General features: G+C 71.9%; 273 protein-coding genes, 3 tRNA genes, 3 rRNA genes and 7 pseudogenes (2 of these 286 only partly in view). 117 read left to right on the top strand and 169 right to left on the bottom strand.

Going from position 1 to position 461373, the window contains the following annotated elements; translation table 11 throughout:
- The 5 genes from eccD (OG422_RS26725) to OG422_RS26705 all read right to left on the bottom strand — a co-directional run.
- Positions 1-1033, bottom strand: the 5' portion of a protein-coding gene (gene eccD, locus OG422_RS26725; RefSeq protein WP_405746451.1) for a type VII secretion integral membrane protein EccD. 356 nt of this gene lie to the left of the window's left edge; 1033 of the gene's 1389 nt are visible here — the first part of the coding sequence; its start codon is at positions 1031-1033; its stop codon lies off the left edge, out of view.
- 602 nt (positions 1034-1635) lie between these two features.
- On the bottom strand, positions 1636-2979 hold the full coding sequence (locus OG422_RS26720; protein WP_405746448.1) for a S8 family serine peptidase: 1344 nt from the start codon (positions 2977-2979) through the stop codon (positions 1636-1638).
- A 239-nt stretch (positions 2980-3218) separates the two neighbouring features.
- Positions 3219-6512: a right-handed parallel beta-helix repeat-containing protein gene (locus tag OG422_RS26715; protein ID WP_405746446.1), complete on the bottom strand. Its 3294-nt coding sequence runs from the start codon at positions 6510-6512 to the stop codon at positions 3219-3221.
- Positions 6513-6948: 436 nt separating this feature from the next.
- A complete protein-coding gene (locus OG422_RS26710; RefSeq protein ID WP_405746443.1) occupies positions 6949-8673 on the bottom strand; it encodes an ATP-binding protein in 1725 nt (574 codons plus the stop codon).
- Between the two features lie 16 nt (positions 8674-8689).
- The gene (locus OG422_RS26705) at positions 8690-9427 is read right to left on the bottom strand and encodes a response regulator transcription factor (RefSeq protein WP_405746441.1); all 738 of its coding nucleotides are present in this window, start codon (positions 9425-9427) and stop codon (positions 8690-8692) included.
- Positions 9428-9585: 158 nt separating this feature from the next.
- On the opposite strand from OG422_RS26705, the gene OG422_RS26700 reads away from it, so the two are divergent.
- The 5 genes from OG422_RS26700 to OG422_RS26680 all read left to right on the top strand — a co-directional run bounded on the left by OG422_RS26700 (position 9586) and on the right by OG422_RS26680 (position 16537).
- Positions 9586-10824, top strand: a complete 1239-nt coding sequence (locus OG422_RS26700; RefSeq protein ID WP_405746438.1) for an AMP-binding protein — start codon at positions 9586-9588, stop codon at positions 10822-10824.
- A 1-nt stretch (position 10825) separates the two neighbouring features.
- The gene (locus OG422_RS26695; protein ID WP_143940385.1) at positions 10826-11845 is read left to right on the top strand and encodes a 2-phospho-L-lactate transferase CofD family protein; all 1020 of its coding nucleotides are present in this window, start codon (positions 10826-10828) and stop codon (positions 11843-11845) included.
- Positions 11842-12708 (top strand): LuxR C-terminal-related transcriptional regulator, encoded by an 867-nt coding sequence (locus tag OG422_RS26690; RefSeq protein ID WP_143940384.1) that lies wholly within the window; start codon positions 11842-11844, stop codon positions 12706-12708. Before OG422_RS26695 ends, OG422_RS26690 begins: the two co-directional genes overlap by 4 nt.
- A gap of 193 nt (positions 12709-12901) precedes the next feature.
- Positions 12902-15796 carry an AAA family ATPase gene (locus tag OG422_RS26685; RefSeq protein ID WP_405746434.1) on the top strand — a complete coding sequence of 965 codons (2895 nt, stop codon included), beginning with the start codon at positions 12902-12904 and terminating at the stop codon, positions 15794-15796.
- A gap of 543 nt (positions 15797-16339) precedes the next feature.
- A complete protein-coding gene (locus tag OG422_RS26680; protein ID WP_405746431.1) occupies positions 16340-16537 on the top strand; it encodes a hypothetical protein in 198 nt (65 codons plus the stop codon).
- Positions 16538-16683: 146 nt separating this feature from the next.
- Here the strand turns inward: OG422_RS26680 and OG422_RS26675 are convergent.
- The 15 genes from OG422_RS26675 to OG422_RS26605 all read right to left on the bottom strand — a co-directional run bounded on the left by OG422_RS26675 (position 16684) and on the right by OG422_RS26605 (position 33782).
- Positions 16684-16757 (bottom strand) — tRNA-Pro (locus OG422_RS26675).
- 156 nt (positions 16758-16913) lie between these two features.
- Positions 16914-17837, bottom strand: a complete 924-nt coding sequence (locus tag OG422_RS26670; protein ID WP_405746429.1) for an alpha/beta fold hydrolase — start codon at positions 17835-17837, stop codon at positions 16914-16916.
- A gap of 231 nt (positions 17838-18068) precedes the next feature.
- Positions 18069-18650 (bottom strand): GAF domain-containing protein, encoded by a 582-nt coding sequence (locus OG422_RS26665; RefSeq protein WP_251076455.1) that lies wholly within the window; start codon positions 18648-18650, stop codon positions 18069-18071.
- Positions 18647-19264, bottom strand: coding sequence for an ATP/GTP-binding protein (locus OG422_RS26660; protein WP_143940380.1), 618 nt, complete (start codon positions 19262-19264; stop codon positions 18647-18649). The genes OG422_RS26665 and OG422_RS26660 overlap by 4 nt, the downstream gene beginning before the upstream one ends.
- Complete coding sequence (locus OG422_RS26655; RefSeq protein WP_405746426.1) at positions 19242-19637, bottom strand: DUF742 domain-containing protein; 396 nt, start codon at positions 19635-19637, stop codon at positions 19242-19244. Before OG422_RS26655 ends, OG422_RS26660 begins: the two co-directional genes overlap by 23 nt.
- A 2-nt stretch (positions 19638-19639) precedes the next feature.
- On the bottom strand, positions 19640-20122 hold the full coding sequence (locus OG422_RS26650) for a roadblock/LC7 domain-containing protein (RefSeq protein WP_405748005.1): 483 nt from the start codon (positions 20120-20122) through the stop codon (positions 19640-19642).
- Positions 20115-21920 (bottom strand): ATP-binding protein, encoded by a 1806-nt coding sequence (locus tag OG422_RS26645; protein ID WP_405746423.1) that lies wholly within the window; start codon positions 21918-21920, stop codon positions 20115-20117. Before OG422_RS26645 ends, OG422_RS26650 begins: the two co-directional genes overlap by 8 nt.
- 646 nt (positions 21921-22566) lie before the next feature.
- Positions 22567-22767: a hypothetical protein gene (locus tag OG422_RS26640; protein ID WP_405746421.1), complete on the bottom strand. Its 201-nt coding sequence runs from the start codon at positions 22765-22767 to the stop codon at positions 22567-22569.
- Positions 22768-23081: 314 nt separating this feature from the next.
- Positions 23082-23354 (bottom strand): hypothetical protein, encoded by a 273-nt coding sequence (locus OG422_RS26635; protein ID WP_405746418.1) that lies wholly within the window; start codon positions 23352-23354, stop codon positions 23082-23084.
- A 378-nt stretch (positions 23355-23732) separates the two neighbouring features.
- Positions 23733-23849: ribosomal RNA gene (rrf, locus tag OG422_RS26630) — 5S ribosomal RNA — on the bottom strand.
- Positions 23850-23923: 74 nt separating this feature from the next.
- Positions 23924-27044 (bottom strand): 23S ribosomal RNA (locus tag OG422_RS26625).
- Positions 27045-27355: 311 nt separating this feature from the next.
- Positions 27356-28884: ribosomal RNA gene (locus OG422_RS26620) — 16S ribosomal RNA — on the bottom strand.
- Together the 16S, 23S and 5S rRNA genes form the textbook arrangement of a ribosomal RNA operon.
- Positions 28885-29679: 795 nt before the next feature.
- Positions 29680-30912, bottom strand: a complete 1233-nt coding sequence (locus OG422_RS26615; RefSeq protein WP_405746416.1) for an MBL fold metallo-hydrolase — start codon at positions 30910-30912, stop codon at positions 29680-29682.
- 430 nt (positions 30913-31342) lie between these two features.
- The gene (locus tag OG422_RS26610) at positions 31343-32227 is read right to left on the bottom strand and encodes a GNAT family N-acetyltransferase (RefSeq protein ID WP_405746413.1); all 885 of its coding nucleotides are present in this window, start codon (positions 32225-32227) and stop codon (positions 31343-31345) included.
- Between the two features lie 160 nt (positions 32228-32387).
- Complete coding sequence (locus OG422_RS26605; protein ID WP_405746410.1) at positions 32388-33782, bottom strand: NAD(P)/FAD-dependent oxidoreductase; 1395 nt, start codon at positions 33780-33782, stop codon at positions 32388-32390.
- 316 nt (positions 33783-34098) lie between these two features.
- On the opposite strand from OG422_RS26605, the gene OG422_RS26600 reads away from it, so the two are divergent.
- Positions 34099-35049 carry a carbohydrate kinase family protein gene (locus OG422_RS26600; protein WP_405746407.1) on the top strand — a complete coding sequence of 317 codons (951 nt, stop codon included), beginning with the start codon at positions 34099-34101 and terminating at the stop codon, positions 35047-35049.
- Positions 35050-35080: 31 nt separating this feature from the next.
- Here OG422_RS26600 and OG422_RS26595 read toward each other — a convergent pair whose 3' ends face one another.
- The 3 genes from OG422_RS26595 to OG422_RS26585 are packed head-to-tail and all read right to left on the bottom strand — an operon-like array spanning position 35081 to position 37116.
- Positions 35081-35968, bottom strand: coding sequence for an SAM-dependent methyltransferase (locus tag OG422_RS26595; RefSeq protein WP_185993864.1), 888 nt, complete (start codon positions 35966-35968; stop codon positions 35081-35083).
- Positions 35965-36243, bottom strand: coding sequence for a DUF397 domain-containing protein (locus OG422_RS26590; protein WP_030287833.1), 279 nt, complete (start codon positions 36241-36243; stop codon positions 35965-35967). The genes OG422_RS26595 and OG422_RS26590 overlap by 4 nt, the downstream gene beginning before the upstream one ends.
- A gap of 3 nt (positions 36244-36246) precedes the next feature.
- Positions 36247-37116, bottom strand: coding sequence for a helix-turn-helix domain-containing protein (locus OG422_RS26585; protein WP_405746402.1), 870 nt, complete (start codon positions 37114-37116; stop codon positions 36247-36249).
- Between the two features lie 135 nt (positions 37117-37251).
- On the opposite strand from OG422_RS26585, the gene OG422_RS26580 reads away from it, so the two are divergent.
- The gene (locus OG422_RS26580; RefSeq protein ID WP_405746400.1) at positions 37252-37704 is read left to right on the top strand and encodes an ATP-binding protein; all 453 of its coding nucleotides are present in this window, start codon (positions 37252-37254) and stop codon (positions 37702-37704) included.
- Positions 37705-37779: 75 nt separating this feature from the next.
- Here OG422_RS26580 and OG422_RS26575 read toward each other — a convergent pair whose 3' ends face one another.
- Positions 37780-38580, bottom strand: a complete 801-nt coding sequence (locus tag OG422_RS26575; protein ID WP_405746398.1) for an SGNH/GDSL hydrolase family protein — start codon at positions 38578-38580, stop codon at positions 37780-37782.
- Between the two features lie 274 nt (positions 38581-38854).
- Here OG422_RS26575 and OG422_RS26570 point away from each other — a divergent pair, with 274 nt between their 5' ends.
- Positions 38855-39661 (top strand): tyrosine-protein phosphatase, encoded by an 807-nt coding sequence (locus OG422_RS26570; RefSeq protein ID WP_405746395.1) that lies wholly within the window; start codon positions 38855-38857, stop codon positions 39659-39661.
- Between the two features lie 21 nt (positions 39662-39682).
- Here the strand turns inward: OG422_RS26570 and OG422_RS26565 are convergent, their stop codons facing one another.
- The 16 genes from OG422_RS26565 to OG422_RS26490 all read right to left on the bottom strand — a co-directional run bounded on the left by OG422_RS26565 (position 39683) and on the right by OG422_RS26490 (position 58098).
- Entirely contained in the window at positions 39683-40867 is a 1185-nt protein-coding gene (locus OG422_RS26565) for a serpin family protein (RefSeq protein ID WP_405746392.1), read from the bottom strand.
- Between the two features lie 26 nt (positions 40868-40893).
- Positions 40894-42276 (bottom strand): aspartate aminotransferase family protein, encoded by a 1383-nt coding sequence (locus OG422_RS26560; protein WP_405746389.1) that lies wholly within the window; start codon positions 42274-42276, stop codon positions 40894-40896.
- A gap of 78 nt (positions 42277-42354) precedes the next feature.
- Positions 42355-43377, bottom strand: coding sequence for an adenosyl-hopene transferase HpnH (gene hpnH / locus OG422_RS26555; protein WP_405746387.1), 1023 nt, complete (start codon positions 43375-43377; stop codon positions 42355-42357).
- Positions 43378-43382: 5 nt separating this feature from the next.
- Positions 43383-44036, bottom strand: a complete 654-nt coding sequence (locus OG422_RS26550; RefSeq protein ID WP_143941271.1) for a 1-hydroxy-2-methyl-2-butenyl 4-diphosphate reductase — start codon at positions 44034-44036, stop codon at positions 43383-43385.
- Positions 44036-46027 (bottom strand): squalene--hopene cyclase, encoded by a 1992-nt coding sequence (gene shc / locus OG422_RS26545; protein ID WP_405746384.1) that lies wholly within the window; start codon positions 46025-46027, stop codon positions 44036-44038. Before shc ends, OG422_RS26550 begins: the two co-directional genes overlap by 1 nt.
- A 104-nt stretch (positions 46028-46131) precedes the next feature.
- Positions 46132-47229: a polyprenyl synthetase family protein gene (locus OG422_RS26540; protein ID WP_143941269.1), complete on the bottom strand. Its 1098-nt coding sequence runs from the start codon at positions 47227-47229 to the stop codon at positions 46132-46134.
- Positions 47230-47249: 20 nt separating this feature from the next.
- On the bottom strand, positions 47250-48668 hold the full coding sequence (gene hpnE, locus OG422_RS26535) for a hydroxysqualene dehydroxylase HpnE (RefSeq protein WP_143941268.1): 1419 nt from the start codon (positions 48666-48668) through the stop codon (positions 47250-47252).
- A gap of 121 nt (positions 48669-48789) precedes the next feature.
- Complete coding sequence (gene hpnD / locus OG422_RS26530; protein ID WP_405746381.1) at positions 48790-49737, bottom strand: presqualene diphosphate synthase HpnD; 948 nt, start codon at positions 49735-49737, stop codon at positions 48790-48792.
- Positions 49734-50660, bottom strand: coding sequence for a squalene synthase HpnC (gene hpnC / locus OG422_RS26525; protein WP_251076559.1), 927 nt, complete (start codon positions 50658-50660; stop codon positions 49734-49736). The genes hpnD and hpnC overlap by 4 nt, the downstream gene beginning before the upstream one ends.
- A gap of 367 nt (positions 50661-51027) precedes the next feature.
- A complete protein-coding gene (locus OG422_RS26520) occupies positions 51028-51828 on the bottom strand; it encodes an ABC transporter ATP-binding protein (RefSeq protein ID WP_143941266.1) in 801 nt (266 codons plus the stop codon).
- Positions 51821-52759: an ABC transporter permease gene (locus OG422_RS26515; protein ID WP_143941265.1), complete on the bottom strand. Its 939-nt coding sequence runs from the start codon at positions 52757-52759 to the stop codon at positions 51821-51823. The genes OG422_RS26520 and OG422_RS26515 overlap by 8 nt, the downstream gene beginning before the upstream one ends.
- A 79-nt stretch (positions 52760-52838) precedes the next feature.
- Positions 52839-53720, bottom strand: coding sequence for a glycosyltransferase family 2 protein (locus OG422_RS26510; protein WP_405748003.1), 882 nt, complete (start codon positions 53718-53720; stop codon positions 52839-52841).
- Positions 53721-53737: 17 nt separating this feature from the next.
- On the bottom strand, positions 53738-54517 hold the full coding sequence (locus OG422_RS26505; RefSeq protein WP_143941264.1) for a CDP-alcohol phosphatidyltransferase family protein: 780 nt from the start codon (positions 54515-54517) through the stop codon (positions 53738-53740).
- Positions 54495-55556: an iron-containing alcohol dehydrogenase family protein gene (locus tag OG422_RS26500; protein ID WP_405746377.1), complete on the bottom strand. Its 1062-nt coding sequence runs from the start codon at positions 55554-55556 to the stop codon at positions 54495-54497. The genes OG422_RS26505 and OG422_RS26500 overlap by 23 nt, the downstream gene beginning before the upstream one ends.
- Positions 55544-56281 (bottom strand): sugar phosphate nucleotidyltransferase, encoded by a 738-nt coding sequence (locus OG422_RS26495; protein WP_143941262.1) that lies wholly within the window; start codon positions 56279-56281, stop codon positions 55544-55546. The genes OG422_RS26500 and OG422_RS26495 overlap by 13 nt, the downstream gene beginning before the upstream one ends.
- Positions 56278-58098, bottom strand: coding sequence for a DUF5941 domain-containing protein (locus tag OG422_RS26490; RefSeq protein ID WP_405748001.1), 1821 nt, complete (start codon positions 58096-58098; stop codon positions 56278-56280). Before OG422_RS26490 ends, OG422_RS26495 begins: the two co-directional genes overlap by 4 nt.
- Before the next feature lie 537 nt (positions 58099-58635).
- Between OG422_RS26490 and idi the strand changes: the two genes are divergently transcribed.
- Positions 58636-59247, top strand: a complete 612-nt coding sequence (gene idi, locus OG422_RS26485; protein ID WP_405746374.1) for an isopentenyl-diphosphate Delta-isomerase — start codon at positions 58636-58638, stop codon at positions 59245-59247.
- Here the strand turns inward: idi and OG422_RS26480 are convergent.
- From OG422_RS26480 to OG422_RS26465, 4 genes are all read right to left on the bottom strand, one after another.
- Positions 59222-59737: an ATP-binding protein gene (locus tag OG422_RS26480; protein ID WP_405746371.1), complete on the bottom strand. Its 516-nt coding sequence runs from the start codon at positions 59735-59737 to the stop codon at positions 59222-59224. The two genes, idi and OG422_RS26480, sit on opposite strands and share 26 nt — an antisense overlap.
- Before the next feature lie 93 nt (positions 59738-59830).
- Positions 59831-60544 carry an HdeD family acid-resistance protein gene (locus tag OG422_RS26475; protein ID WP_143943477.1) on the bottom strand — a complete coding sequence of 238 codons (714 nt, stop codon included), beginning with the start codon at positions 60542-60544 and terminating at the stop codon, positions 59831-59833.
- Between the two features lie 147 nt (positions 60545-60691).
- Positions 60692-60765, bottom strand: a tRNA-Met gene (locus tag OG422_RS26470).
- Between the two features lie 79 nt (positions 60766-60844).
- Entirely contained in the window at positions 60845-62488 is a 1644-nt protein-coding gene (locus OG422_RS26465) for an ABC-F family ATP-binding cassette domain-containing protein (RefSeq protein WP_143943478.1), read from the bottom strand.
- A 53-nt stretch (positions 62489-62541) separates the two neighbouring features.
- On the opposite strand from OG422_RS26465, the gene OG422_RS26460 reads away from it, so the two are divergent.
- From OG422_RS26460 to OG422_RS26450, 3 genes are all read left to right on the top strand, one after another.
- Positions 62542-63309: an enoyl-CoA hydratase/isomerase family protein gene (locus OG422_RS26460; RefSeq protein ID WP_143943479.1), complete on the top strand. Its 768-nt coding sequence runs from the start codon at positions 62542-62544 to the stop codon at positions 63307-63309.
- 248 nt (positions 63310-63557) lie between these two features.
- Positions 63558-64427: an SCO6745 family protein gene (locus OG422_RS26455; RefSeq protein ID WP_405746365.1), complete on the top strand. Its 870-nt coding sequence runs from the start codon at positions 63558-63560 to the stop codon at positions 64425-64427.
- A 188-nt stretch (positions 64428-64615) separates the two neighbouring features.
- The gene (locus tag OG422_RS26450; RefSeq protein WP_405747999.1) at positions 64616-67054 is read left to right on the top strand and encodes a Tex family protein; all 2439 of its coding nucleotides are present in this window, start codon (positions 64616-64618) and stop codon (positions 67052-67054) included.
- A gap of 187 nt (positions 67055-67241) precedes the next feature.
- Here OG422_RS26450 and OG422_RS26445 read toward each other — a convergent pair whose 3' ends face one another.
- Positions 67242-69368 carry an FUSC family protein gene (locus OG422_RS26445; protein WP_405746362.1) on the bottom strand — a complete coding sequence of 709 codons (2127 nt, stop codon included), beginning with the start codon at positions 69366-69368 and terminating at the stop codon, positions 67242-67244.
- 263 nt (positions 69369-69631) lie between these two features.
- Here OG422_RS26445 and OG422_RS26440 point away from each other — a divergent pair, with 263 nt between their 5' ends.
- The 3 genes from OG422_RS26440 to sph all read left to right on the top strand — a co-directional run bounded on the left by OG422_RS26440 (position 69632) and on the right by sph (position 73471).
- Positions 69632-70627 carry an FAD-dependent oxidoreductase gene (locus tag OG422_RS26440; RefSeq protein ID WP_405746359.1) on the top strand — a complete coding sequence of 332 codons (996 nt, stop codon included), beginning with the start codon at positions 69632-69634 and terminating at the stop codon, positions 70625-70627.
- A gap of 192 nt (positions 70628-70819) precedes the next feature.
- Complete coding sequence (locus OG422_RS26435; RefSeq protein WP_405746356.1) at positions 70820-72310, top strand: M1 family metallopeptidase; 1491 nt, start codon at positions 70820-70822, stop codon at positions 72308-72310.
- Between the two features lie 183 nt (positions 72311-72493).
- On the top strand, positions 72494-73471 hold the full coding sequence (sph, locus tag OG422_RS26430; protein ID WP_405746353.1) for a sphingomyelin phosphodiesterase: 978 nt from the start codon (positions 72494-72496) through the stop codon (positions 73469-73471).
- Between the two features lie 71 nt (positions 73472-73542).
- Here sph and OG422_RS26425 read toward each other — a convergent pair whose 3' ends face one another.
- Positions 73543-75009, bottom strand: a complete 1467-nt coding sequence (locus OG422_RS26425) for an amino acid permease (RefSeq protein ID WP_143943435.1) — start codon at positions 75007-75009, stop codon at positions 73543-73545.
- Positions 75010-75368: 359 nt separating this feature from the next.
- Between OG422_RS26425 and OG422_RS26420 the strand changes: the two genes are divergently transcribed.
- Positions 75369-76115: a MerR family transcriptional regulator gene (locus tag OG422_RS26420; RefSeq protein WP_405746348.1), complete on the top strand. Its 747-nt coding sequence runs from the start codon at positions 75369-75371 to the stop codon at positions 76113-76115.
- Positions 76116-76342: 227 nt separating this feature from the next.
- Here the strand turns inward: OG422_RS26420 and OG422_RS26415 are convergent, their stop codons facing one another.
- The 4 genes and pseudogenes from OG422_RS26415 to OG422_RS26400 form a co-directional block, all read right to left on the bottom strand.
- Positions 76343-78508, bottom strand: coding sequence for a 3-hydroxyacyl-CoA dehydrogenase NAD-binding domain-containing protein (locus tag OG422_RS26415; RefSeq protein ID WP_405747997.1), 2166 nt, complete (start codon positions 78506-78508; stop codon positions 76343-76345).
- 50 nt (positions 78509-78558) lie between these two features.
- Positions 78559-79773: an acetyl-CoA C-acetyltransferase gene (locus tag OG422_RS26410; protein WP_405746345.1), complete on the bottom strand. Its 1215-nt coding sequence runs from the start codon at positions 79771-79773 to the stop codon at positions 78559-78561.
- Between the two features lie 79 nt (positions 79774-79852).
- A pseudogene (locus tag OG422_RS26405) lies at positions 79853-80996 on the bottom strand (acyl-CoA dehydrogenase family protein).
- A gap of 61 nt (positions 80997-81057) precedes the next feature.
- Positions 81058-82263, bottom strand: coding sequence for a CaiB/BaiF CoA transferase family protein (locus OG422_RS26400; protein ID WP_405746342.1), 1206 nt, complete (start codon positions 82261-82263; stop codon positions 81058-81060).
- Positions 82264-82840: 577 nt separating this feature from the next.
- On the opposite strand from OG422_RS26400, the gene OG422_RS26395 reads away from it, so the two are divergent.
- Positions 82841-83578, top strand: coding sequence for an MgtC/SapB family protein (locus tag OG422_RS26395; RefSeq protein WP_405746339.1), 738 nt, complete (start codon positions 82841-82843; stop codon positions 83576-83578).
- 13 nt (positions 83579-83591) lie between these two features.
- Here the strand turns inward: OG422_RS26395 and OG422_RS26390 are convergent, their stop codons facing one another.
- The 3 genes from OG422_RS26390 to OG422_RS26380 form a co-directional block, all read right to left on the bottom strand.
- On the bottom strand, positions 83592-84521 hold the full coding sequence (locus OG422_RS26390; RefSeq protein ID WP_405746336.1) for a dihydrodipicolinate synthase family protein: 930 nt from the start codon (positions 84519-84521) through the stop codon (positions 83592-83594).
- 412 nt (positions 84522-84933) lie between these two features.
- On the bottom strand, positions 84934-85650 hold the full coding sequence (locus OG422_RS26385; protein WP_405746333.1) for an endonuclease V: 717 nt from the start codon (positions 85648-85650) through the stop codon (positions 84934-84936).
- Between the two features lie 81 nt (positions 85651-85731).
- A complete protein-coding gene (locus OG422_RS26380) occupies positions 85732-87168 on the bottom strand; it encodes a sugar porter family MFS transporter (RefSeq protein ID WP_405746330.1) in 1437 nt (478 codons plus the stop codon).
- A 303-nt stretch (positions 87169-87471) separates the two neighbouring features.
- Here OG422_RS26380 and OG422_RS26375 point away from each other — a divergent pair, with 303 nt between their 5' ends.
- From OG422_RS26375 to OG422_RS26350, 6 genes are all read left to right on the top strand, one after another.
- Positions 87472-88377, top strand: coding sequence for an SIS domain-containing protein (locus OG422_RS26375; protein ID WP_405746327.1), 906 nt, complete (start codon positions 87472-87474; stop codon positions 88375-88377).
- A gap of 38 nt (positions 88378-88415) precedes the next feature.
- Positions 88416-89300: a ketose-bisphosphate aldolase gene (locus OG422_RS26370; RefSeq protein WP_405746324.1), complete on the top strand. Its 885-nt coding sequence runs from the start codon at positions 88416-88418 to the stop codon at positions 89298-89300.
- Between the two features lie 39 nt (positions 89301-89339).
- Complete coding sequence (locus OG422_RS26365; protein ID WP_143943622.1) at positions 89340-90143, top strand: DeoR/GlpR family DNA-binding transcription regulator; 804 nt, start codon at positions 89340-89342, stop codon at positions 90141-90143.
- A gap of 205 nt (positions 90144-90348) precedes the next feature.
- Positions 90349-90660 (top strand): hypothetical protein, encoded by a 312-nt coding sequence (locus OG422_RS26360; RefSeq protein ID WP_405746321.1) that lies wholly within the window; start codon positions 90349-90351, stop codon positions 90658-90660.
- A gap of 863 nt (positions 90661-91523) precedes the next feature.
- Complete coding sequence (locus tag OG422_RS26355) at positions 91524-93638, top strand: FUSC family protein (protein WP_405746318.1); 2115 nt, start codon at positions 91524-91526, stop codon at positions 93636-93638.
- A gap of 43 nt (positions 93639-93681) precedes the next feature.
- The gene (locus OG422_RS26350) at positions 93682-94188 is read left to right on the top strand and encodes a MarR family winged helix-turn-helix transcriptional regulator (protein ID WP_143943512.1); all 507 of its coding nucleotides are present in this window, start codon (positions 93682-93684) and stop codon (positions 94186-94188) included.
- A gap of 120 nt (positions 94189-94308) precedes the next feature.
- On the opposite strand, the gene OG422_RS26345 is transcribed toward OG422_RS26350, so the two are convergent.
- Positions 94309-95811, bottom strand: coding sequence for a sigma factor (locus OG422_RS26345; RefSeq protein ID WP_405746315.1), 1503 nt, complete (start codon positions 95809-95811; stop codon positions 94309-94311).
- Between the two features lie 371 nt (positions 95812-96182).
- A complete protein-coding gene (locus OG422_RS26340) occupies positions 96183-96809 on the bottom strand; it encodes a TetR/AcrR family transcriptional regulator (protein ID WP_405746312.1) in 627 nt (208 codons plus the stop codon).
- Positions 96810-96920: 111 nt separating this feature from the next.
- Here OG422_RS26340 and OG422_RS26335 point away from each other — a divergent pair, with 111 nt between their 5' ends.
- The 3 genes from OG422_RS26335 to OG422_RS26325 all read left to right on the top strand — a co-directional run bounded on the left by OG422_RS26335 (position 96921) and on the right by OG422_RS26325 (position 99620).
- A complete protein-coding gene (locus tag OG422_RS26335) occupies positions 96921-97454 on the top strand; it encodes a PH domain-containing protein (protein ID WP_405746309.1) in 534 nt (177 codons plus the stop codon).
- Complete coding sequence (locus OG422_RS26330) at positions 97451-98992, top strand: PH domain-containing protein (protein WP_405746306.1); 1542 nt, start codon at positions 97451-97453, stop codon at positions 98990-98992. The genes OG422_RS26335 and OG422_RS26330 overlap by 4 nt, the downstream gene beginning before the upstream one ends.
- 214 nt (positions 98993-99206) lie before the next feature.
- The gene (locus tag OG422_RS26325; protein WP_143944563.1) at positions 99207-99620 is read left to right on the top strand and encodes an SsgA family sporulation/cell division regulator; all 414 of its coding nucleotides are present in this window, start codon (positions 99207-99209) and stop codon (positions 99618-99620) included.
- Positions 99621-99687: 67 nt separating this feature from the next.
- Here the strand turns inward: OG422_RS26325 and OG422_RS26320 are convergent, their stop codons facing one another.
- Positions 99688-100461: a polysaccharide deacetylase family protein gene (locus OG422_RS26320; protein ID WP_405746303.1), complete on the bottom strand. Its 774-nt coding sequence runs from the start codon at positions 100459-100461 to the stop codon at positions 99688-99690.
- Between the two features lie 146 nt (positions 100462-100607).
- On the opposite strand from OG422_RS26320, the gene OG422_RS26315 reads away from it, so the two are divergent.
- The 7 genes from OG422_RS26315 (at position 100608) to meaB (ending at position 109441) form a co-directional block, all read left to right on the top strand.
- Positions 100608-101312 carry a response regulator transcription factor gene (locus tag OG422_RS26315; protein WP_143944565.1) on the top strand — a complete coding sequence of 235 codons (705 nt, stop codon included), beginning with the start codon at positions 100608-100610 and terminating at the stop codon, positions 101310-101312.
- Positions 101309-102889 (top strand): ATP-binding protein, encoded by a 1581-nt coding sequence (locus OG422_RS26310; protein WP_405746299.1) that lies wholly within the window; start codon positions 101309-101311, stop codon positions 102887-102889. The genes OG422_RS26315 and OG422_RS26310 overlap by 4 nt, the downstream gene beginning before the upstream one ends.
- Complete coding sequence (locus OG422_RS26305) at positions 102886-103455, top strand: hypothetical protein (protein WP_405746296.1); 570 nt, start codon at positions 102886-102888, stop codon at positions 103453-103455. Before OG422_RS26310 ends, OG422_RS26305 begins: the two co-directional genes overlap by 4 nt.
- 113 nt (positions 103456-103568) lie before the next feature.
- A complete protein-coding gene (locus OG422_RS26300) occupies positions 103569-103970 on the top strand; it encodes a DUF1992 domain-containing protein (protein WP_405746293.1) in 402 nt (133 codons plus the stop codon).
- 356 nt (positions 103971-104326) lie between these two features.
- Entirely contained in the window at positions 104327-106207 is a 1881-nt protein-coding gene (locus OG422_RS26295) for a methylmalonyl-CoA mutase family protein (protein WP_405746290.1), read from the top strand.
- Positions 106207-108435: a methylmalonyl-CoA mutase gene (scpA, locus tag OG422_RS26290; RefSeq protein WP_405746287.1), complete on the top strand. Its 2229-nt coding sequence runs from the start codon at positions 106207-106209 to the stop codon at positions 108433-108435. The genes OG422_RS26295 and scpA overlap by 1 nt, the downstream gene beginning before the upstream one ends.
- Before the next feature lie 7 nt (positions 108436-108442).
- The gene (gene meaB, locus OG422_RS26285; protein ID WP_143945267.1) at positions 108443-109441 is read left to right on the top strand and encodes a methylmalonyl Co-A mutase-associated GTPase MeaB; all 999 of its coding nucleotides are present in this window, start codon (positions 108443-108445) and stop codon (positions 109439-109441) included.
- A 98-nt stretch (positions 109442-109539) separates the two neighbouring features.
- On the opposite strand, the gene OG422_RS26280 is transcribed toward meaB, so the two are convergent.
- Positions 109540-110049 (bottom strand): ATP-binding protein, encoded by a 510-nt coding sequence (locus OG422_RS26280; RefSeq protein ID WP_405746283.1) that lies wholly within the window; start codon positions 110047-110049, stop codon positions 109540-109542.
- Positions 110050-110246: 197 nt separating this feature from the next.
- Here OG422_RS26280 and OG422_RS26275 point away from each other — a divergent pair, with 197 nt between their 5' ends.
- Both OG422_RS26275 and OG422_RS26270 read left to right on the top strand, forming a co-directional pair.
- Positions 110247-110489 (top strand): DUF397 domain-containing protein, encoded by a 243-nt coding sequence (locus OG422_RS26275; RefSeq protein ID WP_143944040.1) that lies wholly within the window; start codon positions 110247-110249, stop codon positions 110487-110489.
- Between the two features lie 90 nt (positions 110490-110579).
- The gene (locus OG422_RS26270) at positions 110580-111488 is read left to right on the top strand and encodes a helix-turn-helix transcriptional regulator (RefSeq protein WP_143944041.1); all 909 of its coding nucleotides are present in this window, start codon (positions 110580-110582) and stop codon (positions 111486-111488) included.
- A 72-nt stretch (positions 111489-111560) separates the two neighbouring features.
- Here the strand turns inward: OG422_RS26270 and OG422_RS26265 are convergent, their stop codons facing one another.
- Together OG422_RS26265 and OG422_RS26260 are read right to left on the bottom strand one after the other, a co-directional pair.
- Positions 111561-112376 carry an SAM-dependent methyltransferase gene (locus OG422_RS26265; protein WP_405746278.1) on the bottom strand — a complete coding sequence of 272 codons (816 nt, stop codon included), beginning with the start codon at positions 112374-112376 and terminating at the stop codon, positions 111561-111563.
- Between the two features lie 530 nt (positions 112377-112906).
- Positions 112907-113368 carry an SCP2 sterol-binding domain-containing protein gene (locus OG422_RS26260; RefSeq protein WP_405746275.1) on the bottom strand — a complete coding sequence of 154 codons (462 nt, stop codon included), beginning with the start codon at positions 113366-113368 and terminating at the stop codon, positions 112907-112909.
- Positions 113369-113554: 186 nt separating this feature from the next.
- Between OG422_RS26260 and OG422_RS26255 the strand changes: the two genes are divergently transcribed.
- Positions 113555-114421, top strand: coding sequence for a class I SAM-dependent methyltransferase (locus tag OG422_RS26255; protein ID WP_251076879.1), 867 nt, complete (start codon positions 113555-113557; stop codon positions 114419-114421).
- 55 nt (positions 114422-114476) lie between these two features.
- On the opposite strand, the gene OG422_RS26250 is transcribed toward OG422_RS26255, so the two are convergent.
- The gene (locus OG422_RS26250) at positions 114477-114971 is read right to left on the bottom strand and encodes a DUF6314 family protein (RefSeq protein ID WP_405746272.1); all 495 of its coding nucleotides are present in this window, start codon (positions 114969-114971) and stop codon (positions 114477-114479) included.
- A gap of 369 nt (positions 114972-115340) precedes the next feature.
- On the opposite strand from OG422_RS26250, the gene OG422_RS26245 reads away from it, so the two are divergent.
- Positions 115341-116810: an aldehyde dehydrogenase family protein gene (locus tag OG422_RS26245; protein WP_405746269.1), complete on the top strand. Its 1470-nt coding sequence runs from the start codon at positions 115341-115343 to the stop codon at positions 116808-116810.
- A gap of 41 nt (positions 116811-116851) precedes the next feature.
- Complete coding sequence (locus tag OG422_RS26240; protein ID WP_405747995.1) at positions 116852-118345, top strand: APC family permease; 1494 nt, start codon at positions 116852-116854, stop codon at positions 118343-118345.
- Positions 118346-119250: 905 nt separating this feature from the next.
- On the opposite strand, the gene OG422_RS26235 is transcribed toward OG422_RS26240, so the two are convergent.
- Positions 119251-119338: transfer RNA gene (locus OG422_RS26235), tRNA-Leu, on the bottom strand.
- A gap of 389 nt (positions 119339-119727) precedes the next feature.
- Here OG422_RS26235 and OG422_RS26230 point away from each other — a divergent pair.
- The 4 genes from OG422_RS26230 (at position 119728) to OG422_RS26215 (ending at position 126338) form a co-directional block, all read left to right on the top strand.
- The gene (locus OG422_RS26230; RefSeq protein WP_143941199.1) at positions 119728-121410 is read left to right on the top strand and encodes a thiamine pyrophosphate-binding protein; all 1683 of its coding nucleotides are present in this window, start codon (positions 119728-119730) and stop codon (positions 121408-121410) included.
- Positions 121411-121422: 12 nt separating this feature from the next.
- Positions 121423-122652, top strand: coding sequence for a formyl-CoA transferase (gene frc, locus OG422_RS26225; RefSeq protein ID WP_405746266.1), 1230 nt, complete (start codon positions 121423-121425; stop codon positions 122650-122652).
- Positions 122652-124802 (top strand): acetate--CoA ligase family protein, encoded by a 2151-nt coding sequence (locus tag OG422_RS26220; RefSeq protein ID WP_405746263.1) that lies wholly within the window; start codon positions 122652-122654, stop codon positions 124800-124802. Before frc ends, OG422_RS26220 begins: the two co-directional genes overlap by 1 nt.
- 75 nt (positions 124803-124877) lie before the next feature.
- Positions 124878-126338: an OFA family MFS transporter gene (locus tag OG422_RS26215; RefSeq protein ID WP_405746260.1), complete on the top strand. Its 1461-nt coding sequence runs from the start codon at positions 124878-124880 to the stop codon at positions 126336-126338.
- A gap of 63 nt (positions 126339-126401) precedes the next feature.
- On the opposite strand, the gene OG422_RS26210 is transcribed toward OG422_RS26215, so the two are convergent.
- Both OG422_RS26210 and OG422_RS26205 read right to left on the bottom strand, forming a co-directional pair.
- A complete protein-coding gene (locus OG422_RS26210; RefSeq protein ID WP_037677390.1) occupies positions 126402-126770 on the bottom strand; it encodes a chorismate mutase in 369 nt (122 codons plus the stop codon).
- A 277-nt stretch (positions 126771-127047) separates the two neighbouring features.
- Positions 127048-127749, bottom strand: coding sequence for a GntR family transcriptional regulator (locus tag OG422_RS26205; RefSeq protein ID WP_405747993.1), 702 nt, complete (start codon positions 127747-127749; stop codon positions 127048-127050).
- Positions 127750-127918: 169 nt separating this feature from the next.
- On the opposite strand from OG422_RS26205, the gene fdhD reads away from it, so the two are divergent.
- Positions 127919-128773, top strand: coding sequence for a formate dehydrogenase accessory sulfurtransferase FdhD (gene fdhD, locus OG422_RS26200; RefSeq protein ID WP_143941204.1), 855 nt, complete (start codon positions 127919-127921; stop codon positions 128771-128773).
- A 14-nt stretch (positions 128774-128787) separates the two neighbouring features.
- Here fdhD and OG422_RS26195 read toward each other — a convergent pair whose 3' ends face one another.
- Positions 128788-129264 (bottom strand): MarR family winged helix-turn-helix transcriptional regulator, encoded by a 477-nt coding sequence (locus OG422_RS26195; protein ID WP_405746255.1) that lies wholly within the window; start codon positions 129262-129264, stop codon positions 128788-128790.
- A gap of 74 nt (positions 129265-129338) precedes the next feature.
- Here OG422_RS26195 and OG422_RS26190 point away from each other — a divergent pair, with 74 nt between their 5' ends.
- Both OG422_RS26190 and OG422_RS26185 read left to right on the top strand, forming a co-directional pair.
- Complete coding sequence (locus OG422_RS26190; protein ID WP_405746252.1) at positions 129339-129707, top strand: alcohol dehydrogenase catalytic domain-containing protein; 369 nt, start codon at positions 129339-129341, stop codon at positions 129705-129707.
- Positions 129708-129792: 85 nt separating this feature from the next.
- Entirely contained in the window at positions 129793-131715 is a 1923-nt protein-coding gene (locus OG422_RS26185; protein WP_405746250.1) for an exo-alpha-sialidase, read from the top strand.
- 28 nt (positions 131716-131743) lie between these two features.
- Here OG422_RS26185 and OG422_RS26180 read toward each other — a convergent pair whose 3' ends face one another.
- Entirely contained in the window at positions 131744-132850 is a 1107-nt protein-coding gene (locus OG422_RS26180) for a bile acid:sodium symporter family protein (protein WP_405746248.1), read from the bottom strand.
- Between the two features lie 212 nt (positions 132851-133062).
- Here OG422_RS26180 and OG422_RS26175 point away from each other — a divergent pair, with 212 nt between their 5' ends.
- From OG422_RS26175 to OG422_RS26165, 3 genes are all read left to right on the top strand, one after another.
- Complete coding sequence (locus OG422_RS26175) at positions 133063-133926, top strand: LysR family transcriptional regulator (protein WP_405746246.1); 864 nt, start codon at positions 133063-133065, stop codon at positions 133924-133926.
- Between the two features lie 326 nt (positions 133927-134252).
- Positions 134253-136079 (top strand): AMP-dependent synthetase/ligase, encoded by a 1827-nt coding sequence (locus OG422_RS26170; protein ID WP_405746243.1) that lies wholly within the window; start codon positions 134253-134255, stop codon positions 136077-136079.
- A gap of 119 nt (positions 136080-136198) precedes the next feature.
- Positions 136199-137032 carry an aldo/keto reductase gene (locus OG422_RS26165; RefSeq protein ID WP_405746240.1) on the top strand — a complete coding sequence of 278 codons (834 nt, stop codon included), beginning with the start codon at positions 136199-136201 and terminating at the stop codon, positions 137030-137032.
- Positions 137033-137100: 68 nt separating this feature from the next.
- Here the strand turns inward: OG422_RS26165 and OG422_RS26160 are convergent, their stop codons facing one another.
- The 3 genes from OG422_RS26160 to OG422_RS26150 all read right to left on the bottom strand — a co-directional run bounded on the left by OG422_RS26160 (position 137101) and on the right by OG422_RS26150 (position 139978).
- Positions 137101-137865 (bottom strand): DUF2637 domain-containing protein, encoded by a 765-nt coding sequence (locus tag OG422_RS26160; protein WP_405746237.1) that lies wholly within the window; start codon positions 137863-137865, stop codon positions 137101-137103.
- 523 nt (positions 137866-138388) lie between these two features.
- Complete coding sequence (locus OG422_RS26155; RefSeq protein WP_405746235.1) at positions 138389-138835, bottom strand: hypothetical protein; 447 nt, start codon at positions 138833-138835, stop codon at positions 138389-138391.
- A gap of 165 nt (positions 138836-139000) precedes the next feature.
- Entirely contained in the window at positions 139001-139978 is a 978-nt protein-coding gene (locus OG422_RS26150; protein WP_405746232.1) for a class I SAM-dependent methyltransferase, read from the bottom strand.
- Between the two features lie 158 nt (positions 139979-140136).
- Here OG422_RS26150 and OG422_RS26145 point away from each other — a divergent pair, with 158 nt between their 5' ends.
- The 5 genes from OG422_RS26145 to OG422_RS26125 all read left to right on the top strand — a co-directional run bounded on the left by OG422_RS26145 (position 140137) and on the right by OG422_RS26125 (position 146036).
- Positions 140137-141189: a DUF1266 domain-containing protein gene (locus OG422_RS26145; RefSeq protein WP_405746229.1), complete on the top strand. Its 1053-nt coding sequence runs from the start codon at positions 140137-140139 to the stop codon at positions 141187-141189.
- Between the two features lie 60 nt (positions 141190-141249).
- On the top strand, positions 141250-142635 hold the full coding sequence (locus tag OG422_RS26140) for a cryptochrome/photolyase family protein (protein WP_405746226.1): 1386 nt from the start codon (positions 141250-141252) through the stop codon (positions 142633-142635).
- Positions 142636-142975: 340 nt separating this feature from the next.
- Positions 142976-143785 carry an endo alpha-1,4 polygalactosaminidase gene (locus OG422_RS26135; protein ID WP_405746224.1) on the top strand — a complete coding sequence of 270 codons (810 nt, stop codon included), beginning with the start codon at positions 142976-142978 and terminating at the stop codon, positions 143783-143785.
- 403 nt (positions 143786-144188) lie between these two features.
- Positions 144189-144719, top strand: coding sequence for a DUF6286 domain-containing protein (locus tag OG422_RS26130; RefSeq protein ID WP_405746222.1), 531 nt, complete (start codon positions 144189-144191; stop codon positions 144717-144719).
- Positions 144720-144869: 150 nt separating this feature from the next.
- Complete coding sequence (locus tag OG422_RS26125; protein WP_405746219.1) at positions 144870-146036, top strand: YihY/virulence factor BrkB family protein; 1167 nt, start codon at positions 144870-144872, stop codon at positions 146034-146036.
- 59 nt (positions 146037-146095) lie between these two features.
- Here OG422_RS26125 and OG422_RS26120 read toward each other — a convergent pair whose 3' ends face one another.
- The 3 genes from OG422_RS26120 to OG422_RS26110 all read right to left on the bottom strand — a co-directional run bounded on the left by OG422_RS26120 (position 146096) and on the right by OG422_RS26110 (position 150324).
- Positions 146096-146404: a 4a-hydroxytetrahydrobiopterin dehydratase gene (locus OG422_RS26120; protein WP_143944816.1), complete on the bottom strand. Its 309-nt coding sequence runs from the start codon at positions 146402-146404 to the stop codon at positions 146096-146098.
- 139 nt (positions 146405-146543) lie between these two features.
- Complete coding sequence (locus OG422_RS26115) at positions 146544-147959, bottom strand: amino acid permease (RefSeq protein WP_143944817.1); 1416 nt, start codon at positions 147957-147959, stop codon at positions 146544-146546.
- A gap of 223 nt (positions 147960-148182) precedes the next feature.
- Positions 148183-150324 (bottom strand): phage holin family protein, encoded by a 2142-nt coding sequence (locus tag OG422_RS26110; protein ID WP_405746214.1) that lies wholly within the window; start codon positions 150322-150324, stop codon positions 148183-148185.
- 174 nt (positions 150325-150498) lie between these two features.
- Here OG422_RS26110 and OG422_RS26105 point away from each other — a divergent pair, with 174 nt between their 5' ends.
- Positions 150499-151290, top strand: a complete 792-nt coding sequence (locus OG422_RS26105) for an MBL fold metallo-hydrolase (RefSeq protein WP_143944391.1) — start codon at positions 150499-150501, stop codon at positions 151288-151290.
- Complete coding sequence (locus OG422_RS26100; RefSeq protein WP_405746210.1) at positions 151287-151907, top strand: DedA family protein; 621 nt, start codon at positions 151287-151289, stop codon at positions 151905-151907. The genes OG422_RS26105 and OG422_RS26100 overlap by 4 nt, the downstream gene beginning before the upstream one ends.
- Before the next feature lie 76 nt (positions 151908-151983).
- Here OG422_RS26100 and OG422_RS26095 read toward each other — a convergent pair whose 3' ends face one another.
- The 3 genes from OG422_RS26095 to OG422_RS26085 form a co-directional block, all read right to left on the bottom strand.
- Complete coding sequence (locus tag OG422_RS26095; RefSeq protein ID WP_405746207.1) at positions 151984-153096, bottom strand: MBL fold metallo-hydrolase; 1113 nt, start codon at positions 153094-153096, stop codon at positions 151984-151986.
- Positions 153097-153256: 160 nt separating this feature from the next.
- A complete protein-coding gene (locus OG422_RS26090) occupies positions 153257-154462 on the bottom strand; it encodes an aminotransferase class I/II-fold pyridoxal phosphate-dependent enzyme (RefSeq protein ID WP_405747992.1) in 1206 nt (401 codons plus the stop codon).
- Between the two features lie 514 nt (positions 154463-154976).
- The gene (locus tag OG422_RS26085; protein WP_405746204.1) at positions 154977-155417 is read right to left on the bottom strand and encodes a GNAT family N-acetyltransferase; all 441 of its coding nucleotides are present in this window, start codon (positions 155415-155417) and stop codon (positions 154977-154979) included.
- Positions 155418-155706: 289 nt separating this feature from the next.
- On the opposite strand from OG422_RS26085, the gene OG422_RS26080 reads away from it, so the two are divergent.
- From OG422_RS26080 to OG422_RS26070, 3 genes are all read left to right on the top strand, one after another.
- Positions 155707-157191 carry a bifunctional phosphatase PAP2/diacylglycerol kinase family protein gene (locus OG422_RS26080; RefSeq protein ID WP_405746201.1) on the top strand — a complete coding sequence of 495 codons (1485 nt, stop codon included), beginning with the start codon at positions 155707-155709 and terminating at the stop codon, positions 157189-157191.
- Positions 157192-157341: 150 nt separating this feature from the next.
- Positions 157342-158157 carry a class I SAM-dependent methyltransferase gene (locus OG422_RS26075; RefSeq protein ID WP_143943935.1) on the top strand — a complete coding sequence of 272 codons (816 nt, stop codon included), beginning with the start codon at positions 157342-157344 and terminating at the stop codon, positions 158155-158157.
- Between the two features lie 100 nt (positions 158158-158257).
- The gene (locus OG422_RS26070) at positions 158258-158608 is read left to right on the top strand and encodes a VOC family protein (protein ID WP_143943936.1); all 351 of its coding nucleotides are present in this window, start codon (positions 158258-158260) and stop codon (positions 158606-158608) included.
- 156 nt (positions 158609-158764) lie between these two features.
- Here OG422_RS26070 and OG422_RS26065 read toward each other — a convergent pair whose 3' ends face one another.
- A complete protein-coding gene (locus OG422_RS26065) occupies positions 158765-159688 on the bottom strand; it encodes an NADP-dependent oxidoreductase (protein WP_405746196.1) in 924 nt (307 codons plus the stop codon).
- A gap of 266 nt (positions 159689-159954) precedes the next feature.
- Between OG422_RS26065 and OG422_RS26060 the strand changes: the two genes are divergently transcribed.
- The gene (locus OG422_RS26060) at positions 159955-160293 is read left to right on the top strand and encodes a DUF6204 family protein (RefSeq protein ID WP_405746193.1); all 339 of its coding nucleotides are present in this window, start codon (positions 159955-159957) and stop codon (positions 160291-160293) included.
- Positions 160294-160345: 52 nt separating this feature from the next.
- Here OG422_RS26060 and OG422_RS26055 read toward each other — a convergent pair whose 3' ends face one another.
- The 6 genes from OG422_RS26055 to OG422_RS26030 all read right to left on the bottom strand — a co-directional run bounded on the left by OG422_RS26055 (position 160346) and on the right by OG422_RS26030 (position 168997).
- Positions 160346-160897 (bottom strand): GNAT family N-acetyltransferase, encoded by a 552-nt coding sequence (locus OG422_RS26055; protein WP_405746191.1) that lies wholly within the window; start codon positions 160895-160897, stop codon positions 160346-160348.
- Positions 160898-160958: 61 nt separating this feature from the next.
- The gene (locus OG422_RS26050) at positions 160959-162371 is read right to left on the bottom strand and encodes a CoA transferase (RefSeq protein ID WP_405746187.1); all 1413 of its coding nucleotides are present in this window, start codon (positions 162369-162371) and stop codon (positions 160959-160961) included.
- Between the two features lie 282 nt (positions 162372-162653).
- Positions 162654-164441 (bottom strand): CocE/NonD family hydrolase, encoded by a 1788-nt coding sequence (locus OG422_RS26045; RefSeq protein ID WP_405747990.1) that lies wholly within the window; start codon positions 164439-164441, stop codon positions 162654-162656.
- A gap of 262 nt (positions 164442-164703) precedes the next feature.
- Positions 164704-166719, bottom strand: a complete 2016-nt coding sequence (locus OG422_RS26040) for a S9 family peptidase (protein ID WP_405746184.1) — start codon at positions 166717-166719, stop codon at positions 164704-164706.
- A gap of 114 nt (positions 166720-166833) precedes the next feature.
- A complete protein-coding gene (locus OG422_RS26035; RefSeq protein WP_143940080.1) occupies positions 166834-168171 on the bottom strand; it encodes a M20/M25/M40 family metallo-hydrolase in 1338 nt (445 codons plus the stop codon).
- Positions 168164-168997, bottom strand: a complete 834-nt coding sequence (locus tag OG422_RS26030; RefSeq protein WP_405746180.1) for a M55 family metallopeptidase — start codon at positions 168995-168997, stop codon at positions 168164-168166. Before OG422_RS26030 ends, OG422_RS26035 begins: the two co-directional genes overlap by 8 nt.
- A 695-nt stretch (positions 168998-169692) precedes the next feature.
- Here OG422_RS26030 and OG422_RS26025 point away from each other — a divergent pair.
- From OG422_RS26025 to OG422_RS26015, 3 genes are all read left to right on the top strand, one after another.
- Positions 169693-170454: a sigma-70 family RNA polymerase sigma factor gene (locus OG422_RS26025; RefSeq protein WP_405746177.1), complete on the top strand. Its 762-nt coding sequence runs from the start codon at positions 169693-169695 to the stop codon at positions 170452-170454.
- Complete coding sequence (locus OG422_RS26020; protein WP_405746174.1) at positions 170451-171788, top strand: hypothetical protein; 1338 nt, start codon at positions 170451-170453, stop codon at positions 171786-171788. Before OG422_RS26025 ends, OG422_RS26020 begins: the two co-directional genes overlap by 4 nt.
- A gap of 87 nt (positions 171789-171875) precedes the next feature.
- Positions 171876-176525, top strand: a complete 4650-nt coding sequence (locus tag OG422_RS26015; protein ID WP_405746171.1) for an FtsK/SpoIIIE domain-containing protein — start codon at positions 171876-171878, stop codon at positions 176523-176525.
- A 69-nt stretch (positions 176526-176594) separates the two neighbouring features.
- Here OG422_RS26015 and OG422_RS26010 read toward each other — a convergent pair whose 3' ends face one another.
- The 3 genes from OG422_RS26010 to OG422_RS26000 all read right to left on the bottom strand — a co-directional run bounded on the left by OG422_RS26010 (position 176595) and on the right by OG422_RS26000 (position 178303).
- Positions 176595-176906 carry a hypothetical protein gene (locus tag OG422_RS26010; RefSeq protein WP_143940076.1) on the bottom strand — a complete coding sequence of 104 codons (312 nt, stop codon included), beginning with the start codon at positions 176904-176906 and terminating at the stop codon, positions 176595-176597.
- Between the two features lie 57 nt (positions 176907-176963).
- On the bottom strand, positions 176964-177272 hold the full coding sequence (locus OG422_RS26005) for a M3 family metallopeptidase (protein ID WP_143940075.1): 309 nt from the start codon (positions 177270-177272) through the stop codon (positions 176964-176966).
- Positions 177273-177361: 89 nt separating this feature from the next.
- Positions 177362-178303: a serine/arginine repetitive matrix protein 2 gene (locus tag OG422_RS26000; RefSeq protein WP_405746168.1), complete on the bottom strand. Its 942-nt coding sequence runs from the start codon at positions 178301-178303 to the stop codon at positions 177362-177364.
- Positions 178304-178594: 291 nt separating this feature from the next.
- Between OG422_RS26000 and OG422_RS25995 the strand changes: the two genes are divergently transcribed.
- Genes OG422_RS25995 through OG422_RS25985 form a run of 3 tightly spaced genes read left to right on the top strand, consistent with a single transcriptional unit; the run spans position 178595 to position 195403 of the window.
- On the top strand, positions 178595-191803 hold the full coding sequence (locus OG422_RS25995) for a hypothetical protein (protein ID WP_405746165.1): 13209 nt from the start codon (positions 178595-178597) through the stop codon (positions 191801-191803).
- Positions 191800-194469 carry a right-handed parallel beta-helix repeat-containing protein gene (locus OG422_RS25990; RefSeq protein ID WP_405746162.1) on the top strand — a complete coding sequence of 890 codons (2670 nt, stop codon included), beginning with the start codon at positions 191800-191802 and terminating at the stop codon, positions 194467-194469. Before OG422_RS25995 ends, OG422_RS25990 begins: the two co-directional genes overlap by 4 nt.
- A gap of 40 nt (positions 194470-194509) precedes the next feature.
- Positions 194510-195403 (top strand): lectin, encoded by an 894-nt coding sequence (locus tag OG422_RS25985; protein ID WP_405746159.1) that lies wholly within the window; start codon positions 194510-194512, stop codon positions 195401-195403.
- Positions 195404-195717: 314 nt separating this feature from the next.
- Here the strand turns inward: OG422_RS25985 and OG422_RS25980 are convergent, their stop codons facing one another.
- The 4 genes from OG422_RS25980 to OG422_RS25965 form a co-directional block, all read right to left on the bottom strand.
- Positions 195718-195984, bottom strand: coding sequence for a hypothetical protein (locus tag OG422_RS25980; RefSeq protein WP_405746157.1), 267 nt, complete (start codon positions 195982-195984; stop codon positions 195718-195720).
- Positions 195985-196202: 218 nt separating this feature from the next.
- Positions 196203-196646, bottom strand: coding sequence for an SRPBCC family protein (locus OG422_RS25975; protein WP_143940070.1), 444 nt, complete (start codon positions 196644-196646; stop codon positions 196203-196205).
- A 472-nt stretch (positions 196647-197118) separates the two neighbouring features.
- Complete coding sequence (locus OG422_RS25970) at positions 197119-197718, bottom strand: hypothetical protein (protein WP_405746155.1); 600 nt, start codon at positions 197716-197718, stop codon at positions 197119-197121.
- 296 nt (positions 197719-198014) lie between these two features.
- Positions 198015-198623 (bottom strand): HEAT repeat domain-containing protein, encoded by a 609-nt coding sequence (locus OG422_RS25965; protein ID WP_405746153.1) that lies wholly within the window; start codon positions 198621-198623, stop codon positions 198015-198017.
- Positions 198624-199073: 450 nt separating this feature from the next.
- Here OG422_RS25965 and OG422_RS25960 point away from each other — a divergent pair, with 450 nt between their 5' ends.
- The 8 genes from OG422_RS25960 to pssA all read left to right on the top strand — a co-directional run bounded on the left by OG422_RS25960 (position 199074) and on the right by pssA (position 209169).
- On the top strand, positions 199074-200900 hold the full coding sequence (locus OG422_RS25960) for a 3-hydroxyacyl-CoA dehydrogenase family protein (RefSeq protein ID WP_405746151.1): 1827 nt from the start codon (positions 199074-199076) through the stop codon (positions 200898-200900).
- A 112-nt stretch (positions 200901-201012) separates the two neighbouring features.
- Positions 201013-201813 (top strand): TetR family transcriptional regulator, encoded by an 801-nt coding sequence (locus OG422_RS25955; RefSeq protein WP_185994160.1) that lies wholly within the window; start codon positions 201013-201015, stop codon positions 201811-201813.
- A 484-nt stretch (positions 201814-202297) separates the two neighbouring features.
- Positions 202298-203635, top strand: coding sequence for a crotonyl-CoA carboxylase/reductase (gene ccrA, locus OG422_RS25950; RefSeq protein WP_405746148.1), 1338 nt, complete (start codon positions 202298-202300; stop codon positions 203633-203635).
- 67 nt (positions 203636-203702) lie between these two features.
- Positions 203703-205715, top strand: a complete 2013-nt coding sequence (locus OG422_RS25945; protein ID WP_405746146.1) for a protein meaA — start codon at positions 203703-203705, stop codon at positions 205713-205715.
- A gap of 61 nt (positions 205716-205776) precedes the next feature.
- Positions 205777-206301, top strand: coding sequence for a MaoC family dehydratase (locus OG422_RS25940; protein ID WP_143940063.1), 525 nt, complete (start codon positions 205777-205779; stop codon positions 206299-206301).
- 2 nt (positions 206302-206303) lie between these two features.
- Positions 206304-207512, top strand: coding sequence for an acyl-CoA dehydrogenase family protein (locus OG422_RS25935; RefSeq protein WP_143940062.1), 1209 nt, complete (start codon positions 206304-206306; stop codon positions 207510-207512).
- Between the two features lie 171 nt (positions 207513-207683).
- On the top strand, positions 207684-208331 hold the full coding sequence (locus OG422_RS25930; RefSeq protein ID WP_143940061.1) for a phosphatidylserine decarboxylase: 648 nt from the start codon (positions 207684-207686) through the stop codon (positions 208329-208331).
- Positions 208318-209169: a CDP-diacylglycerol--serine O-phosphatidyltransferase gene (gene pssA / locus OG422_RS25925; protein WP_185994006.1), complete on the top strand. Its 852-nt coding sequence runs from the start codon at positions 208318-208320 to the stop codon at positions 209167-209169. Before OG422_RS25930 ends, pssA begins: the two co-directional genes overlap by 14 nt.
- A 124-nt stretch (positions 209170-209293) precedes the next feature.
- On the opposite strand, the gene OG422_RS25920 is transcribed toward pssA, so the two are convergent.
- Positions 209294-210448: a glycerate kinase gene (locus tag OG422_RS25920; protein ID WP_405746142.1), complete on the bottom strand. Its 1155-nt coding sequence runs from the start codon at positions 210446-210448 to the stop codon at positions 209294-209296.
- 129 nt (positions 210449-210577) lie between these two features.
- Between OG422_RS25920 and OG422_RS25915 the strand changes: the two genes are divergently transcribed.
- The 3 genes from OG422_RS25915 (at position 210578) to OG422_RS25905 (ending at position 212212) form a co-directional block, all read left to right on the top strand.
- Positions 210578-211072 carry an NUDIX domain-containing protein gene (locus tag OG422_RS25915; RefSeq protein WP_405746140.1) on the top strand — a complete coding sequence of 165 codons (495 nt, stop codon included), beginning with the start codon at positions 210578-210580 and terminating at the stop codon, positions 211070-211072.
- A gap of 137 nt (positions 211073-211209) precedes the next feature.
- A complete protein-coding gene (locus tag OG422_RS25910; protein ID WP_185994008.1) occupies positions 211210-211347 on the top strand; it encodes a hypothetical protein in 138 nt (45 codons plus the stop codon).
- Between the two features lie 103 nt (positions 211348-211450).
- A complete protein-coding gene (locus tag OG422_RS25905; RefSeq protein ID WP_405747989.1) occupies positions 211451-212212 on the top strand; it encodes a DUF4037 domain-containing protein in 762 nt (253 codons plus the stop codon).
- A gap of 186 nt (positions 212213-212398) precedes the next feature.
- On the opposite strand, the gene OG422_RS25900 is transcribed toward OG422_RS25905, so the two are convergent.
- From OG422_RS25900 to OG422_RS25870, 7 genes are all read right to left on the bottom strand, one after another.
- Positions 212399-212971 (bottom strand): methylated-DNA--[protein]-cysteine S-methyltransferase, encoded by a 573-nt coding sequence (locus OG422_RS25900; protein WP_405746137.1) that lies wholly within the window; start codon positions 212969-212971, stop codon positions 212399-212401.
- A 100-nt stretch (positions 212972-213071) separates the two neighbouring features.
- Complete coding sequence (locus OG422_RS25895) at positions 213072-214544, bottom strand: AlkA N-terminal domain-containing protein (RefSeq protein ID WP_405746134.1); 1473 nt, start codon at positions 214542-214544, stop codon at positions 213072-213074.
- A 155-nt stretch (positions 214545-214699) separates the two neighbouring features.
- Positions 214700-215668, bottom strand: a complete 969-nt coding sequence (gene pip, locus OG422_RS25890) for a prolyl aminopeptidase (RefSeq protein WP_405746131.1) — start codon at positions 215666-215668, stop codon at positions 214700-214702.
- Between the two features lie 43 nt (positions 215669-215711).
- Positions 215712-216092, bottom strand: coding sequence for a 5-carboxymethyl-2-hydroxymuconate Delta-isomerase (locus OG422_RS25885; RefSeq protein ID WP_405746129.1), 381 nt, complete (start codon positions 216090-216092; stop codon positions 215712-215714).
- A 155-nt stretch (positions 216093-216247) separates the two neighbouring features.
- Positions 216248-217021, bottom strand: coding sequence for an SDR family NAD(P)-dependent oxidoreductase (locus OG422_RS25880; protein ID WP_405746126.1), 774 nt, complete (start codon positions 217019-217021; stop codon positions 216248-216250).
- Positions 217018-218694: an SMP-30/gluconolactonase/LRE family protein gene (locus OG422_RS25875; RefSeq protein ID WP_405746123.1), complete on the bottom strand. Its 1677-nt coding sequence runs from the start codon at positions 218692-218694 to the stop codon at positions 217018-217020. Before OG422_RS25875 ends, OG422_RS25880 begins: the two co-directional genes overlap by 4 nt.
- Positions 218691-220535, bottom strand: a complete 1845-nt coding sequence (locus OG422_RS25870) for a flavin-containing monooxygenase (protein WP_405746121.1) — start codon at positions 220533-220535, stop codon at positions 218691-218693. The genes OG422_RS25875 and OG422_RS25870 overlap by 4 nt, the downstream gene beginning before the upstream one ends.
- A 283-nt stretch (positions 220536-220818) precedes the next feature.
- On the opposite strand from OG422_RS25870, the gene OG422_RS25865 reads away from it, so the two are divergent.
- Entirely contained in the window at positions 220819-221274 is a 456-nt protein-coding gene (locus OG422_RS25865) for a MarR family winged helix-turn-helix transcriptional regulator (protein ID WP_405746119.1), read from the top strand.
- Positions 221275-221380: 106 nt separating this feature from the next.
- On the opposite strand, the gene OG422_RS25860 is transcribed toward OG422_RS25865, so the two are convergent.
- Together OG422_RS25860 and OG422_RS25855 are read right to left on the bottom strand one after the other, a co-directional pair.
- Complete coding sequence (locus tag OG422_RS25860) at positions 221381-221932, bottom strand: O-acetyl-ADP-ribose deacetylase (RefSeq protein ID WP_405746116.1); 552 nt, start codon at positions 221930-221932, stop codon at positions 221381-221383.
- 155 nt (positions 221933-222087) lie between these two features.
- Positions 222088-222732 (bottom strand): dihydrofolate reductase family protein, encoded by a 645-nt coding sequence (locus OG422_RS25855; protein WP_405746113.1) that lies wholly within the window; start codon positions 222730-222732, stop codon positions 222088-222090.
- A gap of 67 nt (positions 222733-222799) precedes the next feature.
- Between OG422_RS25855 and OG422_RS25850 the strand changes: the two genes are divergently transcribed.
- Entirely contained in the window at positions 222800-223327 is a 528-nt protein-coding gene (locus tag OG422_RS25850; RefSeq protein ID WP_143944678.1) for a helix-turn-helix domain-containing protein, read from the top strand.
- 28 nt (positions 223328-223355) lie between these two features.
- Here OG422_RS25850 and OG422_RS25845 read toward each other — a convergent pair whose 3' ends face one another.
- The 5 genes from OG422_RS25845 to OG422_RS25825 all read right to left on the bottom strand — a co-directional run bounded on the left by OG422_RS25845 (position 223356) and on the right by OG422_RS25825 (position 234812).
- Entirely contained in the window at positions 223356-224312 is a 957-nt protein-coding gene (locus OG422_RS25845; RefSeq protein ID WP_405746109.1) for an NAD-dependent epimerase/dehydratase family protein, read from the bottom strand.
- Positions 224313-224459: 147 nt separating this feature from the next.
- The gene (locus tag OG422_RS25840) at positions 224460-225872 is read right to left on the bottom strand and encodes an NAD(P)/FAD-dependent oxidoreductase (RefSeq protein ID WP_143944349.1); all 1413 of its coding nucleotides are present in this window, start codon (positions 225870-225872) and stop codon (positions 224460-224462) included.
- Between the two features lie 51 nt (positions 225873-225923).
- Entirely contained in the window at positions 225924-226823 is a 900-nt protein-coding gene (locus OG422_RS25835; RefSeq protein WP_405746105.1) for an inositol monophosphatase family protein, read from the bottom strand.
- Between the two features lie 110 nt (positions 226824-226933).
- The gene (locus OG422_RS25830) at positions 226934-228760 is read right to left on the bottom strand and encodes a gamma-glutamyltransferase family protein (RefSeq protein WP_405746103.1); all 1827 of its coding nucleotides are present in this window, start codon (positions 228758-228760) and stop codon (positions 226934-226936) included.
- A gap of 238 nt (positions 228761-228998) precedes the next feature.
- A complete protein-coding gene (locus OG422_RS25825) occupies positions 228999-234812 on the bottom strand; it encodes a TIR domain-containing protein (RefSeq protein WP_405746100.1) in 5814 nt (1937 codons plus the stop codon).
- A 273-nt stretch (positions 234813-235085) separates the two neighbouring features.
- Between OG422_RS25825 and OG422_RS25820 the strand changes: the two genes are divergently transcribed.
- Entirely contained in the window at positions 235086-236273 is a 1188-nt protein-coding gene (locus tag OG422_RS25820; RefSeq protein WP_405746097.1) for an SLC13 family permease, read from the top strand.
- Positions 236274-236378: 105 nt separating this feature from the next.
- Here the strand turns inward: OG422_RS25820 and OG422_RS25815 are convergent, their stop codons facing one another.
- From OG422_RS25815 to OG422_RS25805, 3 genes are read right to left on the bottom strand one after another with little or no spacing between them, the layout of a single operon-like run.
- Positions 236379-237221 carry an inositol monophosphatase family protein gene (locus OG422_RS25815; protein ID WP_405746094.1) on the bottom strand — a complete coding sequence of 281 codons (843 nt, stop codon included), beginning with the start codon at positions 237219-237221 and terminating at the stop codon, positions 236379-236381.
- Positions 237202-237858: a hypothetical protein gene (locus OG422_RS25810; RefSeq protein ID WP_143943400.1), complete on the bottom strand. Its 657-nt coding sequence runs from the start codon at positions 237856-237858 to the stop codon at positions 237202-237204. The genes OG422_RS25815 and OG422_RS25810 overlap by 20 nt, the downstream gene beginning before the upstream one ends.
- A gap of 19 nt (positions 237859-237877) precedes the next feature.
- Positions 237878-238828 (bottom strand): hypothetical protein, encoded by a 951-nt coding sequence (locus tag OG422_RS25805; RefSeq protein ID WP_251076795.1) that lies wholly within the window; start codon positions 238826-238828, stop codon positions 237878-237880.
- Positions 238829-239059: 231 nt separating this feature from the next.
- On the opposite strand from OG422_RS25805, the gene OG422_RS25800 reads away from it, so the two are divergent.
- The 3 genes from OG422_RS25800 (at position 239060) to OG422_RS25790 (ending at position 242385) form a co-directional block, all read left to right on the top strand.
- Positions 239060-240124: a biotin/lipoate A/B protein ligase family protein gene (locus tag OG422_RS25800; RefSeq protein ID WP_405747988.1), complete on the top strand. Its 1065-nt coding sequence runs from the start codon at positions 239060-239062 to the stop codon at positions 240122-240124.
- A gap of 105 nt (positions 240125-240229) precedes the next feature.
- Positions 240230-241501 carry a VWA domain-containing protein gene (locus OG422_RS25795; RefSeq protein WP_143943399.1) on the top strand — a complete coding sequence of 424 codons (1272 nt, stop codon included), beginning with the start codon at positions 240230-240232 and terminating at the stop codon, positions 241499-241501.
- Positions 241501-242385, top strand: coding sequence for a hypothetical protein (locus tag OG422_RS25790; protein ID WP_405746090.1), 885 nt, complete (start codon positions 241501-241503; stop codon positions 242383-242385). Before OG422_RS25795 ends, OG422_RS25790 begins: the two co-directional genes overlap by 1 nt.
- A 179-nt stretch (positions 242386-242564) precedes the next feature.
- Here the strand turns inward: OG422_RS25790 and OG422_RS25785 are convergent, their stop codons facing one another.
- Positions 242565-243566, bottom strand: a complete 1002-nt coding sequence (locus OG422_RS25785) for a TIGR03842 family LLM class F420-dependent oxidoreductase (protein WP_143942742.1) — start codon at positions 243564-243566, stop codon at positions 242565-242567.
- A gap of 297 nt (positions 243567-243863) precedes the next feature.
- Here OG422_RS25785 and OG422_RS25780 point away from each other — a divergent pair, with 297 nt between their 5' ends.
- From OG422_RS25780 to OG422_RS25770, 3 genes are all read left to right on the top strand, one after another.
- Positions 243864-244634: a hypothetical protein gene (locus tag OG422_RS25780; protein WP_405746087.1), complete on the top strand. Its 771-nt coding sequence runs from the start codon at positions 243864-243866 to the stop codon at positions 244632-244634.
- A gap of 73 nt (positions 244635-244707) precedes the next feature.
- Positions 244708-245208 carry a hypothetical protein gene (locus OG422_RS25775; RefSeq protein WP_405746085.1) on the top strand — a complete coding sequence of 167 codons (501 nt, stop codon included), beginning with the start codon at positions 244708-244710 and terminating at the stop codon, positions 245206-245208.
- 52 nt (positions 245209-245260) lie between these two features.
- Entirely contained in the window at positions 245261-245722 is a 462-nt protein-coding gene (locus OG422_RS25770) for a hypothetical protein (RefSeq protein WP_405747986.1), read from the top strand.
- 152 nt (positions 245723-245874) lie between these two features.
- Here OG422_RS25770 and OG422_RS25765 read toward each other — a convergent pair whose 3' ends face one another.
- Both OG422_RS25765 and hydA read right to left on the bottom strand, forming a co-directional pair.
- Positions 245875-246639 carry a MerR family transcriptional regulator gene (locus OG422_RS25765; RefSeq protein ID WP_405746083.1) on the bottom strand — a complete coding sequence of 255 codons (765 nt, stop codon included), beginning with the start codon at positions 246637-246639 and terminating at the stop codon, positions 245875-245877.
- 84 nt (positions 246640-246723) lie between these two features.
- Positions 246724-248115, bottom strand: a complete 1392-nt coding sequence (gene hydA / locus OG422_RS25760) for a dihydropyrimidinase (protein ID WP_405746081.1) — start codon at positions 248113-248115, stop codon at positions 246724-246726.
- Positions 248116-248570: 455 nt separating this feature from the next.
- Here hydA and OG422_RS25755 point away from each other — a divergent pair, with 455 nt between their 5' ends.
- Together OG422_RS25755 and OG422_RS25750 are read left to right on the top strand one after the other, a co-directional pair.
- Positions 248571-249452, top strand: a complete 882-nt coding sequence (locus OG422_RS25755) for an ABC transporter substrate-binding protein (protein ID WP_405746078.1) — start codon at positions 248571-248573, stop codon at positions 249450-249452.
- A gap of 268 nt (positions 249453-249720) precedes the next feature.
- Entirely contained in the window at positions 249721-250575 is an 855-nt protein-coding gene (locus OG422_RS25750) for a heparin lyase I family protein (RefSeq protein ID WP_186000444.1), read from the top strand.
- Positions 250576-250582: 7 nt separating this feature from the next.
- Here the strand turns inward: OG422_RS25750 and OG422_RS25745 are convergent, their stop codons facing one another.
- Together OG422_RS25745 and OG422_RS25740 are read right to left on the bottom strand one after the other, a co-directional pair.
- Complete coding sequence (locus OG422_RS25745; protein WP_143942749.1) at positions 250583-251902, bottom strand: aspartate aminotransferase family protein; 1320 nt, start codon at positions 251900-251902, stop codon at positions 250583-250585.
- Positions 251899-252741 (bottom strand): nitrilase-related carbon-nitrogen hydrolase, encoded by an 843-nt coding sequence (locus tag OG422_RS25740; protein ID WP_143942750.1) that lies wholly within the window; start codon positions 252739-252741, stop codon positions 251899-251901. Before OG422_RS25740 ends, OG422_RS25745 begins: the two co-directional genes overlap by 4 nt.
- Positions 252742-252960: 219 nt before the next feature.
- Between OG422_RS25740 and OG422_RS25735 the strand changes: the two genes are divergently transcribed.
- Complete coding sequence (locus OG422_RS25735) at positions 252961-253401, top strand: MarR family winged helix-turn-helix transcriptional regulator (RefSeq protein ID WP_143942751.1); 441 nt, start codon at positions 252961-252963, stop codon at positions 253399-253401.
- 94 nt (positions 253402-253495) lie between these two features.
- Positions 253496-254047 (top strand): isochorismatase family protein, encoded by a 552-nt coding sequence (locus tag OG422_RS25730; protein ID WP_143942752.1) that lies wholly within the window; start codon positions 253496-253498, stop codon positions 254045-254047.
- Here OG422_RS25730 and OG422_RS25725 read toward each other — a convergent pair.
- Together OG422_RS25725 and ggt are read right to left on the bottom strand one after the other, a co-directional pair.
- Positions 254028-255530, bottom strand: coding sequence for an amidase (locus tag OG422_RS25725; RefSeq protein ID WP_405746073.1), 1503 nt, complete (start codon positions 255528-255530; stop codon positions 254028-254030). The genes OG422_RS25730 and OG422_RS25725 overlap by 20 nt on opposite strands.
- A 160-nt stretch (positions 255531-255690) precedes the next feature.
- Complete coding sequence (gene ggt / locus OG422_RS25720; RefSeq protein WP_405746070.1) at positions 255691-257511, bottom strand: gamma-glutamyltransferase; 1821 nt, start codon at positions 257509-257511, stop codon at positions 255691-255693.
- A 631-nt stretch (positions 257512-258142) separates the two neighbouring features.
- On the opposite strand from ggt, the gene OG422_RS25715 reads away from it, so the two are divergent.
- A complete protein-coding gene (locus tag OG422_RS25715; RefSeq protein WP_405747984.1) occupies positions 258143-259243 on the top strand; it encodes a calcium:proton antiporter in 1101 nt (366 codons plus the stop codon).
- Positions 259244-259643: 400 nt separating this feature from the next.
- Here OG422_RS25715 and OG422_RS25710 read toward each other — a convergent pair whose 3' ends face one another.
- Positions 259644-260381, bottom strand: a complete 738-nt coding sequence (locus OG422_RS25710; RefSeq protein WP_405746068.1) for an SDR family NAD(P)-dependent oxidoreductase — start codon at positions 260379-260381, stop codon at positions 259644-259646.
- A gap of 311 nt (positions 260382-260692) precedes the next feature.
- Positions 260693-261901, bottom strand: coding sequence for a glycosyltransferase (locus tag OG422_RS25705; RefSeq protein ID WP_143943655.1), 1209 nt, complete (start codon positions 261899-261901; stop codon positions 260693-260695).
- Positions 261902-262226: 325 nt separating this feature from the next.
- Between OG422_RS25705 and OG422_RS25700 the strand changes: the two genes are divergently transcribed.
- From OG422_RS25700 to OG422_RS25685, 4 genes are all read left to right on the top strand, one after another.
- Entirely contained in the window at positions 262227-262673 is a 447-nt protein-coding gene (locus OG422_RS25700) for an RrF2 family transcriptional regulator (protein WP_405746066.1), read from the top strand.
- 259 nt (positions 262674-262932) lie between these two features.
- On the top strand, positions 262933-264165 hold the full coding sequence (locus OG422_RS25695) for a globin domain-containing protein (RefSeq protein WP_405746064.1): 1233 nt from the start codon (positions 262933-262935) through the stop codon (positions 264163-264165).
- A 185-nt stretch (positions 264166-264350) separates the two neighbouring features.
- Positions 264351-265043: a TetR/AcrR family transcriptional regulator gene (locus tag OG422_RS25690; RefSeq protein ID WP_405746062.1), complete on the top strand. Its 693-nt coding sequence runs from the start codon at positions 264351-264353 to the stop codon at positions 265041-265043.
- 22 nt (positions 265044-265065) lie between these two features.
- Positions 265066-266376: a cytochrome P450 gene (locus OG422_RS25685; RefSeq protein WP_185994087.1), complete on the top strand. Its 1311-nt coding sequence runs from the start codon at positions 265066-265068 to the stop codon at positions 266374-266376.
- A gap of 35 nt (positions 266377-266411) precedes the next feature.
- Here the strand turns inward: OG422_RS25685 and OG422_RS25680 are convergent, their stop codons facing one another.
- The 5 genes from OG422_RS25680 to OG422_RS25660 all read right to left on the bottom strand — a co-directional run bounded on the left by OG422_RS25680 (position 266412) and on the right by OG422_RS25660 (position 270289).
- Complete coding sequence (locus OG422_RS25680) at positions 266412-267287, bottom strand: amino acid ABC transporter permease (protein ID WP_143943906.1); 876 nt, start codon at positions 267285-267287, stop codon at positions 266412-266414.
- Positions 267284-267928, bottom strand: coding sequence for an amino acid ABC transporter permease (locus tag OG422_RS25675; RefSeq protein ID WP_405746058.1), 645 nt, complete (start codon positions 267926-267928; stop codon positions 267284-267286). The genes OG422_RS25680 and OG422_RS25675 overlap by 4 nt, the downstream gene beginning before the upstream one ends.
- 14 nt (positions 267929-267942) lie before the next feature.
- Positions 267943-268869: a glutamate ABC transporter substrate-binding protein gene (locus OG422_RS25670; RefSeq protein ID WP_405746056.1), complete on the bottom strand. Its 927-nt coding sequence runs from the start codon at positions 268867-268869 to the stop codon at positions 267943-267945.
- Positions 268870-268883: 14 nt separating this feature from the next.
- Positions 268884-269627 (bottom strand): amino acid ABC transporter ATP-binding protein, encoded by a 744-nt coding sequence (locus OG422_RS25665; RefSeq protein ID WP_405746053.1) that lies wholly within the window; start codon positions 269625-269627, stop codon positions 268884-268886.
- 218 nt (positions 269628-269845) lie between these two features.
- Positions 269846-270289, bottom strand: coding sequence for a DUF6278 family protein (locus tag OG422_RS25660; RefSeq protein WP_405746051.1), 444 nt, complete (start codon positions 270287-270289; stop codon positions 269846-269848).
- 262 nt (positions 270290-270551) lie between these two features.
- Between OG422_RS25660 and OG422_RS25655 the strand changes: the two genes are divergently transcribed.
- On the top strand, positions 270552-272372 hold the full coding sequence (locus tag OG422_RS25655; protein WP_405746049.1) for a GDSL-type esterase/lipase family protein: 1821 nt from the start codon (positions 270552-270554) through the stop codon (positions 272370-272372).
- A 53-nt stretch (positions 272373-272425) separates the two neighbouring features.
- On the opposite strand, the gene OG422_RS25650 is transcribed toward OG422_RS25655, so the two are convergent.
- From OG422_RS25650 to pcaD, 3 genes are read right to left on the bottom strand one after another with little or no spacing between them, the layout of a single operon-like run.
- Positions 272426-273205, bottom strand: a complete 780-nt coding sequence (locus OG422_RS25650; RefSeq protein WP_143939711.1) for an exodeoxyribonuclease III — start codon at positions 273203-273205, stop codon at positions 272426-272428.
- A 43-nt stretch (positions 273206-273248) separates the two neighbouring features.
- Positions 273249-273887, bottom strand: coding sequence for an MBL fold metallo-hydrolase (locus tag OG422_RS25645; protein WP_405746046.1), 639 nt, complete (start codon positions 273885-273887; stop codon positions 273249-273251).
- Positions 273888-273925: 38 nt separating this feature from the next.
- Complete coding sequence (gene pcaD, locus OG422_RS25640; RefSeq protein ID WP_405746044.1) at positions 273926-275212, bottom strand: 3-oxoadipate enol-lactonase; 1287 nt, start codon at positions 275210-275212, stop codon at positions 273926-273928.
- A gap of 3045 nt (positions 275213-278257) precedes the next feature.
- Between pcaD and OG422_RS25635 the strand changes: the two genes are divergently transcribed.
- On the top strand, positions 278258-290353 hold the full coding sequence (locus OG422_RS25635; RefSeq protein WP_405746042.1) for a hypothetical protein: 12096 nt from the start codon (positions 278258-278260) through the stop codon (positions 290351-290353).
- A gap of 168 nt (positions 290354-290521) precedes the next feature.
- Here OG422_RS25635 and OG422_RS25630 read toward each other — a convergent pair whose 3' ends face one another.
- From OG422_RS25630 to OG422_RS25560, 15 genes are all read right to left on the bottom strand, one after another.
- A complete protein-coding gene (locus tag OG422_RS25630) occupies positions 290522-290920 on the bottom strand; it encodes a hypothetical protein (RefSeq protein WP_405746040.1) in 399 nt (132 codons plus the stop codon).
- Positions 290921-290941: 21 nt separating this feature from the next.
- The gene (locus OG422_RS25625) at positions 290942-291799 is read right to left on the bottom strand and encodes an ADP-ribosyltransferase (RefSeq protein ID WP_405746037.1); all 858 of its coding nucleotides are present in this window, start codon (positions 291797-291799) and stop codon (positions 290942-290944) included.
- A 1-nt stretch (position 291800) separates the two neighbouring features.
- On the bottom strand, positions 291801-292466 hold the full coding sequence (locus OG422_RS25620; protein WP_405746035.1) for a hypothetical protein: 666 nt from the start codon (positions 292464-292466) through the stop codon (positions 291801-291803).
- A 98-nt stretch (positions 292467-292564) separates the two neighbouring features.
- Positions 292565-298759, bottom strand: coding sequence for a hypothetical protein (locus OG422_RS25615; protein ID WP_405746033.1), 6195 nt, complete (start codon positions 298757-298759; stop codon positions 292565-292567).
- Between the two features lie 518 nt (positions 298760-299277).
- Positions 299278-299721, bottom strand: coding sequence for a YbaB/EbfC family nucleoid-associated protein (locus tag OG422_RS25610; RefSeq protein WP_405746030.1), 444 nt, complete (start codon positions 299719-299721; stop codon positions 299278-299280).
- 265 nt (positions 299722-299986) lie between these two features.
- Positions 299987-302881 (bottom strand): hypothetical protein, encoded by a 2895-nt coding sequence (locus tag OG422_RS25605; RefSeq protein WP_405746028.1) that lies wholly within the window; start codon positions 302879-302881, stop codon positions 299987-299989.
- A 168-nt stretch (positions 302882-303049) separates the two neighbouring features.
- Complete coding sequence (locus OG422_RS25600) at positions 303050-303664, bottom strand: hypothetical protein (protein WP_405746025.1); 615 nt, start codon at positions 303662-303664, stop codon at positions 303050-303052.
- A complete protein-coding gene (locus OG422_RS25595; RefSeq protein WP_405746022.1) occupies positions 303664-303954 on the bottom strand; it encodes a WXG100 family type VII secretion target in 291 nt (96 codons plus the stop codon). The genes OG422_RS25600 and OG422_RS25595 overlap by 1 nt, the downstream gene beginning before the upstream one ends.
- A gap of 49 nt (positions 303955-304003) precedes the next feature.
- On the bottom strand, positions 304004-304351 hold the full coding sequence (locus OG422_RS25590; RefSeq protein ID WP_405746019.1) for a WXG100 family type VII secretion target: 348 nt from the start codon (positions 304349-304351) through the stop codon (positions 304004-304006).
- A 199-nt stretch (positions 304352-304550) separates the two neighbouring features.
- Complete coding sequence (locus tag OG422_RS25585) at positions 304551-307844, bottom strand: right-handed parallel beta-helix repeat-containing protein (RefSeq protein ID WP_405746016.1); 3294 nt, start codon at positions 307842-307844, stop codon at positions 304551-304553.
- Positions 307841-310714: a hypothetical protein gene (locus OG422_RS25580; RefSeq protein ID WP_405746014.1), complete on the bottom strand. Its 2874-nt coding sequence runs from the start codon at positions 310712-310714 to the stop codon at positions 307841-307843. The genes OG422_RS25585 and OG422_RS25580 overlap by 4 nt, the downstream gene beginning before the upstream one ends.
- 5 nt (positions 310715-310719) lie before the next feature.
- Positions 310720-312060, bottom strand: a complete 1341-nt coding sequence (eccB, locus tag OG422_RS25575; protein WP_405746012.1) for a type VII secretion protein EccB — start codon at positions 312058-312060, stop codon at positions 310720-310722.
- Positions 312061-312070: 10 nt separating this feature from the next.
- On the bottom strand, positions 312071-313468 hold the full coding sequence (gene eccD, locus OG422_RS25570; RefSeq protein WP_405746009.1) for a type VII secretion integral membrane protein EccD: 1398 nt from the start codon (positions 313466-313468) through the stop codon (positions 312071-312073).
- 64 nt (positions 313469-313532) lie between these two features.
- Positions 313533-317522, bottom strand: coding sequence for a type VII secretion protein EccCa (eccCa, locus tag OG422_RS25565; RefSeq protein ID WP_405746006.1), 3990 nt, complete (start codon positions 317520-317522; stop codon positions 313533-313535).
- Positions 317523-317746: 224 nt separating this feature from the next.
- Positions 317747-318361: a response regulator transcription factor gene (locus tag OG422_RS25560; RefSeq protein ID WP_405746003.1), complete on the bottom strand. Its 615-nt coding sequence runs from the start codon at positions 318359-318361 to the stop codon at positions 317747-317749.
- Between the two features lie 779 nt (positions 318362-319140).
- On the opposite strand from OG422_RS25560, the pseudogene OG422_RS25555 reads away from it, so the two are divergent.
- Positions 319141-319698, top strand: a pseudogene (locus tag OG422_RS25555) (winged helix-turn-helix domain-containing protein).
- Here the strand turns inward: OG422_RS25555 and OG422_RS25550 are convergent.
- Both OG422_RS25550 and OG422_RS25545 read right to left on the bottom strand, forming a co-directional pair.
- Complete coding sequence (locus OG422_RS25550) at positions 319699-320316, bottom strand: recombinase family protein (RefSeq protein ID WP_405747982.1); 618 nt, start codon at positions 320314-320316, stop codon at positions 319699-319701.
- A 255-nt stretch (positions 320317-320571) separates the two neighbouring features.
- Positions 320572-321822, bottom strand: a complete 1251-nt coding sequence (locus OG422_RS25545) for an NB-ARC domain-containing protein (RefSeq protein ID WP_405746001.1) — start codon at positions 321820-321822, stop codon at positions 320572-320574.
- Positions 321823-321954: 132 nt separating this feature from the next.
- On the opposite strand from OG422_RS25545, the gene OG422_RS25540 reads away from it, so the two are divergent.
- Positions 321955-322344: a hypothetical protein gene (locus OG422_RS25540; RefSeq protein ID WP_405745999.1), complete on the top strand. Its 390-nt coding sequence runs from the start codon at positions 321955-321957 to the stop codon at positions 322342-322344.
- 170 nt (positions 322345-322514) lie between these two features.
- Positions 322515-323491 (top strand): annotated as a pseudogene (locus OG422_RS25535) (tyrosine-type recombinase/integrase).
- A gap of 1253 nt (positions 323492-324744) precedes the next feature.
- Here the strand turns inward: OG422_RS25535 and OG422_RS25530 are convergent.
- From OG422_RS25530 to OG422_RS25510, 5 genes and pseudogenes are all read right to left on the bottom strand, one after another.
- Positions 324745-326613, bottom strand: a complete 1869-nt coding sequence (locus OG422_RS25530) for an Ig-like domain repeat protein (protein ID WP_405745996.1) — start codon at positions 326611-326613, stop codon at positions 324745-324747.
- 561 nt (positions 326614-327174) lie between these two features.
- Positions 327175-329547 (bottom strand): annotated as a pseudogene (locus tag OG422_RS25525) (Tn3 family transposase); the annotation flags it as partial.
- A gap of 30 nt (positions 329548-329577) precedes the next feature.
- Complete coding sequence (locus OG422_RS25520) at positions 329578-330036, bottom strand: hypothetical protein (RefSeq protein ID WP_405745994.1); 459 nt, start codon at positions 330034-330036, stop codon at positions 329578-329580.
- A 173-nt stretch (positions 330037-330209) separates the two neighbouring features.
- Positions 330210-331013, bottom strand: a pseudogene (locus OG422_RS25515) (DUF4158 domain-containing protein); the annotation flags it as partial.
- Between the two features lie 227 nt (positions 331014-331240).
- Positions 331241-332914, bottom strand: coding sequence for a Tn3 family transposase (locus OG422_RS25510; protein WP_405745991.1), 1674 nt, complete (start codon positions 332912-332914; stop codon positions 331241-331243).
- 47 nt (positions 332915-332961) lie between these two features.
- On the opposite strand from OG422_RS25510, the gene OG422_RS25505 reads away from it, so the two are divergent.
- Positions 332962-333399: a hypothetical protein gene (locus OG422_RS25505; protein ID WP_405748091.1), complete on the top strand. Its 438-nt coding sequence runs from the start codon at positions 332962-332964 to the stop codon at positions 333397-333399.
- Positions 333400-333429: 30 nt separating this feature from the next.
- On the opposite strand, the pseudogene OG422_RS25500 reads toward OG422_RS25505, so the two are convergent.
- Positions 333430-333882 (bottom strand): annotated as a pseudogene (locus OG422_RS25500) (DUF4158 domain-containing protein); the annotation flags it as partial.
- Between the two features lie 154 nt (positions 333883-334036).
- Between OG422_RS25500 and OG422_RS25495 the strand changes: the two are divergent.
- The gene (locus tag OG422_RS25495) at positions 334037-334597 is read left to right on the top strand and encodes a transposase (protein WP_405745988.1); all 561 of its coding nucleotides are present in this window, start codon (positions 334037-334039) and stop codon (positions 334595-334597) included.
- Between the two features lie 283 nt (positions 334598-334880).
- Here the strand turns inward: OG422_RS25495 and OG422_RS25490 are convergent.
- The 3 genes and pseudogenes from OG422_RS25490 to OG422_RS25480 form a co-directional block, all read right to left on the bottom strand.
- Positions 334881-334973, bottom strand: a pseudogene (locus OG422_RS25490) (3-oxoadipate enol-lactone hydrolase); the annotation flags it as partial.
- A 249-nt stretch (positions 334974-335222) separates the two neighbouring features.
- On the bottom strand, positions 335223-335918 hold the full coding sequence (locus OG422_RS25485) for a hypothetical protein (protein ID WP_405745986.1): 696 nt from the start codon (positions 335916-335918) through the stop codon (positions 335223-335225).
- Between the two features lie 52 nt (positions 335919-335970).
- On the bottom strand, positions 335971-337044 hold the full coding sequence (locus OG422_RS25480; RefSeq protein WP_405745983.1) for a BTAD domain-containing putative transcriptional regulator: 1074 nt from the start codon (positions 337042-337044) through the stop codon (positions 335971-335973).
- 183 nt (positions 337045-337227) lie between these two features.
- Between OG422_RS25480 and OG422_RS25475 the strand changes: the two genes are divergently transcribed.
- Together OG422_RS25475 and OG422_RS25470 are read left to right on the top strand one after the other, a co-directional pair.
- Positions 337228-339681, top strand: a complete 2454-nt coding sequence (locus OG422_RS25475; protein WP_405745980.1) for a helix-turn-helix domain-containing protein — start codon at positions 337228-337230, stop codon at positions 339679-339681.
- A 216-nt stretch (positions 339682-339897) separates the two neighbouring features.
- Positions 339898-341187 (top strand): PP2C family protein-serine/threonine phosphatase, encoded by a 1290-nt coding sequence (locus OG422_RS25470; RefSeq protein WP_405747980.1) that lies wholly within the window; start codon positions 339898-339900, stop codon positions 341185-341187.
- Here OG422_RS25470 and OG422_RS25465 read toward each other — a convergent pair.
- Entirely contained in the window at positions 341162-341785 is a 624-nt protein-coding gene (locus tag OG422_RS25465) for a response regulator transcription factor (protein ID WP_251076386.1), read from the bottom strand. The two genes, OG422_RS25470 and OG422_RS25465, sit on opposite strands and share 26 nt — an antisense overlap.
- A gap of 407 nt (positions 341786-342192) precedes the next feature.
- Between OG422_RS25465 and OG422_RS25460 the strand changes: the two genes are divergently transcribed.
- A complete protein-coding gene (locus OG422_RS25460) occupies positions 342193-343251 on the top strand; it encodes a hypothetical protein (protein ID WP_405745976.1) in 1059 nt (352 codons plus the stop codon).
- A gap of 171 nt (positions 343252-343422) precedes the next feature.
- Here OG422_RS25460 and OG422_RS25455 read toward each other — a convergent pair whose 3' ends face one another.
- Positions 343423-344064, bottom strand: a complete 642-nt coding sequence (locus OG422_RS25455) for a hypothetical protein (RefSeq protein ID WP_405745974.1) — start codon at positions 344062-344064, stop codon at positions 343423-343425.
- 220 nt (positions 344065-344284) lie between these two features.
- Between OG422_RS25455 and OG422_RS25450 the strand changes: the two genes are divergently transcribed.
- The 4 genes from OG422_RS25450 to OG422_RS25435 all read left to right on the top strand — a co-directional run bounded on the left by OG422_RS25450 (position 344285) and on the right by OG422_RS25435 (position 387688).
- Positions 344285-344596, top strand: coding sequence for a WXG100 family type VII secretion target (locus OG422_RS25450; RefSeq protein WP_143939703.1), 312 nt, complete (start codon positions 344285-344287; stop codon positions 344594-344596).
- Positions 344597-344762: 166 nt separating this feature from the next.
- Entirely contained in the window at positions 344763-345263 is a 501-nt protein-coding gene (locus OG422_RS25445; protein WP_143939702.1) for a WXG100 family type VII secretion target, read from the top strand.
- Positions 345264-345423: 160 nt separating this feature from the next.
- The gene (locus OG422_RS25440; protein WP_405745971.1) at positions 345424-387078 is read left to right on the top strand and encodes a protein-glutamine glutaminase family protein; all 41655 of its coding nucleotides are present in this window, start codon (positions 345424-345426) and stop codon (positions 387076-387078) included.
- A 205-nt stretch (positions 387079-387283) separates the two neighbouring features.
- Positions 387284-387688, top strand: coding sequence for a YbaB/EbfC family nucleoid-associated protein (locus OG422_RS25435; RefSeq protein ID WP_405745968.1), 405 nt, complete (start codon positions 387284-387286; stop codon positions 387686-387688).
- Between the two features lie 9 nt (positions 387689-387697).
- On the opposite strand, the gene OG422_RS25430 is transcribed toward OG422_RS25435, so the two are convergent.
- The 14 genes from OG422_RS25430 to OG422_RS25365 all read right to left on the bottom strand — a co-directional run bounded on the left by OG422_RS25430 (position 387698) and on the right by OG422_RS25365 (position 445609).
- Positions 387698-388270, bottom strand: a complete 573-nt coding sequence (locus OG422_RS25430; protein ID WP_405745965.1) for a dihydrofolate reductase family protein — start codon at positions 388268-388270, stop codon at positions 387698-387700.
- Between the two features lie 209 nt (positions 388271-388479).
- Positions 388480-389049: a hypothetical protein gene (locus OG422_RS25425; RefSeq protein WP_405745962.1), complete on the bottom strand. Its 570-nt coding sequence runs from the start codon at positions 389047-389049 to the stop codon at positions 388480-388482.
- Positions 389046-390167, bottom strand: a complete 1122-nt coding sequence (locus OG422_RS25420) for an ROK family glucokinase (protein ID WP_143939699.1) — start codon at positions 390165-390167, stop codon at positions 389046-389048. The genes OG422_RS25425 and OG422_RS25420 overlap by 4 nt, the downstream gene beginning before the upstream one ends.
- 257 nt (positions 390168-390424) lie before the next feature.
- A complete protein-coding gene (locus OG422_RS25415; protein ID WP_143939698.1) occupies positions 390425-391234 on the bottom strand; it encodes an ATP-binding cassette domain-containing protein in 810 nt (269 codons plus the stop codon).
- Positions 391231-392301 (bottom strand): ABC transporter permease, encoded by a 1071-nt coding sequence (locus OG422_RS25410; RefSeq protein WP_405745959.1) that lies wholly within the window; start codon positions 392299-392301, stop codon positions 391231-391233. Before OG422_RS25410 ends, OG422_RS25415 begins: the two co-directional genes overlap by 4 nt.
- Positions 392298-393281, bottom strand: a complete 984-nt coding sequence (locus OG422_RS25405; protein ID WP_143939696.1) for a sugar ABC transporter substrate-binding protein — start codon at positions 393279-393281, stop codon at positions 392298-392300. The genes OG422_RS25410 and OG422_RS25405 overlap by 4 nt, the downstream gene beginning before the upstream one ends.
- A gap of 277 nt (positions 393282-393558) precedes the next feature.
- Positions 393559-394404, bottom strand: a complete 846-nt coding sequence (locus tag OG422_RS25400; protein ID WP_405745956.1) for a transporter substrate-binding domain-containing protein — start codon at positions 394402-394404, stop codon at positions 393559-393561.
- A gap of 194 nt (positions 394405-394598) precedes the next feature.
- On the bottom strand, positions 394599-441149 hold the full coding sequence (locus OG422_RS25395; RefSeq protein WP_405745953.1) for a hypothetical protein: 46551 nt from the start codon (positions 441147-441149) through the stop codon (positions 394599-394601).
- A 253-nt stretch (positions 441150-441402) separates the two neighbouring features.
- Positions 441403-441753, bottom strand: a complete 351-nt coding sequence (locus tag OG422_RS25390) for a hypothetical protein (protein ID WP_405745950.1) — start codon at positions 441751-441753, stop codon at positions 441403-441405.
- A complete protein-coding gene (locus OG422_RS25385) occupies positions 441746-442189 on the bottom strand; it encodes a YbaB/EbfC family nucleoid-associated protein (RefSeq protein ID WP_143940497.1) in 444 nt (147 codons plus the stop codon). The genes OG422_RS25390 and OG422_RS25385 overlap by 8 nt, the downstream gene beginning before the upstream one ends.
- Before the next feature lie 61 nt (positions 442190-442250).
- Positions 442251-444383: a hypothetical protein gene (locus tag OG422_RS25380; protein ID WP_405745947.1), complete on the bottom strand. Its 2133-nt coding sequence runs from the start codon at positions 444381-444383 to the stop codon at positions 442251-442253.
- Between the two features lie 30 nt (positions 444384-444413).
- The gene (locus OG422_RS25375; RefSeq protein WP_143943210.1) at positions 444414-444860 is read right to left on the bottom strand and encodes a hypothetical protein; all 447 of its coding nucleotides are present in this window, start codon (positions 444858-444860) and stop codon (positions 444414-444416) included.
- A 32-nt stretch (positions 444861-444892) separates the two neighbouring features.
- Positions 444893-445177 carry a WXG100 family type VII secretion target gene (locus tag OG422_RS25370; RefSeq protein WP_405745944.1) on the bottom strand — a complete coding sequence of 95 codons (285 nt, stop codon included), beginning with the start codon at positions 445175-445177 and terminating at the stop codon, positions 444893-444895.
- An 87-nt stretch (positions 445178-445264) separates the two neighbouring features.
- Positions 445265-445609, bottom strand: coding sequence for a hypothetical protein (locus OG422_RS25365; protein WP_143943208.1), 345 nt, complete (start codon positions 445607-445609; stop codon positions 445265-445267).
- 877 nt (positions 445610-446486) lie between these two features.
- On the opposite strand from OG422_RS25365, the gene eccCa (OG422_RS25360) reads away from it, so the two are divergent.
- Positions 446487-450449, top strand: coding sequence for a type VII secretion protein EccCa (gene eccCa / locus OG422_RS25360; RefSeq protein ID WP_405745941.1), 3963 nt, complete (start codon positions 446487-446489; stop codon positions 450447-450449).
- 455 nt (positions 450450-450904) lie between these two features.
- Positions 450905-451405, top strand: coding sequence for a DUF402 domain-containing protein (locus OG422_RS25355; protein ID WP_405745938.1), 501 nt, complete (start codon positions 450905-450907; stop codon positions 451403-451405).
- Positions 451406-451571: 166 nt separating this feature from the next.
- Here OG422_RS25355 and OG422_RS25350 read toward each other — a convergent pair whose 3' ends face one another.
- Both OG422_RS25350 and OG422_RS25345 read right to left on the bottom strand, forming a co-directional pair.
- Positions 451572-452240 carry a bifunctional 4-hydroxy-2-oxoglutarate aldolase/2-dehydro-3-deoxy-phosphogluconate aldolase gene (locus OG422_RS25350; protein WP_143944008.1) on the bottom strand — a complete coding sequence of 223 codons (669 nt, stop codon included), beginning with the start codon at positions 452238-452240 and terminating at the stop codon, positions 451572-451574.
- Between the two features lie 384 nt (positions 452241-452624).
- Entirely contained in the window at positions 452625-453056 is a 432-nt protein-coding gene (locus OG422_RS25345) for a ribonuclease (RefSeq protein WP_405745935.1), read from the bottom strand.
- Positions 453057-453470: 414 nt separating this feature from the next.
- Between OG422_RS25345 and OG422_RS25340 the strand changes: the two genes are divergently transcribed.
- From OG422_RS25340 to OG422_RS25330, 3 genes are all read left to right on the top strand, one after another.
- A complete protein-coding gene (locus tag OG422_RS25340; RefSeq protein ID WP_143942730.1) occupies positions 453471-454097 on the top strand; it encodes a helix-turn-helix domain-containing protein in 627 nt (208 codons plus the stop codon).
- Positions 454098-454168: 71 nt separating this feature from the next.
- Complete coding sequence (locus tag OG422_RS25335) at positions 454169-454387, top strand: DUF6126 family protein (RefSeq protein WP_405745932.1); 219 nt, start codon at positions 454169-454171, stop codon at positions 454385-454387.
- 188 nt (positions 454388-454575) lie between these two features.
- Complete coding sequence (locus OG422_RS25330; RefSeq protein ID WP_405745930.1) at positions 454576-455256, top strand: transcriptional regulator; 681 nt, start codon at positions 454576-454578, stop codon at positions 455254-455256.
- A 42-nt stretch (positions 455257-455298) separates the two neighbouring features.
- Here OG422_RS25330 and allB read toward each other — a convergent pair whose 3' ends face one another.
- Positions 455299-456642, bottom strand: coding sequence for an allantoinase AllB (allB, locus tag OG422_RS25325; RefSeq protein ID WP_405745927.1), 1344 nt, complete (start codon positions 456640-456642; stop codon positions 455299-455301).
- A 470-nt stretch (positions 456643-457112) separates the two neighbouring features.
- On the opposite strand from allB, the gene OG422_RS25320 reads away from it, so the two are divergent.
- Positions 457113-457916 carry an IclR family transcriptional regulator gene (locus tag OG422_RS25320; protein WP_405745924.1) on the top strand — a complete coding sequence of 268 codons (804 nt, stop codon included), beginning with the start codon at positions 457113-457115 and terminating at the stop codon, positions 457914-457916.
- A gap of 127 nt (positions 457917-458043) precedes the next feature.
- Here OG422_RS25320 and OG422_RS25315 read toward each other — a convergent pair whose 3' ends face one another.
- A complete protein-coding gene (locus OG422_RS25315; RefSeq protein ID WP_143942725.1) occupies positions 458044-458328 on the bottom strand; it encodes a DUF5955 family protein in 285 nt (94 codons plus the stop codon).
- A 383-nt stretch (positions 458329-458711) separates the two neighbouring features.
- Between OG422_RS25315 and OG422_RS25310 the strand changes: the two genes are divergently transcribed.
- The 3 genes from OG422_RS25310 to aceB all read left to right on the top strand — a co-directional run.
- On the top strand, positions 458712-458966 hold the full coding sequence (locus tag OG422_RS25310) for a hypothetical protein (protein ID WP_405745922.1): 255 nt from the start codon (positions 458712-458714) through the stop codon (positions 458964-458966).
- A 172-nt stretch (positions 458967-459138) separates the two neighbouring features.
- Positions 459139-459732, top strand: a complete 594-nt coding sequence (locus OG422_RS25305) for an NTP transferase domain-containing protein (RefSeq protein ID WP_405747979.1) — start codon at positions 459139-459141, stop codon at positions 459730-459732.
- Between the two features lie 135 nt (positions 459733-459867).
- A protein-coding gene (gene aceB, locus OG422_RS25300) for a malate synthase A (protein WP_405745919.1) crosses the window boundary here: on the top strand, positions 459868-461373 show its 5' portion. The gene runs 138 nt beyond the window's last position; the window shows 1506 of its 1644 coding nt (coding positions 1-1506); its start codon is at positions 459868-459870; the stop codon falls past the right edge of the window.

The following is a 461373-nucleotide window of genomic DNA, read 5'->3' as shown; positions in this document are numbered from 1 at the left end:
AGCCGTCCGCGGCCGGGGCGGTGAGGAGGGTGGTCAGGCAGGCGACGGAGACCAGGCCCAGGGCCGCGTAGAGACCGGTCATGTAGCTGTCGGCAAGGACGGCCCGGGAGGCGACCTGCTCGGCGGGGTGCGGGGCGATGCCCTCCTGGAGCTGGTCGGCGTTGGAGGGCAGGACCGGCAGCCGCAGCCCCGACAGCCGGAAGCCGAGGCCGGGCACCAGGCCACCGCAGACCAGGACGCAGAGGACGGCGATACCGGCGGCGTGCGCGAGCGGCAGCCCGGCGACGGCTCCGGCACCGCCGACGGCGACGAAGAGGGTGGTGGTCAGCGCGCCGAGGAACAGCGGGGCGCACGCCGCGACGGCCGACAGTGCCAGCACGGAGGCACCGGCCCCGGCCGCGCCCGCCGCCAGCAACCGTGCGCCCAGCAGGACTTCGGGCTCGCCGCCGGACGGCACCAGCGCCCCGGCGAGAGCCATGTAGGGCACGGCCATGGTGCCGAGGACCGCGCCCGCGGCGGCGTCGCCGACGGCGCGGGAGGCGGCACCGGCGCAGACGATGAGCAGCAGCGCCAGACCGGCGCCGATCACGGCACGCATCATGCCCGGTCCGGGCAGCGCGAGGATGACCAGGCCGACGGCGAGCGCGGTTGCGGCGAAGCCGAGGAGCAGTCGGCGGGTGAGTTCGGGCCGCCAGGAGTCGGAGCGCTTGCGCAGCGCCTCGCCCACCCCGTCGACGAGGTCGTCGTAGGCGACCTCGGGCAGCGTCTCGTTGCGGGGGCGGAGGTAGAGGGTCTCGCCGTCGCGCAGTTCCAGGGTGCGCGGGGTGCCCTCGTCGTCCAGCGGGGGCCCGCCCAGACGCTGGACGGCCCAACCACCCTGCTCCAGGCCCTTTTCGTGGAGGTCGTCGCCTGCGTAGTCGACGAGCACCGGCAGCAGGTCGGCGACGGGCACATCGACGGGGACGCCGATGTCGAAGGCCCTGTCGGAGGATCGGACGGTGAGTCGGCACAGGCCGACAGTGGTGTCGCTCACGGCGGCTCGCTCTCTTCGCCCGGAAATCCCTCCGGGCCGACACTGATTGAGGAAAGACTATCGCTGACTGGTTATCGGTTGAGCGACTACGGAGGGTACTCCCGAGGGGTGCGAGGAAATCCGCGGAGGCCCCGGTCCGCCACGTGAAGAACTCCACCGGGAGCGGGTTTTCTGCAAAGGTGCGTATGCGAATTTTTCCGCATTGAGGCGAGGGGGAGCACACCTACCTCCTCCAGCATCAGGCGCCATGAAACCGCCCACGCCGAGCACACCCGCCCCCGTACCACCCCCCTCACTTCCGGAGCGACACCCCTCCATCCCTTTGCTTGAGCACACGACGTCCCCTTTCCGTCCACTCCCCCAGCCCCACCGACATCGAAAGGGGAAGCCTTTCCTGCACCGCGCGGGAAGACGGGAAAGAAAAGGCGCTGTGCACCACCCCCAGGTGGAGGGTTTGGGGTGGCGAATTCTCGGCGCGAAGGGGCAAGAAATGGCGTGAAGAGAGGGTGGGGAATAGACATGGTGCAGAAAAGTGCCCCCACGGGAGATGCCGCGGGGGCGGGGAGGGCCGGGGACGGTACCCGGTGTCCGGGCCATGGCGGTCAGGCGCCGGCGGAGGCCGGGCCCGTGTCGCCGACGGAGGGCGGGCCCACGTCGCCGGTGGTGGCATCCGGAGCGGGGGCCGACAGCCTGCCGGGGCGCCAGCCGCGCCGCTGCCCGCGCGGAACGGCGGCGGCGGCGAGCCCCAGCAGCGCGATCAGCCCCGCCGACACCCCGGCGATCGTCCAGGCACGGTGCTCGGCGTCGCGCGAGGGCGGTTCGGGCAGCCGCAGCGCCATGGCGGGATCGGCGCCGTCGTCGCGGCCCGCGCCGAGGCTGGCGGTGACCGCCGAGCCGGGGTCCACGGTGCCCGAGCCGACCAGGGAGACCGCGCCCTGGTAGTGGTACGCCGTCCGCTGCAGCCGCGACAGAACCTGCGGCGCCGTCAGATCCGGCCGGTAGGACCGGACCAGCGCCGCGGCGCCCGCCACGACGGCCGAGGCGTAGTCGGCTCCGCTGCCGGTGAAGTGGCCCCCGCCGCGCGGCCCGACGCTCACGACGTTGTCGCCGGGGGCCGCGAGGTCCGGCGCGGTACGCGGCGGCTGTTGCTGGTCGGGCAGGCCGTCGGGCGGGGCGAGGGCGGCCACAGCCACCACGCCGGGCAGCTGTGCCGGGTAGGCGGCAGGCGCCGCCTTGCCGCTGTCGAGCTGCTGGTCCCCGTAGGCCGGGGCGACGATCAGGACGTCCTTGGCGCGGGCCGCCTGCACCGACGCCGTCAGCTCGGCACTGCCGGACGCCAGCGCCACCGGCACCTCGATCACCTGCGCGCCGCCCGCGACGGCGGCGTCGATCCCGGCGGCAAGATGGCCCGGGGTGGTGGTGCCGTTGTCGGCGGTGGCGCGGACGGACAGGATGTGCGTGCTGGGGGCGATCCCGGCGAAGCCCGCGTCGTCCGGTTTCGCGGCGGCGATCAGCCCCGCGACGAACGTGCCGTGGCCGACGCAGTCCTTGCCGGCCGAACCGCCTCCGGCGACATCAGGACCGGCCTCGACCCGGCCGGCCAGCGCGGGCGTGCCGTGCGCGTCGACGCCGGTGTCGATGACGGCGACGGTCGCGCCGTCGCCCTCGGTCAGGTCCCAGGCCAGTTCGGGGCGGAGCACGTTCTGCGCCCACGGCCGCCCCGAGATCTTCTTGGCGGAGGGCTTGGTGCAGGAGCTGTCCTCCAGTCCTCGGGGGATGGGCGGCAGCGAGACGTCTCCGGGCCCGTCGGCCGCAGCCGGGGCGGCAGCTGCGGCCAGCAGGCCGAAGGCGGCGAGGAGCATCAGGGCCCGTCGCCCGCCCGTGAGCCGGGGGCGGATGCCCCCGCGGGCGGTGAACCGGGCAGTGCTCTCGCGGCAGTTGTCCACCAGCGGTGTTCCCTACGTAGTCGTCACCCGTCGCCGCGCATCCCTGCGCGGGGTGCGCGGTCGTGACCGTGGGCGGGACGCGGTCCCCGTCCGCCACGGACCCCCATTCACCCAGTTCCGGGCCGCCCGCCACCACCTACAAGTGGGGGGTATGGAGCGGTGATTTCCGGTCGGGGTGTCCGGTGCCCGCCCGCGGTGGACGGCGGGCGGGCATCAGAGGTGACAGCAAACCCGGCCGTTCAGAGGTTGGCACTCGCCAGATCCTGCGGCAGCAGTCGCCGCAGCTCCTCCACCCCCGCCTCCGGCATCCGGCTCAACCGGCTCGCCTGCCGGGTGACCATCGCCTCCATCACCTTGCGGGCGTAGCGGGCGTTGCCGAAGTCCTCGCCGCGTTCGACCTGCTCGAAGTGGCGGCGCAGGCCCTCCACCGTTTCAGGGACGCATGCGTAGCCGTCCCGTTCGCAGGTGCCGAGGACGATGGAGAGGAGTTCGTCGGTGGTGTAGTCCTCGAAGTGGACGGTACGGGAGAAGCGGGACGCCAGGCCCGGGTTGGAGGCGAGGAAGCGCTCCATCTCGCCGGAGTATCCGGCGGCAACCACCGCGACGTCACCGCGGTGGTCCTCCATCAGCTTGACGAGGGTGTCCACCGCCTCCTGCCCGAAGTCGTTGGAGGCGCCGCCGGACGGGGTGAGGGTGTACGCCTCGTCGATGAACAGGACGCCGCCGCGGGCGCGGGAGAAGACGTCGCGGGTCAGTTGTGCGGTGTGGCCGACGTACCGGCCGACGAGGTCGGCGCGGGCCACCTCCACGAGCTGGCCGCGTGGCAACACGCCGAGGGAGCCGAGGAGTTCACCGTAGAGCCGGGCGACGGTGGTCTTTCCCGTGCCGGGCGGTCCGGCGAAGATCAGGTGGTGGCCGACGGAGGTGGCGGGCAGTCCGGCCGCCTGCCTCCGGCGCGCCGTGCCGAGGAGGTTGACCAGGTCCTCGACCTCGTTCTTGACCGCTTCCAGGCCGGTCATGGCGCGCAGCCGTCCCAGCACCTCGTCCAGTGCCTCGTTGTCGTGCTGGACGGTGCCCGCGCCGACCGCGGCGGCCGCCTGCTTGCCGACGTCGGACGGGACGAAGGTCGTCAGATCGTCCTGGGACACCTCGGCCATCTCCGCGAGCCGGAACGCCTGCCGGTCCACCATCTCCTCGAACACCTTGCGGGCGGCGCGCGCATTGCCGAACGACTCGTCCTTGTGCATCCGCTCGAAATGCACCGCGAGCGCCTTCTCGGTCTCCTCCGCGAGGGTGTAGCGGTGCGCCTCGCACTGGTTGCGCACGATGGTGACCAGCTCGGGAACGGTGTAGTTCTCGAACTCGATGGTGCGGCTGAAGCGCGAGCCCAGGCCCGGGTTGGAGTCGAGGAAGTTGCTCATCTGGGAGGTGTATCCGGCGGCGATGACCACCACCTCGTCGCGGTGGTCCTCCATCAGCTTGACGAGGGTGTCGACGGCCTCCTGGCCGAAGTTGGCGCCGCTGCCCTCCTGGGCGGTGAGGGTGTACGCCTCGTCGATGAAGAGAACGCCGCCCAGCGCCTTCTCGAAGACCTCGGTGGTCTTCAGCGCCGTACCGCCGACGATCTTGGCGACCAGGTCGGCGCGGGAGACCTCCACCAGATGGCCGGAGCGCAGCACGCCGAGCGCGGCGAGGATCGAGCCGTAGAGCCGGGCGACGGTGGTCTTGCCGGTGCCGGGCGGGCCCGCGAAGACCACATGGCGGGAGTTGTTCGGCACCGGCAGCCCGGCCTCGCGGCGGCGGCGGGCCAGCCGGTTGAGGTTGACGAGCATGTTGACCTGCTCCTTGACGCCCTGGAGGCCGACCAGTGCGTCGAGCTTGGCCAACGGCCCCCGGGTGTCGACGCCACCGCCCGGGCCCGCGGCGGCCGCGGCCTCGCCCCAGATGTCCGGGTCGGCGTTGTCGCCGCTGGTCAGGTCCTCGACGCTGATCTCGCCGTCGGGTGAGGTCTGGCGGACGCCCGCGCCGCCGTTGCCGGTGACGGTGCAGCCGGTCACCCGGACCCGCTTGTCGGTCTCGACGCGGGCGCCGTCCCCGGCGTTGTCGGTGAGGCGGCAGCCGTTGAGCGCGCCGCGCGCCTTCGGGCCGACCCGTACGCCGTTGGCCTTGGCGTCGTGCACCCAGGTGCGGACGGCGGTCAGTTCGGCCTCCTCCTCCAGCGCGACGCCGTCCTCCCCGGCGGCGGCGATCTCGCAGTCGAGGAGGGTGGCGGCGGCCCGCGGCCCGACGAGGACGCCGGCACGTTTGGCGCCGCGTACGGCGGTGGCCTGAAGGGTGGGCCGGGCGCCCTCGGCGAGGGAGACGCCGCACCGGCCCGCGCCGGTCAGCTCGCCGTCCTCGATCTGGGCGCGGCCGGTGGACCGCACCTCCAGGGCATGGCCCTCCGGGTCGGTGACGGTCACCCGGCGCAGCACCGGCGCGGCCTGTCCGTCGATGAGGATGCCGGTGCCCTTCGCGGCGGTGATCTCGGCGCGGTCCACGCGGGCCGCGCCGTCCCCGGCGAGCAACAGGCTCTCCGCCGCGCAGCCGCGGAGCGTGAGACCGGTGAGGACCGGCGCGGCGGACTCCTCGGCCACCACGCCGGAGCCCGCGGCGTCCTCGACGACGCAGTCGGTGAAGGTGCCGCGGGCGTGCCCGGTGACGACGATGCCGTGGCCGTCGCTGCGCTCGACGCGTACGCCGCGCAGAACCGGGTCGGTGTCACCGCCGAGCGTCACGCCGTGGCTGGAGGTGCCGCTGACCGTGCACTCCTCGACCGTGACCTGGGAGGTGGTGGACAGATGCAGGCCGATGACGGTGTCGCGCAGGTGGCACCGGGCGATGCGGGTGGCGCTGTCCTCCTCCAGCGCGACGGCCGGTTTGCCGGTGGTGGTCAAGGTGCAGTCCTCGACGGTGCCGCGGGCCCGGCCGTTGGCGAGGACGCCGTTGCCGCGGGCGTCGCGCACGGTGCAGCCCCGCACGACCGGGTCGGCGTCCTCGCCGATCACCACGCCGGAGCTGCCGAGGCGTTCGAGGAGGCAGTTCTCGATGATGCTGGGGGCGCGGGAGATGTCGACGATCCCGGCGCCCGCCTGGTTGACGACATGGCAGTTGCGCATCGCCAGCGAGCCCTCCTCGCGGGAGAGCAGCGCCGTCCAGGACGCGCCGGTGATCTCGCAGTCGTCCAGGGCGGCCTGACCGCGCGGCACATCGACGACCGGCAGTTCCGTGTCGTCGCTGCGCAGCCGCAGTCCGGAGAGTTTGACGGCCTCGGCCAGCACCTGGACGGCGCTGCCGGTGCGGGGCGCGATGTCGACGGCCGCCCCGGCCTCGTGGGCGACGAGCGTGACCATCTTGGTCACCACGAGATTCTCCTCGTAGCGCCCGGCCCGCACACTGATGACGGCGCCGCTGCGGGCCGCCTGGATGGCTTCTGCGATGGTGCGGTGTCCGTCGACCCCGTCCGGGTCCACGATCAGCAGGTGGCGGGCCAACGCCGCTCCCCCTTCGTCTGGATCGGGTCGGCGACCGTACCGGTCGTGCACCGGGGCGGGTCGGCTCCCTGATTCGGTGTGATGTGTTCGGGCCGTCCGCGCCCGGGGCCCAGGAGGCCGGGCGGCGCGTCGGCCGGTGGCGGCGGAAGACTCCGGAGCGGCGCCGGGTGCGGCGTACCGTTCCGGCTCCGCCGTGCTGACGAAACCCCGGCACGGCACACCCCAAGGGTGCGGCCGTGGGCCGGTGTTGTTCCCTGATGAGACTGCGGCAGCGGGCCCGCCCGGCCCCGGCGCGCCGGGGACTGCTGCCCCGACGGCCTGTGCAGCGGGCGCACCGGGTGCGCCGCGCTGCTGCCGCCGCGAAGTGTACGCGCAATTCCCTTACGGGGAACGGGCGCTGAGCGCCGTACGCAGGGAATTGGCCCGTTCCGTCCCGTCATACGTCCCGGGGTGCGGGACGGTCCCGGGGCGGCCGGGACGCGGTGTCGCCGGGGGTCGGCAGGGTGACGCGGGCGACGGCGCCGGGGGCCGGCCCCCCGCTCTCGATGGCGAGTTCGCCACCCATGCCGTCGACCAGTCCCTTGGTGACGTGCAGGCCGAGGCCCGAGCCCGGGTTCTTCCCGCGTTCCGCGCCCAGCCGGTCGAACGGGACGAACAGCCGGTGCTGGAGATGGCGGGGGATGCCGGGGCCGTCGTCGGTGACGACCAGGGAGAGCCGGTCGCCGTCGGCCCGGGCGGTGCTCAGGACGACGCGGCCGCCGGGGTGGTTGTACTTGATGGCGTTGGTGGCGAGGTTCAACAGGACCTGCCGCAGCCGCCGTTCGTCGCCTATGACGGCCGGTGCGCCCTCCGGCAGCTCGGCGTCGAACGTCACCGACGCCTCGTCCGCCGCGGTGGCCAGCAACCCGTGCACATCGGCGAGGAGTGGTCCGACCGGCACCGGCTCGGCCTGCAGCCGCAGCGCGCGGGCCTCGATGGCGGCGACGTCGCTGAGGTCGTCGACGAGATCCACGAGGTGCCTGGCGGCGGAGCTCATCCGCTCCAGCGCCTCCGCGCTGCGCTCCGGGGTGAGATTGCCGGAGCGCAGCATCTCCCCGAAGCCGACCACAGCGTGCAGCGGGGTGCGGATCTCGTGCCCCAGCGCGGTCATGAACTGCGACTTGGTGCGGCTGTTCTCCTCCGCGTGGCGCTGCGCGATCTCCGCCTCGGCGCGCGCCCGCCGCTCCTCCTCGGCGGCCTTGCGGTCGGTCTCGTCGACGAGGTTGACGCACCAGGAGGCGATGTTGCCGTAGGCGTCGCGGACACCGGAGTACGTCGTCGAGGTGACGATCGGCTCGTCGTCGAGGCGGCGGAAGCGGAGTTCGAAGCGGTGCCGGTCGTCGGGCTCGGCGGCGACGCCGTGCAGCAGGGAGGCGCGGTCCTCGGCCTCCACCAGATCCTGGAAGTAGCGCCCGACCAGGTCGGACGCCTCCCTGCGCAGCAGGGCGCACAGGGCGCGGTTGACCCGCAGCACCCGCCCGTCGAGGCCGAGCAGCGCCATCCCGGCGGCGTTGTCGTCGAAGGCGCGGCGGAAGCGTTCCTCACTCTGCGCCAGGCTGCCGAAGAGCCGGTCGTGGTCGATGGCGACGGCGGCGAGGTGGGTGAAGCGTTCGACGAGATGGCGTTCGTACTCGGTGGGGGTGTGCGGGGTGTCGTAGTAGACCGCGAACGTGCCGAGCACCTGGCCGTCCTTGCCGGGTATGGGCGTCGACCAGCAGGCCCGGACCCCGGCGATGGCGGCGGCCGGACGGAAGTCGTCCCACAGGGCGCTGCGCTGGATGTCGGGCACCACGACGGGCACCGCGGTGTACGCGGCGGTGCCGCACGAGCCCGCGCAGGGGCCGGTGTCCATGCCGTCGATCATCTCGATGTACTTCTGCGGCATGCTGGGGGCCGCGCCGTGGTGCAGCCGCCCGGAACGCTCGTCGAGGAGCAGCACCGAACACTTCGTGCCGGGCAGCAGGTCCTCCAGCGCGCCGGTGACGGCGTCCAGGACGGGCCGCAGCGGTGCGCCCTCCGCCATCATCTCCAGCACCTGGGCGTGGTGGACGAGCAGCTGCGGCATGGCCTCGGTGCCCGGGCCCTCCCCCAGAGAGGCACTCCGATCGAATTCGCGCAACATGACACCTTCTGGGTTTTCAGGGCTCGAAGCGGTAGCCGACACCACGGACCGTGCGCAGCCAGTGCGGGCGGTCCGGGTCGCGTTCCAGCTTGCGTCGCAGCCGGTGGACGTGCTGAGTCACAGTGGCCGGCTCCTGCCAGTCGCTGGAGGACTGCCAGACGTGTTCGAGGAGTTGGTCGCGGGTGTAGACGTGGCGGGGCGAAGCGGCGAGGAAGGCCAGCAGGTCGAACTCGCGGGCGGTCAGCTCCACCGCGTCACCGCGCACCGTGACCGTCCGCGTCGCCCGGTCGATGACCAGGCCCCCGCGGGCGCGCGGTGGCTCGGCGACCGGCTCCTGGACGGGCACGGGCGTCGCGGGCGCGGTCTCGGCCCGGCGGCTGCGGCGCAGCACCGAGCGGACCCGCGCGGCGAGTTCCGCCGGGGAGAAGGGTTTGACGACGTAGTCGTCGGCGCCGAGGTCGAGGCCGATGATGCGGTCCGTCTCGCCGGACCTGCCGGAGACGACGATCACCGGGAGGTCGGCGGAGCGGCGCCGGATGTGGGTGAGGACGTCCAGACCCGCGACGAGCGGAAGGGTGAGGTCGAGGAGGACGACGTCGGGCCGTCCCTCCGCGACGGCGTCGAGCGCCGTCTGGCCGTCGGCGGCCGTCAGCACTTCGAAGCCCTCGGATTCCAGCTGCCATCTGGCCAGCGTCCGGACATCCTCGTCGTCGTCCACCACCAGGACATGAGCATGCGTGCCAGTGCTCGGCAAAGCGCCTCCCCGCATCGATCGAACCGCACTGCGCGGGGTGTCGATCATCTCATTGTTCACCCTTTCGCGTCACCACGCGATCACCTTGAGCGAGCAGTTAAGCAATATTTGATGAACCGTTGCGGTCCAAGTGAGGTGGCCGCACAAGAGTCACTGCCGTGAGTACGAGAACCGCGGACACCGTCGCAGCCGCACTGGCCCAGGGAGCCGCCCGCCACGGCGCCGAGATCTTCCTCGCCGCCGAGACCCCGGAGGGCGGGCAACTGTCGGTCAGCTGGGCCGAGATGGACGCACGGGCGACCCGGACGGCGCGGCTGCTGCGCTCGCTCGGGCTGCGGATCGGTGACCGGCTCAACGTGCACACGGCCAACTGCCCGGAGTTCTACGACCTGTGGTTCGGCGCGGCGCGGATGGGCGCCGTACTCGTCCCGAGCGATCCGCTGCACACCCCGGACGAGCTGGGGTATCTGCTCGCCCGCTCCCGCTGCCATGTCACCGTCGCCCAGGCGTCTTTGCGGGACACCACCGCGCGCGCCTGCGTCCAGGCACCGGACTGCCGCCATCTGCTGGTCATCGGCGGGGACGGGCACGACGCGTTCCACACCGCGCGCGACGCGCAGTCGGACGCGCCGTGGGACCCCGAGCGGGACGGCGCGGGCCCCGGCCCGCACGATCTCCTCGGGGTGCTGCACGCCGCCTCGGGCCCGGGCCCCGCCGAGGAGGTGCCGCTCAGCCATGCCGCGTATCTGGGCGCCGGGCGGAACATCGCGGGTCGGCTGCGGATGCGGCCCGACGACCGTCAGCTGATCGTGCTGCCGCTGTTCCGCGGCAACTCCCAGCAGTACGCGTCGATGTCGGCGCTGGTCAGCGGCGGTTCGATAGCGCTCACGCCGGGCTTCACCGCCGCGCGCTGGGCCGGTCAGGCCGCCACGCTGCAGGCGACGCTCGCCGGGCTGCTGCCCGCGCCGCTGTGCATGCTGCTGGCGCGGGAGGAGAGCGTCTGGGACACCTCGCACGGTCTGCGGGCGGTGATCGCCACGCAGAAGATGTCCGAGGAGCGGACCACCTCGTTCGAGAAGCGCTTCCAGGTCTCCCTGCTCCAGCTGTACGGAATGCAGGAGACCGTCGCCCCGGTGCTGGCGTCCGCGCAGGCCAGACGCCGTAAACGGGAGCGCGGCGCCCCCACGCGGCGGAGGCCGGGCGGCCGCACCGCTCCGGACGGGGCCCGTCGGCCCGGTGCCCGGTTAGGGCACGTCCGGGTGGGCCGCCCTCCGGCAGCGGGCGGGATACCGGGAAGATCATGTGAAATCCGGTCGGCGGACTCCCGCGCCGACCTGCTGTCGTCCCTGAGTGCCGCCGGCTGCCGGCGGCCGAATGAGCGCGCTGAGGCGGAGTGACATGGTCAACGTTGTGGGTATCGGGGGCGGCATCGGCGCATCGCGCCTGTGGCTCACCCTGAACGAGGCACTGGACGAGGCGACACCGGGGCTGCCCTCCCCCCTGACCCTGGTGGTCAACACCGGGGACGATCTCTGGGCACACGGCGTGCGGGTCTGCCCGGACCTCGACACCACGCTGTACGCGCTCAGCGGCCGCCAGGACGTGGAACGCGGCTGGGGCACCAAGGGCGAGACCTGGCGGTGCATGGAGACCCTGCGCGAGCTGGGCAATGACGTGTGGTTCAACCTCGGTGACACCGATCTCGCCACCCATCTGCTGCGGACCTCGTGGCTGCGCGACGGTGTGGGCCTGGCCGAGGTGACGCGGCGGCTGGCGGCGGGCATGGGCCTGCGCTGCCGGGTGCTGCCCGCCACCGAACAGCCCGTCGGCACCCAGCTGTTGTGCACCGACGGCGAGCGCCGCAGCTACCAGGAGTTCCTGGTCCGGGACGCTGCCGCGCCGCGGGTGCACGAGGTGACGTACGCGGGCATCTCCGCGTCCCGCCCGGCGCCCGGTGTGCTGGACGCGCTGGCCGCCGCCGACCTGGTCGTCCTGGGCCCGAGCAACCCGGTGGCGAGCCTCGGCCCGGTGCTGGCGGTGCCGGGGATGCGGGAGGCGCTGCGGGACGTGCGCTGTCCGGTTGTGGCGGTCACCCCCACCGTCAGCCGGGTGCCGTTCGAGGATCCGGGCGAAGCGCGACGGGCGGACAGCAGGCAACGCCTCATGGAGTCCCGGGGCATATCCGCCACCGCCACCGGCGCGGCGGAGCTGATCCGTGACGTGTGCGACGTCTTCGTCCTGGACACCGCCGACGCCCAGGAGGCGGACGCGATCCGGGCGCTCGGCCCCGAGGTGCTGGTCACCCCGACGCTGGCGCACGGCGGCCGGGTCCCCAGGTCGCTGGCCGACGCCGTGCTCGACACGGTGAACGCCGGTCGTCCCGTCCGCGGCGCTGCGATCGGGGGCGTGCGGCGATGACCCTCGTCAGCCCGGAGAACCCGGCGGCCGCGCGGCGACAGCGGCCCGACGGACGGCCGCGCGGTGAGCGGGAGCGGCCGCTGCCCACGACGCCGCCGCGGCCGCGGGTGCGGGCCGCCGGTGACCTCCAGGTCGGCCTGCAGGGCGGCGGCACCGCGGTCGGCACGTCGTTCACCTTCAGCGGTCTGTCGCACGGCGGCGAGCATGTGGCGCTCGGCTTCGGCGCGGTACCGGCGGGCGGCCGGGTGCCGCTGGTGGGCGTGCACAGCGAATGCCTCAGCGGGCAGGTGCTGGGCGCGCTGCACTGCGACTGCGCGGCCCGCCTCCAGCAGACCATCCGCGCCGTGCACGACGCCGGTGGTGTCCTGCTCTATCTGCGGCAGACCGGCCGGGACTTCGGTGCCGTCGGCGCCCTCGACAGCTGTGCCCGGCGCCAGTCGTCGGTGGCCGCCCCGCAGTACCGCGCGGAGCGGGAGAACGGCAGCCGGATCGTCGCCGAGATGCTGACCGCGCTCGGCCTCTTCCGGATCGCGCTGCTGACCTGCCATCCGGACTGGGCGGCGCCGGTCGCCCGGTATGGCATCGTCGTCGAACGGGTGACGCCCGCCACGGGCGCGCCCCGCCCCGCCGAGGCTCCTCCCCGGCAGCCCGTCGCGTCCGCCGGGGAGGGTTTCCTCACCCCCCGCGAACACGAGGTGCTGCGCCGGGTCGCGCTCGGCCAGAGCAATCCGGAGATCGCCACCGCCATGTACATCTCCCGCAACACCGTCAAGAGCTATCTGCAGAACGTGCTGCAGAAGCTGAACGCCCGCAACCGCGTGGAGGCCATCGCTCGCGCCCGTGAGTGGGGAATCCCGCTGTGAACCCGGCCTCCGCGTCCGGCTTAGGGCATGTCCGTACCGGCCCGGCGGGCCCCCGCGGGCACCGGTACGGAACACCTCCCCGTCCTCCCTCCCCCGGAGCGTCGGCGCCATCGGCAGGGCGCGCGCCGCCAGGAAGTCCAGGAAGAAACGTGAAGGAATATCCCGGTTTTCGGCAACAACCGAGTGAGCAGCGATGAACGTCCAGGCCGTCTTCCCCGTCCTGCAGGAGCGCGCGGATGATCTCGCGGTGCTCCGGCAGATGCTGACGGACGACCGGCTGGGCCCGGCGCGGTTCGCCTTCCTTTCCGGGCCGACCGGCTGCGGTAAGTCGGAGCTGCTGCGCACCTTCGCCCGCCAGGTCACCCACGACGGCGGCACCTACCTCGGCGCGACGGCGTCGCGGACCGAGCATCTGGTGCCGTTCGGCGTCTGGGCGCAGCTCTTCCGCGGCGCGGCCGGCCTGCTGGACGATGCGCAGCGCCACGCCGCGGCGGGCGAGGCCCCGGGCGACGGCAGCGTCCCGCTGTCGGCGCAGGTCGTCAACACCCTCTGCCTGCCGCTGCTGGACGCCGTCGAGCAGCTGCCCGGCCCGGTCGTGCTCGGCATCGACGACTTCCAGCACGCCGACGCGGTGTCCCTCCAGTGCCTGGCGGCGGTGGCCCGGCGGCTCGGCACGAAGCCGGTGCTGATCGTCCTGGGCGAGGCCCCCGACCTCCCGTCGGCGCAGGCCGTGCTCCAGGCCGAACTGCCCCTGGAGCCGCACTCCCGGCGGCTGCGGCTGCGGCCGTTGTCCCGTCCGGCCGTACGGGACCTGCTGACCGAACACCTGGGCGCGGCGGCGGCCGAACGGCTCTCCGACGCCTGCTACGACATCACGGCGGGCAACCCGCTCCAGGTCCACGGGCTGATCGCCGACAACCGGTGGTCGGCCCCGGCGGACGGGGCACCGGCCGTCGATTCCGGGTACACCGCGGCCGTCCTGTCGTGTCTGCACCGCTGCGGCGACGAGGCGCAGGCGCTGGCCCGGCACATCGCCCTCCTCGATGACCCGGCCAGTACCCGCGTCCTCACCCAGCTCGCCGGTGTCGACACCACCACGCTGATGCGGACCGTCAACACCCTCAACAACGCGGGGGTCTTGTCGGGCAGCCGCTTCCGGCACGCGAAGGCACGGACCGCGGTGCTGGACAACACCGCTCCGTCGCTGCGGGCCGCGCTGCGCGGCCGGGTCGCGGAGGTGCTGTACCGCGGCGGCGCAGCGCCCGTCACCATCGCCCGTCAGCTGCTGGCCGCCTCGCCCGTACCGGACGGCGACTGGACGGCGGAGATCCTCGACGAGGCCGCCCGGACGGCGCTACGCGACGGCGAACCGGACCTGGCGTACGACTGCCTGGTGCGCGCCCGGGAGCTGGAGCCGTCCGACGAGAAGCTGCGGGCCTCCATCACGGCCACGCTGTTCGACATCGAGTGGCGGACCGATCCGTGCGCCGCCATCCGCGGCCTCCCGGCGCTGGCGCCCGCCCCCGACGGCCTGGACGGAACGGACGAGGGCCTGCGGGCCGCCGTCCCGCTCTGGCTGGACGATGTGGAGTCGGCCGTCGCGGGACTCCAGCGGATCAACGCCGCGCCGGAGGTGTACGCGCCGGGCGCAGCGGCCCATGTCCAGGCGTCGTTGCAGTGGCTGCGGCTGGGCTACCCGTCCGCGACGGGCCGGTGGGAGATGGTCGACGTACCGGAGGGCCCGGACTCCGCGACGCCCTTCGCCGATCCGCTGAGCCCGGAGGTCCAAGGGGCGGTGCTGCTGAGCCGGTTGAGCGGGACCGGCCCCGACACGGCCCTCGCCGACGAGGCCGAGCGGCTGCTGCGGCGCTACCGGCTCAACGAGCGCAGCTTCGCGGTCCTGCTCTCCGCGCTGATCACGCTGGTCTACTCGGACCGGCCGGACGCCGCCGACGCGGCCTGCCGTCGGCTGACCGCCGAGGCGCAGCGCATGCCGGCACAGAACTGGCAGGCACTCTTCACCGCCGTACGCGCCGAACTCGCCTTTCGAAGTGGCGAGTTGGCGGATGCCATCCAGCTGGCGCACACCGCCCTGTCGACGATCTCGCAGTACAGCTGGGGCGTGGGAATCGGGATGCCGCTGGGCACCTTGATCACGGCGGGGATCGCGTCGGGGCAGCTGGGGATCGCGCGGCGGGCGCTGCGGGTGCCGGTGCCGGACACGCTCTTCGAGACGCCGATCGGGCTGCACTATCTGCGGGCCCGCGGCCGTCACCATCTCGCGACGGGGCAGCCGCAGGCGGCACTGGACGAGTTCACCACCATCGGCGCGCTGATGGCGGAATGGGCGATGGACGTCCCGGCGCTGGTGCCGTGGCGCAGCGAGGCCGCGTGGGCATGCCTGGCCCTCGGCGACCGGGCCCGCGCCCGCGCCCTGACGCAGGCGCAGCTGGAGCGGTGCACCGCGCTCCAGGCCCGGGCGCGCGGCGAGGCGCTGCGGGCGCTCGCCGCCTGCGGCCCGGCGGAGCGGCGGACCGCCCTGCTGGAGGAGGCCGCGACGGCGTTCGCGGAGTGCGGGGCGCTGCAGGACCGGGCGGCCGTGCTGAGGGAACTGGACGGAATCGAGCGACGGAAAGAGCTGAGCACGTTGGGAGAGCAGACGGTGATGGAGCGTCAGGAAGTCGAGCCGAAGGAGTCGGAGGCGGCACCCCGCGGCCGCTCCGCGACGACACCGTCTGCCCGGAGCGGACCCCGCCCCGGGCAGACGGTGCCCCGGCCCTGCACCACGGCCGCCACGCCGCGGCAGCAGCCGTTCGTCCCCGCCACGCGCCCCCCGCACGGCGCCCGGCCGGACGGTGAGTCCCTTGTACAGGCGAACCTGAGCGACGCGGAGCGCCGGGTGGCCGAACTCGCGGCCCGCGGCCACAGCAACCGCCAGATCGCGGCCCAGCTCTACATCACCGTCAGCACCGTCGAACAGCACCTGACCCGCGTCTACCGCAAACTCCACGTCAAGCGCCGCACCGAACTCACGGCGATGCTGCGGCCCGCAGCCTTCCCCCCGGCGGAGGCGCGAGCGGGGCGGTGACGTGTACGGGCCTCGGTGCGTCGTCGCGGAGGAACACCCCTCCGCGACGACAAGCCGCCACGGGCCCCGGCTCACCCCGTCCGACCGAATTCGACCCGCGTGCAGCGGGTGAGTTCGACGACGAGGTGCGTGGCCGGATGCCAGCGGGAAGCGGAGTGCCCGTACGGCAGGTACCCCTTCGTGGGGATCCGCTCCAGGCTTCCACCACCGGGGCGGTAAAGGTCGCCGTACGACTGCCGCCTCGGTGCGCTGAAGAAGAAACAGAGCCTCGTGCATCCCGGTCGGCCACCCGTCCGCACACCTGACACAACAGGTCGCGCATGGCCCGCCGTTGCCGTACGGGATGCAACTTCCGGTATTCGGGGCGCCTTCCCCGGGGGGGGGCTTCCCGCATACGCGCCCGGAGTACACCCTGCCGGTCCCGATCCCCCGGCGCCTCATCGCGATACCTCAGGCCCGCTCCGCCGCCAGAGCATTCCCCGCCTCTCCGAGGAACTGTGGGGCGGCGGATGCTCCCTCTGGTCCGCCGATACGGATCGCTCCGTGGAGGTGGACGGGGTGACCGTCGAGGAGCGCCCCGCGTCCGAAGGCGTCGCGCACGTCCTGGGGCTGGCGCACGGGGAGCGGTATGCGTTCGCGAGCGCCGGTTCGTGCCACACGGCGGACGGCCGCCCCGTCGAGGTCAATGAGATGACGCTCGATGCCGCGTCGTACGTCCTTGAGTACACCTTCGACAGCTGAGACGGGCGACGACTCTTCACGCCTCGAAGGTCGAACCGAGCGGCACAGCGGCCACAGCCCTCCACGCCGACGACGGCACCCGCCGCCATACACGAAAAAGCCCGCCGATCCAGGTTTCCCCGGATCGACGGGCTTTCCGACAACTGTCGGGACGACAGGATTTGAACCTGCGACCCCTTGACCCCCAGTCAAGTGCGCTACCAAGCTGCGCCACGTCCCGATGCTCGTCCGGCCGGTTCCCCGGCTGACCGCGCATGAGAACAATACCGCATGTCAGAGGGTGCGCGTTGCCATATTCCGGACGGCGGCGCATACCCCGGGCGGACCGCCGTGACCAGGCCGACGACCGCCCGCCGGTCCGTGGCGCCCCGGTCGCTCAGACGCGGGCGTCGAGCCAGGCCAGCAGATCACGCTGGACCTCGTCGCGGTGGGTCTCGTTGAGGATCTCGTGCCGGGCGCCCGGATAGGCGCGCCACGTCAGGTCGTGCACGCCGTGGTAGCGGTAGTCCTCCAGCAGCTCGCTCACCAGCGTCAGGCGCTGGTTGCAGGGGTCCTCGGCGCCGACCGCGAGGTGCACCGGCAGGCCGCGGGGCATCCGGGCGAGGTGCGCCGGATCGTTGACCTTGCGGATCGCGCGTACCCAGTCCAGGGCGAGCCCGACGCAGAACGGGAAGCCGCAGTCCTCGTCGGCGACGTACCGGTCGACCTCGGCGGTGTCGCGGGAGAGCCATTCGTAGCCGGTGCGGTGGGTGAAGGCGTCGTTGAAGGAGCTGAAGGTCCGCGAGATGGAGGCGGACAGCGCGGTGCGGCCCTTCGCCGCGATCTCGGCCTCCAACTCCTCGATGGTGGAGTCGATTTCGATGCCGGGCAGGGTCCGGAACGTACCGGAGAGGATCAGCCCGGCGAGGTCGGCGCCGTACTCCTGGGCGTAGTCGCGGGCGAGCATCGAGCCCATGCTGTGGCCGAGCAGCACCAGCGGGACGCCGGGGTGCTCGGCGGCCGTGTGGTCGCCGAGGCGCTTGAGGTCGGCGACGATCGCCCGCCAGGCGTCCTCGCCCACCACTCCGCGGCCGCCGGTGGACGCGGCGGTGGCGCCGTGCCCGCGGTGGTCGGAGGCGAGGACGCCGTAGCCGCGGGCGGTCAGGAAGCGGGCGAACCGGTCGTAGCGCCGGGCGTGTTCCGCCGCGCCGTGCGCGATCTGGACCAGCGCCCGGGGCCGCCCGGTCTCCGGAAGCCAGGTGTACGCGGCGATCCGGGCACCGTCGGGGGCCTCGTGGAACTCCGGCTGAGGGGCCTGCATGGGGCATCGTCTCCTGACTGCGGGGCGGGGGCCGCCCGGTCCGGCGGCCGCGTCGACGGGGCGCCCGCGCCGACCGCGCCGGATTCCGGCCACCGGACCGGGGCCCCGCCGGTCGCCACTCTCCCCTCCCGGGCGGCACCCTGCCAAGGGCCCCGGCCCGGTGCGTGTTCCCGACCGCCGGGGTGCACCGGGCGCCGGGACGCGGACCGGACGAATCGGACGCGCCCCGGGTCAGAAGGTGTCGCTCAGTCCGTCCTCCCGGCGGTGGATGCGGGCGACCAGGTCGGTGGCCGCCTTCTTGATCGTCTCCAGGCCCTCCCGGCCCCACCGCCGCGGTTCGAGGTCCACCACACAGACCGTGCCCAGCGCCAGGCCCGTACGGTCGATCAGCGGTGCGCCGAGGTAGGCGCGGATGCCGGACTCGTCGACGACCGGATTTCCGGCGAACCGCGGGTAGTCGCGGACGTCCTCCAGGACCAGGGCCTTGCGGCGGACGACGACGTGCGGGCAGTAGCCGTGGTCACGGGCGATCACCCGGAGGTCTCCGCCGCGGGCGCGCGGCGCGCCCGGCACCCGGCCGCGGGGCGGGGTGTACAGCCCGGCGAGGTACTGCCGGTCCTCGTCGAGGAGGTTCACCACGCCGTACGGCGCCCGCAGCGCACGGGCCACCTCGTGGGCGTACGTGTCGAAGGCGGGCACCGGGGCGTCGCCGATGCCCAGTTCCCGCAGCCGGGCCGCGCGCCGCGGCGCCTCGGTGTCGACCGGGGTCCGCAGCAGATGCCGGTTCGGGTCGTACCCGGCGGACCGGCTCACGGCAGCTCCCAGGTCGCGGCGGGCACGGGGGTGAGCAGGTGCTGGACGAGGGCGACCAGGACATGGGTGGCCGAGGCGCAGCGCCGGGCGTCGCAGACCACGACGGGCACGTCCGGCCCGAGGTCGACGGCGGTACGCACCTCCTCGGGGGCGTAGTGATGGGAGCCCTCGAACTCGTTGACGGCGACGACGAAGGGGATGGAGCGGCGTTCGAAGAAGTCGACGGCGGCGAAGCAGTGGTCCAGGCGCCGGGTGTCGGCGAGGACCACCGCGCCGAGCGCGCCGTGCGACAGCTCGTCCCACATGAACCAGAAGCGTTCCTGGCCGGGCGTGCCGAAGAGGTAGAGGATGTGCGACCGGTCGAGGGTGATCCGGCCGAAGTCCATGGCGACGGTGGTGGTGTCCTTGTCCTCGACGCCGAGCAGGTCGTCGTGGCCGACGCTGATCTGGGTGAGCAGCTCCTCGGTGCTGAGCGGTTCGATCTCGCTGACCGCTCCGACGAAGGTGGTCTTGCCGACCCCGAAGCCGCCCGCGACCAGGACTTTCACGGCGGTCGGGAAGGCGGCCCCGTCGTGGGTCGGGGTCAGGGATTCACAGTCGGGTGCGCAGTCCATGCAGCACCGCCTCCAGAAGGGCTCGGTCGGTCCGGGGTGCGGGTCCCGCGGTCGCGGGGGCGTGGGCGGTGAGCGCACCGCAGTCGACGAGGTCGGCGAGGAGCACCTTGGTGACCACGACGGGCAGCCGCAGCTGGCCGGCGATCTCGGCGACGGAGACCGGCACCCGGCACAGCGCGAGCGCCCGGGCGTGCTCCGGCCCCTGCGCGTCGGCCCGCCGCCCGGTCGCCCGGACCAGCGTCAGCAGATCGAACGGGGCGGTGGGCCGGGTCCGTCCGTTGCTGACGGTGTACGGGCGAACCAGACGGCCCGCCGCGTCGTCGTACCACGCGGGCTCCCGGCCGCCGTCGCGGCTGCGATGGCGCAGCGCCATCGTCAGCGTCCACCCGCCGGAGCCTGCCGCCGCGCGGGGGTGATCAGGTACGGACGGACGCTCTTGACCAGCATCCCCATCTCGTAGCCGAGCACCGCCACATCGGCCTCACGACCGGCCAGGACGGCCAGGCAGGTGCCCGATCCGGCGGTGGAGACGAAGAGGAAGGCGGACTCCAGCTCGACGACGACCTGGAGGACGTCGTCGCCCTCGCCGAAACGGACCCCGGCGCTGCGGGCCAGCGAGTAGAGGCCGCAGGAGAGGGCCGCCAGGTGGTCGGCGCTGTCGGGGTCGAAGCCGTGGGCGGCCTTGACCAGGCCGTCGGAGGACAGCAGGAGTGCGCTGCGGGCGTGCGGGACGCGCTGGACGAGACCGGTCAGCAGCCATGAGAGGTCCGGCTGCGGACCGGCGTGCAACGGGGCATGCGCCGGGGGGGGCGTCAGTGCGTGCGTCGGTGCGTGGGTCGGTGTGTGCAGATCACTCACCATGATGGGGCTCGTCTCCTCGTGGGCGGGCCGTCGGGGCCTCGGGGTCGGTGATGGGGCGGGGATCGGTGGTGTCCGGCCCGTCGAGGGCCGGGTGCAGGGCGGGGCGGAAGGCGTCGCCCCCGGCCGAGTGCCCGGCCTCGAAGGCGTCGTCGGAGAGGCTGATGCCGCGCCGGAACGCGGCCATCAGGCCCGGGTCGTGCTCCGGTTCGGGCCGGCCGTCTCCGGCGGTGTGCCGCAGGATCGGTTCACCGCGCAATTCGGGCACCAGATGTTCCTGGCGCCGACGGCGCGGCAGCCGGGGCCGGGGCCCACCGGCTCGCTCCTCGGACGGCGCCTCGGCGGCGTCGTGCTCCGGTGCGGCCGGTCCCACGGGCCCGGCCGTCCGCGGCTCGCCGTTCCCGGCGGACGGGACGTCACCCGGCGACGGCACGGCGGAACCTCTCGGTCCGCCCGGGCGCGGCTGTCCGGTACGGGGCGCCGCCCCCGGCACGGGGAGCGGTCCACGCGCCGCCGGGATGACGGCCGGGAACCCCGTGGCCGGTCCGGGCAGAGCGTCCGGCCCAGCGAGGTACGGCTGCTCCGGGCCGCTCGCGGCGTACCCGCGGTCCGGGCCGGGTCCGGCCACCAGGGCGGGGCGTTCACCGTCGGGCGCGCCGAGCGGGGAGTCGCCGCGGACGTCGGGCGTGCCGCCGCCGAGCGTCCCTGCGTCCTGGCACTCCGGTCCGAGCAGGTCCCGGGGCAGGACGAGGACGGCCTGCACACCGCCGTAGATGTTGCTCTCCAGGCGGACCGCGATGCCGTGCCGCCGGGCGAGCGAGGAGACGACGAACAGGCCGATCCGGCCGTCGGCCAGCAGCTCGTCCATGTCGACGTGCTCGGGGTCGGCGAGCAGCCCGTTCATCCGTGTCCGCTCGTCCGGCGTCATGCCCAGGCCCCGGTCCTCGACCTCGACGGCGAGCCCAGAGGTGACGAGCTGGGCGCGCAGCAGGACGTGGGTCTGCGGGTCGGAGTAGACGGAGGCGTTCTCGACGAGTTCGGCGAGGAGGTGGATGACGTCGGCGACGGCGTGGCCGCGCAGCGTCCCCTCGATCTGCGGGACGAGCTTGATCCGCGGATACTGCTCGACCTCCGCGATGGCCGACCGCAGCACCTCCGTCATGGCGACCGGGCGGCTCCACTGGCGGCGGGAGATCGCGCCGCCGAGGACGGCGAGGTTCTCCGCGTGCCGCCGGGTGCGGGTGGCGAGGTGGTCGACGTGGAACAGGCCCTTGAGCAGGTCCGGGTCCTCGACCTGGTTCTCCAGGTCGTCCAGCAGCTCGATCTCGCGGTGCACCAGGGACTGCAGGCGCCGGGCGAGGTTGACGAAGACCTCGACCTTCTGCTCCCCGGCGGCGGCACTCCGGGTGAGGTCGATCGCCTCGACGACGGCCGCCGAGGCGGCGTGCCCGGCCACCGCCATCTCGTGGGCGAGCAGGTCGAGGGCGTTCCCGTCCGGCGCGGACTCCGGCTCGGGCCCGTGGTGTTCGGGGTGGTCGCCGCGGCGCACCCGGTGCACGAGCGCCTGGAGATCCGCCTGGTTGCGGGCGTTGAGGCGGCGCAGCGCGGCGCAGCGGTCCGCGGTGGCCCGCGCCTCGGAGTTGGCCGCGGCGCCTGCGGTGACCGCGACCCCGCAGACCAGCGCCAGACCGGCGGCCAGCACCGGCCAGGCGCGCCCGGAGAACGTGGCGCCGCCGGTCTGGACGAGGCAGACGACGGCCGCCGCGCAGACCGCGGTGGCAACGGCGCAGGGAACCACGGCGATGCGGACCAGCCTGGCCCGTATCACCGCATCGGCGGCCGAACCCGGAAAGGCGGCCCGTCCGTGTCGGCCGCCCTCGCGGTCTCTCCGTCGCGCCCCGGAGGGTACGGCGGCGGCCCCCGGGGAAGGCTCGGGTCCGTGGGACCCCGTTTCCTGGGACGTCGGGAGCCCCTGGGGAAGTGCGGTAGGCATCGTGCCCTCCGGATCGGCCATCGGCAGTTCGCAAAGCACGCACGGTAGTTGTTATCGAGGTGGGGTCCGGACCACCTTGCCCCTTTCGCCACCCCTCGCCACCTCCCTACGAGGGCTTCACCCACACACCAGCCCGAACTGGTACGAACCGTCGTTCCTATAAGGGCGGTGAAAACATTCCTTACGGTGACCGGACCGAGAGGGCACTCACAGCGACGAAAGGCCCGATGGCGACCGTCCGCACACGCGATGGCGCGATGGCGCGGGGGCGATCGGCGGAGGGCGAAGCTCCGGGGGCATGCCCTCGCAATGAATCCCCAACCACCGCAAGAACAAAGTAATTTGACGTATACCGTCATATCGGTCGGCGCACGCGGCACCCCCACCCCGCGCGGGAACTCTTCGTAACGGAACGTCAGCCCGGTGGCAGGCGGACATCCGGTGGCGTGTTCTACGGGCCGGGGTCGAAGTTCACCCGGACGTGGCGGTGGCCGGTGCGGATCAACAGGCCGTTCTTCAGGCTTGCCGGGTCCGCGCCGCTGGTCAGCCAGAGGTTCACGGCGGCGCCCAGCAGCAGGTCGAGGCGGGGGCGCGGGGTGTCCCAAGGGCGTTCGGCCACCGCCTCCAGCAGGAACCCGTTCCGCAGCCGCACCGGCCTCCCGCAGCTGGGCGCGGAGGTCGCCGGTGGGGTCGAGGCGGACGGCGCGGCGGCCGAACTCCACCGTCGGGGAGTCCGGGTCCAGCTCGTCGAGACCGGTGGCGGCGAGGAGGACGGCGCGTTCCGCGGCCGCGGAGTACAGGGAGGTGCTGCCGTGGTCCCCGACGACCGGATCGCTGGCGACGATGGTCGCGCGCCAGCCCTCCTGCGGCGGGATGACGAGGAGCCCGGCGGCCATCGCCGGTTCGAGGTGCGCGAGGACGCCCGCGTGTCTGTGCCGGGCCCAGACGTTGGGCGGTGGCGGCGGGTCAACTGGTCGGCGGGCGGACGTCCGTCCCGCGGTGCAGCCGCGCCAACTGGTCACGGCAGGCGGTCCGCAGCCGGGTGTCACCGGTCCGCTCGGCGAGGACGGCGAGCCGTTCCAGCACGCCGTTCGGCTTGGCGGTGCGCCCCGCTTCCAGGGCCGTTTCGGCGGCGGGCACCGCGTCGTCCACCGCCCGGTCGAGACGCCCGAGCCCTTCGTGGGCCCGGGAACGCACGAGCGCGAGACCGGGCGGCTTCAGGGCGTCGTCGGTGGCCACGACGGTCTCCCAGGCCCGCACGAGCACGTTCGAGGGCCTGCTCCCACCGCTCCCCCGCAAGGTGCGCCTGGGCGATGTTGTAGCGCTGGACGACGGTGCCGTGCGGGTCGTCGGCGTTGGCCGCCAGCGCCTCGCGGAGCAGGCCGAGCGCGTCCTCCCAGCAGCCGCGGGCGAGCGCCACCAGCCCCTGGCTCTCCAGGATCACGCCACGCACCCGGCTGTCAGCGACCGCGTCCGCCAGCGGCAGCGCGCGGGCCAGCTCCCGCTCGGCCTCCTCGTACTCCACCAACTCGTAGTTGGCACGCGCCACCTGAACGCAAAAATGCTCCGGTTCCCGGAAACCACTAACTGGTTTCCGGGAACCGGAGCTCAAAAATTGTTCGGCGGCGTCCTACTCTCCCACAGAGTCCCCTCTGCAGTACCATCGGCGCTGAAAGGCTTAGCTTCCGGGTTCGGAATGTAACCGGGCGTTTCCCTAACGCAATGACCACCGAAACACTATGAAGTTGACCAACCCGGCATCAACACAGGTCGTTACTTCAGAACCTACACAGTGGACGCGAGCAACTGAGGACAAGCCCTCGGCCTATTAGTACCAGTCAACTCCACCGGTTGCCCGGCTTCCATATCTGGCCTATCAACCCAGTCGTCTACTGGGAGCCTTAACCTCTCAAGGAGGTGGGAGTACTCATCTCGAAGCAGGCTTCCCGCTTAGATGCTTTCAGCGGTTATCCTTTCCGAACGTAGCCAACCAGCCATGCCCTTGGCAGGACAACTGGCACACCAGAGGTTCGTCCGTCCCGGTCCTCTCGTACTAGGGACAGCCCTTCTCAATACTCCTACGCGCACAGCGGATAGGGACCGAACTGTCTCACGACGTTCTAAACCCAGCTCGCGTACCGCTTTAATGGGCGAACAGCCCAACCCTTGGGACCGACTCCAGCCCCAGGATGCGACGAGCCGACATCGAGGTGCCAAACCATCCCGTCGATATGGACTCTTGGGGAAGATCAGCCTGTTATCCCCGGGGTACCTTTTATCCGTTGAGCGACGGCGCTTCCACAAGCCACCGCCGGATCACTAGTCCCTACTTTCGTACCTGCTCGACCCGTCAGTCTCACAGTCAAGCTCCCTTGTGCACTTACACTCAACACCTGATTGCCAACCAGGCTGAGGGAACCTTTGGGCGCCTCCGTTACTCTTTAGGAGGCAACCGCCCCAGTTAAACTACCCACCAGACACTGTCCCTGATCCGGATCACGGACCCAGGTTAGACATCCAGCACGACCAGAGTGGTATTTCAACAACGACTCCACAACCACTGGCGTGATCGCTTCACAGTCTCCCACCTATCCTACACAAGCCGAACCGAACACCAATATCAAGCTATAGTAAAGGTCCCGGGGTCTTTCCGTCCTGCTGCGCGAAACGAGCATCTTTACTCGTAGTGCAATTTCACCGGGCCTATGGTTGAGACAGTCGAGAAGTCGTTACGCCATTCGTGCAGGTCGGAACTTACCCGACAAGGAATTTCGCTACCTTAGGATGGTTATAGTTACCACCGCCGTTTACTGGCGCTTAAGTTCTCAGCTTCGCCATGACGAATCATGACTAACCGGTCCCCTTAACGTTCCAGCACCGGGCAGGCGTCAGTCCGTATACATCGCCTTACGGCTTCGCACGGACCTGTGTTTTTAGTAAACAGTCGCTTCTCGCTGGTCTCTGCGGCCACCACCAGCTCACCGAGTAAATCGGATCACCAGCAATGGCCCCCCTTCTCCCGAAGTTACGGGGGCATTTTGCCGAGTTCCTTAACCATAGTTCACCCGAACGCCTCGGTATTCTCTACCTGACCACCTGAGTCGGTTTAGGGTACGGGCCGCCATGAAACTCGCTAGAGGCTTTTCTCGACAGCATAGGATCATCCACTTCGCCACAATCGGCTCGGCATCAGGTCTCAGACTATATGCACGACGGATTTACCTACCGTGCGTCCTACACCCTTACCCCGGGACAACCACCGCCCGGGCTGGACTACCTTCCTGCGTCACCCCATCACTCACCTACTACCACCTTGGATCAGCGGCTCCACCACTCCCCTCAACTCCGAAGAGATCAGGGCGGCTTCACGGCCTTAGCATCAGAGGGCTCGATGTTTGACGCTTCACAACGGGTACCGGAATATCAACCGGTTGTCCATCGACTACGCCTGTCGGCCTCGCCTTAGGTCCCGACTTACCCTGGGCAGATCAGCTTGACCCAGGAACCCTTAGTCAATCGGCGCACACGTTTCCCACGTGTGTATCGCTACTCATGCCTGCATTCTCACTCGTGAACCGTCCACAACTCGTTTCCACGGCTGCTTCACCCGGCACACGACGCTCCCCTACCCATCACCACACCCGTTAGGGCTCCCATGGCAATGACATGACTTCGGCGGTGTGCTTGAGCCCCGCTACATTGTCGGCGCGGAATCACTTGACCAGTGAGCTATTACGCACTCTTTCAAGGATGGCTGCTTCTAAGCCAACCTCCTGGTTGTCTCTGCGACTCCACATCCTTTCCCACTTAGCACACGCTTAGGGGCCTTAGTCGATGCTCTGGGCTGTTTCCCTCTCGACCATGGAGCTTATCCCCCACAGTCTCACTGCCGCGCTCTCACTTACCGGCATTCGGAGTTTGGCTAAGGTCAGTAACCCGGTAGGGCCCATCGCCTATCCAGTGCTCTACCTCCGGCAAGAAACACACGACGCTGCACCTAAATGCATTTCGGGGAGAACCAGCTATCACGGAGTTTGATTGGCCTTTCACCCCTAACCACAGGTCATCCCCCAGGTTTTCAACCCTGGTGGGTTCGGTCCTCCACGAAGTCTTACCTCCGCTTCAACCTGCCCATGGCTAGATCACTCCGCTTCGGGTCTTGAGCATGCTACTGAACGCCCTATTCGGACTCGCTTTCGCTACGGCTCCCCCACACGGGTTAACCTCGCAACATACCGCAAACTCGCAGGCTCATTCTTCAAAAGGCACGCAGTCACGACTGCCGTCCAAAGACGACAGCGACGCTCCCACGGCTTGTAGGCACACGGTTTCAGGTACTATTTCACTCCGCTCCCGCGGTACTTTTCACCATTCCCTCACGGTACTATCCGCTATCGGTCACCAGGGAATATTTAGGCTTAACGGGTGGTCCCGCCAGATTCACACGGGATTTCTCGGGCCCCGTGCTACTTGGGTGTCTCTCAAACGAGCCGTTAATGTTTCAGCTACGGGGGTCTTACCCTCTACGCCGGACCTTTCGCATGTCCTTCGCCTACATCAACGGTTTCTGACTCGTCTCACAGCCGGCAGACTGCAAAAGAGAGATCCCACAACCCCGCATGCGCAACCCCTGCCGGGTATCACACACATACGGTTTGGCCTCATCCAGTTTCGCTCGCCACTACTCCCGGAATCACGGTTGTTTTCTCTTCCTGCGGGTACTGAGATGTTTCACTTCCCCGCGTTCCCTCCACACTGCCTATGTGTTCAGCAGCGGGTGACAGCCCATGACGACTGCCGGGTTTCCCCATTCGGACACCCCCGGATCAAAGCTTGGTTGACAGCTCCCCGGGGCCTATCGTGGCCTCCCACGTCCTTCATCGGTTCCTGGTGCCAAGGCATCCACCGTGCGCCCTTAAAAACTTGGCCACAGATGCTCGCGTCCACTGTGCAGTTCTCAAGCAACGACCAGCCACCCACCACCCCAACCCGAAGGCTGAGTTCACTGGGGCCGGCATCGCGAAGGTTCAGACTCGAAAGCCCGTACCCTCAGATACCCAACAGCGTGCCCAACACATCCAGCCCACGATCCACGTTCCACGCCGAAGCAGTACTAGTGGCCATACGACCGAGTGTGCCGAGTAGTCAACGTTCCACCCATGAGCAACCAGCATCAGACATTCGCTGATGTACTGGCCTCTGACCTCGCCCCGAAGGACTCGGTAAGAAGTGCTCCTTAGAAAGGAGGTGATCCAGCCGCACCTTCCGGTACGGCTACCTTGTTACGACTTCGTCCCAATCGCCAGTCCCACCTTCGACGATTCCCTCCCACAAGGGGTTGGGCCACCGGCTTCGGGTGTTACCGACTTTCGTGACGTGACGGGCGGTGTGTACAAGGCCCGGGAACGTATTCACCGCAGCAATGCTGATCTGCGATTACTAGCAACTCCGACTTCATGGGGTCGAGTTGCAGACCCCAATCCGAACTGAGACCGGCTTTTTGAGATTCGCTCCACCTCGCGGTATCGCAGCTCATTGTACCGGCCATTGTAGCACGTGTGCAGCCCAAGACATAAGGGGCATGATGACTTGACGTCGTCCCCACCTTCCTCCGAGTTGACCCCGGCAGTCTCCTGTGAGTCCCCATCACCCCGAAGGGCATGCTGGCAACACAGAACAAGGGTTGCGCTCGTTGCGGGACTTAACCCAACATCTCACGACACGAGCTGACGACAGCCATGCACCACCTGTACACCGACCACAAGGGGGGCACTGTCTCCAGTGCTTTCCGGTGTATGTCAAGCCTTGGTAAGGTTCTTCGCGTTGCGTCGAATTAAGCCACATGCTCCGCTGCTTGTGCGGGCCCCCGTCAATTCCTTTGAGTTTTAGCCTTGCGGCCGTACTCCCCAGGCGGGGAACTTAATGCGTTAGCTGCGGCGCGGACGACGTGGAATGTCGCCCACACCTAGTTCCCAACGTTTACGGCGTGGACTACCAGGGTATCTAATCCTGTTCGCTCCCCACGCTTTCGCTCCTCAGCGTCAGTATCGGCCCAGAGATCCGCCTTCGCCACCGGTGTTCCTCCTGATATCTGCGCATTTCACCGCTACACCAGGAATTCCGATCTCCCCTACCGAACTCTAGCCTGCCCGTATCGAATGCAGACCCGGGGTTAAGCCCCGGGCTTTCACATCCGACGTGACAAGCCGCCTACGAGCTCTTTACGCCCAATAATTCCGGACAACGCTTGCGCCCTACGTATTACCGCGGCTGCTGGCACGTAGTTAGCCGGCGCTTCTTCTGCAGGTACCGTCACTTTCGCTTCTTCCCTGCTGAAAGAGGTTTACAACCCGAAGGCCGTCATCCCTCACGCGGCGTCGCTGCATCAGGCTTTCGCCCATTGTGCAATATTCCCCACTGCTGCCTCCCGTAGGAGTCTGGGCCGTGTCTCAGTCCCAGTGTGGCCGGTCGCCCTCTCAGGCCGGCTACCCGTCGTCGCCTTGGTAGGCCATTACCCCACCAACTAGCTGATAGGCCGCGGGCTCATCCTTCACCGCCGGAGCTTTCCACCACCATGAGATGCCTCAAGTGGTCGTATCCGGTATTAGACCCCGTTTCCAGGGCTTGTCCCGGAGTGAAGGGCAGATTGCCCACGTGTTACTCACCCGTTCGCCACTAATCCACCACCGAAGCGGTTTCATCGTTCGACTTGCATGTGTTAAGCACGCCGCCAGCGTTCGTCCTGAGCCAGGATCAAACTCTCCGTGAATGTTTCCCGGTCATCCGGGTTACACACACGGGAGCGGAACGAGCAACGGAATAGGTCGCTCGTTCACAGCGTCCTCGCTGTGTGTGCCACCGTCACCCAGTGGGTGCGGTGGGCTTTCAAAGGAACCTCGTCCCAGCGTGATGCTGGAGACGGGGTATCAACATATTTGGCGTTGACTTTTGGCACGCTGTTGAGTTCTCAAGGAACGGACGCTTCCTTTGTGCCTGTTTCACCAGGCTCTCCGGGCGCTTCCCTTCGGTCTTGCGTTTCCGACTCTATCAGATCCTTTCGGCCCTGATTTTCGCCGGTGCGGTCCGGCCTTTCGGCTTTTCCACGGTTCCCACCTTACCAGATCCGCTGGGCGTTTCCGGCCCCCTGTCGGAGCGGGGTTGGCCTTCTTGCTTTCGCTTTCCGGCCTTTCCGACTCTATCAGATCCGATTCGCTGCCGTTTCCGGTCCGAATTCGTTTCCGATTACCCGTCGGAGGGGTTTGCCTCGGTCCGCTTACTTTCGTTTGCGGCGCCTTGGCGTGGTCACTACTTTAGCGGAATTCCTCGGTGACGCATAATCACGTCGCGGTGTGAAATTCGGGCATGCCGAAATTCGTCCCGGTGAGGAGTCGTGCGGTAGTGGTGTGCCGCTGAAGCGGCGGGATAGCTGCCGTGGGGCCTGTCGACTCCGTGGCAACCCGAATAACCTACACGACCCTACGGGTGCGGCACGACGTGGGGGCACATTCGGGCGGGAGACGCTCCAGCATGCGCACAACCTCGGCGAGGTCGTCCCCGATCCACATCACCGCTCGCCCGCGACATCGAGATCGCCGCTGCGCGTCTCCACCTCAGCCTCGGCACTCCGGGGGCGGCACCAGGGATGCGCAATCGGATAGGACACAGCCCGCCACCACGGCTCCTCAGGCAGCCTCCCCGCAGGCTCGAACGACTCACCAGGACACGGGAACGCCACCGCCTGGCCGACCTCCTCGGCTGCGTCCTTCGTCCACTCCGCCGGCTCCGCCCACGGGTGCAGGGCGAGGTTGAAGGTGCCCCAGTGGATCGGCAGCAGCACCCCAGCCGGACCACCTCCCTGCAGGTCAAGGTGTGCTTGAACCCCCTGAGCGGGCGTCATGTGAATGTCCGGCCACGCACCGGGCAGCGGCAGATGGTCCGTGTGGTTCTTGGGCCAGAACTCGCTGTACGCACCGATCTGGATCATGGTCAGGTCGAACGGGCCGTGGCGTTCGCCGATCTCGGCGAAGCCGGGGAAATAGCCGGTGTCGCCGCTGTGGTGGATGCGGTGCTCGGGTCCGACGACGGCCCAGGAGGCCCACAGGGTGTGCTGGGGGCCGCGCAGGCCCCGGCCGCAGAAGTGCTGGGCGGGGGTGGCGGTGAGGGTCAGCTCGCCGACGCGGGTGGACTCGTGCCAGTCCAGCTCCGTGACGCGGGACGGCGGTACGCCCCAGAACTCCAGGTCGGCGCCGATGCCCAGGGGCACCACGAAGGCGGCTCCGGTGGCGGTCAGGGCCTGGATCGTCGCCATGTCGAGGTGGTCGTAGTGGTCGTGGGAGATCACCACGGCGTCGACGGGCTCCAGCGCGGCCAGCTCTACGGGGGCCGGGTGCAGCCTCTTGGGTCCGGCCCAGGCGAACGGCGAACAGCGCTCGCCCCACACCGGGTCGAAGAGCACGCGATGGCCGTCGATCTCGGCGAGCACGCTGGAATGCCCCATCCAAGTGATGCGCAGCCCGGTCCGCGGCAGCCCGGCGGTCTCCCCCGGGGCCGGGCGGTGCATCGGTATCGGGCCGACGGGCGTGCGGCGCAGCCGTCCCTCGCGGTTCAGCTGCGTACGGGCCATCGGCAGCACGGAGCCGTTCAGCAGCTGACGGGTCTGTGTCGGGTTGCGGAACTGGCCGTCAACGAACTGCGGCGACCGGCGCATCCTGGCCAGCCGCTCGCCGGTGGGCGCGGCGCCGAAGCTCGCGGGGCGCAGCGCACGCCACGGCGTGCGGCGGGGGCGGGGACCGGTCACGGAACCTCCAATGTCGGGGCGGTCGCCACGTTGAACGGACCGGGCGGACCACAGGTTCCGACCCCCGGCCCACCCGGGGAGCCGCGGCGGCCGGGCACTTCCACAGCCTCTCTCCGCGCCAGGGGCGGCGCGACCTGCGGGGTGGGCGGGCGGCGGCCAGGAACAGCGCGGTCGCGCCCCTTGGGCGGGCGGAGCCGGGTGGGTGCGCACGGGCCGCTCCAGCTCAGGCTCGGGCCCCGATCAGCCTCGGCTCCGGCCCTGCCCTGGACCCCACTCGGCCTGCGCTTCGGCTCAGGCCGAGGCTTCCGCCCGGCCGAGCCCGGCCTGCCGGGCGGACGACGGCCCGTTGCCTTACGAGGCCGCCCCCTCCCGGAGGCCCGCCTCCTGAACACCACTCAGCCCAGGCCCTGCTTCCGCCCCGGGCCCCGGCTCACTCCCGCCCCTGGCCGTCCCCGACCCCAGCCAGGTCCGTCCCACTGAACTCCACCACCACCCGATCCGTCACCGGTGCGTACCCCAACCGTCGGTACAGCGCGTTCGCGGTCGGGTTGGCGAGGTCGGTGAAGAGCAGGACCTCTCTGGCACCGGCGTCGCGGGCCGCTTGGGACAAGGCCGCCGTCACGGCCCCGGCGTAACCGCGTCCGCGCAGTTCGGGCGGGGTGTGGACGGGGGCGACGCAGGTGATGCCGTCCTCCGCGCCGGTGTGGGCGGCCATCTCCACGGGCCGTCCGCCGTCCTCCCAGAGCAGCACCCGGCCGTGCGCGATCCGGTCGTCGACCGTACGGGCGTCGCACGGCGGGACGGTTCCGGCGTCGGTGGCGAAGTCCGCGAACCACTCCAGGACCAGGGCGCGGTCGGCGGTGGTGGCCGGGCGGGCCGCGCCCGGGGGGCCGGGGCGCGGGGGCCTGAGCATGCCGAGGCGGTGGAGGCGGTTGCGTTCGCCGGTGCGGGCGGTGCCGCCGTGGTGGCGCAGCCAGGTGGCGGCGAAGGCGTCGACGGCCGCGAGGTCACCGCCGACGCCCGGGACGTGGTGTGCCTCCTCGGTCAGGGTGTCGGCCAGGGCGCTCGCGGCCCGTTCGGGCGTCGCGGAGAGCAGCACCGGGCGCGGCGGCGTCCAGAGGTAGGCGGCGCCCACCTCCGCCGTCTCCCGCCACCAGCCGTACCGGGGTGGGTGGTCGCCGTACGCGTCGGCGCCGGTCGCGCGGACGGTCGCGGCGACGGAGAGGAGCATGGTGTGTGCCACGGGCCGGGCCCGCAGGAAGGCTCCGGCGGCCGCGTCGAAGGCGTCGGGATCCGCTGTCGTGGTCCAGGTCATGCCCCGGTCTCCTGTGGGGCCGCCCGGGACGCACCGGATTTTCCGGGGTGTCCGCCGGGCCCGCGCCGTCGCGTACGAGCCCCATGCGCCGGACCATGGCGCGCGCCCCGAACCCCGCCCCCGTACGCCCGCGGTCCGCGCCCCGCCGGGCCTCCGGGTTTCAGACCACCTCGGCCACCGTCGGCGGGGCGGTCAACGCGGGGCGGCGGGGCAGCAGGACGGTGCGGGCGGCTATCCGGGGGCTGAAGAGGCGGGGCAGCGGAGCGGTGAGGCAGAAGACGTCGCGGAAGGCGGCGCCCACGACCGGGTCGACGGCCGCGCGGGCCGCCAGCCGGTCGAGGTACCAGGACGTCAGCCGCTCCCCGGCCGACCGCTTCTCCTCGGCGTCGCGGAGGTAGGGCAGGTCGGCGCCGACCGCGGCGACCCATGCCGGATCGGTGACGGCGGCGACCTCCCGCTGCACCGTGGTAGCGGTGTCCGGCAGCAGACCGCCGGTGCGCTCCAGGGTGTCGCGCAGAGCGCGGGCGCCCAGGGCGGCGACCGACATGCCCTGCCCGTAGACGGGGTTGAAGGTGCAGTGCGCGTCCCCGAGGACGAGGAAGCCCCGCGGCGAGGCGCCGGAACGCTCGTAGCGGCGACGGCGGTTGCGGGTGTCGTGGAAGCCGTGGACGGGGGTGAGCGGTTCGGCGCCGGAGACCAGGGAATGGAGGTACGGGTCGCCGACGGTGGCGCTGTAGGCAAGGAACCCTTCCGGTTCCGTGGGCGGATGGTCGCCGCGCATCCCGGCGAGGGTCAGCATCCAGACGCCGTCCTCGACGGGGAGGTAGCAGCCGCCGCGCGGGGAGCCCGGCCAGTTGGGCACGTTGACGCCGGTGTCCGGGGCGCGCCCGGGGCCGGGACGGTACTGCCGGGTGGCGTAGCCGAGACCGGTGTCGACGATCTCCTCCTGCGGGGCGGTCAGGCCCAGTTCGGCGTACCAGCGGGGCGCGCGGGAGCTGCGTCCGGAGGCGTCCACGACGAGTCCGGCGGTGAGGGTGTGCGGCACGCCGCCGTCGCGCGGGCGGATCCGGACACCGGTGACCCGGTCCGCGTCGCCGGTCAGCCCGACGACTTCGGTGGCCTCCCGCACCGCCACGCGGGTCGCGGAGTCCGCGAACGCGGCCCGCGCCCGCTCGGTGACGACGGCGTCGAGCACCGGGCGGGTCACGCTGAGCATGTGGTGGCGGCGTTCGTCGAACCGGCGGGGCCAGCCGGTGGGGGTGCGGGTGAGGAGGTCGCGTGGCAGGTCGAGGCGGTGGGCGCCCGCCTCGGTGAGCGCGGCGCAGCTGCCGGGCAGCAGGGCCTCCAGGGCGCGTTGGCCGCCGGTGATCAGGATGTGGAGGTGCCGTGCCTGGGGAACGCCCTTGCGGAAGCCGCGGTTCTCGGGGTAGCGGTCGCGTTCGATGACCGTGACGGTGTCGGCGTGGCCCAACAGGGCGGTGGCGGCGAGCATTCCGGCCAGCCCTCCGCCGATCACGATCGCGTCCCGCGCGCCGCCGGTGTGCTGCTCTTCCATACCCGCTCCCCTCGGTCGGCCGCCGGTCGGCCGCCCGCCACAAGTGATCAACTACGGCTCCGGCGCCCAGACTTCAGCGCGCGCCGCACCTTGTCAACGCCCTCGCGGCGCGCCCGGCCGACATCCCCGTCCGGCCCCGGCGTCCCCGGGAGCGCGGGCCGCCCGCCACGCCGTCGCACACCTCTTCCCACCCCCACCGCCGCCCCTCACATCTGTACCTGACGCCCCGTTTTGCAACATCTTGGGGCTAGAATCCGGCCTGCGGACGCGGCCTGTCCGCAGACCGCCGCCACCAGCCAGTGATGCAAGGACGCCTGTGACACATCAGCCGGGAACCGAGCCCTATGACGTCCTGGTCGTCGGCGGATCGGGGGTGGACACCGTCGTGCGGGTCCCCACCCTGCCGGTCCCCGCGGCCGATTCCCTCCCGGTGGCCCCCATCCGGGAGTACGCGGGCCACACCGGTACCGGCGTCGCTCTGGGCTGCGCCGCGCTCGGACTGCGCACCGGATTCGTCGACTTCCTCGGTGACGACCCGCAAGGTGCGCTGGTCCGGGAGCGGCTGGCCGGCAGCGGCGTCGACTTCCGGCCACTGATCTCCCCGCACGGCACCCGCCGTGCGGTGAACCTCGTCGCCCCGGACGGCCGCCGCACCTCCCTCCACGACGCCCGCGACCCGCTCGACCTGCGGATGCCGCCCGAGCACTACCTCCCCGCACTGCGCCGTGCCCGGCACGTCCATCTGTCGATCACCCACTTCGCGCGGTTCCTGTACGACGACATCGCCGCGCTGGGGCTGCCGGTCTCCACGGATCTGCACGACTGGGACGGACTCACCTGCCACCACAAGGAGTTCGCGTTCCGCTCCGATCTGGTGTTCCTGAGCACTGCCGGGGCGGGTGAGCGGATCGGGTCGGTGATGCGGGAGATCCTGCGGGAGGGCCGGGCGTCCGCGGTGATCGCGACCGCGGGCGCCGGGGGCGCGTACCTGCTCACCCCGGAGGACCGCACCCCGCGCCACATCCCGACGGCCGTGCCGCCCGGCCCGGTGGTGGACAGCAACGGCGCCGGAGACGCGTTCACCAGCGGGTTCCTCCACGGGCACCTCGCCGGGCTGGAGTTCGGGGAGTGCGCGCGCCGGGGCGCGCTCGCGGGCGCGCACGCCTGCGTCGCGCACGGGACGCACAGCGCGCCCCTGGACGCGGAGGCGCTGGCGGCGGCCGACGGGGAGCCGGAGGCCGGGGCGGCGGACACCGTTCCGGCCTGAGCGCGGGGCGCGTCGGCCGCCGCCCGCGCGGTCAGTCCTTCCGGCCCATCGCCCCGTAGAAGATCGTGTTGTTCAGCTCCTCGGCGCCGGGGATCTCGCCGTCCGGGCGCCACAGCGGGACGCGGACGACACCGGGCTCCAGCAGCGTGAACGGCCCGAACAGCTCGGTGATCCGGGCCTTGGAGCGGAGGTTGAGGGTGGCGGTGGCGTTCTTGTAGACGTTGACGACGCCGTCGCGGGCGGTCACATCGACGCGTCCGCCGGGGAACTCCTCGTACGGCTCCTCGGTGGCGTGCGAGAGGACGAGGTGGCTGCCGGAGGGCAGGGCGTCGGCGAGGGCGGTGACGATGCCCGCCGGGTCCTCGTCCTCCCGGACGAAGTGCAGCACCGCGAGGAGCAGGACGGCCACCGGCCGGTCGAAGTCGATGAGCCGCCGCACGGTCGGGTGTGCCAGGACCGACCGTACGTCGCGGACGTCGCCGAGGACGAAGCCGGTGCGGTCGGCGTCGGTGAGGCGCGCTCCGGCGTGGGTGGCGACGATCGGGTCGTTGTCGACGTGGACGACCCGGGTGTCCGGGGCGCTCGCGCGGGCCACCTCATGGGTGTAGGGCGAGGTGGGGATGCCGGTGCCGAGGTCGATGAGCTGGCGGATGCCGCCGTCGACGAGGGTGCGGACCGCGCGCCCGAGGAACGCGCGGTTGGCGCGGGCGCTGAGCCTGACCTGCGGGTGGACCTCGATGACGCGGTCCGCGGCGATCCGGTCGACCTCGTAGTTGTCGCGGCCGCCGAGGTAGTAGTCGTACATCCGGGCCGGGTGCGGGGTGCCGGTGTCGATCTCCTCGGGGCGGAAGCCGCCGTGGGCGGTGCCGTCGGGCAGCGGCGGACGCAGCGGCCCCCGGGCGATCTCCGCGTCGCTCATACCGTCCTCCGTTCGGGATGGCGGTGCGGCCCGCCGGTCAGCAGGAAGTCGGCGTCACCGGCCTTGGCGCCCTCGATGAAGCTGACGATCTCGTGGTGGGTGTAGATCAGCGCGGGGCCGTCGGGGTCGGTGGACTGGCGCAGCGCAACGCGGCCGTCGCCCAGTCTCATCGCCTCGACGCACTCGCCGCCGTTGCCGCCGCTCCACGGCTTGTGCCAGCCATCGGTGCCCAGTTCCTTGGCGGGCATGCCGTTGTAGATGCGTATGCGATCCATGGTTCAGATCTCCTTGCGAAAGCCACCCAGGATGTCCTCGGTGGCGTGTGCCGGTGCGGCCTGCGCACACATCCGGTCGAGGGCCTCCAGGAACTGCGAGACGTCGTTGCGCTGGTCGAAGTACTGGGCTCCGACGAGGCTCTCCGCGTACGCGATGTCCGGCAGCTCCGGAATCGGGAAGCGGAAGATGTGGAACGGCCCGTACATCGCGGGGTGCGGGCCCGCGGCGAACGGGATGATCTGCAGCCGGACGTTGGGCAGCGCGGTGGCCTCCACGAGGCGGCCGATCTGGTCGCGCATCACCCGCGGGTCGTCGCCGATCGGGCGGCGGAGGACGGTTTCGTCCATGACCACCCACAGCGTCGGCGCGTTCTCGCGGGTGAGCAGGGACTGCCGCTCCATGCGCAGCGCGACGCTGCGGTCGATGTCGTCGTTGCAGGCGTGCGGCATCCCGGCGCGCAGCACCGCCCGCGCGTACTCCTCGGTCTGCAGCAGCCCGGGGACGTACGCGGGCTGGTAGCCGCGGATGAGGTTCGCCTCGCTCTCCAGGCTGACGTAGGCGCTGAACCAGTCGGGCAGCACCTCGCGGAAGCGGTGCCACCAGCCGGGGCGGTTCGCCTCGCGGGCCAGGGAGACGAAGCCCTCGATCTCGGTGGCATCGGCGATGCCGTAGGTGGCCAGCAGCTTCTCCACGTACGGGATCTTGAGGCCGACCTCGGCCTTCTCCATCCGCCGTACCGTCGCATGAGTGACATCGAGGGCCGCGGCGGCCTGCTCGAAGGAGAGGCCGGCCTTCTCGCGCAGGTCCTGCAACCGCTTCCCGAGCACCACCCGCAGGACGGTCGGCGCCCCGCCCGACCGTGCTTCCACCACGTCCGATTCCCTTCTGCCTGCTTCCGGGCAGCAGTGTGTCATGCCGTCAGTTACGCGAACAGACTGCATAATCCGGTTCTGTAATTTGCAGACTGATCCTTGCCATCAATCATCGGCATCGCACATAGTTGCGTGGTGCCTTCCTCCAGCAACGCCCCCTCGTTGGCGCTCTGCGGCCTCGCCGCCGGGCGCCGGGACGCGTTCCATCTGCCGGCGCGCCGCACCTCCGTCCCCGAGGCGCGGCGGCGCGTCACCGCGTTGCTGGACTCCTGGGGTACCGGCCAAGGCGTCCGCGACGACGTGGAGTTGGTGGTCTGCGAGCTGTTCACCAACGCGGTACGGCACGCCGCCGGCGAGCGGGTCGGCTGCGAGCTGTCGCTGCACGCCGGATTCGTACGGATAGCCGTCACCGACGAGGGCGGGGCGGGCGCGCCGGCGCCGCGGGTGCGGTCGGGCAGCGTGGACGAGGAGTGCGGCCGCGGCCTCTTCCTGGTCGGCGCGCTCTCCCGGAACTGGGGTACCCGGCCCGAGCGCGGCGGCGGCCGGGTGGTGTGGGCCGAGGTCCCGCGCGACGGCGCCACCGCCTGATTCCGGGCGGCGCGGCCCCACACACGACAGCGGCCCCGGATCCCTTGACGGGAATCCGGGGCCGTCGTGGTTGCCCTACAGGGGCAGCAGGTCCGGGCGCTTCGGCTCGACGTGGTCGCCGGAGGACTCACCGCGCAACCGGCGGCCGATCCAGGGCACCAGGTGTTCGCGCGCCCAGTGGATGTTGTCGCGGCGCGCGTCGGCGGCCGACCGCTCCGCCTCCGGGGGCCAGGGCTGGTCCGGGTCGGCCGGGACCTGGAGGCCGAGCACCTGACCGGCGCGGAGCGCGACCCGGGTGTGGCCGTCGGCGGACAGATGCAGCCGGTCGTCGCTCCAGGCGCGCCGGTCCTGGACGGACTTGAGCGACCAGAGGTCGAGGACCGGGCAGCCGTGCCGGTCGGCGATGGCGCGGACGTGCGCGGTGTACGTCGCGATCTTGCCGCGCAGATGCTTGAGGACAGGCATGCCGCGGGTGTCGAAGCCGGTGCAGAGCAGGACCGTGCCGACGCTCTCGCGCAGGTCCGCGACGGCCGCCTCGTACCGCTCGGCGACGTCGTCCGGGTCGGAGCCGGGCCGCAGGATGTCGTTGCCGCCCGCACAGAAGGTCACCAGCTCGGGGGCAAGCTCCTTGGCGCGGGGCACCTGCTCCTCGACGATCTGGTCCAGGAGCCGGCCGCGGACCGCGAGGTTGGCGTAGCGGAACTCGCCCTCCGCGCGCTGGTCCGAGAGGAGAACCGCGAGGCGGTCCGCCCAACCGATGTACGCCCCGTCACGACCCGGATCCCCGACTCCCTCGGTGAAGCTGTCCCCGACGGCTGCGTACGACCCGATGGCGCGCACGGCGCCGCTGCTGATGTTTTTCGAATCGTCTCCCACGTCAGGACATACTTCACCGCGAGAAGTGACCTACGCCACCGTAACCAGGGGTTGACGGGAGGTGATTAATACCACCCGGTCAAATTCTCTCCAAGTTGGAATACACAACGATCGTCAAGTGTCACCGAAAGGCACCCCTCCGTGTCGGCATCGGGCATCTCCCGGGCCGGAAGCGTCACTTCCCACCATGGTTGCCTGCGGCACCCGTGTCGTATCGTCGGGAACGGCCACGTCTCGCCGGCGAACGCGCCGGCGGCCGAACCAAGGAGCGCCCGTGACGCAGACGCCGCAGGTCCCACCGGCCGATTCCCCCCTCGTGGAGGTCCGCAACTTCCGCGACGTGGGCGGGTTGCCGACCATGGACGGACGGCGGGTACGAGCGGGACGGCTGTTCCGCAGCGGCCATCTCGCGCATGCGACCGACGCCGACACGGCCTTTCTCGGGGGCCTCGGCCTCCACACGGTCTTCGACTTCCGCAACGCCACGGACATCTCCCTCGAAGGCCCCGACGTGACGCTCCCCGGCGTACGGAACGTCAACATCCCGCTGACCGACCCGGCCGACGGCGCGGAATTCTGGACCATGGTCCGCGACGGCGCACTGGACCAGCTGCGGCACATACTCGGCGACGGCAAGGCGACGGCCCGGATGGCCAGGAGCTACCGCCACATCATCACCACCCGCACCGCCGACCACAGCCGGCTGCTGCACTCGCTCGCCGAGGACAGCATGCCCGCCCTGCTGCACTGCGCCGCCGGTAAGGACCGCGCCGGACTCTCGGTCGCCGTGACGCTGCTCGCCGTCGGCGTCGAGCGGGAGGCGATCGAGGCCGACTACCTCAAGTCGAACGACCCGCACCGGCGCTACAAGATCCGCCGCTCGGACACCTCCCCCGCCGCGATGTCCCCCGAGGTCATGGAGCTGCTCTCGCCGCTGTTCGGCGCCGACGCCGCCTACCTCACAGCCGCCTACGACGCGATCGCCGCGACCTGGGGCTCGACCGAGACCTACCTCACCGAGGGGCTGGGCCTGACCCCCGACGTCCGCGAGCGGCTGCGCGACCGGCTCCTGGAGAGCTGAACCCCGATCCGTACCCGGCCGTCACACCGCCGGGTACGGATCGGGGTCGGTGACCCACCCGGCGACCGGCACCAGACCGCTCGCCCGGTGCACCGCCAGAAAGCCGAACGGCCGCGTGAAGCGCGCCGTCACCAGCCGGGAGCGGAGCGGCGGCGGCTGCACCATCCCCGCCGCGCGCATCCCGATCGCGGTGACCGCCGCCGCCCGGAAGCCGAGCGGCCCGAACGTCGCCGTCGCCGTCTGCCGCGCCGCGGACACCGCGAGCGACCGCGTGGCGATCCCCGGGAAGTGCCCCGCCGACGCCCGGACCGCGACGCCGAGCCCGAACACCTCGGGCCACCGCAGCAGATCGTGGTCGGCGTCGACGGTCCACCGCGCGGTGCTCAGCTCGGTCAGCGGGCGGCCGTGCGGGGACGGAACCGAGGAGAGCGCGAGCCCCGGACCGTTCCCTTCCGCCCCGGGCGCCACCGGATACGCCCCGCCCAGCGCCGCCACCCCGTGCGCCAGCACCGTACCGCCCGGCAGCCGCTCCGGGCCGAGCAGCAGATGCACGTCGAGGCCGCCCGTGCCCGCGACCCGCGCGTCGGTCAGCGGCCCGTCCGGGGTGGTGTGCACCCGCAGCCCCGCGTCGTCCTCCGTACGGCGGTACAGCTCCGTCAGCGTCCGCCCCGCCCATGGGCCCTCGGCGGGGCGCACCGGACGCTCGGCGAACGGCGTCTCCCAGGTGGTGCGCAGCAGCAACGCGCTCGCCAGCACCAGCAGCGTCCCGGGGCCCACCGCCACCGGCAGCCGCTCGATCATCCCGTCGGTGCCGCGCCGCGCCCAGGCGTCCAGCGCCGCGCGGTCGGCCGCCGCGTCGCCGGTCAGCTCGCCGAGTGCGCCCTCCGGCAGCCGCGCGCGCCACTCCGGGCGCAGCGCTACGGAGCGGGCGGCCCACACCCCGGCGGCCGCCGCCGTACCGTCCATCGCGTCCAGCGTGGCGAGCAGCGCGCGGGCCTCGTCCATCGCGTGCTCCGGGGCGGTGCCGAGGGCGGTGGACAGCTCCGCGCGGGCCGGGCCCGCGGCCGGGGTGGCGAGCAGCGCGAGCAGCGGCCAGACCCCGGCGGCGGCCAGGACCGTGCCCCGCTCCCCCACCGCCGCCCGCGCCCAGCGGGCCGTCATCGCGTTGACGGCCCGCACCGTGGTGTCGTCGCTCTTCGGCGTCATGCTCCCCTCCCGTGCGCCGCCCTGCCTCAGCGGTGGGCGACCGCCTGCTTCACCAGCGTCCGCCCGAAGTCCCACATCAGGCCGGAGCCCGCGTGGGCCTCGTCCATGACGGCGGTGAACGCCGTGACGAACCGGTCCACCTCCCGCTCGCCGATGATCAGCGGCGGGAGCAGCTTGATGACCTCCAGATGGTCGCCGGAGACCTGCGTGAGGATGCGGTGCCGTTGCAGCAGCGGCACCACGACCATCTGCGCGAACAGGCCCTTGCGGGCCGCCTGGAGCATCGTCCAGCGGCCGCGCAGCCCCAGCGACTTCGGGCGGCCGAACTCGATGCCGATCATCAGGCCCCGGCCGCGCACCTCGTGCAGCAGCTCGTACCGGTCGGTGAGCGCGGCCAGCCGGGTGCGCAGCAGATCGCCGGTGCGCCGGGCGTGGGCGACGAGCTGCTCGTCCTCCAGCACCGCGAGCACCGCCAGGCCCGCCGCCATGGCCTGGGCGTTGGCGCCGAAGCTGGCGGAGTGCACCAGCACCCGGTCCATGGAGGAGTAGACCTTCTTGAAGATCCAGTCCTTGCCCAGCGTCGCACCGACGGGGACATAGCCGCCGGACAGTGCCTTGGCGACGCAGACCAGGTCCGGTGCGACGCCCGCCTCGTGCTGGTAGGCGAAGAAGTCGCCGGTGCGGCCGAGGCCGGTCTGCACCTCGTCGGCGATCAGCAGGGCCTTGTGGCGGTGGAGCAGGTCCTGGGCGGCGGCAAGAAAGCCGGGCGGGGCCGGCAGCACCCCCTTGCCCTGGATCGGCTCGACCACCAGCGCCGCCACGTCCCCGCGGCGCAGCTCGCGCTCCAGCGCCGCCAGATCGCCCAGTTCGATGGCGGTGTCCGGCAGCAGCGGGGCGAAGCCGTCGCGGAAGCCGTCCTCGCCGTTGACCGACAGGGAGCCCGTCGTCAGGCCGTGGAAGGCGTGGGTGCAGTACAGGACGCGGGGTCTGCCGGTGGCGTAGCGGGCGAACTTCAAAGCGGTCTCGACGGCTTCGGTGCCGCTGTTGCCGAAGAACACCCGGTCCAGGTGGGGCGCGTGGGCCAGCAGCTTCTCGGCGAGCAGACCGGGCAGCGGCTGGCAGTCGAAGCGGGTGAGGTCCGCCAGCTGCGCGTCGAGGACGTCGTGCAGCGCCTGCCGGACGACCGGGTGGTGGCGCCCCAGGCCCATCACCCCGAAACCGGCGAGCATGTCGAGGTAGTCCTGCCCGTCGGCGTCCCAGAAGTACGCGCCCTCGGCCCGCTCGTAGACCTTGTCGAAGCCGAGGGTGTGCAGCATCCGCGGCAGCTGGTGGTTGAGATGGCGGCTGTGCAGGTCGTAGCGTTCGCCGCCGCGCTCGGCCAGCAGACGGCCCAGATCGAAACCGGTCACCGGTGACTCGCCTCCCCGCTTCTCCCCACGGCCCGGGCGGTGCGCGCCGCCCGGGCCGGTCCGACGTGGCCGGGCACGTCAGTCACGGTTCCCCGTGACGGTCTCCCGCGCCGCGCGCAGCGACTCCTTGAGCGACCCCATGGTGGCCAGCACGGCGGTCGGCTCGTAGCCGCAGTGCGCCATGCAGTTGGCGCACCGCGGATCCTTGCCGCGGCCGTACTTCTCCCAATCGGTCTCCTCGATGAGCTGCCGGTACGTGGGGACGTAGCCGTCGCTCATCAGATAGCAGGGGCGCTGCCAGCCGAAGAGGGAGTAGTTGGGGATCGCCCACGCGGTGCACGGGAAGTCCGCCTTGCCCTCCAGGAAGTCGAGGAAGAGCGGACTGTGGTTGAGGCGCCAGCGGCCGCGGTTACCCCCCGCGAACGCCTTCTTGAACAGCTCCCGGGTCTGCTCGACGCCGAGGAAGTGCTCCTGGTCGGGCGCCTTCTCGTACGCGTAGGCGGGCGACAGCATCATCTCGTCGACCTGGAGGTCGTCGTTGAGGAAGTTCAGCACCTCGATGATGGTCTGCGGGGTGTCGGTGTTGAAGAAGGTGGAGTTGGTGGTGACCCGGAAGCCGCGCCGTTTGGCCTCCTTGATGGCGGCCACCGCCTCGTCGAACACGCCCTCCTTGGCCACGGATTCGTCGTGGCGCTCGCGCATTCCGTCGATGTGCACCGCGAAGGCGAAGTACCGCGAGGGGGTGAACTTCTCCAGCTTCTTGCGGAGCAGCATCGCGTTGGTGCAGAGGAAAACGTATTTCCGCTTCGCCACCAACTGCCGCACGATCTCGTCGATCTGAGGGTGCATCAGGGGCTCGCCGCCGGCGATGGAGACCATCGGGGCGCCGGACTCCAGTACCGCCCCCACCGCCTGCGCCACCGGCATCCGCTGTTTGAGGACGCCCGCCGGATGCTGGATCTTTCCGCACCCCTCGCACTTGAGGTTACAGGCGAACAGCGGCTCCAACTCGACGATCAGCGGAAACTTCTCGCGCCTCCGCATCTTCTGTTCAATGAGATAGGTCCCGACCCGGATGGACTGGCGGAGCGGCATGGCCATCTGGCTCACCTCCAGGGGAGCAGCAAAGAACGGTGCCATTCGAAGAAAACAGGAAGGACTGACCGCAGGACGCGGAAGGCCGATATTCCTCCGCGCAGGGTGGCCAGGCGCAGCAGTTCATGTTCTGGAGCGTCCACGACCACCCGGACGGCCGCAACCGGGCGGTCGCCCGCCGCCCGCGCCACGCGCAGCGTCGCGGCGGACTCCATGTCCACCGCGACCGCACCCGCGGCGTGCAGCGCCGCCCGTTCCGCACCGCGCACCACGTGGTCACTGCCCTGGAGCAGCCCGGTGTGGACGGTCAGCCCGCGCGAGCGCAGCGCCTCGGTCAGCGGGCCGCCGTGACAGAGCACGTCGGATGCGTCCGGTCGGTGGTCGCGGGTCCGCTCGGCCACGACCACATCGCCGGGGCGCATCCCCGGGGCGAGCCCGGCGCAGAAGCCGCTGGCGATCACCGGGGAGTGCGCGGTGGGCGCGCCCGGGGCGAGCGCCCGCTCCATGGCGCGTTCGGCGGCGTGCGGCCCCATACCGGTGCGGAGCGTGACCCGCGCGGACGGGGTGGAGTCGCGGCCCCCGCCGCGCAGCGCGAACCGCTCGATGCCGAGCGCACAGGCGACCAGCAGGGGCGGTTCGGTCTCCGGCGGGGGCCGTCTCGGCATCAGGCCCCCAGTGGTGCGGCGGCCGGCCCGCCGCCCACGTAACGGCCGAGCGCCGTCAGCGGGAAGACCTGGCGGTACAGGTGGTAGTTGATGGAGAAGTCCCAGGGGAAGCCGGTGCCGGTGAAGTACGGCTCGTCCCAGGAACCGTCCGGCAGCTGGGTGCCGGCCAGCCAGCGCACCCCGCGGCGGACGGCCTCGCCGTCCCGCTCCCCGGCGGCCAGCAGCGCCATCAGCGCCCAGGCCGTCTGCGAGGCGGTGGAGGCGCCGCGGCCCGCCCACGTCTCCTTGTCCTGGTACGAGCGCTGGTCCTCGCCCCAGCCGCCGTCGGCGTTCTGCACCCGCTCCAGCCAGGCGACGGCGCGCCGGACGGCCGGATGCGAGCCGGGAACACCGGCCGCGGCGAGCGCGGGCAGCACCGAGCCGGTGCCGTAGAGGTAGTTGGTGCCCCAGCGGCCGAACCAGGCGCCGCAGGGCTCCTGATCGGCGAGGAGCCAGACGAGGCCGCGGCGGGCGCGCGGATGGTCGGCACGGCCGGTGTCGGCCAGCATCTCGACGACATGAGCGGTGACGTCCGCCGACGGCGGGTCGATGACCTCGCCGAAGTCGCAGAACGGCAGGCGGTTGGGGAACGGGCTGGTGTTGTCGGCGTCGAACGCGCCCCAGGCCCCGTTCTTCGACTGCATCCCGGCGCTCCAGCGCACCCCGCGCGCAACGGCCTCCTCGATCCGCCGCGGGTCCGGGTGGTCGACCCGGCGCAGCGCGAGGACCACCTCGGCGGTGTCGTCGATGTCCGGGTAGTTGTCGTTCTCGAACTCGAAGCCCCAGCCACCGGACGGGAGGTGGGGGCGGCGGACCGTCCAGTCGCCGGGGCGGTCGATCTGCTCGGCGAGCATCCAGTCGGCGGCCTTGACCAACTGCGGGTGGTCGGCGGGCAGCCCGGCGTCGGCGAGGGCGATGGTGGCCAGGCAGGTGTCCCAGACCGGCGACTGGCACGCCTCGATCATCCGGGAGCCGTCCTCGCGCCACACGGCGAAGCGGTCCAGCGACGCCAGGCCCGCCTTGAGGACCGGGTGGTCGAGGTCGTAGCCGAGCAGGTGCAGGGCGATGACGGAGTAGACGGCGGGCGGCTGGATACCTCCCCAGCAGCCGTCGTTCTCCTGGCGTTCGATGATCCAGCGGGCCGCGGACCGCATCGCGGCGGCGCGCACCGGGCGCACCGCGACCTTGCGGTAGAGGTGCAGCGCCCGGTCGAGGCGCTGGAAGAGGCCGTCCCAGCTGGTGGCCGGCGCGAGCGGGCGCGGCGGGTTGGGGTCGGCCGGGTCGGTGTGCAGCTCGTCGAGGGCGAACGGCGCGGGCCGCACCGGGCGCTTGGCCGAGACGATGGTGAGCGGCACGATCGTCTGCCGCGCCCAGCACCCGAAGTCGTAGATGTTGAGCGGGAACCACTTCGGGAGGTGGATCAGCTCCGGCGGGAGTTCGGGGAGGTCGTCCCACTTCCACCAGCCGAAGAGGGCAAGCCAGATGCGGGTGAAGACGCGGGATGCGGCGATGCCGCCCGCCTCCCGGACCCGGGCGGCGGCGCGGGCCATGTGCGGGGCGTCGGGCGCGTCCCCGGCGAGCCGCAGGGCGACATACGCCTCGACGGTGGTGGAGAGGTCGCCGGGCCCTCCGTGGAAGGTGGTCCAGGCGCCGTCCTCGCGCTGCTCACCGCGGATGTGCCGGGCGGCGGCCTCGGTGGTCTGCGTGTCCCGGACACCCAGGAACTGGCGGAGCATCAGGTCCTCGGCGTCCATCGTGACGTTGGTCTCGAGGTCGCCCTTCCACCATCCGGCGGGGTCCTGGACGGAGAGGAGATATGCGGTGGCGCGCTCCGTCGCACGCCGGGCCTGCTGTGCGATGCCCACCGGGTCTTCGGTGTGGTCGGCAGCATCGCTGGCCGAGGGAGCCCAGGGCGGCAGGGCCCCGGTGCTTCCGTCGGTCGTCGCTGTCATGGCTTCCCCTTCTGCAGTGAACTGTGAAGCGTGCTCAGGGATTCCGTCGGCCGGCGCCCGGCTGGCACCGGCCGGCGACTGCGATCAGTTCGTGTCGATAGTGCTCATCTCTGTCGTACGACGACGAAGTCCGCGAGCGCGACGAGCTGCGCGCGGACCTTCTCCGGCATCTCGACCTCGTCGAGCGCGGCGATGGCCGTGGCGTGCTGGCGGCGGGCCTCCTGGGACGTCCACTCGCGGCCCCCGGCCTCCTCGATCAGCGCGGCGCGAGAGGCGAACTCCTCCTCGGTGAAGTCGGCGATCTCGGTCTCGGACTTCTTCGCGTCGGCCGCCAGGATCTCGGCGAGACGACGCGAGGCGGGACCGTCGGCGTCCAGCGCGGCGACAACCGGCAGCGACTTCTTGCGCTGGCGCAGATCGCTCCAGGTCTGCTTGCCAGTGGACTCCGGGTCGCCCCAGATGCCGAGCAGGTCGTCGACCGCCTGGAACGCGAGGCCGAGGTGGTAGCCGTACTTCTCCAAGGTGTCGGCGGTGCGGTCGTCGGCGCCGCCGAGCACCGCGCCGATGGAAACGGCACAGGCCAGCAGCGCGCCGGTCTTGTTGCCCTCCATCTCCAGACACTCCGCGACGGTGACCCGCTCCCGGTGCTCGTACGAGATGTCCTGCGCCTGACCGTCGATCAGCTTACGGGTGGCGGTGGTCAGACGGCGGGTGGCGCGCCCGGCCTCGACGGTGCCGAGTTCGAGCAGCAGCTCGTTGGCGAGGGCGAAGAGGGCGTCGCCGACCAGGATCGCCTGGGCGGGGCCGTGCACCTTCCACACCGTGTCGCGGTGGCGGCGCTGCTCGTCGCCGTCCATGAGGTCGTCGTGGAGCAGCGAGAAGTTGTGCACCAGCTCGACGGCGACCGCGCCGGGGATGCCTACCTCCGGCGCCGCGCCCGCGGCCTCGGCGGAGAGCAGGGAGAGCGCGGGACGTACCGCCTTGCCGCCGTCGCCCGCCGAGGGGTGGCCCGCGGCGTCGATCCACCCGAAGTGGTAGGCGGCGACGGTGTCCATGGGAGGAGCGAGTCTGTCCACGGCGGCACGCAGCACGGGAGTGGCGAGCGTGCGCCCGCGCTCCAGCAGCGCGGTGACGCTCTCGGTGTCGATAGCTGGGGAAGCCGGGTTCACGGTTTCTCCTCTGTTTCCGATGCTCGTGCTCATGGGAGCGCTGGTGCTCGTTGTCATGCTGCCTCCCGGGGCAGCTGGCCCCGGGGGAAGCCGAGTTCGGTGAGCGCGTGACGTGCGGCCGCATGACCGCTGCGCACGGCGCCTTCCATGGTCGCGGGCCACCCGGTGGCGGTCCACGCACCGGCCAGGAACAGGCCGGGGGTACGGGTCCGGGCGGCGGGGCGGAGCCTGCCGACGCCCGGGGTGGGCGCGAACGTCGCGGTGCGTTCGCGGGTGACGAAGAAGTCGCGGACGCGGGCGCCGCGCGCCGCGGGCAGCAGCCGCTCCAGCTCCGGGAGGTAGCGGTCGCGCAGCTTGGCGACCGGCTGCCCGATCTCCTGCTGCGCGGCCGACTGCGACACCGCCAGGTACTGGCAGCCCGCGCCCTCGGGGAGGGAGGCCAGGCCGGAGGTGTCGGTGCGGTCGAAGACCCACTGCACCGGCGAGCCGACCGCGGCGAAGAACGGTTGGCGCAGCACCTTGCGGTCGTAGACGACGTGGAGGTTGAGGATCGGCGCGGTGCCGATGTCGAGCAGCCGGTCCTGGTCGTCGAGGGTGCCCTCGGGCAGCAGGGCGTGGGTCTCGCGCTGCGGCAGGGCCGTCACGACGGTGTCGGCGTCGAGCGGGTCGGTGGCGTCCGGCCCGTCGGCGACCGCGACGCGCCAGCCGGACTCCGTACGGGTGAGGCCGGTGGCGCGGGTGCGCAGCAGGACGCGGACGCCGGCCTTCTCCAGGGTGGTGCGGGCGAGGGTGTCGTGGACGTCGCCGAGCGGGACCCTGGCCCAGCCGATGTCGGCGGCGCCGGGCGCGGAGAGCAGGCCGGTCTTGAAGACCTTGGCGGCGAGGCCGAGGGAGGCGCCGGACGCGGTGGCGTTGAGGGTGGCGACGCCGACGAGGTCCCACAGCGCCTCGACGGCGCGGGCCGACTGGCCGTGGCGCCGCAGCCAGCTGCCGAAGTCGACCGCGTCGAGCGCCGGGTCGTCGAGGTCGAGGCCCTTGAGCGCGAGGGTGGCGCGGACCACGGAGGCGCGGTCGGCGGGCGTCAGGTGCGGGTAGCGGGCGAGGCTGCCCGCGAGGTGCAGCGGGACGGGCAGCGCGGTGCGCCGCAGCCGCCCCAGCCGCATCCGGTCGGCGTCGAGGACGGGTACGTCCATCCGGTCCTGGAGCGGCACCAGGCCGGTGGCGCCGAGCCGTTCCAGGAAGGCGCCGTAGGCGGTGCAGCAGCGCAGGAAGACGTGCTGGCCGTTGTCGACGCTCAGCTCGCCGCCGCCGAACTCGCGGCGGAAGGAGAAGACCAGGCCGCCCAGGCGCGGGCGGCCCTCGACGAGGGTGACGCGCGCCCCGGCGTCGGCGAGCGCCAGCGCGGCCGCCGTACCGGCCAGCCCGCCGCCGACCACCACCGCGCCGCCGGTGCGCCGTGCTCCGGCTGTCATGTGTCCTCCCCCGATACCGTCCTCAGGGACGCGGTGATCACCGGGAGGGTTGCCCCGGGGGCCGCGGGGTGCGGCGGCCGGGGTCCCGGGCGGCCGGTCCGTGCAGTGGTGCGGGCGTACATCAGCGCCTCCCGGCGATGCGGCGGCCGGCCGCGCGGGCGTCCAGACCGGACAGGCCGCGCACCGCGACGAACGCCTTCTCCCGGCCCGGCAGCGACACCCGGCCACGGAGTACGGCTTCCGGGTCGTCGGCGATGCGGGTCAGCAGCCGGTGGTAGATCCCGGCCATCGCGGCGACGCAGGCGCCGCTGCGGCGGTCGAGCATCGGCAGCAGCCGGAAGCCCTCGGCGAAGAGCGCGCGGGCGCGGGCGGCCTCGAAGTGCACCAGCCCGGCGAAGTCCGCGCCCGGCGGCGGCACCGGCGCGTCGAACCCGGCCGAGCAGCCGAACTTCGCGAGGTCCTCGGAGGGCAGGTAGGTGCGGCCGTTGGCGGCGTCCTCGCGGACGTCGCGCAGGATGTTGGTGAGCTGCAGGGCGAGGCCGAGGGTGTCGGCGTACTCGGGGGCGCGCGCGGCGTCCGGCGCGCCGGGCACCGTGCCGAACACGCCGAGCGAGAGCCGCCCGATGGCCCCGGCGACGCAGCGGCAGTAGAGCCTCAGCTCGTCCCAGGTGCGGTAGGTCTCGCCGCGGACGTCCATCAGGACGCCGTCGATCAGCTCGTCGAGACCGACCAGGGGCAGCGGGAAGCGCCGGGCGGCGTCGGCGAGGGCGACGGCGACCGGATCGGTGTCGTCCTCCTCGATCTCGCCGTCCTTGATACGGCCCAGCAGCGCCCGGGTGTCCTCCAGCCGGACGCGCTTGGCCTCCGGCTCCAGGGAGCCGTCGCCGATGTCGTCGACGCGGCGGGAGAAGGCGTAGAGCGCCGACATGGCCTGCCGCTTGGCGACCGGCAGCAGCCGGATGCCGTAGGCGAAGTTCCGGGCCTGATGCCCGGTGATGGCCTCGCAGTAGCGGTATGCGGCGAGCACCGGCGCGGATGTCTGTGCGGTTTCCTCCACGGTCCGACTCACCCCTCTCTTCGCAATGTCGCCCCCACCTCGCGCAGCAGGCTGAGCTTGGTCGGCTTGGGCGGTCCGGGGAGTACGTCGTGGTCGGCGTCGGCGATGGCCCGCAGCGCGGCGCGCCCGCCGCCGACAAAACCGGCCAGCAGCAGCCGCAGGCGGCCGTGCACGCTGCCCACCAGGGGGGCTCCGGCGTCCAGCAGCCGGGCGGCGCGGTCCGCCTCGTGGGCGATCAGCGCGCGCACGGCGGGGCCGGCGTGCGGGGCGGCCAGGTCCGCCTCGGTGACACCGAAGCGCTTCCGGGTCTCCTCTGGGAGGTAGATCCGGTCGCGGGCCAGGTCCTCGGCAACGTCCTGGAGGTGTTCGACGATCTGCAGCGCGGTGCAGATCTCGTCGGAGCGACGGACGCGTTCGGGGCTGGTGGTGCCGGTGATGCCGAGGACGAGACGGCCGACGGGGTTGGCGGACAGCTCGCAGTACGCGTCGAGGTCCGCGGCGGTCGCATAGCGCGAGATCCGCTGGTCCTGGCGGTTCGCCTCGATCAGGCCGAGGAAGGGCTCGGGCGTCAGCCCGCAGCGGCGGACGGTCGGGCCCAGGCGGCGCAGGAGCGGGTGGCGGGGGCCAGGGGCGCGGTCGCTGAAGACGCGATGCAGGTCCGCTTCGAGGGCGTCGAGCAGCGCGAGGCGGTCGTCGGCCCGGTCGCGCTCCAGCCCGAGGAGGACGGCGTCGCCGCCACCGGGGGCGAGGTCGCCGTCGCCGATGTCGTCGACCAGGCGGGCGTAGCCGTAGATCGCCATGAGGTCCCCGCGCCAGGCACGAGGCAGGAAGAAGGGCGCGACCGGGAAGTTCTCGTGAGCGGCCTGGTCGAGGACGGCGCGCGAGAGATCGTCCACCGGCCGGCCCGCGGGGGCCTGGGCCGTTTCTCGGCTCACCGAAGTCTGCCCGGCACGTTTCGGAGCCGGAGCGGTCCAGTAGCCATTGCCGTCACGTCTCCCGTTCTACACCGCCAAGCTAAAACATCCCATTTCGGACACGCCACAGGTCACGGCACGCCCGACGGGACCGTTCGACGCTCACGAATGGCGAGCATTGCCCGACTTATACCACTTATTCTGATCAGTACCCGTACAGCTTACGCCGTAGATCTTCGCGACGGATGACCGGGTCCCGCACCCCCGGACCGCGCCCGGCACCACGCCACGCGAGGCCCAACGACCCTCCGGCCGACGGGAGTTGACCGGCTCATGACGGCCACAGGGCCCCCGCGAACGTCTCGCGGGGGCCCGGGCCGGAGGCGGACTACTTGCCCGACTCCTTTTCGTACGCCTTGATGACCTCGTCGGTCGGGCCGTCCATCAGCAACTCGCCCTTCTCCAGCCACAGCACCCGGTCGCAGGTGTCCCTGATCGACTTGTTGTTGTGGCTGACCAGGAAGACCGTACCGGCCTCCTTGCGCAGCTCGCGGATGCGGGCCTCGGAGCGCTTTTGGAACTTGCGGTCGCCGGTGGCCAGCGCCTCGTCGATCATCAGCACGTCGTGGTCCTTCGCCGCGGCGATGGAGAACCGCAGACGGGCCGCCATACCGGACGAGTAGGTGCGCATCGGCAGCGAGATGAAGTCGCCCTTCTCGTTGATGCCCGAGAAGTCGACGATGCCCTGGTAGCGCTCGCGGACCTGGTCGCGGGACATGCCCATCGCCAGCCCGCCCAGCACCACGTTCTTCTCGCCGGTCAGGTCGTTCATCAGCGCGGCGTTCACGCCCAGCAGCGACGGCTGGCCGTCGGTGTAGACCTTGCCGCGCTCGGCCGGGAGGAGACCGGCGATGGCCCGCAGCAGCGTCGACTTGCCCGAGCCGTTGGAGCCGATCAGCCCGATGGCCTCGCCGCGGTACGCGGTGAAGGTGACGCCCTTGACCGCGTGCACCTCGCGGACGCTGCCGCCCGGCTTGCGGCGGATGATGCGGTTGAGCGCCGCGGTGGCGCTGCCCTTGCCGCCACCGCCGTAGACGCGGTAGACGATGTGCAGATCGTCGGCGATCACGGTGGGGGTGGCCGGGGCCGCCTGCGCGGTGGCGCCGGTGTCCTGCTGCTGCTCAGCCACGGCCGTAACGCTCCTCAGCCTTCCAGAAGTACACGAAGCCCAGGGCGCCGACGAGCAGCGCCCAGCCGAGGGCCAGCGCCCAGACGTGCGGCGGCAGGTCGGCGTGGTTGAAGCCATGCCCCAGCAGCGAGTAGCGCATCAGGTCGATGTAGACCGACGCCGGGTTCGACGCCAGCAGGTTGATCAGCCATTCGGCGGCGTGCTTGTTCCGCAGCTGCTCGGTCAGGTTGTACATGACGCCGGACGCGTACATCCACGTCCGCATGATGAACGGCAGCAGCTGCGCCAGGTCGGGGGTCTTCGCACCGGCGCGCGCCATGATCATGGCCAGACCGGTGTTGAAGACGTACTGGAGGACCAGCGTGGGGAACACCAGCAGCCACGACATCGACGGGTAGTGCCCGAACCCGAGCAGGACGATGACCAGCACGATCATCGAGAACAGCAGCTGCTGGAGCTGCTGGAGGGCGAACGAGATCGGCAGCGAGGCGCGCGGGAAGTGCAGCGCGCGCACCAGTCCGAGATTGCCGGAGATCGCCCGGACGCCAGCCATCGCCGAGCTCTGGGTGAAGGTGAAGACGAAGACACCGGTCACCAGGAACGGGATGTAGACGTCGTTCGACATGCTGCCCCGGCCGCCCATGAGCAGACCGAAGATGAAGTAGTACACCAGCGCGTTGAGCAGCGGCGTCGCCACCTGCCAGACCTGGCCCAGCTTCGCCTGGCTGTACTGCGCGGTCAGCTTGGCGCTGGAGAAGGCGGCGATGAAGTGGCGCCGGTCCCACAGCTGCCGGACGTATTCGAACAGGCCGGGCCGGGCTCCGCTCTGCGACAGCCCGTACTTCTGGGCCAGCTGAGCAGGGGTGAGTCCCTCGTCGGGGGATGGCGGGGCACTCATGGCGACCGCACCGTCGTGCGTGGTCTCGCTCACAGTTGACACTTTCGTCCTCAAGGTGCGCTGCCGGGGCCACGCCCCGGCTCGCGCCTGATGCTCTCAGATATTGAGCTTGTCAGATGACGGGAGGGCGACCCAGCCGGGTCAGGCGCCACACGGTACGCCACTTCATGGGACGCCTGGGGCCGCAAGGGGTCGTCCAGCCCTCCTTGAAGCCGGCCAGCCAGACGCGCAGCGCCGGCCAGGAGGGGCGCCGGGCCAGGGTCAGCAGGAACCAGACACCGAGATAGACCGGAACCAGCAGAGCGGGCAGATTGCGCCGCGCCAGCCAGACGCGGTTCCGGGCCACCATCCGGTGGTAGACCGCGTGCCGGCTCGGCGCCATCGTCGGATGGAGCAGCAGCATGTCCGCGCGGTAGTCGACCAGCCAGCCCGCGTCCAGCGCGCGCCAGGCCAGATCGGTCTCCTCGTGCGCGTAGAAGAAGTCGTCGGGCAAGCCGCCGACCTGCGCGAACACCGCCGTACGGGCCGCGTTGGCGCCACCGAGGAAGGTGGTCACGCGCGAGGAGCGCATCGGGTCGGAGGCGCGCAGCCGCGGGACGTGGCGGCGCTGGGTCTCCCCGGTGTCCGGGTCGGCGATCCGGAAGCTGATGATGCCCAGCTTCTCCTCCGCGGCGAACGCCTGGCGGCACAGCTCGGCGGTGTCCGGCCGGGCCAGCAGGCCGTCGTCGTCGAGGAAGAGCAGGACGTCGACGTCGGTGCCGCCGGGGCCGAACGCCTCGATGCCGACGTTGCGGCCCGCCGGGATGCCGACGTTCTCCGGCAGCTCGACGGTGCGCACCATCAGCCCGGGGACGTCCAGCTCGGGCAGGGGTGAGCCGTTGCCGACCACCACCACCTCGACCGGATCGCCCTCCTGCTCGGCGACCGAGTCCAGCAGCGCGCGCAGTTCCTCGGGGCGGTTGCCCATGGTGAGGACCACCGCGCCGACCGTCATCTTCTGAGGGGTCTTCGTCACTTGAGCCTGCTGGAAGCGAGGATGGACACGAGATGGAGCAGCGTCTGGAGCAGCGCGATACCGGCGAGCACCGCGACGCCGAGCCGCGAGAAGAAGAGATCGCCACGGACGGTGTCCACGATCGCGAGGACCAGGATCAGCAGGGACGCCTCGACGCCGAGGACCAGCCGGTGGAACTTGAGGGCCGCGGCCGCCTTACGGGCCAGCGCCATGCCGGAGGAACGCGGCTCGGACGCCGCCTCCTTGACCGGCGGCAGGCCCTGCTGGTGCCGGGCCACGCCGACAAGGTCCGTCTCCGCCTTGATCAGGATCGCGCCGAGGGCGGCGAGGGTGCCGAGGAAGGCCCACAGCCAGTCGATGCGGCCCGTGCCCCACAGATCGGCGGCGCGCAGGCCGAAGCCGACCAGGACCGCGGCGTCGCACAGGTAGGCGGCGACGCGGTCCAGGTAGACCCCGGACATCGAGTACTGCTTCTTCCAGCGGGCGATCTCACCGTCGACGCAGTCGAACAGCAGATACAGCTGGACCATCACCACGCCGAGCACGGCGCCCCAGATCCCCGGCACCAACAGGGCCGGGGCGGCGAGGGCACCGGCGACGGTCATCACGTAGGTCAGCTGGTTGGGCGTGACCTTCGTGGTCACCAGGTGCCGGTCGATGCGGAGGGAGACCTCACGCATGTAGAGCCGACCGGCCCAGTGCTCGCCGCTCCGCCGGTCCTTCACGCCCGGAGGGTGAACGACCGGCCGGAGTTCAGCTACGGATGGTTTTGGCATAGTCGGCGTATGCGTCCCTGATCTCGTCGGTGGACAGGTCCAGGTGTTCCAGGATGGTGTACCGGCCGGGCCGGGTCTTCGGGGCGAACTCGACGACCTGGACGAACTCCTCGTCCGTGAAGCCGATCTCACCCGGCGTGACCGGCAGGCCGTGCCGCTGGAGCGCCTCGACCATCAGCGCGGACATCTCCGCGTCCCCGCGCAGGTGCGTGGCGAACGCGGCGCCGAGGCCGCACTGCTCGCCGTGGCTCGCCGCCCGCTTGGGGAAGAGGATGTCGAAGCCGTGGTTGATCTCGTGGCAGGCACCGGAGGCCGGCCGGCTGTCGCCCGCGACGGACATCGAGATGCCGGTGAGGACGAGGCCCTCGGCCAGCACCTGGAGGAAGTTGTCGTCGCCGACACTGCCGGGGTGGCGCAGCACGGCCTCACCGGCCTGGCGCGCCATCGCGGCGGCCAGCCCGTCTATCGCCTCGCCGTTCTCCTGGTGGGCCAGCTCCCAGTCCGCGACCGCGGAGATGTTGGAGATGGCGTCACCGATACCGGAGCGGACGAAGCGGACGGGCGCCTCGCGGATGATGTCGAGGTCGATGACGACGGCGATCGGGTTCGGCACCCCGTAGGAGCCGCGGCCCGCGTCGTTGTCGAGCGTGGCGACCGGCGAGCACAGGCCGTCGTGCGACAGGTTCGTCGCGACGGCGACGAGCGGCAGGCCGATCCGCGCCGCGGCGTACTTGGCGCAGTCGATGATCTTGCCGCCGCCGAGGCCCACGACGGCGTCGTAGTGCCCCTTCTTCATGGCGTCGCCGAGCTTGATCGCGTCGTCGAGCGTGCCGCCGCCGACCTCGTACCAGTCCGCGCCGGGCAGCGCGGGGGACAGCCGCTCCCGCAGCCGGGCGCCCGAACCGCCGGAGATGGCGATCGCGAGCTTCCCGGATGCGGAGATGCGCTGATCGGCCAGGAGGCCCGCCAGGTCGTCCAGGGCGCCGGCGTTGATGTCGACGACGACCGGGGACGGAATGAGGCGGGTCAGTACTGGCATGCGATCTCACGGCCCTTCGCGAGGTCGTCGTGGTTGTCGATCTCGACCCACGTGACGTCGCCGATGGGGGCCACGTCGACCTGGAAGCCGCGGTTGACCAGCTCCTGGTAGCCGTCCTCGTAGTAGAGGTCGGGGTCGCGCTCGAAGGTGGTCTTGAGGGCGTCGGCCAGCTCGTCGGCGGCGGAGCCCTCGATGAGGGTGACGCCGATGTACTCGCCGGTCGCCTCGGCCGGGTCCATCAGCTTGGTGATCTTCTGGACGCCCTTGGCGGGGTCGACGACGACCTTCATCTCCTCGTCGGCGAGCTGCTTGACGGTGTCCAGCGCGAGGATGATCTTCTGGCCGTTGCCGCGGGCGGCGAGCAGCGTCTTCTCGACGGAGACCGGGTGCACGGTGTCGCCGTTGGCGAGGATCACGTCGTGCTTGATGGCGTCACGGCCGCACCACAGGGAGTAGGCGTTGTTCCACTCCTCGGCCTTGTCGTTGTCGATGAGCGTCAGCTTGAGGCCGTACTTGGCCTCCAGCGCGGCCTGGCGCTCGTAGACGGCTTCCTTCTTGTAGCCGACGATGATCGCGACCTCGGTCAGGCCGATCTCGGCGAAGTTGCCGAGCGTCAGGTCCAGGATGGTCGTGTCCCCATCGACCGGCACCAGCGCCTTGGGCAGGGTGTCGGTGTAGGGGCGCAGACGCCGTCCGGCGCCGGCGGCCAGCACGAGGCCGATCATGCGGGTTCTCCTTCATCGTGTACGGCGGGTGCGCCGGTCTTCGCGGCACGCACCCAGAAGCGGATGCTCTCGACGAGCACCAGCAGACCCAGCGCGCCGGCGAGTACCGCGAGCGCGAGGGGAAAATCGGAGGGGGTCAGCAGAGCGGCGAGGACGGTGACCACGAGGATCCGTCCTTCGCTGCCGCCGGCGGCCCGCACCAGCCAGCGCGGCGGCGCGCCACTGCCGCCACGGATGCGGTAGACCGCGTCGTAGTGATGGTAGGCGACCGCCGCGACCAGCCCGAACGCCGCGGGCAGCGCACCGTGCGCACCGCTGCGGGCGGCGAGTACCAAGATCGTGACGTACTCGGCGGCGCGCAGGAACGGCGGCACCAGCCAGTCCAGGACGCCCTTGAGCGGGCGGGCCACGGCGGCGCCGGTCAACAGCGCGGCGCAGCAGGCGAGGCCCACGGTCAGCCAGGACGCCGGGTCGTCCTCGAAGATCACCGCGCTCAGCAGCACGGCGGCGGCGAGGAAGGCCATGACCGGGGCGAGGAACGAGCCGGTGCGGCCGCGGCCGCGCATGGGGCGGGCGATCAGCTCGGCGAGCGCGCCGGTGTCGGCGAGGTCGGCCAGTGCGCGGGCGGCGCGGTCGGTGCGCCGGGCCCGGCGGGTCAGCGAGCGCAGCACGCGTCCGGCGGTGGTGTAGCAGGCGGCCAGCGCGCAGCCGATCAGCAGGACGGAGAAGACGATGCGGGGGGTGGTGCAGGCGGTGAGCACGGCGATCAGGGCCCAGCGCTCACCGATCGGCAGCACGATCATCCGGCGCGCCCAGACGGTCCAGCCGACGCTGTCGAGCCGGTCGGAGAGTGCGGCGGTGGGGCTGGTGTTGGCCGCCGCGTCGTGGTTGGCCTCGTTGAACGAGAAGTCGACGACATGGCGGCAGGTCTGGAGGATCATCGCGCCGAGCGCCAGCGCCCATACCTCGTCATGGCCGCCGCCACGGGCGGCGCCGAGGGCGAGACCGGCGTAGTACGCGTACTCCTTGGCCCGGTCGAAGGTGGCGTCGAGCCAGGCGCCCATCGTCGAGTACTGCAGGGAGTAGCGGGCGAGCTGCCCGTCGGTGCAGTCGAGGACGAAGGAGAGGAGCAGCAGGGCACCGGCGGCGACGAAACCGCCGCGGGTGCCGGTGGCCGCGCAGCCCGCCGCGATCAGCGCGGTGAGCAGCGAGGCGGTGGTGACCTGGTTCGGGGTCAGGCCGCGCCGTGCGCACCAGCGGGCGAGGTAACGGGAGTACGGGCTGATGCAGTGCGTGGTGAAGAACCCGTCGCGGGACTTGACCGCGCTGCGCAGCCGTACCGCCTCCTCGTCGACCGCGGCGACGGCCTCCTGGGCCTCTTCGCGGCGGGCCGGGGTGAGCGGGACGGCGGCGACCAGGCTGCCGGGCTCGATGCGCTGGAGGCCGATGTCGGCGCGTTCCAGGGCGTCGGTCAGGGTGCCGGTGAGGACGTCGGTGAGGTGGGCGCTGCCGGCGCCGACGGGGACCCGGGTGGCCGCGCGGTCCAGCGCGGCGCGGGCCGCGGGCTGCACGGTGAGCGCGCCCTCGACGGCGGCGGCCGGGAAGCGGGGGTCGGTGAGCGCGAGGCGCAGGGTGTGCCGGTGGCCGACGAAGCGGGGGTCCACGACGGCGATCCGCTCATGGGCGGGGGCCGCGGCGATCAGCTCGGCCGCGGACGCGGGGTCCTGCGCCGTACGGATGTCGAAGCCCAGCGCGCGCAGATCGCCTTCGAGCGGCGACCCGGCGACCGGCGGACCGGTGAGGATGGCGGTCGACAGACGAACTCACTCCTTGAATGCTGACAAGGCCGCGCCGGCCGGTCCGCATTCGGCACGAACTACCCGGGCAGTGGGCGCGGCACACCTCGCCCCGTGGGGCCGGTGGCACGTCGGCAGAGGCTATCGGATGCGGGTTGAGGCCGTTCACCGCGGATTCACCGCACGATCGAGTGACCGACGGCTGCGTCTGCCGCGATCATCATGGTGGATCGGGTGGCGCGGGAACAACTGACGGCCGGGGCGGCGGCACGTTCCGGCGCCGGATATGCGGGGGCTGGTCACGGGTGGTGCGGGTTGATCCGTGACGCGTCCGGCACCCCCTGGCGGCTGCGCGGGTGCCCTGGTCGGAGGCGTGCGCCGGTTTCTCGGGGCCCGCGCGGGATGTGGACCTTCTCACGGGCGGGCGGGGACGGGGGCGCCGGCGGGCGGGGTGCGCCGGAGCTCGGCGGCGCAGGCACACCGCCGCGCGGCGCCTGAACCGTGACGGGGACGGCGGTGGGGCAGACTTGGCGTCGAAGACCGACGACAAGGATGGGCATGCCGATCACATCTGCCAACGGACAGACCGCCGAGCTCGCGGCGGTGAACGCACCGGACGGCGCCGCCGGGCCGATCATGCTGGAGCTGGTCGACGAGGACGGTGCGACGATCGGCACCGCGGAGAAACTCGCCGCCCATCAGGCCCCCGGGCAGCTGCACCGCGCGTTCTCGGTCTTCCTCTTCGACGAGCAGGGGCGGCTGCTGCTGCAACGCCGGGCGCTGGGGAAGTACCACTCCCCCGGTGTGTGGTCCAACACCTGCTGCGGTCATCCGTACCCGGGCGAGAAGCCGTTCGCGGCGGCCGCGCGCCGGACGGCGGAGGAGCTGGGGCTGGCGCCGTCGCTGCTGGCCGAGGCGGGCACGGTGCGCTACAACCACCCGGACCCGGCGTCCGGCCTGGTGGAGCAGGAGTACAACCACCTCTTCGTCGGGCTGGTGCGGGAGGTGCCGGAGCCGGATCCGGCGGAGATCGGCGAGATCGCGTTCGTGACGCCGCAGGAGCTGGAGAAGCGGCACGCCGAGGGCCCGTTCTCCGCGTGGTTCATGACCGTGCTGGACGCGGCGCGTCCGGCGGTGCGGGAGCTCACGGGGTCCGCGGCGGGCTGGTAGGCCGGGGCATGGCGGCCGGTCGGGGCGCCAGCGGGAACTCCACCCAGATGGCCTTGCCGCCGCCGGAGGTCGGGGCGACGCCGCAGGCGCCCCCGGCCTCGGCGGTGACGGTCTTGACCAGCCACAGCCCCCGGCCGCCGAGATCGCCCGCGTCGGCTTCGAGCGCCTTCGGGCAGGAGGGGTGGTTGTCGGCGACGGAGAGGCGCAACCGTCCGGGGCCGAGGTCGAGGCGTACCGCGATCTCCGGGGAGAAGAGGGCGGCGTGCCGGACGGCGTTGGTGACGAGTTCGGAGACGATCAGCAACAGGCCGTCGAGGACGGCGGGGGCGAGGGGGTCCCGCCGCTCGGTGAGCAGGTCCCGGACGGCGTGCCGGGTCCGGGGTACCGATGCCGCATCGAGCGGTGCGGTGAAGCGCCAGGTGCCTTCGCAGGCGGGCGTCGCGGTCAGTTCCTCTGGGGAGTCGGCGGGCGGGCCGGGAGGCGTCCTCACAGGTCGAGTGTGGGGAATGCGCCGATCCGGCCCGGCCCACTGAACACAAGTCAGCGCCAATCGACGCCTTCCGACCGATTCAGCGAGTTTTGCTCACTCGGATGACCGATTCTGTCGCTTCTGCTTCTTCGTCAGGGAACTCCAGGGCGCGGCGGACGCATGTTCCGAGCCATTCGCCACGCCCTGCCCCGTCCGGCCCGGTCCGTGCCGGGCCTCGTCGTACCGGCCCTCCTCGACCATGCCGACGATCCGGCGTCCGCCGAACCCCATCGCGAAGAGGCCGAGGCCGTCGAAGAGCAGCGCAAGGGAGATGAAGATGCCCAGCACATAGCGGCTGCTGTGCGGCCAGTTGCTGAGCACCAGGATGCCCAGCAGGAGGTCGAAGGCGCCCTGCACCAGCGTCCAGCCGAACTGCGGCCCGCGCACCACCACCCCGCCGACCAGCCGGAAGACGCCGCCGGTCAGGAAGAGCAGCGCGGCGAACATCGTCAGCGCCGCCGCGGCCACATCGGGCCGGACGATCACCACGACACCGGCGGCGAGGTTCAGCGCCGCCACGATGACCGCCAGCCAGACGAAGTTCGACCCCCGCGCCTGGAGGGCGTGCAGCAGCCCCACCGCACCGCCGATCAGTAGCAGCCAGCCGAAGAGCAGCATCGAGGTAAGGGTGGCGAGACCGGCGTACGCCAGGCCCACCGCGCCCGCGATGACGAGGACGATGCCGAGCGCCATCAGCCTGCCGAAGCCGCGGCCCAACTCGGCGGAGTGCTGCTCCGGCGTACGGTCACGAGCGGATCTGCCGGTCATCGCCGCCTCCTCCACAAGCCCACTTCCTCCCGGTATAGCGCGTTTCGGCGGGCGGGGCAGAGCGAGCGGGAGACGGGAACAGGCACGGAAACGGCGTACGGAAACGGTGAAGGCCCGGTGCCTGGGCACCGGGCCTTCGCCTGTGAGTAGCGGGGACAGGATTTGAACCTGCGACCTCTGGGTTATGAGCCCAGCGAGCTACCGAGCTGCTCCACCCCGCGTCGGTTCGCCCCACCATACGGGCCGCCCGGCACAGGACCAAATCGGTGGTCGGAAACCACCCCGCCGCCGGTCACCGCGTCACACCGCCCGGTCGGTGACCGTCCCGGCGTCGACCTCGATCCGGCGGGTGGTGTGCACCGCGTCCAGCATCCGCCGGTCGTGCGTGACCAGCAGCAACGTGCCGCCGTACGACGCGAGCGCGGACTCCAGCTGCTCGATGGCCGGGAGGTCGAGGTGGTTGGTCGGCTCGTCCAGAACGAGGAGGTTGACGCCCCGGCCCTGGAGGAGCGCGAGGGCGGCGCGGGTCCGCTCCCCCGGCGACAGGGTGTCCGCCGGACGCAGCACATGCGCCGCCTTCAGCCCGAACTTCGCCAGCAGGGTCCGTACGTCGGCGGGGGCCATCTCCGGTACGGCGGCACGGAAGGCGTCCATCAGCGGGGCGTCGCCGGTGAAGAGACCGCGGGCCTGATCGACCTCGCCGACCACCACGCCGGGGCCCAGCGCCGCCGCGCCCGCGGTCAGCGGCAGCCGGCCGAGGAGCGCGGCGAGCAGCGTCGACTTGCCGGAGCCGTTGGGGCCGATGATCGCGACCCGGTCGCCCCAGTCGATCTGGAGGTCCACCGGGCCGAAGCGGAAGGTGCCGCGGTGCGCCTCGGCGCCGCGCAGGGTGGCCACCACGGATCCGGCGCGGGGCGCGGCGGCGATCTCCATCCGCAGCTCCCACTCCTTGCGCGGCTCCTCGACGACGTCGAGCCGGTCGATCAGACGCTGCGTCTGCTTCGCCTTGGCCGCCTGCTTCTCCGTGGCCTCCACCCGGCCCTTGCGGGCGATCTTGTCGTTGTCGGGGGCCTTGCGGCGGGCGTTGCGGACGCCCTTCGCCATCCAGTTGCGCTGGGTGTGCGCGCGGGTCTCCAGCGACGCCTTGGTGTCGGCGTACTCCTCGTACTCCTCGCGGGCGTGGCGCCGGGCCCGCTCGCGCTCCTCCAGGTAGGAGGCGTAGCCGCCGCCGTAGGTGTTGACCTGCTGCTGGGCGAGGTCCAGCTCGACGACGCGGGTGACCGTGCGGGTCAGGAACTCGCGGTCGTGGCTGACCAGGACCGTCCCGGCGCGGAGCCCGGAGACGAAGCTCTCCAGGCGGCGCAGTCCGTCGAGGTCGAGGTCGTTGGTCGGCTCGTCGAGGAGGAAGACGTCGTAGCGCGACAGGAGCAGGGAGGCGAGGGAGGCGCGGGCGGCCTGGCCGCCGGAGAGGGCGGTCATCGGCCGGTCGAGGCCGGTGGTCAGGCCCAGCTGGGCGCAGGTCTCCTCGGCGCGTTCGTCGAGGTCGGCAGCGCCGAGGGCGAGCCAGCGCTCCAGCGCGGTGGCGTACGCGTCGTCGGCGCCGGGGCGTTCGTCGACCAGCGCCTGGGTGGCGGCGTCGAGGTCGGTCTGGGCGCGGGCGACGCCGGTGCGGCGGGCGAGGAAGGCGCGGACCGACTCGCCGGGGCGGCGGTCGGGCTCCTGCGGGAGGTGACCGACGGTGGCGGTGGGCGGGCTGAGGGCGAGGGTGCCCTGCTCCGGGGTGTCCAGACCGGCGAGCAGGCGCAGCAGCGTCGACTTCCCCGCGCCGTTGGCGCCCACGAGTCCGATCACATCGCCGGGGGCGACGACCAGATCCAGGCCGGAGAAGAGGACGCGCTCACCATGGCCGGCGGTGAGGTCTTTGGCGACGAGAGTGGCTGACATCAGACCGCCGATCGTAGCGGCCCGGCCGCCGGTGGTCGCTCTAATATCCGGGCATGGAACCGGGCCTGAACACGCATGTCAGCGACGGCACAGCGACCGTCGTCCTCAGCAATCCCGCCAAGCGCAACGCGATGACACCACGGATGTGGCGGGAGCTGCCCCCGCTGCTGGCACGGCTGGCCGCGGACGGCGCGGTGCGGTCGCTGGTGCTGACCGGCGAGGGCGGGACGTTCTGCGCCGGTGCGGACATCGCGTCGCTGCGGCAGGGCGCGGGCGAGGCGCAGCAGCTGTCGGTCGCGGCGGAGGAGGCGGTGGCGGCCTTTCCCCGGCCGACGCTGGCGGCGATACGGGGGCACTGCGTGGGCGGCGGCGCGCAGTTGGCGGCCGCCTGCGATCTGCGGTTCGCCGAGGAGGGCGCGGTGTTCGGGGTGACTCCGGCCAAGCTGGGCGTGGTCTACCCGGCGTCGGCCACCCGGCGGCTGGTGCGTCTGGTGGGGCTGTCGGCCGCCAAGTACCTGCTGTTCTCCGGTGAGTTGATCGACTGTGCGCGGGCGCTGCGGACCGGGCTGGTCGACGAGGTGAGCGCGGCGGACGGGCTGGACGCGCGGGTCGCGGAGTTCACCGCGGTGCTGGCGAGCCGGTCGTCGATGACGCAGACGGCGGCGAAGGAGCTGGCCGACGGCGTGTGGGACGTCCCACCGGAGGAGGCCGTACGCCGGGCCGCGCACTGGGCGGCGCGGGCGCACGCCAGCGGCGACACGGCGGAAGGCGCCGCGGCGTTCCTGGAACGCCGGGCGCCGCGCTTCGGGCCGATGGGCTGAGCGGCGGGGCGGGGGGGGCGGTGCCCGCGCCGGACGGGCCGTACCCGGCTGTCGCGAGCGGGCGCGCCCGGCCGGGGCCAGCCAGAGGGCGCGCGCGTCGGGGAACAGCGCACCGCGGGCGGGCGCGCCCGGCCGGGGCCCGAGGGGCGGTTCGCCACGGAGGTCCGGCCCCACTCGGCCGGTGACGCACACCCGGGTTCCCCCCACCGCCCTTCCCGCCATACCAACGGGTCGGTAACCTGCCGGGCATGACCTCTGCGACCTCTCTGGCGCCGCGCGCCGGACGGCACTGCCACCACGTCGTCAACCCGTTCCACTCGACGCACTACTTCTCCCCCGACCTCGGCGCCGAGCTGGCGAAGGTCGGGATCGAGGACCGTAGCGCCGGGTACTTCGCCGTCCGCGCCGCCGCCATGGGCGCGGTCGGCCCCGGCACGGTCACCGCGACGTTCTACAACTTCAGCCACGCCCTGGTCGCCCGGCATGTCCCCGCCGTCTGGGACACCGTCACGCCCGAGGCCGTCCTGGAGGCGCGGCTGCGGGCGGCCGACACCACGCTGCGGCGGCTGCTGGGCGAGGAGGCGCTGGCGTCGCCGGAGATGGCCGAGGCCGCGGAGCTGGCGCTGCGCGCCGCCGAGGCGGGCACCCGGTACGCCCGGCCGCTGTTCGCCGCCCACGCCGATCTGCCGGTCCCGGACGCCCCGCACCTGGCGTACTGGCACGCCGCGACGCTGCTGCGCGAACACCGCGGCGACGCCCATCTGATGGCGCTGCTCGACGCGGAACTGGACGGCCTGGAGGCGCTGGTCACCCATCACGCCAGCGGCCGCGGCATGAGCTACCTGGGCGTCATGCGCACCCGCGGCTGGACCGAGGAGGAGTGGGCCGCCGCGCAGGAGCGGTTGCGCGGGCGCGGACTGCTGGCCGCCGACGGCGAGTTGACCGAGGCCGGGCTGCGGCTGCGCGAGGACCTGGAGGACACCACCGACCGGCTGGACCGGGCACCGTACGAGCGCCTCGGCGCCGAGGGCGTGGCGCGGCTCACCGAGATCGGCGGGGCGTTCACCCAGGCGGCGATGGCGGCGGGCGCGTTCCCGGCGGAGCTGTTCGGCCGGTAGGCCGCTTTCCCGGGCCGCACGCCCGTCCGCCGTTCCCGTACGGGAGCGCCGGGCGGGCGTGCGCCTTCTCACACCCCGGCGCTCCCGGCCGGGCGGTGCGACACCGCGACCGGTGAACCTGCACAATGCAGGCTCAAGCGAGCGCGGGAAGGCGGGTCTGGTTCAACGTGACGGCATCCACCGAGGTCATGGTGTCCATCGAAGCGAGGATCGCCGGGGAGCTCGGCGTCAAGGAGCGGCAGGTGACGGCCGCGGTCGCGCTGCTGGACGGCGGCTCGACGGTCCCGTTCATCGCGCGCTACCGCAAGGAAGCCACCGAGATGCTCGACGACGCGCAGCTGCGCGCGCTGGAGGAGCGGCTGCGCTATCTGCGGGAGCTGGAGGAGCGGCGCACCGCGATCCTGGAGTCCGTACGGTCCCAGGGCAAGCTGGACGCGGCGCTGGAGGGGCGGATCCGGGGCGCGGAGTCCAAGGCGCGGCTGGAGGACATCTACCTCCCGTACAAGCCGAAGCGGCGGACGAAGGCGCAGATCGCGCGGGAGGCGGGGCTCGAACCGCTCGCCGACGGTCTGCTGACCGACCCGTCGGTGGAGCCGCAGGCTGCCGCGGCGGCGTTCGTCGCCGCCGACAAGGGCGTCGCCGATCCGGCCGCGGCGCTGGAGGGCGCGCGGGCCATCCTGACCGAGCGGTTCGGCGAGGACGCGGATCTCATCGGTGAGCTGCGCGAGCGGATGTGGTCGCGCGGCCGGGTCGGCGCGAAGGTCCGCGAGGGCAAGGAGGAGGCGGGCGCGAAGTTCGCCGACTACTTCGACTTCGCGGAGCCGTTCACCGACCTGCCCTCGCACCGGGTGCTGGCGATGCTTCGCGGTGAGAAGGAGGAGATCCTCGACCTCGCGCTGGAGCCGGACGCGGAGCCCGTCGAGGGCCGTACGTCGTACGAGCAGTCCATCGCCGCGAAGTTCCGGATCGCCGACCGCGGGCGGCCCGCCGACGGCTGGCTGCTGGACACCGTCCGCTGGGCCTGGCGCACCCGCGTCCTGGTCCACCTCGGCATCGACCTGCGGCTGCGGCTGCGCCAGGCGGCGGAGGACGAGGCGGTGCGGGTCTTCGCGTCCAACCTGCGCGATCTGCTGCTGGCGGCGCCCGCCGGGACGCGCGCGACGATGGGCCTGGACCCCGGTTTCCGTACCGGCGTGAAGGTGGCCGTGGTGGACGCGACCGGCAAGGTGGCCGCGACCGAGACGATTTACCCGCATGTGCCGCAGCAGAGGTGGGACGCGTCGCTGGCCACGCTGGCGCGGCTGGCGAAGGAGCACGACGTCGAGCTGATCGCGATCGGCAACGGCACGGCCTCCCGCGAGACGGACAAGCTGGCCGCCGATCTGATCGCCGCACAGCCGGAGCTGAAGCTGACGAAGGTGATGGTCTCCGAGGCGGGCGCGTCGGTGTACTCCGCCTCGGCGTTCGCCTCCCAGGAGCTGCCGGGGATGGATGTGTCGCTGCGCGGCGCGGTCTCGATCGCCCGGCGCCTCCAGGACCCGCTGGCCGAACTCGTCAAGATCGACCCGAAGTCGATCGGCGTCGGGCAGTACCAGCACGATCTGTCCGAGGTGAAGCTGTCACGGTCGCTGGACGTGGTGGTCGAGGACTGTGTGAACGGCGTCGGCGTGGACGTCAACACCGCCTCCGCACCGCTGCTCTCGCGGGTCTCCGGCATCAGCTCCGGCCTGGCCGAGAACATCGTCGCGCACCGCGACGCCAACGGCCCGTTCCGCTCCCGCAAGGCCCTCAAGGACGTGTCGCGGCTGGGCCCGAAGGCGTACGAGCAGTGCGCGGGCTTCCTGCGGATCCGCGGCGGCGACGATCCGCTGGACGCCTCCAGCGTGCACCCGGAGGCGTACCCGGTGGTGCGCCGGATGGCCGGGGTGGCGGGCGGCGCGGTGGGCACGCTGATCGGCAACACCGCGGTGCTGCGGTCGCTGCGCCCGGCCGATTTCGTCGACGACGCGTTCGGTCTGCCGACCGTCGGCGACATCCTCCAGGAGCTGGAGAAGCCGGGCCGCGACCCGCGTCCGGAGTTCCGGACCGCGACGTTCAAGGACGGCGTGGAGAAGATCGGCGACCTCGCGGCGGGGATGATCCTGGAGGGCGTGGTGACCAACGTCGCCGCCTTCGGGGCGTTCGTGGACGTCGGTGTCCACCAGGACGGTCTGGTGCATGTGTCCGCGATGTCGAAGACATTCGTCAAGGACCCGCGCGAGGTGGTCAAGCCCGGCGACATCGTGCGGGTCAAGGTCCTCGACGTCGACATCCCGCGCAAGCGGATCTCGCTGACGCTGCGGCTGGACGACGAGGCCGGGCGCGACGGCAAGGCGGCCGGTGAACGGCGCGGCGGCGGCGAACGGCGCGACGGCCAGCGGCCGGGCGGACAGCGCTCCGGCGGGCGCGGCGGCGCGGCCCGGTCGGACGGCGCGCCCCGGTCGGACGGCGCGCCCCGGTCGGGCGGTGGCCGCGGCGGCGACCGGCGGGGCGGCCAGGGCCCCGCGCCCGCCAACGACGCGATGGCCGACGCGCTGCGCCGGGCCGGTCTGCTCGGTGGCGGCGAGGGCGGCGGCCGGCGGCGCTGAGCGGGGCCGGGGCCCGGGCTGCGGGTCCCTGCGTACGGGGTGGGGCTTCGCGGGGATCACCCGCGGGGCCCCGCTCTGCGCCGCGGCTGCGGATTCGCCCGTACGGGGCCGGGGTCCGGTGGGGCGGGCGGGGCGTCGCGGGCCTTCGCCGCGGGAATCGGCCCAGGTCCCGGACGTGCGGCGTCGCTCAGACCGCCCCCGTGTGGCCCCGCATCCGTTCCAGTTCGGCCGCCACGTCGGTGAGCGTGGCGCAGTCCGGGACGGGTGCGACCGGCCGGTCGTGGAGGTGCGGCAGGCGGTGGCCGGGGTCGGCCAGGGCGCCGGCCATCGCGGACAGCGCCTCGCCCAGCCGGGCGGCCTCCTCGGGGCTGGGCCGCCGCGCACCGTGGTCGATGCGGATCGCGGCGGCCGTCGCGGCGTCGACGATGCGTTCGGCGGCGGTGAGGATCGCGGGCCAGTCGGGGCTGCGGTCGCGGGCGGCGAGGAGTTCGGCGGCGGCGGTCTCGGCCGCCGTCCGTGCCTGGCCCAGGGCGTGGTAGGCGTTCCGGCGCAGCGCCAGCCGCTCGGCGGTGGTCCCGGCGCCGGGCTCGGCCGCCAGGACGTGCCGCAGGAACGCCTCGGTGGCGTGCAGCGCCGACACCGCCCGCTGCGCGATACGGCGGCGCGGATCGGCCAGGCGCGGCAGATGGCCGACGACGAGGACGATGCCGCAGGCGATGGCGGTGTCCGCGATCCGCTCCCCCGCCGCCTGGGGATCGCCGCCCACCCAGACGAACGCCAGCACCATGAAGGTGATCGCCGAGGTCTGCAGCGCGAAGTGGCGGGTGGCGAACGGCAGCACCGCGCCGCCGATGCCCGCGGCGAGCGCCGGCCACCAGGAGCCGGGCAGCACCGCGCCGCCCAGCGCGAAGACCAGGACGCCCGCGACGGTCCCGGCGAAGCGGTTGACGGTCCGTGAGAACAGCGGGCCCAGGTCGGGCTTGACCAGGAACGTCGCGGTGGCCGGGAGCCAGTACCAGTGCTCGGGGTGGAGCAGCAGCGCGACCGCCGTGCTGGCACCGATGCAGACGGCGACGCGCAGCCCGTAGTCGCGGGCGGCGGGCCCCAGCAGATCGCGGCCACGGCGGGTACGCCGGTCCAGGAACCCGCGGACCCGGCCGGGCAGGGCGTGCCACCGGCCCGGACGGCGCGGCCCGGATGCGGTGGGCGGCGACGCCACCGGGGCCGGCGGGGCGGTCGGCGCAGGCTGCGCGGACGGTTCGTACGGCATGGACGCCGCGGCCGACCCGTACGGCGTCGAAGGCTCGGGCGGCGCGGACGCCTCACGCGGCTCCTGCGCCCCGTACGCCGCCGACGGCTCCGACCGCGCGAAGACGACAGCGGCGGCCAGCAACGCCCGGTCGAAGGCCCCACGCGCGGCCGAGCTGTTCGCGGGAGCGGAGAGGCGCCCGGGTGCCTCGCCGGTGCGCAGCGCCGCGGCGAACCGGCGGGGGCTCTCCGCGACCGCGGCGGGCAGCGGGCGGCCCTCCCACAGGAGCGCCACGCTCGCCTCGCAGAGCGCGGTCGCCGCCGCCAACCGCTCGGCCAGCAGCACCTCTTCGGTACGGACCGCGCGGCGCAGCAGCCGGTCGGTGAGGCGGCGCAGCCGCAGCGCCTCGTCGGCCCGGTCCAGGGCCGAGGTCAGACGGCGCCGGGCCGGTTCCGCGCCCTCGCCGCCGACCTCGGTCAACGCGTCGGCCAGCGCGTCGAAGACGGCGGCGACGGCGGTCCGCTCGCCGCCGAGCGGACCGCCGGGCGGCCGCGGGGAGCGGAGCACCAGCCGCAACAGCAGCAGCCAGGCGCAACCGGCGAGGACGTACAGGCTCTTTGCCCACGGCGCGCCGGGCAGCGGCATGCCCGCGCCGAGGACGGCGGTGGCCAGCATCTGCATCCCGGCGGTCGAGCGGACCGGTCCGGCCACGCTCGCGACGCCGGAGACGAAGGCGACGGCGCAGAGCGCGGGCACCGTCCACCACCCGGCGTGCGCGGACTGCAGCGAGGCGCCGATCAGGGTGCCGAGGCCGCAGGCAAGGGCGGGCAGCCCGATGTGGACCATGCCGGTGCGCCGGGTGCCGGGCCGGTCGTTGACCCCGGCCATCATCGAGCCGAGCCCGGTCAGGACGCCGGGCACGGGGTGGCCGGTGGCGATCCCGGCGCCGAGCAACGGGCCCGCACAGAGCGCGCCGCGGACGACGGCGGACCACGGCACGGGCAGGCGCTGCCAGCGGAACGGGTGGGCGAGCCAGGCGGGAACGGCCCGCGGGGCGCGGGGCATGTGCCTCCTCAGTCGACGGATGACGAACACGATCCGAGGGGCGACATCGGCCGACGGTGCTGGTCTCCAGCCTAAGGTCTGTCCCGTCATCCCTGGTGAGGCAGCCCTTGGAGCGCGCCTCGGACCTGAGGCGTTCGCCCGTCGCACGCCGCCCCACCGATACCGCGCCCGCGCCCGTACCGGGCCCGGTCACCCGGTCGCGTACGCCGTCCGTGGGCGGGCCTGCTCGCGCCCGGTCGGACGACAGCCGATAGCGTCCAGACATGACGAGCGAGGCGAACGACATTCTGGTGATCGGTGGCGGTGTCATCGGTCTGACCTCGGCCATTGCGCTGGCGGAGGACGGGCACCGGGTGCGGCTGGTGAGCCGGGACCCGGCCGCCGACTCCACCTCGGCGGTGGCCGGCGGGCTGTGCTGGCCCTACCGCATCCGCCCCCGCACCCCGGCGGTGCGGTGGTCGCTGCGCGGCTTCGAGGTACTGGCGGAGCTCGCCGACCGGCCGCGGGAGACGGGTGCGCGGATGGTGGCCGGGACGATGACGGAGCCCGCGGCCACCGGCGGACCGGAGGCCGATGCCGATCCGCTCGCCGCCTGGTATGCGGCGGTGCCCGGCCTGCGGCGGGCCCGCCCCGACGAGGTGCCGGAGGGCCACACCGGCTGGCGGGCCCGCACGCCGCTCGTCGACATGCCGACACATCTGCACTACCTGGAGCAGCGGCTCCGCGCGGCGGGCGGCGTGGTGGAGCGCGCCACGTTCACCTCGCTCGCCGAGGCGGGCCAGGAGGCGGCGACGGTGGTGAACTGCTCGGGCCTCGGCGCCCGTGAGCTGGTGCCGGACCCGCAGGTGCACCCGGTGCAGGGCCAGTTGGTCGTGGTCGCCGACCCGGGCGTCGAGGAGTGGTACGTCTCCGCCGCCTCGGGCGCCACGGACACGACGTATGTCCTGCCGCAGCCGTACGGCGTGGTGATCGGCGGCACCGCGCACGAGAACGCCTGGTCGACGGAGCCCGACCCGGCGGTGGCCGAGGCGATCGTGGCGCGCGCCGCCCGGCGGTTCCCCGTGCTCGCCGGGGCCGAGGTCCTGAACCACCGGGTGGGGCTGCGGCCCGCCCGTGAAGCGGTCCGCCTGGAGGGCGAGCGGCTGCCCGGCGGCGCCTGGTGCGTGCACAACTACGGTCACGGCGGCGCGGGCGTCACCGTCGCCTGGGGCTGCGCCGACGAGGTCCGGCGGCTGGTGCGGGAGGCACCGGCGGCGTAGCCAGGGGTGGCGCGACCGCCGGGCCGGTCCCGGTGGTCGCGCGGCGCTCCGGGTCCCGGAACCGCTCGGCGGCCCCGCTCCGCCGCGTCACGCATGTCATTCATGTGTCAGCTGAGGCCATGGACATGACGAGGGGCGGGGGCGTACATAGGGTCGGAACGGTTCCACCACCCCTACGAGTTGGAGGACTCGGTGCGTCACAGACTCCTCGTCCCGGGCGCGGCCGCGCTCGGTCTGCTGCTGGCGGTCCCGGCTTCGGCGGCGAGCTTCACCCCCGGCGCGCCCGGTGCGGGCGACTCCTACTACCCGGAGAGCGGGAACGGCGGCTACGACGTCTCCCACTACGACCTGCGCCTGAAGTACCAGCCCAAGACCGACCTCCTGGAGGGCACGGCGACGCTGCTGGCCAGGACCACCCAGGACCTGTCCCGCTTCAACCTCGACTTCGGGCTGAAGGTCAGCGAGGTCCGCGTCGACGGCAGGAAGGCGACGTTCGCCGCCTCCGGCGCCCATGAGCTGGAGATCACCCCGGCGGCGCCGCTGGAGCGCGGCAAGCAGATCAGCGTCGTGGTGCGGTACGCGGGCAAGCCCTCCGAGGTGAAGATCGACGGCTACACCGCATGGGCCCGTACACCCGACGGCGGGGTGGCGGCCCAGGAGCCGGAGTCGGCGGTGTGGTGGTACCCGAGCAACGACCACCCGACCGACAAGGCGACGTACGACATCTCGGTCTCCGTGCCCGACGGCACCCAGGCGATCAGCAACGGCGTGCTGGCCTCGCAGTCCTCCAAGCTCGGCTGGACGCGCTACAACTGGCGCTCCGACAAGCCGCAGGCCACGTATCTGACGACGCTCGCCATCGGCAAGTTCGACGTCACCACCGGCACCACCGAGGGCGGCGTGCCCGTGATCAACGCCGTCAGCAAGGACCTCGGCGCGAACGAGGGCGCCGCCCGCGCCAGCATCGCGCGCACCGCCGAGGTCACCGAGTGGCTGGAGTCGGTCTACGGCCGCTACCCCTTCAACGCCGTCGGCGGCTACGTCCCGAACGTCCCGGCGGGGTTCGCGCTGGAGACCCAGACCCGCCCGTTCTACGGGAAGAAGGCGTTCGACCGCGGCGCCAACGTGTCCGTCGTCGTCCACGAGCTGGCCCACCAGTGGTACGGCGACAGCGTCTCGCTGAAGGGCTGGAAGGACATCTGGATCAACGAGGGCTTCGCGGCGTACGCGCAGTGGCTCTGGTCCGAGAAGGAGGGCGAGGGCACCGCGCAGGAACTCGCCGACTACGTCTTCGACCAGCACCCGGCCGACGACCCGTTCTGGACCGTGAAGCCCGGCGACCCGGGCCCGGACCACCAGTTCGACGGCGCCGTCTACGACCGTGGCGCGGTGGCCCTCCAGGCGCTCCGCAACAAGCTCGGCGACAAGGTCTTCTTCGGCCTGCTCACGTCGTGGCCGCAGGAGCACGCGTACGGCAATGCCTCGGTCGCCGATTTCGTGGCGTTCGCCGAGAAGAAGTCCGGCAAGCCGCTCGCCGGCTTCTTCGACACCTGGCTGTTCCAGCAGTCCAAGCCGTCGGCGGGCGCGGCCCGGCAGGCCCTCGGCGCCCGCGGCACGGCCCCGGCGCCCCGCCCCGCCTCATGGCCGATGATCGCGGCCACGCACGCGGTCCACCAGGGCTGAGCGCGGAAGACGTGACCTGGGCCGGGGGGCGCGCAGTGGCCGCGCCCCCGGCCCCTTTTCCCTCGCGGCGCCGGTCCGTCACCGCCGGGGAATCCCGTACACACCCAGTGGTTACCAAGAGGTAACCGCGGCTGGTTGGATGGACGCCGCCGGGTCATGCACCCACCCCCACAGGGAGATTCCGTGTCGTACCTCTCGCCGCGCGCCCGCCGGTCCGCCGTGATCACCGCGGCGCTGACCGCCACCGCCCTCGCCGCCACCGCGCCCGGCGCCTCGGCCGCGGCGCCGCCCCCGCGCCTGAAGGTCCTCACGTACAACGCGTTCCTGATGAGCAAGACGCTCTACCCCAACTGGGGCCAGGACCACCGCGCCCAGGCGATACCCGACGCGGACTTCTTCCGGGGCAACGACGTCGTGGTTCTGGAGGAGGCGTTCGACAACTCGTCCTCGGATGCCCTCACGTCGCGGGCCGCGGCGCAGTATCCGCACCAGACGCCGGTGGTCGGCCGCACCAAGGACGGCTGGGACGCCACCGGCGGGGCCTACTCCGCGACGACCCCGGAGGACGGCGGGGTGACGCTGCTGAGCAAGTGGCCCGTGCTGCGCAAGGAGCAGTACGTCTACAAGGACGCCTGCGGCTCGGACGCCCTCTCCAACAAGGGCTTCGTCTACGCGGTCCTGGACGTGAACGGCACGAAGGTGCACCTCGTGGGCACCCATACCCAGTCGACGGACTCGGGCTGCAAGGCGGGCGAGGCGGCCGCCGACCGCGCCTCCCAGCTGAAGGAACTGGACGCATTCCTGGACGCGAAGAAGATCCCCGCCGACGAAGAGGTGATGGTCGCCGGGGACTTCAACATCGACTCGCGCGGCCCGGAGTACGAGGCGCTGCTGGCCCACGCGGACCTGGCGCCCGCCGACAGCCGCACGGGCCACCCGTACTCCTTCGACACCCACGAGAACTCGATCACGAAGGACCGCTACCCGAACGATCCCCGCGAGGACCTGGACTACATCCTGCACCGCAACGGCCACGCGCGGCCGAGCGGCTGGGGCAACACGGTCGTCAAGGAGGAGTCGGCGCCCTGGACCGTCTCCAGCTGGGGCAAGCAGTACACCTACACCAACCTCTCCGACCACTACCCGCTCATCGGCGGCTGAGCCGGTACGCGCACGGGAGGGCGGCCGCGGCTGCCCTGAGGCTCCGCGACCGCCCTCCCGTGCGGTATGCGCTACTTCGCCGCTTCGCCTTCACGCTCCGCCGCGAGACGGCTGACCCGGCCGCGCACCACGAACCAGCCGCCGAACAGCGCCAGCGCGAGGACGGGGATCAGCATCACGGTCTGGCGGCCGACACCGTCGTCGAACCACATCAGCACGATGACGCCGAGCAGGAACGCGATGGTCACCAGGTCCGTGACGGGCGTACCGGGAAGCCGGAAGCGGGGCCGCTGGACCACCCCCTCCTTGGCGCGGCGCACGAACACCATGTGACAGACCATGATCGTGCACCAGGTGCTGATGATGCCGAGCGCCGCGATGTTCAGCACGATCTCGAACGCCTTGCCCGGGACGACGTAGTTGAGCACCACGCCGAGCACACAGACGGCGGAGGTGAGCATGATGCCGCCGTACGGCACCTGGTTGCGGTTCATGAGCCCGGCGAACTTCGGCGCGGAGCCCGCCATGGACATGGAGCGCAGGATGCGGCCGGTCGAGTAGAGGCCGGAGTTGAGGCTCGACATCGCAGCGGTCAGCACGACGAGGTTCATCACATCGCCGGCGGCCGGGACGCCGACGTTGGAGAGCACGGTCACGAAGGGGCTCTCCCCGCCGACGTACTTGTTCCACGGCAGCAGCAGCGTCAGCAGCAGCACCGAGCCGACGTAGAAGACGCCCACCCGCCACATGATCGAGTTGACCGCCTTGGGGACGATCTTCTCGGGCTCGCTGGTCTCACCCGCGGTGACGCCGACCAGCTCGACGGCGGAGTACGCGAAGACGACGCCCTGGAGAACGATCACCACGGGCAGCAGACCGGTCGGGAAGAAACCGCCGTTGTCGGAGAGAAGATGCAGGCCGGGGGTGTGGCCGCCCACCGGGTGCTGGGTGGCCAGCAGGAAGATGCCGATGAACATGAACACGACCAGCGCCGCGACCTTGACGATCGCGAACCAGAATTCCAGCTCACCGAAGATCTTGACCGAGATGAGGTTGACGGTGAGCACCACGGCGAGTGCGATCAGCGCCATCACCCACTGCGGAATGTCGGTGAACAGACTCCAGTAGTGGGTGTAGAGGGCAATCGCGGTGATGTCGGCGATACCGGTCGTGGACCAGTTGACGACATACATCCAGCCGGCGACGTAGGCGCCCTTCTCGCCAAGGAATTCCCGGGCGTACGAGACGAACGAGCCGGACGACGGGCGGTGCACGACCAGCTCGCCGAGGGCGCGGACGACGAAGAAGGCGAAGAGACCGCAGACCGCGTAGGCGACGGCCAGCGCCGGACCGGCGGAGTGGAGCCGACCGCCCGCACCGAGGAAGAGGCCGGTTCCGATCGCCCCGCCAATGGCGATCATGTTGATGTGGCGGCTCTTGAGGCCCTTGCTGTATCCGGCGTCTCCCGCGTCCTGCCGTCCGCCGCCGCCCCCACCTGGCGGCTGCGGTACTTCTTCCGTAACGGTCTCTGCACTCACTGGTGGTTCAACTCACTTTCAGGCAGGCGCTGGGAACCATGGCCGAATCCCACGGTTCGCACGAATGGCCGATGGCACACCTTCCCCGAACCCGGGCCCCTCGTCTGTGGCCTAGATCACACGAGTTATCGGCCAATCTGAAGTTGGGGCCGTTTGCCCACTGTTGCCCCCGGGAGACATTTTGAAATCGCCGATCCGTACGCGCCCGGATGAATTCCCGGCGATCTTCGCGGGAAATTACGGCGGACGGGCGCACCACTCCCGGCAACGCGCCGAAGTGGCGCACAGGGCACCGCGCGGAATCCGGCGAGACGTTCCAGAGGTTTCACACTTTTGGTGAGACAGCAATACTGTCCTACATGAAAGAGTCCCCCACGGAGACCGGAACCGGGCCCGGCACCGCCCTGACCGTCGACGAACTGGCCGCCCGCGCCGGTGTCACCGTCCGTACGATCCGCTTCTACAGCACCCGGGGGCTGCTGCCGCCGCCGGAGATCGGCCCCCGCCGCGTCGGCCGCTACGGTCCCGACCATCTCTCGCGGCTCGCGCTGATCGAGGAGCTGCAGCACCAGGGCATGACGCTGTCGGCGATCGAACGCTATCTGCAGCAGCTGCCGCCCGATCTGAGCGCCCAGGACCTGGCCCTCCACCGGGCACTGGTGGCGAGCTGGATCCCGGACAAGGCGGAGGACACCACCCGCGAACAGCTGGAACGCCGGATCGGCCGAGAGCTGGCCGAGGACGACCTGGACCGGCTGGCGGCGATGAGCGTCCTGGTCCGCACCGATGACCCGGACGTCTTCCAGGTCGACCCCGGGCTGCTGCATCTGGGCGTCCGGCTGCTGGACGTGCCGATCGCGCTGGAGACGATCCTCGCGGCACGCACCGTCGTACGGGAACACTCCCGGTCGGCGGCGCGGGAGCTGAGCCGTCTCTTCAAGGACGAGGTCTGGGAGCCGTACCGCGAGGGCGGCCCCGACGCGGAGGACGTCGCCCGCATCAAGTCACTCTCCGCTCATATGCAGCCGATGGTGGTACAGGCCCTGGTCACCGCGTTCCAGCGGTCGATGAAGGAGGAGCTGCGGGAGGCGTTCGGGGAGGGGTAGGGGCGCGCCTGGAGGGTGGCGCGGGCCGGGCAGCGGGGCCCGGGCGACAGGGCGGGTGGCGGCGGGGCTCGGGCCGGGCGCCGGGCCGGGCGGTCGCGAGGCTCGGCCCGGGACCGGCCGGGCGGCGGGGTGGGGCGGGCCGGGCGGGCGGCGACGGCCCGGGCCTGGCGGTCAGGGGCTGTCCCCCGCCGCGCCCGGTCCCGTCGCCGCCCGCCCGGGCCGTTCGCTCAGGCGTCGCGGAAGGGCTCTCCCTTCTCCGCCTTCTCGACCAGCAGCGCGGGCGGCGCGAAGCGCTCGCCGTACGCCGTCGCCAGCTCCCGGGCGCGGGCCACGAAACCGGGCAGGCCGCCCTCGTAGCCGTTGATGTACTGGAGCACACCGCCGGTCCAGCCGGGGAAGCCGATGCCGAGGATGGAGCCGATGTTGGCGTCGGCGACCGAGGTCAGCACGCCCTCCTCGAAGCAGCGGACGGTGTCCAGCGCCTCGGCGAACAGCATCCGCTCCTGCATGTCACGGAACGGGATGGCGGCGTCCGGCCGGGTGAAATGCTCGCGCAGCCCGGGCCACAGGCCGCTGCGGGTGCCGTCCTCGGCGTAGTCGTAGAAACCGGCGCCGCCGCTGCGCCCGGTGCGGCCGAACTCGTCCACCATCCGGTCGACGACCGCGTCGGAGGGGTGCGCCGCCCAGCTGCCGCCGGCCGCCTCCACGGCGCGCTGCGTCTCCCGGCGGATCCTGCGCGGCAGCGTCAGCGTCAGCTCGTCCATGAGGGAGAGCACCTTGGCCGGGTACCCGGCCTGGGCGGCGGCCTGTTCGACGGAGGCCGGGTCGAGGCCCTCGCCGACCATCGCCACGCCCTCGTTGATGAACTGGCCGATGACCCGCGAGGTGAAGAAGCCCCGCGAGTCGTTGACCACGATCGGGGTCTTGCGGATGCGGCGAACCAGGTCGAAGGCGCGGGCCAGCGCCTCGTCGCCGGTGCGCTCCCCCTTGATGATCTCCACCAGCGGCATCTTGTCGACGGGCGAGAAGAAGTGCAGGCCGATGAAGTCGGCGTCCCGCTGCACCCCCTCGGCCAGCTGCGAGATGGGCAGGGTCGAGGTGTTGGAGCAGAGCAGCGCGTCGGGCGCCACGATGTGCTCGATCTCCTCGAAGACCTTGTGCTTGAGCGCGGCGTCCTCGAAGACCGCCTCGATCACGGCGTCGCAGCCCGCGAGGTCCTGCGGATCGGCGGTGGGGGTGATGCGGGCGAGGAGTTCGTCCCGCTTGCGCTCGGTGGTGCGGCCCCGGGCCAGGGCCTTGGCGAGCAACCCCTCGGAGTACGCCTTGCCCTTGGCGGCGGCCTCCGGCGAGACGTCCTTGAGGACGACCTGGATCCCCGCCCGGGCACAGCTGTAGGCGATGCCCGCGCCCATCATCCCGGCGCCGAGGACGGCGACCTTCTCGACGGTGCGGGGCGCGATGTCCTTCGGGCGGCTGGCGCCGGAGTTGACGGCCTGGAGGTCGAAGAAGAACGCCTGGATCATGTTCTTCGAGATCTGGCCGGTGACCAGCTCGGTGAAGTACCGCGCCTCGATGGTCTGGGCGGTCTCGAAGTCGACCTGGGAGCCCTCGACCGCGGCGGCGAGGATGTTGCGCGGCGCCGGGTAGGGCGCGCCGTTGAGCTGCTTCTTGAGGTTGGCGGGGAACGCCGGGAGGTTGGCGGCGAACTTGGGCTGCGCGGGGGTGCCGCCCGGGATGCGGTAGCCCTTGACGTCCCAGGGCTGCTGGGAGGCGGGGTGCTCGTCGATGAACGCGCGGGCCTTGGCGAGGAGTTCCTCGGGCGTGGCGGCGACGTCGTGGATCAGACCGGCGTCCTTCGCCCGTACGGCGTTGTACTGCGTGCCCTGGAGCAGCACCTTCAGCAGGGCGTCGGCGATGCCGAGGAGCCGCACGGTGCGGGTGACGCCGCCGCCCGCGGGCAGCAGGCCGAGGGTGACCTCCGGCAGGCCGATCTTGGTGCCGGGGGTGTCGAGGGCGATGCGGTGGTGGCAGGCGAGCGCGATCTCGTAGCCGCCGCCCAGGGCCGCGCCGTTGAGGGCGGCGACGACGGGCTTGCCGAGGGTTTCGATGCGGCGCAGATCGCGCTTGATACCCATGCCCGCCTCGAACGCCCGCTGGGCGCCTTCGGGGGTGACGGCGATCAGTTCGCGCAGGTCACCACCGGCGAAGAAGGTCTTCTTGGCGGAGGTGACGATGATGCCGCGGACGGTGTCCTGTTCGGCCTCCAGGCGGTCGGCGACCGCGGTGAGGGAGGTCTTGAAGGCGTCGTTCATGGTGTTGGCGGACTGGCCGGGATCGTCCAGGACCAGGGTGACCACGCCGGTCTCGTCCTGTTCCCAGCGGATGGTCGACATCGCAGAGGTCTCGCTCACTGTGGCTTCTCCGTAAGGGGTGGGACGGGCGGTCAGAGGCGCTCGATGACGGTGGCGATGCCCATGCCGCCGCCGACGCAGAGGGTGGCCAGGCCGTACCGCTTGTCCTGGCGCTCCAGCTCGTCGATGAGGGTGCCGATGATCATCGCGCCGGTGGCGCCCAGCGGGTGGCCCATGGCGATGGCGCCGCCGTTGACGTTGATCCTGTCGAGGGAGAGCCCCATGTCCTGGGCGAACCGCAGGACCACGGCGGCGAAGGCTTCGTTGATCTCGACGAGGTCGATGTCGTCGATGGTCAGCCCGGCCTTGGCGAGCGCCTTGCGGGCCGCGGGCGCGGGACCGGTCAGCATGATCGTCGGGTCGGCGCCGGAGACCGCGGCGGCGGCAATCCGGGCGCGTGGCGTCAGGCCGTGGCGCTCACCGACGGCGGCGTTGCCGATGGCGACGAGGGCGGAGCCGTCGACGATGCCGGAGGAGTTGCCCGCGTGGTGAACGTGGTCGATCTTCTCGACCCAGTGGTATTTCTGCAGCGCGACGGCGTCGAAGCCGCCCGCGTCGCCGATCGTGGCGAAGGACGGCTTGAGACCGGCCAGCGACTCGGCGGTGGTGCCGGGGCGGATGTGCTCGTCGCGGTCGAGGACGACCAGGCCGTTGCGGTCGCGTACCGGGACGACGGAGCGGTCGAAGCGACCTTCCTTCCACGCCTGGGCGGCGCGTTCCTGGGAGAGGGCGGCGAAGGTGTCGACGTCGTGGCGGGAGAAGCCGCCGAGGGTGGCGATGAGGTCGGCGCCGACGCCCTGCGGGATGAAGTTGGTCTCGAAGTTGGTCATCGGGTCCAGGTGCCAGGCGCCGCCGTCGGAGGCCATCGGTACCCGTGACATGGACTCGACGCCACCGGCCAGGACCAGGTCCTCCCATCCGGAACGGACCTTGGCGGCGGCGAGGTTGACGGCTTCCAGGCCGGAGGCACAGAAGCGGTTCTCCTGGACTCCGGCCACGGTGTCGGGCAGCCCCGCGGCGATGGCCGCGATCTTGGCGATGTCGGCTCCCTGGTCGCCGATCGGGCTGACCACGCCGAGAACGATGTCGTCGATGGCGGCCGGGTCCAGACCGGGGAAGCGGCGGCGCAGTTCGTGGAGGAGACCGACGACGAGGTCGACGGGCTTGGTGCCGTGCAGGGCGCCGTTGGCCTTGCCGCGGCCGCGCGGGGTGCGGATCGCGTCGTACACGTACGCTTCGGTGCTCAAGTCAGGCAGCCTTTCGCATGAGGGGAAAGTCTCGGCGGGGTGTGGCAAGGCGCGGCGGGGCGGGCCGGGCGGCGCCGGGTCAGCCGAGCAGGGAGCGGCCGATGATCTCTTTCATGATCTCCGTCGCCCCTCCGTAGATGGTCTGGATGCGGCCGTCGGTGAACGCCTTGGCCACCGGGAATTCAGCCATGTAGCCGTATCCGCCGTGGAGTTGCAGACAACGGTCGGCGACGCGTTTGTGCAGTTCGGTGGCCCATCCACTTGGCCATCGAGGCGTGTACCGCGTCCAGCTCCCCGGCGGAGTGGTCGGCTGTGCAGCGGTCCAGGAAGGCGCGGGTGACGGCGCATTCGGTGGCCATCTCGGCGATCTCGAAGCGGATGTGCTGGAGCCGCGCGAGCGGGCGGCCGAACGCCTCGCGTTCCTTGACATACCGCGTGGTGATCTCCAGCAGATGCTCGGCGCCCGCGATCCCGGCGACGGCGATGCCCATCCGCTCCTGCGCGAGGTGCGTCATCAGGTGGACGAAGGCGCCGTTCAGCTCGCCGAGGAGGTTCTTCTTGGGGACCCGGACGTCGTGGAAGAAGAGTTCCGCGGTGTCCTGGGCCTTCTGGCCGATCTTGTCGAGGTTGCGGCCGCGCTCGAAGCCGTCCATGCCGCGCTCGACGACGAGGAGGCTCAGGCCGTGCGCCCCGCCCTCGGGGGTGGTGCGGGCGACGACGATGACGAGGTCGGCGAGGATGCCGTTGGAGATGAAGGTCTTGGAGCCGTTGAGGATCCAGTGGTCGCCGTGGTCGGTGGCGGTGGTGCGGATGCCCTGGAGGCCGGAACCAGCGTCGGGCTCGGTCATCGCGATGGCGGTGATGATCTCGCCGCTGCAGAAGCCGGGCAGCCACCGGCGCTTCTGTTCGTCGGTGGCGAGCGTGGTGAGGTAGGGGCCGACGATGTCGTTGTGCAGTCCGACGGCGAGGCCCGGGGTTCCGGCGCGGGTGAACTCCTCGGCCAGCACGGCGCTGTAGCGGAAGTCGGGGTTGCCTCCGCCGCCGTACTCCTCCGGGACGGCCAGGCCCAGCAGGCCCTGTCGGCCGACTGCCCGCCAGGCGTCCCGGCTGACGATGCCGTCCTGCTCCCACTGTGCGTAGTGCGGGGTGACCTCCTTGGCGAGGAAGGTGCGTACCGTCTCGCGGAAGGCTTCGTGGTCCGCGGTGAAGATCTGGCGCTTCATGGTGTCCTGGCCCTCCTGGGAGCCGAGTTGCGGTGAGCGACGAAGGGGCGCGCGGCGGCCGTCAGTGGGCCTCCGGCGTGCCGGGGCGAGGCGCCGGGGAACGGTCTGTCGCGGTCGGCTCCGGGGTGGGCGGCAAAACGTCCTGGACGTCGTCGAGCAGGCCGGGGACGGCCCAGTCGCGGGCGATCTCCGCGGTGTCGGCGCCCGGTTGGGCGGGCGGGCGGCGGACGGCGCCAGGGGTGCGGGAGAATCGGGGCGCGGGGGCGGGCTGGGTGAGTCCCCCGTGGTCGAGGAAGGTGCCGCGGGCGGCCAGATGCGGGTGGTCGGGGGCTTCGCGGAGCGACAGCACCGGGGCGACGCAGGCGTCGGTGCCCTCGAAAACGGCGGTCCATTCGGCGCGGGTGCGCTCCTGGAAGCGGGCGGCGATGGCGTCGCGCAGCGCGCCCCAGGAAGCGAGGTCGTCGCGCTGGGGCACCTGCCCCTCGATGCCGAGCAGGCGGATGAACTCGGCGTAGAACTGCGGCTCCAGCGCGCCGACCGCCATATGGCCGCCGTCCGCCGTCTCGTACGTGCCGTAGAAGGGCGCGCCGCCGTCGAGGAGGTTGGCGCCGCGTCTGTCCTGCCAGCCTCCGGCGGCGAGCATGCCGTGGATCATCGAGGAGAGGTGGGCGGTGCCGTCGACGATGGCGGCGTCGACGACCTGCCCGCTGCCACCGGCGGCGGCGTGCCGGAGTGCGGCCAGGAGGCCGATGACGAGGTAGAGCGAGCCGCCCGCGTAGTCGCCGAGGAGGTTGGCGGGGACGGTGGGCGGGGCGTCGGGCGCGCCGATCATGCCCAGGGCGCCGGTGATCGCGATGTAGGAGATGTCGTGTCCGGCGGTGTCGGCGAGCGGGCCCTGCTGGCCCCAGCCGGTCATCCGGCCGTAGACGAGCCGTTCGTTGCGTGCCAGGCAGGAGTCCGGGCCGACGCCCAGGCGCTCGGCGACGCCGGGGCGGTACCCCTCGATGAGGATGTCGGCGCGCTCGGCCAGCTCCAGCACCCGCTCCGCACCCTGGGGTGTTTTGAGATCGATCACGACCGAGCGTTTGTTGCGGTTGGTGAGGTCGTACGCCGGGTCGATGCCCAGTGCGGCGCCGCCCGGGCGGTCGACGCGTACGACGTCGGCACCGAGGTCGGCGAGGGTCATGGCGGCGAAGGGGCAGGGGCCGATGCCCGCCAGCTCCACCACGCGCACCCCGCCGAGCGGGCCGTTGCCTGACTCCGTCATCACGCTCCTCGCCCTTCCCCCGCACTGTGACACTTCTGATGTAACACCCGTGATGTTAAGAACGTGTTCCACTTTCCACAAGCCCCCCGGGTATCGCTTGCGTACCCCCGGAACGACAACGGCGGCGAGGCTCAACCGCCTTCGCCGCCACGGGTCTTGCGCGCCACACCGCGCGCCGCTATCCCCCGTCGAAACCGGCGATGGACCACGATGCGGCTATGCAGCGGTACGACCCCACCGCCCGGCTGCACAGCGCCCCCTCGGCCACCCCTGCGGCACGCCCCGCCTGACGGGACTCCCCCGCCACGCCCACGAGCCCCGGCGCGACGGCCTGCCCGCACCTCGCCGCTCCGCACACCTTCGCCATGCCGCCCTCCCCCTCCCTTCCGTTCCGTCTCCGCCGGACGCGCGGGTGTCGTCAGGTTCCGGTCGTTCCGGCGCCGTTCCCGGCCGCTTCCCTCACATCACCGGACCGTGCCGACGCCCTCATCCGACCTCGTCATCCAAGCTAACGGCGACCACTGACAACGGCCCGCGAAGCGACGTTGCGCGGGCGCCTCGGGAGGACCATGCGCGCATGTCGCACCTTCCCCTCGCCACCCCGTTGTTCGCCCTCCATCCGGGTCAGGGTCCGCGTCAGTTCGCGGAGTTGGCCCTAGCGCTGCTGCTGTCGTCGCTGATCGGGCTGGAACGGGAGGCCCGGCAGAAGAGCGCCGGGCTGCGCACTCATACGCTCGTCGGGGTCGGCAGCGCGCTCTTCATGGAGGTGTCGATCCACGGCTTCGGCGGGATGCTGGGAATGGACGGCGTGGCGCTGGACCCCTCCCGTGTCGCCGCGCAGGTCGTGTCCGGTATCGGCTTCATCGGCGGCGGCCTGATCTTTGTGAAGAAGGACGCGGTCCGGGGCCTGACGACCGCCGCCACCATCTGGCTGACCTGCGCCATCGGCATGGCGTGCGGCGGCGGGCTGCCGCTGTTGGCCCTCGGGGCGACGGCGGTGCATTTCCTGATCGTGCGCGGTTTCGCAAAGGTGTCGGAGCGGATCGGCGCCACGCCGTCACCGGAGCGGTTCGAGCTGCGACTGACGTACCGCTCCCAATGGGGTCTGCTGGGGCGGATGCTGGAACTGTGTACCGACAGCGGCTTCCTCGTGTCCGATGTGCAGGTGGAGACCGGCCCTCCGGAGGGCGCCGCCGCGGAGGTCCTGCTCCGCTTCGAAGGCACCGCGTCGGCGCACGCCGTGGTGGAGGCGCTCGCCGAGCTCGACGGGGTGCGTGGAGTGCAGCTGGGCTGGCAGGCGGACTCGACCGAGTGACGGCCGCGCGCCCTCAGAGCAGTTCCGCCTCCTCCAGCAGACGGCGCACCGCGTCGCGTGCGGCACCGTCGAGCGGGATCTGCGGCGGCGCGGTGTCCGGGCAGCCGATGACGCCCAGGAGATGCAGCGCCGCTTTGAGCGCTCCCAGGGCCGACGATCCGCGGCCCATCAGCCTCTCGTCGCCGACGTCGGTGAGCGCGAACAGCGCGGCAAGCCGGTCCTGCTCCTTGGCGGCCGCGCGCCAGTCCCCCGCGCGGGCGCGCTCGTAGAGCCGTACGTAGGCCGCGGGGTCGAGGTTGCCGAGGCCCGGGACGATGCCGTGCGCCCCGGCCAGCAGGGCGCCGTCGACGGAGAGTTCGCAGCCGGTGAGCACCGAGAACGGCCGGTCCAGGGTGGGCAGCCGTACCAGGAGGCGGCGTAGTGCGCCGGTGTTGCCGCTGCTGTCCTCGACTCCGTCCAGTACGCCGTCCGCCGCCAGTTCGAGCACCGTATCCACGGGCAGTTCGGTGGGGACGGACGCGGCGGCGTTGCAGGCGAAGAGCGGCAGGTCCACGGCGGCGCGGATGCGGCGGTAGTGGTCGGCGATCTCGGCCGGGTGGGTGCGGGTGCAGAAGGGTGTGGTGGCCACGATGCCGTCGGCGCCCAGGGCCTGGGCGGTACGGGCGTGGTCGAGGACACGGGTGGTCGCCATGTCGATGGCTCCGGCCAGCACGGGAAGCCGTCCACGGGCCGCCGCGACGACCGTTTCGATGACGGTGCTGCGTCTGCCGTCCGACAGACAGGCGGCCTCCCCGGTGGAGCCGAGCACGAACAGGGCGTCCACTCCGGCGTCGATGAGGTGCTCGGTGAGGGAGGCGAGCGAGTCGACGTCGACGCGACCGGACGCGGTGAGCGGCGTGCACACCGGCGGCACGACGCCCGTGAGTGGTGCGGGGAGGGGCATGCAGGTCCAGCCTTCTGCCGTACGGGGCCGGTGGTGCGGGTGCGCGGCGGGGGCACACAGGGCGGTGGGGGCCCGTGCCCGTGCCGCCGTCCGGACATGGGACGTCCCATGTCATCGGTGAATGTGGACCAGGCCAGGCGGGGTGTCAAGACCGCGGGCCCCGGGGGCACTTCCTCAACGGACGGGAAACGGCGGCCGGACTTCATGAGTACGGGGCTTCGGGAGGCCACCTGGGAGTGACGGCTGCGCCCGCGAATCCGGGGGTGACCGTCATCGCCTCGGACCTTGACGGGGAGGGCTTTCCCTACGTCACGGAAGTCTTGCAGCGCCGCGTCGTGATCCGTCGGGGGGGGCCGGAGTCCCCCCGACGCCGGGCCGAGGCACGGTCCAGGCACCGGGCCGAGGCCGTGGCTCAGCTGGCGGCCAGTGCCCGACGACAGAGGGCGTCGGCCGCGCGGGTCGTCTCGGGGAGCCGGTATTGCGGTGCCAGTCGGAGGGTGTGGGCGCAGGCGCCGTCGAGACCGGTGCGGTGCCCCACGGAGACGAAGACGGGCTTGACGCCCTGTTGGGTGCACAGCGCCCGGCCCACCTCCTCCGTGGTGCCGTCGAGGTCGTCCAGGAGCGGCGAGGTCGCCCCGCGTCCGTCGCCGGGAGCGTCGTAGCGGAAGGTGAAGGGGTTCTTGGCGACGCCGATCGTGGGCAGACCGGTCAGGACTCCGAGGTGGCTGGCGAGCCCGAAGCGTCGCGGGTGCGCCCGCCCGTAGCCATCGCACACCACCAGGCCGGGTGTCCGCGCGAGACCGGCCAGCGCGTCGATGACCGTCGGGATCTCCCGGAAGGCCAGTAGCCCCGGGACGTACGGGAAGGAGATCCGGCCGACCGCGGTGGCCTCGTCCACGATCTCCAGGGTGCGGGCGTCCAGCGCCACGGCCGCAGCCGCGACGACGTCCCGTCCGTCGTCGTACGCCACGTCGACGCCGACGACGGTGCCCTCGAAGTCCGGCGGCGGGCCGGGCTCGTCGAGGCGCACATGGCGCCGCAGCCGGTCCTGGACCGCGCGCGCCTCGGCCTCGTCGGCCGGCCAGTTCCGCAGTTCGTCATCGAGGGAGACGGGGCTGGTGTTGTCCATGATGACGCCACGGTATCGAACGGGCGGACCCACGCCCCGCCGCCCACCGGGCCGCCGGCGGGCCCGGTCGGCGGTCACGGGTCACTGCACCACCTCCGTGGCGGGAGCGGGGGCGGACGTAGGGGTGGGCCAGCGGCCTCCGTTGCTCCAGTAACTCTGGATCTCCTCCAGGTGACGCCCCTTGGTCTCGGGCGCCGTGAAGGAGGCGAAGACCAGCGCGCCCAGCGCCAGCACGCTCAGCCCGGCGAACGTCCAGGAGGCCCCGATCCAGGCCATCAGGGACGGGAAGAACTGCGCGATGAGGAGGTTGGCGACGAGGTCGGCGGTGAGCATCACCGATGCGCCCGTCGACCGGAGCTGCGCGGGGAACGCCTCGCTCGCGTAGACCCATATCAACGAGCCGAAGCCGAAGTTGAAGGCCGCGGTGAACAGCAGAATCGCACCGAAGCCGACCCAGGTCGTGGTGCCGTGCAGCTCTCCCACGCCGAAGACGACCGTGAGCACGGCGAGCATGACAACCATCGTGCCGATGCCGGTCAGCAGGACCACGCGGCGGCCCAGCCGATCGATGATGAGAATCGCCAGCACGGTGGCGGCCAGCGAGGCGAGTTGCACGAACGAGGGCAGCAGGAAGTTCAGCCCGCCGCCGATGAATCCCATCTGCGCAAAGATCTGCGGGCTGTAGTAGGTCACGGCGTTGATGCCGGTGATCTGACAGAAGAAGCCGAGGCCGACGACGAAGACCGTGGCGCGGAGGTAGGGCTTGTGCAGCATGGAGCCGGCGGAGCCACCGCTCTCCGCGGTGAGCGCCGCGCCGACCGCAGCCACCTCGGTGCGCGCGTCGACATCCGGATCCGTCATCGTCATGACCTCGACCGCGCGCTCGGTCCGCCCTTTGAGGACGTACCACCGGGGCGTGTCCGGCAGCCGGAACAGCGGGATCATGACCAGCGCCGCGGGGATCGCCGACGCCCCCAGCATCCACCGCCAGTGACCACCGTCGGCCAGGCCCCAGTTGACGAAGTACGTGATGACGATGCCGGTGACCGTCGCGACCTGGTAGGCGGCGACGGACGCGCCACGGATACGCGCGGGTGTCGATTCCGCTATGTACAGCGGGGCGGCGACGATCGATATACCGATCGCCACCCCGAGCAGGAAGCGGACCGCGTCGAGGACGACGACATTGGGCGCGAGTGCGGAGAGCGCGACGAAGAGGGCGTACGAACCCGCGACGATCAGCATCGCGGCCTTGCGGCCGAAGGCGTCCGCCAGCTTGCCGCCGAGCAGCGCACCAACGACGCAGCCGCCCACGAGAATGCTGTTGACCAGGCCCTTTTCCGCCTCGGTGAGGTGGAAATCCCGGCTGAGGAACACCAGCGCGCCGGAGATGCTGCCGGAGTCGTAGCCATAGATGACGCCGACGAAGGCCCCGGTCAGCGCGAAGAGCCGCCCCGTACGGCGGGCCTTCCCGGACGGTGGTGGCGGGGGCGTCTCGGAGAGCGTTGCAGTGGACATGGCGGGTCCTTCGCGCAGCGTGCCGACCTACTCATGACTGATCATGCAACTATTGCATTCCTTTCACTCAACTATCAACAGTCTTCAGTGAACCCCGATCACCGAACACCCACCGCCCGAAAGGGGCCAGTCGAGCGATGGCCCGCACCCCACCTCTCGAACGTTTCACTCGCACGAGGGATGGCCCGACCGACCCGCAATGCGTAGAGTTGATTACAACGGGAAGAAAGAACGCACTTTCACTCATCAATCGCGCAGATGAGAAGCCGAGTAGTTCAACCCACCGTTCACGAAGGGTGTGCCATGAGCGAGACGTCCTACATGGAGCAGGAGCTGCACAGTCAGCCGGAGACCTGGGCCGAGGCCGCCGGGATCGGCGCCGCGGATGGCCCGCTGCCGGAGCCGGGGCAGCGGGTGGCCGTCATCGGCTGCGGAACTTCCTGGTTCATGGCGCAGTCGTACGCGGCGCTCCGCGAGAGCTCCGGAGCCGGGGTGACCGACCCCTTCGCCGCCTCGGAGGCTTTCCTCTGTGACGCACGCGACTACGACGCGGTGGTGGCGATCACCCGCTCCGGCACCACGACTGAGGTACTGCGCGTCCTGGAAGCCATCAGGGGCCGCATCCCGACGGTGACGATCCTGGGCGACCCCGACACCCCGGCGACGGAACTCTCGGACAAGACCGTCATCCTGCCCTTCGCCGACGAACGCTCCGTGGTCCAGACCCGCTTCGCCACCACCGCCCTGACACTGCTCCGCGCGCACCTGGGCGAGGACCTGACCGAGACGATCCACGACGCACGGGGCGCGCTCACCACCCCGGTCGTGCAGGAGTGGGTGGAAGCCGAGCAGTTCACTTTCCTGGGCACGGGATGGACCTACGGCCTGGCCAACGAGGCGGCCCTCAAGATGCGGGAGGCGTCCCAGAGTTGGACGGAGTCCTACCCGGCGATGGAGTACCGCCACGGCCCGATCTCGATAGCCGCCCCGAACCGGGTGACCTGGCTCTTCGGTGCCGCCCCGGCGGGCCTGGAGGCAGAGGTGGCCCGCACCGGCGCTCACTTCGTCCGCCACGACCGCGACCCGCTCGCGGACCTGGTGCTGGTACAGCGAGTGGCCCTGGAACGAGCCCGCGCCCGGGGCCTCGACCCCGACAGCCCGCGCAGTCTGACCCGGTCCGTGATGCTCACCGTTCCGGCGGCCCGGTAGGCAGCGACCCGACCCGCACACAAGGGAGTCAGCACCCCATGCCTCTCGTTTCCACCTCCTCACTCATCGACGCCGCGCGGGTGAACGGCGTCGGCGCCGCGGCCTTCAACGTCATCCACTTGGAGACCGCCGAGGCGCTGGTCACCGCCGCTGAGCGAGCCGAAGCGCCCCTCATCCTGCAGATCAGCGAGAACTGCATTCGATATCACGGCGGTCTGCGCCCGATCACACTGGCCACCCTCGCGCTCGCGGAGGATTCGTCCGCCGCCATCGCCGTACATCTGGATCACCTGACCGATCCGGAGCTGGTCCATCAGGGCGCGGCGGTCGGTGTGCGTTCCTTCATGGTGGACGCCTCGGCGCTCCCCTACGAACAGAACGTCGCCACCACCGCCTCCCTCACCGCCTGGTGCCATGAGCGTGATGCCTTCGTCGAGGCGGAACTCGGCGAAGTCGGCGGAAAGGACGGTGTGCACGCGCCCGGCGCGCGGACCGATCCGGACGAGGCGCTGGCGTTCGTCGACGCGACGGGCGTCGACGCGCTGGCGGTCGCCGTCGGCTCCTCTCATGCGATGCGGGAACGGACGACGGTGCTGGACAAGGAGTTGATCTCCCGCCTGCGCGAAACGCTCCCGGTGCCGCTGGTGCTGCACGGGTCGTCCGGAGTGCCGGACGCCGAGTTGCAACGCGCCATCGCCGCCGGAATGACGAAGATCAACATCTCCACGCATCTGGTGTCGGTGTTCACCCGGTCCATACGGGAGACGCTGGGAGCCGACGCCGAGCTCATCGACTCGCGTAAGTACGTGAAACCGGCAAGGGAGCGGGTGGCCAGGGAAGCCGCCAGGTTGCTGGGGATGGTGAACACCGCGCCCGACCTGCCCGGGCAGTACGCGGCGCAGGCGCCGGCGGCGCGGGGGTGAGCGGCGGGAACGTTGCCATGGCGCGGCTAGGCTCGCCGCATGAAGCGCCATGAACGGATGAACGCACTGCTTGAGCTGCTCGGCGAACGGGGCCGGGTGGACGTCGAGGAGGCGGCGACCGCGCTGGAGGTCTCCGCTGCCACGATGCGGCGCGACATGGACGCACTCGCCGAGCAGCAGCTGCTGACCCGCACCCGGGGCGGGGCGGTGCTCAGCTCGGTGGCGTACGACCTGCCGATCCGCTACAAGCACGCGCATCGATCCGAGGAGAAGGAGGCAGTGGCACAGGCTGCGGCGCGGTTGGTCGAGCGTGGCGATGTGGTCGGCCTGAGCGGAGGCACCACCACGACGGCCATCGCCAGGGCACTGGCCGTCCGTCCGGACTTCGCCGAAGCCGGGCCGCAACCCCATCTGACGATCGTCACCAACTCCCTCAACATCGCCAACGAGCTGGCGGTACGCCCCCAGATCAAGATCGTGCTGACCGGCGGCGTGGCGCACTCCCGCTCCTTCGAGCTGGTGGGCCCGTTCAGCGAGTTGGTGCTCCAGCAGATCTCGGTGGACCTCGCGTTCATCGGCGCCAACGGAATGGACCCGGTGATGGGAGCGACGGTTCACGACGAGGCCGAGGCCCGGATCAACCACTTGATGGCCGAGCGGGCACGGCGAGCAGTCGTCGTCGCTGACTCGTCGAAGATCGGCGCGCGCTGCTTCGCCCGGATCGGCGGCGCGGAGGTGTTCGACACCTTCATCACGGACGGTGGTGCGCCCGAGCAGGCGGTCCGGGAGTTCACCGATCGTGGGCTGAAGGTGGTGACGGCGGGGACTGTTGACGCTGGGTGAGCAACGGGGCCGTTGGCGGTCGGGGGCCCGGGCCCCCGGGGTGGGCTTGTGCGGAGCGGGGGGAGGGCGTGGCCAGAAGAAGGCGTCCCGTGGCTGGTGCTGATACCTGTCGCTGCGTATGGAGAATGGAGAATGAGCCTACGAAGCCAGCTGGGTCCGTTGGTGGGAGAAGCGTCGGGGGCCTGATCCGGGGGAGAGTGTAGTGATGCGGAAGTTGCTGGTCACAGCGTTGGCCGCTGTGCTGTGCGGGGGGACGCTGAGCCTGACGGCTGCGTCGGAGGCGGCGGCTGCCGGGCCACCTGTCCAGTGTGTGAAGGTGCGGAAGTTCTATACGAAGGGCCATCAGCGTTACGTGCGGCTGACGAATCTGTGCAGTCGGCGTCCGGCGTGTTACGTCATCGTGGTCCCGCACCATGCCGATCCGCGCGGACGGCTCAGTAAGGGCGCGACGAAGAATGTGCGCTACGCCCAGGCGAGTTCGGAGCGTGCGCTGTACGTGAAGAACGCGCGCTGTTGAGCCGGAGAGGGCCCGCCTGTGGCGGACAGAGCCGGTAGCGCTGAGCGGTAGAGAGCTGCAGGTCAGCCGGATGGTAGGCAGACGGGCGGCAGGAACCGGCGCTGGAGGTCGGGGCCTGGGGAGTTGTGGCCCCGGGGGTTGCTGTTGCCTGGTAGGCGCATGCGCTGGGGACGCCCCCAGCGGCCGAGCCCCGTCCCGGATGGCGTCTCGTCCCGGATCTGAGTGGGTCCGGGCGGCTCCGGGCGGCTCCGGGTCCGAGTGGGAATGAGCGCTTCGGCCACCGCTGGCGCAGCCTCGTCGCCCGCAGGCGGTGGGCGCGGTCAACAACGGCGTCATCGGCTCCAACCAGTGGCGCCCACCCCATACCTTCGGTTCCCGCGTATCCCACATACGCGCGTCATCTCCCACATACGCACGTCCGGTCCGGTGGCGCTGGATGCGGCGTCTCCGACTCCCGCGCGCCCGGCGCCGCGCTGCCGCTGGCGTGTTCGTCCCGCGCTCGGGCCGGAGAGGACGAGCTCAGCCACCTCCGCCGCAGGTGGGCGCCGTCTCGCAGGTAGTGGCACCCGGCGCTGCTCGGCAATCAGCGAGCACCGGGCGGTCGCCGGGGCACAGAGGAACGCGTCCGGGCACCTCGCCCCGGGTACGGCCCACGCTCCGCCTGCGGCCCGTACTCCCCCACCGCGCCCCGAGCTGCTGCCCGCCGGACCGGTCCCGCCGCAAGCCCCGCGCGTCGCCCGACCACCCGCCCGGCCACCCCGACGGTGACCCACACCCCATCTCCCCGCTCCAGCTCACCCCGCACCGCCCCACGTGACTCACGACATGCTTTTTACGAGTAAAACACCTGTTAATCTTCGCGTATGGGTAAGCACACGAAGGCGGCCGGGAGGCGTGGGGGCGGGGCGCTGTGGAGTGGGGTGCGGCCGTTGCCGGTGGGGAGTGCTGTGCGGTTGCGGCGGCCGGTGGACATCTGGCACAAGCCAGCGCTGAGCGCGGTGGCGGCACTGGCGATCCCGGACTTCATGCTCTACGCGTTCGGGCGCATGGACCTGGTGCTTTACACCTCGGCGGGAGCGATGTGCGCCCTCTACGGGCACGGGCTCCCGTATGCGGCGCGGGCCCGGACCTTGCCGTGGGTGGTGCTCGGCATGGCGGCGAGCCTGGGGGTGGCGCTGACGGCGGCGTCGCTGGTGTCGTCAGCCGTGGTGCTGGTGGCGTTGGCCTCGGTGCTTGCCGCGGTGCACAAGGTGGTCTGTGATGCGACGCGGATCGGGCCGCCGGGCAATCTCATCTTCACGTTCATCGCGGCGTCGGCGTTCTTCGTGCCGCAGCGGATCGCGGACGTACCGCTGCATCTGGTGCTGGCGCTGGCGGCCGGAGCGGTGGCGTGGCTGGTGGGGATGGCGCCCGCGCTGGTGCGGCCGCGGGGGCCCGAGCGGATAGCCACCGCTCGGGCGCTGGAGGCCGCGGCGGCGCAGTTGCGCGCCGAGGTGACGGCCCTGGGCACGGCGCCCGGGGAGGCCGAGGGCGTGGTGGCGCGTGCCCGGCATGCGACGGCGACCGCGGTGAACGCCGCCTGGCACACGGTTTTTCTGGTTCCCGCGCGTACGCCCGCGAAGGCCGAGTCACGGGCCGGACTGGAGCGGCTGCTCGTCCGGGCCGAGGCCGTGCTGGGCGGGGCAGTGGACGGGGAGAACGGTGGGGGTGCAGGTGAGCGCATCGGCGGGCCCGCACCCCACTCGTCCCGTACAGTCGTACCGGCGCCTCCCCCCGCCACCGCCGCGCTCGCCGAAGCGGAAGCAGAAGCAGAAGCATTCGATCAATGGGCGCATGACGTCCGCGGCAATGGGCCACTCCCCGTTGTGGCCCTCACCCCGTCGCAGCGGGCGGAGCTGATCGGCGTCGAGCTGGACCACCAGCACGTCGACCAACACATCGACCGGCACATCGACCGGCACATCGATGCCGACCGGTCTCAGAACAGCGAGGCGCAGGCCGGCCGGCCCGAGGGCCGTGGGCAGGCCGAGGAGGCTCCCGTCGGCGGCATCGGCGAAGGGATCCCCGGGCCCCGAGGTGACGCGACCCGCGGATCCGGGCCCCCCGGGTACGCACCGCGCCCCCCGGCCCCCGGGCGGGCGCGCGGATGGCGGACCGTAGGAGCCGCGTTCCGGCCCGGTTCGCCGCTGTTGCCGGTCGGAGTCCGGACCGCCGTGGGGTGCGCGCTGGCCGGGTGGGTCTCGATGGGGCTCGGGGTCGGGCATCCGTACTGGGCCGTCGTCACGGCGGCGTCGGTGTTCCAGGCGAACACGACGTTGTCCGGGCAGCGGGCGTTGCAGCGTTCGGTGGGGAACCTGCTGGGGCTGGTGCTGTTCACCGCGCTGCTGCCGTTGATCCACACCGGTCATCTGGCGATGATCGCGCTCGCGCTGGTCTTCCAGTTCGGTGCGGAGGCGTGGATCACGCGGAACTACTGGCTCGGGTCGGTGTGCGTCACGCCCATGGCGTTGCTGCTGACGGAGTTCGGCAACCCGTTGCCGGCCCGGGTGCTCGTCGCCGACCGGTGGATCGACACGGTGGTGGGTGCCGTGCTGGGCCTGGTCTGCTGCGTACTGGTCACCAATCGGCGGGCCGGTGACCGTATCGGGGCGGCGCTGGAGCGGACCACCGCGGCGCAGGTCGCGGCCGGGCAGTTGCTCGCGGCGGACGCCGTCCTTGGCGCGGCGGACGCGCGGGAGACCGGCTGGGCGCGCGACCGGCTGGCCGGGGCGCTGGCCGAGCTGCGCGAGGCCGTCGATGTGGCCTCGGGCGAGTGGTGGCAGCGGGCGCTGCCGGAGGAGCGGGTGGCCCAGGCGGAACAGCACGGTCACCGCACCCTGGCACTGCTGGCACGGCGCCTGGCCGGGTCCGCGCCGTCCGCCCGGCCCGTGCCGGAAGCGGTGGCCGCGGCAGGCACAATTGACGGCGTACGACGGTGAGCTGAGCCGGGCCCGCGCCGTACGAGGCCGAGAGGAGAGCCGGGTGGCCGAGGACATCGTCGCGGGAGTGCTGCGTCAGTGGCAGCAGGTGCACCCGGGTCTTGACACCGGTCCGATGGCGTTGATCGGGCGGCTCAACCGCTGTTCGGCGCTGTTGCAGCAGGCCGCCGACGCGCCGCTGCGGCGGGCCGGGCTGTCCCGCCCGGAGTTCGACGTCCTGGGCACGCTGCGCCGGATGGACCGGGAGCTGACGCCGGGCCGGGTGGCACGGGAGACGTTCGCGTCGGGCGCCGCGGTCACCAAGCGGCTGCGGCAGCTGGAGGCGCGCGGGCTGATCAGCCGCCGCGCGGACGACCGCGACCGCCGGGTCGCCCATCTCTCCCTCACGGACGAGGGCCGCGACCTCATCGACCGGATCCTGCCCGAACAGCTGGCGTACGAGGCGACGTTGCTCGACGGGATCGGTGAGCGCCGCCGCGAGGAACTTTCCGAGGGGCTGGGCGAACTCCTCGTCGTCCTGGAAGGCCGTCTGGGCAGTCTGCTGGACTGACGGCGAGGCCCGCCAACTCACGGCGGGGCCCCACTTCGGCCGCCCGTTCGTCACCACGACGTGCGGGTCCCTGACGAAGCGCACCGGGACGCATGCCCCGGTGCGGGCCCGCTCCGGCCCCTAACCCCGCGTGCAGCTCCACACCCATGTCGAGCCTTCCCGGTGCCAGCCGCAGTGGACGGTCGGCGTCGGGCTGGGCGGGACAGTGGTCGGCGTGGTCGTAGGGGTCGGCGTCGGGGTTTCCGTCGGCGTCGGCGTAGGGGTCGGAGTCGGTGTGGGCGTCGGTGACGGCGATGTCGTCGGAGTCGGCGTCGGCGTTGGGCTCGGAGTCTCCGTCGGATCGGGCGTCGTAGGCGCGGTCGACGGATCCGAGGGCCGGGGTGACGGCGGTGCGGTGGTGGCGGACGGAGACGGGAACGCCGACGGCACCGACGGAGTGCCCGCGGCGGGTGGCGCCGGAGGGGCGGCCGGGGACGGCGCATCCGGGCTGCCGTGGGGAGCGGCGGGCGTGGCCGGTGCAGCGCGCGACCGCGGCGCCGGGGCCATGGTGTGCGACCGGGGTTTCGGCGGCGGGGCATCCTCGCCGATGAGGACGTATCCGGCGGCCATCGCCGCCCCGGCGACGGCGACGACCGTGACTCCGGCGGCCGTTGCGGTGGCCGGGCCGGAGCGGATGCGCAGCAGTCGGCGCAGTGCGCCCAGGACGCTGCCGGGGGCCGGGGTGGCGCCGGAGGAGGCCGCGGCGGCCGCTCCCGCCCCGGCTCCGGCGCCGAGCAGGGGGAGCAGGAACTTCGCCGATCCCCCGGCCAGGAACACCAGCAGCGCGGGGCCGGTGAGCGCGGGCAGGCGGTGGTTGGCGCGGGTGAGCAGGGCGAGCCGGTCGCGGCAGTCGGCGCAGTCCGGGAGGTGGTCGGCGATGCCGTCGGCCTGCCGGGCGGTGGCCTCGCCGCGCAGATAGGCGGGCATCCGCTCCCAGTGGGTGCCGCACGCGGCCGCATCCGGGCTGCCGGGCAGGCCGCGCAGGAACGCCTGACGCATGCCTTCCCGGGCACGGTGGAGGAGGACGGCGGTGGCGCCCTTGCCCGCGCCGATGGCCTTGCCGACGGCCTCCAGCGGCTGGCCTTCGGCCTCGGCGAGCCAGAGGGCCTTCACCCAGCGGTGCGGGAGTTGGTCGAGGACGCGGGCGAGCTGGTCGACGTAGGCGACGCGCTGCGCCGGGTCCTCCGGTGGGGTGGCGCCGACGACGGTGGCGACCTCGGGCCAGGTCTGGCCGTCCTCGGGGTCGCGGGGGACCTCGCGGGCCGCGTCCGATCCGGCGCTGGAGGCGAGGTGGCGGATGGTGGTCCGCAGATACGCCGGGACGTTGTCGATGTGGTGGCCGCCGTGGATGCGGCGCCACACCCGGAAGTGCGCCTCGGCGACGACGTCCTCGGCGAGCCAGGTGTTCGCGATCAGCGACCGGGCGTAGCCGACCAGGCGCGGATGCTCCTGGGCGTACAGCTCGGTGTAGACGTCGACGGCGGAGGCGCCGGGCTCCTCGGGGCCGCCGGCCTGTGCGGGGACCGACACGGTGGGGGTGAGCCGGTCCGCGGGCCACGCGGAGTCCGCGGGGGCTTCAGACATGGGGGGCAACCTTCGGTGTTCGCCCCGGGACGGGACGGCGGTGGCCGCGCGTCCCGGGAAGGTTCGGTCCGGGAGCAGGCCCGGGAATTCGTCCTCCTAGGAGCGTTGATTCTCCCATCTGTCGGGCCATGACCGGCACGTGGCATTGGTGAAAGGGGTCACGGTGCGCTCCCGTACGCCCCGCGTGATGCGCGGGCGCCCCGCCCCGTAAACGACAGGTACGGGCAGGTGGGGACAGACAATGACAGGTGGTGCTAATCCTCCTGAAACACCCTCAGCGTGCGCGGCGGGCGCCGGGCAGCCCGAAGCCCCCTTACGGGCCCTGACGCCTCGTCAGTTCGACTCCGGCCGCAGGCGGTCACCCGAGCCCGTCACTCCCTCACTCCCTCGCTCACCGCTCCCCCGCCGAAGAGTTGCCCCAGATGGAGATCGAGCAGACGGAGGGCCTGCTCCGGGGTGTGGACCTCCAGAAGGAGATAGGCGGAGAGGCCGTCGACGAGGCTGATGAGGAGCATCGCCTCGTCGTCCGTGGCGCGGGCGGGCGGAAGTTCGCCGCGGTCCGCGGCGCGGCGGAGTTGTCCGGTGAAGAAGTCGCGGAGGTGAGGGATGCCGTTCCTGGCCTCGGCGCGCAGGTCCGCGTCGTGTACGGCGCGGACGAAGTAGGCGGCGCCGACGAGGGCGCCGGTGCGGCTGCGGTCGTCCAGCGGCAACATGCCGACCAGGCAGGTCCGCAGCACGAGGCGGGGGGTCGGCACCTCGTCCAGGGCCTCGATGCGGTCGCGGATACGGCGGTCGGCCAGTGCGTTGATGTGGCGCAGGGCGAAGACGAGCATGTCGTCCTTGCTGCGGAAGTAGTGCTGTAGCCGCCCGAGGGAGACACCGGCTTCGGCGGCGACGTCGCGCAGTCCGGCGCCGTCCAGGCCCCGGGTGCTCGCGATCCGCCAGAGCGCCTCCGCGATCTCCCGTCGCCGGGCCTCGTGATCGACCTTCTTGGGCACGCCCCGGCCTCCCGTCGTCGGGCCGTTCCGGCACGGCCCGTTTTTACAAGTCACTCGTACGGTATAACGTGCTCACGTCCAATACAGTTGACTTGCAAACGGGGAATCGCCATGCCCGGATCCGGAACCGCACCTCCTCCCGCCGCTGCGCTGCGGCCGCCGCGGCATCGCGTCGATCCGCGGGCGCGCCGCTGGTGGACGGCGCGGGCGCTGCTGACGGTGAGCGGCCCGGCGCTGCTGACCGCGGTGGCGCTCGCGGTCTGCGCCCTGCTCTTCTTTCCGGGGGCGCTGCCGTGGCTGGGCCCGCTCCTGCTGGTCACGCTCGTCGTCCCGGCGCTCGCCCATCTCGCGCTGATGCCGCAGGTGCGGTACGCGGTGCACGCCTGGGAGTTGGGCGAGCGGGCGGTGTACGCGTCCGACGGCTGGTACCGGCAGCGGCGGCGGATCGCGCCACTGTCGCGGGTGCAGACGGTCGACACGGTGCGGGGCCCGCTGGAGCGCCGGTTCGGGCTGGCGACGGTCACCGTCACCACCGCCTCGACGGCGGGCGACATCACGATCCGCGGGCTGTCCGACGCGGGGGCGGACGAGCTGTCCCGGCGGATCGGCGCGGCGGCGCAGCTGGTTCCGGGGGACGCGGCATGACCCCCACGACTCCCCCGCTGCCCCAGGACGGCGGCTGGCGCCGCACCCATCCGCGCACCCTCCTGGTCCACGCCACCTGGCCGCTCCCGCCGCTGGCCTCCCTCACGGCGGCCGCCGTGGCCACCGGTGGGCGGATCCCGCCGGGCACCTGGATCACGCTGGCCACGCTCACCGTGTCGTTCGCCGTGGTCACCGCGGTCGGCGCGGTGCGCTGGGCCCGTACGGAGTTCCGGGTCACCGGCGCCGCGCTGGAGGTGCGGACGGGGGTGCTGACCCGGCGGCTGCGCACCGTGCCGCTGGACCGGATCCGTACCGTCGATCTCACCGCGACGCCGCTCCACCGGGTGCTGCGGCTGACCGCGCTGCGGGCCGGGACCGCGGGCGACGGGAGCGGTGTGCTGGCACTGGACGCGCTGCCGGTCGCCGAGGCCGGGCGGCTGCGGGGTGCACTGCTCGCCCGCGCGGCGTCCGGTGCGGCGACGGACGATCCGGTGCTGGCGCGTTTCTCGCCGCGCTGGCTGCGGTACGCGCCGCTGACGTTCTGGGTGGTCGGCGGCGTGCTGATCGCGGCGGGGACGGTCCACCGCGTGCTGCACGGCATGGGCGTCGACTTCTGGGAACTGGGCTTCGTACGGCGGGCGTTCGCGGCGTTCGGCACCGTGTCGCCGTGGCTGACGGTTCCCGCGGCGCTGCTCGTGCTGCTGGCCGCCGGGGCGGTCGGCGCGGTGGCGCTGTACGCGGAGAACTGGTGGCACCACCGCCTGGAGTGGGCCGACGCCTCGACCCTGCGGGTGCGGCGCGGTCTGTTCACCACCCGTACGGTCACCGTCGACCGGGCCCGGCTGCGCGGGGTGCTGCTCCGGGAGCCGCTGCTGCTGCGGGCGGGCGGCGGGGCGGCGGTGCGGGCGGTGGCCGGTGGGCTCGGTGACCGCGACGAGAACCGTGCGCGCAGCGGGCTGCTGCCGCCCGCGCCGCGCGCGCTGGCGGTGCGGGTCGCCGGTGGGGCGCTGCGCGCGCCGTTCCCCGATCCGCCGCTCCCGGGGCGGGGCGTCCCGGCCACGCTGGTGCGCCATCCCCGGGCGGCGCTGCGCAGGCGGCGGCTGCGCGGACTGCTGTGGGTGACGCTGCCGGGCACGGCGCTGTCGGCGGGTTGCGGCGTGGCCTTCGCGCCGGTGCTGCTGCCGTGGGCAGGGGCGTACGCGGTGGTGTCGGCGGGCGTGGTGTGGTGGGCGGCGCGGGCGGCGTACCGGGCGCTCGGGCACGGGCTGTGCGGTGGTCATCTCGTGGTGCGTTCGGGGGTGTTCAGCCGGGACACACTGGCGTTGGAGCGGTCGGCGGTCGCGGCGTGGACGTTCTCCAGCACGCCGTTCGGCCGCCGGGCCGGCCTGGTGACGCTGACGGCCGCGTTCGCCGCGGGCGAGGGCCGCCACCGGATCCCGGACCTGGCCGCGGCACGGGCGCCGGGGTTCGCCGCGGCCACCGCGCCGGGCATCGTCGAGGAGTTCCTGGTGGGGGCGGACGGCGGCGGACGGCGCTGAGCGGGCGGCGCGAAGGCCGGGGTGGCCGGGGTGGCCGGGGTGGCCGGGGTGGCCGGGGTGGCCGGGGTGGCCGACCACGGCGGCTACCCGCTTCTCCCTCGCCGATGCGCACCATGACGCAGATCACACCCCCTGTGCGTGCACGACCAGGGCCCGTCGTTCGTCCTAAGGGGTGAGTGATGCTGTGAACCGACAGTTGTGAGGAGCCGCCGCGATGCCCGCCGCCATCGACCACGCCGTCCAGGTCCGCCTCCTCGCGACGACCCCCGGACCGCACACCGTCCCCGCCGTGCTCCGCTACCACCCCTCCGATCCGCTGGCGGTGCGGATGTCGTTCCCGCCGGAGATCTCGCTCGACGGGGCCGCGGTGGACTGGGCGTTCGCGCGCGAGCTGCTGGCCGAGGGGTTGCACGCTCCCGCGGGCCGGGGCGATGTACGGGTGCGTCCGGCCGGTCCGGAGCGCACTGTCATGGAGTTCCACGCCGACGAGGGCGTGGCGATGGTGCAGCTGCGGACGGCTGACGTGCGGCGCTTCCTCGCCCGGTCGTACGCGGCGGTCCCGGCCGGTCAGGAGCCGGCCCACCTCGATGTCGACCGCGGCCTCGCCGCCCTGTTCGGCGCGGCGTGACCGCCCGGCGCCCGCTCCCCACCGTGTCCCCGGCGGGCACCGCTCCGTGCCCGCCGGGGACGCAGCCTCAGTGCTGCGGGAAGCCGAACCCGTAGCCCTGCTGCCGCAGCGACGGCAGCAGGCGGTCCAGCGCCTCGACGGTGCGGGAGCGGTCGCCGCCGCCGTCGTGGAAGAGGACGGTCGGACCGTTCGTCAGCTCGCTTCGGACGGTCGCCTCGATCGTGGCGACGGAGCCGCCCTCGAAGTCCTTGCTGTCGATGTTCCAGCCCAGCGGCCGCATCCCGTGCCGGGCCGCGAGGGCGCGGCTGTACGGCGTGAACGCGCCGCCGGGCGCCCGGTAGTAGCGCACCGGCGCGCCCCCGGCCTTCTCGATCATCCGCTGTGCGGGGAGGATCTGGTCCGACTGGTAGCGCTCCGGCCGGTGGTCCATGCCGGTGTCGTGGCTGATCGTGTGGTCGCAGAGCCGGTGCCCGGCGGCGACCACCCGGCGTACGAGGTCGGGGTGGGCCGCGGCCTGCGGTCCGATCATGCAGAACACCGCCTTGACGTGGTGCCGTTCCAGCACCTCCAGGACCTTCGGGGTCCACACCGGGTCCGGGCCGTCGTCGATGGTGACGTTGAGGCTGCGGCCGGGGCGGTCCGAGGCGTGCACGATCGACGGGTCCACGGGGCGGACGGTCGGGCGGTGGGTGGCCGTGGCCTCGGGGGTGTCCGCCTCCGCGCTCGTGGGGCCGCCGGGCCATGCCAGGGCCAGCGCCCCGGCGGCGCCGAGCGCCACCACCGTCGCGGTGACCGTCTTGAGGATGCCGCGCCCGTTCCCGAAGCGCCCCGCCGTGTTCATGTCGTCCCTCACACCGTGTTGGAGTTCTGTCGTCTCGTACGGTCCGGGCGTTTTCCGACAACCGGCCGCACCCCCACAGATGCGAAGGAAACCGATCAGGATGCCTCTGTTACCGATCCATCATGAAAGTTCTCGATACTGAACCCATGCCACGTGTACTTCTGATCGAGGACGACGCCGCCGTACGCGACGGGGTGACCCTCGCCCTGCGGCGGCGCGGCCACGATGTCGCGGCGGCGGGCAGCGGCGAGGAAGGGCTCGGTCTGCTGCCCGGTTTCCGGCCGGACATCGTGCTGCTCGACCTCATGCTGCCGGGCAAGGACGGCTTCGAGGTCTGCCGCCTGATCCGCGCCGAGCGGCAACTGCCGATCATCATGCTCACCGCGCGCGGCGACGACCTCGACGTGGTCCTCGGCCTGGAGGCGGGCGCCGACGACTACATCGTCAAACCGGCCCGCGGCGAGGTACTGGAAGCACGCATACGCGCGGTGCTGCGCCGCACCGCGCCGCCCGCCGACGGTGCGGCCGCCGCCGAACCCGGCCCCGCGCCCGTCGAGTCGTACGGCACGCTCGCCATCGACCGCGCCGGGCTCGTCGTCGCCAAGGGCGGCCGGGACCTCGCGCTCGCGCCCTCCGAGATGAAGCTGCTGCTGTTCCTGTCGGCCACCCCAGGGCAGGTCTTCAGCCGCCAGCAGCTGCTGGAACACGTCTGGGAGCACAGCTACCACGGTGACGCCCGGCTGGTGGACGCCTGTGTGATGCGGCTGCGCACGAAGATAGAGGACACCCCGCGCAGCCCCCGCTTCGTCCAGACCGTGCGCGGTTTCGGCTACCGCTTCGGTCCCCTGTGAGGCGCCGCCGCCTGCTGCCCCCGGGGCTGCTGCGGGGCCTGCGGGCCCGGCTGGTCGTGGCGTTTTTGCTGGTCGCCGCGGTCAGCGCGCTGACCACCGCCGGGCTGACGTACCGCGAGGCCCGCAACGCCATCCTGCAGCGCTCCCAGGACATGGCCGTCAACGACCTGCGCACCCAGATCAATTCGCTCGCCCCCGAGCTGACCGTGCCGCCCACCCGCACCGATCTGGAGGCCCTCCGCCTCCAGCTGGAGCGCTCCGGCACCTCCCGCGACTGGGACATCCGCGTCCGCTACCGCGGCGTCCCGGGCGGCGACGACGCCCCGCCCAGCAGCCCGGCCCGTCTCCCCGCCGATCTGGAGAAGTCCGTCGAGCAGCGCCATGTCCCGGCGTTCCAGCGGGTGGTGCGCAACGGCGATCCCTGGCTGCTGATCGGCATGCCGGTACGCCAGTCCGACGGCGCGCCGTCCGCCCTGTCCGTCTACGCCCAGCTCCCCTTGAACGCCGAGGAGGCCAACGTCGAGGCCCTGGTCAGCGCGGCGCAACGGGGCGCGCTGCCGGTGCTGGCGCTGTCGGTGCTGCCCGCGCTGCTCGCCGCCCGGGGTGTGCTGCGGCCGGTGCGGCGGCTGCGGCAGGCGGCCGGGCGGATCGCCGAGGGGAAGCTCGACACCCGGCTGGAGGTCAAGGGCACCGACGAACTCGCCGGGCTGTCCCGGTCGTTCAACGACATGGCGGAGGAGCTGGAGGCCAGCGTCGCGGAGCTGCGGCGCCTGGAGGCCAACGCCCACCGGTTCGCCGCGGACGTCTCGCACGAGCTGCGCACCCCGCTCGCCGCGATGACCGCGGTCACCGACGTACTGGACGAGGACGCCGCGACGCTCGACCCGGACACCGCGTCCGCGGTCCGGCTGATCAGTCAGGAAACCGGAAAGTTGACGCGCATGGTGGAGGACCTGATGGAGGTCTCCCGGTTCGACGCGGGCGCCGCCGCGCTCCACCTGGACGAGGTGGACGTCGCCGAGACCGTCCGCAAGACGCTCCAGGCCCGCGCCTGGCAGGACGAGGTCGGCGCGGAGCTGCCCGACGGCGTCCGCGCCCGCGTCGACCCGCGGCGGCTGGACGTCGTCGTCGCCAACCTCGTCGGCAACGCCCTGCACCACGGCGGCAGCCCGGTCCACGTCCGGCTGCGGGCCCCTGGACCCGGCGCGGACCGGCTGCTCCTGGAGGTCCGCGACAGCGGCCCCGGCATCGATCCGCAGGTACTGCCGCACGTCTTCGACCGTTTCTACAAGGCGGACTCGGCACGCGCCCGCTCCGAGGGCAGCGGCCTGGGCCTGGCCATCGCCCGGGAGAACGTCCTGTTGCACGGCGGCACCGTCCGCGCCGCCAACGCGCCCGGCGGAGGCGCAGTGTTCACCGTGGAGCTGCCGGTGCGGCCGCCGGGCGCGGCGGCGACGCGGACGGGCCCCGGGCCGGACGGTTCCGACGGCCCGGCATCGGACGGCCCGGCCGAACCGGCACCGGACCGTCCCACCGGACCCGCCCCGCTCACCCCCGGCAAGGAGGCCCCCGCATGACCTCCCCCCGCCCCCGCACCGCCCGGATCCTGGCCACCACCGCGCTGGCCTGCGCCGCCGTGACCGCGCCGGTCGGCTGCGGTATCGAGCCCAGCGATGTGATCGACGCGGGCGCCCCGGCGTCCGGGGTGAAGGCCCCGGGCCGCCCGGAGACCGGCGTCCAGCTGTTCTTCTACGGACCGGCCGGACTGCGCTCCGCGACCCGCCCGGCGAAGGCGCCGGCCGACCCGCAGTTCGCCCTCGATCTCCTGCTCGACGGCCCCGACCACGCCGAACGGCAGCGCGGGCTCTCCAGCGCGCTACCCAAGTTGTCCGGCCGGCTGCGGGCCCGCGCGAGCGACGGCCGGGTCGACATCGGGCTGCCCGTCCCGCCGCGGAAACTGGACACCGCCGCCCTGAGCCAGCTGGTGTGCACGGCGGCCAACGCCGAGGTGCCCGGCGGCCACCCGCCGGGCTCGGTACGGGTCACCCTGACCGGCTCCGGCTCCCGCGTCGGCCCGATGATCTGCGGCGGCGACACCGCGTTCCCGGTGGTCCAGCCGTCCGCGGTGCCGTCGTCACGCTGAGTCCGCCGCCACCCGCGCCGGGCGGGCTACCGTGGAGAAGCGCCCCGCGCGCAGCAGCCCCGCGCGCGGTGCGGCACGGTTCCGTCAGGGCCGAATCCCGCGAGAGGCATCCGATGACCGAGCGCAAACCCCCCGGCGTCGACTTCGAGTCCTGGATCGACAAGCAGATCCGCGAGGCGCAGGAGCGGGGTGACTTTGCCGGGCTGCCCGGCGTCGGCAAACCGCTGCCCGGTCTGGACAAGCCGTACGACGAACTGTGGTGGGTCAAGGACAAGATGGCCCGCGAGGACCTTTCCTGTCTGCCGCCGTCGCTGGCGCTGCGCAAGGAGGCCGAGGAGGCGGCGCAGGCCGCGGCCGCCGCGCCGAGCGAGGCGGCGCTGCGCCGCATCCTGACCGCCGTCAACGAGAAGATCCGTGCGGCCCTGCGCGTCCCGTTCGACGGGCCGCCGCTGGGCCTCACCCCGTTCGACATCGAGGAACGGGCCCACCAGTGGCGTCGGAATCACGCCCGCTGAGCCGCGGCGGCAGGCGGCCGGACGCGTCGTACCGTGCTCCGGCCGCCCCGTGCCGCGCCCCAGGCCCTGTCGTCACACCCCCGTCTGCCCCGCGACGTCCGGCACGCCCTCCCCCAAGCTCTCGGCTCCGCTCAAGCAGGGAGGTACCCCCTTGCCGCGTTGTCGGATCACCCCGATACACCCGGTATCGGGGCGACCCTCCGCCTTGCGAGGGCACGCACCGGACGCCGCGAGGCCGCCCTCCGGGCGACGACGGGAGTGTGACGGCAGGGCCTGGCACCCGCACGGATCAACGAGTTCAAGGTCACAGCGAGAGCCCCTGCTCCAGCTCATGGTCGTTCGCCTAGCCTGCTGCCATGACCGCCGAGTCCCCCGAACTCCCCCTGGCCGCCGCGTTCCCGGACGCCGACCGCGCGCAGTGGCAGCACCTTGTCGCGGGGGTGCTGCGCAAGTTGGGCGCCACCCCGACGGCGGACGCCCCCGAGGACGCGCTCGCCACCGACCTCCCCGACGGCATCCGCGTCCGTCCCCTCTACACCGCCGACGACGGGCACCCCGACGCGGGGCTCCCCGGCTTCCCGCCGTTCGTCCGGGGTGGCCGCCCCGAGGGCGCCACCGTCGCCGGATGGGACGTACGCCAGCGCCAGGCGTACACCGACCCGGACCGGGTCAACGAGGCGGCCCTCGCCGACCTGGAGAACGGCGTCACCTCGCTGTGGCTGGCCGTGGGCGAGGGCGGGATGCCCCTCGACGCGCTGCCGCGGGCCCTCGCGGGCGTCCATCTGGACCTCGCCGCCGTCGCACTCGACGCAGGCCCGGAGTTCGCCGCGGCCGCCGAGGCGCTGTTCGCGCTGGCCGCCGCCAGCGGCGTGGCCCCGGCCGCCCTGACCGGCACGCTCGGCGCCGACCCGCTGGCGCTCGTCGCCCGCGGCGGCGACGACACCGCGCTCGACGCTCACCTGGCGGCCGCCGCGTCGCTGGCCGCGCGGTGCGCCGCCGAGGCGCCGGGGCTGCGGGCCCTGACTGTCGATGCGCTGCCGTACCACGAGGCCGGCGGTTCGGCCGCCGAGGAGCTGGGGTGCTCGCTGGCCACCGGCGTCGCCCAGCTGCGGGCGCTGACCGCCGCGGGCCTGGACATCGACACCGCCTGCGGGCAGCTGGAGTTCCGCTACGCCGCCACCGCCGACCAGTTCCTGACCATCGCCACGCTGCGCGCCGCGCGCCGCCTGTGGGCGCGGGCCGCCGAGGTGTGCGGCGCCTCGCCCGAGGCGCGGGCGCAGCGGCAGCACGCGGTGACGTCGCCGGTGATGATGGCCCGCCGCGACCCGTGGGTGAACATGCTGCGCACCACCGTCGCCGGGCTGTCGGCCGGGGTCGGCGGCGCGGACGCGGTGACGGTGCTGCCGTTCGACGCGGCCCTCGGCCTGCCGGACGCGTTCGCCCGCCGTATCGCCCGCAACACCCAGGCGGTGCTGCTGGAGGAGTCGCATCTGTCGAAGGTGATCGACCCGGCCGGTGGCTCCTGGTACGTCGAGCGGCTGACGGACGAGCTGGCCCGCGCGGCCTGGGCGTGGTTCCAGGAGATCGAGGGCGCGGGCGGCCAGGCCGCCGCGCTCCGCTCCGGGCTGATCGCCGACCGGCTCGCGGCGACTTGGGAGCGCCGGTCCCGTGACCTGGCGACCCGCCGTGAACCGATCACCGGCGTCAGCGAGTTCCCGTATCTCGGGGAGGCCCCGGTGCGCCGCGAGGCCGCGCCGGTCCCGGCCGGGGGCGGGTTGCCGCGGGTGCGGCGGGACGATGCGTACGAGGCGCTGCGGGCCAGGTCGGACGCGCATCTGGCGGCCACCGGCGCCCGTCCGAAGGTGTTCCTGGCGGCGCTGGGTCCAGCCGCCGCGCACACCGCGCGGGTGACGTTCGCCGCCAACCTCTTCCAGGCGGGCGGCGTCGAGACGGTGCACGAGCCCGCGTCGGTGGACGCCGGGACGGTGGCCGCCGCCTTCGCCGCGAGCGGCGCCCGGATCGCGTGCCTGTGCGGCAGCGACGCGCTCTACGCGGAGCAGGCGGCCCAGATCGCGGCGGCGCTGAAGGCAGCTGGTGCGGTGCGGGTGTATCTGGCGGGTGCGCCCGGTGAGCGGCGCGAGGAGTTCGGGCAGGCCGGGGTGGACGCGTACGTCTTCACCGGCTGCGACGCGGCCGGGGCCCTCGCCTCGGCCCTGGATGTCATGGAGGTGGCGTGATGGGCGGGACACGGCGGACGGATGGCCCGGGCACCATCCCGGATTTCAGCGGCGTGCCGCTGGACGGCACGGCGGACGGCGCGGATCCCGCGCGGTGGGCCGAGGCCGTCGAGCAGGCCACCGGCGCGAGCGTCACGGACCTGACGTGGGAGACGCCCGAGGGCATCGGCGTGAAGCCGCTGTACACGGACGCCGACCTCGACGGCGTGGACTTCCTGGGGACGTACCCGGGCATCACGCCGTATCTGCGCGGCCCGTACCCGACGATGTACGTCAACCAGCCGTGGACGATCCGGCAGTACGCCGGGTTCTCCACCGCGGAGGAGTCCAACGCCTTCTACCGGCGCAATCTCGCGGCCGGGCAGAAGGGCCTGTCGGTCGCCTTCGACCTGCCGACGCACCGCGGCTACGACAGCGACCACCCGCGGGTGACCGGCGATGTCGGCATGGCGGGCGTCGCGATCGACTCCATCTACGACATGCGGCAGCTGTTCGAGGGCATTCCGCTCGACAGGATGACGGTGTCGATGACGATGAACGGCGCGGTGCTGCCCGTTCTCGCCCTCTACATCGTGGCCGCCGAGGAGCAGGGCGTAGCGCCCGAGAAGCTGGCCGGGACCATTCAGAACGACATCCTCAAGGAGTTCATGGTCCGCAACACCTATATCTATCCGCCGCAGCCGTCGATGCGGATCATCTCCGACATCTTCGCGTACACCTCGCAGAAGATGCCGCGGTACAACTCCATCTCGATCTCCGGGTACCACATCCAGGAGGCGGGTGCGACGGCCGATCTGGAGCTGGCGTACACCCTCGCCGACGGGGTGGAGTATCTGCGCGCGGGCATGGCGGCGGGCATGGACGTGGACGCCTTCGCGCCGCGGCTCTCCTTCTTCTGGGCGATCGGCATGAACTTCTTCATGGAGATCGCCAAGCTGCGGGCGGCGCGGCTGCTGTGGGCCAAGCTGGTGAAGCAGTTCGAGCCGAAGAACCCCAAGTCGCTGTCGCTGCGCACCCATTCGCAGACGTCGGGCTGGTCGCTGACGGCGCAGGACGTGTTCAACAACGTGACGCGTACGTGTGTGGAGGCGATGGCGGCGACGCAGGGCCACACCCAGTCCCTGCACACGAACGCGCTGGACGAGGCGCTGGCGCTGCCCACCGACTTCTCCGCGCGGATCGCCCGGAACACCCAGCTCTTCCTCCAGCAGGAGTCGGGCACCTGCCGGGTCATCGACCCGTGGGGCGGCAGCGCGTACGTCGAGAAGCTGACGCAGGATCTGGCGCGGCGGGCCTGGCAGCACATCGAGGAGGTGGAGGCGGCCGGCGGGATGGCGAAGGCCATCGACGCGGGCATCCCCAAGCTCCGGGTGGAGGAGGCGGCGGCCCGTACCCAGGCGCGGATCGACTCGGGCCGGCAGGCGCTGATCGGGGTGAACAAGTACCGGGTGGAGACCGACGAGGAGATCGAGGTCCTCAAGGTCGACAACTCCTCGGTCCGTGCCCAGCAGATCGAGAAGCTCAAGCGGCTGCGGGCCGAGCGGGACGAGGACGCCTGCCGGGCGGCGCTGCGGGCGCTGACCGAGGCGGCGCGGTCCGGTCCCGGCGAGGGGCTGGAGGGCAACCTCCTGGCGCTGGCGGTGGACGCGGCCCGCGCCATGGCAACCGTCGGGGAGATCTCCGACGCCCTGGAGGAGGTCTACGGCCGTCACTCCGGGCAGATCCGTACGATCTCCGGTGTGTACCGAGACGAAGCGGGCCCCTCCTCCGGTGTCGGCCGCACCCGGGATCTGGTGGCCGAGTTCGAGCGCGCCGAGGGCCGCCGGCCCCGCATCCTGGTGGCCAAGATGGGCCAGGACGGCCACGACCGCGGCCAGAAGGTGATCGCCACGGCCTTCGCCGACCTGGGCTTCGACGTCGATGTCGGCCCGCTGTTCCAGACCCCGGCCGAGGTGGCCCGCCAGGCCGTGGAGGCGGACGTCCACATCGTCGGGGTGTCCTCGCTGGCGGCCGGGCACCTGACGCTGGTGCCCGCGCTGCGCGAGGCGCTGGCCGCCGAGGGCCGGGAGGACATCACGGTCGTGGTGGGCGGGGTGATCCCCCCGCAGGACGTGCAGACGCTGCGGGACATGGGCGCTGCGGCGGTCTTCCCGCCGGGCACGGTCATCCCGGACGCCGCGTACGACCTGGTCCGGGACCTCGCGCGGGCCCTCGGCCACGAGCTGTGAGGCGCTGATGTCCGCGAGGATCGATGTCGAACGGTACGCGGAGGGGGTCCGGGCGGGTTCCCGGGCCTGGATCGCGCGGGCCGTGACGCTGGTGGAGTCCAGCCGCGCCGACCATCGCGCGGCGGCCCAGCGGCTGCTCGTCGCGCTGCTGCCGTACTCCGGGGCGGCGCGGCGGGTGGGGATCAGCGGGGTGCCCGGGGTCGGCAAGTCGACGTTCATCGACGCGCTCGGCTCGCGGCTGACGGGCGCCGGGCACCGGGTCGCGGTGCTCGCTGTCGATCCGTCGTCGAGCCGTACCGGCGGTTCCATCCTGGGCGACAAGACCCGGATGGCGCGGCTGGCGACCGACCCGGCAGCGTTCGTCCGGCCCTCCCCCACGTCCGGGACGCTGGGCGGGGTGGCGCGGGCGACCCGGGAGTCGATCATCGTGATGGAGGCGGCGGGGTACGACGTCGTCCTGGTGGAGACGGTGGGCGTCGGGCAGTCCGAGACGACCGTGGCCGACATGGTCGACACGTTCGTGCTGCTGACGCTGGCGCGGACCGGCGATCAGCTCCAGGGCATCAAGAAGGGTGTGCTGGAGCTGGCGGATCTGGTCTCCGTCAACAAGGCCGACGGTCCGCACGAGCGGGACGCCCGCGCGGCGGCCCGGGAACTGTCCGGTGCACTGCGGCTGTTGCAGCCGCCGGACGCGGCGTGGACGCCGCCGGTGCTCACCTGCAGCGCCCTGGAGGGCACGGGCCTCGATGAGCTGTGGGAGCGCGTGGAGCAGCACCGTGCGCTGCTGGAGTCGACCGGCGCGCTCGCCGAGCGGCGCCGTGCGCAGCAGGTGGAGTGGGTGTGGACGATGGTCCGCGATCAGCTCGTGGACCGGCTGCGCCACGATCCGGAGGTGCGGCGGATCGCCCCGGACGTCGAGCGGGAGGTCCGCTCAGGCATGCTCACCGCGACGCTGGCCGCCGAACGCCTCCTGACGGCCTTCGGGCTGCCTCCGGAGGATCGCTGAGGACAAGCTTGGGCGGCGGATGCCCGGGCGGCCGGTGACCGGCCCGCCCGGGCATCTTTGCGTCCGGGCCTCCGGGCCGTACCGGCCGCCGTACGAGGTCAGTTGCGGGGCGAGAGGGTGGCCCAGACGGTTTTGCCGGAGCGGTCGGGCAGGGTCCATCCCCAGGCGTCACTGAGCTGTTCGACGATGCGCAGGCCGCGGCCGGATTCGGCGAGCGGGTCGGGTGTGCCGATCACCGGGGTGCTCTCGCCGCCGTCGGAGACCGCGCACATGACGCCGTCGTCGCGCCGGGTCAGGGCGAGCCAGGCGGGGGTGACGACGGGACCCGCCACGCGGCCGCCTGCCGTGCCGTGGGCGTCACGGACGCCGTAGCGCAGGGCGTTGCTGACGAGTTCGGAGACGATGAGGGTGGCGTCGTCGGCGAGGGCGGCGCATATCTGCCAGCCGCGGAGCGTGGACAGGGTGAAGCGCCGGGCGTCGGCGACGGTGCGGGCGGAGGCGCTCAACGCGCAGGCGGCGAACGAGTCGCGGCCGGGCATCCACCAGCCGTCGTCGCGCGGTTCCTTGCGCGGTGTTGCGTACACGGTCTCTGCCGGATGTGTCGTCATCACGTCTCCGCGAAGGGGCGCTTCTGGTCTGGGCTGCACTGCTCGGGACAGCTAATATGCTCGTCAGCCGCCCCCCGCTGCAAGTGCATCTGCAATTACATCGGTAAGGACGGCCACACAGGGGCTTGTTCACGCCACCGTGGATGACGGGCCCGGGAACGGTAGGAGGCCGTGCCTCCAGCAAGGGAGCGACAGTGATGGAGACGGTGCCCAACGGCATTCAGTCGACCCGTATCGAGCGGGCCCAGTGGCGCAAGAGCCGCCGCAGCAACCCGAGCGGCAACTGCGTTGAGCTGGCGGTTCTTTCGGATGGCGGGGTCGCGGTGCGCAACTCCCGGCACACCGGCGGACCGGCCCTGGTCTACACCCGCGACGAGATCGCGGCGTTCGTCCAGGGCGCCAAGGACGGCGACTTCGACGATCTGATCGGCCGTGACTGACGCATATGTCGTCCGGATAATCGCGTCGCTGTACGTATCCTTTTCGCAGTGGGACACTGGGCGCTCGCCCAACCACCCAGGGGAGTCCGCATGACCGCCGCGCAGCCGAGCCGCGAACCCTCACTGCGCCATTACCTCGACAACCCGCGGGGCGGGCCGACGGTGCTGCGCATCGTCCTCGGCACCCAGCTGCGGCGACTGCGGGAGGCCGCCGGCGTCTCCCGGGAGGCGGCGGGTGACGCGATCCGCGGCTCCCACGCCAAGATCAGCCGCCTGGAGCTGGGCCGGGTGAGCTGCAAGGAACGGGACATCTCCGATCTGCTGACGCTCTACGGCGTCACCGCCGATGCGGAGCGCGCCGACTTCCTCGCGCTCGCCCGCCGCACCAGCACCCCGGGGTGGTGGCATCGGTACAACGATGTGCTGCCCAGCTGGTTCGAGACGCACGTCGGTCTCGAAGAGGCGGCGTCGGTGATCCGGACGTACGAGGTGCAATTCGTCCCGGGTCTGCTGCAGACACCGGAGTACGCCCGCGCGGTGGCCCGGCTCGGTCATCCGCGGGCGTCGGCCGAGGACATCGAGCGGCGGGTGGCGCTGCGCGTGGAGCGCCAGAAGCTGCTGACGGCGCCGCACGCGCCCCGGCTGTGGGCGGTGATGGACGAGGCGTCGCTGCGGCGTCCGCTGGGCAGCGCGCAGGTGATGGCCGAGCAGCTGCGCCATCTGCTGGAGATGTCGAAGCTGCCGAACGTCACGCTGCAGATCGCGCCGTTCAGCCTCGGCGGGCTCGCAGCGGCCGGTGGGCCGATCACGATCCTGCGGTTCCTGGAGCCGGATCTGCCGGACATCGTCTATCTGGAGCAGCTGACCAGCGCGCTCTACCTGGACAAGCGCGACGACGTGGACCACTACCTCGCCGTCATGGACCGGCTGAGCGCCCAGGCCGAATCGCCGCGCGGTTCGCTGGCGATCCTGGAAGGGCTGCTGCACGAGCTGAGTTGAGCCGCCGGGTGGCATCACACATGAGGGAGGCGGGGCCCCGGTGGCCCCGCCTCCCTCATGTCTGCCGGTGGGTCAGTTCTTCCGCGCCACGCCGCCGTACTCGATCCACTCCTTGGTCGTCTGCTTCGGGCCCATGCTGCCGTCCGGCTTCCAGGTGGAGACCTCGACGAGCCCCGGCTCCAGGACCTCCAACCCCTCCAGGAACGCCTCCACCTCACTCGCCCGGCGCACCCGGCCCCACTGCCCCTGGGTGGAGACCCGCATGAACTCCGTGACGAAGTCCCGGGTCGCCCGGTCCTCGCTGACCAAGTGGCAGACCACCAGGAAGCTGCCGGGGCAGAGCTTTTCGGCGACCCGGGTTATGAGCGCCCTGGGGTCGTCCTCGTCCGGGATGCAGTGCAGTACGGAGACGAAGAGCGCGGCGACGGGCTGCTCGAAGTCGATGAGCCGCTCGACCTCGGCGCTGGAGAAGATGCCGTCGGTGTCGCGCATGTCCGCCTGGATCACGGCGGTGCGGTGGTCCTCCTCCAGCATCGCCCGGCCGTGCGCGAGGACGATCGGGTCGTTGTCGACGTAGACGACGCGGGACTCCGGGTCGATGGCCTGGGCGACCTGGTGGACGTTGTCCTGCGTCGGCAGGCCGGAGCCGTGGTCGACGAACTGGCGAATGCCCTGCTCCTGGGCGAGCCAGCGCACCGCCCGCTGGAGGAAACGGCGGTTGTTGACGGCCAGCGCACGGGTGCTGGGCGCGACCTTGTCCAGCTCCTCGCACGCCTCACGGTCGACGGAGTAGTTGTCCTTGCCGCCGAGGTAATGGTCGTACATCCGGGCCACGCTCGGGATGCTGACATCGACGACAGTGGACAGCGGCTGGGGCTCTTGGCTCATGACTTACGTTCCCGTCGTTCGGCGCCACCGGCATGGTTCTGCGGCCGCCATACGAACGGGCGACCGGGCCGGGATCGCCTCCCAACATACCTACGGAAGAGCGGTTGTTGCAGTTGGGAGCCGGGATCAGTCGTCCAGTGAGCCTACGGGAGGCGGCACTTGACGGTCCGTCGGGAATCGGGTGGGAAGCCGTGCGGACCCATCGACGTCCGGGCGACGGAACGGGACGGGCCACGCGGGCAAGTCCCTCGCTCAGTGTGGCCGGGAATCGTCCCCCCGTTCGGGGGCGGGCCGTCGCCACGCCACTCAGGGGCGGCGGCCCGTTCCCTGTCCCCGGCGTCACCCTGTGCCGCGGGCGCCCCGCGGTGCGGACCGGCCCCGCGCGGGGGCAACACCTGATCCGCACCGGCTCCCGGCGCGCCCGGTCACCCGAAGACCGGCCACCGCACGAGGGAGCGCGTACCGGGCGCCTACCACCCCCGGCGCGTCCTCCACCTGCCGCGTCCGGGCGGACGACCCGCCGGGGCGGGTCATGCCGCAGGGATGTCGAAGTAGCGGTGCAGCCCGGCGGCGAGGGCCAGATCGCCGCTGGCCGTGATCTTCCGGGTGAGGAACATCGTCACCGGATTGCCGTTGCCGGACACCAGCTTGAGGAAGGCGGCGTCCCCCATCACCAGGGTCAGCCGGGCGTCGGCGGCCGACCGGCCCTCGGCGACCGTGCACGACCCGTCGGCGATGGCGGTCTCGTAGACCGCCTCCGACTCGCCGGTGATCCGCCACCGGATCAGCGCGCGCAGCTCCCCGGCGGCCGCGGGACGGAACTGCTCACCCATCCGCCCGAAGATCTCCCCCAGCACCCGCGCGCGCAGCTCCCCGGTGGCGATCTCGGTGATCTGGCGGGCGCTGAATCCCTTGACGATCCCGGCGAACTCCTCGGGGGTGACCCCCGCGAAGTCCAGCTCCGCCAACCGGTCCCGGACGTCATTGGCCACGGAAAACTCCCTACCAATCGGTAAATTCCACTGATAAGCGAGATTACGGGGCGGGGCACACGGCAGGCAACAACACCCCTGGTCACAGCGGGTGGCGCGGCCAACGGCCCCGGAATCGGCCGCCGTCCCGGAGGCTTCTGTCATCCCACCCGCCACGCCGGGTAGGTAGGTCCCATGACCACACAGATGCGCGAGCCGGAGCACAGCGGAACGCCGCCGCAGGGCGGGCCGACCGTCGCGGCCATGGTGCGGGCCAACGAGGCCAACTGGGACGCCCGCACCCCCGTCCACGTCGCCAGCGATTTCTACGGACTGGACGGCTCCCGGACCGCCGACGACTGGTTCGCCCCCTTCGAATGGCAGGACCTGGGCGACCTGCGGGGCCGCGACCTCCTCCACCTCCAGTGCCACCTCGGCACCGAAACCGCCGCCTTCGCCGACCGCGGCGCCCGCGCCGTCGGCCTCGACTTCTCCGCCGCCGCCCTGACCGAGGCCCGCCGCCTGGCCACCGCGAGCGGCCGGGACCTGACTTTCGTCCGGTCCGATGTCCACCGCGCGCCCGAAGCGCTCGGCGACCGCCGCTTCGACGTGATCTACACCGGCAAGGGCGCCCTGTGCTACCTCCCCGACCTCACCGCCTGGGCCGAGATCGTCGCCTCACTGCTGCGCCCGGGCGGCATGCTCTACCTCGTCGAATTCCATCCACTGCTCGACGCGCTCGGCCCCACCCCGGCCCCCGACAACCAGGATCTGCTCCTCCGCCACGACTACCTGGCCGGGCGCGGCCCGCTGCGGAGCGACAGCCCGCACACGTACACCGACGGCCCGCCGCTCGCGGACGCGACGGCGAGTTACGAATGGCGGCACGGCCTCGGTGAGGTCGTCACGGCGGTGTCCTGCGCCGGGCTCCGCGTCGACGTGCTGCGGGAGACGGAGCAGGCCCCGTGGAAGCGGTTCGACACGATGGTGCCCGGCGACAACGGCTGGTGGCGGCTGCCGCCCGACGAACCGATCGTCCCCCTGCTCTACGCACTGCGCGCCACGAAGGGCTGACGCCGTGCCGGGTCCGCGCAGGTGTGCGCGCCGGGCGCCCGGTGCCGCGCCCGGCCTACCGGCGGCGGTAGACCGAGTGCAGCACCGCCTCCTTGGCGGGTCCGTCGATCCGCCACTCCAGCTCCCAGGTGTCCGCCCCGGTCACGGTGAACGTCCCGTCGTAGCGGTCGGCGGCGCACGGGTGGACGGTGTGCCAGCGTCCGGTGCGCAGATCGAGGTCGTGGAAGGGACGGCCGTCGGCGAACTCCACCGCGGCCGTACCGTCCGGCCGGGGCCGCAGCCACAGCGTCCGCCCGGCCGGATGCACCGCGTCCGCCCAGGTCAGCTCGCCCTCCTCGACGTGCAGCAGCGCACCGTCCGCGCCCTCGGGCCGGAACTCCGCGATGCCTCGGAAGCTCCCCTCGGCCCCGGCCCGAACGTCGAGGACGCGCCGCTCGATGCTCCAGCGGCCGGTGAGGTAGGCCACCACGTCGGGCACCGGGCGGCAGGGACGGGCGGCGTGGGACGGGACGGGCGGGGTCCGTGGACGGCCGCCGGGTGCGGTGGGCATGACCTGATTCTCCCCCGGCCGCGCCCTTCCCGTACGGGCGGCCGGGTGGCTCCCTTACGGGCCGGAAGCGACAGCGGGTCTCGTAATCCCGGGCCGGGCGGGGTGGGCACGCCCGGTCCGCGCACGGTGTGCCCCGGTGCGGACCGGCCGAGTGGCCCGGCACCCTTACGGGCCGTCGCCGCGACGCTCGGGGAAAAGCCCGGGGTGCCATGCCGTGCGGAGCGGCACCGCCGCGCCTACGCTCGGTACCGGGATCATCACCCGGGTGCGGATCGCCTGACCCCGGTAGGCGGCGCCCGCACCCCGGCGGTAGGCGGCGCCCCGCCCGCCGCCGGACAGGCGCGACAACCGGAGACCGGAGGCATCCCCATGCCGGACCAGTTCATCGGCGGCCGCTGGACCGCAGCGGCCGACGGCCAGCGGCGTGAGATCCGCTGCCCGGCGGACGGCACCCTGGTCGCGACCGTCGACGAAGGCGGCCCCAAGGACGCGGCAGCCGCCGTCGGCGCCGCCCGCAGCGCGTACGACGACGGACCCTGGCCGGGTACGCCCGCCGCCGAGCGCGGCGCCCTGCTGCTGCGCGTCGCCGATCTGCTGGTGCGCGACACGGAGGCGCTGGCCCGCGCCGAATCGCTGGACACCGGGAAGCGGCTGGTCGAGAGCGTCTACGACATGGGCGACATCGCGAACTGCTTCCGCTACTTCGGCAACCTCGCGGCGTCCGGCGGCACCGACCGCGTGGTGGACACCGGCCAGCCGGGGATCGAGAGCGTCGTCCGCCATGAGCCGGTCGGCGTCTGCGCACTGATCACCCCGTGGAACTACCCGCTGCTCCAGACGGCATGGAAGGTCGCCCCCGCGCTGGCCGCCGGGAACACCTTCGTCCTCAAGCCCAGCGAGCTGACTCCGCACACCGCGATCCACCTGATGCGGCTGCTCGCCGAGGCGGGCCTGCCGGACGGCGCGGCCAACCTCACCCTGGGCACCGGCCCGCTCGTCGGCGCCCCGCTGACGGAGGACCCCCGGGTGGACCTGGTGTCCTTCACCGGCGGCCTGATCACCGGGCGCCGGATCATGGCCGCGGCCGCCCCCACCGTCAAGAAGATCGCCTTGGAGCTGGGCGGCAAGAACCCGAACATCGTCTTCTCCGACGCCGAGTTCGACACCGCCGTCGACCACGCCCTGACCGCGGTGTTCCTCCACTCCGGCCAGGTCTGCTCGGCGGGCGCCCGGCTGCTCGTCCAGAACGACCTGCACGACCGGTTCGTCGACGAGCTGGTCGCCCGCGCCCGCCGGATCCCGCTCGGCGGCCCCTTCGACGAACACGCCCGCACCGGCCCGCTGATCTCCGCGGCGCACCGCGCCAAGATCGCGGCGTACGTCGAGACGGGGCTCGCCGAGGGAGCCGTCCTGCGTTGCGGCGGCGGGCCACCGCAGGACCCGGCGCTGCGCGACGGCTTCTACTACCTCCCGACGGTGCTGGACGAATGCACCCCGGACATGTCGGTGATCCACGACGAGTCCTTCGGCCCGGTGCTGACCGTCGAACGGTTCCGCGACGAGGACGAGGCGGTCCGGCTCGCCAACGACACGGTGTACGGCCTGGCCGGCGCGGTCTGGACCCAGGACGCCGAGAAGGCCCACCGCGTGGCGGCCCGGATGCGGGCCGGCACGGTCTGGATCAACGACTTCCATCCGTATGTCCCACAGGCCGAGTGGGGTGGCATGAAGCAGTCCGGTGTCGGACGGGAACTGGGGCCCGCGGGCCTCGCCGAGTACCAGGAGGCCAAGCACGTGTGGCGGAACACCGCGCCGCGGCCGCAGAGGTGGTTCGAGTGAGCGAGGCGGGTTCGCCGCGCCCCGGCACCCGGGACGACGGCATGCATGACGACGACGCTTCGCTGGCCGAGTTCGGCTACAAACCGGAGCTGAAGCGGACCCTTGGCAACTTCCACACCTTCGCCGCCGGCATCAGCTACATCTCCATCCTCACCGGCACCTTCCAGCTCTTCTACTTCGGCATCAGCCACGGCGGACCGGCGTACTGGTGGTCGTGGCCGATGGTGTTCTGCGGACAGCTGATGGTCGCACTCTGCTTCTGCGAGCTGGCCGCCCGCTATCCGGTCGCCGGATCCATCTACAACTGGGCGAAACGGATGGGCGGTCCGCACATCGGCTGGCTCGGCGGCTGGATGATGCTCACCGCCACCATGGTGTCGCTGGCCGCCGTGGCCCTGGCCTATCAGGTGACGCTGCCGCAGATCTCGTCGTGGTTCCAGCTCATCGGCAACGGCAGCGGCCGGACCGACGCCGCGGCCAACGCCGTACTGCTGGGCAGCATCCTCATCCTGTTCACCACGCTGGTGAACGCGTTCGGCGTCAAGCTGATGGCGCGCATCAACTCCGCGGGCGTCGCCATCGAGTTGATCGCCGCGATCGTGCTGATCGTCCTGCTCGCCGCCCACATCACCCGTGGCCCGTCCGCGGTGACCCAGACCTTCGGCCTGGGCGCCGGCCAGAGCCTCGGCTACTTCGGCGCCTTCCTGACCGCGTCGCTCGCCTCGGCGTACGTCATGTACGGCTTCGACACCGCGTCCTCGCTGGGCGAGGAGTCCAAGGACCCCGGCCGCAACGCACCACGCGCCATCCTGCGGGCCCTGGTCGCCTCGTTCCTCATCGGCGGTCTGATCCTCCTCTTCGCCCTCCTCGCGGTGCCCGATCTGCACGCCAAGGAACTGTCCGTGGACGGGCTCCAGTACGTGGTGCTCTCCACGCTGGGCTCGACGGTGGGCCAGATCGTGCTGTGGTGCGTGGTCATCGCGATCACCGTCTGCGAACTGGCGGTCCACACGGCGGGCATCCGCCTCGCCTTCGCCATGGCCCGCGACAACAACCTGCCCGCCGCGTCCCTGCTGGCGAAGGTCAGCCCGCGTTTCCAGACCCCGGTGCTGCCCGCGATCGTCATCGGCCTGGTGGCCGTCGCGATCCTGCTGATCAACGTCAACCAACCGCAGATCTTCTCGGTGATCACCAGCATCGCGATCATCATGATCTACCTGGCCTACCTGATGGTCACCGTCCCGATGCTCATCCAACGCCTCCGCGGCCGCTGGACCCCCGCCGAGGGCACGTTCTCCCTGGGCCGCTTCGGCCTCCCGGTCAACATCCTCGCCGTCCTCTGGGGCCTGGCGATGTCCCTGAACCTCGCCTGGCCCCGTGCCGCCGTCTACAACGCGACGGGCCCCCAGCACTGGTACCTCCGCTGGGGCGCCTTCCTCTTCATCGGCATCGTCGCCGGCGGCGGCTTCCTCTACTACTGGTTCGTCCAACGCAAACGCACGGGGGTGCTGGAGGGGCATGCGGCGGAGTCGTGAGCAAAAAGACCTGAGTCCGCACTCGTGGGGGGTGCCGACGAGGTCGGTGACGATGACAAAGAAGCGCTCATCGATCTCGTGTTGCGGGTCCTGGGCTGCGGTGCGGCGTTCACGCTGCGTCAGAGGCGCCAAGCCTTGGCGGGCCCAGGTGAGGGTGGTTTGGTGGTTTGCGTGGAGCGGCCGTGGATGAGGGTGGTCTGCTCGCAGAGCGTGGTGCCGTCCCAGGCGAAGTCCACCTGTTCTGCGATGTTTTGCCCGCCTTCGGTCAGGCGTGGTGTGGCGGTGCGGCGACCGAGGGGGGCGTAGGTGTAGCGGATGCCTCCGGCGCGGTTGATGCGAGCGCCTGTGCAGGTGCGCTCACCTCGCGCCTTAGGGGTGGGGTGGGAGTCAGGCCAGATGGCGTGGGTCTGGTTGCCGACGGCGTCGCAGGCGTGCGGTGCGGCGTCCTGCCGCGTCGCGGGTCCAACTGCTCACCGCGCCGGTCGGAGTGCGCTGGTCGATGGTGGCGAACCAGGACGGGCCGACGTGCCGTCCGATGCGGGTCGAGGACTCGTATTTCCGGGTGAAGCCCGCCTCGACGACGTCGACAGCAGCAGGAGCCGGCGGGCACCTCTGAGACGCTGCCCCCGTGACGTTCTTCGCGGTCCCGCAAGAGGACCGCTCGGGCTGGACGTCGGCAACAGTGCACCTCACGGGCGTCTTCACCGAATCCTTCGCGGACTGAGAGCGTCTTCGCCCTCACCGAGGACGCACCCGCAACGGCATCCTCAGCCCCTCGGCCCGCGATCAAGCCCCCACCCTCGCAGCGACGCCCACTGCTGCCGCCAGGCCGAGATCGCCCCGACCCGCACGCATCGGAGAAACGAAAAATCCCCACGGCCTCAACGAGACCGTGGGGATGTTGCTGGTGTCCGAGGGGGGACTTGAACCCCCACGCCCGATAAAGGGCACTAGCACCTCAAGCTAGCGCGTCTGCCATTCCGCCACCCGGACAAGGTGTGATCTTCGCGGGGCGTTCCCCGCGGCGACATGGACAACGATACCAAGGTTTCGGAGTGCCTTTCACCTGCGTATCCGCTGGACAGAACTACGCGCAGCGGTTGATGGGGGACGAAGCGTGCACGGATGATCCGTAGCCCCGCGTGCATCAGGTGCCTCACTCGCCTCAAGCCCCTGACATCCGCACCCGCGACCACGCCCTTTCCGCGAGCGCGACCCGGGCATGACCAATCCTTGGCCCGATCGCGCCCCCTTCCCCCCTGGACAGCGGCCGGACGATGCGGGATAACGGGTTCATACAGTATTCGTCGACTGTATGCAATCCAGATCCGACCATGTCACGGGTCGTCTGCGGGCGGCCCCTCGAAGGGAAGCGATGCCCCATGCCCGAGGACGCGCAGGACCTCATCTCCGGCGGGCACCTGGTTGCGAAGGCGCTCAAGGCGGAGGGTGTGGACGTCGTCTACACCCTCTGTGGCGGGCACATCATCGATATCTATGACGGCTGCGTCGACGAGGGCATCGACGTCATCGACGTACGCCATGAGCAGGTCGCCGCGCACGCCGCCGACGGGTACGCACGGATCACCGGCAAGCCGGGGTGTGCCGTGGTCACCGCGGGGCCCGGGACGACGGATGCGGTCACCGGGGTCGCCAACGCCTTCCGGGCGGAGTCGCCGATGCTGCTGATCGGCGGGCAGGGGGCGAGCACCCAGCACAAGATGGGGTCGCTCCAGGACCTGCCGCACGTCGACATGATGGCGCCGATCACCAAGTTCGCGGCGACCGTGCCGGACACCGCGCGCGCCGCCGACATGGTCTCGATGGCGTTCCGCGAGTGCTACCACGGCGCCCCCGGACCGTCGTTCCTGGAGATCCCCCGGGATGTCCTCGACGCCAAGGTGGAGCGGGGCAAGGCGCGGGTGCCCGCGGCCGGGCGGTACCGGGCCTCGACGCGGTCGCCGGGCGATCCGGACGACGTACAGAAACTCGCCGATCTGCTGGTGCGGGCCGAGCGGCCGGCGATTCTGCTGGGCAGCCAGGTCTGGACGACCCGGGCCACCGACGCGGCCACCTCGCTGGTGCGGGCGCTGAACATCCCCGCGTACATGAACGGCGCCGGGCGCGGGACGCTGCCGCCCGGGGATCCGCACCACTTCCAGCTCTCGCGGCGGCACGCCTTCTCGCGGGCCGACGTCATCGTCATCGTCGGCACCCCGTTCGACTTCCGGATGGGGTACGGCAAACGGCTCTCGCCGGACGCCACCGTCGTGCAGATCGATCTGGACTACCGCACGGTCGGTAAGAACCGCGATGTGGATCTGGGGATCGTGGGCGACGCGGGGCTGGTGCTCACCGCCGTCGCCGAGGCCGCGTCCGGGCAGCCGTCGGGCGGTTCGGTGCGGCGCAAGGAGTGGCTGGAGGAGCTGCGGGCCGTCGAGCGGGCCGCGCTGGAGAAGCGGCTGCCGCAGCTGCGTTCGGACGCCCACCCGATCCACCCGTACCGCCTGGTCAGCGAGATCAACGACTTTCTGACCGAGGACTCGGTGTACATCGGGGACGGCGGCGACATCGTCACCTTCTCCGGGCAGGTGGTGCAGCCGAAGGCGCCGGGGCACTGGATGGACCCGGGGCCGCTGGGGACGCTCGGGGTCGGGGTGCCGTTCGTGATGGCGGCGAAGCAGGCGCGGCCGGAGAAGGAGGTCGTGGCGCTCTTCGGGGACGGCGCGTTCTCGCTGACCGGGTGGGACTTCGAGACGCTGGTCCGCTTCGACCTGCCGTTCGTCGGGATCGTCGGCAACAACTCCTCGATGAACCAGATCCGTTACGGCCAGCGCGCCAAGTACGGCGACGACCGGGAGCGGGTCGGCAACACCCTCGGCGATGTGCCGTACGACCAGTTCGCGCGGATGCTCGGCGGCCACGGTGAGGAGGTGCGCGATCCGGCGCAGATCCGTCCGGCGCTGGAGCGGGCGCGGGAGAGCGGCAAGCCGTCGCTGATCAATGTGTGGGTGGATCCGGACGCGTACGCCCCCGGAACGATGAACCAGACGATGTACAAGTGAGGTGAACCCGTCGTGACCAAGGCACTTGAGGGCGTCCGCGTCCTCGACATGACGCATGTGCAGTCCGGGCCCTCCGCCACGCAGTTGCTGGCCTGGCTCGGCGCGGACGTGGTCAAGCTGGAGGCGACCACCGGGGACATCACGCGGCGGCAGCTGCGCGATCTGCCGGACGCCGACTCCCTCTACTTCACGATGCTCAACTGCAACAAGCGGAGCATCACCCTCAACACCAAGAGCCCGCGCGGCAAGGAGCTCCTCACCGAGCTGATCGCCCGCAGCGACGTCCTGGTGGAGAACTTCGGCCCCGGCGCCGTCGACCGGATGGGCTTCCCCTGGGAGCGCGTCCAGGAGATCAACCCGCGGCTGATCTACGCCTCCATCAAGGGCTTCGGCGACGGCCCGTACACCGCGTTCAAGGCGTACGAGGTGGTGGCACAGGCGATGGGCGGGGCGATGGCGACGACCGGTTTCGAGGACGGGCCGCCGCTGGCGACCGGCGCGCAGATCGGCGATTCGGGGACCGGTGTGCACTGCGTCGCGGGCATCCTCGCCGCGCTCTACCAGCGCGAACGCACCGGCCGGGGCCAGCGGGTGAACGTCGCGATGCAGCACGCGGTACTGAACCTGTGCCGGGTCAAGCTCCGCGACCAGCAGCGGCTGACGCACGGCGCGCTGGCCGAGTACCCGAACGAGAGCTTCGGTGACACGGTGCCGCGCAGCGGGAACGCCAGCGGCGGCGGGCAGCCCGGCTGGGCGGTGCGGTGCGCGCCCGGCGGCCCGAACGACTACGTGTATGTGATCGTGCAGCCGGTCGGCTGGCGGCCGCTGACCGAGCTGATCGGACGCCCGGAGCTGGCGGACGACCCGGAGTGGGCGACGCCCCAGGCGCGGCTGCCGAAGCTGGCGAAGATGTTCCAGCTGATCGAGGAGTGGAGCGCCACGCTGCCCAAGTGGGAGGTGCTGGAGCGGCTCAACGCCCACACCATCCCGTGCGGTCCGGTGCTGTCGACGAAGGAGCTCATCGAGGACGCGTCGCTGGCCGCCGACGGGATGGTGGTGACCGTCGATCACCCCGAGCGTGGCGCGTTCACCACCGTCGGCTCCCCGCTGAAGCTGTCCGACTCCCCCGTCGAGGTCGACCGCTCGCCACTGCTGGGCGAGCACAACCAGGAGGTGTACGGCGGCGAGTTGGGGCTCGCCGACGAGGAACTGCGGCGGCTCAAGGCGAACGGAGTGATCTGATGGCGGAGCACGAGGACGAGACGGGGCGCGCCGGGGCCGTGCGGGCGGTGCTGGCGGCGGCGCGGGCCGACGGGCGTACCGCGCTGACCGCGCCCGAGGGCCGGCGGGTGGCCGAGGCGTACGGCATCGCCACCCCGGCGGAGGGGCTGGCGGAGACCGTCGATGACGCGGTGGCGCTGGCCGACCGGATCGGGTTCCCGGTGGCGTTGAAGATCGTCTCGCCGGACATCGTGCACAAGACGGAGGCGGGCGGGGTGCGGACCGCGCTGGCGTCCGCCGCCGAGGTGCGCGCCGCCTTCTGCGACATCGTACGAAGCGCGAGGGCACACTCCCCCGGGGCGCGGATCGACGGGGTACTGGTGCAGGAGATGGTCTCCGGCGGACAGGAGGTGATCGTCGGGGCGGTGACGGATCCGACGTTCGGGAAGGTGGTGGCGTTCGGGCTCGGCGGGGTCCTGGTGGAGGCGCTGGGGGACGTCACGTTCCGGCTGGCGCCCGCGAGCGACGAGGACGCCGCGTCGATGCTGGACTCGATCCGGGCGGCGGAGGTGCTGCGCGGGGTGCGGGGCGCGCCGCCCGTGGACCGCGCGGCGCTGACCGCACTGATCGTGCGGACGTCGCAACTGGCCGCGGATTTCCCGGAGATCGCGGAGATCGATCTCAACCCGGTGTTCGCGGCTGCGGACGGGGTGCGCGCCGCGGACGTGCGGATCCTGCTGGCGCAGAGTGCTCCGGCGGTGCGGCGGCAGCGCTCGCGGGAGGAGATCCTGACCGCGATGCGGCGGCTGATGCGGCCGCGGTCGGTCGCGGTGATCGGGGCGTCGGCGGAGCCCGGCAAGATCGGGAACTCGGTGATGCGCAACCTCGTCGACGGCGGTTTCCCCGGCGAGATCCACCCGGTGAACCCGAAGGCCGACGACATCCTGGGCCGCAAGGCGTACCGCTCGGTGCGGGACGTACCCGGTGAGGTCGATGTGGCGGTGTTCGCCATACCGGCGCCGCTGGTGCCCGCGGCGCTGGAGGAGGCCGGGCGCAAGGGCATCCCGAACGCCGTGCTGATCCCGTCCGGCTTCGCCGAGACCGGGGAACACGCCCTCCAGGACCGGCTGGTGGCGATCGGCGAGGAGTACGGCATCCGGCTGCTGGGGCCGAACATCTACGGCTACTACTCCACCTGGCAGGACCTGTGCGCCACCTTCTGCACCCCGTACGACGTACGCGGCGGGACGGCGCTGACCTCGCAGTCCGGCGGTATCGGGATGGCGATCCTCGGCTTCGCGCGGGCCACCGGAACGGGCGTCTCGGCGATCGTGGGCCTCGGCAACAAGGCGGACGTCGACGAGGACGATCTGCTCACCTACTTCGCCGAGGACGCGCACACCGACTGCGTGGCGATGCATCTGGAGGACCTGAAGGACGGCCGGGCGTTCGTGGCGGCGGCGCGGGCGACGGTGCCGCACAAGCCGGTGGTGGTGCTGAAGGCGGGGCGGACCGGCGCGGGCGCGCGGGCCGCCGGTTCGCACACCGGGGCGCTGGCCGGGGACGACGCGGTCTACGACGACATCCTGCGGCAGGCGGGCGTGATCCGGGCGCCGGGGCTGGCGGAGATGCTGGAGTACGCGCGGGCGCTGCCGGTGCTGCCCACGCCCGCCGGGGACAACGTCGTCGTGATCACCGGTGCGGGCGGTTCGGGGGTGCTGCTGTCGGACGCGATCGTCGACAACGGGCTGCGGCTGATGGACATCCCCGCCGACCTCGACGCGGCGTTCCGGCGGTTCATCCCGCCGTTCGGGGCGGCCGGGAACCCGGTGGACATCACGGGCGGGGAGCCGCCGTCGACGTACGAGGCGACGATCCGGCTGGGTCTGGAGGATCCCCGTATCCATGCGCTGGTGCTCGGCTACTGGCACACCCTCGTCACCCCGCCGATGGTCTTCGCGGAGCTGACGGCGCGGCTGGTCGCGGAGTTCCGGGCGCGCGGGATCGAGAAGCCGGTGGTGGCGTCGCTGGCCGGGGACACCGAGGTCGAGGAGGCGTGCGCGTATCTCTTCGAGCGGGGCGTCGTCGCGTATCCGTACACGACGGAGAAGCCGGTGGCGGTGCTCGGGGCGAAGTACCGCTGGGCGCGGGCGGCGGGGAAGCTGCCGTGAGACCGGCCACGCGGACGTGCGGAGAGCGGACAGGGGGGAGCTGACGGCGGCCATGCGACGGGCAGGGGACGGACGATGAGCACGGAGACGGACCGGGACGAGGACAGGAACGGGGACGACGAGGGCGGGGCGGACCGGCGGGCCGGGTACCGCAACGTCACGGACGGCAAGGGGCGGGTCTACCGGATCGGCGAGAGCGACCGGGATCTGCTGGGGCATTCCCGCAAGCTGATGGTGTATCTGCCGTGGGTCGCGATGATGGCGATCAGCGTGTCGGAGTACGCGTACGGCTCCGCCGAGGACACGCTCTCGCGCGCGCACGGCTGGTCGCAGAGCGACACCTTCTGGATTCTGAGCGTCTGGGTGTTCTTCCAGGCGGGCATCGCCTTCCCGGCGGGGTGGTTACGGGAGCGGGGGGTGCTGACCGCGCGGTGGGCGATGTACCTCGGTTCGGTGCTGTGCCTGGTGGGCTTCGTGGCGCTGGCGCATGTGGACAGCGTGGCGCTGGCGCTCTGCGGTTTCGGTGTGGTCGGCGGCCTCGGTTCGGGGCTGATCTATGCGACCTGCATCAACATGGTCGGCAAGTGGTTCCCGGAGCGGCGGGGCGCGAAGACCGGATTCGTCAACGGCGGCTTCGCCTACGGCGCGCTGCCGTTCATCTTCCTCTTCAACTACGCCTTCGACACCTCCGACTACGACGAGATGCTGGACCTCATCGGGGTGTACGTGCTGGTCGTGGTGGCGGCCTGTGCGTGGTTCTTCCGGGATCCGCCGCCGAACTGGTGGCCGCCGCACCTCGCGCCGCCGGCCGGGACGCCGGACGGGACGCCGGACGGGGCGGCGCCGGTGGCCGACCGGCGGAGCGCGGCGAGCCTGGCGAAGAACCCGCCCGCGGTACGGCAGTTCACCCCGAAGGAGGCGCTGCGCAGCGGGATGCTGCCGCTGATGTGGCTGTCCGTCGTGCTGACGGCCGGGGTGTCGATCTTCGGGATCTCCTTCCAGGTGGACTACGCACGGGAGGTCGGCTTCGGGCCGCTGGTGGCGGCGTCATCGATGGGCGTGATGTCCGTCGTCAACGGCGTCGGGCGGGCCGTCATGGGATGGCTGTCGGATCTGTGGGGCCGCAAGACCACGCTGGTCTTCGTCATCGTGGTGCTGGGGCTGGCGCAGTTCGGGGTGATCTGGGCGGGGAACGTCCACAGCCAGTGGCTGTTCCTCGTCTTCGCGTTCCTCTCCGGCTTCGGCGGCGGCGCGTTCTACCCGCTGTTCGCCACGCTGACCCCGGACTACTTCGGGGAGAACTACAACGCCACCAACTACGGCCTGGTCTACAGCGGGAAGCTGATCAGCGGACTGTTCGGCGGTGGGCTCGGCTCGATGGTGGTGGGCGCCTGGGGGTACGACGGCGCCTATGCGCTGGCCGGTGGTGTCTCGCTGGTGGCGGCCGGGTGCGTGCTGCTGTTGCGGCAGCCGGGCCGGGAGCGGCCGCGGGCGGCGGTGGCCGGCGAGCGGCCGGCCAGCCGTGAGCTGATCTGAGGCGCGCCTGGCATACGGGGTCGAGCGGGGCGGGCGGTGCCGGGGAGGCGCCGCCCGCCCCGGTCATCCGTCGGTGGGGGTGCCCGGTGCCTCGTGGGTGCCCTCGGCGATGGCGCGGTGGTGGCGGACCACCTCGCTGATGATGAAGTTCAGGAACTTCTCGGCGAACGCCGGGTCGAGCCGGGCGTCGGCGGCGAGCGTGCGCAGCCGCTCGATCTGGGCGGCCTCACGGGCCGGGTCGGCGGGCGGCAGGCTGTGCCGGGCCTTCAACTCGCCGACCTGCTGGGTGCACTTGAACCGCTCGGCGAGCAGATGCACCAGCGCGGCGTCGAGGTTGTCGATGCTGCTGCGCAGGTAGAGCAGCCGCTCCCGGGCCGCCCGGTCGGAGACGGCCGCCGCCTCGCCGGCCTCGGGTGCGCTCTCCTCGCTCATACGTGTCTCGCCATTCGTCATCGGGTGGTGCGTGATCGGATGCAGGTTACCGGTCCGCCGCGCCGCCGGTCAGGGGCGTCTCGGGGAGCGGAACGGGCGGGGGCGTCCGGGGTGGACGGGTGATGCCCGGTGGGGCGGACCGGAGGCTCCGGTGGCGCGGGGCCGGGAGGTCCGGGGCGGACGCCGAGGCGCGGGGCCGGGAGGTCCGGGGCGGAGGCCGAGGCGCGGGACCGGGCGCCCGGATTCCGAAGCAGCCCGGAGGCCCGCCCCCCGCCGCTCACCCGTGCCGTTGGTCGTGCCCGTTCTCCCGCGCCCGCTCGTGGTACGTACGCCGGGTGTGCTCGGTGTGGGCGCGCATCACGGCGGTGGCGCGTGCCTCGTCGCGGTCGGCGATGGCGGCGATCAGTTCGCGGTGCTCGATCCACGACTGGGCGCCGCGCTGCCGGGCCACCGGCGTGTAGTACCAGCGCACCCGGCGGCCGACCTGCTCGGCCAGCTCGGCGAGGACGGCGTTGCCCGCCAGCTCCATCACCTTGGCGTGGAACGCGGCGTTGGCCGCCACCGCGCCGTCCACGTCGTCGTCGCGCACCGCACGCTCACCGGTGACACACAGCTCCTCCAGGGCGGCGATGCCCGGCGAACCGGTGTGCGCGGCGGCCAGCCGGGCGGCCTCGGCCTCCAGCAGCGTACGGACCGTCAGCAGCTGGTCGGCCTCCTCCTCGGTCGGCTCGTGGACGAACGCGCCCTGGGCGGGCCGCAGATCGACCCAGCCGTCGGTGTTCAGCCGCTGCAACGCCTCCCGGACCGGCTGCCGGGAGACGCCGAGGTGTCCGGCGAGTTCGCTCTCCACCAGGTGGGCCCCGGGGCGCAGCGCGCGGGTGGTGATGAGTTCGAGCAGCGCCTCGTAGACCCGCTCGCGCAGTGGTCCGGGCCGTTCGAGCTTCGGGACGGCTCCGTACGGAAGTCCGCTGGACAGCATCGGGTCCCCCTTGGTGTGGCGGCCGGGTGCGGCCCTCGGGGGCGGCACCGGACGGCCGCTCATGGCTATCGTCTACAGTTTACCGAGTACGTTGTACCGTTGCACCCGGCCTGCCGCACCCACCACCGGCGACGGCACACCGGGCACCGCACGACGGGTGGAGGCAGACATGGGACGGGTCACCGAACGGCGCCGCGTCATCCGCGTACGGGACGGGTCCGTGGGCGCCCGGCCCGACACCCTGGTCGTCGAGGAGCCGCTGGAGATCCGGCTGAACGGCAAGCCGCTGGCGATCACCATGCGCACCCCGGGCGACGACTTCGCGCTCGCGGCCGGTTTCCTCGTCAGCGAGGGCGTCCTGGCGTCCGCCGCGGAGCTGGCGAACATCGTCTACTGCGCCGGTGCCACCGACGACGGCGCGAACACCTACAACGTCGTCGACGTCCGTCTCGCGCCCGGCGTTCCGGTGCCGGACATCAGCCTGGAGCGGAACGTCTACACCTCGTCGTCGTGCGGGCTGTGCGGCAAGGCGAGCCTGGACGCGGTGCGCACCACCGCGCGCTGGGCGCCGGACGCCTCCCCCGGCCCCGCGGTCCGCCTCACACCGGAGACGCTGGGCACCTTCCCCGACCGGCTGCGCGCCGCCCAGCGGGTCTTCGACCGGACGGGCGGGCTGCACGCGGCCGCGCTGTTCCGCCCGGACGGTGAGCTGCTGGACGTACGCGAGGACGTCGGGCGGCACAACGCCGTCGACAAGGTCGTCGGGCGGGCACTCCCGGACGACCGGCTGCCGCTGTCGTCGTGCGTGCTGATGGTCTCCGGCCGGGCCTCGTTCGAGCTGGCGCAGAAGGCGGTGATGGCGGGCATCCCCGTGCTCGCCGCCGTCTCCGCCCCGTCGTCGCTCGCCGTCGACCTCGCCGCCGAGACGGGCCTGACGCTGGTCGGCTTCCTCCGCGGCAGCTCCATGAACGTCTACGCGGGCGCGCACCGCCTCGGCCTCGACGAGGCGGCCGCCGGGAGCTGAGCCCCGGGCGTCCGTCAGCCACCCGCGCCCTTCCCCGCGCCGGAGGCGCCGTCGGCCGGGCGCACGATCCGGGTGAGCAGGCCGATCAGCTGCTCGCGTTCGGCGGGGGTCAGCGCGGCGGTCAGCTCGTCGTTGGCGCGATCGCCGAGCTTCTGCGTACGGCGCAGGACGCGCCGCCCCTCCGCGGAGACCTCGACGGCGTTCTTCCGGCGGTCCCGGGGGTCGGGCGTCCGCGTGACCAGCCCGTCCCGTTGCAGGTCGGTGACGACGGTGACCATGTCCTTCGGGTCGATGCCGACGATCCGCCCCAGCTCCGCCTGGGAGACCGGGCCGGTCTCGGCGACCGCGGAGAGCACGGCGTGGTGCATCATCCGCATGCCTTCGGTGGCGAGCGCCTCGGCGACCAGCCGGTGCCCCCGGGCCGCGGCCCGTCCCAGCAGCCAGCTCGGCAGGACACGGATGCGGCGGGGGGCGTACGGGGCGTCGGCCATGGTTCCACGGTAGCGCCGATCCATAGGACCTCCCAACGAAAAACCATTGGTTGCCCCAATGAACTCCGCTGCCGATGGCGCGCCGGGCGCGCGGCGGCCCGCTGCCCGGGCTGCCCGGTGACGAGCCGGCCGGGGAGGCGGTCGCGCTCGGCCCGGACGTCACCGGCTTCGCCGTCGGCGACCGCATCGCCTCGTTCGGCCACCCGGGCGCGTACGCCGAACTCGCCCTCGCCCCGGCCCGGTCGGCCTCCCGCATCACCGAGGGGGTGAGCGCCGCGCAGGCCGTCGCGCTGATCCGGGGCGGGCATGTGGCGCTGGCCGCGCTCGACACCGCCTCGCACATCGGCCTCTCGCGCCCCCGGCGGCACGGCGGTCCGCGGGCCGGGCGGGTGAAGTCGGTGGGGCGGCGGGCGAACGGCCGCACACTTCTTGCCGGCCTGTAGCGGCGGCAGTACGTTCCGTCACCCATGACATGGGACGTGGGATGTCCTGTGGATGACGCCGATGCCTCGAAGGGCAGGCCGGACCATGACGTCACTTCTCCGTGCACCCTCCCGCCCCCACCGCAGACCCCGGCGGCGCCGCGCCGTCGCCGCCCTCACCGCCGTGGCGCTCACACTGCTCCCCGCCGCCCCCGCGGGCGCCGCGGCCCGCAGCGCCGCACCGCCCGGCGGGTTCGATCAACGGGTCCTGTTCAGCGCGGCCCAGGACCCGGGCTACGCCTGCTTCCGCATCCCGGCCCTCGTCCGCTCCGTCCGGGGCACCCTGCTCGCCTTCGCCGAGGGCCGGGCGCACGACTGCGGCGACGCCGGGGACATCGACCTCGTCCTCAAACGCTCCACCGACGGCGGCCGCACCTGGGGCCCGCTCCAGGTCGCCACCGAAGGCGGCGGCGACACCCACGGCAATCCGGCGCCGGTCGTGGACCGCCGCACCGGCCGCATCGTCCTCGCCGAGACGTACAACAAGGGCCGCGCCGACGGCCTCAGTTGCGCGACGCCCTGCGAGCGCACCCCGCACCTCCAGTACAGCGACGACGACGGCGCCACCTGGTCGGCGCCCCGCGACCTGACCCGCGCGCTGCGCCCCGCCGGGTGGAACTCCTGGTACGCGACGGGCCCGGTGCACGGCATCCAGCTCACCCGGGGCCACCACGCCGGGCGGCTCGTCCTCGGGGTCAACGCCGAGAGTTACGCCGGTGGCCGGGTCACCGCCAACCACGCCGCGCTGGTCCACAGCGACGACGGCGGCACCACCTGGCGCCTCGGCGCCGTCGACACCTGGCCGGTCGCCGCCGACGGCACGTTCCGCCAGAAACCGTCCGAGATGACGCTGCTGGAGCGCGCCGACGGGTCGGTCTACGTCAACGCCCGCGAACAGGACGGTACGGACCTCGGCAACCGCACCGAGGCGGTCAGCCGCGACGGCGGCGCGTCCTTCGCCCACCCGTTCCGCACCCTGCCCGGCTTCCTCGCACCGATGGTGCAGGCGTCGGCGCTGCGCCTGCCCACCGCCGGGGGTGGCAGCCGCACCCTCCTCGCCGCCCCCGCCGACCCGGACCGCCGCCGCGCCATGACGATCCACTCCTCGTACGACGAGGGCCGCACCTGGGAGGAGGCCGACCGGGGCGCCTGCGTCACCGGGGACTGGTCCGGCTACTCCGATCTGGTCACCATCTCCCCCGGTCTGACAGGGCTGTTCTACGAGGCGGGCGCCGCCGACGCCCGCGACGAGATGCGGTTCGCCCGCTTCACCGACGCCTGGCTCGGACCGCGCCGCGGCCCCGGCCCCACCACCCCGGACCGCGCGCCCGGCGCCCGCCCGGCCACCGTCCTGGGCGGGGCCCGCGCCGCCCCCGGCGTCCTCGGCCGGGCGCTGGCCTTCGACGGCGCCGACGACGCGGTCCAGGTCCCCTTCCGCGCCTCGCTGGCGCTGGGCGACGCGCCGTTCACCTGCGCCCTGTGGTTCCGCTACGACGCGACCGGCGGCGAGCAGCCGCTGCTGTGGACAGGCGGTTCGGGCAGCCGGTCCCCGCAGGTCACCCTCGTCGGGGACCCGGCGCACGGCCGGATCACGGCGACGCTCACCACCGTCGCGGGCGCCGCGCCACCGGTCACCACGGAGCTGTCGACGGCGGGCGCGTACAACGACGGCCGTTGGCACCTGCTGGCGCTGCGTCGCACCGGCGGCCGGTTGCTGCTGACGGTGGACGCCACGGCGACCACGGCCGCACCGGACGTCCCGGGGTCGGTCAGCCGCGGCTCGGCCTTCGGCGTCCGCCTCGGCGAACGCCTCGATGGCCGCGCCCACTTCACCGGCGCCCTGGACGAGACCGTCGTCCTCGGCCGGGCCCTGTCCGACGCCGACCTGACCGCCCTGCACGCCACGGGCCGCACCCCGGCCGGACCCGTCGTGCTGCGCCTCGGTCTTGACCGGGTGACGACACCCTGACGGAAGCGGGCCCCGGAGGGCGGCGGTCCTACCGGGGTTCCCCGGCGCCGACCGGCTCGCCGTCGTGGGCCTCGGCGGGGCCATCGCCCTCCGGGGCGTCCGCCGGACCGACCGCCTCCGGGGCGTCCGTCCCGCAGGCATCCGTCTCCGGGCCGTCCGCCTCCGCCCGCGCCGCGTACCGCTTCGCCAGCACCGCGCAGACCATCAGCTGCATCTGGTGGAAGAGCATCAGCGGCAGCACCGCCAGGCCCGCCTGGGCGCCGAAGAGGACGCTGGCCATGGGCAACCCGGCGGCCAGGCTCTTCTTCGAACCGGCGAAGGTGATGGCGATCCGGTCGGCCCGCCCGAAGCCCAGCTTCCGGGAGCCGTACGAGGTCAGGATCAGCATCACCGCGAGCAGCAACCCGAGAACCCCCAGCAGGATCAGCAGGCGCAGCGGCGAGACCTGATGCCAGATCCCGGCGCTCACCCCGGCGCTGAACGCGCTGTAGACGACCAGCAGGATCGAGCCGCGGTCCACCAGGCCGAGAACCTTCTTGTGCCGGGTGAGGAATCCGCCGATCCAGCGGCGCAGCACCTGGCCCGCCAGGAACGGCAGCAGCAGCTGGCAGACGATCGAGACCAGCGCACCGCCCGAGACTCCGGGCCCCTCGCCGTCCAGGAGAAGCGCGGCGAGCAGCGGCGTGACGACGATGCCGACGAGGCTGGAGAACGACCCGGCGCAGATCGCCGCCGCCACATTGCCGCGCGCGATGGAGGTGAACGCGATGGACGACTGGATCGTGGACGGCACCAGGCACAGGAACAGCACGCCGGTGTACAGACCGCCCGGCAGGACGTACGGCACCAGACCGCGGGACGCCAGGCCGAGCAGCGGGAACAACACGAACGTGCAGGCCAGGACGGTCACATGGAGCCGCCAGTGGCGGAGTCCGGCCATCGCCTCGGCGGTCGAGAGGCGGGCTCCGTAGAGGAAGAAGAGGAAGGAGACGGCCCCGGTGGCGGCGGCGTCGGCGACAGTGGCGGCCGATCCGGTGGCCGGGAGGAGCGCGGCGAGTCCGACGGTGGCGAGGAGCGCCAGGATGTATCCGTCCACGGGGAGCCAGGAGGGGAGGGCGAGGGCAGGGCGGCGCATGATCTCACTTCGGTCGTTCGGCACAGGGACGGCGGCATGGACGGTGCCCTCTCCAGAGTGCCGGTCCCCACGGATATCGGGAACCCCGTTCGCTGCACTCACTGTGATGCCGGAACGTGATTACCATGGCCGCACACCGGCCCGTTCCGGCCACGCCGCTCCCCCGGGCGCGGTCCCGCGGTGGCCGGACCGTCGCCCACCCGAGGTGCCCCGTGTTCGATCCCGCGCAGTTGCGTACGTTCCTCACCGTCGCGCAGACCCTGAGCTTCACCCAGGCCGCGCACCGTATGGGGCTGCGGCAGTCGACCGTCAGCCAGCATGTGCGGAAGCTGGAGGAGGCGGCCGGGCGGCGGCTGTTCGCGCGGGACACGCACGGCGTGGAGTTGACCGAGGACGGCGAGGCGATGCTCGGCTTCGCCCGCACCATCCTGGAGGCGAACGAGCGCGCCGCCGGGTTCTTCACCGGCACCCGGCTGCGCGGGCGGCTGCGGTTCGGCGCGTCCGAGGACTTCGTCCTGACGCGGCTGCCGGAGGTCCTGGAGGGGTTCCGCCGCGAACACCCCGAGGTCGACCTGGAGCTGACCGTCGAACTTTCAGGCACCCTCCATGAACTTCTGGCGGCCGGGCGGCTCGACCTCGTCCTGGCGAAGCGGCGCCCGGAGGGGCCCGGGGGCCGGCTGGTGTGGCGGGACCGGCTGGTGTGGGTGGGCAGCGACCGGCTGCGGCTCGATCCGCACCGCCCGGTGCCGCTGGTCGTCTTCCCGCCGCCCGCGCTCACCCGCGCCCGGGCGCTGGAGTGCCTGGAGGAGCACGGCCGGGCCTGGCGCATCGTGTGTACCAGCGGGAGCCTCAACGGGCTGATCGCCGCCACCCGCGCCGGGCTCGGGGTGATGGCGCACACCCTCGGCATGATCCCGCCGGGCCTGGTGCGGATGGCGTCCCGGGCCGGGCTGCCGGAGCTGGGCGGGGTGGACTTCGTCCTGCTGCACGGGCGGCGCGCCACCGCCGCCCGCGGTCCCGCCGAGGCGCTGGCCGACGCGATCCTTGCCGGGGGCGACCGGCTGCAACTGCCGTGACGGCCGGTGGACCCCGGCCCGGCTCCGGCCCGGCCCCATCCAGGCTCCGGCCCGTCTCCCGCCCGGCTCCAGCAGCGGTTTCCGGCCGGACGGCACCGCGGGTTCACCCTTCCGGTGCAGAGGTTTGGTGCAGATACGGTCCCCAGGTCGTGATCGTTCCGCAGGTGGATGACCGGTCCATGTCCGCTCTTCCGGGGAGTGGTCCGTTTCCTCCGGATGGCCGGAGGGCGTCCCGGCCCGTTCGGAACGTGGTAGGGCCCTCCCAGGGGGCGATGCCGTGGGGTACGGTCGCGGCCGTGTGAGGAGTACCACAAGGAGCTGGGTCATTGCGCGAGTTCACCGTGGAGCCGTTGGCGACCGGGCCCCGGGTCGGTGGGCTGGCGGACACCGTCTTCGACCATGCGGCACGCGATCCGGACCGGATCTCGCTCGCCCGTAAGGACGGCGAGGGGCGCTGGACCGACGTCAGCGCCGGGCAGTTCCGGGACGAGGTCATGGCGCTGGCCAAGGGCCTGCTCGCCCAGGGCATCCGCTTCGGCGACCGGGTCGGGATCATGTCCCGCACCCGCTACGAATGGACCGTCTTCGACTTCGCCATCTGGGCGATCGGCGGCCAGTCCGTACCGCTGTACCCGACGTCCTCCGCCGAGCAGGTCTTCTGGATGCTGCACAACGCGGGCGTGACGGCCTGTCTGGTGGAGCACGAGGACCATGCGATGACCGTCGGCTCGGTCATCGGGCGGCTGCCGCAGTTGCGCCGCCTGTGGCAGCTCGACACGGACCCGGTGGCCGAGCTGACCGCGGCGGGTGCCCATCTCGACGACGATGTGGTGCACCGGCACCGGATGGCGGTCACCCCGGACGCCATCGCCACGGTCATCTACACCTCGGGCACCACCGGCCGCCCCAAGGGCTGCGTCCTGACCCACGCCAACTTCATGGCCGAGGCGGACAACATCGTCGAGCGCTACGACTCGGCGTTCCACTCCCGGCCCGGCGACGAGGCGTCCACCCTGCTCTTCCTGCCGCTGTCGCACGTCTTCGGCCGGATGGTCGAGGTCGCCGCCCTCCGCGGCAAGGTCAAGCTGGCCCACCAGCCGGAGCTGAGCGCCCGCGCCCTCCTGCCCGACCTGCGCAGCTTCCGGCCGACCTTCGTCCTCGCGGTGCCGTACGTCTTCGAGAAGGTCTTCGCGGCGGCGCGGCGGCAGGCGGAGGCCGAGGGGAAGGAAGGGCCGTTCGACAAGGCCGTCGACGTCGCGGTCCGCCACGCCGAGGCCCTGGAGCACAAGGCGTTCGGCACCGGCCCCGGCCCCGGCGCCGCCCTGCGGATGCAGCACCAGTTCTTCGACAAGGTCGTCTACTCCAAGGTCCGTGAGGCGCTGGGCGGCCGGGTGCGGCACGCGATGTCCGGCGGCTCCCGAATGGAGCGCCGCCTCGGCCTGTTCTTCGCCGGTGCCGGGGTGCGGATCTTCGAGGGGTACGGCCTGACGGAGTCCACCGCCGCCGCGACCGCCAACCCGCCCGAGCGGACACGGTTCGGCACCGTCGGCACGCCCATCCCCGGCACCACCGTCTATATCGCGGACGACGGCGAGATCTGGCTGCGCGGCGGCCAGGTCTTCCAGGGGTACCTGGGCGATCCGCAGGGCGCCGGCGCCGTGCCGCACGACGGCTGGTTCGCCACCGGCGACCTCGGCTCCTTCGACGAGGACGGCTATCTGACGATCACCGGCCGCAAGAAGGAGGTCCTGGTCACCTCCGGCGGCAAGACCGTCTCACCGGTGGTCCTGGAGGACCGGGTCCGGGCACACCCGCTGGTCGCGCAGTGTCTCGTCGTCGGCAACGACCGGCCGTTCGTCGCCGCGCTGGTGACGCTGGACCCGGAGGCCGTCACCCACTGGGTGACGATGCGCGGCAAACCGGACATGCGCCCCATGGAGCTGGTGCGCGACCAGGATCTGGAGACGGAGATCCGGCGGGCCGTGGTCGCCGCCAACACCCTGGTGTCGCAGGCCGAGTCGATCCGGACGTTCCGGATACTGGCCCACCAGTTCAGCGAGGAGCAGGGGCTGCTGACGCCGTCACTGAAGCTGAAGCGGAAGGCGATAGAGACGGCGTACGCGGCCGAGGTGGAGGCGCTCTACCGGGGCTGAGCCGGACGGGGCGGCCATCCGGGCGGTACGGGACATTTCTCCTGGTGTACGGGAATACGGGGCGGCGGATGATCGTTGTCGCCCCCGCACACGCACCACAACGTAAGGATCGATTCCCCGTGAGCCAGGTCCCCACCATCACGCTCAACAACGGCGTCACGATGCCGCAGCTCGGTTTCGGCGTCTGGCAGGTGCCGGACGCCGAGGCGGCCGTCGCCGTCGGCCACGCCCTGGAGGCCGGCTACCGCAGCATCGACACCGCCGCGATCTACGGCAACGAAGCGGGCACCGGCCGGGCGCTCGCCGCCTCCGGCATCCCCCGCGACGAACTCTTCGTCACCACCAAGCTCTGGAACTCCGAGCAGGGCTACGACGCCACGCTGCGCGCCTTCGACGCCTCCCTCGACAAGCTCGGCCTGGAGCAGGTCGACCTGTACCTGATCCACTGGCCGCTGCCCGCCAAGGACACGTACATCGACACCTACCGCGCCTTCGAGAAGATCTCCGCGGAGGGCCGCGCCCGAGCCATCGGCGTCTCCAACTTCCTCCCCGCCCACCTGGAGCGGCTGATGGGCGAGACGTCGATCGTCCCGGCGGTCAATCAGATCGAACTGCACCCGTACTTCCCGCAGGCCGACTCCCGCGCGGTGCACGCCCGGCACGGCATCGCGACGGAGGCGTGGTCGCCGCTGGGCCAGGGCAAGAACCTGCTGGCGGAGCCGGTGCTCACCGAGATCGCGGCCAAGCACGGTGTGACGCCCGCCCAGGTGGTGCTGCGCTGGCACCTCCAGCTCGGCAACGTCGTCATCCCGAAGTCGGTGACGCCGTCGCGGATCGCCGCCAACCTCGACGTCTTCGGCTTCGAGCTGGACGACGCGGACCTCGCGGCCGTCGCCGGTCTCGACAACGGCACCCGGCTCGGCCCGGACCCGGCGGCCTTCGACGTCGCCTGAGCCCGGCAGCGCAACACGCCGCCGTCCCGGTGGACCGGGGCGGCGGCGCGCTGCGGGCGGGCAGCGGGTTACGGCCGGGAGCTCGGCGGTTTGCGGTGGTGGCCGTTGCCGGGTTCCTCCGCCGGGGCGGGGAGCGGCGGCGCGGGAGGTTCGATCTGGCGCACCAGCTGGTGGAACGAGAGCAGCGCGGTGATCGGCGGCAGCCCGGCGACGCTGATGGCGGACAGCGTCAGCGGTGCGTGGGCGACGCACAGCACGACGGCGAGGGCGGAGAAGAGGATGACCACGCACCACGAGTGCGCGACGCGGCGGCCGTTGGCGGAGGCCCGCAGGATGGCGAGCGACGCCACCATCCAGGGGCCGTAGATCAGCAGCGGCCACAGGTCGGCGAGGCCGCCGGAGGCGCCCTGGGAGGCGAGGGCGCGCAGCGGCGCGTAGCAGACCATGGCGCCCAGCACGCTGATCATCACGGCGGTGAGGGCGGCGACGGTGGCGCTGATCCGCCGTGCCCAGCGCCGCAGCCGGGCGGAGTCGGCGCGGTGGACGCCGGGCCGGTGCTGCCGGGTGCGCGCATGGCTGACGGCGGGTCCGGCGGGTGGTGGCGCCGGATATCCGTCCGTCGCGTGCGGGTCCTGGGGCGCCGGGCCGGAGGTCTCCCACACCGGGACGTTCGCCCAGGCGACCGCGTCGAACCCGTAGGGGTCCGGCTGCGGTGCGAACAGCGGGACGCCGACCGGGGGTTCGGTGTCCCGGACCGGACGGGCGAAAGTGCCCTGGCTCGGCACGAACTCATCGGTCTGCTGCACCGGGATGTAGGTCTGGGTCTCGTGCACGTCATGTCTTTCGGGAGGAGGACCCGGCCGGGATGCGCGTGCGGCGCGGGCCCGCACCCGGCGCAGCCGCCGGGGCGGCCCCGCGGCGGCGGGGCCGGATCGGGTGAGGGACGTGGTCGCAGGGGACGTTCACGGGCGGTGCGCGGCGCCGAGCCGCCCGGGGGCCGCGCGGCCGGACGCCGAGAGGCGCGCGACGGCGGGGCGGCGCCTGCGTATGCGCCGGGCCCGGGCGGGCGTGCGGCGGGCGGGCGGTGGCCCCGCGCAGGCACCGGAGCGGCCGGCGGGACGGCGGCGGGGCGGCCCGCCGGCTCCTTCGGCTCGGCGCACGGCGGGGCCACCCGGCCGCGCACGGTCACTGGCGCGTGCTGACGTCACGCCCGGTCCAACGAACAAACCGGCCAGTCGTACATGCTGCATTCGAGTGATGCGGAAGCACCCGGAATCGCGAACGGGTTCGGCCGGTCGGCGTAGCGCGGGGTGTCGCTCACGCACCGTCCGGCCGAACGGGAGCCGGGCGGGCGGTTCAGCGGCGGCAGCGGCGACGCCCCCGGCAGCAGCCCCAGCGTGCGCCGGTGCCGAGCAGGCCCAGGCCGATGCCGAGCATCCAGGTGTCCTTGGCGAGCGGAATGCCGTCCTGGGTGGGGCGCAGGCTGCCGGGCTCGCGCATCCCGGGGGTGCGGAGGTAGAGGCCGACGAGTCCGGCGGAGAACCCGGTGAGCGCGGCGCCGGCGAGGCGGCTCGGTACGACGGGGGCGAGCAGCGCGCTGCCGACGGCCACCTCCGACCAGGCCAGCAGCCGGACGAAGACGCGTGGTTCGAGCTTCTCCAGGAACGGGTACGCGGTGCAGGCCAAGCCGTGGATCCCGGCGGCGGTCTCGTCGTCGGCCGTCACCTTGCCCAGACCGGAGTTGAGGAGGAACGCGCCGGTGGCGAGGCGCGGGGCGACGTCACGAGGTTCGGGCAGCTTCATCGGAGCCTCCCTGGATAGGGTCGTCGGCCCCCCGACCGAGCTTAACCAGGGGGCACCGGGGCTGCCATGCCACCGGTGACGGGCCCCGTTCCGGTGGGCCCGGGAGGCGCGGGCGCGCCCCGGTCGCCGGGCGGGCGGCGGCCGGGGCGTTTTCCGGTCCGGTGGCTACCGGGCGCGGGCCGCGTGCACGGTCTGAGCCGCGAGCAGGAAGACGTCCGGGCGGCGGGCGAGACCGGCCGGGTCGTCCGGGTCGAGGAGGCGGGTGGCGACGCCCAGGTCGTCGGGGGCGAACTCGTCGCCGAACGCCTCGACGGCGCGGGCCAGTGCGGCGCTCACGTACGCCCGGCCCGCGGCGGACAGCGGGGCGGGCAGGTCGACGAGGAAGCTGCGGCTGTGCGGGGTGCCGAGGCCCGCGTCGGTGAGGACGGCGGGCCAGTCCTCGACGGTGTCCTCGGCGCCGGGCAGCGCGGCCCGCATCCGCGCGAACCACTCCTCGGTCGCCGCGTCCAGCCGCGCCTGGAGGCCCGGGCGGCCCAGTCCGATGTCGCGGGGCAGGAAACGCTGCGGCAGACCGCCCTCGGAGAGGGCGAGCAGGCCGCCGGGGCGCAGATGGCGGGCGAGCGTGGCGACGGCGCGCCGCTGGTCGCCGACGTGGTGCAGGGTCCGGCTGGACCAGATGAGATCGGCGTCGCCGACCGGCCCGGCCGGGTGGCCGCCGGGGTCCGGGGCCGCGTCGTCGTCCAGGCCGTCGGGGAGTTCGGCGCGGTGGGTGGTGACGCGGTCGGCGAGGCCGAGGGCGGCGGCCCGGGCGCGGGCGCGGTCCAGCAGCGCGGGCGTGGGGTCGACGGCGACGACCTCCGCCTCGGGGAAGGCGCGGGCCAGCAGGCAGGTGGCGACGCCGGGGCCGCTGCCGACGTCCAGGATGCGGCGGACGGGGGCGGGCCGGTCCAGGTCCTGCGGGGTGAGCAGGGTGCGCAGCCAGACGGCGGCCTGCTCGAAGACGGCGGAGTGCAGTTCGGCGCCGCTTTCGAGGAGCGGCCCCATCACCTCCCAGTCCATGCCGGCGTCGCCGTGGTGGTGTCCGGGGGCGTGCGCGCCGTGGCCGTGCGCGGGGGTGTGCGGGCGGGCGTCGTCGTGGGTCATGGGGTGAGCCTGGACCGGTCACCGGCGGGGAGCAAGCTTCGTTGCCGGTTCGGCAAGGCCGCGGGTGATCCGTAACGACGCCGCTGACCCTCGCGGGCGAGGTCGTCAGCGATGCCCTGGTGGCGGCGGGTCGGGGCGGGCGCCGTAGGGTCGGGCGGGTGAGTACTCCGGTATGGATGCCGCCGACGGACACCGAGCGGCGGCTGTGCGAGGCAACGGCGCGTGGCGACGGGGCGGGCCAGGTCGCGGCCCTGGCGGGCGAGGATCTCTATCTGGTGGCGCCGCAGCCGGGTCAGGATCCGCTGCCGGTCTACGACGATCCGGTGGCCGGCGGGACATGTCTGCCGGTGCTCACGCGGGGCATGCTGCCGCCCTGGCAACCGCAGCAGTTCTTCGACCGGGTCTCGGTCGAGGAGCTGGCGCAGGACTGGCCGCACGACAAGTGGCAGCTGGCGGTCAACCCGGGGACACCGTCGGCGGCGTATCTCGCGGCGACGCCCGCGCACCGAGGGGCCTGGCTCCAGGCGCGTGCCCACTTCGGCGTACGCCCCGGCGGGCTGCTCACCACGCTCGCCACCGGACCGCTGCACGGGCCGCTGGCGCAGGGGCTGGCCTGCGGGGCGCCGCTGGCGGTGCACCACAGCGTGCCGTGGAACGAACTGGGCACCGCCTTCCTCGACCACGCCTCGGACGCGCAGACGCTGCGCGAGCAGTGGTCGGTGAGCGACCCGGGGTCCTGGCAGGAGCGGCTGGAGCAGCTGCTCGGCGGCCGTTTCCTGCCCGCGGAGACCGAGGCGGCGCTCCGTGCCCGCCGGGAGGGCGACGCTTCGGAGCAGGACGGTGAGGCCGGGGTGCCGGAGCTGGTGACGCGGTACGAGGAGCGGTTCCGCACGGACGGGCTGCTGCCCGCGGACGGGCGCGTGGATTCGGTGCTGGCACTGGACCTCACGCATGCGGTGAACCTCGTCCGCCGGGGCCTGGGCGCGCGGCTGTGCGCCCCGCCGCAGGCCGAGCAGGCGGTGCAGCGGGCCGGTGCGCTGGCCCGTGAGGCGTACGGCTCCTGGGAGGGGTACGCCGCCGGGTACGCGCTGGGCCGGATGCTCGCCTTCGACAACGGCTGGTTCGGCACCCCGTACGCCGAGGCGCTGCATGTGCACCGGGCACTCACCCAGGATCCGGCGTCGCCGTGGCGGGGGCTGGCGTTCGCCTGAGGCCGCGCGCGGGGCGCGTCGGCGGGCACCGGGCCGCGGCAGATGCGCCAGGGTGGGGGCATGGATGTCGCGGTGTGTCTGTTCACCTCCGATCTGCGGGTGCGCGATCAGCCGGTGCTGCGGGCGGCGGTACGGGCCGCGGCCCGGGTGGTGCCGTTGTTCGTCGTGGACTCGGGGGTGGCCGCCGCCGGGTTCGTGACGGCGAACCGTGCCGCGTTCCTGGCGGCGACGCTGGCCGATCTCGACGCTCAACTGCGCTCCCGGGGCGGGCGGCTGATCGTCCGTACGGGCGAGGTGGTGGCCGAGACCTGCCGGGTGGCGGTGGAGTGCGGCGCCGGGGAGGTGCACCTGGCGGCCGGGGTGTCCGGTTACGCGGCGCGCCGGGAGCGGCGGCTGGCGGCCGAACTCGCCGCTGATGGGCGGCGGTTGGTGGTCCACGACGCGGTGATCACGGCGGTGCCGCCGGGTGCGGTGGTCCCCTCGGGGCCGGGCAAGGATCATTTCGCGGTGTTCACGCCGTACTTCCGGCGCTGGCAGGCCGAGGGGACGCGCCCGGTGGTGGCCGCGCCGCGCACGGTCGCGGTGCCGGAGGGGGTGCGTTCGGCGGCGCTGCCCACGGGTGACGTGCTGTGTCCCGGTGGGCGTCCGTCGCCCGGGCTGCCCGAGGGCGGCGAGACGGCGGGCCGTCGCCGCTTCGCCGCCTGGCGGCGCACGGGGCTGGCCGCGTACGCGGACCGGCACGACGATCTGCCGGGCGACGCCACCTCGCGCCTGTCGCCGTATCTGCACTTCGGCTGCGTCTCCCCGGTGGAGCTGGTCCGCGAGGCGGCGGCCCGGGACGGCGCGGGGGCGCGCGCCTTCGTACGGCAGCTGGCGTGGCGGGACTTCCACCACCAGGTGCTGGCGGCGCGCCCGGCGGCGGCCTGGCAGGACTACCGTCCCCGGGGCGATCGTTGGCGGGGCGACGGCGAGGAGGCGGCGGCCTGGCGGGATGGGCGTACCGGCTATCCCGTGGTCGACGCGGCGCTGCGGCAGCTGCGGCACGAGGGGTGGCTGCACAACCGCGCCCGGCTGCTGGCCGCGAGCTTCCTGACGAAGACGCTGTACGTGGACTGGCGGGTCGGCGCCCGGCACTTCCTCGATCTGCTGGTGGACGGCGACCTCGCCGACAACCAGCTGAACTGGCAGTGGGCGGCGGGCACCGGCACCGACACCCGCCCGAACCGGGTCCTCAACCCGGTCGTCCAGGGCCGTCGCTTCGACCCGGAGGGCGCGTATGTGCGGCGCTGGGTACCGGAGTTGGCGGACGTACCGGGCGCCGCCGTCCACCGGCCGTGGGAGCTGGGCGGCCGGGAGTGGGCTGCGTCGGATCATCCGGTGCCGGTGGTGGAGCTGGGCGAGGGGGTGGCCCGGTTTCGGCGGGCGAGGGGGTTGGGCGGAGGGTGAGCGGAGGTGAGGCGCGGGGCCGGGCGTGGCGCGGGGCGGCCGGTTGACGGCCGGGCCGATGCGTCACGCGGCCGGGCGGTGACCGGCGCCCCGTCCGGCGCCCGTCCAGGCCCCGCCGGCCTCGGGCCGCCCCCAGGGCGTACGCGGCGGCCAGGGGGCGCACGCCAGGCGAACGCGCCCCGGTGCGTACGCTTCCGGATGTCCCCTCCGAGCGCACGGACCGCGCGCGCTCCCGGCCCGCTTCCCGGGCCGGTCCCCCGGGGCGAACCGACCGAAAGCTGATGCCGTCGTGCGCCGCCCGTCCCGTCGCTCCGCGTTGCTCCTCGCCCTGGTGTGCTCGATGACCGCTCTCTGCGGCTGCTCCCCCACCGCCGACGGCCCGTCCGGCGCACGGCCCACGGCCACGTCCGCCGCTCCCGGCACGGTGCGGCTGCCGCCCGCCGACGCCGTCTTCGACTACCAGTTGGGCGGCGCGTACCCGCCGCGGGACGACGTACGGGTGGTCTCCCGCGACCGCACCGCGCAACCGGCGGAGGGCCGCTACAGCGTCTGCTACGTCAACGCGTTCCAGACGCAGCCCGGTGCGGCGGTCGGCTGGTGGCGGCACCACCACCCCGAACTGCTGCTGCACGAGGACGGTGACGACGGCCCGTTGGTGATCGACGAGGACTGGGACGAACCGCTGCTGGACGTGTCCACGTCCGCCCGGCGCGCGGCCGCCGCCGAGGTCGTGGGGCGCTGGATCGACGGCTGCGCCACGGCGGGCTTCGACGCCGTGGAGGCCGACAACCTCGACTCGTACGAACGCTCCGGCGGGCGGCTCGACGCGGACGACGCGGCGGCGTTCGCCCGGCTGCTGGCGCGGCGGGCCCACGCCCGGGGCCTGGCCTTCGCGCAGAAGAACACCGCCGGTCTGCTCGGCGAGCGGGACCGGATCGGCTTCGACTTCGCGGTGACTGAGGAGTGCGCCCGCTACCGGGAGTGCGACCGCTATCTGACCGCCTACGACGGCCGGGTCCTCGACATCGAGTACCGCACCCAGGACTTCACCACCGGCTGCCGCCACTGGGGCGACCGCCTCTCCCTCACCCTGCGCGATCGCGACGTACGGCCCGAAGGGGAGCACGGTTATGTGTACCGGCACTGCTGACGGCGCGGCGCCCGCGGGCTGACCCCCTACTCCACGGGGTTCGGGCGCAAGGGGGCCGGTGGATGAGGTTGACTTCATCACAACAGTGGGCAGGCGAGAGGGGCGGGGCGCGATGCCGGAAGTGTCCGGTGGGGCGGGCGGGATCGTGAAGGGGCGGGTACCCGGCCCGCCGACGGCACCGGGGTGCGCGGGCGCGACCGGGCCGCGGCACGGCGCCGACGGAACGGACGGCACCGGCCGGGCGGACGTGGTCGCATGGGACGCGGGGACAGGCAGGGTCCCTGCATGGTGCGCGTCGGCCGCGAGGCCGGGCACGGCCCAGGCACGGTGCGTCGGCACCGCGGCCCCGGGCGCGGCACGGCACGCGCCGCACGGATCGGAACCAGGAATGAGGAGGACGGCGATGGAGCGCGTGGGACGCCGGTGGAGCGTGGTGCTGACGGCGGGTGCCGTGGTGCCCTGCTGTGCCGCGTTGGCGGTCGCGTGGGGCGGGCGGCCGCTCCCCGGCCCGGCCGGCCCGGTGGGCGTCCTCGGCGGGCTGCTCGACGGGGCGGTGTCCGCCCTGCGGCTCACCGACGGGCGGCTGATCGCGGGCGGCGCGGTCGTCGCGCTGCTGGGCGTGGCGATGGTGGTACTGGCTCTCGTACCGGGCGGGCTCCGGGAGGGCGCCGGGGCGCGGCTGCTGCCCGGCGCGGACGCCGCCCTGGACCGGCGCGGGCTCGGCACGCTGCTGCGGGACACCGCCCTGCGGGTGCCGGGCATCGCGCGGGCCCGGGTGCGGGTGCGGGGCCGTCGTGCCGTGGTCCGGGCGGTGCTGGTGTTCGGCGATCCGGCCGAGGCGCGGGCCGCGCTCACCGCGGAGCTGCGCGCCCTGCGCGACCGGCTGGGCCTCGTCCGGCCACCGCGCCTGGTGATCCGTATCGCCCCCGCGTAGGGGGTGTCTGCGCCACCCGCCCCGTCGGCGCGCCCCCTCGACGTACACCCTGCTCACGTAAAAGGACGGACACGACATGGCCGGGAGCGGTATCCGCCGCGGGCCGCACCGCACGCCGCCGGGCGCGCCGCGTCTTCGCGGGAGGTCCGGGTGAGCACCGGGACCGCCCCGCGCCGCGGGCGGATGCGGCGCGCGCTGCCGACGGCGCGCCAGTGCCGTACCGCGCTGCGCCGTACGCCGCTCTCGGTGTGGCACGACGATGTGACGGACTGGGCGGCCAGCCTGACGTACTACTCGGTGCTGGCGCTGCTGCCCTCGACGATCGTGACGGTGTCGCTGATCGGGCTCGCCGATCCCCCGGCCACCGAGCAGTTGATCAACCATCTGACGTCGCTGGCACCGGCCGACTCCGGGCCCACGCTGCGGCGGGCGCTGGTGGGCATGGCGCATCAGCGCACCGCCGCCTGGATGCTGGTCGGCGGTGCCCTGGTCAGCGCGGTCTGGTCGTCGTGCAGCTATCTGGCGGTGTTCCGGCGGGCGCTGCACGCCATGCACCGTACGAAGGACGACCGGCCGCCGTGGCGCAAGGCGCCGCGCATCCTCGCCACCGCGCTGCTGCTGATCGCGCTGCTCATCAGCTCGGCCGTGGCGCTGCTGGTCAGCGGGCCGATCGCGACGGCGCTGGGCCGGACACTGGGCCTGGGCGAGGCCGGTGAGCAGACCTGGAACCTCCTCCAGTGGCCACTGCTGTTGCTGCTGGCCGTGGTGCTGGTGATGGTGCTGTACCGCTCCGGCCCGCCGCCCTCGCGCGGGGTGCCCCGCGCCGTGCCGGGCGGGGTGGTCGCGGTGCTGATGTGGCTGGTCTCGTCGGCGGCGTTCACGTTCTACGCGTCGTACGTCGGCACGTTCAACCGGCTCTACGGGTCGCTGGCCGGTCCGGTGGTCTTCCTGATCTGGCTGTGGTTCTCCCACCTGTCGCTGCTCTCGGGTGCCCAGTTCAACGTGGAGCTGCGGCGGGCGGGGTGGGACGGGGCGGATGGCGACGGCGGCGAGGGGGACGCCTCCCCCGGGCTCGCGCCGGAGCCGGGGCCCGCGGCGGAGCCGGGGCCCGCGGCGGAGCCGGGGCCCGCGCCGGAGCCGGGGCCCGCGCCGGAGCCGGGGCCCGCGCCGGAGCCCGTACCGGTGCCGGAGCCCGCGGCGGAGCCGTCACCGGATTCCGTACCGAAGCCCGCCCCCGGCCCGGCCGCGGAGCCCCTCGTACGGCCCACCGGCAAGGTCCCGCGCCCCGGCCCCGGTTTCACCCGCTCCTCGGGCTGACGCGTCACGGCCGGGCCGACGGCACACCGCCCGGCCCGGCCCCCGCCCCGCGTACCGGCTCAGTCGGCCCCGTGGCCCGAGGCGATGGCCTCGATCCGGTGGGCCAGACCGAAGTCGAGGGCCGTGATCCGGCCGCCCACGCTGTGGGTGTTCACTGCGACGGCGAGCCGGTTGTAGCCGAGGGTCAGCTCGGCGTGGTGGCCCAGTTCCTCCTGGATCTGCGCGATGTGGAGGACCATCGCGGCGGCCGGGAAGTGGCCCGCGAAGTGGTAGCCGCGGCGCAGCAGGCCCTCGGAGACCGACCAGCCCGGCAGGTCCCCGAGCCGTGCGGCGATGTCCTGGTCACTGAGCGGTTCCGGCTGGGGCATCCCCGTCGCCTCCCTCTCGTCGTGTCCCGGCGCGGCCGCTCCGCACCGGGCGGGCCGGTACGGGAGTCGGGCCCGTACCGGCTTCCAGCGTGGCATGCGGGCCCGGGCGGGCGCCCGGCGGCGGGGCCGGGCCGCCCGGTTACGACGTGGGAGCGTCCCCGAGGTGGGCCGGTTCGGCGCCCGCGGCACGCGGCCCGCGTCCCGTGCGGCGCGCCGCCATCCAGGCGTAGACGAGGATCCCGGCGAAGAGGAACAGCACGCCCTGGTAGATCGCGGCGTACCCGGCCCCGGCGACGAGCCAGAAGGTGAAGCCGAACGCGGCGAGCGCCAGGGTCAGGTCGCGGACGAAGCGGCCCGGGCGGACCCGGTCGCGCTCCCCGGTGAGCAGGAAGTAGATCTGTGCCCCGGCCGCGAGGAGGTACGGGACGGTGGCCGAGAAGGTGGTGATGAGCACCAGGATCTCGAAGACGCCGCCGGAGCCCAGCAGGTAGTTGATCACCGTCAGGCCGCTGGCCAGCACCGCGGCGGCGATCACACCGAAGGTCGGCACACCGCGCCGCTTGGTGAGGAAGGCGGCGGGGAAGAGGCCGTCCTGCGCGGCGGCGTACGGGGACTGCGCGCTCATCAGCGTCCAGCCGTTGAGGGCGCCGACGATCGAGATGACGGCGGCGGCGGCGATGAGGGTGCCGCCCCAGTGGCCGCCGAACATCGCGTTGACCGCGTCCGAGAGCGGCGCCTTGGAGTGGATCAGCTTGTCGTGGGAGACGGTGCCGAAGACGGCGACGGTGCCCAGGAGGTAGACCAGGGCGGCGCCGAGGGTGCCGAGGACCGTGGCGCGGCCGACGTTGCGCCCCGGGTCGCGGACCTCGCCCGCGCTCATCGCCGCGGACTCCACACCGACGTAGCTGTAGAGCAGGATCGCGGCGGCGGCCGACAGTCCGCCGAGGGTGCCGGTGCCGCCCTCGGTGAACGAGCCGAGGTTGGCCGGGTCGAAGAAGAACAGGCCGACGACGGCGATGAACAGCAGCGGGACGAACTTCAAGACCGTGGAGACCATCTGCACGGCGCCGACGTAGCGGGTCCCGGCGAGGTTGGAGAGCGCCGGGAGCCACAGCGCGGCCAGCGCGACGACGAGGTCGGTGCCGCGCCCCGCGTGGCCCGGCAGCAGGACGTGGACGTACCCGACGGCGGCGACCGCGAGGGCCGCGTTGCTGACCCAGGTGAGGGTCCAGTACGACCAGGCCGACAGGAACCCGGCGAAGTCGCCGAACGCCTCCCGGGCGTAGACGTAGGGCCCGCCGGTGTCCGGGTGGCGGCGGGCCAGCTTGCCGAAGACCAGGGCGAGGGCCACGGCGCCGAGGGTGAGGACACCGAAGGCGACGAGGCTGACCGTGCCGAACGGGGCGACCGACGCGGGGAGCAGGAAGATGCCGCCGCCGATGATGTTGCCCATCACCAGGCAGGTGGCGGTGGCGAGACCGAAGCGGCGGGTCGGCTCGGGTGCGTCGGTGGCCGCACCCGTCCCGGGGTGCCGCTCGTCGGGGCTGGGGTGCATGGAGTGGGTGTCTCTCGTCGTACCGGGTGTCCGGTGTGCCGGACTGATGCACATCGTTACCGGTTCGGGGCGGGGCGCAAAATCGCCGCGAATGCTCCCGTCAACCATTCGCCGGGACGGAGGATCTACGGCCTGGCGGGCGACGGACGGAAAACCGCTGCGGCCCTCCGACGGGGCGTACGCGCTGGTCCGGGGCGTGCGGGGGCGCCGGTGCGGGGTGCGCTCACGCCTCGTCGGCGACCCGGACGCCCCCGTGGGCCGAGGTGGCGGCCGGGGCGGCGGCAGGGTGGTTTTCCGCCGCCTCGCGCAGCCAGCGGCGCAGGACGTGGTGCACCTGCGCGGCGCCGGTCAGGGGCGGGGCGCCGTCGGGGACCGGGGGTGAGAGGTCGGCGGGGGCCAGGAGGAACGGGCGGCTCTGGTCGCCGCCGAGGCCGCCGTGCGAGCCGATCTGCTCCTCGAAGGCGTGCACCTCGCCGGTGGCCGGGTCGTAGGCGGAGTTGACCATGATGTCGGCGACGTGCGGGAAGCCGTCGGTGCGGCGCACCGCGTCGGCCGCGCCCGGGCCGAACGGGGCGAGCGGATCGGCGCCGAGGATCCGGCCGGTGTCGAGGTGGTGTTCGGCGCCGGCCGGGCCGAGCACCACCGCGCCGTGCTCCGCCGAACGGACCAGCAGGAAGCCGATGCCGGGGTGGTGGGCGAGGGTGCCAAGGAGTGCCGGGTTGCGGCGGTCCAGCTCCTCGCGGGTGACCCGGCCTGGCATGTCCGGGAACGACACCAGGCCGAGGTTGCCGGAGGCCAGCACCACCGGCTGGGAGGCGGCGCTGTGGCCGTCGGTGTCCTCGGGCCTGCCCAGCGCGGCGCGCGCCGCTTCCCGCGCCTCGGCGCCGCTGTGGGTACGCCGCACCCGGCGCGGCACCGGCAGCCCGCACCCGGCGCGTACGAGGTCGCCCAGGCTCAGTCCGTAGCGCTCCAGGAATGTCGCCCCGGGGCTCTGCCCGTGGTCGGAGAGGAGCACGATGCGGTACGGGCGCGGGGCGTGCCGGGCGGCCTGGGCGAGGAGGGCGAGGGCCCGGTCGAGGCTGCGGAGCACCTGGTGGGTGTCGCGGTGGCGCGGCCCGGAGTGGTGGGCGACCTCGTCGTAGGCGACGAGGTCCGCGTAGACGGCGGTGCGTCCGGCGAGGAGGTCGCCGACGATCGCGGCGACCACCACATCGCGTTCGACGACGGTGGCGAAGGCGCGGAGGACGGGGTAGAGGCCGCCGCGTCCCACCCGCGGTGTCTCGCGGCGCAGGCGGCTGCGGAGCGCCTGGCCGGTCTCGCGGAAGAGTTCGGCGGCGAAGGAGACGGCGGTGCGGGTGGCGTTGGCCGGGTCGGAGAAGTAGGCGAAGTATCCGGCGCGGGAGCGGGTGGCGCGGCCACGGCGGGCGGCGACCGACATGACGAGGGCGACCTGGTCGGCGCCGCCGCTGAAGAGGTTGCCGCGGCTGGCGCCGTCGTCGGCGAGCAGCCCGGGGTCGCCGGTGCGGGCCACCGCACGGCGCTGGAGTTCGGCGGCGCTGGTGGGCCGGTTGCTGACGAGGGTGTGGCCGCTCTCCTTCTCGTACCAGCGGAAGGCGGGCAGGTCGTGGTTGGTGCCGTGCAGGATGCCGAGCTGACTGGCGCCGGTCTGGCTGGACCAGTCGGCGTGCCAGGGCGTGAGGTGGTGGCCGTCGGCGCGCCAGCGGGCCACGGTCGGCATCAGCGGCCGCTCGCCCCCACTCGCGTCGCGGAGCACGTCGTGGCCGACGCCGTCGAGCTGGACGAAGAGGGTGCCGGGGGTGCGGGCCCCGGCGGCCCCGGCGCGGCGGGCGCGGCGTCCGGCGAGCCGCACCAGCCGTCTGCGGTACGCCTCGTCGTTGCGGACGGCGAGGAAGGCGGAGGTGGCCGAGGAAGTCGCGGACATCACGGCGGCGACGATCACGGCGGTCTCGGGGGCGACCTGGCCGCGGCCCTCGGGGAGCAGGGCGAGGGCGACGAGCAGCAGCGAGCCGTTGAGGAAGAAGACCAGCAGGCCCAGGACGAGGGCGGGGACCAGCAGGAACGCGCGGACCAGCAGCGGCCAGACCAGCGCGCCGAGGAGGCCGAAGGCGCCGGCGCCCAGGACGGCGGTCAGCGCGGTGCGGGTGAGGCTGTCGCCGCCGGGCGACTGGAGGCGGAAGTCCGGCAGCACCGCGGCGAGGAGCAGCAGGGTGAGGCTGGACACCGCCCAGACGGCGAGTATGCGCAGCACGGCGCCGCCGAGGGTTCTCCACCGCCCGGTCACGGCCTTCCTCTCTTCCGCTCCGGCCCCGGGCCGGCGGCACGGGCGTCCGCCCCAGCGTGTCATATACGCACCGGTCCCCGGCCTTGGCCCCGCAATGGATGGGAAGGGACGGGTGTACGGGCTTTCGTCACCTTGGCCCCGCGCCCGGCCCCGGGGCCGGGCGCGGGGCGCGGATGAGGCAGGATCGATGGGCGGCGTGCGGGAGTCGGCCCGGCGCCGGGAGTCGGGAGGTCCGCGGTGCCGGTGGAGATCACCTGGTGGGGGCATGCCACCGCGACGATCGAGGACTCCGGGGTGCGGGTGCTCACCGATCCGCTGTTCGCCCGCCGCCTGGCCCATCTGCGGCGGCGGCGCGGCGCCCTGCCACCGCCCGAGGCCGCCCGCGCCGATCTCGTCGTCGTCTCCCATTTGCACGCCGACCATCTGCACCCCGCCTCCCTCGCCCGGCTCGCGCCCGGCACCCGGGTGGTGGTGCCCCGGGGCGCGGCCGCCGCGGTGCCCGCCCTGCGGCGGGTCGCGCTCGCGCACGGGCTGCGGCTGACGGAGGTGGCGCCCGGCGAGACGGTGGCGGCGGACCCCGCGGGCACGGTCACGGTCACCGCGGTCCCGGCGGCCCACGACGGACGGCGGCTGCCGTACGGGCCGCACCGCGTGCCCGCCCTGGGCTATGTCGTTGAGGGCGCCGCGCGGACGTACTTCGCGGGCGACACCGGGCTGTACGACGCGATGGCGGAGGCGGTCGGGGAGTGCGAGGTGGCGTTGCTGCCGGTCGGCGGCTGGGGGCCGTTCCTGGGGAGCGGGCATCTCGACGCGCGGCGCGCGGCCCGGGCGGCGGCGCTGCTCGGCCCGGTGTGTGCCGTGCCGGTGCACTACGGCACGTACTGGCCGATCGGGCTGGACGCGGTGCGGCCGCACGAGTTCCACGCGCCGGGCCAGGAGTTCGAGCGGCAGGCCGCGGCGCTGGCGCCCGGGGTGCGGGTGTACCGGCCCGCGCACGGCGAGCGGGTCCGGCCGGTGGTCGCGCGATGACGCTCGGCGCGGTGCTGGCGGCCGGGGTGCCGCCGGAGTCGACGCAGCAGGCGGTGGGCTATCCGTCGCTCTTCCTGCTGGTGGTGCTGGGGTCGCTGGTGCCGGTGGTGCCGACGGGTGCGGTGGTCAGCTCGGCGGCGGTGGTCGCGTTCCACCATGCGTCGCCGTTCGCCCTGCTCGGCGTCTTCGTGGTGGCGTCGGTCGCGGCGTTCCTCGGCGATATGGGCCTGTACGCGCTGGGCGCCCGTGGGCTGCGCGCCGGGAGCGGTTCGCGGTGGCCGGAGCGGCTGCGCGACCGGGCGGCGCCCGAACGGCTGGCGCAGGCCCAGGAGCAGCTGCGGGCGCACGGGGGGCTGGTGCTGGTGGTGTCGCGGCTGGTTCCGGCCGGGCGGATCCCGGTGATGCTGGCGTGCCTGCTGTCACGGATGCCGCTGCGTACCTTCGCCCGCGGCGACGCGCCCGCCTGCCTGGCCTGGACGGCGACGTACCAGCTCATCGGGGTGGCGGGCGGTTCGCTGTTCGGCAGTCCGTGGCAGGGCGTGGCGGCGGCGGTGGCGCTGACGGTGCTGGTCGGCGCGGTCCCGGCGCTGTGGCGGCGGGTACGGGCTGTCTCGTGATCCCTCGCGCGCCCGCCAGGGATTGCGGGACAGCCCTTACGGGCCCGGGAGCCGCGCGGCGGGATGTGAAACGGCGTCAGGTCCCGGGCAGGACGCGGGAGGAGCCGACGGGCAGGTCCCAGAGGTCCTCGCGGGGCCGTCCGGTGGCCTGCCAGGCGGCGCGGACCCGGTGCAGCGGCTCCATCGGCGGCTCACCGGAGAGCAGGAACGTCGACCAGTGCATGGGGGCCAGCGCCCGCGCACCGAGATCCTGGCAGGCGCGGACCGCCTCCTCGGGGTCGGTGTGCACCGGCCGCAGCATCCACCGCGGGTCGTACGCGCCGATCGGCAGCATCGCCACCTCGATGCCCGGGTGGCGGCGGCCGATCTCCTCGAACCAGTGGCCGTAGCCGGTGTCCCCGGCGAAGTACACCCGGCGGCCGTCGGGCGCGGTGAGCACCCAGCCGCCCCACAGGGTGCGGCAGGTGTCGAGGAGGGTGCGTTTGCTCCAGTGGTGCGCGGGGACGAAGTCGACGCGTACGGGCCCGCCGGGCGCGGGCAGTTCGACCGCCTCCCACCAGTCCAGTTCGGTGACGGCGGTGAACCCGCGCCGACGGGCCCAGGGCGCGAGGCCCGCCGGGAGCAGCAGCGGGGTGGTGCGGGGCAGCCGCTTGAGGGTGGGGGCGTCGAGGTGGTCGTAATGGTTGTGGCTGATGACCACCGCGTCGACCGGCGGCAGATCCTCCCAGCGGACGCCGACGGGCGTGACCCGGGCGGGGGTGCCGAGGATCTTGCGGGACCAGACCGGGTCGGTCAGGACGGTCAGCCCGCCGATGCGGACGATCCAGCTGGCGTGACCGGCCCAGGTGACGGCGGTGGTGGCGGGCCCGGCGGCCGGGAGCGGGCCGGGCGCGAACGGCAGGTCCTGGATCTGCGCCATCGTCTCCGGCACGGGCCGCAGCTTGCCCTCCCGCGCGATACGGGCCAGCGCCCGGACGCCGGGCAGCGGCGCGGTCAGCCGGTCCGTGAAGTCCCGCGGCCAGGTGCGGGGTTCAGCCAGTGGCCGGGGTGCGGTGAGCGGCGGGGCACCGGGGCGGACGGGCGCGCCGGGACGCCCTACGGCAGATCGGGCCACGACGGACGGTCCCGGGGGCGCGGCGGGCCCGGTGTGCGGGGACGCGGGGACGGAGCGCTCGGTCTGTTCGGTCATCGCGGGGCTCCCTTTCGGTGAGGTGGGACGACGCGGCCAGGGGGCGGCGGGGTGCCGGTGGGCCGGGCGGGGTGGAGGGGATTCGTGCGGACGGCGGGCCAGGGCGGATACGGGCGTGGGCGGGCGGCGGTCCGTGTCGGATATCGGTGCGGGCGGGCGGTCAGCCGCCGGTGGTCAGGGCGGTCAGCGCGCGGTCCAGCCCGGTCAGTGCCTCGGCGACCGGGGCGGTGCGCAGCGGGTCGGGGGCGTCCAGGACGGAGCGGCGGGCGTCCGCGTCGGGTCCGAGGAGCGCGTCGGTGCTCAGGCGGACGCGGAGCGCGCCGGGGTCGTCGCCGAAACGGTGCCCGCCGCGCGCCGCCCAGGGCGCCAACTCCCGCTCCAGCGCCGCCGCTCCGGTGACCCCGGCGGCGGACAGATGACGGCGGAGCGGTTCGAGGTCGGCGTAGAGGTGGCTGCCGGAGTGCGGCGGGCGGCAGAGCGCACCGGCGGCGGTGAGGGTGCGGTAGAGGGCGGCGGCGAGGGTGCCGTGCAGCCGGGCGGCGGCCGCGGTGCGGGCGCGGACCGCGGCGGGTTCGCCGAGCGCGTACCCGGCGGCGTCGGCGAAAGGTCCGGGCAGCGGGGTGGACGCGGCGGTCAGCGCGCCCAGGGCGACGGCGCGCAGCGCGGCGCCGCGCTCCCCCGCGGGGAACCGGACGACCCCGACCGGCCAGGACGCGGGCAGCAGGGTGGCACGCAGATCGGTCAGCACCACGACGTCCGCGGGCAGCATCTCGGCCGGGCTGACCACCACCGTGTCGTGCGGATCGTGCAGCAGATCGCGGCGCGTCTCGTCGCTGACCACCCACATCCCCTCCCCCACGGCCGCCTCACAGACCTCGTGCAGCAGCTCGGGCGGCGGACAGGTACCGGTCGGATCGTCGGCGACGGACAGCACCAGCACCCCGGGCTCCGCCCCCTCCATCCGGGCCCGCCGCACGGTCTCCAGAAAGGCGAACGGGTCCGGCGCGCCGCCCGATTCGGCCGGTACGGGCGCGAGGTGCACGGCCCGGCCGAGCAGCCGGGCGGGCGGCGCGTACCAGGCGGCACAGGGCCGGGGCAGCACCACGGCGCCGCCCACCGCCGCGTACAGCGCGAGGAGCAGGGCGGGCGCGCCGGGGCCGACGAGCAGGCGGTCGGGGTCGGCGGCCGGGCCGCGGCGCTCGGCGTATCCGGCGGCGGCGGTACGCAGCTCCCCGGAGCCGCCGGGCGGTTCCGGCTCGGCGCGCCCGGCCGCGGCGGCGAGACGGTCGGCGAGTTCGGGGAGCACCGGGAGGCCGGGCGGTTCCGGGGCGGGCTCCGGCCGCGGATCCGGTGCGGTCCGCTGCATCCGTACCTCCACAGTGCACACGACGGGACGGTGGGCCGCCGACGGCCGCCGGTCGCGGCACCGCCGGTGCGCCGACCGGATGTCGACCGCGCGGGTCGTTCGTGGGCCCATCACATGAATCACGCCCGGCCCACCTTGGCAGATCCCACGCCCCAGACGCCCCCGACACGTCAGCGGACCCCGCGCCACGCCCACCCGGCCGGATCTGACGACCCCGGTGCCATACGAATGGGGCAGGGGGTGGGCGTGCGTACGAGGTGCGTATGCCGGCCCGGTGGGGCGGGGGCGGGCCGGGGGCGCTTCGGGGTGGGCGGCCGGGGCGGATCCGGGGCCTGCGGCCGGGCCGGGTGGGCTGAGGGCGCTTCGGGTTGAGCGGCCGGGCCCGAGCCGGGACGAGCGGCGGGGGCCAGGTCACGGCGGAGCGGTCCAGGGCCGATCCCCCGGTGGTCCGGGACCGGGCCCACGGCGGGCCGGAGCCGACCCCGGCCGAGCCGGTGCCTTGCCGAGCCTCCGCTCAGTCGCCCCGCCCCGCCCGGTAACGGTGGATCACCACCCGCTCCCCCGGCTGCCACTCCTGTTCCTCGGTGGCGGTGCGGGTCCAGCCGTGGCGTTCGTACAGGGCGACGGCCGTGTGGTCGGTGGCCTTGACCTCCAGGACCGGTGCGCGGCCGTGCGCGAGCGCCGTGTCGTGGGCGGTGCGCAGCAGGCTGCCGCCGACGCCGTTGCCGCGGGCGGCGGGGTGGACGTAGAGGCGGCTGATCTCCGGGCCGCACAGGGCGGCGTGACCGACGATCACGCCGGACTCCTCGGCCACCCAGGCGGCGGTGAGGCCGTCGGGGGTGAGCCAGCGTGCCGGGTCGGCGGGCCAGTGGTGCGGGTAGCCGTTGTGGCGGTGCACCTCGGCCAGCACCGCCGCGCAGGCGTCGAGGTCGGCGGCGTCACGGTTCCTGATCATCCCGGAAGAAAAACACACCGGGGCGCGGCGGGCAGGCGGTTTTCCGGCGGCCACCGGCCGCCGACCCACCCCGCACCCCGCACACCGGCCACCGGCCACCGGCCACCGGCCACCGGCCAGGAATACCCGACCTCGCAGCACGCCCGGCCACCGCCCCGGAACGCCGAGCCACCCCAGAACGCCCTGGCCCCTCGGGCCCGGGGCAACGGCGGCCCCGGCCCCGCCACGGCGACGCCCACCCCGGCAACATCCCCGTATCGCACCCCCCACCTGGGGTACAAGAGGCCGCATGCGATCACTCCTCGCCCGTGTCGACCGACGGCTCTTCGCCACCATTGCCACGCGCGAGTGGCCCGGCGCGCAGCAGGTGCTGCCGCGGCTGACCCGCGGTGCGGATCACGGGCTGCTCTGGCTGGGGCTCGCGGCCGGGGCCGCGGCGCTCGGGGGCCGCCCGGCGCGCCGGGCCGCCGTGCGCGGGGTCGCCTCCCTCGCCGTGGCGTCCGCGACCGTCAACACCCTGGGCAAACGCTCCGTACGGCGCACACGCCCGCTGCTGGACCCGGTGCCCGTCATACGCCGTCTGCGGCGCCGGCCCTTCACCTCGTCGTTCCCGTCGGGGCATACGGCGTCCGCGGTCGCCTTCGCCACCGGGGTCGCCTTCGAGAACAAGTGGTGGGGGCTGGCGCTGGCGCCGCTCGCCGCGTCCGTGGCGTTCTCCCGTGTCTACACGGGGGTGCACTATCCCGGCGATGTGCTGGCGGGCGCCGCGCTCGGCGCCGGGGCCGCCTTCGCGGTCCGCGGCCTCGCCCCGACCCGGGCCCAGCTGGCGCCCCCGGCCCGGCCGCGCGCCGACGCGCCCGCGCTGCCCGGCGGCCGCGGGCTGTTCGTGGTGGCGAACCAGGGGTCGGGGCAGCGCGGCGGGACCCGGCCGGACCGGGCGCCGGAGGTGCACGGGGCGCTGCCCCGCGCCACGGTCGTGACCTGCGGCGGACCGGACGCCCCCGATCTGGGCAAGGCGCTGGAGGAGGCCGCGGAGAACGCCAAGCGGTGCGGCGGCGCACTGGGCGTGTTCGGCGGCGACGGCACCGTCAACGCGGCGGCCGCCATCGCGGTCCGGTACGGACTGCCGCTGGCGGTGCTGCCCGGCGGCACCCACAACCACTTCGCCTACGACCTGGGCATCGAGACGGTCGGTGAGGCCGCGCGCGCCGTGGAGGACGGTGAGGCGGTCGCCGTCGACCTGGCGCGCTTCCGCGCCGCGCCGCACCGCGAGGGGCGGTACTTCCTCAACACCTTCTCGATCGGCGCCTATCCGGAGCTGGTACGGCTGCGGGAACGCTGGGCGGGCACGATCGGCGCCTGGCCCGCGGGGGTGCTCGCCGCCTGGCACGTGCTGCGCACCGCGAAGCCGGTGTCCGCCGAGATCAACGGCCGCCGGATGCAGCTGTGGATGCTGTTCGTCGGCAACTGCTCCTACCGCGGCCTGGGGCTGACGCCCGTACGCCGCCACGATCCGGCCGACGGAGTCCTCGACGTACGGGTGGTGCGGGCCGGGCGACTGGCCCGCACCCGGCTGCTGGTGGCGGCGCTGACCGGCACCCCGCGCGCCTCCCCCGTACTCAAGGAGGCGCGGCTGCGCAGCCTGCGGATCGGCGGTCTGCCGGACGGCACGGACCTGGCGTACGACGGTGAAGTCACCTCCATGCCAGGCCCGTTGACGCTGACAAAGGAGAACGAGGCACTGACGGTCTACCGCCTGCCGCCCGAATCTTGAGACGCCTCTCTCGCGATACGAGATAGCGGCGTACGGTGAAACCACCACGCCGCGAGGGCGTCCGCGCTGCTGCGGCGCGGGCGCCCCAGGGGCACCCTGGGCGGCCCGCCGGAGCGCGGGGCCGCCGCCCGACGCCGCGAAGGAGACCGCATGCCGCAGGAGACCGCCGTCTACACCCATGGCCACCACGAGTCCGTCCTCCGCTCGCACACCTGGCGCACCGCCGCCAACTCGGCCGCGTACCTGCTGGGTTCGCTCCGTCCCCACATGGAGGTGCTGGACATCGGCTGCGGTCCCGGCACCATCACGGCCGATCTGGCCGAGCTGGTGCCGGACGGGCGGGTCACCGCCCTCGACCACGCGTCCGGGATCCTGGAGAAGGCCCGCGCCACCGTCGAGGACCGGGGCCTGACCAACGTCCGCTTCGCGGTCGGTGACGTCCACGCACTGGACTACCCGGACGACACCTTCTGTGTGACCCACGCCCATCAGGTGCTCCAGCACGTCGGCGATCCCGTCCAGGCGCTGCGGGAGATGCGCCGGGTGACCAGGCCCGGCGGCATCGTCGCCGTGCGCGACGCGGACTACGCGGCGATGACGTGGTATCCGGAGGTCCCCGGCATGGACGCGTGGCTGGACCTCTACGAGCGGGTGACGCGCGCCAACGGCGGTGAGCCGGACGCCGGACGCCGCCTGCACGCCTGGGCGCGGCAGGCGGGCTTCGCCCCGGAGGCGGTCACCGCGACCGCCGGCACCTGGTGCTACCGCACCCCCGAGGAGCGCGCCTGGTGGAGCGGGCTGTGGGCGGACCGCACGGTCTCCTCCGGGTACGCGAAGCTGGCGGTGGACGGCGGGCACGCCACCCCGCGGGAGCTGACGGAGATCGCGGCGACGTGGCGGACGTGGGGCGCCGAGGAGGACGCCTGGTTCGCGGTGCTGCACGGCGAGATCCTCTGCCGGGTGTGACGCCGCGGGGCACGTCGGCGCGGACGACCTCGCCCGCCCCGACCCCTGTCCCGAATCCGCTGATCGCGCACCGTGCCCCTGCTCAACTACCCTTCGCCGTATGGACATTCTGGGGACCTCCTTGCGGGTGTGCGTCGGCGATCTGGACGCCGCCGTCGGTGTTTACGAGCGGCTGACCGGGACCGAGGCCGTGCGCTTCCAGCACGGTCCGGTCGCGGTCGCGGCGGTGGGCTGTTTCTTCCTCATGAGCGGGCCGGAGGCGGAGCTTTCGGTGCTGTCGAAGGTGACCGCGACGCTGGCCGTCAAGGATGTGGACGAGGCGGTGACAGATCTGCGGGCGGTCGGCGCGGAGATCATCGCCGGTCCGCTGCCGACACCGATCGGCCGCAACCTCATCGCCCGCCACCCGGACGGTTCGATCTTCGAATACGTCGACCGACAGAGCGGCTGACGCACCCACAGCACCGGCCGACGGGCGGTGCTGCCCCGGGCACCCGTGCCGACGGCCGCACCGCCCCCACGAAGTCACCCGTACGAGGCCGTCCACGCAACGCCACCCGTACCCAGTCGGGGCCCCGCCGTCGGCCTGCTCCTCCAGCTCACCCCCTCACGACACCTCCAGAACGATCTTTCCGCGGACATGGCCGCCCTGGCTGAGGCGGAAGGCGTCGGCCGCCCCGGAGAGCGGGAAGGTGGCCTCGACCGGGACCGCCAGCCGCCCGGCGTCCGCGAGCGCGGCGAGGGCCGCGAGATCGGCGCTGTCGGGCCGTACCCACACCATGTGGCCGCCGAGGGCGGTGACCTCGCCGTCGGCGATCGACGCCACCCGGGATCTGTCCTTGAGGACTTCCTGGGAGACGGCCACCACACCGCCGCCGACGAAGTCCAGCGCCGCGTCCACGCCATCGGGCGCCAACTCCCGTACCCGCTCGCCGAGTCCGGCACCGTAGAGGACCGGTTCGGCGCCCAGGGAGCGGAGGAAGGCGTGGTTGCGCTCGCCCGCGGTGCCGATGACGCGGGCGCCCTCCGCCACGGCGATCTGTACGGCGAGCGAGCCGACGCCGCCGGACGCCGCGTGCACCAGCACCGTCTCGCCGTGGCGCAGCCCGACCCGGCGGATCGACTGATACGCGGTCAGCCCGGCGAGCGGCAGCCCCGCCGCCTGCTGCCAGCTCAGCGCCGCCGGACGCCGGGCGAGGGTGCGCACCGGCGCGGCGACCAGTTCGGCGTAGGTGCCGTGCTGGACGGCGTCCTTGCGGACATAGCCGATGACCTCGTCGCCGACGGCGAATTCGGTGGCGTCGGCGCCGACGCCCGTCACGACACCGGCCACGTCCCAGCCGGGGGTCAGCGGGAAGTACGCGTCCATCATCGGGTCGAGCGCACCGGCGACGATCTTCCAGTCGACGGGGTTGACCCCGACGGCGCGCACGCGGACGAGAACGGAGTCGGGGCCGACCTTGGGGTCGGGCCGGTCGGCGAGCGTGAGGACCTCGGGCCCGCCGTAGCTGTTCGTGATGATTGCCTTCATGTCCGTCACAACGTGTAACCATCGAGGATGATTCCGCGTCCCGCTGATCTCTTCGGGGGAATTTCCGGCCGGGCGCGCAACGGACGGCCGGACCCGCTCCGGCCCGCGCCCGGCGCCCGCGCGCCCCATGCCCCCGTCCACCGGGAAATTCCCGCGCGGTGACGGTCCGTGCGGATTACGCTGACCGCGCCCTCCCGGCGGCGCCGGGGCGGTACGGAGAGCGGGGCGGTCGGCGGTCCGCGTGGTACGGAACGGAAGACGGACCGATGGCGACGCAGCACACCTACCGAGTGATCGTCCGCGGCACCTGGGACCGCCTGTCGGACGCATCCCGGGCCACCCTCCTCGCGGAGGTGGCCGACCACGGGATGGCACAGCTGCGCTTCACACCCGAAGGGTCGCTGGTCTACGACGCCGCCCTGGTGTCGTTCAGTTACCGCTACACCATCGTCTCGGACGCCGAGGACGGTGAGGAGATGGCCGCGGCGCTGGCCGAGGAGAAGGCGGAGGCGACGCTGCGGGCCGCCGGGCACGGCTACCGCAGACTCCGCGCCAAGGCCACGGACATGGACACGATGAAGATCAACCGCAAGGGCCGCGGCTGACGGGCCCTCGGCCCGCCCTGGGCCCCCGGCCTGCCCCTGTGGCCCCGCCCCGTCAGGCCGCCTCGTCCTCCGGCACCATCTCGCTGGTGATCGCCCAGCGCTCGTGATCGCGCCAGGCGCCGTCGATGAGGAGGAAGTCCGGCGAAAAGCCCTCCAGCCGGAAGCCCGCGCGGCTCACCAGGGCGAGGGAGCGTTCGTTGCCGGGCTGGATGTTGGCCTCCAGGCGGTGCAGCCCGAGGACGTCGAAGGCGTACCGCAGGACGAGCCGCAGCCCCTCGCTCACCAGGCCGCGTCCGGCGGCGTGCACGAAGCCGCCGTAGCCGATCGCCCCGCAGCGGAAGGCGCCGTGCACGATGTTGTTGATCGTCAGATATCCGGCGATCGAACCGCCGTCGCGTTCGCAGATCAGGAAGCCCTCGCGCGCCGGTTCGCGGAGCTTGGCGACGTACCCGGCGTACGCGTCGGCGTCGGACGGCGGGTAGAGCCACGGCCGGTGCAGTGTGGCGCTCTCCCGTGCCCGGGCGGTGAACTCCGCGCGGTCGTCCGGGGTGAAGTGACGGATGCCCACCCGGGGACCCGTCGCGAGGTAGTGGTCAGCGGTCATCGGCCGATCGTACGGAGCGGCGGGCGCGTCCGGCCAGGTCCGTCCCTACCGTGGCGACGGGTCAGCCGTCGTGGCGCCACCGGGGCGCGTCCGCGCCGCACCGGCCGGGCGGGGCGGCCCAGTCCGTGGGCCCGCCGTCGAACGCGACCGGCGAGGCCGCGTACCGCAGCCGTCCGACCGGGCTGTCGGTGCTCCGCAGATGGCCGTCGGGGTCGTACGTGCCGTCGGCCGCGGGCCCCGGCGGGGTGTCCTGGGCCGTGCCGTGCACCAGCCAGCGGGCGGTGCGGGCCAGGGAGAGCGCGGTGAGCTGCGCGTCGCCGGTCTCCGCCTGTTCGGTCAGGGAGCGCAGTACCGCCGCGGCCAGCAGATAGCCGGTGCCGTGGTCGAGCGCCTGGGCGGGCAGGGCGCCGGGCGTGCCGTCGGCGTCCGCCTCGACGACGGCGATGCCGGTGGCCACCTGGACCAGGCTGTCGAAGCCCCGGCGGCCGCCCCAGGGGCCGTCCTCGCCCCAGGCGGAGAGGCGGGCGAGGACCAGGCCCGGACGGCGTTCGGCCAGCGCCTCGGGGGCGAGGCCGAAGCGGTCGAGGGAGCCTGGGCGGTAGCCGGTCACCACCACGTCCGCGTCGGCCAGCAGCTCCTCGAAGGCGGCCCGGCCGGAGCGGGCGCCCAGGTCGAGGGCGGTGGAGCGCTTGCCGAACCCGGTGTCGTTGTGCGCGTCCTGGCTCTCCGCCAGCTGCGGCGCGTCGATGCGCAGCACGTCGGCGCCGAGCAGCGCGAGCGTCCGGGTGGCGACCGGGCCCGCGATGACCCGGGTCAGGTCGAGGACCCGCAGTCCCCGGGCGGGCAGCAGCGGGTCGCCCGCCAGCGGCGGCAGGCGGCGCGGCGGAGCGCTCGCGCCGAGGCGCTGGCGGGTGACGAGCGGGTGGGTGGCGACGGTCGCGCCCTGGCCGTGGACGGCCCACTCCCGGGGCGTGCGGGCGGCGACCGCCAGCCCGCCCGCCGCGTACACCGTCTCCTGGACCTCCTCGGCGCGCCGCCCGGCCAGCTCGGCGGCGACATCGGCGGCGTCGGCGGTCGCGGGCAGGCCGAGGGCGTGCAGCAACCGCTCGCGGTGATGCGGGTAGTTGGCGTGGGTGCGGACCCAGCCATCGGCGGTGCGCCAGAAGCGGGAGAGCGGGGCGAAGGTGGACGGGGCGCGGCCGTCGATGCGCAGCCGGCGTTCGCTGACGAAGGCCGTCGCCACCGCGCCGTCGTCGACACGGACGGCGGGGACGGGGCGCCCGGTGCGGCGTGCGGTGAGTTCGGCAGCGGCGAGTGCGCAGCTGGCGACCGTGGCGCGGGCCAGTTCCCGCACCGGCAGCCGGGCGGGCAGCAGCCCTGGTGGTCCGGTGCACCGGATCCGGTCCGTCAGCTCCGGGGCGCCGCCGAGCGCCGCCCATGCCTGCGCGGTTTCCCCGCCGAGTCGTTGCCCCATGGGCGCAGTCTGGCACCGCGCGCCGGGCCAGGGGTAGCCGGGGGCGGACCCCATCCGGAGTGCCGGAGCCGTGGTGGGGCGGGTGGGACGGCAGGAGCAGCGCGCGGCGGAGGGGAACGGTCCCGGTCCGCTGCCGTGCGGGGGCCGGGCCGGGCCGGGCGGCGCTCCGTCGTGGCCGTGCCCGGGGAGCGCACGCCCGCCCGGCTCCGAGGGGCGCGCCGCCCCGCGCCGTCGGTCGGCGGCGGAGGGCGGCGCGCGATGCCTTCGGATGCACCCTCTCCGCTACCGCACGCTCCCCTGGACGACGGGGAGTTCGAGGACTCCGGTGTCGCCGGGCGCGCTGGTGACCGTCACCGGCTTGACGCCGCGGTTGCCGTGGTACGCGCCGTCGCTGGCCGCGAGGGTGAAGCGCAGCCGGTGCCCCGGGGCGTAGCGGTGGACGATGCCCGGCAGCTGGACGGTGAACTTCCGGGTGACGTCCGGTACCCGCACCGGCGCCACCAGGCGGTGCACCAGCGTCTGCGAGCCGTCCGGTGCGACGTCGTAGAGCTTGGCGAAGAGCACCAGCCGGTCGGCGGCGTCGGAGCTGCCCTGCGTCCGCTCGGTCCGGGGCGAGACGACCTTCAGCGTCGCCCGGGGGATGCCCGCGACGTCCAGCGGACCGCCGGTGACCGGCTCGGACGTCCAGTCCAGGGCGGTGCCCCGGGTGTCGTACGGCGCGCGGTCGGGCAGGCCCAGCACCCCGGCGAGGGAGTTCTCCGAATGGCTGGTGGGCACCAGCCAGTTGCGGTACTCGCGGCTGCCGCGGACCACCTTCGCGCGGCTGTCGACGAGCGTGCCGTCGCCCGAAAGGTAGAGCGTGCGCGCACCGCCCGTCGGGAAAGCGTCCGCGGTGCCGTACGTGTCGCCGTCGGCGGCCCAGTCGCGGTAGTAGGCGAACGCCGGGCCGGTGTCCGTACCGGTGCGGTGGTTCAGGTAGCGGTCGAACCACGCCAGGATGCGGCGGCCGACGTAGCTGGTCTCCAGGTTGCCCTTGCCCAGGTCGAGTTCGCCGGGCGCGGGCTTGTCCATGCCGCCGCTGTGGCCCCAGGACTGCCAGATCATCTTGGCGTCGGTGCCCTGGCCCTTCAGCGTCCGGTAGGTGGCGGTCGCCTCGTTGAGGTTGAAGAGGGTGTCGGCCTCCCCCTGGACGAGCAGGGTCGGCGCCTTGACCGACTTCAGGTACGAGACCGGGGAGACGCTGCGCGCGTACGTCAGCATCTCCGCGGTGCGGTCGGCGGGGTAACGGCCGGAGTCCAGCAGCCGCTTGGTGCGGCAGGCGTCGGCGACGAAGTGCAGACAGCCCGCGCCGCCGAGCCGGGACGGGTCCAAGCTCGGGTTGAGCAGCCCCTGCGCCTCGCCTATCAGGAAGAACCCGCTGGTCCACTCCTTCTTGTATGCGCCGGGAACCGGGCCGGTCACCCCGTCGGTGCGGCCCGCGTTGTTGGGGTCGAGGGAGTACGCGAGGTCGTTCCAGGTGATGAGGGGGACGAGCGCGTCGACGCGGTGGTCGACGGCGGCGGTGGCCATCTGGATCGCGCCGCCGTAGGAGCCGCCGATCATGCCGACGCGCGGGTCCGGGGCGGCGCCCTTCGCGGTGCGGTCCTTGGTGACGTAGTCGACGCGGGTGCCGTCGTCGGCGGTGCGGGACCCGGCGAGGAAGTCGATGAGCTGACTCGCCGCCTTGCCGTCGGTCTTCGGGTCGTCCAGCGAGATCGGGCAGCCGGACTTGCCGAAGCCCAGCCCGGAGTAGGCAAGGGCGACATAGCCGCGGGACGCGAACGCCTTGGCCGTCGCGGCGGTCGAGCCGTCGGACTTGCTCCCGCCGAAGCCGTTGGTGGTCAGCACCGCGGGCGCCGGATGCGCCGCGTCGACGCCCGCCGGGCGGTAGAGGTCGGCGTCCACGGTGCAGTCGCGGTCGCCCGCGCGGACGGTGAGCTTGAGCGCGGTGGCGGTGTACGGGTCGGCGGACGCGGCGGTGGCCGGGGCGGCGAGGGCGAGCGGGGCGGTAAGCGCCGTGGCGGTCAGCACGGTCAGGGCGGTGCGGAGCGCGGGGCGGGTGGTGCGGCGGTGCGCGGGGCGGAAGACGCTGGGCACGGGGACCTCCACATGGACATGCCGTACCAACCAGTCGGTAACGGCGCGCTCATGCTCGGTGATCCCCAACTGGCGTGTCAACGGCGGGAACAGAGAAAACCTGGGCGTGCGCGAGGCGCCCCGCGCCCGCCCCTGCGCAGCGTCCCGCCGGGTGGGCCGGGCCGCTCCCCCGTGCAGGGCGGCCCGGTCGCCGGATTCAGTGCCGTAGGGCGAGCGGCGTCAGATCCGGGCGCTCCACGCCGAACGCATGGGCGTAGAGGGCGAGTTCACACTCCAGGGCGCTGATCATGGTGTCGGCGCGGCGGAAGCCGTGGCCCTCCCCCTCGAAGGCGAGGTAGGCGTGCGGGATGCCGCGCCCGGCGACCTCGGCGAGGAAGCGGTCGCACTGCGCGGGCGGACAGATGACGTCGTCGAGGCCCTGGAGCAGCAGGAACGGTGCCCGGATGTGGTCGGCGCGGTGCAGCGGCGAGCGCTCGCGGTAGCGGTCGGGGACCTCCGCGAGGGGTCCGACGAGGGATTCCAGGTACTGCGATTCGAAGTCGTGCGTCTCGCCGGTCGCCCAGCCCGCGAGGTCCAGGATCGGGTAGCTGATGGTGCCGCACGCGTACAGGTCGGTGGAGGTGAGGGACGCGGCGGTGGTCCAGCCCCCGGCGCTGCCGCCGCGGATGGCGAGCCGGGCGCGGTCGGCGGTGCCCTCGTCGGCCAGCGCCTCGGCGACGGCCGCGCAGTCCTCGACGTCGACCACGCCCCACCGGCCGCGCAGCCGTTCACGGTAGGCGCGGCCGTAGCCCGTGGAGCCGCCGTAGTTGACCTCGGCGACGCCGATGCCGCGGGAGGTGAAGTAGGCGATCTCCAGGTCGAGGACGAGCGGGGAGTGGCCGGTGGGACCGCCGTGGGCCCAGACGACGTACGGCGGCAACTCCCCATCGGGCGCCGTGTGGTCCGGGTTGTGCGGCGGATAGAGATGGGCGTGGACGTCGCGTCCGCCGGGGCCGGTGAAGGTGCGGGCCTCGGGCCGCGGGTAGTAGGCCGGGTCGACGGCGTCGGTGTGGTGGTGGGCGAGGACGCGGGCGCGGCCGGTGCAGGTGTCCAGTTCGACGATCTCGTATCCGGTGTGCGGCCCGGCGGCGACGCCGATGACGCGGCTGCCGTGGACGGCGAGGGTCGATGCCCACTCGGTCCAGGGTCCGGCGGTGTCGACGAGGTCGCCGCTGACCGGGTCGAGGATGCCGAGTGTGGTGGTGCCGTGGCCGTGGAGGGTGGCGAGGGTGCCGCTCTCCAGGGGCAGGAACCACCGCGAGCCGACGTTCCACAGCGGGCCGCCGAACTCCTCCCGGCGGGCGGCGCACAGCCGCCGGGGCTCCGCGGCGCGGCCGTCGGCGACCTCGGTGCGGTACAGCTCCCACCAGCCCTCGCGGTCCGAGACGAAGAGCAGGGCGCCGTCCGGGGCCCATTCGATCTGGGCGACGGACTCACCGCGCTGCCCGGGCGCGGGCACGTCGGGCCCGAGGTCGCCGAGTATCGGGCGGACGGCGGTGAACTCCCCGTCGGCGGTGGTGTCCGCGAGCATCACGAGGGTGCCGTCCCAGGGCATCCGGGGATGGTCCCAGGCGAGCCAGGCGGCGTGGCGGCCGTCGGGCGAGAGGCGGGGGCCGGTGACGAAGCGGTGGCGGTCGTCGCCCAGTTCGCGGACGGCGGCGCGGTCGTCGGCGGCGGCGCCGTCGAGGGGGACGGCGGCGACGAGACGGCGGACGTCGGTGGGCCCGTCGCCGGTGAACTCCTCCAGGACGCACCACACCTCGTCGCCGACGAGCACCGGGTCGGCCCAGCGCAGTCCGTCGCCGGCCGGCGAGAGCGGGGTGAGGGGGCGGGGCGCCGCGTCGTGGTCGGGGGCGTAGGCGTAGAGGCGCTGGTCGGCGAAGTCGCTGAAGATGACGAGCGGTCCGCGGTCGGTGACGGTCCCGGCCCAGGGCTGGCCGCCGTACTCGTGGACGCGGCTGCGGACGTTCCACGGCGCGGGGAGCACGGACTCCTCCGTGCCGTCGGCGCGGCGGCGGATGAGCGCCCGGCGGCCGCCCTCGGCGGGGCGCGGCGCGGTCCACCAGACCTCGTCGCCGATCACCCCGACGAAGGCGGGGCGTCCGTCGTGGGCGGCGACGGTCCGGGCGTCCACCGGGGACGTCCAGGCGCCGTAGGGGGCCGTGGTCACCATGCGGGTCTTCCTCCTTGTTCACCGGCGGGGCCGGGGCGTGGGGGGTGCGCGGACGACGGGACCGCCCGGACGCGCGGCCGGTCCCCGGGCGGGGCACCGGCCGCGCGGCGGCGGTCAGGCGCGGAGCAGGAAGTGGTCCAGGACGCGGACGCCGAAGTGCAGGGCGTCGACGGGGACGCGTTCGTCGACGCCGTGGAAGAGCGCCTGGTAGTCGAAGCCCGGCGGGAGCTTGAGCGGGGAGAAGCCGTAGCCGGTGATGCCGAGCCGGGAGAACTGCTTGGCGTCGGTGCCGCCGGACATGCAGTACGGCACGACATGGGCGTCCGGGTCGAAGCGCTCCAGGGCGGCGCGCATGCCCGCGAAGGCCGGTGAGTCGACGGGTGCCTGGAGGGCGACCTCGCCGTGGTCGATCTCCCAGCTGACGTCGGGTCCGGTGAGGCGGTCCAGGGTGGCGCGGAACTCGTCCTCGCCGCCGGGCACGACCCGGCCGTCCACCTGGGCTCCGGCGCTGCCGGGGATGACATTGACCTTGTAACCGGCGTCCAGCATCGTCGGGTTGGCGCTGTTGCGGACGGTCGGCTCGACGAGCGCGGCGGCGGTGCCGAGGCGGGCGAGGAGGGCGTCGACGTCGAAGTCCGGCGCGTCGGGGTCGGCGTCGGTGATGCCGTGCAGGGCGGCGAGTTCGCGCAGGGCGGCGCGGACGGTGGGGGTGAGGCGGACCGGCCAGCGGTGCTCGCCGATGCGGGTGACGGCGGCGGCGAGGCGGGTGACGGCGTTGGCGCGGTTGACCTTCGAACCGTGTCCGGCGCGGCCGTGGGCGGTCAGCTTGAGCCAGGCGGTACCACGTTCACCTGCGGCGACGGGGTAGAGGTGGAGCCCGGTGTCGGTGTGGAAGGAGAAGGCGCCGGATTCGCTGATGCCCTCGGTGCAGCCCTCGAAGAGCGCGGCGTGCCGGTCGGCGAGGAAGCCGGAGCCGTCCTCGGCGCTGGCCTCCTCGTCGGCGGTGAAGGCGAGGACGATGTCGCGGCGGGGGCGGACGCCGTCGCGGGCCCAGCGGCGGACGGTGGCGAGCACCATCGCGTCCATGTTCTTCATGTCGATGGCGCCACGGCCCCAGACGACGCCGTCGCGGACCTCGCCGGAGAAGGGGTGGACGGTCCAGTCGGCGGGCTCGGCGGGGACGACGTCGAGGTGGCCGTGGACGAGGAGGGCGTCGGCCGACGGGTCGGTGCCCTCGATGCGGGCGACGACGTTGGTGCGGCCCTCGGTCCGCTCCAGCAGCGTCGGTTCGAGCCCGGCCTCGGTGAGGGCTTCGGCGACGTACTCGGCGGCCGGGCGTTCCCGGCAGGTGCCGTCGCCGTGGTTGGTGGTGTCGATGCGGATCAGATCCGAGGTGAACCGGACGACCTCGTCGAGGGCCTTGTCGTCGACGGGTCCGTGCTGCTCAGCCATACTGCTCCTCCACTGCGGACGAGGCGAGGGTGGTGACCGCCTTGAAGCAGCGGATCCCTTCGTACATGTCGTCGCTGGTGTAGGCGACGCGGCGCTCCCCGCAGCGTTCGACACCGGGGACGCAGGAGGCGGCGCCGACGAGGTGCTCGGCGTCGAACTCCATCTCCACGCGGAACGGGCCGCCGCGCGCCGGTTCGTGGCGGACCGCCAGGGCGGTGGCGGCGCGGGCGGCGTCGCGGATGTCGGCGGCGGTACGGGCCGGGGGCCGACAGACGGCGGCGTAGCGGGAGACGTAATCCTTGACGGCGACGGTACGGGCCTCGGGGGCGTAGCCGCGGGCGTCCGCGCAGGTGCGGTCGTCGCCGGTGACCAGGACGACGGGGACGCCGTACTCGGCGACGACGAGGGCGTTGAGGTAGCCCTCGCTGGCGCGGGTGCCGTTGACCCAGACGCCGGTGAGGGAGTTGGCGAGGTAGGTGTGGGCGAGGACGCCCTCGGTCCCGGCGCCGGTGTGGTAGCCGATGAAGGCGATGCCGTCGACGTCGCCGTGCTGGACGCCCTCGACCATGCTCAGGGACTTGTGGCGGCCGGTGAGCATCTGGACGCGTTCGTCGAGCTGTTCCAGCAGGAGGTTCCGCATCGACCAGTGCGCCTCGTTGATCAGCACCTCGTCGGCGCCCCCGGCGAAGAACCCGGCGGCCGCGGCGTTGACGTCGGAGGTGAACATATGGCGGCAGCGCTCCCATTGGGGCGTGCCCGGCAGCACGTCGGCGGGCCAGGTGACGCCGGTGGCGCCCTCCATGTCCGCGCTGATGAGGATCTTCATGTGGTTGCGCCCTCTCGCCGGTCGGAACGGTCCGTGCCCGTCGCGGTCCCCGGTGACCGTTCCCCCAAGGGGCACCGCCAGGTCCCGTGTTCGACCGGCCCATCCAAGCATCCTCACCGTCCGGCCTGCGCTTCCCCTCCCCGTTCGGCGGCGGCGAGCCGCGCCGCGGCGCCACCGGCCGTCGCGTGGCGTACCGGTACGACGGGCGCACGGCGTACCGGTACGACCGGTACGACCGGTACGCGGTGTACGGACGCCCGGCGGCCCAGGGGCGATTGTCGGCCACAGGGTGGAACCGGCCCACCGGCCGCAGGTGTGACGGACGGTGCGGTGAACTTCATAGGAACACAGCGGAGTTCATCCGGCGGCACCGCAGGCCGGAGCGTGTCAGCGTGCCGAAGACGCTTCGGGACGGCCGGATCGGCACGGATCACGGCTGCACACTTCACGTATTCTGTGAGAAGTTTCAGAAGGTTCCTTGAGGTTGCCGGGCCGGACTTTGCGTCAAGCTCGCGAAGTATCCGGCGCGCTTCCCGGGATGACCGCCCGAGGCGGGAGCGGCTCGCGGCCGACCGGGACCGGGGAGCCCCGCGGACCCCCTCACCCCATGCGCCCCGCGCCGAGAAAACGCCACGTACCGACGGCACGAGAGAGCTGTCCCCGGTTCGTGCCCTGTCCGAGGAGGAGTGCCCGCTGTGCGAACGGCTCACCCGTCCACACCTCGCGCAGACGGCGGCCGCTCCGGCGGGGTGCGCCCGCCCGCCGACGCGGACGCGCTGCTGCGCGGCGCGATGGAGCGGCACCGCCCGGCCCTGCTGCGCTATGCCGCCCGTCTGACCTCCGGTGACCCCTACCGCGCCGAGGACATCGTGCAGGAGACCTTCCTGCGCGCCTGGCTCGCCGCCGACCGCCTCGACCTCGCCGACGAAGACCTCCGCGCCGCCGAAGCCCCCTACGGATCGGGGCACACGGACGCCGGGCGGCCCCGCCCCCGGCTCGGGTCCTGGCTGTTCACCGTGGCGCACAACCTCGCCGTCGATGCGCACCGCCGGGAGCGGGCCGTTCCGGTGGGCCCGGCGCCCGTCGAGGCGCTGACCCGTCCCGCGGGCCCGGACATGGCCGATGCCGTCGTGGACCGCTGCGTGATCACCCAGGCGCTGTGCCGTCTCTCCCCCGAGCACCGCGACGCCCTCATCCACGTCCATCTGATGGACCGCTCGGGCGCCGAGGCGGCGCGGGCCATGGGCATACCGCGCGGCACCGTCAAGTCCCGTACGCACTACGCTCTGCTCGCAATGCGGCGTGAACTCGCCGCCGCCCCCGCCAGGCCCACCGTCCCGCGCCCCCGGCTGCGGAACACGACCCCGAGGACCGCCACGAACGCGCCGCCCCCGCACCCCGCCGACCGTACGACCGCGACGCCCCTTCCCTCCCCCGCCGAAAGCGCCGCCGCATGAGCCGTTCCGGCGATCCGTTCGCCTTCATCGCCGCCCATCAGAACCTCATCTTCACCATTCTCGGCGTGCTCGGGATGGTCCTGCTGCTCTTCCTGCTGCTGCGGATCCCCGTGCAGCGGGCCGGTGGCTGGAAGGCGTCCAAGGACGCCGTACGCCGCGAGGCCGCCGCCACCGCCCGCGCCTTCGGTGCCCCGCTGCGTGCGCTGCGCGCCCACCGCAAGGCGCTGCGGCTGCTGGTGCGCCATCTGAGGTCCCCGCACACCTGGCGCGATGCCGAGCGTGCCGTGACCGCCGCCCGGCAGGCGGCCGCGCCCGGCTCCGCCGCGGACCGCGCTCCCCGGCCGTACGCGGCGCTGGTCGACGGCGCCACCGTCACCGTGCTGTTCGCCGGTACCGCCACGGACGCGCCCGGCGCCCCGTGGTCCGCGGACCCGGAGGACCCGCGCCGCTGGGCGGTGCGGCGCGAGGACCTGCCCGCCGTCGCGCCGTCCGCGGAGGACGGCCCGCCGCTGCTCGTCGCGGTCGGCGTCGGGGAGGGCCGCTGCGCCTTCCTCGATCTGGCGTCGGGGCCCGCCGTCACGGCGGTGGAGGGCGACGCCCGCACCGCCCCCGCCCTGGTGCGGGCGCTCACCGCGCAGCTCGACGCGCGACTGCCGGAGGGCCTGGTGACCGTCGCCGAGGGCGTCCACCCGCGGCATCCGGGCGCGCCGGTCCGTGAGGCGTACCGCGCCGCCCGGGAGACGGAGCCGCGCCACGGCATCGCACCGGTGCTCGCCGCCGCCGAGCTGCCCGATCCGCTGCCCGACGACTTCGGGCGCAGCCCCGGCGGCCCGCCCCGGCTGCGGTTCGTGGTGCCGGGCCGCCCCCGCGGCCACGCCCGGCGGCTGCTGACAGACCGCCACGGTCAGCTGCTGCTCGCCGGTACCTCGCTGCTGACCTCGGCGAACGCGCTGGGCCGGGCCCTGTCCCGGGTGCTGGCCGACCTGCCGCCGGTGCTGCCGCCGCCGCCCGCCGCGGGCATGGCCGACGGCCACCCGGACGCGCTGTTCGACGAGGACGCGGCCGCGGAGGCGGCGGCCGTCGGCAGCCGCGCCCCGGCGCCCGCCGAGCGGCGCCCGGTGTCCACCGCGAGGAGCGCCGCCACGGCGGAGGAACCGTCGGCTCCGGGCGCCTCCGCCCGGAGCGGCGCCGCCGGTGCGCCCGGCGTCTCCGCGCGCGCCGCCGCGAACGACATCGCGCAGGACGCCGCCGACGGGTTCCCCGGCCAGGCCGCGCCCGTCGACCGGGGGCAGGAAGCGCCCGGCGGCACCGCCCGGCCCGCCGCGCGTTCCTGACCCGACCCGCCGCACCGCGAGCGGCCGCCGCCCGGCGGCCGCTCGCCCCGTACCGCGCCTTTGACGGCACCGATCAGTGGGACCCCCGTGAAACTGACGCTCACCACCTCCGACGCCGGACGCCTGACGGACCATCTGCTCGATGTGCCCGAGCAGGCGACCGTCGCCGACCTGGCCGCCTCCCTGGCCCCGGCGCCGCCGGACACCGGCGATGCTCCCTCGCCGCCCTCGCCGCCCTCGCCGCCCCCGCAGGTCTACCTCGGTGACCGCGCGCTGGACGGTGCGCTGCCGCTGCGCGGCTCCGGGATCCGGGACGGCGCCGTCCTCGGTCTGGGCGCGCCGTGCGCCGTCGATCCCCCTTCGCGGGCGTGGGCCCCGGCGCCGGGCGACCCCGTTCTCGTCGAGGTCCGGCACGTCGGCGGGCCCGGCGCGGGCCGGGTCTGGCGGCTCGGCGCGGGCAGCCACGAGATCGGCACCGCCCGCGGCTGCGCGCTGCGGCTGTCCGGCGGCGGCGCCCCCGACCACGGCGTCTGGCTCACCGTCGGCCCGGACGGCGCGGTGTCGTACCTGCTGCCGGAGGACGCCGACGAGGACAGCTGCGGGCTGCGCAGCCTGACGCCCCCGCCGCCGGTGGACCCCGAGACCGGCACCCCGCTGACGGCGGAGGAACCGGCCGGGACCCGCGACGGCGGCACCGGCGGCCACTCGGTCGCGTCCGGCCCCGACGGGCTGCCCCCGGCCGAGCCGCCGCGGCCCCCGGGCCACCGTCCGCCGCCGGGCGACGGTTCCGCGGAGTGGCCGGCCTTCGCCGATCTCTCCCTGGGGGAGCATCTGCTGCGGCTGACGGCGCCGTTCCAGCCGGACGCGGCGGTGAACCCGTCGACGGACGGTATGGCGGTGGAGTACAACCGTCCGCCGCGGATCGCGCCGCATCTGGACGCCGAGACGATGCGGATGCAGGGCCCGCCGTCGCGCCCCGGGCCGCGCGCCTTCCCGCTGCTGTTCGTGCTGGCGCCGCTGATGATGGGCCTGATCATGATGGGCCTCTTCCGGTCCTTCTACTTCATGATCTTCATCTTCTTCAGCCCGATGATGGCGGTCAGCAACTGGATCATCGGCCGCCGCACCGGCCGCAAGCAGTACGAGGAGTCGCTGCGCGTCTACCGGCTGCGCCGCGCCTCCCTCGAACTGGAGCTGCGCGAGGCCGCCATCGAGGAACGGCATCTGCGCAACACCACCTTCCCCGACCCGGCGACGGTGCTGCTGACCGCCACCGGCCCGTCCGGTTCCCTCTGGGAGCGGCGCCGCCGCGACCCGGACCGGCTCACGGTGCGGCTGGGCACGCTGACCCGCCCGTCGCTGCGGCGCATCGAGGACCAGGCGCGGGACTCCAACCACCGCTCCGTGCACTGGCGGCTCGCCGATGTGCCGTACGGCCTGGAGATGGCCGACCTCGGCGTCGTCGGGCTGGCCGGGCCCGGCGCCCTCACCCGCTCCGTCGCCGCCTGGACGGTCGCGCAGAGCGCGGTGCTGCACAGCCCCCGCGATCTGCGCATCGTGGTCCTCACCAGCGACGAGAACGCCGAAGCCTGGTCGTGGGTGCGGTGGCTGCCGCATCTGGACACCGGCCGCGGCACCAGCGTCGTGGCGATCGGCAACGACCCCGAGAGCACCGCGCACCGCATCAACGAACTCGTCGCCGACATCCAGGCCCGTACCGCCGCCGCGGCCTCCGCGCTCGGCCGCACCCTGCTGGACGAACCGGATGTGCTGGTCATCGCGGACGGGGCGCGGCGGCTGCGGGACGTGCCGGGCATGGTGCAGGTCCTCAAGGCCGGGCCGCCGGTGCACATCTACAGCCTCTGCGTGGACGAGCAGGAGCGGCTGCTGCCGGAGGAGTGCACCTCCGTCATCACCGCGACCGGCAACCACCTCGCCGTGCGCACCACCGGCTCACCCAAGGTCGGCGGCGTCCGCGCGGATCTGGTGGACACCGCCTGGTGCGAGGAGGTCGCCCGGGCGCTCGCCCCGGTCCGTGACGTCACCCTCGACGGCGACTCGGGGCTGCCGGACGGTGTCAAGCTGCTCGGGCTGATCGGCCAGGAGCCGCCGAGCGTCGAGGCGTTGCTGCGGTCGTGGCAGAAGCGTCCGGCGTCGACGACGTTCGTGCTGGGCGCCGGGTACGACGGGCCGCTCCGCCTGGACCTGGTGCGCGACGGGCCGCACGGTCTGGTCGCGGGCACCACCGGCTCCGGCAAGTCCGAACTGCTCCAGACGATGATCGCCTCGCTCGCCGCCGCCAACCGGCCCGACGAGCTGGCGTTCGTCCTCATCGACTACAAGGGCGGCAGCGCGTTCCGCGAATGCGCCGAACTGCCGCACACCCTCGGCATGGTCACCGACCTCGACGGCCACCTCGTGCAGCGGGCGCTGGCCTCGCTCGACGCGGAGCTGCGCCGCCGTGAGCAGCTGCTCGCGGACGTCGAGGCGAAGGACCACGCCGACTACCGCGCCAAGCGGTCCCGCAACCGTGAGCTGCCCGCGCTGCCGCGGCTGCTGATCGTCATCGACGAGTTCGCGACGCTGGTGCGCGAGGTGCCGGACTTCGTCCCGGGCCTCATCAGCCTGGCGCAGCGCGGCCGTTCGCTCGGTCTGCATCTGATCCTCGCCACGCAGCGGCCCGGCGGTTCGGTCTCCACCGACATCAAGGCCAACACCAATCTGCGGATCGCGCTGCGGGTCACCGACAAGAGCGAGAGCCAGGACATCATCGACTCCGGCGACGCGGTGAGCATCTCCTCCGCGACGCCGGGCCGTGCCCTGGTGCGCCGCGGTGACCATGCGCCGACGCCGTTCCAGACCGCCTGGGTGGGCGCCGCCCGCGCCGGTCAGGAGCCCGGGGAGGACGACGCGCCCGCGCAGCCGGGTGCGGTCACCGCCGCGGCCCGCAACGTCCGCGGGGTGGAACTGTCCTGGAACCGGCTGGGCCGTCCGGTGGAGCTGTTCGACGACGAGGAGGCCGAGGAGGCCGCGGCCCCGGAGACCGCGACCGATCTGCTCGCGCTGGTCGAGACGATCCGGAAGGCGACCGCCGCGCTGGAGGACCACAGCGAGCAGGCCAGCCCGTGGCTGCCCGCGCTGCCGGACGACGTCACCCTCGACGATCTGCCCGAGGCCCCGCCGACCCCGCCGGGGCGTCCCGCGGCCGTGCCGTACGCGCTGCTCGACCTGCCGAGCCTCCAGGAGCGCCGGGTCTGCTGCCTGGACTTCTCGTCGTTCGGCCACCTCTACGTCGTGGGCGCGCCGCGCTCGGGCCGTACGCAGGTGCTGCGCACCCTCGCCGGTTCGGCGGCGCGCACGCTGTCCGCCGCCGATCTGCATCTGTACGCGATCGACGCGGCGGGCGGCGGTCTGTCGGCGCTGGAGGCGCTGCCGCACTGCGGTGCGGTGGTCTCCCGGTTCGACACCGAGCGGCTGGCGCGGCTGCTGGGCCGCCTCATCCGTGAGCTGACCACGCGTCAGGAGAAGATGTCGGCGCACGACTGCGCGAGCCTGACGGAGCTGCGCGCCGCCCTCCCGGCCGCCGAACGCCCGGCTCATCTGATGCTGCTGATCGACGGCTGGGACGGTATCTCCCAGATGCTCGACGAGTACGACGGCGGGCGGCTGTTCGAGGAGGTCACGCGGCTGCTGCGGGAGGGCGCCGCGGCCGGTATCCACCTGGTGGCGTCGTCCGAGCGCGGGCTGCTCGGCGGGCGGCTCTCCGCGCACAACGACTTCCGGCTGCTGCTGCGCCAGTCGGACAAGGGCGACTACTACCTCGCGGGGATGTCGCCGAACCGGGTGCCGGGCCACATCCCGCCGGGCCGCGGCTGGCACACCCCCGCGGCCGTCGAGACGCAGATCGCGCTGTTGCCGACCGCCGGTGACGGCGCGGCGGGCCGGGGCAGTGCCGATCAGGCCGATGCGCTGCGGGAGATCGGGCGCCTGGCCACCGAGCGGGACGCCGCGCTGCCCGCGCAGCGCCGTCCGTTCCGGGTGACGGAGATGCCGAAGGTCATCGGCTTCCAGGAGGCGATGGAGCAGGTCCCGGAGACGTCGCGCCGCCCGATGTGGGCGCTGCTGGGCATCGGCGGGGACGAGGTGCGGCCGCTGGGCTTCGACTTCCTCTCCGGCGGCGGCAGCTTCGCGGTCGTCGGCCCGCCCGGGTCGGGCCGCTCCACCGCCCTCGCGGCGATGTCCGTCTCGCTGATCACCGGCGGTACGTCGCTGGTGGTGCTCGCCCCGCGCGAGTCGCCGCTGCGCAAGCTCGCCGACCACGGTCTGGCGCAGGTCATCACGGACACCGACCCGTCGGCGAACACCCTCAACGAGGCGCTGCGCGCCGTCGGCGACAAGCCGGTGGTCGTGGTCGCCGACGACAGCGATCTGCTCTCCAGCTGCGGTGCGGACAAGGTGCTGCGGCAGATCGCCTCGTCGGGCCGGGACCGCAACCAGGGCATCTTGATCGGCGGCCCGTCGGAAGGCATGAGCTCCATGGGCTGGATCGGTATGGTCCGCCGGTCGCGGCGGGGTCTGCTGCTCGGGGCGCGGGCGATCGGGGACGGCGACATCATCGGCGCGCGCATCAGCGCCGAGCACATCCGGACCCGGATGAACGCGGGCCGCGCCTGGACGGCGGGCCCGTCCGGCAGCGTGGTGCCGGTGCAGGTGCCGCTGACGGTCCTGGAGAGCTGACGCACGGCCCCGGTACGCGCACGGGCCCGGCACCCACGGTGGGTGCCGGGCCCGTTCGCGTACGGCCGGTCAGCTCTTGGAGCTGTTGCGGACGCCCGCGGCGATCTGGCTGTCGGAGTCCGTCATCGACTTGACGATGTCGGTGAAGGACTGCGCGAACACCTTGATGTTCGCGGAGGACTCCTTCATCTGCTTGCTGAACGCCTGGTACGCCTCTTCGAGCGCCGGGCTGGACTGCTCGAAGACGAGACCGTCCTTGAGCAGCGCGCTGACCGTGTTCTCCAGATCGCCCAGTTCGTTGGCGATGTCGGTGAACTTGTTCTCCATGGTGTTGGCGACACGCTTGATGTCGTCGTAGTCGAGAAAGACGTCCTGCGCCATGTGTTCCTCCGGGGAATGCGGTCGGGTCGTACGGGGTGCCGCCGGGCGGCGCAGGCGTCAGCCGCTGGAGCGGATCTTGTTCGCCATCTCGTCGTCCATGTCCCGCATCGACTGGACGATCTTCTCGAACTGCTCCGCGAAGTCCTTGATGCTCTGCGTCGCGTCGGTCAGCGACTGCGTGAGCTTCTCGTAGGACTGCTGGAGGGCGGGGCTGGAGTTGTTGAACTTCAGCGTGGAGTTGAGCATCGTGTCGACCTCGTTCTTGGCCTCCGTCATACGGGGCACAAGGGTGTTGTCGGCGCTGTTCTTGAGGAGGTTCGAGACGCGCTCGATCTCCGCGAAGTCGAGGCTGATGTTGGCGGCCAAGATCTCTCCTTGGTTACGGGATGTCGGACGGGGGCTTCGGGTTCCGGGGCGGGGCCCCGGGGGCGGACGGCCGGCGCGCGGGGCGCGGCTCAGCCGTCCTCCTTCTCCTTCCATTCGGCGCCGTCGCCGAAGGGGGAGGAGCGGGTGTAGGTCGCGGTCTCGTCGTCCGTGGTGACGGTCATGGTGCCGCTGCCGTCGTCGTTGATGACGTAGCGGCTGGTGGTCTCCGAGCCGTCCGGACCGGTCGTCACCGTGGTGTAGTCACGGGCGTCGAACGTCTTGCCGTCCTTGAGGGTGATGGGCTGCGGCGCCGTGTCGTACGTCGTCTTGTTGGTGTACTTCTGCTCGTCGGCGCCGGAGCCGATCGTGACGGTGGACTCCTCGGTCATGACGTTGTTGTCGTCGTCGAGGGTCACCTTGACGTGGGTGCTGCCCGAGTCCGTGGTGATGGTCTTCTCGGTGGGCGGTGCGTCGCTGGGCCGCTCGCCCTCGGGGTGGTCACCGGGCTGCGAGGGCACGTCCTTGTCGTTGTTGTACCGGTCGCACCAGCCGGGGGCGCCGTCGGCGGAGCAGACCTCGTTGATGTCGGCCTTGGGATGCTCCTTGAAGTAGTCGGCCGCGCCGATCTCCTTCAGGTAGTCGTTCCACGCCTTGGTGTCCTCGTCCCACTGCTCCCAGGCGGCCTTCTTGTTCTTCCACTCGTCGAGGCCGATGCTGGTGCCCATCACCCCGGCGCTGTCCGCCATCCCCGCGTCGACCTGGAAGTAGTTGTCGGACACCGACTTGAAGATGTCGGCGAGCTTGTTGAGGCCGTCCTTCGCGTCCTTCGCCCGGCTTGCCGAGCGGTGCGAGAAGGCGTACATGGCCGCGCCGAGGTCGCTGAAGCCCATGACGCTCTTGGCGTCGTCGGTCGACTCCGTCAGGGTCTTGAGCGCGCCCTTGGCACCGCCGGAGTCGGCGGTGTCGGCCAGCTGACGCATCCGGGTCTGCACCTGGTTCAGCAGCTCGTAGTCGATGGAGAAGTCGGGCATGGGCACCTCTGGGGCCTGCGGCCGGGCGGCGGGGAAGCAATACCTTGCACTCCTCTCACGCACGGGCGGGCCGGATGGTTCACCCGGAAGCGGAATTACCGCGCGGGACGGTGAACCTCCCGGCCCTGTGGTGCGTGTTATGCGTACGGGCCCTTCTCCGCGCCGGACCCCTCTCCGGCGGACGCGGGGCCCGCACCCGCCCGAGCTGCCCGTACTGCCCGCACCGCACCCCACCCGCACCACCCTGCCGCACCGCCCGCGGCAGCCGTTCAAGGAAGGCCGGTACCGTCGTTGCCCCGCGAAACGGACTGGAGCGCCCTGGGCCTGGACTCGGACCCGACACCGGGTGACGCGGCCAGGATCCGGGAGGTCATCGCGTCCCAGCAGGAGCTGGTCGACCTCGCCGACAAGATCGACGACGGGCTCACCGAGGTGAAGAACACCACGGGCGGCGCCTTCGTCGGCAAGACCGGTGACGCGCTGCGTGAGGTCATCGACGGCAAACTGCGCCACTTCGTCTCGACGTTCCGCGAGGCGCAGCAGGACGTGCAGAACGCGCTGCGGACGTACCAGGCGGTCATGGAGGAGCAGCAGGGCCGGGCGGACACCGCGCTCCAGCAGGCCAAGGGGCTGTCCGAGGACGACGAGGACGGCCGCGACTCGCTGAAGTCGACGGCGAAGGACGCCGGGGACGTCCAGCGGGAGGCGTCGAAGACGGCGGCGCGGGCGGTGCGGGACGCCGGGGACAAGATCGCCTCGCCGATCGACGCCTGCGACGAGATCATGAAGGCGCTCAGCTGGCTGGCGATCATCCTGATCATCCCCGCGATCATCGTGGGCGGTCCGGTGGCGCTGTTCGCCGTCGCGCTGAACGTCGCCATCTTCATCAAGACCGCGGTGGACTTCGCCAACGGTGACGCCAGCGCGCTGGACCTGCTGCTGGCCGGGCTCGGCATGATCGCCCCCAGCACCAAGGGCCTGCAGATCACCAAGGTCTTCCAGAGCCTGCGGGGGCTGGCCGCCAAGGGCATCGGCAGCATCAAGACGGCGTTCACGTCGTTCAAGAACGTCTTCACCGGGCGCAACATCCTCAACATGTCGCTGCATCTGTTCTTCGGCGCGAAGGACTTCGCGCGGGGCGCGGCGAGTTGGAGCCGGGGCCTGAACGGCCTGTGGACGCACACCCCGTTCACCAAGATCCCCGGGTTCGGCGGCCGGATCTTCACCGGCATGAACGGCTCGTTCCACATCGTCACGCCGTTCAAGGCGCTGCCGCTGATGCTGCCGCAGGGCATCAACGGGCTGCACATCGCCGGGGCGTTGGCGTACGGCGGGATGAAGGGCATCGGCAACGCCGCCAAGTGGATCGGCTCCGGGCTGCTCGCCGGGGGCAAGTCGGTCGTCAACGGCCTGTCCGGCTTCAAGGCGCTGCGGCTGATCCTGCCGGTGGACGCCGCCGAGATCCAGGCGCTGGGCATCGGCAAGGCGCTCAAGATCGGTTTCATCGACCGCGGGGTGTTCGGCAAGTACCGCTTCGGCGCTGTCGGTGCGGGCGGGCGGCTGCTGGGCGGCGCCGGGCCGATCAACCACCTCGCGGGCGCGGGCGGCGGGGGCATCCCGTCGGTGCACATCGACCCGATCGGCGACCTCACGGTGATGCGGACCGGGAACTTCGCCGGGCCCGGGTCGTTCTCGCCGTCACTGTCGACGCACGGGGTGGGCGCCCCGCCGGCGATGCATTTCGACGGTTCGGTGGCCGGGCTGAGCACCCCTCATCTGTCGATGCCCTCGCTCCAGGGCATGGGCGGCGGGCTGCACGGGGGCATCTCGATGCCGTCGGTCCAGGGCCTCGGCGGGCTGCACGGCGGGCTGAACCTGCCGTCGATGCAGGGGGTGGGCGGGCTCGACTCGTCGCTCGGCGGGCTGTCGAACCTCGGTCACTCCGGGGTGCTCGGCGATCTGCCGACCGCGGGCCCCGTCTCGCACCTCTCGCCGCAGGGCGGGTTGTCCGGGGTGGCGGCGCCGGGCGGCACGACGGGGCTGGGCGGACACGGTCTGGGGTCCGTCTCCGGCGGGCACTTCAACTTCTCCGGCAACCTGGGCGATCTGGGCACCATCGGCTCGGGCGCGCGGATCGCGGACGTGCCGTCGCTGCGCTCCTTCGATCTGCCGTCGCCGTCGGCCGCGGCGCCGCACGGCTCGTCCGCGGGCCTGGTCGACCTCGGCCACGTCGAGACGCCGAGCGTGCCCACCGCCGGGACCTTCGAGCTGCACACCGGCTCCCTGACGCCGGGGTCGATGCCCACCGTCGGGCATCTCGACGTCCCGGCCACCGGGGCGCACACGCCGGTGTCCACGCCGTCCGTCGGCCGTATCGACCTGCCCACGACGGGCACCACCGCGCCCGGGGTGACCGCGCCGGGCGCGATCCATCTCCCGGCCACCGGCTCGGTGACGCCGGGCCCGGTGCACGGGCTGACCCACACCGAGGTGCCCGGCGCCGCCGTCAACGCGGGCGCCGGGAAGATCGCCGACGTCGGAGCGGGCCGCGGTATCGGCGCCGGGGTGGACGTCTCCGGCATCACCCCGCCGACCGTCGCCCCCCACAGCGTCACCCCGCCGACGACGGGCACCACCGCGCACGGCGTCACCCCGCCGCCCGCCGCCGCGGCCCACGCCGATGTGCCCGTGGCGGGCGGTCCGGTGCGCACGCCGCAGGGCGGGTTCGGCGGCGATCTCGCCGGGCTCGGCGAGCGGACCGTTCCGGCGCCCGCGCCCGGCCACGGCGCGCTCGACGGGCCGGGCGCCGTGCCGGGCCACCCGGTGGAGACCCCGGCGACCGGGGCGACCACCGCCGTGCCGGAACCGAAGCTGCCGGAGGTTCCCGGCACCGGAACGCCCGGGCACGGCATCACCGCGCTGGACGGCGCGACCACGCCGGTGGTCGCGCACACCGCGGGGGGCATCGACGTACCGGGCGCCGGAGTCGTCCGCCCGGCCGTCCCGCACACGCCCACGCCGGGCGCGCCGCACGGGAAGGCCGACGGCGTGAGCGTCGGCGGGCCGGACGGGGCCGGGACCGGCGGCAAAGGCAAGGCGCCCGACCCGTTCGCGCAGTGGAAGGACGAGGCGCTCGCCAAGGTGGACGTGTTCCGCAAGCCGGGCGACCTCCCCGGCGGCCTGGAGGCACGGCTGGGCGCCTGGGACCGGGTGCGGCAGGCACGGATCGACCACACGGCGGCGAAGGGACATCTGGACGCGGTCGGGGGCCGGATCGACGGCCCGTCGTCGGGCCCGTCCGTCGGCGAGCAGGCGCTGGCCGACTTCCAGGCCACCGAGAAGGCCCTGGGCGACGCCGAGAACGCGTTCCGGGCGCACGGCATGGACCCGCACGACGTGACCCGGAAGCTCGACGCGCTGGACGCCGCGTCGCTGAAGGAGCGTCCGCGGCTCCTCGGCGGTGCGACGCCGAGCGGCCGGTTCGAGAAGGCGCTGCCCGGTGTGGAGGGCGCGGTGGTGCGCGCGCCGCGCGGCGCGGCCCCGGACGTCGTCGACGCCGGTGCCCTCGGGGACCGCCTCGTCGTCCACGGCGGGGCGGGCGACCGGCAGTTCAGCGTCCAGCTGCTGGACGCGCCGGGCGGCAGCCCCGTCCGCACCTGGCACTACCAGCGCGGCTTCGGGCTCGCCCTCAGCGGCGAGGACTTCGTCCTGCGCGGCGGTTTCTTCGACGGCGCCACCCTCCCCACCACCGCGAGGCCGCACGGGTCGATCGCGCCACCCCTCGGTGCGGACGGGCACGCCTGGCTGGTCAGGATCGACGGAGACGAGGTCACCATCGCCTCACCTGCCGGGCCGCAGCGCTACCACTGGTCGGGCGCCGTCCAGGAGGGCCCGCCGCTCCCGGCGCCGCACACCGACCCGCCCCCGGCCGCCGCGGGCCTGAGCGGCGACGCCGCCGCGAACTGGGGCAAGCTCGTCGACCTGGCCCATGTGCACCTGGGCGAGGCCGCCGTCAACAAGACGGTCGACGCGATGATGTCCAAGGTCATAGGGGGCGGGTTCACCGGCAAGCGCGGCTACGGCGGTTTCGTCGACCCCGAGGCCCTGGAGCGCGGCGACCTGGTCGGCCACACGAAGAAGTTCCACGACGTCACCCAGGACCTGCTGTTCAAGGGCGCCAACGAGCGGATCACCGTCTACCGCGGTGTGTCGATGGAACCGGCGGCCCAGACGGTGGACACCTTCCTCGAACGGCTGCCGATCTCGACGTCCAACACCTTCGAGTTCCAGCCGGTGTGGGCGAGGAACGGGGTGGTGAGCAACCGCGTCGTCTTCGAGATCGACGTCCCCGCCGACCACGGCAAGCTCGCCATGTCGTACCCGCCGCACTACGACCACGCCGGCGCGGGCACCACGCCCCCCAAGAGCGACCAGTGGGAGGTCACCCTCCCGCCGACGACGCTGGTGCGTACCGGGCCCAACCGCATCGATCCGGGCAGCGGCCTGACGATCGTGCCGGTGCGCGCCGAGGCGATCTCCCCGGACGACTTCGGCACGTTCATCAAGGAGGAGTGGGCCGGCTTCCCGTCGAGCACCGCCTTCGACGACATCGGCCGCGCCTTCGACCCGGGCGCGATCGGCCGCTGGGAGGGGCTGGAGGGCGCCGCCGCCCGCGCCGAGCTGAGCGGGGACGGCCTGGTGCGGACGGTCACCGTCTCCAAGCCCGGCCACTCCGGCGACCTCACCATCGGCATCACCCATCTGCCGGAGCAGGAGTCCGTCCGCCTGACCTTCACCGACGCCGACGGCAAGGTCCTCTCCGACCGGACCTTCGACCAGCAGAAGTTCCGTGGTCTCGGGCAGGACCTGCGGGGCGACGTCCTGCACAACAACGAGGTGATGAAGCCACTGCCGCTGCCCGACGGCTGGCACGGCACCCCGCCCACGGAGGTCCCGCACTCCCCCGGTGCCGTCGACGCGGACGGCGTGCGGGGCCCGGTCGGCGGCGCCACCGGCACGCTCCCGGAGGGCACCGGTCCGCTCGACGCGCATCTGCCCCGCGGTCACGGTGCCCCGTCCCGGCCCTCCGGCGCGGAGCTGGACGCGATCTGGGCCCGGGAGTCCGACGCCCGCCTCGATGTCTTCCGCAGCCCCGGCGCGTCGGACGACGTGGTCGACGCGCGGGTCGGCGCCTGGGGCGAAGTGCAGCGCGCACAGCGGGAGTTCAACCACGCACAGCTGAACTTCGATCTCCACGGCGGCCGCGGGGACGGCCGTTCCGACGGGCCGACCGTCGGCGAGCAGGCACGGGTCGACCTCGACGCGGCCGCCAACCGTCTCGGCCACGCCCGCGACAGCTTCCGTCAGCTCGGCATGGACCCGGACACCGTCGCCCACGAACTACGCGCCCTGGACGACCTCTCCCTCGCCGACCGCCCGCGGCTGCTCGGCGGTGCGTCGGCCCAAAACCGCTTCGAGAAGGACCTCCCGGGCCTCGACGGTGTGGTGGTCCAGGCCCCGCGCCGCCAGGTGCCGACGCTCGCGGGCGCCGAGGGCTTCGGGGACCGCCTCGTCGTCCACGGCGGCGCCGCCGACGCGCGGATCGACGTCCGGCTGCTGGACGCGCCGGGCGGCAGCCCCGTCCGCACCTGGCACTACCAGCGTGGCTTCGCCGGGCTGACCCTGACCGGTGAGGACATCGCGCTGCGCGGCGGGCCGCTCGACGGGATCACGGTCGGTACGACGTCGAAGCTGGGGAAGTCGACGGCGGCGCCGGTGGTGGACGCGGCCGGTGGCCACGCCTGGCCGGTGAAGATCGAGGACGGCCATATCGTCGTCGCGTCGCCCGGCGGGCCGCAGCGCTACACCTGGTCCGACGGCGCCTTCCACGACGCCCCGCCGGTCCCGGCACCGCACACCGGTGCCCCGCCCGCGGCCGCCGGTCTCCACGGCAGGTACGCGGAGAACTGGAACTCCCTCATCGACGTCGCCCACGTCCACCTCGGGCGCGCCGAGGCCGACGGCAAGGTTGCGGCACTGATGCGGGACGTCATCGGCGGCTCGTTCACCTCCAAGCGCGGCTACGGCGGTTTCGTCATCCCCTCGAAGCTGGAGGACGGCGCCCTGATCGCGAAGGTGGAGGACTTCCACCGCGTCACGCAGGACCTGCTGTTCGAGGGCCCCAACAAGGAGTTGACCGTCTACCGCGGCGTCTCGATGGACCCGGCGAGCCAGGCGGCGGACACCTTCACCGAGCGGCTGCCGATCTCGACGTCCAACACCTTCGATTTCCAGCCGGAGTGGGCGAAGAACGGGGTGGTGAGCAACCGCGTCGTCTTCGAGATCCAGGTCCCGGCCGATCACGGCAAGCTCGCCATGGCGTACCCGCCGCACTTCGACCACGGCGCGCACCCGGCGCCGCGCAGCCCCGATCAGTGGGAGATCACCCTCTCCCCGACGACGCTGGTGCGCACCGGCCCGACCCGTACCGATCCGGGCAGCGGCCTGACGATCGTGCCGGTGCGGGCCGAGGCGATCTCCCCGGACGACTTCGCCGCCGTCATCAAGGCGGAGTGGCCGGGCCTGCCGTCGGGCTCCGCGTTCGACGACTTCGGCCGCGCCTTCGACCAGTCCTCCCTCGTCCGCTGGAGCGGCTTCGAGGACGTCACCGTGCACCCGTCGCTCAGCGAGGACGGGCTGGTCAAGACCTTCACCGTCAGCAAGCCGGGCCACACGGACGACCTGACCATCACCGTCACCCACCACCCCGACGGCAACAGCGTCGGGGTGACGTTCACGGGCGCGGGCGGCGAGAAGCTGCTGGAGAAGAGCTGGAGCGGCACCGGCTTCACCCACATCGCCGCCGACCTGCGGGGCGGCGTCCTGCACAACGCGGAGGAGTTCAGCAGCCTGCCGAAGCCCGGCAGTTGGGACGGTCCGCCCGCCCCGGCGGGCGGCGTCGTGGACGACCTCGCCTCGTCCACCCGCGGTCTCCACATGGACGACGGCCCCACCTCCGGCCTGAGCGCCAAGGCCATGGGCAAGCTCCCCGAGGGCAGCATCCCCGCCCCGCACATCTCCCGTCCCACCGGCGCGGAGCTGGACGCGATATGGGCCCGGGAGTCCGAGGCCCGGCTGGACGTCTTCCGGCGGCCCGGCGACTCCGAGGACGTCGTCCGCGCACGGGTCGACGCGTGGATCGAGGTCGAGCGGGCGCAGAAGCGGCTGGACCAGGCGCAGTTCCGCCTCGACACCGAGGGCGGCAACGGCGCCGGGGGCTCCGACAGCCCTCTCAGCGTCGGCGAGCACGCGAGGCTCGACCACGAGGCGGCGGTCCACCGGCTCGGCCTCGCCCGGGACGCCTTCCGGGCGCACGGCCTGGACCCGGACGTGATCGGCGCCCGCCTGGACGATCTGCTCACCGCCTCGCTCAAGGAACGCCCGCGGCTGCTGGGCGGCAGCGGGGGCGAGTTGGGGCCCCACCAGAGGGAGCTGCCGTTCGGCAACGGCGCGGTCGTCGAGGCGCCGCGTGGCGCGAAACCGCAGTTCCGCGACGGGGACGATGCGGGCGGTCTGCTCGTGATGCACGCCGAGGACTTCAGTCCGCGGAACAAGCAGTTCCATGTCGACCTGCTGGACGCGCCGGGCGGCGCCGTCGTGCGTACCTGGCACTACCGGGTCGGCCTCGGCAACCGGCTCACCCCGGCCGGTGAGGACGTCGTCCTGCGCGGCGGGCCGCTCGACGGCGTCACCCTCACCACCACGCCGCACCTCGACGAGCCCCGTCCGGCGCCGATGGTGGACGCGGCCGGTGGCCACGCCTGGCCGGTGAAGTACGAGGACGGCCGCCTCGTCGTCGCGTCGCCCGGCGGGCCGCAGCGCTACACCTGGTCCGACGGCGCCTTCCACGACGCCCCGCCGGTCCCGGCACCGCACACCGGTGCCCCGCCCGCGGCCGCCGGTCTCCACGGCAGGTACGCGGAGAACTGGAACTCCCTCATCGACGTCGCCCACGTCCACCTCGGGCGCGCGGAGGCCGACGGCAAGGTTGCGGCACTGATGCGGGACGTCATCGGCGGCTCGTTCACCTCCAAGCGCGGCTACGGCGGTTTCCTCAACCCCGGGGCGGCGACCGACCACCTCCTGGGCACGGTGCGGGATTTCCACCGCGTCACGCAGGACCTGCTGTTCGAGGGCCCCAACAAGGAGCTGACCGTCTACCGCGGCGTCTCGATGGACCCCGCCTCCCAGGCGGCGGACACCTTCACCGAGCGCCTGCCGATCTCCACCTCCAACACCTTCGACTTCCAGCCCGAATGGGCCAGTGGCCTGGTGCTGAGCAACCGCGTGGTCTTCGAGATCCAGGTCCCGGCCGACCACGCCAAGCTCGTCATGGCGTACCCGCCGCACTTCGACCACGGCGCCGCGGGCGCCCCGGTCCCGCGCAGCCCCGATCAGTGGGAGATCACCCTCCCTCCGACGACGCTCATCCGTACGGGCCCCGCGCGCATCGAGAGCGGGCTGACGGTCGTGCCGGTGCGGGCCGAGGCGATCGCGCCGGACGATTTCGCCGCCGTCCTGCGGGAGGAGTGGCCCGGACTCCCCTCGGGCACCGCCTTCGACGACTTCGGCCGCGCCTTCGACCAGTCCTCCCTCGTCCGCTGGAGCGGCTTCGAGGACGTCACCGTGCACCCGTCGCTCAGCGAGGACGGGCTGGTGAAGACCCTCACGGTCAGCAAGCCCGGCCACGCCGACGACCTCACCATCACCGTCACCCACCACCCCGACGGCAACAGCGTCGACGTCACGTTCACCGGCCCCGGCGGCGAGAAACTGCTCGACAAGAGCTGGAGCGGCACCGGCTTCACCCACATCGCCGCCGACCTGCGCGGCAACGTCCTCCACAATGGCGAGGAGTTCAGCAGCCTGCCCACGCCCGCCGGTTGGGAGCAGCAGCCGCACACCCCGGCGGACCACCTCGCGCCGGGTACCGGTACGCGTCCCACCGGCGCGGAGCTGGACGCCGCCTGGGTGCGCGAGTCCGAGGCCCGGCTGGACGTCTTCCGGCGGCCCGGCGACTCCGAGGACGTCGTCCGGGCCCGGGTCGACGCCTGGCACGACGTGCAGCGCGCGCAGATCGACCTCGACCAGGCGCAGTTCCGCGTCGACACCGAGGGCGGTCGCGTCGACGGCTCGTCCCGCGGTCCCAGCGTCGGCGAGCAGGCCCGCGCCGATCTGCACGCCGCGCAGGCCCGGTTCGACGAGGCCCGGGACGCGTTCCGGGCGCACGGCATGGACCCCGATGCCGTCCGCACCCGGCTGGACGGCCTCCTGGACGCGTCCCTCAAGGAACGCCCCCGGCTGGTGGGCGGCGCCGGACGGTCGACCCGGCCGTCGGGCACATGGCACGAGATGCAGGACCTGGAGCAGGCCGGTGTCCCGGCCGTCCACACGCCGCCGGAGACACCCGCGCCGACCGTGCACCGGACGCCCACGCCCGGGGAGCACACCGTCCCGGTACCGCCCGCCCACGACCCGGCGCCGCACGGCACCCCGCCACCCGAGGCACCGGCGGGCACCGGTGGCCCCCGCGAGGTGGCGCTGCACACCCCGGAGGGGCTGACGCTCTACCGCAAGGTGGTGGAGACGCCCGAGGGCCACGTCCTGCGGTTCGGCGACGGCACGCCGGTGCCGGGCGCCCGCGTCGAGGCGTACGGCGACCACCTCCGCGTCGCCACCGCCGAGGGCCACCAGGTCTTCGACCAGCAGGGCGTCCACCTGCACGACCTGGTGAAACTCACCGACGCGGACGGCGCCACGCGCTTCGCCCACCGGCCGCTCACCCGGCCCGGCGGCCCGGCACCCGCCCCGTCCGGCCCGCTGCACACGGCCGACTCCACGCCGCTGCCCGGTACGGACATCGCCGCGCACGGCGACGGCTTCCGGGTGACCGACGGCACCGCCGTGCACGTCTTCGACGCCTCGGGCGCGCACGCGTTCCGAGCGCTGCGCCTCCCGGACGTGCCCGGCGCCGCCGGCCAGTCGCTGCGGACGTACGAGCACGGCGCGGTGGACGTCCTCGGCGCCGACCTCCAGCGGGCCGAGGGCTTCACCGCCCGCACCCGGCCCGGCGGCGGCTTCCGCGTCGAGGACGGCGACGGCGGGTTCCGGCTCGTCGCCGAGGACGGCACGGCGACGCACGTCGTCACCCCCGAGGGCACCACCTTCCATGTGGCGGACGGCGCCGGGAACCACCTGTACGACGCCGTGCGGCTCGCCGACGCGCCCGACGGCCGGTTCCTGCGCACGGGCTCCGACACCCTGCTCGACGCCCATCTGAACGGCACCGGTGTCCGCGTCGCCCGGCAGGACGACGGCGGATTCCGCGTCAACGGCTCCGGGCCGCTGCGCCAGGGCGAGTTCACGGGCTACCGGGCGGACGGCAGCCTGGAGAAGATGCGGATCAACGTCGTCCACCACGGCGAACCGCGGCCCGGCCACCACGTCGAGGTGGAGTTCCCGGCCGAGCCCGCCGACGGCGGCGACGCCGCGAAGGCCACCTGGAAGCGGATCGTGCCCGGCTCCGCGGAGCGGGCGGACACCACCGCGAAGTGGTTCGACTCCGGCACCGTCGGCGAGAAGGGCCTCGCGGGCGGCCGGGTGCAGCTGCTCAGCCACAGCGGCGCCGAGGTCTTCGAGCGGCGTCCGCTGCCCGGCGGCGGCCACCTCGACGTCCAGCGGCCCACCGGCGCCACCGGCTTCGCCCGCTTCGGCCACCAGCGCAGCGACTGGCAGGAGATCCTGGCCGACGGCACCGCCGGACGCCACGGCCACCGCCACTTCGGCACCAGCGGCCGCAGCTGGTACGACATGGACGGCGCCACCCGCGTGCGGCACTGGCGGGAGAACCCCGACGGCGGCCATGTCCTCGCCGAACTGGACCGCACCCCGTTCACCCAGGGCCTGACGACCCGCCCCACCACCTGGCACCGCTACGACGCCGAGTACGGGCACCTCGCCCAGGGCGAGCGGACCTGGAGCCCGGGGCGCGGCTGGACCGACACCCTCACCGACCCGCGGACGGGCCGCACCGAGACCGTCCACGAGCGGTTCGGGCGGCTGCACGCCGACGACAACCGCCGGTACGTCCAGCGGGAGATGGCGGCCGACGGCACTCTCCAGCGGGACTGGGTCTCGCACTCCGCGCACGGCAAGGAGAACGCCACGGGGACGACCCTCAAGGACGGCGGGTTCCTGGAGACGCACCGCCTCATGGAGCAGCGCCCGCCGTCGTGGGTCCGTCAGCTGCTGTCCTCCGTCGAGCACCGCACGTTCGCCGGGAAGGGCTGGCTCACCGCCGACAGCGGTTTCCAGGTGCACACCTGGAAGTACACGCCTGCCGGTGGTGACGCGCCCGCGACGACCGGGGTGCGGCTGGTGGGCCGGGACGGCTCGACGCTCGACATCGCCTCCGACGGCACCGTCGTCCGCGCCACCTCCACCCTCTCCGACGGCTCCAAGCTCACCGTCGGCGAGGTGGAGCTGCCGGCCGGCGCCACTCCCCGGGACGGCTATCTGCCCTGGTCGGCGGGGGACGACGGGCTCAAGGGCCACCGCACCTTCCACCCCGACGACTTCACGGGCACCGGCGGCGGCGACCGCGGGCACGGCCGGTTGGTGTGGCAGGACCGCTACCGTCCCGGCGCGACCGAGGGCGACTGGTTCACGCCGGGGACCGCCGGGGAGTGGCGCGTGGCGCGGGAGGGCTTCGCCGACGGCTCCGTCGTGGAGTACCGCACCCCGCCCCGCGCCGCGGCCGGCGACGCGGTGCACGCCGGGCCCGGCGACGACTGGATCCGTATCAACCAGCACGGCGAGATCGTGGCGCGCCGCGACACCTGGCCGGGCGCCGACGGCTCCGGCATCGAGGTCACCGCGAGCGGCCGCCCCGGCGCCGCCGAGGTCACCTGGGAAGCCGGCGGCGAGTCCGGCGTCCGGGTGCAGTCGGCGGGCGGCGGCACCGGCCGGTACTGGGACAACGCCTCGTACCAGGACTTCGACCCCGCGGGCCGGCTGATCCGCGATCACCGGGTGCTCGACGACGGCACGTTCGTCGACGCCTGGCGGGTGGCCGGACGGGACGGCGAACCGCCGGTGTGGCACTGGAACAAGGTCGACAAGGACGGCCACCTCCTGGAGTTCGGCGACGGCGTCGAAGGCCGCATCCGCACCTGGACCGACGCCCGGGGCAATCCGCTGGACGACTGGCGCAAGGGCGCCCTGTGGGCCGACCGCACCGGCGGCGCCGAGGGCGACCTCGTCCAGGAGATCCCGCCCGTGCCGCGTTCCGGCTCGGCGTTCCAGGACCACTTCGGCGACCCGCCGGTCCGGGTCCGCGAGCACCGGTCCACCCCGGACGCGGAGTACACGGCCGGTGAGTGGCGGGAGTTCGACAACGGCGTGGCGGTGCGGACGCGTACCGCGCTGGACGACGGGACGTTCCTGGAGTCCGACGCGTGGAACAAGCAGTGGCGGCGCTACGGCGGCGCCGACGGCACCACGCTGCTGTCGGAGCGGACCATGGCCGGGTACGTCTGGGAGAAGGACAGTTTCGGCCGGATGACGCTGGTCGGCCGGGAGAACGACTTCCGCGGCTGGGCCGCCGAGTACCGCGGCGGCAGCCGGATGCTGCGCGAGCCGAACCGCTTCGCGTGGTCGAAGAATGTGAACGGCGAATCGCTGTACACGCCGTTCGTGCAGAAGGCTGCCGGTCAGGCGCTGGTGGAGTTCATCCAGGAGTTCACGCTCGACTTCACCGTCGGCCTGATCGTCAACGCCGTCGCGGCGGAGATCTCCGGCCGGGAGTTCAGCTGGACGGACGTGGCCAAGGCGGCGTTCGGCGCGGCGGTCGGCTCCACGGTGAAGATCGGCGTGAGCGGACTGCACAACATGGCCGGGCGCGGCGGCACCCTCAAGACCGGGATGAGCAACGTCGATTCCGGCAAACCGTTCGCCCGGCCCCCGGCCTCCGACGACACCTGGGCGTCGGAGTGGGCGGGCAACGAGAAGGTCACCCGCTGGCGCGCCGGAACGTACGACTTCAGCGTCGGCATCACCTCCGGCCTGGTCTCCGGCCTCATCACGGGCACCGCGAGCGCCGCGATCTTCGGGGTGTACGACGCGAACGGCAACCTCGTCCACCTCTCCGGGACGGACGCGCTGCGCGAGGGCGGTCTCGGCATGGCGTCGGGCCTCGCGGGCGGCCTCACCTTCGGGGCGGGCAAGACACTGCTGCAACAGTCCGCGGCGGGCAGGTTCTACCATCGGCAGGGCCTGGTGGACCTGTTCCTGGTGGGCGGCATCAGCAAGTTCGCCGACAAGATGTTCGGCGGGCTGGTCCTCACGCCCGAGCTGCGGAAGGCCGATCCACCGTGGTGGCAGCAGCCCGGCCCGGAACCGTCCGACCCCGCCCCGCACGATCCGCAGGAGAGCACGTCATGACGAACCCCGTGTACCGCGTCGCCGCCCGGGGGCGCGGTGCCCACCGGACGATCTCCGACGCGGTGGCGGCCGTCCCCGCGGGCGCGGTGATCGCCGTCGCGCCGGGCACCTACCCGGAGAACGTCCGGCTGGAGCGCCGGGTGGTGCTCGTGCCCGAGCAGGGGCCCGGCACCGTCGAGATCCGTCCGGCGCACGGCCCGGCGCTGAGCGTCGCCGCTCCGGACTGCGCGGTGCGGCAGCTGACGCTCCAGGGCACCGATCCGGCGGAGGCGCTGGTACGGGTCGAGGACGCGGCCGGGCTGGTGCTGGAGGAGTGCGCGCTCAGCCACGGCCGGATCGAGGTGCTGGGGCGGCCCGACGCACCGGACGCCCCGGACGCACCGGAGGCCGCCGAGCTGCCCGAGGAGGCCGCGCGGCTGGCGGCGCTGCACGGCGCGCTCACCGCGGACCTGGTGGAGGACCTTCAGGATCCGACGACCGGCGGGGTGCTGCTGCTGCGCCGCACCCGGCTGCACGGCGCCCGCCATGCCGCGCTGCACGTCAGCGGCGACGGCCGGGCCCGGATCGAGGATTCCACCATCACCTCGGTCGACGGCATCGGCGTGGTGCTGTCGGGCACCGCGCGGGTGGTCGCCGACGGGCTGCGGATCACCGGGAGTTCGGGGTCGGCGCTGCGCGCCCGGGGCGCTACCCGGCTGGCGGTGCGCGCCGCCCGGCTGACCGGGCCGGGCCGCCACGGGCTGCTGGCGCAGGACACCGCGCAGGTGCTGCTGGACGACTGCGTGGTGGAGGGCGCCGCGGGCTCCGGGGCGCAGGCCGAGCACGAGGCGCGGGTCGATATGACCGGCTGCCGGATCGTGTCGCCGGGCGGCAGCGGCCTGGTCACCGGCGGCGCCGCCCAGCTGACCGCGCGGGACTGCCGGGTGGTGACCCCCGCGGCCAACGGCGCGCTGGCGCTGGGCGACAGCACGCTGGCCCTGGCGGACTGCTCGGTGTCCGGCAGCGGGTTCAGCGCCCTGCACCTGGGCGAGCGGGCGAGCGGTGAGCTGACCGGCTGCCGGGTGACGGGCAGCGAGGAGCATGCGCTGGTCGTCACGGACGAGGCCCGGGTGCGCGCCGAGGACACCGCGCTGAGCGACGCCGCGATGTGCGGGGTGCAGGTGGCGGTGGCCGGTGCGGTGACGCTGACGGGCTGCCGGGTGACGGGCGGCGAGAGCGGCGTACGGCTGCTGTCGACCGAGGAGTCGGAGCTGGCGGAGAGCACGGTCGCCGGGCAGCGCAAGGCCGGTGTGGAGCTGGGGCCGGGCGCGCGGGCGCGGCTGACCGGCACCCGGATCGCGGACGTGGGCAGCGCGGGTGTGACGGTGGCGGGCGGTGCCCGGCTGCGGATGGACGGCGGCGGGGTGTTCCGGGCCGGTGGCACCGCGCTGGTGCTGTGGAAGGACACCGACTGCGCGGTGCGCGGCGTCCGCGTCGACACCGCCGGGAAGAACGGCATCCTCGTCGGCGACGACGCGTCCGGCACCTTCGAGTACTGCGACATCCGCGCCACCGCCTTCCCCGCGCTGCACATCGGCGAGCGGGCCGAGCCGCGTTTCGTCCGCTGCCGGGTCTTCGACTGCGCGCAGGACCTGGGCACCGCCAAGGACGCGGCCCCGGTGTTCGAGGACTGCACGGCGCACGGCGTGGAGCAGTCGGTGCTGCCGACCGCGACGGCCACCGGCCCCGGCCCTGCGGCACCCGCCCGGCCCGGCGCGTCCGGTCAGCCGTCAGGCCCGTCGTCCGACGCGGGGACGCCGGACGAGACGGAGGAGCTGGCCGACGAGGGCGCGCCCGAGGCGGAGCCGGAGTCGCTGGAGGACCTGCTGACCGAACTGGGCGAACTGGTCGGCCTGGAGCGGGTCAAGCGCGACGTCGGCGGCATGGTCAAGCTGATGCAGACGGTCCGGCGACGCCGCGAGGCCGGGCTGCCCGCGCCGCCCCTCAGCCGCCATCTGGTGTTCGCGGGCAACCCGGGCACCGGCAAGACGACGGTGGCCCGGCTCTACGGCAGGCTGCTGAAGGCGCTGGGGCTGCTGGCCGTCGGGCATCTGGTGGAGGTGGACCGCAGCGCACTGGTCGGCGAGTACGTCGGCCACACCGGTCCGAAGACCACCGAGGCGTTCAACCGGGCGCGCGGCGGGGTGCTCTTCATCGACGAGGCGTACTCGCTGGCCCCGGCGATCGCCGGGAACGACTTCGGTACGGAGGCCATCGCCACGCTGGTGAAGCTGATGGAGGACCAGCGCGACGAGGTCATCGTCATCGCGGCGGGCTACCCCGACGACATGGACCGCTTCATCGGCTCCAACCCCGGTCTGTCCTCGCGGTTCTCCCGCACCCTGCTGTTCGAGGACTACAGCTCCGACGAGCTGGTGCACATCGTGGAGCACCATGCGGAGCGGCACGCGTACAAGCTGACCGGCGAGGCGCGGGAGGCGCTGTCGGGGCACTTCGCGGCGATCCCGCGCACCGTCCGCTTCGGCAACGGCCGCACCGCGCGCCAGGTGTTCCAGGAGATGACCGAACGGCAGGCGATGCGCGTCTCCGAGCTGGACGCCCCGGACGCCGACGTCCTGATGCAGCTGTCGCCCCTGGACCTGCCGGAAACCGCCCTCACCCACTGACCCCCTTCCCTCTCCCATCCGTTCCGACTCGGAGGTACCCGTGCCACCGGACATTCCCCGCTCCCCCCATCCCCCGTCGAAGGAACCACCCGGTGGTTTCTCCCGTACGTTCGCCCGCGACCCGGGCCGGACCCGGATCGGGCTGCTGCCCGAGCGCCGGGTGTGGATCGCGCTCGGCTCGACCGTCGCGCTCGTCGCCGGAGCCGTGGTGCTCGGGCCGCTGGCCCAGCGCGGGTTGCGGATGAGCGCCGACGACACCCGGGTCGCCGCCGCCTCGGTGGCGAGCCCGTCGCCGGAGGCGTCGAAGAAGGCCGAGCCCGAGCCGTCGCCGAGCGCGACGAAGGCGGGCCCCACCGCCACGCCCGGCAAGAAGGGCGACGACGCGCCCCCGGCCGACCGGCCCGCGCGTGACGTACCCCCGCCGCGCACCCCGGACACCCCGGATACGCCGTCGCAGGGGCAGAACGGCGGCGTGGTGGCGGGCCACCCGTCCGGCTCCGCGGCCGGTGCGAAGCACCACCCGGCGCAGTCCCCCAAGGTCACCGGCCCGACCGGGACCATCACCGGTATGAACGGCATCTGCCTGGACGTCGCCAACGGCAACCGCGCCAACGGCACGCCCATCCAGGTCCACGACTGCAACGGCATGCCCGCCCAGCGCTGGACGATGGCGTCGGACGGCACCGTCCGCGCGTACGGCAAGTGCATGGACGTCGCGGACAACGCCACGTCGGACGGTTCGCTGATCCACCTGTGGGACTGCAACGGCCGCCCGTCGCAGCAGTGGGTGTTCTCCGGCGCCCCGCACGACCTGGTGAACCTCCCGGCCAACAAGTGCCTGGACATCCGCGCCGCCAACGCCTCGAACGGCACGCGCGTCCAGATCGCCAACTGCTCGGGCAACCCGGCGCAGAAGTGGAGCGTGCCGACGTAATGCGGCCGCCGGGCGGAGACGCCTGCCCCACACCGGGCGCGGGGGATGCTTCCCTCGCGCCCGGGCCGTATGACGAGGGGCCAACTCCCCTCTCTTTACGTCCCGTTGGCCGATCAGAGGTGGTCCGTTGGCCGGGGTCCGGGCCTTGCGGCGGTTCGTAGGGTGAGGGCGTGCCCAGACGCAGCGAACAGGCCGGGTCGGCGCGTGGCCGCGCGGCGGGCCCCGCACCCGACGTCTTCGTCCCGCGCGGCGGTGTCAACGACGGTCCCCGCCACGACGATCCGGTGCCCCTCCACCGCCTCGACGTGTGTGGCTCAGCTGCACGGCTGGGTCATCCTCTTCACCGAGGACTTCCTGCTGGCGCACCCCGGCGACCGGGACGCGCTGGCGACGCTCGGCGGCTGCCCGGGGTTACGGGTGAGCGCCGGGGCGGCGCCGCGGATCGCGTCGCTGGTGGCGGAGATGGTCCGGGAGTACGGCGAGCGGGCCGACGGGTTCACCTCGGTGCTCCAGGCGCAGCTGCACATCCTGATCGCCCAGGCGCTGCGGCTGCCCGGCGCGTCCGGCCCGGCACCGGACACCGGCCGGACCTCGCCGGTGGCCCGCGAGTTCGCCGCCCTGCTGGCCCGCCCCGGCGCCGCGGGCCGCACGGTCCGCTCGGACGCCGAAATAGGACCGGCGGTGGGTTCCCGCGCCCTGCACGAGGCGCGGGAACCCACCGCCGGAGCGTTGTGCCCGGCGGGCCCGTGCGCGGGCCCGCCGGATCAGCGGCAGCGTACGCCGCCGGATGCCGCGTTGGTCACTTCTCCGTCTCGGCGGCGAGATTGGCGAGAATCGCGTCGTAGATCCGGCCGAGGCCCTTGGGCGCGAAGGTCCGCTCGAAGAAGCCGCCGATACCGCCGGCGCCCTGCCAGGTGGTGGTCACCGTGACCTTGGCGCGCTTCTCGCCCGCGGGCGTGACGACCCAGGTGGTGACCATGGAGGAGTTGCGGTCCTTCTCGACGAGCTGCCCGTCGGTCGGCTCGTCGACCTCCAGCAGGCAGTCGCGGACCCGCTTGCTGGTCGCCTGGAGCTTCCAGTGCACCAGCGTGCCCTTGCCGTCGCCGCCCTCGCGGACCTCGTACTCGCTGAACTGCTCGGGCAGCAGCTTGCCGCGGGTGCCGGTGTAGTCGGCGAGCGCGTCGAACACGTTCTCCGGGTCCGCAGCGATCTCCCGCTCGGTGACGGCCTCGACCTGACCCATGTGTGCTGTCCTCCAGTTTTCGGCGCGGTCCTGCTCAGCGCGGTCCTGCGATGCGCGCTCAGCCAACCATCCCGGGGCCGCCCGCCCAAAATCCGGCGCAACCCTTCCGAACGCCCCGGAATTCCGCGGGTCGCCCGTAACGAGGTCCGCGTCTCGCAACGGACGCGCGAACCGGCAGGGGGAAGGCCCCGCCCAGTTGTGTTGTTCGCCAACGCCGGCCGGGGCCGCTTGGCAGATGCTAAGCACGTTTGCTGCACCCGGGGCATGCGCACGGCGGCCACACGGCAGACACCAGCGGAGAGAGACTGCGCCCCTCGACCGGAGTCGGTTCGCGGTCCATCCGTAGCGGCAGATCAACAGGTCGGGGGCGGTCCCCAGTCGGCTCGGTTGTCATGCCACTCGACGCTGGAGACCCCTCCAAGTAGCAGCAATGGCAGTTCTGCCCACGCCCGGCGGTAAGTGCCACAAGGCGTTACACGGGCAGCCCCACCGTGTCGGCGAGGGAGCGCATTTCCCCCGCCAGGGTCCGTCGCCCGGCCATGATGCGGCCGAGAATGTCACGGGCGTACCGCTGGTTCGGCAGCCACTCCGGGGCAGCGTCGCGGATGCTCACCAAGGTGTCGACCGCTTGCCCGTACTGTCGCGTCCTGGCGTACGCGTTGGCCACGTCGAGCAGGTGACGGTTGCGGTTGTTCGAGGCGGGGCGGAACCCTGCCGCCGGGACCTTCGCGGCCAGCTTGAGCACCACGTCCGGACGGTCCACGACCATGGCGTTCTCGGTTCGCTTGAGCACCACCGTGACGGGGCCGAACGCCCGCAGGAAGTCGCCACCGGGGGCGAACTCCCGCCCCAGGGCCGCGGCGGCAGAGTGGGCGAGTCCCAGCGCGTCCTCGGCCTCTTCCGCCCGGTTGTCCCGCACCGCGGCAGCCGACAGGCGAAGCAGCAGCCATCCCCACGCGCTGAGTTCGTCCGGGGTCGCCCGTGACAGCCGGGGTTCCATGTCGTCGGCCCATTGGGTGGCCAACTCCCGCGCTTCACGGAGCTTGCCCTGTCGCAGCAGCAGCCAGTACATCGTTCACCGTGGACGCACCTTAGAGCCGGTCTGCGGAGCCGTCCAGCGCGGCCCCCAGGCACCACTCAGCAGCTTCGAACTGGCGGGTCCGGGTCAGGAGCCAACCGGTGAGCTGCAACAGGCGCATGCGAACGGTGTGCCCCTCGGGGTCGAGCTAAGCCACGGTTCCGGCATCCCTCAACAGTGCGGGCAGGACCACCCGCAAGTCCGCGCTTCCCCCGGCGCTTGCGGACTTCCCTGAGCCGGTCACCCAAGTTGGCAGGCATGAGCCGAGGGTACGCCCGCCCCCTCGCCCGTCACGTATCCCCCGGCGCCCCCAACCGCGCCAACGCGGCCGCCGCCGCAGCCGCCAGCCGGGGATGCCCCATCGCCGTGGTCAGGGCGGGGACGGCGCGCCGGTCGCCGAGGGCGCCCAGGCCCTCGACGCAGGCCAGGGCGACGCGCCAGTACGGCGTGTGCGGGACGGTCAGCCGTTCCAGGGTGGCGATCAGCGCCGGTACGGACTGCGGGGCCCGTAGCTCGGCCAGCAGCCGGACGGGGTGCAGGGCGTAGGCGGTGCGCAGCGGATTGGTGGCGAGGGCGGCGGCCGCGCGGGCGGTGCGCGGGTCGCCGAGCCGGGCCAAGGCGCGCGCGGCCGTGGCGCACCGCACCGGGTCGCGGTAGTTGAGCAGCAGCACCAGCGTCTCGAAGGCGCGGGTGTCGCCCGCGCAGCCGAGGACGAAGGCGGCGATCTCGCGGGCCCACAGCGGGCGCTCCACCGCGACCAGTACGGCGGCCAGTTCGTCGCGCCCGGCGGCGCTGCCGCGGCGGGCGAGGCCGAGCAGCCGCTCGTAGGCCGCCAGATCGTCCGCCGTGCGCAGCTCGGCACGCACCCGGTCCGTCAACTCGTGGAATTCTTCTTCCATTTGCCGCCTTCTCTCCCGCCGACCGGCCGACCGTCTGCCGGGCCCGCCCGCTGTGGCCCGCGCCACGCTTCCAGCCCCGCCCTACCCCTGGACCCGGGGTTACCCACCGGTTAGCCTCGTGGAACGAGCAGCACCCCTGCTCCGGCGGCCTGGTGACGCAGCCGCCCGCAGTACGTCGGTCCGGTGAGCACCACCCGGTCCGGTCCGCACGCCCGGACCGGTATCCCGCGCGACACCGTTACGGAGAGCACGGCACGGCCCCGGGACAGGGCCTGCCGCCCGCCTCTCCGCGCACCCGCATCCCTCAGCCCGCACCGCCCCCGGTGCCCGGCCCGCCCCGGCGCACGTCCGCCGTGGTGGCCGCCGTACGCCGCGCCGCGCCGTGGTGCGCCCACTCCTCAGTCGTCACTTCGCCCCTGCCCGCAGGGGAACACCCTCTGGAGTCCCCCGATGGACCGTCAGTCCGCCCCCGATCTCTCCTCCGACCCGTCCGGCGCCACGCCGCCCCTGACGACCGTGGCCGTGATCGGCCTCGGCACGATGGGCACCCAGATCGCCGAGATCCTCGCCCGCGCCGGGCGCGAGGTCATCGGCGTCGACACCGATGACACCGCCGCCCGTACCGCCGTCGGCACTCTCGCCGCCGCCACCGCCCGCTCCGTCGCGCGCGGCCGGATCACCGAGCGGGAGCGGCAGTCGGTCCTGGCGCGGTTCCGTACCTTCCCCGAGGTGCGGGCCGCCGCCGACGCCGACCTCGTCATCGAGGTGGTGCCCGAGGACCACGCGCTCAAGCGGGAGGTGCTGGCCGCGCTGGACGCGGTGGTGCGCCCGGACACGATCATCGCGACCGGCACCAACGCCCTGTCGGTGACCCGGCTCGCCGCCGACTCCCAACGCCCCGAGCGGGTCCTCGGGCTGCACTTCTTCAACCCGGCACCGGCGATGAAGCTGGTCGAGGTGGTCTCCTCGGTGCTGACCGCGCCGACCGCCGTCGCCGCCGTCACCCAACTCGCCCGTGACCTGGGCAAGGACCCGATCGCGGTGGGCGACCGGCCCGGCTTCGTCGCCGACGGCCTGCTGTTCGGCTACCTCAACCAGGCGGCCGCGATGTACGAGTCGCGGTACGCCGGGCGGGAGGACATCGACGCCGCGATGCGGCTGGGCTGCGGCCTGCCGATGGGCCCGCTGGCGCTGCTCGACCTGATCGGCGTGGACACCGCCCGCACCGTCCTGGAGGCGATGTACGCCGCGTCCCACGACCGGCTGCACGCGCCCGCGCCGATCCTCGGCCAGCTCGCCGAGGCGGGGCTGACCGGCCGCAAGGCGGGCCGCGGCTTCTACACGTACGAGGCGCCGGGCTCGGCCACCGTCGTGCCGGACGCGCAGACCCCGGCGAACGGCGGCGGGAGCGGCGCCGGGCGGCCGGTGCGTGCCGTCGGCGTCGCCGGGTCCGGGACGATGGCGTCCGGTATCGCCGAGGTCTTCGCGAAGGCGGGCTTCGACGTCGTGCTGGCGGCCCGCAGCCCTCGGAAGGCGGAGCGGGCCGTGGCGCGGATCGCGAAGTCGCTGGGCCGCTCGGTGGAGAAGGGCCGGCTGACCGCCGGGGAGCGGGACGCCGCGCTGGCCGCGATCACCCCGGCCGGTTCCCTGGACGCGCTGGCCGATGTCGATCTGGCCGTCGAGGCGGTGGCCGAGGATCTGGCCGTCAAGCAGGAGCTGTTCGCCGCCCTGGACGCGGTCTGCAAGCCGGGCGCGGTCCTGGCGACCACCACCTCGTCGCTGCCGGTCATCGCCTGCGCCCGCGCCACCTCGCGGCCGCAGGACGTCATCGGGATGCACTTCTTCAACCCGGCGCCCGCGATGAAGCTGGTCGAGGTGGTGCGGACGGTGCTGACCGCCGACGACGTGCACGCCACCGTCCGGCAGGTGTGCGCGGCGGCGCGCAAGCACGCGGTGGACTGCGGTGACCGCGCCGGGTTCATCGTGAACGCGCTGCTGTTCCCGTACCTCAACAACGCGGTGAAGATGGTGCAGGAGCACTATGCGACGCCGGACGACATCGATGCGGCGATGAGGCTGGGCGGCGGCTACCCGATGGGCCCGTTCGAGCTGCTGGACGTCGTCGGGCTCGATGTGTCGCTGGCGATCGAGAAGGTGCTGCATGCGGCGTTCCGCGATCCGGGGCTGGCCCCGGCGCCGCTGCTGGAGCACCTTGTCGCCGCGGGCTGCCTGGGCCGTAAGACCGGCCGCGGCTTCCGTGAGTACGCCCGGCGCTGACCAGGACCGGTGGGGCGGGCTGCTGGCGCCTTCGGGCGGTCCGCCCCAGGTCAGCGGGGCGCGGGTGGCACCGCATGCCACGGGCCGCGGGAATATGAAGTACCGTCCCCACATGTCCCAGCCCGCTCGTTCCCCGTCCCCCGACACCCCGGAGACCAGTACTCCCGGCGCCCGCCGCGCGGCGGCCCAGCGGCTCAAGATGCGCCGCGAACTCTCGGCCGCGGCCATGGAGTTGTTCGCGACCAAGGGCTACGAGGCGACCACGGTCGACGAGATCGCGGCGGCCGCCGGTGTCGCCCGGCGGACGTTCTTCCGCCACTTCCGCTCCAAGGAAGAGGCGATCTTCCCCGACCACGACGACACCCTGGTCCGCGCCGAGGCGGTCCTCGACGCGGCACCGGCGCACGAGAACCCGCTCGACACGGTCTGCCGCGGCATCAAGGAAGTCATGCGGATGTACGCGGCGTCCCCCGCGGTCTCCGTGGCCCGCTACCGCCTGACCCGCGAGGTGCCCACTCTCCGGGAGGCGGAGATCGCGTCGGTGGCCCGCTACGAGCGGCTGTTCACCCGCTACCTCCTGGGCCATTTCGACGAGGGCGCGCACCGCGAGGGTGACGACGATCCGCTGCTCGCCGAGGTCGCCGCGTCGGCGGTGGTCACCGCGCACAACCACGTGCTGCGGCGGTGGCTACGGGCCGGGGCGGAGGGCGATGTGGAGACCCAGCTGGACCACGCCTTCGAGATCGTCCGGGAGACCTTCGGCACCGGCATCGGCGCGGGCCGTACCGCCTCCGGGGAGAGTGCGCCCGCGGCGGTCTCCCGCGAGGGCGAGGTGCTGGTCGCGGTGGCGCGGACGGACGCCCCGCTGGACGAGGTCATGAAGACGATCGAACGGGCGCTGAAGAAGCGCTGACCGCCCGGGCGCCGCCCGCCGCTCCCCGCCCGCACCCCGAGCCCGTACCACCCGGCCCCCGGGCCCCGACGCCGCCGCGCGCCGGGGCTCCGGGGGCCGCGGCATGTCCGGAACCCGGCGCATTCTGCGCGATCATCCCTCATCCGCAGGGCCCTTTGAACGATCATCGCTCGCCCACGGCACCCCTTTGAACGATCATCGCTCAGATGTGAAGACTTTCTTTCATCTGAGAGAAATTCTTGGCACTCAGTGTCTTGTTCACTGGCACGCGGTGTCATACGTTGAGGGGGTCCGAGCGACCGGCACGCACCCATCCCCGCGCGCCGGATGTCCCAACGGCCGTGCCACGGCCGTCCGTTCGGGCGCCTGCGTCACAGGCAACCGCGCTCACCGGCGCCGACCCCCAGCGGACCCTCTCCGCGCACCGCACCACCCCCGACGTTCCCTCAAGCCGTTCCCGAACGAGCTTCGCCGGAGGCACACCGTGAACGAAATCCTGGACGCGATCCTCGCGCCCGACACCACCCGCGACGACTTCGCCGCCCTGCCGCTCCCCGAGTCCTACCGCGCGGTCACCGTCCACAAGGACGAGGCCGAGATGTTCGCCGGACTCGCGACCCACGAGAAGGACCCGCGCAAGTCCCTGCACGTCGAGGACGTGCCGCTGCCCGAACTGGGCCCCGGCGAGGCGCTGGTCGCCGTCATGGCGTCCTCCGTGAACTACAACAGCGTCTGGACCTCGATCTTCGAGCCGCTGCCGACCTTCGGCTTCCTGGAGCGCTACGGCAGGCTCTCCCCGCTCGCCAAGCGCCACGACCTGCCGTACCACGTCATCGGCTCCGACCTGGCGGGCGTGGTGCTGCGCACCGGCCCCGGCGTCAACTCCTGGCACCCCGGCGACGAGGTCGTCGCGCACTGCCTCTCCGTGGAGCTGGAGTCCTCGGACGGGCACAACGACACGATGCTCGACCCCGAGCAGCGGATCTGGGGCTTCGAGACCAACTTCGGCGGGCTCGCCGAGATCGCGCTGGTCAAGTCCAACCAGCTGATGCCGAAGCCGGACCACCTCAGCTGGGAGGAGGCCGCCGCCCCGGGCCTGGTCAACTCCACCGCGTACCGCCAGCTGGTCTCCCGTAACGGCGCCGGTATGAAGCAGGGCGACAACGTCCTCATCTGGGGCGCCAGCGGCGGACTCGGCTCGTACGCCACCCAGTTCGCGCTGGCCGGTGGCGCCCACCCGATCTGCGTGGTGAGCAGCGAGGACAAGGCGGAGATCTGCCGGAAGATGGGCGCCGAGGCGATCATCGACCGCAAGGCCGAGGGGTACAAGTTCTGGAAGGACGAGCACCACCAGGACCCCCGCGAGTGGAAACGGTTCGGCAAGCGGATCCGTGAGCTGACCGGCGGCGAGGACGTCGACATCGTCTTCGAGCACCCGGGCCGCGAGACCTTCGGTGCCTCCGTCTACGTCACCCGCAAGGGCGGCACCATCGTCACCTGCGCCTCCACCTCGGGCTACCGGCACGAGTACGACAACCGCTACCTGTGGATGTCGCTGAAGCGGATCGTCGGCTCGCACTTCGCCAACTACCGCGAGGCGTGGGAGGCCAACCGCCTCATCGCCAAGGGCAAGATCCACCCGACCCTCTCCAAGGTGTACTCCCTCGACGACACCGGCCAGGCCGCGTACGACGTCCACCGCAACCTCCACCAGGGCAAGGTCGGCGTCCTCGCGCTCGCCCCCGAGGAGGGTCTGGGCGTCCGCGATGCGGAGATGCGCGCCAAGCACCTCGACGCGATCAACCTCTTCCGCGACGCATGAGCGCGCGCTTCCGGTGGGCCCGGAACACGCCGTCGCACTGTCCGAACCGATAGGCGGTTGCTGCACCATGACTGAGCGCCAGAAGGATCGTCCGTGGCTGATGCGGACCTACGCCGGGCACTCCACGGCCGAGGCGTCCAACGAGCTGTACCGGCGCAATCTCGCCAAGGGGCAGACCGGGCTGTCGGTCGCGTTCGACCTCCCGACGCAGACCGGATACGACCCCGACCACATCCTCGCCAGGGGTGAGGTCGGCCGGGTCGGCGTCCCGGTCTCCCATCTCGGCGACATGCGGCGGCTGTTCCGGGACATCCCGCTGGAGCAGATGAACACCTCGATGACCATCAACGCCACCGCCATGTGGCTGCTGGCGCTCTACCAGGTGGTCGCGGAGGAGCAGGGTGCGGACATCTCCACGCTCCAGGGGACGACGCAGAACGACATCGTCAAGGAGTACCTGTCGCGGGGCACGCACGTCTTCCCGCCCCGGCCCTCCCTCCGGCTGACCACCGACATGATCACGTACACGGTCCACCACCTCCCGAAGTGGAACCCGATCAACATCTGTAGCTACCACCTGCAGGAGGCGGGGGCCACGCCGGTCCAGGAGATCGCGTACGCGCTGTCCACCGCCATCGCCGTCCTGGACGCGGTGTTCGCCTCCGGGCAGGTCCCCGAGGAGCGCAGGGGCGATGTCGTCGCGCGGATCTCCTTCTTCGTGAACGCGGGCGTCCGCTTCGTCGAGGAGATGTGCAAGATGCGGGCGTTCGGCCGCCTGTGGGACACGATCACCCGCGAGCGGTACGGGATCGAGAACCCCAAGGAGCGCCGCTTCCGCTACGGCGTGCAGGTCAACTCGCTGGGCCTGACCGAGGCGCAGCCGGAGAACAACGTCCAGCGGATCGTGCTGGAGATGCTGGCGGTCACGCTGTCGAAGGACGCCCGCGCGCGGGCCGTCCAGCTCCCGGCGTGGAACGAGGCGCTGGGCCTGCCCCGCCCCTGGGACCAGCAGTGGTCGCTCCGCATCCAGCAGGTCCTCGCCCACGAGAGCGATCTGCTGGAGTACGAGGACCTGTTCACCGGGTCGCATGTCGTCGAGGCCAAGGTGGACGCCCTCGTCGCGGAGTGCCGGGCGGAGATCGACCGGATCCAGGAGAGGGGCGGCGCGATGGCCGCCGTGGAGTCCGGCTACCTCAAGGCGCAGCTGGTCTCCTCGCACGCCGAGCGGCGGGCGCGGATCGAGTCCGGCGAGGAGAAGATCATCGGCGTCAACTGCTACGAGTCCACCGAGCCGAACCCGCTCACCGCCGACCTGGACACCGCGATCATGACGGTCGACCCGGACAACGAGGCGCGGGTGGTCGGAGCCCTGCACGCCTGGCGGGACGCGCGCGACGAGGCGCGGGCCCAGGACGCGCTGGCCGCCCTGAAGAAGACCGCGGCGGGCGACGCCAACCTCTTCCCCGCCACCCTGGAGTGCGCCCGTGCCGGGGTGACGACCGGCGAGTGGACCTGGGCGCTGCGCGACGTCTTCGGCGAGTTCCGGGCGCCGACCGGGGTCTCCGGCGCGCCCCTCGCGGTCACCGCCGAGGCCGGTACGCCGCTCGCCGCGGTGCGCGAGAAGGTGGCGCGGACCGCCGCCGAGCTGGGCACCGGCAAGCTGCGGCTGCTGGTCGGCAAGCCCGGTCTGGACGGCCACAGCAACGGCGCCGAGCAGATCGCGGTCCGCGCCCGCGACGCCGGTTTCGAGGTGGTCTACCAGGGCATCCGGCTCACGCCCGAGCAGATCGTCACGGCGGCGGTCGCCGAGGACGTGCACTGTGTGGGCCTGTCGATCCTGTCCGGTTCGCACGCCGAGCTGGTACCGGACGTCCTGGCGCGGCTGGAACGCGCCGGCGCCGATGAGGTGCCCGTCATCGTCGGCGGGATCATCCCGTCCGCCGACGCGGCCGCGCTCCGCCAGGCCGGGGTGGCCGCGGTGTTCACGCCGAAGGACTTCGGCATCACCGAGATCATCGGCCGTATCGTCGACGAGATCCGCACCGCGAACGGACTCGCCCCGCTGGAGGTCCCGGCATGACCCCGGCACCGGCCCGCGCCACCCGTACCTCCCCGCCCGAAGCTCCCAAGGAGTGAGCACCATGCAGTTCGGCCGTACCTACGAAGAGTTCACCGTCGGCGACGTCTACAAGCACTGGCCGGGCAAGACGGTCACCGAGTACGACGACCACCTCTTCTGCCTGCTGACGATGAACCACCATCCGCTGCACATGGACGCCCACTACGCGCAGGAGACCACCGACTTCGGCAAGAACGTCGTCGTCGGCAACTACGTCTACTCGCTGCTGCTGGGCATGTCGGTGCCGGACGTCTCCGGGAAGGCCCTCGCCAACCTGGAGGTCGAATCGCTCAAGCATGTGGCGCCGACGTTCCACGGCGACACGCTCTACGGCGAGACGACGGTGCTCGACAAGACGCCGTCCCGCTCCAAGCCGGACCGCGGGATCGTGCAGGTGGAGACGGTGGGCTACAACCAGGACGGCACGCTGGTCTGCGTCTTCCGGCGCAAGGTCATGGTGCCGACCGCGGAGTACATCGCACAGCGCGGCGGAGAGCAGCCCGGCCGCCCCGAGCTGAAAGCCCCGGCGGCCCGGAAGGAGAAGTAGACATGTCCCGTCTCGCACAGACCGAGGGCCTGACCGACATCCAGCGGGAGATCCTCGCCACCGTCCGCGACTTCGTGGACAAGGAGATCATCCCCGTCGCCACGGAGCTGGAGCACCGCGACGAGTACCCCACGCAGATCGTCGAGGGCCTCAAGGAGCTGGGCGTCTTCGGGCTGATGATCCCCGAGGAGTACGGCGGTCTCGGCGAGTCCCTGCTCACCTACGCGCTGACGGTGGAGGAGATCGCCCGCGGCTGGATGAGCGTGTCGGGCATCATCAACACCCACTTCATCGTGGCGTACATGCTCAAGCAGCACGGCACGCAGGAGCAGAAGGACCACTTCCTGCCCCGGATGGCGGCGGGTGAGATCCGCGGCGCCTTCTCGATGTCGGAACCGGCGCTGGGCTCGGACGTCTCGGCGATCTCGTCCAAGGGCGTGCGCGACGGTGGGGGCGACTACCTGCTCACCGGCCAGAAGATGTGGCTGACCAACGGCGGCTCGTCGACGCTGGTGGCGGTGCTCTGCCGGACCGACGAGGGCCACCCCGAGGGCACCGCCCCGCACAAGTCGATGACGACCTTCCTGGTGGAGAAGGAGGCCGGCTTCGGCGAGGTCCGTCCCGGTCTGACCATTCCCGGCAAGATCGAGAAAATGGGCTACAAGGGGGTGGACACCACCGAACTGATCATGGACGGCCTGCCCATCCCGGCCGACCGGGTGCTCGGCGGCGAGAGTGGGCGTGGCTTCTATCACATGATGGACGGCGTCGAGGTGGGCAGGGTCAATGTCGCGGCGCGCGGCTGCGGCGTCGCCCAGCGCGCCTTCGAGTTGGGCGTCGACTACGCACAGCAGCGTCACACCTTCGGCAAGCCGATCGCGCAGCACCAGGCCATCCAGTTCAAATTGGCGGAAATGGCAACAAAGGTCGAAGCGGCCCATGCGATGATGGTGAATGCCGCGCGCAAAAAGGACTCGGGACAACGAAACGACCTTGAGGCGGGCATGGCGAAGTATCTGGCCTCCGAGTATTGCAAGGAGGTGGTGGAGGACGCATTCCGCATCCACGGTGGCTACGGCTTCTCGAAGGAGTACGAGATCGAGCGCCTCTACCGCGAGGCCCCGATGCTGCTGATCGGTGAAGGTACCGCCGAGATCCAGAAAATGATCATCGGACGGCGGCTACTGGAAGAGTACCGAATCCAGGGGTGAACATCCCTTTTGCCCGGATTTCTTCTAGACGAAGATCACACCGCGTCATCCTTGTTCGGCCACGGATCGGCTCTGACTCTTGGCCAGTTGCCGCTCGTAACCGATAGCATCCCCGGAAAGCCGCCGTCCCCCGTAACCACTACGCGGCATCCTCCGCTACGAAGGTCATCCATGCCCCACAGCCAATCCTCTGCACCACGCGGTCGCGTCCGCCTCGCGCGCGGAGCGTCGCCGTGGCTCCTCCCGACCGTGGCAACGGCAGCGGTCAGCCTGGCCCGTTCCCGTCGCTCGGGACGCTGGGCCGCCGTCGCCGTGCCCACCACCGCTCTCGCGGCGGGCATGCTGTGGTTCTTCCGCGACCCCGAGCGTGAGATCGCTTCGGGCCGCGTGATTTCCCCGGCCGACGGTGTGGTGCAGAGCATCATGCCGTGGAAGGACGGACGCACCCGCGTCGCGATCTTCATGAGCCCGCTGAACGTCCACGTCAACCGCGCGCCGCTGGCCGGCACGGTGACGTCCGTGGAGCACATCCCCGGCGGGTTCGTCCCGGCGTTCAACAAGGAGAGCGAGAACAACGAACGCGTCGTCTGGCATTTCGACACCGAGATCGGTGACGTCGAGATGGTCCAGATCGCCGGTGCGGTGGCCCGCCGCATCGTGCCTTACGTGCCCGAGGGCACCAAGGTGGAGCAGGGCGAACGCATCGGTCTGATCCGCTTCGGCTCCCGCGTCGATGTCTACCTTCCGGAAGGCGTCGAGGCGGCGGTCGAGGTCGGCCAGGCCACCACCGCGGGGGTGACTCGTCTTGACCGTGACTGATCCCGAAACCCAGGCCGCCTGGGCTCCCGAGAACGAGGAGGAGGGTGACGTCGACATTCCGCTGTCCACGCGGCTGTCGATAGCGGACACCCTCACCCTCGGCAATGCCATCTGCGGCTTCATGGCCGTCTACTTCACGACCACCGGCGTCCTCATCCCGCATCTGACGGGCATGGACGACGGCGGTATGGCGCGGCACAGCGCGGCGATGGCCGTGATCCTGATGCTGCTCGCGTCGGTCTTCGACCTCTTCGACGGACTCGTGGCGCGCAAGCTGCGGGCCTCCGCGATGGGCGCCGAGCTCGACAACCTCTCCGACCTGATCAGCTTCGGCCTGGCCCCCGCCTACTTCGTCGTCACCTGGGGCATGGTCGCCCAGGACGCGAACCAGCAGGTGTCGGTGGTGGCCGCGGTCGTGGTCCTGCTCGCCGTGGTGCTGCGGCTCGCGCGCTTCTCGTGCGTACCGATGCGGGACGGCATGTTCCAGGGCATGCCCGGCCCGTTCGGCGCGCTGACCGTCGTCGCCATCGTCCTGCTGGAGCTGCCGTTCCTGCCGACGCTGCTGGCGATCATCGGGGTGGCCTGGCTGATGGTGAGCCGGGTCGAGTACCCCAAGCCGCGTGGCCGCCTCGCCGTGGCAATGCTCGGCTGGATCGTGCTCAGCATGGGCATGCTCACCGCCTGGGCCCTGGACGCCCCCGCCGGCCAGCGGCTGCTGCAGACCGGCTGCGCCCTGCAGATCGTCCTCGGCGCGATGATCCCGCTCTTCGCGACGGCCCGGCGGGTGAACACCTTCCGTGACAACCGCCGCGAGGCCCGCGCCGCACAGCTGCCGTAGCGGCGCGCAAGCTACGCCGAGAGCCCCGAGCGAAGATTCGCTCGGGGCTCTTTCGTGTGTACGGTGGCCGACCGGCCCGTACGGGTGGGCCGACGACCTACCCGTACGGGTAGCCCGTACGGGCTCAGCTCAGCAGGTCGCGGGCGAGCTGCTCCGCGGCGCGTTCCAGCAGCGGGCCCGCCTGGGCCATGCAGCGCTCCGGGTCGCTCTCCAGGTCCGTCAGCGGGTACGCGCGCCGGATCCCGGCGGCGGCCAGCGCCTCGGGGGCCATCCGCAGCCGACCGCAGACCGCGGCGACGTCCAGACCGGCCGCGCGGGCCGCCGCGGCGACGCCGGCGGGCGCCTTGCCGTGCAGCGTCTGCTCGTCGAGCGAGCCCTCGCCGGTGATGACGAAGGTCGCCCCGGCCAGCGCGGGCGCGAAGCCCAGCACCTCCAGCATCACGTCGATACCGGGCCGGAACGTGGCGCCAAGACCGACCAGCGCGCCGTAGCCGATCCCCCCGGCCGCGCCCGCGCCGGGCGCCAGGGCGCAGTCCGCGGCCCGGGCGCCGAGCGTCCGCTCCAGGACGGCGGCGTAGTGCGCGAGCGCCGTGTCCAGCTCCGCGACGTCGGCCTCGCTCGCGCCCTTCTGCGGACCGTAGACCGCGGGCGCGCCCTTGGGACCGGTGAGCGGGTTGTCGACGTCGCCGGCGAGGACGAGGTCCGTGGTGGCCAACCGCGGGTCGAGGCCGGAGAGGTCGGCCGTGGCGAGGGACCGCAGGGCGCCGCCGCCGGGGCCGACCGGCGCGCCGTCCGCGTCGAGGAGGCGGGCGCCGAGCGCCGCCAGCATGCCCGCGCCGCCGTCGGTCGTGGCGCTGCCGCCGACGCCGAAGACGATCGAGGTGGCCCCGGCGTCGAGCGCGGCCCGCAGCAGTTCGCCGGTGCCGTACGTGGTCGCCGTCAGCGGGGCGAAGACGCCGGGCGGCAGATGCTGGAGGCCGGACGCCTCGGCCATCTCGACGACCGCGGTGCCGTCACCGCGCAGCGCGAAGGTCGCGGTGACCGGGGTGCCGGTGGGGCCGGTGACCCGCGCCTCGTGCCGGGTGAAACCGGCCGCCAGCGCGGCGGCGACCGTGCCGTCGCCGCCGTCCGCGACCGGGACGGCCGTCACGTCGAGGCCCGGGACGGCGCGGCGCAGGCCCGCCGTGACGTGCGCGGCGACCTCGACGGCCGTGAGGGAACCCTTGAACTTGTCCGCGGCGATCAGCACATGTGCCGCTGTCCTTGCTGCGTCCGCCATCGTGTTTCCCCTTGCTTTCGAACTGGCAGTCGCGCCGCTGCGACCCTATCCGGCGAAAGCCACCGCGAACAGGGCTTCCCCCGGCGTCCGCGGCCCGCGCGAGGGGGCGTCTCTCCTATGCTCACGGCCATGACGACGATGGATGAGGCGACCTATATCGCGAGCCTGCCGCGGGTGCTGTCCGGCGCCGGAACCGTCCTGCGGGACGCGGCGGGCCGGATCCTGCTGGTGGAGCCGGACTACCGGGACTGCTGGCTGCTGCCCGGCGGCACCGTCGAGTCGGACGCCGGGGAATCCCCGCGCCAGGCCGCGCGCCGCGAGACGGCGGAGGAGATCGGCCTGGACATCCGGGTCGGCGCCCTGCTGGCCATCGACTGGGTCCGCAGCCCGGGCTGGCCGCCCGTGGTGTCCTACCTCTTCGACGGCGGCACCCTGGACGACGCCGCGCTCGCCTCGATCCGCCTCCAGGAGGGCGAGCTCCTGTCCTGGCGCATGTCTCCCTGGGAGGAGGCCGCCCGTCTGCTCGATCCTCAGCTGGCGCTCCGGGTGCGGGCTGCTCTTGATGCCCTGGGGCAGGGGATGGGGACGGTGGAGTTGGAGGATGGGCGGGTGCCGGTGCGGTAGAAGGCCGTGGTCCCCGCGGGAGCGGGCCTTTCGAGTTCTGTGTTGGGCCCGCTGAAGTGCTCTCCGCGTGAGTGGGGACCGGCCACCGGCCGGGAAAACCCGTTGAGCGCTCCCCCGGCCGACCGTACGGTGCCCGCATGCTGCGATCACCTCGTCTGGAGCGGGTCAGGGAACACGGTCCGGAGCCGTTCCCTCTGCGGCTCGCGTTCCGGCCCACCGGGGAGCTGAGCGGCGGCCGGATCGTCGCCGCGCGTGATCTGCGCGCCGACGGCTGACGCCTCGCCGCTCCCCCGCCCCGTAAGTACCGCCGTCCGTCGAGGAGTTGCCGTGGAAGAGATCGCCGTACGTCTGGCCGAGGTGCCGGGGGTGGTGGGGGTGATGCTCGGGGGGAGTCGGGCGCGGGGGACGCAGCGGGCCGACTCCGACTGGGATCTGGGCGTGTACTACCGGGGCGAGGTGGATCTGCGGGCGCTGGGGGCGCTGGCGGCGGAGGTCGCCGGTGGGCCCGTCGAGGTGTTTCCGCCAGGTGCGTGGGGGCCGTGGGTCAACGGCGGGGCGTGGCTGACGCCGGTCGGTGGCGGGGCGCCCGTGGACTGGATTCTGCGGGATGTGGACCGGGTGCGGCGGGTGTGGGAGGAGTGCCGCGAGGGGCGGTACGAGATCGGGGAACAGCTCGGGCATCCGCTCGGGTTCTGGTCCCCCGCGTATCCGGGTGAGGTCGCGCTGGGACGCGTACTGGCCGATCCCGGCGGCGAGTTGACGGAGCTGCGGGGCGCGACGCGGGTGTATCCGGAGGCGCTGCGGACGGCGCTGTGCGGGCGGGCGGTATGGGACGCGGAGTTCTCGGTGACGATGGCCGCGAAGGCGCCCGGGCGCGGGGACGTGCTGCACGCGTCGCTCTGTCTGTCGCGGGCGGTCGGCGCCCTCGTCCAGGCGCTGCACGCGCACCACCGTGTCTGGTGCGTCAACGAGAAGGGCGCCCTCGTGGCGGCCGCGGCGCTGCCCGGCGCACCGCCGGAGTTCGCCCGCGACGCCGCCGCGCTGCTCGGCGGCCTCGGCACCGAGGAGGAGCCGCTGCGCCGGTCGCTGGAGCGGGCGCGGCGGTTGGTGGCGCGGGTGCGGGAGGCCGTGGGCGGATAGCGGGCGGCCCCGTACGGCAGCGGCTGCGCGTACGGCAGCGGTCAGTGCTCGACGCGGGCGGCCGCGCCGGGCGGGAACGCGTGCGGGCCGGGTAAAGGCGTGCGGGCCGGGTAATGGCCGGGCTTCGGGGCGAGGCCAGGCTCCGGACGAGCCCGTCGCCCGGCCCCGGACCCCCTGCCGCCCCGCTCACCCCACCTCGGTCACCGGGAACAGCGCCTCGTCGCCGTCCTGCTCCGCGGACTCGAACGCCAGCAGCCGGCGCTTGTTGTCGAGCCCGCCGCCGTAGCCGGTGAGGCTGCCGTTGGCGCCGATGACGCGGTGGCAGGGGACGATGATGCTGACCGGGTTGCGGCCGTTGGCGAGGCCGACGGCGCGGGCCGCGGAGGGGATGCCGAGGCGTTCGGCGAGCTGCCCGTAGGTGACGGTCGTGCCGTACGGGAGGGTGCCCAGTTCGGCCCAGACGCGGCGCTGGAACGGCGTGCCGCCGAGGTCCAGCGGCAGGTCGAAGACGGTCAACTCGCCGCGGAAATAGGCGTCCAGCTGCGCGATGGTGTCGGCGAAGGGCGCCTCGGCGGGGTCGGCGCGGCGGCCGAAGGTCTCCAGCGGCGGGCGGTGGCGGTGGTCGGTCATGTAGACGCCGCAGAGCGCGGGCCCGGTGGCGACGAGGGTGAGCGGACCGACGGGCGTGCCGTCGAGGACGGTGTGGGCGCGGTCGGCGGGCGGCGCGGGGGTGGTTCCCGGGGGCGTGGGTGTGGTCATGGCTTGCCGTTTCAGTCGGTCGGGGTGGTGGTGCCGGGTGCGGGCCGGTCGGGGCCGGACCGGGGCGGTCAGGTTCGTGGCGAAGGGTGCGGGCCGCCGGTCAGCCGGCCGGGAGGACGTTGATCGGATGGTCCTCCGTGGCCCAGAGGTACTGGACGGCGTAGGCGCGCCAGGGGCTCCAGGCGGTGGAGTGGCGGATGAGGGCCGCGGGGGTGCCGGGCAGACCGAGTGCCATGGCGGCGCGCCGCAGGCCGAGGTCGGTGGGGGTGAAGGCGTCCGGGTCGCCCAGGGCGCGCATGGCGATGCATTCGACGGTCCAGGGGCCCACGCCGGGCAGTGCGGCGAGGCGGGCGCGGGCCTCGGCGCGGTCGCCGCCGACGCCGAGACGGAGCGCGCCGTCGGCAAGGGCGGCGATCAGCCCGGTGAGGGTGGCGCGGCGGGTGCGGGGCATCGCCAGCTTCTCCGGGTCGAGTCCGGCGAGCGCCTGCGGGGTCGGGAAGAGGTGGGTGAGGCCGCCCTCGGGGTCGTCGACCGGTTCGCCGTGGGCGAGGACCAGCCGTCCCGCGTGGGTACGGGCGGCGGCGGTGGAGACCTGCTGGCCGAGGACGGCGCGGACGGCGAACTCGTCGGCGTCGGCGGTACGCGGCACGCGCCGTCCGGGGGCCGCGTCGACCAGGGGGGCCAGCACCGGGTCGCGGCGCAGCTGGCCGTCGACCGCCTCCGGGTCGGCGTCCAGGTCGAGCATCCGGCGGCAGCGGGCGATGGCGCCGGTCAAATCCCGCAGGTCGGTGAGGGAGAGACGGCAGTCGATGTGGTCGGGGCGCGGGGTGAGCGCGACGATGCCATGGCCGTACGGGAGGCGGAGGGTGCGGCGGTAGGCGCCGTGGCGCCACTCCTCGACGCCGGGGACGGCGGTGGCCGCGAGGTGGCCGAAGAGGTTGTCGGGGCAGAGCGGGCGGCGGAACGGCAGCCGGAGGGTGAGGGTGCCGGGCAGCGCGGGGCGCGGGCCGGGGGCGGCGCGTTGCCGCAGTTCGCCGGGGGCGAGCGCGAAGACCTCCCGGACCGTCTCGTTGAACGTACGGATGCTGGCGAACCCGGCGGCGAACGCCACCTCGGCCATCGGCAGCGCCGTCGTCTCGATCAGCAGCCGGGCGGTCTGCGCGCGCTGGGCGCGGGCCAGGGCGAGCGGTCCGGCGCCCAGTTCGGCGAGGAGCTGCCGCTCGATCTGGCGGGTGCTGTACCCGAGGTGCGACGCGAGTCCGGGGACGCCCTCGCGGTCGACGACGCCGTCCGCGATCAGCCGCATCGCGCGGGCGGTGAGGTCGGCGCGTTCGTCCCACTGCGGGGAGCCCGGCGCGGCGTCGGGGCGGCACCTTTTGCAGGCGCGGAAGCCGGCCTGCTGGGCCGCGGCGGCGCTCGGGTAGAAGCACATGTTCTGTGGTTTGGGCGGCACCGCGGGGCAGCTGGGGCGGCAGTAGATCCGGGTGGTGAGCACGGCGGTGCAGAACCGGCCGTCGAAGCGGGCGTCCTTGGACCGCACGGCGCGCAGACAGCTCTCGGTGTCGGTGTGCATGCCTCCAGGATTGCCCGCCGGCCGGCACGGCGCTGGCGGAAATCCGACATCAGCGTGCGCCTGCCGGGGCCGATGCCGAGCCCGGTCGGGGACGGTTGTGGCCGAGCGGCTGACGGCCCGGCCCTCCCCCGGCCACCGGCGGGTGCCGCGCCCGGTCACGCCCCGTCGGCCCCCGCGAACCGGTCCAGCGCGCCGATCACCGCGTCCCGGGTCGCCGCGCTGCCCTTGTGCCCGGCGTCGTCGATGACCGTCAGCTCCGCGCCGGGCCAGGCGCGGGCCAGTTCCCAGGCGGTCTCCAGCGGCGTACTGAGGTCGAGCCGCCCGTGAACGAGGACGCCGGGGATACCCGCGAGGCGGCCCGCATCGCGCAGCAGCGCGCCCTCCTCCAGCCAGGCGCCGTGCGAGAAGTAGTGCGCGCAGAGCCGTACCAGCGCCTGCCGCGCCGCGGAGGGGCGGCCGCCGTACACATCGGGCGCGCCGTGCGGCTCCAGGGAGAGCACCGTGTCCTCCCAGGCACACCAGCGGGTCGCGGCCCGCTCCCGTACCGCCGGGTCGGGGTCGGACATCAGCGCGGCGTACGCGGTGAGCAGGCGCTCGTCGCGGTCCGCTTCCGGGACGCCTTCGCGGAACCGCTGCCACTGCTCGGGGAAGAAGCGGCCGACGCCCCGGTAGAGCCAGTCGGTCTCGCGGCGGCGGGTGGTGGTGACGCTCGGGATGACGATCTCCGAGACGCGGGACGGGTGGTGCTCGGCGTAGGCGAGGATCAGCGTCGAGCCCCAGGAGCCGCCGCACAGCAGCCAGCGGTCGATGCCGAGGTGGGTGCGGAGGTGTTCCATGTCGGCGACGAGATGCGCGGTGGTGTTGTGGCGCAGGTCGGTCGCCGGGTCGGCGGCGTGCGGGGTGGAGCGGCCGCAGCCGCGCTGGTCGAAGAGGACGACGCGGTAGCGCGCCGGGTCGAAGTTCCGGCGGGCGCCCTCCGTGCAGCCCGAACCCGGTCCGCCGTGCACGACGAGGGCGGGCTTGCCGTGCGGGTTGCCGCAGACCTCCCAGTACACGAGGTTCCCGTCGCCGACGTCCAGCATGCCCCGGTCGTACGGTTCGATCGGCGGGTACGGCTCGGTCATGGTGTCCCTCTCGTGGTCCGGTCGGTGGCCGGGGACGGGCGGGTCAGGCGCCCGTGCCGCCGGGGCCCTTGTAGGCGGTGTAGGCCGTTCCCAGTTCGGTCACGTCCACCGAGGCGTGCACCACCGTGCCGGGCGGCACCACGGCGGTGTGGCGGCGCAGCACGTCCAGGACGGCGGCGCCCAGCGCCCGCTTGGCGACCTCCGTGCGGCCCGGCAGGATCGCGAACTCCAGGTGGACCAGCGCCTGTCCGGGCTGGTCGTCGCCGACGACGGTCTCCTCGACGCGCTGGAAACGGGTCCGGCAGCCACCCACCGTGATGCCGTCGTCGGTCTCCGCCGCCACCGCGTGCAGCTCCCGGGCGAAGGCCCGGCGGTCGAGGACGTCGTCCAGGGACGCGTCGTAGGAGACGAGGATCTGCGGCATGGGGAAACTCCTGATCGCGGTGCGGGCCACGTAGACAGTGCCACAGGAGGGTGGCGGGGTGGTACCGCATAGGGGGCGGACGTCGGGCCGGGCCACCCGGTCCCCCGGCCCGGCGCCCGCCCGCTCCGGTACGGGCAGGCGCCCGGCGGCTCGTCTCAGACCGCCGACCAGCCCCCGTCCACCGGCAGCACGGCGCCGTTGATGAACGAGGCGGCGTCGGAGGCGAGGAAGGCGAGGGCGGCGGCCTGTTCCTCGGGGCTGCTGATGCGGCCGGTGACCGCGCCGATCAGCCGGCCGATCACGGCGGGGCCGTGCGCCTCCGGTGCCGCGTCGACGCGGATGCCGGTGGCGGTGGGGCCGGGGGCGATGGCGTTGGCCCGTATGCCCTGGTCGCGGTAGGTCACGGCGAGGTTCTTCACCAGACCGATCACGCCGTGTTTGGCGGCGGTGTAGGCGGCTCCGGCGGCGCCGCCGCGCAGCCCCGCCTCGGAGGCGGTGAAGACGATCGCGCCGCCACCGGCGGCCAGCAGGTGGGGCAGCGCGGCGCGGGTCAGCAGGAAGGGGGCGGTGAGGTTGATCCGCAGGACCCGGTCCCACTCCGCGTCGTCGGTCTCGCCGAGGGCCGACATCCGGTCCATGATCCCGGCGTTGTTGACCAGGACGTCCAGCCCGCCGAAGGCCGCGACGGCCCGTTCGACGACCGCGTCGACGACCCGCTGTTCGCCGAGGTCACCGCCGAAGGCGAGGGCGGAACCACCGGCCTCTTCGATCGCGCGGACGGTGGCCTCGACGCCGTCGCGGTTCACGTCCACGGCCAGGACCCGGTCCCCGTCCGCGGCGAACTTCAGGGCCGTGGCGCGACCGATGCCGGACGCGGCACCGGTGATGACGACGCTGCGTCCGGCCGGAGGGGTCGTGGTGGTGCTCATGGGGTCTCCTCGTGAGGGGCGGTGATCTCGTCGGGGGCGCCGCCGTCGGGCGACGCATCACGCTCCGGTGGTCTGCGGGGCGACAGCCGCAGCACCGTGCCCTCGCCGTTGGCGGCGAGGAGCAGCGAGCCGTCGGGGGCGGCGGCGAGGCCGGCGAACGGCGGGGCCACCCCGGGCATGCCGTGCGTGAACAGCGCGGGGCGCTCGCGGGGCGCGGTGTCCGGCGGCGGGCCGACCGCCAACTCCTCGGCCTCGACACGCCGTTCGCCGGTGGTGAGCGCGACCGCGGTCAGCCTGCGCGCACCGCTCTCCACGGTGAACACCTCGTCGCCGATCACGGCCAGCCCCTGCGGCGCGTCCAGACCGTCCGCGACGGCGGTGGCCCGGCCGTCGTCGATCCGCAGCACCGCCCCGCGCCGCTCGTCGCTCACGTAGCAGCGGCCGTCCGCGTCGAGCGCGACGTCCACGGGCCGCTCCAGCCCCTCGGCCAGCACCGTGACCGCATCGTCCGCGGCGAGGGCGAGCACCCGGCCCGCGCCACTCTCGGCGACGATCAGCCCGCCGTCGGGCCGTACGCACAGACCGGTCGGCTGCCGCAGCCCGCGCGCCCGGACCCGGGTGGTGCCGTCGGCCGGGTCGTACGTGGTGACCTCGCCGTACTGCGAGGTGAGGTGGAGGAGGTCGCCGTCGGCGGCGATGCCGTGGGCGAACGGCCGCAGCACCTCGGTGGGCACACCGTGGGAACCGGCGCCGTCCACGGGTCCGGCCACCCGGTAGTGGTCGGCGGCGTACACCGTGCCGGTCGGGGCGACGGTCACCCCGTAGGGGCCGTCGAGCCCGCGCGGGACGATCTCCCGGGTCCGGCCGTCGGGGTGGAGTTCGGTGATGCCGCCGCTGGCGTAGCTGGAGACGAACATGCGGTTCTCCGCGTCGAACGCCGCGTTGTCCAGGCCCGCGAGGCCGCTGGTGACGACGGTTCTGGTGCCCGTGCCGTGCAGGTCGATGCGGGTGACATGACCGGCGGCGCCCCGGGAGAGGACGGAGAGGACGCCGCCCCGGTCGAAGCGGACCGCGACCGGTTCGTGCACCTCCTCGGCGACCTTTTCCGGCGCCCCGCCGTCCGGGGCGATCCGCCACACCTGGCCGGTGACCATATGCGGGTAGTAGAGGTGCCCGTCCGGCCCGAGCTGCATCGCATTGCCCAGGGCCAGACCCTCGGTGAGCACCCGGGGCGCGCCGCCGTCGGGGAACAGCTCCAGCAGGCGGCCGTTCATCCGCATCTCGTTGACGAAGAGCCGGTCGCCGACGCAGGTGATGCCGTTGACCACGGCCACCTGGTCGGAGACGAGGCTGAACACGCCCTGCGGGCTGCGGCGCCACACCCGGCCGGGGACCAGATCGGCGATGTACATCGACCCGTCGGCACCAAAGGCGAGGTCGTCGGGCGACTGCACCGGGCCGTCCATCGGTACGACGACCTCGACGTCCCCGGTGGCCGGGTCGACGGCGCTGATCTGCCCGGCCAGGAACTGCGCGACGTACAGCCGCCCGTCGGGGCCGAACGCGATGCCGTTCGAACCCCACAGCGGATTGGGGAGGTTGAGCCGCCGCACCTCCCGGCGGGTGGGGGACGACGGCTCCGGGGAGGGTCCGTAGCGGCTGGGGCGGCTCACCGGTCCTCCCCGTGCGGCTCCGCGTCGATGAGCACCTCGCGCAGCCCGCCGCCCGCACGCCAGGCGCGGAGCAGGGCGTGGAAGGCGACCGGCCCGTCGCCGTACGACTCGCTGCGCTCGCGGGGCCTGCCCTCGTTGTTGTAGTAGCCGGGGGTGCATTCGGCCTGGAAGGCGTGCAGGTCGGCGGCCTTCTCGCGGATCGTGGCGACCCACGCGTCCTCCGCCTCGGCGGTCGGCTCGACACAGCGGGCGCCGCTGCGGCGGGCCGCGGCGACGACCTCGGCGACATGGGTGGCCTGCTCGTCGAGGATGTGGGCGTAATTGACGGAGCTGGCGTTCTGCAGCGGCCCGAGCTGGAAGAGGTTGGGGAATCCGTGGCTGGAGAAGCCGTGCAGCGTCCGGGGGCCGCGCTGCCGCCACATGTCGGTCAGAGCGACGCCGTCCCTGCCGTACACCGGCAGCCGTCCGGAGGTCAGGCCCGAGACGCCGACCTCGAAGCCGGTGCCGAAGATGACGCAGTCGACCTCGTACGCGCGGCCGCCGGCGACGACCGCGTGCTCGGTGATCCGCTCCACGCCGTGGCTGTCGGCGGTGTCGACGAGGGTGACGTGGGGGCGGTTGAACGTCTGGAGGTAGCTGTCGCTGAACGTGGGCCGCTTGCACATGTAGCGGTACCAGGGCTTGAGGAGTTCCGCGGTCGCCGGGTCGGTGACGACGGCGTCGACCCGCGCCCGGATCTCGTCCATCTTCCGGAAGTCGGCCAGCTCGTAGGCGCGTTCGCGTTCCTCGGGCGGTACCGCGGCGTAGCTGTCGCTGGGGATGAGTTTCTGCTGGAGGCGTGCGGTGCTGGTCCAGCCGTCGTCGACCAGGTCCTCGTCCACGTGGCCGCCGGTGACGAGGGTGAGGAAGTTGTCGCGGCGGCGCCGCTGCCAGCCGGGGGTCAGGGCCGCGGCCCACTCCGGGTCGGTGGGGCGGTTGCCGCGGACGTCGACCGAGGAGGGCGTGCGCTGGAAGACGTACAGCTCCTGGGCGTCGGCGCCGAGATGGGGGACGCACTGGATGGCGGTGGCGCCCGTGCCGATCAGGGCGACGCGTTTGTCGGCGAGGCGGTGGAGATTCCCGTCGGCGTCGCCGCCGGTGTACGCGTAGTCCCAGCGGCTGGTGTGGAAGGTGCGCCCGCGGAACGTCTCGATGCCCGGTATCCCGGGGAGTTTCGCCTCGCTGAGGGTGCCGCTGGCGGTCACCACGTACCGCGCGCGTATCCGGTCGCCGCGGTCGGTGGCGACGAGCCACTCGGCCGCGCCCTCGTCCCAGCGCAACTCGGTGACCTGCGTCCGGAAGCAGGCGTCGCGGTAGAGGTCGAAGGCGCGGCCGATCGCCCGCGCGTGCTGCCGGATCTCCTCGCCGGGCGCGTACCGCCACTTCGGGACGTAGTCCAGCTCTTCCAGCAGCGGCAGGTAGATGTACGACTCGATGTCGCAGTGGATGCCCGGGTAGCGGTTCCAGTACCAGGTGCCGCCGAAGTCGCCGCCCTTCTCGATCACCCGGATCGACGCCACGCCCGCCTGCCGCAGCCGGGCACCGGCGAGCAGCCCGCCGAACCCGCCGCCGAGGATCACCACCTCGACGCGGTCGTGCAGCGGTTCACGGGTGAACTCCCCGTCGGCGTACGGGTCTTCGTCGTAGTAGCCGAACTCGCCGGTGACCTGCTGATACTGCCCGCGGCCCGCCGGCCGGATGCGGCGGTCCCGCTCGGCGCGGTAGCGGGCACGGAGGGCTTCCAGGTCGACGTCGGCCTGCGGGCCGCCGGGCGGAACGGGCGTGCCGTGGGGGTGGGACATGGTGTTCCTCTTCCTCTCCGTGGTCCGTGCCGCGACGCGGGCGCGGTACGGACCGGGCGGCGGCAGGGAGTGGGGGCGGTACGGGCGACACGGGCCGGGCGGCGGGGTATACGGGACGCCGCCGGGGGCGCGCGACGATGTGCATCGTGCACACACTATGCGTCACGCACGTAATATGCACGATGCATAGCGCGTGAGAGGATGAAGGGCGACCATTTCTCCGCAGCGGGGGCGGGGTGGCGATGTGGCGTCAAGCAGCAGGAACCAGGAAGCGACGGCAGGCATGGACAGACCGACAGACGCGATCGAGTACGAGCAGATGTTGCTCAGCCGCCACACGCTGAACCGGCGGGGCGGACGCCGCCGGGGCGGCGAACTGGACCACAGCGCCTACCTCCTGCTCAGCCGCATCCGGGTGCAGGGGCCCATGTCGATCGGCGAACTGGCCGACGCCTTCGGCCTCGACGCCTCCACCCTCAACCGGCAGACCGCCGCGGCCCTCCGCGCCGGTCACGTGGAGCGCATCCCCGACCCCGACGGCGGCATGGCCCGCAAGTTCCGCCTCACCGACCGGGGCGCCCACGCCCTCGACGAGGAACGCGAGGGCACGGTCCGCTCCCTGGACCACGTGATGGCCGACTGGTCCGACGAGGACCTCACCGCCTTCGCCGCCTACCTGCGCCGCTTCAACGCCGACATCGAACGCTTCGGGGGGCGGCCTTGGCCGCGGGGCGACTGAGGGCTGAGGTGTCGGGCCCAGGCATGGGGCCGGGATTCGGCATGGGGCCGGGCCTTGGGGCCGGTCTCCAGGTGATTCCGGCGACCGGGCCCGCCCGCCATCGGCGTCAGGCCACCTGCGCGGCGAACGCCTCGTACGCCCGGTCGTCGAAGAGGACGAACCGGGCCTCCTCCACCGCGGTCGGCGTGGCCCGGACCGTCTCCACCGCGATCCGCGCGGCGTCCGCCATCGGCCAGCCGTAGATTCCGGCGGACACCGCGGGGAACGCGACCGTACGCGCGCCCAGTTCATCGGCGACGCGCAGTGACTCCCGGTAGCAGGAGGCGAGCAACGCGGACCGGTCCTCGTCCGGCGCATAGCGGGGGCCGACCGTGTGGATGACCCACCGCGCCGGCAGCCGGCCCGCCGTGGTCGCGACCGCCCGGCCCGTCGGCAGCCCCCGCCCGTACCGCGACGCCCGCAGCTCACGGCAGGCGGCCAGCACCTCCGGACCGCCCCGCCGGTGGATCGCGCCGTCCACTCCCCCGCCGCCCAGCAACGAGGAGTTGGCGGCGTTCACCACCGCGTCCACATGCTGCGCGGTGATATCGCCCCGTACGAGGACGAGCCGGGGGCCGGGGGCGGACGGGGCCTGCGAGGCGTCGGATGCGGCGTTCATGGGCGGGAGCCTAGGGGGTGTCTTTTCGCTCTTCGTGTCACGGCCCCACGGAGACCGGGAAGGCACCCCCTAGAGCGTCGCGAGCCAGGCGGGACTTTGCGGACACGCCCTGGAGTGCGCGGGCGGGGCGGCGTCGGGCGGGCGGGGCCGACCGGTCACCGCCTCCAGAACAGCAGGTGGGTGACGCCGCTGGGGCTCGGCACCTTCTCAAGGTGGAAGCGGTCGAGGAGTTCGTCGGGGCTCTCCCAGAGCCGTTCGCCGCGACCGAGGTCGACGGGGGCGACGGCGATGTGCAACGTGTCGACCAGGTCGGCGGCGAGGAATTCCCGGAGGGTGGCGACACCCCCGCCGAGGCGGACATCACGTCCGACGGCGGCCTCCTTCGCGCGGGCCAACGCCTCGGCCGGTGTCGCGTCGAGGAAGTGGAAGGTGGTGTCGGCCAGGGTGAACGACGGGCGCGGGTGGTGGGTGAGGACGAAGACCGGCGTGCGGAACGGCGGGGTGTCGCCCCACCAGCCCTGCCACTCGTGGTTCTCCCAAGGGCCACGCTGGGGGCCGAACTTGTTGCGGCCCATGATCTCCGCCCCGATGCCCCGGGTGTGATCGCGGGTGAAGTAGTCGTCCAGACCGCGGGTGCCGCCGGGGTCCGTGCGGTTCACCCAACTGGCGGTGGCGCCCGCCCAGGAGAAGAGGGCTGTGGGGTCCGCGTGCCCGAAGGGGCGCTCCAGGCTCTGGCCCTCACCGGACCCGAACCCGTCCCGTGACACGTTGAAGCACTGCACCCGCAACAGCTGTGACATGAACCCTCCGCAGAGCCGACCGACATCATCCGATTGCATTCAACAACCGGTGGTACCGTACTCCACCATGGACACGCCGCACCCCGAACCGGCCGATCGACTGCCCGTGCCGCCGGGGAAGTCGGGCTGCCCGATCAATCTCACCGTCGAGCTGCTGGGCGACCGTTGGAGCCTGGTCGTGCTGCGGGACGTCATGTTCGGTGGCCACCGGCACTTCCGCGAACTGCTCGGCCACTCCGTCGAGGGCATCGCGTCGAACATCCTCGCCGCCCGCCTCACCAAGCTCGTGGGCGCCGGTCTGCTGACCCGGCACGACGATCCGAGCCACCGGCAGAAGATCGAGTACCGGCTCACCGAAGCGGCCATCGAACTCGTCCCGCTCCTGACGCAGCTCGGCGCCTGGGGCGCCCGCTGGCTGCCCACCACGCCCGAACTCGCCATCCGCGCCCAGCTTCTGGCGCGCGGCGGCCCCGAGATGGGCGAGCGCTTCATGGCCGAACTCCGCGCCACCCACCTGGAAGGCCGCCCCCTGCCCTCCGACGGCGTCCTCGCCGAACTCACCCGGGCCTACGAACGCGCCGTCGCGGAAGGCTGATCGGCAGCGCGGTCCGGGCCGCCCCGGATCACGCCCCGGCCAGCAGACGCGCCTCCTCCTCCGGGGTCAGGCCGTGGTCCAGGGGCGGTTCGCCGCGCTCGCGGTCCCAGGCGAGGACATCGGCGAGGGTCACCTCCAGCGGGGTCGCGGGCATCCCGGCGGCCCGCGCCCGTGCCGGGCTGCGTTGCTGGGTCGGCCACATCGGCTCGGGCCGGACCAGCGGCAGCCGCGGCGACACCGCGTCGGCGGGCACCGGGACGAGGTCGACGCTGCTGCCCGCGACCCGCGCACAGGTGTGGATCAGCCCGGCCAGGGTGGTCGGTTCGGCCGGTCCGACCGCGTGGAACGCGCCGGGCCGGTCGTCCGCCAGCAGCCGCATGATCAGGCGGGCCAGATCCCGGGAGTCGATCACCTGGACCGGCTGCTCCGGACGGCCCGGCAGGGCCACCCGCCCGCCCCGCGCGGCCCGGCGCACCCAGTAGGTGACGCCGTCCTGCCCCTCGTGCGGCCCCACGACCTTCCCCGGCCGCACCACGGTCGCCCGTGCGCCGTACCGGGCGGACACCTCGTCCTCGCAGGCCACCTTGAGCGGCCCGTAGGTCTCCTCCGTCAGCTCCTCGGTGTCCCGGACGGGCGGTCGGCGCGGGGTGTCCTCGTCCGCCCCGGCAGCCACGCCCGTACGGGCGTACACGGCCTGGCTGGAGACGAAGAGATATCTGCCGACGCGGTCGCCGAGCGCGTCCATGGCCTGGCCGACATGGCGCGGTACATAGCCGCTGACATCGACGACCGCGTCCCACGCCCCCTCCCGTAGCGCCGTGTGGTCGCCGGTGTCGCGGTCGCCGATCCGCCGGGGCACCCCCGGGAACAGCTCGGGTCCCGTCCGGCCCCGGCCGAACAGTGTCACGTCCGCGCCCACTCGGAGCGCGTCTTCCACGAGGGCCCGGCCCACGAATGAGGTACCGCCAAGAACGAGGATGCGCATGGCAGTTGACGGTAGCGGTCGCCGGGTGGCGCTTGCATGGCATCGGGGGACCGTCCCGGACCGTGGCGGCCCATGGGCCCCGCTCACGCCCGCGGCTTCGGGGGCTCGGCGCTCCGGGGACTCGGCCCCGGAGCGCTCAGGCGCAGCTCAGCGAGAGCCGCCCCGCAGATGACGCCAGACGACGCGGGCGGCGTGGTGGCCGCACATGCCGTGGACTCCCGGTCCCGGCGGGGCCGCCTGGGAGCAGAGGAAGACGGCCGGGTGCGCGGTGGCGTACGGGACGCGGGCGAGCTTGGGGCGGATCAGCAGGCGCAGGCCCGCGGCGGAGCCGGTGGCGGTGTCGCCGCCGACGTAGTTGGCATTACGGGCGGCGAGTTGGGGCGGACCTGCGACGGCGCGGGCCAGCACCAGATCGCGGAAGCCCGGGGCGAACCGCTCGATCTGCCGCTCGACGACCTCGGTCGCATCGCCCTCCCAGCCGTTGGGGACATGGCCGTACGCCCAGAAGGTGTGCTTGCCCTCGGGGGCGCGCGTGTCGTCGATGAGGCTGGGCTGGGTGGTGATCAGGAACGGGACGGTGGGATCCGCGCCCCGGGAGGCGGCGTCCAGGGCCGCGGCGATCTCGCCGCTGGTCGGACCGAGGTGGACGGTCCCGGCCCGGCGGGCCTCCTCGGCGGTCCAGGGCACCGGGCCGGAGAGCGCGTAGTCGATCTTGAAGACGCTCGGGCCGTACCGGACGTCGCGGTAGGCGTTGCCCAGACCGGCGATGCGGGCGAGCGCGGTGGGCGAGGTGTCGAAGACGTAGGCGCGGGCCGGGGGCAGATCGTCGAGCCGCTTGACCTCGAAATCGGTGTGGACGACGCCGCCGTGGTCGTGCAGCAGCCCGGCGAGCGCGTCGGAGATCGCCTGGGAGCCGCCGCGCGCCACCGGCCAGCCGCGCTCGTGCCCGGCAAGCGCGAACATCAGGGCCAGGCCGCTGGTGCCGAAGCCGCCGAGCGGGGCCATGGCGTGGGCGGCGAGACCGGCGAGCAGACCGCGGGCCTTCTCGTCGCGGAAGCGGCGCTCCAGCAGGGTGATCGGCTGCATCGCGGTCAGCCCGAAGCGGGCGTACGTCACCGGGTCGCGCGGCAGGCCCAGCCACTGGGTGCGCAAAAAGTCCTGCGCCATCGTGTCCCATTTGCCGAGGAACGGGGCGACGAGCCTGCGGTACGCACCGGCGTCATGGGCGCCGAAGGACCGGGCGGTCGCGCTGACGGAGCGGGCGAGCACCGCGGCCGTACCGTCCGGGAAGGGGTGCGCCATCGGCAGCTCGGCGTGGAGCCATTCCAGGCCGTACCGGGCGAGCGGCATCGTGGCGAACGCCGGGGAGCCGATGCCGAAGGGGTGCGCGGCCGAGCAGGGGTCGTGGCGGAAGCCGGGGAGGGTCAGCTCCTCGGTGCGGGCGCCGCCGCCGATGGTGTCGCGGGCCTCGAAGACCTCCACGGCCAGCCCGCGGCGGGCCAGTTCGACCGCGGCCGTCAGGCCGTTGGGCCCCGCCCCGATCACCACGGCATCGAGCATTCTCGGCACCTGCGCCACTCCCCTCGTGTGCGGCCCCCGCCGCCGCGGGGGTCAGTTGGCGGCTGCCAGCAGTCCGAGGATACGCCGGGCCACCTCGGCATCCCGCGCCGCGGTGAAGGGCAGGGCGTTGCCCCCGGTCAGGGCGAACGGCACCCCGGCGACGGTGGCATCGGTGCCGCCGGTCTCCCGGACGAGGAGCAGTCCGGCGGCGTGATCCCAGGCGTTCTCCCAGCTGAAGGCCGTCGCCGCTATCTCGCCGCGGGCGATGCGCAGATACTCCAGACCGGCCGAGCCGCAGGGGCGCGGGGCGACGCCGTCGGTGTCGAGGGCGCCGAGCACCCGCTTCTGGTCGTCGGTGGTGAAGTCGTAGTGGGAGATGGCAACTTCGAGGGCGGCGCCGGGCACGGCGGGGTGCGGCACGAGCGGCGCGCCGTTGAGCGTGGCGCCGTGGCCTCGGCGGGCGACCGCCATCAGGCCGAGGGCGGGCGCGTACGTCCAGGAGGCGAGGATCTCGCCGTGGTGGGCGAGGGCCACGAGGGTGGCGAAGCCGGGGTCGCCGTGGACGAACTGGCGGGTGCCGTCGACCGGGTCGACGATCCAGACGGGGGCGTCGCCGTGCAGCGCGTCGAGTATCGACGGGTCGGCGTGGACGGCTTCCTCGCCGACGACCACGGAGCCGGGCAGCAGCGCGGTGAGGGCGGCGGTGAGCTGCTCCTCGGCGCGGCGGTCGGCGACGGTGACGAGGTCGTGCGGGCCGTTCTTCTCCACGACGTCCTCGGCGGCGAGCTGCCGGAAGCGCGGCAGGATCTCCTCGGCCGCGGCGCGGCGGATCGCGTCCTCGACGGCGGCGGCTTCCTCGGGCGTCGGAACGGCGGCCATCGGCCGGGCGGCCGGGGCGGCGGCGTGGTGTGCGATTTCTCCCGGATTGCGGTTATCGACTGCTTCGATCATGTCTCCATCGAACCATGCCCCACTGACACGGCAGCCGGACCACAGGTGAATTCCGGGTGCCCCGCAGGCCACGGTCGGGTGCCGGGCACCGCCCGTGACCTGCGGGCGGCTCAGCGTCCGACCGCGTAGCCCTGCATACCGCGCGGGTTCGCGGCGGCCGAAAGCACCCCGGTCTCCGGGTCGCGGGCCACGGCGCAGAGCCGCCCCTCCGACCAGGGGCCGCCGACGGTGACGTGGTGGCCGCGGCGGCGCAGCCCGTCGATGACGTCCGGGCCGATGCGGGACTCGACGGTGACGGCGCCGGGGCGCATGGTGCGGGGGTGGAAGGAGCCGGGGAAGGAGTCGTTGTGCCAGTTCGGGGCGTCGATGGCGCCTTGGAGGTCGAGCCCGGAGCGGACCCGTTCGCGCAGTGCCACCGCGAGGAAGAAGTGGACCTGCCACTGGTCCTGCTGATCGCCGCCCGGGGTGCCGAACGCCATGACGGGCACGCCGTCGCGCAGCGCCATCGACGGCGTCAGCGTGGTGCGGGGGCGGCGCCCCGGGGTGAGGCTGCCCGGCAGGCCCTCTTCCAGCCAGGTCATCTGGAGGCGGGTGCCGAGCGGGAAGCCGAGGCCGGGGACGACGGGGTTGGACTGGAGCCAGCCGCCGGAGGGGGTGGCGGAGACGAGGTTGCCCCAGCCGTCGGCGATGTCGAGGTGGCAGGTGTCGCCCCGGGTGGCGCCGTCGGGGCCGGTCACCGGGTCGGCGGCCCGGGGAAGGCCGGTGCCGACGGTCGGTTCCCCGGCGCCCGGGGACCAGGCGCCTGCGGCGGCGCCCGCGGCGGCCGCGCGGGCGTGGCGGGCGAGCCGCGGGGTGCGGCCGTCGGGGCTGCCGGGCCGCAGCTCATGGCTGGCGGTGTCGGTGATCAGGGCGCGGCGGGCGGCGTTGTAGGCGTCGCCGAGGAGCGTGGTGACGGGGACGTCGGCCGCGTCGCCGTACCACGCCTCGCGGTCGGCCATCGCGAGTTTGCAGCCCTCGATCAGGGTGTGGACGTACTCGGGGCCGCCGTAGGGCGGCAGGGTGCCGGGCAGCAGGGCGAGTTGCTGGAGGAAGGCGGGGCCCTGTGACCAGGGGCCTGCCTTGGCGACGGTCCAGCCGTTCCAGTCGTGGGTGACCGGGTCCTCGTAGGTGGCGGTGTACGCGGCGAGGTCGTCGCCGGTGAGGGTGGACGTGTGGCGTTCCCCGGAGGTGTCCATGGCGGGGCGGGCGGCGAAATCGGCGAGGGCGTCGGCGATGAAGCCCTCGCGCCAGATCCGGCGGGCCGCGTCGATCTGCGTCTCGCGGCCGGGCCCGGCGGCCTCCGCCTCGGCCGTCAGCCGCCGCCAGGTCGCGGCCAGCGGGCGGTTGCGGAGCAGCGCGCCCGGGGCGACCGGGCGGCCGTCGGGCAGGTAGAGCGCGGCGGAGGTGGTCCACTCGGTGGTGAAGAGGTCGCGGACGGTGGCGACGGTCTCGCCTATCCGCTCGACGGCGGGGTGGCCGTGTTCGGCGTACCCGATGGCGTACCGCAGGACGTCGGCGAGGCGTCGGGTGCCGTGGTCGCGGAGCAACAGCATCCATGCGTCGAAGGCGCCGGGCACGGCGGCGGCGAGGGGTCCGGTGCCGGGTACCAGGTCGAGGCCGAGGCCGGTGTAGTGGGCGATGCTCGCCCCGGCGGGCGCGGGGCCCTGGCCGCACAGGACGCGCACGGGGCCGCCCGCCGGGGCGAGGAGGATCGGCACCTCGCCCGCCGGGCCGTTCAGATGCGGTTCAACGACGTGCAGGACGAATCCGGCGGCGACGGCCGCGTCGAAGGCGTTGCCGCCGTCCTCCAGCACCGCCATGGCGGACTGGGATGCCAGCCAGTGGGTGGTGGCGGCCATCCCGAAGGTGCCTTGGAGGGTGGGGCGGGTGGTGAACACGGGCGGACTCCTCGGTGGACGCGGGCGGCCACCGGGCCGGACGGACACCGGCCCGGCGGGGCGATCTACGGGGTCAGCAGATCGCACGGGGCGTGCGGGGTGCAATGGGGGGCGCGCCGGGGCGGGCATGCGCCCGGGGCGGTGTTCGCTTTTCCTGCTGGCCGTTTCCCTCTTCATCCGGGCTCGATGCACGGACACCTTGATTTTCCGTATCCGTGGACGCCGGTCCCCCGCCCCGTCACAACTCCCCGTCGAGCGGCAGCCGGTGGACCCCCGGCAGGTACTCGTCCAGCTCGCCCGGGGTGAAGCGGGCCATGCCGACGACGTGCCAGAACTCGCCGGTGACCTCGCCCTCGTACTTGTAGCCGCCCTCGGGGGTCAGCGCCGCCCAGCCGCCGGCGACGCCGATGAGCGTGGCGTGCGGGGTGGGCGGGCCGTCCGGTGCGGGGACGTTCCACAGGCGGACGGTGCCGTCCTCGCCGCCGCTGGCCAGGCGGGTGCCGTCGGGGCTGAAGGCGAGGGAGAAGATGCGTCCGGTGTGGCCGGTGAGGCGGGCGACGCGGGTGCCGGTGCGGGCGTCCCAGAGGCAGATGACGCGGTCGTCACCGGCGGTGGCGAGCAGCGGCAGCCGGGGGTGGGCGACGGCCGCCCAGAGGCGGCCGTGGTGCCCGGTCAGGACGTGGCGGGGTGCGCCGTCGCGCCAGATGAGGGCGGTGCCGTCCCAGGAGGCGCTGGCCAGCCAGTCGCTGTCGGCGCCGAAGGTGACGGCGTAGACGCGGTCGGCGTGACCGTCGAGTTCGGCGGTCATCCGGCCGCTCTCCTGCTCCCAGAGGCGGACCCGTCCGTCGTCGCAGCCGGTGGCAAGGGCGGTGCCGTCGCTACGGAAGGCGATGGACCGCACCCGGCCCCGGTGGTCGGCGAGGGTAGCGATATGGGCGCCGGTGGCGCGCCACCACAGGCGGACGGAGTCGTCGTCGTTGGCGGTGGCGAGCAGCGTGCCGTCGGCGCTGAACGCCTCGGCCCAGGTGTGGTCGGTCTCCACATCGATCTCGCGCAGGTATTCGCCGGTCACCGCGTTCCAGAGGTAGACGTCGCCGTCGTTGCTGGCGGTACCCAGTATCGGACCGGCGGGGCTGAAGACGCCGGAGATCAACCGGTCGCCGCGGCCGGTGAGTTCGGCGGTGCGGCGGCCGGTGCGGGCGTCCCAGAGGCGGACGATGCCGTCGTTGCCGCTGGTGGCGAGGCGGGCGCCGTCGGCGCTGAACGCGACGGTGTTGACCCGGCGGCCGTGGCCGCGCAGGATCCGCTGGCCCTGCCCGGTGTCGGCGTCCCAGATCTGCGCGCCGCCGTCGTTGCCGACGGTCACGAGCTGGCTGCCCTGCGGGCGGAACCGGCAGGCCCAGGCGGAGCCGCGGTGCTCGACGGGCTGCTGCCGCAGCAGGCTGATGGCGCGGTGGCCGCCGCTCAGCGCGACGCGCCACAGCCGGACGGTGCCGTCGCTGTCGCAGGCCGCCAGGAGCCGTCCGCCGTTGCCGAACATCACCTGATAGACGGCGCCGGTGCACCGCTCCAGGGCGCCCGCGGGCGCGCCGACGACCGGGTCCCACAGCCGTACCTGGCCGTCGGTGTCGCCGCTGACGAGGAGGTTCCCCTCGGGGTGGAAGTCGAGGGTGTAGACACGGCCGGTGTGGCCGGTGAAGGTGTGCAGCAGCCGGCGCCCGGCCAGATCCCAGACGCGGACCGTGCCGCGGCCGTCGGCACCGTGGTCGCCGGTGGCCAGCAGGGTGCCGTCGGGGCTGAACCGGGCGCGGAACACGGCGTGTTCATGGCCGTCGAGGGTGCCGGTGCACTCTCCCGTACGGGTGTCCCAGATGCGGAGGTTGGCGGCGGCGTCGCCGGTGATGAGGGTGCGGCCGTCGGCGCTGAACACCGCGGTGTAGACGGGGGCGGTGTGGCCGGGCAGCTGCTGGAGCGGTTCGCCGGTGGCGGTGTCCCAGACGGTGACCAGGCCGTCGGCGTCGCCGGTGGCGAGGAGGGTGCCGGCGTCGTCGAGGGAGACCGGCCAGACGCCGCCGGGGTGGATGTCCAGGCGGTGCATCTGGCGTCCAGAGACCGGGTCCCACAGGCGTACGGTGCCGTCGGCGCCGCCGGTGACGAGGACGCGGGAGCGGAACTTCACGGCGTAGACGCGCCCTTCGTGGCCGTGCAGGGTGCGCAGCGCGCGGCCGGTGTCGGCGGCGCAGACCAGCACCCCGCCGTCCTCGCTGCCCACCGCGAGGAGTTCGCCCTCGGGGCTGTACGAGAGGGGTTCGGGCAGCCGGCTGGTGCGCATGTCGAAGCCGTACGGGACGCCGACGGCGGCGGGGCGGAAGCCGACCTCGACGGGCATGCCGGGGGCGAGGGCGGCGGTGCGCAGTTCGGGGGCGGCGCGGACCTGCGGGTCGATGAGCGGGTCGATGAGCGCGGCGCGGTGCCAGCGGCTGCGGGTCAACACCGCGCCGCGCAGATCGGCGCGGGTCAGGCGGGCGCCGCGCAGGTCGGCGCCGGTGACGTCGGCGCCGGAGAGGTCGGCGTGGTCGAGGCGGGCGCCGTTGAGGCGGGCGTCGCGCAGTACGGCGCCGGAGAGGTTGGCGCCGATGAGGCGGGTGTCGGTGAGGTCGGCGCCGGTGAGGTCGACGCCGGAGAAGTCGCGACCGGAGAGGTCCTCGCCGGAGAGGCGGGCGGCACGCAGATCGGCACCGGCGGGGACGCGGAGCCGGTCGATGACGCGGATGGCGTTGGCGCGCGCCGCGTCGCTGACGCCGGGCCCGGGGGCGTTGAGGACGGTGCGGACCCAGGCGGTGGACAGGTCGTGGTCGGCGAGGTCGCAGAAGAACTCGACGGCCAGGGCGCTCAGCGGGCGGGCGGCGAGCAGGGCGCTGTCGCCGTCGGAGAGGCGGTCGGCGGCCTCGCGGGCGATGAGCCATTCGACGACTGAGCCGTGGATGAACTGGAACAGGCCGTCGTCGGTGCGGATCAGCAGCGAACCGGCGCCGACCGCCTGGGCGCTCTCCTGGGTGGTGAGGGTGGTCCCGGCGAGCCCCGTGAGGGCGGTGGCGACGGTGTCGGTCAGCTCGTCGAGGTGGAGTGCGCTGCGGCCGGCCTCCCACAGGCGGCGGGCGAGGGCGGTGACCGCGGCCCAGAGGTGGTCGAGGGTGAGGCCGGGGGCGGCACCGGGACCGCCCTGACCGCGGCGTTCCTCGTGGACGAGCCAGGCGGTGAAAACGTCCTCGTAGAGCCGGGCGGGGCTCAGGGCGCGTCCGGCGCCCGCGACGGCGCGCAGCTGGTCGGGGTCGAGGTCGGCGACGAAGCTCAGCAGCCGGGGGTTGGCGCAGAGGGCGAGCAGGTCGGGGATGTTGCCGAGGAGTTCGAAGCGGCGGGCGGCGGTCTCCTCGTCGCCGTAGCGGTTGACGAGGTAGGCGCGGATCTGCTCGGGGACGAAGCCCTCGACGGCGAGAATGCGGCGCTGCGAGAGCAGTCCGACGCGTTCGCCGAGCGCGGTGAGGACCTGGTCCTGGGACTTGAAGTGCTGGGTGCGGCTGCTGACCACGATCTTGGCGTTGTCGACGGCGGCGTTGAGGAGGACCTGGAGGTGGTCGGCGGCGCGGTCGTAGCTGACGCGGTTGACGAGTTCGTCGAAGCCGTCGAAGAGGAGGACGACGCGGCCCTGGCCGAGCATGTAGCGCAGGGCGCGCAGGTCGATGGTGTCGACGTCATGCCCGGCGAGGTGGGCGGCGACGAGCCCTTCGAGGCTGTGGGCGCGGTCGAGGGTGTGCAGCGGGATGAGCAGCGGGGTGAGGTGTGGGAGGCGTTCGGGGATACGGCGGGCCAGCTCGCGCAGGGCGAAGGTCTTGCCGTGTCCGAAGTCGCCGAGGAGCAGCAGGAAGCGGCCGTGGTCGGTCTCCAGGAGCTGGAGCATCTCCTCGACGAGGTGGTCGCGGGCGTCGGCGTCGGGGCGTTCGGCGTCGCGGTAGCGCTGCGGGAGGTAGAGGTCGGGGGCGTAGCGGTCGTCGCTGCTCAGCCGGGCGGTCTGGGCGGTGACGTAGGAGCGCAGGTCCAGCAGGCCCTGGAATTCGAGGAAGCTGCGGACGCGGACGCCGCGGCGCCCGGCGCGTTCGCGGAGCGCCTGCTCGGGCGGCGGCCCGTCGTGGACCAGTTCGGCGTCGGAGCCGGTGTCGGTGGCGAGCGCCTGGGCGAGGAAACGGTCGAGTTCGGCGTCGGTGGGGGTGCCGGGGTGGACGGCGATGCGCTGCTGGCGGATGACGCCCTCGTCGCTCCAGGTGACCATGATCTGGGTGAGGTCGTCGGCGGTGGCGCGGGGCACGTCGCGGAGGCGGACGCCTTCCTGGCGGGCGCGGCAGACCTCCTTGACGCGTTCGGCGAGGGAGTCGGCGGGCTCGTCGACGGCGCGGTGCTCGGCGGGCGGCGCGGCGGCGGGCGGGCCGGCGGGCTCGCCGGGCGGGGTGAAGAGCCGTCCGGCGCCCTGCCAGCTGACGGGGAAGACGGTCGGTTCGGTGCCGCCGTCGCCGGTCCAGCGGGTGACGCCGTCGGCGGTGACGTGCAGCAGCTCGAACCCGGCGGGGGCGGCCGAACCGTACAGCGACAGGGCGCCGTTGTGGAGCGGGAGATGGTCGTGGGACGGCTCGCCGCCGGTGGTGCGGGGGCCGCCGCTGGGGCCGTGCAGGACGAAGTGGAGGCGGGGCGCGGCGAGCCGGGTGAAGGTGTCGACGTCGCGGAGGGTGCCAGGGCCACCGGGGGAGTCCTGGGGGCGGCGGCGGCCGGTGAGCGGGTGGCGGAGCGCGCCGATGCGCAGCCAGCCCTCCTCCTCGTAGCCGCGCAGCGCCTCGGCGAACCAGGTGGCCTGGTCGCGGCCGAGGAAGCCGTACTGGTCGTCGGGGCGGTGGCTGGAGGCAATGGAGGAGTTGAACCCGGCGACGACGGTGTGGAGTTCGGGGACCGGGAAGAGGGTCCAGGGCTGGTCGCTGTCGAAGACGGTGTCCAGGCCCTCGTAGAGGCCGCGGAAGAGGCGGGTGTAGTGGCGCCACTTGGGCCAGTACGGGGGCTGCGGCGGGATTTCGTCGGCCTCGCAGGTGTGGAAGTAGCCGCGGCAGGCGGCCTGGCTGACGTCCTGGTTGCCGGGGACGACGACGACGCGCTGCGGCGGCAGGTCGAGCTGGGAGCGCAGCCCGGTGAGGAAGCTGAGGGCCTGGTCGCATTCGCGGGGGCTGCCGGAGGCGGTGAGGTCGCCGGTGACGACGAGGAGGTCGGGCGAGGGCGCCCCGGCGTCCTTCAGCTCGACGAGGTCGCTGCGGATCTCCCGGCGCAGCGCGTCCGGTTCGCGGCCGCGGCCGAAGTCCGGGCCGGCGAGGTGCAGCACCGTCAGCGCGCCCTGCTCGCGGGCCGGGCCGGGGGCCTGCGGGTACTGCGGGGCGCGGGCGGGGCGGCGGCGGCCGGACCAGCCGGTGCGGCCGAGCGGGCGCTGCCGGTCGTCGGTGGCGGGCGCGGGCAGCTGGAAGGAGCCGGTGGCGGTGAGGGAGCCGGGGTAGCCGGGGCTGTGGCCGGGGCGGGCGTGGCCCTCGACGGCCTGGCCGACGCGGGTGAGCAGCATGCTCCGGGCGGTCGCGGGGTCGGTGACGCCGACGAGGTCGACGTAGGTGATGGTGGCGAGCAGTCCCTCGATGGGGATGTCCTCGACGCGGACGGTCAGCAGTTTCCGCTCGGGCTGCTCCGGTTCGGCGCGGAGCGCGGCCTGCCATTCCATGCGGCCGTAGGTGGAGCGGCCGTAGTGGCCGGAGAGGACGGCGATGACGGCGACGGATTCGCTGACGCCGCGGTCCATGAAGTCGATGAAGTTGGTCCCGGCGACGAAGTCCCACGCCTGGATGACGGTGCGGTACCCGGCCTCCTCCAGGGTCCACGCGATCCAGGACGCCCATTGCTCGTCGGCGGGCGAATAGCTGATGAAGAAGTCCAAGTCACGCGTCCAGCCGAGCAGTTCCCCGTCAGTCACCATGTCCCCATCGTAGGAGGTCGAGGGGTGACGGGGCAGGTGGTTGAAAGGATCACGCGGGCGGGCGGAGGGCCCGTGAGCGCGGGCGGGACGCCGCGGACGGGCGTGACCGGGCCGCCGTCGGCTGCCGGGGCCGGGCGCGGGCGGTGGGACGTCCGGGCGCCGCCGGGCTCCGGCGTGCGGGGGCGGGCCGCGGGCGCCGGAGCCTTCCGCCGAGGCCCTTGACCCTCCCCACCCCCCCCGCCCCGTCCGGGCGTGTGTGCGACGCTGTCGGGCGTGCGATTCCTCACGCGTCTGCATCCCCTGGACTGGCTCGCCGCCGGGCTGCTCGCCTGCGGCCTGGTGTGCGTGGCCACGGGGCTGCTGCCGACCGCACCGGCCGGGGAGGCGATGGCGCGCATCGGGCCGCTGCTCGCCTTCCTCGCCACGGTCATCGTGATGGCCGAACTGACCGGTCGGGCCGAGGTGTTCGACGCGGTGGCGTCCTGGGTGGCGCGGACCGGGAAGGGCAGCTATCCGCGGCTGTTCGGACTCTGTGTGCTCTTCGCGTCGGTCACCACCATCGCGCTGAACCTCGACACCACAGCGGTGCTGCTGACGCCCGTGATGCTGGCGCTGGCCGGACGGGTCGGCATCGCGCCGGTGCCGCTGGCGATGACGACGGTCTGGCTGGCGAACACCGCGAGCCTGCTGCTGCCGGTGTCGAACCTGACCAATCTGCTGGCGTCGGACCGGGTCGGGCTCTCCCCCACCGAGATGGCCGCGACGATGGGCCTGCCCCAACTGGCCGCGATCGCCGTGACGACGGCGTGCCTGTGGGGCTTCCACTGGCGGCGCGGACGGCGGGGCTCGGACGCGTACGTCCCGCCCGAGCGGCAGGCCCCGGCCGATCCGGTGCTGTTCCGGGTGTGCGCGCTGGCGTGTGCCGGGTTCCTGGTGGCGATCCTCGTCGCGGACGTGCCGCTGTGGTCGGCGTCGCTGACGACGATGCTGATCGTGGTGGTGGCGTTCGCGCTGCGGCGCCCCGCCGAGCTGCGCTGGTCGCTGGTGCCGTGGCGGCTGCTGGTGCTGGTGCCGGGGATGTTCCTGGTCGTCGAGACGGTGAACGCGCACGGGCTGCACTCGCTGCTGACGGCCGCGATCGGGCCGGACGGCGGCCTCCTCGGCATGCTCCGCTCGGCGGGCGTCGGCGCGGGCCTGTCCAACGTCCTCAACAACCTGCCGGTCTACATGGCGGGCGAGGCGGCGGTGCCGGTCGGCAACCATCACCAGTTGCTGGCGCTGCTGATCGGCACCAACGTCGGCCCGCTGGTCACCCCGTGGGCGTCGCTGGCGACGCTGCTGTGGTTCGAACGGTGCCGCGGCCAGGGCACCGTCATCCCGCTGCGGCGCTTCATGGGGACGGGCTTCGTCCTGGCCGTGACGGCGACGCTGGCGGCCACGGCGGCGCTGGCGGTGGGCTGAAACGGCCGGTCACCGGGGCCGGTGACCACGGAACGGACCGGCGGGGCCGGGCCTCCCGAGGCCCCGGCTCCCGCCCGTCGGCCCGGCTCCCGCCCGTCGGCCCCGTCAGGCCGACCGCGCCTCCGCGACCACATCGAGCAGATACGTCAGGGTGTCCGCGCGGGCGGCGACGAAGCTGCGGTCGGTGTCCGGGCCCGTGGAGCCCACCGTGAAGGGGCCGCCGCCCAGGGTGCGGAACTCCACGCCCGTCTCGGCGGCCAGCAGCGCGCCCGCGGGGAAGTCGATGCCCTCCGCGCGGTAGCCGACGAACCCGTCGATCGCGCCGCGCGCCAGCATGCTCCAGCCCAGCAGCGGCGCCCACAGCTGGAGCACCCGCCGGGCGCTACGCTCCAGTTGCCCCCGCAGCCCGGCGGCCACCGGATCGGCCCGGCCCACCGCATGGCCCTGGGTCCAGGCCACCACCGGCCCGCTGCGCGGCACCGCGCCGGACGGTCCCGGCAGCCGGTGCGGCCCGCAGGTCGCGCCCCGGCCGCGGACCGCCTGCCAGGTGCAGCCGGTGACCGGTTCGTGCACCACCCCGACGACCGGCGCGCCGTCCACGCACAGCCCGATGCCGACGGCGTACGCGGTCAGGCCGATCGCGACGTTGTTGCTGCCGTCGAGCGGGTCCACCAGCCAGGTGCGGCGCCCGACGGCGTCGAGGAGGCCCGCCTCCTCGGACAGGATCCGGTCGTGCGGGAAGTGGGTCTGGAGGCGGGCGAGGATGATTTTCTCGGCGGCCAGGTCGAGGTCGGTGACGACATCGCCCTCGGCGTCCTTCACGCCCACCGCCCGCGCCGCGCCGAAGCGCCCGCGCAGCAGCGCACCGGCCTCCTCGGCGGCGGCGACGGCCACCCGCGTCTCGTACGCGTACGGTGCGGCGTCCCGGTCACTCGCGCTGCTCGGCATGGATCCTCCTGAGTGCTGTGCGGACGGTCCGTTCGGTGTGTTCCGCGCCGCACAACCGGCGCACCGTACGGTGGCCGCGGCCGTGCAGGGGGCCCAGGGAGAGGTCGGTGTGGCCGGGCAGCGACCGGCCGAGCACCAGGGTGGCGGCGGGCTCGTCGCGCGTGACGGTGGCGTGGAACTCACCGGCCGGCAGGCTGTACGTCTCACCGCTGCCGCTGGAGGCGGCGGGGCCCGGCTCGCAGCGCACCAGGCGGGAGGTGGGGCGCAGTTCGTCGACGCCGGAGGGGGCGCTGATGACCTCGAAGATGCGGTGCGTGGGGGCGTGCGCGGCGTCCGTCACCGTGACCGGGAGGTTACCGACCCGGCCGTAGAGGACGTAACTGCGCAGCTCCCAGCTGTGGGCGTGCATGGGGGCGGCGGTGGGGTCGGCGCGGGTGCCGGTGCCGAAGAGGTGGACGCAGACACCGCGGGCGCCGTCGCGGACCAGCGGCAGGCAGAGGAAGCCGAGCGGGTGGTGGACCGCGCGCAACTCCCTTCTGCCGCGGGCGATGTCCTCCAGGACACCGGTGACCCCGGCGCGGGGCGCGCCCCGCGCCGTGCCGGGCCGGAGCAGTCGGTCGAGCGTGTCGTAGTCCATGAGCCGCGCCCGAGGCGTCTCACCTCCGGTAGGGGTCCTCGGCGTGCAGGGCTTTCTCGATGATCTCCGCGACGTCGGTGTCGCCGAACACCGAGGGCAGCGGCAGCGCGACGTCGTCGAAGACCGCACGGACCTCGTCGACGGTGGGCTCGTCGCTGAGCGGGGCGACGCCGCGCAGGTCGAGGCGGACGGCCTGTTCGCGGCTCTGGTGCAGCTCGGTGACGTAGTAGTCGTAGAGCGGCCGGTCGCGGGCGACGAGGAGGTTGACGCGGTTCGGGTCGTCCTGGGTGATGATCAGGCAGGACTCGGAGAGGTCGAAGCGGAGGGTGGGGACGCCCGAGGAGAGGTGGACGCTGATCTCCAGGGTGTCGAGCCGCTGCCGGAACCAGCAGGCGGCCAGGACCGTGGCGTACGCCTCCTTGCGGGTGCGGTCGGCGGTCCAGGCGTGCGCCGCGTCGTCGTTGCGGCGGCGGGCGAAGGTCTGGCGGAAGCGGGCGTAGGCGGCACAGGTCCGCTCGTCCGCCGGGTTGATGATGTCGATCTTGACGCTGAGCTGGGCGCGCTGGCGGGTGGCAGCCTCCACGCACCGGGGCAGCGTGACGGCCCGCAGATAGGTGCCGGTGCCGCCCTTGAAGGACCAGCGGTTGGTCTGCGCGCGGGCCTGTTCCAGGGCGTCGCCGACCTCGTCGCCCGACAGGGAGCGGACCATGGCGAGGTCCTCCAGGGCGCGGCGGGTGTCCTTGGACGCCTCCTGGATGTCGGACTTGCGACGCAGCCGCTCCGTCATCGAGCCGACCGCCAGGGTGCCGAGCACCAGCAGCGTCGCGCCGGACGACACATCCGGGTCGATGACGTCACCGAAGACATCCATCAGCCCGATGGTCAGGCCGAGCCCCACTGCGATGAGCACGTCCAGGTTTCTGATCAACCAGGCGACGCCGAACTCCACCCGTCCCACACGCTGCACCACGTCGGTCCCCCTCCCCGTTCCCTGCATGGTAGGAGCATCGGGACGGCTCTGGCCAGGGCCGCCAAGATCCTCCCCGGGCCCGGGAGTTGCCGCGGCGGGCCCGTGACGTGGTGCCGGACGGCGCCGCCGGGCCGCGGGCGCGGGCGGGGCCCGGCTGTCACCGGCCTCGGTTACGGTGGGATGAACAGGACGGATCTCGGCCGGTGCGGCCGACGGCGTGGAGGCGGCACGGTGCACGGCGAGTACAAGGTTCCCGGCGGCAAGCTCGTCGTGGTCGATCTGGACGTGGAAGGCGGAGTGCTGCGGCACGTCCGGGTGGCCGGGGACTTCTTCCTGGAGCCGGACGAGGCGATCGGCGCGATCGACAACGCACTGGAGGGCGCCCCCGCCACCACCGACGCGACGGGGCTCGCCGCCCGGATCACGGCGGCGCTGCCGAAGGACACGGTGATGTTCGGGCTGACGGCGGAGGGCGTCGCCATCGCCGTGCGGCGGGCGCTGGCGCAGGCCACCGAGTGGGGCGACTACGACTGGCAGCTCATCCACGACCAACCGCAGCCGCCCGCCCTGCACATGGCGCTCGACGAGGTCATCACGGCGGAGGTCGCGGCGGGCCGCCGGGCGCCGACGCTGCGGGTCTGGGAGTGGGACGCGCCCGCCGTGATCATCGGCAGCTTCCAGTCGCTGCGCAACGAGGTCGATGCCGAGGGCACCGCCCGGCACGGCGTCACGGTGGTACGCCGGATCTCCGGTGGCGGCGCGATGTTCGCCGAGCCGCAGAGCACCATCACGTACTCGCTGGCCGTCCCGGAGGCGCTGGTCTCCGGGCTGTCGTTCGCGGACAGCTACGCCTATCTCGACGACTGGGTCCTCGGCGCCCTCGGCGACATGGGCATCCGGGCGTGGTACCAGCCGCTCAACGACATCGCCACGGAGGTCGGCAAGGTCGCGGGCGCCGCGCAGAAGCGGATGGTCGGCCCGGACGGCGGGCCCGGCGCCGTGCTGCACCACGTCACCATGTCGTACGACATCGACGCGGCGAAGATGCTCGATGTGCTGCGCATCGGCAAGGAGAAGCTGTCGGACAAGGGGACGAAGAGCGCCAAGAAGCGGGTCGATCCGCTGCGGCGGCAGACGGGTCTGCCGCGCGAGGAGGTCATCGCGCGGATGATCGGCTCGTTCCGCGACCGGTACGGCCTGACCCGCGGCGCGGTCACCGACGCGGAGCTGGCGCGCGCCGAGGAGCTGGTGCGGACGAAGTTCGCCCACGAGGAGTGGACGGCGCGGGTGCCGTAGCGGGGACGGGCCCCGGCCGGAGGGCCGTGGCGGCGTCCGGCGGCCCGCGTCCGGTATCTGACGGGCCGTTTTGTTCTGGCAGCGGATCCTCCATACGATCCGTCGATGATCATAAGAAAGCGGCTGGCGGCCGGGGTGTGCGGCCTGCTCGCCACGGTGGCCGTCGGCCTGCTCCCCACACCCGCCGCGGCCGGCGAGCCGGACGCGAAACCCGCCCCGAAGGTCGAGCTGGTCCTCGACGTCAGCGGCTCCATGCGCGCCCGCGACCTCGACGGGCAGAGCCGGATGGCGGCGGCGAAGACCGCGTTCAACGAGGTGCTGGACGCGGTGCCCGGCGATGTCGAGCTGGGCATCCGCACCCTCGGCGCGAACTATCCGGGCGAGGACCGCAGGGTCGGCTGCAAGGACACCAAGCTGCTCTACCCGGTCGGCCCGCTCGACCGGAACGACGCGAAGACGGCGGTCGCCACGCTGGCCCCCACGGGCTGGACGCCGATCGGCCCGTCGTTGCTCGCCGCCGCCGACGACCTCAAGGGCGGCGACTCGGCCCGCATCGTCCTCATCACCGACGGCGAGGACACCTGCCAGCCGCTCGACCCCTGCGAGGTGGCCCGCGACATCGCCGCCAAGGGCATCCACCTCACCGTCGACACGCTCGGTCTGCTGCCGGATGCCAAGACCCGTAAGCAGCTCAGCTGCATCGCGGAGGCCACCGGCGGCACGTACACCTCCGTCCACCACACCGATCAGCTCCGCAAGCGGGTGCACCAGTTGGTGGACCGGGCGGCCGATCCGGTGGTGACGCCGGTGGCGACCGAGGGCGCCGCGCAGTGCGCGAAGGCGCCCGAGCTGAAGCCCGGTCTCTACAGTGACCGGGAGCGCTTCGCCGAGCACCGCTGGTACCGCGTCGCGGTCCGGCCCGGCCAGGAGCTGCGGGCCTCGGTGAGCGTCGCCGCCGACCGGGCCGTCGACAACGACTACGGCGTGCTGCTGCGGGCGGTGACCGTCCACGGCCGGGAGATCGTCCGCGGTTCCGAGGCCGGTGACGGGCGCACCGACGTCCTCTCCACCGGGCTGCGCTACCCGAAGCCGGACGAGGACGCACCGGACGGCAGCGAGGTGCCGCCCGCCGAGACGGTCTGCCTCCAGGTCAGCAACTCCTTCTCCGCACCGCCGTCGGTGAAGCGGGAGCCGGGGCTCCCCGTCGAGCTGGCCGTCGACCTGGTGGACGCGGAGCGCGCCGCCGCCGACCCGGCCGCCTTCGGGCTGGGCCGCGGCTGGTGGCTGCTGATCACCCTCGCTCTGGCCGGTCTGGTGGGCGGCCTCGTGTGGGGCTGGATCTCCCGCTGGCGCATCTCCGTCTGGAGGACCAACTGATGCGGACCCTGCGCACTTTGACGGCGGCACTGCTCGCCACCGGCGGCCTGCTCACCGTAGCCGCCCCGGCCCTCGCCGACGATCCGGCGCCGACGGCCTCCAGCGGCGCCCCGAGCCCGGGGTCCGACGGTGAGGTGCCCGCGCCGACCGAGGCGGGCACGTCGTTCCGTACGGCCGCCCTGATGCTGCCCGGCCAGCGCGCCACCGCCGACGCCTCCACGGGCGACTACCTGTACTGGGCCGTCCCCCTCGACCAGGGGCAGGACGCGACCGTACGGGCGAAGGTGAAGCTGCCCGAGACGGCGCGGCACGGCGAGGCCACCTGGCGGCTGGACGTGTACGACGGGCTGCGGCGCCGTCAGGCGTGCCGCTACGGCATGCAGGCGCGGACGGTGGCGGCCGACGCCACGTCGGTGGAGCTCGCCTGCACCCTGCGGACCGTCCGCGCGTGGGCGGAACCGTGGGCCGACGATCCGCTGCCGGGCCGCTACTACCTGCGGCTGACCACCACCGAGCAGCCGCAGGAGGACCTGGGGCTGCCGGTGCGGGCCGAGGTGAGTGCCGACGTCAAGGACGCGGGTGGCGCCCATGCCGTGGACGGGGCGCTGGCCGCGCCGCTCGTCCCCGGCACGACCGCCGCCACCGGCTCCGAGGAGCGCGACGGCGACGACGCTGACGACGGGGCGGCCGGTGCCTCGGCGAGCCCGTCGGCCACCCCCGCGGCCACGGCGGCCGAACCGGACGGCGGCTGGGCCTCCGGCTGGTGGTCCGACCGCTGGATCTGGACGGCGGCGGGCGGCGTCGCGGCGGCCCTGATGGGCATCGCCGGCTACCGCCTCACCGCCGGTCGCGGCCGCCCGTCCCGGGTGCCGCCGGGCGTCTGACGCGGCGGAGGCTCCACGCGCCACGGGCCCGGCCGTCATGGCCGGGCCCATGGTGTGTCCGGGTGCGCCGTGGGGCGTGGCTCCGGGGTGAGCCGGGCGCAGCGGGCGGACCGGGCTCCCGGGGCGGCTCGGCGGGGCGCTCGGGGCGGGGCGCGCGCTCCCGGTCCGGGCGCCCCCTCTCAGCCGTTCAGGGCCGGAATGATCCGCTCGCCGTACGCGTCGATGACGGCTTCCTTGGCGTCGTGCATGGCGTACAGCGCGAACTGGTCGACGCCCAGCTCCCGCAGCCGTCGCAGCTTCTCGATGTGCGCCTCGGCCGGTCCGAGCAGGCAGAACCGGTCGACGACGGCGTCCGGCACGAACGCGGTGTCGGGGTTGCCGGTCCGGCCGTGGTGGGAGTAGTCGTATCCGGCGCGCTTCTCGATGTACGCGGTCAGCTCCTCCGGTACGGCACCGGAGTGCGCGCCGTACCGTTCGACGAGGTCGGCGACGTGGTTGCCGACCATCCCGCCGAACCAGCGGCACTGCTCCCGGGCGTGCGCGAGATCGTCGCCGACGTAAGCGGGCGCGGCCACACAGACCGTCACCTCGGCCGGGTCGCGGCCCGCGTCCGCCGCCGCGTCGCGCACCGCCTTGACCATCCGTTCGGTGAGGTAGGGGTCGGCGAGCTGGAGGATGAAGCCGTCGGCCAGCCGCCCGGCCATGGCCAGCGCCTTCGGGCCGTACGCGCCCATCCAGACGGGCAGCCGGCCGTCGCGGACCCAGGGGATGCGCAGCCGGTGGCCGCCGATGTCGGCCTCGCGGCCCTCGGCGAGGTCCCGGATCACGCCGATCGCCTCGCCCAGCCGGGCCAGGGTGTTGGGCGGCCGCCCCGCGACCCGCATCGCGGAGTCGCCCCGGCCGATGCCGCAGACGGTGCGGTTGCCGTACATGTCGTTGAGGGTGGCGAAGGTGGAGGCGGTGACCTCCGGGGTGCGGGTCGAGGGGTTGGTGACCATGGGGCCCACGATGAGCCGTTCGGTGTGTTCCAGGATGCGGCTGTGGATGACGAACGGCTCCTGCCACAGGACGGCGGAGTCGAAGGTCCAGCCGTAGCGGAACCCCCTCCGCTCGGCCCGGCGCATCAGCCCCACCACGGACGATGCGGGCGGATCGGTCTGCAGAACGACTCCGAAGTCCACGCTGCGCTCCTTCTGTTCGGCGTACGGGCGGCCCCGGGAGCACCGGCCGGGCGGGGCCCGGCGGCCGTGCCACGACGGCACCGGCCGGAACGGGTCCGCCGGGGCCGCCCGACGCGGACGGTGCCGGAATCCTTCCACAGCGGGGCGTACCGAACCCCGCACGACGCCACCCGCTGTCACCCGGCCGCCGCCCTCCGGACGCAGGGGCGGGGAACCGCCAAAAACCGTGCGGTACATGGACGTTGGACGTCCTGCGGGGTTTGTCCACAGGGCTTGCGACGCCCGTCGCAGGTGTGGGTGAGTGACCTCATGAACGGGAACACCGATGCCCCGTCCGAGCGGCCCTTCCCGCCGCTCGGCGCCCCGCTGCGGAGGCAGCACCGGCCGTGGGGCCTGCTGCTGCGCCTGGTCGGCTCGGCGCTGAACGTCGTCGCCGTCCTCGGCTTCCTCACGGCCGTCACCCAGGTGGGCCGGGCACGCTTCCCCGAGGATCTGCTCGGCACGCCGGGGTGGCAGCGGCTGCTCATCGCCACCGTGGCGTTCCTTGCGAGCACCGGCGCCACGGTGGCCGGTCCCTGGCTGCGACGCCACGGGAGGCGCCACTGCGCACGTGTGCGGACGCCGGGGCCCCGGGCGGGGCAGCGGAGGCCCGGGACGCGGACGCCGCGAAGGGAGAGGCCGGTCCGGGAGACACCGCCACGGGACCGGAAGGCACCCTGTTCCGGGTCGATTTCACACCCGGTGGCAGGGTCCGGGCCGTCTCCCCCCGCCGGGCGCAATGAACCCGCTCTCGATCCGCACGGCCGTCTGGTCTCCCTCGCCGGGGCGGTCCGCACGCCCGGGCCGGAGCGGCCCGAGGGCCCGGAGGACGCGGGCGACGGTCCGTTGGCGCTCGACATACCGTACGAATGGCTCTGCGCGCGGCTGCGTGCGGTGCGCGGGCGGGGCGCGGCCGATACGGACACCGTGCGTCTCGACCTCGGCCCGACGGGCCGGTTGCGCGGGCTGGCCGGCGCTCCGGCGGCGGACGCCCCGGCGCCCGGTCCAAAGATACGGCCCGGGCCCTGAGCGCCCTCCCGACGTACGGGCTTCCCGTGCGGAACTCTCCCCTCCAGGGCGGGAGTTCGGCCACCATGGCTCCATGACCGGCATCGATGAAACCCTCTGGAACACGGACATCGGCCCGTCGGACTACTCGGGCGGTGAGGAGACCTACCACGGCGCGGTATTGGAGCAGTACAAGCTGTGCGTCGAGATGGCCGACCGGGTCAGTTCGCGGCGCAATCTCACCAACACCTTCTTCCTGACGCTCAACACCGCGGTCGTCGCCGCCGCGGCGGCGGGCGGCGGCATCCACGGCTCGGTGTGGGTCCGGCTGGCCGGGCTGGTGATCCTGCTGACGCAGTGTCTGGCGTGGTTCGTGACGATGCGTTCGTACCGTCAGCTCAACGCCGCCAAGTACGCGGTGATCGGCGCGCTGGAGCGGAGACTCCCGGCGCTGGCGTACTCCGACGCGGAGTGGGGTGCCCTGGACGAGGGCCGCGACTGGCGGCGGTATCTGCCGCTGACCCATGTGGAGCAGTGGGTGCCGCTGATCTTCGCCGCGGCCTACGTTGTAGGCTTCCTCGCCACTGTGGCGTGACGCGTCCGGAGGGAGCCAGGTGGGAAGGCGAACGATCGCCGTGACCGGTCATATGGATCTGGCCGAGGCGACGGAGAAGCTGCTGCGGGACGCGCTGCCCACGCTGCTGCGTGAACTGACCGCCGACGCGGACGGCCTGACGGGCCTCTCCTGCCTGGCCCCCGGCGCCGACTCGGTCTTCGCCGAGGCGGTGCTCGACGCCGGGGGCACCCTGGCGGTGGTGCTGCCGTTCCACGACTACCGGAATTCCCTCGCCGATCCGGCCGTACGAGACCGGTTCGACCGGCTGGTGGCGGCGGCGTCCGAGGTAACGGCGCTGCCCTACCCCGAGGCGAGCCTGGGGGCGTTCGAGGCCGCGAACTCCGCGCTGCTGAAGCGGGCGGACGCCCTGGTCGCCGTCTGGGACGGGCAGCCGCCCGCGAAGGGCGGCGGCACGGCCGCCACGGTCGCCGAGGCGCGCGCTTCGGGCCTGCCCGTCCAGGTGCTCTGGCCCGCGGAGGCCCGGCGGGGCTGACGCCGACGCCCGTCGCGGCGGCGGTGGGCCCGGCCGGAGCCCGGGCCGCCGGATCCGCACGGGGCCCGTCGGGCCGCGCGCCGGGCCCGCCGTCGCCCCGGGCCAGGACGGCACCGCCCCGCCGACGCCGCCCCGCCGACGCCGCCCCGGCTTCAGCTCAACCGCGCCTCGGCATACACCTCCATCGCCTCCCGCTGATAAGCGGCCAGCCCCTCCGCGATCCGATCGAAGTTGCCCCGGAACCGCGGGTCATCGACGTAGGTCGCCGCCAGCCCCCGGTACGCGTCCGCGTTCGGGGTCCAGAAGCGGCAGACCCCGCGGTAGTGGGCGTCGGTCTCGGCCTGAACCGCGGGGGCGGTGGCGGGGGTTCCGGCCACCATGAACTCCGCCATGCGGATCATCTGCGCCGTCACCTCCCGCTGCCACCGCTCGGTGTCCTCGTCGGTCATCGCCGCGGTGGCGCGCCGGGACTCCGCCCACGCCTCCGGCCAGCGCTCGCGGACCTCGGCATCCGTCTCCCGGTCGTGCTCGAAGCCGTCGAAGAGGTTCTCCGGCCTGTTGATCTCGTTCATATCGGGGTGTTCCCTGCCTTCCTCCAGTGCGGCGAGGGTGCGGCCGACCGTCCTGGCCAGCGTCGTCAGCCGGTCCCGCTCCGCCAGCAGCCGGGCGTGGTGCTCGCGGAGCACGGCGACCCGGTCGGCCCGGCGCTCCAGCACCGCGCGGACCTCGCGCAGCGAGAGGCCCAGCTCCCGCATCAGCAGGATCTGCTGAAGCCGCAGGAGTTCCGGTTCGCCGTAGCGGCGGTGGCCGTTGCTCCCAGTTCCGGACGGTGTCAGCAGACCGATTCCGTCGTAGTGCCGCAGCGTCCGGGACGTCACCCCGCTCATCCGGGCGACCTCGGCGATCGACCAGGTCATGGCGGTATCCCTCCTCGCCGGGCCGTTCTCTCCGGCCCTGGTCACGACCGTAGAAGTTGACGCAACGGCAACCGCAAGCGGCGGTCAGCCGGCATAGTGCCCGAGGCCCCGGGGCACATAGACGCCGTGTCCGGCGCGGCCCGTGTGGCGGCGGTTCTCGATCACCGGGACGCCGCGGGAGAGCACCGTCTCGACCCGGCCGGTCACCCGCCGTCCCTCGTACGGGGAGTAGTCGACGTTCATGTGGTGGGTGCGGGCCGACAGGGTCTGCTCGGCGTGCGGGTCGTAGATGACGAGGTCGGCGTCGGAGCCGGGGGCGATGGTGCCCTTCTTGGGGTGGAGGCCGAACATCCGGGCCGGGGCGGTGCAGGCGATCTCGATCCAGCGGCGGCGGTCGATGTGTCCGTCGACGACGGCCTGGTGGAGCAGGTCCATGCGGTTCTCGACGCCGGGCATGCCGTTGGGGATCTTCGAGAAGTCGCCGCGGCCCAGTTCCTTCTGGCCCTTGAAGCAGAACGGGCAGTGGTCGGTGGAGACCACCTGGAGGTCGTTGGTGCGCAGGGCGCGCCAGAGAGTTTCCTGGTGTTCGGCCGGGCGCAGCGGGGTGGAGCACACGTACTTGGCGCCCTCGAAGTCCGGTTCGGCGAGGTTGTCGGTCGACAGGAAGAGGTACTGCGGGCAGGTCTCGCCGAAGACCGGCAGCCCCTCGTCGCGGGCGCGCATCAACTCGGCGACGGCTTCCCGCGCCGAGACGTGGACGACGTAGACGGGGGCCCCCGCCACCTGGGCGAGCCGGATGACGCGGTGGGTCGCCTCGGCCTCCAGGAGCGCCTTGCGGACCTCGCCGTGGTGGCGCGGGTCCCGTTCGCCGCGGGCCAGGGCCTGTTCGACGAGGACGTCGATGGCGAGTCCGTTCTCCGCGTGGGTCATCACCAGCGCGCCGTTGGCGGCGGCGCGCTGCATGGCGCGGAGGATCTGCCCGTCGTCGGAGAGGAACACCCCGGGGTAGGCGGTGAAGAGTTTGAAGGAGCTGACGCCGGATTCGACGAGGCGGTCCATCTCCCGGAGGGAGGAGGCGTTCACATCGGACATGATCATGTGGAAGGCGTAGTCGATCGCGCAGACGCCGTCCGCCTTGGCGTGCCAGGTGTCGAGCCCCTCCTGGAGGGAGCCGCCCTTGGGCTGGATGGCGAAGTCGACGAGGGTGGTGGTGCCGCCCCAGGCGGCGGCGAGGGTGCCGGTTTCGAAGGTGTCGGACGCCTGGGTGCCGCCGAAGGGCATCTCCATGTGCGTATGGGCGTCGACGCCGCCGGGGATGACGTATTTCTGCGCGGCGTCGATGACGTGCTCGGCCTGCCAGTCGTGGCTGCCGTGGCTGGCGAGGGCCACCACCCGGCCGCCCTCGACGAGCACATCGGCGTGGAGTTCGTCGGAAGCGGTGATCACCAGGCCGCCGGTAATGAGAGTGCGTGTCACGTCCGGTCTCCCTCACTGCGCCACGGGTGCGTACCGGCGGGCGGCCGGGCGCGGACGGCCGCCCGTGCCGCGGACGGTGACCCGCGCCGGGCCGCCGTCCGCTCCTTCCGCACGGGTGTCCCGCGCGCGGCGGGCGGGCCCGTGCGGCGCCGGTTCCCGGGCGGGAAGGAGACCGTAGAAGCATGGCAGCCGTGGGGGCAATACCGTGTCCGCCGCCCGCGCGGTGCGGCCGCGTGGCGCCGCCGGTCATCCGGCCGGTTGAACGGTGCGGCGCACGGTGCGCCCGGGGAGGTATGGACCAAGAGGGGTGCGGGGTACCCGAAGTGGGCAGGTAACCGACGCCGCCGGAGGGCGCCCCTCACCGTCCGTGGGGGCGGGAGCCGGGCCGCCGGGAGCGGGCGCCACGGCGCGGGCGGCGCCGAGCGGACCGACACCGGGCAGAGAGGCGACACGTCATGCAGCGGAGCACGCCGTGGGAGTTCTCCGACGACCGCGGACGTCTGGCGGTGGCCGGCGAACGGCCGTCGCGGATCATCACCTACCTCCAGGCCGGGGCGACGCTCTGGGATCACGGCGTGCGCCCCGTGGGGCTCTTCGGGTCGCGGCACGACGGGACGGTGCCGGACCGGACGAAGAGCGGGGAGCTGCCCCGGGAGGGCATCCCGTATCTCGGCGCGGGGGCGGCGCTGCATCCGGACACCGTGCTGGGGGCGGCGCCGGATCTGGTGGTGACCGTCACCTACGACGGCGCGGCGGTGTACGGCCTGGAGGCCAAGACGGCGCGGGAGCTGGAGGCGCACGTCCCGCTGGTGGCGCTGGGCGTGGAGCCCGGCCGGGGGCTGGCCGTGGTGCGGGAGCGGTTCGCGGCGCTCGCCGGATCGCTGGGCGCGGGTGAACCGGCGAGCGCCGCGGTCGCGCTGGACGGTGCGGAGGACGCGCTGCGGACGGCGGCGGGCGACGGTCCCCGGCCCCGGGTGCTGGCGCTGTCCGCGGCCGGCCCGGAGCAGGCGTATCTGGCGCGGCCGGGGGCCTGGCCGGATCTGCGGACGCTGCGGGAGCACGGCGTGGAGCTGCTGGACCCGGCCGCCGGGCTCGGGGCGAACTGGGCGACGGCCACCTGGGCCGAGGTCGCGGCGCTCCGCCCCGACATCGTGCTGAGCGACGTACGGGCCAACGCCGCGCCGCCGGAGGCGCTGCACGGCGGCGCGCACTGGCGGGCGGTGGCGGCGTCGGCCCGGCTGGTCGGCTGGAATCCGGAGGCGCCGTGCAGCCGCCGGGCGCATGCGCGGTTCTTCCACGAGGTGGCGGCGGCGGTCCGGGGCGCGGCCGGGCGGTGACCGGGCTCCGGGTCACTCCGGCGGCGTCGGGGTGTCGTGGCTGCGGTACATCGCCGGGACGTCCAGCTTGCGGCTGGTGACCGTGGCGTCCGCGCCGCCGGCCGGCCGCCCCAGGGGTCGGTGACCGTACGGGCGGGACCGCCGGCGCCCACCGGTCCCGCGCCGCGCCCCCGCGCCCCTTGACGTTTTCTGGCAACAAACCTAACTTTCACGGGTTCCTCCCACCCCCACATCGGGAGACCTCATGAGACGAGCCTCAACCAGCCCTGTGCGTTGGGTAGTTGCCCCGCTGGCCGGTATCGCGCTGGTCGGCATCTGGACCGCCGCGAACGCCGAGGGCGGCACACCCCCGGACACCCCCCGGCCCACGGCCACCGCCGCCGCCCCGTCGGCAGCCCCGTCGGCCGCCCCCTCCGCCGCTCCGCCCGCACACCGTGCCGCGCCCCTCTGGCGGGCCGATCCGGCCGCCGGCGCCAAGGCGTTCGAGGGCGTGGAGACCAAGCCCGGGCAGGTCAGCGTCGTCAACGATCCGGCCGGGCGGTACGGGAAGACGTACGCGCTGCACACCTCGGGGCACAAGCTCGACGACGCCACGCGGGTGCGCGTCGAAACACGCGGGCAGCGCACCTCGGGCGGACCGCTGCGCTTCGCCGAGGAGGGCGACGTCTTCTACATCGGCTGGCGCTCGATGTGGGGCCCGCTGCCCACGAAGAAGGGTGACTGGGTGACGCTGTGGCAGCTCAAGGACTACGGTTCCGGCGCCGCCACCCCGCCGTTGTCGCTGCGCGCCCGCGGTGACGGCACCGTCGATCTGGAGTACTGCGACCCGAAGCTGAAGACCACCTACCTGTGGCACTCCGAGCTGAAGCTCGGCTCCTGGCACGCGTTCGTCGTCGGCCTGAAGATCTCCAAGGATCCGGCGAAGGGCTGGGTGAAGCTGTGGCACAACGGTGCCGCCCAGAAGCTGGCGGGCGGCACCGCGCAGTACCGGGCGGCCACGCTGCGGGCCGACTGGGTCACCGACAAGTGGGGCGTCTACCGCTCCGACGGCGTCACCGGCGCGGCCACCGCGTACCTCAACGACGCCGCGGTGGGCCGCGCGTACGGCGACGTCGCGCCCTGACGCCGTATCAGGCGAAGGCGAGGCGTTCGCGCGCGCCGGTCAACGCACCGGCCAGCAGCTCCGCGCCCTCCTCCGCCTCGGCGACGTTCAGCGTCATCGGCGGGGCGATGCGCAGGCACGCACCGCCCTGTCCGCCCTTGCCGACAAGCAGTCCGCGCTCCCGGGCCGCCTCCACCACCAGCGAGGCGGCCTCGGCGGACGGCTCGTCGGTGCCGGGCCGGACGAGTTCCACGCCGATCATCAGGCCCCGCCCGCGCACCTCGCGGACCAGGTCGCTCCCGGCGGCGACGGCCCGCAGCCGTTCGAGGAGCAGCCCGCCGACGCGCCGGGCGTTGCCCTGGAGGTCGTGGTCGAGGAGGTAGGTGAGGTTGGCGAGACCGGCGGCGACGGTGATGGGGCTGCCGCCGAACGTCGAGATGGAATGGGCGCTCATCGCGTCCATCACCTCGGCGCGGGCGACGACACCGCCCAGGGACATGCCGTTGCCGATGCCCTTGGCGAAGGTCAGCAGGTCGGGCGGGCCGTTCCCGGCGTGTGCCTGCCAGCCCCAGAAGTGGTCGCCGGTGCGGCCCCAGCCGGTCTGCACCTCGTCGCTGATCCAGAGGATGCCATGCCGGTCCAGGACCTCGCGGAACGCGGCGTAGAGCCCGTCGGGCGGGGAGGTGAAGCCGCCGACGCCCTGGACCGGTTCGGCGATCAGCGCGGCGACGCCCCCGGCGGTCTGCGCCAGCACGTCCTCCAGATCGGCGACGCACGCGGCGATGTGGTCGGCGTCGCCGAGCCCGGCGTACGGGCCGCGGCTGCGGACGCCCCCGTGGACGTAGAGCGTCTGGAGCGGCGACAGGCTCGTCGGGGACCAGCTGCGGTTGCCGGTGACGGCGACGGTGGAGAAGGAACGGCCGTGGTAGCTGTTGCGCATCGCCAGGATCTGGTTGGAGCGGCGGTACGCGGTGGCGAGCAGCAGCGCCGCGTCGTTGGCCTCGGTGCCCGAGGTGGTGAAGAAGACCCGGGCGTCGGGGATGCCGGAGAGTGCGGCGATGCGCTCCGCCAGCTCGACCATGGGGCGGGAGAGGTAGAGCGTCGAGGTGTGCAGGATCCGCCCGGCCTGCGCGGTGACGGCGGCGGTGACCTCCGGCAGGGCGTGCGCCGTCATGGTGGTGAGGATGCCGCCGAAGAAGTCGAGGTAGCGGTTGCCCTCGGCGTCCCAGACGTGGCGGCCCACGCCGTGGGTGAGTTCGAGCGGCCGCTCGTAGTAGAGGTCGAGCCAGGAGGGCAGCACCGCGCGGTGGCGGGCGAGCAGCGCCCCGGGGGCGCCGTCGGCCGTCACGGGCGCACCAGCCCCTCGTACGCGTCGGGGCGGCGGTCGCGGTAGAACGCCCACTGCTGCCGGACCTCGTCGATCAGTCCGAAGTCGAGGTCGCGGACGAGCAGTTCCTCCTTGCCGTCGTCGGCGACCTCGCCGACGAACTGGCCACGGGGGTCGACGAAGTAGCTGGTGCCGTAGAAGTCGTTGTCGCCGTACTCCTCGGTGCCGACGCGGTTGATGGCGGCGACGAAGTACTCGTTGGCGACGGCGGCGGCGGGCTGCTCCAGCTGCCAGAGGTGGGCGGAGAGGCCGCGGGAGGTGGCGGACGGGTTGTAGACGAGCTGCGCGCCGCCGAGACCGAGCTGGCGCCAGCCCTCGGGGAAGTGGCGGTCGTAGCAGATGTAGACGCCGATCTTGCCGACGGCGGTGTCGAAGACCGGCCACCCGGCGTTGCCCGGCTTGAAGTAGTACTTCTCCCAGAAGCCCTTGACCTGCGGGATGTGGTGCTTGCGGTAGATGCCGAGCACGGTGCCGTCGGCGTCGATGACGGCCGCGGTGTTGTAGTACACGCCGGACTGCTCGACCTCGAAGACGGGGGCGACGACGACCATGCCGGTCTCGCGGGCGAGCGCCCGCATCCGGGTGATGGTCGGGCCGTCGGGGACCGGTTCGGCCCAGCGGTAGTGCTCGGGCTCCTGCACCTGGCAGAAGTACGGGGCGTTGAAGACCTCCTGGAAGCCGATGATCTTCGCGCCCTGCCCGGCCGCCTCGCGGGCGTGGGCCTCATGCTTCGCGATCATCGATTCGGTGTCGCCCGTCCAGGTCGCCTGGACCAGTGCGGCTCGCACAACATCGGCCATGAACAGCTCCTTTGTCGGCGCGTCAGGCTGCGGGCCACGCGGTCTCGGGCGGGCCCTGCGCGCGTGGAGGCGACCGTAGGCCCCGTCGCGCACCGGGGCAAGCCCCTCTCCGGTGCGTCGCCCGGAGCGCCCGCCACGGACGCGGCCGCGCCGCACCGCCCGACCCGGCATCGACAGGGAAACTTGCAAGTTTCCCTGTCGAACTCCTACGGTGGCGGCATGGACGACGCGCAGACCCCGGAGCCCGGACCGCTCGCCTCCGATCTCGCGGCGACGGTGGGTCTGCTGCTGCGTCATCTGCGGGCCGCGGCGCCGCTCGGCGGAGTGACCCCGACCCAGCGGGCGGTCCTCGCCCGCCTCGACCGGGACGGCCCGGCGACCACCGCGGCGCTGGCCCGCGCGGAGCTGGTCCGCCCGCAGTCGATGCGGCTGACGCTCGCGGCGCTGGAGGAGCACGGTGTCGTGGCGCGCAGCCCGCACCCGACCGACGGGCGGCAGGTCGTCCTCTCCCTCACCGACGAGGGCCGACGCCTGATCGGCGAGGCGCGGCAGGCCAAGCGGGACTGGCTGACCGAGGCGCTCGCCGAACGGCTGACCGCCGAGGAGCGGCGCACCCTCGCCGAGGCGACGGCGCTGCTGCGGCGGGTGGCCGGTCCGTGACGCGGCGCCGGTCGACGGCCCCACCTTCCCTGCGGCGCCCACCCGGTGGAACCACCGCATCCCTCCCTCTCCCCTCCCCCACCCTGGAGCCTCCATGTCCGTGACCACGCTCGATCCCACCTCCGCCCTCGTCGTGATCGACCTGCAGAAGGGCATCGCCGGGCTGCCGTCCGTCCACCCGTCGGACGAGATCATCGCCCGCTCCGCGCGACTGGCCGCCGCGTTCCGCGCGCGGGAGCTGCCCGTGGTGCTGGTGAACGTCACCGGCGGCGCGCCGGGCCGCACCTCGGCCTCCCGGCCGGGCGGCACGCCGCCCGCCGACTGGGCGGAGCTGGTACCCGAGCTGGACCGGCAGCCCGGCGACATCCTCGTCAGCAAGCAGCAGTGGGGCGCCTTCCACGGCACCCCTCTCGATCTGGAGCTGCGCCGCCGGGGTGTGACACAGGTGGTCCTCACCGGGATCGCCACCAGCATCGGCGTGGAGTCCACCGCCCGCGCCGCGCACGAGCACGGCTACCACGTCACCGTCGCCACCGACGCGGTGACCGACCTGGACGAGGCGGCGCACCGCAACAGCGTGGAGAAGATCTTCCCGCGACTCGGCGAGACCGGCACCACGGACGAGATCATCGCCCTGCTGGGCTGACGCCTCCCGGCCGTCCCCCGGCGCCGCCCGCCGCGTCCGCGGCCGGGCGGCGCTCGTGCCAGCGCAGCGCATCCTGGAGCTGCGCGGTCAGCGACAGCAGCCGGGCGTCCCCGCGGGCGGGCCCGAGCAGTTGCGCACCGAGCGGCAGCCCGGCGTCGGTGAACCCGGCGGGGACGTTGACCGCCGGCCAGCCCAGGACGTTCCACGGCCAGGCGTACGGGCAGGCCGCGATCATGGCCTGGTCCGTACGGCGACCGTCGAGCCCGGCGAGGGCGCCGATCCGCAGCGGCGGGGTGGCGGTGGTCGGCGTCAGCAGCACGTCGTAGCGGCCGAACAGCGCGCCGATGCGTCGCTGTTGGCGGGGTTCGGCGGCGCGCGCCCGGCGCAGCACCGGGCCGCCCAGCAGCCGCCCCATGCGGGCCGCCCCGCGGGTGCGCCGGTCCAGCAGCGCCGGGTCGGGCACCCGCGCCGCCCACTCCCGTACCCCGGCGGTGGCGCGCGGCACGAACGCGAGGCCGATCAGCCCGTACTCCGGGTCGGCCTCCTCGACGAAGTGGCCGAGCCCGGCGAGGGTGCGGGCCACCGCGGTCACCGCTCCCCGTACGTCCGGGTGGAGCGGCGTGGCGGTGGCGGTGAACGGCGGCTTCCAGGACAGCGCGATGCGCAGGCGGCCGGGGTCGCGGCGGACGGCCTCGCGGGCCGCGAGCGGCGGCGGGCGGTGCAGGTCGCCGGGGTGGCTGCCGCTCGCCGCGTCCAGCAGCAGCGCCGCGTCCTCGACGGTGCGGGCCAGCGGGCCGATACCAGTGATGCCCTGGAACGATTCGGCGTCCGGCCAGGTGGAGAGGGTGCCGCGCTGCGGTTTGACGCCGACCAGATGCGTCCAGGCGGCGGGGATACGGACCGAGCCCGCGCCGTCGGTGCCGAGCGCGGCGGGGACCAGGCCCGCGGCGACGGCGGCGGCCGAACCGCCGGAGGAGCCGCCCGGGGTGTGGTCGAGATGCCAGGGGTTGCGGGTGTCCCCGAAGGCGGGGCCCTCGGTGAACGGCCACTGGCCCAACTCGCACGCGTTGGTCTTGCCGACGACGATCGCACCGGCTGCGCGCAGCCGCCGTACCACCTCGGCGTCGTGCGCCTTGACGGGGAACTCCCCGGCGCAGCCGAACGCGGTGGGCTCGCCCGCGACATCCATGTCGTCCTTGACCGCCACCGGTACGCCGAGGAGCGGCAGCCTTTCCCCGGCCGCGAGCCTGCGGTCGGCGTCCGCGGCTTCCGCCTCGGCGGCCTCGGCGCGCAGGCGGCGGAAGGCGTTGACGGTGGGCGCGGAGGCGGCGATGCGGTCCAGGCAGCGGCGGACGAGCGCGGCGGAGGTGGTCTCACCGCGGGCCAGCGCGGCGGCCTGGCCGGCGAGCCCTTCCGGCGGTCCCCCGGCACCGGGCAGGGCGGGGCGGCTCTCGCGGCTCTCGCGGCTCTCGTCGATGCTCACGGCGTGCGCCTCCCGGGGCTGCGGCGGACCGCGGTCCCCGGGAGGCTATGTGGCGGGCGCCCGCCCGGCAACGACGCACCGTGGCGGGGCGCGTCGTCGCCGGGCGGGCGCGGGCGGGCCGGGCGGATGGGCCCGGGCCGGTTACGGGTGGCCCGGCCGTCTACTGCGGGCTGACGACCATCGCCGAGCCGCCGCCGCGCCGTACCTTCTCGGCCGCGGCCAGCCAGCGGCCGTCGGGCAGCGGCTCCACGCCGGTCGCCGCGCCGATCTCCTCGACCTGCGAGAACTGGTGGCCGATGCCTTCCAGTTGGCTGCGGAGCGGGCTGTTCCACAGCGCCGGTTCCAGCTCCGTCTTAGCCGCGTTGCGCTGGCTGGCGCGCGGTGCGGCGATGGCGTCGACCAGCGGCATCCCGCGGTCGAGGTGGTTGACGAGGGACTGCAGCACGGTGGTGATGATGGTCGCGCCACCGGGCGAGCCGAGCGCCACGACGGGCTTGCCGTGCCGCAGCACGATCGTCGGCGAGATCGACGACCGCGGCCGCTTACCGGGGCCGGGCAGGTTCGGGTCGTGCACCCCCGGGGTGATGGGCGTGAACGAGAAGTCGGTCAGCTCGTTGTTGAGCAGGAAGCCGCGCCCGGGGACGACGATGCCGCTGCCGCCGGTCTGCTCGATGGTGAGGGTGTAGGCGACGATGTTGCCCCACTTGTCGGCGACGGTGAGGTGGGTGGTGTTCTCCCCCTCGTACGTCGTCGGGGACGCCTTGCCGTAGGTGCCGCAGGGCTTGGGGTGGCGCGGGTCACCGGGCGCGAGGGGGCTGGTGAGGACCGCGTCGTCCTTGATGAGGCAGCCGCGGGCGTCGGCGAAGCGCTGCGAGGTCAGGCCGCGGACCGGCACGTCCTCGAACTTCGGGTCGCCGACCCAGCGGCCCCGGTCGGCGAAGGCGACCCGGCTGGCCTCGATGTAGCGGTGCAGGTACTGCGCCTCGCTCAGGTGCTTGACGTCGCTGCGCTCCAGGATGTTGAGCGCCTCGCCGACGGTGGTGCCGCCGGACGAGGAGGGGCCCATGCCGTAGACGTCGAGGCCGCGGTAGCGGGTACGGGTCGGGGCCTCGCCGAGCGCCTTGTAGTCCCCCAGGTCGCCGATGGTGAGGTCACCGGCGCGGACCTTGCGGTCGGATCCGGGGCGCACCGGGGGCTTGCGGACGGTGTTGACGACGTCCCGGCCCAGGTCACCGCGGTAGAGCGCGTCGACGCCGCGGCGGCTCAACTCGTCGTAGGTGCGCGCGAGATCGGGGTTCTTCATGGTGGAGCCGACGACGGGCAGCTTGCCGCCGGGCAGGAAGAGGTCGGCGGTGGCGGGGAAGTCCCGGAACCGCGCCTCGTTCTGGGCGGTCTGCTTGCGGAACGTTTCATCAACGGTGAATCCGCGCTCCGCGAGGTCGCGGGCGGGCCGCAGGACCTGACCCAGCGACCGGCTGCCCCACTTACGGAGGGCGGTGTCCCAGGTGGCGGGCGTGCCGGGGGTGCCGACGCTCAGGCCGCTGGTGACGACGTCATCGAACGGCAGCGGCTTGCCGTTCTCCTGGAAGAGGTCGGGCCCGGCGGTGCGCGGGGCGGTCTCGCGGCCGTCCAGGGTGCGCACGGTGCGGGACTTGGCGTCGTAGTAGACGAAGTAGCCACCACCGCCGACACCGGAGGAGTACGGCTCGGTGACGCCGAGGGCGGCGGCGGTGGCGACGGCGGCGTCGACCGCGTTGCCGCCCTTCTTCAGCACCTCGATACCGGCGGCCGAGGCATCCTGGTCGACGCTGGAGACGACGCCGCCGGAGCCGACGGCGACCGGCGTCTTGGCCGGGACGGGCGCGGGATGCGGGGCGTCGGGGCCCGCCGCGGCGGGCTGGGCGACGGCCGGAACCGCCACCAGTGAACCGGCCAGGGCGGCCACGGCCCCCAGGACGGTGAGACGTCGGGCACGGGACATAGGGGGACTTCCTCCAAGCGCAGGGGAAACGCAGGTGGCGGGAGCCTACTCGTGGCGCTCGTGCCGTGACAGAGGGGTCCACCAGGCGATCTTTTTCGACTTCCTGACGCCCCATCCATCCGGAATGACCGGAATGCTGACGGCACCTCACCCCCCCCCTCATCCGGTCCCGCTCCCTCCCGTTCGCGTCTGTTTCGAGCCACCGCCCCGCGCCGGGTGACGGCGCGTCGGAGGCCGCCCCCGAACTCTCCGCCGCGCGGGCCCGCGGCATTTGGACACCGGCCAACCGCGGCGTACGAACCGGGACGAGCATCTCCATCCCACCCGTCTCGATGCACTGGCCCTGCTCGGCCTCGCCGCGGTGGTCGAGAACTGCCGCGCCCACCCGGAGGTCGCGCCGCACGACACCGGGCTCCAGGGTTTCGGCGCCCGCACGGAGTTCTGCGTCGGCGACCCGACGGCCCACCGCAGGCTCGCCGCCCCGGGGCGCACCCGGCACGGCGTGCGCCGGGGGCGCGCCCGAAGAGGCGGTGTGCGGCCCCTTCGCGACGGTCTCTCAGGGCGTCGGCCCGGCACCCGGCGGGCGGTCGTCGGCGCGCGCCCCCGGGTGGGATCTGCCAAGCTCGTTGACATGATCGCCCGGATCCGTTCGACCGCCCAGCACTGGACCCGGGCGGTTCCCGTTCTCGCCGTCGTCCTGCTGATCCTGGTCTGGGGCCGGACCCTGCCGGGCGTGCTGGTCGGTCTGGTGACGCTCTTCCTGGCGGGGTCGGTGCTGGCCGCCGTGCACCATGCGGAGGTGATCGCCCACCGGGTCGGGGAGCCGTTCGGTTCGCTGGTGCTCGCGGTCGCGGTGACCATCATCGAGGTGGCGCTGGTCGTCACCCTGATGGCCGACGGCGGCGACAAGAGCGCCGCGCTGGCGCGGGACACCGTCTTCGCCGCCGTCATGATCACCTGCAACGGCATCGTCGGACTCTGCCTGCTGGTCGGCGCGTTGCGGCGGCGGGTCGCGATCTTCAACCCGGAGGGCACCGGCGCGGCGCTGGCCACCGTCTCGACCCTGGCCGGGCTGAGCCTGGTACTGCCGAGCTTCACCACCAGCGGCACCGGCGCACAGTTCTCCACCCCGCAGCTGATCTTCGCCGCGCTGGCCTCGCTGGTGCTGTACGGCCTGTTCGTGACGACGCAGACCGTGCGGCACCGCGACTACTTCCTCGCCCCGGTGACACAGACGGGTGATGTGCTCGACTCCGACCACGCCGAACCGCCGTCGCGGCGGACGGCGCTGATCAGCCTCGGGCATCTGGCGCTGGCCCTGATCGCGGTGGTGGGGCTGGCGAAGGCCGTGTCGCCCGCGATCGAGGCGGGGGTGGCCGCGGCGGGGCTGCCGTCCTCCGTCGTCGGTGTGGTGATCGCGCTGCTGGTGCTGTTGCCGGAGACCATCGCGGCGGTCCGCGCGGCCCGCCGCGGCCGCATCCAGACGAGCCTCAACCTCGGCCTCGGCTCGGCGATGGCCAGCATCGGCCTGACCATCCCGGCCGTCGCCACCGCATCCGTCTGGCTACCGGGCCCGCTGGTGCTGGGGCTCGGCCCGACCCATATGGTGCTGCTCGCCCTGACGGTCGCCGCGGGCACCCTCACCGTCATCCCCGGCCGCGCCACCCCACTCCAGGGCGGCGTCCACCTCACCCTCTTCGCCGGGTACATCGTCCTGGCGCTGAGTCCCTGACCGGGGGGCGGCCGCCCGGCCTCGGGTCACCGCACCCGGCGCGGCCACCCGGCTCGCCGCTGCCGCCGCGCGCCACGACCGGCTCCTCATCGATGCAGGCCGTGAGACTCGCCACGCCGCACCCCTCAGAGCCCCCTTTTGGGGGGATACACCCACCCAGTGGTTTATCGTTCAATCGGAAGCGGGTGTCACAGTGCCGCCCGGGCCGCCGTCCCCCCGGCCGCCCGGAGGTTCCGGCCGATGACACCCCGCTGGCCGGACGCCACGCGCTCCTGGCCGCCCCGGCCGGATTCCCCCATCCGGCCGGGGCTTCCCCTCTGCCACGGACACCGGCGCCCGTCCCGAGACGCGGAGGCGCCCCCGGGACCGTCGCAGCGCCTCACCCCTGAAGCGGCCCCCCTCATCGCAGATACGACGCCCCGTTCACGTCCAGCACCGTGCCCGAGCTCCACGCGGCCTCTGGTGATGCGAGGTGGAGGACGGCCGCGGCGATCTCCGCGGGCTCGGCGACCCGCCCGAAGGGGCTCTGCCCCCGTACGTCCTCGGTGAGCCGGTCGGCGACCCGTTCGGTGGCGACGAAGCCCGGCGCGACCGAGGCGACCGCGATGCCGTAGGGCGCCAGATGGATGGCGAGCGACTGCCCGAGCGCGTGCAGCGCGGCCTTGGACGCGCCGTACGCCGGGTGGTCCGGCTCACCCCGGTAGGCGCCACGGGAGCCGATGTTGACGATGCGGCCGGACACCGCCCGGTCGATCATGTTCCGCGCGGCGCGGTGGCTGACGTGCGCGGCGCCGAGCAGGTTCACGTCCACGATCTCCCGCCAGGCGTCCCGCCACTCGTCGAACGAGGTGGTGGCCGCCGGGTGCGGGCGGTTCACCGCCGCGTTGTTGACTAGGACGTCGACGCCGCCGAGCCCGTCGACGGCGGCGTCGACCACCGCCGCGGCGCCCTCCGGGGTGGCGAGGTCGCCCCGGACCAGGACATGGCCGCTGCCGTGCAGCCCGGCCAGGGCCTCGCGGGCCGCCTCCTCCCGCGTGCCGTAGTGCAGCGCGACCCGGTCGCCGTGCGCGGCGAACCGTTCGGCGACCGCCCGCCCGATCCCGCGCGAGGCGCCGGTCACCAGCACCGCGCGGCTCACCGGGCACCTCCCGCGACCGCGCCACGACGGAACGCCCCGGCAAGGGCCTCGTACCGTCGCCGGGAAGGCCGACCGGACAGCTGCATGGACACACTCCACCTCGTCGCTCTCCCCGCCGGGAGCGCGGGGTTGACCGTCAGCGATCGTAAAGGATCACCATCGACCGAAGGTGAACGCGCAGCGGCGGTGACGAGGGAGAACGGGGAGGGCGAGGCCGCGATCGGCATGCCGGGGAGGTGCCGTTGCGGCGCCCGGTGCACGAAGGCGCCGCCGGACCCGCGTACGTCAACGGGCCCGGCGGCGCGGCCGGTTCAGCGTGTCTGCCGCACCAGCTTCTCCAGGTCCGCGGCGACCTGACCGACCTCCGGCAGGGCGAGCGCGGCGCGGTGCGCACGGCGGACGCGGGCGGCGACGTCCCGGTCCTCCAGCAGGTCCTGGCAGGCGGCGGCGACGGCGTCCGGGGTGGTCTCGGTGACGTGCCGCCCCAGGCCCAGTTCGGCCACGCGCGCGGCGTTGTGGGGCTGGTCACCGAAGTTCGGCAGCACCGCCATCGGCGTCCCCGTACGCACCGCTTCGCGGACACTGTTGTAGCCGCCGTGGGTCACGAGCAGGTCGGCGCACTCCAGCAGCAGCGGCTGGGCGAGGCGGTCGACGAGCCGGACGTGCGGGGCGGGCTCGACACCGTCGAGCGGGACGCCGCCGGTCGCCACGATCGCCGAACAGTGCAGCCGCGACAGCCCCTCGACGGTCGCCCGCAGCATCTCCTCCGGGTGCGTCATCCCGGGCGGCAGCCCGACACCGCGCTCCATCATCGCGAGGATCATGGGCAGCGCGGTGCCGATGGCCGCGAACACCAGCGGCCGGTCCGCGGGGAGTTCGGCCACCCAGCCCGGCAGCCCGTCCGTGCGGTCCACCAGCGTGGTCTGCCGGTAGGCCCGTACGGGCGCGGGGAACCGGGCGAACGCGTACTCCTCGGGCAGGTAGTCGAACCTGCCGTACGGAAGGAACGACGCGGCGTCCTCCTGCTCGGGCAGGCCCAGATCCCGGCGCAGCCGGTTGAGGTCCGGCAGCAGCTGCGCCGGGTCGACCATGTTGACCAGCCCGGACGGGATCGGCAGATGCGGGATGCCGAGCCGCTCGGCGAGCATGATCCCGGCCATGTCCATCCCGTCCCGGATGATCACATCGGGACGGACCCCGGCGGCCAGCTCCGCCAGCACGCCGTACATCGCGCGGGCATGATCGCCGGTGAGCCGGGCCAGCATCATCTGGATGTGACCGTCCCCGGAGGTAGCGTTCTCCGGCTCCGCGCCGGGTCCGGCGTCCGCGTCGAGCGGGCCGGGCATGGGCATCGACGCCAGGCGGGGTTCGAGGGTGACGGCGTCGGCGCGGAAGACGGGCGCCATCTCGGGGCTCGCGGCGACGGTGACCGCGTGTCCGGCCCCGGCCAGCGCGCGGGCCAGCGGGAGCATGGCCCGGCCGTGGGACGGCGAACCGGTCGAGGTACACAGAACGCGCATGCGGAGATCCTCATTCTCTTGACGGTGGCCCTCTTGACGGTGGCCCTCTTGACGGTGGCCCTCTTGACGGTGGCCACGAAATCCGCCGGTCGCCGTGGCCTCGCCGTCACGCCGGGCACCGCCGTGAACCACCTCACGCGCACTCCCCCGCCGCGGTCCGCACCCCCACCGACCGACGCGTGATCGACGGTATGGAGGCCCTGTTCCACGCGTCAAAGAAGCTCCGCACGGGCCCACCGGGATTGAGCCACACGCCCCGCACCGCCGCTCCGGCCACGGCTTTTGAAATTGGTATGAGAGATGCAACTTCTGTACGGTGGGGACCGTGCGACTCACCAAGAGCACCGACATCGCCCTGCGTATCGCCATGCGCCTGGCGGTCATCGGCGACAGAGGCGACGCGCCGACCACCCGCGAGGTGGCCACCGCGGTCGACGTCCCCTACACCCACGCGGCCAAGGTCGTCAGCAAGCTCCAGCACCTCGGCGCGATCGAGGCGCGACGCGGGCGGGGTGGCGGCCTGACCTTGACCGACATGGGGCGCACCGCCTCGCTCGGGCGTCTCGTGCGGGAGCTGGAGGGCGTCCACGACGTCGTCGGCTGCGAGGACGGCCCGGGCTGCCCGCTACGCGGCGGCTGCCGACTGCGCGGCGCCCTACACACGGCCCAGGAGGCGTTCTACGCGTCCCTCGACCCGCTGTCGATCAACGACCTGGTGGAGCCGCCGACCGGGCCGCTGCTGATCAGCCTCTCCCCCCGACCGCCGGGCTGAGGGCGGGCGTGCGAGCCCGAGGCGGTTCGCCACTTCACCTCGGCGGGCCGGGCGCGGGACGCGGCCCGACCCGGCGCCGACTCCCCTGACCCACCCACCTCACCACCCTCCACCGCCCCTCCGGGCAGCTCTCGTCGGCAAAAAATATGCATCTCACATGCCAATTTGAAGCCGCGAGCGTCCACCCACCCCCCTCGCCCGCCCCCTTTCCCCCCACCTCTCCCTTCTTCCCCGTCCTCCCGAAAGGCAGGAGTCCTCCATGTTGTCGCCGAAATCGGCTGAGACCGTCCGCGCCACCCTGCCCGCCGTGGCCGCCGCCATCGGCGAGGTCACCCCGCTCTTCTACGAGAAGCTGTTCGCCGCCCACCCAGAGCTGCTGCGCGATCTGTTCAACCGCGCCCACCAGGCCGACGGCAGCCAGCGCGAGGCGCTCGCCGGATCCATCGCGGCGTTCGCCGGGCACCTCCTGGACCACCCCGACGAGCGGCCGGACGCCCTCCTTCACCGCATCGCGCACAAGCACGCCTCCCTCGGCGTCCGCGAGGACCAGTACCCGATCGTCCGGACCCACCTCTTCGCCGCCCTGGCCGAGGTGCTGGGCGACGCGGTGACCGACGAGGTCGCCGCCGCCTGGGACGAGGTGTACTGGCTGATGGCGAACGGCCTGATCGCCGCCGAACGACGGCTGTACGCGGCGGCCGGCACACCGGACGGCGACACCTGGCGCACCTACCGGGTCGCCGGACGGGTGGCGGAGACCGACGACGTCGCGACCTTCTTCGTCCGGCCCACCGACGGAAAGCCCGTACCGCCCTCCCGGCCCGGCCAGTACGTCTCCGTACAGGTCGAACTCGCCGACGGGGCACACCAGATACGGCAGTACAGCCTCTCGGGGCGGCCGGACGGCGGGCTCCAGTTCTCGGTGAAGCGGGTGCCCGGCGGCGAGCCCGCGTCGGGCGTCGCAACTCCGGCGGGCGAGGTCTCCGGCCATCTGCACGACCACGTCCACGAGGGCGACACCCTGCGGGTGAGCGCACCCTTCGGCGACGTGGTCCTGGACGAGGGCGACGGGCCGCTGCTCTTCGCGACCGCCGGCATCGGCTGCACCCCGGCCATCGGCATGCTGGCCCATCTCGCCGCCGCCGGTTCCCCGCGCCGCGTCATCGCCGCCCACGCCGACCGCACCCCCGCCACCCACGCCTTCCGCGACGACCTCCACCACCTCGTCGACAAGCTGCCGAACGCGACGGCGGAGGTCTGGTACGAGCGGCCGGGGCCCGAGGCCGAGGCAACCGGCTCCGGCGACGGCCGGACGCCGACCGTCCGGCAGGGCTTCATGGCTCTCGGCGCGCTGGAGATCCCGCCCGGCACGATCGCGTACCTGTGCGGGCCGGTGCCGTTCCTGAAGGCGGCCCGCGCACAGCTGCTGGCCGCGGGCGTGCGCCCGGCCGACCTGCACTACGAGGTCTTCGGCCCCGACCTGGGACTTTGAACGACGGCCCGGCCGCTCCCGCTCACCCCGGCGTCCCCAACACGCCCGGCATGGCCGGAAGTTGACTTTCCGGGGACGCGGCGCCGCCGTACCTTTGACGCCATGACCAGAAGAGAAATCTGGTCACGACGTGGTGCGGGGGTGCGGTGATGGAGCGGCCGGGGCGCGGGGAGCGGATTCTTCGCGTGGCGGGGGAACTCCTGGTGGCCTGGGGCTACCGGCGGGTGACGATCGACGAGATCGCCTGCCGCGCCGGGGTCGGCAAAGGCACCGTCTACCTGCACTGGAAGACCAAGGACGCCCTGCTGCTCGCGGTCCTCCTGGACAGCAAGAACGCCGCGCTCCAGCGGCAGTTGGCGCGGCAGCGGAAGTGTCCGCTGGAGGTGCTGCCGAGCCGGATGGCGCGCGGCTACTTCCACGACTTCCTGACGAGTCCGCTGCTGCGCGCCCTGCACACCGACGACACCAACGTCCTGGGCCGCCTCAACGACATCGCCGCCACGGAACTCGCCGATCTGATGGACCACACCAACGGGGCCGTCCTCCGCCATCTGGAGATCCTGCGTACCCACGGTCTGGTCCGCGACGATCTGGCCACCACCGACCAGCTGTACGCGTTCACGGCAATCATCAGCGGTTTCTTCACCACCGAGGTGCTGCTCGACGGGCGCGCCCCGGAGACCGCCGAGCGCCACGCCGACCTTCTCGCCCGCACGCTGCGAGCCGCGCTGGAGACCCCCGCCGGCTCCGTCACCGACCCGGGCGACCTGCCCGGCGTCCGGGCAGCCGCGGCCCTGGCCGCGCCCGCGGTCACCGCGCTGTACGAACACGTCGCCCAGCTCAGCGCCGAGGAAATGCGCCGCCGGCTGCGCGATTGACTCCCGACCGGAGGAGAACACGATGTCAGCGAAGACGTCCACCGACCGGACCACGGCACCCGCCGCGCTCACCGCGCACGTCGGGAAGCACCCGGGCGAGCCCAATGTCATGGAACCGGCGCTGCTGCACGACCCGTTCGGCGGCTTCGGCGCACTGCGCGAGAAGGGGCCGGTCGTCCGGGGCCGCTTCATCGACGACTCGCCGATATGGTTCGTCACCCGCTTCGACGAGGTCCGCGAGGTGCTGCGGGACCCGCGGTTCGCCAACGACCGCGCGCACGCCCGCGGCAGCGACGAGGGCGAGGACCCGCTGTCGCGGACGATGGAGACGTTCGGCCTCCCCGAGGAGATGAACAGATACTTCGCGGACTCCATCCTCAACAAGGACGCGCCGGACCACTCCCGGCTGCGCCGTCTGGTCTCGCGCGCCTTCACCGCGCGCCGGATCAACGCGCTGCGGCCGCGGGTGGAGGAGATCGCGGACGATCTGCTGCGCCGCCTGCCCGAGCACGCCGAGGACGGTGTCGTCGACCTCATCGAGCACTTCGCCTACCCGCTGCCGATCACCGTGATCTGCGAACTCGTCGGCATCCCGGAGGAGGACCGGGCGCAGTGGCGCACCTGGGGTACCGATCTGGTCTCGCTGGAGCCGGGGCGGCTGGGGAGTTCGGTGCCGTCGATGATCGAGCACATCCACGATCTGATCCGGCGCCGCCGCGACGCGCTCACCGACGATCTGCTCAGCGATCTGATCCGGGCGCACGACGAGGACGGCGACCGGCTCAGCGACGTCGAGATGGTCACGATGGTGCTCACGCTGGTCCTGGCCGGTCACGAGACCACCGCCCATCTCATCAGCAACGGCACCGCCGCCCTGCTCACCCACCCCGACCAGCTGCGGCTGCTGCGCGAGGACCCGGAGCTCGCGCCTCGCGCGGTGCACGAGCTGATGCGCTGGTGCGGCCCCGTCCAGGGCACCCAGCTGCGGTACGCCACCGAGGACGTCGAGCTGGCCGGGGTGCGGATCGCCAAGGGGGACGCGCTCCAGCTGATGCTGGTCGCCGCCAACTTCGACCCGCGCCACTACGACGACCCCGACCGGCTGGACCTCACCCGGCACCCGGCAGGCCAGGCCGAGAACCACGTCGGTTTCGGCCACGGGATGCACTACTGCCTCGGTGCCACGCTGGCCCGCCAGGAGGGCGAGGTGGCGTTCGCCGGACTGCTGGCGCACTACCCGGACGTGGCGCTGGCCGTCGCGCCCGAGGAGTTGGAGCGCGTCCCGCTGCCGTCCAGCTGGCGGCTGACGGCGCTCCCGCTCCGCCTGCGCTGACCCGGGAGGGCCGGTGCCGCCCGGTGCCGTCGCGGTCACTCCCGCGGCGGCACCGGGTGCTGTCCGGCGCCGGGCAGCAGCGTGCCCGGCTCCGGCGGCCCGACCTCGGCGGCCTCCACCTTGGGGTTGCGCCGCTGCCGCCGGGAGACCCAGGTGGCGAGCGCGGACAGCAGCATGCACAGGCCGATGTAGATCGGCGAGATGATCATGACGACGGGGATGAACGGCAGGTCGTAGTCGAGGTTGGACGCGATCAGCTTGCCCGCGTGCAGGAACTCCTCGTACGTGATGAGGAAGCCCAGCGAGGTGTCCTTCAGCGCGACCACCAGCTGGCTGATGATCGTCGGCAGCATCGCCCGGACCGCCTGCGGGACGAGCACATGCGTCATGACCTGCGTCTTGCGCATACCGAGCGCGCGCGCCGCCTCGCCCTGGCCGCGTTCGACGGCTTTCACGCCCGTACGGAAGACCTCGGCGAGCACCGAGCCGTTGTAAAGGGTGAGCCCGCTGACCAGCGCGACCAACGGCTCCGCCTGCAACGCCACATAGACGAAGAAGATCATCACGAGGACCGGCATGGCGCGGAAGAACTCCACCAGCAGCGTGCACACCCAGCGCACCGCCCGGTGGTCGGAGAGCCGCCCGGCCGCCAGCACCGCGCCGAGCGCCAGCGACAGCACCGCCGCGTACGCGAACGCCTTGAGGGTGTTGCCGAGGCCCTTCAGCAGCAGTTCCTGAATTCCCTTGTAGAGGAAGGGCGTCCACTTCGCGGCGGTGAACTGGCCGGTGTCGAAGAGGAGGTACAGCACCCAGCCGACCAGCGCCAGCAGCGCGGCGGTGGCGGCGATGCCGTAGAGGCGGTGACGGCTTCGGGCGTGCGGGCCGGGGACGTCGTAGAGGGCGGTGGTCATCGGGCAACTCCCCAGCGCTTCTCCAGCACGTTGAAGACCGCGCTGATGGTCAGGGTCACCAGCAGATAGCCGACGGCGATCCAGATGAACGACCAGACGATGCTGTAGCCCAGCTCGTTGAGGGTCTTGTAGGTGCCGAGCAGTTCGACGACGCTGAACGATCCGGCGATGGCGGAGTTCTTGGCCAGCGCGATCAGCGTCGAGCCGATCGGCGGGATCACCGAGCGGAACGCCTGCGGCAGCACCACGTCCCCGAGGGTCTGCGGAAAGGTCATGCCCAGGCTGCGGGCCGCCTCGCCCTGGCCTTTCGGCACGGTGTTGATGCCCGAGCGGACCGCCTCGCAGATGAACGCCGAGGTGTAGCAGCCCAGCGCGAGGACGGCGAACAGCGTGAACGGCAGCACCAGCCCGAACCGCGGCAGCCCCAGCACCACCGCGAAGAACAGCAGGGTCAGCGGGGTGTTGCGCAGCACCGCCACCCAGACCGTGCCGAAGACGCGGAGCGAGGCGACCGGCGCGACCCGGAATCCGGCCATCACCAGGCCGAGGGCGAGCGCGAGCAGCGAGGCGTAGACGGTGAGTTCGACGGTGCCCAGCAGGCCCTTGCCGTAGAGCGAGAAGTTGTCGAGGAGAACGTTCATCGGTCGGTTCCTTCTCAGCCCGGGTAGCGGTCGATCGGCGGCGGCTTCGGCGCCGGCGCCCCGGACAGGCCGAGGGTCGCCTCGAACGCCTTCTTCCAGTCACCGTTCCGCTGCCGGGCGGCGAGCGCGTCGTTGAGCGCCATCCGCAGCGCGGTGTCTGCGCGGGGGACGCCGATCCCGTAGGGCTCCTTCGAGAAGGGCTTGCCGACGACCTTCAGCTCGTCGGGCGCCTTCGCCGCGTAGCCCAGCAGGATCGCGTCGTCCGTGGTGACCGCGTCGACCTGGTAGGTGAGGAGGTTGTCGACGCAGATGGAGTAGGTGTCGTACGCGACGAGGACCGCCTTGGGGTAGTCGGCCTTGATGCGCTGGTAGGGCGTGGATCCGGCGGCCGAGCAGACGCGCCGTCCGGCCAGGTCCTCCGGGCCGTCGATGTCGTTCTCGCCGGCCCGCACCAGCAGCCCCTGCCCGGCCATGTAGTACGGCCCGGCGAAACCGACCTGCTTCTTGCGCATCGCGTTGATGGTGTACGTGCCGACGTAGAGGTCGATCTGGCCGTTCTGCAGCGCGGTCTCGCGGTTGGCGGAGGAGATGGTCTTGAAGTCGATGGTGGCCGGGTCGAAGCCCAGGGAGGCGGACATCATCCTGGCGATCTCGATGTCGAAGCCGGAGTAGCGGCCGCTGGAGGGGTCGCGTTCGCCCAGGTAGGGCTGGTCCTCCTTGACGCCGATGACGAGGTGGCCGCGGCGCTCGGCCCGTCGCCAGGTGGGCGAGTCGGGCAGCCGGAAGCCGGTGTCCACGGCGTAGTGCGGCAGTTGTCCGGCGCTCGGGCCCTTGGCGGGCGGGCTGCCCTCCCGGCCGCAGGCGGCGACGGCCAGGGCGAGCACGGCGAGCAGCAGGACGACGGCGGTGCGGCGTGGGCGCCGCCGGTGGGAGTTCGGCATCTTCGCGCCCCCGTTCAGTGCTTGAGGATCTTGGAGAGGAAGTCGCGGGCCCGTTCGCTGCGCGGCGCGGTGAAGAAGTCCTCGGGCGTGCGGTCCTCGACGATGCGGCCGTCGGCCATGAACACCACGCGGTTGGCGGCGGAGCGGGCGAACCCCATCTCGTGCGTGACGACGACCATCGTCATCCCGTCCCGGGCGAGCTGCTGCATGACCTCCAGCACCTCGTTGATCATCTCCGGGTCCAGCGCCGACGTCGGCTCGTCGAAGAGGAGCGCCTTGGGGTCCATGGCCAGGGCTCGGGCGATGGCGACACGCTGTTGCTGGCCGCCGGAGAGCTGGGCGGGGTACTTGTCGGCGTGCGCGGCGAGGCCGACGCGGTCCAGCAGTTCGCGGGCGCGCCGGGCGGCCGCGTCCTTCTTCTGCTTGCGGACCTTGACCGGGGCCAGCGTGATGTTGGCGAGGACGGTCTTGTGCGCGAAGAGGTTGAAGGACTGGAAGACCATGCCGACTTCGGCGCGGAGCCCGGCGAGCGCCCGGCCCTCCTCGGGCAGCGGGGTGCCGTCCAGGGTGATGGTGCCCGACTCGATGGTCTCCAGGCGGTTGATGGTCCGGCAGAGCGTGGACTTCCCGGATCCCGAGGGGCCGATGACGACCACCACCTCGCCGCGGCCGACGGTGAGGTCGATGTCCTGGAGGACATGGAGTTTCCCGTAGTACTTGTTGACCCCGCGCAGTTCGATCAGCGCCTCACCGGCCATGCAGTCTGCTCACTCTCATCCGTACAGCGGAGAGTGCGCAACTTACCGGGACATTTCCGACAGTTCTCCGCTGACACGCACGGGGGTGGGGAGGAGAGTGGAATCGACGGGGCGGGGGCCGGGTGTTACGGGGCCGGGCTCCGGGAGCCGGGGCCCGCTCGCCGCCGGGGTGCGGCCGTGGCGCCGGGCCGAAGCGCCACGAGGCCGGGCCCGCCCCCTCAGTTCTCCGCGACCTCCGCATAGACCTGCGAGAGTTCCGGCGCCCCGTCGTCGGCCCATTCGTGCCCGGCGGCCACCACATCGATCTCCCGGCCGGATGCCAGGCACACCACCGGCTGCCCGTCCGGCCACACCCGCCACCGCGCGCCGGGCACCGTGCGTACGAGGACCGTGCCGAGGTAGAGCCCCGCGTCGTTGCCGAGCCAGGGCAGCACCTCCGGGTCGTCCCGCCACACCGGTTGCAGCTGGTCGAGCGCCTCCAACGACGCGTCGGAGTCGTCCAGTTCGACCCCGGCGTGCCCGGCCTCGGCGCGGAGCAGCTCGCATTCGGACAGCAGCTCGGCGATGGCGCCGGGGTCCTCACGCACCGCGTCCGCGAGCGGAACCGCCGTACGGCGCGCGCCCGAACCCTTGCGCCACTTGTCCAGGAAAGACATGTTCATGGGGTGCAGGGTCCCACCCGTCCACCGGGCCCGGCCACAGGCGCGCGGCAACCGCCGACCGCCGTTCGTCATCCCGACGTCCCCCTCCCTTCTCCCCCCTTTCACGGCGCTCCGGTCTGATCTGCCGGATCGACAGCCGCCACCTCTCACCGGAACGCCCGTTACTCCAGGGGAAGTCCGCACCGTCCCGCCGCCCGCCGCCGTACCGGGCGGGCGCCGCGGACGGCTCCCCCCACCCCATCTCTCACGGAGGGAACGACCGATGCGCATACGACATCTGTGCACCGCCCTGGCGCTGCTCACCACCGCGGCGACGCTGCCCGCGGCCACGGCGAACGCGGCCGCGGCGCGTACGACCTCCCCACAACAGGCCGCGCACGCCCTGCCGTTGACGCACCTCTACGACAACACCGCGGTCGGCGGCGGCTCCAGACCCGGCGCCGCCGACTTCGACGGTGCGGGCAACGCCCTCTCCGCACCCGACCTGTCGGCGGCCGGCTGGACGCCGGGCCGCGCCTTGGACCTCGACGCCGCCCCTCTGACCTGGCCACGCGCCACCGCGGGGCGGCCCGACAACGTGGTCGCGAACGGCCAGACCGTCGCCGTCGGCGGCACGGGCCCCGCGCTGACGTTCCTGGCCGCCGCGACCGGCACCGGCGCCCCCGCCACCGGGAACGGCACGGTCCACTACCGCGACGGCTCGGTGAGCGGCTACCGGCTGACCGCCCCCGACTGGCGCTCCGGCCCGCCCGCCACCAAGGCGGTGGCGCTGCCGCACCTGGTCACCCCGCACGGCACCGTCGACGGACCGGCCCGGCTGTACGCGGTGACCGTGCCGCTGCGGCCGGGCCGCGCCGTCGCCTCCGTACAGCTGCCGCGGGCCGCAGCCTCCGGCGCGGAGCTGCACGTCTTCGCGCTGGCGGTGCGCCGCGACGACCGTGGCTGGACGGGGAGTTGGGCCACCAGCACCTCCGGCTACACGGGGGTCGGGCCGTGGCGGGACCGGACGCTGCGGCTGGTGGTGCACGCCGCCGCGGGCGGGCAGCGGGTCCGCGTGCGGTTCACCAACACCTTCGCGGCCGCGCCCGTCACCCTCGGCGCCGCGAGCGTCGCCGTCCGCCGGGGCGGCGCCACGGCCTACGGAACACCGCGGCGGCTGGCCTTCCGTCACGGGCAGCGCGGCGTCCGCGTTCCGGCCGGGGCCGAGGCGGTCAGCGATCCGCTGGGCTTCCCCGTGCCCGCGGGACGGGATCTGCTGGTCAGCGTCCATCTGCCGGGGACGGTCACGGCGGCGCCGGTGCACCAGGAGGCGGCCCAGACCTCGTACCTCAGCGCGTCCGGTGCCGGTGACCGCACCGCCGACGCGGGCGGCGGCGCCTTCCCCGAAACCCTCACCACCTGGCCGTTCCTGACCGGTGTGGACGTCGCGGGCGGGCCCGGTTCGGTCGTGACGCTGGGCGATTCGATCACCGACGGGGTCCGCTCGACCAGCGGCGCCGACCACCGCTGGCCCGACGCCCTCGCCCGCCGCTTCCGGCAGCAGCACGCCCTCCCCCGCTACGGCGTCCTCAACCAGGGCATCTCCGCCAACCGCGTGGTCACCGACCGCTACCCGGGCGACGGCGTCAGCAACGACATGGGCGGGGTGAGCGCCGGGCACCGGCTGCAGCGCGATGTCCTGGCGCAGACCTCGGTCCGTACGGTCGTGCTCTTCGAGGGCATCAACGATGTGCGGTGGGGCACTCCGGCACCGGAGGTGGTGGACGGGCTGCGGGCGCTCGCCCGGCGCGCCCACGCCCACGGGCTGCGGGTCGTCGCGGCGACGCTCACGCCCTGCGGCGGCTACCAGGACTGCAGCGCGGAGGTCGAGGCGCGGCGGCAGGCGGTCAACGCGGCGCTGCGCGATCAGGGCGGGGCGTTCGACGCGGTGCTGGACTTCGACGCCGTGGTCCGCGACCCGGCCCACCCGCAGCGGATGCTCCCCGCCTACGACAGCGGCGACCATCTCCACCCGGGCGACGCGGGCCTCGCGGCGCTCGCCGACTCGGTGGATCTGCGGAAGCTGGTGCCGGGCCAGGGGTGAGGTCCACCGGGCAGGGGCGCGGGCCGCGGGCCTGCGCCCCTGCCCGGGGCCCCTCAGAGATCCAGATCGACCACGACCGGCGCATGGTCGGAAGCGCCCTTCCCCTTGCGCTCCTCCCGGTCCACATAGGCATCCGACACCGCACCGGCGAACGCGGTGTTGCCGTAGACGAGATCGATGCGCATTCCGCGGTTCTTCGGGAAGCCGAGGGCGCGGTAGTCCCAGAACGTGAAGGGGCGGTCGTACTTGAGGGCGCGGGGCAGTACATCGCTCAGGCCGGTGTCCCGCAGGGTGGTCAGCGCCTTCCGCTCGGCGGGCGTGATGTGCGTCTGGCCGACGAACGCGGCCGGGTCCCACAGGTCGTCGTCGGTCGGCGCGACGTTGAAGTCGCCGAGGACGGCGAACGGACGACCGCCCGCCGCGTCCTCGGCTACCGCCGTCCGCAGCGCCGCCAGCCACTCCAGCTTGTACGCGTAGTGCGCGTGGTCGACCTCGCGGCCGTTGGGGACGTAGACCGACCAGGCGCGGACCGGGCCGCAGGTGGCGGAGACGGCGCGGGGCTCCTGGGCGCCGTCGTACGCCGGGCCGCCGGGCAGACCGGACACCACGTCCTCCAGGCCCACCCGGGAGACCAGCGCCACGCCGTTCCACCGGCCGGTGGCGGTGACCGCGGACTCGTACCCCAGCTCCCGCAGCTGGTCGGCGGGGAACTGCTCCGGGGAGCACTTGGTCTCCTGGATGCACAGCACGTCCGTGCCGGTGTTCTCCAGCCAGGCCAGCAACCTCGGGAGGCGGGCGGTGATCGAGTTGACGTTCCAGGTCGCGATGCGCATGCCGGTAAACCTACAGCGCACCACTGACAACGGCCGCGGAGCGTCAGAGCGGCCCGGTGGCGGTGCCGGGAGCCAGGCGGCCGTGGTCGGTGGTGGTGAGATTGCCGATCAGGCCGTCGTAGATCGGCCGGGCGTGGTCGCGCAGCAGGCTGTCGTGGATGTCGACGGCCCGGCGGGGCGCGACCGCGCGGACGTAGTCGATGACCTCGGACACCTTGTTCCAGGGCGCGTGCACCGGCAGCAGCAGGGTGTCGACCTGCCGCCCCTCGGGCACGGTGAGCGCGTCGCCGGGGTGGAAGACCGTGCCGTCGATCAGATAGCCGACGTTGGTGATGCGCGGGATGTCGGGGTGGATGACGGCGTGCAGCTGACCGTGGACCTCGATGTCGAAACCGGCGGCGGTGAAGGTGTCGCCCTCGCCGACGGTGTGCACCCGGCCCGGGAACGCCGCCGACAGCTGGTCGGCGACGGCAGCCAGCGTCCAGATCTCGGCGGCCGGATTGGCCTCCAGGCCCGCGCGCAGCCGCCCCTCGTCGAAGTGGTCGGCGTGCTCATGCGTGACCAGCAGGGCGTCGGCCCCTACGGCCGCGTCCTCCTCACTGAACACTCCGGGATCGATGACGAGCACCCACCCGTCCTTCTCCAGCCGGACGCAGGAATGGGTCTTCTTCGTCAGTTCCATGACGCCATCCTGCCGCCCCCGCCCCGGCCGCGCCCGGCTCAGCCCTCCGGCGTGGTCTCCTCGCGGATGACCCGCTGCGCGACGGTGAAGGCGGCGTTCGCCGCAGGGATACCGCAGTAGACGGCGGTGTGCAGCAGGATGTCCTTGATCTCGGTGGGCGTCAGGCCGTTGCGGAGCGCGGCGCGGGTGTGCGCGGCGATGTCACCGTGGTGGCCTCCCGCGACCAGCGCGGTGAGCGTGATGATGCTGCGGGTGCGCCGGTCCAGGCCCGGCCGCGTCCAGGTCTCGCCCCACTCGTAGCGGGTCACCAGGTCCTGGAACTCCCCGGAGAACGCGTCGGTGGCCTCCTCGACCGCGTCGACATGGGCGTCGCCCAGCACCTCGCGGCGGACCTTCGCGCCACGCTCGTACGCGCTGCCGCGGACCGCCTCCGGCTGGGCCAGCCCCGCCTCGATGGCGGCGGGCGCGGTCTGCGCGACCGCCGCCAGCTGCGGCTTGGGCGCCGCCGCACCGATCGCCGGCTGCCCGCCCGCGGACGGCTTGTCGTGCCAGGCGGTGCTGAAGTGCCGGATGAGGAGTTCGGTGATGGCCGCGGGCTGCTCGACCGGGGCGAGGTGGGAGGTGCCGGGCACCAGCGCCAGGCTCGCGTCCGGGATACCGGCGACCAGGCTGCGGGCGTCGGTGGTCGGCGTGGTCTGGTCCTCCGACCCGGCGACGACGAGCGTCGGCACGCCCACTCTGCCCAGCGACGATCTGACGTCGTACGAGGCCAGCGCCTCACAGGCGGCGATGTAGCAGCCGGGGTCGGTGGTCCGCACCATCTGCACGGCCCATTCGACGATGGCGGGCTGAGCGGAGGCGAACCCCGGGGTGAACCAGCGCTCGGGCGCGGTCCGCGCGATCGGGTCGAGCCCGTTGGTACGGATGACGACCCCGCGCTGCCGCCAGGAGTCGGCGGTGCCGTAGCGCGGTGACGAGGAGACCAGCGCGAGCGAGGTGACGCGCTGCGGGCGGGTGAGCGCCAACTGCGTACCGATGGCGCCGCCGAGGGAGCAGCCGCCGTAGCCGAAACGGTCCACGCCGAGCGCGTCGAGGGTGGCGGCGACCCGGTCGGCCAGCTCGGCGACCGAGGACGCGGGGTAGGCGGGCGAACCGCCGTGACCAGGCAAATCAAAGCGGATGACCCGCCACTGACGGGTCAGCTCCGGGATCTGCCTGTCCCACATGTGCCACGTTGTCCCCAACGAAGCACCCAAGACCAGGGCTGGAGCGTCTTCTGGCCCGTCAACGCGGTATTGGAGCATATGCGCCCGTGTCTCACTCACGCCCGCACCGTCTCACATCTCACTTTTTCTCACGTGCTTGGGTAGGACCTCCATGCAATCCAGTCCAGGTTTCGGCGGCTTCACGAAGATCCTCCACATCCGGCTTGACGTACCACTTCTTGGTGGTACTCACGTTCTTGTGCCCGGCCCAACGCGCAAGGATGTGATCGGGAACACCATTGTTAGCCAGGTACGTAAAGCATGCGGAACGAGCTTCATAGCACACGTGCCGGGCTCGTACTGCCGGACGGAACCCCCATGTGTTCGGCCTGCCAGACCGAGGCATTTCGACCGCCGTACCACCGCTTAGCCATCCCGCCCCATATTTTCTACACCCAAGCAACCTCGGCTATCGTTTTTCTCTCTGCTACAGCCCCCACCACGGAACCGGCAGGCCAATCCAATCATTTAGGTCTCCCGCACGGCAGCGCAGTGCGTTGCCCACTCGCTTGAACGGAATTCCTTGGCTCCGCCAGTTTCCGTACACCCAACTCTTCGGCCTCCTTAGGCACTTCGTGACATCACCCGCAGACATGAGTACGAGCGTTGATTCGCTGCCGCCCCCTTCTCCAACCGTCCCAGCGGAACCGTCGACCGAAAACTCATCGCGACACTCTCCTTCCTTAGCGGGGCCCTTGCGGTTCAGCGGTGGCCACCACACTCATCTGGGCAGCAGAGGACGGAGACTTCCCGCACGCACAGCTCGGCCTCCGGCATCCGCCACGGCTCCACCGCCAAGCGCAGCCGATTACGAACACCACAATGGTCGCGAGAATCGCCGGTTGGGCTAACCGGCGATCGTGGTCTATGTTGCCTGCCATATCAGATGGATCCGGAAGGATCTCGGGCCGACTCGGTCAGGGAGCCAGCCGGTATGAGCGCAGGCCCGGCGACGCACTATCTGCAGCAAGTACCAGCAGACCGTCATCCGTGAGGCGGTCAAGGCTGCGCGCCACGACTCGCTCTGTGGACCCGAGGCCACAGGCCATGCGCCGAGTTGTGACTCCAGGATTTGCTGCAATGTACGCGATGACGACACGGTCGCCGCGATAACTTCGCTGCAGCTGACCCTCACCGAACAGGCCGACCGCACAGACGCAGACACAGAGCCCACTGGACACCGCGCCATAGCCACCGGACGCCTGGCCGGACCATGCGTTCAGCGCGCCAAGGACGAAGAGAACGGGGGAGGTGAAGCGAGCGGATCGAATGCCAGAGTCAGACAGAAGAACCTCCTAATCCGGGATGGCGTCAGCAAGAGATCCTCACAAGACGCGCGGCATCAATTCGTAGTCCTGGACGCGAAAATATCGCCGCACAGTCCAGCCTGGCGCTCACCTGACGTTGTACGTTGACATGACATCGACGAACGTTCCAGCCCTTTGAAGGATTTCCCTGTCTGCCGTGGGCGAATCCCCATCCTCATCTCGACAGAGAGCCCTCCATGTCGGGCCTATTGAGGCGAAATGCATTTTCTGAGACCGACGCCGCGAAGCCGTTCCGATGAGCCTCGAAGGCAGCGTCTGGATGCCGTTCATTCTGATCCGCGCTCCGCATCCGGTGACGATCCCGGAAATTACCCTCCAGGGACTACCGAGGCCGACGGCACTCCCAAACCGCCCGCGCTGCCCAGCCCTGGTAAGAACGGGCGCAGAGATGTCGGAGGCTCCAGTGCCGCCAACATGTCGTCACACCTATGCCATGTCGGCGCTCACGGGCGGACACAGTTACTGTCAGCGCCCGCGGTCGCCGTCCACGTGCCCGCAGCGGCGGGCGACGACAAGAGCGTCCAGGGGCGACGCGGTGCCGCGCGCGTCGAGCCGAGGCGGGCGCCCAGGTCATCATGGAGCTGGGTGAGGGGAGTCCGTGCCACCTGTCGGCCCACGCGACGTAGCAGCTCAAGACCGAGATCACCGAGCTGGCCGTATCGCGCCAACTCCTCGTGCGCCCCGCACGCCATTGATCACCCCGGCCTCGCCCCGCGGGCGGCAGTGCCCGCGCAGGTCTCCCGCTATGCACCCGTGCCCAAGCACAACAGGAGCGCCACGCCGTAAGACCCAGGCCGACAGTCAACAGCCCGCCGTCGCACGTGCCCTCGGGAGTTCACCAGCGTGCAGATGACAGGTCCCTGCGGACATGACGCCGAGACCGCCGAGCTTGGCCTCGCTGCCGGAGATCCTCATCCTCCGCCGGCATCAGCCCACTCAGTGCACCCAGAGAGAAGAGCCCTCAGGTTGGCCCTGCCGCACTGGAGTTTCGGGTCGTGCGGCATCTGCGTGGTCCCGCTGTTGGTGACGTACAGCCACTTTCCGCGCACGGCCGTGGCGGTGGGCGTGGCCAGGCCGTCCGCGGCAGTCGGTACGGTCTTGACTCTTCCGCCCGGCCGGAGAGATCTGCACCAGCTCCGGCGGCCGGCCCGCCGAGCTGCCCAACATCGAGACGGTCTGGGAGTCGTCCGGGTTGACGGTGAGGTTCTCGGCCACCTCTCCGGCGACGAAGTCGAACGTGGCCACGGTCCGAACCTTGGCGGCGAGCGCCTCATGGTCGCCGCACCCTGTCATCGCAGCCGCGGACGGCTCCACCGTCAAGACGGCCACGGACGCGGTGATCACTGCCCAGATCTTGCATCGCTCCGGTATCGGTACCTCTTCAAGTCCTCAGCCTTGTCAGCCTTGATCGGATCCGCGAAACCCTTCGGGCAGAGCGGTGTGTACAAGCGGTCATGGTCACTCGGAACGGCCTAGTCGGCGCCTGTCCGAAAGATGTTGACTGTGTTCCCGGAACTTCGGTCGAGCTGTGGACCCGCTGACGCAGCGGGCAGGACCTGCGAGCAGTGTGCGCTGCAACCGCGGGGAGGTAGCCGCTCCGGGCTGCGGTGGGTGGTTTTGGGTGTTGCTTCATGGAGGGGGTTGTGGTGGCTGGTGGGACGTTTTCAATGGATATGAATGATCTGTCGTGGAATGCGCCTGGTGTCGAGGGGGCGGGTTGGTCGGTGATGTGGTGGGTGGGGTGTTGGGGTTGTGTGGAATGTGATCGCGGTGCTGTATGAGTGTCGAGATTCCTTCTGAGTTGGGGTGGGTTGCGTTTCTGGCGGTGGGGGATTCGTGGCCTCGGGGGGATGAGGACAAGTACCGGGCGGCGGGTGCGGCCTGGGGGGATGCTGGTGCGGAGCTGGCTGGGGTCAGTGATGCGTTGGTGGCGTCGGCGAATGGTGTTCTGGAAAGTCTGGGTGGTTCGGCCGCTGAGGAGTTCCGGGGTTTTGTGGGGCAGTTGCGTGCGGTGCTGCCGGGTATGGCTGAGGGTTTGGCCCAGATGGGGGAGATGACCGGTGAGGCCGGTCTGCAGCTGGAGTATGCGAAGTACATGATCTTGCTGCAGCTTGTTTTGCTGGCGTCGCAGATCATTGAGTGGGCCTTGTTCGCGCCTGAGGCGGTGGGGGCGTGGGTCGTTTCCGCTCGTCTCGCGGTGCAGATGATTTTGCGTCGTCTGGTGATCGGGATGGCTGTCGGTGTGGGGGTGGGGGTGGGTATGGACGTGGTGGTCCAGGCCCTCCAGTTCCTCAAGGGGGATCGTTCTCGGTGGGGTGTGCAGAACACGTTGCAGGCTCTTGAGTCGGGGGCGATCTCGGGTGCTGTGGGTGGGCTTGTCATGGGCTCTGGTGATGTCCTGGCCCCGAAGCTGGCGGGCAAGCTGGCGGGCAAGCTGGCGCTGGGTGGCGCGTCGGGCGTTGTGACTGCTGGGGTCGTGCAGGGTGTCTTCGGTGAGGAGCAGGCTCTGGGGGCGGCGTTGACCTCGGGTGCGCTTGATGCCTTTGGGGGTGGCAAGCGGAGGCGGTTCGGCGGTGGTGCGAACCACGTTGAGGTCGATTCGGTCAAGGCTCAGGTGCCCAAGGCGCCGGATCTGCACTCGTTTGATGTGAAGGACGTGAAGGCAGCGGTCACGTCAGCGCCGGCCGATCCGGCCGGTCTGGTCGGTCCGGTCGGTCCGGTCGGTCCGGTCGGTCCGACCGGTGTCTTGGGCGGTGGCGGTCATCCGGTCGGTGATGGGGGCGAGGGGGTGGTGGGCCGGCCCGGTGTGGAGTCCACCGGTCCGCAGACGACGAGCGGTACGGCTGCCGTGTCGCAGGTGGCCTCCGACGGGATGGGCGTGCCGGCGTCCAGCACCGGGCAGAACCGCACCACGGTGGCCGGCGGCGGTGAGGGCACCCCTCTCACGGATCGTGCCGGGGCCGTCCACCAGCAGGCCAGCGACGCACACACGCCGACCACCACCCACACCACGACGCACACACCGGATACCTCTACGTCCGGACTGAACACTGGCGGGGAAGTGCCGCCCACCGCCCGCATCCCGGCGCACACACCGGATGCTTCTACGTCCGGATTGAACAGTGACACGGACGCGCCAGCCGCCACGCGCACCCCGGCACACACACCGGATACCTCCTCGTCCGGGCTCACCAGTGGCGCGGACACGCAGGCCGCCGCCCGCCTCCCGGGAGAAACTTCCGGTGCTTCCTCGTCTGGGTTGAGTGGTGGTCTGTCCGGTTTCGACACCTCTCTCACCCGCTCCGCCGGCGACCCGCACATGCCGGCCGACGTCGGCTCGGCGGCGCAGGCCCAGCCCGGTTCGGGCGCGCTCGGGGAGCGTGCGGACTCGGTGTCGGTGCAGAGCGCAGACTCCGGCGTGCGCGGCCTGCCCGGTTTTGAAGACTCCGGGCCGGACACAACGACCGCGCTGCCGCACAGCGGCCCGGCGGTATCGGACAGTGCCTCCGCAGGGATGCATCCCACCGCTCCCGAGCACGGTGCCAGGGGCGATCAGCTCTTCTCGGGGGAGGTTTCCCCCACACCGGTGGGCGGGGCGGACTCGCCGCACGAATCGGCCCCGGCCACGCTCGCGTCCGGGGCGGGCCGCGACGCGCATCAGCTCGTACTGCCCGACACCCCCGGCCCCCACAGCGGCGACCGACCCACCACCAACACCCCAACAAACACAGGCACAGGCGCCGGAACAGGCGCAGGCGCAGGCACGCGCAACGACGTCACGGCTGGAGTGCGCACACGCCCCGGAACGCCCTCCCCGCAGTCCCCGGCCCCCCGTATCTCCACAGAAACCGACACCGCGGCACGACCGTCGGCTGACCGTAGGTCCACCCCGGTCAGCTTGTCCGCGGACCGCCCCACAGTCACGGCTGCCGCAGGCGAACCCTCCCTCCACACCACAGCGGGCCAAGTCGAACCGGCTGCATCCTCCGGCGATCCCCGTGAAGCTGCTCCCGCCCGGCCCACCGAGCCGGACAACCCGCGAATTCCCCCGCACAACGGGGAGCGGCCGGACCGCCCGGTGTCCTTGGGTGACACGAGCATGGAGGGCGTCGCACTGCGGCAGCGCGCACTCACCTCGGACACCACCGACACCAGGGACGACCACCCCAGCACCGCCACGGCAGCACAGGCACCGCCCAGACTGCCGAACCAGCCGTTGTCGCCTGCGCCCGACGAGGACATCACGGGCAATTTTGCCAACGAAACGATCGCGGCTCGGGGCCAGCGAAGAGCCCTTGACCACTCTGCACCCGCCACTCCTGCCCCGCACACCCCGGATGACAAGGCGATCACCTCGGCAATGGGTGGCGCGCCCGGCGGTCACGGTGCCCCGTCCCGGCCCTCCGGCGCGGAGCTGGACGCGATCTGGGCCCGGGAGTCCGACGCCCGCCTCGACGTCTTCCGCAGCCCCGGCGCGTCGGACGACGTGGTCGACGCGCGGGTCGGCTCCTGGGGCGAAGTGCAGCGCGCGCAGCGGGAGTTCAACCACGCACAGCTGAACTTCGATCTCCACGGCGGCCGCGGGGACGGCCGTTCCGACGGGCCGACCGTCGGCGAACAGGCGCGCGTCGACCTCGACGCGGCCGTCAACCGTCTCGGCCACGCCCGCGACAGCTTCCGTCAGCTCGGCATGGACCCGGACACCGTCGCCCACGAACTACGCGCCCTGGACGACCTCTCCCTCGCCGACCGCCCGCGGCTGCTCGGCGGTGCGTCGGCCCAAAACCGCTTCGAGAAGGACCTCCCGGGCCTCGACGGTGTGGTGGTCCAGGCCCCGCGCCGCCAGGTGCCGACGCTCGCGGGCGCCGAGGGCTTCGGGGACCGCCTCGTCGTCCACGGCGGCGCCGCCGACGCGCGGATCGACGTCCAGCTGCTGGACGCGCCGGGCGGCAGCCCCCTCCGCACCTGGCACTACCAGCGTGGCTTCGCCGGGCTGACCCTGACCGGTGAGGACATCGCGCTGCGCGGCGGTCCGCTCGACGGGATCACGGTCGGTACGACGTCGAAGCTGGGGAAGTCGACGGCGGCGCCGGTGCTGGACGCGGCCGGTGGCCACGCCTGGCCGGTGAAGATCGAGGACGGCCATATCGTCGTCGCGTCGCCCGGCGGGCCGCAGCGCTACACCTGGTCCGACGGCGCCTTCCACGACGCCCCGCCGGTCCCGGCACCGCACACCGACGCCCCGCCCGCGGCCGCCGGTCTCCACGGCAGGTACGCGGAGAACTGGAACTCCCTCATCGACGTCGCCCACGTCCACCTCGGGCGCGCCGACGGCGACGGCAAGGTTGCGGCACTGATGCGGGACGTCATCGGCGGCTCGTTCACCTCCAAGCGCGGCTACGGCGGTTTCGTCATCCCCTCGAAGCTGGAGGACGGCGCCCTGATCGCGAAGGTGGAGGACTTCCACCGCGTCACGCAGGACCTGCTGTTCGAGGGCCCCAACAAGGAGTTGACCGTCTACCGCGGCGTCTCGATGGACCCGGCGAGCCAGGCGGCGGACACCTTCACCGAGCGGCTGCCGATCTCGACGTCCAACACCTTCGATTTCCAGCCGGAGTGGGCGAAGAACGGGGTGGTGAGCAACCGCGTCGTCTTCGAGATCCAGGTCCCGGCCGATCACGGCAAGCTCGCGATGGCGTACCCGCCGCACTTCGACCACGGCGCGCACCCGGCGCCGCGCAGCCCCGATCAGTGGGGGATCACCCTCTCCCCGACGACGCTGGTGCGTACCGGCCCGACCCGTACCGATCCGGGCAGCGGCCTGACGATCGTGCCGGTGCGGGCCGAGGCGATCGCGCCGGACGATTTCGCCGCCGTCCTGCGGGAGGAGTGGCCCGGACTCCCCTCGGGCACCGCCTTCGACGACTTCGGCCGCGCCTTCGACCAGTCCTCCCTCGTCCGCTGGAGCGGCTTCGAGGACGTCACCGTGCACCCGTCGCTCAGCGAGGACGGGCTGGTCAAGACCTTCACCGTCAGCAAGCCGGGCCACACGGACGACCTGACCATCACCGTCACCCACCACCCCGACGGCAACAGCGTCGACGTCACGTTCACCGGCCCCGGCGGCGAGAAACTGCTCGACAAGAGCTGGAGCGGCACCGGCTTCGCCCACATCGCCGCCGACCTGCGGGGCGGCGTCCTGCACAACGCGGAGGAGTTCAGCAGCCTGCCGAAGCCCGGCAGTTGGGACGGTCCTGCGCCCGCCCCGGCGGGCAGCGTCGTGGACGACCTCGCCTCGTCCACCCGCGGTCTCCACATGGACGACGGCCCCGCGTCCGGCCTGAGCGCCAAGGCCATGGGCAAGCTCCCCGAGGGCAGCATCCCCGCCCCGCACATCTCCCGTCCCACCGGCGCGGAGCATGAAAATGTTTCATTGCTGCAGGGCTCCTCGTCCGAGGCCGTCACGGAACCCTTCAGGGCCGGCACGTACGAAGGGCCTGTCGCCATCGAAGGTCAGAAGAGTACGGGAATTTCCCGAAATGTTCGCGCCGACGAGCTCGAGAAGATCGTGTGGAAGGAACACTGGGAAGCAATTTCGGAGGTGTGCAGTAGATATAAATACACCATTTGCATCCGAGAGACCGGGCCGCTCTCCATCACACGGATCGCGGAAGGAGCCAAGGCGAAGCCCCATACCATCCTGGAGAAAACCATCAAGGCGAGCTCCGTGGAGGCGAAATACAGGGACGATCCGGACGTCATGAATCAGCTGGAGTCCTTGGAACTGACCGGATTCGTCGGCCATTGGGGCCCGGAAGGCGGTCTCCTGGGAGTACGGATCGATAATCCGCCCCACTCGGTCCTGGCAAGGGGCCTCGTGCGATGGGGGGAAAAAGATGAACCATATATTCCGGTCAACATCCACGAAGAAGGCGGCGGACGGCGCCTGGTCGGCCTGAAGGAGGATCCGGAATGGATGCATCACCTGTATACGGGTGACTACGATCTGCACGAGGCCTACAAGGTCCGAGGGTTCGCCGGTGGAGGGCAGATCCCGGAAGCCAGTCGCGAGAAGGTGAATTTGCTCAATCGGCTGAACCACGCGATCGCGATGCGAGACGAAAAAGAAGGACGAAATCCGGTACGCAGCGGAACTTCGGAGATTGGAGATGGCGGGACCCTTCACATGGCCGGAGAATCCTCTTACGCCATGTTCCAGCACGGCGATCAGGGTACATATCGAAAGAATCAGTACCTTGAGGCCCATTCACCGAGAATGGCTGAGGGTAATTCAGCGACGAAAGTAGCGAAACTGGTGAAGGCGGTGGCGACGGAATCCAAAGAACCTCTGGCATGGTGCCGCTTCGGGCATTGGTACGTCACCAGGAACCGCGAAGAACATGAAATGCTGCGGGCGCACTGGAAACTTACCCCACCTCACACCTGGGGAAAATCGGAGGTGGAACGGACGGATAGGGGAGGATATCGAACGGCGCAATTCATCGGAGGGGAGGAAGCCCTACGCCGGAAACCTTTTCGAGCCAGCGCCCTTTATCGCTCTGCGCTCGCCACTCCTGCCCCGCACACCCCGGATGACAAGGCGATCGCGTCGGCAACGGATGGCGCGCCCGGCTCGCGAACAAGGCCGGACTCTTCCCTGCCAGGCGATGACGGCCCGACGTCACCGTTAGAGCCCCGGCAGCCGATGTCGGATGCACCGCGCTCGATCGGGCAAGTCCTCGCCGGTGGCGCGGCGACGGCGCGGACTCATACCCGGACGACGGGCGGCGCCGACAATCTGGACAGTTCGCTTGCGAACCACGAGTTCGACAACGATGCGTCACCTCGGCTCCGTGATGATCCCTCGCCCGTACCGGACCGTCCGGTCGATTCCCCTGAGCGGTCATCGACCATGGACACCTCTGCGGACCCCGCCTCCAGCCCGGTCCGTACATCCACAAACAAAGCGGGGGACGCCCCCGCGACCGCCAGAACGGGGCAGACCGGATTGGTGGCGCCGCGGCAGCTGCCACCGGGATTCGCCGAGCTGGACAGGCACGGCAAGCCGCAGTACCCGCTGGGCCGCCGCGGCCGGGTGGAGAGTATCGGCGGCATCCCGTTCGCCAGGCACGACGAGCTGGCGAAACAGGCGGGCTCGGGGCTGCCCGCTCACCACACGACCCCCGCTGCCATCACTGCTGTCACGACAGACCTCAAGGCCAATCTCGATCGGCTCGGCGACCGCGAGTCGGCGGAACGCTTGATGGACGGCGGGCTGCGTTTCGCCGTCGAGGTACCCGGGACCGGCCGCCGGGAGGTTACCGTCAGCCTCGAACTGGGCGACCCGGCCAGGGCTCGCTGGGTGCCCGCTGACGAGCTCCGAGAGGCCGCACAGGAGACGGTGTACGGACAGAAACCCAACCCCGGTGCGGCGAATCACAAGGTGGTCGCCGGATCCACGCTGAGCCAGGAGAACACCCGCTCGGCCACCATCGGCGTAGGAGTACTCACGGGGTTCGGTGACCTTCCCTCGAAGATCTTCTCGGCGAACGCCTCCTTCGTGGTCAGCGGCGAGGGCGCCAAGGGCTGGTCGCTCGGCTCCAAGACGACGTCTCAGGCCAAGGGTCGACTTGTGCTGAACGGTTCGGAGTCCATCTTTCACTTCCCCGACGCGGCCCTGATCGTGAAAGGTACGGCGGACGCCCCTGGTGACACTCCGATCCGGATCCCGGCCCCCACCCGGCTCGGCTTTCCGTCAGAGCTGACCCCACATCAGGAAAGCCGCTCTGGGCAGGTCATCCCCGACCCGGCCGACCGTCCAGGAGTCGGCAACCCGGTCCGTGGCATGAAAGACCTGGGCGAGCTGGACAGGGCGCCCGCGAACCACCCACTCCACGAGACCGCCGATCGCATCGGCAAGGTACTCGAAGAAGTGAGGAGCGTACCCGAGCGCATCGCGGGCCTTGGGCAGTTGCGTGAGCAGTTGCTGAACAATCTGCCGAGCCATGCCGTGGCCGTGGGCTCGGAGCTCTACGAAGGCATCCAGCACTCGATCAGCGAGGAGAACCTGCTCCACAACTACCATGACCTGATCACGGTCGGGGCCCTCTCGCCGGCCTATTCCACGGCGGACGGCAAGGCGTTCGCGCGTCTGAATGTCCGGTCCAGGATGCTGAACGCACAGCGGGTCAACGAGGGCGACGTGCCGCTGATGGAGCAGACCCAGCGAGCCGTGACAACCAGCAGTGCCATCAGTGATGCGGGTGGCGTTGGTCTCACGCCGATTCACGGCACGTTCGGCTACACCATCGGGGACCCGAGGGCGGCCTTCGGCTTCAACCACCAGGCCAACGTCAACTTCAGCGTGGGCGCCAAGCTCTCCACGACGCGAAGCGCGGATGAGGCCTCCGGCGCTGGGACAGAGCGGGGCCTCCAGCTCGACGGCGACACCGTGCTCTACCGGCTGACCACGCGGACCGCCGTGGAAGTGGTGAGCGACCTCGCCGGCTACTCCCCCCGCGGACCGCTGGCAAGCCACGACACCCAGATCTTCGTCCGCGTCCCGATACGTGAGGCACACCGCTTCGAGGCCGTGATCGACCGGGAGATGGCCGGTGCGCCGGGCAGCCGCGCATGGCAGGGGGCCAACCGGCTCGTGCCGCGCGACCAGGACCCGCGCCCGCAGGACTTGGACAAGCGTGCCGCGCTCACCGCAGCCGAGGCCACGGAGAAGCACCCGCCCGCGGCACTGGCGACCCACCAGGGCATCGGCCTCTCCATGATCGAGCATCTGACCGGCACGTCAGACGTGATCCCGGAGATAAAAGAGAAGCTGCGGGAGGCCGAGCGCTCGGAGGCCTGGGTACCGGTGTGGGATCCGGGAATGCTGGGCGACTTCGACGCCCGGCTGCGCGCGAAGTTCAGCCCCGAGGCGCTGCGCAACCACGGCGCGCTGCTGTTCCGCCCTGGTGGCGTGCAGGACCGTTACTACCGGGAGGTGGACGGTGGCAGGGAAGTCATCACCATCCAGGTGGTAGCCATGAAGAGTGACACCCCGGTGGCATCGGGTCGACTCGGCTCAGCAAAGTTGGAGTTCTTTCCGCACGTCTCGAAAAGCGTGGGTGGCAGCGACTCACTGTCCTCCTCATTGGTCCTCAACGGCGGCGGCGGTGTGGCCTTCGGTATCGGCCGAGAGACCGGGAACGGGCTGCGCACCATCGAGTTGAGCGGGGTCGGCTCCGGCAACCTGTCCAAGTCGGCGGCCACCGGTGTCGGCATGTCCGGCTTCCAGATGCGCGGCGTGGCGTACGACGGGCCGGCCCGCACTTTCGACTACGACGTCACCTCATACCAGGGTCAGGTGCAGATCAAGTTTGAGCCGACACGGACGAACTTTCCTCGGATCACACTCAAGCAACTGGCGTCCCTGGGCATCCCAGCGGACCCACCGGCGGGAGGCTCCCGGCTTGACAGTGAACTCCGGCGCGAGGCGTCGCTCGGCTTCAGACTCAGTGGTGGCGAAGACTGGAAGCATCGGGTTCGCTTCGTGGTCCCGGAGCCACTGGCCCTGGACACCCCGTATGCCGACCGTGACGGCGATGCGGCCGGCAACCGCCGTTACCACTCTTACACCCTGCCTCAACCAGACTCCGGGGATTGGCGCGGCGGCAGGCCGGCGGTCACCTTGCCGGGTCTCCCGCAGCATCTCAGAGATCGTCTCCTCACGCTGAATCGTGAGGAGGTGGTGGTGGATGTGATGGGCTCCCGGTACGTGCAGCAGGAGGTGCGGGACCTGCTGGCCAAGGTAGGGATCGGGCCGGATGCGGCCGGCGACCTCGTCTGGACCGCTGCCGATACCGACATGCTGATGGGTACCCATCTGCGTGCGCCCTCGGACATGACGGCCACCGTGATCAAGCAGGGCATCATCCGGGACAAGAACGCACTCGTACGGATCGAAGCCTTCCCGATCAGCCACCTGGCAGGCCCTCAGCCGGACCCGGCTCAGCCCACGCTGACCGCCGAGAAGCTGGACCTGACTGAGACGGGCAGTAACGTCTCCGGCAGCCACGGATCCGGCTGGAGCGGCTCGGTCAGCGCAACGGCGGGCTTCAGCGCCCGCCGGGACGATGCCGACGGCAGCAGCCAGGTGTGGACGCAAGGCTTCGGACGCACACGCGGCGGCGGTCTGGAGACCTCCCACACCACCGAGCTCGGCCTGACCGCGGGTCGGATGGTTATCCAGACGGAGACGCTCCAGCCGCACACCTCAGCCCTGCTCTACCGCGTCACGGTGATCAGCCAAGCCAAAAACATGTTTGGCTCTCGCACTCCGCGGATCGCGGCGAGCCTCTTCGAAATCGCCGACGGCATCCAGCTTCTGCGGCCGGTCGAGCCGCCCGTAGACCCTCATGATGTGAACCTCCTGTCCGCCGTGAACGCCGCGCCCGATGGCAGACCCACCGTGCTCCGCACCGACTTGTCGCCAACGCCCCCCAATGGCTCGCCGGCTCCGGCCCACCGCGACTCCGACCGAGTCATCGCGACCCTCCCGGCTACCGTCGAGGACCTGGCCGCCGCCAGTGCCGGCCGGCGGCACCAGCGGCTGGCCGCAGACCCGCTGGTCCCGCACGGGTCCGTCTCCGAGGGGCTGTTCGTTCCGCCCGGGGTCAAGAGCAGCAACCCGATCCTGGACGGCGTGCAGCGGCTCCTTGCGCTCCACGGATCACAGGGGCTGGAGGACTACTGGCAGACCGACGGCACGGCGCCGGGCCTTAGGCCCGTAAAGAGCAAGCTGGCGAACCTTCTCGATCTCGGCTCGGCCGGGGCGCTGCTGGACGTCATGCTGGGCCCCGGCCTCGTACTGCACTCCACCGCCTCCGGCGTGCTGCACAACGAGCGGCTCTCGCTTGTTCTGAGGGCCGAGCGTGACCCGCAGAACAACGGCTACTACCACCTGCAGGGCGTCGACCACGCCATCGCGGCGACCTACCACAGCCGCTCGAACCGCAGCGAGTTGGGCCAGTCCGCCTCCAGTAACAGCGGCTGGTCGAACAGCGCCAAGTTTTCCGAAGGCCTGCCGGGCAACGGCCGGCTGAACGCCGTGTCGGGCACAGCCGGCATCTCGGGCTCCCAGTCCAGCAGCCGTGGCCGGTCGGTGGCGGAGTCGGACGTCAGCCAGACCCAGTTCGCCATCTCGGGGCCCGGCGACCGCTACGCCGGCGAGCTGGGGATCGACATCGCGGTGGTCAAAACCTTCAATCCCTCCCGCTTCGCCAACACCGTCGGAATGACCGTTCCCGACAAGCTGTCACTGATACTGGCGGACAAGCTGGACATGACACGGGCCGACGGCCATACCTCGGTGACTCTCACCGAACGCGTCCTGGTCCCCGAGCCGCTGAACGGCCCTGAGCTTCAGCGCTACAGCCCCGCCGCCGACCATGTCGCCGTCCGGGAGGTGGCGTACGGCACGACCGTTCGGGGCCTGGGGGGCACTCCGCTGCCGATCACCGGACAGGACCTGGCGGGCCAGAGGGTGTTCACCCGCGGCTTCGACCACGACAAGCTACGGGTCCTGACCGAGGAGGTGCTCAAGCGCCTGGGCGGCAACGTGCGCCCGCTCAACCTCTCGGACAACGCCGCGACCGCCCGCATGGCCAGCCACGGCTCCCGTGCCCGGGACGCGATCATCACCATGCTCTCGCACCCGACGATGACCGGTGAACTGGATTCTCTGGTCGACGAACACGGTCTGGTCTCGCCCGGCCTGGCACGTGAGGGCGGCCCGCTCACCGACACCCATGCCAGGATGCGGATCAAGGTCGAGCCGTTCGATCCCCGGGCGAGGCACTTCCTCAAGGGCGCGCTGGACCTGGATGTGTACAACGTCACCGAGTCCCGTCAGTCCCGCACCATGGGAGCCAGTCGCGGCCTGAATGGCGAACTCGGCGCGCGCATGACCTCCGGCAGCCTGGACCCAACGTTGCCGCCCAATTCGCACCAGAAACAGACGCCCTCCAACGCGCTGTCCATGGGCATCGGCCAGAGCACCAGTCATTCCACTTTCGCGGCACACGTTGGTCAGACGAACGACCGCTCCGTCAGCCGGGACGTACCGTGGCTGAGCGTGAAGACCGACGCGCTCGTCAGCATCACGTTGGAGGCACGCAACCAGCGCGGCCCGCTGGACTTCCCCGGCGGCACGACCGAGATGGCCTTCCACGTCCGCAACTGCCTGGAACTCGGGCTCTCTCCCGAGATGGTGCTTGAGCTGGTGGACACGCCTGAGGTGCACGCCCACGGCCTGCCGACCCCGGCCGGATTCTTCATCCCAGCCGGGTTCTATGTTCCGGCCAAGGGGATCCTCTTCGTTTGGGACGACGCAGGGCCGCAGTTCCAGATGGCGTGCAACTTCCCGGAGCTTGAGAACGCGACCGTCATACACGTACAGGCCGACCCGCTGGACCCCGCGTACTTCCTGGTCGGCAACCGGTCGCTGCCGCCGGACCAGTTCTACCAGGAGGTGATAGCGCCCAAGAGTCTGCGCGACGGCCAACTGCTCATCCTCGTCGGCTATGACCTCAACACCCGATTCGACGGCAAAGGTTCGGCGGCCGACATCATTCATGGCAAGAACCCGAACCTGCATTTGATCAGTGCCGACAGCCCGGTGTACACCACTTCCGATGGTTCGGTTCTGGCCGGCACCTACGAGCACGACGACCGTGGCCTTCCGAAGCAGCAGGGCAGATTCTGGCTGACTCCGGCAGGGGGTGGACCGAGCAGGCCGCTCGGCCACGATCTTATCGCCGCGCTCAGCGAGCACGTTGCTGTCAACGGTGGCGGCGGAAGCGGCCCGGAACACCCCTGACTCTCCCGTAGCCAAGTATTCGGGTGGTCACCCGCAGGGCACCCCACGAGGCCTCGCACTTTCACACGGCAGGCACTCCAGGTTGGCGAGGGCTTGCCGGTCCGGGGCTGATACCTCGGCGCCCCGAATTCACAAGGCTGAGCTGCACTCTGACATGGCCAGAGAGACTCAACTCCTCGCTGCGAGGTCCTTGACTGTCTCCAGACTCGGCGCCTCCCTGAGAGAGCGAGGAATGACATGGCTCGGGTTCGCGGGGTCCGTATCCCGGAGGATCTCCGCGAGCGCAGCCGTCGGGCTCAGGCCCCGAGCCTTGGCATCACGAAGCTTGGAGACATACAGGGCGCCACAGTTGAACGCCTCATCGCCCCCCGCACGCCGGGTTTTCCAACCTGCCGCGCCGTCCTCGTCATTCACCCAGACATAGCCCAGGACCGTTCCCTGTGGATTCGCCACCGTCACGAACTGCACCGGCTTGTCCGTGCTGCGGGCGTAATGCGGCGGACTGGCGACCTCCTCGAATTGGAGGGGCTCGGCGATCCGGGGGGTGACATGCCGTTCCTGGCTCATGATGTTTCCTTCCTCTGCCCTCTACTCGCTACTGGGCAGGAATTCACCGTACACCTGTACCTGACCATTTTCCATAAATACGCGCCTCACCAGGAACTTCATTCCACGTCCGAGCAAGAGCTCTCGTTCCCGCACGCCATAATTTCCGACTTTCTCGACCCAAAGGGCGGGAGTACCTTTCAGCACCCTGAGGCGCAGGATGGCCTTCGAGGACTGGAATTCTTCGATGGGGCGATAGCCGAGCGAGGTAGACATGTACGCCTTCTCCTCATACGTATTGCCGAGCATCTCAAGGAGGCCATCGGGCGTGAGGCGCGTGAGGTGGTCAAGGACGGTGCCGCGAACCACCATCACATCCTGGGGGACCGGACGACCGGCGAGCGCCTTGTCGATCTCCTCGATGTTGTTCTGGACATAGCGCGTTCCCTTCGAGGCGTCACCCCGCAGGTAGGCATTTACCTCCTTGTAGGAGGCCCATCCGTCGAGCTTCGGGGCGGTTTCCCAGGATTTGGAGATGCCCGTGTAATCCCGTACGGCATCCCGCTCAGCCTGCGACATGTCATTCATGGCGTAGAGGTTCCAATAGGCCTGACCATATTTGACGGCGGCCTCGTCAGTTCCCAAAGGAACGGCCCCCAGGGAGACCTCGGCGTTAGCCACATCATGCCGCCGAGCAGGGCCGAGTTTGTCCCACTGCTCATCGGTTACATGTTGCTTGTACTCGAACGGTTCCTCCCTCTCCAGGACGTACTCGGCAAAGGACTCCGCGTCGATCATCCGCCCCGGCGGCGCCTCCATCGCGTGAAACAGCAGCTGCTGGTAATGGAAGTCGGCGACCTGGACGGCCCCGTCCAGGTGCAGGACGCGCCGCGCCAGCACCTCAAGATCGTAGGGCCGGGCACCCCTCGGACCAGCCGGCAGGTCGCGCAGGAGCCGGAGCGCAGCGTGGGCCTCCTCGACCAGGCCTTCGTCCAAAAGCGATGCTGGGGTGGTTGTTTGTGGTGTCGGTGGGGTCTCCGATGAGTGCGTGCAGCAAGTGCAGGTGACGGTCGCGTAGTCCGCCTTGTGCGAGGCCGTCGGATACCTGCTGCCAGAAGTCGCCCATCAGGCTGCCGGGGATGTTCGCGCGGCCGCCTTCCTCGCCCTTCGGGTCGTACTCGTCGCGCAGGCCGAGCTGGTGTCCCACCTCGTGGGCGTAGGCGACGGGATCGACATCAGGCCACCACGTGGACTGGTCCATAGACGGCTGTTGGCCTCGGCTCTTGATGTCCACCACCCGGTGCGGATCCTCGTCCACCGCCACACGTTCCACACTCACATGCAGGCGGCGACCGTCAGGCAGCTCATGGACGGTGCGGTTGTAATAGTCCTCGATCCCCCGCCGCGCACGCTGCCAGACCGCGTCAAGATCGTGCGTCCCCGAACCGTCCCGCAACGCATAACGCACCGTCAAATCAGTGAAACGCGTGCCGCCCTGCTCGAACCTGCGGACATCGAAAGCAGAACTCACAACAAAGTGGTCTTTGCTGGCCGGGTCGGCCCACATATGCCGGCGAGTGGTCGCAGGTGCCTCCGAACGCGCGGACCGCCACCCAGCATCCTCCGACACCAGTACGGTGTCCCCCCGTGTGGGTGCATGGCATCTCAGGAAAGGGAGTCGCCCGGGGATGGCTCGCCCGGCATCCTGGGCAGCACTCCAGTCACCGGACCGGTGCTGGGGTGGTCGGCTCCGGCCTCAGCTGGGTCCCCGATGAGTCCGCGCTGCCGCAGTACGACGCTCTCCATGTCCACCGGTGTTGGGGAAACCTCCCGCAAGGAGGGCTGATCGCCCGTGCCACCGTGCTCCGGAGCGGTGGGATGCGTCAGAGCGGGGGCACCGGACGTTTCGGCAGGACCGTGCGACAGCCCGGTCGTTGCGTCCGACCAGTCCTCAAAACCAGGCAGGCCGCGCACGCTGGTGCTTGCAGGTTGCACAGACGTTGAGTCCGCAGGCCCCCCGAGCGTGCCCGAGCCGGGCTGCGCCTGCGCCATGAAGCCGGCGTTTAGGACGTCGCGTTCACTTTCCCGGACGTACGCGGTAAAGGGCTCCGCGTCGCTCATCAACTCCGACGGCGCGCCCATCGCGTGCGACAGAAGCTCTCGGTAGTGAGCGTCGGTGACCTCGACGTCCCCGTCCAAGTGCAGGACATGCCGGGCCAGCGCCTCAAAATCGCGCAGCTGGGCGCCCACCGGATCAAGCATGCCGCGCAGCTGCCGGAGCGCGGTGCGGGCCCATTCCAATAGCTGCCCGTTGCCAAGGGGACCCCCGAAAAGCTGCACGATCCAGGCGCGTTCCTCCCGCACGGTCTGCTGGTCCACTTCCGCCGGATCCTCCGACACAGGCGGAGCATCCTGAAGGCCGTCCAGCGCCCCCTCGTAGTAGACGGCGGTTCGCTGGCCGGGGCCGCTGACCTGGTCAGCCAAGGTGATCCGGCGAGTGGCCGCAGACTCCGCCGTAGGCGCAGCCTGAGACTGGGGGCCTCCCGACGGCAGTACGGTGTCCCCGCCTTGGCGCACGGCAGCGATGGGTCCGGGCTCTGCGATAGCTTCTCTGAGCGCCGCGACCGTGACGGCAGTGCCTCTGCTCTTCGCCTTGTCAACCAGTCCTACGGCCTCTGCGCGGTGTCGGAGGCTGATCGGTGTGTCTGGGTGCAGGCCGAATACATCACGTACCAATGGGTCCAGGTGCTCCAAGCGGAAGGGCCCGGTGTGTCCGTACTCGTGGGCGAGTACGTCGGCCAACCGCCGGATGCCGATGAGCCGGTCCCTAGACGGGAGACCTTCGTAGCCCTCGAGGAACTGACCCGCGCGGACGATTTCTCTCATCCTGCCCAGCGCCACCGCGGATACCGGGGTGAACTTGCCGCGCAGCTTGCCACCCCGGCCATCAGCCTTGTGGACACCCATCTCGCGTGACAGATCTGCGAGTTGCCTGTCAGTCAGGTCGTCCCTTGCCCTCTCGGCCGGGTTCCCCTCCATGAAGGCGTCCACAACGACTCGTGAGTTGACCTCCATCGTGGGGTCGTCAAAGAGATCGCGGACCTTCTGTACGTCGCGATCAGCCTTGCGGACCGTCACCTCGAAGTCGGCTGCTTTGAGCCTGTTGCCGTTCTGCTCCTGCAGAACGGTGTCGAGGCGCTTCCTGAGGCTTTTCTCCATCCTTTGGGCTCTGGCGTCCGAGAACTCACGTTCGGACCGTATGGACTCGACCGTTACGCGGATGTGCGGGAGCCCCATGCCCTGCTGGACGCGCCAGGGCGCGACCTTGGCAACCTTTGCGACAAGGTGGTCGAGTCGCTCGGCCTCGCTGCTCTTGAGGTCGCTGCTGCCGGGGGTGAGTTCGAACTCCATGTGCTGATTGCGCTGATCACCGACCACGACCATCGTGATCGGATTGGTGAAGGAGATGTTCCCCTGGGCACCCCCCAGCATGCGGTCGTGGAACGACTCCCCCTCGGCGCGACCGTGCATCATGAAGACCCACGTGCTGCCGACGGAACCGAAGCTCTCCCCAGCGATCGCGGTGAGGATTCTGGCCGCGTCGCGGCGAGCGGAGACGGGGGCTGCTGCCAACGAACGCAGCTGTGCCTTCTCCTCACCAGTAATGATTTGTCCCTTCGCCGTTTTCGCGTTCAGATCAGCGAGTTCCTGCTTGACCTTACGAATTCGCTCAAGGGAATTCAAGAACTTGACGCGGCGATCTGTCCTGCTGATCGTTCCGCTCTGGAGCCCCTGATTGAATACGGACTGAATCCGGTCGAGGTGCACGCCGTAGTGTTCAAAATTCTTGTCCACCACGGCCTCGACTGCGGCGCGGACCCGCCGGCGAAAGTTACCGTTCTGGATGGAGATCTGGTGCTGACCGTCCAGGCTTTCCAGGACCACGGGGGCGAAGTGATAGCCAAACCCGGTGCGGCCGGGGGGCACCTCGAAGCCGCCGCTGCGCGATGAGGTGAAGTCCGGTGTGAATTCGCGCATGCCGTTCTCACCAAGCCGTGACGCCACCGACTGTATGTTGTAGGCCTCTCCGGGCGCCGCCCAGGCACCGGAGTTCACACCGATCACAGCCTCCAGCTTCGTCAGGCTCTGACTGCGGAAGGCGTTCTGCAAGTCCTCCTTGTTCTGCGCGCTGCCGTAACCCTGCCCAGGTGTGGGCCAGTCGGATTCAGGCAGTTTCTGGGCCTTTGCGGCCTCGGCAGCGGCGGCGGCCGGGGTCACGGTGCCCAGGCGCGCAGGGTCGTCGACCGCGGCGGCGAGAAACGCGGCCAGATGGTGGGTCCCGGAGACTTCAACATCACTCTTGGTGTCGATCTCGGCCACAGCCACACTGCCCGTACCACCAGCGTAGGCAGGCCGGGTGTCGTACAGCACAGTGTGGGTGTGGGAGCCACCGACAATCTGCTCGGAAAAGTCACGGCACACATCGGAGGGTTCAGAGTCGCCGAAATCAGGCTTCACCCTGAAGAGTTTCCGGGTCTCTCCCTCATGGTCGATCTCAATATATATCCCTTCATCCATATCCAGGCGGACACTGCTCTTGACCTGGGCCAGAGCCGCGTTCGCCTTCTCTACCGCTTCCTCGACCGCGTAGAACTCCTTGACGAAAGTGCCCTTGGCATTGACCGCGACCGTAGAGTCTCCGGACACACGCAGCTCGGGACTGTTCTCCACATCGACGGGACGAACAACCCGAAACCTCGGGAACGACGCCGCAATACTGTCATCCGTCACCTCGTTGAGCACCACTTTGCGTGGGTCCCGGTAGGCGAAGGGCGCCCTTTTTAGCATCTCGTCAGGCGTCATACCGTCATACGGCAGATTGGCGTCTGGTGATACAAGACGGAATTCGGAGACCAGGCGGGACGGCTTGATGTCCTCCAGCGAGGGCGCGGGCCGCCCAGCGGTGAGGGATGCGGCAGCAGCGCTCCCACTGGCGGTACGCGCAGCAAGGGCCTCGTCCAGGCGCGTCGCGTGACCGGGGCCGTGGAGCGCGGACTCGTTGGGCATCCTGGGTGGTGTCCCTGCCGGTGGGGTGGGGCTGGGGTGGTCGTTTGTGGTGTCGGTGGGGTCTCCGATGAGTGCGTGCAGCAAGTGCAGGTGACGGTTGCGTAGTCCGCCTTGTGTGAGGCCGTCGGATGCCTGCTGCCAGAAGTCGCCCATCAGGCTGCCGGGGATGTTCGCGCGGGTGCCTTCCTCGCCCTTTGAGGCGTACTCGTCGCGCAGGCCGAGCTGGTGTCCCACCTCGTGGGCGTAGGCGACGGGATCGGCATCAGGCCACCACGTGGACTGGTCCATAAACCGGAGGTGGCGGCGGCTCTTGATGTCCACCACCCGGTGCGGATCCTCGTCCACCGTCACACGTTCCACACTCACATGCAGACGGCGACGGTCGGGCAGCTCATGGACGGTGCGGTTGTAATAGTCCTCGATCCCCCGCCGCGCACGCTGCCAGACCGCGTCGAGATCGTGCGTCCCCGAGCCGTCCCGCAACGCATAACGCACCGTCAAATCGGTGAACGGTGTGCCGTCCTGCTCGAACCTGCGGACATCGAAAGCGGAACTCACAACAAAGCGCTCTTCGCTGACCGGGTCGGCCCACGCATACCGGCGAGTGGTCGCAGGTGCCTCCGAACGCGCGGACCGCCACCCAGCATCCTCCGACACCAGTACGGTCTCCCCCCGGTCCACACGCGGGACCACGACATCACCAGGAAGGAAACTACCCAGGGACGGCTCACCCGGCATCCTGGGCAGAACTTCGGAAACACCATCCGGGGACACCTCACCCAGCACCACGGGTGATGCCTCTGCCGCCGTGGCGGTGCTGGGGTGGTCGTTTGTGGTGTCGGCGGGGTCTCTGATGAGTGCGTCCTGCCGCGGTGCGAGGCTCTCCATGCTCGTATCACCGGCGGTGTTGGTTTCTGTGGAGATGCGGGGGGCCGGGGATTGCGGGGAGGGTGTTCCGGGTCGTGTACGCACTCCAGTTGTGACGTCGTTGCGCGTGCCTGTGCCTGTGCCTGTGTTTGTACCTGTTCCTGTTCCTATGTTTGTGCCTGTGCCTGTTCCTGTTCCTGTGTTTGTGCCTGTGCCTGTGTTTGTTGGGGTGTTGGTGGTGGGTCGGTCGCCGCTGTGGGGGCCGGGGGTGTCGGGCAGTACGAGCCGATCCGTGTCGCGGACCGCCCCGGACGCGAGCGTGGCCGGGGCCGATTCGTGCGGCGAGTCCGCCCCGCCCACCGGTGTGGGGGAAACCTCCCCCGAGAAGAGCTGATCGCCCCTGGCACCGTGCTCCGCAGCGGTGGGAGGTGTCCCTGCGGAGGCGCCGTCCGATACCGCCGGGGCGCTGTGCGGCAGCGCGGTCGTCGTGTCCGGACCGAAGTCTTCAAAACCGGGCAGGCCGCGCACGCCGGAGTCCGCGCTCTGCACCGGCACCGAGTCCGCACGCTCCCCGAGCGCGCCCGAACCGGGCTGGGCCTCCCCGCCAGTGTTCAGTCCGGACGAGGAGGCATCCGGTGTGTGCGCCGGGATGCGGGCGGTGGGCGGCACTTCCCCGCCAGTGTTCAGTCCGGACGTAGAGGTGCCCGGTGTGTGCGTCGTGGTGTGGGTGGTGGTCGGCGTGTGTGCGTCGCTGGCCTGCTGGTGGGCGGCCCCGGCACGATCCGTGAGAGGGGTGCCCTCACCGCCGCCGGCCACCGTGGTCCGGTTCTGCCCGGTGCTGGACGCCGGCACGCCCATCCCGTCGGAGGCCACCTGCGACACGGCAGCCGTACCGCTCGTCGTCTGCGGACCGGTGGACTCCACACCCGGCCGGCCCACCACCCCCTCGCCCCCATCACCGACCGGATGACCGCCACCGCCCAAGACACCGACCGGACCGACCAGACCGGCCGGATCGGCCGGCGCTGACGTGACCGCTGCCTTCACGTCCTTCACATCAAACAAGTGCAGATCCGGCGCCTTGGGCACCTGAGCCTTGACCGAATCGACCTCAACGTGGTTCGCACCACCGCCGAACCGCCTCCGCTTGCCACCCCCAAAGGCATCAAGCGCACCCGAGGTCAACGCCGCCCCCAGAGCCTGCTCCTCACCGAAGACACCCTGCACGACCCCAGCAGTCACAACGCCCGACGCGCCACCCAGCGCCAGCTTGCCCGCCAGCTTGCCCGCCAGCTTCGGGGCCAGGACATCACCAGAGCCCATGACAAGCCCACCCACAGCACCCGAGATCGCCCCCGACTCAAGAGCCTGCAACGTGTTCTGCACACCCCACCGAGAACGATCCCCCTTGAGGAACTGGAGGGCCTGGACCACCACGTCCATACCCACCCCCACCCCCACCCCCACAGCCATCCCGATCACCAGACGACGCAAAATCATCTGCACCGCGAGACGAGCGGAAACGACCCACGCCCCCACCGCCTCAGGCGCGAACAAGGCCCACTCAATGATCTGCGACGCCAGCAAAACAAGCTGCAGCAAGATCATGTACTTCGCATACTCCAGCTGCAGACCGGCCTCACCGGTCATCTCCCCCATCTGGGCCAAACCCTCAGCCATACCCGGCAGCACCGCACGCAACTGCCCCACAAAACCCCGGAACTCCTCAGCGGCCGAACCACCCAGACTTTCCAGAACACCATTCGCCGACGCCACCAACACATCACTGACCCCAGCCAGCTCCGCACCAGCACCCCCCCAGGCCGCACCCGCCGCCCGGTACTTGTCCTCATCCCCCCGAGGCCACGAATCCCCCACCGCCAGAAACGCAACCCACCCCAACTCAGAAGGAATCTCGACACTCATACAGCACCGCGATCACATTCCACACAACCCCAACACCCCACCCACCACATCACCGACCAACCCGCCCCCTCGACACACGCGGCTCGGCCGACCCACCCTTCCCGACAACCCCCGCATCGTCCCCGGCACTCACACCCGACAATCCACGCAGCCCCATGACATTGTCATCCTCAAGCCGCGCAAAACCCTTGGCCATGGCACCAATACCCTCAGCAGTACTCCTCACGACCGCACCAGAACCTTGGACTCCATCCAGCAACTGGTCCCTGGACGCCGCATACCCCTTGAGGAACTCCTCACCGATGGCGTCATCTCCCCAAAACGCGCCCAACGCCCTCAGCGTCCCCTCCAGACCCGAACCGACCCCCACAATCCGATCAGCCATCCCCTGCACACCAGGCACAGCCCGCGACAGACCATCCGTATCCACCGAAAACGCCCCGCCAGCCACCACAACCTCCTCTTTAAAACAACACCAGCAAAACCCACCCGCAACAGACCACAACGCCCCGGAAGAGCTACCGGCGGGCGGTGTCGCCACCGTCAGGGCGGCCGCGCTCAACGTAGTGGCGTACCGATTGCGGCATGCTCGGTTCCTCTGGCAACAGGGCGGACGGATCGAGCTTGCCCTGGAGAAGGTCGCTCATGGTCACACCAGGGGGGAGATGGGTGGACGTCAACTCTCCAACCTGCTTCAGCGCCTCAGCCCTGGCCTGCCCGATCGTGCTCAGCAGAAGGTCGGCGAGTTCCTTCGACGCCATCCGCCGATAGGCCCCGGTGGGGAACTCGATCGCATTGACATCGCCCTGCGCGGACACGGTCACCTTGACGGCCTGCCGTGGCGAGACCACCGTCGCGGTGACTTCGTTGATCCGACGCCGGGTGTCAGCTGCTTCCTCCCGCTGTCTGCGGTACTGCTCCAGCAGTTCCTCGATCCGCTGGTCATACGGGGTGGTAGACACGTGACGCCACCTTCCAGTGGACTTCCGCTTGGACAATCGGCACCGACTGCCGAAAATAATCAAAAACCGCCTCGAAGCTCGCAGCCGGAACCACGCGCCGCCCCCAGGCCCTACCCACCGTCAGCAGAGCCACGGATTGGCCGAAGCTCTCACAACCAAGCCAACACCTGCCCACGAGGCGCCGACCGGCCGTTCCGAGCGACCATGACCGCTTGTACATACCGCTCTGCCCCAACAGCCCTCCGCCGGCAGCAGGCATGCACCATCACTGGATGAAGCGCGTCCTCTCGGACGTGGCACCCCAGCTGCTCTCCTCCTGGACCAGCAGGTCAGAGATGGCCTTGCGGGCGGGCTCTGCCTGAACTGCGGCCTGCCCCGAGTCCGCGACAGTCTCTTCATCCGCCTCGTGCGGATCGAACGAACCATCGCCGCAGGCCATCGGTTCGTAGCTGGATGCGGGCGCACCGGCCCCGGCGCCGGCAGCCGCGGAACGGCTCGGGCGCCAGGTCGACAATTGCTGAGCATCGCCGACGGTCCCCCCAGGCGGCGTCTCCGCCGCGGTCGCGATCCCTGGGACCACGGCTGCTGCGTTGCCGTGAGGACTGTCCTCGGCCATGGGACTGCCGGGGACTCCGGCCTGGAGTCCGTCCCTGCCGGGAGCCGTCCACAGCAACGGCGCGATCGATGCTCCTGCCGCGTCCCAGGCAGAGGTGTCCTCGGCGCCTTCGGAGTCAGGCTGCTGGGCTACGGCCATGGGGGCGTCGGGACGTTCCCCAGCGGCTACCAGCCGCTGGGCTTGAGGGGCTTCGCCTTCCGGTTCGCTCTGTATGGCGAACCCCGTCACGGGCAGGACATCGAGCGCTCCCCCGCCGACGGCGGGGACGCCACCGTGGACCGCCGCCTCGGCCGCCTCGGCCGCCTGACCCGCTTCCTCAGCGGATGCGACGGGCTCCTCGGAGTGCCACTCCCCCTGTACGCCAGCCAGCAGGCCCGAGCCGTCCGGCCGTTCGCCAGTCCGTCCGTTGCCGTTTGGAGCTGCGTTCGTTGCAGCCGTTGCAGCCGTTGCAGCCGTTGCCATCATCGCGATACCGGGAATCTGCGCCGCCGCGGACTGGTCCGGTGCGGTGTGCCCGGCGGTCGCATCGCCGGCATCTCCCTCCGAGGGCACCATGGCGCCTGGCTCAAGGGTGATCGGCTTCCCGTCAGACCCCACTGCGGTGCCTTCCGTGGACGCAACGGGTTGTGTACCAGGGGCGGCGAGCGTAATACCACTGGACAGCGTCAAACCCGTGCCGCCCGCAGGGGCATCACCGCCCGTGATCTCGGTGTCAGGGGCGTCCACATCGCCGGTCCACGGCTCAGCGCTCGATTCCAACAGACCTGACGCATCGGACCGCTCACCCGAGACATTGCCGTTCGCGGCACCGGGGCCAGCCCCCATCCCTGGCATGAAGGGCATACCGCCGAGCCCCGAACCCGACGTGGCGCCACCCATCGCCGCGCTACTGAGGGCCGACGCCGCCCCGATGTCGGGGGCAACGCCGAATTCGGCGGCGTGGGGGAGGTTGAGCCCTTCGCCGCCGGGAGCGGCACCAAGTCCTGAGCCAGGCTCGCCGTTACCGACGCTGTGTTCACCTGCCCATGGTTCGCCGCTGGGGTCGAGAAGGCCCGAAGCATCGGAACGTTCGCCAGCGCCCGCTCCGCTTCCTGGGGCGCCGCCCATGCCACCCATGCCAGGCATGAAGGGCATACCGCCGGCTCCTGAAGCCGACAGACCAGCATTCACCCCGGTATCGCCGGGGAACGACGCCTCGAGGCCTTTGGGCAGGCCGCGCGACTCAAGGGCAGGGATCTTGTTGGGGAGATCCGAGTGCAGCGACGAGGGGATACCGGACTTGGTGGACGTGCCGCCGGGGAAGCCGGCCAGATTGTGGAGGCCGGCCCCGCCGCCAACCTTGGGCACCGTCGATCCAGCGCCGCCAACCTTGGGCACCGTCGATCCAGGGCCGCCGACACTGGTTCCGCCAGGGAACTTGGCGGGTGAGAAGGTGTCACCCCACTTGGCCGGGTCGATGGAGGCGAGATTTGCGGTGCGGGGCAAACTCCCGGTGCCGCCGGTGCCCGTGCCTCCGCCGAAACGGCGCGGGGGCAGCAGACTCGCGTCCATGGGGCCGAGCCCCCCGGCCACGTTGGGCGCACCGACGCCCGTGCCACCCGGGAACGGTGAGATGCCGTCCAGTCCGGAGACGCCCGGGTTGAGCGCCTTGTCCAGGGCCACCGGATCGAAACTCGAATTCGGAGCGATGCCATGGGCGTTGGCAGCCGGGAAGCGAAGCCCGGCACTCGGGACGGTGTCGCTGCTTGGCAACCCCGGCAGCTTGGGGGCGAGGCTGCCGGGAACGGAAATGCCTGGAAGAGGAGAAACACCGGTTCCCGGAGTGTGGTCCGAAAACTTGAGACTGCCCAGATCGGGCCTTCCGACAGGCGAGCTCACCGGGTTCGGCGAACGAACAGCATCGATCGTGACCTGGTACTCGCCTGCCAGGCTCTTGAGAACGGCACGCATGTCGTCCGTCATCATCCGGACCAGATGAGGTTTCGCGCTGATCGGAATCAGGCCGTCGGCCATCGGCGTGACGCCCTGCTGCCGAGCCTGATTCGCATACCAGATGTCGATCTCCGCAAGCTTGTTCTGCGCGTTGGTGAGATTGACGGCATTGTCGGCGAGTTGCTGCGGAACCGAATGACTTCCGGTCGAACCACCGGAGAGCACCTCGGCGTTGGCCCGCACCTGTTTGGAGAAGGTGGCCATCCTGTCCAGGAACGAGTCGGCGGCGGCGCCTTTCCATGGTCCGTTGTCACCGGCGAGCGCATTGGCCTGATCGGCAAGGCTTTTGGCGACCACGGCGAGAGTCTGCTGTACCTGATAGAAGGCGTCGGCAGCATCCTGGAGCGACTGGGGACTGGCCACCGAGCGGGCGCGGGCGTTGTTGGTCCCGTTGGTGACACCGGAGGACATGCCATAGACGGCTGCCTTGATCTGCTTCCAGTCCCAGTTGTAGTAGTCGGATTCGGATCCCGTCGAGCCACTGGGGTCGCCGAAGATCGCGCCGTCGTCACCTTGACGAAATCCGTTGCGATTGTATTTCTCTTCCGCCATTCTCTTTGCGCTCTCCTGGTTGGGCCGCGTCTACCGATATTCGCCGGTTCCGTTCAGCATGCGGCATCGCCACATTCAATCCGGGGAGCCCGCCCGAGCCGTCGGCCACCGTTCCTGGCGAGTGGTGACCGACGGCTACAGAATCAAATGGCTCAACTTCCAGATGTGCTACGGCTTTTCGGCCTTGCCGCCTGCGGCACCGGCGCCGGCTGCTCCGCTGCCACCGTTGTCGCTCATCATGGCGTTGAAATCAGCAGTGGCCGACTCCATGGCATCCTGAAGGTCTTTGGACTTCATGCCGTTGGCATCCTCGATCGACTTGTACTTCTGGCTCAACTGTCGTACGCCGTCGCGAAGATCGGTAAGACCGCTGGCGAGGTCGGCCAGGACCTTGACGTACGCATCCTTGAGACCACTGTCGCTGTTCGCTCCCGATACCTTTGTGCGTATCTGGTTGGCATGGTAAAAGGCACCGGGAGCGACGGAGACATTCCCCAGCACGTCCCCCGCCTTCTGCACTGCCGAGATCAACCTTTCGATGTTGCTCGCGAACAGCTCCATGGACGGCGTGTCGACCGATGTTCCGCCGGAACCGCTCGATCCTTTGGGAACCGGTGGCGGGTCGATGGGGCTCGCGTTGCGGGGCGTACCGTGGCCGGCCTGGATGTGGGAGTCGCCCTTCCACATCGGGAGGCCCAGGTCGTCCGGTAGGGCGTCGTCCTTCGATGTGAGGCCCATCTGGGGGCCCATTGGGGTGTTGTTTACCGTTACCGATGTTGCCATTAGTGCTCCCAGAGGCTGACACCCTGGCGCTCTCCACCGCTGTAGTGCTCGTTGATGGTGCCGAGCATGACCGTGGCCTGCTGAGACTTGGCCACCATGTCAGCTGCAGCGGCGTCCCACTTCTTCTTGGTCAGCTCATAGGTTTCACGTGCGCTGCTGGACCACTCACCGAGGTTCACCCTCGCTTCCTCGTCCAAAGTGGCCAGCGTCTGCTGGATCCGCCGGGAGATGGCGTTCATCTCGCCGACGATGAATTCGACCTGATCCATTTGCACGGTGAACGTCGTCATGCGGCTGACTCCTTGCCTGAGAGAGATTTAGGCGGTGGCGGGACAGGGCTCAGGAGGGAAATCCGGGAAGGCCGGCGTGGCCCGAGGAGATGAGCCGCGCGGCCTGGCCGGCTTCCTGCTGGGTCTGCTCGTGTGTGTTTGCGTAGACGCCGGTGTTCTCCTGCAGCTTCTCCAGCATGAGGCCCAGCTGCTGGTTGACGACGTTGAAGTCGTTAAGCCATTCCTGCATGGCGTTCTGGTAGATGTTGGCGGCCTGACCGGTCCAACTTGCCCTCAGGCCCTGGATCTGTCCGTCCATCTGTGTGTACGAGCCGGAAGCGTGGTCGAGCGCGGTCTGGAAGCTTCCTTGGGCACGCTTCATGCCCTCAAGCTCGACGGAGGTGGGCTGCTGGGCCATCTCATGTCCCTTCGTTGGTTCTCCGGCGGAGACCGGAAATTGACGGCGCTACAACTCCTATTCTGGTCATGTGCCACATGAGAAAGTTGATAGCCGGTCTACCTCCTGCCTGACCGTCTCATCACCTCTGCCTGTATTTCCCTGGATTCGAATCTGTGTCTCCCTGGAGTAGGGCGGGGAACGCCATGGAGGGGCGATCTCACGTCCGCACCAGTGGAGACGTCTCTGGCTGCCGATGCTCGGTGGGAACCGACTGCGCAGCAGTGCTCCCGCCCTGCTCCGCCGACGGCTCAACGCGCTGCGCTTCCGAACGCAGGGGCAGGTCGGACACAGTGACGGTCCGGGAGGTGGCCTGGGCCGCGATGCGCTCCGCCAGCCTGTGCGCCGCGTACGTCCCGCCGGCCAGCAGGTGCTCGGCCATGATGGGCGACAGCACCTCGGTCGCTTCCTGCCCCAGCCGGAAGCCGAGCCTGGACAGGTGACGCGCCGTGAGCTCGACGAGTTGGTCGCCGGTGTAGGCGGGAAACGAGAGGCGCTCGGCGAACCCCCCAACCAAGTCGGCACGTTCGTTCAGCAGGATCTCCAGGTATCGGGGACGGCCGCACAGCACCACCGCTGCGCCTTGCCCTGTGCCGACCGCCTTGGCCAGGCCGTCGAGCACGGCCCCGCGTTCGGCGGCAGGCCGCCGCTCGAACGCCGGGTCGAGCTCGGGCACGAATACTCCCCCGTCGGCCTCCTCGAAGACTGACGCCAGGTAGTGCTGGGGCTGCTCGGCCCAACGTGCCGGGACGGCGGAGAGCGGGAGGTGGTACGGAGTTCCCGTGCTCAGCAGCCCTAGTTCGGCGAGGCAGCGCCCGTACAGTCGTGCCATGGTGCGCCGGCCGCTGCCCACTTCACCTTCGAACACGACGTTCGCCAGCCCTGCGACGCGTTCGTTGCGCTGACGTAGCCGTACCAGGATGTCGAGCCGTACCCGGAGTGCATCCCGCGCGGACTCGACACCGATCATCGCGCCGAGCCGACGGATACCCGGACAGTCCGCGCGCGGTTCGTCGCTGTCGCCGGGCGTACCGGGGTCCTGATCTGTCCAGACGCTGACGTCATCGGCAGTGAGCCTGCTCAATTCACTGTCTTCCTGAGGGGGTTGAGCAGCGAGTCGTGACGCCTGGTTGCTGATCATCGACTCGAAGATCTGGCGCGCGACGCGGCCGTTGCCGAAGGTCGCGCCCTTCGGCACGTCCTCGAAGTAGCGCCTCAGCGCGTCCAGGGCGCTGTCCGTGAGCTCGTAGTAGTGCTTGGCGGACAGTCCCCGGACGATGGTCACGAGTTCACTCGCGCTGTAGTTGGGGAATTCGACGGTGCGGGAGAAACGGGAGGCCATGCCCGGGTTGGAGGCCAGGAACTGCTCCATGTGCTCGGAGTAGCCCGCGACGATCACCACGATCTCGTCGCGGTGGTCCTCCATGAGTTTCATCAGTGTTTCGACGGCCTCCTGGCCGAAGTCGGGGCCCGTTCCTCTGGACTGGTTGGTCAGGGTGTACGCCTCGTCGATGAAGAGCACACCGCCCAGCGCCTTGTTGAAGACTTCGGTCGTCTTGATGGCGGTGCCGCCGATGATCTGAGCCACCAGGTCCGCGCGGGCAACCTCGACGATGTGGCCCTTGCTGAGGATGCCCAACTCCGCCAGGACAGCGCCGTACAGCCGTGCCACTGTGGTCTTGCCCGTGCCGGGAGGGCCGGCGAAGACAAGGTGACGGCTCATCGGCGGCATGGGCAGGCCCATCTCCTGACGCCGCTGGGTCATCTTGTTGAGGTTGATCAGGCCGGTCACTTCCTGCTTGACGCTCTCCAGGCCGACCAGCGCGTCGAGTTCGGCCAGCGGCCCGGTGCCGATGTGTGGTGCCTGGCCAGGTTCCGCCGTCGGTACGCCGTCCGGAAGTGAACGGCCGTGGCTGTCCTGCTGCGCGTCGGCCTTGAGCCGGTGTACGGAAGTGCCGCCGTTGTCCCGAACTTCGCAGTCATGGACCTGGACCGGCTCGTCGGTGTTGCAGCGAATGCCATCGCCCGCGTTGTCGAAGACCGTGCAGTTGCTGAGTTCCGCTCGGGCGGAGGCCTGGATGTTCAGTCCGTGTCCGCGGGCCCCCGACACCCGGCAGCCGACCGCGGTGACCGCACCGCCGCTGACCGCTCGGATGCCATCAGTGCCGGAGTCGATGAACTCGCTGTCATAAGCGGTCAGTTCGGCATCGGTGCCTACCACGACCCCGCACTCCAGGAGAGCTGAGGATTCCACCACGGCGTGCGTGCCACCGGTGAGCGACAGCCCCTGGCCCCCCGGCGCGCGCAAGCGCAATCCCGAGAACTGGCCCTTGGCCTTCTCGTCCAGCTCGATGCCGTTGCCTCTTCCGAGAGTGATCTCTGCCTCGCGCAGCGCCAGCGTCCCCTCGCCGGCCACCTGGATGCCGACGCCGGAGCCACCGGTGACGGCGCAACGCTCGATCTGCACGGCTGCGCCGCCGGTAACGCGGATGGCGGTGCTGTCGGAGTCCCGCACCGTGAGATCGCGGCACGCCACCTCGCTCGCGGCCTCCACGAGTACGCCCACGGGTGTGCCGGTGATCTCGCACCCCTCCAGGCGAGGGCGGGAGCCGCCGCCGACGTGAATGCCGCCCTGGGCGGCCGATGTGATGCTGCAGGCCGAGAGCACCGGCGCGGCACCACCGCTGATGTGGACGGCTTGTGCGCCGGCCCCGGAAAACGTGCAGCCGGTCAGCACGGTCTCGCCGCTGCTGGTCAGGTAGGCGTCCAAGGTGGCGCTGCCGGTCACCGAGACCTCTCGCAGCTCGGCGCGGGCATCCTGTTCGACGGCGACGGCTGGTTTGCCGCTGTCGCTGATATATGTGGCCTCGACTTTGGCGGTGCCCCGGCCGTTGACGCAGATGCCGTTGCCCCGCGCCCGACTCAAGGTGCACTGCCGCACCTCCAACTGCCCCTGCTCGGCGACCACGACGGCTGACGAGCCGACGTCGGCGACCTCGGAGCGCTCCAGGACGTTGCCCCCGCTGGAAGTCACCACGACGCCCGCGCCCTGCCTGTTGGTCACCCAGCAGTCGCGTAGGGCCAAGGTGCCGTCCCGCCAGGCCAGGACGGCGGCCCACGCTTTACCACCGGAGACCTGGCAGTCGTCGAGCGCCGCCTGCCCACGCCGGACGTCGAGCACAGGCGCTTCCGGGTCGGCGCCGGACAGCTCCAGGCCTGACAGCTGCACAGCGTCGGCGTCCACGGTGACGGTACTCCCTGTCGCGGAGTGGATCTGGACGGTGCCCGGTCCCTCCGCCACGAGGCTGACCGTCCGGGTGATATTGAGGGACTCCTCGTATCGCCCCGGCGCCACCGTGATCAACGCTCCTTCGGCGGCTTCGGCTAGTGCCCGGGTGATGGAACGGTGGGCGCCCGGGCGTTCCGGGGAGACGAACAGCACTTGCCGAGTCACGGCTTGGCTCCCTCATCTGGCAAGGTCAGGCTTGTCATGCCCGAGGGCATGGGGGCATCCGACGTGACGATCAGGCCGGGCGGAGTGCCGTCCGGCCACAGACGTGCGGGAGGCGTCCCGCGGTTGTCCGGCTCTTCGAGGGCTTCGACCGCCCGTTCCAGGCCTGCGATGGCAATCTCGTCAAGAGGTACCCGCTCGATGTCCACCAGGCCGTCTTCGGCGATCTCCGAAGATGACACTTCGCGCAGCAGCAGGATGTTCCGCTCGTGATCGATCCGCAGGACCTTGAAGGCCGTGCCGGGGAGGAAGAGCACCCGGTCGGGGGCGGCTGGGTCGAGGAGATTGGTCCGACGCGCTGTCATGGACCAGATCAGGAAGCCGGTACCGTCCCCGGCAGCGGCACGCAGCATGGTGGTCCGTGCGGTACAGAACCCCCACTCCGTGGCCAGTTCGCCCTCGCCATACCAGCTACGTTCGGCGGCACTGAGCGTCGCACGCAGCAGGGCTGGTCCCCGGTAGGACGGCAGCCGACGAAGTCCCGCGGCCACACAACGGGCCAGTGGCACATGCGGTCCCGCCGTCGCACCGCGTACCGCCTCGTCGAACAGACGGGTGTCACCGGACAGGTAAAGCCGCACCGCGGCCAGGTCAGTCAGGGCGTCGGCGTCGTCCGTACGCGAAAGACCTCGCAGGCCCGGTGATTCGGACATCACCCGGGAGACGGATCCCGCGACCGCGTTGTACTGCTCGCTGAAGTTGCGCCGCACCCACTCTCGTTCCCGTTCGATCCCGCGCTCGGGTGGAACACCACACGCGGCGGCCTTCGGCGCGAGCTGGACTCGGACTTCCCCGGAACCGGTCGGCTTCGCGGCCGTCGCCGCAACCACGGGCGTCGCGGTGGGCGAGGTGCCGGCTTTCGGGAGATCAGCGTCCGGCCCCCTCCGGACGTCGGGCTCCGGTGTCGGGGCTTGCGGCGCTGCGGATTCCAGGCGGATGCGGGGTGCGACGCTCTGGAGCGGACGTGGGACGGGCGCTACGGGCGGGTCCTCGGGCGTCGCGATCGGTGGGGCCTCCCTGCTGGGTGCTGCCGCGAGTGGGGCCAGTGCCGGTGTGTGAGGCGTCGGTACAGGTGGGGATGTCTGCGTTGATCCCGGCGCTTCGTCCGACTGGTTCTGTTCACGGTGTGCCACGCCCCCAGCGGGGGGTGCGACGGGCGGATGATGCGGCGATGCCGGTGGGGCCGTGGCGGACCGGGTCACGGGGTCTGCGATGGCTGCCCCCGGGCCGCTCTGCGCCGTCTGCGGTGCCCCGTCCGCCGTGACCACGATCGGGGCAGATGCGTCTGACTCCGCATGGGTGCGCTGCACGGAGGCGGTACCGGGCGGCGGCGCGGATTCGGTCGGAGGTGGCGCGACGGACGGCCGGGAGGACGGAGCATGCTCCACCCGCGCCCCGACGAGGGCCTCACCGGTGGCCTGCACCGCCGGTGCCGCCGAGGCCGACCGCAGGGCCGTTTGGGCTGACGGTACGTCAGGAGCTGGCATTGCGCCCTGGGCGACCCGCTCGGTAGGGGCGACGGTTCTTGACCACTGCTCCTCGTCATCGAGGGTGAGTGCGAGCCTGGGGTCGTCGGCGGGCGCTACGCGGAAGCAGTCGCGGGTGGCTGGGTCGAGCCGCCACAGCATGTCCTCGGCCAGAGAGCGCATGCGCTCGGCTGTCTGTGGCGTGCTGCGGTCGTAGAGGATCGCGGCGCGGCCGGGACCCGGGGGCAGACGGCGGATGTCGTTGCCGTTCGCCGGTTCGGCCGATGGACGCATCCACAGCCCGCACTGAACGACCTCCAGCACGGCGTCGGAGGCGAACTCGTACACACCCGCGGAGATCTCCGGGGCGTCGACCAGCGGGGCCCGTACGCCGAAGAGAGAGGGCGGCGGGGGCTCACTGCCGGTACGCGGGAAGTACATCATCTCGCTGACGAAGGAGCGCCAGCCCAGCGAACCGTCCTGGCGCACACCGTAGACCTCGGGCGAGTGCAGGCCTTCCCGGGCCTCCACCGGCATCCCTGCATAGAGCACCACCTGCTGACGGAGCGCGTCGGCCAGTTCCTGCCCCAGCGCGTCGCCCCGCGTCGACACCGGCCCGTATGGGATGAACCGAGCCCAGGAGGGCACCGAGGGCAAAACCATGTCCCAGAAGCGGGATACGTCAGCCAGCGGGACCACCGGTCCAGCGGGATTCCCCAGCACCACAGTGAGGATGTCCGGGTGGCCGGGCAGGATGTTCATCAGCAGTTGCCGACCCACCACGGCCGCGGCAGGCGCCAGTCGTGCGCTGCGCACCCACACCCCGCTCGGCACGGGTTCGGCCACGGTCTCCGGGCCGACCGCCCAAGGTCGGTCGATGGTGGAAAACTCCCAACGGGGTTTGGGAAACCGCATGGAGTCCCGCTCCACCCCCCGCCCCGGCCGGAAGCGCAGCCAGCCCAGTCCGTGGTCGGTCGGGACGAACAGCCCGCCATTCGCCGTGCGGAGCACTTCGCCGTCAGGGGCAACGACCAGCTTGTTGAGTCGTTCGGCGATGCGTTGCGCAGCCCTGCGCACCTCATGCGGTGTGCCCTGCGCGAAGACAAGCCGCAGGCTTCCGGGACGATTTGCCAGCAGTTTCACGACCGGCTCGTGCACCGAATCGTGGGAGCCTGCGGGGAGGTCCAGGAAAACCAGGGTGTGTTGCGGGTCCGCGGCCAGACCGGCCGTGAACGCCACGGCCCGTGGATCGGGTTCACCGGCGGGGTGCACCAGCAGGGCATGGCCGACCGTCCGGCACTGCACGGAGCGGCCGGGCACGCGCAGGCGACTGAGTCCGAGTTGCACGTCGGTTACCCCCCTCGCACCGTGGCTGCGGCCACCGGTGTGCTGAGCACGGGGCCGCGTCGGAGCAACCCGAGGACGGCTTCAGGCAAGGGCAGTGCGGAGGCGCGTCCGTACCCCAGGGCTTGGCGGGCCTGGTCGTTGGCCAGCGGATACGCCATGCCCTGTTCGTTGATCAGGTACATCCGCTGGGTAGCGCTCTGCGGCGATGACTGGGCCTGTTCCACGGCAAGTACGCCTCCCCCAGGAGGAATCAGCACGTGCCGGGCGCCGGACGCGGCCGCGCCGCTCTCGACGACCACCTCGTTGCGCAGGCTCTCCCCGCGGGTGCGCTGGCGCAGGCAGATCACCGATTCGGCGGCGTCGAGGGTGCGTACGTTGAGCACGTCGGGCAGCCGCTTCATCATGGTGCGGTCCGACGACACCGGTGTCACGGCGATGTCCGACGCGTCCATCCGCAGGGCTACCGCCGCGCCCGGCTGTGCGGCAAGCAGCGCTGACTCCGTGGCGCTGATCGGGGCAACGCCGTCCGAACGCATCACGTAGTGGTGGTCGACACCACCCGCGATGGATTCGAACAACTGCCCGACAGTGACCGCATGTCCGGCGACCTTACCTGCCGTCTTCCCGAGGCCGGGGATATCCGCCGGGGCCAGTGTGACGCCGGTCGGCACGGCGGACAGCCAGTTCTTCGGCGCCGCGAGGGGTTGCTGATCGTCCAGGCCGAGCGCGATCAGGGCGGCCCTGCTTGGCACTCGGTACTTGGTGCCGTGCCACAGCAGGTAGGGGGTGCCACCCGGCGCGGACAGCAGAACCCTCCGGTTATCGGGGATGGCCGATGACCGGTCGGCCGGGTCGAAGTCCAGTACCTGGCCACCCGAGACATCTGGGCGCAGGCAGCGGTTCCATACGCCCGACAGCAACGCTGACGCGGCTGGCACCGAGTCGGGGGCCTCCGCGATACCGACTGGTGCGCCGTGCCGGACTCCGGCCAGTGAGTTACGGGAGACCGATTGGACTGTCGCGCCGTTTCCGGCAATGAGCAGTGCCGAGGCGTAGTTGCGGACAGGGCGTAGTTCGCCGCCGAGGTAGAGGTAGCGGTTGCCGGTCTCCTCCTCCACGATGATGGAGCCGGCCTGACGCCAGGAGGTGTTGCCACCGGGGGACACCAGCCCGTACACCCAGAATCCGGCACACAGCAGCACCGCGATGCCGGCTGAGAACAACGTACCGAGCGCGGACCGCCGGGTAGGGCTCTCACCCATGCCGGGGTCGCCGCTGACCAGGGCGGTGGCGAGTCGGCCCATCGCGAATTGATAGGCCTGGAGTTGATCGCGTCGCGTCTGCACCGAGGTCCTCTCAGCCGGCCAAGGACCGGAAGTAGGCGAAGACGTGAAGCTCCTGGAGCAGCAGCGGCAGCAAGGCCATAGCCGTGATCATCTCCAGGATGTCACCGCCATGCCCCCACAGGGGAAGCAGCCTGTTTGTCGGCAGCCGCCACGCCGCAACGAGCAGCAGCGCCACGGCGGCCAGCAGGACGGCCAGTACCGTTCCCCGGCTGACCGGCCCCGCCGGCGCGGTGCGCAGGACCAGTACCAGAGCCAGGCCGAGCACGCCGGCGACAGTCATGGGGATGCGCTGCATCGTCCCGGTCATTCCGCGGGCGCGCAGCAGGATGGCGGCGCTGAAAACCAGGGGCAGCAGCCAGCCGATCCAGCTCAGGTCGTGCACCAGCAGCCAGCAGGCAACGATGTAGACCAAGGCGGAGGACATGTTGAGGGTGTTCAGGTATGCGTTCGCGGCGGACACCCGTCGGTTGATCAGCCGCTCCGGCTCGGGATCGATGCCCGTCTGGAGTTCTTCGGCGTCGCGTGGCAGCTGAGGAATGCGCAACCGGGCCATGCGCAACGACAGTCGGGGGCCGAAATGGCCCAGCACGAACATCGCGACCGCGACCACCGCCACGGCCTGTGTGCCGTGCCAGTGCGTCACCGCGGCCAGGATCACTCCACTCGCGGCGGCTACCGCCGTGAGCAGGAACGTCGCCGGCAGGACCATGGGCAGCGGACGAAGCGCCAGCATCGCGACTGCCAGCACGCCGACGCACCCCGCAGCGACCAGCACGCCCGGCAGGCCGGGGGCATACGCTCCGCCGACCCCTTGCCGGAACGTCAACCCTGCAAGCCCTGCAAAGGCAAATGCGCCGAAGCCGGCCAGCAGGATACTGCCGGAGTTGGCCCGCTTACGTGATGCCAGGACGCATCCGGTACTCAGAACCAGGGCCACCATGCCGCAGGCGAGGGACGTCAGCAGCCCGGGCCCCGTGCCGAGCACCGCAGCGGCGAGGGCGGTCAGAACCACGCAGGCCACGGCAAGCGCGAGCCGACGGGTCAGCTCGGGACTCCAGCGGTCGGGTTGGCCGCCGATCGCATGGGCCACGCCGTCTGATATGTCGTCGAAATGCAGCGCGGGCAGGGACACGTCGGCCGGACGCAGGTGCAACAGGTCGCCGTGGCGTAGGCCCAGAATCTGCGGGGTTCCGTCGGCATCGAGCGGATCCTCGCCGAGGCGCTGCAGCACCCACGGCTTGCCGGCTGCGTCGGGGCCAGCTACAGCGTGGCGTATCAGGACAGGCAGGAGTGCCGAGATCGGCGTGGACATCGGTACGGCGAGATCGGCCCGGCCGCCGGGCCCGTCGATGGTGATACGACAGACCTCGGTGGCGGGATGCGACGCCGCGGGGAGGGAGGTCGTCATGGTGCTCCTGTGGTGCGTGAGGGGTAAGGGGGTGTCGCCGTGGGAAGCGGCCAGGCTGTAGCCGTCACGAGGGGGCGACCAGCCCTGTCTGAACCAGTTGGATGGTGCGCCGGGTGACGAGCTGTGCGCGGCCCGCGGGAAGCGTTCGCGGCCTGGCTTCGCCGAGGAACTTGCCCTCCTCCTTGGGATAGGAGAACAGCAGCGCCGGGTTGCCGAGCTCCCAGATGCGCTTCAGCAGCGGGTCCATCATGGCCCGCATCGCCCCCGAGGCGCTGCGGGAGACCACCACATGCATGCCGATGTGTGCTCCCTGGGCCAGCAGTTGGACCAGGGGCGCCATCGGAGAAGGCATGCCGGGAGCAGTGGAGAACAGGTCGTAGTCGTCGATCAGGACGAACAGTCGTGGTCCTTGCCACCAGTCCCGTTTGGCCAGTTGCTCGGGGCTGATATCCGGTCCGGGGACGCGCCTGCCCACGGAAACCGCCGCGTTCTCGGCCAGCCGGGTCAGGGCATCGGTGTCCACGACGTAACCGACCCGGTATTCCTCGGGTACGGAACTCAGAAGTCCACGGCCGGGATCGGCGATGAGGATGCGGGCTTCACTCGGCTGGTAGCGGGAGGTGATCGCGCGGATCAACAGCCGCAGGGCGTTGGTCTTTCCTGTCTCGCCGTCGCCAAGGACCATCAGGTGTGGGGTGGAACGGAAGTCGTGCCACACCGGCGCGAGCCGCTGCTCGTCCCAGCCCAGGCAGAACCTCAGATCTGCCTCGGGCTGCGGGAGTTGGTGTGCGGCAAGGTTGGTCGGCAGCAGGCGTACGCCCGGGGCGCCGCCTCCGGTCCAGAAGGTGTCGATCTCCGAGACCGCAGCCTTGGTGGCAACGGTCAGGTCGGCTGTCTCGGCGGAGCCGTCCAGCCGCGGAAGGGCGGATCGGAAGTGGTGTCCGGAGCTGGTCAGCCCACTGCCCGGCTGGTGCGGGACTCCGGCGGCCGCCTTCGAACCAATTTCGGACTCCATCGAATCGCCGAGCCGAAGTTCGAGTTTGGTGCCCAGCATGTCGCGCAGCCTGGAGCGGATTTCTGACCAACGCACCGCGGAGGCCACCACATGCAGACCGAACGACAGGCCGCGGGCGGCGAGCTCCATGACCCGCGACTCCAGCTCTTCGAAGTCCTGGCGCAGGGTGAACCAGCCGTCCACCACCAGGAAGACATCGCCGTAAGGGTCGTCGACCTCGCCCTTGGCCCGCAGCGCACGGTAGGCGGCCATGGACTCCAGACCCCGGGAGGTGAAGACCTGTTCCCGGCGCTCAAGAAGCTGCGACAGCTCCTCCACGGTCCGCAACACCCGGTCACGCTCCAAGCGAGTGGCAACCGACCCCACATGCGGCAGGCCGGCTGTGGACACCAGACCGCCGCCGCCGAAGTCCAAGCAGTAGAACTGGACCTCCTCCGGAGTGTGGGTCAGGGCCAGCGAAATCATCAGCGTACGCAGCAGAGTCGACTTGCCGGTCTGCGGTGCGCCGACCAGGCCGACATGGCCGTCCGCCCCCGACAGGTCCGCGACAAGCAGCTCGCGGAGCTGCTCGAAGGGTCGGTCGACCATGCCGAGAGGTACGCGCAGGGAGCCCAGCGCCGGATGGTCCGCTGCACTCATCCCGCGTACCGGATCCGGCACGATGCCCGGTAGCAGATTGTCGAGGCTCGGGGAGAAGGTAAGCGGTGGGAGCCAGACTTGCCGGGCCGGGGGCCCACTGTCCTCCAACCTGTCGACCAGCACGTCAAGCAGAATCTCGTCGCTCTCCTGCTGTGTGAGGTCCGACGTCTGCTCGGCGACGGGTCCCAGAGACCGTTCGGCCATGGACACCAGGGCCTCGTTGGCACGTTCCGACCGAAGAGGGCCTCGTTGCTCAAGGCCGAAAGCGACTACTTCTTGTGCGGCCATGGCGCCCTGCGCGGACTCCTCCCCCAGAACCACAGGGGCCGGCGCAGGGCCGGATATGTAGGCGGCCTTGAACCGCACCAGGTTGGTGGTGTCGACCTTCAGGAATCCGTTCCCGGGCGCCGACGGCAATTCGTAGGCGTTGGAGACACCGATCACACTGCGGGACTCCATCGAGGAGAACGTGCGCAGCGCGATCCGGTACGACAAGTGCCCCTCGACCCGGTGGATGCGGCTTTCGTCCAGTCGCTGTGAGGCCAGCAGCAGATGCACGCCGAGGCTGCGGCCGAGGCGGCCGATCGATACGAACAGTTCCATGAACTCCGGCTTGTTGGAAAGCAGTTCAGAGAACTCGTCGACGATGATGAGCAGTGAGGGCATGGGTGTGAGACCTGCACCGGAGGCCCGGGCCTTCTCGTACTCGAACAGCGACGAGTAACCGCTCTGCCGCAAGAACTCCTGACGCCGGATCATCTCGCCGTTGATGGAGTCACGCATACGGTCGACGAGGTGGAGTTCGTCCGCCAGGTTCGTGATGACGGCGGAAGTGTGTGGGAGTCGGTCCATGCCCAGGAACGTGGCGCCGCCCTTGAAATCCACCAACACCATATTGAGGACTTCGGAAGAATGGGTCGCTGCGAGACCCATGACGAGCGTACGCAGCAACTCGCTCTTGCCGGAACCGGTGGCGCCGATCAGCAGGCCGTGCGGTCCCATGCCGCCCTGCGCCGACTCCTTGAGGTCCAGTTCGACGACCTCGCCCTCTTCGGTCATCCCGATCGGCACTCGTAGCCGCGCGTGCTGAACCATCCGGGAGCGCCACGTGGTGGCCACATCGAAGGCGCGCGGATCCCGGATGCCGAGCAGAGCGGTCAGGTCGAAGTCAGACTCCAGCGGCCGGTCCACCAAGTCGACGCCCCCGCTGGTGCGCATCGGCGCCAACGTCCGGGCCAAGGCCTCAGCTGCCGTGAGGCTCAGAGAGTCGGCCTGCGCACGGACCGTGTCGTCCCCCGCGGGGAACTCGACGCGGCCGCCCCGGGCGGTCAACCTCAACACCTTCGCGCCGCCGGTCATCGCGCCAGTCGCATCCAGCAGAACGACACCGCGCACACCCGTGCCGACCAGCCGGGAGGTGGGTGGTACGGACGTTCCCTGCGCCACGATCACCACGAGCGGTTCGGCCACGCTGGGCGAGGAGTCCGGGTCGTGATCGGGCCGGTCATGCATGTCGGGACCGAACAGGTCCATGAGGGCGTCGTGATCGTTCGCGGCCAGCCGTACCGGGCCCGCGGAATCCTCTTCGTAGGGATGCGCATTGTGCGGTAGCCACTTCACCCAGTCCCATTCAGCGCGACCGGGCTCGTCGACGAGTAGGGCGATCCGAAGCTCATCCGGAGAGTGGAAGACAGCTAATTGCCCGATCATCGCCCGCATCAGTGCCAGGGCGGATTCAGCTTCCCCGGCAAACTCGACGCTGGTGAAGCGGCGCAGCGCCACCGAGACGGGCAACTCGGGGATGCTCTGGTGGGCCTTGGTGAACCGGCGCAGGGAGATCGCCGAGAGCGGTTCGAGGTCTTCGACGGGTTTGGTCTGGGGTGGCAGGAACTCCAAGTCGGCGCGTCGGGTTCCCAATCCGATGCGGATTCTGCCGAAATCCTCGTGGCCGGGCCGGCGCTCCCACAGCCGCGTACCCATGGAGATGGCCCACAGGTCGCCTGCATCGGGGTTGTCCCATAGCAGCGCGGCGCGTTGCTCGGCCGCCCCTTTCGTCGCCTGCTTGCGCTTCTGCGCGAGGTACCGGAGGTAGTCGCGGCGCTCGGAACGCATGCGTTGCCGACGTTCAGCACCGGCCCGGCCGATCTGCGTCAAGGTCGTACCGACCATGGCGATGGCCATCATGCCGGACATCATGTAAGTCATCGCGCCGGCACCACGCATCGAGAACATCAGCGCCATGGCGCCGGTCCCCAGGGCCATGGGCAGATACATCAGCGCCGAGCTGAAGTCGGTCCTGGCAGGCTCACCCAGAACTGGGGGCTCGGCCAGTTCAATCTGCCCTTCCGGTGGAGGAGGACCTTCGGCGCGCGGTGGGCGCTTGGCGACCACAGTACTCAATCGCGTTCTCTTTCCTGCTTGCGCGCGGGTATCTCATTGTCCGCAGATCCTAGGGACGCTCGTGGCCCTGGCTTACCGCGCGATCGAGTGTCTGCCCGTTCGGACAAGTCGGCTTGCCTGTTCGTGACGAGCCAAAGGGAAGCGGCCCTGGCGTCGGCTCGGAGGACGTCACCCGTCGATCACTCGTCGCGTGCCGGAGTGCGTCGCCGAATCGGACGGCACTCTCATATCAGCCCTGCCCGTATGGCATAGGTAACCGCGTGTGTGCGATTTCGCAAGTCGAGCCGCTTTGTCAGCCCGTAGAGCACATTCTTAACGGTACGCTCGGAGTAACTGAGCTTCTTCGCTATGTATGGGAGGTCGCACCCTTCCGCTACGAGCCGCAGAACCTCAATTTCACGGGTTGTCAGACCTGCGGCGGTCAATCCGCGTGGAGCCAGCACTTCACGATGGGTTCGCTGGACCTGATCCATAAGCCTGCCTTGCAGCACGGTCGGCAGATCACCCTGGCCCTCGCCGACAACTCGGATGGCTTCAGTGAACTTCACCCATGTGAATTCCGAGCGGAAGAGGACGGCTCGCACACCCATGTCAAGCGCACGGTGCAGGTCGGCATACCAGCACCCATTGACGATGACGAGGAAGCGGGCATCAGGTGAATCCGACAGCTGTCGCAACATGTCCAGAGCGGACTGATCCGCGTCATCCACTGCCGACACCACGACATTAGCCGCACACGCAGGACTGAGGATCATGTTATGCCGTTGGCGTATGTAACTCACCAGAGCGAGTCTGGTGATCTGATCGGTAGCGTGTACCGCCACACTGAGCGTGCTCAACCTCGTTCTCCTGTGGTTCTTACTTCGCACTCGATTCGTACACGCGTTCAGTGCGAACCGGGGCCGCTGGCTTGCGGATATCCGTTCGGCGAGCCGGCTCGTCGAGTCGATCGGGTGAGTCTTCAAGTACGGCCCTGGCCCCGATCCGCGCTCGAACGGCTCGTGACCGCTGGCACGCAGGGGCGGGCGGGAAGGTTCTCGCAGGTGTCCTCAGCCGCTTCCCTCACTACACGGCCCGTGTCGACGACGCCGACATCCACCGTGGCCCCCTGGGCAGCGGATGAGGCCCCGGACAGGTCGCGGAGCACAGGGTATGGACCAATCCTGCTGTCAAGCTCCGGCGTCAGGATTGGTCCATACCCCGCGTGGCTATCGTGACTGATGACACGAGTCAATACTGGAGAGTGGGGCGCCGAGCAGGAGCACTGCGTCAGTATCGCCTTCGAAGATTATAGGAACGACTTGCCGACCGGGGCTGGCCGCTGAGCAAGAGCTGCACGAAAGGACACGTGTGCCGTCCCGTTCGTCCATCAAGGAATGCAAGAAGGTCTGAGGCGACTACACCGGCAGCAGCCTGGACACCACCTGGACCATCGGCTCCCCCGGTGCACTCCGCAACCGCCCTGCACTCCACCTCCACCCCGACGGGACCTACATCACTCCAGGACTCGAACACCTGACATACAGCCCCACCACCGGCCTGTCCCGCCACTACTGAGTTTGAACTCGTGACGTCGTAGGGGCTGATGGCTTGTGGCTCCTGCGGTATCACCACGGACATGCGGTATCCACAAGGAGGCGGGCTGACCGCCGAACGGCAGCAGTTCCGCGAGGAGTTACGGCTCCAGGCGGCCGAGCGGTTCGCCCGGAACGAGGCGAGCTCGCTGATCGCGAGGGAACTGCGCGTCAGCGTCCGGTCGGTGCAGCGATAGCGGCAGGCATGGGACGAGGGCGGTCCGCGAGCTCTGCGGTCGCAGGGGCCGGTGTCACTTCCGAGGCTGAGCGAGAAGCAGTTCGCCCAGCTGGAGGCGGAGCTGGCCAAGAGGCCGTCCGCGCACGGTTGGGAGGATCAACGGTAGACGCTGTCCCGGGTCAAGACCGTGATCGGCCGGCGCTTCCACCTGACCTACACCATCCAGGGCGTGCGGAAACTCCTGGTGCGCAATGGCTGGTCCTGCCAAGTTCCTGCCCGCCGGGCCATGGAGCGGGACGACGATGCTGTCGCTGGGTGGGTCAAGGAGGCGTGGCCCTGCGCGGGAGGCTCGCGGCGGCCCGTGGGGCCTGGCTGGTCTTGGGGTGCCGGTAAGAACCCTGTCACCAGCCACAAACGGCGGTGATCAGTCCTCTGACCTGGAGGGCCGGGGCAGTTCTGCCGTGTTCGTCGTCTCGGCGAGCGCGAGACGGCCGCCCTTCAGCTCGGGCACGTAATTGTAGATGGTGTTGCGTGAGACGCCGAGGAGCTTCGCGATTGAGGTGACGGTGTTCTCCGGGCGGGCGAGCAGGTCGCGGGCGTGACGCACCTGTTCGTCGGTCATGGCCGGTGGGCGGCCGAGGCGGGCGCCTCGGGCGCGGGCAGCGTCCAGACCCTCGTTGGTGCCCTGGACGATGAGTTCGCGGATGAACTCTGCGAGCGCTGCGAAGACATGGAAGACCAGGTGTCCGCCGGGCGTGGTGGTGTCGAGGGCCTCATGCAGCGAGGTGAAGCCGATGCCGCGCTTGCGCAGGCCGGAGACGATCGCGATGAGGTCCTGGATGGAGCGGCCGAGCCGGTCCAGTGACGGGACGACGAGGGTGTCACCCTCGCGCAGGTAGTCGAGCGCCTTCCACAGTTCCTCGCGTTCGGCGTTCTTGCCGGACTTCTTGTCGGAGAAGATCCGGATGCACCCTGCCTCGGTGAGTGCGTGGATCTGCCGGTCGAGCAACTGCCCCTTGGTGGACACGCGTGCGTATCCCACGAGGCCGCCGGTCCGTACGGCCGGAACGGGGGCGAGGAGATCGGCGGTGTCGTCATCTTGGGGTGGCTGCACCCGCCAGATCGTGCGGGGGGGCTCCTCAAGTTCTTGAGCACATCGACTTTCTGACACCGTTTTATGGGCATGATCCGGTACCGATCCGGCCGCGCGTCGCCGCTTATTGATCTTGCTCATCAATCGGTCGATTCCTGAACGGGAGTCTCTTCGGAGTGCTCGGCTTGGAGCTGCGCCAGGTACTCAGCGGCCAGAGGTGGCTTCGGGAACGCCGATACGCTGGTAGACGCTCACCGCCTGACGGAGATCGGCAAGGGCAGCGTGGTGGTCGCTGGTGCATGCATGACAGCGCGCGTCGGCGTCGCGGTCGCCTGCCGGGTCTTGCCCGGCGAGGGCGCGGACGAGGTCGTGCAGGCGGTAGCGGCCGGTTGCGGGGAGTCGATGAGGTGGCTCTCGTAGAGGGCTTCCAGCTCGCGGCGGGCCTGGGCGAGGCGGATGCCCGCCAGGGCGGCGGTGGCGTAGGCGTCGGTGTCGGTGCCCGGGTGCAGGGCCCAGGCGGCGGAAGAGGCTCTGCCGGTCCGTTGGCAGGGCGTGGTAGGAGGTGTCGAAGGCGGCGGCTACGGCGCGGTCGCTGGTGGAGAGTTCGTCCAGCCGGTCGCGGGTGGCGGCGAACTCCTCGGCGAACTCGGCCAGGTCCCAGTGGGGGCGGTGCGCGAGACGGCCGGCGAGCAGGGCGATGGCCAGCGGCAGATAGCCGCACAACTCCACGAGAGTGGCGACGGCCTCAGCCTCGGCCTCCGTGCTGGTGGTGTGGGGGCGGTGGGCCAGGTGGGTGAACAGCAGTGCCGCGTCCTCGGGCGGGAGAGTACCCAGCGGCAGCGGGATGGCACCGTCCAGAGCGGCGATGCAGTGCCGACCAGTGACCAGGACCAGGCAGCCCTCGGCCCCGGGCAGCAGCGGTTCGATCTGTGCGTGGCCGGCCGCGTCGTCGAGGACCAGCAGCATTCGCTTGCCGGTGAGCCGGTCGCGCCACAGTCCGGCGCGGGCGTCCAGGCCGTCGGGGATGATGCGGGGGTCGATGCCGGTGCTGATCAGCAGCGCGGCCAGGGCGTCGGCGGGGTCGGCCGAATGGTGGCCGGGGGTGTGGGCGTGCAGGCGGACAAACAGCTGCCCGTCGGGGAAGCGGCTGCTCAGCTGATGGGCGACGTGAACCGCAAGGGCGGTCTTGCCGACCCCTGGCATGCCGTCGATGGTGTGGATGACGACCACACCGGATGGCTGGGCTACGCCTGCAAGCCGCTCGACCTCGGCTTGGCGGCGCGTGAAGCCCGGCACGTCACGCGGCAAGGTCCGTAACGCAGTGACCGGCGCGGGCGCCATCTCGTGGACGACGTACTGATCCCGCCCGGCCACGTCGGCGCGCGCGCTGTCCTCGGCATGAGCCTCGATGCGTACCTGGGCCGTCGAGTTGTTGCCTTCAGCGGGGGAGGTCATGAGTCGGTGATGTGCTGGTCGCAGCCGGCCATGTACACCCGAGAGCTGTCCCGGGCGTCCGCGCGCAGGACGATGGAGCCGATCCGGGTCTGCTCGTGAGCGGGGAGAGCGGGCTGGAGGTGTGTCCAGCAGTTGCCGCAGGCCCTCAGCCAGAGCGGGTTCCTCGGTGAGGAGCTCGTGAAGGCGCAGCCGCCAGGCCCCGACAAGGGCCCGCTCGGTATCCTCATCGCCCCCGTCTCGTGCCGCGATGAGCTGGGTGCGACCGGCGTCGAGATCGGCCTCGACCTGCCCGGCGCTGCCGGGGCGCGCCTGTCGCCACCAAGCGGCTGCCGCCGTTCTGGCTTGCTGCCAGGTGTCGGTAGCCATCGCGCCCACCAGCGCGGTCCCTGCTGCCAGTACGACCTGGTCCATCGTTCTTCGCCTTGTTCGGACACCGAGGTGTACGGCCATCGCATGGCCGTACACCTCGCCGTCGAGTGGGCTCAGGGGGTTGAGGAACATCGGAACGAAAACCGGCGCTAAGCCTGGATCGGCCCTGGTGGGCTGCTGACGGTGCGTCGGCAGCGGGGAGGCTCTGAAATCTTCCCGCAGATAACGCCCTATTATCTGCGGAACGGCCGACCGCGACCTGCGGGAACGGCTCGGAGGCCGTGCGCGAAGCGGCCCCGTTATCTGCGGCAAGAGGGGAAGCGGTGCCGACGCTCGTACGACTGTCCGCCGGGAAGGCGTTGACCGTACGGAGCGCGGCGGACGCGTTCCTCGACTCGCTCGGCAACGCGAACACGGTCCGCAACTACGGAATCGGCGTCGGGAAGACCGCCGAACGGATCGGCGAGGCCCGACCGCTCGCCACGGTCGCGGACGACGAGATCGGCGGCGCCCTCGAACAGCTGTGGGGCGAGGCGGCGGTCAACACCTGGAACGCCCGGCGGGCGTCGGTGCTGTCGTGGCTGGGCTGGTGCGTCGAGCACGGGTACGACGGCCCGAAGGTGCCGGCGTGGGTGAAGCGGATGACTCCGCCCGACTCCGAGACCCCGGCCCGCTCGAAGATGCCGCCGACCGGCTGATCGCCCGTCGCGATGTCCACCTGCGGGAGAAGACGCTATGGCGGATGCTCTACGAAACGGTCGCGCGGTCGGAGGAGATCCTCGGCGTCAACATCGAGGAGCTGGACCTGGCCGGCCGCCGGGCCCAGGTGAAGGCCAAGGGCGCCCGGCCGCGCACTCACCGCCGCGGCACTGTCCGCGGGGACTACGTACTGGAGACCGTCTACTGGGACGCCGGGACCGCTCGGCTGCTGCCTCGCCTGCTCAAGGGCCGTACGCGAGGGCCGGTGTTCGTCACCCACCGTAAGCCGGGCCCCGGCAAGGTCCTCGCGCCGCGTGACGTGTGCCCGGACACCGGGCTGGTCCGGCTGTCGTACGGGCAGGCTCGCATGCTGCTGGACGAGCACACCGCCCTCGGCGGCGAGAGCGGCACCGGCTGGGATCTGCACGAGTGGCGGCACTCCGGCCTCACGCACCTTGGCGAGGCCGGGGCGAGCCTGCTGATGCTGATGGCGAAGTCCCGGCACAAGAAGCCCGAGAACGTACGGAAGTACTTCCACCCCTCGGCGGAGGCGATCGCCGAAGTCACCAGTCTGCTCGCGCCGGGTGACAGCAGGCGCTGAGCCCGGCAACGGCGCATCGGGCTGGGTACGTTGTGCCGTTATGGACCCTCAGACGATGTACGGCGTCGACCTGTCCGGCCCGCCGGTCCCTCTCGGGATGCAGGCGTGGGCGGATGATCGAGACAGCATGCCGAGGGTCGAGTTCGCCGCCTCCCACCGTGTCGAGACGTTCGCCACGGGCGGGGCACGTGGCCCCAAATCGCCTATTCGTTGTCGGTGGCGTCCGGATCACGCAGCGGCCGCAAGCCGCCGGGTTCGGCCGTGGGGACCAGCGGGACAGCCAGTAACGCTAAGCCGGTCTCCGCAGGTAGCGGCGCCTCGACAGCGTCTCTCAGAACGGCCTCGCAGAACTCGGCGGTTGTGAGAGGGGTTCTGCGAGAACCGGCGTGGGCAAACGCCCGCGGCGCTGGTCAGTGCGAGACCCACAAGCGGAACTGTCAGTCCCCGTGAAGCGGGACCAGCAGTGATCTTTCGTTCCGTACCTTTCTATGCTTGACGTCCCTTACGGGGTCGATCAACTGCATAGCGCAACGGCTGTACCGATAGTCTCAAGGCCGAAGAGGGCCCTGGAGCCGCTCACGGGCGGCCTGGGGCCCTTTCAGTTCGCCAGGACACGACGAGAGCCGCCGGGCGGAGAGCTGACGGTCATTCGAGGTCGGCTTCGGTACTCTTGGACACCTGGTCCTCCTCCGAAGGGTGTTGGAGCCGCACGAAGTTGGAGACAGTGGTCGGGTCGTCGGCCTGACCGGAGGAGTCGGCGTCAGCGGGCTTGATGTTCGGCGTCGGGGAACAACGGAGCAGTGGTTAACGGTAGCGACAGTTCCGCTTGTGGGTCTCGCACTGACCAGCGCCGCGGGCGTTTGCCCAGGCCGGTTCGAGCAATTGTCAAAACCTGTGGATCAGTAGGATCGGGAGGGTTTCTACGCATGGCCTCCCGTTCCTCGAGGCTGTGCTGTCAGGGCGGACGTTTGGCAGCCGGTGTGTGCCGTTGTTGCCGTCAACTCCGGCGCTGGGGCACCCTCCGAGCGCAGCTCGCGAGCGCGGAGTCGGGTTGTTCTGCCGCCCCTCCTGCGCCGTGGTCTGCCGATCACCGTGCCGGTGCTGGAGCCGCCCTCACGGCCGGAGCCCCGCCTCTGGAATCCACGCGTGCCGCCAAACCCCTCGACTGGTCGGCCGGCTCGTCCAGTTGGGCCACGGTGTGTTCCTCCCGTCGCAGCAGACCAGATGACGTGGGGTTTTCGGAGCCAGTGAGATCAGCCCGGGAGGGGGATGAACAGCAGGATGCCGTGGGCGGTGGCGGAGGTGTAGCAGGCAGTGCCGGGGAAGGCGGCGGTGTAGAAGGGGGTGGCGACGGCGAAGACGGGGACGATGGCGTTGTGAATGGTGGCGGTGCCGTTGGCGTCGGTGACGGCGGTGCCGAGGTTGACCGGGCCGAAGAGCGTGGTGGCGGTGAAGGTCACCGGCTGACCGGCCACCGGCATCCCCGAGGTGGTCGTCAGGGTGGCGCTGAGGGTGGGGATGTAGAACTCGGGCAGCGGGGTCAACCGGAGCCGGATCGTGCCTGGCTGCCCGGTCAGCGTTGTGGGGGTGCGGTTCACGGTGACGGGGGTGCTGGTGGAGGAGTCGGTGAAGCAGCTGTCACCGCCGTAGGCGGCGGTGAGGGTGCCGGTGGTCAGGGCGGTGGTGGTGAAGCAGGCCTGCCCCGAGGCGTTGACGGGGACCGTCTGGGTTTGGCCGTTGGGGAGGGTGAAGGTGACCGTGCCGGTCGGCACTGTGGTGGTGGCTGTGGTCGGGGTGATGGTGGCGCATACGGTCACGTTCTGACCGCAGGTGGAGGGGTTCGGCGTCACCGACAGCGTCGTCGTTGTGGGGTTGGGGTTCACGGTGACGGGGGTGGGGTTGCCGTTCACGGTCGCGGTGAACGTACCGGCGGTGTAGGTGTGGGTGGTCTGCCCGCTCCCGGTGGCGTCCAGGGGGACGGTGACCGTGGGGCTGCTGTCCCCGAAGTTCACCACCGCTGTTCCGTTCGGAGTCCCCCCGGAAATGCTGAAGGTCACCGGTTGCCCGCACACCGGCGACGCCGGCGAGGTCGTCACCGTCAACGGCGAGATCTCCGTCACGTTGTGCGAATTGGCGTTGGTGACGTAGACGTTGCTGTTCTGCGCCGCCGCCACCGAGAACGGGAACGCGCCGACGGGGACGGTGGCCAGGACCGTGTTCGTGGCGCTGCTGATCACCGTCACATTGTTGGAACTGCTGTTGCCGACGTAGACGTTGCCGTTCGGCGCCACCGCCACCCCGAACGGGCCCCCGCCGGTGGGGACGGTGGCCAGGACCGTGTTCGTGGCGCTGTCGATCACCGTCACGTTGTTCGAAACGGTGTTGGTGACGTAGACGTTGCCGTTGGGCGCCACCGCAATCACTCCCGGGACCGTGCCGGCGGGGACGGTTGCCAGGACGGTGTTCGTGGCGCTGTCGATCACCGTCACGTTGTTCGAGGTCTGGTTGGCGATGTAGACATTGCCGTTCGGCGCCACCGCCGCCGCGCCCGGGAAGCCACCGGTGGGGAGGGTGGTCAGGACGGTGTTCGTGGCGCTGCTGATCACGGTCACGGTGTTCGCGTTCCGGTTGGCGACGTAGACGTTGCCGTTCGGCGCCACCGCCACCGCGTCGGGGACCGCGCCGACGGGGACGGTGGCCAGGACCGTGTTTGTGGCGCTGCTGATCACCGTCGCGTTGTTCGAAGTGCTGTTGGCGACGTAGACGTTGCCGTTCGGCGCCACCGCCAGTGCGAACGGGCCCCCGCCGACGGGGACGGTGGCCAGGACGGTGTTCGTGGCGCTGCTGATCACCGTCACGCTGTTCGAGCTCTGGTTGGTGACGTAGACGTTGCCGTTCGGCGCCACCGCAATCATGGCCGGGCCTGAGCCGGCGGGGACCGTGGCCAGGACGGTGTTCGTGGCACTGTCGATCACCGTCACGTTGTTCGAATTGGCGTTGCCGACGTAGACGTTGCCGTTCGGCGCCACGGCCACCGCCAGCGGGCTCGTGCCCGCCGGGATCGTCACCGTGGAGAACGCCGCACTGAACGGCGCGGCCACAAGCCCCCGTACAGCGGCCACCACAGATCCACCGGCCGGTACAACCTGCCGAACCCCGCCGGCTACCGCCGGGGCTCCCAACCAACCCGTAGTCGGCTTCATGACAAACCTCTCTCAGCTGAGAGGGCCGCCCAAGAACTCCCACCGGGGCCCGCGTCGTACAGCGCCGGTATACGCGAACCGGATCACCGCTTGCACACCGGGACAGAGAGAGGACACACCGACACGTACCACGCACCGGCGCACCGCAGGGGTTGCCCATCTCTCCCCGGAGAGATGGGCAACCCACCGGAAAACGGTCACCACCATTAACCCGAAATGGCCAATAAGACACAACCGTCTTGACTCGGCTATCACCCGGACGGACCAACACACAGCCCCGCCCGGGCACGTCGTTGGAGAGGACGAACTGGCGCGCAATGTGGCCCGGAAGGTGGAGCTGGGCCGGTTCTCGCAGAACCCCTCTCACAACCGCCGAGTTCTGCGAGGCCGTTCTGACAGACGCTGTCGAGGCGCCGCTACCTGCGGAGACCGGCTTAGCGTTACTGGCTGTCCCGCTGGTCCCCACGGCCGGGGTAGGTCGGGGAGCTGGAACGAATACCGGCCCAGCATGTTGATGTGCTGCCGTACGAACGGGGAGAGGCGGGCGATGTCCTCGTCGCGGACGTCGAAGCCGTCCGCGCGCAGCTGGTTCACCGCGGCGTCCATGTACCTGGTGTTGAAGAGGACTACGGCGTTGAGAACCAGGCCGAGGGCGCCGATCTGGTCCTCCATGCCGTCCTGGTAGCGCTGGTAGAGCTGCCCCGAGCGGCCGTGGAAGATCTTCCGGGCGAGGGCGTGGCGGCCCTCCTGGAGGTTGGCCTGCGCCTTGATCTGGCGGCGGTAGCCGGGCTCGTCCGCCAGGCGCAGGATGTGCAGGGACTTGGCGATCCGCCCGTAGTGCGCGATCGCGTCCCCCAGCGGGGTCGGCCGCCCGTCCCTCGACAGCATGCGGATCACGTCGTACGCGCGCACGGCGCCGGTGTGGATGGAGCCGACGATCCGCACGATGTCCTCCCACTGCCGCTCGATCCGAGCGAGATCGACCCGGCCGCGGGCCGCCTCCTGGAAGGCGCCGTAGTCGGCGGTGCGGTCGATACGCCACATCTTCTGGTCCGGCAGGTCCGCGAGCTGCGGCGCGTACGCGAACCCCGCGAGGGTGAGGAGTCCGAAGACGATGTCGCTGTGCGAGGCGGTGTCCGTGACGATCGTCTCCGGGCGCTTGCCGCCGTCGCGGTCGTAGAGGACGTCCAGCACGTACAGGGAGTCGCGCGGGGTGCCGGCCACCACCTTCCCGCCCAGTCCCGCCGCCTGGTCGTTGATCATGTTCAGCCAGGTGGCGCCGCCCCGGCGCCCGAAGTACTTGGGATTGGGGCGGGCGTAGACAGAGGGGACGGGGACGACGAACCGCATGCCGTCGACCGAGGCGACCAGTCCGCCACCCCACGCCTGCGCGAGGGGGATGGACGCCTGGTGCTCGATGAGCGTGGCGTTCGCGGCCCGGTAGGTGGCCAGCCGCAGATACGTCTGGTCGACGTGGGACAGCGTGCCGTACTTCAGCGCGTCGATCCCGCCGATGACCGGCGTGTAGCCGACGTTGCAACCATGCGCGACCAGCAGCGCGGCGACCGTCACGTGCAGATCCCTCAGGCGTGCCTCACCACCTGTGATCGAGGTGAACGCCTGGTCAGCGCCCGTCCACGAGAACACCTCCAGCAGCACCTCCGGCAGGTCGACGCGGGGCATCATCGCCTCCACCGCCTTCCGCAGATCAAGGAGGGAGGCGGGTTCGGACTCCGGCTGAAGGGCGGCGAAGTGCAGGCGGCCGTCGTCGTCGAAGACGATCTGCGAGTTCGCCGGCACCCGCGCGGCGACCTCCCGGTACGTGCCGTCGAGCAGCGCGGCCCGCGCCGCCAGGTGCTCGCCCGGCTCCCCGGGCAGGTTCAGGGAGGCCAGCACGGTCGGGCGGACCTGCTCCCACGCCTCGCCGTCCAGCAGCTTCGCCCGCGGGTCGCCCCACTTCGAGGAGTTCTTCGCGAACACCTCCCGCCGGCGCAGCATCCGGTGGAAGGACTCCAGCACGCAGAACACGTACGCCTTCCAGTCCACCGTGCCCGGCTCCAGGTGCGGCGCGCTCAGCACCAGCCGCTTCCACGAGCCCACCAGCAGGGACGTATCGATCTCGTCGGGGCCGACCTTCTTGCGCCCCATCAGATCGGGCAGCGACTTCAGGGCCTTGAGGACCGGCAGGCCCTCCGGGGTGGCGCCGAAGTCGACGATCTGGACGAGGAGAGCCAGGAACGGCCGTACGGTGGGGAACCGGGTGACCAGCATCGTCCGCCATGCCGCGTCCGCGTCCGAGTCGATCGGTGGCGCCAACTCGAACAGCGCGGCGATCGCGGCGGCCAGCTCCTCGCGCGGCACCACCTCCTCGATCCGCTCCCACATCGCCGTCAGCGTCGCGACCTCCGGCGGACTGATCTCTCCGGACTCGGTGTCCACCTGCTCGCTCGTGGTGTCGAACACGACCCGGAACGCGGTCGCCAGCCGTATCCCGGCTCGCTCCACCCTCGGCAGCGTCTTCAGCTTCTGCTTCGCCGTCTCCCGCTCCGCCCGCGCGAGCAGCTTCGTCGCGATCAGCACCTCCAGCAGGTCCAGCGCGTCATCGACCGCCCTGCTCGTCAGGTAGACGGCGGTGGCCAGCAGGGTGGCCAGGCGCCGCGAGTCGCCGTGGCGCCGCAGCAGGTGGCTCTGTTCACAAGAACGGGCAGCACTTCGACACCGGTTCGGGAGGCGGTAAGCGGTCGCGGGCTGGCCGGAATGTTCACGAGTTTCGACAGCACCGAGGCTTGCTGGAGGGTCCCCGTGACCCTGACACGGGGCCGGTAGAAGCCCACGGCCGGTCCGCCTCAACACCTATGGCGCTGCCGGGTGCGAACCAGCCTGCTACCCGCAGTTGTCCGGCCGGAGCGAGTGGACCTTCGCCCGCGTGAGCGTGGTGCGCCTGAGTACCTGAGCCCGGATGAGCCGGACCGTGGACGGGATCGGCAGAGTGACGGGGGCGCGGCTCCACCGAAGCCACAGCGCCAGGTGGCCAAGCTCGGCGGCCTGGACGAGCTTCTCGAGGGACCACTCCTTCGTACCCCGATCCACCTCGATGCTGATCAGCCGTCCCTTACCCGAACGGTGCCGCAGTTGCAGGTCGAGGCGCCCGGTCCGGTTCTGCCGAGTGGCGGTGGGCAGCTTTACCTCCCGCTGGACTTCATATCCCTGGTCGGTCGCCCAGTCGGCCACCGAGTCGGTGAAGAAGGCGGTCACCTCGGAGGTAGACAGGTCACTGAACTGCTGTCGATTGAGCCAGGCCCGCAGGGAGCGGGCGGCGGCGTCGAGCCCGGCTTCTGTCATGAGCGACAGTCTGCCCGAGGGGGGCCTGACAGCTCGTCACACCCCCCCTCGCCCCGGCCATCCTGCGGATGGGTACACGAGGTGCCTCCCGTTCTCGTGAACATCAACCACGGCCCGAACGGTGCGCCTCCCGAAGCGGTGAACATCTGCTGCCAGAACTCGTGAACAAAACCAAGCAGGGACGCCTTGCCGTCCACCCCGTACCGCGACAGCTCTGCCAGCCGCCGCGGCGGTATCCCCGACACGTCCAGCTCGCCCATACCGAACGCGTCGATTTCCGCCGTCCGCTCAAGCGCCCACTTCATCTGGGGCCCGGAGATCCGCACGGGACCGCGTCGCAGCCGGTCTAGCTCCGACACCCGCGCGCCGGGCGGCACGGTCAGCAGCGAGTCGAGCACGGCCCGCTGACCGATGCTCAGCAGTCCGTAGAGGCTGTCCCACAGCCGCTGGTTCGCCGCCTCCCGCACCGAGGCCACCAGCCGCGCCAGCGTCGTCACGCCGGGCAGCAGCACGCGCCTCTCACGCAGCCACCCCACCGCCGCGTCGAACAAAGCCTTCGGGCCCTCCCCGGTCGTCCACGCCCGCGCGTCCACCCACACCCGCAACTCGGCTTCCGCCTCGGCGAACTCCGTGTACTCCAGCACCCGTCGCAGCTCACGCACATGGTCGAGGCGGGTGTTCTCCCGCTCCCCGTACGCCTTCAACACGGAGGCGTCCTCGATGCCGAGCTGCTCGGCGAGATAATCGACGACCTCGCCCGGCACGTCGGCCGGGTCGTCCAGGAACACCCCGAGATACCGCACGGTCGTCAGCTGGGCCGCGAAGCCCAGGCGATTGTGGGACCGACGCTTCCCGTCGACCATCTCCTGGTCCGCGTCGTCCAGGAAGAAGAACCGTTCCAACTCCGTACGCGACGGCGCCCCGTCGTACGCCGCGTACGCGGCGGCTTGCGCATCCGTCAGAAATTCGACCGGCACCCCGGACCTCCACACAGTCAATGATCAACACGACTGCTGAAGGCTCCGCCCTCGAAGAAGTCCAGGTCAATACGCTCTCAGGTACGCGGAAGGCTTAGCGCCGGTTTTCGTTCCGATGTTCCTCAACCCCCGCTCATGCGTGCTCGGCCGGCTGCTGGTCGTCCGCTGGTGTGCGAGGACCCGGCACGGTGACCGCGGTGAGGTTCAGGCGAGCGTCCATGTCGAGTTCACCTCGCCGTACGGGCGTACGTGGGACCAGAACAGCGGGGTGAGATGGTCTTTTGCGCCCGCCCGACCTCCAGCATCGCCGCGTAGGTGGGATGGGAGGCGTTGCGGGTGAAGCGGCGCAGGATCGCCTCGGTCGACGCGGTCCGCGTCTGGTCGTACTGCTGGGTGATGAGTTCCCAGCGGATCGGGCGGGTCAGCGCCGGGGTCAGTTGCGGGTAGGCGTCCGGTTCGCCGGCGACCGGCCGGTACAGCTTCACCTTGTTGATCCGCTTGATACGCGGTAGCAGGTCGAAGTTCAGCAGCCTCGTGATGCCAAACCCGATTTCCGACTGGCCATGCGAGTCCGTGTAGTTGGCCTCGACGTCCATGGTGGTGCCGTGCCGTATGGCGCCCTCGATCATCGCGGCGGCCTCGGAGGCGGTGCAGTTGATCAGCTGGGAGTGGATGGCCAGGGACTTCTTCTCCACAGGCCAGTAGATGAGCACCCCGCGGCCTCCGTAGCGCGAGTGCCACTCGGTGAACAGGTTCTGGTCGTAGGCACGGACGTGAGTGGAGCCCGAGGCGACCACGGTCGAGCTCCGGCCCCACAACTCGGTGCTGCGGGCGGCGAAGGTGGCGTTCGCGATCTGGACGGCGATGGCGCGGGCGGCCTCGGCGGACAGGTACCGGCGCCGCACGTACCGCAGCTCATCCTCGGTGTGCCCGTGGCCGCCGGATGCCACGGCCTTGATCCCGGTGTTCGTGCCGTACGCGTAGATGACCAGTAGCAGGCGTTCGGCCAGCACCTCCGCGGAGAGGCTGCCGCCGCCGGAGACGGAGGTGACCGCGTCCAGGCAGCCGGTCCGCAGCACCGCTTCCTTCAGCATGTCGACGAGCGGCACGATGCCCCAACGCCTCTGCACCTCGGCCTTGATCCTGCGCAGGTTACGCGGCTCGGGCTGGGCCTCGGCCGCTGTGAGCCGGATCGCCCCGGACTTGCGTTCGGCGATGTCCAGCCAGGACAGCTTCGGCATCCAGTCGTTGAGCAGGGTCAGTTCGGCCGACATCTGCTCGCGTAGCTCGTCGACGAACACCGCGGCGTCCAGCGGCTTGCGCAGCTCCCGGTAGTTCTCCGCCCGCCGGGCCTCGAAGTCCTGCGGCAGGTCCTCGTCCGGGTTACGCCACTTGTCGGCGCCGACCACCCAGATCTCCTTGCACTTGAGCTGATCGCGCAGGGCCTGGAAGGCCACGACCTCGTAGACCATGCGCACCACCCGGCGTCGGCCCCGCGTGTCGGTCCGGTGCACGACCTCCGCCCAGTCCCCGCCCACCGCCTTGTGCACCGGCACCGTCTCACCCAGCGGGTAGTACGTCGTGTTTCCCGCGTTCGCGTACCGGGCCACCAGCACCAGGGCCTCGATCACCGGCCGATGGGCGTGGTTGGAGGAGCGGAACTCCAGCACGTCCAGCAGCTTGATCCGCCCGCGCCGGTAGTGGTTGGTGTACGACGCCTTCAACGTGGTCTGCACCGTGCGCCGGTAGACCGGCCCCCGGGGCTTGAACTCGTGCACCAGCTCCCGCAGCGTCGCCTCGCCCCCGGACACCGCCGGGAACACGACCTGGCGGACCGTCCCCTCCGGGGTGCCCAGCGACGCCTCGGCAAACTTGAAGGGGATGTTCTCCTTGCCCGACACCTTCTTGAACGCGTTGATGAGCTGCTCGGTGACCTTCTTCTCCGCCCGTGCCCCCGATCCGGTGCACCGTGGAGATCAGCAGCTCCACCAGCGTGTCGGTGATCTCCAGCTCCCGCTCGTGCAGCAGCGCGGCCATCAAGGTCACCCGCAGCGGCACCGGGTGCGTCCGCAGGTGGGAAGGCGACTCCACAGCGGCCCGCGCCCGCCAGCCAGCCAGCCACCTTCTGCGCGACCTCGATGAACAGATCCGGCGGCAGACCGATCGCCCGCACCGCCAGCAGCTTGTCGATCTCGGTGAGCATCGTCTCCAGGCTCACGTTGCCCGGAGCCTCCTTGACCTTCCCCAGCACCGGCGGGGCGTCCTCACCCTCTCTGCCACCGCCTGCGGGTCCGGGGTCGTCCTGGTCGGCGCCACCGGCCACCAGAGCCGTGATCCGCTCCACGCTCTCCGTGGCCAGCCGCAAGGAGATCAGGGCCGTCAGTGACTCCTCAGCCTCCCGCAGAGCAGCAGCCACGATGCGGTCGCACCGGCCCGGCGTGGGCGGCTCGATGCTCTCGACGCGGCAGCGGGCCAGCAGTTCCACCCGGACCTGCTCGGGCCTGCGTTCCTTGTGCGCGACGTGCTCGGCCAGATACGCAGTCAGCTTCGCCGCGTCCGCGACGCTGCACTCACGGAAGCCGAGGTGCTCCCGGATCTGCGCGCGGTGGTACTCGACCGTGCGGCCTGTCCATTCGTAGGACTCCAGTTCCGAGGCGGGAACCTGCACCTGCCGGGCGACGAACTCCACGGCCTCGCCCGGCAGCTCTGCCCGGTTCCGGGGAAACCGGCCGTACTGCGTATAGAACTTCAGCAGCACGGCGAAGCCCAGCCGCGTCGCACCTCGCTTGCCGGACACGAGCGCCTGCTCGTCCTTCAGCGGCGTCCAGCGCTCGACGAGTTCATCCAGGTCCAACGGAGTACGGGCCACGATCGCCGATCGTCCTCGCAGGGCCTCACTCACCGCAGCCGTACGGCCCAGGACTCACCCACACGGGTGACACCGTCGCAAGATCACTGCCGTTTGCGGCTGGTGACAGCATTCTTACCGGCACCCCGTCTTCGAAGACGAAGCCGGCTTCTCCATGACGCCGCCGCACGCCAAGACCTGGTCGCCGCGGGGCCGGACGCCGGCCGTAAGGGTGCGCGGCCGCTCGCGCAGACGGATATCCATCGCCGAGCTGACCTGCTACAAACCTGGCCGCAGATCCCGGCTGATCTACCGGCCGCGCCGGGACGACGGCCGACGCGACGGACGCAAAAGCTTCTCCTGGCGCGACTACCGAGACCTGCTGATCGCCGCACACCAGCAACTCGGCGGCCCGATCGTACTCGTCTGGGACAACCTCAATGTCCACAAAGCTGCCGGGCTGCAGGAGTTCGCCGCATCCCGGGACTGGCTGACCATCCACTACCTGCCGCCCTACGCGCCCGACCTCAACCCCGTCGAAGGGATCTGGTCCCTGCTGCGGCGAGGCTGGCTGTCCAACGTCGCCTTCACCACCCCCGAACACCTCGCCCAGCGCATCCGACGTGGCCTACGACACATCCAGTACCACACCGACCTCATAAACGGCTGCCTCGCCGAGACCGGCCTGACCATGAACCCCTCACCGCAGGCGACATCACGAGTTCAACCTCAGTAACCACCCCAGACACAGCTAACGTCACACTCCTCCGCACGCCCGGAGACGAACTGCCCACCCCGGCTCGTCAGGACAAGACCTGCCCCCTACGCAGCCCCGTCCATACACCGCCGTACCCGTCACATAGCGAAGCCCTGCCGGATCCACACCGGCAGGGCTTCGCCATCTCACAGCTCTCACGCAGATCTCACGGACAGGGCTGCGCCCTATCGGAATCCAAGCCCTGACCAGGCACAAAGCCCCCGTCCTGGACCTGCCGGACGCCTCTGGATGCCCCTTACAACATGTGCCACGTTGTCCCCAACGAAGCGCCCAGGACGAGGACGGGGGCGTCGGCGGGGCCGTCGATGCGGTGCTGCAGGGTCTTCTCGCTCACCCGGCCACGCTACCCAGCGCTGACGCGATCCTGACACCCGGGTCAGGAACTCTGTGACGGAAACGGTGCACTCCGCCCCGGCTCGGACGAGGGCTCCGAGACCCCCGCCCCCTCAACGCACGGACGCGACAATCAAGATGAGCACCACCACGGCCGGGACGAGAAGACAGCCGCAGCCGCCGGACGGGGACGGGGTGCCCTGGCGGTACTCCACCATTCCGTCGGGGACGACGTGGGGGTGGGCCCGGGTCAGCCGTCGTCGGCGGTGGTGGCCAGGTGTGCGGCGAGGGCGTGGAGGACGAACGGGGACGGGAGGCCGGACGCCAGCACGTGCCACCGTCCGGCGACGCGGACGGCGACGGCTCCGTTCACGCTCGCGACGCGTTGGATCCGGTCCCATCGCAGGGACGTGGTGCCGCGGCCGATGCCGTCCGCGGTGAGCCATACGGGGCCGAAGGTGAGCCGTCCTCCCCCGGCCAGTGTGGCCAGGGCGCGCGGCACCTGGGCGCCGGTGACGGCGCGGCGGATCTCGCGGCCCCACACCTCCGGGTCGCCGAAGTCGGCAGCGTGCAGGAGGACGTGGTCACCGTCGATGTCGCGGAGGACGTGGACGGGGGCGAGGCCCTGCGGGGAGAGGGCGCCGCGGCGGCGCACCACGGTCGTGTCGTAGCGGATGGCATGGATCCGGCCGTTGGTGGCGACCGTCATCCCGTGGTCGTAGAAGTCCAGCCGCGGGGCCGCCTCCTCGGCCGGCGCGCCGGGGCTCCACAGACGGCGTATACGCGTCGCGAGAGCCTGACGCAGGGAGCGGCGTGGCGCCGTGCGCGGTGCGTGACCGGGCGGGGCGGCCCGGTAGGTGGCGCGGCGCCGGCCGAGGCGGGCGCGGCTGCCTGCCGCGGAGACGCGGGCGAGTTGCAGCTCCTCCGCGCGGTCGGAGCCGGTCATGTGGCGCCCGCCCGGTCGCGGCCGGTCACGGCACTCGCCCGATCGCGGCCGGTCATGCGGCGCCCGCCCGGTCGCCGTCGGTGCCCGTGCCGTCGCCGCGCAGGACCGACCATCGGGCGCGCAGCAGCAGTTCGCCCGGCGGCACCCGCAGGTCGTCGGCGAGGTGGCGGGCGGTGCGGTCGAAGACGGCCAGGGCCTCGGCCCGGCGGCCGCCGTGGCGCAGGGCGCGCATCAGGAGGGCGGCGACCGGTTCGTTGAGCGGTTCCTCCGAGGCCAGCGCGGTGAGTGCGGCGACCGCGTCGGGGACCCGGCCGAGGCGGAGCAGCCAGTCGGCGCGCCGCTGCGCCAGGGTGACCCGGCGTTCGGCGAGCCGCATCCGTTCCGTCTCGGCCAGCGGACCGGGCAGCCCGGCCAGCGGCTCACCGCGGAACAGCTCCAGCAACCGGGAGCAGCGCCGTACCGCCTCGTGCAGTTCCCCGGCGCGGGCGGCGGCCGCGGCGGCGGTGGCCTCGTCCTCCATGCACGCCACGTCCACCTCGACCACGCCGCGGGCCAGCCCGTAGCCGTACCGGTCACGGCGGATCACCGAGTCCGGGCACTCCCCGAGACGCAGCGGTTTGCGCAGCCGGTAGACGTAGACCGGTACGACGTTCGCGTCCGGTGACTCCAGTCCCCAGACGTCGTCCAGCAGCTCCCGTCGGCTGACCGACCGGCCCGGCTTCAAGGCCAGCGCCGCGAGGACGGCCTGCTGGCGGACCGGGCCGACGTCGACGGGGCGCCCGGCGAGTCGGACCCGCAACGGGCCGAGCAGGGAGATCCGCAGCCGTGGTGCGGGCGCCGTGTCCGGGAGGGCGGCCTCCGGTGCCGCCCGGTGTCGGCGGGGGCCGAGGCCGGGGACGACGAGGCCGCGGTCGAAGGCGTGGACGATGGCGGCGGCACGGTTGCGCAGTCCCAGTTTCCGCAGGATGCCTTCCAGTTGTGCGGCCACCATGGGGACGGGCAGGCCGAGGGTGTCGGCGATCTCGGCGTCGTCCAGGCCGCAGCCGAGCGCGTGGAGCACCTCGCGTTCCCGGGCGGTGAGGGGCGTGACGTCCGGGCGTCCCTGGGTGGTGGTCGTCGTCGGCATGGTGGTTTCCCCGTTCCGTGGCGCGGTCGTCGGGCGTCTGCGGGCACGCGCGTCGCCGGTGTTCACGGTGGTCCGGTGGAGGAATCGTGGACAGGACACCGAGGCGGTCATATGTGGCCGGTGGCCGCGCTACAGTCCTCGACCTGCGAGGGAACGTCATCTCATGGGGAGGGGCCGTCAGTTGTGGCCGGTGCGTTCGGCGAGGTGCTGCGGCGGCTGCGGAGCCGTACGGGGCTGACCCAGGAGGAGTTGGCGGAGCGCTCCGGGGTGAGCGCCCGCACCATCCGCGGCCTGGAGACCGGCAGCCGCGCCAACCCGCGGATGACCACGGTCCAGGAGCTGGCCCGTGGGCTGCCGCTCGGGCCCGGCGAGCGCGCGGAGTTGCTGCGCGCGGCGGTGGGCGGCGAGCGGGACGGCGGACGCGAGGACGGGACCGCGGAGCGGGCGGCGGACGCGGAGGGGGCGGAGCCGCAGGGGGCGCGCGCCACGTGGGAGGCTCCGGACGCGGGCGCGGGTTCGGCGCCGGGTCCGGACGCGGGTGCGGCCCCAGGCCCGGGTACGCCCCCAGGCCCGAGTGCAGTCCCAGGCCCGAGTGCGGTCCCGGCCCCGGACGCGGCGCGGGCGGCGCCGGCTGCCCCGGACGCCACGACGGACGCCGCCGAGCAACTGGCGACGGCCGTGGCCGCCCGCTGGCGCCGTGAGGAGGAGCAGCGGCAGATCCAGGACCCCTTCCCCCTGCCGGTCCGGTGGCGGGCCGCGCCCGAGGAGCTGGCCGATCACTGGGCCAACATCCGCCGCCTCCCGCCCGGTGCCGCGGCCGGGCCGCTGGAGATGGACGGGCGGTTGGACGGCATCGCGGCGCTGTACCGGCGGCTGCCGTCCGGGCGGCTGGTCGTACTGGGGCGGTCCGGTTCGGGCAAGACGGTGCTGGCGCTCCGGTTCGTCCTGGACCATCTCGCGTCGCGCACCGCCGAGGAGCCGGTGCCGGTGATCTTCAGCATCGGCGCATGGAACCCGACGGCCGTCACCCTGCGGGACTGGCTCGCCGACCGGCTGACCCGCGACCACCCCGGCTACGCCGCCCAGGGGCCCGGCGGGACGACGCTGGCGGCCGCGCTGGTCGAGTCCGGGCGCATCCTGCCCGTGCTGGACGGATTCGACGAGATGGCCGCCGGGCTGCGCCGCCCCGCGCTGGAAGCCCTCAACGCCACCGCCCTTCCGCTGCTGCTCACCAGCCGCCCCGCCGAGTACGCCGCCGCGGTCGCCGAGACCGACGTGCTCACCTCCGCCGCGGCGGTCGTCCTCACCGACCTCACCCTCGACGACCTGGCCGCCTATCTGCCCCGTACGACCCGTAAGCCCGGCCGGGCGCGGCCCGCCGCGAACGCCTGGGAGCCGGTGCTGGCCGCCCTGCGCGCGCGGCCCGCGTCGCCGCTCGCCACCGTCCTGACCAACCCGCTGATGGTCGCGCTCGCCCGCGTCGTCTACAGCGACACCCCGGACCACGATCCGGCCGAGCTCCTGGACGGCGAGCGTTTCGGCGGTCCGGAGGCGCTGGAGGACCACCTCCTGGAGAGCTTTCTGCCCACCGTCTACCGCCATCCGCCGCCGTCGGCACCGGGCGCCCGGCCCCGCCGCACCTTCGCCCCGGACCGCGCCCGGCACTGGCTGGGCCACCTCGCCCACCACCTCAACCGGCTGGAGACCCCCGACCTGGCGTGGTGGCGGCTGGGCGGCGGGCTGCGGCGCGGCCCCCGTACCGCGGTCACCGCGCTGGTGACGGGGATGGCCATCGGCGTCGCCGACGCCGCCCTGGCCGCCGCCGTCGGCGCCCCGTACCCGCTGGTGGACGGGGCGATCGTGGGACTCCTGGCCGGGCTGATGTTCGGACTCGTGTACTGGCTCATGTTCGCGGCCCAAGACGTCCCGGTGGCGCCGTCCGCCATGCGGCTGCGCCTCGGCGGCGGAGGGGCCCGCCGCGGCACGGCCGGCCCCCGGCTGGTCGTCGGGACGCTGGGCGGGACGGTCTTCGGCTGCGGCTACGGGCTGGTGGTCGGCCTGATGCGCAACCGCTTCCACTGGCCGGACGGGCTGCGGTACGGGACCGTTGACGGGATCTTCTACGGGCTGGTCTTCGGCGTCGCCGCCGGGCTGAGCTTCTGCCTGCTGGGCCTGGTGGAAAGCCCCCTCGACCTGCGCTCCGCCGCCCATCCGCGGGGCCTGCTGCGCACCCACCGCTCGACGGTGCTGGCCCGGCTCGCCGTCTGGGCGCCCGCCTTCGGGGTGCTGGTCGGGGGCGGTGCCGCGGCGGCGGTCCCGCTGCTGCGCGGCGTGCTGGGCCCGCTGGTGTGGAGCCCCGCCGCCGGGCTCGTCCTCGGCACTCTCAGCGGGGTCGGCGGCGCCCTGGGGTACGCGCTCGCCCTGACCGCCTGGGGCCAGTGGCTCGTCCTCGGGCGGCTCTGGCTACCGCTGACCGGCCGTCTGCCGTGGGCCGTCGTCGCCTTCCTCGACGACGCCTACCAGCGCGGTGTGCTGCGTCAGGCGGGCGCGGTCCACCAGTTCCGCCATGCCCGCCTCCAGCACCACCTGGCGCAGGTCCACCGCGAGGCGTCCGGCCGGCGGGGCTCGCGGGAGTGACGCGTCGGCACGGAGCCGCGCCGGGTCCCGTTACCCCGGTCGGTGCACCGTCCACGCCCCACACCAGGCGCGATGCAGCCGATATGTGCTCTTATGGCCTGGTCTGTAATTCGAGGTGAGCGCGCCCTCGCGCGTTCCGGCGGCGGTGAGCAAGGGGCAGGCGTGGCGCAGGACCGGGAGGAGACAACGCCTGACGAGCCGGACGACGTCCCGTACATGTCGCTGCTCAACCTGCCGCTCAGCGCGGACCTGGACCGCCTCGGCGAGCAGATGCACGATCTGGCGCGCGCCCAGCGCAGCTTCCAGGCGCTGCTCGAAGCCGTCGTCAGCATCAGCGGCGAACTGGAACTGCCGACCGTGCTGCGGCGGATCGTACGCACCGCGATGGAGCTGGTCGGCGCCCGCTACGGAGCCATGGGCATCCTGGACGACACCGGCGAGCAGCTCGCCGAGTTCGTCCCGCTCGGCCTCACCCCGCAGGAGAAGGCCGGCCTCGCCGGAGTGGAGCCGCCCCGGGGCCATGGCCTGCTGGGCCACCTCATCCACCATCCGCGGCCCCTGCGGGTGGACAACATCGCCGCCCACCCGGATTCCGCCGGTCTCCCGCCCGGGCACCCGCCGATCCGTTCCCTGCTCGGCGTCGCGATCTCCGTACGCGGCCGGGTCTACGGCAACCTCTATCTCTCCGACCGGAAGGACGGGAAGCCGTTCGACCGGCACGACGAGGGCGTGATCCTGGCACTCGCGGGGACGGCCGGGGTGGCGATCGAGAACGCGCGCCTGTACGACCAGGTCCGCAACAGCGCCGAGCGGTTCCAGCGGCTTCTGCTGCCCCAGTTGTTGGACCTCCGGCCGTTCGAGGCGGGCGCCCTCTACCGTCCGGCCCGTACGCCCGGTCAGCTGGGCGGCGACTGGTACGACGCGGTGAAGCTCTCCGACAACTCGTGCACCGCCGTCATCGGCGATGTCATCGGCCACGACCTCGAAGCCGCGGCGGCCATGTCCCAGACCCGCAGCATGCTGCGGGCACTGACGTTCGACGGCCGCATCCCGCCGAGCGCCGCCCTGACGCAGCTGGACCGCATCATGCATCTGACCGGCGGCCAGCTCACCACGGCGTGCGTGGCCCGTATCGACCCCGTCGGCCGGGGCTGGATGCTGCGGTGGAGCAGCGCCGGACATCCGCCGCCCCTGGTGGTGCTGCCGGACGGCGCCACCCACTACCTCGAAGCGGAGCCCGGACTGCCGCTCCGCGTGGACGTCACCCTGCCCCGGCCCGACCACTCCCGCGCGCTGCCTCCGGGCAGCACGGTCATCCTCTACACCGACGGACTGGTCGAACGCCGCGACCAGAACCTGACCCAGGGAATGCGCGCACTGGCGGCACTCGCCCGCCACCACGCCCGGGAACCGGTCGACCAACTGTGCCGCACCCTCGCCGACCACCATCCCGGCGACGGGCTCGACGACATGGCGGCGCTCATCCTGCGTACGCCCGGTCCGTGAGCCGTCTGCCGGGCGCCCGCCCCGGCGTGGCCAGCGGTGCCATGGCGCTCGCGCCGAGCACCGCATGGGGGTCGCGCAACAGCCCCAACTCGATGGCGGTGCGGGTGAGGTCGGCCTTGTTGCCGACGTTGAGCTTGGCCCGGATGCGCTTGACGTACGTACTGACCGTGGCCTCGGAAAGGCCCATCCGGCGGCCTATCTGACCATGCGTCAGCCCTTCGGCGAGCAGGCGCAGGGCCTCCAGTTCGCGGCGGGCGAGCGACCGCGGCTCGATGCCGCCGGGCTGCTCCAGCTCGCTCTGCAGCCGGGGCACCAGCGTGGCGGAGAGGTGGAAACCGCCGGTGACGACGGTGCCGACGGCGCGCAGCAGTTCCTCGTCGTTCACCTGGTCGGTGACGCAGCCCAGCACTCCGGCGCGGACGGCGCCCAGCAGGCGGTAGGGCTGGACGAAGCCCGAGATCAGGAGCACCGGGGCGCAGGCGACGAGGCGGTCGAGGGTTCGCGCCGGTGTCTCCGTTCCCGTGTGGTCGTACGCGGGTGGGCTGTAGAGGATGGCGTCAGGGGCGTCGGCTCCCGGGGCGAGCGGGAGGTCCTGCACGCGCTCGACCGAGGCGACCACCTCGAGCCACGAAGCCCGGGAAAGCGCCCTTTCCAGACCGTACCGGACGAGATTCTGGCGCTCGACAATGACAATGCGCGCACAACTAGACATGCGTATTCCTGTCGTCAGATCAACGCGTCGTTCCCCGAACCCCCGAACGGCAGACTAGCGGAGGAACGGGGCGATGCACCCCAACGTACCGCACCGATCGGTGTACCCCGGATCGACGATGAGACGGAACGGAACGGCAATGCTCCGCCGGGGCATCACACAATCGCTCCACGCGGCCCCGGAAGGCAAACCGTTCGAAGCGATTCGATTTTCTCCCGGAGACCTTTTCCGATTGCCGGTGAGCGGTATTCTGCCGACTGTCCCTTACGGCAAGACAATTGGAGAGTACGTACGTGGCTGACCAGGAAAAGTCCCCGCAGCCCGCTGCCGAGGCGTCGGGGCGTCTGCCGGAGGAGGACCGGCACGGTTTCGTCTCCGCGTTCGTGGGAGGCGTCCGCGCCGACGGCGAGCAGGGCAGGCCCGGCAAGCGGCTGGTGGCGATCGGTATCGCGGTCGTCGCCGCGCTGAGCCTGGGCGCCCTCGCCATCGGCGCGCTCAGCAGCCCGAGCGACAAGAAGAACCAGGCCGACAAGGTCGCCCCGGCGGGCGCCACCGCCCGGGCCGACCACCACGAGAAGGGCCAGGAGTCCCGCACCGGCGGCGCCAGCGGCGGCGCCAGCGGCGGAAGCATCGGCGGCATCGGCGGCGGCACCGGCGGCGGCGCGGGCAGCCAGGACCTCACCCCGGACGGGCGGCAGGACATACCCGCGCCGAACACTCGGGACACGACGGGCTCCTCGCACACCCCGCCGAGCCCGAAGGCCAGCGCCACCGCCAGGAGCGGCGCCAGCACGGCCCGGACCCGCAGTGTCGCCCCGGCGTTCACCGCGCTCGCCGGGTACGGCTGCCCGTCCAGCCCCACCGCGGGGGTCTGGATGAAGGACCCCAACTTCAACCTGAAGGAGAACGGCTGGGTCAAGTCCGGCACCGGCGGCTACACGGGCTCCGGCTGCACCGGCCGGTATGTCTCCCTGCCGATGTCGGGGTCGTCGACGAAGTACGACCCGTCGCAGTACGTGCTGTGGAAGTTCAACTACACCGCCAAGATCAAGGGCGCTGCGACCTGCCGATTGGCGGTGTACATCCCGAACAACCCGAAGATCCTCTACGTCGGCGGGCACCCCGCCAAGTACGCGATCTACGACTCCGACCGCAGCGGCGGCACCCCCGCCGCCGCATTCAACATCGACCAGATCAACAGCCGCGGAAAGTGGCTGTCGCCCGGGCCGTTCAAGGTCCGCAGCGGTCATGTGACGCTGCGGATGTTCAACACCGGGGTCGACCACACGGCGGCGACGCAGCATGCGCACGATGTCGCCGCGCCGGTCCAGCTGAGCTGCGCGCCCGCGTGACCGGGCGGTCGGGCACCGGTTCGCGGTGATGTCCATGGGCGGGGCGCCGTACGGCGCCCCGCCCATGGACCGTCCGCGCGGACGGTCCGCGAACCGGACGGGCCGGGCCCCTGGCCGCTCCGTGAGGAATCGGCAGGGACCCGGCCCGTTGATGCCGGTGCGCCTGTGTGCTCAGCCGTCCACGATCGGCTTGCCGGTCGGCTCGGGGAAGGCGGAGGAGTGGTCGGCGTGGGCGTAGTAGGTGCCCGCGCGGTCCATCAGGACCATGTACCGGCCGACCAGTTCGATGGAGTTGGCGCACTCCATCAGCACGTTCTTCATGGCTGGGTACATGACGGGGCCGAACTTCTCGGCCGCCTGCCGCACGCCCGGGTCCGGCTTGATGATGGGGCCGAATTCGTCGGGGTCGAAGAACGTCGGCTCGTGCGGGTTGCGCCTGTCTACGTACTGGTTCGGGCGCGGCTTGGGGATGTTGTCCGTGTAGGTCGCCTGCTCGCCGAAGACGGTGTGGGAGGCGTCGGCGGCGAGGACGAGCGTCTTGAGGCTCTCGTACTGCGTGACCAGGTCGGTGGAGGAGGTCCGCAGGAGTTCCATGCTGTCGGCGAGGCCACCGATGTTGACGGTGAGGGCCGGGTGGGTCGGTGCCTTGGTCGCCTTCTTCTCGCCACCGCCGCCGTCGGTCTTCGGCAGCTCGGTGGTGATCGTCTCGGGGTTCAGCCAGAGCATCGAGAGGGTGGGCGGGGCCGCGGCGGTGGGGGGCGGTGCTTCATTGCCCGACGTGTCCGAGCCGTCGCCATCGGTGTTGATGGGCACCCGGTGGGGACCGTACCGTGAGTCTTTCGGTTCCACTGCCACAATTGCCCTTCCGCCATGATCATCCCGGGTGGAACCCGGTTCCCTCCATCCCATCCAATGCAGGTACGCAACGGACAGGTCCCCGTTCGGTGACACCCTTGTTGCCCCTGATCAGTGACATGACCGGCGTCGAAAGAGGGACCTGCATCGGAGTCATCTGTGCACTTAAAGTCACCGTGTGGCCTCTCGCAGCTTCACCCTCAACGAGTTCCGGATCGAGCTGGACCGGCTCCACGACACCATCGGCACGGTGGGCGGATGCACCGCCGCCATCGAGGCGGACATCGCCGCCGTGAAGGAAGCCTTCCGGCTCGCCGAGGCCGTCTGGCAGTCCCCGTCCAGCGCGACCTTCTCCGGTCTCCAGCGTGAGTTCAGCGACCACATGGACACGCTGGTCACGCTGTTGCACGAGATGAAGCGGCGGATGAAGGCGGCGTACGACATGTACCACGAGGTCGAGACCAAGAACACGAAGAACTTCCACAAGTAGTGCCAGGGGTGCCGTCCGGTCCGCGTGGGCCCGGACGGCACCCCACACGCGGAGGGCGTCCGCCGTACCCCGGTCGTACGGCGGACGTCGGCGTCCGGACATCCCTCAGGGAGCTTTCCTGCCCGTTGGTGCGGTGGCGCTCCCGCGTACGGCCCCAGGAGCAGCGGTGAGCCCCAGCAACGACCCCCAGCCCCAGCCCGATCTCCCGGTCGTCTACGGTCAGGTCGGTGGCGCGCACGCCTTCATCAGTGTCGACGGCGAGGCGCTGCGCACGTACGGGGAGCAGATCGGCGGGCCCGACGGCGCGGGCGGGCTCGTCTCGGACCTCGGTGACGAGGTATCCAAGATCTTCAAGTCGCTCACCGACCTCCAGCTCGGCTGGGCGGGCCAGACCCAGGAGGAGGCCGGGGCCTTCTTCCAGCGCCTCGACGCCTGCATGACGAGCCTCTTCGGCAAGGGCGGCGACACCCAGAGCCAGGCGAACAGCGTGCTGGCGCGGGTCGCCTTCTCGCTGACGCTGGCGGGCAACAATTACCTCTCCGCGGAGGAGGCGGCCTACCAGGAGTTCGGCGCCTTCGCCTCCCAGCTCCTCTCATGGGGAGGCGGAGGGGGAAATCCGGAGAACGTCACTGACGGCACGAAGTCCGCGATCGGCGAAACATTCTGACCGCCGTAAATTCCGCACCACCGGCTATTCCCCACTGACGCTCCGCTTGCGTTTTTCTTGCGTTTCGCTGACGTCTCGCTGATATTCCCAGCTCGCGCCTTCCCCGGGCCCGGCTCCCCTCCCTTTCCTTTCCCTTTCTCCCCACCAAGGTGATGTCGCCATGTACGAGCCCGATCCGACCATTGCCGACGAGATCTACACCCTTGGCAACGCCTGGATCGATTTCGGCGACCAGATGTGGGAAAAGCTCTCCGCCATGGATGCCTCCGTCCAGGGCGTCCAGTGGTCCGGTGACGCCCGCGAGATCGCCGTCGTCTGGGCCTGGGGACCGCTGCGGTACAAGTTCACGGCCGCCGCCAACCACGCCTGGGACGTCGGCAACGCGATCAACGCGTACGGGGACTTCATCAAGGACGTGCAGGCCAAGGAGTTGCACGCGGCGAAGATGGAGGCGATCAAGATAATGATCATTGGCCTCCTCTCCATCATCGCCGTCGTGGCCCTGGCGGTACTGCTGCCGCTGGGCACGATCCTGGCGGCGCTCACCTCGGTACTGGAGGCCATGGGCGTGGTCATGGAGGGCATCGCCCTCGCCGCCACCTACGCCGGTGCCGTCGCGATCGATGTGATCCTCAACATCGTCGTGCAGATCGGCGCCGACATGGGCGCGGAGGCGTTCGCCTCCGCCGTCACCCACACCGACATGCCCGACTTCGGCAGCAAGGAGTGGTGGAAGCACGAGGCCATCAACATCGGCCTCGCGGGCGCAGCCAGCCTTCTCGCTCCGGGCCTGAAGGGGATCGGCGCACTGCGGCGGGGGCTGGGCGATCTGGCGCGCGGTCCGAAGCTGGCGCCGCCGAAGTTCGACCCGCACGTCGAGGCGCCGCCGATGGGCGGCGGCAAGGGGGCGGCCGGGTTCGACCTGCCGAAGGGGTCGTTCTCCCCGCCGCCGGGCCTCGGCAACCTCGACGGCCAGCTCGTCAACAAGCTGCCGCACGGGCCGGGCGGTGGTCTCCCGAGCCGCGGCAACATCCTTCCCCCGAAGACGGACACGGTCCACCCCGGCGGCGGGCTGCCCCAGACGAAGATCCCGGGGAACATCGACCCTCACCCGTCGATAGCTCCGCCGCGCGGGACCAAGGGGAACACCACGCCCCACGACGGGATTCCGTCGACGAACAGCGGCCGCCCGCAGGGAGAGCTGTCCCACCAGCCGAAGGCCGATCTCGGCGGGGCCACCACCTCACACCCGAACCCGTCGACGGTCGAGGCACCCGGCGCGGCCGGTGCGCCAGGCAAGGGCGCGCAGCACGCCGGGCACGAGGGCCTGCAGAAGGTCCCGGGCACGAAGGCGTCCCTGGAGCCCACCCCGCCCGGCCGCAACCCCACGGCCGACACCCCGCACGCCAAGGCCGACACCCCGCCCAGCAAGACCGACACCCCGCCCGTCTCGGTCCATGACGGCCGCGGCGCCGATCTCGCTCCTCACCCCGGCGCGAAGAACCAGGACATCAACGGGAACGCTGGCGGCACGAAGAGCCAGGACGTCAACGGGAACACCGGCGGCACGAAGAACCAGGACATCACCGGGAACACCGGCGGCACGAAGAACCAGGACGCCATCGCGCCCGGGATGAAGGACGGCAGGTCCGGTGCGGAGGCCGGCAAGCCGCAGCACACCGCCAGGACCGAGCCCAACCCCGCGGCCACCGAGGGCAAGGGCACGACGGACAGGTCCGCGTCGGCGGCGCACGCCGGGGAGAAGCCGTCGGTCGAGAACAAGCCGCTCACGGAGAACAAGGCCGGCGAGCCCAAGACCGTCACCGAGCACAAGGCGGGTGACGCCAAGACGGTCACGGAGAACAAGACCGTCACCGAGAACAGGGCCGTCACGGAGAACAAGTCCCCCGCCACCACCAAGTCCACCGCGGAAGGCCGGAACACCGGGGACCGGACCGCCACCGGCCCGTCGAAGGAACTGCCGAGCAAGGACGTACCGACCAAGGAGAGCGGTCAGCCGAAGACCGCCAAGAACGACGCCGGGCCCTCGTCCGAGACGAAGGCGCCCGCCGAGAGCCCGAAGGACACCTCGGCGTCCTCCGGCGGCAAGGGCGACAAGGCCCATGACGCCGCGGCCGAGGGCACGCGCTCCGGCGACCACGCTGTCTCACGTACCGCGGACGACGCCGTCCACCCCGGCCCCGGCCCGAAGGACCCCCTGCACGCGGGCAGTGGGGCCGCCGAGGGCGCGGCGGGCCGGGTCGAGCAGTCCGGCGCCGCCGCCGCGAAGGGGTCGGACGCCGCCAAGACGAAGGCGTGGGTCACCGAGAGCGACACCCTGAAGAAGAACACCGCCGAGAAGCTGGCCACCGCCGAACGCGGCCAGAAGCTCGCCTCGGACGAGCACTTCACCGAAGGCGGCCGGAAGCTCCAGGAGAAGTTCACGGAGACCACCGGCTCGTCCAAGGCGCTCCGGTCGCTGGACGACGCCGAACGGCAGACGGTGTTCGACGGTTTGGTGGGCGACGCCCGCGCCAAGTTCGACGACCTCTTCGGACCGTTCCGGGAGGGGGGCAACGTCCGTCCCGGCGACCTCGCCAAGGCCGAGCAGCAGTGGCAGAAGGAGCTGGACAAGCTCGGCGACACCATCCGGGGCCGCGCCCAACTCCACAAGCTCCAGGTGAAGTTGGACGGCCAGATCGAGACGAAGATCGCCGAGGCGCGCAAGCAGTGGCGCACCGAGGGCCATGAGTCCGACCTCATCGACCGGTCCGCCAAGGAGTACGAGGAGAGCCTGGGCCACGCCGCGGACGCCACGTACGGCGAGCTGAAGTCGAAGCCGCACTGGCAGGTGAGCAACAAGGGCCAGCGGTTCGACCAGATGGCCGACAGCATGCGCAAGGGGCTGCCCGAGCGGCTGGGCCGGGAGACCGAGTTCCGGGGCGCGGTCGACAAGCACGTCGACGCCTGGCAGGAGTTCGGGGCCGGGCTGAGCAAGGAGGAGACCGCCGCGCTGCACGACCGCTACGCGCACGGCGGGCGGCAGGCGTTCGGCGATCTGGTGGACAAGGAGGCCGCGAAGCTGCTCGCCACCAAGCAGCGCATGCGGCCGTTCGCCCAGCTCAGCGCCAAGGAGCAGCAGCTCGCCCATGACCTCGCGGTCAAGAAGTGGCCGCTCCGGGAAGAGGAGCTGATCAAGCGGCTGGACGCCGAGATCCAGGCCGGTAAGGACCTCCGGCGGTTCGTCGACGATCTGCCGACCCGCCTCGACAAGGACCTCGCGAACCGGCCCGGCGCCTCGTCCACGAAGGGGGAACTGGCCGACAGTGTCCATGCCTCGCTGCGGCGGGACGCCGAGGCGCTCCTCGACGACCTGCGCGGCAAGCCGATGGAGACCGGCGCCCGGGACATCGAGAAGCTCACGCAGGACGGACTGTCGAAGCTCAACCGGAGCCTGGACGAGCGGTTCCGCTTCGAGAACGGCGTCCACGAGCGGTGGAACAGCCATGAGCGTCCCGCCGGTGACCTCGGCTCGCACGGCGAGCAGGTGCGCGGCTGGCAGAACGACCTGCGGCACCGCGCCGTCGCCGACGTCCGCGAGGGCCTGGGCACCGACTACTCCCCCACCCATGTCGACGACGCGCTGACGAAGCTGGACGCGAACCTCGCCGACATCGGCAGGGCGACGCCGGAGCTGCGGGCGGGCGCCGAGCGGCTGCCCGAGGCGACCGCCGACGCGAGGGCCGCGTGGGACGAACTGGCCGCCGGGCACCGGGAGTTGCACCCGTCCACCGCGGACCGCATGTGGGCGGAGTTCCACCACGACTGGATGTCGGGGCACGGCAAGGTCTGGTCGGACGGCCGGATGGACGGCGTCCACTGGCACACCCCCGAGCGGGCACCCGACGCCGCGTACGACGCCGCCCGGGCGGCCGAGCACCGGGCGGCCCGGGACCAGCTCCTCGACCACTACGAGACCCTCGTCGACATCGCCGGGACGCGGGATCAGCACCTGGCGCAGCTGGCCGACGACGTACGGCACGCCGCCCGGGAGTGGCAGCCGCCGCACCAGCGGTTCGAGGGCGCGGCCCACACCGCCGAGCAGGCCGCCGAAGCCGCCAAGAACGCGGCCGGGTCGGCACGGCAGGCGGCCACGGCCGCGAAGGAGGCCGCCGAGGCGCTGGAGCGGGTCGCCGGGAAGGGCGGCCGGGGCGGTGCGGTCCCCCCGAAGTCCCTCACGGCCGAGGAGCGGGCCGCCGCACACGGCAAGGAGACCTCAGCCCCCGGCGAGGACCTGCACGGGGACGTCGCCAAGGTCCAGGAGACCCGGGCCGCGGCCCGTACCGCCGATGATGCCGCGGCCGCAGCGCGGGACGCCGGCGCCCGGGCCACGGACGCCGCCGCAACGGCCAAGGCGGCAACCGACCGGATCCAGCAGGGCGGCAAGGGCGGCGCTGCGCACACGGCGGACGAACTGGCCGCCGCCCGGGAGGCCGCCGCGCAGGCCCGCGAGGCCGCCGAAGCGGCGGAGAGGGCCGCCACGCAGGCCCTGGACGCCGCCGACGGCGCGGGCGACGCCGCGGCCGCGGCCCGGCGTGCCGCGCACGCGGCGGAGGACTCGGGGGCGCACCACTTCCGCGACCTGATCGGCCGCGACACGGCGTACGCACCCGGGGACACCGACATCAAGGCGGTGCTGGACGACGCCGCCACCGAGCTGCGCGGCCGGTTCGACAAGCTCACCGAGCTGCCCGAATCGGGCCTGGTGAAGAGCACCGACCGCGAGGGGCTGCACGACTCCTGGTCCACGTACCACCAAAAGCTCGTCGACGAGCTGCCCACCCGCTTCGACCGGCGCTACCGCGACGGCGACTGGGCCCCGACCGCCGACAAGGCCGTCGACGATCTGCTGGCCACCCCGGAGTTCCGCAAGGACCCGCTGCCCGACGACCTCGTCCGCCACGTCAAGGACCGGTACGCCGACGACCTGGCGGCGGCACGGAAGCCGGGGGCGGACGGCGGCGACGCGGTCGGCTCCGTCCGCGACCGGCTCGAATTCGCCCGCCGCGCGGAGCGGCAGGTCGACGACCTGATGAAGCGGTACGACCTCGGCAGCGGCGCGGACCGCGCCGGGCGGGACGCCGTCCGCGACGAGTGGCGGGCCACCGCCCGCGGCCGGCTGCTGGACACCTACCGCGACGCGCGGGGGCTGCACGCCGCGGGCGTGGAGGCGCGCGAGGCGTCCGACCTGGTGCTGAACGGCGCCGCCCGGAAGCTGGAGGAGCAGCTGCACCTCGAACGGCAGCTGCCGGGGCTGCGGAAGAAGCTGGACGAGGTGGCGTTCCGGCACGACATGGACGACGCGGTCGCCGAGGCGGCCAAGCGGAGCCTGGAGAAGGATCTCCGGGGCGCGGTGGACGACGCGTTCGACACGTTCCACGCGGGCAACAAGGCCGATCCGCACGCCGCCGGGCGCGCGGCGGGCCACAGCCGCAACGCCACGGCGGCGATGACGGGCGAGCGCGGGCTCGCCGGGCGGCTGCGGTTCCACGAGGAGCTGGACGCCCGCTTCCGCGACCTGCACTCGCGGGCCGACAGGGAGATGCTGCAGCACGACCCGGTGAGCGTCGAGCGGGTGCGCGAGAAGCTCGCCACGGAGCTGGAGCGGGTCGCCGATACCCATCTGGACGGCGCGCGCACCGGCCGGTCGCCGCTGGCGGGCGGCGACCGCGACCCGCGCTTCCAGCAGTGGCGCGAGGACTCCCAGGCCGTTGTGGACCGCTTCGCCGCCGAGGCGGAGAAGGACGAGGCCCGGCAGTTCGCCACCCGGGAGGCGGGCGAGGTCTTCGAGGGGAAGTTCGGCGACGGACTGCTGCACCACGTCCCGGCGGACGGCAGGTGGTCCGGCGGCGACGATGTGGCCGGCGCCTTCCGGCGCGACTGGGTCGCCCTGGAGGACCACTTCCGCCATCCCGGTGCCACCGATCTCAAGAGCTGGCTGGACGTCGAGCGGAACGGCGTCGACGACTTCCAGAAGGGGCTGGACGGAGCGCGAGGGCAGCGGCAGTCCGTGCCGAAGGGGCCCTCGACTTCCGGTACTCGGGACTCCGCGCCCTCCGGCGGCCGGGACGCGGCGGACACCCCCGTCGACACGGACGTACCGCAGAACTCCCGTCCGGACGCCCCGAAGAACTCCGGCAAGGACCTGACCGGGGAGCACCCGGCGACCGGCCGGGACCAGGCCCATGCGCCCGAGCACACCGCGCAGGACGGCCCCCGCACGCAGCAGCAGGTCACCGAGGCACGGCCCCAGGAGCAGGTTCCCGGGAACCGCACGGGGGACCGTACGAAGGAGCAGCTGACCGAGGAAGGGTCCGCGCAGGTCACCAAGGAGCGGTCCGCGCAGGTCACCGAGGAAGGGTCCGCGCAGGGCCCCGGCCGCACCCATGAGCAGCTGCCCGAGGGGCCGAAGAGCGTCCACGAGGCGACGCCGTCCCGTACGGCCGGGGCGCAGGGCTCCGGGCACTCCGCCGGGCAGACGGTTCTTCAGGAACCCTCCCTGATGCGGCAGCCGGCGCCGGACCGGGCGGACGAGCTGCGCCAGCGGTCCTGGGCGTACCACGACTCCCACCTCGGCACCGACGGCCCGCACCGCGATTTCGACGCCACGCGGCAGGCCGCCCGTCTCCGGGAGGAGTTCGGCGACCGCTTCGCCCGGGGCGTCGAGGACGGACTCACCGACTCCGCGGCCGCCGACGCCGCCGCGCGCACGACCGGCCCCGCGTACCGGCAGGCCCGGGCCGACTGGACGGAGCGCGAGGGACTGCGGCAGGAGTTCCGCGCGGCGCTCCGGCAGGGCCCCCTCACGCCCCGGACCGGCCTGGTCGACGGCCTGGTGACGGAGAGCGACCTCGGCCGTCACCAGCCGCACTGGGACGAGAAGGTCTGGACGTGGTACGACGCCAAGCTCGCGGGGCTGGAGCAGGAGTACGTCGAGGCGCGCACCGAGCGGACCGCGGACAGCCACGAATGGGACCGGACCGTCCGCGCCGCGGCGCAGCGGCTGACCGCCGTCGCCGCACCGATGGCGCATCTCATCGGCCGGTTCACGGAGTACAGCCACTCCTACGACTTCGCGCCCCACACCGACTGGAGCGCGGAGACCACCCGCTGGTTCGAGGCCGAACGGCACCTCCACCGCGCGCAGGCGATCGAGTCCCTGGAGCGCACCCCCGGTGCGTCGGCCGAGGTCAGGACGGCGTACGCGGAGCGGATGTCCGTGCTGCGGCGCGGCGCCGAGCTGCGGGAGAACCCGGACCTGCTCGCCGACGCGTCCGCCCCCGCCACGCCCGTCCCGACGCATGCGGCGCCCGATGACTGGCGGACGGCGGTCATGCACGCCGCCGAGCATCAACTCCGGGCCGGGTACGGCGAGTTGCTTGCCCAGGAGAACGAGGACGCCGCGCACCGGCAGCAGGTGCGCGAGAGCGTCGAGGAGTGGGCGCGGGACGGCGGCCAGCCGCTGTCGCCGCAGCAGGCGGAGCGGCTGACCGACGAGGCGTCCCGCATCCGTGAGGACGCCGCCGCCCCGGAGGAGCTGCGGGATTCCGCCCAGGGCCGGATGGCGCTGGACGCCGCGCGCGAGACCGCCCACGCACGGGGCCGTGCCGCCTTCGACCGCGCCGTGCAGTCCTGGAGCCGGGCGCTGCTCGCCCCCGGCGCCGCGTCCCCCGCCTTCGCGCTCGACGAGGAGCTGATCGCGCGGGTCGCGGAGGAGGAGTGGGAGCTGTTCGCGCAGCGGCTCGACGTCCACGTCCGGGCGACGTTCGCCGCGCCCGCGGATGCCCGGGGCACCCTTCTGTCCGCCAACATACGGGCCGGGGTGCAGCAGTTGCGGCACCTCCTCGACGAACTCCCCGACGACCTTGACCTGCGGGCACTGCGGGTGTCGGAACTCCAGCGCGCGGAGCGGGAGTTCGACGACGCCGTCCTGGCCTTCACCAATCACCCGGCCGAGGAGCAGCAGGCGCTGCTCGCGTCGTTCGGGGCGCAGGACACCGCCCTCTCGCAGGCCGGGCTCAACGCCCTGCGCGAGCGGCACCTCACCGAGGTGAACACGGCGTTCTCCCGGCATCTGCGGCCGGACACCGTCGCGGCGGCACGCGGGGAGAGCCCCGAGGCGCTGGCGCGGTGGCAGCAGGTGTACGAGGCGACGGTGGCGGAGCTGCCGGCGCGGCTGGCGCGCCAGGCCGCCCGCGAGGCCGTTCTGTCGCGTGCGCTCCAGGACGTCGCGGACGCCACCGCGCCGCTGGCCGAGAACACGGACGCGGGGGCGTTCCTGCGGCACTTCCCCGCCCTGGCGCCCGCGCAGGCGCTCGCCGCCGCCGTCGCGTCGGTGCAGCACGCCACCGCGAGCGCGGTGAACGCCGCGTTCGACCGGGCCGTCGCCGATGCCCCGGCCCTCGCCGGCTGGGAGGCCACGTACGCCGGGCTGACCGGCGCCGATGTGCTCCACCCGCGGCTCGTGGCGGTCGCCGCCAAGGTGTCGGCGCTCTCCGGGGCCACGGCGGCGTTCGCGCAGGCGCTCACGGAGTGGCGGGCCGCGAACCCCGGGCTCACGCTGTCCAACGAGGCGGTCGAACGGGCCGCGGCCGGTTTCCGCGAGCGCGCGGCGGCCGACTTCGACGCGTCCTTCGCCGGGGCGCACTCCGGACTCACGGAGCTGACCGGCGGTCTCATGGACTGGCGGCTGCGGTTCGCGCAGCTGGAGGAAACCCTCCCCGCCCACCTCCACTTCGAGGCCGAGGTTCCGGCCGTGCTGCGCGCCGCCGAGACGGCGTTCGGCGCCCTCGCCGGCCACCACACGCTCGACGAGGCCACCCGCACCCATCTCAGGGAGCGGTTCACCGATGACCTCATGACCGCCTACCTGCGGGTCTGGGCGCCGTACGACCTCGCGACGTCCTGGCACCACGACACCGCGGCCACCGGCCCGGTGCCCGCCACGCAGCCCGGCTCCTCTCCCCTGATCGGCTTCGTGCCCGGGAAGGCGGCGTTCCACGAGGACGGGACCGCCCTGCACAAGGAGTTCCGCACCACGCCCGACACGGCGCAGGACGCGGCCGTCCCGCACGCGGTGCCTCTGGTGTCCGGCCTGGCGCGGCCTCTGACCCGGTCCCAGGCCGCCCAGGAGGAGCTGGCGGCGGCCGCTGACGCGGTACGGCAGGCCCGGTCGGAGCAGCAGGCAACGCATGAACATGCCTCTTTCCAGGAGACGTCGGCCCAGGCGGAGCAGCGCTTCACCGCGGCGCGGGCGGAGTGGCAGGCGGCGCTGACCGCCGAGGCCGCCGCCGCGCTGCCGACGGTCCGGGAGGACGCCGAGAAGGCCGCGGCGGAGCTGCGCCAGGCGTCCACGGCACACCAGGAGGCGCTCGGCGGCCTCGCGGCTGCCGACCAGACGCACCAGCAGGCGCGAGCCGTGTTGCGGAACAGGGTGTATGCCTACGCCAAGCTGCTCCTGGCCGGGCAGAGCACGCAGCCGCACGCGGCGGACGAGGCACCGGCCACGGACGCGCAGCAGCAGAAGCCGGCCGATGCCGATCTGGAGAAGGCGAAGGTGCGCCTGGCGCAGGCGCAGACGGCCGAGCGGGAGGCGGCGGCGCGGCTGGAGGAAGCCGGTCAGGACGCGCAGCGGGCCCACCGGACCTGGGCCGCGACCCAGGAGAAGTCGGCGGCGGCGCAGCAGCTGCTGGACGCCGCGACGCGGCGCACCGGTCTGTCCCCCGTGGCGGCGAACGCCCCGGCCACGCGAGTGGTGGGCGAGTGGCTGCTCCCGCTCGGCGCGGCGCCGCTCGCACAGCACCCGGCGACGGCCCCCACGGAGACGACGCACCGCCCGGTGACGGCAGTTCAGGTGCCGCTCGCCGTGGTGGAGGACGCGCTGGAGAACGCGGCGGACCATCTCGACGCCGCACTCGACACGGACGAGGCGTACGCACGGGCGCAGTCGGACGTCGAAGCGAGGCTGCGGGAGTACGACGCGCTCGTCCGGACCGACCGGCAGGCCCGGCCTGGTGCGCAGCCCGCGGACCAGGCCACCCTGGACGGACTCGACGCGGACCTCACCGGGGCACGCACCCGGCTCGACGCGGCCGCGGCGGTCCTGCGGGACGCCTGGATGCGCCGGGACCAGGCGGAGCGAGCGGCGTTCGCCCACCTCACCACGGCGAAGGGGACCCTTGCGGTCGGCGCCCTGTCACCGCAGGCCGACGACTCGATCTACGCCCAGATCTTCGACGGCGCGTACGAGGAGCCCCAGCAGCAGGCCGACGACTCGGTCTACGCCCAGATCTTCGCCGGCGCCGTCTCGTACGACGAGCCCCAGCAGCAGCCCGTCCAGCCGCCCCAGGGCGTCGTTCCGGCTCCGGCGCAGGCCCTCGGCGCGGGGACTCTCGTCTCCCTCGCCGACCAGCAGTTCATCGCCGGCTTCCGCCATCACCTGACCGCTCCGGTCATCGACGTGCAGGCGCTGCACGCGCTGGTGGCCGGTCACGCCCGGCCCGCCGACAGCTTCGCCCGCGACGACTTCGACCGCGCGTTCCACCGTGTGACCGGCTCCACGGTCCCCGCCGGCCTCGCCTTCGTCGTGGGAAACCGCTCGCTCGCCCCGGCGGACGCCCTACGGATCCTTGAGCACCTCTACGGACCGCTGGCACCGAACGCTCCGTGGAACATCGATCTGCGCCACGTCGCCGAGGGCGTTCCGCTCCCGAAGCTGCCACAGGTCGAGGCGTACGCGCTGCGGCTCTTCCTCCTCATGACCAGCGGTCTCGCTCCCCAGGCCCTGCGTATGGCCCAGGGGCTGGGCCGGGACCTGCGCAAGATCTGGTCCGTCGAGGACGCCTACGAGAAGCTGGACGGGCGCGGCCTGCGGGACGCCCTGACCCTCGCCGGGCGCAGCACCGGTGACCCCCAGCAGTTCCAGCGGCACCTCGCCGAGACGTTCGGCGACGTCACCCGCACGACGCCCGTCTCCGAGACGGTGGCGCAGCATTGGTACGAGCGGTTGACCACGCTGGAGTACCAGCACCCGCAGCAAGGGGCGCGCCCCCTGCCCCACCGGCACCCGGAGGATGGGTGCCACCTCCGCGCGCACATGATCACGATGCAGCTCCGGCAATGGAACACGCACGTCCGCAAGCTCATGGCCGTCCGCACCGGCCCGCGACTGACCATCGCGTCCGCGCACGCCGAGGGCGCCGCCGCACAGCTCGGCACCATGCCCGTGGAATGGGGCTACCACATCGCCGCGGCGATCCCCGTCCAGGAAGCGCCCGGCAAGATCACGCTGAGGGTGCTGGACCCCGCCCTGGAACTCGGGCCGCTGACCGTCGATGAATGGCTGAAGGCCATCGGAGTCGATCCGCAGAATCCGAGGTTGGAGCGGCTCACCGGTTCGATCGCCGAGGTGAGGGCTTATGTCGGCGAGCACATCTATGAGCACCCCGACAAGTGGGTGCGGATCGACGAGCTGGACGCCCCCGCCTCTGGCCGCACCCTCCTGGTGGAAACCGAGGCACACGCCTACGACTACGGGGACATCACGCCGGGCACCGAGGCGATGCGCTCGCTGCGGGGAGCGGACGAGTTCCACCGGCATGACGGTGTGGGCACGCTCGAACGCCACACCGCCCAGCACATCCAGCGCACCCGCCTGCACCAGGCCCGGCAAGGCATCCAGCGACACCTCAACGGCGGCGACGCGCCGTCACCGCAGTGGGCCGCAGAGACCTACACCGCCCTGACCAACGACCGCCTGCTGCCCGGGAACAGCCCGCTGGCGCAGGAGCTCCGCAGGTTGCTGCCGGCCGGACACCCCGCCGCCCTCCAGAGCGACGTTCTCGCTCCGGCGCAGGCCCTCGGCGCGGGGACTCCCCTCTCCCTCGCCGACCAGCAGTTCATCGTCAACTTCCGCAATCACCTGGCCGCGCCGGTCATCGACGTGCAGGCGCTGCACGCGCTGGTGGCCGGTCACGCCCGGCCCGCCGACGGCTTCGCCCGCGACGACTTCGACCGCGCGTTCCACCGTGTGACCGGCTCCACGGTCCCCGCCGGCCTCGCCTTCGTCGTGGGGAACCGCTCGCTCGACCTGGCGGACGCCGCACTGATCCTTGAGCACCTCTACGGACCGGCGGCACAGGACGGTCAGTGGGACATCGATCTGCGCCATGTCGCCGAGGGGGTTCCGCTCCCGAAGACGCCGCAGGTCGAGGCGTTCGCGCTGCGGCTCTCCCTCCTTATGACCAGCGGTCGCGCTGCCCAGGCCCTGGACATGGTCCGGGGGCTGGGCCGGGACCTGCGCAAGATCTGGTCCGTCGAGGACGCCTACCAGAAGCTGGACAAGCGCGGCCTGCGGCACGCCCTCGCCCTCGCCGGGCGGCGCACCAGCGAGTCTCCGCAGCTCCAGCACCAGATCGCCGAGGCGTTCGGCGAGGCCACCCGCTCGACGCCCGCCTCCGAGACGGTGGCGCGGCAGTGGTACGAGCGGTTGACGACGCTGGAGTACCAGCATCCGCAGCAGGGGGCCCGCCCCCTGCCCCACCGGCACGTGGAGAACGGGTGCCACCTCCGCGCGCACATGATCACGATGCAGCTCCAGCAGTGGAACACGCCCGTCCGTAAGCTCATCGCCGTCCGCACCGGCCCGCAACTGACCATCGAGTCCGCGCACGCCGAGGGCGCCGCCGCACAGCTCGGCACCATGCCCGTGGAATGGGGCTACCACATCGCCGCGGCGACCCCCGTCCAGGAAGCGTCAGGCAAGATCACGCTGAGGGTGCTGGACCCCGCCCTGGAACTCGGACCGCTGACCGTCGATGAATGGCTGAAGGCCATCGGAGTCGATCCGCAGAATCCGAGGTTGGAGCGGCTCACCGGTTCGCTGAGCGACGTGCGAACTCACATCGGCAAGCACATCGACGAGCACCCCGACAAGTGGATGTGGTTCGACGAGCGGGGAACCCCCGTCCCCGGCCGCACCCTCGTGGTGGAAACCGAGGCACACGCCTACGACTACGGGTCCCTCTTTCCGGACCAGAAGGCGGCGCGCTCGCTGCGGGGAGCGGACGAGTTCCACCGGCATGACGGTGTGGACACGCTCGAACGTCACACGGTCGAGCACATCGAGCGCACCCGCCTGCACGAGGCCCGGCAGGGCGTCCAGCGACACCTCGACGGCATCGACGCGCCGTCACCGCAGTGGGCCGCGGAAACCTACACCGCCCTGACGAACGACCGGCTGCTGTCCAGGAACAGCCGTCTGGCGCAGGGGCTCCGCAGGATGCTGCCGACCGGACACCCCGCCGCCCTCCAGGGCGACGCGACGATCGCGCCCTCCCCCGAGTTCTCCGATGAAGAGTTCTCCGACGCCGAGTTCTCCGATGAAGAGTTCTCCGACGCCGGGCCCTCCGCCCACGTCGACGAAATGGATGCCTACTTCAACTTCACTGACGCCTCGAACCCGACGGCTCCCCCTGGTCAGCAACCGCTCGCCCGCTCCGGCGCCCACGCGTCCGGCCAGGCCCCGCGCGGCTCCGCGTCGGCCTGGGACCTGCCCGCCCCCCGCACCCAGGGCACCGCTCTGTCCCGTCCGGTGGCCGACACCCCGGTCCGGACGATCGGCGGATGGCTGCGGAACACCGGCGCGAGCGCGCGGGAGGCGGAGCTGACCCGCCGGTTCGGCACGCTCATCGGTGCCGGATCGAGCAACGGCTACCACTTCGACCACGCGATGCTGGACCGGATCGAGCAGGTCCTCGGCGCCCTGCCGCGCCGCGATGTGGAGGACAACCCGCAGCTCGCGGCGGTCACCGGCAACACGACCGGGACGCCCGTGAGCGCCTACCGGGCCGACGACCGGGCCGTCCGCCTCACCCACCCGTTCCGCATGCCGTCGTGGCTGGACACCCGGCCCGAACGCGACGACGTCGCGCTGCGCTGGGTGAAGGACCTCGTCACGGCCGGCGGCCACCCGGACCTGGCCACCGCCGACCTCCTCGCTCCCACCGGGGCGCCGCACCAGATCGCCGGCGTGCCGCCGCGCGGCAACCTCGTCGAATGGGTCCTGCGGCACGAGGTGGGCCGCTCCGTCGACGCCCGGACGGGCTGGGCGCAGGAGCACGCCCACAAGCCGGAGTTCGGCGGCTGGCGGACGTACACCGGCGGGGAGATCTCCGAGGTCGCCACGGCGTTCCTCGCCCTCGCGGACCTCACCGCCGCCACGTATGCCCCGCCCACCCCGGGTGCCAGGACGTTCGACGGCCTCGTCACAGAGGTGACGGACCTGATCACGCCGACGGCGCAGGCCGACGGACCGGACCCGCAGCGGATCGCGCGGATTCCCGAGCAGCTCGCCGACGGTGACGCGGAGCGGTTCGGGAAGCTGACGGCCATGGTCACCCTCCTGCGGGACGCCATGGCGCAGCCGTGGACGCGGGACGGCGGCGGCGCGGGCCTGCTGGAGCACGACGGGCGCATCTACCAGACCCACCGGGAAACCGGCGCGTGGATCAGCTACGCCGCCGACGCCCGGGCCCATGCGGTGTCGGCCTACCAGTTCGCCACGCCCGGTGCGTGGTTCGCCGAGGCGTACGCGGCCTACCACGCCCCGCAGATGACCAGCCCGCTGCGGGAGCTGTTGCACCCGAGCGTGCGGGAGTGGTTCCGGCACGAGGCCGAGCTGCCGGAACTGGAGCTGGAACTCGTCGAGGACAGCGCCGAGGAGACGGAGCTGGAGCTGACGACGTCGGACGGTGTGCAGGTCAAGGCCGCCGACATCGACAACCTCCTCATCGTCTCCCCCGGCTCCCTGCGGCCGGCCGGCCGCTCCTTCCACACCGCCGACGACATGCGGGAGCGGCTGCTCACCCACACCGATCTTGACCTCACCAGGCGGCACTTCGCGCACTTCGACCCCGAGCGGCAGGTCCGCCTCCCGTACGGGGACGGCGGGCAAATCGTCCGGCACACGGTGTCCGAGAGCGACCTCGGCACCGTGCCCTGGCAGGCGGGCGACGACCTGTACCTGGCGCTGCTGCACGGGGAGAAGGGCTGGCTGACCGTTCCGGTGAACGGCAAGCCGGTCCGGATGTCGGGCTCGTCCTTCGGCCGGATGCTGCGGCGGCGCGACAGCGTCGTCGCGCTGAAGGAACGCGCGGGGAACAAGGCATGGATCCTGCTGGCCGCCTGCGAGGCTGCGGCCACCGACGCGGCGGGCAACTCCATCGCGCAGCAGATCGCGGACACCACCGGCATCAACGTCGTGGCGCCGACCACCAAGGTGGCCGCCACTCCGCACGTCAAGGAATTCAGCTTCCTCCTCTACCACGACGCCCAGGGCAACCGCGGCGCGTGGCAGACGTTCACCCCGCGGAACGCGGGGGCCACCTCGGCGGCGCGCGACGGCGACGCCGTGAGGGCGACGGCCGGGGCCCTGGTGCCGCCCGCCGTGCTCGACGTGCCGCGGCCGGTCCCCCTGTCCGAGCGGGCGCTGTCGCAGGACACCACTGAGGAGACGCCGCAACACGAGGACACGGCGTCGCTCGGCCTCGACGAGGCCGCGCTCCAGGCGGAGCGTGACGGCGGCGTCCTGCCGGTGGCCGAGGGCCTGACGGCCGTCGGCCCGCAGCAGCCGCACTTCGGCTGGCTGGGCGACCGGATGACGCGCAGCGTCCTGGCCCCCCTGCGCGCCACCGACCTGACGGAGCTGTACGACGCGCTCCACCCCGCGGAACGGTTCGGCCCCGGCCGCGCCGTCTCCCGGCTCATCGCCCTGCGCCGACTGGTCGACCTGGCCACGCGGGAGGCCGGGCACGCGCCGGACCTCCTGACGCCCGCGGTGCTCGACGGGCTCGTCCGGCAGGTCTTCCCCGGCGTCACGGCCGACGAGGCGAGCCGCCTGCTGCTCGTCACCGCCGCGCAGAGCGCCACGCAGCGGCAGCCCCTCACCGTGGAGAGCCTCCGCCAGGCCGGGGGCCGCCTCCGGGCCGTCGGCGTCATCGACGTCGGTATGCCGCTGGCCCAGTCACCGACCACCCCGGACCAGGTGCCGGGCGCATCGGCGGCCGGTTCGACGCAGCCGTCGGACCTCCTCGACCAGTGGCACACACAGCGGTACCAGCAGGCCGCCGTGGCGCGCGGCAACGCGTCCCGGGCCGCGGTCTCGGAGATCACCGAGCAGCTCCGGACGGCCGGTCGAGGCGCGGCTTCGCTGGTGCGATTCGGCACCGCGCGTCCCCCGCTGCGCGCCGTCAACCTCGGCGACCGGGTGCTGTGGACCGAAGCCGGTAGCTCCCTGTGGCGCGACGATCCCGCTCCGCTGCTCCCCGCCGGGCCGGTCGCCGTCGACTCCGTCGACGTGGACACCCACGGCAGGCTGCTCGTGGCGCCGTCCGGGCCGGTCGAGGAAGCCGGCCTCTTCCCCGAGCTGTTGGCCGACGTCGACGCGCTCCGCGCCCTCGACGCCGCGGCCCCCTCGTCCGGCGGCGCCCTCCAGGACACCCGGGACCTCCTCCCCGCGGCGACCGCGGCCGAGGAGAACGCCGCGCACGACGACGCACGCGACGAGGCCGAGGACCTGGTCCACGAAATCGTCTACCTCACCTATTCGCTGCCCGCGGGCACGACGGTGGGATCCGTCGGCGAGACGGCCGAGGAACTCGACACCGAGGCCCAGGACGAGTCCGGCAGGACCGGTGACCGGACCGGCGGCGAGCTCCACGACGAGAGCGACGACGAGAGCGTCATCTGCGAGCTCTTCGAGTTCCCCGTGCTCGTCCCGGCTTCCCCCCCGGTCACGACGGAGTACGTCCTCACCGTCCCGGTGGTCGAGGAGATCCGGACGTACGACGAGCTGCACGTGACCTTCCTGGATGCCCCCGTGCCGCCGGTCGGCTTCGGCGTCGAGCGGGTCACCGGGCAGTCGGCGCAGTTCCCGCTCGGCCTGTTCGGCTCCGTCGTCTCCTTCGGCGACATCCGCTTCGACGGCAGCGTCCTGCCCGGCGGCCCGCCCTCCGGCGTCCTCGGTGACCTGGTCGCCTCGCTGCTGCCGGCCGCGGACGAGATCGACGAGGCGCTCCACGAGCGTCTGACGTCCTCGGTGCGCGCCCAACTCGGCGCGCTTCTCGACCGGTTGGGGGCGAACAACCTCTCCCGGCGTCTCGTCGACGGCGGTCTGACACTCATCGTGCCCGGCGGCTTCCTCCACGCCGAGCACACCATCCGCGTCCAGCTGACCGGCATCCAGCGCAACCGCGCCACCCCCACCACCTCGCCCTACCGGCCGTACGGCGAGAAGCTGATCGGCCCGCAGGAGTCGACCACCAACCGCTCGACGGGCAGTTCGGAGAACGCCGGTGCCTCCGTCGGCCTGAGCCCCGCCGTCATGGTGCCGCTGGCACCGGGCAACGTCCCGTTCACCCCCAGGGTGAGCGTCGGTCTGTCGTCGTCCCGCTCGTACGACCAGAGCCGGAGCACCAACGCGTACACCAACCCGTCGCTGGGCTACAGCGGTGAGCTGTCGCACTTCACCTTCGCCGGCGTCCAACTGGAGGTCATCACGGGGGGCCCGGGGGTGCCGGTGCAGCACCGGACTCGCTCGGAGCAGGGCGAGCTCCTCGTCGCCTTCCCCGTCGAGCTGGTGGAGCCGGCCACGAACCGCACCGTCACGCCGTGGCATGCCACCCTGCCCGTCGGCGCGCCCGACGCGCTGCGCCGCCGGTTCACGCAGGAGGTCCTGCGGTTCTTCTCCATCGGGCAGCACATCGGCGGCCTCGGGCGCCTGCGCGACCAGTTGCTCCACGCCTATGTCCCCGACACCCGGCCCGGCAGCCCGCTCCACGAGTACGTGCACAACCGGCTCGGCGAACTGAGCATGCTCAACGATCTCGCCCGCGTCCTGAACGGCGGGATGACCCTGCCGCCGGTGCCGCTCAACGACGGCCGGATGCTGCAGGGCGGACTGTCGGGGCAGGTGACCGGCGTCGAGCGGATCGGCGACGCGAGCGCGCTGCCGACCGTGCTCAACCTGCGCTGGCTGGAGCTTCAGGGCGCCTCCGCCTCCACCGGCGGCGGCTTCTCCTTCACCGCCGGCGCCACCACCTCTCCGGGCACCACCCTGCCCGCCTTCCGGTTCCCGGTGACGCTCGACGTCGGTACGTCCGCGTCGTTCAGCTCCGCGGGCGACACCGGCGGCGGGCGCTGGCACAGCGCCCGCTTCAACGGCCGGAGCGTGCCGTTCCTGCTGACCGTCCGGCTGGAGGTCGGTCTGCGGCCACTCGGCGACGACCTCGGCCGGGAGTTCGGCGAGAGCGTCGCGGCCGTCGTGCGGGTGCCCGAGGAGCTGGCCGACGCCTTCCAGGGCGCGCTGCGCCGCATCGTGGACGACGAGAGCCAGGGCCTCCTGCCCCGCGCCCCGCTGCCCGTCACGTACGCGCCGCAGCAGGACGCCCCGGAGCCGGTGATCCCGGACGAGCTGACGCAGCCGACGGGCAGTTCGGGTCTGTACGGCCCGGTCGGACTGTCCCGCCTGACGCGGCACGGGCACCACACGGACGTCCGGGAGCAGTTGCGCGAGCAGTTCCTCCACGAGCGGCGGTCCACCGGCGCGCCGGAGTGGACCGCGGCGGAGCTGGTGGCCCTGGAGACGTTCCTGGACACCCATTTCCACACCCAGTCGCTGAGTGCCCGCTTCACGGAACTGTTCGGCGACCGGGACGCGTCCGCCGCCCTTGAGGAGCAGGGGCTGCGCCGTACCTTCGCCCGGCCGCTGGCCGACGGGGAGACCGAGACGGTCCACTTCCAGGTGCGTGCCGAGCGGGTGCCCGTCGGGCCCGGGGAGGCCATCGCACCGCTGTCCGCCGTCCATCTGCCACAGGCCGGGTTCGACCTGTGGCCCAGCGCCATGCGGGACTTCGCCAACTCCCAGTCGCACAGCACCAAGCTGGCGCTGAGCGTGGGCGTGGCGAGCAGCTGGGGCCCCCACGTCGGTACCGGGAGCGAGGTGAAGCTGTTCTCCCACGGCCACACCGCCAAGCAGGGCCTGACGTCCTACGCATACCTGCTGTCCGGCCTCAACTACGCAGGCCCCGCCCACCAGTTGACGTACCGGGTGCGGTTGGCCACGTCCGTTACCGTACGGAAGGTTCCGGCGCCCGGTCTGACCGGCGCGGTGCACCGTCTGGTGCGCGCGCTGCGCCCCGCACCCTCCGGCAGCACGGCGCAGACCGGCCAGTCAACCGCCCAGCCGCGGGTGATCGAGGCCGAGGCGCGCTGGCTGATCCCGGTGACCACACCGGTCCCGGCCGCGCAGGCACCCGTCACCGAAACGCCGGCGGACGGCGCCCTGGTCACCCTCACCCAGCACGACCGGGTGCTCGGCGTGTCCGGCATCACCGCACTGCGCAGGCGCGCCCTGGAACTGCTGACGGCGCACGGCGTCCCGTCCCACCAGGCGCGGACCCATCTGGAAACGGCCCTCACCCACGACCAGTTGGTGGCGATGCTGCACACCGGCGCCGGTTCGGCGGCCACCCAGGTGGTCCTGGACGGGGCCCTGACCAACCGCCGGGTCCGGCTGCTCTTCCGCGCGGAGATCACCGATGTGGTGGACGCCGGTGAGCCGGTCACGCTGTCGACGATGGACCTCGCGGAGTACTCCGCGGGCTTCTCCGACGTGGGTAGCGTCACCACCAACCACCTCAACCACGCCCACTCCGCCACCTTCGCCGGTGGTTCGGGGGACACGACGGGCGGGCTGGGGTACGGGCAGTCCTCCTCCCCGAGCAAGGGCCGCAGCCTCGCGGAGATCACCAACGTCTGCCCGGGCAGCTTCGTGGCGCGCGGCGCGCTGCCGCACCGTCCCCGCACAGGGCGGGTGGTGTGGCATCTGACGGTGCAGTCCAAGAACGTCAACCAGATCCGCGACTGGTCGCCGGAGGCCGAGGACGATCAGGTGGTGGTCCCGCAGGGCATCACCTTCCTCACCCCGCAGTGGCCGGCCATCGACCCTGCCGAGGAGCGGACGGTCCCGGCCACGCTGCCGGTCACCGCGCTGCCGCCGGCGTCGGTCAGCGAACGCTTCCTGCCGTCCGCCGACGAGAGCGACCTGGTGGACGCCGAGGAGCACGGGTACAACCTGGAGAGCCCCGCCACCCTCACCCGGAAGGTGATGACGGAGGTCGGGGAGCTCCTCACCGCCCACGCCAAGGCCGCCCTGGACTCCCAGTGGACGCCCCAGACCCCGGGCACAGCCCTGTCCGGCACCCTGGACACCGTCCTCACCCCGCGCACCCTGCACGCGATGGCCGACGCCATGGCCGGTGCCGGGATGGTGCTGCACACCACCGTGCCCGGGGCCGGGCACACCACCCACCTGCAACTGGTGTTCCGCCTCCACCGCGACCCCGAAGGACGGGGCGCGCACTTCACCCACCGGCTCGCGCCCGGCACCGTCAGCCGCTACACCCAGTGGAACACCCGCCAGGAACTCGGGGTCAGCCGCGGCACCGCGAGGGGCCACTCGCTCAGCCCGATGTTCTCGGGCGGCTCGGCGTCGTTGGGCCACTCGACGAGCACGTCGCAAAGCCTCAGCACGAGTGTCCTGACCCGCCGCCACGACGGATACACCGTCTCCGGCACCCTGGCCACCTTCCGGCTGGACGGCGTGCTGGAGATCAGCCTCCGCCGGTCGGTGGTGCCGTCCCGGGGCGTCAACACCCTCAGCCTCGACCTGGCCCGCCAGACCGCCCGCGCCTTCCAGACGATGAACCGGGGCACCGTGCCCACGGGGCGGGTCACGCTGCGCGAGGAGATCACCATCCCGCTGGCGCAGCTGCCGGACCACCTGCCCACCACGCGGCGGCCGCGGCCCGTCGTCACCCAGCTGATCGCCCCGAGTCCGGACGCCGACCTCGCGCGCGCCCACCAGTTCGCGATCAGCGCGTCCGAACTGTCCCAGAAGTCCGTGAGCGTGGTCTTCAACCCCGACGCGGTACGGCAGTTGTTCGATCAGGTGACGGCGGCGCTGCGGAACCACGGTGCGGGCCTCGGTGACCTGGTCCGCGACGGGCAGTTCTCGCAGGACGGCCTGCACCGCTACTTCGACCCGCACGTCCTCACCCGCCATGCGCTGCTCCACGGCCTCACCGGCACCCCGGCCACCGTCGGCCCGGCGCTGCGCAGCCTGGGCGGCCCCTTCACCGACACCACCGGTGTGCTCGACATCGCCGTACTGCCCGCCGCGCAGGGCGCTTCGCTCGGCTGGCACCCGGGGACGTCCGAGCGCAGCGACTACGGCTCCCAGAACAACGGGATGTCGTTCGGCACGAGCCAGGGGCAGAGCCTCTCGCTCGGCTGGGGCCAGGGCGTCCCGCTGGGCGAGGGCCAGCAGGCGCCGGTCGCCACGGTGACCGGCCCGATGTCGTTCAACCGCTCCGCCGGCCAGTCCGTCAGCAGCTCCGGCTGGGCGATGAGCCGCGTCGACGGCACGGCGCAGACCACCCTCTGGCACACCCATGACTTCGCGGACGCCTACGTCAAGGTGACGTTCCGCGGCGTCAACGAGCGCGGCGCGCTCCGCTACGGCGGCGAAAGCCTCAGCGCCGTCTTCCGGGTGTCGGACCTACTGGCCCTGCGGTACTCGCCGGAGGCCACCCTGCTGGGTCTCGGCAACATGCCGCACACCGCCATCCACACGCCGTCCGGCCGTTTCGTCCCGCCGCGGAACGCCGCGGACCGGCAGGACCCCCTCCTGACGGACCTGGTACGGGCCCAGCAGATCCCGGCCACCCCCGGCGTCCTGCTGTGGCGTGTCCAGGCGGTCGACGACACCACCGTCCTCGCGTACGGCACGCGCCTGACGCACGAGGAGTTCGAGGCGGCGTACCTCCGCGACGAACTGGCCGCGGACCCGGCCACGGCGGCGTACACCGTGACGTGGGGGCAGACCGGTACGGACGGTTACGTCCACGTCACCGCGCAGGCGCCCCCGGTCGACGTGGCGGAGACCACCGACGCCGAGGAACCGGACACGTCGACGCGGACCACCTCCCTCCAGGTGAACGCCGCACAGCCGGTGCGGAACCTCGCCAGTGCGCTGGCGCTGCCGGCGGACGCGTTGCCGGACCTCGTGGCGCTCACCGAGCGGCTGGAGGCTGTGCCGTACGCACTGCTGAGCCTGGGCCTGACTGGCCGGTCGGCAGCCGAACTGGTGCGACTGACACGCGAGTTGGGCACCCTTCCGTTGACGTTGACCGAGGTCGCGGATGCCTACGGCGTCACCCCGCAGGAACTGCTGGCGTCCGGCGCGCAGGGGCGGATCGAGCTCGTTTCCCAGATTCTGCGGTGGCCCCCGTTCCTCGGTGCCGGCGCCGAGACCGACCGTCGTCGGGCGGGCCGGGACCACGCGGTGAGGCGCGTGACGAGGACACTGTTCCTGGGAGGACCCGCAGCGGCACGCGCGGCTGCGGAAGCCGCCTCGCAGACACAGCGTGAGGAGGACCTCGCCGCCCTGCTCCAGCAGGTGCAGGGCCCTCTCGCCGAAGAGCAGCGCGCCACGTTCCTCACCACCGAGCAGCGCGCTGCGTTCCTCACGGGCGAGCCGGTGACGCTGACCGACGAGCAGCGCACCGGTCTGCCCGAGGGCACGCCGGGCACCGTCAGGTCCTGGATCGGCACGGAAGCCCAGCGCGGGCAGCGCACCAACGCCCAGGAGCTGGTGGACCTCGCCCGCGACCTCGACCTCCCCGAGGAGTCGCGGCCCCATCTGGAGGACCTCGCCGAACAGCTCCACACCGTGCCCCACACCCTGCGCGCCCTGAACCTGACCGGCCCGTACGCAGCACACCTCGTGCGACTCACACAGGCGCTGGGCACCGTTCCCCTGGCTCTGGCCCTGGTCGCGGACACGTACGCCCTCACCCCGCAGGAGCTGGTGGTGGCCAGCGAGCAGGAGCGGGCCGGGCTCGCGTCCAGGATTCTGAAGTGGCCCCCGATCATCGGCACCGACGAAGAGGCCGGCCGACGCCGGACGGGCCAGGACCACGCGATCGAGCGCGTAACAAGGGCACTGTTCCTGGAAGGCCCCGCAGCGGCACATGCCGCTGCGGAAACCGCCTCACAGGCACAGCGTGCGGAAGACCTCGCCGCCCTCCCCCAGCAGGTGCAGGACCTGCTCACCGAAGAGCAGCGCACCGCATTCCTCGCCGGCGAGCCGGTGACGCTGACCAGCGATCAGCGCACCGGCCTGCCCGAGGGCACGCCGGACACCGTCACCTCCTGGATCGGCACGGAAGCCCGGCGCAAGCAGCGCCAGGTGGGCGGCGCACGCCACCACCAGCGCGACAGCTCCGCCCCGGAGAACTCGGCGAACCAGGCCGGCGGCTCCGGCTCCGGCTCCAGCAGCCACAGCACCACCGCACCGCACCACCACCAAAGCTCCGGTGAGAGCTCTGCCTCCACCCAGATGTCTGAGGAGAACTTCGCCCAACGGGCACTGGGACTGACCCCGGAACGGTTCGACGAACTCAGCGACGAATCCCGCCACCCCTGGTTCCACGCCCGGGACCTGGTGAACCTCGCCCACCACCTCGCCCTCCCCGAAGAGGCGCGGCCCCACCTGGTCGACCTCGCCGAACAGCTCGGCGCCGTGCCCCACACCCTGCGCGGCTTCCGCCTGACCGGCCAGGACGCAGCACACCTCGTGACCATGGCCCAGGCGGTAGGCGGAGTGCCCCGTGCACTGGCCGAGGTCGCCACGGCCTGCGGCAAAACCCCGCAGGCCCTGCTGGCGTCCGGCGCGCGGGCGCGGCCCTGGATGGCGTCCCAGTTCCTGCGGTGGCCCTCGATCCTCGGCCCCTACAACGATGCCGAGGCCATGCGTCGCCGGGCGGGGATGAGCAACGCGGTCAGCCGGGTGGCGAGGGCTCTGTTCCTCAACGGCGTGGCCGCAGCGAAGGAGGCGGCGGTAGCCGCGTCGCGCCACCAGCGTGCGGAAGACTTCGCCGCCCTGCCCCTGCAGGTGCAGAACCTGTTCACCGAAGAGCAGCGCGCCGCATTCCGCGCGGGTGAGGAGGTGATGCTCACCGAGGAACAGGGCACCGCGTTCCTCGCCGCCGCACCCGTAAAGCTCACCCAGGACCAGGGCAAAGCACTCCTCGCCCGCCAACTCGTGACGCTCACCCCCGACCAGCGCACCGCATTCCTCGCCGGTCGCCCCGTCACGTTCACCGCCGAGCAGCGCCCCACACTCCTCGCCGGCCAACCCCTGACGCTCACCAACGGGCAGCGCATCGCACTCCTCACCGGCAAACCCGTCACGTTCACCGACGAGCAGCGCACCGCATACCTCGACGCCGAACCCACCACGCTCACCAACGAACAGCGCACCGCATACCGCGACGGCCGCATCGTGACGCTCACCCCCGAGCAGCGCACCGCATTCCTCAACAGCGACTTCGTCACGCCCACCGCCCAGCAGCGCACCGCGTTCCTCGCCGGCGAAACCATGAGCCTCATCGACGAGCGACGCACCGCATTCCGCGCCGGCGAACCCATAAGGCTCACCGACGAACGGCGGGCCGCATTCCGCGCCGGCCAACCCATAAGGCCCGTCGACGAGCGGCGGGCCGACACGCCGAACGCACCGAGCACCCTCGGGTCCTGGATCGGCACGGAAGACCGGCGCATGCAGCGCCACGTGGACTACAGCGGTCCCCTCCGCCAGGTCGATGTCGAAGGCAGGTTGATCAACGTGGTGCCGGAGGCCGCCGCCGGTGTCCGCCCGCCGGCCCACGACAGCTTCTACGGGCTGCCCGAATACAGCCAAGCGCCGCCTCAAACGGTCGCGTCCGCCCTGGTCCAGGAACACGGCGACATCCTCACGGGCTTCACCGCCTGGGAGGTCGTGCGCCTGGGCACCCTGCACCGCACGCTACGCATCTCGATGGGCGACCTCGTCGACCTCGTCCGCGCCACGGGCGAAGTCCCGGCCCCCGTATCCTTCCAGGATTCACTCGACGCCCTCGAACTGAGCGACCCCCACGCCCTCTACCAGGTGCTCAAGCACCGCCCCATGCGGCTGGACACACTCCACTCCCTCGCCGCACCAGATGTTCTGCAGAACCTGTTCGCTCCTCTGGCCCACCAGCAGGTCCAGGAGTCCGACCCGAAGGTGCAGCAGATCGTCGAAAAGCTCGGCGAACTCGCCCGAACCCCCGCCCATCAGGGAAGGGTCTCCGGCATCCACTGGTCGGAACGGACAGGGCTGCTCAACGACGAAAACGCCGCCATCGAGCACTTCTGCAACGTCTTCGGCCTCCAAGACCCTGCGGAGTACCTGCAAACCCTCCGGGATTTCGCCGCCTTGGCGAGGGCCTACACACCGCAGGACCGTGCCTGGCTGTTCCGGACCCTGTCCGACCCCGCGTTCACCGGCCCCGGCAACGCCAGTCGGCGGGCGTGGACCGGACGATGGCTCTCGCCGCTGCACATATTCCACCTGATGTCCTGGCACCCGTTCGACGCGATGCGCAACGAGGACTTCCCCGCCTTCCTCGAACGCATCGACAACGCCGTGAGCCATCGGGCGCTCTTGATGAGTGCCGACATCCGGGAAGAGCTCCCGCTGCCCCACGGCGGGCAGGAGCTCATGGCGGCATTGGAGGCGGAGGTCGCCTCCCGGGCAGGCCGCATCGGCAACACCGGGGGCGGCCGAACCGTCCAGCGGTACTGGGACCTCATCGACGACGAGGTCACGTTCTCGGTAATCGCCGACTACGTCCACGAGACCGGCGCGCACAGCGACCTGATGCACGCCCTCTACCAGTACAGCGCGGACCTCGACCGGCCCGTGGTGAACGAGGTCCGCGCACTCGCCGAACAACTGCACGTCGACCCGGCCGTGGCGTTCAACCTCCTGCTTGTCATCCATACCCTTGAGCTGCACGACGAGCCGGAGGACGAACAGCACAAGGTGTTCACCGCGTTCAAGGACTACCTCCAAAACCTCGCGGAGCAGGGCGATACCCTTCTCAACTGGCAGAATGAGGAATTCGAACCGCTGCTGAAGGAGCTCGATTTCAATGTCCAGGACTTGATCGGGCTTGAGGAAAACGGAGCCCCCAGCCTCATCCCGCTGCTCGACGCGCTCCACACCTGGGACGTCGGCTTCGATGAACTCCCGGAACTCCTCAAATACCTGACGGGTTACGCCCCGCAGGCACTCCAGCTGCCGGAGAACAACTATTACGCGGCAACACCCGAACAGCGCCGCGCACTGTGGCAGTACGCCGTCGCGCACCGCGACGCCGTCATCCCGGGCGTCGCTGCCTGGCGCGCCCAGGGCCTGGGGCTGCACCCGGAACGGTTCAACGAGCTCAACGACACGGTCCGCCCCCCCTGGTTCAGCGCCCGGGACCTGGTGAACCTCGCCCACATCCTCGACGTGCCCCACGAGGCGCGGCCCCACCTGGTCGCCCTCGCCGAACAGCTCCACACCGTGCCCCGCACCCTGCTCCCCCTGAACCTGATCGGCGAGGACGCAGCACACCTCGTGACCCTGGCCCAGGCACTGGGCGGAGTGCCCCACGCCCTGCTCCAGGTCGCGGAGATCTACCGCACGACTCCGCAGGAGTTGATGGCGGCCGGCGCACAGGGACGCATCTGGCTGGCTTTCCAGGTCCTGAAGTGGCCCGCGATCCACGGCACCGACGCCGACGCCTACCAACGCCGGACAGCCCTGGGCAACGCCGTCGACCAGGTCGCGAAGACACTCCTCCTGGAAGGCCCCGAAGCCGCACGCGCAGCAGCGGAAACCGCCTCACAAGCACAGCGCGCAGAAGACCTCCGCGCCCTCCCCCCGCAGGTGCGGGACCTGCTCACCGAAGACCAGCGCACCACCTTCCTCACCGGCGAGCCGGTGACGCTCACCGACGAGCAGCGCACCGGCCTGCCCGAGGGCACACCCCACACCCTCACCCCCTGGATCGGCACAGAAGACCGGCGCACGCAACGCCACACGGACAACGTCCGCACCCTCACCGAAGAGCTGCACGTCGACCCGACGTCGGCACTCAGCCTTCTGCACCTCGCCGACCTCCTCGGCCTGGAAGACGACCACCACGCCCTGCTCGACGTGTTCGGGGAATACCTCCAGGACCTCGCGGAGCAGGGCGACGACACCCTCCTCCGCTGGAGGGACCGGGACCTCGGAACGCTCCTGGCACAGCACGGCATCGACGTCCAGGCCCTGCTCATGCCCGACGGAGCCGAAGCCGCCCACGTCACCTCACTGCTCACCGCGCTCCAGACCTGGGACGCCGGAATCGACGAACTCCCGGCACTCGGCACACACCTGAAGGCCCACGTCCCCCAGACATTCCAGCTGGCAAGGAACAGCTACCACACAGCAACACCCGCACAACGCCGCGCACTGTGGGAGTACGCCGCCGCGCACCGCGACGACCTCATCCCGGCCGTCGCCGACTGGCGCGCTCAGCAACTGCAACTGACCTCGGAACAGTTCCACGCACTCAACGACGCACAGCCCTCGTTCAGCACCCAGGAACGGGAACTGTCCCCGGAACAGTTCCGCGCGCTCAACGACGCAAGGCCCTGGTTCAGCGTCCGGGAACTGGTCCACCTCGTCCACAAGCTCGACCTGCCCATAGAGGCACGGCCCCACCTGGTCGCCCTCGCCGAACAGCTCCACACCCTGCCCCGCGACCTGCTCACCCTGAACCTGACCGGCCAGGACGCAGCACACCTCGTGCGACTGACACAGGAACTGGGCGCCGTTCCCCTCGCTCTGACCCAGGTTGCGGACGCTTACGACCTCGCCCCGCAGGAACTGCTGGTGGCCAGCGAGGAGACGCTGACCGGGCTCGCGTTCGGAATCTTGAAGTGGCCCCCGATCATCGGCCCCAACACCGACCCCGAGCTCCGCCGACGCCGGATGGGCGTGGCCCGCGCGGTCGACCAGGTGGCGAAGGCACTCCTCCTGGAAGGCCCCGAAGCCGCACGCGCAGCGGCGGAAGCCGCCTCCCGGGCACAGCGTGAGGAAGACCTCCGCGCCCTCCCCCCGCAGGTGCGGGACCTGCTCACCGAAGACCAGCGCACCGCATTCCTCGCCGGCGAACGGCTGACACTGACCAACGAGCAGCGCACCGGCCTGCCGCGGAACACGCCGGACACCATCACCTCCTGGATCGGCACGGAAGACCGGCGCAAGCGGCGCCGCGTGGGCGGCACACCCCGCAACCGGCACGACGGCTCCGCCCCGGAGAACTCGGCGAACCAGGCCGGCGGTTCCGGCTCCGGCTCCAGCAGCCGCAGCGCCACCGCACCGCACCACCACGAAAACTCCGGGGAGAGCTCTGACTCCCCCCAGACGCCGACGGTACCCACCCAGGCACCGGTGGGCCTCACCCTCCCCGGAGAGGCGATGCCCCTCCTGGTGGGCCTCGCCCGCGACCTCGCCCTTCCCAATGGGGCGGCGCCCCACCTGCTGGGCCTCGCTGAACAGCTCGGCACCGTGCCGTACGAGCTGCGCAGCCTGGGCCTGACCGGCCTGGACGCAGCACACCTCGTGACCTGGTCCCAGGCACTGGGCGGAGTGCCCCGCGCACTGCTCGTGGTCGCGGAGATGTACCACACGACTCCGCAGGAGTTGATGGCGGCCGGCGTACAGGAACACATCTGGCTGGCGTTCCGCTATCTGAAGTGGCCCTCGATCCAGGGTGCCGACGCCGAGGCCGTCCGGCGCCGGGCGAGCCTGAGCACCGCGGTCAAGCAGGTGATACGGGCATTCCTCGTGGAGGGTCCCCAGGCAGTACTGACTGCGGCGGCAACCGCTTCGCACCACCAGCGTGCGGAAGACCTCGTCGCCCTGCCGCAGCATGTGCAGAACCTGCTCACCAAAGAGCAGCGCGCCACCTTCCTCACGGGCGAACCGGTGATGCTCACCGCCCAACAGCGCGCCCGTCTGCCCCAGGGCTCACCCCACACGCTCACGCCCTGGCTCGGCACAGAAGACCGGCGTACTCAGCGCCACACGGACGACGTCCACGCACTCGCCGCGGAGCTGGGCGTCGTTCCGGACCTGGCGTCCAGCCTTCTGCACGTCGTCGAGCTCCTCGGCCTGCAGGGCGGACAGCGCAACCTGCTCCATGTGTTCATGGGCTACCTCCGGAACCTCGAAGCGGAGGGCGACGCCTTCCGTTTGAGGGAATGGAACCTCGGACAGCTGCTGGCACAGCACGGCATCGACGTCTTCCACCTGGTCAGGGGCGGAACCGAAACCTCCCACGCCCTCTCCCTGCTCACCGCGCTCCACACGTGGAACGCCGGTATCGAGGAACTCCCGGAAATCGTCGAATACCTGACGGTTCACGACCCACAGGCACCCCAGCTGCCGGTGGACAGCTACGCCGAAGCAACACCCGAACAGCGCCGCGCACTGTGGCAGTACGCCGCCGAGCGCCGCGACACCCTCACCCCGGCCGTCGCCGCCTGGCGCGCCCAGGACCTGAGTCTGGGGCTGACCCGGGAACGGCTCGACGCGCTCCACGACGCCACCCGCCACCCCTGGTTCAACGCCCGGAAACTGGTGAACCTCGCCCACCGCCTCGCCCTCCCCGAAGCGGCGTGGCCCCATCTGGTCGACCTCGCCGAACAGCTCCGCGCCATGCCGCACGACCTGCGCTTCTTCCGCCTGACCGGCGGGTCGGCAGCACACCTCGTGACCCTGGCCCAGGCAGTAGGCGGAATCCCGCTGGCGTTGTCCGAGGTGGCCAGGGCCTGCGGCAGCACCCCGCAGGGGCTCCTGGCCTCCAGCACGCAGGCGCGGGCCTGGGTGGTGTCCCAGTTCCTGCGGTGGCCCTCGGTCTTCGGCCCCTACAACGATGCCGAGACCAACCGTCGCCGGGCGGGGCTGAACACCGCGGCCAGTCAGGTGGAGAGGGCACTGTTCCTCAACGGCCTGGCCGCAGCGCACGAGGCGGCGGCAGCCGCGTCGCACCACCAGCGTGCGCAAGACCTCGCCGCCCTGCCCCAGCATGTGCAGAACCTGCTCGGCACCGACCAGCGCGACGCGTTCCTCCGGGGCGAGCCGGTGACGCTCACCGGACCGCAGCGCACCGCACTCCTCCCCTACGAACCCGTCACGCTCACCAGCGCACAGCGCACCGCGCTCCTCTCCGACGAACTCGTCACGCTCACCAACGCACAGCACACCGCACTGCGCGCCCGCCAACCCGTGACGCTCACCGACGAACAGCGCACCACATTCCTCGCCGCCGAACCCACGACGCTCACCGACGCACAGCGCACCGCACTCCTCGCCGGCGCCGCGACGCTGTGGACCGACTCACCCGCGACGACGCCGGACACCCTCGGGTCCTGGATCGGCACGGAAGACCGGCGCATGCGGCGCCCCATGGACTTCCGCAGGTCCCTCAGCCAAATCGACCTCGAAGGCACGACGATCACTCCGGCGTCGCCGGCCGTCGCCGGTGTCCGCCCTCCGGTCTACGTCTCCGGGCTGCCCGAGTACAGTCAAGCGTCGCCTCAGGAGGTCGCGTCCGCCCTGATCCAGGAACACGGCAACATCCTCACGGGCTTCACCGCCTGGGAGGTCGTGCGCCTGGGCACCCTGCACCGCATGCTGCACATCTCGATGAGCGACCTCGTCGACCTCGTCGGCGCCACGGGCGAAGTCCCGGCCCCCGTAGCGCTCCGGCAATCACTCGACGCCCTCGAACTGAACGACAACCCCCGCGCCCTCTACCAGGTGCTCACGCACCGCCCCATGCGGCTGGACACACTCCACTCCCTCGCCACACCATTGGTGCTGAAGGCAGTGTTCCACTCACTGGGCACCCCGGGGACCGGGGACTCCGAGTCGCAGGTGCGTCAGACCGTCACCGTGCTCGACAAACTGTCCCGGCACCCCGCCCGGCAGGGAAGGGTCGCCGGCCTCCACTGGTCGGAACAGCCAGGACTGCTCGACGACGAACAAGCCGCCATCGATTACTTCTCCGGCGCCTTCGGCATCCCGGTCAGCGAGGGCTCCGGGCGGCTGCTCAAGGATTTCGCCACCCTTGCGGGGGCTCGCGGACCGCAGGACCGTGCCTGGCTGTTCCGGACCCTGTCCGACCTCGCGTTCACCGGCCCCGGCTACGCCCACCAGCGGCAGTGGAACGGACGGTGGCTCTCGCCGCTGCACGTGTTCCACCTGATGTCCTGGCACCGGTTCGACGCGATGCGCAACGAGGACTTCGCCACCTTCCTCGGACGGATCGACAACACCGTGAACACGAGGGCTCTCCGCGTGGGGGTGGACATCCGGCAAGAGCTCCAGCTGCCCCCCGGCGGGCAAATGCTCATGGCGGCGATCAAGCGCCAAGTCGCCTACCGGGCAGGCAACATCGACAACACCGGTGGGGGCCGAAACACCAGGGAGTACCAGTATCTGGCCGAGCGCGGCATCTCCCTCGCGGAGATCGCCGACTACGTCCACGAGACCGGCGCGCACAGCGACCTGATCCACGCCCTCTACGAATTCAGCGCGAGCAGCGATCGGCCCTTGGTGAACGAGGTCCGCGCACTCGCCGAAGAGCTGCACGTCGACCCGGCCGTGGCGTCCAACCTCCTGTTCGTCGCCGAGACCCTCGGCCTGCAAGGCGAACAGCGCAACGTGCTCACCGCGTTCAAGGACCACCTCCGAGACATCGCGGCGCGGGGCGACACCCTCATCCGTTGGGGGGAGGCGGACTTCGAAGACCTGCTGGAAGACCACGGTTTCGACGCCCAAGACGTGGTCCGGCACGGCGGAAACGAAGCCCCCCACCTCATCTCGCTGATCACCGCGCTCCACACATGGGACGCCGATATCGACGAGCTCGCCTCACTCGCCGAATACCTGACGGTTCACGACGCACAGGCACCCTCGCTGCACTCCCGCAGCTACGGCAACAACAACACAGCGCCTGAAGAGCGCCGCGCGCTGTGGCAGTACGCCGTCGCGCACCGCGACGCCCTCATTCCGGTCGTCGCCGCCTGGCGCGCCCAGGATCTGGGGCTGACCCAGGAACGGTTCGACGAGCTCAACGACGCGGTCCTCCACCCCTGGTTCAACGCCCGGGAACTGCTGCACCTCGCCGTCAACCTCGACCTGCCCCAAGAGGCACGGCCCCACCTGGTCGACCTCGCCGAACAGCTCCGCACCGTGCCCCGCACCCTGCTCGCCCTGAAGCTGACTGGCGAGGACGCAGCACACCTCGTGCGACTGACACAGGAACTGGACGCCGTTCCCCTGGCTCTGGCACAGGTCGCGGAGAGGTACCACACGACTCCGCAGGAGCTGGTGGCGTACAGCGCACAGAGGTGGGCCGGGCTCGCGTCCGGGATTCTGAAGTGGCCCCCGATCATCGGCACCGACGAAGAGGCCCGCCGACGCCGGACGGGCCAGGACCACGCGATCGCCCAGGTGGGGACGGCACTGTTCCTGGAAGGACCCGCAGCGGCACACGCCGCGGCGGAAGCCGCGTCACAGGCACAGCGTGCGGAAGACCTCGCCGCCCTCCCCCAGCAGGTACGGGACCGGCTCACCGAAGACCAGCGCGCCGCATTCCTCGCCGGCGAACGGCTGACACTGACCGGCGATCAGCGCGGCGGCCTGCCCCGGAACACGCCGGACACCGTCACGTCCTGGATCGGCGCGGAAGACCGGCGCAAGCGGCGCCGCGTGGGCGGCACACCCCGCAACCAGCGCGACCGCTCCGCCCCGGAGAACTCGGCGAACCAGGCCGGCGGCTCCGGCTCCGGCTCCAGCAGCCACAGCACCACCGCACCGAACCACCAAAACTCCGGGGAGAGCTCTGCCTCCACCCGGACGCCGGCGGCACCCACCGCCCAGGAACTGCGACTGGGAGAGGCGCTGGGGCTGCCCCGGAAATGGTTCGTCGAACTCAGCAACACGGCCCGCCACCCCTGGTTCAACGCCCGGGAACTGGTGGCCCTCGCCCATGACCTCGACCTTCCCCGAAAGGCGCGGCCCCACCTGGTCTCCCTCGCCGAACAGGTCGGTGCCGTGCCGCACGATCTGCGCGATTTCCGCCTGACCGGCCAGGATGCAGTACACCTCTTGATCCTGGCCCAGGCGGTGGGCGAAGTGCCCCGTGCCCTGGCCGAGGTCGCCACGGCCTTCGACATCACCCCGCAGGAGCTGGTGGCGACCAACGAGCAGGCGCGGGACTGGATGGTGTCCCAGTACCTGCGGTGGCCCTCGGTCCTCGGCCCCTACAACGATGCCGAGACCAACCGTCGCCGGGCGGGGATGAGCGACGCGGTCAGCCAGGTGGCGAAGGCACTGTTCCTCAACGGCGTGGTCGCAGCGCGCGAGGCGGCGGTAGCCGCTTCGGACCACCAGCGTAAGGAAGACTTCGCCGCCCTGCCCCTGCGGGTGCAGAGCCTGTTCACCGAAGAGCAGCGCGCCGCATTCCGCGACGGCGAGCTGGTAACGCTCACCGAGGAACAGGGCATCGCGTTCCTCGCCGCCGCACCCGTAAGGCTCACCGAGGACCAGGGCAAAGCACTCCTCGCCCGCCGATTCGTCACGCTCACCGACGTCCAGCGCATCGCCCTCCTCACCGGCCGACCCGTCACCTTCACCACCGAGCAGCGCCCCACACTCCTCGCCGGCCAACCCTTGACGCTCACCCACCCACAGCACGTCGCCCTCCTCACCGGCAAACCCGTCACGTTCACCGACGAGCAGCGCACCGCGTTCCTCGACGCCGAACACACCGCACTCACCCACCAACAGCGCACCGCATTCCACGACGGCCGACCCGTCACGCTCACCGACGAGCAGCGCACCGCCCTCCTCGACAGCGAATTCATCGCCCCCACCGCCCAGCAACGCGCCGCATTCCTTGCCGGCGAGACCATGAGGATCATCGACGAGCGGCGCGCCGACCCGCCGGTCGCACCGGACGCCCTCGGGTCCTGGATCGGCACGGAAGACCGGCGCACGCAGCGCCGCATGGACTTCCGCCGGGCCCTCAGGCAAGTCGACCGCGAAGGCAGGGTGACCACTGTGGTGACGCCGGCCGGTGCCGGTTACCACCCGCCGATCTACGGCGATGTCTTCGGGCTGCCCGAATACCGCCGAGCGTCGCCTGAGGACCTCGCGTCCGCCCTGATCCGGGAACACGGCGACGTCCTCACGGGCTTCACCGACTGGGAGGTCGTGCGCCTGGGCGCCCTGCACCGCATGCTGGACATCCGGATGCGCGACCTCGTCGACCTCGTCCGCGCCACGGGCGAGATCCCGGACCCCGAAACCTTCCGGATATCACTCGACAACCTCGATCTGCTCAACAACCCCCGCGCCCTCTACCACGTGCTCAAGCACCGCCCCATGCGGCTGGATGCTCTTCACGCCCTCGGCGCACGGGAAGCGCTGAAGTTGCTGTTCGAACGACTGGTCAACCGGCAGACCCGGGAGTCCGACCCGGAGGTGTTGAACACCGTCGCCCTGCTCGACAGGCTGTCCCGGCTCCCCGCCCAGCAGGGAAGGGTCTCCGGCATCCACTGGTCGGAACAGCCGGGACTGCTCGACAACGAACAAGCCGCCATCCAGCTCTTCCTCCACATCTTCGGCCTCCCGGTCACCCCGGACCACGAGCGGCTGCTCAAGGATTTCGCCACCTTGGCGGGGGCGCACACCCCGCAGGACCGTTCCTGGCTGTTCCGGGCCCTGTCCGACCCCGCGTTCACCGGCCCCGGCAACGCCGACCGGCGGGCGTGGTCCGGACGATGGCTCTCGCCGCTGCACATGTACCACCTGATGGCCTGGTACCCGTTCGACGAGATGCGCAACGAGAACTTCCCCGCCTTCCTCGAACGGATCGACAACGCAGTGAGCCATAGGGCGCTCATCATGCGCGGGGTCGACATCCGGGACGAGCTCGTGCTGGCCCCCGGCGGGCACACGCTCATGGCGGCAATGGAGGCGGAGGTCGCCTACCGGGCAGGCCGCATCGGCAACGTCGGGGGCGAGCAGAGCGTCGAAGGCTACCGGCGGCTGGCCGCGAACGGCGTCACGCTCGTGAGCACCGTCGACTACGTCCGCCAGACCGGCGCGCCCAGCGACCTGATGCACGCCCTCTACCAGTACAGCGTGCAGGCCGGACGGCCCGTGGTGGACGAGGTCCGCGCAATCGCCGAAGAGCTGGACGTCGATCCGGCCCTGGCGCTCGGCCTTCTGCGCGTCTCCAGCCTCCCCGGCCTGCACGGCCAACATGAGGCCACGTTCGACGTGTTCCAGAGCTACTTCCGGGACCTCGCGGAGCAGGGCACCGCCCTCGCCCACTGGAATTATCACGACCTCTCAGATCTGCTGGTACTGCACGGCATCAACGGCCGGGCCCTGGGCACGCGCGACGAAGCCGAAGCCTCCGTCCTCCTCTCACTGTTCACCGCGCTCCACCGCTGGGACGCCGGTATCGAGGAACTCCCGGCACTCCTCGAATACCTGACGGTTCACGACCCGCAGGCACCCGAGCTGCCGGAGAACAGCTACCACGCGGCAACACGCGCACAGCGCCGCGCACTGTGGCAGTACGCCGCCGAGCACCGCCGCGCCCTCATCCCTGCCGTCGCCGCCTGGCGCGCCCAGGAACTCGGAGTGACCCCGGAACGGCTCACCGAGCTCAACGACGCGGACGACGCCCGGGACCTGGTGAACCTCGCCCGCAAGCTCGACCTGCCCCACGAGGCGCGGCCTCAGCTGGTCGACCTCGCCGTGCAGTTGGCGTCCGTACCCCACACCCTGCGCGCCGTGGGCCTGATCGGCGAGGACGCAGCACACCTCGTGACCCTGGCCCAGGCACTGGGCGGAGTGCCCCACGCCCTGCTCCAGGTCGCGGAGATCTACCGCACGACTCCGCAGGAGTTGATGGCGGCCGGCGCACAGGGACGCATCTGGCTGGCTTTCCAGGTCCTGAAGTGGCCCGCGATCCACGGCACCGACGCCGACGCCTACCAACGCCGGACAGCCCTGGGCAACGCCGTCGACCAGGTCGCGAAGACACTCCTCCTGGAAGGCCCCGAAGCCGCACGCACAGCAGCAGAAACCGCCTCCCGGGCACAGCGTGAGGAAGACCTCCGCGCCCTCCCCCCGCAGGTGCGGGACCTGCTCACCGAAGACCAGCGCACCACCTTCCTCACCGGCGAGCCGGTGACGCTCACCGACGAGCAGCGCACCGGCCTGCCCCAGAACACACCTCACACCCTCACCCCCTGGATCGGCACGGAAGACCGGCGCACGCAGCACCACACGGACACCCTCCGCACCCTCACCGAAGACCTGCACGTCGACCCGACGTCGGCACTCAGCCTCCTGCACATCGCCCACCTCCTCGGCCTGCAAGACGACCACCACGCCCTGCTCGACGTGTTCGGGAACCACCTCCAGGACCTCGCGGAGCAGAACGACGACACCCTCCTCCGCTGGAGGGACCGGGACCTCGGAACGCTCCTGGCACAGCACGGCATCGACACCCAAGCCCTGCTCACGCCCGACGGAGCCGAAGCCGCCCACGTCACCTCACTGCTCACCGCGCTCCAGACCTGGGACGCCGGAATCGACGAACTCCCAGAACTCGGCACACACCTGAAGGCCCACGTCCCCCAGACATTCCAGCTGGCAAGGAACAGCTACCACACAGCAACACCCGCACAACGCCGCGCACTGTGGGAGTACGCCGCCGCGCACCGCGACGACCTCATCCCGGCCGTCGCCGACTGGCGCGCTCAGCAACTGCAACTGACCCCGGAACAGTTCCAGGCACTCAACGATGCACAGCCCTCGTTCAGCCCCCAGGAACGGGCACTGCCCGCGGAACAGTTCCGCGCGCTCAACGACGCAAGGCCCTGGTTCAGCGTCCGGGAACTGGTCCACCTCGTCCACAAGCTCGACCTGCCCATAGAGGCACGGCCCCACCTGGTCGCCCTGGCCGAACAGCTCCACACCCTGCCCCGCGACCTGCTCACCCTGAACCTGACCGCCCGGGACGCAGCACACCTCGTGACCCTGGCCCAGGAACTGGGCGCCGTTCCCCTGGCTCTGACCCAGGTCGCGGAGAGGTACCGCACGACTCCGCAGGAGTTGATGGCGGCCGGCGCAGAGGGACGCATCTGGCTGGCGTTCCAGATCCTGAAGTGGCCTCCGTTCCACGGTGCCGAGGCCGACCGTCGCCGGTCCGACCTGGGCGACGTGGTCGACCAGGTGGCGAAGGCACTTCTCCTGGAAGGCCCCGAAGCCGCACGCGCAGCAGCGGAAGCCGCCTCACAGGCACAGCGTGAGGAAGACCTCCGCGCCCTCCTCCCGCAGGTGCAGAACCTGCTCACCGACGAGCAGCGCGCCACCTTCCTCGCCGGCGAGCCGGTGACGCTCACCGACGAGCAGCGCGACGGCCTGCCCGAGGGCACACCGCACACCCTCACGCCCTGGATCGGCACAGAAGCCCAACGCACACAACGCCACACGGACGACGTCCACGCATTCGCCGCAGGGCTGCAGGTCGACCCGGTGTCGGCGAGCAGCCTTCTGCACCTCGCCCACCTCCTCGGCCTGCAAGACGAACAGCACGCCCTGCTCGACGCGTTCGGGGACTACTTCCAAAACCGCACAGAGCCCGGTGAGCCCCTCCTTCACGAGAGGGACCGGGGCCTCGGAGCGCTGCTGGCGCAGCACGGCATCAGCGTCCTGGATCTGATCACGCACGGCGGAACGGAAGCCGCCTCCATCACCTCGTTGCTCACCGCGCTCCACATCTGGGACGCCGGTATCGAGCTGCTCCCGGAACTCGTCGAGTACCTGGCGGCTCACGACCCGCAGGCCCCCGAGCTGCCGGGGAACAGCTACCACGCGGCGACACCCGCACTGCGCCGCGAGCTGTGGGAGTACGCCGCCGCGAACCGCGACGACCTCATCCCGGCCGTCGGCGCCTGGCACAACGCCCGGGACCTCAGGCTGGAGCTGGGGCTGAGCCGGGAGTGGTTCGACGCACTCAGCGAAGCGGGCTACCACCGCTGGTTCAATGCCCAGAATCTGGTGGCCCTCTCCCGCGCCCTCAAGCTGCCCCAAGAGGCGCGGCCCTCCCTGGTCGCCCTCGCCGAACAGCTCCGCACCTTGCCGAACGAACTGATCCTCGCGGGCCTGACCGGCCAGGATGCAGCACACCTCGTGACCCTGGCCCAGGCGCTGCGCGGAATCCCGCGGGCGTTGATCAAAGTCGCGAAGGCTTACGGCCTCACCCCGCAGGAGCTGGTGGCGGCCGACAAGCAGGAGCGGGCCTGGCTGGCGTCCCAGATCCTGTGGTGGCCCTCGGTCTTCGGCCCCCATGACCGCGCCGAGACCGTCCGTCGCCGGGCGGGGCTGGACCGTGCGGTCGGCCGGGTGGCGGAGGCACTGTTCCTCAACGGCCTGGCCGCAGCGCAGGAGGAGGCGGCGGCCGCGTCGCACCGCCAGCGTGCGGAAGACCTCGCCGCCCTCCCCCCGCAGGTGCAGAACCTGCTCACCAAAAAGCAGCGCGCCGCCTTCCTCGCCGGCGAGCCGGTGACGCTGACCGACGAGCAGCGCACCGGTCTTCCCGAGGGCGCGCCGGGCACCGTCGCGTCCTGGATCACGGCACGGGAAGACCTCGCACCGCTGTCGGTGGTCGACGCGGTCGCAACCGGCCTGCATCAAAGGGACCGCGCCGTGCTCCACGGCCTCACCGCCGGGAAGATCCTGCGCCTGGGCACCCTGCAGGACATGCTGGACATCCGGATCGGCGACCTCGTCCGCCTCATCCGCCTCTTCCACATCACGGGCGAAGTCCCGTTCCCCGAAGCCCTCCAGGAATCGCTCGACACCCTCGGACTGCGCAGCAACCCCCGCGCCTTCTACCAGGTACTCAGCCGCTTCCCCATCCAGCTGGACGCACTCCACTCCCTCGCCGCGCCGCAGGTGCTGCGGGAGCTGTTCGCCCCTCTGGCCCGCCAGCAGCAGACCCAGGAGTCCGACCCGGAGGTGCGGCGGACCATTGCCGCACTCGGCGAACTCGCCCAAGCCCCGGACCAACAGGAGGCGCTCGCCGACATCCACTGGTCGGCCCGGCCAGGGCTGCTCAACGACGAACACGCCGCCATCGAGCACTTCCTCCACGTCTTCGGCCTCCCGGTCACCCCGGACTACGAGCGGCTGCTCAAGGACTTCGCCACCATTGCGAGGGCCTACACACCGCGAGACCGTGCCTGGCTGTTCCGGGCCCTGTCCGACCCCGCGTTCACCGGCCCCGGCAACGCCGCCGAGCAGGAGTGGAGCGCACCACGGTTCTCGCCCTGGCACGTGTTCTCCCTGATGGCGCAGCACCCGTTCGACGAGATGCGGGGCAGGGACTTCGTCGACTTTGTCGGACAGATCGAGACCACCGCGTCCCTGTCGGAGGCCATGAGCCAGATCGATATCCGGGAGATATTCCCTCTGGCCCCCGGCGGGCACGCGCTCGCGGCGGCGATGGAGTTGGAGGTCGCCCAGGGGGCAGGCCGCATCGGCACTGCCGGCGGCGGCCGAGAGGTCGAGCAGTACCAGGCTCTGGCCGACAACGGCATCGCGCTCGTGGACATCGCCGACTACCTCCGCGAGACCGGCGCGCACACCGACCTGATCCACGCCCTCTACGAGTACAGTGCGAACGTCAACCGGCCCGTGGTGGACGAGGTCAGCGCACTCGCCCAACAACTGGACGTAGCCCCGGCCGTGGCGTTCACCCTCGTGGACATCGCCGACACCCTCGACATGCGAGGCGACCAGCGCGACCTGGTCCGCGTGTTCGGGAGCCACCTCCAAGCCCTCGCGGAGCGCGGCGACACCCTCCTCAACTGGACGCGTGAGCACTTCCGCCCGCTGCTGGAGCAGCACGGTGTCAATTTCCAGAAGCTGGCCAACGGCAGTAGCAATGAACGCACCTTCGTCGTCCTGCTGCTCCACACACTCCGCACATGGGGCGTGGGGATCGAGGAGCTTCCCACTCTCGCGGAATACGTGGCACAGACGGGGAGGCGAACGCCCCTCCTGGCGAACGACAGCTACGACCGGATGACGCTCCGGCAGCGCCGCAGGCTGTGGGCGTACGCCGAGAGTCACGACGACGCCCTCATCCCGGCCATCGCCACCTGGCGTGCCCGGCAACTGGGCCTGAGCCAGCGGCGGTTCGCCAAGCTCAGTAACGTGCGCCGGCACCCGTGGTTCAACGCCCAGGAGCTGGTGCGCCTCGCCCGCGCCCTCGACCTCCCCCAGGAGTCGCGGCCCCACCTGGTGGACCTCGCTGAGCAAATGAGGTCCACCCCCCGCACCCTGCTCACCATGGGCCTGACCGGCCAGGACGCAGTACACCTCGTGACCACGACCCAGGCGCTGGGCGGCGACGTGCCCTTTGCACTGGCCGAGGTCGCGGAGTTCTACAGCCTCACTCCGCAGGAGCTGCTGGCGGGCGGCACAGGAAAGCGGTTCGAGCTCGCCTCCGGGATCCTGGAGTGGTCCACAGAGATCTCCGGCACCGACGAGGAGTCCGGCCGACGCCGGGCGAAGCTGGGCACTGCGGTCCGGCAGGTGGAGAGGGCGCTCTTCCTGGACGGCGTGGCAGCGGCGCGTGAGACGGCGGCGGCCGCGTCACTGGCACAGCGCGAGGAGGACCTCGCCGCCCTCCCCGAGCAGGTGCGGGACCTGCTCACCGGCGCACAGCGCGCCGCGTTCCTCGCCGGCGAACCCGTGACGCTCACCGACGAGCAGCACACCGGCCCGCCCCAGGACACACCGCACACCGTCAGGTCCTGGATCGATGAGGGGGTGAACCACGGCGGCGAGGACACCTCGCTCCAGGTCACGGTCACCGTGCCGGGGCCGGAGCAGTTCGTGGTGCCGCCGGTGGCGGAGTTCCAGCTGCTCCTGCCGCACAACGCCGCGGCGGCGCCGCCGCAGACGATCGCACCGCAGGCGACACAGGAAACCGCGCCGCAGGCGACGGCACCCGCACCGGCACCGCAGACCCTGTCGGCTCCGGTGTCGCAGGGCCAGGAGCCCGCGGCGGAGCAGGCGCCGGTCCTCCCGGCGCCGGCGCCGCTGCCGCTCGCCAACCTGGGCGCCGCGCCGTCGCGCACAACCGGCGCCGGCCAGGACACCGCCCCGGCCGTCCCCGCTCGTCTGGTGCCGCTCGTCGTCGACCAGGATCTGGTCGACGGACGGCTTGAGGTCATCGAGTGGGCCGCCTCCGACGCAACGACACGTAGCGGCTCGGCGCTCGGCCTTATCCGCTACCGGATCGGCACCTTGAACACCGAGGAGCTGACGGCGGAGAGTCCCGTGGCGCCCCTGCTCGCGACGGGCGGCCAGGGTGGCGGGCAGCCACCGCGTGTCCTGCACCTGCGCGGGGCGGCGTTCGGGGACGACTCCGACGCCCCGAACATCGTCCTGATGCTGCTGGGGCGGGCCGCGGGGCTCACCCTTTCCAGCGGCCTCGTCCCCGGTGCGGACCTGGTGCTCGTCGAGACCAACGGGGCGGTGTTGACCTCCGAGATGCTCACGGAGTACGGCTTCGCGCGCCTGGGCGACAGCGTGCTGTGGCACCACACCGCCCCCGAGTTGATTGCCAGGATGGAGGGCATTCCCCGCCCGGAGAACCTGGTCGTCAGGCTCTGCGAGTCGGCGCAGTAGCCGGCCGGTCCGGGGCGCTCCGCAGGGGGCGCCCCGGACCCGCCCGTGTCTCCGCCGCCGTGCCGGGGCGGAGATCCCCAGAACAGGGACATGGGCAGGCACCGGCCCGGACCGCAAGATGGGCTGTGGACCACTGCCATCCCCCGCACGTGGCCGCCGTGCGGCCCGGTCCGCGCCTTTCCGTACTCCCCGAGGAGCCCCGCCCATGTCCGACAGTCCGTCCTTCGACATTGCCGCGCTCACCCAGCGGATGCGCGACCTCCAGGGGAACCTGTCCGCCCTGGGCGGTCTGAAGGACAGCGAGATGACCGGGCACGCGCGCGGCGGTCTGGTCATCGCGAAGGTGGACTCCGACGGGACGCTGACCTCGCTGCGGGTGGACCCGTCGGTCATCGACCCGGACGACCCGCAGTCGCTGGAGGACATGGTCGTCACGGCGGTCGCCGCCGCACAGTCGGCGCTGCGGGAGGTGCGGGCCAAGCAGGTCAACACCTTCACCGAAGGCATGCGGAGCCTGGCGGACGGCCTCCGCACCGAGAACCAGCAGCACCACGACTCCCCCCTCACCACCCCGGCGCCGTCCCCGAAGGACGGGCCGGGCTCCCGCTGAGCGGGCACGTCACCGCACCACATCGAACACGTTCATCTGCACCCCGTTCGCATACGCCGCGTGCTCGACCAGCTTCAGCTTCCGGGTGGGCTGGTCGGCGGTGCTGAACAGGCGCTTGCCCGCGCCGAGGAGCAGGGGGAAGACCAGCAGGTGGTAGCGGTCGATCAGGCCGGCGTCCGAGAGGTGGTGGTTGAGGGTGGCGCTGCCGTGGACGATGATCGGGCCGCCGTCGGTCTCCTTGAGGGCGGCGACCTCGTCGAGGGAGCGCAGGATCGTGGTCTCGCCCCAGTTCGTGGCCAGGGCGTCCGGGGTGAGGGTGGTGGAGACGACGTACTTGGGCATCGCGTGGTAGCCGGCGAATTCCGCCATGTCCGGCCAGAGGGGGCTGAACGCCTCGTAGCTGACCCGGCCCAGCAGCAGCGCGGTGGCCTCCTCCTGCTCGCGGCCCTTGATCTCGAACACCTCGGGCAGGAAGTCGACGTCGTTGACCGTCCATCCGGAATTGCGGTAGCCGGGCTCGCCGCCGGGGGCTTCCACGACGCCGTCGAGCGAGATGAAGGCGGTGCTGATCAGCGTGCGCATCTGGGGTCCCTCGGGATCTGGTGTCCGGCCGCCGTGGCGGTCGCCGGGCCCGGGTGCGGGCGCGGCGCACCGACATGATCACCGACCGCACGGCATGCGGGAACCCATCCGCCACATCCGTCCCGTTCGCCTCAGCCGTCCGGAGTACGGGGGGGCGGCCCGGCGCACGGTCGTCCCGGAACGGAACGGTCCGCGGAACCCGCCGCTGCTCAGAACGCGACGGTCGACACCGTATGCACCACCGGATGCCCCGGCTCGTCGAAACTCACCGTGATCTGCTGCGACGGCTGCGGCCTATCGCGGTGCTCACGCAATCCGGCGAACTGGCCGTCACCGGTGAAATCCCAGCCGACCTGCGCCGCCTGCCGGGGCGTGATGGTGACCTCACCCTTCTTGAGCGCGTCGACGCTGGTGCCGATGGCCTTCAGATAGCGGGCCAGGCCCGCGCCGTTGGTCCGGAACTGCACGAAGAGCGAGCTGCTGTCCCAGGAGTTCGTCTCGTAGTAGTAGACGGGCGTCGAGCCGAGCGGCACCGGGACGTTGTAGATCCGCTGCTGCACCTTGGACGGGAAGGCGTTGGTCAGGCCCGTCGCGGCGGCCTCGGCCTCCTTCGTCTCGCCGCTGCCGCGGCTCTGCTCGGCGGAGATGACGATGTAGCCCGCGGGGAGGGCGATCAGCAGGAAGACGATCACGGCCATCAGCCAGCGGCGGGGCGTCTCGCGCTCAGGCGCGGCGGCGGGCGGCTGGGCGGCGGCGCCCGTGAGGTCCTGGGTGGTCATCGGCGGCCGGTCCGTTCGTAGCGTTCGTAACGCTCCACCCGGCGGCGGTTGGCGCGCCGGAAACGGCGGGCGACCAGCCGGGCGAGGTCCGCGGCGCCGACCATCCCTGCCTCGGGCCCCAGCTGCGCCTTGACGATCCGCGCCTCGGGGCGGTAGCCGCGGCCGGTGAGGGTGCGGCGGAAGGCGTCCGTGGCGGGGCCGATCAGCAGGTCGTCGGCGGCGCTGACGCCCCCGCCGATGACGAAGCAGGACGGGTCGAGGGCGGCGGCGAGGTTGGCGATGCCGACGCCGAGCCACTGGCCGATCTCGGCGAGCAGCTCGACGCACATCGCGTCGCCCTCCCGCGCCAGCTCCGTGATGAGCGGCCCGGTGATGTCCGGGACGTTGCCCTTGACCCGCTCGATGATGTTGTACGCGACCGGGGAGTCGGCGGCGGCCAGTTCCCGGGCCTCGCGGACCAGGGCGTTGCCGGAGCTGTACTGCTCCCAGCAGCCGCGGTTGCCGCACGGGCAGCGGTGGCCGCCGGGCACCACCTGCATATGGCCGAACTCCCCGGCCACCCCGTACTTACCGCGTTTGACCTGGCCGTCCTCCAGGATGGCGCCGCCGATGCCGGTGCCCAGCGTGATCATGACGAGGTGGTCCTCGCCGCGTCCGGCGCCGAACCGCCACTCCGCCCAGGCGGCGGTGTTGGCGTCGTTGTCGACCATGACGGGGACGGCGAGGCGGCCCGCGAGGCGGTCGCGGAGCGGTTCGTTGCGCCAGTTCAGATGCGGGGCGAAGAGGACGTTGGAGCGGTCCGCATCGACCCATCCGGCGGCGCCGATGCCCACCGCGTGCACATCGTGCCGGTCGGAGAGGTCGAGGACCAGCTCGGTAATGGTGTCCTCGACGACCTTCGGGCTCTTGGACTTGTCCGGCGTCTCGGTGCGGACCTGCTCCAGGATCGCGCCGTCGGCGTCGACGACGCCCGCCATGACCTTGGTGCCGCCGATGTCGATGCCGACGGTCGGGACGCGCGGCGCGGTCAGGTGCGAGCGGCGCTGGCGGGTCCCGGCGGTGCGCAGCACGGTCGCTCGGGCGGGCCCCCGGGGGACGCGTTCACGGTACGTACTCATCGGCCCACCTCGCCGTGGCTGCGGTGGTGGCCCGGTCGGCTGTGTGCGCGCAAGAGTCGTCTCGTCCCTGCGGGTCTCGGGAGGCCGGTGCGGCCTCGGTGTGCGGGCGGGGGTTCCGCCGGGGCTGCGGTGCGCGGGCCTTCCGGTCGTCGGGAGCCCCGGGGTGCACGGGTTTGGTGCGATTGTGCATCACCGGCCAGGTCCAGCGCATCGCGGCGTGGGGACGCGGGCGCAAGCGCCGCGCCCCTCGGTCGGGCTCAGCCGGGGCGGTGGCCGCCGGGGAATTCCGGGGTCGCCTCGCGGGCCAGCTCGTGGCTGAGCTGCTCCAGCTCGCTGCCGCCCGCCATTTGGCGGGTCAGCTCCTCCAGCGAGATCTCCGACCGGGCGTGGCTGCCGGCCATCGCACCGCGCTTGAGGAGGACGAAGCGGTCGCCGACGAGGTAGGCGTGGTGCGGGTTGTGGGTGATCAACACCACGCCGAGCCCGGCGTCCCGGGCGGCCGCGACGTACTTCAGGACGACGCCGGACTGCTTGACGCCGAGCGCCGCCGTCGGCTCGTCGAGGACGAGGACCTTGGCGCCGAAGTAGACGGCGCGGGCGATGGCGACGCACTGCCGCTCGCCGCCGGAGAGGGTGCCGATGGGCTGGTCGACGTCGCGCAGGTCGATGCCCATCCGCAGCAGTTCGCTGCGGGTGGTCTCGCGCATGGTGCGCACGTCCAGGCGGCGGAACGGGCCGCGGCCCACGGTCGGCTCGGAGCCGAGGAAGAAATTGCGCCACACCGGCATCAGCGGGACGACGGCGAGGTCCTGGTAGACGGTGGCGATGCCGCGGTCGAGGGCGTCGCGCGGGTTGACCAGGCGGGTCTCGTCCCCGTCGACGGTGAAGCTGCCCGCGTCGTGCTGGTGCAGCCCCGCGATGATCTTGATGAGGGTGGACTTCCCGGCGCCGTTGTCGCCGAGCACGCAGGTGATCTCCCCGGCGTGCACCTCCAGCGAGACGCCTTCCAGCGCCTTGACGTTGCCGTAGAACTTGCTGACGTCGGCCAGCTCGACCAGGGCCGTCATGCCTTCTCCTCCGCCCGTTTGCGCACCCATGCGTTCAGCAGTGTGGCGAGCAGCAGCATCGCCCCGAGGAAGAACTTGAACCAGTCCGGGTTCCACTGCGCGTAGACGATGCCCTTGCTGGTCATGCCGAAGATGAACGCGCCGACGGCGGAGCCGATCGCCGAGCCGTAGCCGCCGGTCATCAGACAGCCGCCGACGACCGCCGCGATGATGTACAGGAACTCGTTGCCGACGCCGTCGCCGGACTGGATCGCGTCGTACGAGAACAGCAGGTGCTGGCCGGAGATCCAGGCGGCGAGAGCGACGCCCATGTACAGGCCGATCTTGGTCTTGACGACCGGGACACCGACGGCGCGGGCCGCGTCGTCGCCGCCGCCCACCGCGAAGATCCAGTTGCCGACGCGGGTGCGCAGCAGGACCCAGGTGGCGACGGCGACCAGCACGATCCACCACAGGATGGTGATCTGGATGTCGACGCCGCCGAGCGTCAGGTGCGAGGCGAAGACGGCGCGGGCGGAGTCGAAGCCCTCCATGTCGGCGATGGTCTTCGTGGAGACGGTGCCGCTGATCAACTTGGTGAAGCCGAGGTTGAGGCCGGTCAGCATGAAGAACGTGCCGAGCGTGATGATGAAGCTGGGCAGCTTCGTACGGGTCAGCAGGAAGCCGTTGAAGAACCCGATGGCCAGGGTGACCAGCAAGGACACCCCGACGCCAACCCAGGTGTTGGCGGTCATCCGGTAGCTGAACATCGACGAGATCAACGCCGAGCTGACCACCATCACCCCGGCGGACAGGTCGAACTCCCCGCCGATCATCAGCAGCGCGACGGGGACGGCCATGATGCCGATCGTCGACGACGCGTACAGGACGGTGGAGAGGCTGGAGGCTTGCAGGAAGGGTTCGGCGGCGAACGCGAAGAAGAGGAAGACGGCGAGGGCGCCGACGACCGAGCCCAGTTCGGGGCGGCCCATCAGGCGGTGCACCAGGGAGCGGTGCAGCAGGCGCTCGTCGCCGCCGGACGCCGCGTCCGCGAGCTGTGGCGGGGCGCCGCTTCCGGACGGGCTCATCGAGTGCCCCGCTTCGTGTACTCCCGGAGAGCCGCGGCGTCCTTCTTGGTGATCACCTGCGGTCCGGTGAGCACGGGCTTGCCGCCGCCGAGCATGTCGGCGTTGTACTTGTACAGCCACAGCAGGTCGACGGCCTGGTACCCCTGGAGGTAGGGCTGCTGGTCGACGGCGAAGCCGAGGGAACCGTCCTCGATACCGCCCGCGACCTGCGCATTGAGGTCGAAGGTGTCGATCTCGGCCTTGCTCCCGGCCTGCTCCTTGGCCTTGACGGCGGTGGGCGCGAACGGCGCGCCGAGGGTGACGACCGCGTCGATGGACGGGTCGGCCTGGAGCTTGGACTCGATGGACGACTGCACATCGGGCATGTTGGTGCCCTCGACGTACAGCTTCTCCAGGTCGCCCTTGAAGGTCTTCTTCGTGCCGTCGCAGCGCTGCTCGTGGCCGACGTTGCCCTGCTCGTGCAGGACGCAGAGGGCCTTCTTGTGACCGCGGCGGTTCAGCTCCTCGCCGACCGCCTCACCGGCGACCGTCTCGTCCTGCCCGATGTGGCTGAGCGCGCCGAACTTCTTCGAATCCTCGGCGCCGGAGTTCACCGTGATCACCGGGATACCGGCCTTCTCGGCCTTGGCCACGACGTCCTTCATCGCGTCGGGCTTGGCGAGGGTGACGATCAGCCCGTCGACCTTCTGGTCGATGTAGGACTGCACCAGCTGGCTCTGCCGCTGGGCCTCCTTGTCGTGGCCGTAGACGAACTTGATGTTGTCCTTCGCCGCGGCCTGCTGCGCGCCGTTCTGGACGATGTCCCAGAAGGTGTCGCCGTCCCCGGAGTGGGTGACCATCGCAAAGGTCCACCTGGGGGTGTTCACCGCCGCCCGGCCGCCGGCGGCCTGCGCCGCCCGTGCGTCCTCGGCGCGTTTGCCTCCGGTACTGCTGCACCCCGCGAGGGAGGCGCCGAGCACCGCCGCCAGCACGGCGCCCATGACGCGTACGCCTCTTCGAACCCTTGCCACGAGGTCTTGCCCTTCCGCCGATTGTCACGCTCTGTCGGGTGGCCGCCGCGCACCGTTCCCGGAACGCCGGCCCCAACCGACCAAGTATCCGTTACCTGCGATCTGTACCGGTTCATGGGGTCTGACACCGGGCCCACGGCGGTGGCTCCGGCCCGGGAGCGTAGCCCAGGGGCGGGCGGGTGGCGGGAAAACGACGAAAGAGGAGGGACGGACCGTCACTCTCCGTACCCTCCCCTTCCTCCGCGGGTCACTTCATCCAGGCGTCCTCGTACTTCTCATACGTCCCGTCGTTCTTCGCCAGATGGACCCACTGGTCGACGTACGCGGTGAACTCGGCGTCGCCGCGCGGCAGGGCGTACGCCTTCTCGGAGAAGGTGAACGGCTTGTCCGGGTGGAGCGCGCACAGCTCGGGGTGGATTTTGGCCTGGTAGAGCGTCTCCCCGGCATCGGTCATCATCACATCGGCGCGCCCGGCGATGATCTCGTCGAAGATCGTGGTGTTGTCCGGATGGACGGTGACCTTCGCCCGCTTCAGGTGCGCCCGCGCGAACTCCTCATTCGTCCCACCGGGGTTGACGACCACCCGCGTCTCCGGCCGGTCGATCTGCTCCAGCGTGCCGTACTTCTCCTTGTCCACGCAGCGGACGATCGGCGTCTTGCCGTCGCGGCGGGTGGGCTCGCTGAACGCCACGGCGCGGGCGCGCGGCAGCGTGATGGAGACGCCGCCCATGGCGATGTCGCACCGCCCCTCGGCGAGGTCCCCGACGAGCGACGCCCAGGTGCTCGCGACGTAACGGGGCTTGGCTTCCAGGCTCGCCGCCAGGTCCTTCGCCATGTCGAGGTCGACGCCGGAGTACGCGCCCGTCTTGGGGTCGCGGTAGGTGTAGGGGCGGTAGTCGCCGGTGGTACAGACACGCAGCACACCGCGGCGCGGGACGGTGTCCAGGAGCGAGCGGGCCGACGGTTGCGGCCGGTGCGCACCCGCCGCGGTCGGCGCCGCGCCGGGCGCCGGGGCGGGCGTGGCCGCGGACGGCGCGGCGGCGGTGGCGGCGAGCAGGACGGCCAGGGCGGACAGGGTAACGGCGCGCTTCATGGGTTCGGGCTCCTGTACGGGGATGGTCGGTACGGACGGTGCCGGCACGGCGCGGGCGGTCGGACGCCGCGCACAGCGTGGCAGAGTCCGCACGGCCGGTGAAGGGCGTGATCGGTCCGTGGAACGGGGCGGGGCGGGGGGCGTGGTCGGCGGTTCCCGGAAGGACGGGGCCGCGGCGCGCCCCGCCGGCCCGCCTACCGTTGACGTTCCGTTCCGGGAGCAGGCTCGGACGACCGCGGCGCAGGGGCCGCCCTGAGCAGCTCCGGATGGTCGGTCAGGTAGTCGTAGAAGAGCTGTGCGCCGACGCGCTTGCGGTTCTGTTGGCTCACGGCCAGCAGCCCCGCGGTCTGCGGCGCCAGCAGCGCGGCGAGGTACCGGCCGAAGCCCCGGTGCGTCTCGGGACCGTACAGGGCCGCCAGCGGGTCGAGGCCCTCACGTTCCGCGTAGTCGAGCCAGGTGAACAGGCCGTCCGACAGGTTCCACCGGACACCGGGCAGCAGGTCCCGTCGGAGAAGGTAGCCGGTGATCACCTCGGCCAGGTGAGCGTCCCGCGGCCGGATGACGTCGAGCCGGGCGGCCAGCACGGGACCGGCGGCGACAGGGGGCCCGCCCGCAATCTCCTGGTGTACGCCGCCCGGTGCCGTCGTCGTGGCCAACTGGCGGGAACCGGTGGACGGTTCCTCCGTTGCGCCGGCGTTCAGGCCCGCGAGGGCCTGCAACGTGGCCGCGCCTTCGGCCCCGAGACTCTGGTAGAAGCCCCGTGCCGCCGACATCCATCTGCGCGCCCGCTGCTTTCCCCGGACACCGCGCTGCGCCTCCTGCGTCACCTTGGGCCCGAAGGACGCGATGACGTCGGCCGAGGGTGACAGCAGCGCGTTGCCTCCCCCCGTACCCGCCATGCGGACGTGCCGGCACCAGACCTGCAGGGATTGGGCCAGCGACTCCCGCCTCTCCGCGTCCCGGTGGGAGGACAGCCAGTCGTGCACCCGGCGGGCTTCCGGGTTCCCCGGACCGTGCGGGGGCTGCAGGTCGTTGAGCAGCTGCCGTGTCGCCAGCCACCCGTAACCGACCGGCACCTCGATGCGCACGCCCGGCTCTCCGGCGGCGGCGTAGGGGAGGCTGGTGACACCCGCCAGGCTGCCGGCGTAGGAGGTGGCGACGGACGGCTCACCGAGCACGGCGAACGGGTCGAGGTCCGTGGCAGGCGGTGCCTGAGGCGCCTCGTCGATCCAGGTCTCCCCCGCGTTCCGGGCCCACTCCGACAGGGCTCGGGCCTTCGCCGGGGCGGCGTCCCGGTCGCCGGAGAGCAGGACGGCGCTGACGGTGTCCACCGCGTCGTTCGTCAACTGCCAGCGCCGCAGGGACTCGTCGTCGCCGCCCCACTGCGGTGGCCAGCCCAGCAGGTCCGACGCCTCGGAGTAGACCTGTAGCAGATTGTCCGGAACGGTGCCGGGGGTGGGCTGCCGGCCCTCGCCGCCGGCCAGCAGATCGCCGTCCGGTTCTCCCAGCAGGTCCTCCGCGACGAGCACCAGTTGCCTGGTTCCGTCCGCTGCGAACTCCTCTGCCAGGACCTCGAAACGGGTACCGGCGGGGACCGTCACCTCGGCGGAGTTCGCCGAAGGCTCCGGAGAACGGACATGGAGCCACAGGTGTGTCCCCCGGCCGTGCGGCGGCAGCTCCCGGTGCGCGGTGAACGCTCCGTCCCACGTGATGCTGCTCCCCGCGCCGTACCGTCCGGCCACCGCGTCGTCCAGCCACAGATGGGCCTGTGCGGCATGCGGATGCGACGCGGTCAGGGCCGTGTGGAGGGTGCCCGCCGCCATCAGCTCCTCGGGCATGTCCCCCGAGAGGTCGTGGAGGCCGCTCCGCAGCGCCTCGGTCGGGACCTCGCTCAGTGCGTCGTCCGCCTCCGCGCCCTGCGGCGGCTCCTGCGCCGCCTGCGTATCCGTGCTGCGGAGCAGTTCGGGGTGTTTGGCGAGGTAGGTGTAGAGGGCCGCCGCTCCGACCTTGTACCGGCCGAACTGCCTGGCGAATTTTCCGTCCTCGACCTGATAGCTCTCAAGGAACCGGGCGAACCCCTCGTCCTCCTCCGGACGGTGGAGCCCTCCCAACGGGTCCACGCCCAGTGATTCGACGTAGGCGAGCCAGAGCCTGATCCCCGGCATCTTGCCCCTGACCGTCAGCGGCCTGACATCCGGATCGTCGAAGCATCCGGTGACCGCCCTGGCAAGGGACTCCTTTCCCAGGGCCTGGAGGCCGAGGACCATCTCATGCGCGGTGACGGGCCACCCCTGGGGGTGCTCCCTGGGCACCTGCGGCACCGGGACGGAGGCGCGGGAGAACGTCGCGAAGCTCTGCTCCGTCGGGGCCGACGGCTGCGCCTCCCGCGCTACCGGCCCATCCAGCCGGAACCGGCTCCTCCCGGACGCCGCGCGCCTCTGCCCTGCCTGTCCGGACGCCGCGCGCCTCTGCCCTGCCTGTCCGGACGCCGCGCGCCTCTGCCCTGCCTGTCCGGACGCCGCGCGCCTCTGCCCTGCCTGTCCGGGCGGGTAGGTGTCCACCCGTCGAGTCCGTGTGGGCCGCCCACGCCTCGGCAACGATGCCTCCGTGAGCCCCTGGGAGTCGTCCGCCGTCGTGGCCCGTGTCCCCGCGGGGGGACGGACACCGCCGCTCCTCACCGGCCCGGGTGTCCCCGTACCCGGTGTACGGCTACGGGACCGGCGAGCCGCACGCTCATCGCTCGTGCCGATCCACGACTCCCCGCCCTCATACGCACGCGTGGTCAACCGTCGCGCCGCCTCCGCGGCGGCCGTCGGCCCCGCGGTCTCGTACACGTGGCCCACCCGCTGCAGCGCGTCATTGAACAGCTCGGTACGGCGCACCACTTCGCCGTCCGGCAGCTGCTGGTCGTGTGCGGTCCGCATCCCGGAGGGCCATCCGAGGAGGTCCGCGACCAGAAGGTAGTGCTGCACCATGCCTTCCGGGACAGAGGCAGGTGTGTCCTCCCGGGCGGGCGGCAGGGCCTGCTGCTGCTCCTCGTAAACCCCCGTGTCCAGGAGGAAGTCCTCCAGGGTGCCGGGGTCGCCGTCCCAGAGCGCGGCGGAACCGAACTGCTGCGAGGGAGGGCCGTCATACGGCCCGGGGAAGGGCTCGAAGCCCATCGGTCCGGACAAGGGCTCGACGTTCATGGTGTCCATGGTGTCCATGGCGTCCATGGCGTCCATGGCGTCCATGGCGTCCATGGCGTCCATGGCGTCCAGGTCAGCCGACGCCCGCGCGTACGGCCCCGGCTCCCGAACATTGCCCAGGTGCGTTCCCTGCCGCGACGTGGACGGCCCCTGCCCGGCGCTCCCCGTGCGCCGCCGGCCCCCGCGATCCGGCGCCCCTCCGTACAGAGCGTCGCGCTCGTCCTCCGCGCGGATCCACGGCCTGAGGGCGTGCGGCAGCCCCGTCGTCAGCGACTCCACCTGCGCCTGCGTCAAGAGCGCCAACTGCTCTGCATGGAGCGTTACGTGATGTCCCCGCAGGTACTGCTCCCGCTGCGCCTCCGACAGGTGGTCCCGCAGAGCCTGCGGCAACCCGTCGAACTCCGCCTCCCGCTCCCGTCGGGACAACTCCGCCACACGCTGACGCGCAGCCTCCGGCCCCTTGAGGAACAACGCTTTCTCCACCGCCGCCAGCGCATCTCTCCTGGCCTGCCGACGCCGCGACGGCTCGGCACCGCCCATGGCGGGCATCGGCCACCGCAAATACCCCGACACCAGCCCGGCACACCACTCCCCACCGGGGGACACCAACTGCTCAGCCGTGTAGGCGCCGTGCCGCTCAAGAACGGCGGACATCCCCCGTGGCAGGTCCCCCAACTGATGCGCCAGCGCACCCAGCCACGACACTGCCTCACCGGTCAGCCCCAACGCCTGCGCGAACCGCCGTACGTCTTCCTCACCGAACGGCACCTGCTGTGCCGCGGCCCCGGGGCCGGGGTTCTGCCCCGCCGTAAGGCCACTGTCCGTAGCACCCGAGCCTCCGTCCGGCACCGGGCCGCCCGTCCCGCCCTGCGGGAAGTGCGGCCCAACGGACAGGATGGTCCCGTTCATGGCATCGAACGTCACCCGCAGCGCGAACGGCAGACCGGAGACGTCGGTGACCAGTACGCCGGCGTGGCCGTCCAGCGGCCGGCCGGCACCGGGCCGACGGGTCGCCAGGTAGGCCGTAACGCGGACCCGGTCGGTGGTCCAGCCGTCCGGGAGGGTCCCCGGGACGTGCTCCGTCTCCCACGCGGAGGCGGCGAACCGGTGGCGGAGCCGGTCCGCCAGGTCGGCGGCGGCGCCGGCCGACACCTCGGCGCCCGGCACCCTCGCGGTGGACGCGTCGTGCACCGCGTGGACCTCCGCGTCCGTGAGCAGCGCGCCGACCGTGTTCCCCTGGAGTTCCGTCAAGGCGGCGTCGATCGCCCGCTGCGAGTACGCGCCCGAAGCGTCGGTGACCGCTTGCCAGTCGGCCGCCGACGGCGGAGGCGGCGGGAGGTGCCGCAGGAGCCGGGTCACCAGGGCGTCCACCTCGAAGCCGACCGGATCGATGCCCAGCAACCGCTGTGCCGCCTCCGCGCATTCCTCCTCACCGCCCGAGACGAGCGCGGCGACCAGCTCCGCGACGGAGCCCGGCGTCCCGTCCCGGCCGGCCGGCAGGGTGCCGGCCTCCGGGTCCGCCGCGGCCACGGTGAACTTCACCGGACGCGCCGTCCCCGCCACCTTGTCGTATACCGCGTCGACGTGCCGCTGGAGGCGGCGCAGCGCCTCCTCGTACGCGGCGGCGTCGACGCCGTCGTCCGGGCCGGGGCGCGGTACCTCGACCGTGAGTTCCACGCCGTGCTCGCCACCGGAGAGCAGCACGTGCCGCACGCCGAGGCCCGAGGCCCCGCCCGGTACCGGCAGTTCCGTGCGGACCTGCGGCCCGGTGGCGAGCACCGCGTCGTCGCGCCACTCCGGCAGCGGCTGGCGACGGGCCGGCCGGATCCAGCAGTGCTCGTCGTCGCGGACCAGCCCCTCGATGCGGACGCCGTTGCCGACGCCGGACCACAGGTAGCCGCCGCCGTAGAGGGTGACGTCGCCGTTCTCCAGGGCCCGTTCGTGGGCCTGTGTCACCGCGTCCCCCAGGTCGTCGGGCGACCACGCGGCGGGGAACAGCGCGTGCCACCTGCCGCCCGCCGGCTGCTGCCAGATCCCCGCGGGGCTGCCGGCCTCGCTCGCCGGAGCGGACAGCTCCACCCAGGCGGTACGGACGCCGTTGCCCCGCACCTCCTCCACCTGGTGCGGCACCTTCCCCTCGCCCTCCAGGAGGATCTTCGTCCGCACCCGGAGCCGGATGCCGTTCCCCCGGTGGACACCCGGCGTCTCCGGATCACCGGGGCCGTCCGTGTGGTGGGCGGGGAGGCTGCGCGCCCGGTCGCCCTCGAAGAGCAGCCGGTGCAGTGCGCCGGTGATGCGCGGCGGCGCGAGGGCGCGCAGCTGCACGGGTACCGGGCGGGGGCGGAGATCAGCCTGGACGGGGTGCGGCCCGAAGTCCGTGACGTTACCGCCCGCGTCGCACTCGCCCCACAGGCGCACGCCCCGGTAGACCCCCTCGAAGCGCTGGGCACCCGCCCCCTCCTGGACGCCGCCGTCCCGCAGCCGGTCCAGGTACACCTGCTCCAGGGCGTACGTCACCTCGTCCGGCGTCCAGTGGGACGGCAGCATCAGGACCGGTTCGGACGTGTGCGGCGTGCGGACGAAGTAGGTGCCGTTGGCGTGCTCTCCGTCCACCTGGCGCGACGGGGTGAGTGCCTCCCGTCCGGCCGGGTTCAGGAGGCCCGGTGTGCCGTTGCCGTTGCCGTGCAGGACCCGGTGCCGGACGGTGAGCGGTACCCGGACGGGCGCCCCTTCGTGTGGTCCGGTGGCGGGTCCGCCGTTGCCCGGGGCGCCGGCCTGGCGGCCGTGGTGCGTCGCCTGGAACGGGCCGGACCGGCGGCCGGAGCCGCGGCCCGGCCTCTGCGGCATGGCCTGCCGCACGGCGGTGTGACCGCGTCCGGACGGCCCCGCGTGCGGCGGCGCTCCGGTCGTGGAGGTGCCCGTCAGGACGGCGTGGAGGTCCGCCTCGTCGTCCGCTACCGAAGCGGGGGCGGCACGGTGCGTGACCCCGTCTCCGCCGGGCGCCTGTGCCCTCGGAGGCACGGCGTTGCCGCCTGCGTCCTCCGGGCCACGGTTCACGTACTGCGCAAAGTCCACGTCCTCATCGCTGTCCCAGAGCGCGTCGCCGTCTGAAGGCACGGCGTTCTCGCCTGCGTCCCCCGGGCCACGGTTCACGTACTGCGCAAAGTCCACGTCCTCATCGCTGTCCCAGAGCGCGTCGCCGTCTGTGCGGACGTCGTCGGAGGCGCCGTGCGGCGGCACGGAGGGCTCGTTCGGCAGGACAGCGGATCCCTGGCCGCCCGGGGCGGTCGCCGGCCCGTTCCCGGGACCGGGCGTCCCGGCGCCGCCGCCCGTGATGCCCGACGGGTCGGCGAGCCCGGCAAGCGACCAGGAAGCGCGAGCGCCCGGGGCCGGCTGCAGTCGGTAGTCGCGGATGATGCCGCCTGATGCGGTCTCGACCCGCAATTCCGTGTCGGGGTGGCCCGGCAACTGCATGGTGTGGACGGTCCTGTAATTGTTGCTGGCCAGGCTCTGCTTGGCCTTGCGGAAGGCGAGCAGCCGCAGTTGCTCTTCCGTGATCTCCGGCGGGCGATATTCCGTCCTTTCCCGCGTCCATGCCTCGTCCCGGAAATTCGCACGGACCCGGGCGAGCAGTTCCTCGACGGTGCTCTGCACGGTGGCATGGGGCGCCGTCCGCTCTGCGTCGTAGGCCCGGAGCAGCGGCTTGGCCTCGCTGTCCCGAAGGATGCCGAGCGGTGTGAGGTCGTCGAGCAGAGCCGCCACTTGCGGGGCGGCCGTCTCGGGGAACCATCCCCCGGGTTCCGGCATCGGCAGGGCCGCTTGTGCCGCGACGAGAAGGGAGTAGACGGCGAGGGGATCCGGTGTCACCCCCAGCAGCATCTCCGCCCGTTGTGCGTCAGTTCTGCCCTCGGCCTCCGAGAAGATCCGGTCAGGCGGCGTCACGCCCCGCTCATCGGCGTCCGGCTGCCGGAATTCCAGGTCGAAGCGGATCAGCGGCAACCCGTCGGGGCGCTGGAGGGAGTTGTACTTCGTGTCGATGCATTCCTGAATCCTCTGTCGGAGCGACTCATGGTCCTGCGCCTGCTCGGGTGTCAGGGGCGACGGCGCCGTGACCTTCCGTACCAGCCGCAGGCCCAGGTTGCCATCGCTGAGGGCGACGTACGACACCTCGAAGCGTTTCTCCCCACCGCGCACGCGCAGATCCCGTTCGTGCCCGCCGGTGCTCGCGACAAGTTCCTCCTCGTTCCAGCGGCTCCACGCGCCCCTGGACTGTGCCGGGGCGGGGCGGGCCCACACGTGCCGTCCCTGGAGGACGTAGCCCTGGATACGGACGCCGTGGCCCTCGCCGGTCCACAGGTAGCCGGCCCGGAGCTCGCCGTTGTCATCCGCACCGGGCCAGACGAAGCGGCCGCTTTTCAGGGCGTCTTCGTGGGCGGTGTTGAGGGCGTCCCACAGGGTGTCCGCCGTCCAGTTCGCCGGGAAGACCAGGTGGTAGGTGTGTTGGCTGTCGAGGGCAGGGCGCCAGTTGTCGAGGTCGCGGCTGGCCTCCGAGAGCGGCGACACCGTGGGGTCCAGCAGACGCACGCTCGCGAACCGGACCCCGTTCTCGGCGGAGAGATCCGGGATCACCTGGTAATCGACGCCCCAGTTCGCCTGGGTCTGCGGGTTGAAGGCGTGGTAGCCGCCGACGCCGTTGAGCCGGTCGCCGTAGAGGATCACGCGTTCCGTGGTGCGGGTGATGCGCGGCGGGCCCTCAGGAGCGGGGTCGGGCAGGTGGTTACGGAAGAGCGGTGCCTGGAGCAGCTTGCCGGTCTCGGGGTGGGTCTGGCCCTCGTGCGGGGCGAAGTCGAGGATCTGGCCGGTGCCGTCGATGACACCGCGGATGCGCAGCCCCTGGTAGACCCCGTCGAACTCGGCCCGGCCGGTGGCCGCGTCCAGGGTGCCGCCAGGTCGGCGCCAGTCGAGAAACGCCTGGCGAGCCGCGTACACGACCTCGTCCTCGGTCATGGTGTCGGGGAACATCAGCACCGGCTCGTCCGGCTTGGCCCAGGGCTCCGCGAGGTCGCCGGCCGTGGTGTGGTGGGCGGTGCCGTCCTTGAGGGGCGTCGCAAGGCTCGGGAACGACGCGAGGTAGGTGTAGTTGGGCAGCATCGGACCGATGCTGCGCTTCGGGGGTTCGCGGAGGGTGGAGTGGTTGCGCGGCGCCAGCCGGCCCGGCCGGTTGGTGCCGGGATCGCCCCACAGCACCTTGTGACGCACCTCCTCGGGGACGGTGACCTGGTCGAGGGCGGACGGCAGGGGCTTGGGGACCTCACCCGCCGCGGCCCTCGCCTCGTCCGGTGAGAGCAGCAGCTCACCCATCGGCACCTTCCGTTCGCCCGTCAAGGCGTCCTTCAAGGAGTCCGTCCAGCCCTTCGTGGTGCCCCCCTCGCCCGGCACGTCACCGGCTGCGAGCTGTGCCCGCTCGATGGACGACCAGAGCATCGACAGGTCGTGCGGCAGCCACCGCTGGTTGCGGACCTCGGAGCCGCGGGCCACCGGCAGATCGGCGTTGAGCCGGATCTCCCCCCGCTTGTCGGTGTGCTGCGCGGACATCACCGAACCGTCTTCGTCCAACGGTCGCGGCCGGTGCTCCTGATACCAGTCCTCACCGCCGAAGAGATGGCTCGCCTCATGGAGAAGGACCAGCGTGAGGGTCGTGACGTACCACGTGGCGTTGCTCGCCCGGCCGGCCCCCGGCAGCAGATCGACCACGTGGTGGCAGCGGTCCGCGTCGTCGGTGAACTCCACCGCGAACTCCACCAGGTCACCGTTGGGAAAGCGGTGTCCCACGTTGTGGTGCACACGTACGACCTTGGCGGCCAGCTCCTTGATCGCGGCCGTCTTCTCGGGCGTCACCCCGTCATGGGGACGCAGGTGGATGGACGTGACCAGCCGGGCCAGTACCGTCCCGTCACCGAGCTCGTAGCGCCGGACCTGGAACCGCTGGAACGGCACGGGGCCGAGCCACCCGATCCAGTGCTTGAACTTGCCGGTCGGCGGGTGCACCTCGATCGGTGGTCCGATCTGCTCTCCCATCGGCACGACGCGCACGCGGTAGCCGTAGGCCCCCGGCGTGCTCAGCTCCGGCGCGAACTCGACGGCGGTGACGACGCCCCGGGCGCCGGGCCGGAAGATCACCGGGGCTGCCGGGTTGCCCGGGAAGAGCCGCCCGGTCGTGACGGACGGGAACGCTTCGTAGACGATCTCGACATTGCCCGTGCCGGACGGCGCATCACCCACCGTGCCGACCGCGAGGCCGAGACCGAACTCGTGTCCGACCGTGTACGGAAGCCCGGTGGAGGTCGTGCGGTGCCGTGCCACGCCGGTGTACTCGTCCAGCCTGCGCAGGCCGGCGGCGGTAACGGCGGCGGTGACCACCGCGGGCAGCGTCCGGTCGGCGAGGCCCTGCCGGAAGTCGGGCAGGGCCTTCCCGGCGGCCAGCGCATACACCGCGAACAGCTCCCGGGCCGCGTCGGTGACCTGCTGGACGGGCGGGTGCTCGCCCTCCACCGGGACGGGCGGCTGGTCGCCCGCCACCCGGTGGAGGAAGTCCCACAGGCCGCGGGTCTCCTGGGTCGTGGCGCGGTGCTGTGCCCGGAGCATGTCGAAGTAGCCGTGGTCCAGCTCGGTGAGGTGAGGGTCCGTCCGACTGATGCGGTGCAGCGGATCGTCGGCGAGCAGCCAGCCGTTGCGCCAGTCGGTCACGGCCAGCCCCTCACGGGTGAGGGTGCGGGCGTACTCCTCGCGGACGCGCTCGGGCGTCGCGAACAGTTCGGCGAGGTGGGTGAACCGGTCGTGGTACGCGCCCTCGTACCGGAACAGTGACGGAGTGCCGCCCGTCCGCGCCAGCGACCGGTGCCCGGCGTTCGCGGAGATGCGGTAGGCGAACAACGGGCCCTGCGGGTGCATCGCTCCCGTGGGCCCCTCGCCCGCCAGGTAGGGGGCCGACTCCTCGGCCTGGAGGAACTGGAGCACCTCACCGAACAGCTTCTGGACCGTGGAGGTCGTCGGCGTCTCCGGGGCGGTGAGCCTGACCGCTGCCGCCACCAGGGCGTCGAAGACCTCCTCCGCGGTGAGGGCTCCCTCAAGGTACTCGCGGACGTGGTCGCGTACCCCGCTGACCTCCATGGCCTTGAGGACGTCGTCGTCCCCGTTGAACACGGCGCGGTGGCGCAGGAACATCTCGTCGTCGTGGTACACCATCGGCCCGTGGTCGCCGGACATCGGCAGGCCACTGAGCAGCAGCGCCTTGACCAGGGTCGCCACCGGCACGATCCGGTCGGAGCCGGGACCGGCCTCCCAGGCCAGGCGCAGGAACTGCCGCACCTTCCGCTCGGCATGCACCCTGAGCGAATCCGCCGGCCCGGGGGTGCCGTCCGCGCCGGGCAGCAGCGCCCGCCGCAGGTCGGGCCACGGCCCGGTCAACCGGCGCAGGGTACCGGTGCTCCAGGAGCCGCCGTGGCGCACCTCACGCATCAGGTCGGACACCGCGCCGACGGCGTCCGTGACCCACGCGGTGGCGTGGGGCTGCGGCGGGGCGAACGTGGTGCCTGCGGTTCCGTCGGTCTGCGTGGTGAGGTCTTGGGGGGTGCTGGCCCACGGCGCCACCATCTCCGCCATGAAGCGGCTCACTCCCGCCTCGTGATCCCCCTCCCCCAACGCCTTGATCAGCAGCAGGTGTTCGCCGAGGAACGTGTCCAGCCCCTGCTTGCGCAGGTGGTACGAGTCCTGCGGCCCGCCGTCGAGCAGCGGGTGCGGCGTCCTCCGGGACTCCGGCAGCAGCGACTGCTCCCACGTCGCGTAGTGCGAGCGCAGCAGCCGCAGCGCATGCCGGGAGCGGTTCAGATTCCCGGCGCTCTGCTCCGCCGCGGTGAGCCGGGGGTCGAGCGCGGGGTCCAGCGGGAAGGCGGTCTGCGACAACCCGCCGGGGAGGGGCGGGGCGCCGGTCGGCGACTCGCCGTCCAGCTCGGCCGGCACGTCCTCCGTCGGCTCGTCCGTCGACTGCCCCTCGCCGTTCGTGTTCCCGGTGTCCCCGGACGCCGTTCCGGGCGGCGCTCCCCCGGCCGTGGCGGGCGCGGCGGGAGCCGCCCGGCGCACCGGTCCGCCGTGGGAGCCCTGCGCGTCGTTCACCGGCCACGACGCGCTCGACTGCGGCGGGTTCGGTACGGAGCCGCCGGACGGCTGCGGGCCGCCCGAACCACCGCCGGGGAGTCCCAACGTGTCGCCCCCTGGCCCCGGCGTGAGGTCCCCACCGCCCCCGGTCTCAAGACGCTGCAGGTACACCTGTGTGCGGCCATCCATCCGCATACCGGTCCCGACGACCACGAACTCCGACGACGCCGGAACCAGCACCGCCCCGCCGGTGAACTCACCGTGGAATTCCTGCCACCCCTCCGGCAACCGGCGACCGTCCCCGCCGAAGAAGCACAGCTCGACGTTCTGCCCCTCCTGCGGGCCCCCCGGCTGCTGCTGTCCTTCCTGCGGGTACCACGACGTGCGCGACAACGTCAGCAGCGCGTGCGAACGGACCCGGTCACCAACGGCGTACCCCCCGGGCCTCTCGACGGCCCACTGGAACGCCCAGTCGCGGTGGGGCGCGAACCCTGCAACCGTGTTTCCGACGAGCTGCAGCAGCAAGGCACCGTTCAGAACCGGCATGCTGACCACGCTCTGCGCCTCCGCACGGAACCCTGCGTCGCCCAGCGCCCGCGTCAGCGCCTCGCCCACCGTGACGTCGCCGGACACCAACTCCGCGAAAAGCTCGTAAGGCAACGACGCCAAGACGTTGCCGAACTCCTCCGGAAGGTTCAACGACGCAGTGAGGCTGACGTCGTCCGGGACGTTCTGCGGCACGTACCCGCCGGAGCGGCCGGGGCCCAGCAGCAATTCCATCGCGTTGGAGAACAGCGCGTCGATCAAATTACCCGCGGAGTCGTGAACACCCGAAGCGTCCCGCTCCATGGGGTGGTTGTCGGCTCCGCCCCCGGAGGCGGACGCCTGCGTGACGGCCGTGGGCTGCCCACCGTCCTGCCCGGGCTCGACCACCCCTTCGAACTCGTCCCAGTTCCAGAGATCCTCGGTCTCCTCCACCGCCTCAGGGCCGTCGTTCCGCACCTGCGGCCCCTCGGGCTCTTGAACCACCGGCCCCGCTGGGGCACCCCCCTCGCCCTCCATCTGGTACGGGCCGGACGCCGATACGCCCGCAACGCCGTCCTCCGGCGCTGCGGTCCGCAGACGATCGAGCACCCGGTGGTAGAAGTCCTCCGCGTGGCCCCGCCGGTCGTCGACACCCTGCTCGATCTCCTGCCTGGTCTCCGCGTCGATCTCCGGCTCGACGAGTCCCCGTTCCGTCATCAGGATGTTCTCGAGGTAAGCCTTGTACCCGCCGTCGGCCGAGGGCGGGAGAGCCTCCGTCGCTTGGGCGACGCCGAGGTACTTCAGCCAGCACTCCACCGCATGCACGCGCACACTGCGCGTCATCTCATCCCCGGCCGTTCCGAAGAACCCGTCCGCCACCTGCGCGTGCGCCGAGAGCACACCGTACGTCGCATCGATCCAGAGCAGCACTCCGTTCGCGTAGGCGTCGGCGCCGGACAGCGGAGCGTAGGCCCCTGAGGTGTACGGGGCACTCTCGACGGGCCCTTCGGCCAGGGACCAGGTGTCGCCGTTGTTCCCATGGGACACCAGGTCATCCCCGGGGCTTGTCGGAAACTCCACCCCCTCAAGCTGCCACGGCCCCCCGTCGACTTCCCTCGCAGCGGAGGCTTCTTGCCGCTCCTGGTCGCCAGGCTCCATCGGGAATGCCGCATCGTGGAACAGCTCATCGAACGGGTTGGCGGTGTCGGGGCCCACCGGGGCCTCCTCCTGCGCCGCGCCACTGTCGACGTCCTGACCGGCTATCTGCTGCGAAGCTCCCCGAGCAGGCCGGCTGACGGCCTGCTCGGACTCGACCACATCCTCGAACTGGCCCCGGCCCGGGTCGTCGAAATCCACTGCATCTTCGTCCGTCGCGTCGTCGTGCGGCCTCGGCCTTCGAAGAACGTCCGATCCCCGTTGCTCGAGAGTCGTCAGCCCCTGATCCCTCAGCAGGGATTCCCGCAACTGCTGCAATTCCGGAAGGCCACGCAGGTAAGTGGTCAGCGCGCTCACAGAATTGACGAGGCCCTTACGCCAATCCCGGCCAAGGCTTCCTCCTGCAGGGGAAGCAAGATGCCTACCAAATTCGTCACCCTGGTACAGGCCATCATGGCGGCTCAGCACTACTTCCCAGAAATTCACTTGCTTCGTGTAGAGATACCTGTCCCATGCCACAAAGGCCGTCTTGGCCCTTCTCTTCGACGCGTCGTTATGGTACGCCTGAACCCAAATCCGCACAAGATCCAGCAAATTGTCTTCAGCGTGACGCGTCACCACATCCTTAGGGAACTCCACACCCTCACCGGGCCTCACCTCGTGTACGCGCCCAACCAGCGTGCTAATAGAGCTGACAAAACCGTCACGTTTACCGGCATCGCAATTTCCCCCGCCAGGGGACTCCAAGTACGCAGCGAATTTGGCACGGTCGAAAGAGAAAGGCCCCCCGGACACCGCCTCTGAGAAATCGAGGCGCTGCTCAGCGAGATGGCGTTTCCACTGCAGAAGCGCCAACCAGGCCCGGCCGCGCGAATTCCCCTCCGCGTACGTCTGAAACCACCGCTGCACATGATCCAGCCCACCCGATCGCGACTTCCCGGTCAGAAAAACATACCTGAAGTAGCCACGAACACGGCCGACGATCTTCTTTCGCTCGGCGGCGCGATAACTCCCCCCCGAAACGGAGGCCAGATAACCCGCAAAATCCTCTTCGCGGAAATGGGAGAATTCACCGGAAACCGTATCCGAAGAGGCAACCCCCTGGGCAAGTAGATAACTCTGCCACCGAGAAATCGCCTGCTCGGCCAGGTGCGAACCCGTTCCCTTGCTTTGCACCCACTCCTGATGAAGGTCAGCATCACCGCCGGCAAGTCCGCCGGCCGAGATGCTGTCGGAGTGCTCCTCTCGCGCCACGCCGACCCGACGGTCCTCGGTCGGCCGAGGCACCGGAGGAACGACGGTCGACTCCGCATGCTCCCCACCGGTCCTGGAAGACGGTGCCAACCGCCGCAAGGACGAGCCCGCCCCCGACGCCTGCCGCGACGCAGACGACTCCCCCGCACCACCACCGGTGTTCCGCCGCCGGGCCGGCGCCTTCGGCATACCGCCCGGCAGCCCCCCACGCTCCGCCGGAATCCGCGACACCAACGTGGCCGGCAACCCGGGCACCCGCGCCCTCGCCCGTGCATCCGACAGCGCGTGGAACTGCGCCTCCGCAAGCGTCACCCGAAGGCCCGCCAGGAACGCCTCCCGCTGCTCCGGCGTCAGCACCTCCCGCAGCTCCCGCGGCAGCTCCGCGAACTCCCGCTCCCGCTCCGCCAGGGAGAGTTCCGCCGCCCGCTGACGCGCGGCCTCGGGCCCGTCCACGAACAGGGCGTGCTGCACGGCGTCCCTGGCCGTCTGCGCGCGCAGGAGGTACGTGTCGCCCCGCGTGATCGCCACCGGCCAGCGCAGATACGACCACGCCACCGTCGTCCGCATCCCCGGATCCGTCAGCAACTCCTGCGGAGCGACTCCGTGGTGCACCGCGGCCTCGTTCAGCGCGTGTGGCACGCCGCCCAGCGCCTTGGCCAGCGCCACGAGGTGCGCCGCCCCCTCGTACCTCAGGCCCAGGGGGCGCAGTGTGTGCGGTACGGCCTTGAGCTGCTCGGCCAGGTCCACCAGGTGGGGCACCGACTCGCCCGTCAGGCCGAGGTCGCGGGCGAGGCCCACCAGTTCCTGGCCGTCGAACCACGGGTGACGGTCCTTGTTGTTCAGCTCGCTGAACCGCTTCCGGTCCAGCCCCAATGCCTCGGAGCGCCATGCGGAGGCGACCGTCCTCAGGTCGTCGCGGTGCTCGGCGGCGTATTCCCACAGCGCACGGCGCTGCTCGGGCGTCGCCTCGTCATAGCTCACGGGCATCAGGCCGGACGCCTGCGGGTCCTGCCTCACGTACGCCGCGAGACCGGGGAGTTCCTCGATTCCGGCGCCCCATGTGTGGAGCGTGGTGAACAGCGACGTCACGTAGGCAGCTTCGGGGCCGCCCCGCATGAGCAGGTCGAGGACGTCGACGCCGTTCTGCTCCAGCAGATGCTCGAAGCGCTGCTCATTCCAGCCGAGGAGGTTGGCGCCCCTCTCCGCCTGGGCCAGCAGATCGCCCCGGAGCACGCGGAGCAGGCTCCGCTGCTCGCCGTGCAGGCCGACCATGTCGGCGACGTACAGCAGGTTGAGGGCCGACGCCGGGTCGACGTGCAGCTTCTCGGCCAACTCGCGGACGTCCCCCACCCCGGACCGTCCCTTGTCCGCGCTGTACTCGTAGAGCGCGTGCATCAGGTCGCTGTCCGCGCCGGTCCGGTGGACGTAGTCGGCCATGGCGCCGAGCGTGACGCCCCGGGAGGCCAGCCGCGCGTACTCCTCGACGCTGCGGTTGCCCCCGGTGTTGCCGCGCCGGCCCGCATTGTAGGCGACCCAGTCCTCCAGCCTCGTCATAGCCGCGATGCCGCCCGGGGCCACCTCGATCTCGTGCTGAACGTCGCCGCCCCGGGCCGCCGCCGTACCGTCGATCGTGGCCAGGAAGTCCACGAAGTGCATGTTCCGCAGTTCGTCGAACGTACGCCCGCCCATCAGCAAGATCACGTGCAGCGGCGACAGCCACCGTCCCGTCCACGCCCGCTCTGCGGCGCCGTCGGGACCCGTGAACGCGGGGTCGGACAGGGCCCGGTACAGCCAGGCGCGGTCCTGCGGCCCGCGGGCTCCGGTCAGGGCGGCGACGTCCTTGAGCAGCCGTCCGTACTCAGGGGTGTCCGGGATGCCGAACACGTCGCGGAAGTGCGAGACGGCCGCCTGTTCTTCCTGTTCGACGTCCGGCAGACCGGGCCGGAGAGACCAGTGGATGCCCGGGACCTCCCCCGGCTCCACCGGCAGTTTGGCCAGCTCGGTGAGCACGTCGACGACCCGCCGCACCGCGTCGTCGTATTCCTCCTGCCCCTCCTCCCGGTTCAGCAGGTGGAACAGGCTCCTCAGGTCGTCCGGCGCGGCGAGCGAGTGGAGCGTGTCCAGCCGCATGGGGAAGCGCTTGAGCACCTGGTAGAGGGATTGCGGGTCATCGCTCAGCCCGAGGACGTCCAGCGATTCTTGAAGGGCCTCCGGATCCGGGACTTCCTTCGTCTCCCGGACCAGGGCGACGAGGTCGTCCATCGGGACGTCCAGCATGTCGTGCAGGGTGCCCAGCCGCAGGACCTGCTCCGTCGTGAAGTCCGCGAGTACGTCGCCGTGTTCGTCGACCAGCGCGGACGCGAGCTGGGCGGAAACGAGCCGAGGCTCGACGCCCTCCCGCACCGGAGGGGGGTTGCGGGTGTACTCCGGCAGCTCGAAGATCTCGTCGTAGGCCGGCGGGCGGGCGCCGGTACCGGCCATCGGCACCGTGAGGCCCGCAGTGTCCTCGACGTCGTCGATGACCGTTTCGGCGTCGCGTTCCTCGGGCCGGGACAGCAGCTCGTTCCGGATCCAGTCCATCGAGATGATCGGCTCCGGCTCCAGCTCGCTGTCGTCGGAGGCGTTCGGGGTGCGCTGCGGTTCTTCCTCCAGGGGAGGCGCGTCGGGACCGGATGCCTCGTGGTCCTGCGGGGTTGCTTCCGCGAGGGCGGTGTCACGGTGGTGTTGCCAGCCCCAGAGCTGCTGTCCGAACTCGGCGAGCGCGACGGCGCGCAGAGTGGCCACGGACCGTCCCTGGGATGCGAGATGGTTCCGGAACGCGGCGAGTTCGGCGACGTTGAGGTGCAGACCCTGGTCGGCGAAGAGGGCGAGGTCCTGCGGCTCGTAGCCGGCCTGCGCCAGCCTGTCGCGCACAGTGGCAACGAGCGCTTCCACCGTCGTGGCCCCCGCCCCGTCCGGGAGGAAGCCCGCCGGGTGGAGGGATTCCAGATCGTTCGGCTGAATGCCGAGCTGATGCACCAGCTCGGTCAGGTCCGGGACGCTCAGCCCCCAGGCGTCGGCCAGCCAGCGCACCGTTTCGTCGTCCGCCGGGGCGGGGCCCTGCGGCGGCTGGTCGTCATCCGACACGTCCTGGCCGTACCGCACGTACTCGTCGTCCGACGCGTAGTGCCCGTACCGCACCTGCTCGTCGTAGCGCGCGCGGTTGCCGTACGGCGCGTAGTCGTCGTCCGACGTGTAGCCGTCGTCCGACGTGTAGCCGTCCTCGCTGCCGCCCTCGATGTGGTCGTCGAAGTAACCGCCACCGAACTCCCCGGTGGGAGTGAGGGATCCGCCCATGCCCGACCGCGGTGCGCCCGCCTGGGGGGACGTGGCGGCGCCCGACGCGCCCGACGCGCCCGACGCGCCCGGGGCGTACGGGTCCGGGCTCAGCCGCCCGCCCGGGTGGGACGACGACGGGGCGCCGCCGCGCAGACCGGTGCCGGAGACGGGCAGCCCGTGCTGCTCCAGCAGCTGATCGGCGGCCTCCCTGGCGTCCTCGACCGAGTCGAACGTGCCCCTCTTCGCGGCAAGTTCGGCGGCCACCTGCCGCATCTCCCGCCGCTCCGGGCTCGGCGTGCTGCCGGGCTCGGAGATGGCCATGCCACCCCGCAGCAGGCCCAGTGCCCACTGCAGGTCTTCCGAGACCGGGGTGTGGTCATCGCCCGTGCTACCGGCGGTCCGGTCGGTGGCGTCGGCCTCCGAGGACGGCGGGACGGCCGGTGCCTTCCCCTTCTTCCTTTCGGAGAGCCCCTGGGGACCGGGCGTCGGCTCGCCGCCGGTGCCGGATCCGCTCGCGCCCGAGGCGGTCCCGCTCGCACCGGTCAGCGTCGCGTAGATGTCGTCGAACGGTGCGGAACCGTGCGGTTCCGTGTCGGATTCGGTCAGCGCGCTCTCCTCGTCGGTGACGTGCGCGGATTCCAGGGAATCCGCGCCCAGGAACGCCGTCACATGGTGTTGCCCGCCATCGCTGTCGCTGTCCTCGTCGTTCCCCTCGGCGTTCCCCTCGTGGTTCCCCGCGTCCTTCGGTGAGGCAGGGGACTCCTCCACCGCGCCCGCGGTCGGCCCGCCGGAGAAAGGGAACTCCTCGGCGTCGTCGAAGCCGAACGACTCGTCATCGCCAAAGCCGTCCTCGTCCGAATCGGCGTCCGGCTCGGTGTCGGCCTCCACGGACGCATCATCGGAGGAATCACCCGATTGTGTGGAGGAGAGGTCCGAGCCGCCGGAGCTGAAGGAATCGCCATCGGAGTCGTCGGAACCGGATGAGTCGTCATCGGAGAAGCTGAAGGAATCGGATGCGGCTTCCCGCTGCTCGTCCCTCCCCGCAAGGGATGAACCCGAGACGAGGGAGTCGGTCTCCTCATCCAACTCCTCCTCATCGGAAGTGAATTCCTCCTCTTCGCTGGAGGTGAATTCCTCCTCTTCACTGGAGGTGTATTGCAGGGTCTGGTGCGCCGGGTTCCGGTCCTCGGTTCCGCCGCCGGACGGACCGTTTTGGCCGGCCTGACGTTCCTGCTCCTGCTGCGTGACCTGGAGGAGCATCTCCATGGTTTCCCGGACGAAGGCGTGATCCGTTTCCTGAGCTCCGCCACCCGAAAGCCAGGTGTCCAGTGCGGTGACGATGCCGGAATCGCCGGTGCCCACGGGGTGGGCCTGCCGCACGGGGCGGTTCTCTCCGTCATCGAGTTGCCAGAGAGCCGCCCCGTCGTCGATGGCTTCCACGAAGCCGACGAAGTCCAACTCCCGCAACGCAGCGAACGACTGGTTCGGCACCCGCCGATGGGCCAGGTAGTCCATGAGCTCCAGGACGTGTACGGGAGCCAGCCCCCGTACGTTCCCCTCGCGGGACTCCGCACCGCCGGGCCCCGTGAATACGGAGTCCGCCAGGGCGCGGTACAGCCAGGCGCGGTCCTCGGGGCCGATGGCGCCGACGCGCACCGCGGCGTCCTCAAGCAGCAGTGCGAGGCGCTGGCTGTTCTCCAGCCCGAAAACGGTGCAGAAGTGCTGGACGGCGGAGTCCACGGCCTGGTCTCCCGCAAGCAGTTCCGGAAGGAGGGACCAGTGAGTGGCGAGGGCTTCCTTCTGCCGCAGGTGCCGAGCGAGTTCGTCGGCGATCCGGGCCTCCGCGTCGGCGTGCTCGTCGCCGCCCCCCTCACGCAGCGGCTGGAAGAGCGCGGTCAGCTCGTCCGGCCCGGCGAGCGAGCGGAGGATGTCCAGCCGTACGGGGAAGCGCCGGAGCACGCGGTGGAGGCCGATCGGGTTGCCGGACAGGCCAAGGGCGGCCACCGACTCCAGGTACGCGGCGTGGGACGGCACCTCCCCGGCCACCCGGGCCAGGGACACGAGGTCCGCCATCGGCACGTCCAGCGCGTCGCGCAGCGCGCCCAACCGCGTGATCTCGCCCTGGGTGAACCCGGAGAGCAGACTGCCGTGCTCCTCCGCCGGCGCGGTCACGCGCGCGTCCCGCTCGGTTTCGTGCGGCCGCTGGTCCTGCTGCGGAGTCAGGGACGACCGCTCGTAGGACGGGGGCCGCTCACCGTGCTCACCGGCCGAGCCGGTGGCGTCGTCGTAGGACGGCGGCTGGAGGGTGTTCGCGGTGGACGTCCCGGAAGGCGACGCCTCGGTGGCCTCGGCCACGGGCAGGGACGGCGTTGCCCTCCTGTTCCGGGGCGAGTGGGGCGAATCACTGTGGCCGGACGGCAGCTCCAGCCAGCGCGTCACGGCCTGCCGCGCCTCCTCCCACGTGAGCTTGCCTCCCTCACCGTTGGCCGGATCACTCGGGACGGTCTGCCCCTGGCTCCTGGCGGCCTTCTGCAACCAGCGGTGCAGCGCATCGAGAGCGCGGTAGTCGGAGAGAAGGTCCGGTCGCTTGCTCTCCAGCTCCTCGAAGAGGGTGTTGTAGTACCGCACATCCTCGGCGGACGCGTCTGCCAGTCCCCGCAGCGACGTGTGGAAGGAACGCAGGAACGAGTCGGCACGCCGGTAGTGTGCCGTGCCGCGCTCACTGTCCGTCACCGCGCCGGCGTCGGGGCTCCCCCACTCCTTCCGGGTCACGGGTACGAGCTGGGCGCTCCCCCTTTCGAACTCCTCCCAGTCCTTGGCGTACTTCGTCTCAAGGGCCAGCAGGCGCCCCCGCATGTTTCCGACCCAGATCGGCGTCGGCTGCCAGTTGTCCCGCTGGACCGGTTCCCTGGTACGCCCGTCGTGCAGGTCCGCCATGTCCTTGGGGAACAGCCGCACGAGGCCAAGCGCGCTGGCACCGATGGCGCGGGCCGCACGCTGTACGGTGTCGCGCCACTCCTCGTACGGCACTTCCTCCTCAAGAGCTCGCAGCGCGGCGGGGTCGCGGTCCTCCAGGTGACCGGCCAGCCACCTGGTGACCTCGTCCTCGATCGTGGCCGGCTGGGCACCTCGCAGCGCCTCGATCGACGACCGTTGCGCCGTGAGATATCCCCGGAAGGTGCGGAGGTCGGTCAGGCGCACCTCCTGGACACGACCGGTGAACCAGGCGAGGTCCGAGGGGCGGTAGCCCTCTTCGGTGAGCCGGTCGCGCAGCACCATGGCGGGCCGGGAGCCCGGCGCCGCGTCCCCGCTCACCGTCGGCTCCCACAACCGGTCCTCCGGCGCGAGCACGGACAGGTTCTCCACGGTGACGTCCAGCTCGTCCGCCAGCCTGAGCACGTCCGCGGTCCCCAGGCCCCACGCCCGGGCCAGCTCCAACAGGGCGGCGCGGGCTGCCTCGGGGAGGTGCTGCTCCTCATGGACGAGCGCGGCGGCGTCCTGATCACCGTCCGGGCCGCCGTGGTGCTCGGTGCCGGCCTGGTCGTGGTTCCCGGCGCCGTCCTCGCCGGCGGGGTCGTGCTCCGTCACGGTCCGCGTGGTGTCCGCGACGGGTGCGGAAGCCGCCGCGTGCAGCGCCTCGTTGAGGAGCCGGGCCAGGTAGGCATGCTGCTCGGGCTCGAAAAGGGCATGCTCCTCGGGCGTGGCGGACGCCTGCGGGCGCCACAGCACCTCGCGCATGTGCCGTGCCTCCGGCAGCCAGGCGGACTGACCGTCCCGGACGAGGGTCGCCACGGCCACCATGTGCTTCACCCACTGCAGCTTCAGCTGCTCCGCGTCCGGCTGGGGCTCGTCGTTCCGGACGGTCCTGTCCCCGTGAGCGGACGTGTCCCCCTCGGCGGGCGTTTCGGCCGGGCTCTGGGCCCACGGCCGAACGCCCTCGGGCAGTTCGGCCGTGGCCGCCAGGAGCGCCTCCAGCAACGCCTTCCGCTGTTCGGCCGCCGTCGCGCGAAGCGCCGGGCTCACCTCGCTGTTCCGGCCCAGCTGGTCCAGCTCGGCCACGAGGTGCCAGCCGTCCTCCTGACGTGCCTGCGGCGCGGCCGCGTTCTTGGGCCGCTTCTCCCACTGGCGCAGGAGACCCTTCGCCTCCTGGACAAGCTCCTCGGGGGTGCGGGGCTGCGGAGGGGCCGTCCGCGACGGGCCTTCCTGCTGCACGGTCGCGGGCCCGGTGGGCGGCGCCGACTGCGGCACCGTCACCCCGGTCTGCCCCGTTCCCGTCACCGGGGTGCTGCCGGAGCCGGAACCGCTCGCCCCGGAGAATCCTACGGTCGTGGGCATGGGCCTGTCCTGGCCGCCGGGCAGCCCCGGCCTGAGGGTGATCCCCCAGGCGCTCAGCTGCCGAACAGCCTCCTGCCGCGCTGCCTCACCGCCGTCATCCGCGGGGAACTCCCCGCGGCGGCGGGCGATGTCCATCAGTACGCCCCGCATGACCTCCTGCACCCCAGGGGTGTTGAAGACCAGCGGTCCGCGCAGGAGACCGGCGGCCCACAGCTGGTCCTCCGGGGAGGCGTCCATCCCCGCCGGTCCCTGCGGGGGCTGGGCCGGAGCAAGCCGGTCCTGTGTCCAGGCGCCGTTGTGGGGACGGCTGACGATCCGGCCGTAGACATGGGTGTGCTCGTCGAGTTCGTCGGTGTGGACATGGGTGACTTCCCAGTCGAAGTCGCCTGCGAGCAGCAGTTCCCGCTCGGCGTCTCCCTGGATGGCGACGGCGCCGAGGTAGAGCGCCGGCGCGCCCTCGGGCACCAGCAGATGCAGGTGGTAGGGCCGTTCCTGGAAGTCCTCGGCGATCCGGCCGAGGGAGGTCGACACGTAGCGGGCCTCGTGCAGGGTCAGCCCCGGCGTCACCTGGCCGATGTCGCCGAAGTAGTCCGCGTTCACCCCCTTGACCACGACCAGGGGGCGGGGGACGGGGTGCGTTCCGAGGGCCTCGTTCAGAGTCCTCATGTGCTGTTCGGTTGCGGCCAGGGCCTGCTCGAGGAAGTCGAGGCCCGACATCGGCGTCGCTTCACCGCCGATCACGACCCCGTCGATCGGGGTCCCGTCGGCCAGGATGTCGTCGTAGTGTTCGTCCGGGTTGATGCAGTGGTACTCGCGTACGACGCGGAGGAAGCGGGTGAGGGTGCCGTCGCCGGCGTTCAGGTCGTGGGCGAGCGCGTTGAGTTCGAGGCTCGTCGGTGTGTAGGGCAGCCAGCGGACCGGGAAGTCCCCGGGGTCGCTCGTATAGTCCAGCAGCGCCTGGCCCAGATGGGCGTCCAACGCCTCGATGTGGGCATTCCACTGGCTGGCCCCAAAGTCGACGCCCTCCTCCGCCGACGAGAACGTCAGGGCATGCGGGAAGAGACGCTGCTCCATCTCCCTTTGCTCATTGTCCAGTTCGCCGCTCTCGGACGAGTGCGACTGCGTGTCCTCGCTGCCCGCGAGGTCGTCCGGCTCCTGTGCCTCACCCGGGCTGTGTGACGCACCGTCGAGGTCGCCGTCCAGATCCTCGGACATCTCGGTATCACCGGAGGACGTGGAGACCCCGGACATCGACATGTCGTCGTCGGATGCGGCGGCTTGCACGTAGTGGCGGGATTCCAGCCACGGCTGGAGCATCGCGGTCAGGCGCTCGGTGAGCTGGCGCCGGACGGCACCGGACAACGAGCTGAGAGCTGGCTCCTCCCACAATTGCTGCCGGTTCCTCAGGTATTCGTGTGCCAGGAGGTCCGTCAGCCGGCTGTCGGACTCGGACAGCTGGCCCGAAGAGTCCTCCTCCTTCAGGGCCCTCTCGACCTGTTCGAGCTCCTGCAGCCAATTCTGCCGCGCGCTCACGTCCACGAAAGGCGATGCCGTATCGCGGGGGTGGAACCCCTGCTCCAGCGCCACCACAGCCTCGAGCACCGCCTCCCGGCTGACTCCGGAAGACGCGGCGGAGGGCATCCCCTGGGACGAGGGGAGACGCAGCACATACTTCCACGCCTGCTCGGACAGCGCGGCCTGCGCCATCGGCGACGGCGGCCGGCCCTCACGCGGCTGGAGGTGCCACGTCAGGTCGCGCAACAGTGTCCGGACGGGCTTCTCCCACGGCGGTTCGCCGTGGAACTGCCCGACCGTCCGGTGAAGCGCCGCCAGCGCCGCGGCGGACGGCCGATCGGCATGAGCTCCGTCCTCCGGCTCCAGCACACTCAGGAGGCCCAACCGCAGGTCCTCGCCGAGGACACCGGTCTCGATCGGCTGGTGGAGCGCGGACAGCAGCTCCTGACCGCGCTCCAGGTCCTGCGGAGTCCAGTCGGCCCGGGCCGTGCGGTCCATGTGCGCCAGGTACGTCCGGACGCTCTCGCCGAGCAAACCGGCGGCAACCAGCCCGTCGAGCTCCCCCGCGTCCATGACATCGCCGATCGGGAAGCCGCCCGGCTGCCCGCTCCCGCCGCTCCCCGACCCCGACGCGCCGCCCGCACCGGACCCGCTCGCCTGGCCGGAGAACTGTCCCGGAGCGGGGGTGCTGCCCCAGGACGCGCCGCCCACGAGACGCTGCTTGCGCTGCTCCTCCGTGCCGATCCACGACGTGACGGTGTCCGGCGCGCCGTCGATCAGGCGGGCCTGCTCCGTCGTCAGCTCTACCTTCTCGCCCTCCAGGAAGGCCGCCCGCTGGTCGTCCGTGAGCACGTCCCGCAGCTCCCGCGAGAGGGCTGCGAGATCTTCCTTCCGCTGGTTTTCCGAAGCCTGCTTCGCCGCCTTGTGCGCTGCCTTGGGGCCCTCCAGGAACAGCGCCTCCTCGACCTGCTTGACCGCTGTGACGCGGCCCGTCCGACGGCGGTCGGCCTCCGTGTCGGTGCCGATGACCGGCGGCCACTTCAGGATCTGGGACACCAGCCCGGCCCGCTTCTCCGCGCTGAGCGCCACCAGCTTCTGCGGGGTGGTGCGGTACGCGTCCGCGACCTCCTTCAAAGCCGCGGGCACCGCTCCCAACTCGCCTGTGAGCCGCACCAGTTCGACGGCGTCCAGCCCCGTCAGGCCCAACGACCGCAGGGCGTACGGCACACCGTTGAGCCGGCCGGCGAGCGCCGTGAGGTCCGGCAGCGCCTCCCCCGGCAGCGCCAGGTCCCAGGCGAGACTCGTCACGCCGCCTTCGGCGTAGGCGGGCGACCGCGTGTCGGCCTCGTACGGAGGCGGTCCGGCGAAGGTTTCCCGCCACGCGGCGACGCGGGTCCTCACCATGGACCCCTGGTGCCTGTAGAGCGTCAAGAGTTGCCGCCGGCCACCGATGAAGCGGAGGAAGCCCTGGAGGGACTGCGGCAGGGCGTCCTCGGAGGAGGCATCGTCCCAGAACTGGTTCTCCGCCGTGGCGAGGGCGAACAGCCACTGGCGGAGGTGCCCGCCGGACGCCCCGAGGGCCGCCATCTCCTCCCGCACGTGCCGCACCAGCCGCTCGTGCGGGCGCGCCGATGACAGCGGGCCCTGCTCCGCGCGCAACGTCCGCAGCTGGTCGGGGAACAGGTGCACAAGATGCTGGGGGTCGACGTCCAGATCCCGCGCCACCCGGTAGAGGTCCTTGGCGACGGGCATGCCCAGTTCCCCGGCCAGCGCCGGGATGTCGGTCGGCACCCGCTCGATGGACCGGCTCAGTTCCGCCAGGTGCGCCATGCTCCGCACGCCCAGGTCGCGCCGGAGCTGCATCATCTGCTGCGGGTCGAACCACGCGTACCGGCTGAAGTCCTGGAGGCCGGCCGGGGGCAGGCCCATCTCCCGGGCCAGTTGCCGGGCCTCCTCCCCGGAGTAGGTGGGGTGCCGGTAGCCGGGCGGCTCCTCCTGGGGCGGCGCGGTCACCTGCGAGGGCGGCTGAGTGGCGGGCTGCCCCTCGGTGGGCTGTTGCTCGTGGGCGAGTGCGTCGGTCTGTTCCCCGGTCGCCTGCTCCTGTTGCCCGGTGGCCGGCGTGACGGCCACGTCCGACGGCTGGGACTGCGCCTGCTCCCCCTGCGCGTTGAGCTTCATGACGAGGCCGTCCAGCGACGGGAACGGCTGCTGCTCTGCCTGCCCCTTCTGGCTGTTGAGCTGATCGATGAACTTTTGCAGCGGCGAAACCGACCGCAGGTCCTCATCGGTCACCTGACGGCGGATGGCGGGCTTCTTGTCGCCGCTCGCCTCGTCGCCGATCGCCTGCTGCTGGACGGACTCGTCCGCCACCGCGTGGTTCCGGGCGGACTCCTCCCCCGCCACCTGCTCACCGGCTGGCGTCTCCGCCGTGAGCTGGTGGTGAAGGGTCTCCTCCTCCAGTTTCTCCAGCAACTGCATCGCACGGCGTGCGAGATCGTCCGTCGATGTGTTGCCTTCCGGGTCGTCGACGGACGGCTTGCTCCCGGTATCGGAGACAGACTCCTCGCCCGGTTCGTCGGCAGGAGTGGAGACGGTGTCGTCCGCCGTGCTGCCCTTCGGGATCAGCACCGAGAAGACGTCGTCCCGCAGCCCCTCGCCGGGCGCCTCGGTGCCCTCCGTCACCTGCTGCTCCGTCGGCGTGGCCGCCGTGGGGTCGGTCGGCGTGGCCGGGTCGGTGAGCTGGTCGGGGTCGGGTGTGCCGGGGATGTGCTCCGGTTCGGTGTGCTGCTCCTGCTCGGTGGAGACGATGGGCGGCGCCCCGTCACCCGTGTCGCCGTCGTAGTGGTTGGTGCCGTTGTAGCGGAAGACGACGGGGGCGCCGGTGGGCGGGCCGATCGGTGTGTCGAGGTCGTCGGTGTGGGGGCGGCTGACGTGGATGCGGGCGTCGAACGCCGCCGCCAGGATCGGCAGGAGGAGTTCGCCGGAGTGGGGGGTGGCGAAGGCGTTGTCCCAGGCGTTCACCGTGGCGCGCAGGGAGGAGAACTCCGTTTCCGTCCAGCCGGAGGCGTGCTCCCAGGCGTAGTCGGAGAAGAGGCCGAGAGCGTTCTCTGCCAGTGCGCCGAGGAACTGCCGGACGGTGGCGGTCTCCGTCGGTGCGGGGAAGGAGCTCTGCGCGTACTCGTGCGCGATTTCGCGAGGCATGGGCGGGCGCCCGTTGACCAGGCTCTCCTCCCATGCGTTCAGCCAGGACTCCCGGAGTGTCTTCAACTCGTCGATGTCCCGGAAGCGTTCGGCAAGTTCGTCCCGGGTCGCCGCGCCCGACGAACTCCGGTGCAGGCGGACCATCGAGTCGCTCGCGAGCAGGGGCGGCATCGTGCGGACGTCCTCGGTGAGGAGGCCCATGACGTGGCGCTGCATGAGACGTACCGCGCGGCGGAACGGCGATCCCTGCGCGTGATGGTCGAGGGCGGCCGCGCGGAGCGCCTGCGGGTCGCGCAGCAGGGCGTCCACCTCGGGGTCACCGTCCAGGTGGCCGAAGCGTTCGAGCTGCCGGCGGACGTGTTCCGGGGCCCCGACGAGGAGCGAGGACAGCTGGCACCAGCCGTCCTTCGGGACCGGCAGGGCCGTGCCGGGCAGGGGAGTGCTCTGCTGCGGGGTGGCAAGGGCCTGTTCCGTCGGGGTGCCGCCGGACTTCACGGGAGTGGCGGGAGCCGCCGGGGCCTTGCCCTTGCCGGTGCCGCCGGCCGGCCCGGAGAGCTGCTGCGTGCCGTTCGGCGGCTCCATGGCCCGTGTGGTGCCGGACGTCGCCTTCCCGCTGTCCGTGGGCTGCGCTGTGCCGGTGCCGCCGCTGCCGCCGGGGGTGGCGTCGCCGCCGCCCGGCTTCTGCGGCCGGAGCAGCTTGACGGTGTCGTCCTTCACCAGGAGCGTGATCTTGGGCCGGGCCGGCAGCGACGGGCCGGGGGGACCGAACGGGCTGTTGGCGTGGAACGACTCCACCGGTACATCGGGGCGTACGAGGTCGGAGTCGACGCCGTAGAGGCCCGACACGAGCAACGGCACCAGGTAGGCGTCGGTGGGTTCGCGTTCCTCGTGGCCCGCGCGGCGCTTCTCGTCGTGGGCGAGCCGCTCCAGCTGAAGGGCCATCAGCTCCACCCGGGCAGGGTGGGGCAGCTCGACGTTGGTGTGGAGGGTGCCTTCCTGATCGAATTCGAGCTGATGCTCCGGCTTCAGCTTGAGCCGTGCCGCGTCGAGGTCTTCCTGGGTGAAGACGTCCCGGCCTGGCTCCGGCTGGAGCAGGGTGTTGCCGGTGTCGTTGCTGTGGTTGATCCAGGACGTCTCGTCGGCGCCGTCCTCCCGCAGCCGCTGGGCAAGCGCCTTCCGCAGGCTCCGCGCGATCTCCAGCCGCGTTCCGCCGTGCGCCGGGTCGAGCAGCTCGTGTTCGAGCGGCTTCCCGGTCAGTGCCAGGCCGTCGGCGGCGAGGTCCTTGAGCCCCTCGTAGACCGAGAGGAACAGCCCCTCGCCCTTGGTGGCGTCCGGGTCGGCGGGGTCGTGCGGGTCCACGACCCCGTAGACGGTGCCGTCCGGGCCGGTGTACGTGACCGGGGAGCCGGGGTCGGTCGTCTCGTTCTCCGTGAACAGCTGCGGCTTGTCGCGTTCCTCCAGGTACTCGACGGCCCGCTGTACGGGGTCGCCGTGCTCCTTGGCGAACTCCTTGACGAGCGGCGGGACGGGGAACGACGAGGGCTGCTGTTCCTTGGCGAAGGCTGTGACGGCCGGTTCCACGACGGCGGCGCGGGTCAGGCGGTCGATGGTCTCCTGATGCCGCGTGATCTCCTCCGAGGCGGTGCGCCGCGCTTCGGAGCCGGCGGCCGCCGTGTCATGGGCCTTCCGGGCGGCGCTCAGCGCGGCCTGTGCGTCGTGGAGACGGCCCGCGAGGTCGTCGGTGGCCGTGATCGGGGCGCCGCTGAGCAGGTGCTGCACCTGCTCCTGGACAAGGTCTTCGGTCTCGCCTTCCCCGGGCCGCTTGGCGGCGAACTCGTCGAGGGCCTTGCGGATCTGCTCGGCGGTCTTCGCCGCCTGTTCGTAGGCCTGCTCCAGGTAGGCCAGCTCGGCGGGGCGCAGCACCACCAGGTGCTGGGCGGCCTTCTTCTCCTCCTCCGGGGCGGTGGCCGTGTGCAGTGCCACAGCCTTCTCCGTCTTGTACTTCGTCCTCTTGTCGCTCAGCGCCTTGGCCAGCGCGTCTTCCTTGAGCATTTCGCGCAGGGCGAGGTGGGCCGGCGGGACGGCGCTGCCGGCCCACAGACCACCGTCGGACCGGGCGGTGGTGACCAGCTGGTGTACGTACTCGTCCTTGAGGAGCGCCGGGGACCGGGGCGTCGTCGCGGTGACGTTCTCGCCGGTCGGCCTGGCCAGCGGACGGCGGGTGGCCTTCTCCTCCTTGTCCCAGGTGTAGGGCGTCGGCTTGCTCGCGTCGTCCCGGTCCTGGGGGGCCTTCTGGTACCAGTCGAGCTGTTCCTGGGCGCTCAGCTGCGCCTTGCTCAGCTCCCCCAGCAGGCGTTCCGCCTCGTCCCGCTGCCCGGCCAGTTCGATCTCGTGCTCGACCAGGCGGAGCAACGCCGAGGAGTAACTCGCTTCGAGGGGGTGGGGGGAATCGTCGGCCGGTCCCTGCCCTGCCTGGCGTGCCTCGCGGAGGATCCGGTACAGCTCCTCGTAGCACCGTTCGACGCGGATGACGGCTTCCTCGTACTGCTGGTGAGCCTCGTCGACCTTCTCCCGCACGTCCTTGACCTGGTCGTACGCCTCGGTGAGGGCGGTGGGGAAGTTGTCGTCGTGGAGCAGTCCGAGGTCGCGGAGCACCCGCTCGGGGATGAGGACGGTGACGCTCTCCTCGGAGGAGAAGACGGTCATGGCCGAGTTCTCGGACGTCGTGAGGACGTCGTTCAGCAGTTCCTGGGTCTTCTCGTCGGGGTTGTCGGCGCGCTTGGCGGCGGCCTTGATGGTGTCGGCGATACCGGCGAGGGCGTCGATGCCTCCCTTGACGGCCTTGTCGACGGCGTCGACGCCCTTCTTGAGCGCCTGCTTGGTGACCGTCGCCTCGACGTGGAAGTCCAACGGCACCCGGACCTTGATGAGCCGCTCCGCCTTGGGGGACAGGGTGGAGTTGAACGCGTTGGTGGTGGCGTGCTGGGTGCTCGTGGTGTCGCCCTGGGCGGGAAGCGCGCTCATGGCACGGGAGTTGAGGGGCACGGGCTGCGCGTTGTACATCGGCATGGCCGCGGGGACGACGCTGCCGCTGACGGTGGAGCCCTCGTTCTGCTGCTCCGAGTCGGTGATGCGCCGGTCCGAGGCGAGCGTGACGTTGTCGACGGCACCGAGGATCTTCGGATGGGCCCGTCCGGCGCGCGCGTGGACGGTGACCGCGCCACGCTCGGTTCCCAGGAACGAGCCGCCCTGCACCGTGGGCTGCTGCCATCCGTCCCGGCTGAACATCTCCGGGAACACCGCGCGCAGCGCGGGCGAGGAGTTCTGCTGGGCCACCTGCCGGGCCGCTCCGGTGCCGGGCCGGGTGAGGCTGCTGTTCCCCCGCACGGACAGCTGCTGCGGCGCACCGGCCCCGTCGGAACCGGTGTCCTTCGACGGCTTGGCGTACTGGATCTTCTGCCCGGCGGCGGTGTCCAGTGCCGCCGTGATGTGCTCCTGGAAGTGCCCGCCGCCGACGATGCCGTCGAGGACGATGACGTCCTGGTGTGCGAGGGCCTGGGTGAGCGCGGTGTGCCGCGCCTGCCACTGGTCCGACGACGCGGAGCCGGTGAGCTGGATTCCGGGGTGGGGGGAGCCGATGGGCGCGACGGGCTCGTCCACCGGAGCGGAGGGGGGTCCCTGCGCCGTGTGCTGCTCGGTGGTCTCCGGCGCGGAGGTGGTCGGCTCCTGCTGCGGGACGGTGGGGTGGCTCTCCTTGGCCGGGGTCAGCAGCAGTTCCGGGTGGAGATGCGTCAGCGCGCCGACGGGCTCGGTGACGGAGACCTGGTTGCCCTTGGTGTCGGTGTGGGTCAGCTCGATCCGGTAATCGGCGAGGAAAGCGGCGAAGGTGCCGCTCACCGAGAGGGAACTGGTGACGTCGATCGTCTGCGAGGTGGTCTGGGTACGGCTCTTCGTGGCGGTGACGGTGCCGGTGAGCGATGCTCCGACCCCCGCCGTCCCGGCGGGGGCCTTGCCGTCGGGGCCGTTCGGCTGGCTGAGCGCCGTTTCCGTGGAGGTGAGGCCGAGGCTCTGGGCGACGGAGTTGGTGACGTTGCGGGCCTGGGTGAGGGAGAGGGCTCGGTCCTCGTCGACCGTGACGCCGTGCCGGAGGCCCTGGTAGACGAGCTTGCCCGGCACCAGACGCACGCGCAGATCACCGTGGGGAGTGGTGATCACCATGCCTTCACGGACGAGCTGGTAGTGGTGGGCGCTGTTGAGGGCGTCCGATGTGAACAGGGTGAGGACCTGGACGCGGGTCTCCCCTTCACGGCCCAGCATGCTCTTCGGCAGCGCCTTGCCGCCGCCCAGCTTCTCGGCGAGGGCGTCCAGCGCGTGTTCGGCGTCGAGCATGCCCCGGAGCGAGACGAACGAGGACGTGGCCGAGGGCGGCAGCCAGAGGGACGGCTGCGGGAGCGCGGGCAGGCCGTCGGTGATCAGGCCCAGCTGCTTCGCGTCGGCGAGGTCGACGAAGGTCTCCGCACCGCCGCGCACCACGGCGCCGCCGAAGCCCGTCTTCGGCGTGGCGGAGACCACCGAGCTCACCGGATCGAGCGATTTCAGCCGCACGGCGATGTCGAAGCCCACCGACTCGATGCCGAGGCGCACCTTGCGGCCCGTCCGCGTCTCGCCTAGACCGGAGCTGAGGGTGAGCGTCTGGGAGACCCCGCGGGTGGTGCCGCGGTTGTACAGCGTCAGCAGCGCGGCGAGGCCCTGGCTGACCTGGATGCTGCCCGGCTGACCGACGTTGTAGGCGGTGCCGCCCGTCAGCTGCCCCTGCACGTTGAGCGTGGTGGTGGCCGAGGTGCCGTGGCCGATGCTGAGGGAGCTGGGAACCCCGTGCTTGAGGTCCAGCCCGGAGTCGACGACGGCGAGGACGTACGGGCCGCGGATCCCCGTCCGGACCGCCATCTCCATCTGGTCCCCGAAGACCCCGTTGTTCGGGAACACCGCGACGATGTTGCCGGTGGCCGGGGAGATGTTCTCGAACTGCCGGGTGATCAGCTGCTGTGCATAGGTGCCGGAGGTGGCCAGCGCCTTCTTCAGGGAGCCGGACATCGGGCTGAGCACGTTCCCGGCGACGGTGACCAGGTCGTCGGTGTGGACCAGTGGACGCAGCGGCACCTGGAAGAGGGAGGCCAGCTGCTGATGCTGCCGACGGGCTCCGGTGACCCAGGTGCGCGCTTCGTCGTGCGTCAGTGTCCTGACGTCGCGCTGGGCCGGCTGGAGCAGCGTGCCCCCGTCCGGGCCCAGGGACGGCGTCTTCAGGACCGGGAGCGGCTCGGAGGGCGTCTGGTACAGCGGCCGCAGGTTGGCGGGCATCAGGCTGTCGGGGTGGTGGACGTGCGCCTCCACGTCGATGACGAGGGTGCCGTCGTCCTGGGTGCTCAGCTTCACCTCCCCCGGGGCCACGTTGAACAGCTCGCGGGTGAGGGCGCGCGCCCACCGGCGTGCCTCGGCGCGGTACGTGGCGTTGAACTTCAGCTTGCCGCGGTACAGGTAGAGGTGGGTGCGCTTGTCCGGGGAGACACCGAGTTCGGTGCCCATACCCCAGCCGGTCTCCGACTTGCCGGCGTAGGTCTTGCCGTAGCTCCCGGTCAGACCGGCCATCACCAGGTTGGAGTTCGCGACGGGCTTGGCACCCCCGTCGACGCTCACGCCCACCTGCCAGCCCTGCTGGGTCTCGGTGCTCGTCGAGAAATCACGGCCGCTGGACAGGCTGCCGCCGGTGGCGGTGCCCGTCACCAGCCCCAGGTACTCGCTCTGCACCATCTCCAGATGCGCCGTCACCAGCATTTCGGCGTGCCGCAGACGCCCCTTGTGCCGGAAACCGAAGGAGATGCCCGACGACTTGTGGACCCACTTGCCGTCGACAAGGTGGGGCCGCCCCTCCAGGAGCCTGGCGAGGAGGGTGTCCATCCCGTACCCGTACAGATGGATACGCCGCTGGTTTCCTTCGACCTCCAGCTGGGCCGTGTTGGGCGAGGGGAACCGCGGCGGCTTCGGCTTCAGCCCCATCGCCTTCGCCAGGCGGTGGTTCGTCAGGTGATGGCCCCCTACCCGGAGGGCGTACGCCACGTGCTGCGCCTTCTTGCTCCGGGCGACGGCCAGCCTCCGCACCCTGGCCTGGTCGTGTCCCCGCACCGCGTCGTTGACGCTCTTGAGGATCTTGGCCGGCAGCGGCTGCCTCGGCACGGAGTCACGGACAAGAGCGTTCCGGTCCAGGGGCAGCACGGGCAGATCGAAGGGCATGCCCGTGGGTGTCGAGGCCGACGTTCCGCCGGGGGCCCGCAACGTCTGTTCCACCGGTGTGCTTGGGGGCGTGGGTGCCGACGACGCGCCGGAGACCGACAGGTCCGGCAGCGAGTGGGTGGAGGAGGCGGCGACGGTGCCGGTGCCGGTCGGCAGGTTGAACTCGGTGCGTGCCCGCTTGAGCCGCGGCTGCCCGGCCGCCTTGTTCCGCAGCCGGTCGAGCGTGCGGGCCAACTGGTCGGCCATATGCGACTTCCGCCGCGTCGGGGCCGTGGTGCTGAGCGTGCTCTCCGTGATGCTGGCGAAGTGCGCCGTCGTCAGGAGCGGGGAGTGGCCGCTCTCCAGCCCTGTCGGGCGCGGCGGCTCGGGGAAGCGGCTCGGGCCCGACTGGTTCGCGCGCGCCAGTGCGGTCGGATCGAACTGGCTGATCCGGAGGTTGCTGTCCCAGCCCGTCAGGGTGCGGGCGTCGTGTTCGGAAAGGCGCAGCAGCGCGTGGGCGGGCAGGGTCGTCGTGAGCCCGCCCTGTCCTCCGCCGTGCGCCCCGGTCCCCTGCCCGGTCGTGTGCCCTCCGGTCCAGGACACGTCACGGCTGGTGAAGCCGGTCATCTCGTAGCCCGGCGTGAACGATGCCTTCACGACCAGCTGGGCTTCGTACAGGCCCAGCACGGACTTGTTCGACAGGCCGTACTGCGTCTGGGCCTTGTCCGACACGTTCAGCGCGTGGGTCCGCCCGCTGCTCACCGTTCCGGTGAGGGCGGCCTGGGCACGGAACGCGGAGTTCTCGGAGGGGCCCGCGGCGGCGTTCAGGGTGAGCTGCGTGGTGGTCGAGCGGGTCTTGTCGACACCGATGGCGGCGTTCCGCTGGACCTTGCTCTCGCCCTCCACCTGCCTGACGAGCTTCAGGGGCACGTCACGGTCGATCGCCACGGTGTACTCGAAACGCCCGATGACCCGGTTGTGGCTGTCGTGGATCTGGACCACCTGCACGTTGCCCTGCAACGCCGGCATGAGCTTCTCGTGCATCGTGTGCGCGGCGAAGTGTTCGAGGAGCGTCGCCATTCCCGGCATGACCGGCTCCAACCGGGCGTGTATTGCGCCCACTTGAAGAGCCCAGTCGGTGAGTTCCGGTGTGACCACGAGGTGGTCGGCGACGGCCAGGTCGAGATGGCGGCCCGGACGCACCGTGAAGGTCTTCGGGAACTTCAGCGGAGTACGGGACTGCTTCTCCGTCAGCGTGTCCGGCACCCGCCACTGGAAACCGCTCCCGACGGTGAGCCGTACCGGGGCCCCCGCGTTTTCCAGCCGCCCTCCCTCGCGGAACGCGTAGGGCTGGACCTCGAAGTCCACGTCGTTGACGTAGGTGTGCGAGGGACCGCTCGAACCGATGGCGCGCTTGTCGGTGACCTTGACGGACAACGTGGTGGTGTACGCGGTCTGACGGAAGTTCAGCGTGCCGCCCACGCTGCCCATGCCGCCGAACCCCGGGCCCGACGTCATGCCGAAGTTCCCGCCGAACTGCACCGTGGCAGGGTTGACGTAGGCGCTGCCGGCCTTCGCGGTGCTGTTGGTACCGCCCTTGACCTTGACTTCCTGCGGGTCCGCGTAGCGGCTGTACGCGCCGTGGTTGGCGGCGCTGACGGCCAGGACCTTCTTCGTCCCGTCAAGGGCCGTGTACGTCAGCAACACGCCGTCACCGAGTGAGGTACGGGAAGGCGTCCGGACCGCACCCGCGTCACCGGGGGCACTCTTCGCGTCCAGCTTGCCCAGGTGGGGCAGGAGGGTGTGCGGCCGGTTCCGCATGACGTCGACGAGGTCCTTGCGCAGTGCCCCGCTCTCCCGGGCACCGATGTCGGTGAGGCCGTTGACCAGCTGCTGCGCGACCTTCTCCGCCTCACGCAGAGTGATCTTCGTGCCGCCCACGAGGGAGGCGTGCCGCTCCAGGCTGCTGTCGTCCTCGAAGACGTCCGTGCCCGCCTCGCGGGTCGGCCAGGTGCCGCCGCCCGGCGTGTGGAAGAAGACCGGCCGGTCAGCGTCGAGGTGCTCGACCGGAAGGGCCTTCATCGTGCTGTCGTCCACCGACTTCGGCGGGGCGCCGCTCTCTTCGCGCGGGGCGAACGCCACATAACGCTGCAGCGCGCGCAGGTACTCCTGGCGCCGCGCACCGACCTGGCGCTTCCACTCCTCGTATGCCGGGCGCGTTCCTGGCTTTCCCCAATGATCCAGGAGGAGAACGTATCCGCCGTACTCCTGCGCGGAGGTCTCCGACTCCACCCACTGGCGGATCTCGTCGTCGGTCAGCGTGCGCGGCTGCTCGGGCGTGGCGGGCTTGGAGGTGTCCGTGGTCGTGGTGGTGTCGCCGGTGGTCGCGGCGGCGACCGTGGCCGTGACAGCGCCGCTGGTGCCGGCGGCGCCCGTGGCCGTGGCGTCCTGGGCGGACTCCGCCGTGGATGTCCGGATGCCGGGGTACCAGGTGAGGTCGTCGATGTTCCGGGGCGGGAGACCGTGCTCCTTGCTGAGCTGGTCGTACGCGTCCTCCACCCCGGCGACCGTGCGCTGGATGTGGCGGATGGCCGAGAGCGACGCGCCCTGGAACTTTCCGCCGGTGTGCCGGATGATCACCTCGGGGGCTCCGGTGTCCCCCACGGTCTCGTGGCTGCCGTCCTCGTCGACGAGGGTGACGCGCAGCTTCAGCTCCTTGGCCACGGCCTTGGCCGCCACCTTCTCCAGCCCGGCAGGCCACGCCTCCCCCTGGATCAGGTGGTTGACCAGAGCCCGGTAGGCATCGCCGGCGAGTCCGGACGGCTGACGGCCCTGCGCGACGAACGTGCCGTGTGCCTGCTCGTCAAGGGTGATCCCGGCGGCGTGCAGCGTCTCGTCGCTGACGAGCTCGTCGCGCAGCTTGACCTCGCCGATGAGAGAGCCCGAGACGGCTGCCGCGATCAACGCGAACAACGAGGTCGCCTGCTGGACGCCTTCCGGGGAGCGGTACTGCCGCGGCGACACCGTCGCCAGCGCGTGGGACAGCGCCTTGGCGAAGCCCGCGCCGCCCGGTGCGGCCTCGTGGAGCAGGTAGGACTCGCCGTCGGGGGCCGCCAGCCGCTTCCCGTCGGACGTCACGCGGTAGTGCGTGGCGTCCGCCGACGGCGCGCCCACCACGTCGAAGCGGACCTTCCGCTGCCGCTCCTCCTCGGCGAGCGGGGCGCCCGGCTCACGGAGGATGGAGAGGGCGTGCTGCACCACGGCGGGGGCGGGCATCAGATGCGGGAAGGCGTCCGCGTCCTGTCCGCCGACCGTGGCGAGCATCTGCCGGAGACCGATGGTGGGGCGCAGCATCCGCCCGTCGGGCCGCAGATCAATCGAGGTGAAGAGCGAAGGGCCGCCGCCCGAGGAGCCGGCCCGCTCCGGCGTGCCGGTCCGCGCGCCGGGCGGCGGGGTCCGCGGCGCGGTGCCCGGCGGGTCGGCCGGCTGTCCCGTCGTGGCGTCGTGCCACACCACCGTGCCCCGGTGGTTGACGGCGTGCAGCTTCGCCACGGTCCCGTCGTGGAGCGCGCCGACGACGTACGAGACCGCGCCGGGGCCTGCGGTCGTGAGGGTCTGCTCGACGGCCGGGACGAGGGCGGCCGCCTCCATCGGCTGTCCGTAGGCCAGTTGGTGGCGCCGGGCCTGCCAGTCGGGGTCCTCCGACCGGACCGCGAGGCCCTCCGGCAGCAGGAAGGGGAAACTGTCGGCACCCTCACCCAGCTTCTTCAGAGCGGACGGCGGCAGAAGCAGCGTGCCGTTGGCGTCGAGGTCGATGGCGGCGATGTCCACCTTGCCGACGGCGTCGGGGCCCGCCTTGTCGACGGCGGACAGCAGATCGAGCGGGTTGACCGGGGTGAGAAAGTCCCCCGGCTCGAACCAGAAGACCGTGCCGCCGAGGTTGACGGCGTGCAGCTCCACGGCTGAGTCGTGCCCCGGAAGCTCCGCCACCACGTACGAGTTGGCGCCGTTGGAGCCCCAGAGCCGCAGGTTCTCCTCAATCACCGCGACCGCCACCAAGGTGTCGTCGAAGTGCGAGCCGGCGGCCAGACGGATGCGCTCGGACTCCCAGGCAGCGGAGCCGGGCGCCGGCGTCGGGGCGCCGAGCCCGCTTCCGGCGTTCCCGTTCTGCTGTACGGCCCCCTCGCCGGTGGGGAGCCGCCGGTCCTGGGGCGTGGGCCGTCCCCGGTCCTGTGCGGAGGAGGCAGACGAAGTGCTGCTGCCGGGGTCGTTCACCCCGGCGGTCAGTGGTCCCTTCTTGCTGGTACTCGGCGCGCCGGAAATCTCCGACGTCGCAGGGGCCGGGAACCCGGGAGGGGGCGTCAGGAACCCGGGAGGAGGTGTCGGGAATTCCTCGAATCCCGCAGGGGGCACGATTTCACTGAACCCCGCAGGGGGCACGATTTCACTGAATCCCCCCGAGAAGGTAGAGGTGCCGTCGCCCTGCGGCAGTTCCTCGGTGAATTTCTCAAGGTCACTGGATGTCATGCGGTCGAGGAGGGAGTCACCCAGTTGCTCGTCCCAGGCGGGGATCAGATCATCCACGACCCGCTCGGTGAACGCTTTCATGTCTGCGAGCAGGCCCTCAGGGCTTTCGAGCGACGTGCCTGTGGCCGTGACGTTCTCCGTCAGCTCACGGAGTTCTTCATACGCTTGGTCGGCTTTACCGGCGGCCCATTTGCCCAGATCGCGGGTGCGCCGCAGCGCGGGCTGCGTGGCGGGGGACAAGCCCGTGTCATCGCTCTCGAGCACGTAGTCCTGCGGACGGTCGAGGACAGACTCCACCTGCGACTTCAGCTTCTCCCACTGCGCGACGGCGCTCCGGAAGCTGTCTTCGGGGCCCGTCTTCAACTGCCCCGCCAGGGCTTTGAAGCCCTTCCAGAACCCCCGGTACTCGGGGTGCGCCTCGCGCTTCCACGACGTGGGGCGGAACAACTGCCACTCGCCGTACTCCTGCGTTTCGACGTCGTAATCCAACCCGAGTGAGGCGCCCTCGTTCCGCGCTTGCTCAGGGGTGAAGACGGAGACGGAGGTGGTGGCCGCCCACACCTCCAGACCGGCCGCATCCGCGGCTTCCTGCCCCGAGGTCACCCCTGCCTCGTCCTTCGCGCCTGCCATGCACACCAGAAGAACGATCTGCGGCAACGGCTTCGGCTTCGCCAACGACCCCGGCGACGATGTCGCCTGCTCCTGCGGTTTCAGCAGGTTCACCAGGCTCGGCCGGTTCCGCACGGCCGTACCCAGCGCTCCACCGGAACCCAGGAACGTGGACTGGAAACCGCTCTCGTCGATCACCAAATCGACCTGGCCGGGCAGGCCGTGCGTCATGGCGAAATACAGGGAACGGGTCGTCTGCCACGGCACCTCGCTCCAGATACGCACCGGCGGGCCTTCGCGCGCCTCGACCCGTACGTGCGCGAAGCGGCCGTTCGACAGATCGAGACCGCTGTACTGCTCGATGAGCCTGGCGGCCTCCGCATCCGAGTGGAACACCCGACCGATGTGAAATTTGGCCGAACCATCGGCGTCCTTGGTGATGAACCGCCGACTGACGAGATCTCCGATCTTGACGGGTACGGGCGCTTCTCCGAACTCCCCCTCCAGCCGCAGGCACAGGCTCTCGTCCAGGAAAGCGTCATTCTCACCGGGAAGACGTAGGGAAATCTCGATCCTGAGCCCGCTCGACGGCCCGTCCTCCAGCTCGGACAGCGACGGTTTCACCTCGTTGACCTGAAGGCTCTCCAGCTTCAGTGGCGCACCGCCCTCCGGCGTCGTGGTCTCCAGCGCCGTACTCAGGTCCCCCCTGAATCGCCTGGCGATCTCGGCGGCCAGCGTCCGGGCGGTGTACACCCCACCCTCCGAACCGGCCTTCGACAGAGAGCCGTCACCGAAAACCTTCACCTCGGCGACAGGAAGCGCGGTCCCCCGCTCCCGTGTGCTCAAAGCCAGGTGCGCCATACGCAACGCGATCTCGCCGAACGCGCCCTGCGTCCCCTCGGTCAGCAAAGCGGTGTAGGGCACCGGGTATCGCTCCCGTACCTCATCGGAACCCGACTCCACCTGCTCCGATACCTGCTCGGTGGTGGACAGTTGGGAATGGTCCTGGACCGTGGGCTGCTGATCCTCGCCGGCGGGCTGCGGTTCCGGGCTGCTGGGCGGCTCGTTCGCGGAACCCTGGGAAGGGAGTTGGGTGAGTTCGGTGTGCTCCGGGTGCTCCGTGGATTGGTTGTCGAGCGGGTCCCTCCGCGTCCCGGCAGCGGACTTCACGGAGGAAACCTGCTTCTCCTGCCCCGGGGTGGAGGAGTTGTCGTCCCGCGGCGGTGCGGAACTCGCCGACTGCTCCCCCACGGGCGCGAAGCTGACCTTCCGCTGCCGCTCCTCCTCGGTGAGGGGGGCGCCCGGCTCGCGGAGGATGGAGTGGGGGCTCCCGGTCCGGCTTCCGGGCTGCTGAAGGCTCTGCTCCAGCGGGTGCTGTTCCTGAGCGTCGGACGACGCGCCGGAGCCGGCGGACCTCCGCAGCACGTGCCCCGGCCCGTTCCCTGCCGACAGCGTGGAGCCGTCGGAGCCGGAGACAACGGATTCTTCGTCCTCGTCGGCCGGAAAGGAGGGAAGCTCCGCGGAGGTCTGGGGGTCGTTGAGCGAATCGCCCAGCTGCTCGTCCCATGCGGGAATGAGCTCCGCGTCGATCCGCCGGGCCAGCGAAGCCATCTCCTGCCGCAGGGTGTCCCGCTCAGGCACCGAGTCCACGGACTCCGCAGGCGGGTTCCGGAGCAACTTGCCCAGCTCGCCGATCTCCTCACTCGCCCACGCCGCCAGTTCGCGGGTGCGGCGCAGGGCGGGCTGTGTGGCCGCACGCTTGGACTGATCGAGTTGGCCGTCCCCCACGGTCTCGGCGTGCTGGAGCGGGTGCGTGAAGAGGTGCTCCTCCAGCTGCTCGCTCAGCCCCTTCCAGTGTGTGGAGATCATTTCCCTGCGGGTCGGCGCGTCCAGCCCCCGCATGCCGGAGCCGTTCCCGGGGCCGCCACCCAGCAGTTCCTCCAGCAGACTGACGCGCTGCACGTGCCCGTCGTACTCCGGGTGCGCCGCCTTCTTCCACGAGGACGGCCGGAACAGCTTGAACTCGCCGAGCCGCCCGGTCTCCTTGTCCGCCTCCAAGCCGAAGGCGGCGCCCTGGAAACCCTTCGTCCCATCGGGGATCTGCGCGACATTCGTGGTGCCTGCCCAGAACGCAATTCCCGCCCGGTCCGCGGTCTGCTGGGCCAAGGTGACACCGGGCAGCGTTTCGGCTCCCGCACGGCATGTGACCAGAAGGCCCTGCGGTAGCTTCGCTCCGGCCTTCGCCGCCGCCTCCCGGAGGTCCGTGAAACTCTTCCGGTCACTCACGACGTCTCCGAGGGCATGCCCCGAACCGACGTACTCAATGGTGACGCCGTTCTCCGTCACCGCCATATGGGCCTTGCCGGGCTCCCCGTGAGTGATGACCAGGTAGAGGTAGCGAGTTGATTCATACGGCACCGAGCCCCACCGGAGAATCTTGAGGGGTTCGTCGACTGTGCCACCGCTATCGAATTCGCTGTCCGAGCTGTCGTCAAACGGCGCCAGATGCGCAAAACGTCGACTTTTCAGGTCGAGTCCGGTGTATTCCCAGGCAGAACTGCTGGATTGTTCCACCCCGTCGAAGACTCGCCCCTTGTATTGATCGGCGATGCCACCGGGCTTGAACAGAGCCTTCCGTTGATCGAGACTGCCGAGCTTGACCGCTACCCGCTGTTCCGTCCTCCGTGACGTCAACCACACCTCACGGCCCGGGTGGATGAAGTGGTCGTTCTCACGGAATGCACGCAGGGCGATCTCGGTACGGAAGTGCCCTTCGGACGACGACGGCTTCACCTTGATCCGGAAGTCCGACCCGGTCAGCGAGGAGCCCTCCGTCCCCCCTGCCTTCCTGAGCTCGCCCTCCAGCGCGCGCAGCAGGATTCGGGTGACTTGGTCGCCCAGTGTTTTCCTGGTGTGCATCTTGCCGCCGGAGTCGCCCAATTCCAGGGCCCCTTTGCCGAAAACACGGACCTCGACTTCGGGCAGTCGCTGGCCTTCCCGCTTGGCCTCCATGGCCAGGTGTGCCAGGCGCATGGCGGCCATTCGGACCACCTTCGCCGCCTGCCTTACAGCGCTGCCACCCTCGTCATCGAAGTGCGCGGTGAACGACTCCGGCTTCGCCTCCGAAGACGCATGACGACCAGGGCCCTCATTGACGAATACCTGCCGGAGGCGCTGTGCCAAGGAGCCGAAGCCCTTACGGCCCGCTGCGGACCTGACGTGCCATTTGTCCATGTCCCCGGACTTGGCATCCTCGGAACGGGAAACCTCGGAGGGCCCTCGCAGAAGCGCCGTAGCCGCCTCTTTCGGCGTCTTTGCCGGCGGGCCGTTCTCCTCCGCCGCCGATCCCTGCCGCAGCTTGTGGGACCAATCGCGCAGGACGGACTGCGGACTCAGGTCGGGCCCTGACGCCGGTCCACCGGAGGTGGGCAACTTCGCCTGAATATCGTGCAGTTTGCTGATGAGCAGGTCCAGTGGCGAGCCCGCCGGAAGACCGGGCGGAATCCCCGCACCGTGGTCTTCCGGGTTCGTACCGGCTTCTTCCCCCTCCTTCCGCTTCAGAGCGGATTCGTCCGTCACCACCTGGTTCTGGACGGACTCCTCCCCCGGTTCCTTGACCACTCCGGGGTGGTCCTCCTGCTTCGCGCCGGAGGTCTCCGCGAACTGCGCCAGCCGTGCGTCCAGTTCCTCGGAAAGGGGGCGCGCCGGCTCCTCGGTGTGGTGAGCACCGTGCCGGGCGAGGGCGCCCTCGCCGGGCGCAGTGGCCGTCCGATCGCCCGCCGCCGGGGCGTGGTCCGCACCGTGTTCCCGCTGGTGCCGGAGCCAGTGTTCGGCGTTGAGGTCGTCGGGGCCCCACAGCCCCTGGTACGTGGTGAACCACTCCTCGCGGGCTTCGAGGCGCTCCAGGTCGTCCTTGCCGATGCCATGACCGGCGGCCGAGTCGTGGAGGTCCTTCAGCCAGCCGTCCATCCCGGCCGTGGCGCCCAGCTCGAAGCCGAAGCGGTACGGGAGTTCGTCCCGCAGGCTCGCCAGCCCGTCCTCCCAGGTGGCCAGCGTTTCGGACGAGGTCGCGGAGGTGGGCGCGTCCGGGACCTGACCGGGCGCTTCCTGCGGGGAGGCGTCGCCGCTCGTGTCCCCGCCCTGGCCGACCGGCTCGCTCTTGGTGGCGAACAGCGCGTCGAACTGTGCCGTGACCCGGTCGGCGTGCTCGTTGACGAAGCGGTCCACGGCGTCGCGCGGCGCGGCCGGCATCCGGACCTGGGCGAGGTGGGCGGCTTCCTGGCGGGCGGCGTTCTCCGCCACGTTCCGTGCGAGGGAGAGCGCCAGCCGGTGACGTACCGCCTCGGGGCGGGTCATCTCGCTGATCAGCTGGTCCGCGCCGTCGGGGTCGCGGTGCGGGTCGTGCGCCCAGGCGTCCAGCCGCTGGTGCAGTTCGCTGCCGAGGGCGAGGATCGCGGTGCGCTGCGCCGCCCCGTCGGCCTCCCGCAGGTCGAGCTGGAACTGCTCCCGGAACTCCGGGCTCAGCGTCTCCAGGGCCCGCTTCCAGGTGCCGGTCGCGGCCTCCTTCACGGCCGCGATGACGTCCTTCGCCGCCGCCTCCTTGGCCATCTGGAGCTTGACCAGGTCCGGCAGCTCCTGCTCCCGGGCGGCGCGGCGGTCCCGCCACTTCTGTTCCCGCTCGTTCTGATCGCCGTGGCGCCGGGCGCTGCCGGGGTCGCCGAAGATGTCGAGCCGGTCTTGCCGGTAGGTCTCCAGCCACTGCTGCCGCAGCCGCTCCCGGCCGCCCTCGGAGATCCGCGAGTCCAGATTCTCCGACGGGGCGACCGTTCCTGCCGTCGCGTCGCGGTCGCCCGTCGTGCCGTAGCCGCGTACGGCGCTCGCGTTCACCGTCGTGGTGAAGCTGTGCTGCGCCTCGTCGTGGTGCGTGGCGTCCCGGAGCGTCTCTCCGAAGAGCTTCTCCAGCTCCGGGCGGGTGGCGTTGAGGTCGGCGAGAGCGGCGCGGGCCTGCTGGTCGACCGCGTCGAGGGTGAGCGCCCGGTCGGCCCGGGCCTGCCCGAACACGTCGTGCAGGCCGAAGAGTTCGGTGTCCATCGCCAGCGTGACGGCGTCGACGAGGCGCTGCGGGGACGCCGTCAGCTGCCCCCGGCCGAATTGCTCCGCGACGAGGGCACGGGCCCGGTGCTCGAACGCCAGCTTGGCCTCGTCACGGGCGCGTTCCCCCCGCGTACGGCGCTGCGGCGGCTCGTCCTGGCCGCCCTCCGCACCCTTCGGGCGTACGGTCTCGGGTGCGAGCAGGTCCAGCTGCGCCCGCCGCTCCGGCGAGAGGCTGCCGCGCCACTTCTCGAAGGCGTCGTCGGCCCAGCGGCCGGCCTGCTCCAGGGCGTGCTCGGTCACCCACTGCCGGTCGAGATGGGCGCGCAGTCCCTCCGGGGTGTCGAGGTGGTCGGGGCCGCCGTCGGCGATGCGGTGCCGGACGCGGTGCTGTTCCGCCTCGTACATGCGCGACAGGATCCGGCGGTTGAGCTCCTCGGAGTCCACCAGCCGGTGCCGGGCCCAGTCGCCGAACGCCTTCTGTTCCTCGGCGCCGCCGTACTGGGACCGCTCGTGCCAGTCGAGGAGATCATGGACCTGCTGCTCGCCGGGCGGGAGGGTGTCTTTGCCGAGCAGCTGCCCGGCCCACGCGTCGAAGCCGTCCTCGAAGCGCTGCTCACGGGCGGCTTCCCGCTGCGCCTGGGCGAGTTCGGCCTGGCGCTGCGCCGTCATGAGGTGGGACGTCTTCTCGGCCCGCTGCGTGCGGGCGTCGAAGTCCTTGGGGGCGGCCCAGGCGGGGGGCGACGACGGGACGTGCCCGCCACCGGCCGACGGTGCGACGGGCGTCCCCTCGCCGTCCTGTCCACCGTGTCCCGACGCGTCCTCGACGGGCCCGTCGTTCGCATAGGGCGGCGGCGCCAGGTGGCCGCCCCCGTCCGCCGACACCTGGAACCGCCCGGCGAGCGCCTCGTGCAGCTCCGTCAGGTACGCCTCGGACTCGGCATGGATCGCCGCCTCGTCGAGGCGGTACGGCGGCCTGAGGTTCCGGGCGGCCTCCAGCACCTGGAGTTCGGCCCACTCCTGACGTTCGCTGCGGGTCATCGGACGCAGCTGCCCGTCGTCGCCCGTGCCGCCGGAGCCGTCGCGCGCCCGCTCCAGCGTGTCGACCAGGTCGCCGGCCGACGACCCGGAGCTGTGATCGGGGGTGCCCGCGGCGGAGTGCGTGCCGTCCGTGGCGGTGTGCGGGCCCGTGGCGGAGTGGGCCGCGTGGGTGTCCGTGACCGGCGGCGTCTGCGGGGAGGTGCCGGGGTGTTCCGCGGTGACCTGCGGCGTCTCCTCGCTGCCTCCCGTACCGCTCTCGGTCCGGAAGCCGGTCGGCGGGGCGCCGGGCGGCGGCGTGCTGTGCGTGGCTCCGGTGTGCTGCTCCGTGGCCTGCCCATCGGTGGGCGTGTGCTCCGTGGACGCGGTGGTGACGGACTCCGTCGCCCCCGTGGCCGACGTCGCCTCCGTGGCCGAGGCGGGTGTCGTCGTCGAGGTGTCGGACGTGGTCGACGTGGTCGAGGCGGTCGAGGTGTCGGACGTGGCCGACGTGGCCGACGTCTTCGACGTGGACTCCGTGGCGGAGGCGACCGGCGGCTTGACGTCCGACTGTCCCGCGCGCGATCCACCGGCCGCGGACTCCTTGGCGCCGGTCTGCTGCGGGGTGGTCTCCCGCGTGCCCGAGGGGGTCTGCCCACCCGAGCCGGCGGGCGGCGCGGACCGCTGATTGCCCAGGTCCATGACCCGCGGGTTTCGGGGCGCATCGCCGGAGTGCAGCTGGGGCTGCGGCGCCTCGTGGGCGGGGGCGACGGATACGTTCGCCGGGCCGGTGCCGGTCTGCTGCCCGTCGGCCCCCGACAGGTGCTCGGTGCTCTCGGTGGGCACCTGGTACGCACCGGCCGACGGCGGGGCCGCCGCGGAGGTGGAGCCTCCCTGGTCCGCCTCCGAGCCACCGCCGCCCGACGTCGAGGTCGTGTCCGTGGTGCTGAGGGTCGAGACGCCATCCGCCAGCAGCGGCTTGGTGTCGTCCGATCCGCTCCAGGTGCCCGAGGTGTCGTTGGGCGTGGCACCCGAGGGCAGCCCTCCCCCGCCGCCCGTCAGCTTGTCCCACCCGGCGCCGATGGCGTGCTGCGCGGCCGGCATGACGTACTCGCCCAGCCCGCGTCCCGCCGCGCCGAGGACGGCGCCGCCCACGAACGCCTGCGGCTTCAGCTCGAACTTGCCCTCGTAGATGTACGTGACGACGCCGTCGGAGAGCATGTTGTTGACGCCGTCCAGCGTCACGCCCGTACCGAACCCCGCGGCCTTGTAGAGGAAGTTGCCGTGCAGGTGGTCGCGGAGCGCGTTGTTCAGCGCCTCGGGGACGTCCTTGGCGAAGAGCTGCGCGCCGCCCGCGCCCAGCTCCTTGGCGTACGGCTTGACGGCGTCCTGGAGGCCGTTCTGGAAGGCTTCGCTGCCGACGCCCTTCTCCCAGTGCGTGACGAGCGCTTCGCCCCAGTCACGGCCGAGCTTGCCGGCCTGGCCGACGTGCCCGGCCGCGCCCTCGGGGAACAGCTTGCCGCCCAGGTGCTTCTCGAAGAGCGCCTCGGTCTTGTCGGTGAACGCCTGGGCGACGGTGCCCTTCCCGCCGACGAACCCCTCACCGGGCTTGAAGCCCTTACCGAACCCGTGGCTGAACTGCGCCTGGGTGTTGCTCAGCAGGGAGCCGAGGTCCTTGGCGAGCGCGCCCCGTTCTTCCCTGGTGAGCATGTCGAGCATCGGGCCGGTCAGGCTGTGCTCCGTGGCGGCCGCGCCCTTGCCGGCCGTCGCCGCGCCCTTCTCGATGCCGGGCGCCACCTTGGAGCCCGCCCCGAGCAGGCCCTTGCCGAACTTGTTGGTCGCCTCGCCGCCGACCAGGTGGGTCAGCTCGGAGGTGAGCGCGCCCTTCGTGCCCTTGCCGATGGCGTTGCCGATCGCCTTGCCGATGCCAAGGCCGATCAGGTCGAAGGGGGCGGCGATGGCGCCGCCGATGGCCCCGGCGACGACGCTCTGCTTGAGCAGATTCGTGTCCAGGGAGTCGCGGTGGTGCTGGCCGATCTGGACTTCCTGAATGGTGAAGTCGGTGAGGAAGCCGACGCCGGCGCCGATGGCCGTCTGGAGCAGCACGGACTTCGCCAGCGCGGTCAGGAGCTGGAGGACGAACTCCCGGACCATCGCGTACTCGAAGCTCATGCCGAGCATCACGGCGGGGCCGAAGAACCAGCTCAGGAAAGCCGTGATCGCCATCTGCGCGATCATGGCGATGATCTGCCCGATGACCGACCACTTGGTGTGCTCGACGTCGGTGGCCGTCTTGTCGGCATTCTCCGCGAGCTGTTCGGCCTGCGCCGCGACCATGGCGAGGTACGGGTTCTCCCCGGCGCACATCTGGTTGACCAGGTTCAGGAACGACTCGGCGGTCGCGCCGCTGAAGCCCTCACTGATGTCCTGGGAGACCTTGACGAACTCTTCCTGGATCTGGTCGAAGTCCCCGCCCGTCCGGCGGTAGTAGTCCGCGGCCTCGCGCAGCTCGTCCTCGTTGGCCTGCGGCCATTGCATGCCCAACGCGTTGAGGAAGTTGATGACCTCCTGGCTGGGCATGAGGGCCATGGTGTGTTCCTTTCCGGACCGCGGGCCGTGAGCCTGCCGACGGCTCACGCGCCCGGAGCGGCGCTGGGGTGCTGGTGTGGGGGAACGGCGCGGGCCTGGGGGAGGGCAGCGCGCCGGGTGGTGACTCCGCCCCCGCATGCGGGGGCGGAGTCGGGAAATGCTCCGGTGCCTACGGCGCGGCGGCCGCGCCCTTCCGAGGCCGGCCGCCGCGCCACAAGCACCGTGAAACACAGAGGAGTTGAGCGGAGGGCGGCTACTCCTTCTCCTGTTTCTTCGACTCTTCGACCATCTTGTCCCAGGTGGTGGCGAAGTGTTCGGCGTCCTCGTTCGCGGCGTCGAAGACCTTCATGGCGCTCTCGCCGCCGTCGCCGGTGGACGCGGTCATGTCCCGCAGCGTCTTCGCCACCTCGCTGAGCACCTGCGTGCCGAGCCCGGCGACCTTGTTGTAGTTCTCGGCGGTCTCGTCGTCCTTGCCGCCGGCGGTGAGGTTCAGGGTGTTGATGTGGTCGATCTCGCCGGACACCTTCTCGATGAGATCCGCGATGCCGTGGTACTTACCGAAGAGACGGCGCAGGTCATCGGCGGTCTTGATCTCCTCAGCCATCGGTCTCGTCCTCATCGTCGAGAGCGGAGCGTGAACCGCCCGGCCCGTTCTTCAGCCCCATCTTCTGCTGGACCTCGCGCATCATCCGCAGCTGGTCGGTGCCGCCGAGCATGGAGTCGCGTACCTCGTTGCCGAAGCCCATCATCGGCGTGACGGCCCGGGTCACCGTCTCGCGGACCTCCAGGCGGGCCTTCTCCAGCACCTCCACCAGGGCTCGGCCCAGTTCGGCGGGGGCCATGGAGCGGTAGCCCTGGCCCTGGAACTTGATCTCCCGTACGTCGGACTGCGTCCCCATGATCACGGTGATGGAGCGGTCCTTGGAGGTGACCTTCACCGTCTGCTGGGCCAGCCGTTCCTGCGTCGCCTGGAGCTGATTGCGTTGATCGGCGAGCCGTCCCATGATCTCGTTGAGCTGTTCCTGGTATCCGGCGCTCATCGTCCGACCTCGTTCCCGTACGTCGCTGCTGTTCCGTGCGTGCTGTGCTGCGGCACCGCGCTCACCGGCCGATCACGCCGGGCGTGGTGCCCCCGTCGGTGCCCCACACCTCCTCGTCCTCATCGATCCAGGTCTGCCGCTGGCGGCCCTGCTCCCCCTGACCGCCACCGCCCGCGCCGCCACCGCCGCCCATGGGCGGCACCATCGGGGAGCCGGAGGAGGTGTTCCGTCCGCCCGCGGTGGCCTCGGACAGGACCCGGCCGCCGCCCCGGCCGCCGCCCGGCGGAAGCTCCTCGGAGGGCGGGACGGACCCGCCGTTGCGCAGCGCCGTCGGGCTCATGCCCGTGTTGGTCCGCAGGAAGTCGTTGCCGCTGCGGGCCAGGTTCCGTGCGATCGGGCCCTCCCCGGCGCCACCGCCCGCGCCGCCGCCGAGACCGCCGCCCATGCCCCCGCCGCTGAAGGTCTTCAGGCTGTTCGGGATGGGGGGCGGGGGCGTCCCGCCGCCCGGCCCGTTGGAGCCCGGTGGCTTCTGGAGGTATTCGGCGAGCTTCTTGTTGGCGTTCAACTCCTGGTTGGCCAGGCTGTTTCCGGTGCCGTTGCCGGTGCCCACACCGGCAGGCGAGGTGATCTTGGCGCCCGGCGGCACGCCCGTGATCTTGTGACCGGCACTGTCGGTGGCGAGCTTCCCGTCGGGCCGGGTGACGGTGCCATCCCCGTTGATCTTGGAGCCGTACGGGACGCTGAGCGCCTTGCCGTTCTTGTCCTTGAGCGGCTTGCCGTTCGCGCCGACGAGCTGGGACTTGGTGGAGCCGGGGGCGAGCCCGCCCTGGCCGCCGTTCTTGTCCGCCACACCGGACGAGAACGAGCCGATCTTCGGCGGGGGCGGGGGGACGAAGCCCCCGGGCGGCTGCTGGCCGTGCTGGTCGCCGCCCTTGCCGTCCTGCCCGCCGTCGGCGCCACCGCCGTTCTGCTGGGCGAACTGCTGCTTGATGTCGTCGACCGACGGCGGCTTGACGTCGCCACCGGTACCGCCACCGGTACCGCCACCGGCGTCGCCCCCGGTACCACCACCGATGTCGCCGCCCCCGGCCCCGCCCCCGTTCTCGGCGTTGAACTGCTTGAGGTCCGGCGGCGAGCCGTCGCCCGTCTTGTTCTTGTTCAGCAGGGACGCCAGATTCTGATCGGCGCCCCCGCTCTTGTTCGGGCCGCCCAGGGGATTCGCGGTGTGCGGCAGCTTCAGCCGCAGCGGGCTGAGGGACTCAGGGATGGCCGCGGTGGTCGAGCCGTAACTCCTCTCCAGCGCCTGCATGTGCGTCTGCGCCGGCTCGTCGAGCTTGGTGCGGACGTTGGCCAGCCACATCTCCTTGGCGCGCGACTGGACCTGGTCCCAGAACTCCTGGGTCGCCGGATCGCCGTACTTCGAACCGGTGACCTTGGGCGTCTGGCCGTCGAAGGTGATGCTCACACCCTGCATCGCTTCCTGGAGCGCGTCGTGGGTGGCGTTGACCGGCGCGGCCAGCCGGTCGTTGTACCAGTTGCCGAACGCCTCCTGGAGCCCGGCCAGGGTCTGGTGGAGCTGGACCCGCGCCTGGTCGATGTCCCCGGTGAAGTCCCGGGGGTTGATCATCTCGGTACGCAGCCGTTCCAGCTCCTTGGCATGGCCTTCCAGCACCGCCCGGAAGACTCCGGCGGAACTGCCCTGCCAGTTGGAGTCATCGTTGTCGATGGTCCGCGCCCAGCTGTCGATCAGCTCCTTGGCAGCCTGGATACGGCCCTCCAGCCACCGGGCGGTGTTGGAGGCGGTGTCGAAGCTGCCGAGGCTGACGAACTCGTTCCCCTTGAGGGTCCCGGAGAGCGGCGACAGGATCTCCTCGGCCTGATGGAAGAAGCGGTACAGCGGGCCGCCGGAACTGTCCAGCGTGGCCCAGTCCATGTTGATACCGAGGACGTACGCCCGGTTGCTGCCGCCGTACTCCTCGCTCCGCACCTCCGGCAGGACGTAGTTGAACGACCACCAGACGTCATAGTGCGGATCGAAGCTCTGACTCGCGTCCGCCGATACCCCGCCGTCGCTCATACTGGCGACGAACCACGACGGCCCGCCGTTCGTACCGATCTCCGAACTGTCCGTCACCTTCTGCCCGGTGGCGGCGAAGGCTTTGAGGGCCTGCCCCCACGTCCAGTCCGTGCCCATGCCTCGGTGTCTCCTGTCAGCCCGTCGTACTCAGGACGCGTTCGGCGGCGGGGTGTAGCCGCCGCCACCACTGCCCAGACCGCCCAGGATGTCCTGGAGGTTCTCCATCATCTGGGCCGCCGTCAGCTCGGTGTTCTTCTCGCCGTCGTCGAGGATCTGACCCACGCTCACCAGGTCGTTCGACAGCTCCCCCATCGACTTGTTGAAGGAGTCGAGCTGCTGCTTGAGGCTCTTGCAGAACATCTCGTAGCGCAGCTGGAGCGCCTGTCCGGCGGGGAAATCCTTGCCGCCGGCGAGGAGTTTCGCGTACCCACCGGGGCCTTTCGGGCCGCCGGCGAATCCGTCCAGATTTCGGAAGTCGTCGTTGTCCCGGAAATCCCGGATGAATTCGTTGATCTTCTGCTTGGCGAACTCCTCCAGGTACCCCTCGGTAATCTTGACGTTACCGGTACCGGAACCGCCCTCGTGTTCACTCACGGGATGGACGCCTCTCTCTTGGCACGAGGCCGCTAGAAGATGCCGCTGCCCTTGTTGTCGGCGTCGATGATGGCCTGGATCATGTTCTCCAGCGCCACCGTGCCCTGCTGGTGGGCGTTGTGCATCTCCTTCGAGGCGTTGTCCACGGCCGTCTGGACCTCCTGCCACGCGGTGGAGGTGGCGCCCTCGAAGCTCTGCTTGATGGGGGCGAGCTGATGGATCATGTCGTCCAGCGCCGCCTTCATCTCGGTGTTGGCCTGGGTCAGGTCCATGGCGTCCTGGCGCGCCCGGTCGACCAGGAGATGAGTGTCAGCCATGTCGGCTCCTTGGGTGAGAAAGCGAAAAGGGGAATTCTGGCGCCCCGAGGAATACGGACGCTCCGGATGCGGGGGGTTTCCCGCAGATCAGCTCTTGCCGCCCATGATGCTCTGGATGCTGTCCAGGTCGCCGCCCCAGCCCGCCGCGTGCTGCTGCGCCTCGTCCGCGCCGGAATTCAGTACCTGGTTGGCCTGCTGAAGGTTGGCGTGGAGGTTGTTCACCTTCGTCGAGACCTGGTTGTACGCCTCGATCCATTCCTGCATCTTCTGCTGGAACTGCGTGCTGGCCTGCGACTGGAAGTTGCTCGCCACGCCCGTGGTGACGATGTCGCTCACCTGCTGTCCGGAGCGCCGCATCTTCTCCATCTGGCCCTCCAGAATCACCATCGCGTTCTGGAGATCCTGATCCTTCTTTGAAATGGCACCGGACATGGTGTGACGTCCTTTCGGGAGGGATGTTTCAGGGGCTGGTCACGCGCGGCAGCGGCCGGGGCCGCCCCTGTCGCGCGCGTACGGGAATGAGGTGGACGAGCGTCACGCGCACCACGAAGCCACAAAGCTGCGTTGTCCCGACGCAGGGCCGGGGCGCCTGGACCGGCGTCCATCGCCCCGCGTACCCCCTCGGGGGAACCGCGTGGCGGCGGGGCGGAGGCCCGGCGCGGTGCGTGCGGTGCCTGATACGGCACCTCCCCCCGTCATGGGTGACGACGCCGAAGGCTCGACCGCGATCAGGGTAGACACGGACACCAGGCATGTAGTCATACCAATGGTTGATGTTCCGCGCTTTTCCGGCGAACAGGCCGGGGCCTGCCGCCAGGAGCACTCCGCACTTCGGGCACCACGCCTCAACCTCCCTGATGACAGGGCGCGTTGATGCCTCCGCGAACCGACGGGACGCCCGGACGAGGAGACCGGCAGCTTGCCGCTCCCGGGGCGTCGGCCCGCGCGACGGCACCGGACGGCGCGCCGACGGCCCCACCGGGGTGCCGGGCGACGGGTCGGCGGGGGCCGACAGGGTGTCGTTCACTGCGGTTCGCTCTCCTTGGCCGGGAAATGCCTCCGGGTCGACGCGGATTGCGGGGAACACTATCGTGACCGCCCATCAGCAATTCGACAGCAGAGCGTACTCCTGACAGTTGAGGATGTAAGCGCAGCAGCTCTCACCCCGGCTTCTCGCAGCACCGTTCACATTCGCCTTTGCTCCACCGCTAGTGCAAATAATCCAGCCCCTCCCCCTGGTCTCTCCCCGGTGCGTCCGCGCATCAGGGGCCGGCGCAGCCGGGTCCGGCCGCCCGAAGGAAGGTCCGTCTTGAGCACCGTCACATTCCGCCGACCACCACGCCGCCCGGGGCCACAGCTACCCAGCGGGGAGCTGAGTCTTCAGGAACCGCCCACGCTGCCGGAGGCACAGGGCGGACTGTCGGGTGTGATCACGTACCTGCCCATGGCGCTCAGCTCGATGGGCATGATGCTGATCTTCATGCGGCCGGGTTCCGGCGGCGCGCTCAGCTATGTCGCGATCGGCATGATGGCGCTCTCCGCGGTCGGCATGCTGGCCACCCAGTTCCTGCGCAGCTCCCAGGACCGCAAGCGCAAGCTGCGCGGGGAGCGCCGCGACTACCTGCGGTATCTGTCCACCAGCCGGCGCCGGGTGCGGAAGGTCATCACCCAGCAGCGGCAGGCGCTCTCCTGGCAGCACCCCGAGCCGCCCGCGCTGTGGTCGCTGGCCCGCACCAGCCGCCTGTGGGAGCGCAGGCTGACCCACGAGGACTTCGCGGAGGTGCGGATCGCCCGCGGCTCCCAGCAGCTCGCGCTGAAGCTGTCGCCGCTGTCCACCAAGCCGGTCGAGGACCTGGAGCCGCTGTGCGCCCATGCGCTGCGGCGGTTCATCCGCGCGTACGGCACCGTGCCCGACCAGCCGGTGGCCGTCCGGCTGCGTACCTACTCCCGGATCGTGTTCGACGGTGACGAGGAGGTCGCGCGGGCGACGGTGCGGGGGGTGCTCGCCCAGTTGGCGGTGTTGCACGCCCCGCGCGACCTGGACATCGTCGTCGTCGCGGACGGGGAGGCGCGGACCACGTGGGAGTGGGTGAAGTGGCTGCCGCACGCGCAGCACTCGGCGGAGACCGACGGCGCGGGCGCGGCCCGGCTGGTGACCGACACCATCTCCGAGCTGGAGGCGCTGCTGGGTGAGGAGTTCGCGCAGCGGCCGAAGTTCGGCCCGGACAACGAGCCCAGCCGGGACGAGCCGTACACCGTGATCGTGCTGGACACCTCGAACGTGCCGCAGGGCGCGCGGGTGGCGGGCCCCGGCTACAGCAACGCCGTGATCATGGACGTCCGCGGAGCGCTCGGGCAGAAGCCGTCCCGGCACGCGCTGCGGCTGCGGATCGCCGACGGCGAGCTGCGGATGCTGGGCACCGACCGCAACGGCAAGGAGACCGAGTCGGCGATCGGGCGCCCGGAGGTGATGGGCATCGCCGCGGCCCGGGCGCTGGCCGCCACCGTGGCGTCGTACCGGCCGGGCGTCACCGCGCAGTCGGAGGCGCCGCTGGAGCAGGACATGGACCTGGCCGGGCTGCTGGGCATCACGGATCTGCGCGCGGCGCCGCTGGACCGGTTGATGACGCGGTCGCGGTCCGAGCGGCTGCGGGTGCCGATCGGGCTGTCGGCGGACGGTTCGCCCGTGGAGCTGGACATCAAGGAGTCCGCGCAGGGCGGTATGGGTCCGCACGGCATGCTGATCGGGGCGACCGGTTCCGGTAAGTCCGAGCTGCTGCGCACCCTGGTGCTGTCGCTGGCGCTGACCCACTCGTCCGAGACGCTGAACTTCGTCCTGGTGGACTTCAAGGGCGGCGCCACCTTCCTCGGCCTGGACGAGCTGCCGCACACCTCCGCCGTGATCACCAACCTGGCGGACGAGACGGCGCTGGTCGAGCGGATGAAGGACGCCCTGCACGGCGAGATGATCCGCCGCCAGGAGCTGCTGCGGAAGGCCGGTAACTACTCCTCCGCGCTGGAGTACGAGCGGGCCCGGGAGGGCGGCGCGGCGCTCGAACCGCTGCCGACGCTGTTCGTGGTGGTCGACGAGTTCAGCGAACTGCTCGCCGCGCACCGCGACTTCATGGAGCTGTTCGTGATGATCGGCCGTCTCGGCCGCAGCCTCGGCGTGCACCTGCTGCTCGCCTCGCAGCGCCTCGACGAGGGCCGCATGCACCAGCTGGAGTCGCACCTGTCCTACCGGGTCGGTCTGCGGACGTTCTCCGCGATGGAGAGCCGGGGCGTACTGGGCGTGCCGGACGCTTACAACCTGCCGTCGCAGCCGGGCAGCGGTCTGCTCAAGAACGACGTGGGCACGCTGACCCGTTTCAAGGCCGCGTACGTCTCGGGTCCCTACCGTGCGGCGAGGCGCGCCGCCCGGCAGGCCGTGATCGCAGGGCAGGTCGTTCCGTTCGGCACCACGTGGGTGGCGCAGCGGCAGATGTCGCAGGCGTCGCCCGAGCCGCTGTCCGAGGAGGCGGACGAGAACGCGCCGAGCCTGCTGAGCATCGCCGCCGACCGACTGCGGGCCTACCCCTCGCGCCCGGCCCACCAGGTGTGGCTGCCGCCGCTGGAGGCGCCGCCCACGCTGGACCTGCTGCTGCCGCCGCTGGCGCCGGTGCCGGGCCGCGGTCTGTCGCCCGCCGAGGAGCCGGGCGCCCGGCTGACGGTGCCCGTCGGCATCGTGGACCGGCCGTTCGACCAGCGGCGCGATCCGCTGATGGCGGACCTGTCCGGCTCCGGCGGCCACGTCGGCATCGCCGGTGGTCCGCAGAGCGGCAAGAGCAACCTGGTCCGTACGCTGATCACCGCGCTGGCGCTCACCCACACCCCGCGCGAGGTGCAGTTCTACTGCCTGGACTTCGGCGGCGGTTCGCTGTCCGGCCTCTCCCGGCTGCCGCACGTCGGCGGGGTGACCGGGCGGCTCGACCCGGAGCGAGTGGTGCGCACGATGGCCGAGGTCACCGGGGTGATCGCGCGCCGGGAGCGGCAGTTCGCGGAGCTGGGCATCGAGTCGATGGACGACTTCCGGCGGCGCCGCGCGGCCGGTGAGCTGCCCGACGAGCGGTTCGGGGACGTGTTCCTGGTCGTGGACGGCTGGAGCACGGTCCGGCAGGACTTCATGGACCTGGTGCCGACCTTCAACCTCATCTCCTCGCGCGGGCTGAGCTTCGGTGTGCACCTGATCATCGCGTCGACCCGCTGGGGCGAGATCAGCAGCGGACTGCGCGACCAGCTCGGCACCCGTTTCGAGCTGCGGCTGGGTGACCCGGTCGACTCGGTGATCAACATGCGGGCGGCGGACACCGTGCCGAAGATCCCCGGCCGCGGTATGACGCAGGAGCGGCTGCACTTCCTGACCGCGCTGCCCCGGCTGGACGGCGAGCCGCAGTCCGGGACCGTCAGCGAGGGTGTGACGGCCATGGTGAACAGCGTCCGCGACGCGTGGGACGGTCCGCCGGCGCCGCCGGTGCGGATGCTGCCGCTGGAGCTGGACGCGGCGACGCTCCCGGCCGCCGAGGGCGATCTGCGGGTCCCGCTGGGTCTGGAGGACCAGCGGCTGGAGCCGCTGTGGCACGACTTCGAGGCGAACCCGCACCTCATCGTCATCGGCGACGCGGAGACCGGCAAGACCAACCTGCTCAAGCTGATCTGCCAGGCCGTGACCGACCGCTACACGCCCGACCAGGGCCGGATGATGCTGGTGGACTTCCGCCGCACGCTGGCCTCAGGGGTGCCGGAGTCGCACCGGCTGGGCTACGCGGTGGCCACCGACAAGCTGCGGCAGATGATCGAGGGCGTGGCCCGCGCGATGCGCGAGCGGGTGCCCGGACCGGACATCGCCCCGGAGCGGCTGAGCAAGCGGGACTGGTGGACGGGTCCGCAGCTCTTCGTCGTCGTCGACGACTTCGAGATGGTCGGCGGCGGAGGCATGGGGCCGAGCCCGTTCGCGCCGCTGCTGGAGTTCCTGCCGCAGGGCAATGAGCTGGGCCTGCACCTGGTCGTCGCGCGCAGCGCCAACGGCGCCTCCCGGGGCATCAGCGACCAGCTGCTGCGGCAGCTGCTGGAGTGCAACACCCCGGCTCTGATGCTGTCCTGCCCGCCGTCGGAGGGCATGTTCCTGCCGGGCGTCAAGCCTCGGCAGATGACCACCGGCCGCGGCCTGTACGTCACCCGCCGGGGCACCACCCAGGTCCAGACGGCCATGTTGGGGGCGGCGTCGCAGGCGTAGCCCTACCCCTGTGCCGTCCTGTTCCGGGTACCGTGATCACCCGGAGCAGGACGGCACAGATCATTTGCTACTGCACATTTAACGGCCGCCCCACAAAAACCCCTACCCCTTTCCCCAACCCTTCGAGTGGGAAATTACTCAAGAACACCACCCCCACTTGGAGGGTTTTCCTGAGGAAAAATAAAAGCCTTCGGGAGACACCGTCCGAGACACGGGGAATAGTTTCCGACAAGGCCCGCGCCAAAGAGACTGGAAACGAGCGGTCACCGCTCTCCACGCCGGTGCGTACGGAGCGAACCCGTTGAGAGCGCCGACGAGATGCCGTTCGGCGAGACGCCCGTCGGACGCACGTGCCGCGCTCACCGGCGGCCCCACGCGTCGCAGATCCCCCAAGTCGGCCACACTGAGCCCTCCTTACCGAATCACCGCTTCGCGGGAAAGTGGAGGCAGTGGCGATGCCGCAGCAGCAGATGGACGTGGTGCTGACCAAGGCCGGGCGGGTCAAGATCCGGTATGCGGCCGGGGTGCTGACCGACGACGGTTCCCGGATCTCCGTTCTGGCCGCGTGGGCGGCGCCCGGGGCCCGTGACTTCGGGTTCGTGCGGTTCGAGCCGGGCGATGAGTTCACCGAGCACTACTGGCGTGACCGTTGGTACGCCGTCACGGAGGTACGCGACAGCCGGGGGACGCTCAAGGGCTGGTACTGCGACATCACCCGCCCCGCGGTGGTCCGCGACGGGGACTCGGGTCCGGCGGAGCTCGTGGTGGAGGACCTGGACCTCGACCTGTGGGTGTCGGCGGACGGCTCCCAGGTGCTGCGCCTGGACGAGGACGAGTTCGCGGCGAGCGGCCTCACCGCACGCGACCCGGACGCCGCCCGGCAGGCGATGTCCGCCCTCGATGCGTGGGAACGGGTCGCGAAGGAGGGCGGTCTGCCCGGCCTGCTGACGGCTTGATCACCGTTCGTCTGACGAGGGAGCCGGCGGGAACCCGATCCGGACAACGCCGTGCCGGGCCGGGCTCCCGCTCAGGCACGGCACGGCACGGCTCAGCGACCGTCCCGCCCCCTCAGCCCCCCGCGACTCCCTCACCGTTCGCGGCTCCCGTACGAACAGCCCTTCCTCAGTACTCGTAGAACTCCAATGCGCTCTCAGGAACCGGATCTCCCGAGGCGGCTTCCGCAAGCCGGGCCAGCAAGGCGGAGGCGCGCTTGGCGACGGTGTCGCGGTCGCCGTCCGAGAGGGCGGAGCCGAGGCCGACGGCGACCGCGCCCGCGGCGATCCACTCGGGGGCGCTCTCGACGCTCACCCCGCCCGCCGGGAGCAGCGGCGCCTGCGGCAGGGCGGCGCGGATCTCGCCCAGCCAGGACGGGCGGCGGTCCGCCGCGGGGAATACCTTGAGCGCATCGGCGCCCAGCTCCAGGGCGCGCACCATCTCGGTCGGGGTGGCGACACCGGGGAAGACGGGGACGCCGTAGCGGTGGCCTGTACGGATCACCTCGGCGTCCAGGCTCGGCGAGGACAGGAAGCGGGCCCCGGCGTCGACCGCCATCCTGGCCGACACCGCGTCAAGCACCGTACCGGCGCCGATGACCGCGTCCTCCCCCAGCTCACGGGTGAGCGTGGTGACGGCCTCCAGCGCGAACGGCGTGGTCAAGGATATCTCCAGGGTGGTGACGCCCGCCGACAACAGGGTGTCCGCGGTGGCGCTCGCCTCGTCGTACGTCGTGCTGCGCACGATGGCGAAGACCCGCTGCGCCAGCGCGGCCCGGGTGATCTCCCAGCGATACACGGCAGTTCGCCGCCCTTCCTCGTCTGTGAACGACCGTGCCCGCCCGGCCGCGGCCGGTACGGCGAACTCCGCGCGGGCAGGCCGCGGCAGGTCGGAGCATTACCGTCGATGCCCGGCCATGTCTCGATTCGACCGGAACGCTACCGGCAGCCACTGACAATTCTCGCGCGGGGGGCCACCGTATGTCCCCGAAGCGGCGACATCCCAGGGATCTTTCAGGGTTACCCGTGCGGCAACTCACCGCGACCGTTCTGACCTCCGGCGTCAGCCCGCCGCCCGCGAAAGCCGTCCGGCCCGGCCCACGGCCCCCGCACCACGCGACGGCGGCCGGGATGCCCGCAGCATCCCGGCCGCCGTCTGTGCCCGGTGGGACCGGGCGTCGGCTCAGCAGCCGAAGTCGACGAGGTCGAAGGTCGCGTAGTGGTCGGAGGTGTAGTAGTCCTCCTGCTTCTTCTCACCGGTCACGATGCGGCGCGCACCGCGGTCCGGGGAGCCGGGGGTGACGACGGTGAACTCGTGGTAGTAGCTGGAGCTCTGCTGCGGCAGGATCCCCTCGCGGTTCGAGAAGACCGTGCCGTCCTTCGGGTAGGGGTAGGGGCCGCCCTTGGCAATCAGGTCAAGGGTGTCGTGGGCCTCGGCGGGCAACTTGGACTGGCAGATCGAGCCGACGCTCGCCACCCGCACCTGCTGCGCGGACACGGCCGCGTGCGCCGTGGCGGTACTCGGGGTGGCCGCCACGGCGGTGCCGCCGAGGAGGAGGGCCGACGCGAGGGCGCCCGCGGCGCCGATCCGGGTGATCCGTGGGGGGATTCTCATGCCCTCAAGCATGACGCGCGTAGACATGGCCCTGTCAATGCCAAGGAGCGGAAGTTTCCCGGTCGTTCACAACGATCCCCCCGAACGGCGCAACGCGGCCACGCCCGCGCCCCCTTGCGGCTCCCCACGCCCCCGACACACCGCCACAGTTCCCCAACCGCCCTGCGCCGACCGCCCGTTCCGACTCCCCGCATCGACTCCCCGTACGTCTCGCCGATCCCCCCGCCACGCGCCCCTCCCCACCCCGCATCACCCCGTCACCTCGTACGGGACGGACCCGTACGGGATTGCCCCGGAGGAGAGCGCGGAACCCCGTGCGGGATCACCCCGGAGGGGAGCGGAGAACAGGTCGAGCACCTTTGCCTCTCAGGCAAAACTTTTGCCCCAGAGGTCAAGGCTGGCTATACCGGGTACATGACCGAGACCCCGCAGGACTCCCCCGCCGAAGCGGCGGCGGATCTGCCCACCGTCGCGCCCCGGCTGCGCGATCTGCGGCGCCACAGCGGGCTGACGCTGGAGACGGCCGCCCGGCGGGTCGGGCTGTCGCCCGCACATCTGTCCCGGCTGGAGACCAATCGCCGCCAGCCGTCGCTGCCGATGCTGCTCGCGCTGGCCCGCACGTACGGAACCACGGTATCGGACCTGCTGGGCGAGACCGCGCCGGAGCGGGATCCGATCATGCGGGCCGGGCGGACCGAGCCGTCGGAGGCCGGTGGCTGGACGTACTGGACGGTCGGCGGCGCCGGGCGGGCCATGCAGGCGCTGCGGGTGCACGTACCGCAGCAGGCGCAAGGCGATCTGGTGCGGGTGCATCCGGGCGAGGAGTGGCTGTACGTCCTCACCGGGCAGCTGCGGCTGACGCTCGGCGAGGCCGTGCATCTGCTCGGCCCGGGTGACGCGGCCCACTTCGACTCGCTGACCCCGCACCGCATCGCCGCGACCACCCGGGCCGGTGCGGAGCTGCTGTTCGTCCACACCTTGTTGCAGAGCGGCGCCGCCGAACTGTGCCTGGGGGACGACATCCCGCGGCGCGGCCTGTGAGACCGCCCACCGCCTTCGGTGCCGCGGAGCCGCCGCGCACCGCACCGCTTCATGAGGGAAGGACGAACGCCGTGCCCGACCACTCCACCCCCGCCACCCCCGCCACCCCCGCCGCCCCCGGGACGCCCGGCGGCCCCGACGCCGTAGCTCCGCAGGAGGCGACCGAGCGGAAGTACGTCGAGAACAAGCCGCCGCGCGGGCTGTACGTGCGGGTGTTCATCTACGTCGTGGCGACGCATGTGCTGCTGGCGTTCATGAGCTTCTTGGTGTACATCGCCAAGACGCGCTGAGGCCACCGGGGGCCCATCGCCGTACCGGAGCCGCCGGGCGGGCGGTGCTCCCCCGGTCTCTCCGGCGCGTCGGCGCACCGCCCGGTGCCGGGCCCGCACGCTGAGGGCACACCCCACGGCCGCCGGGCCGCGTGCCCCGCACGGTGCGGCGCCGTGGGCGGCCGCCCCGTACCGGAGGAGATCCCGCCATGGTCCGACCCGCCGACGCCGCGCCCCGGCCGACCGCGGACGCCGTTCTCGACGCCGCCGTACGCGCCCTCGCCCCGGACTCCGGCGCGAACCGGACGGTCGCACGGATCGCCGCCGGGCAGGCGCCGCTCGCGCTCTTCACGACGTTCGCGCTGGAGCAGCACCGGGTGATCGCCTCGGACCGGCTCAGCTTCCGCCATCTGACGCACCGGGCGGACGCCGATCCGCCGGTCGCCGCTTTCTTCGAGCTCCTCGCGGACGGCGAGGCGACCGCCCTGGAGCGGCTGGACGCGCTGAACAAGGCGCTGAGCATCGCCCCGTCCACCCTCGACGGGTACGAGCCGCGGCCCGGCTGCCAGGCGTACCCCTCGTACGCGGCACGGCTGGCGCTCGGCGTGGAGCCGGTCGATGTGGTGATCGCGCTGACCGCGAACTTCGCCGCCTGGGGCGCGTACTGCGCCACGGTGGGCCGGGCGATGCGGGAGCACTACGGCCTGCCGGACGCGGCGTGCGGGTTCTTCGACCTCTTCGCCGAACCGTCGCCCGAACTGGACCGGCGGGCCCTGGCGGCCGTCGCGCACGGGCTGGAGACCGGCCAGGCCCGGCCGCTGGAGGCGCACCGGCACGGGCGGCTCCTCCAGGCGTACGAGCTGATGTTCTGGGACGCTCTGGACGACTGAGCGGCGCCCGGCCGCCGGTACGGACGGCCGGGCGGCGGTGCGTCAGCCGCGCTCGGGGCGGGTGAGGAGTTCGCCCGTGGGGGCGGCGAGGGTGGCGCCGTCGTTGATCTTGCGGCCGCGCAGCCAGGTGGAGCGCACCACGCCGTGCAGGGTCTTCCCGGCGTACGCGGTGATCTTGTTGCGGTGCTGGAGGGCGGCCGGGTCGACGGTGAAGGTCTCGTCGGGCGCGAGGACCGCGAAGTCGGCGTCCCGGCCCGCCTCGATGGCGCCCTTCCGCCCGAGGCCGACCAGCGCCGCGGGGGCGGTGGCCATCCAGCGGACCACGTCCTCCAGGGAGTGGCCGCGGGCGCGGGCCGCCGTCCAGATGGCGGGCAGGCCCAGCTGGAGGGAGGAGATGCCGCCCCAGGCGGCGCCGAAGTCGGCGGTCTTGAGGTCGGCGGTGGACGGCGAGTGGTCGGAGACAATGCAGTCGATGGTGCCGTCCGCCAGGCCCTGCCACAGCGCGTCCTGGTTGGCGCCCTCGCGGATCGGCGGGCAGCACTTGAACTCCGTGGCGCCGTCGGGGATCTCCTCGGCGGCCAGGGTCAGGAAGTGCGGGCAGGACTCGACGGTGATCCGGACGCCCTCGGCCTTGGCGGCGGCGATCAGCGGCAGCGCGTCGGCGGAGGACAGATGCAGGACGTGCACCCGCGCGTCCAGCCGCCGGGCGAGCGCGATCAGGGCGGCGACGGCGTCGTCCTCGCAGACACGGGGGCGCGACGCGAGGAAGTCGGCGTACCTGGGCCCGCGGGGCACGGGCGCCGCGTCCAGGTGGTGCGGGTCCTCCGCGTGCACGATGAGCAGGCCGCCGAAGCCGGCGATCTCCCCGAGGGCGAGGGCCAGTTGTTCCTGGTCCAGCTCGGGGAACTCATCCACGCCGGAGGGCGACAGGAAGCATTTGAAGCCGAGGACCCCGGCGTCGTGGAGCGGTCGCAGGTCCTTGACGTTGCCGGGGATCGCGCCGCCCCAGAAGCCGACGTCGATATGGGCCTTGGCCGCGGCGACCTCGCGCTTGGTATCGAGGTGGGCGACGGTGGTGGTCGGCGGGAAGCTGTTGAGCGGCATGTCCACGAGCGTGGTGATGCCGCCCGCGGCGGCCGCACGGGTGGCCGTCCAGAAGCCCTCCCACTCGGTGCGCCCGGGGTCGTTGACGTGTACGTGGGTGTCCACCAGGCCGGGCAGCAGGACGTCGTCGCCGAAGTCCTCGACCCGCGCGCCGTCCGGCACCGCGGCGTCGTGCGGCAGGACCGCCGCGATCGTCCCGCCGCCGACGGTGACGGACGCGGCGCGCGTCCCGTCCGGGGTGATGACGCGCGTGGAGCGCAGCACCAGCTCTACGTTGGACACCCGGTCCCCTCCTCGTCTCTCGTGCTCCGTGTCCTTGACGGTCGTCAGTGGCGCCGGGTGGAGCGGCCCCGCTGACGTTCTCCAAGCCTTCAACAGACTGTTGAACGAGTTTTGTCGCCGGGCCGGGCCCCGTCAAGACCCCTCCGGGCCCCGCGGGCAGCACCTCGGGAACCGCACGGCCGACACTTGCGACGGGAGGACGGAAACCCTCTCCCGCGCGACTGGATGATTCCACGAAATGGATAATAAATTTCGCGGAGCAGAACGTAGCTACGGCCACCGGCCGGGTCGAGGGATCGCGGATATCGAGGTCACCGGCCCGGCCGGAGTCCCGCGGCCGAGGCGCTGACCGGCGCGAACGACTGCGCAGTACACCGTGTGCCCGGGAAACGGGCCCGGTAGGCTGCACCGGTCGGGCCCGGCGCCCGCACCAGCCGAGACCGACCCCTCCGCCCCGAAAGGAAAGCGACGTGCCGCCGTCCAGCGCCAGCACCTCCGCCGCCGATACCAAGCCCGCGGGCGCGAGCGGCGGCGTCCAGTCCCTTGAGCGCGCCTTCGACCTGCTGGAGCGGATGGCCGACGCCGGGGGCGAGGTCGGCCTCAGCGAGCTGTCCGCCAGCAGCGGCCTCCCCCTGCCCACCATCCACCGCCTGATGCGCACCCTCGTGGCCTGCGGTTACGTCCGCCAGCAGCCCAACCGCCGGTATGCGCTGGGACCCCGCCTGATCCGGCTGGGCGAGAGCGCCTCGCGGCTGCTCGGCACCTGGGCGCGGCCGTTCCTGGCCCGGCTGGTCGAGGAGACCGGCGAGACCGCCAACATGGCACTGCTCGACGGCGACGAGATCGTCTACGTCGCCCAGGCCCCCTCCCGGCACGCCGTGCGGATGTTCACCGAGGTCGGCCGGCGGGTCCTGCCGCACTCCACCGGCGTCGGCAAGGCACTGCTCGCCGGGCACCCGCCGGAGGAGGTCCGCGCGCTGCTCGGACGGACGGGCATGCCCGCGGCGACCGAGAAGACGATCACCGACCCGGACACCTTCCTCGACGCGCTCGCCGAGGTCCGGCGCCTGGGCTATGCGGTCGACGACAACGAGCAGGAGATCGGCGTCCGCTGCTTCGCCGTACCGGTACCCGACTCCCCCACCCCGGCGGCGATCTCCATCTCCGGCCCGACCGGCCGGGTCACCGAGGAATCGACGGAGAAGATCGTCCCGGTCCTCCAGGACGTCGCCGCCCAGCTGTCGGTGGCGCTGGCCAACCAGACGCCGGCCTGAGCATTCCCGCGTCCGCCACGGGCCCCGGTTCGCCGGTTGCCGTGGCAGACACGTGGACCGGCCCCGGGGTGGACGCCCCGGGGCCGGCCGTCTTCCAGGGCGAGCGGCCCTGCCCGGGGTCGGCGCCTCAGCCGCGCCCCGGTGGCCCGCCGAACCGCTCGACGCCCTCACGGACATCGGCCAACGCGGGCGACAGGGCGCTGACGGACCCCACGGCACCGGCGATCAGCAGCAGCGAACGGCGCAGCCGGGGCACCTCGGGCAGCCCTTCGCGGACCATCGCGTCCAGGGCGGCCAGCTCGTCGTCGGCCACCGCACGATCCGGTAACTCGTAAGGCAACAGGGCCAGTTCGCGGCGGAGCCGGGCCACCGCGGTGCGCAGTTCGTACCTCCGCGGATCGACCCCGGCCACGCCGGGACATCCGCACCCCCCTTGCCTCTGCTCCACGACGACGGCGTCCTCCAGGGAAGTTGAGCGTTCGACAATGCGGGACAGTTAACGCCACGGTGCGGCGGATGCGCCATATGCGGGACGCGATCTGCTACGCCTGTTCGGCGGGGCGTGACCGCGTCCGGCCTTTCCCGCCGCGCGCCGTCGCGCACGGCGCACGTCCCGCGCAGTGCGCCCCGGAGAGCCGTCCAGCCTTCCCCGTAGGGGGCGGTGCCATTCCTCCGCACATCTGCTCCCCCGCCCCACCTTCCGCGTGAGCGTCCGTCGGGACAGGCGTACGGGGCGCCTGGACGGAGCAGCATCCTTCCGGGCATATCCGGTATATCCCAGAATCGGAGAACGCGATGGACTCTCAACGCGACCCGTACAGCGACCCCGATCCGGAGCACGGCCACGACGCGGCCCCCGACCGGCGCCACACCAGCGTGGTGCAACTCATCTGCCGCGCCTACGGACTCGCGGACGCCTCGGAGATCACCGTCGAGCACATACACCGGTACGTCACCGAGCGCCGCCTCGCGGAGCAGCGTACGCACCGTATCCGCGGCACCCTGCGACCGTGGATCCCCCGTCCGCGTACGGCGGGGGACGCGGGCTGACGTCCGCGGGTCGGGGCGGGCGCCGTCGGGGGGCTACGGACCGGTGCGACACCGGTGGGGCGGCGCCCGGCCCCGGGGGATGGCGGCATGGGGTATGCACTCCCCCATGACATCGACACCACGCCCGTCCGCCCCGGCACCGCACTCAGGGCGCCCGCCCCGCCCGGGGGAAGTGGCGGGGCTCCTGCTCGCCGCCGGGGGCGGGCGGCGGCTGGGCGGGCGGCCCAAGGCGTTGCTGGAGTTCCGCGGCCGACCGCTGGTGGAGCATGCGGCGCGGGTGCTGCGGGAGGGCGGCTGCGGCCCCGTCCACCTCGTCCTGGGCGCCGCGGCGCCCGAGGTGCGGGCCCGCGCCGACCTCTCCGGCTGCACCGTGCACACCAACCCCGACTGGGCCTCCGGGATGGGCTCCTCCCTGCGGACGGGCCTGGCCGCACTCGCCGGTTCGGGGGCCGGTGCGGTGCTCGTCGCCCTGGTGGACCAGCCGGGCATCGGGCCGGAGGCGGTGGCGCGGGTGGCGGCGGCGTACGACGGCCCGGGAGCCCTGGCGGCGGCCGCGTACGAGGGGCGCCGCGGGCATCCGGCGCTCTTCGGTGCGGATCGTTGGACGGAGATCGCGGCGACCGCCGGAGGCGACCGCGGCGCCCGCGACTACCTGCGCCACCACGGCACCGAACTGACCCTCGTCGAGTGCGCGGACATCGCCGCGGCGTACGACATCGACACCCCGGAGGATCTGCGCCTGCTCACGATTGAACTTCCGCGATAAGGAAACTAGTATCCACTGGCCAGAAGCGCCCTGAATCCGAACGGCGCCCGCGACCGTACGTCCGACCCTGCGGCACCCCGTGCCGTACGGGCCTCGGCGGCCGCTCGGCACCGCCGCCGAATGGAGTGACCGCTCATGTCCGCACCAGCGCCGTCCCCACTGGCCCTCGCCGACGTCGACCCCGCCCACGCCCCCGCGCGCCAGGACGAGGTCCTCACCGACGCCGCGCTCGCCTTCCTGGCCGAGCTGCACCACCGGTTCACCCCGCGCCGCGACGAACTGCTCGCCCGGCGCGCCGAGCGCCGCGCCGACATCGCCCGGACCAGCACCCTGGACTTCCTGCCCGAGACCGCACACCTCCGCGCGGACGACACCTGGCAGGTCGCCGCGCCGCCCGCCGCGCTCCACGACCGCCGGGTGGAGATCACCGGCCCGACCGACCGCAAGATGACGATCAACGCGCTGAACTCCGGCGCCAAGGTCTGGCTCGCCGACTTCGAGGACGCCTCCGCTCCCACCTGGGAGAACGTCATCACCGGCCAGCTCAACCTCACCGACGCCTACGAGCGCCGCATCGACTTCACCGACCCGCGCTCGGGCAGGTCGTACGCCCTGAGGCCCGCGGAGGAGCTGGCGACCGTCGTCATGCGGCCGCGCGGCTGGCACCTCGACGAGCGGCACCTGACGGTCGACGGCAAGCCTGTCCCCGGTGCGCTGGTCGACTTCGGCCTGTACTTCTTCCGCAACGCCCGGCGCCTCCTGGACCTCGGCAAGGGCCCGTACTTCTACCTGCCCAAGACCGAGTCGCACCTGGAGGCCCGCCTCTGGAACGACATCTTCGTCTTCGCGCAGGACTACGTCGGCATCCCTCAGGGCACCGTGCGCGCCACGGTCCTCATCGAGACGATCACCGCCGCGTACGAGATGGAGGAGATCCTCTACGAGCTGCGCGACCACGCCTCGGGCCTGAACGCCGGCCGCTGGGACTACCTCTTCTCCCTCATCAAGAACTTCCGTGACGGCGGCGCCAAGTTCGTGCTGCCGGACCGTAACGCGGTGACGATGACCGCGCCGTTCATGCGCGCGTACACCGAACTCCTCGTCCGTACCTGCCACAAGCGCGGTGCGCACGCCATCGGCGGGATGGCCGCGTTCATCCCCAACCGCCATGACCCGGAGGCCAACGAGAAGGCGCTGGCCAAGGTGGCGAACGACAAGGACCGCGAGGCCGGGGACGGGTTCGACGGTTCCTGGGTCGCCCACCCCGACCTCGTGCCGATCGCCCGGGCCTCCTTCGACGCGGTCCTCGGCGACCGGCCGCACCAGAAGGAGCGGCTGCGCGAGGACGTCGACGTCAAGGCGGCCGACCTGATCGCCATCGATTCCCTGGAGGCCAGGCCCACGTACCAGGGCCTCGTCGACGCCGTGCAGGTCGGCACCCGGTACATCGAGGCGTGGCTACGGGGCCTGGGCGCCGTCACCATCTTCGGCCTGATGGAGGACGCCGCCACCGCGGAGATCTCCCGCTCGCAGATCTGGCAGTGGGTCGACGCGGGCGTCGTCTTCGAGGACGGCGACCACGCGGGCGAGAAGGTCACCGCCGATCTGGTGCGTACCGTCGCCGCCACCGCGCTGGCCGAC

The sequence above is a fragment of the Streptomyces sp. NBC_01525 genome, from assembly GCF_045040405.1.
Classification (GTDB): Bacteria; Actinomycetota; Actinomycetes; order Streptomycetales; family Streptomycetaceae; genus Streptomyces; species Streptomyces benahoarensis.
Note: the sequence above shows the minus strand (reverse complement) of the source record. Positions and strands in the feature narration are given on the sequence as shown.

What these genes read in the sequence shown, in the direction of transcription:
- OG422_RS26710 (WP_405746443.1), bottom strand. Translation starts at nt 8,673, where the DNA reads ATGTTGCGCGAATTCGATCGGAGTGCCTCTCTGGGGGAGGGCCCGGGC.
- OG422_RS26695 (WP_143940385.1), top strand. Translation starts at nt 10,826, where the DNA reads ATGGTCAACGTTGTGGGTATCGGGGGCGGCATCGGCGCATCGCGCCTG.
- OG422_RS26690 (WP_143940384.1), top strand. Translation starts at nt 11,842, where the DNA reads ATGACCCTCGTCAGCCCGGAGAACCCGGCGGCCGCGCGGCGACAGCGG.
- OG422_RS26685 (WP_405746434.1), top strand. Translation starts at nt 12,902, where the DNA reads ATGAACGTCCAGGCCGTCTTCCCCGTCCTGCAGGAGCGCGCGGATGAT.
- OG422_RS26670 (WP_405746429.1), bottom strand. Translation starts at nt 17,837, where the DNA reads ATGCAGGCCCCTCAGCCGGAGTTCCACGAGGCCCCCGACGGTGCCCGG.
- OG422_RS26660 (WP_143940380.1), bottom strand. Translation starts at nt 19,264, where the DNA reads ATGGACTGCGCACCCGACTGTGAATCCCTGACCCCGACCCACGACGGG.
- OG422_RS26655 (WP_405746426.1), bottom strand. Translation starts at nt 19,637, where the DNA reads ATGGCGCTGCGCCATCGCAGCCGCGACGGCGGCCGGGAGCCCGCGTGG.
- OG422_RS26610 (WP_405746413.1), bottom strand. Translation starts at nt 32,227, where the DNA reads ATGACCTGGACCACGACAGCGGATCCCGACGCCTTCGACGCGGCCGCC.
- OG422_RS26605 (WP_405746410.1), bottom strand. Translation starts at nt 33,782, where the DNA reads ATGGAAGAGCAGCACACCGGCGGCGCGCGGGACGCGATCGTGATCGGC.
- OG422_RS26595 (WP_185993864.1), bottom strand. Translation starts at nt 35,968, where the DNA reads ATGAGCGACGCGGAGATCGCCCGGGGGCCGCTGCGTCCGCCGCTGCCC.
- OG422_RS26590 (WP_030287833.1), bottom strand. Translation starts at nt 36,243, where the DNA reads ATGGATCGCATACGCATCTACAACGGCATGCCCGCCAAGGAACTGGGC.
- OG422_RS26565 (WP_405746392.1), bottom strand. Translation starts at nt 40,867, where the DNA reads ATGACGCCGAAGAGCGACGACACCACGGTGCGGGCCGTCAACGCGATG.
- hpnH (WP_405746387.1), bottom strand. Translation starts at nt 43,377, where the DNA reads ATGGCCATGCCGCTCCGCCAGTCCATCCGGGTCGGGACCTATCTCATT.
- OG422_RS26550 (WP_143941271.1), bottom strand. Translation starts at nt 44,036, where the DNA reads ATGCCGAGACGGCCCCCGCCGGAGACCGAACCGCCCCTGCTGGTCGCC.
- shc (WP_405746384.1), bottom strand. Translation starts at nt 46,027, where the DNA reads ATGACAGCGACGACCGACGGAAGCACCGGGGCCCTGCCGCCCTGGGCT.
- OG422_RS26540 (WP_143941269.1), bottom strand. Translation starts at nt 47,229, where the DNA reads ATGAGCACGAGCATCGGAAACAGAGGAGAAACCGTGAACCCGGCTTCC.
- hpnE (WP_143941268.1), bottom strand. Translation starts at nt 48,668, where the DNA reads ATGACAGCCGGAGCACGGCGCACCGGCGGCGCGGTGGTGGTCGGCGGC.
- OG422_RS26510 (WP_405748003.1), bottom strand. Translation starts at nt 53,720, where the DNA reads ATGACGGTCGGCGCGGTGGTCCTCACCATGGGCAACCGCCCCGAGGAA.
- OG422_RS26505 (WP_143941264.1), bottom strand. Translation starts at nt 54,517, where the DNA reads ATGCCAAAACCATCCGTAGCTGAACTCCGGCCGGTCGTTCACCCTCCG.
- OG422_RS26500 (WP_405746377.1), bottom strand. Translation starts at nt 55,556, where the DNA reads ATGCCAGTACTGACCCGCCTCATTCCGTCCCCGGTCGTCGTCGACATC.
- OG422_RS26495 (WP_143941262.1), bottom strand. Translation starts at nt 56,281, where the DNA reads ATGATCGGCCTCGTGCTGGCCGCCGGCGCCGGACGGCGTCTGCGCCCC.
- idi (WP_405746374.1), top strand. Translation starts at nt 58,636, where the DNA reads ATGCCGATCACATCTGCCAACGGACAGACCGCCGAGCTCGCGGCGGTG.
- OG422_RS26475 (WP_143943477.1), bottom strand. Translation starts at nt 60,544, where the DNA reads ATGACCGGCAGATCCGCTCGTGACCGTACGCCGGAGCAGCACTCCGCC.
- OG422_RS26465 (WP_143943478.1), bottom strand. Translation starts at nt 62,488, where the DNA reads ATGTCAGCCACTCTCGTCGCCAAAGACCTCACCGCCGGCCATGGTGAG.
- OG422_RS26460 (WP_143943479.1), top strand. Translation starts at nt 62,542, where the DNA reads ATGGAACCGGGCCTGAACACGCATGTCAGCGACGGCACAGCGACCGTC.
- OG422_RS26455 (WP_405746365.1), top strand. Translation starts at nt 63,558, where the DNA reads ATGACCTCTGCGACCTCTCTGGCGCCGCGCGCCGGACGGCACTGCCAC.
- OG422_RS26450 (WP_405747999.1), top strand. Translation starts at nt 64,616, where the DNA reads ATGGTGTCCATCGAAGCGAGGATCGCCGGGGAGCTCGGCGTCAAGGAG.
- OG422_RS26445 (WP_405746362.1), bottom strand. Translation starts at nt 69,368, where the DNA reads ATGCCCCGCGCCCCGCGGGCCGTTCCCGCCTGGCTCGCCCACCCGTTC.
- OG422_RS26440 (WP_405746359.1), top strand. Translation starts at nt 69,632, where the DNA reads ATGACGAGCGAGGCGAACGACATTCTGGTGATCGGTGGCGGTGTCATC.
- OG422_RS26420 (WP_405746348.1), top strand. Translation starts at nt 75,369, where the DNA reads ATGAAAGAGTCCCCCACGGAGACCGGAACCGGGCCCGGCACCGCCCTG.
- OG422_RS26415 (WP_405747997.1), bottom strand. Translation starts at nt 78,508, where the DNA reads ATGTCGACCATCCGCTGGGAACAGGACGAGACCGGCGTGGTCACCCTG.
- OG422_RS26400 (WP_405746342.1), bottom strand. Translation starts at nt 82,263, where the DNA reads ATGACGGAGTCAGGCAACGGCCCGCTCGGCGGGGTGCGCGTGGTGGAG.
- OG422_RS26395 (WP_405746339.1), top strand. Translation starts at nt 82,841, where the DNA reads ATGTCGCACCTTCCCCTCGCCACCCCGTTGTTCGCCCTCCATCCGGGT.
- OG422_RS26390 (WP_405746336.1), bottom strand. Translation starts at nt 84,521, where the DNA reads ATGCCCCTCCCCGCACCACTCACGGGCGTCGTGCCGCCGGTGTGCACG.
- OG422_RS26385 (WP_405746333.1), bottom strand. Translation starts at nt 85,650, where the DNA reads ATGGACAACACCAGCCCCGTCTCCCTCGATGACGAACTGCGGAACTGG.
- OG422_RS26380 (WP_405746330.1), bottom strand. Translation starts at nt 87,168, where the DNA reads ATGTCCACTGCAACGCTCTCCGAGACGCCCCCGCCACCACCGTCCGGG.
- OG422_RS26375 (WP_405746327.1), top strand. Translation starts at nt 87,472, where the DNA reads ATGAGCGAGACGTCCTACATGGAGCAGGAGCTGCACAGTCAGCCGGAG.
- OG422_RS26370 (WP_405746324.1), top strand. Translation starts at nt 88,416, where the DNA reads ATGCCTCTCGTTTCCACCTCCTCACTCATCGACGCCGCGCGGGTGAAC.
- OG422_RS26365 (WP_143943622.1), top strand. Translation starts at nt 89,340, where the DNA reads ATGAAGCGCCATGAACGGATGAACGCACTGCTTGAGCTGCTCGGCGAA.
- OG422_RS26360 (WP_405746321.1), top strand. Translation starts at nt 90,349, where the DNA reads ATGCGGAAGTTGCTGGTCACAGCGTTGGCCGCTGTGCTGTGCGGGGGG.
- OG422_RS26355 (WP_405746318.1), top strand. Translation starts at nt 91,524, where the DNA reads ATGGGTAAGCACACGAAGGCGGCCGGGAGGCGTGGGGGCGGGGCGCTG.
- OG422_RS26345 (WP_405746315.1), bottom strand. Translation starts at nt 95,811, where the DNA reads ATGTCTGAAGCCCCCGCGGACTCCGCGTGGCCCGCGGACCGGCTCACC.
- OG422_RS26335 (WP_405746309.1), top strand. Translation starts at nt 96,921, where the DNA reads ATGCCCGGATCCGGAACCGCACCTCCTCCCGCCGCTGCGCTGCGGCCG.
- OG422_RS26330 (WP_405746306.1), top strand. Translation starts at nt 97,451, where the DNA reads ATGACCCCCACGACTCCCCCGCTGCCCCAGGACGGCGGCTGGCGCCGC.
- OG422_RS26325 (WP_143944563.1), top strand. Translation starts at nt 99,207, where the DNA reads ATGCCCGCCGCCATCGACCACGCCGTCCAGGTCCGCCTCCTCGCGACG.
- OG422_RS26320 (WP_405746303.1), bottom strand. Translation starts at nt 100,461, where the DNA reads ATGAACACGGCGGGGCGCTTCGGGAACGGGCGCGGCATCCTCAAGACG.
- OG422_RS26315 (WP_143944565.1), top strand. Translation starts at nt 100,608, where the DNA reads ATGCCACGTGTACTTCTGATCGAGGACGACGCCGCCGTACGCGACGGG.
- OG422_RS26305 (WP_405746296.1), top strand. Translation starts at nt 102,886, where the DNA reads ATGACCTCCCCCCGCCCCCGCACCGCCCGGATCCTGGCCACCACCGCG.
- OG422_RS26300 (WP_405746293.1), top strand. Translation starts at nt 103,569, where the DNA reads ATGACCGAGCGCAAACCCCCCGGCGTCGACTTCGAGTCCTGGATCGAC.
- OG422_RS26295 (WP_405746290.1), top strand. Translation starts at nt 104,327, where the DNA reads ATGACCGCCGAGTCCCCCGAACTCCCCCTGGCCGCCGCGTTCCCGGAC.
- scpA (WP_405746287.1), top strand. Translation starts at nt 106,207, where the DNA reads ATGGGCGGGACACGGCGGACGGATGGCCCGGGCACCATCCCGGATTTC.
- meaB (WP_143945267.1), top strand. Translation starts at nt 108,443, where the DNA reads ATGTCCGCGAGGATCGATGTCGAACGGTACGCGGAGGGGGTCCGGGCG.
- OG422_RS26280 (WP_405746283.1), bottom strand. Translation starts at nt 110,049, where the DNA reads ATGACGACACATCCGGCAGAGACCGTGTACGCAACACCGCGCAAGGAA.
- OG422_RS26275 (WP_143944040.1), top strand. Translation starts at nt 110,247, where the DNA reads ATGGAGACGGTGCCCAACGGCATTCAGTCGACCCGTATCGAGCGGGCC.
- OG422_RS26270 (WP_143944041.1), top strand. Translation starts at nt 110,580, where the DNA reads ATGACCGCCGCGCAGCCGAGCCGCGAACCCTCACTGCGCCATTACCTC.
- OG422_RS26265 (WP_405746278.1), bottom strand. Translation starts at nt 112,376, where the DNA reads ATGAGCCAAGAGCCCCAGCCGCTGTCCACTGTCGTCGATGTCAGCATC.
- OG422_RS26255 (WP_251076879.1), top strand. Translation starts at nt 113,555, where the DNA reads ATGCGCGAGCCGGAGCACAGCGGAACGCCGCCGCAGGGCGGGCCGACC.
- OG422_RS26250 (WP_405746272.1), bottom strand. Translation starts at nt 114,971, where the DNA reads ATGCCCACCGCACCCGGCGGCCGTCCACGGACCCCGCCCGTCCCGTCC.
- OG422_RS26245 (WP_405746269.1), top strand. Translation starts at nt 115,341, where the DNA reads ATGCCGGACCAGTTCATCGGCGGCCGCTGGACCGCAGCGGCCGACGGC.
- OG422_RS26240 (WP_405747995.1), top strand. Translation starts at nt 116,852, where the DNA reads ATGCATGACGACGACGCTTCGCTGGCCGAGTTCGGCTACAAACCGGAG.
- OG422_RS26230 (WP_143941199.1), top strand. Translation starts at nt 119,728, where the DNA reads ATGCCCGAGGACGCGCAGGACCTCATCTCCGGCGGGCACCTGGTTGCG.
- OG422_RS26220 (WP_405746263.1), top strand. Translation starts at nt 122,652, where the DNA reads ATGGCGGAGCACGAGGACGAGACGGGGCGCGCCGGGGCCGTGCGGGCG.
- OG422_RS26215 (WP_405746260.1), top strand. Translation starts at nt 124,878, where the DNA reads ATGAGCACGGAGACGGACCGGGACGAGGACAGGAACGGGGACGACGAG.
- OG422_RS26210 (WP_037677390.1), bottom strand. Translation starts at nt 126,770, where the DNA reads ATGAGCGAGGAGAGCGCACCCGAGGCCGGCGAGGCGGCGGCCGTCTCC.
- OG422_RS26205 (WP_405747993.1), bottom strand. Translation starts at nt 127,749, where the DNA reads ATGCTGTCCAGCGGACTTCCGTACGGAGCCGTCCCGAAGCTCGAACGG.
- fdhD (WP_143941204.1), top strand. Translation starts at nt 127,919, where the DNA reads ATGGGACGGGTCACCGAACGGCGCCGCGTCATCCGCGTACGGGACGGG.
- OG422_RS26195 (WP_405746255.1), bottom strand. Translation starts at nt 129,264, where the DNA reads ATGGCCGACGCCCCGTACGCCCCCCGCCGCATCCGTGTCCTGCCGAGC.
- OG422_RS26190 (WP_405746252.1), top strand. Translation starts at nt 129,339, where the DNA reads ATGGCGCGCCGGGCGCGCGGCGGCCCGCTGCCCGGGCTGCCCGGTGAC.
- OG422_RS26185 (WP_405746250.1), top strand. Translation starts at nt 129,793, where the DNA reads ATGACGTCACTTCTCCGTGCACCCTCCCGCCCCCACCGCAGACCCCGG.
- OG422_RS26180 (WP_405746248.1), bottom strand. Translation starts at nt 132,850, where the DNA reads ATGCGCCGCCCTGCCCTCGCCCTCCCCTCCTGGCTCCCCGTGGACGGA.
- OG422_RS26155 (WP_405746235.1), bottom strand. Translation starts at nt 138,835, where the DNA reads ATGAAGCTGCCCGAACCTCGTGACGTCGCCCCGCGCCTCGCCACCGGC.
- OG422_RS26150 (WP_405746232.1), bottom strand. Translation starts at nt 139,978, where the DNA reads ATGACCCACGACGACGCCCGCCCGCACACCCCCGCGCACGGCCACGGC.
- OG422_RS26140 (WP_405746226.1), top strand. Translation starts at nt 141,250, where the DNA reads ATGGATGTCGCGGTGTGTCTGTTCACCTCCGATCTGCGGGTGCGCGAT.
- OG422_RS26135 (WP_405746224.1), top strand. Translation starts at nt 142,976, where the DNA reads ATGACCGCTCTCTGCGGCTGCTCCCCCACCGCCGACGGCCCGTCCGGC.
- OG422_RS26130 (WP_405746222.1), top strand. Translation starts at nt 144,189, where the DNA reads ATGGAGCGCGTGGGACGCCGGTGGAGCGTGGTGCTGACGGCGGGTGCC.
- OG422_RS26120 (WP_143944816.1), bottom strand. Translation starts at nt 146,404, where the DNA reads ATGCCCCAGCCGGAACCGCTCAGTGACCAGGACATCGCCGCACGGCTC.
- OG422_RS26115 (WP_143944817.1), bottom strand. Translation starts at nt 147,959, where the DNA reads ATGCACCCCAGCCCCGACGAGCGGCACCCCGGGACGGGTGCGGCCACC.
- OG422_RS26110 (WP_405746214.1), bottom strand. Translation starts at nt 150,324, where the DNA reads ATGACACGCTGGGGCGGACGCCCGTGCCGCCGGCCCGGGGCCGGAGCG.
- OG422_RS26100 (WP_405746210.1), top strand. Translation starts at nt 151,287, where the DNA reads ATGACGCTCGGCGCGGTGCTGGCGGCCGGGGTGCCGCCGGAGTCGACG.
- OG422_RS26095 (WP_405746207.1), bottom strand. Translation starts at nt 153,096, where the DNA reads ATGACCGAACAGACCGAGCGCTCCGTCCCCGCGTCCCCGCACACCGGG.
- OG422_RS26090 (WP_405747992.1), bottom strand. Translation starts at nt 154,462, where the DNA reads ATGCAGCGGACCGCACCGGATCCGCGGCCGGAGCCCGCCCCGGAACCG.
- OG422_RS26085 (WP_405746204.1), bottom strand. Translation starts at nt 155,417, where the DNA reads ATGATCAGGAACCGTGACGCCGCCGACCTCGACGCCTGCGCGGCGGTG.
- OG422_RS26080 (WP_405746201.1), top strand. Translation starts at nt 155,707, where the DNA reads ATGCGATCACTCCTCGCCCGTGTCGACCGACGGCTCTTCGCCACCATT.
- OG422_RS26075 (WP_143943935.1), top strand. Translation starts at nt 157,342, where the DNA reads ATGCCGCAGGAGACCGCCGTCTACACCCATGGCCACCACGAGTCCGTC.
- OG422_RS26070 (WP_143943936.1), top strand. Translation starts at nt 158,258, where the DNA reads ATGGACATTCTGGGGACCTCCTTGCGGGTGTGCGTCGGCGATCTGGAC.
- OG422_RS26065 (WP_405746196.1), bottom strand. Translation starts at nt 159,688, where the DNA reads ATGAAGGCAATCATCACGAACAGCTACGGCGGGCCCGAGGTCCTCACG.
- OG422_RS26060 (WP_405746193.1), top strand. Translation starts at nt 159,955, where the DNA reads ATGGCGACGCAGCACACCTACCGAGTGATCGTCCGCGGCACCTGGGAC.
- OG422_RS26055 (WP_405746191.1), bottom strand. Translation starts at nt 160,897, where the DNA reads ATGACCGCTGACCACTACCTCGCGACGGGTCCCCGGGTGGGCATCCGT.
- OG422_RS26050 (WP_405746187.1), bottom strand. Translation starts at nt 162,371, where the DNA reads ATGGGGCAACGACTCGGCGGGGAAACCGCGCAGGCATGGGCGGCGCTC.
- OG422_RS26040 (WP_405746184.1), bottom strand. Translation starts at nt 166,719, where the DNA reads ATGGTGACCACGGCCCCCTACGGCGCCTGGACGTCCCCGGTGGACGCC.
- OG422_RS26035 (WP_143940080.1), bottom strand. Translation starts at nt 168,171, where the DNA reads ATGGCTGAGCAGCACGGACCCGTCGACGACAAGGCCCTCGACGAGGTC.
- OG422_RS26030 (WP_405746180.1), bottom strand. Translation starts at nt 168,997, where the DNA reads ATGAAGATCCTCATCAGCGCGGACATGGAGGGCGCCACCGGCGTCACC.
- OG422_RS26020 (WP_405746174.1), top strand. Translation starts at nt 170,451, where the DNA reads ATGAGCCGTTCCGGCGATCCGTTCGCCTTCATCGCCGCCCATCAGAAC.
- OG422_RS26010 (WP_143940076.1), bottom strand. Translation starts at nt 176,906, where the DNA reads ATGGCGCAGGACGTCTTTCTCGACTACGACGACATCAAGCGTGTCGCC.
- OG422_RS26000 (WP_405746168.1), bottom strand. Translation starts at nt 178,303, where the DNA reads ATGCCCGACTTCTCCATCGACTACGAGCTGCTGAACCAGGTGCAGACC.
- OG422_RS25990 (WP_405746162.1), top strand. Translation starts at nt 191,800, where the DNA reads ATGACGAACCCCGTGTACCGCGTCGCCGCCCGGGGGCGCGGTGCCCAC.
- OG422_RS25975 (WP_143940070.1), bottom strand. Translation starts at nt 196,646, where the DNA reads ATGGGTCAGGTCGAGGCCGTCACCGAGCGGGAGATCGCTGCGGACCCG.
- OG422_RS25970 (WP_405746155.1), bottom strand. Translation starts at nt 197,718, where the DNA reads ATGTACTGGCTGCTGCTGCGACAGGGCAAGCTCCGTGAAGCGCGGGAG.
- OG422_RS25965 (WP_405746153.1), bottom strand. Translation starts at nt 198,623, where the DNA reads ATGGAAGAAGAATTCCACGAGTTGACGGACCGGGTGCGTGCCGAGCTG.
- OG422_RS25960 (WP_405746151.1), top strand. Translation starts at nt 199,074, where the DNA reads ATGGACCGTCAGTCCGCCCCCGATCTCTCCTCCGACCCGTCCGGCGCC.
- OG422_RS25955 (WP_185994160.1), top strand. Translation starts at nt 201,013, where the DNA reads ATGTCCCAGCCCGCTCGTTCCCCGTCCCCCGACACCCCGGAGACCAGT.
- OG422_RS25945 (WP_405746146.1), top strand. Translation starts at nt 203,703, where the DNA reads ATGACTGAGCGCCAGAAGGATCGTCCGTGGCTGATGCGGACCTACGCC.
- OG422_RS25940 (WP_143940063.1), top strand. Translation starts at nt 205,777, where the DNA reads ATGCAGTTCGGCCGTACCTACGAAGAGTTCACCGTCGGCGACGTCTAC.
- OG422_RS25935 (WP_143940062.1), top strand. Translation starts at nt 206,304, where the DNA reads ATGTCCCGTCTCGCACAGACCGAGGGCCTGACCGACATCCAGCGGGAG.
- OG422_RS25930 (WP_143940061.1), top strand. Translation starts at nt 207,684, where the DNA reads ATGCCCCACAGCCAATCCTCTGCACCACGCGGTCGCGTCCGCCTCGCG.
- OG422_RS25920 (WP_405746142.1), bottom strand. Translation starts at nt 210,448, where the DNA reads ATGGCGGACGCAGCAAGGACAGCGGCACATGTGCTGATCGCCGCGGAC.
- OG422_RS25915 (WP_405746140.1), top strand. Translation starts at nt 210,578, where the DNA reads ATGACGACGATGGATGAGGCGACCTATATCGCGAGCCTGCCGCGGGTG.
- OG422_RS25910 (WP_185994008.1), top strand. Translation starts at nt 211,210, where the DNA reads ATGCTGCGATCACCTCGTCTGGAGCGGGTCAGGGAACACGGTCCGGAG.
- OG422_RS25905 (WP_405747989.1), top strand. Translation starts at nt 211,451, where the DNA reads ATGCTCGGGGGGAGTCGGGCGCGGGGGACGCAGCGGGCCGACTCCGAC.
- OG422_RS25900 (WP_405746137.1), bottom strand. Translation starts at nt 212,971, where the DNA reads ATGACCACACCCACGCCCCCGGGAACCACCCCCGCGCCGCCCGCCGAC.
- OG422_RS25895 (WP_405746134.1), bottom strand. Translation starts at nt 214,544, where the DNA reads ATGCACACCGACACCGAGAGCTGTCTGCGCGCCGTGCGGTCCAAGGAC.
- pip (WP_405746131.1), bottom strand. Translation starts at nt 215,668, where the DNA reads ATGACCGAGCCGTACCCGCCGATCGAACCGTACGACCGGGGCATGCTG.
- OG422_RS25885 (WP_405746129.1), bottom strand. Translation starts at nt 216,092, where the DNA reads ATGCCGCAGATCCTCGTCTCCTACGACGCGTCCCTGGACGACGTCCTC.
- OG422_RS25880 (WP_405746126.1), bottom strand. Translation starts at nt 217,021, where the DNA reads ATGAGCACCACCACGACCCCTCCGGCCGGACGCAGCGTCGTCATCACC.
- OG422_RS25870 (WP_405746121.1), bottom strand. Translation starts at nt 220,535, where the DNA reads ATGTCCCACCCCCACGGCACGCCCGTTCCGCCCGGCGGCCCGCAGGCC.
- OG422_RS25865 (WP_405746119.1), top strand. Translation starts at nt 220,819, where the DNA reads ATGGACAGACCGACAGACGCGATCGAGTACGAGCAGATGTTGCTCAGC.
- OG422_RS25860 (WP_405746116.1), bottom strand. Translation starts at nt 221,932, where the DNA reads ATGAACGCCGCATCCGACGCCTCGCAGGCCCCGTCCGCCCCCGGCCCC.
- OG422_RS25855 (WP_405746113.1), bottom strand. Translation starts at nt 222,732, where the DNA reads ATGTCACAGCTGTTGCGGGTGCAGTGCTTCAACGTGTCACGGGACGGG.
- OG422_RS25850 (WP_143944678.1), top strand. Translation starts at nt 222,800, where the DNA reads ATGGACACGCCGCACCCCGAACCGGCCGATCGACTGCCCGTGCCGCCG.
- OG422_RS25845 (WP_405746109.1), bottom strand. Translation starts at nt 224,312, where the DNA reads ATGCGCATCCTCGTTCTTGGCGGTACCTCATTCGTGGGCCGGGCCCTC.
- OG422_RS25840 (WP_143944349.1), bottom strand. Translation starts at nt 225,872, where the DNA reads ATGCTCGATGCCGTGGTGATCGGGGCGGGGCCCAACGGCCTGACGGCC.
- OG422_RS25835 (WP_405746105.1), bottom strand. Translation starts at nt 226,823, where the DNA reads ATGATCGAAGCAGTCGATAACCGCAATCCGGGAGAAATCGCACACCAC.
- OG422_RS25825 (WP_405746100.1), bottom strand. Translation starts at nt 234,812, where the DNA reads ATGGTGACTGACGGGGAACTGCTCGGCTGGACGCGTGACTTGGACTTC.
- OG422_RS25815 (WP_405746094.1), bottom strand. Translation starts at nt 237,221, where the DNA reads ATGCCGAGCAGCGCGAGTGACCGGGACGCCGCACCGTACGCGTACGAG.
- OG422_RS25810 (WP_143943400.1), bottom strand. Translation starts at nt 237,858, where the DNA reads ATGGACTACGACACGCTCGACCGACTGCTCCGGCCCGGCACGGCGCGG.
- OG422_RS25795 (WP_143943399.1), top strand. Translation starts at nt 240,230, where the DNA reads ATGATCATAAGAAAGCGGCTGGCGGCCGGGGTGTGCGGCCTGCTCGCC.
- OG422_RS25790 (WP_405746090.1), top strand. Translation starts at nt 241,501, where the DNA reads ATGCGGACCCTGCGCACTTTGACGGCGGCACTGCTCGCCACCGGCGGC.
- OG422_RS25775 (WP_405746085.1), top strand. Translation starts at nt 244,708, where the DNA reads ATGACCGGCATCGATGAAACCCTCTGGAACACGGACATCGGCCCGTCG.
- OG422_RS25770 (WP_405747986.1), top strand. Translation starts at nt 245,261, where the DNA reads ATGGATCTGGCCGAGGCGACGGAGAAGCTGCTGCGGGACGCGCTGCCC.
- OG422_RS25765 (WP_405746083.1), bottom strand. Translation starts at nt 246,639, where the DNA reads ATGACCTGGTCGATCGCCGAGGTCGCCCGGATGAGCGGGGTGACGTCC.
- OG422_RS25755 (WP_405746078.1), top strand. Translation starts at nt 248,571, where the DNA reads ATGCAGCGGAGCACGCCGTGGGAGTTCTCCGACGACCGCGGACGTCTG.
- OG422_RS25740 (WP_143942750.1), bottom strand. Translation starts at nt 252,741, where the DNA reads ATGGCCGATGTTGTGCGAGCCGCACTGGTCCAGGCGACCTGGACGGGC.
- OG422_RS25735 (WP_143942751.1), top strand. Translation starts at nt 252,961, where the DNA reads ATGGACGACGCGCAGACCCCGGAGCCCGGACCGCTCGCCTCCGATCTC.
- OG422_RS25730 (WP_143942752.1), top strand. Translation starts at nt 253,496, where the DNA reads ATGTCCGTGACCACGCTCGATCCCACCTCCGCCCTCGTCGTGATCGAC.
- ggt (WP_405746070.1), bottom strand. Translation starts at nt 257,511, where the DNA reads ATGTCCCGTGCCCGACGTCTCACCGTCCTGGGGGCCGTGGCCGCCCTG.
- OG422_RS25715 (WP_405747984.1), top strand. Translation starts at nt 258,143, where the DNA reads ATGATCGCCCGGATCCGTTCGACCGCCCAGCACTGGACCCGGGCGGTT.
- OG422_RS25705 (WP_143943655.1), bottom strand. Translation starts at nt 261,901, where the DNA reads ATGCGCGTTCTGTGTACCTCGACCGGTTCGCCGTCCCACGGCCGGGCC.
- OG422_RS25695 (WP_405746064.1), top strand. Translation starts at nt 262,933, where the DNA reads ATGTTGTCGCCGAAATCGGCTGAGACCGTCCGCGCCACCCTGCCCGCC.
- OG422_RS25685 (WP_185994087.1), top strand. Translation starts at nt 265,066, where the DNA reads ATGTCAGCGAAGACGTCCACCGACCGGACCACGGCACCCGCCGCGCTC.
- OG422_RS25680 (WP_143943906.1), bottom strand. Translation starts at nt 267,287, where the DNA reads ATGACCACCGCCCTCTACGACGTCCCCGGCCCGCACGCCCGAAGCCGT.
- OG422_RS25675 (WP_405746058.1), bottom strand. Translation starts at nt 267,928, where the DNA reads ATGAACGTTCTCCTCGACAACTTCTCGCTCTACGGCAAGGGCCTGCTG.
- OG422_RS25670 (WP_405746056.1), bottom strand. Translation starts at nt 268,869, where the DNA reads ATGCCGAACTCCCACCGGCGGCGCCCACGCCGCACCGCCGTCGTCCTG.
- OG422_RS25665 (WP_405746053.1), bottom strand. Translation starts at nt 269,627, where the DNA reads ATGGCCGGTGAGGCGCTGATCGAACTGCGCGGGGTCAACAAGTACTAC.
- OG422_RS25660 (WP_405746051.1), bottom strand. Translation starts at nt 270,289, where the DNA reads ATGAACATGTCTTTCCTGGACAAGTGGCGCAAGGGTTCGGGCGCGCGC.
- OG422_RS25655 (WP_405746049.1), top strand. Translation starts at nt 270,552, where the DNA reads ATGCGCATACGACATCTGTGCACCGCCCTGGCGCTGCTCACCACCGCG.
- OG422_RS25650 (WP_143939711.1), bottom strand. Translation starts at nt 273,205, where the DNA reads ATGCGCATCGCGACCTGGAACGTCAACTCGATCACCGCCCGCCTCCCG.
- OG422_RS25645 (WP_405746046.1), bottom strand. Translation starts at nt 273,887, where the DNA reads ATGGAACTGACGAAGAAGACCCATTCCTGCGTCCGGCTGGAGAAGGAC.
- OG422_RS25635 (WP_405746042.1), top strand. Translation starts at nt 278,258, where the DNA reads ATGAGTGTCGAGATTCCTTCTGAGTTGGGGTGGGTTGCGTTTCTGGCG.
- OG422_RS25630 (WP_405746040.1), bottom strand. Translation starts at nt 290,920, where the DNA reads ATGAGCCAGGAACGGCATGTCACCCCCCGGATCGCCGAGCCCCTCCAA.
- OG422_RS25620 (WP_405746035.1), bottom strand. Translation starts at nt 292,466, where the DNA reads ATGTGGGCCGACCCGGCCAGCAAAGACCACTTTGTTGTGAGTTCTGCT.
- OG422_RS25615 (WP_405746033.1), bottom strand. Translation starts at nt 298,759, where the DNA reads ATGAGTGTCGAGATTCCTTCTGAGTTGGGGTGGGTTGCGTTTCTGGCG.
- OG422_RS25605 (WP_405746028.1), bottom strand. Translation starts at nt 302,881, where the DNA reads ATGGCGGAAGAGAAATACAATCGCAACGGATTTCGTCAAGGTGACGAC.
- OG422_RS25600 (WP_405746025.1), bottom strand. Translation starts at nt 303,664, where the DNA reads ATGGCAACATCGGTAACGGTAAACAACACCCCAATGGGCCCCCAGATG.
- OG422_RS25595 (WP_405746022.1), bottom strand. Translation starts at nt 303,954, where the DNA reads ATGACGACGTTCACCGTGCAAATGGATCAGGTCGAATTCATCGTCGGC.
- OG422_RS25590 (WP_405746019.1), bottom strand. Translation starts at nt 304,351, where the DNA reads ATGGCCCAGCAGCCCACCTCCGTCGAGCTTGAGGGCATGAAGCGTGCC.
- eccD (WP_405746009.1), bottom strand. Translation starts at nt 313,468, where the DNA reads ATGACGACCTCCCTCCCCGCGGCGTCGCATCCCGCCACCGAGGTCTGT.
- OG422_RS25545 (WP_405746001.1), bottom strand. Translation starts at nt 321,822, where the DNA reads ATGACCTCCCCCGCTGAAGGCAACAACTCGACGGCCCAGGTACGCATC.
- OG422_RS25520 (WP_405745994.1), bottom strand. Translation starts at nt 330,036, where the DNA reads ATGACAGAAGCCGGGCTCGACGCCGCCGCCCGCTCCCTGCGGGCCTGG.
- OG422_RS25495 (WP_405745988.1), top strand. Translation starts at nt 334,037, where the DNA reads ATGACGCCGCCGCACGCCAAGACCTGGTCGCCGCGGGGCCGGACGCCG.
- OG422_RS25485 (WP_405745986.1), bottom strand. Translation starts at nt 335,918, where the DNA reads ATGACCGGCTCCGACCGCGCGGAGGAGCTGCAACTCGCCCGCGTCTCC.
- OG422_RS25480 (WP_405745983.1), bottom strand. Translation starts at nt 337,044, where the DNA reads ATGCCGACGACGACCACCACCCAGGGACGCCCGGACGTCACGCCCCTC.
- OG422_RS25470 (WP_405747980.1), top strand. Translation starts at nt 339,898, where the DNA reads ATGTCGCTGCTCAACCTGCCGCTCAGCGCGGACCTGGACCGCCTCGGC.
- OG422_RS25440 (WP_405745971.1), top strand. Translation starts at nt 345,424, where the DNA reads ATGTACGAGCCCGATCCGACCATTGCCGACGAGATCTACACCCTTGGC.
- OG422_RS25435 (WP_405745968.1), top strand. Translation starts at nt 387,284, where the DNA reads ATGTCCGACAGTCCGTCCTTCGACATTGCCGCGCTCACCCAGCGGATG.
- OG422_RS25430 (WP_405745965.1), bottom strand. Translation starts at nt 388,270, where the DNA reads ATGCGCACGCTGATCAGCACCGCCTTCATCTCGCTCGACGGCGTCGTG.
- OG422_RS25425 (WP_405745962.1), bottom strand. Translation starts at nt 389,049, where the DNA reads ATGACCACCCAGGACCTCACGGGCGCCGCCGCCCAGCCGCCCGCCGCC.
- OG422_RS25420 (WP_143939699.1), bottom strand. Translation starts at nt 390,167, where the DNA reads ATGAGTACGTACCGTGAACGCGTCCCCCGGGGGCCCGCCCGAGCGACC.
- OG422_RS25415 (WP_143939698.1), bottom strand. Translation starts at nt 391,234, where the DNA reads ATGACGGCCCTGGTCGAGCTGGCCGACGTCAGCAAGTTCTACGGCAAC.
- OG422_RS25410 (WP_405745959.1), bottom strand. Translation starts at nt 392,301, where the DNA reads ATGAGCCCGTCCGGAAGCGGCGCCCCGCCACAGCTCGCGGACGCGGCG.
- OG422_RS25405 (WP_143939696.1), bottom strand. Translation starts at nt 393,281, where the DNA reads ATGGGCGCCGTGCTGGCGGCGGTGCTCGGCGCCTCCCTCGCGGGGTGC.
- OG422_RS25400 (WP_405745956.1), bottom strand. Translation starts at nt 394,404, where the DNA reads ATGAAGCGCGCCGTTACCCTGTCCGCCCTGGCCGTCCTGCTCGCCGCC.
- OG422_RS25395 (WP_405745953.1), bottom strand. Translation starts at nt 441,149, where the DNA reads ATGGCCCTCATGCCCAGCCAGGAGGTCATCAACTTCCTCAACGCGTTG.
- OG422_RS25390 (WP_405745950.1), bottom strand. Translation starts at nt 441,753, where the DNA reads ATGGCTGAGGAGATCAAGACCGCCGATGACCTGCGCCGTCTCTTCGGT.
- OG422_RS25385 (WP_143940497.1), bottom strand. Translation starts at nt 442,189, where the DNA reads ATGAGCGCCGGATACCAGGAACAGCTCAACGAGATCATGGGACGGCTC.
- OG422_RS25380 (WP_405745947.1), bottom strand. Translation starts at nt 444,383, where the DNA reads ATGGGCACGGACTGGACGTGGGGGCAGGCCCTCAAAGCCTTCGCCGCC.
- OG422_RS25370 (WP_405745944.1), bottom strand. Translation starts at nt 445,177, where the DNA reads ATGGCTGACACTCATCTCCTGGTCGACCGGGCGCGCCAGGACGCCATG.
- OG422_RS25365 (WP_143943208.1), bottom strand. Translation starts at nt 445,609, where the DNA reads ATGTCCGGTGCCATTTCAAAGAAGGATCAGGATCTCCAGAACGCGATG.
- OG422_RS25355 (WP_405745938.1), top strand. Translation starts at nt 450,905, where the DNA reads ATGCCGCAGCAGCAGATGGACGTGGTGCTGACCAAGGCCGGGCGGGTC.
- OG422_RS25345 (WP_405745935.1), bottom strand. Translation starts at nt 453,056, where the DNA reads ATGAGAATCCCCCCACGGATCACCCGGATCGGCGCCGCGGGCGCCCTC.
- OG422_RS25340 (WP_143942730.1), top strand. Translation starts at nt 453,471, where the DNA reads ATGACCGAGACCCCGCAGGACTCCCCCGCCGAAGCGGCGGCGGATCTG.
- OG422_RS25330 (WP_405745930.1), top strand. Translation starts at nt 454,576, where the DNA reads ATGGTCCGACCCGCCGACGCCGCGCCCCGGCCGACCGCGGACGCCGTT.
- OG422_RS25310 (WP_405745922.1), top strand. Translation starts at nt 458,712, where the DNA reads ATGGACTCTCAACGCGACCCGTACAGCGACCCCGATCCGGAGCACGGC.